A 393435-nucleotide genomic window follows, 5' to 3' on the forward strand; every position below is an offset into this window, starting at 1 on the left:
CGCAGGGGCGTCGTTTATGCCGTCGCCCACCATAGCTACTCTGCCCTTTTTCCTCAGACTCCGTATAGCAGCCTCCTTGCCCTCGGGAAGAACTCCGGCTATGACCTCATCAACGCCTGCCTGCTGCCCCACAGCCTGTGCCGTTCTCTCATTATCTCCTGTAAGCATAACAACATGGATGCCCATGTCGCGAAGCTCCTTTATGGCGGCAGGACTTTCCTCCTTTATTACATCGGCAACAGCGATAATGCCTGTCAGCGTACTGTCCTTTGCAAAGAACAAAGGAGTCTTCCCCTCTTCTGCCAGTTTATCGGCGGCAGCTCTCATATCATCGGGGATATCAGCTCTGCTACTGATAAAGCTATAGTTGCCCCCCGATAAAACACTGCTGCCATAGCTGCCTGTAAGGCCGTTTCCGGCAACAGCCCTGAAATCGGTCACCTCAAATGCTGATATGCCATTTTCACTGCCGTATGCAACGATCGCCGCCGCAAGTGGATGTTCGCTTTTTACTTCAAGTGAATACGCCATTTCAAGGAGCTGACTGCGTTCAGTCCCGTCGGCTGTTATTATATCCGTGACCTGCGGCTGTCCTTTTGTTATTGTACCCGTTTTGTCAAGAGCGACAATATTCACCTTCCCCGTCTCCTCAAGAGATACGGCAGTTTTGAAAAGAAGCCCGTTTTTTGCTCCCACACCGCTGCCAACCATAATGGCAACGGGAGTTGCAAGTCCAAGCGCACAGGGACAGCTTATTACAAGAACCGATATAGCCCTTGCCAGTGAATACCCCAGCGGTCTGCCTGCAAGAAGCCATACAACAAACGTTATTATGGCCAAAGCTATGACTACAGGCACAAATACACCCGAAACCCTGTCGGCGATCTTGGCAATAGGCGCTTTTGTAGCAGCTGCATCGCTGACCATTTTTATTATCTGAGAGAGCGTGGTATCCTCGCCCACTCTTGTTGCCTCGCATCTGAGAAATCCCGACTGATTGATCGTTGCAGCAGATACAGTATCTCCAACGGTCTTATCAACCGGTATGCTCTCGCCTGTTAGGGCAGATTCATTCACTGCGCTTTCGCCCTCGGTTATGACGCCGTCCACAGGTATGCTCTCTCCCGGTCTTACAACGAATATATCTCCTTTTCTGACCTGTTCAACAGGAACTCTGACCTCCTCGCTGTCGCGGATAACTACCGCTTCATCGGGCGAGAGCTTCATAAGCCCCTTTATAGCGTCGGTAGTCTTTCCTTTAGAACGTGCTTCAAGCATCTTTCCTATTGTTATGAGCGTCAGTATCATGGCAGCCGACTCAAAATAGAAGCTGTGCATATAAGCTGCCGCTGCTTCGGTGTTCCCCTTCATCTGCGAATCGGTCATAGCCAGCAGAGCAACAGTACTGTAGATGAAAGCCGCTCCCGAACCAAGAGCAACAAGAGTATCCATATTCGGTGAACGGTGTATGACGCCCTTAAATCCGTTAATGAAGAACTTCTGATTGATTATCATAACTATAGCCGCGAGCAGAAGCTGTATTATGCCGATCATTACATGATTTTCAGCCATAAATGACGGAAGGGGCAGTCCCAGCATATTATGTCCCATTGAGATATACATGAGAACAAGGAGGAATCCAAGTGACGCAATTAGTCTGCGCTTCAGCAACGGAGTCTCGGTGTCCTTCAGGCTGTCATCAGCACCTTTTGAAGCAGAAGACGCCCCGCCCTTCACGGAAGCGCCGTAGCCTGCTTTGGTGACAGCTGCTATGATATCGGAATCGGATGCGCTGCCTTCGACTCCCATTGAATTCGTAAGAAGGCTCACTGAGCATGATGTTACTCCGTCCAATGATGAAACAGCCTTCTCGACCCTTGCGCTGCAGGCTGCACAGCTCATTCCCGTTACGTTGTACTGCTTCATTCATACACCTCCGTCTTTTCTTAGGATAATTATACCAGATACGGAAAAAGCTGTCAATTAGCCTTGGTTAACACAAAAAGCGGACGAAGGGGTCCGCTTTTTTCATCTGATATTCTCCTCGTAATCCTTTTCTCTGAATCCTACGAGCACCTTACTGTCGGTTATGAGCAGAGGCCGCTTCACAAGCATACCGTCGGAAGCAAGCAGTCTGAGCTGCTCCTCCTCTGACATTTCGGGAAGTTTATTCTTGAGATCCATTGATCTGTAGATAAGTCCGCTTGTATTGAAGAAACGCCTCAGAGGAAGACCGCTGAGCTTATGCCATTCCCTGAGCTCATCAAGTGAAGGATTATACTCCTTGATATCCCTGAGCTCATAGGACATTCCTTTGTCGTCAAGCCACTTTTTTGCCTTCTGGCAGGTTGTACATTTAGGATAGCATATAAATTTCATATTATACCTCCGTTTTTTTCAAAAAAATGTTACATTTCAGCCTTCTGTGTCGTTTATATATATGGTGAGCAAATACAGTTTGCATTACTCTGAAATTATATCATATTTCCGATACAAAATCAACCCGCTGCCGATAACAAAAAACAGCCGGCAGTACGCCGACTGTAATTTCTTATTTGTAGAAGTGGTTGCTGTATCCGTCACCCCAGAAACCAACGTAACCCTGAGTAAAGGATTCGGGTTCTGTAAAGTAAAGTGTTACTGCGTCCTTGACGCTCTGAGTGACTGTCTGTGAATATGTGCCCAAATTTACATATCCATATGCTCCCGAGAACTGATACGGCTGAGTAAGAACGCCGTAAATCGTGTTCGGGAATCTTGGTGAATTAACTCTATTCATGATCACCTCTACGACATACGCCTTGTCAGTAGTGCTTATCCAATTGCAGCCTGCTTCGTGTGCGACTGCGTTACAGAGCATGATATACTCCTCATCGGTAATAGGCAGTGACTCATTCTCGGAAACTACTTCAACATCTGTTACTACAGGCTCTTCCACTACTTCGACGTATGCGGTGGTCGTTTCGGGAGCAGCTTCTGTAGTCTCAACTGCTGTTGTAGTTGTCACGATCGTGGTGGTCGTTGTTGTCGTAGCGATAGTTGTCGTCGTTGTTGCAGCAGGCTGTGTAGCCGTGCTTGCAGCCTTTGCAGGCGCTGAAGATGTTACCTTAGCGACGATCTTTGCCGCTGTGGTGGCCTGTGTTGAAGGCTGTGTAAGTGCAGCCGGCGCGTGAGCCGGTGCAGGCACCGATCTTGAAATCTGTGAAGCTGCTGTAGCGGCCTCTGTACTGTACACGGAAGTTGTGCCTTCCTGCTTGTACACTGAGAATGTGCTGGCAGCCGTTGTATTTTCGGCTGTATAAGATTTCTTGGTGGTTGTTCTGTTATATGTAGTAGACTTCTCGTTATCAGCAGCAAATGTAGTATTAGCGGCTGTTGAAGCGGCAAAACTGGGGACGACAGGGTCGTCTGCGTTTTCCTCAGTAACGAGATCAGCTGTGCTTACGGTTGAAGAAGTAAGATATGCAACTCCGAAACCTCCGCCCAGAACTGAAGCAACTACTCCGCAAGCTAACGCTGCGGCTCTGAGATTACCCATCAACTCATCCTTTCCTGAAAAAGTATTTCTTTTTTTCGGGCTGATGATATGATAACACATATCCTACGAAATATCAATACTTTCAGGATTTTTTCCATTTTGTGGCTTGTTTTTTCCACATAAATCGCGACGCCGAAGTAAATCTGCACAGTTTAGATGGCTTTTTTATGTCTTAAATATGAACGCGCAGTTAACGCGGTATCTTTTTTAACATCAATTTATTACAAAATAGTAACATCGGGCAGCACCCACACAAGGGTTCCGCCGATACAAAATGCCTATTTATCGTTAATATCTCATTTCCCGACAAAGGGATTCAAGTGCAAAAAAAGTAACTGAATAATTACATAGGCATATTGCAAAAATATACAGATAGCTATTGCAATAATCAGCCGTTAATGTTATAATATAATAGTATAAACAAAATTTACAGGAGTAGCAATATGAACAAGACGTATTATACAAATCAAATCAATTCAGTCATTGCCGAGGTTAAAAAAGCCGTCATAGGCAAGGACGCGATCATCATCAAGGCTCTTCTCGCTATGCTGTGCAAGGGCCACATCCTCATCGAGGATATCCCCGGCGTGGGCAAGACCACTCTTGCTCTTGCATTTTCAAAAGCTCTTTCTCTTGAGCATAACCGTATGCAGTTCACGCCCGATGTCCTCCCCTCAGACGTAACCGGTTTTTCTGTTTACAACAAGAGCAACGGAAAGTTCGAGTTCCGTCCAGGTGTTGCATTCTGCAATCTCTTCCTCGCCGACGAGATAAACCGTACCTCCAGCAAGACTCAGTCTGCTCTTCTGGAGCTCATGGAGGAAAAGAGCATTACTGTTGACGGCAACACATACAAGCTCCCCGAGCCTTACACCGTTATAGCTACCCAGAACCCCATCGGATCCGCAGGTACTCATAACCTTCCCGATTCTCAGCTGGACCGTTTTATGATAAAGCTCAGCATGGGCTATCCTGATTTCGACGGCGAGGTAACTATCCTGAAGGCTAAGCACAACGATAACCCCCTCGAAAGCGTACAGCCTGTCGCGGACGCTTCGTTCATTACAGAGCTTCAGGAGTATATTTCCGGCATTTATGTTGACGACAGGATTTATGAGTACATAGTTTCTCTTTCGGCTGCTACAAGAAAGCACCCCATGCTCAAGCTCGGCGTCAGCCCCAGAGGCACTCTGGCGCTCATGCAGCTCTCAAAGGGTATTGCGGTAGCTATGGGAAGAGACTATGTTATCCCCGAGGATATCTCTTATATATGCAACGATGTATTCGAGCACAGGATCATGCTCAACTCAAAGGCAAAGCTTTCCGATACAAGCGCATCGGATATCATAACCGAGATACTGAAGACCGTTCCCGTCCCCGGTATCGGTGAAAAATAAGGCTGTATCATGATTCTGACAAAAATTCTGTTTATTATACTTATAATAGTATGTCTGTGCTTCTATGTTCTTTATGTCTGGGATTTTTCACTCATACTGCTCATAATCATAGCGGCACTGCCTGTTATAATGTTCATAATAACCTATATCGCCAAACGTAATATTACTGTGGAGTTCGCCGTCAAGGACAAGAACGTGCCCAAGAACAAGGACTTCCCTGTTCAGCTGGTGGTCACCAATGACAGCATTTTCCCCATCGGCAAGGCAGAGGCTCACATAGAATATTATAATGTATTCAGCAACCAGGTCTCGGCTTTCGATCTTTATCTGCCCATACAGGCAAATAATTCCCAGAGGATCACATTCCAGCTCAGTTCTAAGTTCTGCGGTATAATCAAGATACGCTCCGCTTATCTCAATCTCTACGATCCCCTGAGGATATTCCGCTTCAGGACAGCAAAAAACATCCGCACAGACGTTGCGGTAATGCCCGAAGGTCACGAGATAAGCGGTATAGTACATTATACCGACAGAGTAAACGAGGAAAGCGACGTTTTCTCGGAGTATAAGCCGGGTGACGATCCGTCCGAGGTCTTCGACCTGAGAGAATACAATCAGGGTGACAAGCTCAACCGTATACACTGGAAGCTGAGTTCCAAAAAGGACGATTTCATCGTCAAGGACTACAGTCTTCCCATAGATGTGCCCTGTTCGATCTTCCTCGACCTGAAATGCTACAAGGACGGCGAAATGACTCTCCCGATCTTTGATACTCTTATAGAGACCGTGCTCTCTCTTTCGCAGTTCCTGCTGGAAAATGAACGAGGTCATTCAGTTGTTTTCTTTAATGCTTCCGTCAGCAGATTCGTGGAGCATACCATCACCGACAATTCGGACCTCATCGCTGTTATCCATGAGATAATCACCTCCTTCAAGGACGATCTTTTCTGTCAGTCCCCCGAGATGTATTTCATGGAAAAAACATCGCTTTCATTTGCTTCCTTTACTCTGATCACTTCTTCAAGCGATCAGAAGATACTTGATCATATCGACGAAAACATTGAAGCGGACTTCAAAAACGCTATTCTTGTCACAAACTCGGCAGATACAATTACAGAAGGGATGGGAGGCTTTCAGTCTCTTAACATCATCCCTGTTGCTGTTGGCAAGATATCTGCCTCGATAAAGGACATAGATATATAATGAAAAGAAAGAACATACAAAACAAAAACGGTATTACTATCAGTGACAGCATTGTAATGTCTGTCAAGAAGAAGCACGACAATTACCGCAAGCCTTTTTCGGCCGCTATTGCGCTGATAGGCTATATATCCATTATCATGGCATTCCTCGGAATGTTCTCATTCAATTATGATAAGGACACTCTGGTTTTTGTTGTACTCGGCTTCGGAGCGATATACCTTACCATGGCTCTGGTGTCAGGAAAAGCGCTATGGGGCTACGCAGCCTCTGTGGTGCTGTTTGTACTGTCCGCCTACAGAAAATCCGAAAAGATTGCCATGGGCTTCAAATTCATATACAATATTATATATAAAGACGCTTATCATTCAAATATAGATTACTACAAGGGGCTGAAATCGACTCTTGAAGTCTCATCGGTAAACACGCTGTTCTTCTTCTATATATGGCTGCTTGCCATAGTGATATTCTTCTTCACTATCTGCCGGCCCAATCCCGTGCTGCCGCTCATGGTGACCTTCCCCGTCCTCGAGATAGGAATGTACAACGGTATAAGCGTTCCTGTTTTCTGGGGCGTGCTGTGTATCGCCTTCTGGCTGGCACTTCTTGCCATGTCCACCATCGATGTGGGCGAATACTCCGGCGGACAAAGCGGATTTGTGCGAAAAAACGACCTGTTTTTCCCGAAACGGCATATGAAGCTGAAGGTCACGGAAAAATGCGGTATGCTCATCATAGCCTCTGTTGTGGCTATTGCTGCCGTATCGACCTGCTTCCTGAAGATCACCAACTATAAGAGAAGCGAAAAGCTCGATCAGAAGCGCAAGGATATCACAGAGGCGCTCAATGATTTCTCCTTTGAGAATCTTGCGGAAAGCCTTTCAAATCTCACCAATGCCATCGGTCTGGATTTTGAGTACGAAAACCACAAGCTGGGCACAAACGACCATGTAAGATACAAGAACGTTACAGATGTTACCGTTACACTTGAAAATCCCGTACAAGGAGCCATCTACCTGAAGGATTACTCAGGCTCCATATACAAGAAGAATGAATGGTTCGAGCTGCCTGCGTCAGCCTATAAAAACAAGGTATTCGACGATTTCAAGGACTATGAGATATATCCTCAGGACTTTCCGGCGACCTTCATCAAAATGCTTGGCAACAGCTCAATGGAAACCACTATATGGATAAAGCCGAGCTCCAAGAAAAGCAAGCATCTTTACGCCCCATACGGCACCGTAAATGTGGGCGACATGAACTATAACAAGGATCTGACGGTCTCAGGCAAAAACCCTAAAAAGGGTGAGTGCTCCTACAAATTCATCAACACCGACACCGATGCCATTGCCTCTGCGCTGCTCTCAGTATCCCAGAGCACAAACGGACAGTCTTCACGCGCTGTATACTCTGCGTCTGATATCAGGGACAGGTTTTATCGTGAAAAGATACTGAAATACTGCACCGACAATGACCTTATAACATATGAGGATTATTTCCCCGTAGATTACGGTATCCCCGCTTCTCCTGATTATATGGCATACAACGGCGACGCCCTGCTGTCGGAGCTGCTTCAGAACAGCTACAGAGACTTTGTATATCAGAACTATCTCGAAGTCCCAGATACCGACGCAATGGCCGAGGTCAAAGACGCCTATTCGGATATACTTTCCTATAACGACGGCTCACTCGAAGGCGAGCTGGCTACTCTTTATGCAATACGCGACCGTATGTCCGTGGAGTGCACCTATTCGCTCTATCCGAGAAAGACTCCTTCAAACCGTGATTTTGTGAATTATTTCCTGCTTGAGAACAAGAAGGGCTACTGTACCCATTACGCCACATCAGGTGTAATGCTTGCAAGAATGGCTGGTATCCCCGCTCGTTACGCAACAGGCTATGTCATAGTTGAAAAGGATCAGCTTAACGGTGAGCAGCGTTCAGACGGTTCCATAAAGATCGAGGTCAAGGACAACAGGAGCCACGCATGGGCAGAGATATATCTGGACAGCATAGGCTGGATCCCCTTTGAGTTCACAGCAGGCTATTCTGCTCAGGAAGTAAATACCCAGCCCTCCACGTCAGCTGAGTCAACTACCACTATTGTATCCGAAACAACGACCACTGAGGCTGCCATAACCACAACATCCGGCACAAGAGTTCAGTCTGCCACATCAACTGCCCCGGCATCTACATCTCAAAAGACAACTACCGTAAACAGGAGCGGTCCCGGCAAAGGAAAGGGTACAGGCATACATATCCCCAGGTTCCTGAAAAATCTTCTGATAACACTGTTTATTTTTGCGCTTATCATATGCCTCATTATTCTCAGAAGATATCTTATACTAAAAACAAGAAACATGAGGTTTACTACCGGCAAGGCCGAAACAAAGGTAAGAAGTATGTACGCTTACGCAGAAAAGCTGCTGAAAGTACTGGAAATGCGAAGCGAGAACGGCAACTTCAAGGTATTTGCAAAAGACGTTGAAAAATCCTACGGAGGCGTTTACTTTGAAGAAGGCGGATTTGAAAAGCTGACAGATGTTGCTCTCAGAGCAAGCTTCAGTCAGGAAACACCCACTGCCGAAGAGATAGAAGAGTGCAAAAAGACAGTCGAGTCGATCTCACAGACCATATATGATAAGTCAAACTTCTTTGACAGACTGATGTTCACATATATCAATGTACTGAGATAGGAGTGAGTCAATGAAAATCGATAATTCAGGTTATCTGTTCAAAGCAATACTGTTTACAGTCTGCGGTATACTCCTCGCATTCTTTCCCGGAGTCCTTGCATGGGCCTTCTACATCGTAGGCGGTATCATAATTATCGGAAGTCTTCTGACCGGTCTTGGCGGAGGCGAAGGCTCATCTCTCTTTTCCATAGGACTGGTGGGCGCAGGCATAGGTCTTTTCATTATGTATCTGCCGAAGCTTATAAGCTCACACATTTCGCTGATTGCAGGTCTTGTGCTGGTAATATTCGCCATAATCCAGATCGTAAAGTCAAGAAAAAAGGATTTCACCAACGGTATGAAAAACGTACAGCTGGTATTCGGTATACTTCTCCTTGTTGCAGGACTGTTCTTCATGTTCAATCCATTTGATACTGGCAAGCTTGTACGAATACTCACAGGTGTTATCATGCTTCTGTACGCTGCTTTCAATTACTATGTGGTCTATGTTATCGGACAGAGAAACGAAGGCCATTCAGGAAGCGGCTCCCCTGACGTGATCGACACATCGGGAGTCGAAAAGAACGAAAACGATACAAAACGATTAGAATAACGAAAATACTGCCGAGTGATCGGCAGTATTTTTTTCTTCAACAAAAAGAACAAGTGTTTGACATTGTTCTTTTTGTATGCTATAATAAAGGTTGAACACCGGAAAAAGGAGGCGTGAACTGTGTCGGATACCAAAGAGATATTGAACATGATACTGCATGATGAGAAGCTTCTGAACAGCCGCGCTCTCCGTGACAGGATATATACCGATGAGCCCATATTAAGGCCTGCTTCCCAGCTTCGGCGTCCTGCTGCTCCCGAGAGAATAAAGGAGATGAAGGGGCTCGCATTCACTCCGGAGGCCTACTGGAAAACCTCGGCCTGGCTGTTTTATACGCAGGGGAAGTTCATGGAGGACTATGAGGACAGCTTTTCCTATGACACGGACTTCGTTAAATACTATCCCTCATACAGAGAGCTCAGCACAGAGCAGCTCAGAGGTTATTTTTCGTGGCGCACCGATGTGCGCAGAGGCAATATAAAAAAAGCTCCCTCCCCCTTTGTTTTTATTTATCTGTATGAGCTGGTGAACTGCATCGGCTCTGATGATCCGAATGAATGCTTTTCACGAATGAAAAGCTTCTGCGACAGCTATCGCGCTATTGACGACTCCATTGTAAAATACACGGACGTATGGCTTGCTGATATGATCGTTTACTACGGACTTGATGCCGCCCTTGCCGATGAGCTGAATGATATAAAATACGACAAAATGCTTCTCACACTTATCAACTGGGAAAGCTACAGCAACGACGAACTGTTCGAGGCCATAGATTTCCTTTCAGCATATCAGCTGAAAAAATCTCTCTACTACAGCGCAGCCCCTGAGGAGCTGAAGACCGTTCTCGTCAGAAGCTTTGTCAGCCTTTCACGTTTCTTCCGCGATAAGCGCAAGAACTCACTGATCGACAAGCTTTTCGGCAATATGGTGGAGTGCTCCTGCAATATGTTCGCCTCGGCTGTTTTTTACGACAGACAGCCTATGCGAAGCTGTGAATACTCCCTCAATGATATCCATTCATTTACCTGTACAAACGGCAAATGGAAATGCAGGAAGTATTTCGGAAACAGAGGCCGCAACGGCCGGCTTGGCGACCTTGTCAGGGCTGTGGACAGTCTTATGCGTGATAAGGCTGATTTCAAACACAAAATAAGCTTCACAGGCGTATCAAAATCCGCGGTAAAGCTCATACAATCTGAGATAGACAGTTTTTACGAGGAAAAACGCCGAAAGGAAGCCGCAAAAATTGAAATTGATCTTTCTAAACTGGCCGGTATAAGAAGATCTGCCGATATCATCAGAGAAAAGCTTATAGTTGATGAGGAGGAGATCTCTGAACTCAGACAGTCCGAAGAAAACGTATGCGAAGATGAAAAAAGCTGTGAAAGCTGCTGTGAGCTTCCACTCGATAATGACGAGATATGCTTCATGAAGGCTCTGCTGTATAACGGAAATATTGCAGATATTGCAAAAAGCTGCGGAAAAATGGTATCTATTCTTGCCGATTCGGTAAACGAGAAGCTCTTTGACCGCTTCGGAGATACCGTTATAGAATTTACAGGCGACCTTCCCGCACTTATTGAAGATTATACCGAAGAATTAATGGAAATGATACCTGATAACAAGGAGTAAACCTATGAAAATACCTAAAAGGATAGCTTCGTCCGTTATAAATTCCCTTAAAGGCGGCGTTGTTCCCCGCACGGGACTGCCCTACATCACAGTGGGACGAGAGACAGAGATCAATGCCCTGCTGCACGATGTGGATATTATCGCTGACGGAGGCGCTGCATTCCGCTTCATCTCAGGAAAATACGGAAGCGGAAAAAGCTTTCTGCTCCAGACTATACGCAGCCACGTTATGGACAGGAATTTCGTTGTGGTCGACGCCGACCTTTCTCCCGAGAGAAGGCTCCAGGGCACAAAAGGTCAGGGACTTGCAACATATAAGGAGCTTATACGCAATATGTCAACAAAGACCCGTCCCGACGGCGGCGCTCTTACCCTTATACTTGACAGGTGGATAAGCGGTATCCGGACAGAAACAGCCGCAGAAAGCGGACTTCCCCCCGATCAGCCCGAATTCGGCAAAGCTGTTGAAAAGAAGATATACGAGGTCATAAACACGCTGAACGAAATGGTACACGGCTTTGATTTCGCAAAGCTGCTTACAATATATTATCATGCCTCCGTGGACGGCAATGACGAGGAAAAAGCCAAGGTGGTCAAGTGGTTCAGGGGCGAGTATATCAACAAGACCGAGGCAAGATCTGAGCTTGGCGTCAATATTGTTATCAGCGATGATGACTGGTACGAATATATCAAGCTTTTCGCAATGTTCCTGAAAATGGCAGGCTACAGCGGTCTGCTCGTGCTCGTTGATGAGCTCGTCAATATATATAAGATACCAAACAGCATTACAAGGCAGTATAACTACGAGAAAATACTGACTATGTATAATGATACACTTCAGGGCAAAGCAAAGTATATGGGTATCATCATGGGCGGAACTCCTCAGTGTATCGAGGATACGCGCCGCGGAGTGTACAGCTATGAGGCACTGCGCTCGCGTCTCTCGGAAGGCAGATTCGGCCGTGAGGGCATAAGGGATATGCTGGCTCCCGTCATACATCTCACCCCTCTCACATACGAGGAAATGCTTGTACTTACCGAAAAACTGGCCGATATCCACGCACAGCTCTTTGATTACACACAGAAGATATCCCAGGAGGATATGATACACTTCATACAGCTTGAATTCGGACGTATAGGCTCGGACAGCCATATAACTCCCCGTGAGGTCATAAGGGACTTTATTGAGCTGCTTGATATAATATACCAGAATCCACAGATAAATGTAAGTGAATTCATCGGCTCAGAGGCCATGAGCTTCTCAAAGCCCGATATGGGACAGGAACCATCAGATAACGAGGAATACGCAGAATTTGAGATATAAGGACTTTTTCTATGAGTATTTTTGAAAGGTATGCTCCCTTTATACAGGACTTTATATACCGAAACAACTGGGAATCCCTGCGCGCTATACAGGCTGCCGCAGGGGACGCTATTTTCAACACAGATGAAAACGTGCTGCTGACGGCTTCGACGGCCTCCGGAAAGACTGAAGCTGCTTTCTTCCCTATTCTTACCTTTTTCAGCGAGGATATGCCGAAAACAGTGGGAGCAATTTACATCGGTCCGCTGAAGGCCCTCATAAACGATCAGTTCACAAGACTGAACGATCTATGCGAGGAAGCGGATATACCTGTGTGGCACTGGCACGGTGATGTTGCACAGTCCCACAAGAGTCGTATGTTGAAATCTCCCTCCGGTATACTTCAGATAACGCCAGAATCCCTTGAGGCCATGATGATACGCAAACACGCGCTTATCCCTAAGCTTTTCGGCGATCTCAGATTCATCGTGATAGATGAGATACACTCGCTCATGCGCGGAGACCGCGGCGGTCAGACCATATGCCTGATAGAGCGGCTATGCAGAATGGCAGGCGTCAACCCCAGAAGGATAGGTCTGTCCGCAACCATCGGCGATCCTGCTGCCGCAGGCGAATTTCTTGCCTATGGTACCGGCAGGGGCACCATAATCCCACGTATAGAAAGCAAGGGCGTAAAATGGCGCCTGTCAATGGAGCATTTCTATATAAGCCAGCAGGAACAGACAGATGAAATCAAAGCCGACGACGCACTTCCTGCCCTCGATATAAAAACAGATACGGCTCCGGAGCACGCAGACGCAGGCATGGGTTATATCTTTGAACATACAAGAGGCAAAAAGTGTCTCGTTTTTGTAAACTCACGGGAGGAATGCGAGGCTGTCACCACAACGCTCCGCTCCTACTGTGAGGCTAATCACGAGCCCGACCGTTTTCTCATACACCATGGCAATCTGTCGGCGGCATACCGCGAGACTGCCGAGGAAGCCATGAAGGACGAGGACGTTTATATGACTACCTGTACTACTGCGACGCTTGAGCTTGGCATAGATATAGGCAGGCTTGAACGTGCGTTCCAGATCGAAGCTCCGTTTACGGTCTCCTCCTTCCTTCAGAGAATGGGCAGAACAGGAAGACGCGATCTTCCGCCTGAAATGTGGTTCGTTATCCGCGAGGAGCTTCCCGAACCGCGCTCCATGCTACCCGAGACCATACCATGGTCGCTGATACAGGGTATAGCGCTCATACAGGTATATGCTGAAGAAAAATGGGTAGAGCCGCCTATGCTTGACAGACTTCCGTTCAGTCTGCTGTATCATCAGACCATGAGCACCCTTGCCTCCTGCGGTGAGCTGAGTCCCGCTGCTCTTGCGTCAAGGGTATTATCGCTGAAATACTTCCATCGCATATCACAGGATGATTACAGGTGCCTTCTCAGACATCTGCTTGAAACAGATCATATTCAGCGCACCGACGAGGGCGGCCTTATAATCGGTCTTGCAGGCGAACGGATAGTCAACAGCTTCAAGTTCTATGCGGTTTTCCAGGAAAATGAAGAATATACCGTCCGCTGGGGCTCTCAGGAGCTTGGTACTCTTGTCAAACCGCCGCCGGCAGGTGAAAAGATAGCAATTGCCGGTCATGTATGGGTGGTGGAAGAGGTAGACCACAAGCGGAGACTTGTTTACTGTGAGCAGATAAAGGGCAAAGTCCCCGCATACTTCGGAGACTGTCCCGGAGATATAAACACAAAGATACTTCTCCGTATGCGTCAGGTACTTGCGGAGGATAAAAGCTATCCCTATCTCATGAAAAACGCTGCTGCAAGACTTTTGCAGGCAAGGAACACCGCACAGAACTCCGGCGTCACTGAAACTCCCCTCATATGTCTCGGCGGCAGTATGTGGTGTCTCTTTCCGTGGCTGGGCTCATACGCTTTTCTTGCTCTGGAACGCTTCCTGAAGCTGAAATGCGGTGAACGACTGGGACTTCGCGGTCTGGATTCATGCAGACCGTATTATATGCAGTTCACCATGAAGGTCACACCAGAGGAGTTTTTCGCCATAGTTTCCGAAGAAGCTGAAAAGAACTTCGATCCTCTGGAGCTGGTTTATCAGGGAGAAGTGCCTGTTTTTGAGAAATACGACGAATTCGTACCTCCTGAGCTGGTAAGAAAAGGCTTCGCTTACGGTATACTGAATATCGACGAAATGAGGTCGAGGATCAGAGAATGGAAAGAATTAATTTAATAATCGCAATTTTTATCTTGATTTTTTCTCTTAAAAGTGATATAATATTAAGCACAAAAATGACATAAGGACAAAGGTAGGATGTTTTATGAAAATACAACAGCTTGAATATGTGATCGCTGTGGCAAGAGAAGGTAGTATTACCAAAGCGGCAAAGAAGTTATATCAGGCTCAGCCTAATATAAGTATTGCCCTTAAAGAGCTTGAAGCGTCTCTTGGCATACAGATCTTTAACCGCTCTCCCAACGGAATGATCCTCACGCCTGAGGGTGAGGAGTTCCTTGCAAGAGCTCAGACCATTGTGGACGAAATGCAGAGTCTCGAAAGAGATTATGCCCAGACTCCCGAAAACGAACTGAAGCTGAAGGTCGCAGCCGCCCGTTCAACATATGCTACATCTGCTATGGGCAAGCTCATAAGCGACTACTCAGAAAGAACCGACAAGATCGAAGTACACGTTATGGAGACCAGCACTGCAAAGGTCATGGAGGATATCTGTGCCGGCAAATACGATATAGGCTTCATAAGGGTCCCCAGTACATACTCCGAAATGATCGAGAGCAGACTCAAGACCCGTAATCTTGTGGGAAAGACCGTTATGGAATTCCCGCTGCAGATCGTCATGGCTATGGATCATCCTCTCGCAAAGTATGAGGATATCCCCTATGAGCTCCTGTTTGAATATCCCGAGATCATACACGGCGACGACGAACCCGAAATGATCAGGCGTGCGTCGATCAACCAGGACTACGATGACAAACGTTCAACCAAGCGCATATTCATCTATGACCGCGGCACACAGATCAGTATGCTCAAAACGGTTAAGAACGCATATATGTGGGTTCCTCCCATGTCACAGAAGCTTCTGAAGTACAATGATCTCGTTACAAGAAAATGCTCATATGCAAACAATCTTAACAGGGATATGATAATCTACCGCAGAGCAAGCGAAAACAGCTCACTCATTGCGGACTGTATAAGAGCGGTTTACGAATACGCTGATAAGGTCGAAGGCCTTGAAATATAATAATACCCCGATCAGACGGCTTTCCGTCTTTGATCGGGGCTTTTTTTGGCGAAAAAAAGAATGAGAGCCATTAGGGGGGAGGTTCTCATTCTTAATAAGGGGATATGAGATTGTCATTTATGAAAGAATGACTTTCCATAAATTATTATAGCATAATGCAACCTTTAATGCAAATATAAAAAATTAATCCCTTTATATGTATTCTTTATCATAGATTATTTAAGTAAGCAATTTACATTTCATTAATATTTGCACTGATTTTTCTTCATAATATCAGTCGCGGCTGATTATTTCAGTTCTTGTTATCACAAATCCTGCGCTTTCATACAGCTTTACTGCCTTGTAATTCCATTGTGCAGTGCTCAGAGTTATAGGCTTATCCGTATAACTTCGTATATAGTTTATAGCCCATAGAAGCAGTTTTCTGCCGTATCCCCTGCCCTGATAGGAACTGTTGACTATAAGGTCGTCGATCTCTGTACCGAAGCAACCAACGCTGCCAATGATAATATCACCATCGGTAAGCAGGTATATGTTATCGGCTTTTTCTACCAGCTGATTTATATCATTATAATAATCAAAGGGCTTAACATCAAGTGCCTTCCTCATATCATAGAAACAATCGTTATATATCCGCTCATACTGAGGATAATACTCCTTACTGAAAGGTATCATTCTAATCTCAGGAGCAGCTGTTATCTCTCCCCTGTATTCCATTTCATATATCTTAAAGCTGTTCATCATTCTCTACGTAAAAATTATTGTATCAATTATATATTATAAATCATATCAGGTCAACAAAAAAGCCATAGTACTCCCGAACGGGAAAACTATGGCTTTTATCATTAAAAATACAGCTTAGTCAGCCATGAAAACCTCAAATGCCTTATAGGCCATATAGGTATCCACCTTAGATACTATCTCATATGGAGCGTGCATTGAAAGCACGGGAACTCCCAGATCAATGGTATCAACGTTGAGATTGGCAATATAAGCTGCAACGGTTCCGCCGCCGCCTTCGTCAACCTTGCCAAGCTCGCCTGTCTGCCAGATAACGCCCTTTGCGTCCATAAGACGTCTGATTCTTCCTGTAAACTCAGCGGATGCATCGGAAGTGCCTGCCTTGCCTCTTGCACCCGTATACTTGGTAACAACAACACCGTGATTGATGTATGCAGCATTATTGCGCTCATTGACCTCGGGGAATGTGGGATCATATGCAGCATTTACATCTGCTGAAAGGCACTCTGAAGCTGAAAGCACAGTTCTGCCGTCCGAGCCAAGAGCCTCAGCGATATCTGCTACAAAATACTCAAGATATGATGAGCTGAGTCCTGTGTTTCCGTCACTGCCTGTCTCCTCCTTGTCGGTAAGTACAGTAACTACTGTATGCTTAGGCTTTTTGCACTCCGCTGTAGCCATAAGAGCAGGATATGCACATACCTTGTCATCGTGGCCATAGGCGCCTATCAAGCTTCTGTCAAAACCGATATCCTTTGCCTTGAATGCAGGAACTGCCTCAAGCTCTGAGGAAATGAAATCAGCCTCGGTAATACCGTACTTTTCAAAGAGAATATTCATTATTGCAAGCTTTACAGAGCCACTTTCCTCATCGTCCTTGAAAGGACGTGAACCGATAACGATATTGAGCTGCTCGCCTGTTATTCCCTTGCCCATAGGCTTCTGCATCTGAGCTGCTGCAAGATGAGGCAGAAGATCGGTCACTACAAAAACGGGATCGTTTTCATCCTCGCCGATATTTACCGGAATGCTTGTTCCGTCGGACTTTATTATAACACCGTGAAGTGCAAGAGGAATAGTAGTCCACTGATACTTCTTGATGCCGCCGTAGTAATGAGTCTTGAACAGAGCCATCTCCGTATCCTCATAAAGAGGATTCTGCTTCAGATCAAGTCTGGGAGAATCGATATGAGCTGCACAGAGCCTTACTCCCTCTTCGATGGGGGCTGTACCGATAACAGCTGCAAGAACGGCTTTTCCGCGGTTGTTGCGATATATCCTGTCCCCTGCTCTGAGCTTCATGCCTGCCTTGTATTCAACAAAGCCCTTCTTTTTCAGGAGCTCTATGGAATAAATTACTGCTTCACGCTCTATCTTAGCCTTGTTCATGAAATCCTTATAGCCCTCGCAGAACTTGTCGCAGGCCTTCAGTTCCTTGTCAGAGATAAGATGATAAGCGTTTTTGCGCTGCATAAGGAGCTTTTCTTTGAGCTTCTTTGCTGAGTCTTTTTTTTCTGCCATTAAATGTATTCTCCTTTCGCAGAAAATATATATAGCACAGCCATTTACGGCTGAGTTACTGCACTGCTACGGGAGCCTGCTTTCTTCTGAAAAGCTCCCTGATCTTTCCTGATACCTCCCACGAGATACCGTTAACGGTGTCGATACTGCCGTTATTATGGATAATATAGTCCGAATGGCTGCGGAAGAATTCCTCATTGAACTGTGAATTCATTCTCTTTCTCGCCTGCTCGGAGGTAAGGCCGTCTCTTGCGATTATACGCTTTTCCCGTATATCAGCGTCAGCAAGTACGGATATGATTATCTCACAGAAATCATCAGCCCTGCTCTCAAAAAGTGTGGGAGCGTCAAGAAGAATGAGCTTCTCCCCTTTCATTGAGTGAACTCTGATCTGTCTGAGTATCTCTCCTGTGATATAAGGATATGAGATAGTATTCAACATCTCAAGCTTTGATCTGTCCGAGAAAACTATAGCTGCAAGAGCCTTGCGGTTAAGTGTGCCGTCCTCATTGATAACGCCCTTACCGAAGAAATCAGCTATCTCGTCAAGGCATTTCGTGCCTTTTTCAACTATCTTTCTGGCTACCTGGTCAGCGTCGATTACAGCAAAGCCGTTGGAAGCAAATATCTTTGAGACTGTGCTCTTGCCTGCCCCTGTCTGGCCTGTGAGACCCACTACCATGACTCCGTTGAGACTGTTCATATCCTTATCACCTCGAATCCTGCCGCCCTGATAAGGCGGTTATATACTGCAAGTCCCACTCCTTCGGGACTGGGAGCGCGTACATAGACTTTTTTAGCGCCTGCGTCGTCAAGCTCGCGGAGGCGCTGGAAAAGCTGATGCGCCTGCTGGGAACTATCCTTGCCGTAGGTCATATATCTGTAGGGATAATTCTCCCTGTCAGTGTCAAAAATGAGCGAATATACGCCATCGCCATTATGGCTGCCGACAAAGCCGATAAAATCCTCAAGCTTCCCCTCCACCATAACGATATCCGCTCTCGGTGAATAGTGCTTGTACTTCATACCCGGTGAAGCTGCCTTCTGGCCTGCTTCAAGCTCATGAAGGATAGCATGGTCGATAACGACCTCGCTGCATATCTCCGCAAGCATCTCCCTTGTAACACAGCCGGGGCGAAGTATCCTTACGCTGTTATCACCTTCAATTGAGATAACCGTGGATTCAACGCCGAATTCTGAGCTTCCGCCGTCAACTACAGCCGCGATCTTTCCGTCCATATCACGCATGACATGGTCTGCCGATGTAGGACTGGGATAGCCCGAGGTATTAGCAGACGGAGCAGCTATAGGTCTGCCCGAAAGCTGTATTATCCTGTGCATTACGGGGTGTGAAGGCACTCTGATACCTACCGTATCAAGCCCTCCTGAAGTAATCATTGGTATTTTATCATTTTTAGGCAGGACCATAGTAAGAGGTCCGGGACAGAATCTCTCCGCAAGCCTGTAAGCAAGCGCGGGGATAGCTGCCGTGAACTCCTCTGCCTGTGAAAAATCAGCCAGATGAACTATCAGCGGATTATCGGCAGGTCTGCCTTTAGCCTCAAAGACTTTGCGGACCGCCTCCTCATTGGAAGCGTCTGCTCCGAGACCGTATACCGTCTCGGTAGGTATGCCGACAATTTCGCCGCTTTTTATAAGTTCAGCCGCCTTCAGAAGGTCGGTCTCACTGTCGCTGAGTAAAACTGTATCCATAAAAACTACGCTTCCTGATTTGCGAGCTTGGCAGCCTGATCGGCAGTGGCAAGCGCATCAAATACTTCATCAAGATTTCCGTTAAGGATATCCTCGAGTCTGTATATGGTCAGACCTATACGATGATCCGTAAGACGTCCCTGCGGATAGTTGTAAGTTCTGATCCGCTCGGAGCGGTCGCCTGTACCGACCTGCATTTTTCTCTCCGATGCGATCTTTGCGTCGTGCTCCTCCTGCATAGCTTCGTAGATCCTTGAGCGCAGAATTTTCATTGCTTTATCTTTGTTCTTATGCTGGCTTCTTTCGTCCTGACACTCTACCACAACATTTGTGGGCAGATATGTTATTCTTACAGCGGACTCCGTTTTATTTATATGCTGTCCGCCTGCACCGCTTGCGCGGAAATAGTCTATTTTCAGATCCGTGGGATTTATTTCCAGCTCGACCTCGTCTGCCTCGACAAGGACGGCCACGGTAACTGTTGATGTGTGGATGCGTCCCTGGGACTCAGTCTCGGGAACGCGCTGTACGCGGTGTACACCGCTCTCATACTTCAGGCGTGAATATGCACCCTCGCCCTCGATAGAGAAACTTATCTCCTTGAAGCCGCCCAGTTCGGTAGGATTGGCGCTGAGCACCTCCTGCTTCCAGCCGTTGGCTTCCGCGTACATTGTATACATACGGTACAGTGAATTGGCAAAGAGTGAAGCCTCCTCGCCGCCTGCGCCGCCTCGTATCTCAATAATAACGTTTTTGTCGTCGTTGGGATCCTTTGGCAGAAGAAGGACTTTAAGCTCCTGAGTTACAGTCTCCATAGATTCCCTGGACTCATCATATTCCATCTGAGCCATTTCCTTGAAGTCCTTATCCAGACCGCCTCCGTCAAGAAGCTCTTTTGCCTCGTTGAAGGAAGCCTCTGCCTTCTTGTATTCCCTGTACTTTTCAATAATAGGAGTAAGGTTCTTGAACTCCTTCATAAGCTGCGCATACAGCTTATTGTCGCTGACTACCTGGGGATTGGCAAGTTTTTCGCTGATCTCCTCATATCTCTGCTCCATCAGTGCAAGCTTTTCAAACATCGGGTACTCTCCTTAATGCTAAAAATATTACAGATATTGTTGCAGCAGGCTAACCCTCGTCAGCGTGTTTTACGTTGCGGATACTCTTTTCTATCTTATTGCGTGCTACCATAAACTCCCTGTCACAGGTGGTACATCTGAGTCGGAAGTCCATTCCCGAGCGTATTACATACATCTCGTTTCCGCCGCAGGGGTGTTTCTTTTTCATAGTCAAAACATCTCCCGGTCTGATATCCAAAGTAGTATCCTCCTTCCGCAAAAACCAAAAATCGTACATTTTTCATTATACCCTAAATAAGCTCTCAAATCAATATTTTAGAAGTATATTTTTTTCATTTTGGTGAAAAATAATAAAAACCCCCACACAAACATATTGAACCCGTACAAAAAAACAGAAAGGATATTTATATGATATCAAGAGTAACTGCTGAATTTGAAACACCTGAGCTTGCGGAATACGCAATGAAACGTATAAGGGAAAGCGTTGAATATGTATATTCCGCTAAAATGATCCACGATCATTATGCAGAACATACTGCCCGTCTTGGAAGAAGAACCACTTTCACCGTTATCCCTACCTATTATAATACGCATACTAATTTTCTAACTGCGGTAATGGAGTCCCCTGCCTCAAAAGATATAATCCCCGAGCCAAGACGGAACAGAAAAACAACTGCCTGCATAATCTGCGGAAGCGCCGCTGTGGATAATGTTATAGCTGTTCTTAATGCTATGGGCGGACTGAATATCAGGTTCGCTCAGTGAATATTCCGTAACGCCTCCGCATATAATCAACTACAAAGTTTTTATGATAACGGAGGTACAAACATGAACTACAGACCTGAAGGCTGCATTTACGATTCACCGAAAAATCAAAGGTATATCTCATCGCAGGAGGGCCTTTCGGAAGCAATGAACAGCGGTATCATACTTGAAGCAAGAGTGAAACTCTGCACCAGTTCCCATGATCTGATCGTTGATCTCCCCTGCGCAAGGGGGATCATTCCGCGGGAGGAAGGAGCAATAGGCGTAAAGGAAGGAAATACCCGTGATATCGCCCTGATATCACGGGTAAACAGGATAGTCTGCTTCAAGGTCACAGAGCTTGTACTCGGCGACAACGATGAACTGACAGCAATACTCTCCCGCAGAGAGGCTCAGCTTGAATGTACCCGCAATTACATATCAACTCTGTCAGCAGGAGAAATAATAGAGGCAAGAGTTACTCATCTTGAGAAATTCGGCAGTTTTGTGGATATAGGCTGCGGTATTCCGTCGCTCATACCTATAGACGCGCTGTCAGTATCGCGTATATCCCACCCTTCGGATCGCTTCACTACCGGTCAGCTGATAAAGGCTGTGGTCACAGGCAGAGAAGACGGACGTATTTTACTCTCACATAAGGAGCTTCTTGGCACATGGGAGGAAAATGCAGCCTGCTTCGGTACAGGAGAGACAGTTCCGGGAATAGTACGCTCCACAGAGGATTACGGCATATTCGTCGAGCTGACGCCGAATCTTGCAGGTCTCGCCGAGCCCCGCGAGGGTATAAAAGCCGGTCAGAGCGTAAGTGTATATATAAAGGCTATACTGCCTGATAAAATGAAAATAAAGCTGATAATCGTCGATGTCTGCTGCCAGCACTCCGAGCCTATGCCATTCAGGTACTTCAAGGACAGCGGAAAACTTGACGTCTGGAGATATTCCACTGAATCATCGGGCAAGGATATAAAGACCGTCTTTACATAAAAAATGCACCTGTAATACAGGTGCATTCTTGTAATATTCTCTTAGAAAGCGATCTCTTCAGCAATATGATGAAGCTTTTCATCATATTCCTTGTGCATGGAAAGTGCCTCCTGGATATCGTAATCAACGATCTTGCTGTCCTTGATACCAACAACACGGTTTCCGATGCCCTGCTCAAGAAGCTCAACAGCGTAATAGCCCATTCTTGTAGCTTCAACTCTGTCTCTTACTGTAGGCGAACCGCCTCTCTGTACATGACCGAGGATAGTAGCTCTTGCGTCGATGCCTGTCTTTTCCTGAAGCATATTGGCGATCTCCTGTGAGTGGCCGACGCTCTCGGCTACGATAACAACGAAGTTCTGCTTACCCTTTGCCTTCTTAGCCAGCATTGTGTTAGCAATAGCGTTGATATCATAAGGAACTTCCTTTGTGATGATATCAGTAGCACCGCAGGCAATACCTGTATTTACTGCGATATGACCTGCGCCTCTGCCCATTACTTCAACAACAGAGATTCTGTCATGGGACTGAGATGTATCACGAAGCTTGTCAACAAGCTCCATAGCTGTATTCATAGCTGTATCAAAACCGATGGTATAATCTGTGCAGGCAATATCGTTGTCGATAGTACCGGGAAGACCGATACAAAGAACGCCCATTGCCGAAAGATCGGCAGCTCCTCTGAAGGAACCGTCACCGCCGATAACTACAAGGCCCTCGATACCGAGCTCGTCACACTTAGCCTTGCCCTTGGCAACGCCCTCAGCTGTTCTGAACTCGGGACATCTTGCAGTATAAAGAACTGTACCGCCTGTGTGTATAATATCAGAAACGCTTCTTTCGTCCATCTTGAAAATGTCACCGTTCAAAAGGCCAACATATCCTCTGCGTATACCATAGACCTCCATGCCCTTGCTGAGAGCAGTTCTTACAACTGCTCTTACTGCGGCATTCATACCCGGAGCGTCTCCGCCGCTTGTTAAAACACCGATTTTCTTGATCATACATATTCTCCATTCTGCACTAAGCATATATTGTTTAACCCACAGAAAAACTGCGGCATAATTCCATACTATTATATTTTACTACTTTGCGGAAAAAAAGTCAAGTATATTCCGTATTTTTTCATTTTAAAGCTGTAAAACAAGCTTTTTCAGTTTATAAGCCCGATATTATCGCTGCCCAGAAGCTCCCTGAGCTCTGCAAAAGAGGATTCATTTACCTCCAGAGTGAGCCGCTGACGCGGGGAAACTGTCTTTTTCAGGTCGGTAAGATAAAAACAAACCGATGTATCTCCCCTGTGTCTGCCGCAAAGCTCTATAAGTTGCGGACTTACGGACGCTTCGGAAGATGTGGTCTTTATGCAAAGCTTCATGTTCGAGACGAGCCTCGAAAACTCCGTCTCTGCACTGATAACACCGCAGATGACCGTTTTTCTGTCGTCTTTTACGGATATCTTCCCCTTTACGAGAACTACCGCCTCTGGTATCAGCTTGGAGCCGCTTACCATGAACAGGTCGGGAAAAACCACGCCCTCCAGCTCTCCTGTATCATCCGAAAACGTAACAAAGCTCATCTTGTCGCCGTTTTTGGTCATATGCAGTTTGGAACTTTCAACGGAGCAGATAAGCTTTACGGCGGCGCCGTCTCCAAGTGACGTATCAGACAGTATATCCCCTATCTTCCTTGCGTGCATAAGCTCCATCAGCCAGCTGTGCGGCGAAAGAGGATGTCCGCTGAGATACATACCTGTGGCGTCCTTTTCAAGAGTCAGCAGCGTCTTGTGGTCATACTCCTGCTTGTAGGGGATCCTTATCTCCATATCTGTAGTATCGGCTCCGTCAAGGAAATTGAGCTGCCCCTCGATAACGCCTCTGCTGCCTGCTCCCACCATGTCCAGTATAGACTCATAGCTCTCCAGCATCTGTCTGCGGTTATAGCCGAGACCGTCAAAGGCCCCTGCCTTTATGAGGTTTTCAAGAGCCTTTTTATTAAGCTCTCTGCCCTCAACTCTCTCGCAGAAGTCCTGAATACTTCTGAAACTGCCGTTTTCTTCTCTTTCGGCGATTATCCTGTCAGCAAGCCCGCTGCCTATGTTCTTTATTGCCAGCAGGCCGAAATACATACTTCCGTCCACAAAAGCAAAGCCTCTGCCGCTCTTGTTTACGTCAGGACGAAGTATCCCGATACCGTAATCACGGCAGGAATTGATATATTCCGCCAGTTTTCCGCTGGTACCCATGACGCTGGACATAAGAGCTGCCATGTATATGCCACGGTAGTGACATTTGAGATATGCGGTCTGATAAGCAAGGTAAGCATAAGCTGCCGCGTGGGACTTGTTGAAGGCGTAGGAGGCAAAGCTTACCATTTCGTCAAAAACAGAGTTGGCGATCTCCTCTGAGACTCCGTTTTCGGAGGCGCCCTTTACAAAGCTCTCGCGCTCTTTCAGCATAACATCATGCTTTTTCTTAGCCATAGCCCTGCGGACTATATCTGCGTGACCGTAGGAATAGCCTGCAAGCTTGCGGCATATCTCCATTACCTGCTCCTGATAGACCATACAGCCGTAGGTATCCTCAAGTATATCCTTCAGCAGCGGGTGCTTGTAGGTAACTCTTTCGGGGTGCTTCTTGTTCTCGATATACAGCGGTATGGACTTCATCGGTCCCGGACGGTAAAGTGATATTATAACTATAAGATCTTCAAGCCTTTCGGGACAAAGCTCCATAACACGGGCAGTCATGCCCTCGCTTTCAAACTGGAACACGCCCTCTGTATCGCCCTCTGACATCATACGGTAAACCTCCGCATCATCGGCGGGGATATTGCTGATGTCGAAATCCGGCTCTGTCCTGTGTATCTCTTTGACCGTATCTCTTATAATTGTAAGATTGCGCAGTCCGAGGAAGTCCATTTTCAGAAGTCCCAGTGATTCAAGAACTCCCATAGTGTACTGCGTCACGATAGTATCATCGTTTTTCTGCAATGGCACAAGGTCACTTAGCGGAACCGCCGATATAACAACTCCTGCCGCATGAGTAGATGCATGGCGCGGCATCCCTTCAAGCTGCCTTGCCATGTCAATGAGCCTGCGCATATCCCTGTCGGTATGATACAGTGAATCCAGCTCTTCAGAGGCCTTCAACGCTTCGTCAAGAGTGGCGCGAGGATCTATTTCCTTGGCTGCCTTATCGCAGAGCTGGTATGACAGTCCGAGAACTCTGCCCACATCGCGGACTGCCGCCCTTGCTTTAAGAGTATCGAAGGCGATTATCTCGGAAACTCTGTCAGCTCCGTATCTGCGCACAACATAGTCCTTAACGCTCTGACGGCCTTCGATACAGAAATCAATATCGAAATCAGGCATACTTACTCTTTCAGGGTTGAGAAAACGCTCAAAGAGCAGATTGAACTTTATGGGATCGATACCTGTGATACCTATACAATATGCACAGAGACTTCCTGCTCCGGAGCCTCGTCCAGGACCGACGGGAACATTGTGTTCACGGGCATAGCGTATAAAATCCCATACAATGAGGTAGTAGTCAGTATATCCCATTTTTGTGATAACATCAAGCTCATAATCCATGCGCTCGACCACATTCTGCGGCGGCTCAGAGCCGTATTTCTCATACATTCCCTTACGGCACAGCTCGCGGAAGTACGCTTTATTATCGCTTACGCCCTCAACTGTGAATTTTGGAAGCTTTATATTGCCGAATTCAAATTCAACATTGCAGCGATCTGCTATTTCAGCAGTATTGCTGACAGCCTCCTCATGGCCCTTGAAAAGCTCCGCCATCTCATCGGCTGACTTCACATAGAACTCGTCCGTTTCAAAGCGAAGCGCATTGGGATCGTCAAGAGTTTTTCCCGTCTGTATGCACATAAGAACGCTCTGCATCTCAGCGTCGCTCTTATTTATGTAATGGCAGTCATTAGTTGCCGCAAGGGGGATCCCTGTCTCGGCTGAAAGCCTGTACAGAAGCGGAAGTATCCTGAGCTCGTCCTTTATACCGTGATTCTGTATCTCGATAAAATAGTTGCCCTTTCCGAATATCTCCTGATACTTCAGCGCAACTGACTTTGCCTCGTCATAGCTTCCGTCAACAAGCAGTCGGTCGATCTCTCCGGCAAGACAGGCAGACATACAGATAAGTCCCTTGTTATACTTTTTCAGGAGCTCAACATCAACTCTCGGCCTGTTATAAAAGCCCTCTATGCTTGCCGCAGAGACAAGCTTTACAAGATTCCTGTAGCCCTCGTTATTCTCGCAGAGGAGGATAAGATGATAGGGAGACGAATCCAGCCTGGGTTCCCTGTCGTGGCGTGTCCTTCTTGCAACGTAGACCTCACAGCCGATTATGGGCTTTATGCCTTCGGCTCTTGCTGCGTTCCAGAACTCCACCGCACCGTACATATTACCGTGGTCGGTTATGGCAACAGCAGTCTGTCCCAGCTCCTTTACTCTTGCGATAAGCTTCTTTATACGACAGGCGCCGTCCAGAAGACTGTACTCGGTATGGACATGGAGATTAACGAAAGCGTCACTTTTCACGTCCTGCACCTCCGCCCCTGATCTCGTCCGCCATTTTTGCCAGCTTCTTGAAACGGTGATTAACTCCCGAACGGCTTATGGGCTCGCTGAGAGTCTCACCTATCTCCTGAAGGCTCATATCAATATTGTCAAGACGCAGCTGGGCTACCTCGCGGAGCTCGTCGGACAGATTATCAAGTCCCACAGCCTTGTCTATAAGCTTTATATCCTCGATCTGCTTCATAGCAGCCTTTACGACCTTGTCTATATTGGCAGCGTCACAGTTGGCGAGCCTGTTGGCTTTATTCCTGATATCCTTGTATATCTTCATATTCATGAGTTCAAGGGTACACTGGGGCGCACCGATAAAGGTCAGCGTATCCTCTATGGATTCACTGCCCTTGATGTAAACTATATGCTGTCCGCGGCGAAGCATGGTCTTTGCGGTTACTCCTATATCACGAAGCAGAGTCGCAAGCTGCTCCGCAAGCTGCTCCTCGGGACAGGCAAATTCAAGATGATATTCCTTTGCGGGATCGTTTACACTTCCGCAGGCCAGAAAAACTCCTGCTGTAAAAACTCCGAGACTATTGGTGGCAATAATCTCGGAATCTATGGCTCTAATATTTTCGGATAGCCTGTATTTCCTGAATACTTCCGCAGCTGCATCGTCCCTTATATCACAGCAGTGAAGGACGGTGCCGTTTTTCCTTGTGTGCTCTTCCATCGCAGGTTCGGAGCCGAAAACCGCACCAAAGAGACTTCGGAACAGCTCTGCTGATGTCCTGCTCTCGCTCTGGAAGCATATACTGTGTTCCGTGAGAGTCCTGCAAAAAAGCAGCATACCATACAGGCAGGCAAATCGTTTTTCTTTATCGTTGACCGAGGAACATATCTCTCTTCTGACATCATTTGAGAATGAAATTTCAACTCACTCCAATACTCAGAATTTTTTGTCCTTGGTTATATCACGATGATACTTCTGGACCTTGTACTCCTTGCTTATGAGATGATCTGCCATAAGCTCGGCAAAGGTGATGGAACGGTGCTTTCCGCCTGTACAGCCGAAGGAGATGACCAGCTGGCTCTTTCCTTCGTGGACATACAGCGGTATAAGATAATCTATCAGATCCCTCATCTTCTCAAAAAGGACCCTGGACTGCTCAAAGCTCATAACATAGTCCCTTACGCAGCTGTCGCAGCCCGTATGATTGCGCAGCTCCTCAATATAGTGAGGATTAGGCAGACATCTTACATCGAACACAAGATCGGCCTCCGTTGATACTCCGTACTTGAAGCCGAAGGACATTACCTTTATAATAAGAGAATCCGAACTCTTTTCAAGGAAAAGCTCCTTGACCTGCTCCTTCAGCTGGGAGGCGGTAAAGTTGGAGGTCTCTATGTAGTAGTCGGCTATCTCGCGCAGCTGTGAGAGCTGTACCCATTCATAGTTTATAGCCTCATGGATATTGCCGTTGAATTTCTCCGAAAGGGGATGCTTGCGGCGGGTCTCCTTGTATCTTTTCAGGAGAACGTCATGATTAGCCTCGATGAAAAGCACCTTGACATCAACGTCGCTGCTCTGCTTCAGCTCCTGCCAGGAGCGGAATATCTCGGCAAACATATCTCCGGAGCGTATATCAACAGCTACCGCGATCTTATTTATCTCAGATTCGGACTGTCTGCACAGGTCGACGAACTGGGTTATCAGCTTGGGTGGGATATTGTCGATACAATAGAATCCGATATCCTCCATTACTTCCATGACGCTGGATTTACCGGATCCCGACATACCCGTAACTATCAAAAGCTGCATAAATATCTCCTTAAAACGGTGTTTATCTGAGGATAACGGGTTCCAGTTCAAGCTGATATCCCGTTTTCTCCTTGACTATGGAGCTGACCTTCTCGCAGAGCTCAAGCACATCTGCGCAGGTGGCATAACCCTTATTTATAACAAATCCGCTGTGCTTCTCGCTGACCATTGCGCCTCCGCAGGTAAGGCCCTTCAGACCGCACTGTTCAATAAGAAGCGAAGCATAACTTCCCTCGGGACGCTTGAAGGTGCTTCCCGCACTTGGGTATTCAAGCGGCTGCTTGGAACTTCTCCTGGCCATGCATTCCGACATGGCGGCTTTAATGCTTTCGGGATCGCCGCTTTGCAGTTCCATTGTCACTGAAGTAATAACTCTGTCCGTGCCGGAGAAGAAGCTTCTTCGGTATGCCAGCTCCATATCCTCCGCCTTTATTGTTTTCAGCTCGCAGTTTTCGTCTATATACTCAGCCGATACAACTACGTCCTTCATCTCGCTTCCGTAGGCGCCTGCGTTCATATAAAGAGCTCCGCCGACTGTGCCCGGGATACCGAAAAGATTCTCCATGCCTGTAAGGCCTGCCTGCTGTGCCTTTACACAGGCCGAGGCAAGAAGAGCGCCCGCGTCGCAGCGTATGGTATTGCCGCTGACCTCTATACCTGCGAAATCTGCTCCGAAATGGAGGATAACGCCGTCAAAGCCCTCGTCGGATACGATCACGTTGCTGCCGCGTCCGAGAATGCCGTACTTCACGTCATTCTCCTTCATGTAACTTATCAACCGACAGACAGAAGCCGGCGAATTGACGCTTATAAGCGCGCGGCAGGCTCCTCCGAATCGGAATGTTATATATTCTCTCAGCGAACACTCGGGAGTTATCCTGCATCCGAGCTGTTCGCAGAGCTGTGATAATTCACTTATGTCTATCATATTTTCCCCCTGATCATTTTGTTTTTCAGGCGATCAGAACGCCTCATAGTCGCGGACTACCTCCTTGGGGTCCGACTCCATGCCCAGACGGTTGAGAAGCTCGCGGGCAGCATTATAGCCCATCTTCTTCTGTCTGTTGTTCATGGCGGCAACCTCAAGGATAACAGCCAGGTTACGTCCCGGCTTTACAGGTATCGTCAGTGAAGGTATCTTTACGCCGAGAAGGCTGACAAATTCGGTGTCCACGCCCATTCGGTCGTATATCTTCTCGGAATTCCACTGTTCAAGCTCGACCACAAGGTCGATCTTCTCCGTCATCTTTACAGCACCGATACCGAACAGCCGTCTTGCATTTATGATGCCGATACCGCGCAGTTCAAGGAAGTGACGGATATTGTCGGGAGAGCTTCCCACAAGGCTTATATTCGATACCTTTCTTATCTCAACAGCGTCATCGGCAACAAGTCTGTGTCCGCGCTTTACGAGCTCGATAGCGGTCTCGCTCTTTCCGACGCCGCTCTCGCCCGTAATGAACACACCTTCGCCGTATATCTCGATGAGAACGCCGTGACGGGTTATTCTCGGTGCAAGAGTAAGATTCAGGAAAGCGATAAGGCCCGCAATGAAGTTTGATGTGCTCTCCTTGCTTCTCAGCAGGGGCACCTCATACTCCTTGGCAAGCTCAAGCATCTCCGCGAAATAGGGCAGCTCTCTTGTGATTATGAGAGCAGGTATCCTCTGTGCAAAGAGAAGCTGAAGTCTCTCCCTCCTCGTCTTCTCGTCGATAGTTGACAGATAGGCGAACTCCATTTTTCCGATGATCTGGATCCGCTCGGGATTGAAATACTCGTAAAAGCCCATGAGCTGGAGTCCGGGACGGTTTACGTCGTTCTCATCGATCATAAGCTCATTGGGATCCTTGTGAACGTATATCGCTTCAAGCTTGAATTCATCAATTAAACGCTGCAGCGACACTTTGAAATTTTCTGCCATAATAAGCTCCGTTCTCCGGTCAGAGACCGGGAATTATTTTAGCCGAGCACATAGGAATCGAAACCGTACCCGACAATCTCTTCCTTTACATCAAGCATATCCTGAGTGCTTACAGTAGCACCCGAAACTCTTACCGCAACATTGAAATCCGAAACGTCATCGCTTACAAGTTCAAGCATCTTTCTGACATTTTCGGCAGGAGTACCCGTGAACTCATACACAGTTTCTCCCGTATACACACCATAGCTGATAACATCCAGGTCTATGTTCAGTATAACTGTATTGACCTTCAGCAGCATGGGCTGAAGAACGTCGTTCTTGCCCTTGAGAAGATCGGAGGCATTGACCTCCAGCATCATCTTTGAGCCGTTGTTCATTATCTTATCGTACATCATATTGGCAGCAGATGTCAGCGCCATATACCTGTCATTGCTGACTACCTTCTCGCCGAGATACTCAACATCGCTGGGACGGAAGTCGGGGAAGATGAAATCCGAGCAGACTACTCTGTCGAATCCCGCCTGCGATACCTCCTCCACGATATCCGTGTTGTACTCCACAGCCGTCTCGGAGAAGGGGCTCATCCAGGGCTTTCCGCCTGCGTTTATATCGTTGTCTATCCACTGCGAGCCGTCGTCAACGGTGAGATAGCTCATATCGCGGAAATAATTGGGCAGTACATTGTCGTCAAAGGTGCTGACAAGCGCCACAGGCTTATAGCCCTCCGCCGATATGGCAGACACGATGTCACTGAGCTTGGTATAGGACTTAATAAGTCCCGATGATGTTGCATAGTAATTATTCGACGCATAGTAGATGTTTCCGCCGCTGACCTTCAGAGGCACCTCGATATACTCGATCTGCTCCCCTGCAGGCACACGCTTCAGGGCTGTCTTTATGGACTGTGAATCAGCGATATCAAGCGGATCGAGAGCGAACGCCCTGTAGCTCTCAACGCTGACGGGGGTCTGAGAATTTGCGGCTCCCTCTGTAACAGGCTCGCCGTTCTCATCAGTAGGGACTGTATCGGAAGCTATCAGCGATGATGACGCAGCGCCGTCGCCTTTTTTCTTGGTATAGTTTATAAGCGGCTCGGCAACGCTGTATCCTATGAATACTATTCCGCCGATAAGAAGAACGGTAAGACCAACGGAAAATGCCTTTCCTACAGGGCTTTTTCCGTAATAATTCTTCTCCTTGGTCTTATAGATCTTCCTTCCTTTGTTCTTGAACTTCATTAATTAACTCTCCTATATCAGTATATTGCAGTTATTTCAGCGAATATACTGCCATTGAAATAATTCCAAGATATACAAGCATAGCAGGAAATCCCCTGAATGAAGCGGGAACCTTTGACGAATTGAGCTTCCTGTATGCGGCCGTAAGCATGAGAGCCGCAATTACGAAGCCCGCGCCTGCTTCAAGTCCTGCCGAAACATATCCCCATAAATTGAACATAGTGCCGTCCATGGCTGCTCTGCTGTTTATGGTGAACAGCGTACCCATAACAGCACAGTTGAAGGCGGATACATGGATGTATCTGCGGAGCTCCTCAAACCATCTGTCACGGAACTTATAGACTGCTGCCAGAAGCGTCACATAGAGCACGGCTACGACAATGACATAGAATAACAGTCTGAGATCCGCCGCGGAGGGCTGAAGTAAAAGGTCTATCAGATAGGCCGCCGCCGCGCCGATGGTAGTGAACACAGTTATCACGCCTGCTGTGGCAACAAGGTTTTTCCTGCTGCCTGCGGCTATGAAGATCGTACTGGTTCCGAGAGCCTGTGAAAGTATAAGATTAGCTGCAAGGAGCGTTATAAGATCATTTATCAGAAACATTCACGTCACTCCTTACATTTTTGTCATCCTTTGATATAAGACTTCTTATGAAGCGGTATGCGCCGCACATCAGTCCCAGGAAGATAAATCCTCCGAAGGGCTGGGACAGACCGCCGATAAGAGTATTCATATCAACTATCCTGCTGTTTATGGTACCGTAAGCCCAGAGCTCACGCAGGAATCCCGTCAGAAGCATGACGATATCGAATCCGACTATGCACGACAGCAGGGATATTATCATTTCTCCCTTCTTCATACGGAAGAATTTCGCCTCTGTCTGGAAAACGATAAGAGAATTCACCGCAAGAAGCGGATAATATATACCTATACGCTCTATTGACTCCGGATAGAATTCCCGAGCCGCAAGCTTTACGGGGATATATACAAGCGCGGATATAAGCGCGTATACTATGACTTTCGCCGCATAAGGCAGCTTCCTCGGAACGAATGATGATATAAGCACCGACAGGAAGGTTATGGCAGAAAAGGCATATATAAGCGCCTCTGCGTTTTTCAGAGTGTCACCGCAAATTATTACGGGAGAGATGACCATAAGTCCCGAAAGTACGATATTATCGCCGAGGACTCCGCCGAAAAGGCGCTTTTTGCGATCATTCATCAGCAGGTGCCCCCTCTCCTGCTGCCGTTTCTGTAACGACCTCCGCGTTTGCCTCCGCAGAGGCCTCAACAGCAGCTTTTTCTATATGCTTTTCCAGATGCTTGAATCCGAGTGCAATGGGAGTAAACAGCACAGACACAATAACAATGGCATTTTCCTTTGCCCCTGTAAGTACAAGCACATAGGATATGACGCCGATGAAAAGTCCGTAGAAAAACGCATAATAATCGCGTTTCGGAGCTATCCTCACATCGGAAACTAAGTATATAGCCGCAAAAAGCACCATGTTGGTCACAAGTGAGTATTTCAGAGAATCGCCCCTGGAAGAAACAATGGGGGTCACAACTGCAAAAAGACCCGTACCGAATATGGTACCGATAAATGCGCCTGCGGAAATGCTTCTGCGCATCATGAGCACAACTGCGGCAACAGCAAGCAGCAGTATGCTGACCGCTCCCGAGGGACCGCTGAAATTGCCCAGCAGTATCTCGAAATCTGTGTGGCCGAAGCTGCCTGTATGGTCAAACACATAGGAAGCAGACTTCACAAGAGCCGCAGGTTCCTCAAAAAGGCCTGTCTTTATGTGAGGCTCCGTATACTGCAGCAGCTGCCGCTCCCATGAGGTGAGCACAAAGACATATGCAGCAGCCGCAGGGGAAAAGATCATATTCAGCCGTCCGCCGAACAGGTTCTTGGCAACTATCACAGCAAAAAGCACTGCAAGGACGGATACATGATAATCCATTACCGCAGGAAACATCAGCGCTATTATAAGCGCGTCCGATGTACAGGTAAGATCGTCCGCCGTGAACTTCCTGCCCATAAGCCTTATGGATATAAGCTCGGCAGCAAAGCCCGTGACAACGCATATTCCTGCAAGGAATACCGAACGTATCCCGTAATAGAAGTATGACATAAGCTCAAGAGTGAGCAGAGTTATCATTATATCGAGCCAGATAAGGCGTTCTTTTCTTGCTTTTTTCAGCATGGTTCGCCTTCCCTTATGGCATCTGCGGCCGCTTTCATATCCTCTGCACCGAAAAGGTAGCTTCCCGATACAAGAACATTGGCTCCCGCTGCTTTCACCGCGCCTGCCGTATCTGAATTTATGCCGCCGTCAACCTCCACATCAACATCAAGTCCGAGCTGGGTGATCTTTTCTCTTACTGCTCTGACCTTATCAAGTGTTTCAGGTATAAAGCTCTGTCCGCCAAAGCCGGGCTCAACAGTCATTACAAGTATCATATCCACATATGGCAGGAACTCATAGACCGCACCGATGGGAGTTGCCGGCCTGATGGCAACAGCTGCCTTTATACCCTTTGCCTTTATAGCCTTGATGGCTGCAAGGGTATCGCTTTCGCTTTCTATGTGAAAAGATATGATATCCGCGCCGAAATCTGCAAAGCAGTCAATGTATCTTAGCGGATCGGTTATCATCAGGTGAACGTCAAGCGTCATATCCGTGGCAGCCCTTACCTGCTTCAGTACAGGAAGGCCAAAGGTGATATTATCGACGAATATACCGTCCATAACATCGAAATGAAGCATATCTATGCCGCTTGTTTCAAGCCTTTTTATCTCATTTTTCAGCTCAAGCATATCCGCGCTGAGCACGGAAGCTGAAACGTAATTTTTCAATTTATCACTTCTTCCGAATTCTTTCGCCTTAGAGGCGGTCAAAAATGTCCTTTCAAAAATCATACACTATTATTATATAATATTTATCGCCTCCAGTCAATAGCAAGTTGTCTTTTTCTGTGTTTTTTGATCCCTCGTAACAATAAAATATAGTTTAATATTTTGATTTGATATAAAGGCCAGGCCTTTAAGCATAAGATATGCCATGAACTTCCGGAGGTATCTGCTTATGTTTATTGAATTGCTGCGCAGTCTGTTCTTTTTCGCCCTTCATATCGAGAACTCCTCGGTCTTTCCCAAGCCGCTGCCCAAAAAAGAGGAGCAGGAATGCTTTGTCCGTATGTCACAGGGCGACGTCGCTGCAAGAAACAGGCTGATAGAGCACAATCTGCGGCTTGTGGCCCATATTGTAAAAAAATACGCTTCAACTGTTGATGAGCAGGACGAACTCATATCCGTGGGCACCGTGGGGCTCATAAAGGCGGTTTCCACATTCGATCACACAAAGGGCGCAAAATTCGCCACCTACGCCAGCAGATGTATCGAAAATGAGATACTGATGCAGTTCAGGGCAGCAAAAAAATCAGCGGGAGACATATACATCAACGAGCCCGTTGAGACCGACAAGGACGGCAACAGTCTCACTCTTATAGATCTGATCGACGACGGAGTAGATATACACGAGCAGGTAGATGTTCTGATACGTTCAAAGCAGCTTTACAGCTTTATAAGCACATGCCTCGACAAGCGGGAGCTGGAAATAATCATTTACCGATACGGACTGTACGGCAGTTCTCCCCACACTCAGAACGAGACCGCTGAAAAGCTGGGGATATCACGTTCCTACGTTTCACGGCTTGAAAAAAAGGCCATAGGCAAGCTGAAAAAACGCTTTGACGCTGCGGATATCTGAACACTCTGCGGATCGCGGTACTTGTCATAACTCTGCTGATATGATATAATTATATATATCAGTATCAGGAGGTTCATATGGATATTCTCGTAACAGGCGGTACTGTCTTTGCAAGCAGATATACCGCAGAATACTTTGCTTCAAAGGGCAACAACGTCTATGTGCTCAACAGGGGAAACAGACCTCAGTCGGATAATGTCATACCGATAATCGCAGACCGTCATTCACTCGGCAGTACTCTCAAAGGCCGCAGTTTTGACGCGGTTATCGACGTGACCGCATATAACGATACGGACGTAAGCGACCTACTGGACGGGCTCGGAAGCTTCGGCTGCTATATACTTATAAGCTCAAGCGCCGTTTACCCCGAAACTCAGCCCCGGCCCTTCTGCGAGACCGCTGAGATCGGTCCGAACTATATCTGGGGAAAATACGGCACAGACAAGATCGCTGCCGAAAGAACACTCACAGACCACGTCCCCGACGCCTATATTATCCGTCCGCCATACCTCTGCGGCCCTATGAACAACCTGTACCGCGAGGCTTTTGTATTTGAATGTGCAGAAAAAGGCAGAAGCTTCTATATCCCCCGCAGCGGCGACATGAAGCTTCAGTTCTTCCATATCGGTGATATGTGCAGATTCATAGAGCTGCTCATTGATAAAAAGCCCTGCGATCACATATTCAATGTGGGCTATCCCGAACCTGTAAGTATCAGGAAATGGGCTGAGCTTTGCTATGCTGCCGCAGGTGCGCAGCCTGATTTTAAGTACGTTAACGGAGATATTCCCCAGAGGAGCTATTTCCCATTCTACGATTACGAATATCAGCTGGACGTTGCACGAATGGCGGCTGTTATGCCGGACCTTACTCCCCTTTCCGAGTCGCTGCACCTGTCATTTGAATGGTACAGGAGCAACCGTGACAAGATAGTACGCAAACCTCTAATAGACTTCATTGACAGAGAGCTTGCTAAGGAGGAGCTATGATATACACCGATCTTACCCGTAAGGCAATGAAGCTTGCCTACGAAGCTCATCACGGACAGACAGACAAAAGCGGCGTCCCCTATATCTTTCACCCCTATCATCTTGCCGAGCAGATGAAGGACGAGATATCCGCCTGTACGGCTCTGCTCCACGATGTGGCAGAGGATACCGATATCACTGTCGTCGATCTTGAAAAGGACTTCCCTCCCGCTGTTACGGAGGCGCTGAAGCTCCTTACTCACAGCAAGGACACGGATTATATGGACTATATCCTTAAAATAAAGGAAAATCCCGTTGCAAAAGCTGTAAAGCTTGCTGATCTGAAGCATAACTCCGACGCTTCAAGACTGGAAGCGCAGAACGGGAATGACCTTTGCGAGGCTTCACTGCGTATGGAGAAATACAGGCTTGCAATAGATGTACTGTCTGCCGCCGATTGAGAAAATAGACGATTATTTCACAGACTGATTGTACATTTTGCATGGTGACAACACTCCGAAAATATGTTATAATGTTTCTTGCAGTATTTTACGGAGGTGTCTTTATTGGAATTCAAAGTCAACTGCGGCATATGGGGAACCATGTTCGGCGTTCCGTCCATTGTTGCCGATAATTTTCTGAAGCTCGCAACAGGCGGGCAGATAAAGGTGCTTCTGTACCTCCTGAGATGCTCGGGCAAGGCCTGTTCCACCGAGGAGATATCCTCAAACACGGGAGTCACCCGCGAGGAAGCCGAGGACGCGGTCCTTTTCTGGCAGCAGGCTAATGTTCTCAGCCCCGATAACAGCGTAAAGGCTCCTCCCGTCAGTCCTGTAATGACCGCTCCCGCTGTGAATGAGCATCCCGTCGGCAGCGGACAGCTTACGTCAGAAAAGGTCATCGCTCCCGACCACAAGACCAACCTCAGCGGATCGGAGATCGCTGCCATTATGAACGAATCAAAGGATATCAAGGAGCTGTTCACTATTTCCGAGACCATTCTCGGTCCCCTGAAGAACAGTCAGATGAACTCCATGATCTGGATGTACGATCATCTCGGTCTCAAAAAGGAGGTCATAATCACCTTGCTGTCCTACTGCGCTTCCATCGAAAAGGTCAATACGGCGTATGTTGAAAAGATAGCCTGTTCATGGGCAGAAAATGAGATAAATACCATAAATGCCGCTCAGGACGAAATACAGAAAATGACTGCTTCAAGAGTGTTTGAAGGACGCATAATGAAGATTTTCCAGATGCCGAACCGTCCCACAACAAAGCAGAACGAGATAATACAGCAGTGGAAAACAGCAGGCTTCAGCACGGAGCTTATAAAGCTGGCATACGAAAGGACCTTTGAACAGATAAACAAGCTCAACTTCAATTATATAAATAAGATACTGCTCTCATGGCGTGACAGCGGCTTCATGACCGTCAAGGATGTCCAGAAGGCAGAGAACGAGTACAAGAAGAAAAAGGCTGCTTCATCAGGCAGCCCGGACGACTCCGATATTGAGAAATACGATTCGGTAGTCAACAAATTCCTGTACTGAGGAGGTAGAAAATGGACAGCGAAATATTTGACAGAGCTCAGGCTGTACTTACCGGCCGCCGTATGAAAGCTGTCAGCGAAAACGAGGAGCGTATCCGTGAGATAAATGAAAAGATACCGCAGATACGGGAAATAAACGAGGTGCTTTTCAACACGGGAAAGGACCTCATCGCTATAATATCCGGCGGAAGAGGTCAGGATATCAGTGAAAAGGTGGAGCAGCTGAAACAGTATAATCTGGGCGCTCAGGCGATGTGCAAAAAGATACTCGCCGAAAACGGCTATCCCGAGGATTATCTCGATACTCACTATACCTGCCCCAAATGCAGCGATACAGGCTATAACGGCAGCAAATTCTGCGATTGCTTCAAGTCTCTTTGCGGAAAGCTTGCAGCAGATGAGCTCAACAAAAACTCCCAGCTGGAGCTATCAAGCTTTGATACATTCTCCCTTTCCTATTATTCCGGCGAAAACTATGCCGCGATGAAAAGGATTCTGGAATACACCATGCAGTATGCAGCAACTTTTTCCCCCAACTCCAGAAGTATTCTTATGTTCGGACAGACAGGTCTCGGAAAGACTCATCTTTCGCTTGCTATTGCAAATAAGGTGCTCGAAAAGGGCTACAGCGTCATATATGACTCTGCTATCAATATACTCCGAAGCATCGAGAAGGAGCATTTCAGCCGTGAACACAGCTCCGAAATGATTGACCTTGTAATGGACACGGATCTCCTTATACTGGACGACCTTGGCACAGAATACGAGTCACAGTTCTACACTGCTACGATATACAATATCATAAACACACGTCTCAACCGCGGAAAGCCCTCGATAATCAGTACAAATCTTGATCTTGCAGGCATCAGCCGCAGATACGACAGGAGAGTGACCTCAAGAATCATAGCTACATACTCCTGCCTGGAATTCAAGGGCGAGGACGTAAGGCTTCAGAAAAGAAATGAAATATAAAAAAGGCTGCCTTTTCGGCAGCCTTTGCTTTTTACTGTGCAGAATCTTCTGTTTCAAGCTTCAGCTTGAATGGGGAGAATTTCCTGTAAGCGGACGAATTCTTGTTTGCGTCGTAGCTCTCGGCAATACCCTTCATCATGTCCTCAAACTCCTGATAATAACGTTCGCTGAGGAGTGATTCGATATTGCTCTCGCTCCAGAGATCGTCATCAGTCATACGTTCCTTGATGTCGGCTCTGATGATAACGTATACAGTATTCTCATCATAATCGTATTTCTCAGCCTTGTAGTAGCCAAGCTTATCGAAGATGTACTTGTTGTAATCCTGGAAAGCCTTCTGTGAAGCCTGAGATTCGGGTGAAGCTGTGGTAGTTACCGCACTGCCCTCTTCGGCGGCAGTGGTTGTGTACTTTGTCACAGTCATCTCGTTAGCATAGGGATCGGTTGTAGTAGTTGTTGTAGTCTCGCCCTTTGCTGTTGTAGTTGTCACGGTTGTAGTAGTGGTAAGTGTCTCGCCTGCTTCCTTGGCAGCCTTTTCGGCAGCCTCCTGAGCACGCTTGTCGGTGTACTCTTTGTACTCCTCCTCACACTCGTCTATCTTCTTGAGCTTAGCCTCATTTGTCTTCTCAGCGTTGATGTCCTTAACATACTGGTCGATCATCTTATCGAGACGACGGATCTCTTCATCGCTGTACTTTTCACCGTTCTCATCTTTATAGCTGACGGTGAAGTACTTTACTCTGGTAGTCTTATCCTGGAAGTATTCCTTCAGCTCGTCCTCGGTGCAGCCCTTTTCGCAGCCAAGTCCGTAATAATGCTTGAATATAGCTTCCTGCTTGTAAGAGTTCTCGATGACCTTTCTCAGTGATTCCTCACCGATACCATTCTCTGTGAACATCTCGTTGGAGCTGTTTGCAGCAAGGATACTCTTGATATTATCAAGCTCCTCAGCTGTAAGAGAACCGCCGATCTTGTCGAATTCCTTCTCATATGCAACGAAATCTCTGCAAGCCTCTGTAGCCTTATTCTGGATCCATTCACTTGCTGTAAGATCTTCGATGGTAGCATTCTTCACATCGTCAAGCGAAGGCTCCGTGCCATTCTTGGAATAGAGTTCGTATGCGGCATTATTATAAGCCGATATCTCATTATAAATAAATACGCCTGCAGGCACTTCGTACCCGTCTACCGTAAGAGCTGTCTGGGTACCCTTACCGAATGTGATAGCTTCAGGCGCACCGCAGCCTGCCGCAGTAACGGCAAGAGCAAATGCTGCAGCTGCAGCAGCGAACTTATTGAATTTATTCATCTGTATATTCCTCCGATATAAATGTAATTCCAGATACTGTTTTATTATACAACATTTTTTTATGTTTGTCCATAGTAAAATGAAAATTTTTTCCTTTTTGTCACCAAACGAACTTATTAAATGAATTACTATAATTATTTTTACGTTATATCCTTGACTTGACAGCTATAAAATGATACAATAGATGTATATGCATTATTATAAGGAAGGTGTCTCAATGAAAGTAAAGCTTCTGTCATACACACCCGAGCCTGAAAAGCTTGTGGCCACTGCCGCAAAGCTCTGCTATTCCAGCAGCGACATAGAGTCCCTCAGGGACGGCCTCACCGAGGATAAGATATCGGGGTTTATCGATATGCTTACGTCAATAGGCCATGAGAGCGTTATGGAGCACGTCTGCTTCACCTTCGGCGTTGAAGGTATTTCAAGAGCCTGCTCGCATCAGCTGGTACGTCACCGAATAGCTTCCTATTCACAGAAGAGCCAGCGTTACGTCAACGAAAACGGCTTTGAATTCATAACTCCCCCTTCTATTGCAGAGATACCCGAGGCTAGAGAGGAATACGACAGAGTTATTGCCGTGATCACCGAAAGCTACGAAAAGCTTGCAGCTATCCTTACCGATAAGCATACAGCTGAATTCACCGCACAGGGACTTGATGAGAAAACCGCCCGTTCAAAGGCTTCAAAGCTTGCCAATGAGGACGCAAGGTTCCTTCTCCCCAACGCCTGCGAAACAAAGATCGTTGTTTCCATGAATGTGCGTTCCCTTTTCAATTTCTTCCGCCACCGCTGCTGCAACCGTGCTCAGTGGGAGATACGCGCTGTTGCCAATGAGATGCTGAGACAGTGTCTCGAAGTTGCTCCTCACATATTCGCACACGCCGGCCCCTCATGTGTTGCCGAGGGCAAGTGTCCCGAGGGCAAAATGACCTGCGGAAAGATAAACGAAGTCAGGGAGTTCTTTTCGGCAATGAAGGCAGACTGACCGCGGAGGAAAAATGCTCGAATTCAGAGATATCGACATAAGCGATAAAGAGCGGATAACCGCTGCTCTTGAATACTCCCAGTTCATGGGCTGTGAATACAGCTTCGCCAACAATATGGCGTGGAAAAGACTGGGGGATTCTAAAATCACCTTCTTCAATGATTTCTATATCTGCTGCTCCTTCCGTTCAGAGGACGGTATACCAAGATTTTTCCTGCCTTCGGGCAAGGGCAGCTACAAAGACGTCATCGCGGAGATGGCTGCATACGCTTCCTCGCTGGGAAAGCCTCTGAGGATAGCTGGTATAACCGAACCCTCACTTGAAATGCTGAAGGAGCTCTTCCCCGACAGCTTCACTGTCGACACCGACGAGGGAGACTGGGATTATATCTATAATTCCGCCGATCTTATCGGGCTCTCGGGAAGAAGATATCACGGAAAACGCAATCATCTATCGCAGTACGAAAGACTGGGTGCGGAATTCTCACTCATGACCGAAAACGATTTTGACGACTGTATCACCTTCAGCGCTGTCGAGTACAACAACAGGACTTATGAACCCGATCACTCCTTCATCGCAGAACAGTACGCCATAAATACCTACTTCAACTATTTCGGCCAGCTTGGTCTGAAGGGCGCCGTCATCAGAAAGGACGGCAGGTTGATCGCATTCACCATAGGAGAAGGCCTAAACAGAGAGACCTTCTGCATTCACATCGAAAAAGCCGATACGCAGTACAGCGGTATCTATGCGGGGATAAACAATCTTTTCGCAGGTGCCTGCGCTGCTGACTATAAATTCATAAATCGGGAGGAGGATCTGGGCATCGAAGGGCTCAGAAAGGCAAAGCAGTCCTATCACCCTGCATTTCTCCTCAGAAAATACACCGTTACATTCAAATGAAAGGATATGTCTCATGATCTATGTTTATCTTGCCAACGGTTTTGAAGAGACCGAGGCTATCGCTCCCATTGACCTGCTCAGACGTGCAGGCAAAACTGTAGTTACTGTCGGCGTAGGCGACAATATAATAGTCGGTTCTCACGGTATTACCGTGGTTCCGGACACTATCGCACAGGAAGCTCCTCTTACCGACGAGCTGGAAATGATAGTACTCCCCGGCGGAATGCCCGGAACTCTCAATCTTGAGAAGTCTGACTATGTACAGCAGGCTATAGACTTCTGCGTTGCCAACAACAAATATATCGGCGCTATCTGTGCAGCTCCCTCCATACTCGGACACAAGGGACTTCTCAGCGGAAAGACTGCCGTGTGCTACGAGGGCTTCGAGACTCAGCTCACAGGCGCAAATATCGGAAGCGGCAGCGTAGCCGAGGACGGTATATTCATTACCGCAAGAGGTGCAGGCGTTGCCGTAGACTTCGGCCTGAAGCTTGTGGAAAAGGTACATTCAAAGGAAGAAAGCCTCAGACAGCGTAACGCTATACTTTGTGACTGATATGGATAATAAGAAAGAACTGCGAAAACGATATTCACATATGCGGGCCGAGGTCCGCGATAAGGTCTCAAAGGACATGGATATTATCGACAGGCTCCTGGAAGAGGAAAAGATACTGGAGGCCGACCATATCCTTCTGTACGCCTCTTTCGGTTCGGAGGTCGATACATACCTGCTCATAGACAAGCTCATTGAAATGGGCAAGAGTGTGGCTCTGCCCCGCTGCGGCTCCGAGCGCTCCATGACCTTCCATCTCATACAGTCCGTGGCAGACCTTCACGAGGGTATGTACCGCATACCCGAGCCTGACAGCGCTCTCCCCCAGCCAGAGTTCACTTCTGATACGGTATGTCTCGTCCCGGGACTTGCCTTTACAGAGGAGGGCGGCAGGATAGGCTACGGCGGCGGATACTACGACGCTTTCATACTGGATAACCCTCAGGTCTACACCATAGGCCTTATATATGAGGAGCTCGTCGTCAGCGAGCTGCCTCTCATGGATCATGACCTCAGAGTCAATATGATAGTAACTGAAGAAAGGACGGTGCTCTGCAATGGCTGATAACAAAAACAATGATGTTATAAATGATATTCTCAATCAGCTCGACAACGAAAAAAAGAAAAAAGAAGCAGAGACAGAAAAGAATATTGAAAAAGCCGTAAAGGAGCCTGAGAAGGCGGTGGAAAAGGCGCCCGAAAGACCTGTGAACAGATCGGCAGCTCCCAGACCTGCGGTTTCCCACGAAGCTCATCCCGAGCCTCGCCCGGAATCAACTGCAAGGCCGTCTGCTGCAAGAAACGCTACTCCCCGCCAGGGCGCAAGGCCCGTTTCTCACGATGATATCCCCGTAAGAAACAGCGCAGCCATAAAGAGAAACAATACTCACCACAAGAAAAAGAAGAAAAAGAGAAGAAGCAGACTGCCTGGCGTTCTTATCCTGACAGTTTCCATATTCGCTGTTTCGATCTGCCTTTCAATGGTCATTATCGCATTCGGACGTGATATGCTTGGTATCGGCAAGAGCGACACCACAAAGCTCATAATCGTTCCCGAAAACGCTACTACAGAGGAGATATCACAGCTTCTCCATGACGAGGGAATCATAAACTCTCCGAAATGCTTCCAGATGTTTACCAAACTGCGAAAAAAGAACGATATCTACCTTGCAGGCGAGCACTTTGTAAGTCCGAATATGGCCTATGAGACAATAATCGACACTCTCACCAACGAGGAGGAGGAAGAAGCCAAGGAGCCCGTTTCCCTCACATTTATTGAAGGTGAAACAATATACGACGCCGCAGAAAAGCTTGAAGCCGAAGGCGTATGCAGCGCAAGCGATTTCATCTTCTACTTCAATTCCGGCGGATTCGGCTACAGATTCGAGAACGAGCTTCCCAAGACTCCCAACGCTTCAAAGTTTGCGGACGCCCGTATGGAAGGCTATCTGTTCCCCGATACCTATACCTTCACAAAGGATATGGAGCCCGAACAGGTCTGCCAGAAGATCTACTTCAACTTCGATCAGAAGATGACCGACGAGAGGCTTGAAAAGATGAAGAAGCTGGGGCTTTCGCTGGATCAGCTCATAACTTTTGCTTCCATCGTTCAGAAGGAAGGCCGTGACAGAGAGCAGATGGACAATATCGCTTCTGTATTCTGGAACCGTCTTGAGCATCCCGACGAGTATCCCAAGCTTGAATCAGACCCTACTTCTAACTACGCAAACAACGTTATCAGGCCTCATATGACAGTTATAAACAGCGATATAATCCAGGCCTACGATACCTACAAGGGTACAGGTCTCCCTCCCGGAGCTATATGCAGCCCCGGTACAGACGCTATCGACGCTGTTCTTCTGAAGAAGCCTTCCGAGAACTACTTCTTCATCGCCAATATCTATACAGGAGAGACCTTCTTCTCCAAGACCAATGACGAGCACGAGATGAAAAAGGCACAGGTAAAGGCGGATGAGGCTCAGTACGAGGCTGAGGAGGCCGCCCGTAAGGAAGCCGAAGCTCAGGCCGCTCTTGCGGAGGAATACAATGGATAAGCTTGAAGTTCTTGCACCCGCAGGCGACGAGGAACGCTTCAACGCCGCGGTTGATTACGGCGCGGACGCTGTTTACCTCGGACGAAAGCAGTTCGGTATGCGCTCCTCCCCTATGAATTTTGATTTTGAGCAGCTTTGCTCGGCGGTAAAAAAAGCTCACGAAAAAGGCGTTAAGGTATACCTGACCTGCAACACCCTGCCGAGGAACAATGAGATCCCTTTCTTTGAAGGTTTCGTAAAAGAAGCAGTGGAAGCAAAGGTAGACGCTCTTATAGTTGCCGATATAGGACTGCTGATGCTCATAAAAAAATATGCTCCCGATATGGAGATACATATTTCCACACAAACGGGCATCGTCAACTATGTGACCGCACGGGAGCTGTACAATATGGGCGCAAAGAGAGTAGTTCTCGCAAGAGAGCTGTCGCTTGACGAGATCGCTGAGATCAGGGCAAAGACGAGTACCGATCTTGACATCGAGACCTTTGTACACGGCGCTATGTGCGTTTCATTCTCGGGAAGATGCCTGCTGTCCCAGTACCTTGTCAACCGTGACGCAAACCGCGGTGAATGTGCTCAGCCCTGCCGCTGGGGATATCATCTTGTTGAGGAAAAGCGTCCCAACGAGTTCTTCCCCGTTTTCGAGGACGAAAAGGGCACCTACATTCTTAACTCCAAGGATATGTGCATGATCGAGCATATCGACAAGCTTGCAGAGGCCGGCGTGACCAGCCTTAAAATAGAGGGCAGAGCTAAGTCCGCATACTATGTCACAGTCGTTACAAATGCCTATCGCATGGCTGTTGACCACTATTACAAGGATCCTTACAACTTTGTCCTCCCCGACTGGATAAGGGACGAGGTATATAAGGTCAGCCACAGGAAGTACTGCAACGGATTTTTCTTCGGAACACCTCAGGAGTCCCAGTATTACGAGAACAGCGGCTACATAAGGAATTATGACGTTGTGGCTGTTGTTGAGAGCTGCGAGGACGGTACCGTTTACTGCACACAGCGCAACCGCTTCTTTGCAGGCGATACAGTAGAGCTCCTTGCTCCTTCGCAGAAGCCTGTGGAAATGACGCTCTCACAGCTTTTTGATGAGAACGGCGAGGAGATAGAGACTGCCAACCACGCGATGATGAAGTTTTCATTCAGATCTGATCTCACCTTCCCTAAGGGCACTGTTATCAGAAAGGCTACAAACTAAAAAATAAGGCTGATACATAAGAAGTGCGCCGGTAAAGAAGTATTTAAGATTTGAAGAGAAGGTTGCGTAACCAAGCGGTTACGCAGCCTTTCTTTTTTTGTCGTACTTCATGCTGTCAGCAACGGTAGTCGTTACGGCAACATCGAAGCGATAGTGAATCTCGATCTGCTGAGTGCGGTGTCCGCTACTCTTATCGGGAGCGTGTACGACTATCTTGTTGATAAGCTCGTGCATGATCTCAGGTGTCAGCTCCGTGATATGCTCATACTTCTGTACTGCCCTGATGAAAGCGGTCACATCGGAGGACTTTTGTTCAGCCGTATCAATGTAGGCTGTCAGTTCGGCAACGGTTGTTTTGAGCTTCTTCTGCTCGTCCTCATAACCTGCCGACATCATAGCAAAGCGTTCATCGGAAATCTTGCCCGATACATTGTCCTCATAAAGTCTTGTGAACAGCCTATCAAGTTCAGCGATACGCTTTTCTGACTGCTTCATGGCTTTCTTTGCTTTTGCAAGCTCCGAGGATTGCTTCTGAACAGAATTGTCCATTGCTGCCTGAATGAACTCGTCTTCGTTCTCCTTGACAAAGAAAACCATCTTGTTAAGCTCACCGAGGACGATCTCTTTCAGTACAACAGTTCTGATGAAATGCGCCGAACAGGCATCTTTATCTGAGGAGTATGTTGAGCATTTCAAATGCTCCTGATCTTCCGTCAGGCTTGTTGCACGGCAGAGGTACATCTTCTTTCCGCAATCTGCACAGTAAACCATACCTGAAAACTGGTTAAGTTCCTCGTGCTTGGTAGGTCTGCGCTTATGTTTACGAAGTTCCTGCACCAAGTCAAACTGTTCCTGTGTTACGATGGGCTCATGTGTGTTCTCGAAAACAAGCCATTCTTCCTGCGGATTTCTTACGGTTTTCTTGTTTTTATATGACTTCTTATGCGTCCTGAAATTAACCGTATGCTCGATGTACTCTTGTCTGTCGAGTATGTGACCGATAGTTTTACCGCTCCAACGATGCAGCTTGGCATTTTTATGACCGTTATCTCTCCCCAGAGCTAAGGCATAGGCGGTAGGTGTCGGGATACCTTCTGCTGTAAGAATACGGGCAATCTGAGTAGGACCATATCCTTCAATGCAAAGGTGGAAAATCTTGCGTACCACCTCTGCGGCTTCTTCGTCAATCACCCACAGATTCTTATCCGTTTCCGAGTGCTTGTAGCCATAGATCGGATATGAGAGCGGTTTCCCCGATTGTCCTTTAGCTTTGAAAACAGCTCTGATCTTCTTACTTGTATCACGAGCGAACCAGTCATTAAAAATATTTTTGAATGCCATTAGCTCGTTCTCACTTTTGAAAGTATCCACATTATCATTGATAGCGATATAGCGGACATCATAATCAGGGAATATGATCTCAATGTACTCACCAGTTTTCAGATAGTCTCTGCCGAGTCTACTCAAATCCTTAGTGATGACCGTACCTACTTTGCCGTCCTCAATGTCAGCCATCATAGCCTTGAAACCGTCACGTTCAAAAGTAGTGCCGCTGACACCATCGTCCACATAATAAACTGTATTATTAAAACCGTTGTCATCGGCATACTTCTTGAGGATTGCCTTCTGGTTGGTGATGCTGTTGCTCTCACCCTGTAACATATCGTCCTGGCTCAGACGACAATACAATGCTGTGATCTTGTCTGTCATAATTTACCTCTCTTTCCGACAGATACAGCAAGCTATGTTATCATTATAGCGCGCATTGGAATATGATTCAATGCGCCGATTTTCCAAAGTTACACAGCCTGCTTCCCAGGTTCTTGTCGGGATCACCGAGGAGTTTTTCACTCTCCCGGATCATCAGTCTTTTCAGAATATCCGAAAGGCTTTCCTTTGAAGCAGGGTTGAACACGGTAGTCACCGTGTATAGAGTATGTCCGATCTTGTATTCGGACGTTGCGTTAAAAGTTGTCTCTGCCTTTTCTCTTTCTACGGCAGTAGTGTTATTATTCATAGCGATTACTCCTTAGCTTCTCTCTTTCTATGCTTTTAGAGCGAGGGGATTGCTTTCTATCTCTGCCCCTCTTTCTGTTTTTGATATAGCTGGAAGGAGCTTGGAGATAAACTCTGGCGACCGCTGCTGTTCCTGCAAACGAAGGTTGCTCATTTGAAGCATTGAGCAAAATATGAAAATCGCCGTCAGGGGAATTCCCGACAGCGATGAAATACGATATGTGCGCTATGTACCGGACTGGCTTTTGAAATTGCTGCGCCCTGCACAAGAATTATTACAATTATTCCGATATGCTGGACTCTTGCGGTATTATGGTATATACTGTATCTACAATATTGATTTGGAGGTTCACAGCTATGTTGAAAACACCTGAATTGGCAATGCCGAAATCAAACAGGGTCACTACCGTATGCAATGGCAAACGTGAGGTCTGGACTGACTACGAGGAAGCAAAAGCTTATTTCCTTGAAATGATGATGTCCACAGACGGCGAGGAGCATGAACGAGCGGAGTGCGTATACATTCAGCTCGCGCACGGGCTGGATGAGTGCAGTGACGAGGACGAATAAACGTAAAAAGCGGTCAGCCGAAATGGTTGACCGCTCTGCTATGCCCTGCGGCGAACGAAAATGCTCCTCAGAGTTGTTCGTGATAAATATGGAGAAATGTATCCGCTGAAATAACGCTCTCAGCACTACCGAGAGCGTTATGGTTGTTATGGAGTTTTTGGAGCTTTCTTTCTCTCATACAAGAGTAATGTCATAAAGCCTACCGCCAGCAAAATCATCGTAACATACTCAAACACACTTGCAATCATTCCAAGATCGGCGTTTTCAGGGATATTGCCCTGAGAAAGAAGTGACATTAGCGCAGTCTGGCTCATATTGAACATAAAATGCGCCACCACCGCAGGAAATACGCTATTCGTCTTTTTCGTCAGCCACATCAGAAACACCCCAAAGCAGACAAGAAGTATGAGTCTTCCAAAAGCTGTTTCCAGCGAATTGGAAAGCGTGCCGTATCCTTCAAGATAGTTTGCGATATCTATTGGAAAATGCCACAGTCCCCACACGACACCGCCGAAAAGACAAGTACCGACCGTGCCAAGCAGCGGCTCCATTTTCTGATTCATATACCCGCGCCAGCCAAGTTCTTCACCAAGAAGAGAGACAGAGCTTACAGCGGATTGTGCTGCAAGCATGAGTATGACTGCAAGAATATTTCCGAAGGTAAAGCCGCTGAGCCAATCGCTGTGTCCGCTGATAATTATGGGAATCAACTTAGACGCAGAAAAGCATATCAGCGGAAGTGCAAAAGCGAGCAGATACCACCTGAAATTTCTGCTGAGATTCAGGTGCAGCTTCATATCACGAAAGCCTTCTTTTGTTACCGTTCTTGTGATGAGGCTCGCGACCGCAGGCGACGCACAGAAAAGCTCTGCGATGAAGAAATAGAATGTCTCGGAGCTGCTGATAGGCTTTCTGAGAATAATAAGCAGAATACTGAACGCAAACACGATGAGCAGATAGATTGCAAGACGCTTTGCGTTTGCCTTTTTAGTGGTCATACTGCTCAACTCCTTTCAGATATACCCTGCACGAAATGCGGTACGACAGATAATAGATTACAAGCACCGAAACGGCAAAAACACCGAACAGCAGAGAAAGATGATCGCCGGTGAACAGCTTTTCGTATGCGTCAAATAATATCACACTTATATTGCAGAAATTCGTAAGTACCATTGCAGACAGAATGATTGCAAATACAAGTGAATAGATCAGCTTGATCAGGCTGCCCTTTTTGTTGCCGTAACGCAGCGTGAATGGGATATCTATGGCACGCAGAAGGAGCTGAAAGAAAATCAGCGGTAAGCCGATATTACTGATATCTCCGACCTCTGTGAGACCGATATCGGCAGCAATGGCACAGAATAACTCATCAAACATTTGCAGACTGAACAGAAACAGCAGTACCATACCGAAGATCATCTCATATTTCACACGAAGAAATCCCTTGAATCCGTCAGAGGTCGAAGTAATCCAGTAGCCCCACAGCTTGCGGTCATCGCCTTTCAACACCATAGTCTGAATGCCGCCGGCAAGCAAAAATCCGATGATCAATCCGAGCGAACGCCCATCATTGATATGCGCAGGATCACTGATACCATTTTTTTCGCTCAAAAGAAACAATAAAGGAAAAGCACCGCATATGAGCATTGAAAGAATAAACCAGTAGTTCTGCTTCCATTCTTTGTAAACCAGTCCAGTCATTACGGCTCTCTCCTTTCGCGTGACCTCCACATTATAAGGAAAAATAATACACATAAGACAACAAAAACGGCTAATATGCAAAGTGTTGTCTGATGCGATGTCAGAACAGACATGAGCCTGTTTAACTGTTCTTCCGAGAGCAGCGCTCCATCCTCAGTAGGCTTCTCAGTTTTATTCATACCGGGGAACAAGCCAAAAACTCTTAACACAAAACCAGCACCGAAAAATGCAATTACACCTATTACTTTAAATTGGTTTTTATCATTTGCAAACATCACGATATAGCTGTATGCGATATCGATCAGCATCACGGCACAAACAGCGCCGAGATAAATATTCAGCATAATACCGAAAGCGTTAAAATCTGCTGCAATCGTATATATCAAAGTAAAGGTTCCTGATAACAGACCGAAGAACAGGATATAGCACAGCTTTACAAATAAATCGGAGATTGCCTGTTGTTTGGCTGTCGGCGGCAGTACAAAGGAATATCGTTTCCAACCAGAATTTATATCTGCTTTCTGCAAGCCGTTGTTTGTGCCTGCCATAAAGCCGCCTGTCAGGGAAACCATCCCCACAAAAAGCAGTACCATTTCCGCAGGCGATTCCTCACCGGGTTCGGAGAAGCCGCCGAGCATGATTGGTGTCAACATCAGCAACGACAGCAGAAGAAACAGTATCAGCATAAGGATACAGCGTTTGCGTGTCAGCTTTAATTCACGATATATCAGCGATCTGTATAGTTTCATCACGACCACTCCTTCATATCACGGTGGACATAGTAAAGCATAATGTCATCAAGGCTTGCGGGATCGATCACGTACTCACGATACTTGTATGAAACATTCTCACGGTTAGTCACCATTACCTCGGCACCGAAATCATTAGTGCGAATGCTGACAATATCCTCATTGTCAATTTCTTTCAGCTTGTCCTTACCGCACTTGAGAATACCGTGCTGTTCGATGATCTCGTCCTTATAGCCAGTCAGCAGGATCTTTCCTTTGTCAATGAATGTCACCATATCTGCTATCTTTTCAAGATCAGAGGTGATATGTGAGGACATCAGGATAGAGCGCTCTCCGTTTTGCAGATATTCCATGAAGATATGCAGTATCTCGTCACGGACAACGGGATCAAGTCCCGTTGTTGCCTCGTCCATGACAAGAAGCTCAGCATTATGGGACAGCGCACAGGCAATCTGCAATTTCATTTTCATACCTTTGGAGAACTGACCTATCTTCTTTTTCTGTGGTAGCTGAAAACGCTCAATGTATTTCATATATGCATCGTTATCCCATTCAGGATACATACCTTCGAATATCTTAGCCATATCCTTTGCATTGAACACATCATGAAACGGTAGCTCGTCAAATACCACGGCGATGCGCTTCTTTATCGCAGTTTCGTCCTTTATATGGTCAAGACCGAGCAGACGTATCTCACCACTGTCAATATCCGTGATATGTAGCAGACTGCGGATAGTTGTGGTCTTTCCCGCACCATTCTGCCCAATAAAGCCCATAATACATCCCTTAGGTATATCAAAGCTTATATTATCCAGCGTAAAGCCGTCATATTTCTTGGTAACGCCCTTGATCTCAATAGCGTTTTCATAGTCATTCATATTATTCCCCTCCGTTAACAAGGTCGAGCAATTCGTGAAGTTCCTCCATTGTGACGCCTATCTTGCGTGCTGAATCGCCTGCTTCCATTAGCAGAGATTCTATACGCTTGATCTGCTCTTCACGATAGAGCTCCAGGTTCTGCGCCTTTACAAAAGAACCTTTTCCAGTATAGCTTTCGATAAAGCCATCACGTTCAAGCTCTTCATATGCGCGTTTTGTTGTCATAAAACTGATACGGAGCTCGGTTGCGAGAATTCGCATAGAGGGCAGAGCTTCGCCCTCTTTGAGTTTTCCCTCCAGTATCATAGTCTTTATCTGGTTAGCTATCTGGATATAGATAGGCTCACCGGATGAGTTACTGATGTTAATATTCATTTTTAGTGTACACTCCTTGTGGTTATATAACTTTACCTGCTTTCCGGACAGCAAAGTCTAAATTGTATAACTACCTTTTATACAATTATATCAAGTATGTTACATTTTGTCAAGGGGTTTTTGAAAATAAAGCAAAAAACAGGAAGATACCTCGAAATGAAGTATCTTCCTGTTTGATTGTTATAGCCTGCTGTATAGGTCTTTTATTATAGTTGCTCTAAAACTTCTATATTAGCGCACACCTTAACGTATCAGCCTTTTCTTTTTTGCTTATTTATCAGTTTTCTTGTAATTCTTGTAGCCAAGCTCGTCAAGCTTGTCCGTAAGCTCGTCCACTGTATTCTTTGCGGCGGTGTCGTCAATTTCTATAATAATCTGAATACTATTATCTTTTCCCGAAACTGCTTTTTCAATGTCGTTTACTTCAATTATACTATTGTCAATAATGATTTCGTTTTTTTGAACCGATATTTTCAGAGCTTCTTCGTTGTTGTCCTTGGTATCCTCCCCTGATTCTGTAGGCTCATTTTTATCAACTTTCTCTGAAATACTTGTATCATTTTTTTCTTTTCCATCTTTGTCATTTAACCCTGGAATGCCAAATCCTTTGAAATGGAGCAGCAATAGAATAAGTGCTACGATAACAGGCAGACCTAAAAATGGAGCAACTCTTTTTTTCTTACCTTCAACTTCAACTTTTATGATTTTATTTTCTTTTTTCTTTTTCATTTTAATTACCTCGCTTTATTAGAATTTGTAAAATAAAAACCCGAATATTCTCGCTGAAGGTCTTCAAATGCGTCATTGATCTTTCTCACAGCTCTTGCTGTTCCGAACTGATCTCCATCGTAATTCAGCATACAAAGGAATGTATCATCATCTGAAAATTCCGCTTCATTCAAAATATCTTTGACCTTACTATTAATATCGTCAGTTTCGTATGAATTGATCTTGTCAAGAAAATCTTCACCATATGATATAGTCAATGTCCAATTATCGCTGTTGCCGTCTACTTCAAGATCAAATCTAAAAAATTCACCTCTGTCAAATGCATTTAGCGCCTCCTGGTTAGCAGCAGCATTTTTATCAATTGCTTTATTTCGTTCTAATTCACGAACTGCTTGTTCATTCATTTCTTCTTGTTCAACTATAAGGTTATTGTACGTCTCTTCCAGCTCTTTAGCCCTATAATTATACCCCATTGTACTATTTATAACAAAAAAGAACAAAATAATCATTATTACATCAAGTAGTGGAGTAAAATCAAGTATAATCTCACGTACTTTCATTTCCAACCTCTTTTTTTATATATTGCGATAATTTTTTTATACTATCTTCAATATATGTAATAATGATAGCATTAACTACCTTAAATGCTATTGCAAAAATAATTCCCCAGGTAGTTGATGTCAATGCACTTAAAAAATTCTTTTGGGAATTATCAATTTCATTTTCACTCCACATATCTAAAAGCAAAAGCGCTTTCACAGTACCATACATACCTAAAAGAGGAAAAATAGAAATAATTGTTATGAAAACAGTATAAAAAATGCTTAAAATATAATAATTTGCCTCTACACTTTTTTTGTTCTTATCAGTAGAATAGTCGATTTTTTTTGTTACAAAACTCAATACAAATGAAATAACTCCACAGACTAATGCAATTATCGCCCACCACAGTATATAACTATCATTTGAAGTTATACTGTCCCATAATTTTGACCAGAAGCTCATCATTATCACCTCACAACTTATTATACAGCATAAAAACGCAAAATGCAAGATTTTTACCCAAATTTGGCAATAAAAAACTCCGCGCATTGCGGAGCGGATATCATTGTTCGTTTTTTTCTCTCTTTTCTTTCTTTATGTTCATGATATGAGCTGCGAAAGTGACTATCGCTCCGATAAGGAGTATCAGATAGAAGGTCAGGCCGCGGCTGATAAGGAGCGCAGGCTTTACCAGTGTATCTCCGAATATCCCGCTGAACGCCAGCAGGAAGCAGCCTTCGGATATTCCCGCTGCACCGGGCAGAGGAAGCATCTCCACCGCAACAGCAATTATTATCTGGAGCGTTAGTATATCAAAAAAGGTTGTGCCGCTGAGGCCATAGGCCTTGTATACTATCCATGTCACCGCAAAAAGGCATATCCTCTGGAGTGCCGTCATAATAAAAATCCTGAATACCACGGCAAGATTCTTTTTTATGTAGTCGGCGCCCATTGCGTAGGTATCGCATATCCTTATGATCTTTTCCGTGTACTTATCCTTATGTTTGCGCTTTATTACCCTGAGCTTGGACAAAAGGTGAACCGCCTTTATACCCAGTGCTCTTGCCCATATAGGCTTGATGAAAACAAGGAGCAGCAGTGATATGAAGATAAGATTCAGAGCAAAACCAAGAACGATGAGCCATTTCAGGTCACCTGCATATGTCCTGACTGTATCAAAATTGAATATCATAAACCCCAGTGCAAGCAGAATGAGCACGGATTTATACGCGATAGTTATAATAAGCATTATCAGCGTTGAATAGCCTATCTTTATCTTATCCTTTTTCATATGGTACATCTGCATTGGCTGGCCGCCTGTGGAGGACGGGGTGATATAGCTGAAAAAGAAGCCGATAAATGAATACTTAAGGCACCTGAAAAAGCTGGTCTTCTGCTCAAGTATCCTTAGCATATAATGTATTATCACCGACTCTCCCGCCACAAACAATATGGCTGCGGCAGCGCCTCCCGCGATCCATAGAGGATCAGCGCTCCTGAGATCCCGTATGATCTCGGGCAGCTCCTGTTCCTTGAAGATCAGGCGCAGGGTAAGCAGAGTTATTATGAAGATAAGACCTATATTCAACACATATTTAAGTATTCTCTTTATTAATGTCACCCCCGCGGTCTTGAAAGAGTATTATACAGTTACTTATCTTAAATTATAGCATATCAATGTTCCATTGTCAACACAAATCCCCTTTTTACTACAATATTCCGCTTTTTGTACTGTTATACGCTCTCCTTGACAAAAGCGGTGATATAGACTATAATTATATCATCCAATAACCATCAGAAAAACTGATTACGAGGTGAAAAATGAAGGAAAAAGCCATTTTCAGCATACTATCTCCCCTGAATGAGGACACGGAATACAAGCAGCTTTCAACAACCTCCTGCCACGATCTGGGACTCGATACAATATGCAATGAACTGTCAGACGATCCCAAAGAGCGTAACCTCATTATGAATATAATTTCAAATATGACCTGCGATCCGAGGGTCGCAGAATACAGACAGGAGGTATTCAGCGATATACTCAAGCTTCCCGAGTTCAGGGAGCATATGTCAGAACTCTTTGACAAGTTTGAATTCATGCGGAACTTCGGCTCCGCTCACAGAGAAATGGACGAGAAACACAGTCTATGGCATCTCCTTCACAGACTTGACGAACTGAGTGACTACATAAAGTGCGTTGAAGCCATGCGTGAATGTCTTTCCGACGAAAGGATAACCTCCGAAGGCCTCACGAACTTCAGAAAGTATATCGAAACTTTATACAATGATGCCTGTTTTGCCGAAATGAAAAAGGATATCATAGAACTCAAGAAGAAAACCTATGATATCCAGAGCGTTACTATCGGTATCAATGTCAACGAACGCTTCGAGGCTGTAAGCATGGGACTTGTCTCCATCAACAACAAGCCCTTCAAGAAATCAGGTATCGTCAGCAACTTTGCCGACGCTATCGCGTCTAAAAACAAGATACAAAGCGGTACCGACTGGGACGGAGATATGCGCTATCATCTTGTGGAAAAAGAACATACAGAAAGCGTCTTCAAATTCATTGAAAATCTGGGAGGCTTCATGGCCGTCAGAAATACGCCCTTTGTGGACGGAAGGATAAGATCTACTCTCGTTAACGCTCCCGACGGAAACGGTGTAAGCAGCTCCACATTCTATCTTGACGGCGTTCTTAACAAGATGCTGGATTCAATCGTAAGGAAGCTCCGGGATACCCTGTCCAAATATGCCGATATAGCAATAATCAACATATCACAGATCATTCCCGAATTCATTTACTATATCAGATTTGCGGAGTTTATCACCAGATACAGCAAAAAGGGCTTCACATTCTCCGCTCCCGAGCTACTCAATCACGCAGACACCTCCATGGACACCAGGGACGCATACAATCTGAAGCTCGCTCTAAACTCGGAGAGCATGAAGGATATAGTCGGCAACGATCTGATCTTCGACAAGGAGCACACGATCTATATCCTTACAGGCGCAAATCGCGGCGGCAAGACTACTATCACACAGGCAATAGGTCTTATGTACGTTCTTGCACAGGGCGGTATCTCCGTACCTGCCGCATCATTCCGCTATCGTCCCGCTGACTGCGTATATACTCACTTCCCTGCCGACGAGGATAAGACAATGGATCTTGGCAGACTCGGTGAGGAATGTGTCAGATTCAGGGATATTTATTCGCAGTGTACCGAAAACAGCCTGCTTCTCCTTAACGAGACGTTTTCAACTACTTCATTCGAGGAAGGATATTATATCGCAAGAGACTCCGTCAAGGCTCTTTTACAGAAAAAGGTCAGAACGATATACAACACTCATATGCACAAGCTGGCCTCCGACGCAGAGGAGCTCAGCAAAAATGCGGAAGGTGCCGGAATATCGTCACTTATAATGAAGAACGACAACGGCAAAAGGCTTTTCAAGGTGGAAGTCGGCGCTCCCGAGGGTTCTTCCTATGCAAGGGATATTGCAGAAAAATACGGCGTGACCTATGAAATGCTGACAAACAGCTAATAAAAAAGCTCTCTTTACCGTGGTGCTTATATAGGAGTTTATGCGTAATTATCGGGGAAAAACCTTTCTGAGGAAAGGTTCTTTCCCCGAACCCCTTTTCCAAAGACTTTATAACTGAATTTAGCCCGTGCAGGGCGCTCTTCACAAAATGTGAAATCCGGTAATAACCGGGAAGCGCCCTGCACGGGCTAAATTTAATGCTAAAAGTTTTAGGAAGGGAGTTTGAGGGTGACTCCCCGCAGTGCGGGGAGATGTCACGCAGTGACAGAGGGGACGCGCCTCCGTCAGAGGAACCCTTTTTCAAAAGGGTTTCCCTCAATATCACCCACAAAGCTGCTATATGAGTATAGCGGTTAAGGGAGCTTTTTTATTTATACTATTATGCGGGAAGGTTGCCGATAAGTTTCAGCAGATACATCTGTATAGTAAGAGCATCATCGCTGGTGAGTCCGTCCTTGTTGCCGGTAACATCGCCGTTAGCCTTGCCCTGGCCGGTAAGATGGCGCTCATCTGATCCTGTAAGTCCGTACTTGTTGGGATTTGCAAGAGCCTGCATTATGAGTATTGCGTCGGCAAGCTCAACAGTTCCGTCACAGTTTGTATCTCCGGGAGTTACCATATCATAGGTAACATCGGGAGTTGATGTAGTTGTAGTAGTGGTGGTTGTTGAGGTCGTAGTCGTTGTGGTGGTAGTCTCTGTAACAGGACCAGAAACAGTTGATGACTTCTCCGTAAGAGTGAGAAGATATGTCAGAGGAGAATTCCAGTAAATAGTTATCTCGTTTGTGGAATAGCTCTCGGCATTATCAATGAAGCACTTTGCAGCAGGATTGTCGCGGCAGTATGCCTTTGCTGCACTATCCTCGAGATTCTGGTTAACGCCGCCTGCAAGCATTCCCTTCATTGCCTTTCCTACAGCCATTGAAGGACGGTGGTGAGGATGCTCGGGAGATACTGTACCGTAGCCTGAAACAAAGCAGGTACCAACAGAGTTTGTACCGAGGAGATAATTGAGCTGAGACTGTGCAGCCTTGCCATATGAAGCGTCATCGGTAAGCTGCTCAGCAATACCGCAGATTATACCTGCATTTGCAATGGTCATGTTACTGCCCCAGTTGTACTCTGTAAGAGCGTCGCCGTAGCTTGAAGCCTCTGAATTCTTTACAATATCGTCAGCCTGCTTTAGAACGGCAGCCTTTGCGTTCTTATAAACTTCTGAATCCTTGTCGGCATTTTTCATTGTGAGTATAGCGATATTGCCGTAATCGCCCACTGTTGACCAGTCAAGACCTGTATATGCCTTGCTGACGCCTGCAAGATACTTCTCATCGCCTGTTGCGCGGTACATCTGTACAGCTGCCCAGTAACGCTCGTCCTTGTCTGTCCTGTCGCCGTATTCGCCTGTAACGATCTCCTTGGGATTCTTGAACAGGAAATCAGGATTGGCTTCAAGCCATGCCCATGACTTTTCGGCAGCAGCCATACATTTCTCCGCGAAATCCTTGTCGTACTTCTCATAGAATTCAGCTGCAAGAGCCATAGAAGCACAGAAATCGGCAGTTGCTGTCGAGCTGACGGGTGTTACATAAAGAGGAGCTGTCTCGGCAGTAGGCATTATATAGCCGGGGAATGTCTCGCAGCTTACCTTATGGTATGCACCGCCGTCAGCAGCCTGCATCTTCATCATCCACTCAAGCTCGAATCTTGCCTCGTCGAGCACATCGGGCACGTTGTTTCCGCTCTCGGGTATACCGATATTATCACCGTAAAGCTCTGGCTGATCCTGATACGCATAGAGCAGGTCTGCAACAGCCTTTGCAGCAGGAACCACATATCTTCCGTAGTCGCCTGCGTCATGCCAGCCGCCGCTGACGTCTATCTTTTCATTTGTTCCGTAGATAGTAGCTTCCTTTGTATGGCAGGCTTCATGGCCGAACTCCTCGTCCTCTACCTTTACGCCGCAGCGCTGGAGATAAAGCATTCTTACGCTGTCGTCGAGAAGGTTTGAATAAACCTTGTCGCCTATCTCAAATGTATAGGAGTTGTCAAGGCCTTCGCAGGAGATATAATACTTGCCTGCGTCCTTAACGCTTGAGAAGTCGCCTGTCCAGTCGGTCTCACCTGCTAATGTGTTGTTCTTTTCGTTTTCCAGCTTGCCCGTATAAACCTTTTCCTTGGTATCGGCATTTATAACGCTGAACTCTGTCTGATCGGTTACATCGCGGAATACAGCCTTCTTTACAGCGTCGGGTCTGTAGCCCACCTGATTGATGTTTATGGAAGGTGCATAGGGTTTGCCTGCATTGTAATCAACATTGCTGTCTTCAACAAGCTCGAGAGATACGTTATCGATGTAGATAGTATGCTCTGGCAGAGGTCCCTCAAAATCCTCCTGGAGACCGCAGTTGAATACCAGCTTTGCCATGATATCGGTATCCTGCTTCATGGTGAACTGATAATCAATAGTTTTGGGTTCGGTGGAAAGTGCAAGACCCTTCCATGTATAGGACTGATATGTACCGCCGTTCTGCTGTATCATACCTTCGATGTATCTTCCGATATCCGAATAGATATCATACTTCAGACGATAAACGCCGTTCTTGTACAGCGGAACGATGTCGTAGAATACCTGTACAGAGTAGTTGAGCCTTCCGACATCCGAAATGGTAAGCGCAAGCTTTCCGTCCTCTGCATGAAGATTGCAGACGCCGCCGCTTTCCTTGTAGATGCCCCAGTCCTGGACACCGTTTTCAAAGTCGGAGTTTGTGATCATGTTCTTGCCTTTCTCAGCAGGATGCGCGGATAACGGTACTGCGGTGACCATCATCGAGCAGGCTGCGATAGAAGCAATACACTTCTTCAGAACCTGTTTTTTCATAATAATTCCCTCTCATTCCGTGGATATACCACATTTTATACTTATATTCTATCAAATAGCAATGCTGAAATCAATAACATATAAAGTTTGTTATATAACATTTTGCGCATAACTTTTTGTGCTGCATAATTTTGCCATTATCATTGCCGAACCGCTGTAAATACAGCAATAATATATCATTATATTTTTGTTATCAGAAACAATATAACTTATTGCTTCTGAAATCCGCACAATATGTAACAAAAGGTTATATATTATATCCGTTATGGATATCAGTCTGCTATTCAGATACGTAATTTGATAAACTGCTTTTTCACCCGCTTATGTTGCATTTATCATTTTTCTGTGATATAATAGACTTGCAAATGCAATACTTCCCTATAAACATAAAGGAGTGATATAATGTTAGCCGATAAGGATACATTTGATAAGATCGAAAAATCACTTGCCAAGCAGGGCATAATCAAGGATTTTGAAAAGGAAAGCGGGAAAATAAAGGCACGAATGATGATAACGCTCGGAGAAGTCCCCGATGAGCTCAGAGAACAGATCACCCTTGAGGACGGCGATCATTTCTTTATCGGTTCATTCGATATATTCGACACTTCCGTAGGTATAGTTTTCAATCCCAAGGAAAAAAAGGCTAAATCAGGAGTTTTTGTCAACGGTCAGGTTGACGGGGCAGCTGCTCCTTCCAACGAATGGCTGGAGACTTTTCTGCGTACACTCAGGAACTACGTCAGAGCAGACGGCTCATTCGGAGTACCCATGTTCACCTTCTGCTCCAAAAATGACGACTTCACCATCGTCCCCTCTTAAAGCAAGCAATAAACACACGGCCGCTCATGAGAGCGGCTGTTTTATTTGCATTATGTCATATTCCTGCGATGTCAGAGCACAGACGCCCTGTTGTAATCGGTAAGATCACTGCCCAGCCTTTCATAGAGCTCCGGAACCTTGATCTGCTTTTCCCTGAGAGCAAGAAGCTCTCTGTCAGTACAGCCGATGAACTCCACGAAGTCAACACGGCCGTTTGGAGTGCCGATAGACGGTATATCCGTATCAGCAACAGTAATAAAGCCGGTAAGACTGCTCTGCTGATGAAGGTCTATGCCCGTTGTCTGCCCTGTGTAGAGATACTCGTTAGCATAGAAGCACTCGCCATGCTCAAAGGTAAGCCTTGCGATCTTTTGCAGTATACCGCATATGCAGCGAAGCTCCCCTTCCTCATCGGAGGGTGAGATACAATCCTTCTTCAGCTTCAGTGTGAATTCCATTCCGTAGCCGCTGATCTCGGGATCATCGGTCTCCTTTTCAAATATCTCGCTGAGCCCGTATGTAACAAAATGATAATACTCCCCTGTTTCATAAATGCTTATTCCTGTAAGCGGATCGTCACCGCCCAGCTCCCAGGGTATAAGAACTCCGTAATGCTTAGGATCCTTCTGGTCGGGATAAATCTTCTCAAAAGCGGCTGTTATAGCGTCCCATCCCTTTGTATCGGTCTTTTCAAACTCTACAGTCTCATCTCCGTTGTTTTCAAACAGGCTCATCTGCGTTTCACTCCTTATATATAATGTATAAAATATATCATAATATGCTTTATAACAATTATACATGAAAAAACTGATATAGTCAACAATTTCCGTAATATAAAAAAGCATCAGCTGAGAATAATTCCCTACTGACGCTTTAATAAGGATAATATTTATCTCACAAGCTGAAATGTTGCATTCAGAGATCAGCTATGATATAATCATAGTGAGGCTTTTTTCAGTTTCAGACGTATCCTGTCCGTGATAAGAGCTATGAATTCAGAATTTGTCGGTCGTCCCCTGTAGCTGTCTACAGTGTACCCGAAGAATTCATTTATTACATCTGAATTGCCTCTGTCCCAGGCTATTTCTATTGCATGCCTTATGGCTCTTTCAACTCTTGACGATGTTGTATCATATTTCTGAGCCACGCTCGGATAAAGAAGCTTGGTCACGCATTCCATAAGCCTCCCGTTTTCTACTGCGCAGAGTATGGCTGTACGCAGATAATGATAGCCCTTGATATGCGCCGGAACTCCCAGCTTCTGGATAACATCCGTGACAAGTATCTCCGTGTCGGCACAATCAGACTGAGGCGGCCTCTTACATATGGATTTTACAATTGACGGAAGCTCCTGAATATCAAAAGGCTTCGTAAGGAAATATGAAGCTCCGTTCTCAATAGCCTGTCTCTCGATAAAGCTGTTGTCAATATCTGATACAACGATAAATGCCGGAACGCTTACAAGCGCTTCCCTTACCTGATCTATCAGCAGTATTGCGTCTGTATCAGGCATGGTAAGGTCAGCAATTACCACATCAGGCTTATCATTGAGAATGGAATCAAGTATCGCTCTGCCATTGTTTCTTCGGGTGTAAGCGATCATGCCGCTTTCCCTCAGCTTTGCTGCTACTTTTACTCCGTTTGATGCTGAATCGTCTCCGATCAATACTTTGATTCTTTCATTTTCCATGATAGGACTCCTTTTCTTTTTTACTACAATAACTATTTTACATCATACGGAAAAGGAATACAAGGGGTATTTTCAACGCAAATTGTCGAAAATCAAGACAAAATGTTTTTTTGTATTTATTACTGATAGCATTATGTATCAAGCCATTTTGTTATAACATAATCCAATAATTGTAATAATATAAATTTATATCTTTTTCTATTGACATGGCCCCGTGTTTGTAGTATAATAGTAAAGTACTTTGCGAGTGTGCTGGAATAGGCAGACAGGCACGTTTGAGGGGCGTGTGTCGAAAGACGTATGGGTTCAAGTCCCATTACTCGCACCAAAGTATGGACAGATGGCTGAGCTGGTCTAAGGCGCACGACTGGAACTCGTGTGTACGTTAATAGCGTACCGAGGGTTCGAATCCCTCTCTGTCCGCCAAATATAGCCGCTTGTGAGATAACTCATGGGTGGCTTTTTTGTTACGTAAAATGCTACTACGACACTTACTACGACACTTGTACCTTGTTTTTCTTTTACACTAATCTTATCATACAAAACTATACCTTTTCAGTTTCATAGTGTATCAAGATATACTATGAAACAAAAAAAGCTCTAAAGCGATGTGCTTTAGAGCTTTTTCAATAATTTGTTATACGGCGGCTTCCTCTTCCTCAGGATCAGGATCGTAGACCTCACAAGTTGCCTGGTTTACCCATTTGCCTTCACTGTTAAGCCCCCAGAAGTCACCTGAGGAGATCTCCCATGCTATTGACGCCGTTGCGAGGATTTTACCCGTTAAATCCGCAGGCGCAGGGAGATCCTCTTTTGCATCAACAAAAAGCTCTGCACGCATTACGGAAACGCCTGAGTCCGAGCCAAGATACTCTTCTTTATAAATTGTAAGCATAAGCAGTCACCCTTTAGTCGAGCAGGCCGCTGAACTTGTGGTCGTCCACAAGCACGTCATCAATGAAGACTCTGAGGCGGTGCTCCTTTTTAGTCAATGCCCCGATCGGGTCTGGTTCGTTTTCCTTCGGACGGTACCCGTCGTCATAAATGCCATTCTCGACATTCGGGATACCCGAGATGTCACAGACGTTAAGAAACGTACCGGGGCTCATGCTCGTCCTTACGCAGTAGTGGCAATGGCTGCCTGTACTGTATCCTGTGCTGCCCTCGACGCCGATAACGTCTGTGATTGTTACCTTGTCTCCGACTTTGCACCTGATCTCAGACAGATGACCATAATGATAGTACCTACCATTGGACTTAATAACAACGTACTGACCAAAACCCTGAGAATGGTTGGAAGGATTTTCCCAATTAGCATATACAACCTCTCCTGTCGCTGTCGCGTGAATTTCTTTCGAGTCCAGACCGACGAGATCCAGACCGTCGTGCTCCTTGCCTTTAAACTGCTGGGTTACTTTGAACCTGCCCATATACGGTGAGTTCATTACTATACCTCCTTTTAATTACGCGCGTGTTTTAGTTAACGCACGCTGCGCGTTAGACGTGCGTTAAAGCCAGTAGCGCATGACTTTTTTAATCCGGGCTTCAGCCCGTTTGATCGTTCCATAAACAGCCTGGTGAGAGGTGCCTAAGTACGCTCCGATCTCCTCATAGGTCATCTTTTTGTAGTAGTAAAGATAGATGACCCTTTTCTGACTGTTCGTTAGTTCTCCGTCGATCACACGACGAAGGAGTTTTTTCATCGCTTTCCCTCTCTCCGCTAAGTCGTTTCCGCAGGTCAAAGCGATTATAGACTCATCCTCAAGACCGACATAGTAGGCTTCGCAGTCTACTCTTTTCTTACGTCCCATTATTAAATGCTATACGAGACCTGCTGATGCCACGAGCCGTCCTTGTCCATGCGAACAGCGGACCCGTTTTTTACCATAACAGCGAGAGAGCCCATATACAAATGGTAACCTGAGAAGCTGTCGGCATTAGGTAAGTCATTCGAGTCGTTTACAATCAGTTCGGCATAAACGTGTTTTATGCCATTAACCTCTTTGATTACCTCCCATCGACGGACGAGCACCGTGTCGCCAAGGGGCTGATTGAGACCGCTGAGGGTAAGATCATCCTCAACATGAAATCCGAAAGCTGTACCCATTATTCTTTATCCTCCTTGTTATCATCATCGTCATCGTTCTTGCTGCGGAGCTGCGCAAGAATAGCTTTCAGCTTTTTGGGGAGTGGGAGTCCGAGCTCCGCAGCGTTCTCTAATATGCTGATGCCTTCATTAGCAAGATAGAAGCCGATAACAGTATCGCGGCAGACATCACCGCTGCCGAAAACGTACACACCGAGGATGTGCCCTACTGCTACCAGAATAAGTATGAAGACCTTCTTTGCTATGCCCTTAAAGCCTACAGCTGAGGAAAGTTTTTTCTTGCTGATCGCGACGAGAACGCCTGTTATGTAGTCGAATACCATGAAGGCTATCAGCGCGTAGAATAATCCATTGAAGTCACCCCAGATGAAGCCTGCGATGCCTGCAGCAACAGCAGAGACGACCTGTATGAACTTAGTCATTAGCATCACCTCCTGCTGCGTGAACATATACATCGCCCCTAAGCTTGTCATAATGGTTTATGCCATCGGGGGCTCTCAATGAGAAGTGCATTTCGTATAAGCCCTCGCTGAGGCCTTTGGTATGCGCACTTGTCAGCTGCACCTTATACGTTCTGTCATTTACGAGAGTGCATTCTACGGATAGCACTTCCTCTACGGGATTTGTTTTCCTCGCAAGGATAACGAACATTCGAGTACCACGCAGATCCATGTTTGCTTCAACAACGAATGTTTTGAGGGTATCGCCTGCGGTAAACTCCATATCGGGGAGCTCATCATAAAACTTTATTGACTGCATAGCAACCTCCTTATACATTTCCGTGATACATATCTATCTGAAGCTGCAAGCTCTTGATCATGCTCTCAACAGTTACATATGCGCCGTTCTCATTCTTATAATACAAGTGATTGCAATAAATATCGCCGCTCGTCGAATTGAGACTGATATTGACATTGCTTCCGTTGTAAAAGAAAAGTGCACCTGCCTGGCCTATGACCTTACAATCAATGTCAGTGTTCTCAAGCTTCCACTCAAGTGGGGATATCGTATGTATCCAGTCCGTATTGTACTGATCTGAGTGGTGACTCAATGATATGACATCATAAGACTCTGAGTTAGTTTCGATGTCAATGCTGCCGCCTGTTATATTGATTGCCGAAGCGCTTACAGTGCCGTTAGGAGAAACATGAAAAGTGCCGCTGCCATTGTTGATGTCAATGGCTTTAGCTGTAACAATGCCGTTTGGATCAACGTGGAAGCCGTTGCCATTCGTGATTTCAATACCTCGCAGGACGCCAGCTGTTATGAAGTCAGCAACGATAGCACCGTCCATTGTCATTGCAACGCTGTAAGGACCGCTATAGCCATTGTTACTGTATCCGAAGCCTCCCGAATTCCAGCGCCAGACCTTGGTTGCCGTTTCCTTGTTCGGTGTGTCCATTATAAGGATCTCGTTTCCGTTTACAACGACATAACCGTTAATACCTGCCTCGATAAGTGCTGTGGCAGTTGCTTTTGCAGAGGCGAGTATATCAATACGCTGCTTCGGCAGCTCGTATTCGATGAGGCTTGCCGTCCTGGTAGCGATAGAGGTAATGCTTTCCGCCTTGTCACCAATCTGGACCTCAGGTTTGTACGGCTTAAATATATCAACGGAGCACTTCATCACCCTGAGATCCTCGTCGAGTCCAATGATATCATGTTTGAAGTGATAAGTATTGCCTGCTCTGATGCAGAGCTGAGAGTCGAGCTGCTCATTAAGGAGAGACAGATCAAGCACCTGTGCAGCATAGCCTTTCTTGACTCTGTTATTATTCGTGAGGTACTCCTGTCCGCGCTGCTTAAGGTTTGATGCAACTGTGATATCATCGAAGGTAACAGTACCCATTATGATGCCGTACTTTGCTATGGCAGCAGCGTCGTCGATGTACGGAAGTCCATCGTTGACCTCTGAGATCGTAAGCCGTTCCGAGGTTTCATCGTTGAGCTGTGCTCCCAGAGGGACGAGCCTTGTGATGATATTCGACGAGTCAGTGTCAACGCTGAGGGAATAAATATTTTTTGCAAGCTCCACCGTTGTATCCGACTTTACGCCGTACTGGTGCAGGAAGTCAAGAACGAGAGCTCCGTTCACCTTGCGTATCCTTATCTCTCCGCCGATACGCTCGATGAGGTTTACCTTTATCTCTTCGAGGGTATTTCTGTAGGAGGTTGTCTTGCTGTTGGTGTTATCGCCTGAAAAGTCGCAGGAACCGAGGGTAATATGCTTCTCCGTAGGCGTTACGCTGTTGTGGTAGTCGAGCAGAGCCGTGAGGAACTCAGTTACCGTTGAGCTCTCATAATGATGATAGGGCTGAATACTGTCATTTAGATAGGTTAGATAGCCCTCGCAGCTGCATGACTTGTATACCTTGCCTGCTGATGTAACATCTTCTTTGCTATGGATAAGAGGTCCCTCGAAGTCGACCTCACCGGTCTTGTCATTATGTATAGATATGATAGTTGTGCGGTCGTGCAGCTCGTTATAAGCAGGATTGAACGCAGGAATGTTGAAGCTGAACCCAGGGATCGCGTTGACCTCGTCTGCAAACTTGCCTGCACTCAGTCTATTCGTGCTGTCGGGGTCGTTCGCGTGGATAACAGATGTACTGCTGCCGTTAATCGCTGATATTGTATACATTAGTAAACTTCACCTCCCGTGTGGAAGTAGTCATTAAGGTAAGCAGCCCACGCAGCTTCGATGCTCATGCCGTCGTATGGGCTACTGGTCTGTGATAGCTTTGTGTAGAAATTGAGTACCATAGATGCGTCAATAGAGTCTATCTTGCCGTCCATGTTTGCGTCCGCAGCGTGGAGCTGAGCAGGGGTGAGCCCTGTATCCAGAGGCGGCGTGGCTGACAATGCAGCGTAAGCGGCAAGGATAGCAGATGAGTCTATGGCGTTGACCTTACCGTCGCTATTAACGTCGGGGATAGTGACATTAGCCGCGTTATACTTCATCTTATTAGGATTTGGAAGTATCTCGGGCGCAGCTTTGAACGAGACTTTCAACGTATATACTCCGTGCTTCTCAGAGCAGTCAACGTCTGGCTCTCGGACGCAGAAATGATAATTCGGATAGTAGTCATCATACAGGTCGAGGCTGCCGTCCCAGTGAAGCCAGTTGATCAGGCTTATTACTTTGTCCTCAGCACGCTCGATGTGACGTTCTATGAACTCAAGCTCATAGGAGAGCTTGCGCTCTCCATAGCTTTTTTTACCAAATAGCGAGTCGAAATTATATGTAACATTGCTAAAGGGGACGCGCTCAAGGTGTTCGTCCTTTGGCGCGGAGCCGATGTTGCGCTTGAGCATTTGCAAACCATAAGCATAGTACGTATGCTTACCGTTCACAGTAAAACCTTTTCTTTTCACGTCGTCACACCTCTCTTCTTCATCTGAACGCGGAGCCCCTGTCTCTCGTCGATAGCCTCGTCAACAAGGTCAAGCACGCCTTCAGCGACGATCTCCTCGCCGACTATAAACTGAGCTGTGAGAGACCTTAACTGCGGCTCTGAGCTCTGCTGATTGCTGTTATTCACTGTATTGTTGTAAGTATACTGGTTATTAATGATGTCCGATGTAGCACTCGGTGCTGCGTCTGACCTGTCAATAAGTATCTGCTGCGCTGTCATAGCAGTCAGAGCGTCGTTCGTGACTATCGGCTGCGGTGCTGAGCTCTTAAGTGGATCCGTATCGAGGTTCGGAGCAGGCGCGTCTGGTTTTTCAGGTTTAGGTATATCGGGTATATCAATCTCAAGCTTCGGGAGCTTTATCTCAGGCACATCGACCTGAAGCTCAGGCAAGTCTATCTCAGGAACGTCAACCTCAAGCTCAGGTAAGTCGATGTCGGCGACCTTGACCTGCAGCTCTGGAAGCTCCGTGTCAGGAATATCAACAGCAAGCTCAGGAAGGCTAATGTCGGGCACGATCACATCGAGCTCAACTGGTTCGATGTTGGGTACCGATACCTCAAGCTCTGGAAGCTCAGGCAGTTCTGCGGCAGGATCGATGATGTCGATGCCAACCTTAGGAGCGCCGAGGTCAAGATTCGTAAGAGCCTCCCTTGCGTCCTCAGCTATGGTCGGCAGCTCGTCCATGAAGCCAACGCCGACACCCTCTGCAAGGTACTTGCCGACGCTGTCACGCATTACGCGCGAAGGGGAGTTGATACCAAAGGCGGACTTGAAGCCGTCGATAATGCCGTCAGCAAAGCCGAAGATCTTATCCTTGATCCACTGACCCATGTTCTTGATACCGTTCCAGATACCCTCGACGATGTTCTTACCTGTCTCAAGCATCTTGCCAGGAAGTTCCTTGATCGTATCGACAATATTATGGAACATATCCGACGCGGCATTTTTCGCCTTTTCACGCAGTTCGAGGCCCCAGGAAATAACGTGCTTGATAGCAGCGGTCAGGTTGTCCCATATCTTACCGGGGAGCTCCTTGAAGAATGTAACGATATTATCAAGGAAGTCCTTCGCAGTCTGGCGTGCCTTTTCCCGCATCTCCAGAGCCCAGGAAACAATTTTACCGATTGCCTCACCGATAAACTCACCGATCTTGTGAGGCAGGTCCTTGAAGAACTCAACAATACCGTCAAGGAAATCCTTTGCGGTCTGACGCGCCTTTTCTCGCATCTCGACAGCCCACTGCGCTACCGAGACAATGATGTTCTTGAGGAACTCTCCTATCTTACCGAGGAGCTCTCCGAGGCCAGTTACGAGCGCGACAAGTATCTGAGGAATGGCTTCGACGATCGCCATGAACATATTGACCGCGGCTTCCAGTATCTGCGGAATAGCCTCGATCAGAGCCTCGACGATCGCAACGATTATTGTAGGCAGGTTCTCAACAAGAACTACGATAAGATCAGGAAGTGCTTCAACGATCGCGTTGAATATGTCAGTAATACAGTCAAGTATCTGAGGTATCGAGGATATGATCGTATTGATCAGAATAGGGATAAGATCAATAAGAGCCTTGCATATCGTAGGTGCTGCGGCGACTATTGCCTTTGCAAGTGATACGATGATGTCAAGAGCTGCCTGCACGAGTATAGGCAGGCTATCTCCGATAGTATTGACAAGTGCCTGTATTACCTCTGCGGCTGCCATAGCAAGCGCAGGGGCGTTTGCAGCAATAGTGCTTGCGAGATCTGTGGCAAAGGTCTTTGCCATATCAGCAATATCACCAATATGCGATGATATGCCGTTAAGCAGCGTTGTTAGCAGCTGCGCTCCGAGGTCGAGCAGCTTCGGTCCTATGGTGAGGAGCCCCTCAAGGAGCTGCATACCTGCGTCAAGTGCAGCATCGGCAAGTGCAGGGGCGTTGTCGACCATACCCTGCACGAGCGCGTCCACAAGTGATACGCCTGCCTCGATGAGGTCGGGGATATATTCAGTAAAGCCTACAAGAGCATCAGCAATGACGCCGCTCATAGACGTTACGAGCTTGCCCATTCCGCCGAGGATAGTCTCGACTCTGGGGAGTATATTCTCAGCAGCTGTCGCCGCACTCTCAACAAAATCTGTTGTGAGCTTCTCAAAATCCTGTTCATCATCAGCAATGCCGACAACAAGGTTGCTCCATGCTGATTTCATGGACGCAACGGATCCGCTTATAGTTTCAGCTGCTTCTTTAGCAGTCGTGCCGGTGATACCCATTTCGTCCTGGATAACATGGATAGCCTCGACAACGTCCGCATAACTTTCTATGTCATAGTGTATTCCGGATATGGCTTCTGCGTCTGCGAGCAGGCGCTCCATTTCCGACTTGGTGCCGCCGTATCCGAGCTTAAGGTTGTCAAGCATCGTATAATTCTGCTTGGCAAAGCCCTGATATGCGTTCTGAATGCTCTCCATTGAGCTTCCCATTTTGTTGGCGTTGTCCGCCATATCGACGATAGCCTTATCGGCAACCTCTGCCGCTTTAAGAGTATCACCGCCCAGGGAAGCAATGAGAGCTGCGGAGAACGATGTAACCGTCTCCATGTATTCATTCTGCGAGAGGCCTGCTGTCTTGAATGCCTTAGCAGCATTGTCAAGGACATCAGACTGAGCTTGCAGAAGCTTATCATATTCACTCCGAGCTGCGTCAACAGACTTTCCTACACTTGCAGCATATTCCTCAAGGCTTCTGTCCTGAGTGCCAAAAAGCGTTGATACGCCGCCTGTTAGCTGCTCGTAGTCAGCGTATGCGTCAAGCGCACTTTTACCGAGGGCAACCATTGCGCCCGAGGCTGCGGTGACAGCTCCTGTGACAAGAGCCATGCCTTTCTTTGCAAAGCTGCCTATCTTTTCTAAGCCTGCGCTAAAACCGCTGTCATCAATTTCAGTGTCAAATTTCAGTGTGCCGTCAAAAGCCACAACAATCCCTCCTTATGGTGGATCGTGCGGCTCAATGGCTCATTGCACTTGTTTTCCGTTTACTATTTTGAGTTCAAATTCCTTCTTGCAGCCGCGAGTGCATTTGATATGCACTCCGCTGCACTGGGCAGTGTTATCATACAACACTGTTTTCGCGCCGCAGTGAGGGCACCGAGCCCACATACGCTGCAGCGGCGGTAGTTTCAGATCCTTCATATAAAACCTCCGAAAGCCGCGCCTATCATATCGTCCTCACATTCGTAAGGTATTGCGATGCTGCGTTGGATCCGAGCAATTCGTGCGCGTTCCTTATCGTCCTTGATGCTGCCGAGGTTAACGCCTCGATACGCCATACGCTTCTGGCATTGAGAGTCATCGGGGAGAGCTGCGAATAAACATCTGAACTCCCACCAGTGCAGGTACTCAATGCTGATAAGGTCTATGCCATAGTAGCGGCGGAAGTCTCCGAGAATAAATCTTGAGTCTATCCGCCAGTCAAGCACAGGCGGTTTTATAACAGTATCATCAACGTCGTCAGCTGCTTCGTCATCGTCAGCATCGGGCTCAAGCTCACGGGCATAATAAAAATCAAAGAGAGCGTTCACGGTTTTACCGTTTATTTTCTTAGGCCGTGTCTCGAACCAATCTGACAGCAGATAGACTTTGTCGCGTTTGCTGACGTCTGGATCGCGCATCAGGTCTGCGAAGCGAAGCCAGTCCCGGAAGTCGGTTAAGATCGGATACTCCTCACCCTCAACCGATATGTGCTCCGGGAACGGCTCGTATAACGCATTTATCATTTTTTCTTAGCGCGACGCTGCTTTCGATTAGGAGCGTATTTTGTAAGGCGTTCAGCTCTCTGCTTTGTGTCAGCTTCAAACTGCGCGTGGGCGAAATCAAGGAAGCTGTAGTATATCTCCTCGTATGCTGAGATACTGGTCGGCACGCCTTCAAATACCTGATCCGACGTGCCTTCGCCGAAGATAGTGTCGAACAGCTTTTTGAACAGTCCGCAGCACGCACGGATCCTTTCGGACGCTTTGCCGTCCTTAGGGATCAGCTTTTCAGCTGCTTCCATGTTCTCAAAAGCGTTCTCGTAACGCTCAACAGTATCGGCATCGGTAAGATCAAGCTCGAAGCTCTTGCCGTTGATCTCCCATGTCTTCTGGCTCATAGGCTCATTCCTCCATTAATTAATCTGTCTGAGGCTCGTCCTCGGGTTCTTCCTCGGCCTGCTCCTCAGAATCATTCTGTTCTTCGGAGCTGACTTCCTCAGCTCCGGCTACCTAATCAACTGCTTCCGTGAATGTAACAGTCTGATAATCGTCAGATGTAGCAGCGGTGCCCTTGATGAGCTCGCCCTTACACTTGAAATTGCCGCTGTAAGTGTATACGTTGATGTTGTCGCCCTCAGAGTTCGGGATAACCGCAAAGTCTCTCTTGTAGGCCTCGTTGGTCTCTGTATCAACGATGATGATAGGACGTACTGCGTCATCGCCGAGAAGCTCATCATTGGTGATCTTGATGATGTCCTCCTGGACGGGAAGATCTCTGTGCTTGTCGAAGGCGTATGCGATGCTCGGGTTGTAGCCCATGACATCTGTAACGCCGAAAGGCTCGTCAACGTACTGTCTGCTGTACTCGATAGGGTTCTGTGACTTAGCGAGCTGCGTGAACTTCTTCATTCTGTGGAATGTCGTAGTTGACGTTGCTGCACCGCCTGAGGTCGTGGTTGTTGTTACGCCGTAGAATGCAACGATCTTATGACGCTGCACAATTGTAGGTGTACCAGGCATTTTTATTCCTCCTCATAAATTAATCGAAGCTGTATTTGATAACGTGCCGTTTCTTCATCAGCAGAAAGGACGTAACCCCTTGTAAGCACTTCGAGACTTACAGGGACTTTGTTGCCGCCAAGATCGGGGAGTGCCCCGTTATCGTTGTTCTGTTCTATCCACTCCTCGAAATTCTCATAGAAATGAAGATTTTCAATGCAAGTGTTGACATCTGCCTCGAAATATTCTCGACTGGCAAAAACAAAAAGGAACTGCTTGACCTTTTCACCGTCAACATATTCCTTGTATACCGGATTGCACGGTACTGCCTCGACGGTATATTCTACGGGCTTATTGCCCAGATAATCAATAAGCAGGCAGCAGTTCTCTGAGAGATCGGGGAAAGCGCTTATATAGTCCCGAATGCTCTCGATTATAGGCTTGTTGCTCATTTCGGCTTATTCAGTCCTTTCAGTATATCGTCTTTATGGTCAGCCTTCATGCGCTCTAACCAGTATTTTCCGCGATTATGCCCAGAGTGGCCTTTATTAGTGTAATACTCGTGCCTTGCCTTAGGCTCAGTGTTAATAATAAGCCCCGGCTGCGCAACCTTATGTGCTTTGCTCATCTTACCACGATTTTTGAACCGCTTATGAGCTATCGGGGTGTAGTCAGGCAGGTACTTCAAGCACTGCCCGTCTATATAGTCCTGAGCTTCAGCGATGTTTTTCTTGGATCTGCTCTCAAAATCAGATGAGAACACAAGCCCTTTGAAATTCAGCATAGCATCACTCCAATGTCATCTCTATATGTCGCACTCGCGCCGAACCGTAACGAAGATCCTTGACGTCCATAACTGTAAGGGCATCATGCGGTGGAGCTGCTGCCTCTATAATGCCGCGGACAACTCTGTCATCACACTTTGGCAAGTACGTTGTTGAGGCTTCAGGGATATTAACAAAGATATTATTGCGTGAATGCCGGTCATTTCCTCCCGTCTGTCCCACTGATGGCTGCCAGTAGATGCGACTTGTCGTATGTCTTATGTATGCAGGAGCTCTGTTAGCTACTGTTTTTTCGTAGATCGTGCAGCCCTCACAGTTCGTAAACATCATATCACTCCTTTTCGGTGTCGTATATCTCAATTGCTCCGTACACCTGACGGAGCAACCCGAGATCCTTAAGTTCATTTCGCAGGAAGTATAGGGACTGCCCTGCATTTAGGTAGGTCATCTGAATACTGTATGATCCGTTTGTCTCTGAGCCATGGGAAAGGGCAGGAGTATCATCGGAAACAGTATTGAGCGCTCTGACCGTAGCATTGATTACAACATTTTTTACTGCAAGGCTATAATCCTCACCGTCATTCTCGTCAGCCAACATTTTATCTATGTCTTTTCCGTATTTCTTAGCCTGTATCCTAAGTTTAGCGGAAGCCATGTCAATAATGCTTTGTGCTGCTTCCTGCTGCTGATTGGTCAACTGATACCCGAGCGCTAAGATATCATTAACCGTGCAGTATGCCGTACCCATTACTCTGCGATGTCGTCAGCTTCTACCGTAAGGTATGTAACAGCCTTGACTTTGCTTGAGCTGAGGTTTACGACCTCAATCACATCACCTGCGGATACTGCGATTGCAGTTGTGCCAGATGTGAGGGATGTACCGCCATAAGCAGTGCTCGTCATATCGAAAGTTGCACGCTCTGAAGGATTAACCTTGTAAGCGTATGTTGTGCCAGTATTGCCTGCTGTAACTGTTGCAACCGTCTTGCCGGTTGAGCCTTCGCCTGTAGCCTTTGCAAGGGAAGCAGTAAGGGAGCCGGGGACGTATACTGCACGAATAGCAACGCTGCGGAGAACCTTATGAGCGTATACTCTACGGCCCTGTACAGCAGATGCGCCGATGTACTTACCAGATCCTGCAAGATCCTGAATGTGTACGGGTACCTGCCACTCATGCACTCTTGTTGCAAATCTGGGGTGACCTGCAAGCATTGCAAGATTTGCCGTGCTGTCATTCCATTCCTTTACCAGGAAGCCCGCGATCTGACCTACGACGCCGTTTTTCTTTACGTCATCACCCAGAGATGATGCACTGATGAACTCAGGGCTCTTAAGGATCAGAGCCATTGTATCAGGCGTAACAAGCAGATAACGTCCAACGGCAGGGATCTTAGCCTTGGTCATCGCTGTACGAACATCGACGATAGTATCATAGATATTTGTCTTGGAGATTGATGCCACATTCATAGGTGTTGATCCTGCGAGCAGTACAGTTCCGCCGTCGGTATCTATTCTCTCTGCGAGGCTGTAGCCTGCGCTGTCAAGACGATCCGCTACGAGCTTATCGGGGACGGACTCAGCATCGTAGCCGTCGATGATCTCGTTTACAGCCTTATCCTTGTCGATAATGAGGTCTGTATAGCTTGTAGAGCCGTTAGTAGCTGTGATACCGTTAGCCTTGTCGTAGTCCGATACTGCGACCTCAGTGTCACGTACCGGGATCTTTACAGAACCGGAAGTAGGATCGCCCTCGTAGTCGTTGTTGAATACTAATCCGTCAGAGAGCACAAGCTCATTACGAAGCTTGGCAAGTACAAGATCGGAATAGCGTGTCTGTGCTTCGTGTGCCATAATTCTTTTTCCTCCTTAGTTTTCTTTCAGTTTGGGGTTTCTTGCGTAGAACTCACGCTCAACGCCTGTCATCGCGTCATTGTGCTCAGGTGAGAAGCGTCTTGGCTGATGAGTAGACTTGCAGGTGATCTGCGCGAATGACTCAGCATCTTTCTGGATATCCTCGGCAGTTTCACCAGAGATCTTGTCAGCCAGTTCGATAGGAAGGCCACTCTTGAGAGCTGCATCGAGCTTAAGATACTTCAGCTCATACGACTTGCTTTCCGCTTTGGCAGCATCGAGAGCCGTCTGATGTGCCTCAGGAGAGATATAGCCCTCGTACTGAGCCTTTGTCTCTGCAACAGCTGCATCGACAGCAGGCTTGATAGCTGCATCAAGCTCTTCCTGTGTGGTGATAGGTTTGAATTCCATTGATTTTTCCTCCTTTGGTTTATATTTCTTTGTAACTCCTGCATTTATCTGTGCAGGAACAGCAACAAAGCTCCACTCGTAAGCATCGGTGATGTCATCGAGAATGTGGTGACATATTTTACCGTCGTATTCTTTGCCTTTTCTGTGCTCGCAGTCTTCCTGATAAGTATCAACTCCGCAGATAGAGCACGTTCTCTTGGCAGATGAACACGATACGCTTACTTCCTTCTTGATACCTGCGTCGATTTCGGAAATGAGGTTTTTATTAGCGTCAGTGCGCACCATGTAAGCCATTCCCTTAAGGTATTTATAAGGGCGGCCGTCTTTTGTTGTGCGCGAACTGTCAGCTACGACCTCAGTATCGAATACTCGCGCTTCCTGGTTGTTTGCAGTGGGGTCGTGGTCGAATATTCCTGTTTTTCCAATGAATAGCTGCTGCATTTTTTCAAGTGCAGCATCAGAAAAGCGTTCCATATCACGATCTATATCGTTGTCGCAGAGCGTGATAGGGAAAACATAGAGCTCTTCTTCTTTGAACTCTCTCCTCGTGAAGGAGTTGATCTTATCAAGTATTTTCTTTTCCATTATGCACCTCTTAGTACGTTATTACCTGCTTTTTCTTTTCTTTCTCCTTAGCGCACAGCCAATGAGCAAGGGACGCAGACTCAAGCAGGGAGACATCTGCGCCTTTAAGTATCGAGCTGTATCCATATCCGCCACTGCTGCCGATAGCTCTATGTTCACAATTGGCAGCAGCCTGCGCAAGTGCAGGCTGCCCTTTATGGCATATCTTATCCTCAAACAGCATCTTTTCAAACAAAGTATTGGCTTCAATGACTTCATTGACCTTCGGCATGATCGCCTTGCATTTTACATCGGCATCTTTCATGTCCTGCTCAAGGATACTCTGATTGCCTGCTCCGTCGATCACGACGCTGACGGCGTTAGGGTTCCTCAGAAAATCAATGATCCATGTGTTGCCCTCACGCACGCTGCGGCAGTCGATAGCCTCCACAAATACCTTATTGTCGGCTGTTTTTATAGCAGCGGAAAGAGATACATTTGATGTTGTTTTGGCATATTTTATGCCAAAGTATATTCTATGGGGCTCTCTGAGCTTAGGCAGCTCGGTAATAGCATAGCTGTCCCATTCCTTGCGGCTTATGGCAGATTTCTGAGAATAAGCTATCCACAAGCCGAGACGCTGAATGTTGTCGTCGATCTGATCGTCGCCGAGCTCCGAGCGTATCGTTCTCTCGCTGAGAATATACCCGAGGGAAGGGTTGGTATCATACCAGAGCTCAGGATCGTGCGCATCAGTGAGCTCAGGGACGGACCATTCAGCCCAACCGCTGTCCGCGTTTGCACCGGTAAGGGTCTCTTTGCGGTACTTCTGGAACACAGAGCCCGAAGATACTGCCGTCGGCGGAGTACCGCACATAAGTGTCTGTGGATTTTTGCTGTCAGTTACAACATACTTAAGAGCCGACTCCTGATCAGAAGTGTACTCCTGAGCTTCGTCGATAATAAGCAGATCATAACCTTCACCGAGTCCGCCCTTACTTGATCGGGTTCGGAAGTTGATAACTCCGCCGCCGTCCTTGAGCCACTCAATATGCTCCAAGCCCATTTGTTTTGTGGTCTTGAAATCAACGCCCTCAATGTAGCCAGCCTTTACGAGGCGGTCAATACATTTTTCCCAGGCGTTGTGTGATGTGGTTGTTCGATGCGCTGTGTAGAGCACCCTCTCATTATGAGATACGCCATACACAGCACGCATTATAAGGAGCTCAGATTTACCATTTCGACGTGGTATAGACCACCCGAATTTCATGTGAACCCATAGACCGTCCTCGTTGATCGCCATGATATCTTCCAAGAGCAGTTCTTGCCACTCCTGCGCAACTCTGTCGGTGCTGTTATATATCAATATGGCTTCTGTTCCGAGTGATTGTGTATATGGGAGAACGACTGATATTGTTGGAGTCTGTCTGCCTCGCCGCTTTTCGCTCACCAGATCAGCTCCTTTCTGTTATAGGCTCATAGGCTCTTCCAGTCAAACGTCAAAGGAAGCAGCCGATTGGAAACGACTTCCGTTTCGGCTTTAAAGTCCTGCTTTGGTGATAGCTTATCAGATTTCTGTCGGTTGCAGCACAGGTGTGCAAGCTGTAGGTTGCTGATGTCGGACGGGTGTCCGTTTCTGGCAATAGGAATGATGTGATCTATACACGGGCTCATAGGGTGCGGGAACTTAAGGCTAAAGTCCACTCTCTTACCGCAGATACCGCAGACTTCCTGCGTTGCATATATCTTCTTTTTGTTCGAGTTGAACTGCGCTCGCTGCGTACCATTATGATCTGGACGCAGATTTGGCATATACATCACCTCCGACAGGGTATAAAAATAGCACTTGCGAGGGACATTTGTGTCCTTAGCAAATGCTTAGTGTTCTTTAAGTTCTACGCAGAATACATGGTCGAAGTTATATATTCCAATCCACGCACCTTTCTGCTTTACGATGATAGCTTTTCCGTCGTAAGCGTAGTCGTCCCATTCTCCTTTGCCGTAGGAGATAGTCTCACCGCTCTTGAAGGTAATCTCTATTCTGTCAGCACTTTCCACTTTCTCACCCCCTCCGAAGATCTTCCTGTGGACGGTTCTCCATAAAGCGGATAGCCTCGCCGATGTGGAAGATCGCCATTTGGTTTGCTGCACTCGTGTGCTTCTTCTCCTTCTGGAGCTTCCTGAGGTGATCGCGTACCGTCTCAAGCATATCATAGTCGTTGAAGTCGAGCAGCAGCTTTTCAATCCTCATATCGTCTATTTCGTCTTTTGTCGGCACGATAGCACCTCCTTTAGGGCATAATAAAACCGCCCTCAGGTGAGAACGGTTTTATTTTATATCGTTTGCTTCTTTTATTTCCTTCATTCTTTCAAGATGTTTCTTGAATTCGTTATCACTTTCGGCTTTATTTTTAAAGCCCTGTTTTTCAGGCATTTTGTAGCCGTCGTATTCTTCGTATTTATTTTTCATATCATCAGCCCCCTTTGATAATACTGTACTTTATGCCTAAAATATCATACATTTCGGTATAAGCTCTGTCAATATCCGCGCCTTCTCTATAACGATAAGCAATTTCATCATGGATCAACTTCGGATTGTTTATACGCTTGCCCGGATTGTCATATTTGTATACCTGCCCATTATGCCCAACCGCTATTCCAAACAATGTTTTGTTGTCGTAAGACTTATTTATGTCGTCAACGCTCGGCGGGTAGCCTTCTGGGTGATTGTGCAAAGTAACAAGCGGAATATTTTCTTTTTTAGCTTTTTTTAGCAATGACGTTATTTCGTCGTTATAAGAAATACCGCTTGGGTATGTCATTTCAATCTGCTTTGCAAGTATTTCGCCTGTTTCGGCATGGATAAAATACATATCCTCGTATTTGGTTCCGTTTCTATGGGCTATTGCTTCTTTTGCGCATTCGCGTAAAGAGCTATTAACAGCAGCATTATCAGTAATGCTATCAAATTTAGCCGCAAACTCAGCCGAATTAATATAATCCATGTCAGCATTCACAGAATACTTGCCGTATGGTACGTTGAATTCCTGCTCCCTTTCTCTTTCTTCTATTATACCACTTCTTTGACCATTTGTCAATCGCGTGGGCATATTTCTTGCCTGTATTTCCGCAGCCTGCTCAGGCGTGAACCTTATCGGCGGCGGAGCTCCTGCTCCGACCTCAGGGGCAGTCCAGGAACGCTTTGACCACACGTCCTGCCTTTGCTTGCCGTTCTCGTATGTCGTAGTGCAGCCGCAGTTGTCATGGCGTCGGTATACGTCGTCAGGCTCAGTGCCGTAAACGTATCGACCTGCAAGTCTGTTGCACCATTCGCAGCATTTACCGTCGGTCTCACGATTGATATACACCTTGAGCCCTGCATCGTTACGGAAACTTGCATTGACCTTTATGTAGCTGTCGTGGAAGCCCTTTGATACATTCGCGACGCCTGTGTTTGCCCTGCGCTTTATAGTATTATCCGTGACTGTTGGATCAAGGAGAGAGTGCGCGATTTGCTCGGCACGGTCTGTCGGGAACGCTGCTTTCTGAGGTCTGATGTGTATACCTGCTGCCTGGTCAAGAGCTGTCTGCACCTGAGCGCAGATAGTATTAATCTCCTCATAGTTACCTCGCAGCAGCTCCATGCACACTTCCTCACGCTCTATTCCTTCAAGGTCGAGTACATTTGCACCGAAGACGCTGCCTGTAATATTGGAGTAGATCTCCGAATAGTATGCAGTATCCTTGAATGTAGCTGTCCCCGCCTTGATCTTCTTTAGCACGGCTTTCAGCCGAGGATCCGTTGCAGTGCGAGCCTCGATTAGATCCTTGATGTCTGTCATTCTGCATCACTCTCCAAGCCTGTGAGTCTGTGGACAGTGTTTTCGCCGACGAAGTCAGGAACTGCCTGATTGATCTTATACACAGCGTCACCAATAGCACCGATAGCCGAAGCGTCAGGCTCAAATATAGGAGCCCATGATACTCTTGCATTAGCGAAGGAGCGTCTCTCATACGCAGTGTCATCGCGTATGCACGCAGCGAGATAGCCCGCGTTGATAAATCCAACGCCAAAGTTTCGCTGACCTTTTCTGGTACTAAGGCGGAGCTGCTCGTGACTTGCCCTGATAGCATCGTAGCTCTGAGGGTTGTCCGTCGAGAACCCGAGATCGTCAAGGGTAAGTCCTGTCTCTCCTGCAAACATTGACGCGAGCATTCTCATGTGCTCGATGTGCGGAGCCATGCTCTGCTGCTGAAACTGCCCCAGTGACGGCACTTTCCCTTCATCGTCTTTAGAAAAACTAAGGAAAGTCGAGAGAGTGGCAGCCTTATTGTTAAATTCTGCGTCCTGGGCTAAGCCAACAATGTACTTCTGCGGTACGCTGTAGAACTCAGCTCCGACCTCTGTACGAAGGAGTGTGCGAAGTGCGCACTGAACTATATCCATGCAGCTGCGCGATATACGCGAGTGTCCGAATGGACGTCGCGCATCTGGGCGGTAGATCAGCGGTACAAGAAGAGCATACGGAGCCTTGTGAGTGAACACATCGACAGGCTCTGACTTGCCGTTCTCATAGTATACAGTCTCACCGGGGCGGAAATACGCCTCCAACAGCGCATCACCGTTATCTGCTCGCTTCAGTACCGCATAGCCTTCCGTGAGCATATTTGTAACCGGGTCGATTATACCTGTGGCGTTACCGCCGTCGACGCACTCAATGGTCGGGTATCCGTCGTAGTCCTTATCTATATACAAGAAGCTGCACGACGAGATCAATGCTGATAGAATAGAGCTGTCGAAAAGAATATCCGCGTTATTCTGACTGTATATTTCGTTCAGCATAAAGTCGTCTTTTTCAATCTTGTCAAAGAACATTCTATCTGCGATACTGTCAACAGCTTTACCACACCAACCGAGAGAATATGTCATGGTTTTGAATTCAGGCGGTATGAGAGCGGTTATTTTTCTTACGGTGTTTTTCATGTCATAATACTTGTACCTTAGGTTGACTCGCTGAGCCTTAGTGCGCAGCTTTGACCTGAGGTACTCAATGCCGTATTCCATGTTTTTCCTCCTTTCAGCGAGAAATATGAGCAGTGACGGTGTGAATGTCTTCATCACTATCTCTGGGGGTACCCCTCCCCCCATAGGTGGGGGTTGTTTAACCGTATAACAAAAATACCGCCTCAGCTGAGACGGTATTTTTGTTCTTTGAACGGTGGTTTGTTCGACCAAAGAGGTCTTGGCCTCTGATGCAGGACTCGAACCTGCTGTTGACCCTGACGACATTAACTTCGCCGTCGTATCAGAGAAGGGGCGTCCGAATGCCGGAGACAACAGCATTCGGGACGATCTGGAAAACATAAAGCCATTTCCTGCAGAAGGGGCCCGAGATCGCGGAACCATTGAAAGACAAGACATGAAAATGTGCACAGCGATCTCCTTTTTGCAAACTTCTACGAATACAGTATAGCATACTTAACAGCGGACGTCAATAGGAAAAAGCGGACATCAGCGGACATTAGCGGACATAGGCGGACAACTTTTCAAGCGCCTCGCCGTAGAGCCTACGTTCATGTCTTGATGAGTACCCGATCGCCTTCGCTGCTTTGCCCGGTTCAATACAGGCGAGGTGACGATAGATCAATATTGACTCAAGCCTGCTGTCATGAAGTCTCCTTATGCTTTCCCTTATTTCTTCGTCAAGCTCGCGGACCCTAAGTACCTGCGCATTGATCTCCTTGTCTATATCAGCAAGCTCATCGCAGTATTCGGCAAGTGCGAGCTCCATTGCATTTTCATTACTTCCGCCGCCGGTGCTGCCGCCGTATTTTACGCCTTTAAGCCCTACGGATCCTGCTATGGAATGCCTGTACGCTCTTAATGCTTTCAGTTTTATGTTTGCTTCAAAAGCTCTGTTCAGCCATTTTGCGGTAACTCTTTGTTTATCTGTCATCTCATCTTTCCTCCATTCCTCGTCTGAGACGTACCCCTTGTTGTCAGCGCAGTGTACGATAACTGCCGCCGACACTAATGTTATGATTATCGGGACTATTATCCCCAGCATACTTTCGCCTCCTTGCCGATAAGTTTCTCAGCCTCTGCCTGATGGCGCCATTCATATCTGCACTCGCCCTCACTGCACTGGCCTGCATATCTGCAGCTCACGCAGTCTCCATACCCGAGGCGCTGCACGTCATTCATTGCACTTCCAAGAAGCTTTATCGACTCGGCTCTGCTTGCTTCAAGCTCATTGACATAAGCAATTATCTCCGGCTCTGTAAACCATCTTCCCTTAATAAACATCCTCGTTGTCCTCCCGGGTAAGCCCCATTTCGCCTCTCATCTCCAGGAAGTGCTGCTCCGCCTGCTTTCTGCCGATGTGCATTCCCATAAGGTAGATTGCCAGGGCCACCGCGGCCGATGCTATAACTAAGATCATCAATACTCACCTCGCAGTATCATATCAAACGCTATAATTTCCATTCTACAAGCTACTATTTTACCGCATACAGGGCAATAAAAGAACGTAGGCGGGCAAGATGTTATTGGACTGAGAGCCTTAATAAGATCATCTGTATTCATCTCCCTACTCCTTTCCGACCTTTTTGACTATCTTATCGTACAGGTCATTCGCCTTGTTCTGGTCCTTATAGTTCGCGAAGAACGCCGCTCTCAGAACAGGACGCGTCTCCTGTAGGAGCTTCCACAGCTCCATGTTCTCTTTTTCCATTGCAGCCATGTGCAGAATATCAGTATCGCTCATTATTTGCCCTCCTCAAAAATCGTAATAAACTTCATGTATTTACGCCGTTTACTGTCGACCTTTTTCAATTTGTCGATAGCGGCTTTATGCGCCTTATGATCTCCGCGCTCAAGCGCTGTGTGCCTGAGTGCATCCTGCTGCTTCATTCCGTAGACACATAGCTCGACGCGCTCACCGATTGCGGACTTCCACACTTCCACAGCATTGGTGCCGTAGATCAGATCTGACGCAGTGGCAAGTTTTGCGAGGATCCTTACCTCACGAACTGTGATACGGGCTTTATTGAGGAACTTGTCTGTATCCATAGTCAGGCTCCTATCCTCGCCCATAATCATTTCTACAATCATTTTCCCTTCACTCCCTTGATCCTTGCCTTAAGCGCCGCCAGCAGACTTTCCTGCGTCGCGTCCTTGTCTTGCAGGGAAGCCATTACCATCTCGTCTGCACTGTCCTTGACGATAAGGTGATGTATGATGACCCTGTCCCGTTGTCCTTGCCTGTACAGTCTCGCATTTGCCTGTTGGTAAAGCTCCAGGGACCAGTTAAGACCGAACCAGATGATGTGGCTGCCGCCTGCCTGAAGGTTAAGTCCGTATGCAGCCGATGCAGGGTGCGCAAGCAGCACACTCAGCTCGCGTCGGTTCCAACGGTCTATGTCCTCGGGCGTCTTAAGCTCGCCGAAGTTTACTTTTGCCTTCTGCAGCAGCTGCGATATACGCTGCAGCTCATGTCTGAAGTTGTAGAATACCAGTACGGGCTGCCCCTGGGCTGCTTCGATGAGCTCCATGAATGCTTCGGTCTTGCAGCTGTGTACTTCCACCGGCGTACCGGCAGGGGTGTACGCAGCTCCGCCTGCCATTTGCAGCAGCTTATTCGTCAGGACTGCTGCAGTGCCTGCGTCAAGAGTCTCCTCGTCGACTTCAAGGAACATATCATGCTCGAACTGGTCGTACAGCTTCCTCGCCTTCGGATCCAACTCTACCGGGACGATGATGTCCTGCCTCTCAGGAAGCTCAATATAGTCCTCGGCCTTCATGCTCACGCATATATCTGAGATCTTCTGCTTTATCAGCTGCTCAGCTCCCGGGCGCTCATCGAAGGTGGAGAAGTTGCCGCCATGGGTATTCTCGTTGAAGTAAGCTCTGCGGTATGCCGTGATACTCTTGCCAAGACGTTCTCCGCTGTCAAGCAGATAGATCTGCGCCCAGAGATCCATAAGGCCGTTAGGAGCAGGCGTGCCGGTGAGCCCGACAAACTTGCTGATGTGAGGTCTTACCCAGGTGAGACACTTGAACCTTTTAGCCTGCGGGTTCTTGAAACTGCTCAGCTCATCGGCGACAACCATGTCGAACTTCCAGTCATTTCTGTAGTGATCTACAAGCCATTGCACATTCTCACGGTTGATAACATAGATGTCCGCAGGTGTGTTCACAGCTCTGATCCTCTGCGCAGCTGTACCGAGAACCTTTGAAATCCTCAGGTGCTTGAGGTGATCCCACTTCTGAGCTTCGCTGCTCCATGTTGCTTCTGCGACCTTCTTAGGCGCGATAACTAAAGCCCGGTTTATCATGAAGCGATTATACTTCAGGTCGTTAATGGCCGTTAATGTTATTACAGTCTTTCCGAGGCCTAACCCATATCCAGAAACAATCCTACTGCGGGCTCGTTGATTATCCTGCCAATGCAGTAAGCCTGGTATTTATGTGGTCTGAATATCATCGGGCATCACCTCCTCGTTTAGAATTTCCCTGACCTTTGCCTTGGTATCCACATCTGCGTAAACGCGGCAGCCGAGATCCCTCAGGCGTTTCTGCTGCTGCCGCTGCTTCGGTGTGCTTTTCTTGCCTTCCGATTTCGTCTCTACAAAGAACACTTTCCCACCTGGGAGAATACATACCCTGTCAGGCACTCCTGTCTCGCCGGGCGAGACAAACTTATACGCCTTTCCTCCCAGCTTCTTTATTTCATCCCTGAGGTAAGCCTCAGTGACTTTTTCGCTTTCCATTTTCAGCCTCCTCGTGCTACATTGTAACGATTTGCCCTATTATATATATTACAGTATAGGATTTATAGATATTATAGGGGGCATTATACCCTATACTTTCTATCTTTTAATACTTATATATAAAAGAATGTTACAATGTTACAATATAAAGTATATGCCTATTTACCGCCGTTTGCGTTTGAAACATTTTTATAACATTCTTGTAACATTCTTTTTGTTTGTTACATTAACATTTGTAACATTCTCACTATGATTTTCTTGAATGCCAGAATAGAATGTTACAACTTTTGAAACCCTCTTTGCACACCGTATCCTGCCCCAAAGCGTTCAGTTTTCTCAGCTCTTTTCCACCCCTCCATTCTCGACAGTATGTCGTTGATCTCTCTGGAGTCTGATTTCTTCATGTATTTTACATCGCCGCCGAAGCACTCAGCCCATATCTCAAGGGCGCATACTCTTGTACGCTCCACAAGATCGAGAGCACTATCGTTTTTGCGGCCAAACTCGTCGGACCAGTAGGATCTTCTTTGCTGCAGAGTCCTTTTACTCCAGTCCGCAGGTATCTTCCTTTCAATGAATTCGCGGACGATACCTTCCTTTGCATTTGCTTCTCTGTGGGACTCCTGCTCCACTAAGGCAGCGGCCGCAGCTGCGCCCTCAAGGTAAAGCTTTTCCCCGACCTGCCATCTGACATAGGCTTCCGCCCAGATCTGAGGTGCTTCGAGCTCAAGCTCTGTGAACACAGATTTTGTAGGAGCTTTGGCCATACAGTCTATCGGCCAGAAGCGACGACCGCCGGTGCTGTCCTTGAGGTACTCTTTCTCATTAGAGGTGCCGAAGAACACGCAGCGCCTCGGATAACGTCCTGTGCGCCTGCCGTATGGTTCTCTATAAATATCATCTGCCTTGCTTAAGAACTGCTTGACCTGGCCGCTCTCGGACTTGCTGAGGCCGTTGAGCTCACCGAGCTCGATTATCCAACTGCCCTGTATCATCTCGCAGGCTTCCTTACCGTCGAAGCTGTCGAGGCTGTCGTTGAACCAGTTGCCCGCCATTATCTTGAGCAGTGTCGATTTACCTATGCCCTGAGGTCCTGATAGGATAGGCATGGTGTCATACTTTACGCCGGGGATCATAGCTCTGGCCACGGCAGCAGTAAAGGACTTCCTTGCTACAGCCCTGGTGTACGGAGTATCCGCGGCGCCCAGGTAATCAATAAAAATGGTATCGAGCCTTGGTATGCTGTCCCACGGTGGGAGAGATCTGAGCCAGTCCTGCACAGCATTGAAGCTGTGTCTGCGGAAGCAGAGAGTGCAGGCATCTGTTATTTTGTTGATACCTGTTATACCGTAAGCTCTTTCGAGATAGTGTCTTATGCCGGCATCGTCGTTGTCTGACCAGTCGCGCTGCTTCTGCCTGAGGTCCCAGGGGACGGCTTCCTTGATAAGCACGCGGTTAGAAAAATCATCGAACGCAAACTTATTCTTCAGCAGCGGATCATTTTCAAGTATAATGAGTACGTTATCAATAGTCTTCTGCAGCAAGCCCGTTGATGTAACTGCGAGCTTTGACTCCCAGTTGTCATCGACATTAGTGTCGGTCGCAGTCTGAGCTGCGTTCTCAGGCAGGGGCATAGAGAACTCAGCTGTTGCCTTGCCCCTGCGCTCCTTTGTCAGAAGGGTTGTTACTGCGTTGTCAGATGCCGCGAGCTCGCACATAGCAGTGTAGCTCGGCAGCTTAACTGTTGGAGTGCCTTCCTTCGCCTCTGCATCCGTGTCGGAAAACTTATGAAGCCTTACGAGGTCGAACGCATTGCAGAGTTTTCCACCTGCGGGATCCGTAGCGTGATTACTGTATAAGAACTTGCCGTCATCGTAAATAACCGCACCGCCTGTGGTAGAGCCGCCTGCATAGGTGTATCGGTCGCTCTGAGCGGTTTCTGTATAGACCCCGGGAAGGAACTTGTCCATAGCTGCATATATGTCATAGATGCGGCAGAACGCGCCGACAATGCCTGCCTTCTCTGTCGGGTCGCCCTGCTTGGCCGCGAGCTTCTTACGCAGCTGAGGCGCATTAGGCACATCAGGCCACTGTGCTATATCATGCCAGTCTCCATAGAGTGCCAACATACCATCAACTGACAGAAACGGCTTATCCTCCCATGCGTATACATACTGGCTATCGGACGAAGCTGACGGCCAGTACATCAGGCGTGAAGCCTGGAAGGTGGTAGGGTCGCAGAGCTCAATACCTATCAGCTCAGCGAGCTTCCTCGCGATAGGCTCGTATTCATCAGGGGTGCAGCACCTATCAAGAGGGAAAACGCCCCTGAGCCTCGGACGCGCGGGCTCATGCTTTCGCGTAGAGTACACACAGTATCCACAGTTTAGCGATGAGATCCTCTGCAGAACAGTGTTAGTCTGCTCCGCGGGTATACTGTCCATATCAAGTGTGATCAGATCGCGGCCTGTCACTTTGTCCGCTTTTCTTTTCTCACCGTTGAATGTACCACCCACAAAGCCGCCGACGTCCTTAAGCTCGTCCTGCTTTGCCTTCGGGAGCTGCAGGTAATGTTTTAGCGTTTCCGTGCCTCTAACGGGCGACGCGAGCTTTGTTACCAGCTCGGACCATAAAAGCGCCTGTGCCTTCCACGTTGACGCCTTACGGCTGACGCCCGTTGTTATTACTATTTTTCTATCGTATTGCATTTTTCTGCCTCCCTTAGAGGTTAGTCTTTCATGTAGTAGTTGCTCTCAAAGCCTGCTGCCTTGAGTGGGAGCCCCGGTGCCCACGGTATCGGGGTGCCCATAAGGTCACACGCAGCGTCGACGCTTACCTGGTCTCGGCCGCAGTCTATGACCGCCTCGTCGTGTATGTGCATAACTACTTGCAATCCTGCTGCATCGAGCCTTTCAAGAGTTACAGCAAGACAGTCTCGGGCTACCGCCTGCACTATATTCTCTGTGAGTTTACCGCCGTAGGTAGCAATGACGCCCCATTTGCCCGTTTTCTGATTGACGCCGTAGTAGTGCAGCGCCTGTTTACCGAGGTCATTCTCAGCAAGGAAAGGGTGAGGATAAAAGAGCTTGCGGCCACTCGGGAGCTGCACTGTAAAAAAGTCAAGCCCTGCACCGCAGTCATATTCTCTTGCAAATATGATGTTCTGATTAATGCCGACTCTCTGACCTGTTGCCATTACCTCAAGCGCAGCATTCTCGCAGGTGTACCAGAGATCTCTTATTCTCGGATTAGCCTTACGCCAACGCTGTACGATATCGGGAAGCTCGTCCTCAGAGAGCCCCATATCAAGTGCGCCCATGTTAATAAGAGCACCCGCGCTGCCCTGGTAGCCGAGAGCGAGCTCGGCGACTTTACCCTTAGCGCGGAGCGAATACTCAGGGTTGCCCTTCTTGATCTTCTCGATAGGGACGCCGAACATACTTGATGCAGAAGCCTCATAGATCTTACCGTGAGTGTTGAATACCTCAAGTCTCCACTGCTCTCCTGCGAGCCATGCTATAACTCTTGCCTCAATGGCTGAGAAGTCCGCCACAACGAATTTGTTGCCCTCAGACGGGATGAATGCTGTTCTGATCAGCTGTGACAGTGTATCAGGCACATTACCATAAATGAGCTTTATTGCGGCCGTATTCTTATTTTTTACAAGGTCCCTGGCCGTATCTAAGGTATCCATATAGTTTCGAGGAAGGTTCTGAACCTGTATGAGCCGCCCTGCCCAGCGCCCGGTGCGATTACCACCGTAGAACTGGAGGAGACCCCGCGCCCTTCCGTCACTGCAAATGCACGTTTCCATAGCCTCATATTTACTTACTGAAGACTTGCCGAGCTCGCGTCTGATCTCAAGCACTCGGTTCACGTCAGAGCTTGGTAAGTCACGGTCAAGTAATTCTGCGACTTTAGCTTTACTAAGTGTGTCGATGTCCTCAGACAGCTCCTTAGTAAGCCACTTCTTAAGCTGAGATACTGACTTTGGATTTCTGAGACCCGTAAGCTTTGTAGCTTCGGCCATAAGCTCATCAGTAATACAAGCGTTGCAGTGGAGAGCGCCCTCGATGAGATCCCTGTCAAGATTAACGCCGTAAGCGTTGATCCTCATATCGAGTTCCCATTGTCTCTGTACATCATCACTGACGGGGAAGGCTGACAGTATACGCCATATACTGTTTTCTGAATAGACGTCCTGCATACAGTAGTCCTTGAAGATCTTCCACTTCTCGGGCTCATGCTGCGGCAGGTTACGCGTGCGGCCGCCGTTGGCCTTAGTAGGTTTACAAGGCTTGCAGAAGTAGCGGATGAGCGATTGCCCCACGCCCATTTTCTTTTTATCCTGCGGAAGCTTCAATGCCTCACCTATAGCGGCAAGCCCACTGGGATAACCGAGGTAGAGGCCATGAAGCATTGTGCAACGCCACTGCTGCAACCATTCATTCTGAGTCTCCTGAGGCAGCTTGAGGTGCTTCGACAGACAGTACCACTCAAACGCTGCATTGTATGCCCGTTTCGTAACATTAGGGTCAAGCATGGCGATCTCTATATCAAAAGGGATGCGCTCCCTGGCTGTAAGGTCAACTATCTGTACGGGCTCGTCATCAACACGATAGGCAAAAAGCAGTATTTGAAACTGAGGGGACTGCACATATTTGTACAGTCCCGATTTCTTCAGGTCAACATCAGAATAAGTCTCGATGTCGATAGATAGATTAGTCATCAGAACGGGAGCGGTCCGCCAGGGAAGCCCTGAGCCGGGGCAGGCTGAGACTGAGGCTCCCATGTAGCAGCTCCGTAAAGCTGCTGTGACTGCTGCGGCTGCTGCTGATAGGGAGCAGGCTGCTGCACAGGTGCTGAGTAAGGCTGCTGCGTATATGCAGGCTGCTGCGCGGGTGCTCCGTACTGCTGTGCAGGCATACCGTACTGCTGCGGCTGCTGCTGATAAGGAGCAGGCTGTCCAGGAGTAAAGGCAGCGGCTGCACTGCCGAAGTCCTGAGCTGCGGTCGAGCCGCCGCCGAGGGGCTCACCGTCGCGCAGCTTCTGTACGTTGCCGAGTCCGCAGCCGATGCCCTTCTTGCCTGCCTGATTGTAGGCGAAGAACCTTATGGATACTCTGCCGTAGCAACCGCTGTAAACAGAGGTAGCAGAAAGAATGGGCTGACAGTTTTCATCAACGACCTCAGGTTTCTGCTTTGTACTTGCCGTGAATACCCAACAGCCGCGGCACTCCTCACCGAATGGCTCACCGTTAGGACGGCGACCGTCGCCGTCGTGGATCGGGATCGCAGGCATAGCGGGCATCTGGCCGCCAAACTTTGTTGCTACACCGTTCTGAAGCTCTGCCTGTATCTCTCTGTCGATCGCTGCCTTTGTGGCTGTATCGCTCTTAGGGAGCAGGACGGTTACCTGGTACTTAGGATCTCCGCCGTTCTGGTTAGCTCTGGGCTCGAATAAACTTACATAGGAGAGTCGTACTTCTCCTGTTACGATAGTGTTTGACATATTGATAGTCCTCCTTGATTACTTAAAGTCTTCCGCTGCGGACGTCCCCTGGACGTATGCAGCTCTTTTGTCTGAGATCGGTGCAAGCGCAGGCTTGCCCTTGGACTTCTCGACGAGATCCGAGAAGCTGTCCGTGAATACCTTCTTGCCGAGCAACTTCTCAAGTGCTGCAGGCGAGAGAACCTTACGCTCATAGGCGAGGTCGCTGCTCTGTCCGATAGACTCAAGACGCTTCGGCACGTCGTCAGGATTGATAAAGGCTCTTGTGCCTCTGCCCTCGACTGCCTTCCAACCGCTGAGCTCACCGCCGTCGAGGATCTTGGCGAGTGCATACTCCTTGAGGTCCTCGTACCATGCTACGAGCTGCGCTCCCTTTGTGAGAGCTTCCGCGAGCTCTGCATCGTTAAGCATCGGATCCGTAGCGGTCGGATCGTTGTCGGGCTTTCTGAACTCATACTGTGCAAGCGCAAGGTTGTCCGCAGCACGCTTCTTGCAAGTCGCTGCAACCTTGCAGAACCTGCAGTGCTCACCGCTCTTGAACTCTCCCTGGCCGCTGAACGCGAGCTGTGCTGTGGGCTGTATAGAGAAGCCCCATGCGAGGAGATCGGCGGTGCTTATCGACCAGTCGTCAATATTGCTAAGTCTCGGCTGTACGATATGCAGCGTTATCTTATTGAAGCTGTATATGAGGCCGAACTTGCTGATAGCTCCGAGGGCGTAAAGTTTGAGCTGAGGGTTGTCCTCAGGTGAGACAAGTACGCCCTTGCCGTACTTAAAGTCGATCACATGAAGCTCATCGCCGAACAGTATCAGACAGTCGGCCGTGCCGGAGCCCTCAGGGGCGAATGTGCTATAGTCGACCTGCTCCTCGGCTCTGATCGTAGGCGGCCCGTTGAAACTTGTAGCGATCTTCTTTATGTAGTCGAGATACTCCTCGGTGTATCCGTCCATTTCGGGCTGATACAGCGGATCACTCTTGAGCTTCTTGAGATTAGCGGTGATAGACCGCTTAGGTATGGCAGATATGTAGCCTCTGAGCTTGATCTCACACATTGCATGGGCGAGTGTACCCTCAGCTGCATAGCTGCTTTCCTTGTCATCTGCTCCTGCATTGAGCTTAGCGGAAGGTGGACAGTTAAGCCACCTTGCCGAAGAGCTTGCAGAAAGGAGCGCGTGCGTTCCTGGCATTACAGTACACCTCCGAGAGAGCGCAGGCCGTTAGCAAACTCACCGTATCTTGCCTGGGGGAGCTCTGCAAGTGAGCTGACGCCGAAGGAAGCAATGAGCTTCTGGAGATCTGCGAGCTTGCCAGAGTCAGCGAGCGGACCGCAAGCTGCCTGCAGCTGTGCTATAGAGTACATCGGTGCCGATGTCGGAGCTCCTGTTACCTGGGGCGGAGCCTGTGTCTGAGGCTGCGCCTGAGGAGGCTGCTGCGGCATGGGCTGCGCTGTATACGCAGGTGCTCCGGTATACACAGGAGCCTGAGGGGTGGCAGGAACAGGAGCAGGAACAGGAGCAGGAGCGTTGTTGTAAGGAGATCCACCGAACTGCTGCACAGCGGTCTGCGCGGGGGCTGTCTGCACGGCGGGCATAGCCGCAGGAGCAGGTGCCTCTACCTTATAAGGGTACTCGTTGGACAAGAGGGCGATTACCTTTTTCGCCGACTCTGTTGTTACCTGGATAGTCATCTCGAATGTCTTCTCGTTCATAATTATTTACCTCCGTATTGATTATATTTGTACACCATTTGCAGGTGTCACCTATGATTTCAATGCTGCCGCAGTAAGGGCAGTGCTTAGGATGAGCGCCCATTTAGCTTCACCCTACGTATCTTGGCCATGATCTCCGGGATCGTATCCTTTACACGGAGTAAGCCGACAATGTGGCAGGTTATTTCGCGGTAACTTCCTCTGTCGTGCATCTCCTTTATTATGTCGATGTCGAGCTCGAAGTTTACGCCGTCGATGTCAGTTAATGTTATCATTCTGGATCCTCCTTCTTACTGTGTCTTGCATCACATACCCTGATCGTCATATCACGCGCCACCTGATAGGGGACACACAGGCAGCGGCCGACAATCTTTATAAGAGAGTCAATGGCAAGCATCGCCTCCGCTGATAGTTCAAGGGGGGGGGCCTGCTGCGCTTATCTCTGCTTCTTTTTCTTTTACTTTTATCTCTAACATTTGACATTTTCCTTCCTATGTGGTAAAATGTACCTGAAAGCTATTTTTGTGTTTGCTCCCTTCGGGGAGCTTTTTTCTTTTACAGTGAAGCTGCAGTCTCTATGAGGTCAATAGCTTCCTTTGCGCTTACACTTTCGACGCCGCTCTCTTTCAGCCGTGCGACCATTGACTGCCCATTTCTGTACCTTCTGAGGCAACGTTCACAACTCTGATTAAGCGATTCAAGAGCCATTCCGCATATCTTCATCAAGTCCTCGTATTTACGAGCAGTCCTGAGCTGGGAAGCTCCGCCTACAACTTGATAATTATTATAGTACTTTTCGTACTTAGCTTCTGCATCGGCCATTACGCGCATTATAAGCGCACGATTATGCTCTTTGCGTTGATCCTCAATTTTCTCTTCGTCGTACATTTTTATTCTCCCTTCATCTTTAGCCTCCGAACCTTAGCTTTATTCGGAGTGCCACTTCTGCCGGTATATCAGTAAATTCTTCACCGTCGACGCCTACAATGATCGCGGGCCCAACGATTTTAGTGCCTGCAATCGCAGAAGCTATGATGTTAGGAAACATCTGGTGAAGCCGTCCTTCCTCGTTAACGACCATAGCCGCCTGCCCCGGTACCAATGTAACTACTTCTATGTATCCGAGAACGGCCGCCTGCAGCGCATCAAGTGTATTTGCAATGTCGATTTCGCTGGGCCCCGATCTGTCTACCCGTATCGCTTTCAACTCAATCACCTCCTCAAATTCTTTTCAGCACGTCGCGCGCCAGGGCAGACAAGCTGTCACCTGTGACATTGATCTTGCGGTCAGACGAGTAACCTTCTGATGTCAACCAGTATACTGTTACGATCTCGATCTCGTCATCGAGTATCTCATACTCAGCCTTTAAGATGTCTCTGTCAATCGCCTTGAGGAGCTGAAGCAGCTCATGGCGGACGAAGTTAAACTTCTGCTCATGTACCTTATCCACTTATATCACCGTCCTTTCGTAGAGTTTCTATCTGCAGCATCTCTGCGCTGAAGAACTCGACGTATTTTGCGAGCTCCTGGTCTTTAGCATCGAGCTGAGCCTTGAGCTCGCGCCGCTCTTTTATCAGCCCTGCGACCTTTTTGCGGATACTGTCGAGAACCTCGTCCTCAGAGAAGATCTGTTTAGGCATACTGCCTATTATGATCGGCTCAGGCTCGTTCTGCTTCTTTTCTCTCTGCGCAGCTAAGGAAGCCTCAAATATCTGCTGCTTCTCCTCCTGTGAGATGTTTGCTGTTTTGCTGTGCTCCTGCTCCTCGATTTGTTCTCCTTTGCTGAGAGCGGCATCGAAGTCCTTGACGGCCTCAACGGCTTCGTTGATTATAGCCTGCTCCTTTGGAGCTTCGTCTATCAGCTCATCTTCGATGTGCTTCTTCTTGTGGCTGCCGCCGTTGAGGATCCTCAGATTGATACCGTGCTCTTTGAGGATATCTTTGATAATGCCTATTGATGACTCGTGCAGGTCTGCTTCGATCTGTACCTGCTTGCGCTTGTCCTTTGCACCGAGAATGTTTCTGACGATAATAGACTGCTCATTCTCGGAAATAGCTTTGCATTTGCTCATGCCCATGTACTCCTTTACTTCTTGATTGATGCCCACAAGCTGCGCCTGTTACGGTAAACAGCCCAACTGTCGCTCACCTTCTTGTATGCCCCTGGTCTCAGTGCTTCTCTCCTTGCGTCTGACTTCTCCTGTGAGATCCTACGCAGCTCAATGCGAAGTCTGCGCAGGCAGTAAAGCTCGAAGCAAGAGAGCACGATAATAAGTGTCTCACCCAGTAACTCGATCCTGTCCATGATCTGCCTCCTTACTGCACACCGAATTGACAGCACCACCAACGAACGAAGTGTCCTGTCGGTATCACGAAGCCTGCGTTGACCTTGCCCGGCTGCTTCTGTGCGATGCCCAGGTATCCGTGCTGCGTGATCGCATTGCGAACGCTGTCCTCGGAGCAGTGCCACCACTCAGCCAGTACCTTGACGGGTATCTGGAAGGGGTGAGCCTCGACGATCTCGGCAAGTTTCTCAGTATCCTGTGCGATAAACTCTTTGATCTTATCCGTTCCTGTCATAGTGATCGCTCCTTTCACTCGCTGTCCTCGTCGTCATCATCGTTGTAAACGACCTCGACGTGCTCGTAAGCAAACTTTATGAGCTTATTTGCGATAGCTGCCTTGCTTCTTCCTGTCTTGGCTACAAGCTCGTCAAGCAGTGCATTAGAGCAGCCGTCTACTCTGATAACTGTATCCTTGGACATCTTGCTTGGTTTGCCTTTGATGATAAGCTTATCCATGTACCCCTGCCTCCTTTCTATATCTTATCCTCGTCCTCCGTCTATGTACTCGTCAATCACGCACTTGCACAGTTCGCCAATGAATGATCTGAAAGATTTAAAGTACATAGCTTTCTTTGCTTCGTCCAACTTATCTCTCGGAGCGACAACAGTTAAACCACCTATGCTTCCGTCGTCAAGTACTGATATGACGAAGTACGCCTCTGCGTGTTCCATTACATTATCGGGCAAGGCGATTGTTGTATATTTTACATTCATTTAGCCTTCCTCCTTTGTTAGTTTCCTTTAGGAAACTAAATTTGCAAAAAAAATATTCATAATCTTGTCTTCTGTGAGATTAAGAACCTGAGATATTTTTACGATCTCCTCCTGCTTGAATGATGTTTCACCACTGATTCGTGAATATAGCGTCTTTTTGTCTATCTCGATAAGCTCAGCAAGCTTCGGGATAGAGAGACCGCATCTCGCAATCTCAGCTTTTAAGTCTGGAATGTTCAAGCTGCCCACCCTCCTTTCTTAAGAGAATGTTTCCTTTAGGACACTTAAAGTATATCACTGCTTTTGGTTTTTGTCAACCCCTTTAGGAAACTTTTTTTGAATTTTTTTGAAAAATAGTTGCATTTTAGAAACTTGCATGATATAATACCATTGAAAGGAGTTGACGGAGTATGAGCGAAATAGGTACTTTAATATATAATAGGAGAAAAGAATTAGACTTAACTCTTGAGGAAGTAGGTAACGCCGTCGGAGTTAGTAAGAGCACAGTAAAGAAATGGGAGAACGGACATATTTCAAATATGAGGCGAGATAAAATCGAAAAGCTTGCAAGCGTACTCCAAATAAGTCCCGTAAGGCTCCTCAATGTAAAAGAACGCAAAACAATTACTTATGACCGTGAGAAGATGGAACTATATAAAGACTTCTTTAAGGAACTCAATGATGAATATAATATAGAAAAAGACGAAGATAATATATGGAAGAAAATAATTAATTACTTTAGTGTAGATATAACTGAAGAGTCCAAGTATGCGCCAGTTAAAGATGAAAACTTCACAAGAATTAAAATCGCGTATGATAAGCTCAATGACACAGGAAAGAAAAAAGCCGTTGAACGTATAGAGGAGCTCGCAGAGATCGAAAGGTATAAAAAATAAGCCCCTGCCGATTAGGCAGAGGCCGTGAAGGGGTGATTACATGGGCAGACCGAAAAAAGATGCTCCGAACAGAGCTGACGGCCTATACGAAGTTAAGGTCACGATCGGTAAGGACTTTAGCGGCAAGCTCATTCGTAAGAGCTTCTACAGCACTGTGAGCAAGGCTGACGCCAGAGCTAAGGCGGAGCAGTACAAGATAGATCATGCTGTTTACGAAGCCACCGGGGCGATGCCCGCACCGCCTGTGATGACCTTCGAGAAGTGGGCCAACAAATGGCTTGAGACGTACAAGAAGGGTGTGGTCAAGGATCACACATACCTTTTCACTTACAAATCTAACATCGACAAGTATCTCGTTCCGTACTTCGGTAAAGCTCGCATAAGTGAGATACAGCAGATAGATGTGCAGCAGTATTTTAATGCTATCCGGGGCGAGACAGGGGAGCCACTCGCAAAGTCGACACTGGATAAGCACAAGCTCATTCTCAAATCAATGTTCGACGCTGCCATTGATAACGACCTCTGTTATAAGAACCCTGTCAAAAACATTAAATTCCAACACGTCTCAGATGCAGCAACCAAAAACGTATGGACGAAGGAGCAGGCAGAGGCAGCAGAGAAATATGCTCGCCGGGTGTATCGACTCGACATCGTACTATATCTCAACACAGGGCTGCGTCGCTCCGAGCTGCTCGGTCTTAAATGGTCAGACATTGACTTCGACGGGAATACTCTCCATGTTCAGAGAGCTGTGGTGCAGACAAAGGGCAAGATCGTAATTGATCGTCCGAAGTCAGCGACATCGGACAGAGTCGTTCCGTTCTCAGCTGAGTTCGGCAGCTACTTAAAGAAGTTCCAGAGCGATAACGAATACGTCCTGGGCACAAATGGAGTGATGTCTCCCGGAACGTATGCAAAGAACTTCAGTGGGTTTATGAAGAAACTGAGTGCTGCAACAGGCGTGCCGGTACTTACTCCGCACGAGCTCAGGCACACATACGGTACACTGAGAAGGGAAGAAGGCGTGGACATCTACACCATTCAGAAGGTTATGGGGCACGCTGACATCTCGATAACAGCAGACATTTACGTTCACAACGATATTAATGTACTGAAGAAACGTCTCAACCTCGATTAATACTACGACACTTCTACGACATTTATCTCATTTTTTCTAAGGTTTTGAAAAAGAATGGGTTCTTGCTAAAGCCGATATTACGTTGATTTAGCATGAAATAATAAAAGAGGATTTTCCTAAAAATAATGACTGGAACTCGTGTATACGTTAATAGCGTATCGAGGGTTCGAATCCCTCTCTGTCCGCCATTGAAAATAGCCTGTATTTAGCAGAAAACGCTAAATACAGGCTTTTCTGTTATCTATGCAAATGTAGTCAGAACTGCGCGTGTGACATTGAAACTGCATAAAATCACACGAAAATGCAGGGGGTGTCACACGAAAAATCACACGAAATCCACTTTAAGGCTGTTCCAATATCATTACTCGGCTCCCATATATGGGAGCTGAGTTCCTATATAACACAAACATTCTATTTCCCATTTTTAAAATATTATTGATTTTGGGAAACAGATGTGATATAATACTAATAAAGGAGCGTGAGTGCATATGAAGCTTATAGAACGAAACGATTATTTGGATAAAGTCATAAATGTAATAGGCACCCCGGATATCAAAGTAATCACCGGCGTTAGACGTAGCGGCAAATCGAAGCTACTCGAAGCATTTAAGAGTTATGTGACTTCAAACGTGCCGAACGCCAATATTATTCATATCAATTTTAATCTTCCCGAATATGAGGATCTAACCGAGTACCGTCCCCTCTATGACCACATCAATGCTGCTTATAAGGCGGGAGTTGAAAACTTCGTATTGATAGACGAGATTCAGATGTGCAATAACTTTGAGAAAGCGATAAACGGTCTGCACGCTTCTGAGAAGTTCGATATCTATATCACAGGTTCAAATGCTTTTCTTTTGAGCTCAGACCTTGCTACTCTATTCACAGGAAGAACTTTTGAGATCAAGGTATATCCATTCTCCTTTGCGGAGTATGTGAAATACTTTGGATACGATGACCTGTACGCTGCTTTTGATAAGTATATCAGTGAAGGCGGTATGGCAGGCTCTTATGTCTACAAAGACCAAGAAACTAAATATGACTATATCGAAGAAGTGTTTGACACATTGATCGTCAGGGATATCCGCAGAAAATATAAGATACGCAATACTGCTCTTATGGACAGACTCGTGGACTTTCTCATGGATAACATCTCTAACCTCACTTCCGCAAGGAACATATCAGATACATTCAATAGCAATAAGGATAAGATCAATCATAAGACTGTCGGCTCATATATGCAGTACCTTTGCAACGCTTTTGCCTTTTATAAGGTACGGCGCTATGATATTAAAGGTAAAAAGTATTTGTCCACGACAGAGAAATATTACCTCAGCGACCATTCCTTTCGCTACGCAAAGCTCGGAACAAAAAATATGGATTATGGCAGGATACTTGAAAACATCGTTGCAATTGAGCTTCTGCGTCGAGGATACGAAGTCTACGTTGGCGTTCTCTATAAAAAGGAAGTCGATTTTGTAGCCATAAAGCGCGATGAGAAAGTGTATATTCAGGTCTCTGACAATATCTCTGATGACAAGACTTTCCAGCGAGAGGTATCTCCGCTTCTGTCTATACAAGATGCATACCCCAAGATACTGATTGCAAGGACACGGCACGATGCTTATCAATATGAAGGAATCAAAATCTATGACATCGCTAACTGGCTTGCAACTTGAATTGATTCACATGACTAAAAGGCGAAATTATGTTACAAATGAAACCAGCTCCCTTACGGGAGCTGATTCTGTATAATAATAATATCCATTATCAAAAGTAGATTCAATGGATTATGCCGTTGCTATACTCTTCCAAGAAATCGGCAGCACTGATACCGCCCTTTATGAGATGACTAAACCTAATCAGTTCTTTAGGGCATTCGTCCATATCTGACTCTTTGCTTGATTCGATACGGAGTATAGAGAAATCTCTTTGTATAAACACACCGCCGCAGGAATGAAAATCGTTCTTTTCAAATATCACGCATCTTAGAGTCATATCATTAATATCACGACCTGTGGTTGTTAAAGGGCTTATGTTATCCTCAACGACAACAGCAAATGTATTGTCACATGTGAATACGACAATATCACCAATTGCGTATCTATGCGGTATCCAAGCGTACGAACTGTATATGCTCCAGTTGATTCTGTCGTTATATAGATTCCACATATCATACGGCTCGCCCTGTTCATTGATAAGCGCTGTTATATCTGTAACATTTTCAAATTCATTTATTCTCGCTTTTACTATACAAAACTCATTTCCAGAATAACTATTCTTTATTCCATCTATGGCTGCTTCAAATGTATCGAATGTTCCATGGAACCCGATATCATCTGTGGCGTGAGCGTTGTAAACATGATTGCTGTCAGGACGGTACATATCGTCAAGAACCTTTTCTGTAGAATCGATGTACTCTTTTAAAGCGGACTTAAAGTCTTTTTCTCGACAGTTGTATATTCCCTTATTGAAATCTTTTGCTGAATATGTATCATATATCTCTTTCAGCGCTTCTAACTTCTTCTCTATTGAACATCTGCGGCTACGGACTATTAGTATGCATTCTATCGCAGGTTCGAGCGCCTGATTTCTAAGATGTTCTCTCAGAGTATCTGAGTCAATAAAATCAAGTAAGGATGTTTTCATGAAAATCACTCCATGGCTTTAAATTTTAAATTAGACATTTGCATCCCTTGAAAGCATGGTGTCCAATGCTTGTAACACTATTCGGTATCTTGACCGAGGTCAGTTTAGCACATTCATAGAAAGCCCCAACTTCGATGCTTGTTACGCTGTCAGGTATATAGACAGAGGTTAGGTTCAAACAACAACAGAAAGCCTCTCTCCCGATTCTTGTTACACCATCCGGTATCGATACTGCTTTCAGTTTATCGCACCACCAGAAAGCATAATCGCCAATACTTTTCACACTATCTGGTATCGTGATATCGGTCATGTGCCTGCATGCTCTGAAAGCTCCGCCAACAATACTTGTCACACCATCAGGTATGATGACCGAACCTGAACAAGCTTTACCGTCGAGCAGTATATCATTGATAATGACAAGAGGCGTTTCTTCACGTTTTTCTTCCAACCACGGCGTTTCTGAAAATGCTCTACTCCCAATACTTGTTACACTATCCGGCACCGTGATATTCGCCAGATTACTGCATTCATAGAAAGCGGAATCCTCTATGCTTATCACGCTATCAGGTATCACGACAGCAGTTAGTTCCTTACATCTGGCAAAGGCCCAGCTTCCTATGCTTGTAACGCTATCCGGTATCCTGACAGTACCGGAGCAAGTTTGACCGTCGATCAATATGCCATTGACGATGACAAAGGGATTCACCTTGCGTTTTTCTTCCAACCACGGAGTTCCGGAAAATGCCATCCCGCCAATATCTTGCACGCTGCTTGGTATCGTAAGAGCGGCAAGGCTCTTGCAGCTACAGAAAGACCATCCCCCTAAGCTTTTAATGCTATCAGGTAACATAACAGCAGTCAGGCTGCTGCATCCATCAAAAGCCCTTATACCGATGCTTTCCACACTGTCTGGTATCGTCACGGAGGTCAGGCTGCTGCATTCGCAGAACGCTCTAATTCCGATGCTTCTAATGCCATCAGGTAACATAACAGCAGTCAGGTTGCTGCATCCATCAAAAGCCCTTATACCGATGCTTTCAACGCTGCCTGGTATTGTCACAGAAGTCAGGTTACTGCATCCAAAGAACGCTCTATTTCCTATACTTGTAACTGTATCCGGTATTGTTACTGATTTCAGTCTTGTATTGTCCGAAAATGCAGATTCTTCGATCCTCGTTACGCCATGTGGTATTATACATTTACCTTCTATATCGGGTTCAGCGTAAACTAAAACGCCGTCATCAATTTCAAGTTTTCCATTTGTAGAGCGATAATCATTATTGTCAACAGTCATTTTCATGAACGAACCTCCAAAATTGATTTGAAACTATTGATTTTTCGTCCTTCTATGATATAATATAACAAAGACTATGTACGAAAAAGCGAACACGACTATCCGTATACTATAAATAGAATAAGCAGAGCGAGGTGTGAATATGTACACGATACAGCCCAAGAAGCTGATGATAATCAATATTCTCGATATATTGAAGAAATACACCGATGAAAACCACAGACTCTCTCAGAAGGATATCGTTGATATTCTCAAAAAAGAGTATAGTATGCCTGCGGACAGAAAAGCGGTAAAGAGCAACCTGATGAACCTTGTGGACTTCGGATATCCTATCAATTACAGCGAGTCGCTTCGTAAGGACAAAAATGGAGAGGACAAGACTGTTCTGACCGACTGGTACCTCAGCCACGACTTCAGCGACGCAGAACTGCGCCTGCTTATTGATGGACTCCTGTTCTCACGTCATATTCCATATAGTCAGCGCAAAGAGCTTATCTCTAAGCTGGAGGGGCTGTCGTCGGTATATTTTCATAGCAAGGTACGTCATATCTGTACTATGCCCGATGACAGCAGCTCGAACAAGCAGCTCTTCTACACTATCGATGTTCTCGATGAGGCTATCGAAAAGAAGCGTCAGGTGGAGTTTGAGTATTGCAGTTACGGTACCGATAAGCAGCTCCACCCTCGAAGAAACGATAACGGAGAGATACGCAGATATATCGTAAATCCATATCAGCTTGCGGTTATGAGCGGTAGGTATTATCTTATCTGCAACTATGATAAGTACGACAGGCTCTCCAATTATCGCGTGGACAGGATCAGCGATATCCGAATGCTCGATACTCCGATAAAGCCTGCGGATAAGGTAGCTGGATACAAGTACGGACTCGACCTCGCCGAACACATGGCAGAGCACATTTATATGTTCACAAGCGAGAAGATAAATGTGAAGTTTCGCGCCAATAGCTACATTATCAACGACATCATCGACTACTTCGGAACTGACATTGATATTTCCGACGTTACAGACAAGGATTTCATTGTTCGCGCGCATATCAGCGAAGAGGATATGCTCAAGTGGGCGGTGCAGTATGCAGGTCATGCCGTTGTTCTTGAACCTGCTCCCCTCAGGGAGCGAGTTATTAATGAACTGAAAAAGGCTGTCAACGACTATGAGGAGGAATGAGTTATGTTGTTTGATAGGATAATAGTATTCAAGAAATATTAAGGTGTCGCCAAAGAAAATAGTAATGAAAGCATTTTATTTAAGAAAGGAAGTATCTATTATGAGTAATTGTTGGATTGTATATTTGATTCCATTTGCACCCGAAGATAGGAATAAACCGATAGTTGCAGAATTTCAGAAAGGTTGCATTAAGGATGGAGTATTCGGCATGGGGTGGTCAATTGGCGATACAAATGATTTTGATGATATTGATAAGCTAACATATGATGATTATAACATCAAATGGAAGGAATATCTTAACGATAATAATGCTGAAGTTAGTAAAACTGCTTTTAATAATTATAATAAAATTGAAAAAGGGGATATTGTGATTATCAGGAACAAAGATTCACACTATTATATTGGAAAAGTTTCTCAAACAGCTAAATATCATTCGTATATAGAGATGAAGAAAACAGATTACTATAATGATTATTTTAATAATGATTATTTTAATATTGAAGAAAATAACGTGGAAAAAAGCCCTCTGTCATTCTATTGTAGAGTTGAAAAATGGATAGATATTGAAGAAGAATATGGTGCTGTTCCTTCGATAATTGTAGGTCGTTTTTCTCAAAGGATGCATCAAACAATTACTCGTGTTGCAGATGAAATGCTTAAAAACATAATGGAGAATTTAATCTCTTCGGATAAAGTTAAAATCGCAATAAATATTGATAATTTTACCGATGTTCTTAATGCGGATGAATTGGAAGATCTTGTAGGCTTCTATATGGAAGCAAATAATACAAATTATCACTTTCTGCCTTCTTCATGCAAGAATTCAACACAGAAATATGAGTTTATTATGATTAATGATGATTGCAATCAAATAACCTGTCAAGCTAAAAACAAGAAAATTATAAATCTTGATGATTACATGGATGACAAGAATATTTATAAGAAAATCTACATATTTAGTGCAGAAGGTGTATCAGGAAAAGCATCTGAAAATATCGAAGTAATATCAAGAGAGGCTTTATATAAGTTTTTAAAAGACAAGCCTTCCTGCAGTTTTTTTAGAAAGCACCTCGAAAAATGGTACACCTTTGAGTGATGTCAAAAATCTCTCCATATTATGATCACCAAAGCGATGTGAGAAAAACATCAGTTTATATTATTTCTTGTAACGTCTATTGAGATGAGAAATGAAGATGCGGTCTTATCATATGCTCTTATATTGCAATATTTACGTTAAAAAACAGGCTCTGTTTTTTTATAAATGAGGTGATAGTATGAAAGATGAATTCGTTGTTATCGACATTACAACAAACGGACTGGACGAAGATTCTGAAATAGTCAGCTTTGCCGCACTCAGATTTGAAAACGGAGTTTCTACCGACCGCTTCTTTGAGTATGTTAACAGCGGAGCTGTTCTCTCAGATAATGTTTCCGAGATACTGGGAATCACCAATGATACGCCGCAAAGATACGGAACGACTATGGAAGATGCTTATTGGCAGTTCATAGAGTTCTGCTACGGCAATGATCTGGTCACTATGCATCATGACTATGATAGCAAGTTCATGGATCGTATATGCAGGGAATATGATCTCCCATTTCTTGAAAATCATATCACTGACCTTGATACTCTATTCCATCTGAAGTATCATCGAGGCTACAGCACACGCTTTGCTGAAAAACAGCTAGGTATCTCTACCGTTGAAACAGACAAATGGAGGCACCTCGATATTGCTGGAAAAGTATATTTAGCACTACAAGGAGAATGATTGAAAACCTGCTCCTACAAAGAAATATCATTCAAACGATGTACGAAATACCGTACATCGTTTCTTTTATACTATAATAGGGGCGATAGTATGAATGATAAGGATATACGCAAAATACTGATAAATTACCTTCTTGCAGAGCGTCAGGATATTCGCATATATCAGGAAAAGTCAATAGGCAGCTCTATCTGCGATGTGATGGCAGTCAGTTCTCACCTGACTGGTTACGAAATAAAGAGCGACAGCGATGATTACAGCAGGCTTGACAGGCAAGTCTCTGCCTACGATAGTTTCTTTGACAAGAATTATCTTGTAATTAGTCAGAAGCACAGAAAATCAGCTGAAAGCAAGGTTCCTCGTCACTGGGGAATCATAAGCATAGAGCAGGACAATGTTGAAATTCTTCGCAGAGCAGCTAATAATCCTAACGTTTCAAGGCGCTCACAGCTGACAGTCCTATGGAAACTTGAGCTAAAGAATATACTTGTCCAAAACTCGATGCCTATGTATGCTCAGAAGGATAAACAATACATCTCATATCAGATATCAAAACAAGTTGATACTGCTATTCTTGGTAAACAAATTGCCTATGAGCTATATAATCGGGATTATTCATACTATGCTGCAAAAGACTTTACTATCAGGAACGATAGCGATACAAGTCAAACACCATTGTTCGAGCTCATTGAAAGGGTAGCCGAAGACGATACGAACAACTTTACTCTTGAGGAATGGATATCTTTATATAGTAAGGCAAAGGAGATTCAACAGGAAAAGCAGAAACAGTTTGCAACAACTGTTACATCAAGAGCTGAACACAAGATAAAGTATTCCGATATTGAAGTCTCTCTCGGCGCTCCGTGGATATCAGAAGGAATAATAAATGATTTTATATACCATCTTCTTGGCATCAGTTCTGATCTGGTAAAATATGAATATAACACCGGAACATGGACAGTACATGATAAAAAAGCATATTATAATAATATCAACACAGCGTGCACCGTAAAATATGGCTTGAAAAGGTATAACGCTTTACATATCATAGAAGCAACTTTGAATCTTCGCGAGATTAAACTATACGATTCCAATAACAAATATGATGAAACAGATACAATTGCCGCTCTGGGTAAGCAGCGTCTAATAATCGAAGAATTCCGCAAATGGATCTGGCTTGACGAAGACAGAATATGGGAAGTTGAAGAAGCATACAACAAGATATTTTCAGATCTTGAAAAGCCATCATATAGCGGAAGAGAGATAGTCTTTCCTGAAATGGCTGAAAACTTTGAACTATATGATTATCAGAAGGACGCAGTTGAAAGAATAATCCACGAGAAGAACACTCTTCTTGCATTTGACGTTGGCTCGGGAAAGACGTATATAATGATAGCGGCAGCAATGAAAATGCGGCAAATGGGGATGTCTCGCAAAAATATGTTTGTCGTTCCAAATAATATTGCGGGTCAGTGGGAGAAGATATTCACCGACTTATATCCCAAGGCGAAACTCCTCACTATTGATCCTAAAAGCTTCAAGCCTGAACTAAGGGAAAAAGTCCTTGTTCAGATGCGTGACGGAGACTATGACGGAATCATTATTGCTTACAGCTGCTTTGAAATGATACCTCTGTCCAGCACTTACGTTGTATGCAATATGGAGCAGCAGCTTGAAAAGCTGAATGGAGCGGTAAGCTCATTGCGATACGGCGATGCACGAATTACGATTATTAATCGTGAAAAGGAATATATATGCAAGCTTACAGATGAATTACTGAAATCTATGGAAAAAATGCCGCTTCATATTACTTTTGACCAGCTTGAAATAAATACTATCTTCCTTGATGAAGCTCATAATTTCAAGAATATACCGATTCGTACAAGGCTTAAAAATCTTCGTGGTATCAATGTCAACGGCTCAAATAAGTGCCACGAAATGCTGAAAAAAATACATTGTGTTCAGGAACAGAACGGCGGTCGCGGAGCTGTCCTTGCAACCGGCACGCCGCTCTGTAATTCAATATCTGACGTTTATGCTATGCAGATGTTTCTTCAGTACGAGCAGCTTGAAAGCAGACAGCTGCATATATTTGATAATTGGGTAAGGACTTTTGCTCAGCCCGAGCAGATATGCGAAATAGATGTTGATACCTCCAAGTTCCGTATGGTAAGAAGGTTTTCAAGATTTTTCAACCTGCCGGAACTATCGCTTTTATTCTCGCAGGTATCTGTTTTTCATGCAACTGATAAAAGTGGGTTGCCGGAATTTAGAGCTTATGATGATATAACCATCAAACGGCATAAGCTTATAACCTCTTATATGAATAAGCTTTGCACCAGAACTGACAGAATTCGCTCTAAGCGCGTAAGCCCCAGAGAAGATAATATGTTGAAGGTCAGCACTGACGGTCGAAAAGCTGCTCTTGATCTGTCTCTTGTCGGTGAGCAGCAAGAGTATGATAAAACATCAAAACTCACACGCTGCATAGATGAAATAATGAAGATATATAAAGAAAATGATGCCTGCTCCCAGCTTGTATTCTGCGATTATTCTACGCCTAAAGGCGAGCAATTCAGCGTATACGCCAAGCTTAAAGAGTTACGCTACTGGCAGAACCTGCGTGATGTCAGTGATGCGGAGCTCGCTTCCTACCTTCAGGTTGGAGAGAGAACGTTGCGCGAATACGATAAAAGTGCACAGCACGTTACGCTTGAGAAGGTCGACAATCTTCTCAGTGTTACCGGAATGGAACTTAACGATTTAATGACCCTCTAAAACCCTCTTTACAAATCTTTGAAAGGCTGTTATAATAGTGATATTGGAACAGCCTTTCATATTTTTATGAAAGGAAGTTGAAAATGAAGGCAACACAATTACCTTCAGGATCATATAGGGTTCAGGTAGTAGTCGGCAAGGATGAAACAGGTAAGCGTATTGTTAAGTCTTTTACAGGCGATACAGCTGATGAAGCTATTTTTGAGGCACTGAAATTCAAGAATAGTATCGGTGCAGCAGCTAATGCTAAAACCATGACAGTAGGGCAGGCATTTACTCAGTACATAACGGCTCGAGATAATGTGTTATCTCCGGCTACCATTCGCGGTTATAATATAATCAAGAATACTCGTCTTCAGAGCATTATGATGACTGAGATACATGCGCTTACTATCAATGATATTCAGTTCGCTGTTAATCAGGACGCTGCAAGACTTAGCCATAAGTCAATAAAGGAATCCGTAGCGTTGCTTAAGAGTGTACTCGGAGTACAGGGCGTTGAGCTTAATACAAAGCGCATTGCTCTACCTCCGAAGAAGAAAAAGAATATCGTTATACCTGAGGCCAGTGATGTCATCAAGCTTATTATAGGTACTGATATCGAGCTCCCATGCTTGCTGGCTATGTGGCTCTCTCTGAGAGTAAGCGAGGTCAGAGGTCTACAGTTCAGGGACATCTCTCCCGACGGAAAGACAATTTCCATCGAAAGAGCGAGGATCTATTTTGACGGTAGTGATATCCTCAGGGACTGCAACAAGACCTACGAGAGCACTCGCACAAACTTGCTTCCGCCCTACATATATGACCTGATAAAAAAAGTTCCTCACAAGGAACCAACCGACTTTATAGTGACTATGAGCTATCAGACTATTAACGGTCACTTCAGGAAGCTCATGGAGAAGGCTGGTTATAACATAACCTTCCACAAGCTTCGTCACGAATTTGCTACTACTCTTAATGATCTTGGTATTCCCAGTAACTATATCCAGAAGCTGGGAGGCTGGTCTACTGACAACATTATGAAGTCGGTATACACACATACGACGTTCTCCAAGGAGAACGAATGCCAGAATAAGATCAATGATTTCTTCATGTCAGCCATCGAATCGGCGGCTAATAGCGAGGACGAGAAAGCAGCTGAAACTGCATGAAAAAAGTCACACGCCGTCACACGGCATTTCAAATGTGGCTAAATACAGCCTTTTGCGGGCAAATTATAGAAGTTCGAATCCCTCTCTGTCCGCTCAAATAATGAGTTAGAAAAATGGCTGTATCGCGTAAAATAGCGGGATTCAGCCATTTTTCTTTTATGTATTGAATAGAAGAAGATTTCAATGAACAGAAGAAAAATCCACGTAAAGCAGGCATTTTTCAGACCTATTCCGCACGGAATTCACAAGAATAAACCACCGGGTGTATACTAATAAGTGTCTATAATACGTTATTTATCATCAAGAAATCCCTTGACCAGCCTATGATCATAGGATCACCTCCTTCAAAATGATATAAGAAAACCGCCCGTGAAGGGCGGTCATCATATTAGGAAATTTCTTAATTCTTTTTTATGAATTCTTCCATTGACATCGGAGTTTCTTTTGTAGTCGATACATATGCGTAGTATGAAAGAATATTGGAAGCGTCAACAGCGTTTATATCACCGTCATGGTTTACATCTGCTGCTGTCTTCTGATCTTCGTCATATCCGCCGTCCTGATTTGTTGAAGTCATTGCATAATATGAAAGTACTGATGAGGCATCTACTGCATTTATTTCTCCGTCTTTGTTTACATCTCCGAGGGTGTAGGTCACTGGTTTTACCGGTGCTGTGGTGGTCGAGGTCGAAGTAGTGGTCGTGGTTGATGTAGTAGTTGTTGAAGTCACTGAACCTGATACTGATGTTGTTGATGTAACAGCAGGAACATCTATTATCAGTTCTCCGTCATTATTTACTGAAATGGTGCCGTTTGATTTTATATAATGCAGATATCGTTTCAATGTTGAAGCGCTTATGTACTCGCCGAGACCATTCGTAAGCAGACCCGATGCTTCGGCATAAACACTTACATCAGCACCTGTTATGGCGCCGGTAATATTTACCGGCTTCCCTTTTGGTACGTAAATACCGCCTTTATCGCCCTTAATGCAGATATTGCCGCTTAGATTTACCGTACCATTTTTCAAGCACTTTAAACCATAGTCTTTTTCACTTATTATCTTACCGCCTGATATATTCACTATGCAGTCCGAAGGAGAACCGCTGACAGCTGCTCCAATGTCTGAGTGCATCTCTCCGTCTGTTATATTGAGAGTACCGGCAAATGTATCAGCAAGCCATACTGAATATACGTTGGTTTTTCCGTTTTCAGCAGAGGAAGCCTTCAATACTCCGCCCATGATGTTTATTATGCCGTCTTTGGTCCTTACAGAAAGAGCATGACTGTAGTATCCGATGATCTCGCCGCCGTAATAATCAAAACTACCATCATTGATCCTTACTGTTGCGCAGACCGTCTTCTTATCATAGCCATAAAAGTTGCCGCCATAGATGGTCAGTTTATTATATGATGTTATAAGGTTGCTGTCTGCTGTGCAAATGATCTTACCTTTTTTCTGCTGATCACTGTCCCTGATTATAACATTGCTTGTGCTGTTGCATATTATCTCAGGGATCTTTACTGTATGGCCGTTCAGGTCAAGATCAAGTTTTCCGCTTATGGTTATATAGCTTTTAACGTCTACATCGCATTCAAGCTTATAAACACCTGCAACAGGCAGACTGTCAGTTCTTTTCCAAGCTCTTTCTTCACTTTCAATGAAATCCAGCCCATTCTTCTTTGCGAAAGTCTCCGCAGCTGAATCCTTAAAACCGTAAATAGTGTCTATTTTGCTGTCCCTGAGAGCATTTCCGTTTATCATGGTAACTCCCGAAGGGATAAACAGCGAAGTAAACGTTGTACCCGAAAATGCATCATTCTGTATCGCAGTTACTGAATCAGGAATATCAACTTCCTTAAGTTTTACACAATCTTTGAAAGCATTGCTGTATATCACTGTTAAAGACTGTGGAAGATCCACAGATTCAAGTTTCTTACACCCCATAAACAAACTGTTTGTATCCAGTGTTACTACTGATTCCGGAATAACTACTGACTTGACAGCTGTACCGCTGAAAGCATACTGTCCGATACTTGTTACCGAATCAGGAATGATGATGCTTGTAAGTGAAGTACAGTTTTCAAATACATACTCGCCTATACCGGTAAGTGATTCAGGCAATTCTATTGACTGAATGTCATGGCACGATGAAAAAGCATAATTACCTATATGAGTTATTCCTTCCTCAATTATGACTTTTTTAATCGGAGCAATATTGGCAAAAGGGTTCTTTCCATCCGCATAATCGGATATAGCACCATTTCCGCTGATAGTCAGATTTCCTGCATCGTCAAGGGAATACGTCGCACTATCGCCGCAAGTTCCTGTGTTCACTGATGTATCTTCAGCTTCAGCCGCCAAAGTTTCAGTTCTTTCATAAGAATTAAAGTTAGAAACAGAGCAAGTAATAACAAGCGCACTAAGCATGGTTGAGAGTATTCTTTTTGAAATCATAATAAGGTTCCTCCTGTAAGAAAAGCTTTGTTTGTCATTATTTGTGCCAATAGTCACTTATGACTGTTGCTTTCGGTACAGCCAGTGTTGTGACTCCTTAATTGTAGCATAATTAACTATATTAGTCAAGACAAAAGCTAAGCCGCCCCTGAGGGCGGCTCTTTCATGTCACTGTGCGTTCTTGTAGGCCAGTGTTGCCTTGTAGTATTCGTAAAGTGCTCCCATTGCACAGGTCTCCGTTCTGTCTAAGGGATCAACGAGACAATCATAAACATAGGAGAGCACGGATGCGGTATAGGTGGAGGTGCCGTGATCTGTCGTTACAGTTATGGTATGGGGTTTATCGAGGAGATGTGCGGAGATGCCGCTTGCCGTCACCTGATATCTGTTGTTGCCGATACTCTTTGGAGTTACCTTCTTGCCGTCCAGCTTCACCTCAAATTTTCCGTTGTAACCATCTTTCTTCGTGAACTTGAAGTTGATAGCGGTGTTAGAATCGAGGACGAGGGAATAGTTCACCTTTTCGATGTCGGGGTTAGTCTCCCATACCTTCTGAACTTTCATATCTTCGAGTTCGCTGATGTATGCGGTCTTATTGATCAAATATCTTGCTACCATCTTGAAGCTCTTCTCCATGGCCTTGTGGTCAACGTCGAGAGTCAATTGTTGGCGCTGTGGCTGCTGAGATACTGCTGCATATAGTAGCCGTAATCGTTGATGCCCATGATGAGGTTCCAGAGCGGTTCTTCATCGCTCTCGTCGAACTTTTTAAGATAGGTCTCGCAGTTGGATGTGGTGGTTATGGTCTGCTCGCTGCCGTTATTGTCGTAGTAGTGGAGGGTGGCCTTTACATCATCGGCCATGGATATGGAATTGAGGGCACAGTTGAAGCCATAATCGCCGGCTTTGTTGGTCTTCTTTGAATTGAACTTTGCCTTCTGCTTCTTGCCGTTGACCTCAAACTCAACGTATGACTTGTTGAGTTTATCTGCGGGAACGCCGGAAAGATCAGCATAGAAGTTAAGGCTGATAGCGCCGCCGAGCGTCATGGAGTTGGTGGTGAATTCAGGGAGCTTTACCAACTCTTTATAGTAGATCGTCACCGCACTGGCAGAGAAGTACGTATCACCGGTGCAGCCTGTCAGCGTCACAGAACTGTCATTTATGTCTGTGAATGTAAAAACATTACCATTTATTTCAGACAGTGTTCCCTTTGATATAGTAGGTACACTATTATAATTGTAGCGTATAACATCGATATGGTCTATTATTTTATCATCTAAGGCAGAGATGGTAGCAGTCATTTTATCATTATAATTATTCAAGAAAAAACAACCGTCCCTCGTATAATCAACTTCTAAGACAAAATACTCTCCAAATTGTTGCCAATCCGGGTAGTATTCCTCTGATACCATACCATCTTCATCATAGGAAAACGTACTATGCGGCATTGTGATCGTTTCTGAACCTTTGTTATAATAACTTGCAGCCTGTGCGCTCATGATCAGATCTGATTCACCGGGTTTCACAGGAACCGCACCGCCTACCAGCGCAAAAGCAAGTAACACTGCCGCTGTCTTCTTTAAAATACCTTTCATTGAAAAACCTCCCTTTTTCTGCATGACAAAATGCGCATCTCACAGGACAGACCTATCCCGCGAAATGCGCTGCTTTAACGTATGAAATTTCAGAGAGGGCGCAGAAAATCTTTTTCTATATATATATTAACTAAATATACTGCTGCTGCTATTTTTCTGTCCTCCCGCAATATAAGCTAAAAACTTTATACCACAGCTGACAGGAATTGTCAAGTTATGCCCTTATCCCGCCTTGAATATGAACCTGATGAAGTTATACATCATCGGTATGACGGTGCTGCTGTCGTGGCCGCCGCCCGGTACTGAGAGATAGATATTATCCGTGCCGTGCTGGGTGAAGAGGTCGCTGTACTGCTTCGGGAAATCGTTTACCATGCCGTCGTTCGTTCCGCCTGCTATGAGAAGCAGATAGGGTGAATAGGGCGGATCTATACGCATATCGTCCTTGCTCATAACGCCCGGATGATCCATGAACTGATCCTTGGTGGGGAAAATGCCCGGTGCAGGTGCGCCGCCGCCGATATAGCCCACCTTGTCACAGCACTTAATGCCGATATAGAGGGATTCCCTGCCGCCCATGGAGAAGCCTGCAACGGCGGTGTTCTCGCGGCCGGTCTTTACTGGGAAGTGGGATTCGATATAGGGCATTAGGCTGTCCGGCAGATCCTCAACGAAGTTGTCATAGCCGGGAACGTCAGCCTGACCGTTGCCTGTCTGCTTGGGGTGGTTCGGATCGGTGTACTGATCCGTGAAGACGATTATCATGGGTACGGCCTCCCCGCTGTTGATAAGGTTAGTGGCTATCTCAAGCACGCCCATGCCGTTCATCATGGTTCTCTCGTCGCCGCCGTAGCCGTGGTTCACGTAGAATACGGGGTATTTCTTGTTCTCGTCATATCCCGGCGGCAGCCATACGTTAGCCCCCTTGTCCCGGCCTGCCTTAGTCGAATAGTAGGTTATATGCACTACATTTCCTCCCTGATCTTTCAGCACCTCAGCGGGCACATTGGCCGTTATCCGGTCGCGTATGCTGTCCATATAGCCCTCAGCGCTCACAGGTGGAGAGGTGGGCTTCTCAACCTGCTTGAACTCCTGCACCTGACCGAGGACGAAGCCGCTTATCTGCACAAGGTCGGCGACCGTCATCTCGTCGTCCCCGTTCACGTCTCCCGCCCTGAGGGCGTTTCCGGTAAGACCGCCAATAACGCCCTTTCTTGCCAGCACAACATCGAAGGCTGTTACCTCCTCGTCAAAGTCGATATCCCCGGGGATTATCTTCACGGGGCTGAGGCCGTCGATCTGCGTTCCGGCCTCGGCTATTATGACCTCGTCGATGCTGAAAGCGGAGGTGCCGGATTCCGTCTCCACATAGAGGACATAGTCCGAGCCCTCCGGCAGCCGGAAGGAGGAGTTGGCAAGCTGTATGTAGTCCTCCGTTGAATCGCCCTCCGCGATGTGGCCGTATTTCGTATTTCCGGAGGTGTCCTTGTATTCAAGTGAGAGCATCATCTTACCCGTACCGGAGACCGCAGCGCTGAAGCTGTATTCACCGCCTGATGTGAAAACAGCAGAGTCCAGCTTCTTCTGTGCGCCGTGCCACGAACTTCCTCTGTCCGTGACTCTCAGCGCACTGCTGCCCGCATAGGCCGTGCCGCCCGATGATACTGAGGCGCCGCCTCTCCCCTCCCAATCGTCAGTGCCGCTCTCAAAGGTGTCGTGGCAGTAGTACCCCGCCGCCGCCGTTTCCTGTCCTGACGTGCCGCCCGGCAGGGTAAGGGATGCGGAAAAGGCCGAAGCTCCTGCGAGAAGGCCAGCAAGCACAGTCCTGACTGTTCTTATCCTGCTCATATCTGTTCCTCCTTTGATAATTATAATACAGTATCCCATTTTATATATTATATAACATCTGAGCGGCCATGTAAACCCACTTTCTTACGGTTACGGTGTATAATAAAAAGATTTCCCCGAAGATAATGAGGGCTCTGCCTCTTTGGCAGGGGTGTGGGGACAACGCCCCGCAATATCTGCCCGACACTATTAAAAACAGACAGAATGGTGTATAATAGTCATGTACAGCCTCAGATGTATGTGAGTATACTACGATTATCATTCCGACTGTTTTTTTATTGGGTTGATGTTATGTGAAAACAATAAGAACATGAGAAATATATAATGTAATAAGATAGAGGAGATTTGCTTAGTGCGTTATTCATAATAATAGGTATGCACCAGAACAGTTGCTTTGTATTTTTGCAGTCGTGTATGAAGCAGAAACAGGTGTTATGCACACGAAATGCACACGACGAAAGGCAGTATAACAAAAAAGGCCAGCTCCATTACGGAGCTGGTTTTTTAGAGCTGTTTGTCTTGATGAAACGGAAGTATTATGGTATGATAATATTATTAAGATAGAATACTGATATTTTCTGAAATGGAGATAAATGATATGGACACACTTGAATTTATAAACGCTCATAAAACAGAAGATACCGTCATCACATCAGTGTCAATATTTCAGTTTTCGTCATAGATAGTTACCTTTGAATCAGTGTAGCTGTCCTTTGAATTAACGCCGTTGGAAGAAATCACACTATCTTTTTACTCCTATGCAAAGTTTTAATTAACAGGAGACAAATGAATGGATTATAAATTCATAAGAATTACAGAATTTGGGATTGACTCAAAAACTCTTTTGTTATGATGAAAAGAAACTAATGTTAATCGTCACAGCGATAATATACAAATGCTTTTTCATCAAAATCGTATGCGGAATAGAATGTCCTGCCATCTTTTGTATAGCTGTACACATAATGCTCGCCGGCACCGCCTATAGCTATTGTCGCCTGATCATTTAAATTCCCTTTAGCGGGCGGACTACAGCAGTACCTGAAGTTTTTTCTTATAAAATCAAAAAATTCCTTCGTACCGATCCAGTGATCGTTTTTACCGTACTGTTTTATATCTTCTTCATCCAGTGAAAGTATCTTTGGATGGCTCGGAACATATATATCGCTGCATACGGATGCAAGAATAATCCTTAATCGCGGCAGCTGAGAAATATAATCCAGTTTTGTACGGTAATTCGGTACGGAAGTGATTACGTCAGGCTTTATATATTCTGTAACGGTATGTATGTCATTCTCGAAGATATGCCATTCCTTTTCCGTATCGCCGTTGAAAAGCGCCACAAGGTCTATATTGACATATATGCCGTATTTATGAAATTCATCTACTATATGCTTCAGCTTGTCCGGTGAAACATACAGCCGTCTCTGTCCCTTGCATGCGTCGGCGTCAAGACTCTGCACGCCGAGACTTGCTATTTTCAGATGAAGATTTTCAGCGTAGAATTCTATGCGCCGGTCATCAAGATCATAAGGATGCATTTCTGATTTTACCGACTCTATCGAATCATAGCCAGGTATCCTGCTGATAATTTCCGACAATTCCTGTTCCGTCCAGAGACTTGGCGTACCTCCGCCGAAATAGACTGATTTTAACGGCTTCATCTGCATTATTTCTTTAAACAAATCCAGTTGCTCGAATACGGCGTTTGCATATTCTTCTCTGTGTTCAAGAAGTTCCTTGTAAGGAAGAGAGTGATATATGCAGTAAAGGCAGTTTGATCTGCAGAACGGCAAATCAATGTATAAGCACAGATTATCGTTTTCTGCCAGCGATTCTTTGAAGCATCCGATCATTTCTTCAGGTTCGATAATAGTTACGTTCGGCATGGTATCACATTCTTTCATATAAAATAGCGGAAATATCATTATTGTTTGAGAAGGCTGTAACGGATATGCTTTCGGCCTTGCCTATGCTTTATTCATATAACTACATTATACAATAAGCTTGAATAAAATTCAAGGGTAATTTCATTTTTTATGGTTTTATATTTTCATCGGCATCAAAATATTTTTTGATTTTCTGCCGCATTTTTTACACAAATGCTTGACAAAGAATATAAATTTTGTTATATTTGTTTTATAAGCTTTGCTTATTCGTATCAATACACATTTTAAATCAATTATCATTCAGGAGGTATCACAATGGACGAAAAAGATAAGAAGATCACCGCAGAAACTGCCCAGAAAACTTCGGAAGAACTTAAAAAAGCAATTTCATCCGCAAAGGCATCGGGAAAACGTACGGTAGGCACAGCTAAAAGGAATCCGTCGATAAGGGTGAGTGGCCCCGGCAGAAAAGGCTCGTTAGGTAGTAGATTATCAGTAGTTGCTGATTCTCATTCGGATCATCCACATCATGATGTTTATACCGACCGGCATCAGGACGCTCCGCATATGGATGTTCCTCTTCCCGATAAGACAAGCGGAGGATATGAGCTGTCTGATGAGATCGTAAAAAAACTAAAGGGCAAATCTGTTATAGGTATCAAGAAAAAGCTGACCAAAGCTCAGGTAGTAAAGCTTGCTGCTTTAGAGGTCACTGTTAAGGAGAATTACCTCATAGTTCCGGTGGAGAACGCTTTATATGTAAAAGACCTTTTAGGTATCAAGGAATAGTAGTTATTAACGGATAATCGTACGCTCTTGTATGCAAGTGCGTACGATTATTTGAATTTTCAAGTATCGGAGTAATGAAATGCTTACAGAATCAATCAAAAGAGAATTCGTTCCCGTAGGAGATGACCTTATAGTTCTTGATCCGGAAACGGGTGCGTGGCTTTGTGTCAATAAAGAATGCCGCAGCATAATAGAATATATTTCACAGGCTTCCGACATCAGCGATGTTTACGATAAGTTTCCCGGAATTGCTCCTTATGAGATAGCCGGGCTGCTGCATATGCTGAAAGCAAGCGAGGAGCGTTCTGCCGAGACAAAGGAGGCAGCCGAATTTGAAAAATGCAGGAAATTTGCGCCTACTCTCTGTATACTGAAGCTGACCGAAGCATGCAATCTCAGGTGTTCTTACTGCTATATCGACGCAGGCGGCAGGCATAACAGAATGATGAGCAGGGAAACAGGACTTCTGACCGTAAAAAAATTCCTTGATATGCATTCCGAGGACGGGCTTAACTCAAGCATAGCCTTCCACGGCGGGGAGCCGCTGCTGAATTTTGAACTTATGCGCGAGATCACCGGATACCTTGAACCTTTCCGCGATAAGGCGTCTTTGACAGTCCAGACCAACGCCACGCTGATAACCGACGAGATAGCAAAATTCCTTAAGGATAACAATATATCAACGGGTATAAGCTTCGACGGTCCGAAGAATATGCATGATATCACCCGCAGGTTCCCTAACGGAGAAAGCTCATTTGATCTTGTGATAAAGGGCATAGAAACACTTAGAAAATATGATATACATTTTGACGTCATCTGTGTGCTGAACAGGTTCAATGCGGCTCATATAGGAGAATTATTTGACTTCTTTGTCAGCAATCATATCGAGACCTTCTGCTTGTCTCCTGTACAGCCTAACGGAAGGGGTAAGAATGAGGACGGGATATGGCTAACGGGAGACGTTCTCTTTGATGCCTACAAGATCCTTCTTGACAGGATAATTGAGCATAATTCCTCACATTCCGGTGATGAGCGCATTTATGACAGAACGCTGACGTATCTCATTCACATAATCTATTCAAATGAAAGAGATTATATGTGTATGAGAGGTCCGTGCGGTTCAGCCATCAATATACTAAGCTTCACCGTTGACGGAGATATTTACGGCTGCGATAATTTCATAGGCCATGAGGAGTTCCGGATAGGCTCAGTATATAACGGAGACATAATGGAACAGGTATTGAACAGTCCTGCAAGAGCCGGCTCGATGAGCCGTTCAATGAATGAGCTCAAGCGGTGCAGGAACTGTATCTGGCGCGGCCTGTGCGGCGGAGTATGCTATTCGGCAGACTACTGCTCCGGGGCAAATGGAGAAGAAGAAACCGAAATGTGCGTATTCTATAAAAAAATGATACCATACCTTATAAAAAAGATCAGCGATGATCCCGAGATACCGTATCTTCTTGACAAACATCTGAAAAAGATAAGATACCGCAAGTATTATGTGGATATCGATAAAGACCCTGACGATATGATCGACACTGAAACTCTTGAAGCGATAATGAAGATACATGAAGCAGATAAGAATACCATGGTCTGCCTTTGCGTGAGAGATCTTGATAATTGTAAAGAGCTGACGGAGATGTTAGGGAAAATAAAGGAAAACGGTGCTGTTCCCGCAATTATGACCGTAAGCCCGCCGGAAGAGAACGCGGACCTGTACAGGAAGATTCTTGAACTTGGTACCATGCGCATTTATTTTGCGGTAGATGAAGATATAAGCGTCCTTGAAACTGCCGGGCAGTTTGCCGATGTCAGGAAAACCTTCAGCGAATCAAATACAGCATTCGGAATAAGAATATCAGTCTCTTCCTTATATGATGATGAAAATCTAATTAAAAGGATAAGGGATATAATGGGAGAGAATGACGTTATAGAGCTTCTGAACGACGTGGGTGAAGATTATAGAATATTCAACTGCATTCTTGACAGGATACGTGCAGAGGGTATGGAAAGCCGTGTGATCCTTCCAAAGATCGACAAGGAAAAGCTGAGCATTGATAACTGTGTCTTCCTTATCTATCAGAACGATGATGAATTCTATCATATTCATGTAGATGCGGATTGTTTTACAGGAAAACTGCTTTCCGGAGCTTCCGATTATTGTTTCGGCAAGCATCAGCCGATTTCTGCAATATAAATCAAAATCACCACTTCAGTGATGTTTTTGATCATGAACCTATATATAAAAGACCTGCCCGATACCGTTAGCAGGTCTTTTTGCATCACGGTCCGTGCTTTAACGATAACCGTGTACAACGATTCATGATCGAATCTGATAATTTAACATCTTTTTGATATAATAATGTATTTAAGAGACATTTTTTACAAAATTTCTTGACAAATTCTGTTCAATGTGTTAGACTGTAATGTAAGGAGCTTGGGGGCTCCTAATATATGACAGGAGGAAAAAACACTATGAACACAAAGAACCGGATCAAAGCATTTCTCACAGCAGCAGTAATGGCTGCGGCACCATTGGCTATGAATATCCCATCTGCTTCGGCTGAAGATTACATAGTCGAGAACGGACAGGTGCTCACACTATTCGGTGACGTAAACTTCGACGGAAGTGTAGGTATTTCCGATGCTGTACAGCTCAAGCGCTATCTGCTCGGACAGATAGATGAGCTCGGCAACGTTAAGAACGCCGATCTTCTTGCTGACGGAGTTATCGACGCCTTCGACATGGTATACCTCAGAAAACAGCTGGTAGGGGCTAAAAAACCGGCAGGAACAAAGCTCGGCGTCAAGGTTGTTGATATGATGACAGGCGAGACCCTTGAGAACGCAGAAATCAGCCTCAACGAGATGAACGGCAATATCCTGTATCCTATCGGAGACAAGATCTCCACATACGGCGAGGATATCAATTATTACGGACTTCCCGATGATAAGGATTATCAGTATTTCATCACTGTAGAGGGACTCCCGGAGGGCTACAGCGAAAGCTACAAAAAGTGGGATCATGTAGTTACATTAACTGTTCCCGCTGGCACAGAAGAAAAAGATATTGTCATCAGAGTTTGCGCTGACAACGCTGTCAACAATGTAAAGATCACTCAGATGGACTGGTGCCAGGGTAAAGAGTATGTAGGCTACGGCAATTTCAATGTTACTGACACCGAAGGAAATTATTACTATCAGAGAAATTACTGGGGCGAAATGGCTTTGCCCGACGGCGATTATCACGCTGATTTCAATCTCTTCGGCGAGTCTGTTGCATTCATCGATCAGAGCGGCGATTTCGCCGAAATGATAAAGGGATACTATCCCGACGCCGATATCAAGGACTGCTCGCAGGGCATTGATTTCTCTGTTGTAAACGGCAAGCCCGACAGAGACCTGTTCATCGATCTCGGTCCTGTAGATGGTATGTCCAACTCTATCAATGTGAATTGCTTTGACAGTTCTACAGGTCTGCCTCTGGAAGGCGTTGAGCTTTCCCTTGTTGAAGCTTCCGACAGCTACGCAAAAACTGTAAGCTGGACTTCCGACGGCACTACAAAGGTATTTGATGATCTCTACCGCACAGGTCAATATGCATATGACATCCATGTGGACAAGGTCCCTGAAGGCTATACTGCCGTAAGGACCGAAGACTGGGCATACTTCCCGTATGTACGCAATTTTTCAACTGATATAAATTTCTATTTCAGCCCTGTTGAGGGAGAGAAGGACCTTTCCTTCAGCGTTATGACATGGCCTGATAAGCAGCCCTACACAGGCGACACTACATTCAGCATCTTAAATGCCGACAAAATGGACAATATGGTGCTTTCAGGCATAAAGTCCGGGGAGAAGTTCGCTCTCAAGGACGGAGATTACTTAATCACAGCCAATAAGTATGACGACGCTGATCCCTACTGCGGAATCTCAGTCTGGTCTGAGCTCGGAGAAGAACTGGCGGCTGAGGAGCCCGGTTTATTCGATAAGGTATTCAGATCTGATATGGCTATGTTCACTGTAAAGAACGGCAAGATCGAAAAAGACATCGTTCTTTATGTAGGCGAAAAGGACAAGGCTATGGCTCAGTACGAAAAGGATCTCATTTCCGGTGAAGAAGAGATCCCCGAGGAAAAAGAAGAATCATAAATAATTATCCGCACAGCATAAACTGCTGTGCGGATATTTTTTTATTTCTGATACTTTGCCCTGTCCATCTCACGGATAGCTGCACGGCGGATCTTTCCGCTTCCTACGGTCTTAGGCAGCTCGGAAACGAACTCCACCACTCTCGGATACTTGTAAGGCGCGGTACGCTCCTTGACATAGTCCTTTATCTCCTTTACGAGCTCATCAGAGCCGCTCTTATCCTTTGTAAGAACGATAGTAGCCTTTACTACCTGTCCTCTTATCTCATCGGGAACGCCTGTTACAGCACATTCAAGTACATAGGGAAGCTCCATGAGAACACTTTCGATCTCAAAAGGTCCGATACGGTAGCCTGATGACTTGATAACGTCATCGACACGGCCGACATACCAGAAATAGCCGTCCTCGTCCACCCATGCGGTATCGCCTGTGTGATAGAAGCCGTCCCGCCATGTCTCGGATGTATTCTCTTCATCGCCGAAATAACACAGAGCCAGTCCGGGAACGCCGTAGCCGTTAGCTTTGCTGTCTCTGAGCTTTATACATATCTCTCCGGTTTCGCCCACGCTTGCGGGAGTACCGTCGGGAAGAAGCACCTGAACGTCATACTGCGGATTGGGCTTGCCCATACTGCCCGGCTTGGGCTCCATACCCACAACATTTGCAATAGAGAGTGTGGTCTCGGTCTGACCGAAGCCCTCCATGAGCTTGATACCTGTAGCGCGGTAGAACTGGTGGAAAACCTCGGGATTGAGAGCTTCACCTGCGATACAAGCGTATTTAAGCGATGAAAGGTCGTACTTTGAAAGATCTTCCTTGATGAAGAAGCGGTACATGGTGGGAGGAGCACAGAATGAAGTGATATTGTACTTTCTGAACATGGGGAGGATATCATCTGCGTGGAAACGGTCGAAGTCATATACGAACACAGCCGCCTCGCACATCCACTGGCCGTAGAGCTTGCCCCAGAGCGCCTTGCCCCAGCCTGTATCGGAAATAGTGAAGTGCAGACCGTTGGGATCGGCGTTCTGCCAGTAACGTGCGGTTACATAATGTCCCAGGGGGTACTGATAGCTGTGGAGAACCAGCTTGGGATTGCCCGATGTGCCCGAGCTGAAGAAGATCAGCATTGGATCGGTGCCGCAGGGAGTCTCGGCAGTACGCTCAAAATGAGTACTGTATGCAGTGAGCTCCTCATTGAAATCATGCCAGCCCTCACGCTGACCGTTCACCATTATCTTTGTTCTGAGCGAAGGTGAAACTGCGGCAGCCTTATCCACCTCATCTGCGACGTCGCCGTCAGCAGTACAAACGATAGCGGATACATTGGCGGAGTTGAAGCGGTACTCCAGATCATGCTCCTTCAGCATATTGGACGCAGGTATTGCCAGAGCACCGATACGGTGAAGTGCGATTATAGAGAACCAGAACTGATAGTGGCGCTTGAGTATCAGCATGACGCGATCGCCCTTCCTGATGCCAAGAGACTTGAAATAGTTGGCCGTCTGGCAGGAATACTTCTTGATATCCCTGAATGTGAAGCGGCGCTCGTTCTTGTTTACGTCAACGTAGATCATTGCCGTCTTATCGGGACATTTCTCTGCCATTGCGTCAACGATATCATATGCGAAATTGAACCTGTCCTGATTTACAAAATCCACCTTGCTGAGGATACCCTCCTCATTGGTCTCGCAACGAACGAATTTCTCCGAGACAGGATGAAGCAGACCTGCCTTGTCGACATTTGTCAGGTAATGCTCTGCGATATGCTCGCGGAATTCGGTCATTCCGGTAGTTCCGCGGGGAGCCATAACAAAGGCATATATCTCGCAGTCCTCGCCGCCGAGAGCAACCTCGTCATGAGGCATTGAGCTGTCATAGTAGATACAGTCGCCCTCATGGAGTATCTCTGTATGAGAGCCGACGGTCATACGCACTGTTCCCTTGATAACGATATCCATTTCCTGGCCTGCATGGCTTGCCATATGCAGAGGCTGCGAAAGCGCTTCCTCGGAATAAGGGATAACAACATGGAAGGGCTCCACGATCTTATTCTTGAATTTGGAAGCAAGTCGGTTATATGCAAACCCCTTTCTGCGGGCAATAGGAACTCCCTCGCCCTTGCGGGTGATAGTATATCCGCTGAGCTCCGGGCTGCTGCCCTCCATAAGGTCGGTGATATCAACATTAAAGGTGTTTGCGCACTTGTAGATAAATGTAAAGCTGAAATCCTTTTCGCCGGATTCATATTTTTTGTAGTCCTCAACCGAATATCCGGTATTTGCAGCCATTTCCTCAACAGAAATACCGAGATCCTCGCGAAGATGCGAGATACGCTCTGCGACCTCTCTGATCTTTACTTCTGCATTCTGTAAATTTGTCATTTCGCTCATAGTAATCTCTCCTTAAAAATGTTTATTACCGGAATATGAAACGGGTGCGGAAAAACTGCCGCTGTCCTTTGCCGCGAAAAACAAAAAACTCGTCTCAAAGAATCGTTCTTTGAGACGAGTATCATTACATGATCACCCGCGGTACCACTCAAATTGTGCCGCTATTGCGTAACACCACTTCAGACTCCAGCAAGTCCTATTCATTGACGCAGAATCACGGAAGCGCTTACTGTCAGCTTTCAGCACTTCGGCTCAGAAGGGATACATAGCATTGCTTATCACCGACTCACACCTACCGTCGGCTCTCTGCAGACATTGGCAATCCTCTGCTTGTCTTCCTCATAGCTTATGTTTTGGATTATATCACACAAAAAAGCATTTGTCAAGCCCTTTTTAAAAATATTTTTCAGAAATGCCGTTCTGATCTTATGCGATCACTGTTTTCTTACGGCTCTGCGGCAGAAGAAGCCTGCTGCAACAAGTACAGCCGCCATCCCGAGAAGCCACCGCTTTTCCTCAAAGCTGCCCGACATCATCGAGAACAGGTAGAATCTGTCCAGCTTGTCCTTCATGGCGAAATTGCAGAGGTAGTACATTATAGCTGTCATATAGCCGACTATGGTATTATCGCTGACAGCCGATGCAAAAAAGCCAATTGAGCCGAGCGCAAGGGAGGTCGCAACGGATCCGCGGAAAAGCCTTGCTGTTACTGCCGAGTCCTGAAACCTCATATAAACCACGAAGACAGCGGTTATCGCTGTAAGGATCACAGCGGAACATATAAGCCTTATAAAGCATACTCCCAGATATGATGTCTTTTTTGAGCGTACAACATCTCTGATGTTTTCATTCTGTTCGGGCATGAATACCGGCGTCATCAGTATTATCCCCATCAGGGGAAGCATTATCTCAAGAGGCTGCGCCGCAAGTTTTTCGTCAAGCTCCGACAATCCGAACATAAAGGCGGTTATAATTGCAAGTCCCACAGCCGCCAGATAATGAAGCAGAAAGTTATGCCTTGCGTCTGAGCAGACCACCTTGGCCAAACAGCCTGATAGCATTGAATTTTCCTCCCCTCTTCAGCTCATATACAAGGACTGTCAGAACTGCGGCAACTATTGCAGCTGCCAGATAGAACAGCCTGTTGAATACGAAATTATCTCTCGAAAGCAGGAACGACGTTCTCTGATAAAGCGTATTATGACGGCATACCAGAGTGAATTTGCCTATACGTCCTTCAAGTACCATCCCGCTGCTTAGCACATCATAGAACCACCAGGCAAACTGCACGATAATAGCCGTTCCCCCCGAAAACATCTCTGTTATGAGCATGCCTGCCGCTGTTACTATCATAAGCTCGGGAAGCAGCCAGAATACGGGCAGAGTGAACATCCCTGACAGGTTATAGTTCTCTCCGCTGTAATTCTTCATGAGCTGCAAAGCTGCCGCCGTCATGGAAAGCAGTACAGGAATGAACATTGTTGTCACAAGTGCGGCATATCTTGTGAAAACCAACCTGAACGAGGATATCTTCCTTGTGTATACAAGTTCGCTGACCTTTCTGCGCCTGTCTGCCGATACGAGCGCAACGGCAACAAATACAGGCATAATGCCGATGACAATTCCTATATAGTCACAAAAAAGTCGCGCATAGCTTCCTGATATCCTGTCCTTTTCAAAAAGCTCCTCATATTCTGCCTGAGCATCCTCATATGTCATAGGCACCTGTGAAAAGTTATGCACAAGCCTATCCACTGCGTATTCCGAGCCTCCGCCGAGTATATCATCGATATCTCCCATTATCTCAGTAAATCTATCATATGTCATTGTCGTTGCAACAGGTATTTCAGGCACATCATACTCAACATTTTCACTCAATCCGCTCGACAGATAATACTTCTGACTGTTATTTTTCACATCCTCAAGGCCGTCTTTGTCAAGTCCGGTTATCTCCTTAATATAACCCTCGAGCGTCGTTCTGTCACTTTTTTTCAGGTGTACCATTTTGTAGAAACCAAGGGGATAACATACATAACTGTTCCCCAGATAGTCGGAAATCAGCGAATTAACAGCCGATCCCATTATAAGGTCGTGATCTTCGGAAATCTTATATCCGTAGTCCCCATTTTTTACGGGAGGATATTCTCTTTCATTACAATCGGAAAAATACTGAGTTATAAAAAACAGAACAACTATAAAGCAGTATATGATATATGTCAGCGAGCGGATAATCTTCCTGCATTCCTTTCCGAACAGCATTATTCCTCACCTCCCCTTACGTCACAGCCGCTGCTGTGGAGACAGTACATATACGCCGCCTCAAGATCGGGCTCCGCCAGCACCGCGTTTGGCAGATCGGGCTCGCTGTCGGAAACTATCCTTACAGTGGTATAGTCGTTCTGAGCAAGCATACCCGTAACTATATATTCCTTCTTTATCTGAGGCATGAAGCGCTTCTCTACATTTGCTGTATATATATGTCCCCGTGAGTTTTCAAGGAGCTGCGTCACAGTGCCGCGCCAGAGAACCCTTCCCTCGTCCATTATGGCTATCTGCTCGCAGGTAGCCTCTATGTCGCCGACAATATGTGTTGAAAGTATAACTATCCTCTCCTCGGCCACTTCACAGAGGAGATTGCGGAAGCGTATACGCTCCTCTGGATCAAGTCCTGCTGTCGGCTCGTCTACTATAAGCACCTGCGGATCGTGTATCAGAGCCTGTGCGATGCCAAGGCGGCGCTTCATGCCGCCTGAAAGCTCCTTGACCTTCTTGTGCCTGTGCTCTATAAGATTTACACGGCGCAGAAGCGAGGTGACCTTCTTTGCTCTTTCCGACTTTGGTATACCCGACAGAGCTCCCAGATAGTCCAGAGCTTCATCTGTCTTCATGGAAGGATACATTGAAAACTCCTGCGGAAGATAGCCGGTCATTGCTCTTATCTCCCTTGCCTTCTCTATAGGAACACCGCAAACGGTTATCTCGCCGCTTTTCTTGGTATGAAGTGCAGCAAGTGTTTTCATCAGCGTTGTCTTGCCTGCTCCGTTTCTTCCCAGCAAACCGAACATTCCCTGTCCGATCGTAAGGTTGATATCGAAAAGAGCCTGCTTGCGTCCGTAAAACTTGTTTACCTTTTTTATCTCGATCTTTTTCTCCATTTTATCGCCTCCAAAAATAATGACATGGAAGATGTATTCTCTTACCATGTCATTATAATAATCTATGAATTTCAACTTTTTATCTACGATCTGAACATTTTACGAAAAAAATTGCTGTGACTTTACCTCCGCCATTTGTATCGTTTTCTATTCTGATATCTCCGCCGCATTTTCTGCAAAGAAGACGGCATATATATAGTCCCAGCCCGAAATGCTCCCTTTCATTCTCGTCACTGCCGCGGTAGAACGGCTGCAAGGCCTTTCGCAGAGCTTCCTCGGAGAAGCCCTTGCCGTCATCGGCAACAGTTATATCCAGTTCATCAGAGCTTACAGACATACAACAGCTGACCTTCTTATCCGCAAAGCGCACTGCATTTGAGACAAGATTTTCAAATACCTGCATTACCAGTTCCCTGTCGGTACAGATGAGCTGCTCACTGTCTCCGTGAACCCTCTGCACAAAATCGGTATCTCCGCATATGAGCCTTCCGCTCTCGGCAGTTTCGGCGCAGAGGCTGCCGAAGGAGAACTCCTTTTCCTCGGGGATAATATCCTCCAGCTTGTGTACTCCGCTCATTTTCTCTGTATAGCGTTCCAGTCTTTCCACCTGCCCCGACATTTTATCCAGTATCTCCCTGTGCTTTTCGGGGCTCAACTTTCCGTCAAATTTCTCCACCAGCTCCGTATACCCTTTCAGCACAGTAATAGGTGTACGCAGGTCATGAGAGAATGCGGAATTGAGCCTTTTCCGCTCCTCAAGAGCCTTCCATAGCTGATAATTGCTGTTGTAGAGGTCACGGCGCATTACCTCAAACGAGGAGCAGAGATCTCCCAGTTCATTGGTACTGCTGCTCTCAACTTTAAAATCAAGATCATCGTTCAGTATCCTCGCGGAGGCATTCTGCAATACGTCTATAGGAGCCTTCAGCTCCCTGCGGTAGAACACCTTCACCGTTACCCATAGGCAGAATACCGACCAGACGGGTATAAGCATGATCTTTGCAAGACGCATCATTTTACAGACAAATATGCCTTTCTCAGAAACTATCTGTGAAAACTCCATTTCATTCACAGAGACCATATCCGAAACATACACCTGATACCGGCTGTTCAGATACCAGCGCTGAAAGTAATCTGACAGCGCCATTATAAGAAATATGCCCGCTGCACAGATCATAAAGCAAGGTATCAGATACTTAACCAGTGAAGCTGTGAGCTTGTGTCCTTTTATTTTATCCATTTGTACCCCATTCCCCATACGGTAGCTATGTGGCTGTCCTCGCCGTACTTTCCAAGCTTCGCTCTTATCCTGCGTATGTGTTCGGCAATGACGGAGCTGTCGCCCTCTGCGTCGTAGCCCCATATTTTCTCGTATATCCTTTCCTTGTCAAAGACCTGTCCTGCATTGAGGGACAGCAGTTCAACTATGCGGAACTCCTTGTTTGCAAGCTCCACCTGTTCATCACCGACGCAGACCGTTCTCTCGGTGTAGTCGATGACCACATTCCCGAAAAAACGTGCATTCCTGACAGAATTGCTGCGGTGATCCCGTCTTATATGGGCGGCCACCCTTGCACCTATCTCGTCAAAGGAAAAGGGCTTGATTATATAGTCGTCGCCGCCTGCGGCAAAGCCCCTTACCTTGTCCTCATCGGTTATCCTGGCTGTAAGGAACAGTATGGGACAGTTAACGTGCTCTCTTATTCTGCTGCATACCTCAAAGCCGTCAGCTTCAGGCATATTCACATCAAGGAGTATAAGATCGGGATTCCTCGAAGCGGCCTCTATGGCCTGCTTCCCGTTATATGCTGTATATACGCAATAGCCGTTGAGCTCAAAATAGTCCTTCAGCAGGCTTACTACGTCCTTTTCATCATCAGCTACAAGTATACTGTACATTACGTCACTTCCTTTCATACAGACTATACTATATGAAAATCAACTTTTTCTCAACTAATTATACCCCCTTCGGAAGAATATGTCAATTGACTACCGCTGCCCAATGTGTTATAATTGTAGTATCAATCAATGGGGAGAAGTGAAATGTCAAGACTGATTTCCGAAATATATAAGGAGTGGGAGGAACTGTGTCAGCAGCGCTTCCGCAAACTCAAAGAAAACGAAGAAAAGCTCAACCGCTTTTATATAGACCTGTACGGTATGGAAGAGGAGATAACTCCCGATGTAGAGGACAGGGACGTCACTGTGCGCCTTGCGGACCTGAGCCGTGAGATACGCAGTCTCATAAGCTATGCTGTCGGCTGTATATTCGGGCGGTATTCACCCGACCGCGACGGACTCTGCTACGCAGGCGGCAGCTGGGACCCCTCCGCATATTCCACTATAGTCCCCTGCTCTGACAATATAATGACAGTGAACTCGCCTGACAGCGGACTGACCAGAGCTGTCACCGACTTTGTTGAAAAGATTTACGGCAGCGATACACTTGCCGAAAACCTTTCCTTTATGGCCTCGGCACTGGGCGGCGGCGACGATCCGGTCAATACTATACACAACTACCTGAGAAAAGGTTTTTTCGCCGACCACTGCAAGGTCTACAAAAACCGTCCCATATACTGGCAGATAACCTCCGGCAGAAAAAAGGCGTTCAGTGCCTTTATCTATTTTCACAGGTATACACCGCAGCTGCTGTCCGTTCTGGAAAATGGCTATGCTCTCCCATATCATGCTGAGCTGAAGGAAAAGCTGAATAAGCTTATTCAGGCTCACAAGGAAGCCTCCGGAGCTGAAAAGGCTGCTTTCAGACGTGATATCAGCCGCTTACAGACGACACTGCTTGAAATGGAGGGCTTTAATGCAAGGCTTCACCAGCTTGCAGATCAGAATATCACTCTTGATCCCGACCACGGTATAAAGGCCAATTATTCCATGCTAAAAGATATTCTTGAATAGCGGGATCCCCCCGGAGCTTTAGGGGAGGATCTTTCCTGACTTTTATATACTGATAATTTATAATATACACTGAAACCAATCATAGGAGGATTTAATGAAAAGGATAATACTGAACCTTGTACCATACCGATATATCGTACTTCTGATCCTGCTGCTCCTGGGAGTGCAGGCATATTGCGATCTGTCGCTGCCCCAGTATACATCTGATATGATCGACACGGGTATACAGAATCACGGCGTTGAATACGCTCTGCCCGAGAAAATAACGGCAGAGGATATGGCCTACTCAACACTGTACATGACAGATGAGGAAAAGAATGAATGGAGCAGCTGTTACTCCGATAACGGAAACGGCATACTGAAAAGAAATGTCAGCGAGGATAAGCTGGAAACCCTCAGCGATAAGTTCCTTATCCCACTCACCCTCTCATATCAGACAGGAAACATGAGCGAGGACAGGTTCCGTGCCACATTGAAGGGCTCAATGGCGGCTTCTCCCGATCAGGCTCCGGAGGGGCTGGACATCGACACACTCTCTATCGAGGAGATAAGCAGCTTTATGGGCATGGAGCTCAGAACCACAGAAGCTGAGAATGAAAAGGGCGAGATGACCACTTATGTGGATATGCGTCCCGTTATGGAAGGGCTCATAGAGAGCGGTCAGATGAACAGCGAACAGCTTGCGGCTATACGCTGTCAGATGGAGGAAACAGTCTCCACGGTAGGCAGCAATACCGTAAAGTCAATGGGTATAGCCTTTGCCATAGCTGCCGACAAGGCCGCAGGCATCGACGTTGACGGGATACAGAAAAGCTACCTGTGGAAGCAGGGCTTCAAGATGTTCTGCATGGCCGTGCTCATGCTTGCAGCTTCTGTCTGTGCAGGCTTTTTCGCCGCCCGAACAGGCGCAGGCATAGGCAGGGATCTCCGCGAAAAGATATTCCGCAAGGTCATCGGCTATTCCAACACCGAAATAGATAAATTCTCAACAGCTTCGCTTATAACAAGAAGCACAAATGACGTTCAGCAGATACAGATGGTGACTGCGCTGCTGCTGAGAGTCCTTATGTATGCTCCTATACTGGGTATAGGCAGCGTTATCAAGGTTCTCCGCACAGGTGCGAATATGGGCTGGATAATAATTGCTGCCGTAGCCGTGATACTCATGCTCATTCTGGTACTGCTGCTTATTGCAATGCCGAAATTCAAGGCTATGCAGAAGCTCATTGACGGACTCAACCTCATATCAAGGGAAATACTTACAGGTCTCAGCGTTATACGCGCTTTCGGCCGTGAAAAGGAAGAGGAGGAGCGCTTTGACAAGGCCAACACCTCACTTATGCGTACCCAGCTCTTCACAAACAGAGTCATGGCATTCATGCTGCCATGTATGATGCTGGTCATGTACGGCGTTACCCTTACCATCGTATGGGTATCTGCTCACCGCATAGACACAGGCGATCTTCAGGTAGGCGCTATGACCGCATTTATCACCTACGCCATACAGATAGTAATGTCATTCCTCATGCTTACTGTCATGTCGGTAATGCTGCCCCGTGCGGGAGTTGCTGCCGACCGTATAGATGAGGTCCTCAAAACAGATTCAACAGTCAACGATCCCGAAAAAACCGAAAAAATAAGTAATTCGTCGGGCACAGTTGTATTTGACAACGTATCATTCAAATATCCCAATGCCGATGACAATGCCCTTGAGAATATCAGCTTCACCGCTGAATCGGGCAAGACCACTGCCATAATCGGAAGCACGGGCTGCGGAAAGTCCACACTCATAAACCTTATCCCAAGATTTTATGATGTTACCGAAGGAAGCATAACTGTTGACGGCGTTGACGTGAGAAAGCTTTCCAAGTCTGACCTCCGCAGCAGGATAGGTCTTGTGCCGCAGAAGGGGGTGCTCTTCTCGGGAACTATCGCTTCAAACCTTAAATTCGGACGCTCAGAGGCTACAGATGAGGAGCTTGAAAAGGCTGCGGAGATAGCTCAGGCAATGGAGTTCATAAGCGCCGACGAAAAAGGAATGGAAAGAGCTATATCACAGGGTGGAAGCAACGTTTCGGGCGGTCAGAAGCAGAGACTTGCCATTGCAAGAGCCATAGTGAAGAAGCCCGAGATCTACATTTTCGATGACAGCTTCTCGGCTCTGGATATGAAGACCGACGCTGCCCTGAGAAAGGCTCTTGAAAAATATGTAGGCAGCTCTGCTGTTATTATAGTTGCACAGCGTATCAGCACGATAATGAACGCCGATCAGATACTTGTTCTTGACGATGGTAAGATCGTCGGCAAGGGTACTCACAGAGAGCTTCTCAGATCCTGCGAGACCTACAAGCAGATAGCAGGTTCACAGCTTTCCGAGGAGGAGCTGAAAAAGAGCATGGGAGGTGAGGATAATGAGTGATAACAGGAGCAGTATGCCGCCTTCACGCCCAAAAGGACATATGGGCGGCGGAAGATTCGCGCCCGGTGAAAAGCCAAAGAACTTCAAAGGCACGCTGAAAAAGCTCATTTCCTACCTTGGAGTATACAAGATAGCAATAGTCATTGTCATGATACTTGCGGCTGTAGCGACAGTGTTCTCCGTTGCAGGCCCCAAGATAATGGCCAAGGCCACTAACGCACTGTTTGACGGTCTCATGAGCAAGATAGCAGGCACAGGCGGTATCGACTTCGGGTATATCGGAAGGATACTCCTCTTTACACTGGGACTGTATATATTCAGTTCCACAGTAAGCTTTGCTCAGGGCTGGATAATGACAGGCATATCCCAGAAGATATCCTACCGCATGAGAAAGGATATATCCGAGAAGATAGGCCGTATGCCCATGGGTTATTTTGAGAGCAGGACCTACGGCGAAGTCCTTTCCCGTATAACCAATGACGTCGATACTCTCGGAATGACGCTTAACCAGAGCATCACACAGATAATCACATCTGTAGCCACCCTCGTCGGTACGCTGATAATGATGCTCTCCATATCTCCCCTGATGACTCTGATTTCACTGGTGATACTGCCAATATCCGCATTTCTCCTTTCCTTTGTTATCAAGAAGTCACAGAAGCACTTCAGGACACAGCAGGAATACCTTGGACATATCAACGGTATCGTTGAGGAGACATACAGCGGACAGACCGTAGTACAGGCCTACAATAAAGAGGCAGAGACCGTTGAAGAATTCTGCTCGGTCAATAATGTGCTTTACAAGTCTGCCTGGAAGTCACAGTTCCTGTCGGGCATAATGATGCCTGTAATGCAGTTTGTCGGCAATATGGGCTATGCAGGCGTCGCCATTTCGGGCGCACTTCTGGCTATAAAGGGAGTTATCGGCATAGGTGATATACAGGCGTTCATACAGTATGTCAAGCAGTTCACACAGCCTATACAGCAGATCGCTCAGGTAATTAACCAGGTGCAGTCAATGGCGGCGGCGGCCGAAAGAGTATTTGAGTTCCTTGACGAGGAAGAGGAGGAGCAGATTCCTGCCGACGCCGTTATCCCCGAAAACGTCACCGGAGCTGTAAGATTCGATCACGTTTCCTTCGGTTATGATCCCGAAAAGATCATAATCGGCGACTTCAGCGCCGATGTCAGATCAGGTCAGAAAATCGCAATCGTAGGTCCCACAGGCGCAGGCAAGACAACTATCGTAAAGCTGCTGATGAGATTCTATGACGTCAACAGCGGTACAATAACTCTTGACGGTACGGATATAAAAAGGATACCCCGCAAAAAACTCAGGGAGAGCTTCGGTATGGTATTGCAGGACACATGGCTGTTCAACGGCACTATCATGGAGAATATACGCTACGGCAGACTTGACGCAACAGATGAGGAAGTCATCGCCGCTGCAAAGGCTGCTCACGCCCATCACTTCATCAAGTCACTGCCAAACGGCTATAACATGGTGCTGAATGAGGACGCAAGCAATGTCTCTCAGGGACAGAAGCAGCTTCTCACAATTGCAAGAGCTATCCTCTCGGATTCAAAGGTAATGATACTTGACGAGGCTACATCATCTGTCGATACAAGAACAGAGGTGCTCATTCAGGACGCTATGGATCGTCTCATGAGCGGCAGAACCAGCTTCGTTATCGCTCACCGCCTTTCCACTATCCGCAATGCTGATATGATCCTCGTCATGAAGGACGGCGATATCATCGAGCAGGGCGATCACAGGGAGCTTCTGGAAAAGGGCGGCTTCTATGCACAGCTCTACAATTCACAGTTTGAAAGTGCATAAGATAAGCGGTCTCCTTTCGGAGGCCGCTTTTGCTTGCAAAATAATGAATAATGTGATATACTTCATGAGGAGGTATAGATATGGATAACATCAGACTTGAAAAGAATATCTGCGATAATATATACGAGGCTCAGCTGAAACTCGGATATGACAAACGGCCTGTGAGCCTGAACTACACAGCTGCTTCGCTGGAGCATATCCTTGGAGAAGTACCCACGGAGGATATACTGAAAGAATTCGCTCTCACTGTACAGGAAAGGCTGGGACAGCTGCAATTCCGCCTGATAAAGAACGGCTGGTGCATTACCGTGCCTGCCGAGGGCTGCGAATATGTCCATAACAACAGCGGAGAACGCAGCTTTATGAAAAAGCTGGTTGACGCTGTGAGAGATCATGCAGACGCGGCAGAGCTGCTGGGACTTTTCCGCAAAGCCTCTCCCGACGCTGTGATAAAAGACCTCAGCAATGAGGAATTCCGCTATCTGGTGTACTTCCCCGGGGGAGTGCCTGACGAGTATTACTACTGTATAGCTGAAGAAGAGGAAATGGACGGAAGCCTTCACGCCTCCTATCACCGCTTCATTCGCGAGGACTATGAGGACTTCGGCTTCTGAAAAAAGGACAAAAGCTGTATTCGCCTATGAATACAGCTTTTCTGACTTGTCCGCTACAAAGAAATCACCTCGGCAGAGTTAATGTGCAGACACTCCGCTTCAGCATTCGCTCAAATAATAACCCAATTATTCTCGCAAATATATTATATCATTTATATCCACTCTTGTCAATAAGCGGCAGAATAATTTATATAAGCTGCACAAATATCATCAACTATTTTATATTTGAGTAACTCTTATTCCTTTATGATCTTTTCACTCTTGACGATGAGTATATCATTGGGCTTCATCTTCAGTTCCTCAACAGGGATAACTGTCAGCTCTCCCCTGAGAATAACAAGTATCTTCATATTATACTTTTCGGCGGCTTCACGGACCTTCATTCCGTTGAACCCGCTTTTTTTGTCCACAAGGATCTCCCCGACCTCTCTTATATCGCTGAAACGAACGTCGGAATGCTGATTCTTCGTGTACTGCTCAACGAAACCAGCGCTGATGATACCTGTAGGGATAGCCACCACGCCAACGCCCAAAAATGCTATACATATGGCCATGAGCTTTCCGATAACTGTTATGGGATAAATATCGCCGTAGCCAACGGTCAGCAGCGTTGACACGCTCCACCATATGCCGGAAAAGGCATTCCTGAACGCTCCGGGCTGAGCCTCGTGCTCAACGCTGTACATTCCCAGCGACGAGGCAAGCATAAGAACGATAATGATGAATACAGAGGATATGATCTGATTCTTTTTCTCGGTAAGTACCGTAGTGATAACGTGGAAGGAGTCATAATGAGCATTGACTCTGAACAGGTGGAATATCCTGACCACCCTCAGCATACGGAAAACTATGAAGCCGCTGAGGAAGAAAAACGGAAGTATGGTCAGAAGATCCACGACGCCGTCAAATGAACGCAGAAACCTTAAACGGGCTGCAAAGGGCTTTTTCTCCGGATACAGCATATCAGCCGTCCAGATACGCAGTATGTATTCTATGCAGAAAACTGATATAGTAACAGCTTCTGTCACTCTGAATACAGGCTTCAGAAAGGCAAGCTCCTCAAAGGTGTCAAGAAAGACGGTAAGTATATTGAGTATGATGACCGTAACTATGAACCAGTCAAAGGAACGGCTTATGAGATCGTCCTTGTTGCCTATCTGGATTATATCGAATATCCGCCGCCTGAGCGGTTTTTTTGTTTTCTCACTCAATTCCGCTCAGCTCCCTGTACAGTTTTCTGGCGTAACCGTCGGTCATGCCGCATATGTAGTCCGTCACAAGCATGAGCCTCAGGTAAAGCTTTTCCGCCTCGTCCTTCCCATCCGAGCTTACTCTGTAGGCGCGGATATAGTTCTCTGATACCAGCCGCATTATCCTCTGCTCGATGGCAGAGCTCTCGTATTCTGTATCATAGAGTATGGCAGCGCGAGTAAGCTTCGTAAGCAGGAATTCGTATATCTCACCTGCGGCGATCTCAAGCTTGTATATCTCCTTTGAACGGAACACATAGCGATAGGCTATGTCTCCCAGAGCATAGGCTATAGCGTTGCCGTGGGAAGCCGCAAGTAGCTCATAAGGGAATGTGCCCTCCATTATAGCCTGATAGTTGCTGGTAAAGCCGTAGGACGCACACCTGAGCAGCACTCCCTGAACATATATTATCCAGCGCTGTACCGCATTCTGCTCGGGAGATGATACCTTCTTTTCTACTGCGCTTGCATAATAGCCCTCAAGCTTTTCAACTGCCCTGTTGTACTCCTCACGCTCACCGTCGTCTGCGCACCTGCCTATGTAATTGTTTTTCAGTTCGTCAAGCAGCTGTGCGTAAGTAATAAAGCCCTTCTTTACAGCGTCCTCGGTGTCGGCGGTCTTGTATGCGATATCATCGGCTGCTTCCAGTATGAACGCCAGCGGATGACGGCAGCCCACAGCTCCCGTATTTGTGACTATATCCTCGAAAATATCCTTATCGGCATAATAATAGCCCATCTTCTTATCCTTGATATTGCCGCTTTTCTTGTTGATCTCCGTCGAGGACACAGGATACTTTATTATTGTATTGAGCAGAGTATACGTCAGGTTCATTCCGTACTCGTCCACAAGGAAATGAAGCTTCGTAAGAAGCCTCAGAGCCTGTGCATTGCCCTCAAAATGACAGAGATCCGCCGTCATCTGAGGAGTGAGTATGTCTATGAGCTTTCTGCCTCCCAGTTCAAGCTCGGGAAGGTTCCTGCCGAACCAGTCCCGCACATAGTCCTCTCCGAAATGTCCGAAGGGCGGATTACCGATGTCGTGAATGAGCCCCGCACACTCCAGAACGCTGCATATCTTGCTGATATCCTCCTCCGTGAGATCGCTGTCCTTTTTGTACTGTATGATATTGCGGAATATCATCTGCCCCAGAGACTTGGCAAATGAGGACACCTCAAGGGAGTGAGTCAGTCTTGTGCGGACGAAGTCTCCTCTGTCCAGAGGAAAGACCTGCGTCTTGTCCTGAAGCCTCCTGAATGATGCGCTGCCTATTATGCGGTGATAATCCTTCTGGAACTCGTTCCTCGGGTCTGAGCTGACAGACGATGTGGTGAAGCTCCTTCTTCTCTTTTCACATAAAAGCTCTTTCCAGTTCATATTATCTTCTCCGTTCTTATTCTGACAGGTTTGTCGATAGTCATACTGTCGGGAGTTACGATGCAGTCATAAGCAAGCAGGCTTACTCCTGCTTTTTCAGCTTCCCTGAGAGCGTCGCCGAACTCAGGGTGCATGATATCATTGGGGTGGAATTCGTATACCTCCTTCATCTGTATCACAAAGAGTATATACGCCCCGAAGCCTTCACGCTTTGCGCGTATAAGCTCGCGTATATGCTTTACTCCCCTTTCTGTGGGAGCATCGGGGAACAGCACGATACCATCGTTTTCAAGAGTAACTCCCTTTACCTCAAGAAATGATATCTTTCCTTTATCCTCAATACGGAAATCGAACCGCGAAGCTCCGTATGCCGATTCACGCTTTATGACAGCCTGCTCCGTGAAAAGCTCTCCCTTTTCCAGCCATTCCGCGGCAGCTGAATTTGGTATCTGAGAGTCCATATTCACAAGCAGAGGCGGAGCTCCCTCCCGTATCTTCTCCACAGCCACAAGATCATATCTTGTCTTACGCGAAGGGTTGTCCGATCCCTCAAGATATACGGTACAGCCCGGGGAAAGCAGTTCCCTGCACCGCCCTGTGTTCTTGACATGGACTGTCTCCGCAATGCCGTCTATAAGGACATTTGCAATGAATCTGTTGGGACGGCTTATAAACTCAGCCTGTTTTATACGATGGTATTTCATATTCTTTTCCGTAAAGCTCCTTGTACGTCTCTTTGGTGCAGATGATGAAAAGCTTCTTCTCGTCCACCTTGTCCTTGAATGGGCGGACCGCGTCGCCTGCATAGGCCTCGGCTATATATGAGCCTTCAAAGCCTATCTGCTCCCTCATTGAAGCAGGAGCCACAGTCGATGAGCATACGATAAAATCAGGGGCTCCGAAGCTCCGTGCATAATCGCAGTCTGCCCTTATTTCCTCATCGTCTGCCATAATATGGGTGACATAGGCAACCCCGCCCTCCATATTATAGTAAAGATTATGGTCAAAGTAGGCGTTGACGGTAACGGGAGCATCGGGATAGATATTCGTATCCTTTTCTGACCAGTCGATCAGCAGCTTCCTGTCCTGGATACCCTGTTCCTTTATCCATTCAGCTGCGGAAGAAGCGTTATCGTACGGTCTGCGTATGTCTTTGGCATAGCTGCATACGTCCCAGTATACATTCATGGCGGCTGATATGGCAACTCCGCCTATTACACAGTTCCGTGCGAATTTCCCGGATACACCTGCGCGGGATATGAGCGATATGAACTCGCTGAGTCTTATCTCCTCGGTATCAGCGGCTGTCCACATTATGAAAAGGGCATACAGCAGAAACATACCGTAATGATGAGGGTAGGCATATATGCTCATGGGTATCGAAATGAATATGTAGGGTATTATAAGCTCCGCAAGCATACGGCGTTTTTTACATACGATAAACAGTACAGCCCAGATCAAAACGGAAACCGCTCCCGCGCCTATAAGCTCACCGATGGAATTCATCTCGGTCTGAATGCTTGAGGCGTCTGATGAGAACGAGGTGACAAACACCTCCGACGGTATAAAGAATATGCACAGCAGCATTACCACAGGGAAGCTGTAATAATTGTCAATGTGCGTTGCCATGGTGTCATGCCTTGGAGCTATATCCGCTATTACGGCAATTGCCGCGGCAAGCAGGAATATATAGCCCGCCAGCAGCCTTTTGTTGCTGATAAAGCCGGAAAAAGCCTTTTTTGCGCTTCTCTGCCTTATGATCTCACCTGTAATGTCGGCAGCGGCGATACCTCCCGCAAAGGCTATGCCGTAGGAATGGCAAAGGCACAGAAAGGCCAGGGATAATATATACGCAACTGGCTTTCCCCTGCGTTTGACATAGAAAGAAGCACAGAGAAGTCCTGCGAACATAAGCATTGCATATGGCCGTGACAGAACACAATAGTGATATATTATGAAAAAGCTCAGAGGAACAAGGGCCTTTGTTACCTTGCCGAAGGGCGAGCGGAGCTCCAGCATAAGTATCATGGCTTCAAAGAATATGAACTGAACCGCCTTTACTGTCAATTCAAAGGAAAGGTCAGGTATTGAAGCAAGCTTTATAAGCATATGCCACAGCGGCGGATGTCCCTCATAGTGAGGTATGACGAATATGACCTCATACCATGAAGCATCCCGTGCAACCAGATAGGGCTGAGCCTCCTCATACCACGGCTCATGGAATACAAGTCCGATGACACCGATAGCTGTCAGGAGCAGCGTCATCACAAGGCCGAAGGCAAGGCTGCCTTTCTTTTTATTGTTATCCATTTTCTCTATCCCCTCCCTCGATAACATCCATATAATGAAGCTCCCTGAATTTCTTGGGAGTCATGCCGTTTATCTTCCTGAATACGCTTATAAAGGCGCTCTGAGACGAAAATCCCAGCGCAAGCGATATATCAAGACAGGAAAAGTCCGAATTCCTCAGCAGATTCTCTGCTGTTGATATCTTTGCCCTTGTAACAAAGGCCTTTATGCTCATACCCTTTTCCTTTGAGAAAAGCTTTGAAAGGTAAGAGGGATTCAGGCCGACGTGCTCCGCAAGAACATTAAGGGTCAGCTCCTCGTGAAGATGGTCATATATATAGTCTATACACCTGCGGACATGGATCGATATGACGTTATCCTTTTTGAGAGTACGCATACGCTCGGCAAAATCAAGCTCCATCTCACCGAAAAGATCAATCAAGCTCTCCACATCGTTGAGCTTGTCAGCACGCTGTATATATATATCGCTGAGAGTATAGGCAGTATCATGTCCCAGACCGCCCTCAACACAGTACCTCGACACAAGGGCTACCGCCGTAACGAAATGATAAATAAGATTTCTGACAGGATCCGCAGAAAGAGTGCCCTTTCCCTCAAGGAAAACTGGCTTTATGCTCTCAAAACGCCTTTTTACCTCCTCGGTATCTCCCGATCTGACAGCTCTGTAAAAGCTCATCTCCCGCTCAAAGGGATTCCTTGTAAATCCGTCGCTGCGCTGTATGTACAGCCTGTAGTTCAGGTCTCTGTCGGTTTTCATCATCTCACCTCCGTTGCTTTCTGTTCAGAAATTGTGATATTTCTATTATATCCCATTTTTGATACAAATGCAATATTTCTGATATAATTTATCACCTTTCGGGAATATAATAATCACAAAGAAAGAATAAATATGAAAGACGCTTCACAAGGAGGCATTTTTATGGCAAAGGCAAACGACCTTACAAACGGAAAGGTATCCTCGCTGATACTCAGATTCTATTTTCCCATGCTGCTGACAAATATGCTCCAGCAGATGTACAACATCGCTGATACTGCTATTGTCGGCAAGGGCCTCGGCAACAACGCTCTGGCAGCTGTGGGAAATATGTCGTCACTTACGTTTCTTATATTCGGATTCTCAATGGGACTTACCAACGGCTTTTCGGTCATAGTAGCCCAGAGCTTCGGCGCAAAGGATCACAAAAAGCTGCGCCGTGCCGTTGCATCATCGGTTATGCTCTGCTTTATCATTGCCGCTGTGCTCACAGCCGTAAGCATAGCATTCCTGCGCCCCGTGCTTGGACTTCTCCGCACAGACAGCGCTATCATGCACGACGGCCTTGTCTACGGATATTTCATATTCGGCGGACTTATCGCAACTATATCATATAATCTCTGCTCATGTATACTCCGCGCACTGGGTGACAGCAAAACGCCCTTTGTTGCAATAATCATATCCACCATAGTGAATATCTGTCTCGATACCTTCTGTATCTTCGTACTGAAAACAGGAGTTGAGGGAGCTGCTATCGCAACAATATTCTCCCAGATAGTATCAGCATTCATATGCTTCCGCAGGATCAGGAAGATCGACGTTCTGAACATCACAAAGGAGGACTTCAGGGGCAACGGAAAACTCTATGCCGAGCTTTTCGGCAACGGACTCCCCATGGCCCTCATGAACTCCATAACTGCCGTGGGCTGTATGGTAATACAGTATTTCGTAAACGGCCTCGGTGTCGCTTATACAACAGCTTATTCCGCCTGCAGCAAATTCATCAACCTGTTCATGCAGCCCTCATGTACTGCGGGCTTTGCAATGTCAGCCTTTACAAGCCAGAACTACGGCGCAGGAAAGTTCAGCCGTATACGCGAGGGACTCCATGTGTGTCTTGCCATATCAATGATATCCTACGTTATCCTGGGCTCGGTAATGGTGTTCTTCCCGGGATACCTTGCAGGCGTCATGGTAAGCGGCAGCGAGATAATAGAGATAGCAAAGTCCTATCTTCCCATATGCGGCATATTCCTCTTTGCGGTAGACCTGCTGTTCGTATTCAGGAACGGCTGTCAGGGCTTTGCAAAGCCTCTTGTGCCCATGATATCGGGTATCGTTGAAATGGCGCTCAGAATAGGCATTATCGCACTTTTCATAAACGTTACCGGCTTCAGAGCCACAGCCTATGCAGAGGTCTCCGCGTGGATAGGAGCTCTCCTGCTCAATATGGCTTCCTTCGAGCACACGCTGAACAAGAATCTCAGGACAACTGTGATACATCACCGCAAGCTCAGGACCGCTGCCTGACAACGGCTGATATCAGCCGTTCATATACACACTCACTCCAATCCCCAAAACTCGCTGTCTGTGTTTTACGCAGGCAGCACTTTTTTTGCAAAAAACAGCCCTCCGTTTTACGAAGGGCTGTATAAGAACTTTCTTTTGTATTCAAATCATATCGTAAGCGAGCATCCGTAAGCTGCTCAGTTATGGTTTTCTTTGGCTTCTGAAGCCGCCTTCTGCATTTCTTCGATACTATTCTGTATCACATACTGCTCTTGTACATTCTTTCTCTGTATTTCCAGCTCTTTAGAAATGCTTTCATAGAACTCCTTTTCCTGCTGATTCATCATTTCTTTCTGCTCATCATCTGAGACAGTGTACTCCTCTTCCTGATAGTATTTCGACTGACCGCTGTTAAGGTTACGTCTGTGTATAGTCAGTTTACCATCTTCGCCGTTGATGTACAGATCTATGGTCGGATCGCTCTGTGAAGAATACTGGAAGAAATTGGCAGTGCCCATGTATATGCACATAGAATACTTCATCTCACGGTTTACAGGCGTATTAACAGCTATCTCGCCGCCTTTTTTCTCAAGACGGTCTACATTTTCGCTCAGAAGATCCTCATCAGCTTCAGCATATGGAAAGAAATAGCTGTGTGAAAATTCTGCTCCCTTATTACGGTCAGAGAAGTAGTCCTTTCTTTCCATGCACAATTCTGATTTATCAGGCATTGCGTTGGTTCCGTCATAATTAATGGAGCATTTCCAGAGCTTTTCAGGTATGCTTACCTCCTCAAAAGCGAATGCTTTCTCATTATACACCGTATTAAGTACATCGAAGCAATATTTGCCGCTGTCCTTGTAGCAGCAGTATAATACCTGAGTTTCAATGGCTCTGATACCTTCGGCGTCCTTGAATAACCTGTTGTACATATAAGACGCAACTGTAACGCTGTTGCCGTCGGGATCGGTCATATATCCGTATCTGTCACCTTTGAATGACGTATCGGCAGCGGGATAGACTTCTCCGCCGTTCCCGAATAAAGGTTCATCTGACAGATCTTCTATGTCTTTATCGGTGAACTCAGCCTTTGACTTTGCAGCCGCAATCACGCTTGATCTGCCGAACTCGCCTTTGTACTCCACAGCGTATATCTGATTTGTCAGTATAGCATCTTTTATTCTTCTTACATAGATCCTGACCCTGACTCCTTCCTTTTCATTATTCTTGAAAGGACATCTGTAAAGCGGATCCACAAGCACATCGTTCTCGGCGTACTCCTTCAGAGTCATATCATATATATCATAGGTGTGTTCCTCTGTTTCTTCAAAGATCTCCGAAAGAAGCGTGCGGTATTTTTCATCACTGTTTCTGCGGAAGTTTGACAGGAAATTCTGTACAAATGCCGTATGCGGCAGTATACCTACACAGATAACCACCGCGGCTGCGGCAGCGATCCATTTTAGCACAGGTAACGCCCTGCGTCTGCCCGTTACGTTCTCAAGGTCGCTTACGGTAAACTCGCTGTCGGAAAAATCCGAATCTTTTTCAGGAAAAGCTCTTGCGGAGATCTTGTCGAAGCAGTCCACGCCTGACGAAAGCTCGTTCATCTTATCGCGGAGCTTTTTCTCGAATTCCTGATCTCCCTTTATATTTTTATCTTTCACTGATCTTCACCTGCCTTTTCCTGTAATATGGCTATTGCTTTCTTATACCTTGATTTAGCAGTAGTCTCCGGACACTTCATGACCTTTGCTATCTGCCTGAACGTAAGCTCTGCACAGCATTTCAGTATGACGGTCTGTCTTTGCACATCATTGAGATTCTTCAGAAGCTGATTTATGTAAATACTGTCCTCTACAGTCTTTTCAGCGTCGCCGTAGCTCTGTATGATAAAATTTGATATCTCTTTCTTATGTCTGCGGCGAAGCTCCAATGCAACGTTGCGCGCTATTGTAAGGATGAAGCCTTTGCCGTCCCCTTTCTTCGCGGAAAACCGCTTTACCTGAGTAAGCCTGACAAAGGTCTCTGTCACACAGTCCTGCGACAGATGATAATCGGATGTAATTCCGAAAGCCACAGCAAACACGCTGTCCTTGAACATAAGATACAGCCTGCTGAGACTCTCCTTGGAGGAAGCACAGTTCAATATGAGATCATTTACGGTATCATCTGCTGCAGAAGGTTCCTGTTTTGTTTTTAACACTGTAAGAATAGCTGTGTCACCTCCGCTGAATATTTTTGTTCCTGCATCCATATCATCACTCCTTTTTCGTCTGACAAGGCGTTTGCGGACAAATTTCCGCTTATGCCGCCGGACTATTATGAAAGCTTTCATATATAAGTGATTTCAGGAGCCGAAAAAGACGAAATAATTTTCAAAAAATGTTAGTGATATATAACAACGTGTATATCTGCCAGTTTCCCTGAAAACAGAAGTCAATACAGCAATTATATCATTTTCACTGATAAAATGCAATAAATTTCTCTTTACCTATTGACAAACGAATTGTAAAGTGCTAAAATGAATATATGAACAGTTGTTCATATATGAAAGGATAGTGATCCTATGGAGAAATACTACTCTATATCCAATTTAGACTGCGCTCACTGCGGCGCAAAGATTGAAGAAGCCATCAGCAAGCTTGAAGGCGTTGAGTCAGCTGTACTGAACTTCCCGCTGAAGAAATTCAAGATAAAGGGCGAACATTCAGATGAGCTCCTTGCCAGAATGAATGAAGTTGCCAACGCAATTGAAGCAGGTGTTATTATCACCGCGTTCGAGGAGAAGCACCATCACAGTCATAAGCATCACCAACATCATGAGCACCACCACGATGTAGAATGCTCCTGCGGACACGATCACGGCCATGAGCATTCTCATGAACACGGCGATGAGTGCTCCTGCGGACACGATCACAGCCACGAACATTCTCATGAACACGGCAAGGAGTGCTCCTGCGGACACGATCACAGCCACGAACATTCTCATGAACATCATCATGAAGCTGCTCACTCCCATGAAGATGAAGAAAAAGAGTACGAAAGCCTTCTGGGCGATATCATTCCCCTTGCGGCAGGAATAATATTGTTTGCTGCTGCCGTCATATGCGGAAAAACTCTTGACATAAAGCCTCTGACTATCGGGCTTTATATCGCCGCTTACCTTGTACTTGGCGTCAATGTTCTCAAGGCGACCTTCAGGAACCTGAGAAACGGCAATATCTTCGACGAGAACTTCCTTATGACTGCCGCTACCATAGGTGCATTTGCCCTCGGTGAGTATGCCGAGGCAGTGGGCGTTGTTCTGTTCTTCCGTATAGGCGAGATCTTCGAGGACTACGCTGTTTCAAGAAGCAGAAAGGCTATCACCGATGTGGCCGGACTGAAAGTTGAGGAAGCTGATATGCTTGTGGACGGTGAGTTCATAAGAGTAGATTCCGATGAGATAAGCGAAGGCGATCTGCTCCGCATAAAGCCGGGCGAAAGAATTGCTGCCGACGGTATAATTGAGTCGGGAAGTTCAAAAATAGACACATCGGCTGTAAACGGAGAACCTGTTCCCCTTATGGTAAAAGAGGGCGATACGGTCTTTTCGGGCTGCATAAATCTTTCGGATACATTTACACTGAGAACAACGGCAGCTGCCTCCGACTCCATGATTTCCAAGATCGCACAGGCAGTTGAGGACGCCTCGGCTTCAAAACCGAAGATAGACCGCTTTATTACAAGGTTTGCAAAGGTATATACTCCTATCGTTATGGCAATAGCCCTGCTTACAGCTGTTATCCCCTCTCTCATCACCGGAGACTGGAGCAAGTGGATATACTCTGCACTTACCTTCCTTGTAATAAGCTGTCCCTGCGCTCTGGTACTAAGCGTTCCGCTTGCATACTTCTCGGGTATCGGCGCAGCTTCAAAGCTGGGAATACTTTTTAAGGGCGGAAATGCTATTGAAGCCCTTGCCAAGGTAAAAGCCATCGCCTTTGACAAGACAGGCACACTTACAAACGGAAGCTTTACCGTTACCGAGATAAGAAGCTACGGCAGCCTTGACAAGAACGAAATAATCAGTATTTGCGGAAGCTGCGAACAGTGCTCCACACATCCCGTTGCCGAAAGCATCGTTGACTATTGCAGACAGAACGGCATGACTCTCAGCCAGCCAGAAAGCTCCGGTGAGATAGCAGGCCGAGGCGTATCCGCTGTAGTTGACGGCAAAACCGTTCTCTGCGGCAACGAAAGGCTCATGAAGGAAAACGGCATATCGGTTCCCGATGACACTATTCCCCTCGGCAGTATAGTATATGTTGCCATTGACGGAAAGGTATGCGGTATGGCAGTCGTATCCGATACGGTAAAGAAGACCTCTGCCTCAGCAGTATCTCAGCTCAGGCAAATGGGTATAGCTACTGCAATGCTTACGGGAGATAAGTCAGAAAACGCCGACGCTATGGCGAAGGAACTGGGAGTTGACAGTGTTAAGGGCGATCTCCTCCCTGACGGCAAGCTTGCAGAAATAGAACGTATCCGAAGGGAAAAAGGCGCTGTCATGTTCGTCGGCGACGGCTTCAACGACGGTCCCGTCCTTGCAGGCGCAGACGTGGGCGGAGCTATGCACAGCGGCTCTGATCTTGCTCTGGAGGCCGCAGACGCCGTATTTATGAACTCCGAGCCCGAATCGGTAGTAAAGGCAAAGAAAATAGCAGACAAGACGCTCCGCATATCCTATGAGAATATCATATTCGCACTTGCAGTAAAGGCTGCTGTGCTTATACTGGGACTTATAGGTCATCCGAGTATGTGGCTGGCAGTATTTGCGGACTCCGGTACGGCTATGCTGCTGATACTCAATTCCGTAAGAGTTCTGAACACAAGAAAATACAGATAAGGAAAAGAGACTTCCGTCCGGAAGTCTCTTTTTATGATTTTACCAGTTTATTTTCAACTCGACATATTATTTTCAACACATTGTTGACGGACATGTTAAAAGCTCCCCTTTGCAGGGAGCTTTATAATTAATAGAATGTGGCAACAGGCTGCTCAGGAGCCTCTGCCTTTTCGTATTTCTCAACATAGAGCACAGGGCCTTTGCCTTTGTACAGCTTGTGCTTCTGTACGCTGACCTTGCCTGTTACAGTTATCCAGTCCTTGTTCTGAGGCTCGTTTCCGCTCTCGTCCTGTGCCACCATCCAGCAGTACTGTATATCCTCAACACAGCAGGTCATGATATGACGTCCTACGGCGTAGGTATTCTCGGGGAACTTCCCGTTTCTGGCGATAAGCGCCTTGAAGGTCATTCTCTTGCCGTCATACTTCATGGGCTCCTCAATGATATCACGGTACCAGAGAGCAAAGTCCTTGTCCTCTATAGTGATATCGTCTGCCTCAACATCAAAGGGCAGCGGATCCTCGATATCGTCATAAGCGATCTGTCCGTCTGTGTACTCATAGACTATCTCGGCACGCCTTGAAACGCCTCTTACTATCTTGTGGAACTCGTTGGGGTCAAAACTCTTGTCAAAGCGGTTGAAAACTACCATCTCCGTAGTATTGAACTTGTCCACAACGAGATTGCGCATATTGGCGTTGTAGTTCATGAAGGTGGTGGAGTCCACAAAGCACATCACCTGAGCTATAGTGGTATCATCGGGCATAGCCTTGAAGAAGTCGTCCATTGTCCACATACCGTTGTATTCGACAACGATACGCTCTGCGCCGCTCTCCGCAAGAAGCTTTGAGAAGTTCTCCATAGTGAACTCGTCTTTATCATCAATAACGCGGATATCAACGTTTTTCTTCGGCATACGGGAGATATCGTACTCCTCGACGCCCTCCTCGCATATCAGGAGAAGCGTCTTTTCGCCCTTATTGAAACGCTTGTCCTCCATGGTCTCCTGTATGAACTTTGTCTTTCCCGACTCAAGAAAGCCGAGAAACAGGTAAATCGGTATTACATCATTCTGATCTGCCACGGTAAAAGCTCCTTTCTGTCAGGCCTTGAAAAGCTCGGCAATAGCTTCCTCGTTTATTTTTGAACCGATAACGCAAAGCCTGCCGATAGTACCTGCACTGCCTGTGCGGACATCGGGCACACCGGGAACATAGTCATAGTGTATCCACTTGCCGTCTGTGCCTGCAACTATGCCCTTTGCGCGGAGTATCATGCCGTACTTCTCCTCATCGCCCAGTGCGTTGAGAGCGTTTGTTATCTCCTCGGGAGTATAAGCTCTTGTTGTCTCTCTGCCCCAGCTGGTGAAAACCTCATCAGCGTGGTGGTGATGATGCTCGTGGTCATGATCGTGGTCGTGACAGCCGCAGGTACAGTCGGGACCGTGATCGTGATGATGTTCATGTTCGTGTTCATCATGATCGTGATGATGATGCTCATGCTCATCATGGTCGTGGTGGTGATGCTCATGCTCATCATGGTCATGGCAGCAGTGTTCATCGTGGTCGTGGTGGTGATGCTCATGTTCCTCATCATGGTCGTGGTGATGATGGTGGTCATGATGTGCGGCCTCCTCAAGAAGCTCCTTCAGCTCATCATCAAGTGTATTTTTCTGCGTCATAGCGTCAACAAGCTGCTTGCCTGTAAGCTCGTCCCACTCCGTTGTAACAATAGGTGCAGCAGGATTCTTTTCACGGAGACTCTTTACACAATCATCAAGCTTTTCCTGTGAAAGACCGCTGGTGTGGCTGAGGATAAGGCAGCTTGCATAGGTTATCTGATTATCGAAGAACTCGCCGAAGTTCTTCATGTACATCTTGTACTTCTTAGCGTCAACAACGGTTGTAAAGCCGTCAAGCTCCACATCGTGCGCGTTGATATTCTGAACGGCGCGGATAACGTCGCTGAGCTTTCCCACGCCCGAGGGCTCGATAAGGATACGGTCGGGAGCGTAGTCCTCCAGCACCTTTTCCAGAGCCTTTCCGAAATCGCCGACTAAGCTGCAGCAGATACAGCCTGAGTTCATCTCCGTGATCTCAACGCCTGCGTCCTGCAAGAATCCGCCGTCAATGCCTATCTGGCCGAACTCGTTCTCTATGAGGACCAGCTTTTCGCCCTTGTAGCCTTCCTGAATGAGCTTCTTTATAAGAGTGGTCTTTCCCGCACCGAGAAAGCCCGAGAATATGGTTATCTTTGTCATGTGAACAACACTTCTTTCATTTAAATTCAAATTATATTATAGCACACTGACAAAAATAAATCAAGCCCCGAAAACAAAAAGCGGCAGCCGCTTCTGCGACTGCCGCCATATCATTTAATCAACATTTCCTACTGCCGAGATTACCTCAGTTACCAGATTTGAAGGAAGCTGCTCGTATCTTACGAATTCAAATGTAAAGCTTCCCATGCCTCTTGTGGTCTGACGGAGATACATTGCGAAATCGTGCATCTCACGCATGGGCACCTCTGCCTGGATAAGGGTGTTTCCGCCGCCAACAGGCTCCATGCCAAGCACTCTGCCTCTGCGCTTGTTGAGCTCGCCCATGATATCGCCTGTATTGTCGTCGGGAGCTGTTACCTTCAGCTCGCCGATAGGCTCAAGCATTACGGGATCAGCCTGTCTGAGGCCTTCCTTGTATGCTATGGAAGCAGCTGTCTTGAATGCCATTTCCGAAGAGTCAACAGGGTGATATGAACCGTCTACCAGTATAGCCTTCAGACCTACTACGGGACAGCCTGCAAGAACGCCCTTCTTGACAGATTCTTCAAGTCCCTTCTGAACTGCGGGGAAGAAGTTCTTGGGAACAGCGCCGCCGAATATCTTCTCCTCGAATACGAGGGTATCGCTTACGCAGGGCTCGAACTCGATCCATACATCACCGAACTGTCCGTGACCGCCCGACTGCTTCTTGTGTCTGCCCTGTACCTTTACCTTCTTGCGGATAGTCTCCTTGTAAGCTATCTTGGGAACGGTAAGATTTACCTCAACACCGAACTTTGTCTTGAGCTTGGCAGCTGCGACCTCGATATGCTGTTCACCAAGACCGCTGAGGATCTGCTCCTTTGTGGTCTCGTCCTGGATATATGTGAGAGTAGGATCCTCCTCGATAAGTCTCTGGATGCTTGCGGAGATCTTTGCCTCGTCGCCCTGTGCCTTTGCCTTTACTGCCATAGAGTAGCAGGGTCTCGGGAACTCCATGCCTGCGAACTCAACGACTCTTGAAGAATCGGAGAGTGTATCGCCAGTATTTGCGGAGATCTTGGAAGCTACAACGATATCGCCTGCATATGCTGCAGACACCTCGCTCTGCTTCTTTCCGCAGAGATTATAGAGCTTGCCGATCTTTTCGGCTGCACCTGTGGTCGAATTCACTACGTCACAGTTAGATGTGAGCTTGCCCGACATAACTCTTATGAACGACATCTTGCCTACGAAGGGGTCAGCGATGGTCTTGAATACGAATGCTGACAGAGGAGCCTCAGCGTCACAGTCAACCTCAACAATATCCTTTGTGGGAGTATATGCCTCAGCAGCATATACCTCGTTGGGTGAAGGAAGCAGCAGCTCTATCTCCTTGAGAAGCATATCTATACCTGCAAGGTCTGATGCAGATGTGCAGACTACGGGAGTGATGATACCGCGGTTCATACCGTCGTGGATACCGTCGATGAGCTCCTTCTGGGTGAAGGCCTCGCCCTCGAAGAACTTTTCCATAAGCTCCTCTGAGGTCTCGGCAACAGCCTCGGAAACGGCAGCTACAAGACCGTCAACACGGTACTCAAACTTCTCCGATATCTCGGCTGTGGGCATCTCTGTCTCGATAGCGTTGCCCTTTGAGTCGTACTTATAGCACTTCATCTCTATGAGGTTTACATACTCAACTATCTGTCCGTTGCTGACAACGGGAACTACTACGGGGCATACAGTAGGACCGAAAACCGTCTTGAGCTCTGTGAGAACATTGAAGAAGTTAGCGTCCTTATCGTCGATCTTCGTAACCACGAACATCTTTGACTTGCCCTGCTTTACAGCCTCGTCATAGGCCTTTCTTGCGCCTACCTTTACGCCTGATTTTGCAGAGACTGTTATCATTACCGTATCTGAAGCCCTTATACCCTCGATCATCTCGGCTGCAAAGTCGAACAGACCCGGAGTATCGAGCAGATTTACCTTAAATCCGTTATATTCAAAGGAAGCAAGAGAAGTACCGATAGATATCTGTCTCTTGATCTCCTCGGGATCGTAGTCACAAACTGTTGTGCCGTCAGCAGTCTTGCCGAGTCGGTCGGAAGCTCCTGCCTTGTAAAGGATCGCCTCTGCAAGAGAAGTTTTTCCCGAGCCGTTATGGCCTGCAAATGCTATGTTTTTGACTTTGTTTACATCATATTCTTTCATGGTAAAGTTTCTCCTCTTAAATGGTTTATCCGTTTTATGCACGGCATACAAATATTATAATTCATTAATAAAAAAATTGCAATACTAACATAAAATTTTCTACATTTCATAGTACACGGTCAACCGTTTGTTGTGCACTATCACCAAATAATTCTTCTCCTGATTTACTAATTAGCTTTACTTTTCCCAAAACGGAGTAAGATCCGAAGTAAACAGCTCCCCAGAGCACAGCAAATACGATCATTGACGGCACTTTTTCTGCTGTCAGGCCTATGATACGGTATGCTATCTCAATGACCGACATGGTCGATACAGCAAGCAATACAGGCAAAAGCAAAGTCCCGCCAAGAGCTTTTTCCGCTCCGGACGCCCTTGTTACCCTGATGAAACGTGAGCAGTTCCCGATAATATTGCTGGCATAATATGAAAACACTATCCCGTAAAATCCGACCCGCGGCACAAGAATAAGCACCGAGGCTATCCTGATAATGTACTCCGCAAGATAGTTGAAGGACGAAAAGCTCTGGAGTCCCAGCCCTTTTATGAGGGCTTCAAGTACTATCTCCATGTATATAAACGGTATGACGGGAGCGATAACTGTTATGATCCTGCCTGCAAGCTCCCCGCCGCCAAGAAGTCTGCCGATATCTCCTCCGAAGCGCATCATCACAGCCGCAGCAAATACAGAGAACATAAGCGTCCACGCTTTCAGTCTTTCAGTCAGGCTCTTAATACGCTGCCTGTTCCCTGCTGCGCTTGCTCTGGCAGTCTCGCTGACTATTATTCCCGATACCGAACAAAATACTACCGACGGGAAAAACAGAGCAGGAAGCACTATCCCTTCAAATATACCGAACATCCCCAGCGCCTCCCCTGCCGAGTCACCGTATTGCCTGAGACATACAGGTATCAGGGCGTCATTGGTGCTGCTAAGTACAGCTGTAAGAATACTGCCGCCCATTATAGGGAATGACAGCGCGGCATACCGTCTGAATGTCAGGGAGCATACACTCTTAGCAGGCCTGCGGTACCTGATATATGACGCCGAAAGCAGCAGAAGGGATACTGTATTGCCTGCTATCACTCCGCCGATCATGATACGGCATACAGCGTTTTCCGAGACTCTCCCCACAGCAAGTGTCACAGCAACTATAAAAACGCACCTTGTGATAAATTCCGCTATGTCACCTGCCGCTGACACAGCCGCCCTCCTGTCGGCGTTGAAGTAGCCCTTCAGACAGGCCGACAGTGCTCCTGTTACAAGTGCGACTGGCATTATCCTCAGAGCCGCCGTCATCTCGGCTCCGCTGAAAAACCTGCGGCTTATCGGCTCTGCAAGCAGCAGAAGAGCTGCCGACACAGCCATACTAAGTATCAGGCAAAGCCTTACACCGTACAGAAGCACTCTGTTTGCGTTGCCGCATGGCTTTCCAAGCTCCTCGGATATGAGACGGCTGGTACAAAGAAAGGCGTTGCCGTTTGATAGTATTCCTGCAAGCCCGAGAAATGAGCCCATCAGGCTCAGTATCCCCACGGCTGAAGTTCCGAGCTGCTTCGTAATGAATACGTTCAGCAGAAGCGCAGCCGTATCGAGAAAAAGCTGCATTACCGTAAGTATGACCGTATCGCGTAATAGTCTGGATCTGAACACTTTGACCTCCTACAGAATGTGTTTTTACATTTTATGGAGAAAAAGTGCCAAAAATGACAAAACGGACAGCAGAGAGAAACTCCGCTGTCCGTTTTAGGATAGATCATCTTTTTTTGTATACCAGAAGCTCGGGATCTGCACCGTCTTTTCCATAGGTGCATACCATCATAAACTCCACATTTGCAAGTATGCCGAAGCAGCGTCCGTCACCATTTCCGCTCTCGAACTGATTGCCCAGATAAGTCGCATTGTCATCGAGGAATTTGACAGTATTTCCGTTTGGAAGCTTATATGCAAGGTTCACATAGCTGCCCACAAGTGCATTAAGCTTTTCAACCTTCGGCATTCCTTTGATACCGAGCGCATTGAATTCATCAATGAGCTGCTTCTTGAAGCTCTCGAACTTACCGCCGTCCTCCAGTTCCTTATGCTGTTTCCAGTAATCCAGCTTAGGCAGCATATCCTTCATATGGATACGCGCCTGCTCCTCGGAAAAGCCGTTGGCAGCCATATGCTTTACACAAACATTTATGAGGTCATCCATATCGTGATATGTATAATTTCCGTCGGCATAGCACCATTTGCAATAGTCCTCATTGAATGAACCGTCAGGCTCCTTGCTGATAGAAGCATCCTCAAGCGGCATACCGCAGCACTGGCATATTAGTTTTCTCGGAGAGCCTAAAATAGTATTTATGGACACTCCGAAAATCCCGGAAAGCAGCTTAAGAGTTTCGGTATTAGGTATCGTTTCACCTGTTTCCCAGCGTGAGACTGCCTGACGGGTAACGAATACCTTTTCGGCAAGCTCCTCCTGAGACAATCCGTGACTGCTTCTGAGTTCAAGTATTATGTTTTTAGTTTCCATGATTATCACCTCTGATGTTATTATAACACAGTATGAGAAAAAAACAAGAAACTGTCTGTTGCTTGCTTTACGCTGCAAATAAGATCTCCATCTGTACGGGTGAACAGTGTTCGCCCGAAAGAATCATGGTTTGTAATACATGGGCACACAAGGCGAGCCCTTACGAGCTGACATCTAAGGGCTCCCCTACAAGTTAACGGCTTTTAAGAAGCCTGTCAAGCATTACCTGACGGCAATCCTTTTCAAGAGTATCATCAAGAGCTTCAAGAGAGATATGCTCCTTCTCGCCCCTGTTCACACAGTATTCTATCATATAGTCAGATATCTCGGGGTTTTTCGACAGACAGGGACCGTGGAGATATGTAGCGATAACGTTTTTCTCACAGTAGCCCTCTGCCTCGCTCTTTGAGCAGTTTCCGTTTCCGTAAAGCACCTTTCCGAAGGTGGATTTTACTCCCTGTGTCTGACCGCCGTGATTTTCAAAGCCGACAACCTTAACAGGCTTGCCCGTAAGCCCGGTCTCGATGACTATATTGCCGATACAGCGCTTTCTGCGGCTGTTGGGAGCTACAGTGAAGTAATCAAAAAGCCCCAGTCCCTTTATCTCGTTTCCGTCAGCGTCACGGTAGTATTTTCCCATGAGCTGATAGCCGCCGCATATCAGGAAAAGGAAGGTACCGTTCTTATAGGCCTTTACGATCCCCTCCCTGCATTTCAGTAGGTCCTCTGAGATATGCTGCTGCTCCAGATCTGCGCCTCCTCCTATGTATATAAGGTCATAGGAGCTGAAATCGGGCATTTCCGAATCTATGGAGTATTTATCTATTATACATTCTATACCGCGCTTTTTGCAGCGGAAGGAAATAACCTCCATGTTTCCGCTGTCTCCGTAGAGATCGAGCATATCGGCATACATATGAAGTATCCTTATCGTTTTCATCTGTTACCTCCATGCTTTGCGATATAGCGCTTCAGAGCGCTTCTTGTGGGCTGCACTGCCGTATAATTGGCAATTATGAACTTTCGTCCCTGCGTGCTCGCAAGCTCCTCAACAGCCTTGTCAAGATCGGGACGAACTACTATCTTTGCCGGATCATAGCCCGCTGTCTTTATACGGACCGCGATATCATACGCTCTTGTTCCCGAAGTCACAACTCTTGTGACGCGCTGGAAAATGCTGAAATTGATATCATATATCCAGGAAACGTCAAGGCCGTCGGCGATATTGTCATTGAGCACGAAAAGCAGCTCCTTTTCGCCCTGCATCTCGTTCATGACGCGGAGAGTCATATTGGCTCCCACGGGATTCTTTGCAAGATTCAGCGTAGCCTTGCTGCCGCCCAGCATAAAGTTCTCCATACGGCCGTTCTTGACGGTATAGCTGTTGATAACTCCGTCTGTAATATCCTGATCGATATTGTAGAGCTTTGCCGCAGCCGCCACAGCCGTCATATTATAGATATTGTAGATACTGTTGAGCTTGGGCGAATATGTGTGGCCGCCGGCAGTGAATACAGGCTTTTCAAGGTCGATATCCCTGGCTGTGATATAGGGCTCATAGTTTCCGAAGCCGCACTTTTTGCATATGAATTTTCCGATATGGGAGTACTGATAGTAATCGTACTCCAGCGCCTCGCCGCAGAAGGGACAGAAGCGTCCCTCCGATGCCTCGAATATCTTCTTTGTGGCAAAGGCGTAGGGCTCCGCATGGAAATACTTGACGTTTTTATTATGGGGATTCGCCCTTCCCAGACGAGCTGTGTTGGGGTCGTCGCCGTTGAGTATGAGATTGCCCTCAAACGTCTTGCAGAAGCCGTTGATCTTCTGGATAAGAGTCTCCATCTCGCCGTTTCGGTCAAGCTGGTCGCGGAAGAAGTTGAGCACCACAAGTGTGTCCAGCTTCAGCTGGGAATACACCACGGGAACATGGGACTCATCGGTCTCCAGTATAAGGTAATCCGCCTTGACCTTTCCCGACATATCACAGTATTTCAGCAGCATGGAGCATATTCCCGTATCCAGGTTATTACCCTCGCGGTTTATGATTATCTTCTTGCCGCTGCGCTCAAAAAGCTGAGCGATACAGTTAGTGACTGAGGTCTTTCCGTTGGTTCCCGTTACGGCAATTATGGGACAGTCTACCTTGAACATGGAGACCGCCTTGTGCCGCGACAGATGCCATAGCACTATTCCCGGCAGGTTTCCCGCATTTCGGTGCATAAGCTTCAACAGCTTTACAATTATCTTTCCTATTAATATCAAAAGTCGTTTCAATTTAATTCTCCGTTAATTCAATTTCCTGTGTAGGAAACTCTTCCGTCCTCGGAAAAGCCTACCCAGCCGCGCTGCTTCGCAGCCTTTATACCAAGAGCAACAGAGGTCTCAAGTGTGGGAGTCACCCTTGTGAAGCCGAAGAGGTGCGCTACCTCCCGCAGCAGATCCTCACGGGCCATGGCCACCTGACGGGACATTATCTCCCTTATGCCCACTGCTATCTCCTCGGGGGCTACATCGTCTATATCACGCCTGTCATCGCCCTTGTATACTGTACGGCACTTGTCGTACTCCTCGGGAGACTGTGAAGCCAGCCATACATACTCGTTTTCTCCTGCGCTTGTGAGCTTTGCCTCAGACTTTTCAAAGGCCGTATCAAAGAGAGCCTTCATATTTGCGCCCGGACGTGATATGCCCCAGCATGAGAATGTCTTTTTGGCAAGAGTTTTCCTGTTCATGGGAGCCTCGCAGGTGAGGATATCGTTTATGCACTTTGTTATTTTTGCAGTGCTTGCCTCATTGAAGCTCTCCGATGTACCGAGAGCCTTTATCTTAAAGGACTTGAACTCGTCAAAGCTTTCAGTAAAGGAGGCGACCTCTTCCGTCTCAAATACCAGCTCCTGCTTTTTCTTTTCTTCTTCCTTCGGAGCTGCTCCCGGATCACGGTAGGCCGCGATGGCAGAATCAATCTCCGCCTTTATCTTTGCCAGCACCTTTTCCTTGTTATCCAGCCAGTCGATGATATAGACGCTCATTACGTTCCAGCCGAGACCCTTGAGCACGCTCGGCTGAGAAAGACTCCTGTCGCTTGCGGTGCCATTGTGGAAATAGGACTCGTTGCCGCAGTTTATACCCATAATATAGGTATCGGGCTTGTCGGGGTTCACAACGGCTACGTCCACCTTGTAATCCGAACAGCCTACGCTGCACTTGCAGTCGTATCCGAGCTTTTTAAGCTCAGCGGCTACAACGGTCTCGAAGCCCTCAGTGCCTGACTTTGAGCCAGCCCTTACGGGAAGAGCGCTCCTGCCCTTTGCAGCAAATTCAAGGAAGCCCTTCAGTCCTTCAACGCCGTCTGAGCGTGTGCGTGAAAGGTCGATCATATCTGGTGTGATGACAGAGAACACTATCATCTGACACTTTGAACGTGATATAGCTACATTAAGACGTCTCCAGCCGCCGTCGCGGTTGAGAGGTCCGAAGTTCATGGATACCTTGCCGTCCTTGTCGGGACCATAGCCGATAGAGAACATGATAACGTCGCGCTCATCGCCCTGAACGTTTTCAAGGTTCTTTATGAGTATGGGCTCATACATCTCGTTGGCATATTCCTCCAGCTTGGGATCCTCGCGGTATGCGTCCATGAGCAGATCGTCGATAAGGCTCTGCTGTGGCAGACTGAAGGTAACTACACCGATACTGAGCTTTCTCAGCTTTTCGTCCCTGAGTCTGCGGCATATTTCGGCTACAACAGCCTGTGCCTCAGCCTTGTTGGTACGGGTAGAGCTCTTGTCATAGTAGCCCTCAACGTGTACCCAGCTTACCTCAGATACCTGATCGTCGGGAGACGGGAAGGTGTAGAGCTTGTTATCGTAATACTTGGAGTTGCTGTACGCTATGAGACTCTCATGGCGCGAACGGTAATGCCAGAGCAGATGCTTCTGAGGCATGGACAGTGCCAGACAGTCATCAAGCACGCTTTCAAGGTCTTCCTTTTCGTAGTTCTCCTCGTCAACCTGATTGGAAGCAAAGAAGCTTGTGGGCGGAAGCTGATTGGGATCGCCCACGACTATGACGTTCTCTCCTCTTGCGATAGCTCCCACAGCTTCACAGGTAGGAAGCTGCGAGGCCTCGTCGAATATGACAAGATCGAACTTCGGATAGGACGGATCTATGTACTGAGCTACCGATATGGGACTCATGAGCATTACGGGACACATTCTGCGCAGCAGATTGGGGATGCTGTCGAAAAGCTTTCTTATGGACATCATTCTGCCGTTGGACTTGATCGCCTTTTGCAGTATGCCTATCTCAGAGCTGTTGGCAGAGCTTCCCGGAGCGGGGATCTTTGCCGAGAGCTCGGCTGCAAGCTCCTTTATGGAAAGTGTGGAGAAGCTGTCAAGCACTTCGCCGAAGCGCCTGATGGTATCCTCGAACAATGTTCCCTGGAACTTCGCCAGCTCGGGAGTACGGGAAATGGTGCTTGTGACCATGGCCTTGCTGAGGTCGCAGTCGAATGCGCCTATAAGCTGCTCTGTGGGGACCTCGCCGTTCATGTATGCCTCGGCCACATTGTCTATGCCAAGCTCTCTGAGCCTGTTGCATATGGTAACGATTCCTGTCCACTCCTTCAGCTGCGGAAGCGCGTCGATAACAGCGTCGGCCTTCATCTGTGCGTCGCTGCACCAGCTTTCCCCTGTTATGAGCTTGTCGGTATTGATGCTGAAGCTGCTGCGGAGCTGTGAAGCCACGTTTTCAAGCGCTGCATAGTCTTTGGTGATCTTTGATGTATCTCCGCTGACGCCCTTTGTAAGGCTGTCGCAGAGCTTCTGCTTTATCTCGGGGCTGAAAGTGGAGGCTGCAACTCTCTCACCAAGCTCAGATGAGCGCTGAACACAGGTCTCAACTGCGTTCCAGTCAGTATTCTCGTCAAGCTTCATGCTGCCGAAAAATCTCAGGAGCTCGGGCTGTGCGGAGCTTACCTGCTGCTTCAGAAGCCTGAAACGGCTTATCCTGTCATAGAACTGGGTTATATTGCCCTTTGTTACTGTAGAGGAGGACTTTGCGTGAGCTGAAAGCTCCTTTACCAGCTTCTTGCTTCCCATGCTCTTTCCGAGAAACCACTTTCCCTGTGCTGTCTTCCACCTTACAAGAGCGTCGGAGGCGTTATAATCAAGAACTGAGGGCTCGAATTTTGCAAGCAGCTCGTCCTTTACCTGTGCAAGCTCCTTACCTGTACCGATAAGCGCCTGTGCAGGCTCCTTGAAGCCGTTCCAGCGGCTGTCGCCTATTATCCTGGGAAGGAGCTGCTCGCCGCTTGAGGAAGCTGTGATTATCTCTGCTGCCAGCTTGCACTCCTCAAAGGTCATGTCGCTGCTGCCCGTGAACTGGGAAAGCTGCTGAGTATCGTCCTGCGCAGCGGCAAGAGCGGTTTTCAGCTCGCGAAGCTTTGTCTCCATAGCACCTCTGGTCTCTGGAGTGCATGAAGTGAGCTCGCAGACGCCGAGAGCGGTTGTGGTAACATCGCCGAATTCTCTGCCTGCCGCAACAAGAGCTTCAAGGGTTTCACGCCACATTGAGTATGAGGTGTCACTCATAGCGTCTATCTGCTCGGCGGTGAAGTTGAATTTGCCGCCAAATGCGCTGTTCTTCTCGAATCTTACGGCAGCGTCATACATTGAGCAGCCGAAATTGCGCTTTTTGTGTATCTCCTCCATGGTGCCGTTGAGTTCTTTTCTCATCTCGGCTATTTTGTCAGCCTGAGCCTTGTACTCCGCAGGCTTCTTTATCCTGCCCACGTTAAGAGTCTCCTCAAGCTGCTTCAGCACGGCACGCTTCTGGGCCTTGTTGGAATGGAGCTCGATACAGAAGGGGCCGAGACCTACCTTGTTGAGACGCTTTTCAACAACGGAAAGAGCAGCCATCTTCTCGGCAACAAAAAGCACGGATTTGCCCTGATATAGAGCACTTGCTATCATATTTGTAATGGTCTGGGACTTGCCGCTTCCCGGAGGGCCGTGGAGCACGAAGCTCTTGCCCTGTGAGGCAGCATATACCGCCGCAAGCTGCGATGAATCCGCGCTGAGGGGCACCACAAGATCGGTGGGAGCCACCTTGCTGTCAAGGTCAAGGGGGGATATGTACAGATCGTCCCCTGCCCATTCTGTCCTGCCGGAGATAAGGCTTGCTACGACCTTGTTCTTTGCAAGCTCGTCGGCACGGTTGCGGATATCGTTCCACATGATGAAGCGGTTGAAGGAGAACTGTCCTATAAACGCATAGTCCACTATATCCCATCTGGGCTGTGACATTATGCCCTGACGGACAGTATTGAATATTATCTGAAGGTTCACACCGTTCTCGTCCTCGGGAACGGGATCCAGACCCTTTATATCTATGCCGTAGGTCTGACGTATGAACTCCAGCATGGTGATATTCACCTGTGTGTCCTCGTCACGCATACGGATAACGTATGTCTTTTCCTGCACCTTGCGTATGATATCGACAGGTACCAGCACAAGAGGAGCATACCTAGGCTTGTCGCTTTTCTCCGTCTCGTACCAGCGCAGGAAGCCAAGTGCAAGGTATATGGTGTTTACGCCGTTTTCCTCGATGCTTACCTTTGCCTGTCTGTGGAGCTTCTTCATTATCTTCTCAAGCTCCGTATCCTTCATGAAGGTCCTGAGCCTGTGGTTCTTGAACTCCGACTCCGATATGGTCGATATAAGGTCACGGTCGTTCTCGGTCTCAAAAATCTTGCTGTCCGAAAGCTGAAGTGTCGTATCATTTGGCATGGGCATGACCTTGAAGTCCTCGCCCTTTGAGATCTCGTCCTCAAGCATACCGAGATCGGTGGTCATGAGCTGGACGCTCATGGCAGTGGGACGGAAATTGAGGAGACTGTTCCTGAGACTGAGGTCAAGGAGCTTCCTCTCCCACATCACCTGCTTTGTTACCTCTCTGCCCTCGCCGCCTGCTACGGTCTGGTCTGCTATCTCGTTGGGAGCGGAGGTTATCTCAGACTTTTTCCTGGTGCCGTAGTCAACAGCCTTGAAGGTTCCGTTTTCGGACACTCTTGCAGGCACGGGACGTATGCCGCTTGAACGTGTGCGGCTTATATCTATGGCAAAACAGAATGCCGAGGCGTCGTCAAGATGAGCGGCAGCGTGCTTCTCGGCGCTGTCGAAATCCGTATTTTTTCCGGCTGCGAAATCTGTACACTCAACTACGCTTATGGTATCTATACCGTGAGCAATACGCTTGGTTATGGCAGACATATCGTATTGCAGGCAGTCGGCAAAGGTCTCCTCCTCAAGCCAGCAGCCCGCAAAGGCATGACCCTGCACCATTATGAGGAGAGGGTTGAGTCCGACGGCTTCAAGGCATGAGCAGTACAGCACCGCAAGATCAAGACAGGTGCCCTGCTTGCCGTCCAGCACAGTATCGGGCATACGAATCCGCTGAGCCTCCTCAAAACTGGCAGGAGGCATCGTATAGCCTATGTTCTGCTCCTGAAGAGCTGCATATACCGCGCCCATCTGCTGCTTTACTATATTCGGGTTTTTGGTCTGATACCCTGTAAACGCAGGATCGCCGCACCATTTCTTCATGTATACGCCTGCTGCGGCAGTTATCTCCTGTACCTTAGGATGATTGGGCATAACAAAAGCAGCCGCGGTCTCGGGCATGAAGTTTATACCTGTCCACTGATCGTAGGCAAGGAGCTCTATGGTCCTGCTCTCCTGTCCTATGACCTCGTCGCCCTGAAGGGCTTCCAGAGTGACGCTGCCCACAAGCTTCTCCGTAAGGCTGAAAAGCTGCTCGGACAGCATAATGATGTTTATGGGAGATATCTCCACAGGCTGAGAGGGAGCCAGATCAAGAGGCGAAGATTCAAAGGTCTTTGCAAACTCAGGCTCAAAGCTTATCCTGAGACGGACGCTTTTCAGCTCGTCATCGGTATTATTGGTAATGACGATATTCCTGAACACCGGAACATAGTTCTGCTGCATCGCAAAATTGATCTGTGCGGTCATATTGCCGCTGAAAACAACTTTATTCTCCATACGGTCCTCCAATCTGCCATAGGCAAAGCAAATACTATTTCTATGATACCACATTTTCCGTTTTTTTACAATATTTAAAGCAAAAAAAATGAAAAAGCTTCATGGGGAGCCAGAATGACGGCATAAAAATACCGAGCCGTATTTTCAGGCTCGGTATATCACTTTTCCGTTTAGTTTTTCAGCTTAAAGCAGATATTATATATCAGCTCAGGTAAAGATTTATATGATGACCGTCGGTCTCGTTGAAATTCCTTCCGTCAGCCGTGAAGATACCGCTGAAATCGATGAATTTCTGATCGTCGGTCTTCTCCATCCACTCCTGACCCGTAAAGCTTGCGGTTATCCTGCCGTCGGGAGCGATATTGGTTATCTGTCCCTTGCTGATAAAGCTTGCTTTTTTGCCCTCCTCGGGCTCAAACTCGAATACAGCCTGAAGATCGCCGTGATCTCCTGCGTCCTCAATGGTGAACTTTATGCGGTTATCCCCCTTATCAGGCTGATATGTACCGTCGTAGCTGTTGAGGAGTATGCTCAGGTCCGCACCTGCCGATTTTTTCAGATCCACCTTATATTCATCGGAGGTCACTGTGCCGTTCTTCACGTCAAATCGGGCTGTGAATTCTATTATATGGTATGTATCGGGATGTTCCTCCCACTCAGAGCCCCTGAACTCCACCTCGATGATATCCTTGTCATCGCCGTCCTTTGCAGTACCCTCCATAAGGTAGCTTCCTGTGGGAACGCCTTTGTTCGAGGGATCCTCGTGGAACGAGAACAGCGCCTGTATATCGCCGTCGTCATCTGTGCCGAAGACCGAAAGATCGAGAGCTGTCAGTCCCTGCGTTGCCACATATGTACCCGAATATGTATTTACGAGCTCGGGATATTCCTTCTTTGCTGCGGTAGTAGCCTCAGTTGCAGCTTCCGTCGTAGTCTCCGTGGTGAGCTCAGTAGTCTCGGTGGTGGCTATCTCAGAGAGATAGTCGTCTGTATTATTGTCAGAGCAGGCAGCTGTTACGGTCAGTGCCATTGCGCAGGCAAATACGGCTGCCGCCAAAAGCTTTCTTTTCATTCTGTCCCTCCGTTCAGGCCTTAGTTACTACTACTCCGCCTGTCTTGTAGATGCTGTCGGCAGGGATAACGCCTCTAACGCAGCTTGTGGGGTAGATGTTTGAATTGCGGCCTATGACTGTTCCGGGATTGAGCACGCTGTTACAGCCGACTTCAACGAAATCTCCCAGCATTGCGCCGATCTTCTTTATGCCTGTTTCAAGCTGCTCATCGCCGTTCTTGATAACGACATTCGTCTTGTCGGACTTTACGTTTGAGGTAATGGAGCCTGCGCCCATATGAGACTTGTAGCCGAGTATGCTGTCGCCTACATAGTTGTAATGGGGAGTCTGAACGTTATCGAAAAGGATAACGTTCTTGAGCTCCACGGAATTGCCCACAACACAGTTCTCACCAACGAGAGCGCTGCCTCTTACAAACGCCCCGTGACGCACCTCCGTGCCTGCTCCGATTATGCAGGGAGCTCCCAGATAAGCCGTGGGAAATACCTTTGCTGTCTTGTGTACCCATACGTTCTCCGAGGGATTATCGTATTCGTCGGGACTGAGGGTCTTTCCCAGCTCGATGATAAAGCTGCTTATGCCCTTCAGAGCCTCCCAGGGATATGTGAACCTGCTGAGGTAGTCCTTTGCAGCTGTGTGGGTGAGATCGTAAAGATCTGCTATCTTAACATTTTCCATGTACTGTCAACTCCTGATATTTTTTATATAGCAAATATTATTATACCCTTACTTCGTCATATTGTCAAGAATCATTCTGTATTTTTTGTTACATCTGCTGTATCTCTTTACTTTTATGGCAGGATGTGGTAAAATATATAGCGGCAGTCAGACGGCAGACAAGAAAGCAGTCTGTCATTTATCTGTATCCCGCCATTGCCACAGGAAGTGTTTATATGAAAGACAAGCTTTTCGGACTGATACGGAAGAGCCATTTGCTGCTATGGGCTGTGTTCGTATCGGGACTTACAATTTTTTCCCTGACCTCGTCTCCGAAAAAGAATATACCGAGAAGAGCAGATACAGTCCTCATGTATGCTGTAAGCTCCGCCTCGGACGCTATTTCCGACGAGATGTGCCGTTATATCTTTACGACGACAACCACCACCGTTACAACTACGACTACTACAACAGTTTCACTATCTCCTTATGCTGTATGTGCTCCTACGACATATACGGGCGATTCCCCCAACAGCAGCTTCTATCAGGACCGTCTCACCATTGCCGGCGACTCCCTTGCTCTGGGACTCAATGTGTACGGCTTTATACCCGATATCCATAATATCGCAGGCGAATCCGTGTCCATATGGAACCTCGATTACTTTACCTTCGATGTCGGAGGCGGAGAGATGGGCATGATAGACGCCGTCAGCTACGTTCACCCTCAGCTGCTGTATATCTCCATAGGCATGAACGATGTGAATATGAACTATCCCGACTCCTATGTTGAGCGATACCGTCAGGTCTTAGACGAGATCATCAGACGTATGCCCGAGATCAATATCGTGGTGGCTGCAATTACACCTGTATGCTCCTTCTGTGACGTTGTAAGAAACGACATTATCCGCGATTACAATGCAGCCCTCAAAAAAATGGTGGAGGACATGGATTCGGAACAGGTCGTATTCTTTGACGTCTATTCGGTTGTATGTGACGAGCATCTCGATCTGCGCGAGGAGTTTTCCTCGGGAGACGGTATGCACCTTTATATCCCTTGCTACAAGGAAATACTCAACGCCCTCTTTGATTTTCTCGACACTACAGACTTCAGGGAAAGGCTGGGAGGATAAAAAGACCGCCTGAGAAATACATCTCAGGCGGTTTTTATCATGTATTCTTGTCTACCTCGTGGAATTTCTTGAGGTTGCCGATCTTTTCGTTTCTCTCGTCAAGAACTCTCTCGACCTCCGACCAGTCAAGACCCTGATTTGCACAGAGCACCATAACGTGATAGAGAAGATCGTTGATCTCGTTCATGAGCTCGTCGTTGTCGCCGTTCTTGGCAGCTATAACAGTCTCGGTAGCTTCCTCGCCTACCTTCTTGCAGATCTTGTCCACGCCCTTCTCAAAAAGGTAGCAGGTGTAGGAGTTCTCGGCAGCAGTACCATTCTCGAACTGCTTCTTCCTCTCCTTTATAACTTCAAATATTTCCTGATAAACTGTCATTATTCTTTCTCCTCCGTGTTATATAATTCGTTGAAAAAGCAGCTGTAGCTTCCTGTATGACAGGCAACTCCCGTCTGCTCAACATTTACCAGCAGTGTATCGTTGTCGCAGTCTCCGTATATAGAGACCACCTTCTGTAAATGTCCCGATGTGGCGCCCTTGTTCCAGTACTCCTGACGGGAACGGCTCCAGAACCATGTATAGCCTGTTTCAAGAGTCTTTTTCAGGCTCTCCTTGTTCATATACGCAAGCATAAGAACTGTTTTTGTGTTGACCTCATAGCATATCGCAGGGATAAGCTCGCCCTTGACAAAGAATTTGTCGAGGTCATTCATGTCTATTTTTATCATATTTACTCCTTTTTTAACAAGCGGTCGATCATGCGCTTATGATACAGCACATCAGCGGACTATAACGCCCTTGCCGCGGCAGTAATCCTTTACCTCACCAACAGTGAGCTCCTTGAAATGGAACAGCGACGCAGCAAGAGCCGCAGTAGCACCTGTTTTCTCGAAGACCTCATAGAAATCGTTTATCTTGCCCGCACCGCCGCTGGCGATAACAGGTATGGAGCAGTTGTCGCATACAGCCTTCAGCATAGGAATATCGAAGCCCTCCTTGGTGCCGTCGGCGTCTATGGAGTTAAGGCATATCTCACCTGCTCCCAGCTTTTCGATAGTGTGAACCCAGTCAATAAGGTCGATACCCATGTCCTTTCGTCCGCCGTTTATATAGACAGTCCACTTGTTTTCGGCTATCTTCTTGGCGTCAATGCCTACGCAGATACACTGGCTGCCGAAAATATCGGCTCCGTCCTTTATTAGCTGCGGGTTCTGTACGGCCTGTGAGTTTACAGATACCTTGTCCGCACCTGCTCTCAGCGCTTCACGGATATCGTCAACGGTCTTGATACCGCCGCCTACCGTAAGAGGAACGAATACCTTCTTTGCTGTATCGCGCACTACATCGAGGAATACTCCGCGCCCCTCGAATGAGGCTGTTATATCATAGAATACGATCTCGTCCGCGCCCTGCTTGTTGTACTCCTCCGCACACTCTACAGGATCGCCTACGTCGCGTACTCCCTCAAAATTTACTCCCTTTACCACCTTGCCGTTTCTTACGTCAAGGCAAGGGATTATTCTCTTTGCAAGCATTATTTCACCTCCGCATACTCAATGGCCTCTCTAAGGTCAAGAGTTCCCTTATATATGGACTTGCCGCAGATAGTGCCGTAAAGTCCCATTTCCTTGCAGGCGATTATATCCTCCATAGTGTGGACTCCTCCGCTGGCAACTATATCTGCTCTGCCCTCAGTTGCGTCTGCAAGCTTTTTGAGCTGCTCACGGTTCACTCCCGAAAGAGTGCCGTCCTTGGAGATATCCGTGAATATGAAATATCTCACGCCCGACTCTATCATCCTGTTTGCAAGGTCGATGTAGTGTACATCGGAGCTTTCAAGCCAGCCCTCTGTAGCAACCATTTCATTCATGGCGTCTATCCCTACAACTATCTTCTCGCTGCCGAACTTCTCGACGGCGTCGCAGACGAGCTTAGGATCTTTAAGGGCTGCCGAACCGAGGATAACCCTTGTGATACCCATATCGAGATACTCCTGTATAGTCTGTATACTGCGGATACCGCCGCCAAGCTCAACTTTCAGGTGCGTCTTTTCGGCGACATCGGTGTATATCTTCGTATTGACAGGTCTGCCCTCCTTTGCGCCGTCAAGGTCAACCATGTGTATCCACTGAGCTCCTGCCGCCTCAAAGCCTTTAGCAGTCTCAAGATAGTCCGAGGCCACCTTTTCAACGGTGGAAAAGTCTCCCTTGAAAAGTCGGACGCAGTTTCCGTCCTTAATATCTATTGCGGGGAAAATTATCATAAAAAATCTCCTTTAATAAAGTCTATATACCTGTGTATCTCTCGCAGCTGTATTTCTCTGCCGTTATATCAAATGTTTCCATATACGGGATACCGTCACTGTATATCCAGCGCTCTATGAACGTCGGTCTCACTATAAACAGACGTTCATTCTTCAATGATGTAAATGCGTCAAATGAGCCGCGGAAGCACTGTCGGAATACTTCCGTAAAATCAGCATTATCCAGAGGATGTCCCAGCTCCTCGCACTGACCCTCTATCTGGATATTATCTATACACAGGGCAACATTGCTGTTGGATATAAGCTGGCCATACTTTCTCAGTTCTCTGTCCGTCTGGAAGTAAAAAGCTCCGTTTATCTGAACAACGCTCATCATACGCGATGATACTCTGTCATTTTCCGAGGTGGAAAGCACCATTTTCCTGCCCTTTCCGAACTCCGAAAAGAACAACTTCAACCTGTCCGAAAACTGCATCATATCATCTGCCTTCCACAAGCTTGTTTCTGATCATGTCAGTATACTCCGCAGGGAGCCCTATGGCTTCAAAATAGCCTTCCACAGTGCCGAAACGCTGTGTGAACAGGTCAATGAATCCCTTCATGCTCTTTTCGTTTGCGAGAACGATATTCCTGTCTACCTCGGGATGAGCCGCCAGAAAAGCCGCAAGTCTCTCCTTGTTGTATTCCCGGCTTACCACATAGTCGCTGACTATGCTCTCTTTTTCAGCTTCACAGGCCATAAGTATTATCGCCGAAACTACGCCTGTTCTGTCCTTGCCTGCGGTGCAGTGGAAAAGTACTCCGCCATCAGCTTCCGCTATGACCTTCATGACCTTTGGCATATTCTCACCCATAGCGATAGTCATGTAGGAGCGCGGAACTGCTTCAAGGCTGTCGGGAGGTTCGCTTCCCTCGGTTATTGGAAAATGATGATAGTCAAAACCGTCAATGTCAGCCGTTCCGTCGGGAGCCTTCTTTACCTCGGCTTCCGTCCGCATATCTATGATGGTAGTCATTCGGCTGCTGAGCAGCTTTTCTACGTCCTCCGCCGACGGAGTTCCGAGAGTATCGCTGCGCCAGAACACGCCGTACCGTGTAATACCGCCGTTAACAGTCTCTATTCCGCCAAGCTCTCTTGTATTGCGAGAGCATGAAAGCAGACTGACATATTCGCTCACTTGATAAGTCCTCCGAAGCTGCGAAGTATCTTCAGTCCTGTTTCGCCGCTCTTTTCGGGGTGGAACTGAGCTCCGTAAACGTATTTCCCGTCGTAGACAAGAGCGGGAACTCTGCCGCCGTACTCAACGTAAGCAGCGATATCCTTATCCTCGCAGTGAGCCTTGTATGAATGAACGAAATATACATACTCGTTATCGCCTACTTTTTCAAGAAGCGGACAGTCATTGAGCTTTTCCAGCTTGTTCCAGCCCATATGGGGGATTATCAGCTCGGGCTCCTCCATTTTGCGGACGCTTCCGCCGATAAGTCCCAGGCCGTCGCATTCCTCGAACTCATAGCCCTTGTCGAATATGAGCTGCATACCAAGGCATATTCCGAGGAAAGGCTTTCTTGCAGCCTCCTCCTTTATAGTATCAACGAGGCCTGTCGCCTCAAGCTTTCTCATTGCCGCAGGGAACGCGCCTACTCCGGGAAGTATCACAGCGTCCGCAGCCTTTACCGACTCCTTGTCGCTTACAAGTCGGCTATCGAGACCAAGATAGTCAAGAGCGTTCTTCACGCTGAAGATGTTGCCTGCGCCGTAGTCGATTATAGCTATCATCAGAGAACTCCTTTCGTAGAAAGAGTCGAACCGTCCGAATTCTCGGTGACCGCTGTTTTCAGCGCGTGAGCTACTGCCTTATACACAGCCTCGGCCTTGTGGTGGTCGTTGCTGCCGTAGAGCAGATTAATGTGCAGGGTCATGCCGGAATTAAATGCAAATGCACGGAAAAACTCCTCTGTCATGCAGAGATCGTATTCACCGCAGCTCTGGTTTGTAAACTCGCAGTTGAATACCAGAAAGGGACGGTTGCTCAGGTCAAGGCTTGCCATGGCGAGAGACTCGTCCATGGGGATATAGGCTGTTCCGTAGCGGACGATTCCCGATTTTGCGCCGAGAGCCTGTCCAAGAGCCTGTCCGAGAGCTATTCCCGTATCCTCTATGGTGTGGTGGCAGTCAACGTGCAGGTCGCCGCTGACCTTTATATCCATGCTGATGCCGCTGTGCACAGACAGAGCTGTCAGCATATGATCGAAAAAGCCGATACCCGTGTCGATATTCGCCTTGCCCTTGCCGTCAAGGGCAACGGATATCTTTATCTGTGTTTCTCTGGTATTGCGCTCGATTGTTCCTGTACGCATAATTACCTCCCTTTATCTGCTGAAAAATTTATCAAGAATTTCAATTACCCGTTTATTCTCCGCATCAGTGCCCGAGGTTATCCTGATGGCGCCTCTGAACTTCCTGATAGCCACAGAGTTTTCAAGCATGAATCTGTATATCTCCTCAGCTCTGTCAGTCATGATGAACACGAAATTTGTACAGGGCTCCATTATCTTGTCAAAGCAGCTGTACTTCTCGTTTACTGCAAGAATATCACTGTAAAGCTTCTTTGTATTGGCAACGATAGTGTCGCAGCACTCCTTCAGGTAGTCCTTTTCGCTGAGTATATCCGAAACGATGGTCTGCGCCACTGTATCATTGTTATACGGAGACTTTGCTGCACGGATAGCATTTGTTATGATCCTGTTTGCAACTGCAAAGCCAAATCTTACAGCTGCAAGACCTATGGCCTTTGAGCAGGTCTTTAATATAATGAGGTTGTCATAGTTATCGACCTCGTCAAGCAGTGACTGATCCCAGAAATCCATATAAGCTTCGTCAAGAATAATAAGACAGTCGCCGAGAGACTCTATGATCTTTCTTACAGAAGCCCTGTTAAGTCCCAGAGATGTGGGATTGCAGGGGTTTGAGAAGATGAGTCCCTTTGCACCCTTATCCTTGCAGAAGGTAATGAGCTTGTCCGGATCTATGCTGAGGTCTGCTTCCTTCTGATAGGTCTCTACATTGACCTCACAGAGCTGAGCGTAGAACTCATACATTGAGAAGTCGTAGGATACGTTAACAATAGTATCCCCTGCCTCAAAGAAGCTGCCCTCGATTATGCTGATAAGCTCGTCGGAGCCGTTTCCCGCGCTGATAAGCTCCTCGGGAATATTATAAAGCTCCGAAAAAGCCTTTATGGGGGCTTTAGCAAGGCAGTCGGGATAGCGGTTGAAGTCTATCTGCGAAATGCTCTTTGCTATCTTCTCCTTTAAGCTGTCAGACAGATTGAAACAGCTCTCGTTTGCGTCAAGTCTTATGTCATAGTGTCCTGTTATAGGATCATAAGGCACTAAGTCTGCAAGCTTTTTATTAAGTTTGTAACTCATATTATATCCTTTCCGATAAACGCCTATAGGGCAGCTGTTTTTCAAGCCGCCCCATTGCGTGATTCAGTCTTCAAATCTTACCTTTATTGCATTTGCGTGAGCTGTAAGTCCCTCGCGCTCTGCAATAAGAACGATATCGTCCTTGGCTGCCCTGAGAGCCTCCTCGGTGTAGTATGTGTAAGCAGTACGCTTTGTGAAGCTTGCTACGCCCAGAGGCGAGAAGAAACGGGCTGTACCGCTTGTGGGAAGAACGTGATTAGGTCCTGCATAGTAGTCGCCCAGAGGCTCGGAAGCGTAGTGACCGAGGAAGATAGATCCCGCATTGTCAAGGCTTCCCAGAAGCTCGAAGGGATTCTCCATAAGGACTTCAAGGTGCTCGGGAGCTATCTCGTTTGCTAGCTCCACGCACTTCTCACGGCTGTCGGCAATGATTATAGCGCCGTAATCCTCCAGCGACTTCTCGATTATGCTCTTTCGCGAGAGATATTCCTTCTGACGGTCTATTTCCTTTATGGTAGCGTCAGCAAGCTTTTCGCTGGTAGTTACCATGATAGCGGAAGCAAGCACGTCGTGCTCTGCCTGCGACATGAGATCGGCAGCTGCGAACTTCGGATCTGCGGTATCATCAGCGATAACAAGTATCTCACTTGGGCCTGCGATCATGTCTATATCAACAACTCCGTAAAGGAGCTTCTTGGCTGTAGCTACATAGATGTTTCCGGGGCCTACTATCTTGTCGCACTTGGGTATCTCCTCTGTGCCGTATGCAAGAGCTGCAATAGCCTGCGCACCGCCCGAGAGGAATACTCTGTCAACTCCGCAGATAGCAGCCGCAACAAGGATATCCTTGTTGGGTGAACCGTCCTTCAGGGGAGGAGTTACCATGATTATCTCCTCAACGCCTGCGATCTTTGCAGGGATAGCGTTCATAAGCACGCTTGAAGGATAAGCAGCTGTGCCGCCGGGTACATAGAGACCTACCCTGTGCAGTCCGCGGACGCGCTGACCCATTATTACGCCGTTCTTCTTGGGAGAGATAAAGCTCTGCTCCACCTGTCTCTGGTGGAAGTCCGCGATATTCTCCTGAGCGTTCAGGAGAGCGTCAACAAACTCCTGGTCTGCCTCCGTGAGGGCGTCATTGATGACCTCGCGGGGCACCTCGTAATACTGTGGCAGATTGCCGTCAAATTTGAGTGTATATCCCTTTACGGCCTCGTCGCCGTTATTCTTTACATTTTCTATTATCTCCGATACGACCTCTGTGACCTTCTTGTTGGTCTCGCCGCTTCTCTTTTTCAGATCGTTGAGGAAAGCGACCTCGTCGGTACCGTTAGCAAATATTTTCTTCATCAAAGATTCTCCTCTATAAGTGTGATAAGTCGGTCTATTTCAGCGTGTCTCATTTTAAGACTTACTGTATTTGCGATAAGTCTTGCGGAGATGGGAGCCACGTCCTCGATGACTTCGAGTCCGTTTTCTTTAAGGGTAGTGCCTGTCTCAACGATATCAACGATACCGTCAGCCAGTTCAAGGAGGGGGGCAAGCTCCACAGAGCCCTCTATCTTGATTATCTCAGTGTCCATGCCCTTCTTCTCAAAGAAGCTCCTTGCAACATTGGGGTACTTGGTAGCAATGGTCTTTATACCGTAGCCGCTGTAGAAATCGTAGCCCTTCTTGGTGGCGAGAGCAAATTTGCACTTTCCGAAGCCCAGATCAACAAGCTCATAGAACTTGCCCTTCATCTCCATGATAGTGTCCTTGCCCACAACGCCCATATCGCATACGCCGTGTTCAACGTAAGTGATAACATCGTTTGCCTTTGCAAGTACGACTTCAAGGTTTGCATCAGGCACGGGAAGTATGAGCTTCCTGCCCTTTTCGCGTACAGCTGTGCAGTCAAAGCCCAGCTTTTCAAGGAGACCTACTGTGTCCTTTTCAAGTCTGCCCTTGGTAAGAGCCATTCTGATAGGCTTGTTCATATAGTGACCTCCTTGCTTTCTCCGTCGATAACAACGACCTTTGGTATCTTTCTTTCCATTGCGTATGCACGGACGCTCTCAAGGTCGTCAAAGAGAGCGTTCTCTACTATGAGCCCCTGGTCGCGGAGCTCCCCTGCTGCCTTCAGAGCAGCGACCTCGCAGCCCTCCTCGGCATACACGATAACATCGGGTCTGGGCTCGGCAGGAAGCACGTCGCTCTTTTCGATGAGCTTTGCCACTGCGTTGATATTTACGGCAAAGCCGATAGCGGGAACGTCATAGCCGAATTCCGATATGAGCCTGTCATAGCGGCCGCCGGAGAGTACCTCCTCGCCATGTCCCTGTAAATAGCCCTTTATGATAAGGCCGGTATAGTAATCGGTCTTGTTTACAAGTCCCAGATCAACGGTGATGGAACCGTCGCCGCCGCAGAGCTCGGAAGCGTCTGCGTATACCTCCCTCAACTCGTCGAGGATATGCTTGATATTCTCATCAGGCATAAGCTCCTCGGCCTTCTCGAATACCTCCTCGCCTCCGAAGAGTGCAGGAAGCTTTTTGAGAGCTGTGGTAACGGGGGAATTTCCGAAGCTGTCCAGCATATCGTTGAGAGCAGGGAAATTCTTGTTCTCGATGAGCTTCCTTATGGACTCCTTGTCCTTGTCGGAGGCCTCCAGCTTGCCTACAAGCTCCTTGAATATGCCTATATGTCCCAGCTCGAGGGAGAATTCCATACCGAAGCTGCTGAGCGAATCAACTGCTGTTGATATTACTTCAAGATCAGCCATTTTCAGCTGTGAGCCTATAAGCTCGATACCTGTCTGTACCACTTCATCGCTTCTGCCCTTCAGTGAGGGCTCGGTGGTGTATACCGCCTGAGCATAGCAGAGCTTCAGCGGAAGCTCTGCGTCCCTGAGCCTTGTTGCAACTATTCTTGCGATGGGCATGGTATTATCGGGGCGCATTACAAGCAGTCTTCCCTTGCTGTCTGTGAGCTTATACAGGTTCTCCTGCGGGAAATAGCGTGAATTCAGATTGAATACATCGTAGAACTCCAGTCCCGGAGTAATAGTCTCGCTGTAGCCCCTGCTTCTGAAAAGTCCCATGAGGGAATTCTCAATATTTCGTCTTATGATACACTCGCCGAAAAGAAGATCCTTTGTCCCCTCGGGAGTGATAAGGTCGTAATTCTTCATATTTACCTCCTCTGTATCATCACTTTAGCCTGCTAACATGATACTATGATAGCATATTACTAAAAGAAAGTCAAGTTAAAAGAAGGACATCTGTGTGGATTCGGGCAAATCACCAAATGCACCTATGGTTTTCAACATATCTATTGTTGTTTTTGACGCTCCGCTCTCCTGCTGGAACTCCTCAACGGACATGAATCCGCCCTTCTGAACAGCCTCATATATGCCCTTTGCAGCGTTATCTCCAACGCCGCTCATAGCCGAGAAGGGTATCCTCAGCTTGCCGTCCTCAACAAGATAATCGGTGGCATGAGACTTGAAAAGATCAATGGGCAGGAACTCATAGCCTCTGGACATCATCTCGTTTGTGATGAGCAGTATATCGTAAAGCGCACTTTCCTTATTTGATTTTTCGTTTCCGAGAGCCTTTATCTCCTCGATCTTCGCCCTTACGGCGCCTATGCCCTTAACTGCCAGCTCCGCATCGAAGTCCTCGCCTCTTACGGAGAAGTATGTTGCATAGTATTCAAGAGGCATATGCAGCTTGAACCAGCCCAGCTTTATGGCCGCGATAACGTAAGCAGCCGCGTGAGCCTTGGGGAACATATACTTGATCTTCAGACAGCTCTCGATGTACCACTCGGGTACGTTATGATCCCGAAGCATCTGGATTATCTCAGGGGTGAACTGCTTGGGCGCCTTGCCCTTACGGGTCCACTCCATGATCTGGAAGGCCATCTTCGGCTCAACACCTTTATAAAGGAGATAGGTCATGATGGAGTCACGGGTTCCTATAACGTCGGAAATGGTACATACGCCGTTATCGATAAGGTCCTTTGCGTTGCCCAGCCATACGTCGGTACCGTGCGAGAGTCCCGATATCTGAAGAAAGTCGCTGAACTTTGTGGGCTTTGCGTCCAGAAGCATCTGTATGGTAAAGCCCGTACCCATTTCGGGTATACCCAGACTTCCCGTCTTGCAATAGATATCCTCGGGAGTTACCCCCAGAACATCGCAGTTGGTACACATACGGATAACATCTGGGTCGGAAGTAGGAACGTCCTTTATCTTTATTCCCGTGAGATCCTCAAGATGCTTGTAAAGCGTAGGAACAACGTGTCCCAGCTCGTCAAGCTTGAGGATAGTATCATGAAGGGAATTGAATGTGAAGTGGGTGGTTATGATCTCGGAATCAGCAGTATCCGCAGGGTGCTGAACGGGGGTGAAGTCATAAACGTCATAATCAGAGGGTACGACCACCATTCCTCCGGGGTGCTGTCCCGTCGTCCTCTTGATGCCGGTACAGCCGATAGCAAGTCGGCTGAGCTCAGCATTATTGAGGGTAATGCCGTTCTCCTCGCAGTATTTCTTTACATAGCCGTATGCCGTCTTTTCAGCCACAACAGATATGGTTCCGGCCTTGAAAACGTTGGATTTTCCGAAGAGCTTCTCCGTATAGCGATGAGCCCAGAACTGGTACTCATCGGAGAAGTTCAGGTCGATATCAGGAGCCTTGTCGCCGTCGAAGCCAAGGAAGGTCTCGAAGGGGATATCGTGTCCGTCGCGGTTCATGTCCTTTCCGCAGTCGGGACACTTTTTCGGCGGCAGATCGAAGCCCGAGCCGTAAACGCCGTCCAGCAGGAACTCGCTGTGCTTGCAGTTGGGGCATACATAGTGGGGCGGAAGCGGATTTACCTCGGATATTCCCGCCATTGATGCAACAAATGAGGAGCCTACCGATCCTCGCGAGCCTACAAGGTAGCCGTTCTCCACGGAGTTCCATACCAGCTTCTGCGCTATGATGTACAGCACGGAGAAACCGTGCTTGATGATAGACGAAAGCTCGCGGTCAAGGCGCTTGTCAACCAGCTCGGGAAGCGGATCGCCGTATATCTCATGAGCCTTGTCATGAGTGATCTTTACAAGCTCCTCCTCTGCTCCCTCGATAGTGGGAGTGAAGGTGCCCTTGGGTATGGGACGTACTACCTCTATCTGATCCGCTATCATATTCGTATTGGTGATAACGACTTCCTTTGCCTTATCGGGACCAAGATACTCGAATTCCGCCATCATCTCCTCGGTTGTGCGGAAATACAGCGGAGCCTGCTCCTCGGCGTCCTTGAAGCCCATGCTGGCAAGTATGATCTTGCGGTATATAGCGTCCTTGGGATCCATGAAATGAACGTCGCAGGTAGCACAGGTAGGTATGCCAAGCCTGTCGCCCATACCCACGATGTAGCGGTTGAAGTCCCTCAGCTCATCATCGTCTCTTGCTACGCCGTCCCTAACCATGAATCCGTTATTGCCTATGGGCTGTATCTCAAGATAATCATAGAATTCAGCCAGCTCGTCGATGTAGTCCTGATCGCGTATATCCAGCATGGCCTGGAATACCTCGCCCGCCTCACAGGCACTTCCGTAGATAAGTCCTTCCCTGTGCTCGATGAGCTTTGACTTGGGGATAAGGGGCTTTTTGTAGAAGTATTCAAGGTTGCTGAGCGATACCAGCCTGTAAAGGTTTTTAAGTCCTGCCTGATTGCGGACAAGTATTATAAAGTGGTAGCTTTTCAGCTTCTTTTTCTCGATCTCGTCAACGAGAGTGTTAAGCTGCTGTACGGAAGAAAAGTTCCTCTCGGTCTTTAGCCTGCCTATGAGCTCTATGTATATCTTTGCCAGCATAAGAGCGTCGTCGGAGGCTCTGTGATGGTCAAACTTGCCGAGCTTCAGCTGCTTTGCCACAAGGTTCAGCTTGTGACGTCCCATTTCGGGCAGCATGGACTGGCACATGACAAGGGTATCCACCCATGTATACTCAAATGCGATATCCTGCCTTTTGCAGACCTGATTTATCATATTTGTATCGTATCGTGCGTTATGAGCTACGAGAACAGGCTTGTCTCCGCAGAACTCCATGAACATACGGAGAGCCTCTGCTTCATCGGGAGCGTTTGCCACATCGGCATCGCTTATGCCTGTAAGCTCGGTTATCCTCTCGGGAATGTGGAATCCCGGGTTCACCTTGGTATTGAAGCTGTCCACCACCTGAAGGTTCTTCAGCTTCACCGCACCTATCTCGGTGAGCCTGTCGTTGCGGAAGCTGAGGCCTGTGGTCTCAACATCGAATATGATTATCTCGTCGTCAAAGCTGCGGTCATCGCTGCCGTAGACCACCATATCACGCTGTATATCGTTGACAACATAGGCCTCCATGCCGTATATGACCTTGAAGTTCTTGGGCATATTGTACATACAGTCGGGGAAGGCCTGCACATTTCCGTGGTCGGTTATGGCCATGGCCTGATGTCCCCACTCCGCAGCCCTGTTTATGAGCTTTACGGGGTCTGTGACAGCGTCCATTGCTGACATATTGGTATGGCAGTGGAGCTCCACACGCTTTTCGGGATAGTTGTCCGTCTTGGGTATGCGCTTCACCTTGATAAGAGAATTTGCCGATATAACTATATCCCTTGCATAGGAGTCATAATCCAGCTTTCCCGAGACAAGGAGAGTTGCGCCGCTCTTAACGGAGCCCAGCTTCATCTCCTCCACCTCTTCGTTCTTGGCAAATATCTTTATCTTCAGCGAGCCGCTGTAGTCCGTAACATCATAGGTGACCACGGTCTTTTCGTTGCGTACCTCCTTCAGCTCGGAGGCAAACACATCGCCTACCACTACCACCTTTTCGCCAAGCCGCTGTACGGCCTCGCATATGGGTGTGGGCTTTTCGCGGATAGCTCTGCCCTTGATTATCTCGGCAGACTCCGCATCGAATTCCTTGTCCAGAGCGCCTATATCAATAGTGGCAGTAGGTATGACGGACTTCATCTCCTCTGCCTTTCTCTCCTCGGCAGACTTCTCGGGTGCCAGCTGATCGCTGTAGTCGGGGAGATCGGCTTCGATACGCTCTATCATTTCGTCGAATTCCTCGCGGCTGACAGAGCTCTCACCGTCAAGGACGACTTTTATCCTTATGCCGAACTGATTGTATATCATCTGGGAGAAATTGCGGCAGAATGCGAACTTGTCAAGTATATCCCTTCCGCCGTGGACTATCCTTATGTTGAGCTCTCCGTCGCTGAGTTTTACCTCAGCGTCGTCGAGGAAACCGTTCACAACAGGGATATCACGCTTCAGGAGCTTTACCAGCTCGGCGTAGCAGTCCATGCCGAATCTCCCGGAGGGGTATCTGGGAGCAAGCCTCACCTGCTCCACCTTTACAGCTGTTTCCACAGCCTTTTCAAATGCAAATATATCGTCGCTGGGAACTATACTGTCAAAATGAGCATGGAAGCGTATACTGTCAAGCTTCTCGGTATAGGTCAGCTTGAATATCTCGCCCTCAAGCAGGCTCTCAGGCAGCTCTGAGGTATATTCCTTCAGAAATTCGGATATCTTTATCTGCATTTGCAAAACTCCCCGTTAAAAATAATCGAGAATTCTCTCAATAAATTAAAGATTCTCTATCTCAGCAAGAAGCTCTGGGAGGATATCCTCCTCCTTTATCTTCCTGTGAGTACCGTCCTTTTTGAATATAACAGCACAGCCGTCGCCGCCTGCAATGCCCACATCGGCTTCGCGAGCCTCTCCGGGACCGTTGACTATACAGCCCATTACCGCAACCGTTATATCCTTGTCCATGTCCTTTACTGCTTCTTCCACCATTTTTGCGGCCTTTACAAGATCTATCCTCGTTCTGCCGCAGGTGGGACATGAAACTATCCTTACTCCGCCGCGCTTTCCTATGCTTTTGAGTATATCCTTTGCGGCCGCGATCTCCCTTATGGGATCATCGGTAAGGGAAACTCTTATGGTCTCGCCAATACCGTCGCAGAGCAGTGAGCCTATTCCCACAGCAGACTTGATAAGTCCCATTCTCTCCGTCCCCGCCTCAGTAACGCCAAGGTGGAGAGGATAGCTGCACTTTTCCGCAGCAAGTCTGTATGAGGCTATCATTCTGTTTACGTCAGATGACTTTATGGAGATAACGATATCATTGAAGTCGAAATGCTCCAGCATTGCCGCATGGTTAAGGGCGCTCTCCACAAGAGCCTCGGGAGTGGGCGAGCCGTACTTCGCAAGGAGCTCCTTTTCAAGCGAGCCCGAGTTTACGCCGATGCGTATGGGAAGGTTCCTTGCACGGCAGGCCTCCACAACGGCCTTTACCCTGTCCATACCGCCGATATTACCGGGGTTTATGCGTATCTTGTCAACTCCTGCCGCGGCAGCTTCGATGGCAAGCTTGTAATCAAAGTGTATATCCGCCACCAGCGGTATATTTACGGCCTCCTTGATAGCCGGGATCAGCCTTACCGCGTCCATATCGGGGATAGCAGCGCGTATTATCTCGCAGCCCGCTTTTTCAAGCTCCACCGCCTGCTTTACGCTGCCCTCGATATCGTCCGAGCGCTTATTTAGCATTGACTGTATGTATATATGCTTTCCGTCGAGGACGCAGTCCCCGACCTTTACAGGTCTGACATTTCTCATAGTATCCTCCATCAGTTGTTTTACAGAGTGATCTTCGCCCCGTCCTCAGTGACCACCGCATCGGGAAATATTTTCCGGAGCTCCTCAGCGTAGACCGAGGGATCCTTTTCGGCAGGGCTGTAATGGGTGAGCCACAGCCGCTTTGCATTCGCTTCCTTTGCTATCCTGCAGGCGTCCTGCATGAGCATATGCATCTTCTCGTTCATGGACTCCTTCTTTTCGGGAAGTCCGTACATTCCCTCGCAGACGAAAAGGTCGGCGTTTTCGGCAAAGATGAAAATATCGTCAAGGGGCAGTGTATCCGTTGTGTATGTTATCTTCATAGACGGACGCCTGTCCCCTGTTACGGCTTCGGGAGGCACTCTCGTACCGTCCTCAAGCACAACCGTCTCTCCGTTGTGAAGCTTCTTCCACAGCTCCACAGGCACGCCTATGGCCCTGGCATTATTTGGAAGGAACGGCGGCTTTTTCTTCAGCATAAGGCTGTATCCGAGACAGCTCACCCTGTGTGAGAGGGGCATGGTCCTTACAGACAGCATGGGATCCACCATATCAGCTCTGAAGGTGTAGGATATATCATCGGGAAATCCCACAGTCTTCACCTCGTAGGGCAGAGCTCCGCATACGCTCATAAGGCTCTCTACGGTCTTCAGGCAGCTCTCGGGAGCGGCTATGTACAGCGGCTGCGTCCTTGAACTGTTGCCTATTGAAAGCAGCAGCCCCGGAAGTCCCGCAACGTGATCCGCATGGCAGTGAGTTATAAGTATCAGCTCTATCCTGCTCAGCTTCAGTCCGTGCTTTGCTATAGCCACCTGAGTTCCCTCGCCGCAGTCGATAAGCACGGCTTTTCCGTTATATTCAGCATAAAGGCTTGTGAGGAACCTGTCCTTCAGGGGCATCATTCCTCCTGTGCCGAGAAGGCATATATCAGCCATTTTTTCCTCCTGCGATAAGTTTGATTATGTCGTTGTATGTTGCAAATATCATTACTCCGAAAAGCAGCACCATTCCTGCAAGGTGGACATATCCCTCATGCTCCGGCTTTACGGGCTTGCGGCGGATGAGCTCGATGAAGCAGAACAGCAGTCTGCCGCCGTCCAGTCCGGGAATGGGAAGAAGGTTGAATATGCCTACATTTATGGTTATAAGCGCCGTCATATATATGACGTTGAAAACTGCGTCGCCGAAGTTATCCGACTCCTCTGTGGATTCGCTTATAGCGGATACAACGCCCACAGGTCCGGAAACGTCGTCCTTCTTCATCTTTCCGGTGAGCATCTGTTTAATTGAAAGGCCAACTATATGAGTCATGGACATGAATACGTCGCCCGAGCCCCTGATAACGGTCAGCGGCGTCTTTTTCCTGTACTCAACGGAGAAATCAACGACTCCGCCCTCCTCGGTATTCTTGCGGAATACAACATCGTCAAGCTTTATGCGCTTTCCGTCACGCTTGACAACTACCGTATGACCCGAATCGGGGTCAAAGGTCTCGAAGACGTAATTGAGATCAAGGGTACTGTATATCCTTGTGCCGTCTATGGATACGAACCTGTCCTCATGGCGCAGGCCCGAAGCATAGCTCTCGGCGTAGTATGTGACTGTACCGTCTTCGGCGCGGACTCCGCTGAAGCCGCTGATGTTCGTAGTGGGAACTCCGTCCATCATGCTCACAAGTATGATAAGCATTACGAAGCCAAGCACGAAATTCATTCCTGCGCCCGCAACGAGCACGAGTATACGTTTGCCAAGCTTGGCATTGCGGAAGCTTCGGGGGTCACTGTTGGTGGAATCCTCTCCCTCCATGGCGCAGTAGCCGCCTACGGGAAGGAGCCTCAGCGAGTATTTGGTCTCGCCCTTTGACTTCTGGAGCAGCTTGGGTCCCATACCCACCGAAAACTCCAGCACCTTTATACCGCTGAGCTTTGCACAGATGAAGTGGCCGAACTCATGTACCGTAACGATAAGTCCGAAAATCAGTATTGCGATCAAAATGCCCATTTGTTATTTTCCTTTCTTACTACAGAAGCTTAGTTTGCAGCTATGCGCTCCCTGACATACTCTCTTGCAGCCTTGTCAGCCTTCATTACGTCGTCGTAGCTCTTTATCTCCGACGGTGCGAAATGCTCAAGCACAGAAGAAACGGTCTCTCCGATATCTATGAACTCCGTCTCATCGTGGAGGAAGGCCTTTACAGCCTCCTCATTGGCCGAATTCACAAGGCAGGGATATGCTCCGCCGCGCTTTATGGCCTCTATAGCTGCCGACAGACACTTGAAGGTATCGTAGTCCGGCTTCTCAAAGGTCAGCCTGCCGTAATCCGTAAGCGAGAGACGTCCCGTGGGACAGCTCATACGCTCCGGATAGAGAAGGGCATACTGTATGGGTATCTTCATATCGGGAACGCCCAGCTGTGCAATGACGGAATAGTCATTGTACTCCACGGCAGAATGTACAACGCTCTGACGGTGGACAACTATCTCTATCTGCTCAGGAGCAAGGTCAAAAAGCCATTTTGCTTCGATGAATTCCAGTCCCTTATTCATAAGTGTAGCAGAGTCGATGGTTATTTTATTCCCCATGTCCCAGTTGGGGTGGTGAAGCGCCTGAGCCTTTGTGACGGTTTTCAACTCATCGTAGCTCCTTCCGAAGAATGGACCGCCCGAAGCAGTAAGGATTATCTTGCTGAGCTGCGAGCGCTTATTGCCCTGTAAGCACTGGAATATAGCGGAATGCTCGCTGTCAACCGGGTATATCCTCACGCCCCTGTCGGAAGCCGCCTTCATTACCAGCTCGCCGCCTGCCACAAGAGTCTCCTTGTTGGCAAGGGCGATGTCCTTGCCTGCGGATATAGCCGTAAGAGTGGGAAGAAGTCCCACCATGCCCACAACGGAATTAAGTATTATATCGGCCTCGTCCAGAGAGGCAAGTGTACAGAGCCCCTCCATGCCTGTGAGGAGCTTGACGTCCAGATCGCCTATCCTGCTTTTCAGGTCGCTGTACTTATCCTCATTGTATATGCAGGCGTATGCAGGGCGGAATTTCCTTATCTGCTGCTCCAGCGCCTCCACGCTGCTGTGGGCGGCAAGAGCCGCTACCTTCAGTCCGTGCTTCTCGCAGACCTCCAGCGACTGAGTGCCTATGGAACCTGTGGAGCCGAGTATCGACACCGTTTTATTCATTATATTTTCCCCTTTTCATGGAAATTACTTTAATATCCAAAGTCCTTTATAAAATGCGAAAGGGACTATCCGTGAATAGTCCGTTTCAGAAATATCACTGTACGCCGAATAAGGCGATGAATGCATAAAATGTAGGCAGCACGAAAAGAACGCTGTCAAAGCGATCCATAAGTCCGCCGTGTCCGGGCATTATCTTTCCGTAGTCCTTGAAGCCTATCTGACGCTTTACCATAGATGCGGAAAGGTCTCCCACAGTACCGATAACTGCGCAGACTATGCCTGTAGCGCAGGCGATGACAGCTCTTTTTGCTGTGAAGCCGTAGTATACGGAAAATGCCACTGTGTAGACTATAGCAGTTGTAAGTATACCGCCGACAAGTCCCTCGATAGTCTTCTTGGGACTTATCTCGGGGCAGAGCTTATGCTTGCCGATAGCAACTCCCGTGAAATATGCTCCCGTATCTGCTATCCATGCGCCGCACAGACCCATAATGAGCAGGAAAAGTCCGCTTTCAGGGTCAAAGCGCTCGATACGTATCATAGTAGTCATAGCCTGGGGCACAAGTATCATCACAGCAAGTACAAAGAATACCTGCTCGTAGCGTATCTCCTTGTGCTTTCTAAGCCATGTAACGAAAACAACGAATGAACAGAGAAGCACTGCCGCAAATACATACATATCGTATTCATGGGCAAACCGAAGATTACGGAATTCGTAGCCTGCTCCCTCATAGCCTCCCATAAGGTAAAGCTTTGTCATTATGCCGTAAAGTACAGGCACAGCTATTCCGCAGGCCTCTGCCGCTAAGAGTATAGGCAGACACTTGTGGAGCTTCACTGCGCGGAGAAGCTCAAAAAGCATTACTGCTATGATAGCCGCAACTGCAATGGGCAGAACTATAGTGTCATGGAAGAACAGAACCGCGCCCAGAAGTACAACGCCTACAGCGCCCGAAATGATTCGTGTAAGCATCAGACACCTCCGAAGCGGCGGTGTCTTCCGTCGAAATCGATAAGAGCCTTGTCAAGCTCAGCGGGAGTAAAATCAGGCCAGAGAATGTCCGTAAAGTAGTACTCCGCATAAGCGCACTGCCAGATAAGATAGTTTGAAAGTCTCAGCTCGCCGCTGGGACGGATAACCAGATCCACATCGGGGATACCCTTTGTGTAGAGCTCGTTAGATATGGACTGCTCGTTGATATCCTCGGGACGAATCTCTCCGTTGACAGCCTTCTGCGCAAGTATCCTTGCAGCATGAGCTATCTCGTCACGTCCGCCGTAGTTTACGGCCATCATAAGAGTCATCTCGTCATACTTTGCAGTGTCCTCCTCCAGTTTGATCATCTTCTCCTGAAGATCCTCGTCAAAGGCGCTCTTGTCGCCCAGGAAAACCATTCGCGTATTCTCGCTGAGGAAGTTCCTTACGTCAACGATGTAATCACGGAAGAGCTCCATGATGGTACTGACCTCGTCTGAGGGACGCTGCCAGTTCTCTGTGGAAAAAGCATAGAAGCTGATGTTCTTCAGTCCGATGTCCTTGCAGTAGCGGACGATCTTCTTGAAGTTCTTGGCGCCCTCGCGGTGTCCGAAGGAACGGGGCAGACCGCGCTTCTTAGCCCATCTGCCGTTTCCGTCCATGATGAAGCCGACGTGCTCGGGAAGCTTCTCGGGCAGCGTCAGCTCAGATTTTTCCTTTTTTCCGAATAATGCCATATTTCACCAATTATACAGTCATGATCTCTTTTTCTTTGTCTGCTACCATCTTGTCAACGTCAGCACACATCTTGTCGGTGAGATCCTGAACCTTCTTCTCACAGTCCTTCAGATCGTCCTCTGTGATCTCGGAATTCTTCTTCATAGCCTTGTACTTTTCCATGGTATCACGTCTGACAGAGCGGACTGTAACCTTGCACTCCTCTCCGTATTTCTTGATGTTCTTGCAGAGCTCCTTACGGCGGTCCTCAGTGAGCTGAGGGAAAGCAAGACGGATAACGTTTCCGTCGTTTACGGGCTGGATACCGATATCTGAAGCCTGGATAGCCTTCTCGATAAGCTTGAGAGTGGACTTGTCCCAGGGCTGGATAACAAGTATTCTTGCCTCTGATACGGAGATAGCTGCCATCTGGTTAACGGGAGTAGCTGCTCCGTAATAATCTACCATTACCTTGTCAAGAACGGCAGGATTTGCTCTTCCTGCACGGATAGAAGCGAATTCGTTTCCGAGAGCGTTGAGGCTCTTGTTCATTTTTTCCTTTGCGTTATTAAGCGTTTCTTTCATTACTGTAACATTCCTTTCAATTTAAATATATCAGTCCTCTGACACAACTGTGCCGATATCTGCGCCCATTACGGCGTCATATATATTGTCGGGACGGCTGAGATCGAATACCAGCATCTTCATATGATTGTCGCGGCACATTGCGGCAGCTGTGCTGTCCATCACGCCGAGATCTTCGCCGATGACCTGCGAGAAGCTGAGGGTATCGTACTTCTTAGCGTCATCATATTTGTGGGGATCCTTATCATATACGCCGTCAACGAGAGTTGCTTTGAGAAGGATATCTGCCTCGATCTCTACGGAACGGAGAGCTGCGGCAGTATCTGTGGAGAAGAAGGGATTTCCAGTACCGCATCCGAAGATGACGATCCTGCCCTTGTCAAGGTGCCTTACGGCTCTGTTGCGGATGTAGGGCTCAGCTATAGCCGACATCTGGAGCGCTGTCTGTACTCTTACAACGCAGCCGAGGGATTCAAGTACATCAGCAAGTGCAAGCGCGTTCATAGTAGTTGCCAGCATACCGATGTGGTCTGCGCGGGTCCTGTCCATAGCTCCGCTTGAACGTCCTCTCCAGAAGTTGCCTCCGCCTACAACGACAGCTACCTGTACGCCTGCGTCAGAGCACTTTTTTATGCTTTTGCAGATCTCTGTGACTACATCGTAATTGAGTCCTGTCTTCTTGTCGCCTGCAAGAGCCTCGCCGCTGACCTTTAATAAGATTCTTTTATACTTTGGTTCCATATAAGCACCTCACAAAAAAATATATCTATAGTTTATTTTACACTAATTTCAATGATATGTAAAGTATATTTTCCGAAAAAACAAGAAAAAAATTCAGATTTCTTCCGCATTTCCCGATAAAACAGAATACTGCGGACCGCCTGTGCCCAATATCGTCACATTCAACAAAAATGTTGATAATTTATTGTGATCATCCGTTTTGTTTTTTTCTTGACATCTACTGCTCGCTGTGGTATAATATAAAAGCTGATTAATTCGGCAGTAAAAATGGAGAGGTATCGAAGCGGTCATAACGAGGCGGTCTTGAAAACCGTTTGACTTAACGGTCACGTGGGTTCGAATCCCACCCTCTCCGCCATTATTTTTTATCGGTGGGCTTTCGCTCGTCGGTTTGCGGATTTACCCAAGTGGTGAAGGGGCTCCCCTGCTAAGGGAGTAGGTCGGGAAACCGGCGCGAGAGTTCAAATCTCTCAATCCGCGCCAGACCTGTATCATTGATACAGGTCTTTTTATTTTATAAGCAGATCAGGATTCGTCTCAGTAAAAGTCACGTTATATGATAGCGATTTTGTCAATTGCTTTTTTGATATGTCATTAAAATGATATTTTTCACATAAAACAAGTATATTTCTCTTACTTAATCTGCTAAACTGTATTTACAGGAGGCGATCTATCATGAAAAAGATAAACGGTTTCAATAAGGGCATTAATCTCGGCGGCTGGCTCTCACAGTGCAGCTACGAGAAGGAACACCTTGACACCTTCGTAAGTGAAAATGATTTCAAAATTATAGCGTCCTGGGGTGCGGATCATGTCCGCGTGCCCTTCGACTACAATATCATACAGAACAGCGACGGCAGCATCATTGAGGAGGGCTTCGCCTACCTCGACAAGGCTGTTGATTGCGCAAAGAAGTACGGACTGAATATAATCCTCGATCTCCACAAGACCGCAGGCTTCTCCTTCGATTACTACGGCGAGAGCGAGAGCGGCTTCTTCGACAGCGAGGATTATCAGGAGAAATTCTACCGCCTCTGGGAGGAAGTGGCAAAGCGCTATGGTTATCTGGCTCCCAATGCTGCATTCGAGCTCCTCAACGAGGTCACGGACGCCGAGTTTATCGACAGGTGGAACAGGATCGCCAGGGAGTGCATAAGCAGGATAAGAAAGATCGCTCCAGATATACTGATACTTGTGGGCAGCTATCACAATAACAGCGCAGATACCGTTCAGTATCTGGACGAGCCCTTCGACAGCAACGTCATTTACAATATGCACTGCTACGAGCCCCTGAAGTTCACCCATCAGGGCGCTTACTGGACTACCGCCATAGACCCCAAGGAGCGTATCCCCTTCGAGAACAGCATCACCTCTGCCGAGTATTTCGAGGACCTTTTCTCCACAGCCATCGCCAAGGCAGAAAAGTCGGGAAGCGGCCTCTACTGCGGAGAATACGGCTGTATCGACGTTGTCAGCCCCGAGGATACCGTAAAATGGTTCAGGACCATCAATTCCGTATTCAGAAAGCACGGCATAGGCAGAGCCGCCTGGAACTACAAGGCCATGGACTTCGGCCTTTCAGATCCACGTCTTGACGGTGTCCGCAGCCAGCTTATAGAATTACTGTAAAAGTTATCCCCTTTGCTTTTCGCAAAGGGGATTTTTTTATCCTGCTGTTATTTCATAAGGCTTCGGCTCATATCCTGTTGGATCAAAAGACTTGTATTCTATGGGCTTATCGATCTCTATGCTTGTTAACTTCATAGTCTGAGTATCTCCTGTTTCATTGTTGGTCTGGGTACTCTTAACGATTATGCCCGTCCTCATGTCAATGAACATATCTTTAGTGTATCTGCTGTTGCTCTGATACACCTCTACACATTCCCTGCCTAATATCTCCGTTGTACCCTCTATAGACCAGGTGTCAAAATCAAACAATCCGTCCGCATCAGGATGCAGGCACTCATTACTACAGCCTGTAAGGATACAGTTGGTAAAATCTCTTGCCAGGATGATCTCACCGTCGGGAGTATAATACTCTATACACCTGTCATTATCGGGCACATATTCCGTCTCATAATTCTGTATATAGTCATTGTACTCAGTGTAGAACCCTGTCTTATGGTCGACCGTGATCCACTGTGTATCATTTATATACCATGTTATATGGTCGATGCCCGATTCCGAGTTCATTTCATACTCATTGTACATATATTTGCTGCGGTTATCAGCTATACTGCGCTCGGTGACCTCATAGCTGCTACCGTTTTCCTCAACTGTCTCGTCGTAGCTTGCATCTGCCGTGTCATAATAACGGAAGCCGTTGTACAGCATATGATATATATAACTCTTGTTTTCAAGAGAGTTGAGTTCCTCGGTGTTCTGTGAATCCATTATTTTCTTTATGTATTTTTCTCTGTCGATCTTTTTGAAGGTATATGTGCCGTTCTGCCATGCGTTTTCCAACTCATTCACAAGCTCCTTCGCCTCTTCATAGTTTGCGCATATCCTGCGTTCATGGAGCTGGAGCTCGGCAAATTCTTCCTCATTATGAGGTTCTTCCACAGGCACCGTAGTAGGCTCGGGCACGGTGTTGACCGCCGGATCGCCGTTTACGTCAAATGCCGCTATCCGCCACTCCCCTTCCTTGAGTATCATCTGTATCTCCGCCGTGACCTTTCCGCCGTCAGCTCTTTCATATACTCTTGTGCAGGTGACAAGACCTTCAAGGTCCTCGTATCCGCCGTCCTCAGATAAGTACATCATATCTCTTTCAAGAAGCTTACCGCCCTCTTTGAAATCGGAGGAGATGAGCTTATAACCGCTGAAGTTGTAAAGCTGCTCAAATCCTGCCGCATAAGACGCATTAGGCTCGCAAAGACTGAGAGCATATGTCTTTCCGTTGTATAGGATAAAGCTTCTTATATACTTGTTGGCCAGACTGTCGTCCTTGAAGTCGTGACCCACCTCATAATCGCTGAGGTCTCCGCCGAGATATGTGTGATACAGCTCATCAGAGAAGGTCTCTTTCAGCTTTGCGTCTATCTCCTCGAAGGTGTCAAGCTCCGGATCAGTCACTGCGTAATAGTATTTAGTGAGATTGAGCACCTGATCCACCTCGGCCGCATATGCGTCAATATTGAACCAGATACTATCGGAGAGATCCTCACCGACAGGGTACTGTGCTCTCATAATCTGCTCAAGGCTGCTGACAAGAGTCTTTACCGCAACGCTTTTATCATTGTCCTTCTCGTTCACAGCTGTGGGAACGGTGGACTGCTCCTCAACAACGCTGCTGTGCGTCATATGCTGCACCTTCTGAGACCTCGAAAGCAGTATTCCGCCGAAAGCTCCTCCCAGAAGCACAACTGCCGCAGCTGCTCCGCAGACAAAGCGTATCCAGTTGGGACGGTGATACCTCTCAACGCCCTCTGCTTCCTTTATGAAGCCGTCGTCGGAATTATTGTCATATTCTTCCTTCAGCTTATCATATTTTCTTTTTGTAGCTTCAAATATCCTTTCTTTTTCCCTGTTGCCAGCCGCCTTGTATTTATCGGCGACTCTCTCTATATCGCTGTCCTTGTCACTGAACAGATGATCAAGATATTCTTTCATAGCCTATCCTCCTATCTTGTGAAGCCTGCCGCAAGCAGTACGTCCTTCAGTCTCTTTACGGCCCTGCTGCACCTTGTCCTTACGTTTTCGGCAGTAAGCTCAACAATCTCGGCGATCTCCTTTGAAGTCCTGCCGAAGTAATACTTCTGTATGATTATTGTCGAATCGGGCTCTCCCAGCTCCTCTACCTTTTCATACAAAAGCTGCCGCAGTTCGGACTCTTCTGTCGAACGCACTATATTCTCACCTGACTCTATCTCACCTGCTTCATCTATGCTGACGTTTCCGCTGTGCCTTACGACCTTTCTGTATGTATCAACAGCCTTGCGCCTCGCCACCGAAGCTGTGAAGGCTTTCAGGTCGCCCTGAATGGTCTCCTGCCTGTCGAAGAAAAGGAAGCACTGCACAAAAACGTCGCTGACGCACTCGTCCACATCGTTAACCGACGCGGCACCCTTGAGCTTTGCGAAAACAATTGTATAGACGTAGTTGAAGTATTTATCATAAAATTCCCGCTGTCCCCTTTCGGGTTCAGCTTTTAGAAGATGCTGCAATTCATTGTCAGTCATTTTCATCTCTCCTGATCATGCGCATGATTTCTGCCCCCTTCATATATACTAATCGCGGTCATTTCCTTATATGATACACGGGCATATTTATTTTTTTATTTTAACATTTGCTCTGTAAAAAAGTTCATTCAGGTACTTTACAATTCATCGCAAATGTGGTATTATAATGTATATAAGGTCGATTTCGCACAAATTTCAATTAAGGACCTTTTAAATCTCAGGGGGGTTTTATATGCAGATCGTAGTCTGCGCTCTTATTGGTTATTTTTTTGGCAATATCAACCCTGCCTTTATTATCGGAAAGTTCAAAGGCTTTGATATCCGCAAGCGCGGCTCGGGGAACGCAGGCGCTTCAAACACGGTCATCACTGTCGGCAAGAAAGCAGGACTTGCAGTTGCCCTTTTCGATATCTTCAAGGCTGTTGCAGCATCTCTTATTGCTGCTTATTTTTTCCCGCAGATCAAATTCGCAAAGATACTGTCGGGCTCTTGCTGTATACTGGGTCATATCTTCCCGCTTCTGATGAAGTTCCACGGCGGAAAGGGCCTCGCTTCACTGGGAGGCACCATTCTTGCCTTCAATCCCTGCGTATTCATACTTATGCTGGGCTTTGAGATAATCCTCGGCTTCTCAATGGATTATGTATGTATAGTACCCGTTACGGGTTCCGTGATATTCACTATGATATACGCACTTCTGACAGGCGACCCCATAGGCACGGCAATACTCTCGGCAGTCTCACTGATCATTCTTTTCAAGCATATCGAAAACTTCAAACGTATCCAGAACGGAACGGAAGCTCACATAAGCTTTCTATGGAAAAAGGATCAGGAGATCGCAAGGATAAGAAAGAACGGAAACACTTAAAAAAGTCCCTTCGGGGGCTTTTTTTAACCATATGCGCAAGGCCGCTGCGCACGGATAATCTGCGGCAGATAGGAGTCTTTTTTATGCGGAGCAAATCCTCGGATATGTGCGAGGGACCTCTGATAAGCAGAATAATCCTTTACACTATCCCCATAATCCTTACGGGTGTACTTCAGCTGCTTTTCAATGCAGCCGATCTGGTGGTGGTGGGACGCTGCTGCGGAAGCAATTCCGTGGGTGCCGTCGGCGCTACAGGCGCTATCATAAACCTTATGGTTAATATGTTCATAGGGCTTTCGGTAGGCGCAGGCGTTACCGTTGCTCACGGTCTGGGCTCGGGCAGGAGCGAGGACGTACACAGAACGGTGCATACCGCCATACCAACTGCGGTGATAAGCGGTCTTGTGCTGACCGTCATTGGCGTGTGCTTCTCCGAGACCTTCCTGCGTATGATGAACACCCCCCCAGAGCAGCTTCATCTTGCTGCTTGCTATATGAGGATATACTTCTGCGGAACTGTGGCAAGTATGCTGTATAACTTCGGCTCGGCCATACTCCGTGCCGCAGGCGATACCCAGAGTCCCCTTTATTACCTTATGGCGGCAGGCGTTGTAAATGTACTGCTGAACCTGCTTTTCGTTATCGTGTTCAGAATGGACGTATCGGGAGTCGCTCTTGCTACCACTATATCGCAGATACTCTCCGCAGGTCTCATAATCCGCGCACTGATGAAGCGTGAGGACGCTTGCAGACTGGAGCTGAAAAAGCTCCACATCTACGGCAGGCAGCTTAAAAGGATATTGCAGATAGGCTTCCCCGCAGGAGTGCAGGGCTCGCTGTTCTCGGCTTCAAACGTAATAATACAGTCCTCCATAAACTCCTTCGGCCCCATTGTGAACTCGGGAAATGCCGCTGCCCAGAATATCGAGGGCTTTGTGTATATGTCCATGAACTCCTACAGCCAGACTGCCCTGAACTTCACGGGGCAGAACTTCGGCGCAGGAAAGTTCGATCGTATCCGCAGGATAATGTGGATATGTCTTATCGCCGTATTCTGCACAGGCGCTACCCTCGGTCTTACAGCCCTGTTCTTCGGCAGGCCCTTGCTGGGAATATACATCACCGACTCCGAGGAGTCCATAAAGTACGGCCTTGTCAGAATGACCTATATCATGATCCCATATTTCCTTTGCGGACTTATGGACGTTACAACCGGCCTGATAAGAGGTCTTGGCAGATCGGCTCTTCCGATGTTCATAACCGTGGCGGGAGTTGTGGGTATCCGTCTGGGCTGGATATACGCAGTATTCAGGATACCGCTGTATCACTCCATAAAGAGCCTGTACCTGTCCTATGCCATATCTTGGTCCATTACCTTCCTGACAGAGCTCATAGTCTTTATCGTACTGCTGCGGCGTATGAAAAAACGCTCTGAAAAATAGCTAAAGCCTGAGAACGCAGTGTTCTCAGGCTTTTTCTTTACGCTGATACAGTTGCGCAGGACGTAAAAGCAGCCTCCTCACGACGTATAAAGTACCCCTGCTCAACACTGCATACAGGACACTCCCGCGGCGGCTCACTACCCTTATGGATGTGACCGCAGTTAAGGCATATCCAGTACTGTCCGGGATCGTCGCTGCGGAAAAGAGTTCCCTCACGGCACAGCTTTCCGTAGTACGCAAAACGCGCTCTGTGGCTGTTTTCGATCTCGGCGATCATACCGAACTCTGAGGCTGCTTCCGTAAAGCCCTCGTCGGCAGCTATCCTTGCAAAATCAGGATATATCACCGAAAACTCCTTGTATTCCTCTGCCTCTGAGGAGTCGAGGAGCTTCTGTATCTCTTCCGACACAGCTGCGGGAAAGCCTGCGGAGATATCGACGTCCTGTCCGTCTCCCTGTTTGAGCAGCTTCCAGAACACCATGGCATGACGCTCCTCCTGCTCGGCCGTAAAGCGGAACATTCTCTCAAGTCCCACCAGCTTTTTCTGCTGAGCCGTCAGGGCAGCCTGATAATAGCGCTGACGCGCCTGACATTCTCCCGCAAAAGCCCTCATAAGGTTCTTTCGCGTCTGACTTTCATTGAAATCCATCTGCATGATATTACCTCCTTTTGGAAGTAGTATGCGCAGATATCTCCTTTTTATTCACCGGGCATGGTATAACGGTACTTCATTATATTCTCTGGGTTTTTCAGTCTGATATTCTGGATATGTCCGCATCTCGGGCAGGCGTCGCATATCACCTGACTTCTCTTGGGCTTCAGCTTCATCTCTTCGCCGTCGGGATAAAACTGTACCGCATAGGGACTTACAAGAGTTCCTGATACAACTTTTGCTGCGCAGAATTCACATACGTTATCCATTGAGAATTCCCCCCTGATTTATGATATATTCAATTATAGCACTTCATTGCCCCTATGTCAATAAATAAGGGCGGACAAATTTGTCCGCCCTTGATGAATTCAGCTATTGTTTATATTTCGTTAACTTTTCTCTTGATATAAGAGGTGTGGAGAACCTCGTGAGCCTTGTGGCTGCCGGGCTTCTCAAAGAACTCCTCGTAAACCTTCTTGATAGCAGGGTTTTCGTGAGACTGTCTGAGAGGCATTGACTTGTCGAGGTTATAGAGGACCTTAGCTCTCTCTTCTCTGATGTCAACGAAGTTTCTTACGCCCATGGGAACCTGAGGCTGACCGCCGCCGTTTACACAGCCGCCGGGACAAGCCATGATCTCGATGAACTGAGCGTCGCACTTGCCTGCTCTGATATCGTCAAGAACCTTTCTTGCGTTAGCAAGACCGCTGGTTACGATAACCTTGACATCGTTGCCTGCAACGTTGTATGTAGCTTCCTTGATAGCCTTTGTACCACGAACCTCGGGGAGATCTGTTACATTCTCGCCCGTAAGTGTGTATACAGCTGTTCTGAGAGCAGCTTCCATAACACCGCCTGTAGCACCGAAGATAACACCTGCACCTGTTGAGATTCCAAGCGGATCATCGAACTTCTCATCGGGAAGTGAATTGAACAGTATACCTGCACGCTCGATCATTCTGCCAAGCTCGCGTGTTGTAAGAGCGTAATCAACATCGGGCACGCCAGCAGCGCTCTGATCGGGTCTGCCGATCTCGAACTTCTTAGCTGTACAAGGCATGATCGATACCATAACGATGTTCTTGGGATCAATGCCCATCTTCTGAGCCCAGTATGTCTTGGCTGTAGCGCCGAACATCTGCTGAGGCGACTTGCAGGTAGAAATATGATCGAGAAGATCGGGATAGTAATGCTCGCAGAACTTGACCCATCCGGGTGAGCATGATGTGATGAGAGGAAGTGTTCCGCCGTTTGTGAAACGATCCAGGAACTCGTTAGCCTCTTCCATGATGGTAAGGTCAGCAGCAAAGTCTGTATCGAATACCTTGTCGAAGCCCAGTCTGCGGAGAGCAGCTGCCATCTTTCCTTCAGCGTTTGTACCGATAGGATTGCCGAAGCACTCGCCGAGGCCTGCACGAACAGCAGGAGCTGTCTGTACGAGAACAGTCTTCTCGGGATCAGCGATAGCTGCCATAACTTCCTTGGTGTAATCCTTCTCTGAGAGTGCGCCGACAGGACAAACAGCGATACACTGGCCGCAGGATACGCAGCTTGTCTCGCCGAGACCCATGTCAAATGCAGAGCCGATGTATGTCTTGAAACCACGCTCGTTGGCACCGATAACGCCGATGCCCTGTGTCTTTGCGCAAACTGCTACGCAGCGGCGGCAAAGGATACACTTGTTGTTGTCACGGTACATATGAGGAGCAGAATTGTCAACCTCGTACTCGTTCTTTACGCCGTCGTAAACTGTAGCGTCCTCAACGCCGTAGTCCTTGGCCAGCTTCTGGAGCTCACAGTTGCCGCTTCTTACGCAGGAGAGGCACTTTCTGTCATGAGTTGAAAGAATGAGCTCGAGAGTTCTCTTTCTTGACTCGATTACCTTGGGTGAGCTTGTGAGGATCTCCATATTGTTGGAACAGGGATATACGCAGCCTGCTACCAGACGGAAGCCTCTGCCCTCGTTTACCTCTGTAACGCAGATACGGCAGGCGCCGATCTCGTTGATCTCCTTCATATAGCAAAGTGTAGGAATTTCAAAACCTGCCATGTGAGCAGCTTCAAGAACAGTAGTGCCCTTGGGAACTTCTAATTCTACACCGTTGATTTTAACAGTTATATTTTCCATTACTCTTCCTCCGCTTACTTCTTGATGATTGCCTTGAACTTACAAGTTGCGATACAAGCGCCGCACTTCACGCACTTATTCTTGTCGATCTCCATTGCAGCAAGCTTCTTGCCGGGTGCAATGTAATCAGTTCTTGTGATAGCGGAAGCAGGACACTGCTTAGCACACATACCGCAGCCGATACACTTGTCCTTTTCGATCTCGAAGCTGAGGAGGTCCTTACATACGCCTGCAGGACACTTCTTGTCAACAACGTGAGCGATATACTCGTCACGGAAGCATCTGAGTGTTGAGAGAACAGGGTTGGGAGCGGTCTGTCCGAGGCCGCAGAGTGAGTTAGCCTTGATGTGGTAAGCAAGCTCCTCGAGCTTATCAAGATCCTCGAGAGTTCCCTTGCCCTTTGTGATCTTGTCAAGGATCTCCCACATTCTCTTTGTACCGATACGGCAGGGTGTACACTTACCGCAGGACTCGTCAACAGTGAACTCAAGGAAGAACTTGGCGATATCTACCATACAGTTATCCTCGTCCATAACGATAAGTCCGCCCGAACCCATCATTGAACCGATACCGATGAGGTTATCATAATCTATGGGGATATCGAAGTTGGAAGCATCGATACATCCGCCTGAAGGTCCGCCTGTCTGGGCAGCCTTGAACTTCTTGCCGTTGGGGATACCGCCGCCGATCTCTTCGATAACTTCGCGGAGAGTAGTACCCATAGGAACTTCAACGAGACCTGTGTTCTTGATCTTTCCGCCGAGAGCGAATACCTTTGTACCCTTTGACTTCTCGGTACCCATTGATGCGAACCAGTCTGCACCGTTGAGGATGATCTGAGGAATATTAGCATATGTCTCAACATTGTTGAGGATAGTAGGCTTCTGGAAGAGACCCTTTTCAGCAGGGAAAGGAGGTCTCGGACGGGGCTCACCGCGGTTGCCCTCGATAGATGTCATAAGAGCTGTCTCCTCACCGCAGACGAATGCGCCTGCACCGAGACGGAGGTCGATATCGAAGCAGAAATCTGTTCCGAAGATGTTCTTGCCCAGCATACCGTTCTCACGAGCCTGCTTGATAGCGATGTTAAGACGCTCAACAGCGATAGGATACTCAGCACGAACGTATATGTAACCCTGTGTAGCGCCGATAGCGTAACCTGCAATGGTCATGGCCTCGAGTACAACGTGGGGATCGCCCTCGAGTACTGAACGGTCCATGAATGCACCCGGGTCGCCCTCGTCAGCGTTACAGCAAACGTACTTCTGGTCAGCGTTGGGAACGATATTTCTTGCAAGCTTCCACTTCATACCTGTGGGGAAGCCGCCGCCTCCGCGTCCGCGGAGACCCGAATCAAGGATGGTCTGGATAACGTCCTCGGGAGTCATCTCTGTGAGCACCTTGCCGAGAGCTGCATAACCGTCGCGGCCGATGTACTCGTTGATGTTCTCGGGATTGATAACACCGCAGTTTCTGAGAGCTACACGGTGCTGCTTTTTGTAGAATGATGTATCGTCGAGAGACTTGATCTCGTCGCCTGCAACAGTTTCCTCATAAAGGAATTCCTTTACAGGGTTGCCGCCGATGAGGTGCTCGTCAACGATGCGGGGGATCTCGTCTACCTTAACGCGTGAGTAGAAAGAGCCCTCGGGATATACGATCATGATAGGACCGCGCTCGCAGAGTCCGAAGCAGCCTGTCTTAACGATCTGTACCTTATCTGTAAGTCCCTTTTCTGCGAATTCCTTCTCAAGCTCCTCAATGATCTTGGGTGAGCCCGAAGAGGTACAGCCTGTACCGCCGCAGACAAGGACGTGTCTTTCATATTTTGAAGAAGCATTGCCATGTGTTCTGAGAGCTACCTCTCCCACCATGCTGTCTCTGACAACCTTGAGTTCTTCAAGAGTCTTCATAAGTTAACCTCCTAAATGGTAATGTTTGGAATTAAGCGTATTTTTCAATGATCTTGTCAACGTCGTCAACAGTGAGACGTCCGTAAACATCTTCATTTACTGTGAGAACGGGTGCAAGTCCGCAAGCGCCGATGCAGCGGCAGGCATCAAGAGAGAACTTGCCGTCGGGTGTGCACTCGCCACCGCCGATTCCAAGCTTTTCCTGGAGCTTATTGTAGATATCTCCGGAACCCTTTACATAGCAAGCTGTACCGAGACAGACAGATATTGTGTATTCACCCTTGGGATACAGTGAGAACTGAGCGTAGAAGGTAACAACGCCGTAGATCTTCTCAAGAGGGATACCTGTGTTGTCGGAAATGAGCGCCTGAACCTCGATCGGAAGGTAACCGTAGATTTCCTGAGCCTTCTGAAGGATAGGCATAAGTGAACCCTTATCGTTCTTCTTTTCCTCGATGACCTTGAGAAGCTCAGCCTCCTGCTCGGGAGTACCCTTGAAGGGAACAGTTGATTTAGCTGAATTCATTTAATGGACCTCCTTGTATTAGCTGTGAAAAATGTAACAATGTCAGCCATAAAAAATTTATGTGACAAACCACACTCCACATATCTTAAACATTATACCATATTATAAAGAAAATTTCTATCTACAATTTAGCCTAATTCGACTTGATTTTACTGTGCATTTTACACAATAGTGCATATATTACTATTTTCTCACATAGATAACATTTACAAGTGTCAATGTTGGTATCTTGTCTCTATCTTTAGAATTATAATAGGTTTAATATATTATCTGTCAGAGTTTGAATGAAATATTAATTTGCTATAATTAATTCTAATTAAATATTGTTCTGCTCATTGGTATTTCCGCTGTATTTCAAGTATAAGCTGTGCATTTTTTGTGGTATAACTCACAAGGCATATTATCGTAAAAACAGAATACATATTTACCAAAAATTCTCATTTCGGATTTTTTGAAATACATTGACAAAACATATTTATTATTGTATATTATTTTTATAAGTTATAAATATACGCAGAAACACGTTTTCTGCAGGCTGTCGGGATGTCCTGCACTGCGTCCTGCTGCCGCTTACCGCCTGTACGGCAAAAGGAGTCACTATGAATCTGCCAAACGATCCGGTTATCTTACTGAGCTACGTAAATACTCTCCTCCGGGACGAGTATCCGTCCTTAGATGAACTATGCAAAAGTCTATGCGTTGAACAGAGCGAGATCTCCGCAAAACTCGGCGGTATCGGATACTTTTACGATCCGGACACAAATTCATTCAGGTAGTGTCTGACGTACACAGACACCGAGATGATGCCTGCGCATCAGATGGGAGGGCTTTATGAAACCATTATTCAGAACTGTCACCTCGGCAGCAATGGCTGCTGTGATGGCGCTCTGTTCCGTGAATGTCGGCGTTTCTTTCGCCGCGGATACGGAGCAGAAAACAACTTGTATCGTACACTATGATCTCAGCGGCGAGGGACTTGTCATTCCCGATGACGAGGAGGGCAATCCCCAGACTATCGAGGACGTTGAGACAAGACCCAATTCATCCATATTCGTAACAAGGGTGGTCCCCGAAAGAGAGGGCTGTACCTTCAGCTGCTGGACCGTCGATGATCTTTATGCTTACCCCGGCGGAAGCGCTTTTGTGGTAGGCGAGGAAGACGTTACACTTCGCCCCGTATGGGTAGATAATGCAGACCGCGACTTCCACAGATTCATTTTCCGCGTTGAAAAGGACGGAGTTATCGACGAGGAAGCCGAAGAAAAGGTTCCTCCGATAAACGCCAGAAAGGGCAAGTACATCAATATCCCCCTGACTATTTTCCCGCCCGAGGGCTACACTCAGAACGGCTGGACTGACGGCGTTCATGAGTTCCTCCCCGGATCAAGGATCATCATGGGCAGCGAGGAGATCGTTCTCCGCCCCAATCTCAAGAAGATATACAAAATGATCTATACAGTCGGCGACGCCGACAGGATCCTCGGTGCAACATCTCAGATATACGAGCAGCCCGAAACTTATTTCACTAACCTTCAGGACTCTGACCGCTTCTCCAGAATAGGTTTTGAGATCGCAGGCTGGCACTGTCTTGCAGACGACAAGGATTATCCTGTGCTCAGTCCCTTCACTATGCCAAGCTGCGATGCAGTTTTCGAGCCTATCTGGCAGCCTATCAAGTATACTGTATTATTCAGGCCCGGTACTTCCTCAAAGGATAATATAAGGGTTCCCGGCTATACGGATACAGCTATAGTTGCTCCGGAGTGTACAGTCACCAAGGAAGGCTACACCTTCGGCGGCTGGAAGTACGAGGATACCATCGTTCAGCCCGGTGAGGAATACTTTATCAAGGGTGCCGCTCCCGGCCTGGGTATCGCGTTCAACGCTGTATGGATCGAGGGAAGCGAGCCGGAACAGCCCGCAAAGGCATTTGAGATAAGCATCGTTGACAAAGAGACAGGCGCTCCCATAAACGATGTATGGCTCAGCGCAAAGGCAAACCGTGTAAAAAACGGCCAGACTATTACCAGCGAATTTCCTATTGACGGCAAGACTGAGAACCCTAAAAAGGTATACTACAATTCTGAAGACCTTGAATCAGTAACTGTAAATAGTTTTTCAATCGTTGAAAATATATACAACGGCCACGCTTACAAGCTTGATGAAAAGGATATCGTTACAAAGATCGAAAATGGCGTTGCTTACTATACAGTTAAGCTCTCAAAGAAGGTATATCCCGACGACGTAAAGCCTTATTCCTACGTTTTAAAGGCTGTTGACAAGGAAACAGGTGCTCCCGTGAACGATGTGACACTCATCGGCAACTGGAGCATAGAGTACCAGGACGCCGTAACAGGTCCTGTTGCTCTGCTTGATATGTCCGCTGCCAATCCCATGATCATAAGCTATGCCAAGGACAAGGACGCTGTAAAGTGCACATTTGCGATTTCGGGAATCTATGGCGAAAGCAATTATACACTCTCACAAGATGACATAACCTTTGAAGCAGCCGCCGAAGACAATGTAACCAATATCACTGTAAAGCTTGCAAAGAAGGCTGCTCCCGAAATAAAACCCTATTCTTACGTTTTCAAGGTAGTTGACAAGGAAACGGGCGAGCTTGTGAACGATGCGTCTGTAAGCTGCGTTTTAAGAGCAGCAAAGGACGTTGACGGTCATGAAATGACATCGTCTGACCTTATCATGATAGATCCATCAAAGAGCAATCCTTTTGTTTATGATTATTCTCAGTTCAAGGATTTCAAGTCTGTAAGTGTCAGTGATTTCAAGTGCGAAGGTTCGGCATATAGCTTCGATGAAGCTGTTCCCGAAAGCACAGCGGAGAATAATATAACATACTACACCATAAAGGTATCCAGGGGCGATATAGCTTACGGCGACGCTAACTGCGACGGTGTTGTCGAGCTTGCCGACGCTATACTCCTTATGCAGTCCCTTGCCAATCCCAACAAGTACGGCATAGACGGAACAGCCGAGAAGCACCTGACAGCTCAGGGCAAGCTCAACGGCGATGTTGATCCTTCTGTAAAGGGCATCACCACAGGCGACGCTCTTGCAATACAGGAGTATCTCCTCAATAAGACTGAGAAGCTTCCTGTTCCGGTTGCTGAATCAAAATAAAAAAGACTGCCGTAAAAGCAGTCCGTAAAATGTAAGCTGACCGAGGGCATATCCAAAAGCCCTCGGTTTTCTGTTTATATCACGCCCAGTCCTTCAAGCAGCAGCTTAAAGCCGATAAGGACAAGTATTGTTCCGCCTGCGAATTCGGCCTTGCGCTCATATCTGCTGCCGAACTTGTGGCCGATGAATACTCCCGCCAGAGAAAGAGCGAAGGTGATAATTCCTATCATAGACACCGAGAATAATAGATTGGTCTTTTCGGCCGCGAAAACTATACCTACTGCAAGAGCGTCAATGCTTGTGGCTATGGCAAGAATGAACAGCTCCTTCAGATCAAGTCTGTATTCCTTGTCGTCATCTTCCTCATCGCCGCCTTTAACTGCCTCCAGTATCATCTTTCCGCCGATAAAGGCCAGCAGTCCGAAGGATATCCAGTGACTGCATGAGCTTATGATCTTTTCAAAGCGGCTTCCGAGAAAATAGCCTATCACAGGCATCAGGCCCTGAAAAACGCCGAAAAACAGCGCTGTGATAATTCCTCCCTTAACATTGAGCTTTTTCATGCTCAGTCCCTTACAGACCGCAACGGAAAAGGCGTCCATCGCCAGCCCCACGGATAACAGGATCAGCTCTGCCAGACTCATAACATATACATCCTCTCAAAAAAAAATTCGGGCACCCTCGTACCCGAACCATACTCAGGTACGACGAAAAAGCCGTACATGAGTCTCATTATTCAAGGCAAAACCGGGCGCCGAAAAGCGCCAGTATGTCGGCTTGCCGCACACAATCGTGTGTTAACTACTCCCTCACATAACATAGCTTATTATATATTATATAAGAGACAAAGTCAATATATTTCTGTTTGTACTGCATAACATCAAACATCACGGCTTAATATGTAATCGTCCATGACATATCCGCCGCCGATATCCGTAACTGCTTCGTCGATCACAGTGAAGCCTGCGTTCTTATATACTGCTATGGCGTGGTCGTTATGCTTGTTTACCGTAAGATACACCGATGTCTTTCCGCAGTCACGCGCTTCAGCGTAAACTCTGCCCAGCATTTCCGATGCTATTCCTCTCCCCCGCTTGTCATGGCGGAGATAGAGCTTGCTGAGGAAGAAACGGTTATCCTTTTCGGGTCTGACTCCGATATATCCGCAGAGCTCCCCATCATCACGGACAGAAAAGTAACTGTAATCCTGATCTATGATCTGCTTTGTCATAGCCTTGTATGACTGGAATTTCTCCACCATATAGTCTATCTGCCCTTCGCTTATGATATCCGGGAAGCACTCATGCCATATGACGTCCGCCAGCGCGGCGATCTCCCTGAGCTCTGTGTCGCTGCCTGCTTTATTTATGGTCATGGCCATATTTTTTCTCCTTATAAAAAATGAAGAATAAAGAGCTCCTCTCCATTCTTCATTTTTCTGTCAGTATTATTCCTCTTCGGGCATCTCCCAGTTGTGGTAAACGTTCTGAACGTCGTCGTTTTCCTCAAGGTGCTCAAGGAGGAGGTTCATCTTCTTGATGTGATCCTCATCGGTGAGAGTAGTGTAGTTTGCAGGGATCATTTCAGCCTCTGCTGAAAGAACATTGTAGCCCTTTGCAGTAAGAGCCTCACGAACTTCGCCTACATTCTCGGGAGCGCACTCGATCTCAACAGTCTCCTCGTTGATATCGAAATCGTCTCCGCCGCACTCGAATACATCGTCCATAACCTTGTCCTCGTCGAGGCCTGTGTTCTCAAGGATAACTATACCCTTGTTGGTGAACATGAACGATACACAGCCGATAGTTCCCAGGTTGCCGCCGAACTTGTCAAAATAGTGACGGACCTCGCCTGCTGTACGGTTTCTGTTGTCTGTAAGGCACTCTACGATAACGGCAACACCGTTGGGGCCGTATCCCTCGTATGTGATATTCTCATAGTTGTTCTTGTCGCCGTCGCCAGCTGCCTTCTTGATGATACGCTCGATATTGTCGTTAGGCACGTTGTTTGACTTTGCCTTGGCAATAAGATCACGAAGCTTTGCGTTGTTATTGGGGTCGGGACCGCCTTCCTTAACTACAACGGTGATCTCACGTCCGATCTTTGTGAAGATCTTGCCCTTTGCGGCATCAGTAGCTTCCTTCTTACGCTTGATATTATTCCATTTTGAATGACCTGACATAGTTTTACACTCCTATCTGTTCATTATTATTGATATCTGAATTTATGATAATTTCAAACAGCTCGTATATACGCTCGTTGCTGCCTGTCAGATAAAGATATCCGAAAAGGCACTCCAGAGCTGTGGCACGGCGGTACTCCGCTGCGTCTGCGTGTTTCGGAACAGTATTGCCCGTAGCATTGCGGCCCCTTTTCAGGACGGCAAGCTCATGCTCCGAAAGCTGCTCTGCAACGACATCGTATGCCTTTGACTGGAATTCTGCGCAGACAAGTCTTATCTTCGCGGAATGGAGCTTCGCAACAGGCATATTCGCCATGCGCAGAAGGTGCTCCCTTATCAGCGTATCATAGACGCTGTCCCCCAGAAAGGCCAGTGTCAGCGGGCTGTATGAATTTGCTTCACGCTCGGTCAGTTTATCTCTGCTCATATCAGTTTATATAGTCGAACTCGAAGCCCTCAAGGCTTACGGTGTCGCCCTCCTGTATGCCCATTTCCTCAAGCTTGGCAATAATGCCGCTGTTGATGAGGACACGCTGGAAATACTGAAGCGATGAGTAGTCATCGGGATCAACGGTACGCATGATGGGCTGTATCCACGGAGCCTCAACATAGTATACATCGTCCTCCACGGTGACATCGAACTTCTTGTCGACGCCCAGCATCTCGTCGAGCTCCTCCTTGGGTATGGGCTCTGCCTCGAACTCTCTTATGGGAGGAAGTGTATCAAGCACCTCCGAGACCTTGTTGATAAGCTCTGCCGTTCCCTGAGTGGTGGCAGCTGATATGCAGAAGAATGGTATATTCTTGTCTTCTATATATTTGCGGAACTTCTCGATCTGTTCCTCAGTCGCCATGTCGGACTTGTTGGCCGCAACGATCTGGGGACGCTCCGCAAGCTCCTCGTTGAACTTTGCAAGCTCCGCATTGATGACCTCGAAATCCTCGCAGGGATCTCTGCCTTCAATGCCTGAAACATCGACAACATGGACAATAAGGCGGCATCTCTCGACGTGTCTCAGGAACTCGTGTCCAAGTCCCACACCGTCGCCTGCCCCCTCGATGAGTCCGGGGATATCCGCCATTACGAATGATTTTTCATCATCTACCCTGACAACTCCGAGAACAGGAGTAAGGGTAGTAAAATGGTAATTTGCTATCTTGGGCTTTGCTGCACTCACGACTGATATGAGTGTGGATTTTCCCACATTGGGATAGCCCACAAGTCCCACATCGGCAAGGAGCTTCAGTTCGAGAGTGACCTCAAACTCCTCTCCGGGATAGCCGGGCTTTGCAAACTTGGGGATCTGACGGGTAGATGTGGCAAAATGAACATTGCCCTTGCCGCCGTTACCGCCCTTTGCAAGCACCTTGGGCTCGTCAGTCGACATATCAGCCATTATCCTGCCGCTCTTTGCGTCGCGGATAACAGTACCTCTCGGCACTTTTATTATAAGTGGCTGAGCGCTTTTGCCCGTACAGTTTCTGCCGCTGCCGTTCTCGCCGCGGTCAGCAACATATTTTCTCTTATATCTGAAGTCTATGAGGGTCGAAAAATTATCATCGACCTGAAAGACAACATCTCCGCCGCGTCCTCCGTCGCCGCCGTCGGGACCTCCCGCCGCTACATATTTCTCACGGTGAAAGGACACTGCTCCGTCGCCGCCGTCACCTGCTTTGATCTTTATTCTCGCCTGATCAACGAACATTTCCGACCTCCGTTTCTAAAGAAAAATCCCAAGCAAATGCTCGGGATTTATTGTCACGTTATGGCTGTTACTGCTCAATCTCGTAAACAGAAACCTTCTTACGGTCACGGCCGAAACGCTCAAACTTTACCTTACCGCTTACTGTAGCGAATAATGTATCATCTGAACCGATACCAACGCCGTTACCGGGATGGATATGTGTACCTCTCTGACGAACGAGAATGTTGCCTGCCTTAACGAACTGACCGTCAGCTCTCTTGACGCCGAGTCTCTTAGCCTCTGAGTCACGTCCGTTCTTTGTGGAACCAACACCCTTCTTATGAGCGAAGAACTGCATACTGATCTTTAACATACTTACACCTCCGAAATAATGATTTTGATCGTGTTCGGGAACTCTTCCAGTATAGCCTCAAAATGCTGCTTTAAAACATTCAGCAGACGCGGCGGCATCTCTCCGCCGTCCTCGCAGACACATTCGATGACATTGTCCCCCACTTTTACGCGCGGAGCAAGTCCGAATTCCTCGAGGATATTTGCAGTAAGCTGTACAGCCGAGGAAACAGCCGCACAGGCGACGTCCTCTCCGGCCTCGGCATAACCCGAATGGCCGCTGAATCTAAAGCCTGTCAGAAGTCCCTGTTTTTCATAAAATTCTGCGCGGATCATGATCAAGCCTTGATAGCTTCGATCTGCACCTGAGTGTAAGGCTGTCTGTGTCCCTGCTTTCTCTTCTCACCCTTCTTGGGCTTGTAGGTGAAAACAGTGATTTTCTTAGCCTTGCCGTTCTTCAGAACCTTAGCGCTTACAGCTGCACCGTCAACATAGGGTGTACCGATCTTGAGTCCATCGTCTGCTCCGAGAGCAACTACCTTGTCAAAAGTAACTGTCTCATCAGCCTCTGCTGCCAGCTTCTCGATGAAGATGATATCTCCCTCATTTACCTGATACTGCTTTCCGCCGGTTTCAATAACTGCGTACATATTGTGGCACCTGCCTTTTCAATAAACTCGCTGTTACAGGCGTGTGAAGGCACAACTTTAAAGCCTGTTTACAAGCGGCAATAATATTTTATCACAAACATCAGCCTTTGTCAAGCATTTTTTGCAATATTCCGAAAAAACTTCCCCTGCACAGACAGAGGAAGTTTTATATATGTTTTACCAGACTCTGTATCCCTCGTGGCCGATCTTGTAAGATGTACCGGGTACATAGAGATCGTCGGGCTTGAGCTCCTTATCGTTTTCCTTGGCAGTTTCAAGAGCCTTTCTAAGCTCTCTGAACGCTACGCTGTTGGTAACGATGCGTGAAACGTCCTCCTGTGAGGGCTTTGTGCTCAGGTACTCGAGAACAGCCTGCTGAAGGTAGAAATATGAGCGGAGCTGTGTTTTCTTGAACTCTATGCTCTGCTGCTCGTCGCCTTCTCCCTCCAGGAGGAAGAGGCTGTCTCCCTCGCGGTAGCCGAGAGTGAGCTTTGCGAAGATCTCGGGGATAAACACCCTGATCTCTGCTGCAAGATTCTTGTCGCCGCCTGTAAGCTCCTCAAGCTTCTTGGACATTTCAATGTATTCCTCTTTGGATCTGATGGCAACCATAGAAGTGATGGTCTCCTTTGCAGCTGACATTACAAGCTCCTTGTCGAAGGGGCACTGATCCTCTTCACGCTGAACAAAGATAGCGTACTGCTTCTCGGAAACGAAAGTATCGTCAGCGCTCATCTCTTTCTCAACGTATTCCTTGAAATACTTGGGAAGCTCTACCAGTACGGAGCCGTTCAGGCGTACCTCTATGATCTGCTTCTCCTTATACTTTGCAAGGTATATCCTCAGCCAGTAATACTTCTTGGAGCCGAGATACTTGGGTATCTCCTGACCGATGAAGTTCACCAGCATGGTGGGCTGCTTGTCCTTTACGCCTATCCTTACAACGGACTGGCAGTACATATCGAAATCATAGTGCTGTCTCAGGAAGTCCACAGAGATATGCTGAGGGTTCTTCTTGGTCATGCTCTGATCGAGGGGGTGCCATACTCCGCCGTTGAAAATATCAACAGCCATCTTTGCAGCCTCCTCCTCGGATCTGCCCTGTGCGTCAACAGGCTCTATGAGAGGCTCGTCGAAATCATCATGTCTTACGATGAATATTATCTGAAGTACCTTGATATCATCAGCGTCCTCCAGTCTGCCCACCTGCACGTCGATGGTAAAGCCGTGGGGCATAATAACGCAGTCATCATAAAGTGTGCCGTTGAGCTTTGCATTCAGCTCGTCAAGCACCATTTTCTTCATCCCGTCCTTGGGATCTGCTGCTGCCGCAGCTGCTGCCGCTTCTTCCTTCTGATTGTTCTTCTTCTTGAAAAGTCCCATTTTCTATTCTCCTTATGAATAATATAAATATATGCTTAGCATAATATTAAACTGTGAATTTGACTGCTGCCCAGCCCTCGCGGATCTCGGGCTCGGGGTCTGTGAAGCCTACGGACTTCAGAGCGTCAATGACCTCGTCCATACGCTCCTCTATGATACCGGAAACTATAAGGATACCGCCTTTTTTAAGGTATCTAAGGAAGCTTTCCTTCATGGCGATGAGTACATCTGCAACGATGTTTGCCGCTATGATATCATACTTATCGTCGATCTCGTCGGCAAGCTTCTCGTCAGTGAGGATATTGCCGAAGTAGGTCCTGTACTTCTCCACGGGAATATTGTTCTTGACGGCGTTCTCCAGAGCGGTTGCCGCCGCGTTCTCCTCAATATCCACCGCAACGGCGCTTCCTGCGCCCAGCAGCATTGCTCCTATGGAGAGTATACCGCTTCCGCAGCCCATATCAAGGAGCTTGTCTCCCTTATTGAGGTACTTCTCCAGCACTTCCAGACAGAGTCTTGTGGTGTGATGCTTGCCTGTTCCGAAGCTGGACGCAGGATCTATCTCAAGGATGATCCTTCCGTCGCTGTTGTCGTACTCCTCCCATGAGGGCTTGATGACCAGCTTCTCCCCCACCTTGAAGGGCTTGAAATACTGCTTCCAGTTATTTGCCCAGTCCTCCTCGCGGATACTTGTCATCTCTGCTTCAAGCCTGCCGTAAAGGCCGTCCTTGTCAGCCGCCTTCATTTCGGAAAGCATGGATTTTATGGCAATGAGCATCTCTGCGCCCTGTCCGTTTGAGGGTATATATACCGTGATACAGGTCTCGCACTCGGAAAGTCCCAGAAGATCCTCGTCAATGTAGTCCCACTGACCGTTCTTGTTTTCAAGGAACTCCTTGAAATCCTCGGGATCCTTTATGGAAAAGCCCTTAATGCCTATATCCGTCAGCTTAGAGCAGAGAAGCTCAATTCCTTCGGTTGTTGTGTAGATGTTGACTTCTGTCCATTCCATCAGTAAAAGTTCTCCTTAATTGCAGATGCGCATGAGATACATGAGCACATCAGTATTGTCTATATTACCGTCGCCGCTAATATCCGCCGCGGCAACCTCCGATTTGGTAAGCACGGAAACGCCTTCGGGAAGCCTTGAACGGCTTATTATATATTCGTTTATCAGAGCAAGATCGTATGTATCGAAAGCACCGTCATTGTTGATATCTCCCACCACAAGCTTCTTTGAAGCGCCTGCGTATTCAAGCTCGGACAGCCTTACGCGGCACTTCCTGCCGTCTATCATTATCTGTCCCATATCGCCGCTTACGCCGATAACATCAACTATATTGCCTTTCTCAAGCACAGCCGCAGCTGTCTTGCTGTCGTCCTCGGCAAATACCTTGACGGTACTGCTGTCGGGACAGTAATACTCGCCCTTGCAGTATGTCACTGTCACAGTTGTAGAAGCAGGAGCATTCTTTGCAGTCGATGCCGCTGCCTTTGTTGTTGAAGCAGCCTTCGCAGTGGTAGTGACTGTTGTGGTTGTAGTTGTTGTGGTTGTAGTTGTTGTGGTTGTAGTTGTTGTAGATGTGGTAGTGGTCGTTGTTGAAGTTGTGGTAGTAGTTGTTGTAGTGACTTCAGCTCCGAGAGGCGTGAAGCCGCTGTAGGGATTCTTGCCTTTAAGTAGCTGATACACAGTGATATTAGCGTTGTTGTAGGCCTTGAACATGAGTATATCGTCCTTGGCCGGATCAGCCATATATACGTCATTGCCTATGACGCCGTCAACGTATACCCAGTGACCGCCCACGTTGCATATCACATATGAGCCCTTGTCAAGTGCCGCCTTTATCTCGGCGGCCTTGCCCTTCTGGTCAGATGATTTGAAATTGAGGTTTGCAGAAGAAATGCTTATCTCATTGACTACCTTGTTTACAGACGCCCATGAGCTGAGTCCGCCCGACGAGTTGAAGGCTCCGATACTATTGAGCTGCTTCGCAAACACTCCGGGATCGAATTTGTCTGTAGTTCTTGCGCCGGAAGCTACCGCTACCATCGCTATGGAAGTGATGTAGCAGCCCGATCGGCGCACGGTTGAGCCGCCAATGGCTGTGTTTCCCCAGCGGCTGTCCATCTGCCTCCAGAGGCGGAAATCCTCGGCAGCATTAGCCGTCTGAGCTGGTCTGTACGCTCCCGCCAGCACTCCGAAAACAATCAGGAATGTCAGCAGGAGCCGAATTATTCCGTTTTCTTTTGCAGTTCGCATAATTAACCTCCATTCAGTTTTGTCGGTTTGTTATGCCCCTTCTTTTTCTGGATTCCCCCAGTGCCTTATAAGCTGTTATATAGTCGCTCAGAGCACTGTTTTTCTCACTCTCACCGAGTTCCTCCTCACCGTAAACGACTCTGTCGAAAAGCACGGCTGTTTCTGATATGTCGATACCCGTCTTTTCCCGTACAAGCACGGCCGCCTCCGCTGAGGTGTTAACATCTTCTATATCATATAGCTTGCATATTCTATGCATCGCGTTCCTTACCACATATCCTGCGTCCTTTCTCGCAGCCCTGCGTACAAAGAGCTTATGCGAAACGACAGGATACAGCAATGAGCCCAAAAGAACCAGTAATGCTCCCGCAAGGATCATAAGTCCTGCCCGTGAAAGCATATTGGTAGCAGTCATGTTACCTCTGTTCACGACCTCGTCTGTAATGGTAGGCTCAAAATCCATCCAGCCGTAGCCCTTGATATAGAGCTGCGGGAAACCGTGAGCTTCCTTGGTAGTAACAATATAATTGGTATTATCATTAATTATACCGTCGACCTTGTTGTTCATGTTGTAGCCTTCGCAGTATCTTGCGGGGATACCTGCGGCTCTTGCAAGAAGCACCATAGCCGTAGCATATTCATAGCAGACTCCTCTTTTTGTCTCAAAGATGAAGTCCTCTGCGTTTTCGCCCTTGTCTTTTCTGTAGCCAAGGTCATAGGTGTAATCGTTGTTGTAGAAATACTTCTCGAGTATCCTTGCCTTTTCGTAATCAGAATCAGCATTCTCTGTGAGCTTATCGGCCAGCTTCTTGATCCGCCTGTTATTGCCGTAGTCAAGGAGCACGTCCTCATAATCATCATAGTATTTGTAATCTACCCTGAGATACTCGTAAGCTGCATCGTTGCTGTCATAGGAGCCGTTCCAGTAGAGAACGCTCTCGGTATCCTCCAGAAGCTGCTTGTAATCATACTTTGAAAGCTTTTCCACGAACTCCCTGTTCCTTCTGCTGTCAAAGAATGTATCGGCACTGTACTCAAAGGAAAATCGCTCGCTGCTGCTGAAATCGGAGCCTATGGAGCATACTGTTCCGCCAGAAAGCCTTGACATCTGCCCTATTTTGGTACATTGTGTCATTGTCACGGCATTCTGCGGTACTGGCGCCATGTCATAGGCTTCGCTCAGGCCGCTGGCACCGATGACCGTATAGATAGTGACCGTACGGAGCTCGGGCTCGGCAAGTCCCTCCTCAAGATACTCTGTAAGACCGTATTTCTCGGCATAATCCTCATCCAAAGAGGCCGCCTTGAGAAATGCGTCCGCAAGTCCCATGGGAGAGCCGATATTGAGAGGCGCCTTGTCCACCTTCTGTCCGTAATACAGGTCAATATCGTTTGTTGACCATGTGTCCTCATCGAAATCATAGGTGGAATACGATGACATTTTCAGGTGAAGATCGTCCTTAGAGTTTGCCTCATACAGATTGATAGTCCTGATATCACCGCTGAAGCGCTGTCCGCCCGTAGTGTTACGGAATACGTTCAGCATATCGTTGAGCTTCTCCGTAAGGGTATCGGCGCTGATCATGGTCTCAAGGGTAGTTCTGTCCGCCTCGATGACGGGCTTTGGGAAAAGTGCGGCAACTGCTGCAAATATGACAGCGTAGACCGCAATGGGCTTCCACGACCTTCTGCGTCCGATGAACTCGCTGTTCTCGCTGTCCGTAAGCTGTCGATAATACACCATCAGCAGGATGTACCCTACTGCAAGCAGTATTATCAGCAGAGTAGGCATCTTCTCGTATTCCTTACCATATATCACGAAAGGGATGATGAAGATGAGAAAGTTCATGAATATCCTGTACCTCACCCTTGTGAAGTAATAGATGACCGAGGCCATGAATATCAGGAAAAGCAGGAAAAACGCCACTGCGAACCAGAAATTGTATTCCAGCGAATCCTGAGGCGTCAGGAACCACAGCATCCATGTGATAGGATAGTTTTCCTGACCTATATTAAGTGAGATCCGCACGGCAAGGCCGAATGCTCCCACCGTGGCGGCATATGCGAAAAAGCCCGTGAAATGGTGCTTCTGCATAAAATCAAAGACCCTGAAAAGCAGCCAGCTGACAACAAGAGTCACCGCTCCGAAGCCTGCTGCAAAGAGATATCCCTGTTCGTCCTCCTTGTCCCTGTTGCGGAAGTGGAACATCAGCGATACCATTATCAGCACTGTATACCACAGTACAGGGTCGGTAAAGGTCCTCAGCAGGAAGCTTTTCAGACTTAATCGTTCTTTATTGGTTTCTTTCATTATTTATACCGGTTTGAAATTATTATCCTCATCAAGATACCACATTTGCAGCGAAGTCGAATTGGGCGTTGAGGGAGAAAGTCCGAGGATACTTACGTTATCTGGGCTTTCAATGTGCTGCGTTATCGCTCCGAAGTCGCCCGAGGCGTCGGTGGTGGCGATTATGCAGGCGCACATCTGACTGCCGCTCTGGGATATATCTGTTCTTCTGGCGGGCACTACCTTTGCGGCAAGCACCTTCAGCAGAAGCTGATCGGGATAATCGGGATTATCCACGCTCTCGCTGACAGTCTCGCCGGAGCTTGTACGATATATGAAGGTACAGGCTATGCCCTGCTTTACAAGAAGGTCAAGCAGACCGAATACCGATCGGATAAGCTTTTCCTCACCCATTACCGCCATTTCAGCAGGAACTTCCGCTCTTCTGTACAGGTCGAGGACCAGCACAGGCTGAACAGAGGCTACCGCCTCATCAAGACGCACCATCAGCTTGCCCTTTTTCGACGAGAGCTTCCAGTTGATACGCTTCAGGGGATCGCCCTGTTCGTATTCTCTGTGCTCATATCCGGGAGAGGTGTTTGCCGAGAACATCATGGCTGTATCGTTCTCCTCGTCCTGATCCGTAGTAAGCACTACGTCGGCGATGGAACGGAAAAGCTGTGATGATGCCTTTATATCGGGGATCTGAGGTATAACGCCCACAGATACAGGCTGCGGCAGCGGAGTCTTTACGGGGAACTTCAGAAATCCCAGAAATCCGCAGGAATACACTGCCTTTATACCCACCTCGCCGTTTCCGCCTGTCAGAGCGTCAAAATCAACGGTAAAGCTCTTTTTCTTCTCATTCAGCATCGTAAGCTTGCGTGATCTTATCTTCCGGTCGAATATCTCCGTAGCATACGGAACTATCTCCACTATAGAAGTAGGAAGGGAGCCTGACTTATTCACCGTGATCTTAACGGTAAGCTTGCTTCCCTTCGGCACATAAGCATCACAGGTAAAGCTTACCTTCACCTTTTTCCGCCCATACAGCACGAAAAACAGTGATACCAGCGGTGCGAACATCACAAACGCAAGGAGGATTATTCCCATTTCGCCGTCTACATAAAAGGTGAATATATAGACGAGGAATGCCACCGCAAGAACACTGACGATGCTTTTGATGTACTTGCTCATCTGTTCATTGCGGGGACCTGACAGGTCCTGAGAACATTTTCTATATAGGCCTCTCCTGTTCCGAAGGCGGTCTTGCCCTGAGGAGAGAGGATTATTCTGTGTGCAAGCACGGAAACTGCTGTATTCTTGACATCATCGGGAGTTACATACTCTCTGTCATAGATGTAGGCATAGGCCTTTGCAGCCTTGAAGAGCGCTATGCTTCCGCGGGGACTTATACCAAGTATGGTATTTCTGTCCTGACGAGTGGAGCCAACGATATTAACGATGTAGGCCTTTACCTCATCGGTGACTCTCACGCCCTTGACGTCCTCCTGCATCTGAGCAACATCGTCAACGTGCATAACAGGCTCGGTTATATTAACAATAGGGTTATGGCTCTCAGTCCTCTCCAGTATCCTCAGTTCCTCCTCGGGTGTGGGATAACCCATGGACAGCTTCATGAAAAATCTGTCCATCTGAGCCTCGGGGAGATGGAAGGTACCGTATGTTTCAACGGGATTCTGTGTAGCCATTACCAGAAAAGGTCTCGGCAGCTTGTGGGTAACTCCGTCAAGGCTTATCTGACGCTCCTCCATAGCCTCAAGGAGGGCGGACTGTACCTTCGGCGAAGCACGGTTTATCTCATCGGCAAGGAGAAAATTGCACATTACCGCGCCGTCGCGGTAAACAAATTCTCCTTTGACGGAATCAAGCATTGTAAAACCTGCGATATCCGACGGCATAACATCGGGAGTAAGCTGTATACGGTTGAACTTACCGCCTATTGAGCGTGAAAGCGCAGTTATCAGCTGCGTCTTGCCTACGCCGGGGACGTCCTCCAGGAGAACGTGTCCCTCGCAGAGAAGTGCGGCGATGAGCTTTATGACCGTATCGTTCTTTCCGACGATAACTCTGCCGACAGAATCAGCAAGTCTGCTTATATTTGAGTTCATATATCAATACCTCTTTATTCTGAGTATATTATCCAATTAAAACTATTATATCATATTTTGTCAATTACTTCAAGGGAAAACCCTACGAAAAAAAGCCTGTATTATTGTAACATCTGACAACAACACAGGCTCATGACTGTGGAAAAATTGTATAATAATATTCAAACAAATAAAAAACGGCAGCGATCTGCATCGCTGCCGCCTGATATAGTCTGATTACTTGATCATCTTAGCGATCTCGTCAGCAAGGTTGTCTTCCTTCTTCTCAACACCCTCGCCGCGCTCGTAACGAACTACGTCTGTTACCTTGATAGAACCGCCCAGCTTCTTAGCCTCAGCGTCAACGTAACCCTGAACGCTCATCTTGTCGTCCTTAACGAATGCCTGCTCAAGGAGGCAGTTCTCGCTGTAATACTTGCCTACCTTGCCCTCAACGATCTTAACGCGAACCTGCTCGGGCTTTGAAGCCATCTTGGGATCCTCAGCCATCTGAGCAAGCATGATCTTCTTCTCGTTCTCGATAACCTCAGCAGGAACGTCCTCTCTTCTTACATAGGGAGCGTTAAGTGCAGCGGACTGCATAGCTACGTCCTTACCGATAGAAGCTACCTGATCAGCAGCAAGATCTGTATCCATCTTTACGAGAACGCCGATGCTGCCGCCATTGTGGATATAGGAAGCAAGCTTGCCCTCGAGTCTTACGAAACGACGGATAACGATGTTCTCACGGATCTTCATGCCTGCGAGCTCTGTAAGAACCTCGCCTACTGTATTGCTGCCGCCGCTGATCTGCATCTCCTTGAGAGCCTCAACGTCAGCAGGATTCTTTTCGATGATCGTATTTGCTACGTTAGCAACGAAGTTTCTGATATCGTCTGTGTTAGCAGCGAAGTCAGTCTCAGTGTTTACTTCGAGGAGAACGCCAACCTCGCCGTTTACAACAGCTGTAACTACGCCCTCGGCAGCAGCTCTGCCGCTCTTCTTAGCCTGTGTAGCGAGACCTTTTTCTCTGAGGAACTCGATAGCCTTGTCCATATCGCCATCGTTCTCTTCGAGAGCCTTCTTACAGTCCATCATACCAACGCCTGTGGACTTCATGAGTTCTTTAATTTCTGCAACGGAAACCTTTCCCATTGTGATTACCTCCTATTTATTATTATATCCGCAAAAACCCGAAGTGTTAGTTCGGGTTTTTGATTGTTCCATTGTTAATGATTATTCAGCGTCAGCCTCAGCTGTCTCCTCAGCAGCTTCCTCTGCGGGAGCCTCCTGAGCCTCGGCAGCAGCTGTGTCATCGCCCTGTCTGCCTTCGATAACAGCGTTAGCGATAGTGCCGGCGATGAGCTTTACAGCTCTGATAGCGTCGTCGTTGCCGGGGATAACGTAATCAACCTCATCGGGATCGCAGTTTGTATCAACGATAGCAACGATGGGGATGTTGAGCTTCTTAGCCTCAGCTACAGCGATCTTTTCCTTGCGGGGGTCTACGATGAAGAGTGCTGCGGGGAGCTTCTTCATTGTCTTGATACCGCCGAGGAACTTCTCGAGCTTCTCTATCTCAAGGTTGAGCTTAACAACTTCCTTCTTGGGGAGAAGAGCGAATGTGCCGTCCTCTTCCATAGCGTGGAGCTGCTCAAGTCTCTTGATTCTTGTCTGGATTGTCTTGAAGTTTGTGAGCATACCGCCCAGCCATCTTGCATTTACGAAGTGAGCGCCTGCTCTTGTAGCCTCTTCCTTAACGGAATCGCCTGCCTGCTTCTTTGTACCTACGAAAAGTACCTCGCCGCCCTGTGAAGCGATGTCGCGAACGAACATATAAGCTTCCTCAAGCTTCTTTACGGTCTTCTGAAGGTCGATGATGTAAATGCCGTTTCTCTCTGTGAAAATGTACGGTGCCATTTTCGGGTTCCATCTTCTCGTCTGGTGTCCGAAGTGAACGCCTGCTTCAAGAAGCTGCTTCATTGATACTACTCCCATGGTGTAGTCCTCCTTAAAATTGGTTATATTAATCCTCCGCCCGACTTAACTCGGCAGCAACACAGACATCTGCGCACCAACCGCCGAAAGAACAGGCGTGCGAATTGCCTTAATATTATATCATTTTCCACACTTTTTTTCAAGCCTTTTCGCGATATCTATTTCAACAAACTTGAAAGCGGATTTCTATCTTTTTTTGTAAACTTCGTCCCGGAAGCGGTCTCCGAACGCTCCACAAGGATAACATCGTCGCCGACCACCCTTATCTGATCGCAGGTGAGAACAGTATCCTCGATCCTGCCAAGCAGGCCGAAAAGCCTTGCTCCGCCGAATATCACAAGGGAACGCACTCTGCCGCTGATGATATCCAGCTGTATATCGTCTATATAGCCCAGCCGCTCGCCGGAGGTCATATCTATGACTTCCTTCCTGCACAGTTCATCAAAGCAAAGCTCCACTGATATCCCCCCTCATACATTATATATGTAGGTCAGCTGAGGAAAAAGAACTCCTCGGGGGTACGTTCGCCTCCGCTGGAGATATAGGCATAGTACGATAGTATCACGCAGGCATCGACCGCGTTGACCTCAAGATCGTCGTTCACATCGGCTCTTGCGGTCTGTGCCTCGTCAAAGCTCGACTTCATATCATCGGTAACGGATCTTGCATACTCCGCAAGCACAAGACAGGCGTCATTTGCGTTTACATCGCCGTCGGCGTTGATGTCTCCGTACATGAAATCAAACTCAACAAAGCCGAGACCGTTTTCCTTTGCATACTTTTCCGCAGCGGAACCCTTTACTCCGTATATCTTGGCTTCGTTAACGCCCTGATACTCTCCCTTCTGGAAGAGATAGCCTATACTGTGATCCCCGATTTTTGTGACCGAAGGAGGTATCATGACTCTTTTCTGGAAGTAATTATTCTCTGCGGCAGTGGCTTCAATCTCCTTAACGCCGCTGCACAGCCGCAGAGTGTAGAGATCATACATGAAATGGGTAGTATGGTCGCGGAACACCTCTACTCCCCCCGGTATAGAAAGAGCATTAACGCTTTCACACATCTGGAACGCAGCGCTCCCCACAGACTTCAGTCCTCTGTTAAGCTTCATTCCGCTTATGGAGTTGCAATTGCTGAAGCCGAGATACTCTATGGACTCAAGGTTTTCGGGGATATTTACGTTTTTCAGATTTTCGCAGCAATAAAAAGCGTGATTTCCTATAGTGCGGACAGTATCAGGAAGCTTTACGGAAATGATATTCTCATTATGCTCAAAGGAGTAATCACCTATCTTGTCGACAATGATATCGTCAACCGACTCAGGGATCTCTATCTCGTCCATATCGGAGAGGCATTTTTTCACCTGAAACCTGAGAGGCTCAACCGAATATATTGAATATCTTATCCCGTCCTGTTCGACGACCGTGTTCAGTTTGTATTCTTTTGCAGGCTCGGCCGAAATGTCTTCCTCTGCAAAAGCCGCTGCGGGAGCCGATGTGCAAAATACGGCTGCCGTAAGCAGTGCTGCGATGATTCTGTGTCTCATAGGTTTTCACTCCATTCCGTAAAATCTATAATAAGCTTTCGGCAGCTGCATAAGCAGCTGCCGTAGTATGCGGATAACATGATATCAGAGAGCGGTTTATCCCGTACTCAGGCTATGTCATCATTCCTCATCGTCGTCGTCATCATCGTCTCCGCCTTTTCTCTTGGCAAAAACTGCCGAGCCTACAGCCAGCAGCACTGCGGCAATGATTATACCGATGAGAACGCCCTTGGGGAAAGTATCACCTGTCTGCGGAATCGCCGCAGCTAATATCATAAGTGTTTCAAGCATTTGTATTGTCCTCCTGTAAATATATGTTTATCAATGCAATTGTAGCACAATGAACCGGATTTGTCAAATATAAAAGCCCTGCAAATGCAGGGCTTTTGATATCAGAATCTGAAATCGCGCTTGCCGCCGTTCTTTATCTCGTCAAGATAGTCCATAGCACGCTGTCTGCGCTTTTCGTCGGGAACGTTCAGTATCTCCCTGGCGATAAGCGCCTCACCGACAGCCTTTGTCTCGGGTGAAGCATAGTCCGAAAGATACTCCTGAAGTGTCATGAGCGCATTGGGGTGGCAGCAGTTCTGTATCTGGCCGACCTTGCAAAGCGCCATAAAGCGGTCGCCTGTACGTCCTTCACGATAGCAGGCTGTGCAGAACGAAGGGATATAGCCGCCGTCCATGAGCCACTTCACTACCTCGTCAAGAGAACGCTGGTCGGATACGTCGAACTGCTCTGTATCGTGGGGACGCTCCTCGGGAGTATATCCCGCATAGCCGCCTACAGATGTTCTTGATCCGCCCGATATCTGTGAAACGCCGAGGCCGAGAACCTTTTCGCGGCAGGCTTCGCTCTCACGGGTGGAGATTATCATGCCTGTGTAAGGAACAGCGATACGGATACAAGCAACCAGCTTTGCGAATGTATCATCGTCGATACCGTTATCGAATACGGAAGGATCAATGTCAGCAGCCCTTCTTATACGGGGAACGCTGATGGTATGCGGACCTACGCCGTGAACGGCTTCGAGGTGCTCTGCGTGCATGAGGAGGCCTGCGAACTCGTATCTGTACTTGTCAAGTCCGAAGAGAACGCCCAGACCAACGTCGTCTATGCCACCGTCCATAGCTCTGTCCATAGCCTCGGTGTGGTACGCATAGTTATGCTTGGGTCCTGCGGGGTGGAGCTTCTCGTAGCTCTCCTTGTGGTAGGTCTCCTGGAAGAGGATATATGTTCCGATGCCCGCTTCCTTGAGCCTGCGGTAGTTCTCAACGGTAGTAGCTGCGATATTTACGTTTACACGGCGTATAGCGCCGTTTTTGTGCTTGATGGAGTAGATAGTGTCGATACATTCGAGGATATACTCGATAGGATTGTTCACAGGGTCTTCGCCCGATTCTATGGCAAGTCTCTTATGTCCCATATCCTGAAGGGCAATGACCTCCTGACGGACTTCCTCCTGGGTCAGCTTCTTACGGGGGATCTCCTTGTTCTGCATATGATAGGGACAGTATACGCACTGGTTAACGCAGTAATTTGAGAGATAAAGAGGAGCAAACATTACTATTCTGTTGCCGTAAAAGGCCTGCTTTATCTCTCTTGCAAGCTCGTACATCTTCTCGGTCATCTCGGGGATATCACAGGCAAGAAGCACGCTTGCCTCACGGTGAGAAAGTCCTGCGCACTCTACTCCTCTGCCTGTTTTTCTCGGCTTTGCCTTTTCGAGTATCTCCTCGAGGAGTTCGCGGTTGTTCTTATTCTTGTCGGCGTACTCTAAAGTAGCCAGTATCTCCTCATCATTTATAAATTCTTCCGCTTTTAATGACTTTACATCATACATATATATTACCTCCGTTTTTAATTCTCAAAAATGATGTCAAGAGCCCAGTTCTGCATTTCCCAGTACATTCTGCCCTTGATATCTCCGTATTTTATCCACAGGAATTCATGATCCTTTTCCATGGATTCAGATTTCCTTGAGATCATTTCCCCGACATAATAGGTCTGTATCGGGTGAAAAAAGCCTATTTCATCATGGTAGCAATAAGTTTCCGCAGAGCACACCTTTTTCTTTACGGAAACCGTATAACCTGCTTCTTCCATACATTCCCTTTCAATGCAGCTGATATGCGCCTCTCCGCTCTCAATTCCTCCGCCGACAAAGAAATATCCCTTCGGAGTGCGAATAACCCCGACCTTATCACCACGGACAGGGATTAGATAGGCTCCTTCTCTGTCAGTATACTCAGCTTTCTCCTTTGTACCAAAGACCTTGTGCATGATATCACCTCTCTGTATTCCTATACATAAGCAAGCCTTACTTTTTAGATATCGCAGCCTTGACAGATACTCCCTGTATCTGTCCGAGCCTTCCCGTAAGACTGCTTATGACATCTGGCTCTGCGTCAAGCGCCACCGATATCAGTGATATCCCTCTTTCCTTGTAGGGAATTCCCATACGTCCGATAATAATGTCACTGTGGTCGTGAAGTACATTATTGACCTCCACAGAAGCCGACTGCTCGTCAATGACTATTGCTACGACCGCTATCCTCTTGTTTTCCATTTCTCCTCCTTTACAGGCAGAAAAACGGCAGTCAACAAAAAAACTCCGCCCGAAAAAACGGACGGAGAGTATCTGCCATATAATAAGTATATCGCTCAACTGCCATCCGATAACAGAGTATGCACCCTGCTGCCCGAAAACAATAATTTTTACCGGCCGAACAGAAGATAAATCCCCTGCCCCGCTGTTCATATTCTATCACATTGTCACAAGATTGTCAATCTTATGATGTTAGTACATACTAAATCCTGTTGTTTTGTGCTTTTACAAGTAATAAAACTGTTCCATTGCAACAGTCAGAGTCAACTTCTTTTGTGCAATTATAACAACGAAGAAAGTGTTTTTTCAAATAAATATATAATTTTTCAAAAATCACTGGACAAAAGAATTTATTTGTGATATACTTATTTTAGATTTATTTTTGAGGTGATTATTAATGGGTTTATTCTCATTTTTCCAGGGCGGAGCTAAATATTTCGATAAAAAGATCGATCCAAAGTGCGATTACTGCACATACGGAAAAAGAACTAAGGACGGCAACAGAGTTCTCTGCGAAAAAAGAGGTCTCGTTGAACAGAATTATTCATGCAAGGCTTTCATCTATTCTCCCCTCAAGAGAATACCTGTAAAACAGCTCAGATTTGTGGGCAGTATCGCTGACGACGATCTGTATATCGAATCAAAGGGCGATCGCACCGAAAAGGAAGCGGCTGAAAAGAAGGCCAAAGAAGAGGCTGCTCCAAAGCCTAATACAGAGGCTCCCGTTCAGGCAGAGGCACCTGCTCCTGCTCCTGAAGCAGCACCTGCTCCCGCTCCCGCTGAGGCTCCTGTTCAGGAAAACATTCAGCAGGAAGCACAGGAGATCTCATCTCTTGCAGAAGCTGCCAAGGCTGCCGAGGAAGCACTCGCTGCAAATGCTCAGACAGAATAATAAAAATGTATTGAAAGGAGGAGCTGCGCTCCTCCTTTTGTTTTCGGAGGCTATATGATAAAACAGACCATAAACGGTATCACCTACAGACTTAAAACTCCCCATGATCTTTCGTGGATAGAAGGTTTAGGACGGGTTTTCAGCGTTATAGACGAAACAGGCTCGGGCTGTATATGCTTCGGAGTTGAAAAGAACGGCCAAAAGTTCTTTCTCAAGGTGGCAGGCGCCGATACTATCGAAGCCGAGGTCTCACCGAAGACATCAGTGGCTATGCTCAGGGACTCCGTACAGATATACAGAGATCTTGCTCATCCGAATCTGATTCGACTGGCCGACTGCTTCCCCCACGGACAGTTTTATGCTGCCGTTTTCGACTGGGCAGAGGGAGAGGGACTGTTCGATCACTGGAACTTTGAAAAATACAAGGCTGAGAATATCCCCTCCCCACGGGAAAGATTTTTACAGCTTCCAGATATGAAAAAACTTTCAGCTGTGTCGGATATCCTTTCATTTTTTGAGCATACGGCAGAGAAGTCCTATGTTGCCTGTGATTTCTATGACGGAAGCCTTATCTATGATTTTAACGCCGACAAGCTTACTATATGCGATATTGATCTTTTCAGAAAGGCTCCCGTTGTAAACACTGTCGGCGCAGACTATTGGGGCACAAAACGCCTGAAGGCTCCCGAGGAATACATAAAGGGAGCTGTTATCGACCAGGTCACCAATGTATTTACTCTCGGCGCCCTTATATTCGATTTTTTCGGGAGCTTCACCGAAGAAGATATTGCAGCAAGATATGAAAACTCCGCTTTTATCCCATGCTCCCGCGATAAATGGTCGCTCTCAGACGAACTGTATGATGTGGTCCTTAAAGCTGTCTCTCCCTCTCGCACCGAGAGATACGCTTCAATCGAAGAATTCTCTGAAGCCTTTTCCGCTTGCACTCCGGTCTTTTAAAGTTTCACTTGACAAATAAGCCCAAAATGTGTATAATTACATTTGTTAGTTTTATGCGGGTGTGGTGAAATTGGCAGACACGCAAGATTTCGTTCGCGCTACGTCATTGAATTATAAAGCAGCTCATCTGTTTGTACAAAATCAACAAAATTTAATATTGCGGATGTGGTGAAATTGGCAGACACGTTAGATTTAGGTTCTAATACCGAGAGGTGTGCAGGTTCAAGTCCTGTCATCCGCACCATAAATAAAACGCCTCAATTGCAGTATACTGTAATTCAGGTGTTTTTTAACATCACTTCTAGAAAATCCATTATAATAATCAAAAGCAGGAATCCCTTAAGTTAATCATGAGATTCCTGCTTTTGATATTTTGAAACATGGATAAAAATGGAATATATATAAAGTGTCTGAACTAAAAAAATACAGACACATTATATCATCACTGCCTTCTAGCCTTGAGAGCCTCTATCATGTCGATCTTTCTGATCTTCCATGATAGCATAACTGTTGTGATCAATGTACATATAATAACAATCAGCAGAACTACAATTATACTTTTACCAGATATATCAGGATATATCTTGAGACTGTCCGTGGAAAATGTATTACAGTACACTGAAAGAAACTTAAAGCCCGCAGGGATACCTATAAGCATACCTGTTATCAGTATAAGTATATTCTCCAGAGATGCAAGCTTCCTAAGCTCTGAAAAGCGGAATCCCAAGACCCTGAATGTATTATATACATTGGTTCTTTCCATAAAGCTGAGTGTACTGAGATTATACAATACGATCATAACAAGTAAAATAGCCATTACTCTCATAAGAGAAAAAACGCCGTTAAGCACATTCTTGAAGTCTTCGAGATTATTCCTCTGCTGAGATGATGTCACGATCTGAGAAACTCTGCTGTCTAATTCAAGCTTGTCGGTATCGTTGATCTCACCTGCAAGAAGATATGAAGGCATAAATCCGATATCGGATTTTTCCCACTCATTACTGCTCACATAAAAACTCTGCGGCATACTTGAATGGATAAAGCCTGCAACGGTGAATTTGAAGTAATCATTATTCAATGATGGCGAAAGATATACAGTATCTCCCACATTCAGTTCAAGTTCTTCCGCAATGCCCTCTGTAACATATATACCTTCCTTATCAAGTGGGCTGCCCTCTGTATCTTTGAGACTGACATATTCACCATCAGAAAAAACAGTTACCAGATAGCTTTCTGCATCGTCCTTTTCATCATTAACATATGTGTATGCAGGAACTATTTCCATAAGCTGGCCTTCATATTCGTTCTGGAGTTTCTCTGCCTCATCCAACGTTACGCCCTGCTCAAGCTTTATTTTGTAAGAATATGTGAATTCTTCGTCATATGCTCTGTTTGTCATAGCTGTGACCGCATCCGGAGTTCCGAAGCTTGCCATAAGCAGCATTATACTTCCGCACACACTGATAACACCCATGATCAGTCTTGTTTTATGCCCGGCTGCGTCGCGCATTGACCACCTAAAACCGAAGTCTGTCTTATTCCAGAGAGAAGCGAACCTTTCAATAAATATTCTGCCGTTTCTCTTTGTATTCTCGTTCTTGTGCTCCTCGGGAAGTCCCTGAAGCCTCTTTCCGGAAGCAAGAAAAGCTGTCAGTACACAGAGAATAATAATACAGATAATAAGCACAAAAACGGTTGCGGTATGCTTTACAGACCATTCGGGCAGGGTAAAGACCGCCTTCTGTGTTTTAATGATCATATTTGAAAACGGGAATGACAGCAGATAGCCCGCAAGTGTACCAAGCACACTGATGAACAAACCATACAGCGCAAAATACCACATGAGCGTACCGTTAGAGTAACCCAGAGCTTTCAGTACGGACACATCAGACGACTGAGAGTCGATAAGCCTCTTGATAGTCGTATTGATCGAAAGAATTGCAAGGAGTATAAAGAGTACGGAAAACATTACCGATAATCTTTTAAGGTTTCCGATCTGGTTGAACATCTTGGATATCTCTGGCTGAGTATCTCTGTTATAGTAGGAGATGAACCTGTCCTGCAAGATATCCTTTACGGAGTTCTTCACCTCGGAATCCCAGCCTTTTATATCCACCATATTTCCGTCATACATTATGCCCAGCTTTTCTTTAACGCTGATGCCGACAAGTCCGTATCCGAACATCTCGTAATCAGGGGAATAAAAATCCTGTGAACCAACATAATAGGTCTTTTCCGACGAAAGAACAAGTCCGACTATTTTAAGCTCAAGCGCTGTTTCCTTATAGCTTATTTCTATACTGTCACCAATATCAAGGCCGTTACACTCCGCATATTTTGAATCCAGCCACAGAGCGTCTTCAATGCCGCTGTCGTATGCCATTCCCCTTTCTACGATAACTCCTGATACTTCATTGTTATCATTATATGAATCGAGAGAAATGTATGATGTTTTATTGGCGTCATTTTCAACCATTGCGGTGATCCTTGTCCTCAGCGACAACTCGTCAACGCCTTTTATACACTTTATTGCATCTATATCATCCTGAGTAAAGTATAAGGCGCTTACCCACTCATCGGACAATTCAGAACTGTCGATAAACCTGTCGAATTCATACTTCATTCCGTACCAGGCGCCTTCAAGTCCCGAAAAAACCATTACCGAAAGCAGCGACATAAGAAAAGCAGCTATAAACTGTACCTTGAATTTCTTGATGCTACGCATCATTTTCTTCAGAAAAAATGTCATATATGAAATACCTTTCTTCTTATATATACCGCGATATCACACATTAACAGATCATCGCTCCCTGACAGGAGCTCATAAACACATATTATCACGAATGTGTGATCTCATCAGATATGACCTTTCCGTCGCTTAGTCTGATAACGTGATCTGCCATATAAACTATATCAGGATTATGCGTAACGACAACGACCGCTGTGTCGTCGCTTTGCGAATACCTTTTCAGTATATCGAATATCTTATTTCCCGTTGCCACATCAAGAGCACCTGTAGGTTCATCGCACAGAAGCAGTTTGGGCGATTTTGCAACAGCGCGGGCGATCGCTACTCTCTGCATCTCGCCTCCCGAAAGCTGATTCGGGAAGTTCTTCATCCGCTTTTCAAGGCCGACATCCTTTATACACTCTGCGACCTTGTCAATGTTGTTATTCAGCTTGGCGGCGATACCAACATTCTCATATACCGTAAGATTTTCAACAAGATTATAGAACTGAAAAACAAATCCTACTCTCGTTCTTCTGTAATCGGTCAGCTGTCTGTCGGAAAAACCGGCAATATCCTCACCTTCAACGATTATCCCGCCTTTTGTGGGACGGTCCATTCCGCCGAGCATATTAAGCATGGTGCTTTTTCCTGAACCTGACGGTCCGAGGATCACCGTGAATTCTCCCGGATTGATCTTCAGGCTCACATCGTTTAGTGCAGTGATCTCATTATCACCTGATCCGTATTTCTTTACAAGATTCTTTATCTCTATCATTTCATACCTCATCAAATCAGTCCAAACCGTGCATTTCCTTTGCAAACTGAAGGATATGAGGTCCCGCAAGATGAAGGAAAAGCATAAATACAACGATAATGCCGAGTATGATAAGTATTTTTCTTATATTCTTCTTGTTTTTCATAATGATTACTCCTTTTTGATTTTACTCGTAATTGATTATCTCGCAGACAGGCTTGTTAAGGAATTTCTTTACAGCCAGATGGCTAACAGCCATGCAGCACAGAGAGATCAGCACAAACCAGATCATAAGACTTTTAAAGCTGTATACCCAGTCCAGCGGTGCTTCCAGAAATATCCTTCCGAAAGCCTTGGATAAATATATAGTAAGCGGGAATGCCGCCAAAGCTGATACAAAAAGACTCAGAACAGCTATAACTCCGCTTTCACACATGAATATCTTGATGATATCAATATGTCTTCCGCCAATGGACATCATTATGCCCAGTTCCTTGGCTCTCTCAGATATGTTCACCGTAATAAATGAAACCAGACTGATCAGTCCGACAACTATTACCATCAACGACACTATCATCAGAAAGCCTGCTATCAGTTTCAGATGATTGGCAAACGCAGACTGTACATCATTTATGCTGTTTGTGTTCTGGATATCTATACCGTTATCCGAGAGCCGCTTTTCAATATCACCATATATCTGAGAGCTTTCTCCCCCGTTTTCATCTAAGAAGAAGGCTATCTCGCGTACATATTCGTTCTCATTGTCAATATAAAACTTATTGTACTCCGTCTGATTCACATATGCCGCCTCGTCACCACCTATCTCCTTGACAATGCCGACGACTTTCCACTCTCCTGTTTTCTTATTTGTTGTAATCTGTATGCTATCGCCTATTTTGACATCAGGATGTTCAGAGTGGAAAAGCTGATTTATCACTATCTCATTATCGCCGTTATAGGAAAGGCCTTTTCCCGAAATAACAGGATAATCAAAAATGTCCGCATCTTTAGGTAGACCTGCAAGCAGGAAGGAATTGCTCTGTATTCTGTCTTCTCTGGTATAGAAAGCCATGCCTCCCGAAATGTACTCTTTGCGTCTGATCCATTCAGCTCCCTCAAGAGCCTTGTCAACAGCCTCGCAGTCGTAGTTTTTCGATGCTACCGCAAGAAAATCATAATTTATCCTCTTCTGAGCATTTGCTATTGTATTATCCAGAGATGCTCTTAGGTTTATTGAAATAATGAACACTGCACCGCCCACAGATATCGTGATGACCAGTATAAGCAGCTTCTTCAGATTCCTTACGGAATTGGAAATGCCCATTTTCAGTATAAGGTTCTTCCATCTGCTGAGAAATGATACTCTTTTAAAGCCGCTTCCTATGCCGCTCTGTCCGTCGAATAAGCAGCTCTTTATGCTCTTTCCGCAATACCTGACTATGGAAAAGGACGCAGCAGCCATTGGGATAATTATACCCACAGATATCTCAAGTGCAACAAGATAATGAGGTATCGTAAATGAGCTTATCTCAATATTGAGCATATCCGCACAGAATACAACTATCTTTTTTGACAGGAAGTACGCTGCAGGTACTGCGAGACATAAGGCAATAACACTTATTCTCGCAACCATAGCATAATACATTTCGCCTATTGAGCTGTTCTTTGCACCCACGGCCTTCATTATGCCTATCTGCTTCTTCTGATTATTCAGCAGAACGCTGATAAGATTTATGATAAGAACTCCGCTAAGTATCATATTCAGCGCCGCAAATATCTCAAAAAGGAACATAAGTGCATTTATCTGTTTTGCGTTTGGGTGTTCATTAGGTTCATTTATCTCACACCTGTTGACCATATGGCCGCTTTCAATGATCTTTTCTCTTATTCTGTATGCTACCTCGCTTATGTGTTCCTTGTCTTCCTTATGATCCTTTACAGTGAATAATACCTGTATAAAGTCTGTTGAACCGCCCATTTCTTCAAAGGTATCCTTGCCGATGAAACAGTATGCACACTTCTCTATCCATGCAGGCTTGAACCCCGGTGCCTTGACTATACCTTTTATTCTGACGCTTTCAGAGCTATACAGCGGTATCTTCAGCTCTGCATTGTCGCCCGGTTCACAGCCAACAACATTTGCGGAAAGCTCCTCCATAAGGACTTCGCCCTTCTGTGGCGGTGAGGCTCCGTCACTGAAACTGAATTTATTGATCCTTATATCGTTGAAGTCATCAACGACATACAGATAAGTCTCAACCGGATCGCCTTTGTCATTTATAATACGCGATCTAACCATTCTTCTCGGCTCAACCTCATCCAGCAGTTCGTCTTTTTTCAGCTCCTCCACCAGATCGTCATCAATATCATTCAGCCACAATGAAAAAGAAGCAGGTTCGGTATTGATATAGCTTATACTGCTTTCTCTTTTCAGTACGCTGAACGAGTCAATGATGAGACATACGCTCAGTATACCAACAAAGATACCGAGGATAAGGAGTAGTGTTCTGTTGAAATCCGACCACATATCACGGTTGATTTTTTTTCTTTGTGTTACCTGCATAAGTCTTACCTCTTACTGATATCGCTGAGGATATTTCCGTCTTTAATCGTAATAATTCTATCTGCACGTTCTGCCAATTCGTTATTGTGAGTTACCATAAGTATAGTTTTTCCGTCTTTGATAAGAGATTCAAAGAGCTGCATGACCTGCTCCGTTGTCTCTGTATCAAGATTTCCCGTAGGCTCGTCAGCGATTATAAGCTTCGGATCGTTCACAAGAGCTCTTGCAACGGCTGTACGCTGCTGTTCACCGCCTGAGATCTCCGAGGGGAATTTGTTCTCAAGATGTTCTATTCCCACAAGTTTCATGATCTCCGTGACCTTTTTGTCTTTCTCCTGCGAACTGATGCTCTTTACGGATTTTTCATACTTACTTACAAACTCTATTGGCAAAACGATGTTTTCCTTGACCGTCAAAGTAGGCATAAGCTGGAAAAACTGAAATACAATGCCTATGTTCTTACCTCTCCATACCGAAAGCTGTTTTTCACTGTATCCCGTGATATCATCTCCATCAAAAACCACCCTGCCGGATGTCGGTTTATCGATACCAGAGAGGATATTCAGCAATGTGGATTTGCCGCTTCCGGATTTGCCGATTATAGCTACGAACTGTCCCTTTTTTATGGACAGGTCCACCCCTTTCAGGGCTTTTGTTTCAGATTGTCCTTCACCGTATGTTTTTTCGACTTTTTCAACTACTAATAAATCATTCTTTTCACTCATAATTATTTCCCTATGCTTAAATACGCCTTTTTACAGGCTAACAGTACCGACGGCATACGATCATGCCGTTTTTCATGTGTAAATATTGAAATACGCCCCCTGACACATATTCTATTCAAGATAAGCCTGACAATGAATTCAAAGGATAATCTATATAAAGAATCACTATCAAAACCACCTCAATCATTGTCAAGCTTTCTTTTATAGATCATGATCATACAGCAGCTTTTATTTTATATATTATTCAGCCTTCTTGCTTTTGCAGATCTGTATCTGCTTATAAATGGCAATTATAGCAATTATGCCGAATGTGTGATGTAAAAGGTCAAAACAGAAGTGAATATCAAATCTGTCACCGCTGATGAGATGAGTTACCTGATGAATGATCATGAATACCGTATAGAACGCAGTAACACCAAGTGAAACGATCCTTGTCTTTAAAGAATCGAATGCTGCAATGACGAACTGCATGATGATATTTACCATTATCATAATGGCAAATATCCAGATTCCCTTCATACCAAGGTGATGAACAAAATCAACATTATCGTTGAGGAATGCTTCAAGTGTGTCGGTTGTCTGCATACTGATAGCCAGAAGTGCCATTGCGTTCCATGCAATACACGCTACGAGTTTGTTTTTTAAAAGTTTATCCATTTTCAAATTCTCCTTAATTGTGATAATATGATCGCTGCATGATCAATGAATATCATTTATTCAAACAGAGCTACAAGCTCACCAATGGTTCTGAAGTTCTTCAGATCATTCGGTTTTATAGGCGCACAGTGATTAACTGCCAGCTGTGCTATAAGTGTGATACCCGCAAGTGAATCCCAGTTTTCAACGGATTCAAGTTCGGTATCACATTGCGTTTCGTCAACATCCATTTCAAGGATCTTTGACAATATCGGATAGATATCCTTTTTTTCCATTGTATACTCTCCTTTGCTGCAATAATCAGAAATCAATTATAGTTCCGCCCCAGGATAAACCAACTCCGAAGCCGACTATCATGACCCTCATGCCTTTTCTGAGCTTTCCTTCAGCCATTGCCATGGACAATGCTATCGGAATTGACGATGATGCCGTATTACCCACATTTTCAATATTAACATAGAACCTGTCATCACTTATTCCAAGAACTGTTTTAAGAGTGCTGAGCATAAACATATTGGCCTGATGAAAAACAAACAGATCAATGTCATCCAGCTTTATCGCAGATCTTTCAAGCAGCTCTGCAACTGTTGCAGGAACTACTCTGAGCGAGAAGTCAAACACCTCGGAACCGTTCATATACAGATCGTTCTGTGACCGCACATTCCCATTTTCATCTGCTGTCTCAGCCGACGTCTGCTGCGAGCGCTGCATTTTTTCGCCGCCCGCAGGAATGATAAGCGAATTCTTTCCCGCTCCTTCGGTACCGAGCACAAAGCTTCCTATACCTCCTGTTTCAGTCCTCGATACAAGAGTTGCAGACGCACCGTCACCAATAAGTGTTTTAAGGCTCCTGTCCTTGTCATTAACGTATCTGCACAGAGTATCCGCTGTTATCAGCAGCGCATTATGTGCCGTTTCCGACTCTATCATGGACTTTGCAACTGACAGAGCATAAACAAATCCCGAACATCCCAGGCTTATATCAAAAGCCGCGGTATCAGGTCCCATTCCAAGCATACCGTGAAGTATACAAGCATTTGCGGGAAGCAGATGATCAGGAAGCTGTGTAACAAAAATAAGAAGATCAATATCTTCAACGCTGATTTTTTCATCTTCAATCAGCCTTACCGCTGCCTTGTAACCCATATCAAGGGAGGTTTCGTCATCTGCTGCAACGTGTCTGCATCTTATGCCTGTTTTGTTATATATCTTCTCACTGCTCCATGTATGTATCATATCGACGATCATATCATTATCCAGAAGCTTCTCGGGAAGATAATAGCCAACAGCCTTTATCCCGGCATTCATTGCTCCTCACCCTTCAGCTTTCCTATACATTTCAGTATATCATCAACAATGTACAACGAGGACAGTTCTTCGGAAGGGATCTTTATGTCAAATTCGTTCTCTACCTCGCATACAAGCTCGATAATGTCATATGATGACAGACCAAGATCCGTATCGAGCTTGCTCTCGGGTGTAATCACTATGTCATCGTCAAAAATACTGTTTCTTAATATATCACTTAATTTCTCAAACATTTTCTTCTCCTTATCACCAAAGATCTGATCTGTCCAGACCTGGGAAATGCTTCTTTGCTTCTTCAAGGTTTCTGATTATCCCGACACAAAGAGGCTTTCCGGACTCGTCGCGCTGAAGTCCAGCTATACACTGCATGAAGTACTCATAGTTGTTATGGAAAGTCGTTATACCAAAAGCCTGAACGACTATTCCTATCAACGTAGGCGGCCAAAGCTGTGAACAGTAGAATTTGTTCCTGAATCCAACATTATTCTTCTGAGCCATCCACGGGACAGAAAGAAGCTTCATAAGACTCATTATAAATTCTTTATGTGTCCTTGCAGTCAGAAGCTCTTTATCATAGCATTCAAAGCTCTCAGAGCTTTCATCCCATTTAAAGAAAGACGCTTTTATATCTTCAAGCTTAACAACAAAGCCATCTTTATCATAGGTGATATGATTCGCAAAACTATTGAATATCACTCTATTTCTGTCAATGGTACCATTTACGATAATACTATCATCTACGACCAGTTTATCATCCTTGAGAACAGCCTGTGTAAGCTCACGAATACGGTACTCGCTGCGCTGCTGTTGCCTTGCTTCCCTATATAACATACACGCTCCGAACATCAGTTCAAATACATGGCGGCAACATAGAGCAAACTGATCCGTTAGAAAGACCGCATTCGGCTCCAGCTTCTTCCCTACAGTCTTTTCTTTCAGATTCCTTGCAAGGAACTTATATGCACAAGGGATACCCTGACTTCCCTTAAAGGTCCTGTCAAGCTCCGCGTCTGTTATAATGCCGTCACTGTCAAGCTTTATGCTTATTATAGTCGGCAGTTGTATGTCATAATTTTGAACATCAGCCATATTACACTGAGTCGCTATTATCTCTACCGATGAATCTTCAAGTTCCCTGTAGAAATACTGTCCGAATCTGAGGCAGCAGGCTCCGTCGAGTATCAGCTTTCGGTGAAGCTCCACTATGCTCTCGATATCAATTTGCTTTACCGCTTCAATTTCCTCAAGCTTCATTTGTCACCTCTCCCATTCTGCACGAATAGTCATAAAGCTTGCTCAGCGAATTGACTTGAGTGATATCGTTGGTATCTATCCTAATGCCAAGCTCGCTCTCTACCTGTGATACAATACTGTATAAGGTAAGAGAATCAATGCCCATTGTCTCAAATGAATCCATTTTCTTAGCTTCCTCGGTATCAATACCAAATCGTTCGCATATCATGCCGACAAACTTATCATAATCTATCATTTTACACACCCTTTCGCATAACGTAATACTTTAAGAAATCATTCTTTTCAAAGCCATAGCTTTTGATTATCCTGTTGCTATCATGGTTGTTTTCTTCCACCCATGCCCAGAAATTACTGATCTTGTCATATTCGGAGAGGATATACGACAAAAGAAGTATACCTGCTCCGGAACCGTTGTATTCGGTGCTGCAAGCCAGCATATGAAGATAGCAGGTCGAACTGCTGACCATTTCATAAAGATAAACGCCAACGACAGCATCATTGACCTTAGCGCAGATAAGCTCTTCATCGTTTATCATTTCAGTTATCTTCTTCCGCGAAGGGAATCTTGCCACTTCATCAGAAAAAGCCTGGTGAAGTACATTTTCAATCTCATCTATCATGGAAGTATCTGTACGGCATACTGTGATATCACTGTAAAGCGGAGCTATATCCTCGTATCTGAAAGGGAGTTCACATTTTTTTCTGTTCATCTCCCACATCTGATAATGCTGGAATTTCTCAAAGGAATTATCCTCCATGATATCTATGTACTCTATGATATCAGTTTCTCTGCCTATGAGTTCAATTGTCTTGCTGTAAGGAGAGAACTGAGGCAAATCAATATAATCAAAAAGCTCTCCAAATGACTCTTTTTCTTTCAGAATAAAGGAAAAGTGCACATATTCTCCCTGTATATAATACATACAAACCATATCCGTCCCAAAACAGAAATCAGAATCCTCCGCCGAAGAGTATGCACATATCTCGTCTCTTGATATAAACACATTGGAAATGATCTTCTTCGAGCAGTTTCAGGCTCAGTAATCAAGCATCCAATATACTCACCGACATTGAAAGAAGTGCGAAAAGTTGATAATCCTCCAACAGTTGTCACCCACCCAAAAGGACAACCAAATTACGACTGATTGATTTCCACGCTATTCTGCGGAAGTAAGAGGTTTCTGCTGTCTGTGAGGGGCTTGCTGATGAACTTGTAGTAAATGTCAACCTTGCGAGGGGCGTTGTGTTCTTCGGGACGGGCGTGGACTACAATAAACTCTATCAGGTCAAGGCACAGCTCACGGGTAAGGCACGGCGCATCGCTCCACTTTTTCAAACGCTGAATGAATTTCTCAACGTCCTGTTCGTCCTGCTGTTCCTGCACTCTTGCTTTGCGGTACTGCTCTGCCTGTGCCGTAAGCTCCTTCTGCTCGGCAGTATACTTTTCAAGCATTCTCGCACTCAGATCTTCGGGAAGCTTGCCGAGCATTCTTTCCTCGTAGGTCTTGCTGATGATCGTGTCAAGCTCCGCCAGACGGCTCTCAGCCTGTTTCAGAAGCCGGCTCTCATCCTCGGTCTGCTGTTTACGCTCATTCGCCTTGATTGCAAGATAACGCTGTCTCTCGCTGTTCTCGTCCTCAATGACACGTTTCGCCCTTGCACGAATATCCTCAAGCACCAGCCCCTCAATGATACGCTGTAAAATTGAATGCGAGGAGCATACCTCCTTGCCGTGATTTGCATAAGTGTTGCAGATATAGGTGACGAGCTTATATTTGCCACGCTTTTTTGATTCATGGAACGTGGTGTTGTTTTTCAGCTTTGCCCCACAGTCGGCACAGTACATCAGACCGCCGAGCGGAAGTATCACTCCGCTTTTCGTGACCTTGCCATGACTGCATGACTTGTTGACCTCCTGCAGCTCCGTTGTTTCTGTGGTGGACGCAGACCGTATTTACAATGAGTTTCTCCGTGAAATTTCAATGGAGAACGATACGGAGGAGGGCGATATCATCAATCTTATCATAGACCAGATCGAGTTCTGCAACCTTATTATCCTCAACAAGACCGATCTTCTCAGTGCAGAACAGGTAACGGAAGTTACTGAGGCGATCCGTGATATTCAGTCTGAGGCTGAAATAATTCCGTGCGTGAACAGTGAAGTCGATACGGATAAAATACTTCACGGCAAAGAGTTCGACTATCACAGTGTTCTTGCTTCATCTTCCATACAGCGTGCCCTAAATACCAATGAGCCTGCCGACATGGAAGCGTGTATGGACGAATACGGTATCACTTCCTTCGTATATGAGGAAGTCCGCCCCTTTGACCGCGATAAATTTATGGCACTGGTCGACGAGTATCCCACAGAGCTTATCCGCACAAAGGGCTATGTCTGGTTTGCCGACGATGATGTGCATATCCAGCTTTTCGAGCAGGCAGGACGCAACGCAAGCGTCACCGAGCTTAACGAGTGGCTCGCCTCCTGCCCGCAGGAGGAGCTTGACGTTATGTTTGAGAACTACCCCGATCTGAAAGATGATTGGGACGATCAATACGGCGACCGTATAAATCAGCTCGTATTCATCGGGAAAGGATATAAAAAGGCAGATATTCTTTCAAAGCTCAATGCCTGCCTTGCAACTGCATAAATAACAGCATAAGCGCAGAAGTGCAGAAATACTTCTGCACTTATAATGAATGGAGTGTATAGTAAATGGCTGAAAACCTTGATAAGCTGCGGCAGTATTTTGAATATCCGTTTGTGAGATACGCCTTTGTAGTCGGGATACTTATTGCATTATGTTCATCACTGTTGGGCGTAACACTTGTGCTGAAGCGCTTTTCTTTCATCGGCGACGGTCTTTCTCATGTGGCATTCGGAGCTATGTCACTTTCCGCTACAATGCCTGTCATCATAAAAGAGACAGCCTTGTCATTCTCCCACTCCGACAGTCTGAGTCCGGGTATGCAGAATGTCGTAAACCACATTGCTGAAATGAATAATATGGTCATAGTACTGCCCGTCACTCTGCTGTGTGCCATTCTGCTCCTCAGAACAGGACAAAACACCAAAATAAAGGGAGACGCCGCTGTTGCAATGATCTCGGTGGGCGCACTTGCCATAGGCTATATGCTTATGAACCGCTACCCTTCGGGGGCTAACATCTCAGGAGACGTATGCAGCACGCTGTTCGGCTCGACCTCCATTCTGACATTAAAGCCGGAAGATGTAAAGCTGTGTGTTTATATGTCGATAGTTGTTATTCTGACATATATCCTTTTTTACAACAAGATATTCCCCGTTACATTTGATGAAAGCTTTGTAAGGGCAACAGGAGTGAAAGCAAGCGCATATAATCTGCTTATCGCTGTTGTTACCGCCCTTATCATCGTTCTGGCCATGAACCTTGTCGGCTCCCTGCTTATCTCAGCACTTATTATATTCCCTGCGCTTGCAGCTATGAGACTGTTCAGGAGCTTCCGCGGAGTTATCGTCTGCTCTGCTGTGATCTCGGTTTTATGTGCAGGATTCGGTATCGTATCGTCAATACTGTTCTCAACGCCTGTCGGATCGACAATTGTTGTATCAGATCTGGCTGTATTCCTGCTTTTCTCCCTGATATCAGTATTTACTGGAAGAAAAAAGGCTCGCTGATTAAAGAGCAGAAAAATATATATAATTGTGATGGAGGATAAATATGAAAAAAACAGTATTATTGATCGCTCTGGCAGCCATAGTAACAGGTATAACAGGTTGCAGCGGTTCTGACAACATTAAACTGCCGGATAATAATGCCGGCAATGATCAGACTATAACAAATGCGGCAGATATGACAACAGAAAACGATCAGGCTGCTCAGGACTTTATCAATGTGATACCCGAAAAACCTGATCTCAGTAACGGAGAAATAGATATTGATCTGACTCAACTCAGTTCAAGTATGGTATACGCTCAGGTATATGATATGGTGAATAATGGTGATAATTACCTCGGCAAGACAGTCAAGGTCAAGGGAGCGTTTTCATACTTTCAGGAAACAGACGGAAGAGAGTTTTTTGCCGTACTGATAAGTGATGCTACTGCCTGCTGTTCTCAGGGGATAGAGTTTGTTCTGAAGGGAGACTATTCTTATCCTGATGATTACCCCTCTGTGGGAACTGATATAACCGTTGTAGGAAAATTCGACTATTATAAAGAGAATTATTATACTTACTGTCAGTTGCTCGACGCTGAAATGGAAGTTGATAAGTCGCTGTCGTGGAATTAAATATCCTGTTCTTTCTCGGAAGATCATAATTGACAGCCTGTCTGTTATTGCGATACAATAATCAAGTATCTGTGCTTCATTTTAATTTCCAAAACGTTAAACTACCATATAATTCTGACACATTTTCATCAGCCATTCACTTCCGGAGTATCTATAATTACAATCAAAAGCAGGGATCCCAAAAGTTAATTGTGAGATCCATGAGCGATTCGAGGAGCATCTTTTCATATAAAAAGGCTGCGCAGCCAATCGGCCGCACAGCCTTATTTTCTGAGCTTTAATGGTTCTTTATAAATACACTGCTTTCAGTAAAGCCTTTATACCGAAGCGATTATACATATCAGAAGAACCGCCGTCATAAGGATATGGAACTTGCTTTTGGATACCGCCTCCCGCAGAGTCAGCTGACGGAACAGCATACGCGAGAGTATACCGTAGATAGCAGGCATGAGAACTGCAATAAGTGCCGCACCGTCAAGTCCCGCTTTCATGCAGAGGAAGAAAAACAGCAATGCAATTGCCTCAAGCACCAGCACCTCCATGCCCACATTTACTGTGTCGCCCGTCTTTTTTGCACTTTTTACAGAAGACGGCTCAAAAGAGAGTATTGCCGCTGCTTTATCCTCAGCTTCCTTCAGACTTTCGTTCACGGGAGCCTGCGGTCCGGACTCCCCTTCACTGCTGAGCTCAGTTCCGGTAACGATACTTTCCTCCGCAGCAGGCTCTGTGGGCTCCACGGACTTTTCCCTGTCAGACCGCACACTTTCACTTTTAACGTCAGCTGCCGTATCGTTTGCTTCTTCCTGCGGAGTATTTCCCTGCTGCACATTTTTATCCGCTTCCTTCTGCTGCTGAAGCTTAGGTGAGGACATTATTTTCTCACGCAGACGTGGATCAAGCGCCGCAAGCACTTTGTCAAGATCTTTGTTTACATTCTTATTCTGCATATATTTGCCCTTCTTGATATGTATTTGGTAGGTAGAGACGCTTAGAGGCACCCCTCATGATTATTTCAGATACTGAGCAAGTCCGCCTATATTCTGGCTCCTTACATCTCCTGCGATGAGACCTGCGATAATATTGGCCCCCTTTTCACAGAAATGAGTACCGTCTGTAGAGTCTGCAACAGCTCCCATAAGGTGATAGCTCTTTGCGGTATCATAGCCTACGGAATTATAGTGGTTGACCATAATCGTGTTCAGGTCGATACAGGGGATATTGTACTTCCTTGCAAGGCTGAAGCAGGCATTGCAGTAGTCGCCGTAGCTGTTGACAAATCGGCCGTTTTTCATGGAGCTCATATTAATGGAAGTAGTCACCAGTATCGGAGTAGCACCCTTTTCCTTTGCCGTTGTTATGAAGTGGGTCATGTACCATTCGTAGGAACCCGATGACGGATTGTCAACGTTTCCGCAGACAGGAGCGTACCTGTCCTGATTTTTCTGACCTGAGTCGTTTATAGCGAACTGTATCATAACGAAATCGCCGTCTTTGAGATTGTCGGCAATGGTCTGCCATCTGCCCTCATCGTAGAACTTCTTGGAGCTTCTTCCTGCCAGTGCATTGTTGATAACTGTCAGATCGTCGTTGAAATAGCTCTGGAGATAGTATCCCCAGCCCTGCTGCGGTGCATAGGAAGCACGGTAGCTCTGTGCTGTGGAGTCGCCTGCGATGTACAGCGTGCGCTTTCCGCTGCTGTACTGCTGCTCCTGTGAAGGATCGTATATCTCCGCATAGGGCTCGTCTGTGGGGAAAAGCTCGATATAATCGAGGTTGGGACCGCCCTCCGACATTGCAGACTGCATGAGTATGGTGTTCCTGCCCGCAACGAGAGGAAGAACTATGCCGAATTCGTTCCATATCTTCCAGTCGCCTGTTGAGGTAAAGGACTGCATCCAGCACTGATCTATATTGTTGTTGAGGAATATCTTCATCTTGCGGTCGTTCTGCGAGCCGTTGGCAAAACGGATATGTGTCATATAGTTGCCTGCCGCAGGAACGTCCACGGTAAATGTGATATTGCTGTCCGAGTTGTTGTTGAGGTTCACATAGCCGTCAGCTCTGGTATAACCTGAATTAACGGTCTCAACGATGCCGTCGTTCCACTGCTGGTCAGCGGCATAGTATCTGAGCAGCACCGTTGTAGTGGTAGTGGTGGTCTCCTCCGCGGTGGTAGTTGTCTCCGTTGCAGTAACAGGCACAGCGTACTCCTTGGGGGGGAGAGTCTCAAGATTGAGCAGACATCTCTGTATGAAAAGGGCGTCGTTTGAGGTAAGTCCTATAATGTCCCTGTCAACGTCGCCGTTGAGGGAGCCCTGTTCTGTCAGGTGCTTGGGATCGGAGCCGCTTTTTCCGTATTTGTTGGGATTTGCAAGGGACTGCATTATGAGAATCGCGTCCGCAAGCTCAACGGTACCGTCACAGTTTGTATCTCCGGGGAAGCGTACCAGCACAGGCTCCGCAGGCGGAGCTGTTGTTGTGGTGGTCGTGGTCAGGGTAGTTGTAGTTGCAGTAGTGGTGGTAACAGAGATATCGCTGACCTCTATCATCTCCCACTTCTGGCAGTTGTGTCCGTTTACCTCCCACTGCTGGATATTGGCGCCGTTATTGGTATAGGCGCTTGCCACCTCAACCGCACCTGCGTCCTTTGTTGCTCTTGTGAGTATGGTCACAGTGCCGTCGCCGTTATCCTGAAATTTGAAGAACTGGTCGCTATAGCCGTTCTTTTCGGCGACTACTATATTTGCACCGTTGTCCTTGCTGCCGTTGTCCACATAGAGGTACAGGTCGGCATTTGAGGGCTTTATGTAGAAGTAGTCTCCCGTAGCCTGAACGCATTTCCATGTGTTATGGGGCTGAGAGCCGCTTGCTCCCCACTGCTGAACGTTAGCGCCGCTTGATGTGCTGCCGTCAGCAACCTCCATGTACAGGCCGCTGTTGACGTTTTTAAACATATAGCTTACGTCTTTATCGGGGTGTATAGCAGGTCTTGCACCGATCTGAAGCTCCTGCTGCATGAGCTCGGCTATCTTCTGAGCGCCCTTCTTGCTCTGGTGGAGATCGTCGGGATCGCCGTCAGCCTTGATAGCATAGTAGGAAGCCATGCCGTCATAGCCCACAGAAAGGCCGAAGCTCTGCCACTTGTTGAACAGATCCACAACCTTTACGTTCTGCTCGCTGCCTATCTGGTCAAGCTTATCGCCGAACCAGCGCCCCTCAAGCAAGGGATTGCGGGTAAGGTCTCCTCGTCTGCCCTGCTGCTTTACGAGTATGACCTCCATGCCCTTGGCCTTGGTCTTCTTTACCATATCTGTAACAGTGGCGTAATACTCGTCCCTGTTTGAATAGTTGCCGTCGTTTATGCCTATGGAGATGATGTAATAGTCTCCTGCCTTGCCGTAGGTCTCGATGGGAGTGAACTGTCCCGCATCCACGAAGCCCTTTGCATACTGGCCGCTTGTGGCCATATTGCGCACCTCATAGCTTCCTGCCGGGAGCTGCGCCCCGAAGAACTGTCCCCAGCCGTGCTGGAAGGTATCTGCGCAGTTATAGTAATTGGCTACGGTGGAGTCGCCGCATATCCACACCGTGGGCGGCATATCGCCTGTCTCGTTGAGCTGCCTGATCTCAACGGCGGCAATGGACTGCTCACGCTTGCTCATGCCCTCAACAGCCTGTATATTCAGCTGTCCGTCGGTAACGGGTATCTTTATTGTCTCAGAGGCGCCGCTGCCTGTGAGGTTCATCATCTGCACCATGCCCTCAAGCTTTATGGTAGTTCTGGGAGCATTTCCCGCAGTGACCTTTATCTCGTAGAGGCCCCTGGGCAGATCGACGTTGAAGGTGTTGCCCGTATCGCCGCTGTTGAACTTTACCGCGTCGGCAAGAACTCCGCTTCCGCCGCCGCTTGAATTTTCCACGTTCCATGTCTGTGCGAAGCCGTAGCCTCTCCCCGCATTATATCCGTCCGATGCGGAGACTCCCGTATAGCCGCCTGCCGCGCCGCTGCCGCCGAAGTCGAAGCTCCAGTTAGTCTGTGCAGCTCTGGCAGTGACGGGTCTGAGCAGCTCTGCCGCGCCGAATCCTGTAAAGGACGAAAAGGACAGCGCAAGAGAGGTCAGTCCGCCAAGCAGTTTCCTGATCTTCATAAAACTCCTCCAATTCCGTACTGAGTACGCATAATTATCTATGATAATTATATCACTGTGAACAAATCAAGTCAAGCGCAGGCGTATGCAGTTTTGGATTTTCAGTATGATTTTTTGTATCATTTTAACAAGATTGCGGCTTGATTTTCTGTTGCATAAAATGCTATCTCATGAAGTTTTCCAATGAATGACATACCGTCCTCCTATACCTATTTACTCTTTTTCTTACTTTCTTTCCTTATTGTACCAATAAGTTTATCCGATCTTGTATCACGTCCGTTAGGATTTCTTATTGTTCCTGCGGGGAGTCCTTGCTTCTTTTCAAATGTTCCGACAGTACAATCACTTCGTGTTTTTCTGAATCCCATTTTATCACCTCCTGCTATACTTATGTTTGATTCGATTTATCTGTCAAGCTTTTTCTATATTCCCATCCTATTACAGCAACTATTGCATCATCAATCGGGCCTGATACAGGATCAGGCGAAATGAAATAGAGAATGACCAGAACCAGAATAATCAGTTTTTTTATTTCATTCATAAGATCACGCTCCTTCCTCAACACTCTAATGTGTTTTTTAATTATATTATAACACATATTCATGCAATAGTCAACACAAATTTGTGCTATATGTTACAATGTATGTAACACATATCAGGGAGTTGATCAAATGAACTACAGGAGGGTTCGCGACCTGCGCGAGGACGCTGACATGACGCAGAAGCAGGCTGCCGAGAAGCTTTTCCTTCATCTTACACAGTACAGGCGCTACGAGTGCGGCGAAAGCGAGATACCGCTCCATATCGCTATTAACATAGCTAAGCTCTACAACGTTTCCCTTGATTATATAGCAGGGCTCTCTGATGATAAAAAAGGACTTACCAGATCAACGCTGACAGATACTGAGACTACGCTGATAAACAGCTTTCGCCAGCTCGATCAAACCAAGAGAGGCAGAGTCCTCGAAAGAGTGGACGTTCTGCTGAACGGAGACAAGCAGGATCGTAGTTGATAATGTGTACTTTCAGCGGCTTAAAGATCTTCGCGAGGACATGGACCTTAGTCAGACCAGGATTGCACAGCTTCTTCATACCGGCCAGACGGTCCATTCACGGTATGAACGCGGCTTCCGTACCATTCCCGTTGAGCATATGCTTATTCTTGCCGATTTCTACGGAGTATCGGTGGACTATATCCTCGGACGCACAAACGTGAAGGAGACAAACAGGCCGCATAAGCATTGACATGACATGACAGACAGAATTATTTATTTTCCATTCAAAAAGGGGGGTTTTTAATGGAAAAGAAGCATTCTCACTCGGGACACCGCGGCAGACTGCGCAGACGCTTTCTCGAAGCGGGGCAGGACGGACTCTATGACCATGAGCTCCTTGAGCTTATGCTCTTTTACGCGCGTCCTGTGGTAAATACAAACAATATCGCACACAGCCTTATGGACAGCTTCGGCTCCCTCGGCAAGGCTCTTTCCGCAGACCGCCGCAGTCTCAGCGCCGTTAAGGGCGTAGGACAGAGCGGTTCGCTTTTTATCAGGCTGATGTACGACCTCGGCGTAAGCAATCTGCGCACTGCGCACGAAAGCGAACGTCTTTCCGACCGCAGCAGGCTTTGCGCCTGTCTTGCAGAGCAGTTCAAAGGAGCCTCCGCAAGGATATGCAATATCCTGTGTCTCAGCTCACGCTCGGAGCTTCTGAGCACAGTAACTCTCCCTATGGATAAGATACTTGACGGCGAAATGACCGCAAAGGAGCTTGCAGCGTCCGTACTGAAAAGCGGAGCCGCATCGGTATGTCTCGGCATAAGCCACGGAAGCGATCTTCCGCTGCCCTTGCCTGACGATCTTGCTCTGACAAGGCTTTTCGGTGAACTTCTCTCAGCTATAGGAGTCGGCTTTACGGACTGTATCATCTGCGGCGGCGGCAGTTCCTTCTCCATGCGTGGCAGCGGCGCCTTTGCTTTCTGAATATGGCTGCCAATGATATCATGCTGCTCAGGAAGCAGCTGACGGAAAAATACGAACGCGACGGATTTGACTCCCTTACAGAACAGGAGCGGCTGGAGCTTCTCCTGTCATACTCCTGCCACGGCGATGTATCTTCACTTGCTGCCGATCTGCTGAAGGAATACGGCAGCGTAAACGCCCTTGCTCAGGCAGACCCGCGGCTCCTTATGAAGGATATACGCATAAACGAGCAGACCGCCGTTCTGCTGAAGCTGATACCTGCCGTCAGCCGCGCTCTGTGCATGGAGCGCCGTTCAGTGCGCACCCTTTCTTCATCGGAAGCTGCAAAGAGTTTCTTCTCTGCTCATTTCACAGGAACAGCCGAGGAAAGGCTCATCATAACCTCGGTAAACAAGCGTTTCCGCGTAATGAGCACGAAGGTGCTGGCCTTCGGCACCTCGTCGGCGGCAACAGCTGCATACCGAGATATATGCGATTTTGCCGTAAAAAGCGACTGCGGCATATTCTTCATAGCTCACAATCACCCCCACGGCGACGCACTCCCCTCTGACAGTGATATACTTTTTACCCGCACAGCGGCAGCAGCTCTTTCGGGTATTGGCGCCGTACTTGCGGATCATATCATAGTCGGCAGCAGTTCCGCATTCTCCGTCCGGGTCAGCGGGCTTGTCCCCGAGCTGTCCGCGGAGCCTCTCAGGGGCTATCAGACAGACGCGGCAGCAAACGGAAATAAAACCCAAACACAAAAGCCATAGTATCTCCGTCACGGAAATACTATGGCTTTTTTTATACCCTTGCGGCGCTGATATCACAGCTTATCCGAATGGGTGGTACGTGTTCTGGTGAGTGTGAATTCTGTATGAGTTGCTTTACCTGCCGACGGATCGTTCTCATCGGGAGCCACGGAATGAATTGTCATCCTCACGTCGCTGAAGCTGTCCAGCACCCTTGACAGGCGGTAAACGGTCTCGCGGAGGATATCCGTGCGGTTAGCGGAATAGACCCGTCCCGCAGGAGACTGCGGATTTGTTTCAAAGAGTATATAGAGTATACTCAGTACCTCCTCGCAGTTTTTCGGCGGTTCAAGAACGCCGTTTATCATCTCGAACCTCATGAATATGGAGCCGTCCTCGGCAACGAATCCGGCAAGCTCCGAATCCGAAGCGTATCTGCTGAATATATCCAGCATCATCGCATTGGTAAATCTGAGCTCTATATAGTTTCCGTCCTCAGCCATATCCTTCTCCTTATGAAAGGGCAGCCTTCAGTGCCTCTGCTCTGTCAGTCTTTTCCCAGGCTACGCCAAGCTCTTCACGGCCCATATGTCCGTAAGCTGCAAGCTTTCTGTACTGGGGCTTTCTGAGGTCAAGCATCTCGATGATAGCTGTTGGACGAAGGTCGAATACCTTTGATACAGCCTCAGACAGCTTATCCTCAGCGACCTTGCCTGTGCCGAATGTATCAACAAGTATGGAGATGGGCTTTGCTACGCCGATAGCGTAAGAGAGCTGTACCTCGCACTTGTCTGCAAGACCTGCTGCAACGATGTTCTTAGCGATATAACGTGAAGCGTAAGCAGCACTTCTGTCCACCTTCGTGGGATCCTTGCCGCTGAATGCTCCGCCGCCGTGACGTGAGTATCCGCCGTATGTATCAACGATGATCTTGCGTCCTGTAAGACCGCTGTCGCCCTGGGGACCGCCTACAACGAAGCGTCCTGTGGGATTGATGAAGAACTTTGTGTTCTCGTCCATGAGCTCGGCAGGGATAACAGCCTTTATAACGTACTCCTCGATGTCCTTGCGGAGCTGTTCGAGAGATACGTCAGCGGAATGCTGTGAAGATACAACTACTGCGTCAACTCTTACGGGCTTTCCGTCGTCATACTCAACAGTTACCTGAGACTTTCCGTCGGGACGGAGATAACGGAGAGTGCCGTCCTTGCGGACCTCTGTAAGCTTCAGTGAGAGCTTGTGTGCAAGAGAGATAGGAAGGGGCATGAGCTCGGGAGTCTCGTTGCAGGCGAAACCGAACATGATACCCTGGTCTCCTGCGCCGTTGGAAAGGCCGTCAGACTCGTCGTTCTCCTCTCTGTATTCAAAGGCTTCGTTGACGCCCATAGCGATGTCGGGAGACTGCTCGTCGATAGAAGTGAGTACAGCGCAGGTGTGGCCGTCGAATCCGTACTTTGCCCTGTCATAGCCGATATCGATGATGACCTCACGGGCGATCTTCGGGATATCTATGTCAGCGGACGTTGTGATCTCGCCCATACAGAGCACCATACCTGTTGTAACGCAGGTCTCGCAGGCAACTCTGCCCAGCTTATCCTGCTCGAGTATGGCGTCAAGTACGGCATCCGAGATCTGGTCGCAGATCTTATCGGGATGTCCTTCGGTTACTGATTCTGATGTGAAAAAACATTTGCTCATTAAATATACCTCCTGAAAAATAAAAAGGGCTTCTCTCTCCGAGAAGCCTTCATAACGTAAAGTTCCTCATCTTCCGGATCATACCGCAGGATTTGGCACCTTCGGCTCATTTCGGCCGGGTTGCCGGGCTTCACAGGACCTGATTCCTCCACCACTCTTGATAAGGTTATGTTAGTATTATACACCATTGTCGGAAAAATGTCAATAGGATATTTCCCTAAGCTAACAAAAAATTTTTCCGCAAAACAAATGAGCCTCCTTTTCAGGAAGCTCATCTGCCATGATATAGGGATTATTGGGGATTTAAATAATTTAATGTTGGGGTAAACATTAAACTACCATGAAAATCAGCTTCGGGATCTTCTCCCTCAGCAATTATATTATAGCATATGTTTATGTATTTTTTGTGAAAAATCCAAACGAGCAGCACACAATATTTTCGACTGTAGCCACACATTTTTGTTGATTTATAACAACAAATCTGAAGTTCGTCCACCTATAATCTACTCTGAGTAAAATCGCAGCAACGAATTATCGCCTGTTATTGCATTTTGCGCTTTTACATAACCCTTTACAGGTTCAGAGGAACGGAAAAATATCAGTGAACGTGGTCACAGCAGTCACACCCGCGGGTACTTCTCTGCCGCCGATCCGACTGCTTTTATCATTTTTCCTTCACATCGTTTATCTTGAACCAGAATGTTGAGCCTTTTCCCAGTGTACTGCGAACACCGTAGTCATAATTATGCATTTTCAGCACTGCCTTTACGATAGAAAGTCCCAGACCTGTACCAACTACCTCACGCTTGTGATTCTCCGAGCGGTAATATTTGTCGAAGATAAGCTTTATCTTGTCCTCCTCGATACCGTCGCCCGTGTCCTCAACCTCTATAAGCACTCCGTCCGCGCAGTTTATCTGACGGACAAACACCTGCTTGTCATCGCCCGTGTAGTTTATGGCATTATTGATCAGATTGTATATTACCTGCTCTATTTTGACAACGTCGCAGCAGACAGTTCTCTCCTCGTCGGGAGTAAAGTGTATCTGATAGCCGTTCTTATCGGAAAGCCCCTTAAAGCGGCCGATTATCTCGCCCAGCTTGCCGCTTATGCCGAATTCCGAGGGAGTCAGCTTCTGCTTGCCGCTCTCCAGCTTTGAAAGATCCAGCATATCGTTGACAAGCAGCGCAAGGCGGTCTGTCTCGCTTATGATTATTTCAAGGTGCTCGTTGCGCTTCACGGGATTGTCTCCCGAGAGATCACGTATCATTTCCGCATAGGCTTTCAGCATGGTCAGCGGCGTTCTCAGGTCATGTGACACATTTGCAATAAGGTCTCTCTGCATGGTGTCAACCTTTGAGAGCTCATTTTCCGCGTATATAAGGGCGTCTGCAAGCTGCTTGGCCTCGAGGTAGCCCCTTCCGTCGAACTTCGTATTGAAATCGCCCTTGGCCAGCTGTTCCGCCGACTTGGTTATCCTGTCGATAGGCATGGCGATGCGCCTTGCAAGGTAAAGTGACAGTATGAACGCGAAAACAATAAGTATCAGCGTGATTATCATGAGCTGGCGCTTTATGATATCCACCGTGGAGCCCACAGGCACAAGAACGGAATTCAGCAGCAGGTAGCCGTCCACAGAATCGCCGCTCTCCAGGCGGCAGCCATATATGAGCATATCGTAACCGCTTCGCGGGTTCTTCACCTTCAGCCTTATTACGCCGCTGTCCGAGGCGTCGATCATCTCGCAAAGCGCTGCATTGCTGTTTCCCCTGTCGTGTATCATACAGTCGCCTATGACGTGCTTTTTCTTGGCAGGTCTGGCGTACTTGTCCAGCACCTGAACGCATACATCGTTCTCATAGCCGATCCTGTTCACTGTATCATAGAAATCTTCCTTGCTTGCACGGGAATAGGAGTCCGCGATACACTCCATGCTCTTTGCCGCAGATCTTATCCTCATGCGCTCATAGAAGTTCTGAAGGAAGAATATCTGGAAAAACCACAGCAGAGCGAATACGATGATGGTGAATATCATAAAATATATCCATACCGTAGCCTTCAGCGGGAGCCTGCTGTGGAAATGTCCGAAACGCTTAGTTTGCTTCAAACTTATACCCCATTCCTCTGAGTGTTACGATGAATTTGCGGTACTCACCGAGGCTGTTGCGGAGCATCTTTATATGTGTATCAACCGTTCTGTCGTCTCCGAAGAAATCATAGCCCCACACCTCTTCAAGGAGCTTGTCCCTTGAAAGGGCGATGTTCTTGTTCTTTACCAGATAGAACAGCAGGTCGTATTCCTTGGGTGTCATGGACGCCTTTTCACCGTTAACATAGACCTCGCGGCCTGCGATATCCACTTCAAGCCCCTCGAATGTGAACTTGTCCTGTGCAGCGGGAGCTGCCTGTGCGGTATTGCGCTTCAGTACCACCTTAACTCTCGCCATGAGCTCCTTGGGAGAAAAGGGCTTTACAACATAGTCGTCAACGCCTATCTCAAAGCCGAAGAGCTTATCGTACTCCTCGCCTCTTGCAGAGAGCATTATAACAGGTACGTTCTTTGTCTTGTGTATCTCCTTGCAGGCTGAATAACCGTCAAGGCGGGGCATCATTACGTCCATTATGATAAGGTCATAGTCATTGTCGTGGCAGAGATTCACAGCCTCCATGCCGTTCTCGGCCTCTGTTACCTCATATCCCTCGAACTCCGCATACTCGCGGACAACCTTTCTTATATTAATCTCATCGTCAACTATAAGGATGTGTGCCATATGATCTACCTCCGTTTTTATTCGGCATTATAAACATGATACTATTGAGCTGTCTGTCACCCATACTCCGTTTATATTATAACATTATATCAGGTAAAAGTGTACATTCCGTGAAATTTTCTTGTAATTTTCCGTCAATTTTATCAAATTTGTTAGCACACTTGAATTTCCGATTGACTTTTTAGGTCATTATTGCTATAATATATTTGGATATCTGTATATGAAGGGAGGCGGTCTCTATGAAACGCAGGTCTAACATAAAAAGGCACTTCAACCCACTTGCAGCAGCTCTCATCATAGTTGCCGCAAGCTCGCTGGTAATAGGATACTGTATAGCATATCCGCAGTACGCCAAGGACACTCTTGTCATCTATGTCTGCACCATGGTGTGCGCGACGCTGATCCTTGCCATCTCTACTTATATATATAAAAGCAAGAGAACTTCCATAGACGAGAAGGATATAACCAAGATCATCGAGGATCTGAATACCGAAATGATAATCTGGTCGGACAACTTCTCCTATGTATTCATAAACAAGAAGCTCCGCGATCTGCTGGGCATAACCGCAGACCGTTCGGACAAGAAGGAGGCCGTGTGGACAGCTTTCGGCATAAACTCCCCCGACGAGTCCGCCCTTATGAAGATAGCGGGCAGCAACTCCTACGAGTCCAGCTTCCGCAATCCCCAGGGCTCGCTGGTGTCCATTGCATGGAGCACCTCTCCCGTCAAGAAGTACCGCAAGCAGTCGGTATATCTCAGTACGGGCTTCAACCTCACCGAGCTGAAGAAAATGAGAGTAAACCTCGCAAGCGCCAACGACTTCTTCCACTCCTCCATGGAACTGGCGGAGATCGGTCTCATCATGAGCACCGACAGGAAGATATTCCGCGCCTCTCCCGAGCTCATGCGTATGCTGGGACTCAAGACCGGAACCATCAACATCAACGAGTTCCGCTCGCTGGTACACCCCAATGACAGGATACAGTTTGACGGAGCAGTCCGCAGCGAGGATCTTTCCGAGATAAAGAACATCGAGGTAAGGCTCCGCAGCGCCGACGGCTCATACCGCTGGTACTCCTACCGCTTTAAGTCCATTGCAGGCACGGGCAATACCCTTCCCCTGTTCGGAGGAGCCGTCATTGACGTTACTCAGGAGCACGAGAAGGATATCCTCATCGAGAGACTGGCTTATATCGACGAGGTCACCGATATCGCAAACCGCAACAAGCTGGTGGGAACCGGTCAGGAGATATACGACTCCTGCAAGGTGCTGAACTACTCCTTCTGGATGATAGTGCTTGATATAGACAGGTTCCATATCATAAACGATACCATCGGCTACAACAACGGAAACTATGTGCTGAAGAACTTCGCACATATCCTCTATAAATTCGTTACGCCCGGCGGTCTTGCCGCAAGAATAAGCGGCGATAACTTCGCCCTGCTGCTGAGAGACTACGGCGACGACGAGATGCCCACACGAACAGTAAAATCCATTCAGGATGAATTCTCCAAGCTGGCAGTGGACGAGCTGGCCTCCATAAACCTCTGCTGCTCCGCAGGCTATTCAAAGATGCCCGAGGACGGAAACTCCTTCCTCGATGTCATGGAGCACGCCGAGTTCGCCCTGAAATCCAGCGACGGCACTCAGGGAAGCGTATGCGGCTATGAGCCCAGTATGCACGACTCCATAATCGGCAATACGGAGCTTGAGAAGTCCCTTGCCCTTGCCATAGACAACAACGAGCTCCAGCTGTTCTATCAGCCCAAGATAAACCTTGCAACAGGCAGGATCATGGGCGTTGAAGCCCTTATACGCTGGATAAAGCCCGACGGCACCATAGTAAAGCCCGACGCCTTCGTACCTATAGCAGAGAGCTCGCACCTCATCGGCAGGATAAGCGAATTCGTGCTCAACGAGGGCTGCCGCCAGAACAAGCTCTGGCAGAAAATGGGCTATCCAAGCATAGTAATGTCCATAAACTTCGCCTCCTCCGACTTCTATCAGACAGACCTGAAGGACAAGGTATTCGAGGCGCTGGCAAGATCGGGACTGGATCCACAGTGGCTTGAGGTGGAGCTTACGGAAACTCTGGCTCTCAGCGATATAGACTTCGCCGTGGATCAGATGAACAAGCTCCGCGATCTGGGCGTAAAGCTGGCCATGGATGACTTCGGCACGGGATACTCCTCATTGAGCTATCTCCAGATACTCCCCATCACTCTGCTGAAGCTGGACCGCTCCTTCATCACCGATATCGAGCATGACAACATCGCATACGAGATCGTATCCGCTGTTATCCGTATCGCCAAGTCCAAGAAGATAGAGACCATCGCCGAAGGCATAGAGAACAACGTGCAGGAGTCCATACTCCGCATGGCAGGCTGTGACTACGCTCAGGGCTATCTCTACGGCAGGCCCATGCCTCCCGAGAAGATACAGGAATACTTCGACATGGACGAGAAGAGGGACTTTAACATCAAGAGAAAATAGCCTGTGAACCGTAAAAACCTCACAGGACAAACGGAGGTCATAATAATGAAAAGAAGAATAGGTATCCTTACAAGCGGCGGCGACTGCCCGGGACTCAACGCAACAATCAGAGGCGTTGCAAAGGCCTGTTATGAGCGCTTCGGAGAGGACAACGTGGAGATAGTCGGCATATCCAACGGATATTACGGACTTATCAACAATCTCTGCAAGGATATGTCCCCCACTTCGTTCTCGGGAATACTCACCCAGGGCGGCACTATATTCGGCACCAAGCGTCAGCCCTTCAAGATGATGCAGGTCATCGGCGAGGACAACATCGACAAGGTGAAGAATATGAAGGAGACCTACAAGAAGCAGAAGCTGGACTGCCTACTCACTCTCGGCGGCAACGGCACCCACAAGACCTCCAAGCTGCTCTCCGATGAGGGTCTGAACGTCATAGGTCTCCCCAAGACCATAGACAACGATATTTACGGCACGGACGTGACCTTCGGCTTCCACACCGCAGTGGATATCGCCACGGACGTCCTTGATCGTCTCCATACAACAGCCGCAAGCCATTCCCGTGTACTCCTCTGCGAGATCATGGGCAACAAGGCCGGCTGGCTCACCCTCAATGCAGGTATTGCAGGCGGAGCCGATGTTATAATCATACCCGAGATCCCTTACGATATCGACAAGATATGCGACGCCGTAATGGCAAGAAGCGCCAGCGGAAAGACCTTCTCCATAGTTGCGGTTGCCGAGGGCGCATTTGACGTCAACGAGGCAAAGATGAAGAAGAAGGAGCGTGCAAAGAAACGTGCCGAGGCAGGTATACTCACCGCCACAGGCCGCATAGCCGCACAGATACAGTCCAATACTGGACTTGAAGCAAGGGTATGCGTTCCCGGCCATATGCTCAGAGGCGGAGCTCCCAGCGCTTACGACCGCGTGCTCTCCACACAGTTCGGCGTACACGCAGCCTATCTCATCGCCAAGGAGCGCTACGGCAGAACAGTGGCAAAGATAGGCAACAAGATAACCTCCAACAAGCTGGAGGACATCGCAGGAAAGACCAAATTCGTGGACACTGACAATCATCTTGTCATTGCAGCCCGTGATATCGGCGTTTCCTTCGGAGATTAAAATGATCCCGAGCAGCCCCGTGAGGGGCTGCTTTTTGCGATATACAGTATACGCCAAGTATTATATATAATATAAAATACTAATATTAAAAATTGATATATTGCTGTCAATCTTACGGTTTTTCGCTGTACGCCGCCAATTGTGAACTTGTTAAATCATAATTTTTTTGATAGTTTTAAAAAAAGCTATTCCCAAAACCTGCTAAATGTGCTATAATAACTATATATCTGTTCAGGAGGTATTATTAATGTCAGAAATGGAACTTTATGACCTTTGGTGCGAGAATGCCAAAGAGGATCCCGACCTCAGAGCTGAGCTGGACGGGATCAGGGGAGACAACGAAGCAATAAACGACAGGTTCTACCGCGATCTGGAATTCGGTACAGGCGGTCTCAGAGGCGTCATCGGCGCAGGAACCAACAGAATGAATATATACACAGTAAGACGCGCTACACAGGGCTTTGCGGACTACCTCAACCAGGAGTACGATTCCCCCAGCGTGGCCATCTCATACGACAGCCGCATAAAGAGCGACGTTTTCTCAAAAGCTGCCGCAGAGGTTCTTGCAGCAAACGGCATAAAGGTACATATATACACCGAGCTCATGCCTACGCCCTGCCTTTCATGGGCAGTACGCGCTCTGAAGTGTCAGGGCGGTATCATGGTGACAGCAAGCCACAACCCCGCCAAGTATAACGGCTACAAGGTATACGGCGAGGACGGTTGCCAGATCACACTGAGAGGCGCCGAAATAATCCTTGAGAAGATCAATTCCCTTGATGTTTTCACCGGGGTTAAGCATTCCGACTTCGATACAGAGCTGAAAAACGGCAATATCTCATACATCGGCGAGGATATCATCGAGGACTTCTACAAGCACGTTCTTGCCGAGGGCATAAACACCGATCTCTGCGCTTCCAGCGGACTGAAGGTAGTTTATACTCCCCTTAACGGCACAGGCAACAAGCCCGTCCGCGAGATACTGAAACGTATCGGAATCACAGACGTTACAGTAGTAAAGGAACAGGAAAATCCCGACGGGAACTTCACCACCTGTCCATACCCGAACCCCGAGATCCGCGAGGCTCTTCAGGTAGGTCTCAGCTACTGCGACAAGGTACAGCCCGATCTTCTTCTGGCTACTGATCCCGACTGCGACCGTGTGGGTATAGCGGTTCCCGACGGAAACGGCGGCTACGCACTGTTCTCGGGCAACGAGGTGGGAGCTATGCTCCTTGAGTATATCTGCTCACAGCGCATAAAGAAGGGTACTATGCCCAAGGATCCCATCACCGTAAAGACAATCGTTACCACGGATATAGTTGATCTCATTGCCAAAGAATACGGTGTTGAGGTTATAAACGTACTCACAGGCTTCAAGTTCATCGGAGAGCAGATAGGCTTCCTTGAAGCAAAGGGCGAAGAAAAGCGCTATGTATTCGGCTTCGAGGAGAGCTACGGCTACCTCTCGGGCGGATATGTAAGAGACAAGGACGCAGTTGACGCTTCCATGCTGATATGCGAAATGGCCGCTTACTACCGCACACAGGGCATCACTCTCATGCAGGCAAGAGAGAATATGTACAAGAAGTACGGTATGTTCCTCCAGACACTCTACAGCTTCGAGTTTGAGGGCGAGAGCGGCATGAAGCACATGGAGGAGATCATGACAGGTCTCCGCGAGAACCACCCCACTGCTATCGGCGGACTGAAGGTTGAGCGCTTCGAGGACTACAAGGCAAGCACCTGCAAGAACATCGCTACAGGCGAGGTAAAGGAGCTTACACTTCCCAAGTCAAATGTGCTGGCATTCTATCTTGAGGGCGGCTGCAAGGCTATAGTCCGTCCTTCGGGTACAGAGCCAAAGATAAAGACATATATCACAGCCAAGGCTCCCACAAAGGCGGAGGCCGAGGTCATCGAGCAGAAGATCTACGCAGACTTCACTCAGAGCATGAAATAAGATCGTTTATAATTTATAATCAGGGGGGCGGACATATGTCTGCCCCCCCTTTTATTGTAAAAGACTTTAAATAGACCACTATAAGGAGAACGCAATGAATATCAGTGAGATAAAGTCACTTATCGACCGTTCCCTGTTCGCCTCACTGGGCTACACCGACTCGGAGGGCAGACAGAATATCCGCCGCGTGTTCTGCGTCTGGCACAAGGGCATAGGACAGCACCTTATATCCACTAATACAGGTTCCTCACACGTTCAGGAACTGCTGAAAAACAACACCGCCTGTCTGTACTTTTCCGACGATGAGAGCTTTGAAGCTGTATGTCTGTACGGTAAAGCAGAAGTCAGCCGCGAAAGAGCCCACAGGGAGCTTCTCTGGAACGAAGGCGACGAGAAGTACTACCCGAACGGCATAGACGATGAGGACTACTGCGTCATAGTCTTTACAGCGGAGAGCGGCAGGTATTACAGATTTGACGGCAAAGCCGATATTACCGCTGAGGATATGGCGGTCTGCGATACGGATGCAGAGTATGAAAACGGCTACTCAAAGACCCACGGCTGACCGTTAAAGTTAAAACATAAAAAAATATCTGTGTCCCCTTGACACACACGGCACAGTGTGATATAATTTATAACTGTAATGTATATTCGGCACTACTGTCTAAAGGAAATGATGGGCTGCACGATCTACAATTTATTGTAAAGAGGTGAAAATCGTGAAAGAGGGAATCCATCCTGAGTTCAAGAAGACCACAATTACCTGCCACTGCGGTAACGTGATCGAGACTATGTCTACAAAGGAAAACATCAAGGTTGAAATCTGCTCAAAGTGCCATCCTTTCTATACCGGAAAGCAGAAGCTTGTTGATACAGGCGGACGCGTTGACAGATTCAAGAAGCGTTTCAATATGGACAAGTAAGTCACAAGCCCCGTCATTGACGGGGCTTTTCGTACATAGGAAAGTATTTATGAACTATCTGACTATTTCACAGAATGCCAGTGCTTCGTTCATCGAAAAGCGCTCGGAATTCATAGGCTATATCGCTCCCGTAAAGACAAACGACGAGGCTGTAGCCTTTATCAGTTCCATAAAAGCAGAGCACCGCAAGGCAAAGCATAACGTTTACGCATATATACTCCGCGAGGACAATATTTCCCGTTATTCCGACGACGGAGAGCCCCAGGGAACTGCGGGAGTCCCGGTGCTGGACGTACTGAAGAAGCGCGGTCTCACCGATGTATGCGTAGTTGTCACCCGCTACTTCGGAGGTATACTCCTTGGAGGCGGCGGCCTTGTAAGAGCCTATTCCCATGCGGCCTCCCTTGCCTGCGACGCCGCACATATCATGGATATGTGCCTCTGTCACCGTCTGAAGATAACAGCGGATTACGGTATGTACGTGAAGATCTCCTATCTTCTGCCGGGCTTTGACACTATAACGGCGAATTCCGACTTCGGCAGCGACGTCACCCTTGAGATACTTGTGCTCTCGGAAAAACTCGAGGCTCTCACAAAGGAACTGACAGAGGCCACCAACGGCTCCGCGAAAATAGAGGACTGCGGAGAGCTGTACGAGGATTTTTCCTCTGTGAAAAAATTTTCATAAAATTATCACGTAAAAAAAAGGGTTTTTTGTCCCGTTTTTGTATAAGTATATAGAAGCGGTAATAAGAGGCAGCTGTGTACAGTGTACATTTTCGTCACTGTACACGCTTTTTCACTGCCTTTCCGCCTAATCAACTGAAGTCAGGAGGAGAAGTATGACAGTACGCGAACAGATCGAGATCAGTGAAAACGGTATTCTCGGAAAGTATGCCTGCACAAGCGTTGACGAGGTCGGCACAAAGCGCGAGCGCTATGAGGAAAAATGTCCCTACCGCACCGAGTTCCAGCGTGACCGCGACCGCATACTCCACTGCAACTCCTTCCGCAGACTCAAGCGCAAGACACAGGTATTCCTTTCACCTGTGGGAGACCACTACAGAACAAGACTGACCCATACCCTTGAGGTCGCTCAGATAGCGAGGACTATTTCCCGCGGAATGCGCCTCAACGAGGATCTCACCGAGGCTATCGCTCTCGGTCATGATCTTGGGCACTCTCCCTTCGGCCACTGCGGCGAGAAGACACTCAACGACATCTGCCCTCACGGCTTCAAGCACTACGAGCAGAGCGTGAGAGTGGTGGAGGTTCTGGAAAAGAAGGGCAAAGGCCTGAACCTGACATATGCGGTGCGAAACGGCATACTCTGTCATACCAACATGACAGCCGACACAAAGGAGGGCAATATCGTCCGCCTTGCCGATACCATCGCCTATATCAACCACGATATCGAGGACTCTATCCGCGCGGGGATACTCAGCAATGACGATCTCCCCCGTGACTGCGTAAGAACTCTTGGCAGGACCAAGACCCAGCGCATAACCACGCTTATCTCCTCCGTCATTGAGCACGGAGCTGTGGATATAGACTTTGCTCCCGAGATACGCAAGGCTCACGACGCCCTGAAGAGGTTCATGTTCGAGAAGGTCTACACCAATCCTGCGGCAAAGGCCGAGGAGGGCAAGGCCGAGCAGCTGGTGCGCAAGCTGTACTCCTACTTTATCGAGCATAGTAACAAGCTGCCGGAGGAATACCGCAGTATAATGAAGCAATCAGACGCAGACCGAGCTGTCTGCGATTACATATCGGGTATGAGCGACGAGTACGCCGTCGATCTCTACACCGAATTGTTCGTACCGAAATTCTGGAAGTGAGGAGATACAATGCCTCAGAACGACGAATTTCTCTATAATCTGCGAAACGCCAACCCTATCGAGACTGTCATGGGCGGATATGTGAACCTGATACGGCGCGGACGGAATTACGTCTGCTCCTGCCCCTTCCATTCCGAAAAGACCCCCTCCTGCACTATATTCACCGACACCCAGAGCTTCTACTGCTTCGGATGTGGCGCAGGCGGCGACGTCATAACCTTTACCATGAAGATGGAGAACCTGGATTTCTCCGAGGCTGTCAAGCTTCTTGCGCAGCGCTCGGGCATGGAGGTCCCCGAATACGGCAGGAAGGACAGCGGCTACGCAAAGCGCAAGACCCGTATCTACGAGATGAACCGCCTTGCCGCCAATTACTTCTACACAAACCTTATCAAAGGCGCCGACAAGACAGGGCTGCAATACTTCGCAAACCGTAAGCTGTCCCCTCAGACCATAAAGAAGTACGGTCTGGGCTATGCCTCGGATTCGTGGACGGATCTCACCGACCACCTCCGCTCAAAGGGCTACTCCGACGAGGAGATCATCGACGCATGGCTGGCTGGCAGCAAGAACGGACGCACATTCGATATGTTCCGCAAGAGAGTCATGTTCCCTATCGTTGACCTTCGCGGCAATATAATAGGCTTCGGCGGCCGGGTCCTTGACGACTCACAGCCGAAATACCTTAACACGGGAAAAACTCCCGTATTCGACAAGGGCTCAAATCTGTTCTCCATGAACTTCGCAAAGAACTCCAACGCCAAGCGGCTGATACTCTGCGAGGGTTATATGGACGTTATCGCCGTAAATCAGGCAGGATTCGAGAATGTGGTGGCAACTCTGGGAACCGCCATAACCCCCGATCAGGCAAGGCTCATAAGCCATTATGCCGAGGAGGTAATCGTTGCCTACGACAGCGACGGCGCAGGACAGAAGGCCACTCAGAAAGCTATCAATCACTTCGCGGACGTAGGTCTGCGCACAAGGATAATCCACATGGAGGGCGCCAAGGATCCCGACGAGTTCATAAAGAAGTTCGGAAGAGACCGCTTCCGTATGCTGCTTGACGGCTCCAACGACGCAAACGACTTCATGCTGGACAAGTGCGAGGACGGCCTTGATCTTTCCACCGATATCGGCCGTGTGGAGCTGCTGAAGCGCACCTCAAAGGTGCTGGCAGGCATAGAATCTCCTCTGGAAAGAGAGGTCTACATATCAAGAACGTCCAAGAAGTGCGATATACCCGTTCAGGTGCTGAAGGCTCACATAGACACCATGCTGAAAAAGAACAGCAGCAGCGCCAAGAAGAACGAATGGCGGAACATCAAGGCAAAAACCACTTATATACGCGACGATATCAACCCCGACGCAGTCAGCAACAAGAAGCAGGCACGCGCCGAGGAGACTATAATCAGCTACCTTCTCACCCGCCCCGGCGAATGGGAGGACGTTGAGAAGCTTGCGCCGCCAGAATGCTTCGTCACCGCCTTCAATAAGAAGGTCTACACGGCATTGCTGGAGCGCATGAAGAATTCCGACAGATTTACCATATCTATGCTGTCCGACGTATTTTCCACCGAGGAAATGGGAAGGATAAGCGGAATAGCAGCAAAAAAGCGCGAGGTGGCGGTGACGCTGGACGTTGTCGCCGACTGCGCAAAGGTGCTGAAAAGCAACAGACCCGCGGCTGACGGAGAACTGAGCAACGACGAGCTGCTGGAGCTCTTCCGTTCAAAAAACAAATAGGAGGATAAAAAATATGGAAAAGAAAAACACCATCGAAGCCCTTATGGAACAGGGCAAGACCAACGGCAAGCTCACCACAAAGGAGATCACCGACGCACTGGAGGAGCTTGATTTCGACGTTGATCAGATCAATACCTTCTATGACAACTGTGAAAACCTCAATATCGAGATCGTTGAGGACATGAACCTTGACGCCGACCTGAAGATAGGTCTCGATTCAAATATGACGGACGATCTGGAAATGGCTCTCTCCACCGAGGGTATCGCCATTGACGACCCCGTAAAGATCTACCTCAAGGAGATTGGCCGTGTGCCTCTTCTCACCACCGAGGAAGAGATCGAGCTGGCTCAGAGAATGGCCAAGGGCGATCCCTACGCAAAGAAGAGACTGTCTGAGGCTAACCTCCGTCTTGTCGTATCCATTGCAAAGAAGTATGTGGGCAGAGGTATGCAGTTCCTGGATCTTATTCAGGAGGGCAACCTGGGTCTTATCAAGGCTGTTGAGAAATTCGACTACACAAAGGGCTTCAAGTTCTCCACATACGCTACATGGTGGATCCGTCAGGCCATCACCCGCGCTATAGCAGATCAGGCAAGAACTATCCGTATCCCCGTACACATGGTGGAGACTATCACCAAGGTAAAGAAGGTATCAAGCCAGCTTCTTCACGAGAACGGTCACGACCCCAGCCCCGAGGAGATAGCGGACAAGCTGAATATGCCTGTGGACAAGGTACGCGAGATCATGCGTGTCGCTCAGGATCCCGTATCCCTTGAAACTCCTATCGGCGAGGAGGAGGACAGCCATCTCGGCGACTTTATACCCGACGACGACGCTCCCGCACCTGCTGAGGCAGCTTCACATACTCTCCTGAAGGAGCAGCTCAACGAGGTGCTCTCCACACTTACAGACCGTGAGGCAAAGGTGCTGAAGCTCCGCTTCGGTCTCGAGGACGGCAAGTCCCGCACCCTCGAGGAGGTTGGCCAGCGCTTCGATGTTACCCGTGAGCGTATCCGCCAGATAGAGGCAAAGGCACTGAGAAAGCTCCGTCACCCCAGCAGGAGCAAGAAGGTCAAGGACTTCCTCGACTGAGCATAATAAGATATTTCCGAAAGCCGCCAGAAATGGCGGCTTTTTATTGACAATCGCGCTCCGATGTAGTATAATAAAAATGTATAAATTGTACGTTATCACGGTCTCCTGCTGACCGTTAAAAACGCAGGTACGCAAAGGGAAACAAGCCGCAGCATATCCCGCGCGGCTCCCAAGGTATAAGGAGCGAGCATGAGTATATTTGATTTTAGCAAAACTCCTCCCGCGCTGAGCCATGACTGGCAGGTATTCCAGCAGTTTGTAGGCAATATAGGTGCGTTTACCTACATTGCAAAGGAAAAGGCCGCTTACCTCGATGCCGCAGCCTGTCATATGCTCGGTTGCCCGAGTGAAAAGATCAACGAATTCGAATTCTTCAACCTTCTCGAAAAGATCTCAAAATGTCCCGTGGAAGGTCAGAAGCATATATATAAATTCACCGACGGAAATACCTCGCGCTACATAAAGATGAACATATACGAGAGCAGCGACGAATGGCTGGGATTCGTACAGGACTTCACACGCCAGATAACCGATATCAACGACCGTCAGGCCTTTGTGGAGTACGATCCTGTCACAAGACTCCCCTCCTATCCCTCCTTCTCTCAGAAGATAAAGAATATCCTGCCCGAGACGCAGCACGCCTGCCTTGCTACCATTTACATAAACGGCATAGACAAGCTGGGCTCCTACCTCACTGTGGACAATACCAACAGCTGTATCACCTCCGTGGCCGAGGCGCTGAAGGGCTTCGCCAGCGATACGCTGATAATCGGCTCCAAGTCAAACTATGAGATATGCGTGTTCTTCCGCGACTGCGACAAGATGAGCATTTACAATATCCTCAACAGTATGGACGAGGCCGTACAGAACTGCATACTTACCGACGACTTCGGCGAGATAATAGATATTTCCGACAAGAGCCGCATCAGCCTTTCTATCGGCTGCGCTTCCTTCCCCGAGGAGGCCTCCGACTTCAATATGCTGGTGAACTATTCCGAGTTCGCACTATTTGAAGCCAGAACGGACAAGCGCTCTGTCATCAACTGGTTCTCGGAGGAGAACTATGTCCGCGAAAAGGACTCATACCGCAATGCGCAGACATTCTCCCGCATAGTGCAGGAAAACCTGCTTACCTACTACCTCCAGCCTATCGTGGAGACCCATACGGGCGAGATAGTGGCCTATGAGGCTCTTATGAGGACCGTCGGCGACATAAAAATGCCGCCGAAGCAGATACTCAAGATCGCGGACGCACAGAACGACCTCTACGCTGTCGAGAAACTCACATTCTTCAATACACTGAAGCTTCTCAGCGATAATCAGCAGATATTCGAGAACAGGAAGCTGTTCATAAACTGCCTGCCAAACCATCTTCTCAGCGACGAGGACTTCAATGAGCTGTACCTGACCTACGGCGAGCTCCTTGAAAAGACCGTAATTGAGATAGTGGAGGAGTCCGCTTCCTCTGCAAAGGGCATTGAAACGCTGAAAAAGCGCTGCGGCTTCGCAAGAGCCATGCTTGCCATCGACGACTACGGAACAGGCTATTCCAACAGCTCCAATCTGCTGCATTACTCCCCCGATTATATCAAGATCGACCGTTCCCTCATAAGCGATATCCACAACGACCTGAAAAAGCAGCAGCTTGTCACAGCGGTAATCGAGTTCTGCCACGACAATCAGCTGAAATCACTGGCCGAGGGCGTCGAGACCTTGCAGGAGCTCAAAACGGTGATACGCCTGGGCGTTGATCTGGTGCAGGGCTACTATACTTCAAAGCCCAAGCCCCTCTTCCTCAATAGCATTTCCGCTGATATCAAGGACGAGATAATCAAGACCAATCTGGAGACCCGTCCCGACGGCGTAAAGAAGATATACGCCGCTCAGAACGATACAGAGGTGGATCTGCTGAAGCTGGCTCTTGAAAAATACACCGACATACACGTTTATCAGAGCAAGCTCACCATTGTGGGCGATCCCGACAAGCCCGTGAAGATGAATATATCCGTCATGGACAACCACAGCTGTGAGCTCACACTGAAAAACGTCAATATGATAAGCGGCAACAGCAAGCCCACTATCTCCGTGGGCGAGTATGCAAGACTTGTCCTCAATGTGGTCAAGAACAACAAGCTTGGCTATTCGGGAATATACGTCCCCATGGGCTCGCAGTTCGAGCTGGGAGGCAAGGGCAATCTCACCATTGACTGCTACGCCTCTGAGGGCATCGGCATAGGAAACGACTACGACCACGGCTACGGTGATATCACCGTGGACTTCGGCGGAACTCTCGAAATAATCTCCAACAGCGTGGAATCCATGTGTATCGGCGGCGGATATAACGACGACGATTCGGAGATAAACCTCCGCTCCGGCAATGTGAAGATATATATGTACTCCCACAACGGCCTTGCAGTGGGCAGCTTCAACGGCGACGCCAACATAGATATCGGTGAGGACTGCTCAATGGATATCACCATTTCCGGAAACCGCGTTACAGGTATCGGAAGCTGCAAGGGCATAGCCACTATAAGCTCAGGTGCCGATATCACCATGTCATGCACCGGCGCTCAGGCTGTGGGTATCGGCGTCCTTGAGGACGGCGAGGGCAGTATCTACATCAGGCAGGGCAAGATCGATATGAAGATGCGCTCCGCCAAGCACTCCGCTATCGGCGCCATGAAGGGCAGCGTCAACACCAAGATAAGGGACGCAGTTATCACTATTGACTCCGAGGGCGACGATGTTACCGGTATCGGTGACGCAGCAGGCACGGGCAATGTGAATATCATCGATTCCGAGGTATCCCTTGTGCTCAACGCAGGCAATCCCAAGGACATCGGCACGGAAAGCGGCGACGTCCAGATACAGAATTCAAACGTAAGCTCGCTGGTAAACAACAAACGCACGACTTACGCAAGCAACTAAAAGCTTATTATCCCCGCCCTGTCAGGGCGGGGTAACATATGATATGAAAGGTAAGAATAAATATGAAACTTGGTATGGTAGGTCTGCCCAACGTGGGCAAAAGCACTCTTTTCAACGCTCTGACAAACGCAGGTGCGGAATCGGCCAATTATCCCTTCTGCACTATCGAAAAGAACGTTGGTATAGTATCCGTCCCCGACGAGAGACTGGACAAGCTGGCTGAAATGTATGAGCCTGACAAGTTCACTCCCGCTACCCTGGAATTCGTTGATATCGCCGGTCTGGTAAAGGGCGCTTCAAAGGGCGAGGGACTGGGAAACAAGTTCCTTGCGGATATCCGCGAGGTGGACGCTATCGTTCACGTTGTACGCTGCTTTGAAGACCCGAATATTATCCACGTTGACGGCAGTATCAATCCCCTCCGCGACATCGAGACCATTAATCTGGAGCTCATCTTCTCCGATATCGAAATGGTTGACAGACGTATCGACCGCGCAAAGAAGGCTGCAAAGGGCGATAAGAAATACCTTGCGGAGATAGATTTCCTCGAAAGACTGAAGACTCATCTTGAAAGCGGCAAGTCCGCAAGAGGCTTTGACTTCACAGAGGATGAGCGCGAGCTTATAAAGTCAACTCCCCTGCTCTCCGCAAAGCCCGTTATCTATGCGGCTAACCTCAGCGAGGAGGACTTCACGAACAATATCGACACAAACGAGAACTACAAGGCTGTCTGCAAGCTTGCAGAGGAGGAGCACTCCGCTGTACTGCCTATCTGCGCTCAGATAGAGGCAGAGATCTCCGATATGGGCGACGAGGACAAGGCTATGTTCCTCAGCGAGCTGGGTCTTGAGGTATCGGGACTCAACCGTATCATCAAGGAGGGCTATTCTCTCCTGGGTCTTATCTCCTACCTTACCGCAGGCAAGCAGGAGGTCCGCGCATGGACTATCACCAAGGGCACCAAGGCTCCCCAGGCAGCAGGTAAGATACACACGGACTTCGAGAAGGGCTTTATCCGTGCGGAGGTCATCTCCTACGACGACCTCATGGCCTGTGGAAGCATGGCTGCCGCCAAGGAAAAGGGTCTTGTACGCCTTGAGGGCAAGGAGTACGTTATGCAGGACGGAGATATAGTTCTGTTCAGATTTAATGTGTGATTTGAATTATTAGTGAACAGTGATAAGTTTCGGGCGGATAATATCCGCCCCTACTAACGGGACGCCGTCCCCTACAAATATAAACTGGAGGTCTTTCAATGAGCTTTTCTCCTAAAGAGATACTGAAATTCGTTGAAGAGAACGACGTAAAATTTATAAGACTTACTTTCTGCGATATGTTCGGCAATCTCAAAAACGTGGCTATCATGCCAAACGAGCTTCCGAGAGCATTTGAATTCGGCATTCCCTTCGATGCTTCATGTATCGACGAGAGCTGCTCCGATCTGCTTCTCGTGCCCGATATATCCACTCTGTCCGTTCTCCCCTGGAGACCTAAATCAGGACGCGTCGTCCGCTTCTTCTGCTCGCTGAAAAACACCGACGGAAGCGACTATGTCGGCGATATGCGCTCTGAACTCACAAACTATATCAATCAGCTCCGTCTGGACGGGTATTCCTGCGAAATGGGCACAAAGTGCGAATTCTATCTATTTGAGCTGGACGAGCGCGGCGAGCCGACAAAGATACCTCACGACAAGGGCGGATATCTGGACGTTGCTCCGCTGGATAAGTGCGAAAATGCAAGACGTGAGATTTGTCTCTCCCTCGAAGAAATGGGCATGAGCCCCAAGAGCTCCTGCCACAAGCACGGTCCCGCGCAGAACGAGATAGAGTTCCGCGAGAGCGAGCCCATTACAGCTGCGGACAATATGGTACACTACAAGACCGTGGTTAAGTCCATAGCTGCTCAGAACGGCCTTTTTGCTTCATTTATGCCCAAGCCTCTGCCGGACGAGCATGGCAGCGCTCTCAGCATTTCCATAAGCCTAAAAAAGGGCGGAGAGAATATCTTCGGCAGCGATATCAACGCTATGCCGATGGATGGAAAGTGCTTCCTTTCCGGAGTTCTCAGCAGAATGAGAGAGATAACCGCATTCCTCAACTCCACCACAAACTCCTACAAGCGCTTCGGCATAGGCTATGCGCCCAAATACATAAACTGGTCCTCCGAGAACTGCGCTCAGCTCATAAGAGTACCGAAGCCCGTGGGGATATCTCCCCGTATCGAGATACGCTCCGCAGACGCCTGCTGCAATCCCTATATCACCTTTAAACTCATACTGGCGGCAGGTATAGAGGGCATACAGTCACGGGACTGCTCAATATTTGAAAGCTCCATGCACAGCGGCTCGGCTGCCTCTGTATTCCAGCCCCTCCCCTCTTCTCTGGAGGAGGCTGCTGCTATCGCAAAGGACAGCGATTTCGTAAAGCGTACCCTCTCACAGGAGATACGCGATAATGTCTTTGCACAGCTCGACAAGCAGATACAGGACTACGAAATGGCTGATGACAAGGATAAATTCGAGGAGATGTCCTACTTCAAATTCGTGTGAGGATATAAATGGAAAGAGCACTTATAGTATCCGCAAACAGCGAGGTCTCCGAGCTGACGGAGCAGCTTCTCCGCATAGAGGGCTGCGGCAGGACGGCTGTTGCCGTAAGCGGCAGCGAGGCACGCAGGCTGGTCAACAACGAGACTGAGCCTGAGCTGGTAATAATAAATACGCCCCTGCCCGATGAGTTCGGTCAGGAGCTTGCGGAGATGATAGCCGAGACTACCTCGGCAGGTATTATAATGATATGCAGCGGCGACGTTTCCGACGATATCGCAGACAGGGTATCAGACAGCGGTGTCAACGTCATACCCCGTCCCGTCACAAGAGAGCTGCTCCAGCGCACCATACGCCTTGTGCTTGCAGCAAGAGTCCGTATGGCAGGCGTCAAGAGAGAGAGCTCCGATATCATGAGCCGTATCGAGGAGATGCGCACCATAAACCGTGCAAAGACCACTCTCATGAAGTACCTGAAGTTCACGGAGCCACAGGCTCATAAGTACATCGAAAAACAGGCAATGAACAACCGCCAGACCCGCCTTGAGGTGGCTGTGCGTATTCTTGCCCAGTATGAATGAATATGAAGATTGAACATATTGCAATGTACGTCCGCGACCTTGAAGCCGCTCGTGACTTCTTCGTGAAGTACCTCGGCGCTTCTTCAAACAGCGGCTACCACAACAAAACTACAGACTTCAGATCCTACTTTCTCAGCTTTGACGACGGTGCAAGACTTGAGATAATGACACGTCCGCAGCTTGATGACGCAGTCAATTATCCCGCAAGGACAGGTTATATCCATATAGCCTTCAGTCTCGGAAGTAAAGAGAAAGTAGATGAGCTTACGGAAAGACTGAGAGCCGACGGATATACCGTTGCAAGCGATCCGCGAACTACCGGTGACGGCTACTATGAGAGCTGCATCATCGGCATTGAAGGCAATCAGATAGAACTTACTATATAAAGAAAGTCGGACTTAATGTCCGACTTTTTTGTTATGGGTTATTGATTTTTCTTTGTTACAGTGAAAATGCCATCTTTTTCTTCTATTATGTAATCATTAATATCTGCAAATTCAACACCATTTTTAATCAAGTATTCTTTCAACATCTCATGATATCCTTCTATTTTAATTGGTTCAATAATTTTGCTTAAAGATTCACCTACAGCAGTAAGCATAACATTACCAGCTGGAAAACCTGTATAATCGTATTTTATAATTAATTCAAATCTATTTTCAGTACATATCAATAACTGTTTACTTGTAATTTTATCTTCCCAAAATTCGTCATATTTTAAAACTCCTAAAGTATCTAATTCGTTAAGTACTTCAAAACTCAACCCCAACCTTTTAAAAAACACTTTATAATAACTGTATGGAATGACTATTAATTCTTTTGGAATAGTATTAATTTCTTTCTCATTTATTTCTCTTACTAAAACCTTCATACTACAAGTTTTGCTGAACGCCTGAGCTAATTCAGGGGTTATTTCGGAAAGTATCCTTGTCATATTAGGGGGAGTCGAGCCAGGCTTTTCAAACTCGCCAGCAAGTATCTTGCCCCATATAAGCTGCATTTCTTCGGAGTTAACAAATTTTGCGGCATCCATATAGCGCTCGAACCATTCTTCATTAACGCCGGATTTTTCGGAGAAATCAGTCCCCTCCTTGGCTTCGTTAACTGCTATCTCTGCAACAGCTTTTTGATTTTTTATCCTCTTTAAATCATCTTTCATGTTTAAAATCAGTGCTAATTTCGTTTCATCTGGTAAATTAGACTTTTCGATTTGTTCCATACGCATTTCTATAGCCTTTTTCTTTACTCCGGCAAATGGAAATAACATTCCCAACACATTAGATGCATTATTTTTTACTAAGTCAGTAGCTACTTCCAAGCCTTTTTCAGCCGCTTCTTTTTTTAATCCCATATCTCATCTGCTCCTTTTTTTACTTCTGCAATGCACAAGCTTTTTGCATATTATAGCATATTTTTACAGAATTTGCAATTGTTTTTACAGTAAAAACAAAAAGCTGCGGATAAAAACTATCCGCAGCCTGTTTACTGATCTTTGTACGATCACTTCTTCTCGGGTTCTTCTTCCTTATCCTCGAAGTCCTCGATAGTAAGATCGTCGTAATCAAACTCAAGGAGCTCATCGCAGTTAGGACAGTTGATAGATCCTTCCTCGATCATGCCCTCGTCAAGCAGAATAGTATCTCCGCAGGTAGGACAGGTGATCTCATAAAGCTCATCATCATCGTCGTCGAAGTCGAAATCGTCATCGTCATCCCAGTCATCGTCATCGTCGCAGGTATCGCAGTCTCCGTCGCACTCATCACAGTCAAGATCGTCATAGAAATCGTCTTCAACTGCTCCGAGATCCTCGTCAAGGATATCGCAGAGCTCTGTAAGCTCGTCTACCTGTGACTGGAGATCCTCAACATAGAGTACCAGCTCGGACATGACCTCAGACATCTGAATGAGAGCCTTGCCCTCCTTAGTAGATGCGTCGATCTCAAGTCCGTCGATAAGACCCTGTAAATATGACATTTTCTCGGTAAGCTTCATAACAAGCTCCTCCTCTCAAAATAGTATCGTGGATTGTACGGGAGCTTATGCTCTTGACATATACTCGCCTGTTCTTGTATCAACCTGAATGATCTCGCCTTCATCGATGAAGAGCGGAACCTTGATCTCCGCACCTGTCTCAAGTGTAGCAGGCTTTGTAGCGTTTGTAGCTGTATCGCCCTTGAAGCCGGGGTCTGTCTGTGTGACCTTCAGCTCTACGAAGTTGGGGGGCTCTACGCCGAATACGCTGCCCTTGTATGAGAGGATCTTGCAGATCATCTCTTCCTTAACGAACTTGAAGTTGTCGCCGAGGATAGATGCGCTGATCGGAACCTGCTCATATGTCTCAAGATCCATGAAGTAGTACAGATCGCCGTCGTTGTAGCTGTACTGCATATCCTTTCTCTCAACGAAAGCTGTAGGGAACTTAGCTGTAGGGTTGAAAGAAGTTTCAACAACTGAACCTGTGATAACGTTCTTGTATTTAGTTCTTACAAAAGCAGCTCCCTTACCGGGCTTAACGTGCTGGAATTCAACGACCTGAACAACCTGTCCGTCAAGCTCAAAGGTAACGCCGTTTCTGAAATCTCCTGCTGAAATCATTATAAATACCTCCGTATTTTTCAAAATAATATTATACTTTATTTTATCACATTTCAGGAATTATTGCAATACCTAAAGTGATATTATTATAAAGATATTAGATTTTTTGCACTTTTTGTCAAGTTTTCGCAGCCGTTTTCGGTCAAAATGACAAAATCCTCAATTCTGACGCCGAATTTGCCTGCGATGTATATGCCGGGCTCCACTGTAACTACCGCCCCGGCGTTGAGAGGGAGCTTATAGTTCGGCGAGGCATTGGGCTTTTCATGTATCTCCATGCCCACGCCGTGACCCAGGGAGTGTCCGAAGCAGCTGCCGTAGCCTGCCTGCTCGATGATATCTCTTGACACCTTGTCAAGGTCGCAGCCAAGTATCCCTGCCTTTGCGGCCTCTATGCCTGCCGTCTGAGCTCTCAGCACGATATCGTACACCTGTCTCATCTCGTCGGTTGGCTCTCCGACGCAGACCGTTCTGGTCATATCGCTGTGATAGCCGTTGTATACTGCACCGAAGTCAAGCAGCACGAACTCGCCGCTCTCCACCTTCTTATCGGAGGGAACTCCGTGAGGCATTGATGTGTTGGCTCCCGAAAGAGCAATGGTATCGAAGGAAAGATCCTCCGCACCGTAGGCGAACATCAGGCGGTTAAGCTCCAGAGCTATCTCACGCTCGGTAACACCTGCCTTTATGAAGCCCAGAAGATCGCTGAGGGCCTTTTCGGCTATCTCCTGCGCCTTCCTTATGCACTCTATCTCCCCGCTGTCCTTGGAGGCTCTGAGAGTCGCTATGGCGTTGCTGAGGGAGTCGTTATGGACGAAATGTATCTCGCTGAAAAAGTGCTCATAGGCATTGAGCTCCTTGACAGTCATGGTCTCGGACTCGATAGCCACTGACTGTGCGCCGTGCTTTTTGAGCAGCTCCATTATCTGGGGATAGAGCTTCTTCATCTCGATGACCTCGGCAGCTGTGACAGTTGCCCTGGCCTTTTCGATATAGCGGAAATCAATGAGCAGATAGGCCTTTTCGGGAAATGCAAGCACAACTCCCGCCGAGGATTTCATGCCCGTAAAATATCTTCTGTTTATGTCCGAGGTGATAAGGACGCAGTCTGCCCCCTCAAACACCTCAAACAGTCGGTCAAATCTTGTCATTCCGCACCTCTTACAGCTCAGCCATTGCCTGAACGGCAAGATAGTAGCTTCCGAAACCGAAGCCGCTGATGCTGCCCTTGCAGACAGGAGCTATGACGGAATTTGAGCGGAACTCGTCCCTTGCGAATACATTGCTGATATGTACCTCTATAACGGGTATCTTTATTGCGACAATAGCATCGCGTATTGCATAGCTGTAGTGTGTATAGGCTCCTGCGTTGAGGATAACGCCGTCAAAGCTCTTTCTTGCGGCGTGGAGCTTGTCGATGATAGCTCCCTCATGATTGGACTGGAATATCTCGCACTCCAGACCCTGTTCCTTTGCACGGTCGATAATATTGCTGTTGAGCACGTCAATTCCCGAGTTTCCGTAAACTCCCGGCTCACGCTCTCCGAGAAGATTGAGATTGGGACCGTGTATTACAAGTATCTTCTTTATCATATTTACTCCTTTGCAAGATTGACAAATTTCCTGGGAAGGAAGGGCTTTTCAAGCACTCTCTTGAACCTTATGAACCTTTTGCTCTTAGGCTCAAGCTCTATGGGCTCAACATAGAGCATCCTTATCCTTGAGAAGTTAGCTCCCCATACATCAGTGAAGAGCTGGTCGCCTACAGCGGCCGTCTCCGAAGCTGTGAGCCCCATCTTCTTCATAGCCGCCCTGTATCCCCTTTTCAGCGGCTTACCGCTGTCGCTGACATAGTCCAGTCCGAGAGGATCCGCAAAAGGCCTGACGCGCTCGGGATGATTATTAGAGACTATTATCAGCTTTATGCCGTTTTTTCTCATGTCGTCAAGCCATTCCCTTATCCCCTCTGCGGGGACGGGGTTATCATGCGTCGTCAGAGTATTGTCCACATCGAGGATAAGCCCCTTGATGCCATGCTTTTTCAGGAAGCGGGGACTGATGTCCACGGTTTTCCTGAAAGCGAAATCCACGTCGGTTCCTGTAATTTTATGTATAAGACCCAAGTAATCTGTCAACTCCGTTCATACAAATGAAAAAGCGAGCTTACAGCCCGCTTTTATCAACATTAATCATTTTCGCAAGATCAATACTTACGCTTACGAGCTGCCTCAGACTTCTTCTTACGCTTTACCGAAGGCTTCTCGTAGTGCTCTCTCTTACGAACCTCAGCAATTACGCCGTCCTTTGCACATGATCTCTTAAATCTCTTAAGAGCTGTATCTAAAGACTCGTTTTTGCCAACACGAACTTCTGCCACTAAATTTCCCTCCCTTGTTCAGAGGTTGCACGGAACTAAGCCCATGCTCTATACTAATCACCCGAAAGGGTGTCAGTCATCACATACCCCAATATATAGCAGATATACAATAAATAGTTATAAAGAATATACTATAAGTTTACCATATTTTAAGTTGATTGTCAAGCATTTTTTTAACGTGAAAAAAATTCGTTATTTTGCTACAATATTAACAAGTTTATTTGGTACATATATCTGCTTGACTATTGTCTTTCCGTCAATGGACTCCTTGACCTTTTCGTCTGACATGGCCATTTCCATTACCGAATCCTTGTCTGCGTCCATAGCGATATTCAGCTTTGCCTTCAGCTTGCCGTTTACCTGAACAACTATCTCTATGGTGTCCTCCTTGCAGAGCTCCTCGTCGTATACAGGCCAGCTCTCGTAGGCGATGGTATCGTCATGACCAAGTATGCTCCAGATCTCCTCGCCCATATGGGGAGTGATACAGGACAGCATCTTGATGAGTCCCTCGGCGTATTCCCTTGGGCACTTGCCGTTCTTGTACACAGCATTGACGAATATCATCATCTGGCTGATAGCGGTATTGAATGCAAGCTTCTCAAAGTCGTCGGTGACCTTCTTTACGGTCTGGTGGTATACCTTTGTGAGAGCACCGTCGTTGTCATCGGTGAGGTTCTCAGCCTCGGTGAAGAAGTTCCATACTCTCTGGATAAATCTCTTTGCACCCTCAACGCCGTTCTTGCTCCAGGGCTTGCTTACCTCGAGAGGTCCCATGAACATCTCGTAGAGACGGAGAGTATCTGCGCCGTAATCCCTGACGATATCCGAGGGATTTACCACGAACTCGGGGAAGCGCTTGCCCATCTTTATGCCGTTCTCGCCAAGGATCATGCCCTGGTGTACCAGCTTCTTGAAGGGCTCCTTTGTAGGTGCCAGACCCTTGTCGTAGAGATATCTGTTCCAGATACGGGAGTAGATAAGGTGTCCTACTGCGTGCTCGGGACCACCTATGTAGAGGTCGACGGGCATCCAGTGCTTCAGGAGCTCCTGATTTGCAAACTCCTTGTCGTTGTCGGGATCGATATATCTGAAGTAGTACCAGCTGGAGCCTGCGCTTCCGGGCATAGTAGAGGTCTCTCTGGTGCCCTTTACGCCGTTTCTGTCGTACTGCTTCCACTCTGTTGCATTTTCAAGGGGAGCCTTGCCGTTCTTGCCCTTGTAATCGTCAAGCTCGGGAAGTATCAGCGGGAGCTCCTCGTCATCGAGAACGTGTATGCTTCCGTCCTCACAGTGAACTATCGGAACGGGCTCGCCCCAGTAGCGCTGACGGGCAAAAATCCACTCGCGGAAGTGATAGTTTACAGTGCGCTTTGCTCTGCCCATAGCTTCAAGCTTCTGAGTGATGGCTTCCTTTGCCTCCTCAACAGTGAGGCCTGTGAACTCCTCGGAATTGATGAGCTTGTAGCCCTTGCCGAGGTATTCGGTCTTTTCCATAGCGGCCTCGGAAACGTCGATATGCTCGTCCTTGCCGTCGATGACCTGTATCATGTCTATATTATGAGCTATGGCATACTCAAAGTCACGCTGATCGTGGCTGGGGACTGCCATTACCGCACCTGTACCGTAGCTTGCAAGTACGAAGTCGCCGATAAACATACGGACTTCCTTGCCGTTTACGGGATTTATACAGGTAACGCCCTTGAGCTCGCAGCCTGACTTGGTCTTGTTGAGCTCTGTACGGTCCATATCGTTCTTCTTCTTGGTCTCTGCAATGTAAGCCTCTACCTCTTCCCTGTTCTGCACACGGTCAAGAAGGCTCTCGGTCACTGCTCCGTCGGGAGCCAGTACCATGAAGGTGATACCGTATATGGTCTCGATACAGGTGGTGAAAATAGAGAACTTTCCGCCGCCTACGATATCGAATTCGACCTCTACGCCTGTGGACTTGCCTATCCAGTTGCGCTGTATAGCCTTTGTGGACTCGGGCCAGTCGATCTCGTCAAGTCCCTCAAGGAGCTTCTCGGCGAATGCGGGCTGGTCAATTACCCACTGCTTCATGTTCTTTCTTACTACGGGGAAGCCGCCGCGCTCGGATTTGCCGTCGATGACCTCATCGTTGGAGAGTACGGTTCCCAGCTCCTCGCACCAGTTTACGGGCATATCTATATACTTTGCATAGCCGTCTTTGTAGAGCTGCTTGAAGATCCACTGTGTCCACTTGTAGAAGGAAGGATCCGATGTAGCTATCATCTTTGACCAGTCATAGTCAAAGCCCAGCTCCTTCAGCTGCTTTGAGAAGGTCTTGATATTCTCCTGAGTAAAGCCGTTGGGGTGGTTGCCCGTATTTACGGCATACTGCTCTGCGGGAAGTCCGAAGGAATCATAGCCCATGGGGTGAAGGACGTTGTAGCCCTGCATACGCTTCATACGCGATACTATATCGGTAGCGGTATAGCCCTCGGGATGTCCTGCGTGGAGGCCTACTCCCGAAGGATAAGGGAACATATCCAGCGCATAGAACTTAGGCTTGCTGAAGTCCCATACATCGGTCCTGAAGGTCTCGTGCTCCTCCCAGTATTTCTGCCATTTGGCTTCTACAGATGTGAAATCATATCTGCTCATTGTAATATCATTCCTTTATTCATTAGTGTTTATTATACATTTGCCAGCAGTTGTCTCAATCCTTTATGAGAAGGCTGCTTATATCCACCTGTTCACCGTCAGCCCAGAGTCCCTCCAGCTTGTAGAAGTTTCTGGTGTCCTTGTAGAAGACATGGACGATGATATCCGCGTAGTCGAGGATTATCCATGTATTTCCCGTATCGGCCTCGCGGCGCTGGGGCTCTATGCCCTTCTGTGAAAGTACGAACTCTACCTCGTCCGCAAGAGTCCTTGCGTGGGTGTTGCTGGTACCGTTTACTATTACGAAGTAGTCAGCAAGGATAGTGAGGTCGGCGATCTTTATTGCCTGTATATCCTCGCCCTTCTTCAGGTCGAGAGTCTTTATTATAAGTTCAAGCTTTTCCTGTTCGGTCATTTAATCATCTTCCTTCCACCATGGTTTCATATCGGGGTTTCTGGGCGGCTCGGTAGCTTTTTCCAGCTCCTCGAAGGTCATGCCCGTGTCGTCGTAAAGGTCATACTGATAGTTGTATTCGTCCACAAATTCCATGATATTGCTCTCTGAGAGCAGCAGCGGACGCTGATAGGGTCTGAAAGACTCGTTGAGCATATCAATAGTAGCTCTCTTGTGGATAGAGTAAATGCTGTAGAGCACTCCGTCACTGCCTACATATTCGGCGTCCTCGCCGGGCACCATGTTTACGGCTACGTTCTCCATTGTGAGGGTAGAGCCGAAATCTGCAAGCTTGCTGAGGTCGTCAACACTCATATTTGTAGCTATCCACTTGTTCTTGTAGATAGTGTTGAGGTAGCTGTAGAGCTTGAGCCTGCCCTCGTCCTTTACTATGGAAAGGAGCTTCTGCATGGCTGCGGCCATGAAGCGGCGCTGGTTCTGAACACGTCCGATATCTCCCTGGAGCCACTCGTGACGGAAGCGAACGAACCATTCTGCCTGGTTGCCGTTGAGCACCACATCGCCCTTGGGGATTATCTTGTCAGCCTCATAGATTATCTCGTTGTCCAGATGTATCGGGATACCGCCGATAAGATCAACGATATCAACGATATCATAGCAGGTTGTGGTAACATATGCGTCAATTGGTATCTGGAAGTTTTCCTGAACGCAGTTTACCACACGCTGAATCTTGCTGGATTCCTGATCCCATGCGTAGTAGTAGACGCTGTTTATCTTTGTGGTGGGATTGCTGGTATAATTGGGAACTGCACTGTCTCTGGGCACCTGTAATATATGGAGCTTTGCAGCTGCGATATCGAACTGGCATATCCAGATAACGTCGGTGAGCTCCTGATCCTCGTCAAATCCCAGGAAAAGCACGGTATACTGTCCTTCCACAAGCTGGGGAAGATCAAGTCCGTCGGTAAAGTTTTCATTTACTATATCGGTATCCACGTTCAGATCCATGGAAGGCTTTTGCAGCTCACCCTCAAGATCTACCGTAGGCTGCCAGCGCTTGAAGTAATTGATTATCGAAACCCTTTCATCGGGCTGGCCGCTCTTTTTGTACCAGAGTATGGGCATATTCAGGAAGAGCGTAATTATCGTCACAAGGCTCACCACTATGGCTCCCAGCTTTATCAGTGCGTCCTTTTTGCTCTTTTTAGTCTTTTCCGGAGCTTCGTCGTCGAAGTCCTCATCGTCATCGTCGTTCCATTCGGTATACTCGCTGCCCTTTTCGTGCAGTCCGTGGTATACCTGTTCCTGTACGGGTTCGGGCTTTCTGTTTTCGCCCTCAATGCTTATATCTATTGAAGGAGCCTCGTGCAGTCCGTGGTATTCGGGCTGTGCAGGGGTCCTGCTTTCTACTCGCTTCAGCTTCCTCAGCGGTTTGATCTGCCTGGGAGCATTGTCTGCCCCCGATACTTTCTCCTCGTTAAGTTCTTCGCGGTTCATCTGAGTCCTCTTTTCAAATTTCCATCATTTTTTCTCTGCTCTTGTAAGCCTTGTATAAAAATTATACCCCTCGGCGGTACAAATGGGAATGACTCCGCCTTTTTTTATTACAGACTTCATGGAAAACGCAAATGCCTCACGCATAGCCGCATTGAGATCGGCATATGCCAGCTTGCGCATTTTGTCTACATCCTTATAATCACGTTCTGCGGAAATGAGATCGCCCATATAGACTATCTCTTCAAGTCGGGACATTCCTGCTCTGCCCACTGTATGGAATCTGATGGAGTTGAGTATGTCTATATCCTCTACTCCGAATTCTTTCTTTGCAAAATAGGCGCCTGCGATGCCATGCCACAGGGAACGTGTATCCAGCTCCTCGCGGCATACCGTATATCCGCTCTCCAGCACCAAAGCCTTCTGCTCGTCGTCGGGGAGCTCCTTGCATATATCATGGATAAGTCCTGCGAAATACGCCTTATCGGGATCCTCGCCGTACTTCTCGGCAAGCTTCCTGCACTCTGCCGCCACATTCAGCGAATGAGCGTAACGCTTTGCAGAAAGATGCGCCTTGAGATATTTTTTCTTATCATCAGGGTTATACTGCAATTTACCTTCACCTCTTACGGAATATAATCCCTTTGACCTTATATATTGTACTACATTTTCGTCAAGATAGCAAGAGAAATCCTTGTTTTTTGCAATTTTTTTTCTTACCTCTGTACTGGAAATGACAGTGGGAGCTGCCTCGGAAATGAGTATATCACCGAATTTCCGCAGCTCGTCGGCTTTTCTTTTCAGCTCGGGGATATCGCCCTGCTCACGGGACACCACACAGAGAGTCACAGCCGCAAGTATATCCTCGAAGCGGAACCATGTATCGAAGCTAAGCAGCATATCGCTGCCTACAAGGAGGAACAGCTCGTCCGCGGGGAACTGCTGACGGAAATACTCCACCGTGTATATAGTATAACTCACACGGTCGCTTTTTATTTCGTAATCGCTGACAAAGAGCCTGTCATTATGGCTGCTTGCCAGTCTTAGCATCTCCAGTCTGTCCTCGTCGGGGGCATATTCAGCCATGGAGCGGTGGGGAGATCTCTTGGACGGCAGCAGATACAGCCTGTCAAGGCCGAATTCCGTCACTGCGGTCTCCGCAAGATGTATATGTCCGTTGTGTACGGGGTTGAAGCTTCCGCCGTATATACCTATCCTCATTCCGCACCTCCCTGTTGCTTTCTTATTTCCACGGACGTTTGCTCTCTGTCCAGCCCTTTGCCTTCCAGTAGTCCATGTCCGCCTTGTTCCAGCCGTTTCGCTGCATAAGGCTCATTATCTTGAAAAATCCCTTTGTTTTCAGCGGAACAGGTACCTTTCCCTGCCTTTTCAGTATCTTTTTTGCAATACTGTCGGCTTTTGCATTGATACTGTCCTTTATCTTCGGCTTTACACTGTCCCAGTCCGTCGCCGCAACAGGTCTGCCCAGCTTATAGGTCTGAGGGATTCCCCAGAAGAAGCAGCTGTCCGCCATATCCTTCATTGTTGACTTCACGCCTGCTCCCGCAGCCGTTGCAACTACTACCGCCTGCTTGCTGAACATCTTCTCCTCGGGACGGTGCGCCATCCAGCGCCAGCCGTAATGGTCGAGAAGCGCCTTCATCTGTCCCGTGCAGTGATAAACATAAACAGGGGACGTGAGTATCAGCACATCAGCGGCGTCTATAAGCTCCGTTATGGGCTTCAGCTTGCCATAGTGGGGACAGTTCTCCTCGCCCTTGGTGAAGCAGCTTGTGCAGCCGCAGCAGAACTCGTCAAAGTCACGGGGCAGGAACACCTCGCTGATGTCCTCGGGCTTTGTCAGCTTACCTGCCATGATACGGCCGATATTGTATGTGGAGCCCTTATGAGATGTCCCGCTTATTATCAGTACCTTCATCACTTAGCCTTTGGGATATTCTCGATAACAGGTTCCTTCTCGTTGCGCTTGAAGAGCACGAATCTGCTGCCGATGACCTGTACCACATCAGCGCCTGTCTGCTCTGCGATAGCGTCGGCGGCTTCTCTTGCTGTCCAGCCCGAATTATCAAGAACTCTCAGCTTTATGAGCTCTCTCTTGGTAAGAGCTGCTTCTATGTCCTTGCACATTGCCTCGGTAACGCCGCCCTTGCCAACCTGGTATATGGTCTCGTATGTGGAAGCGATACCGCGCAGGTATGCTCTCTGCTTGCTTGTAAGCATATTATTCACCAAATCTTTCTTTCAGATACTTGTACAGCTCTCTCAGAGCCGCTCCTCTGTGGCTTATGACGTTCTTTTCCTCTGCGGAGAGCTCCGCCATGGTGCGCTCTCCTGCCATGAACACGGGATCGTAGCCGAAGCCGTTGGTGCCGCGCTGCTCATGGCCTATAGCGCCTCTGCACTCGCCTGTCATGGTATGGCTGCCTTTTTCGTCTATATAGGCTATGGTACACTCAAATGCAGCTCCGCGCCTGTCGTCGGGAACGTCCTTCATCTCCTCAAGTAGCTTTGCGCAGTGCTGTCCCTCGGGAGCATATCTTGCTGAGTATACTCCGGGACGGCCGTCCATAGCGTCCACACAGAGACCGCTGTCGTCTGCAATGGTGGGCAGCTTTACGGCTTCGTAGACCGCTCTTGCCTTGATAAGTGCATTTTCCGCAAAGGTAGTACCGTTTTCCTCGGGATCGCAGTCAGCTCCCGCTTCACGCTGAGAGAGCACCTCTATACCCAGAGGTGCAAGTATCTCTCTTGCCTCGCGGAGCTTGTTTGCGTTATTTGTAGCCATTACAAGCTGCTTAATCATCGTCCTTACCTCCGAAAAGCCTGCTGAAGAAGCCGCGCTTTTTCTTCTTTTCGGGCTCGGCAGCAGCCTCGGGCTCCTCCTCGTCCTCTGCTTCTTCATCGTCCTCCGACTCTTCCTCATCGGACTCTTCATCTTCGTCGGTCAGCTGATCGTCTTCCTCAGCCCCGGTGTCCTCATCAGCCTCGTCCTCATCGTCAGACTCCTCATCGTAATCCTCTGCTTCAGCTTCGGACTCATATTCCCCATTATCTTCATCAGATTCAGCTTCATATTCCTCGTCATCGGCCTCATCTTCGTCCTCATAGGGAACAAAGGCTCCGTACTCGTTGTAGTAGCCATTTGCCATCTCAGTCTCGGTCTCCTCGTCCTCAGCGATCTCCTCCTCAGACTCGTATGCCTCCTCTGTCTCTTCTTCCTCCTCGTCCTCGATAGCCTCGGTGGGAGTAAAGAGAGCGTCAACGAACATATTGCTGTCGAAGGGCTGAAGATCGTCGATCTTCTCGCCTACGCCTATGAGCTTAACGGGGATACCCAGCTCGTTCTTTATGGAAATGACGATACCGCCCTTTGCGGTTCCGTCAAGCTTTGTGAGAACTATTCCCGTTATGGGAGCGGTCTCGCTGAACAGCTTTGCCTGATTTACGGCGTTCTGTCCTGTTGTTGCGTCAAGCACAAGGAGCACCTCCCGTGAGCACTCGCCTGCCTTGTTGTCGATGATACGGTTGATCTTCTTGAGCTCCTCCATAAGGTTCTTCTTATTATGGAGTCTGCCTGCCGTATCTATTACAACTACGTCGCAGCCTCTTGCCTTTGCGGCTTCAAGGGCGTCATATACTACAGCTCCCGGGTCGGAGCCCTCGGCGTGCTTTACGATATCTACTCCCGCACGCTGCGTCCAGACCTCAAGCTGGTCTATGGCAGCTGCACGGAAGGTATCCGCAGCCGCTACAAGCACCTTCTTGCCCTCCTGTCTGAACTGGTGGCAGAGCTTTCCTATGGTGGTGGTCTTGCCTGCGCCGTTTACGCCTATGACCATAATCACGGCAGGAGATACCGAGAGATCAAGTCCCGTATCGTCGCCCATTATTTCGGCGATTACCTCGTGTATGAGTCCCATTATCTCCTTGGGATCGGTTATGCCCCGCTCCTTTATCTTCTTGCGGAGCCTGTCGCATATCTCCTCGGAGGTCTCTACTCCGATATCGCTCATTATCATCTGCTCCTCGAGCTGCTCGAAGAGCTCCTCATCGATGACGGTAAACGAGTTGAGAACTCTCTGGATACCGCCGAAAAGGAAATCCTTGGTCTTTCTCAGACCGCTGGCAATTTTAGAAAAAAGTCCCATTATATCCTCCAAACATGGTCTACTATACTAATCGCAGCGCTGTGCGAAGGTGTGACAAAAATTATTGAATATCCGCAACGTCCTCCTGGAAATCCACCTGCTCCATTTTCAGGAGCTTGGAAATACCGTCCTCCTGCATGGTTACGCCGTAGAGAACATTTGCCTCCTCCATGGCGCTTCGTCTGTGGGTGACAAGGACGAACTGGGTGGTGTCGGTGAATTTCTTCAGGTACTGTGCGTACTTTCTTACGTTTACCTCGTCGAGAGCCGCGTCGATCTCGTCAAGTATACAGAAGGGCGCAGGTCTCAGCTTCAGTATCGCAAAGTAAATAGCGATAGCAACGAAGGACTGCTCTCCTCCCGACAGTGATATCAGGTTCTTGATGACCTTTCCGGGAGGCGCCACACTTATCTCTATGCCCGATTCCAGAACGTTCTCGGGGTCGCTGAGTATGAGCTCCGCCTTTCCGCCGCCGAAGAGCTCCACGAATATGCTCTTGAAGTTTGAATTGATTATCTCGAAGCTCTCGGAGAATATCCTGCACATCTCCGCAGTAAGGTCGGTGATTATCTTTTCAAGCTCTGCCTTGGATCTCTGGATATCCGCTATCTGTTCCGACATGAAGCGGTATCTCTCCGAGACCTCCTTGTACTCCTCGATAGCGTCCACGTTTACGCTTCCCAGGGCGCGTATCTTGTTCTTTATGGTGGTGAGCTCCGCCTGTGCGGCCACCATATCATCTATCTTTTCGGCTATCTGAACGGCCTCGGAGCGCGTAAGCTCGTAGACCTCCATGAGCTGCCTGATGATATTGTCTGTATCGCGGCATACGGTCTCCCTGCGCTCCTCGAGACGGGTTATCTCTGCGGAGAGCTTCTCCTTGGCGTCATTAATAGCCTTCAGACCGTTCTGCATCTCGTTCACGAGGCGGTTCTGCTCGGTATGGGTAGCGTGGCAGCGCTGTATCTCCTCATTGTAGGAGGCGGTATTGTCCTTGAAATCGGCAAGCTTCTGCTTCAGCTCCCCTATCTCGGACTCCTTCTGCGCTATCAGCTCTCTCTGGCGGTAGATCTCCTCCTCGAACTGATGGGCGCCGTATTTCAGTTCCTCCTCACGCCTGTCTATGCGTGAGAGCTCCAGCTCCTGAGCCTGAACGTCCTTAGCAAGCTCCATGCCCTTTATCTTCAGCTCGGACAGCCTGTCTGACAGCTCCTCGCGCTGAAGTCTCAGCTTCTCGCGTATATCCTGTCCCTGAGCAAGCTTCTCCTCGGCAGCCTTTATCTCCGCCTCGGTATCGGCAAGTGCCTTCTCCGAGTCAGCTATGTTCTGCTTTGCAGCTTCTATACGCTTTTCGGTCTCCGTGAGCAGCTTCGCCGAATCCGCCGACTGCGTGCGGAGCTGCTGTGCAACGGAATCAAGGCTTCCCAGCTCGGCTTCAAGGCGTACTCTCTCGGCCTCGCACTGTGCCTGCTCGTCCTTTGCAGCCTCCGTGTCATAGCGGAGCTTCTCCGATTCCGCACGGAGCTTTTCGGCCTTCTCGCGGAGCGTATCACGCATAACCTCAAGCTTTACTATCTCGGCGTCAAGGGTGTCAATCTCGTTCTTTCGGGTGATGAGTCCTCCCGAGCGCTGTGCGGAACCTCCCGTGAAGGAACCTCCCGCGTTTATGACCTGACCGTCAAGAGTAACTATCCTGAACTTGTAGCCGTACTTCTTGGCGATAAGAGTGGCGGTGTCAATATCCTCGGCTATGACTATACGTCCCAGCAGCGAGGAAATAATGCCGCTGAACTTAGGATCGTAGGTTACTATCTTGTTGGCGTTGGCCACAAAGCCCTCGCAGTTCTCCAGCCCCTGCTCCCTGAGCTCATAGCCCTTTACAGAGGTTATGGGCAGGAATGTTGCGCGTCCGCCCTTCTGCTCCTTCAGGAAGCGTATGCAGCGCTTTGCGATATCCTCGTTCTCCACGATGATGTTCTGCATGGCTCCGCCCAGTGCCGTCTCAACGGCCACTGCGTACTTCGGCTCAACGCCGATATTCTGGGCGACTGTACCGAACACGCCGCCGATACGTCCCTGCTTTGAGGCCTTCAGCACCTGCTTTACGCTGCCTGCGAAGCCCTCCATGTTGTTTTCAAGGTCTGTGAGTATCTTTCTGCGCTGCTGCTTGTCTTTCAGCTCGTACAGCGCACGCTCGAAGTCGTTCTTTGCCTGCTCGAAGCCCTCGCGCCTTGACTTGTACAGCCTGTCAAGTCCGCTGAGCTTGTTGCGGAGCTCCTCTGCCCTTGTGGAGTTCTTCCCTGTCTGAGCCTTCAGGCTCTCTCTCTGTGATTCGTACTCCTCCAGCCTTTTCCCGAGACTTCCGCTGCTCTCGCGGAGCTCGGCAAGACGGGCGGTCTGCTCCTCTATCATGGCCTTTGAGGACTCGATGGTAAAGCGGTGCTCGCTCTGTCTGATGTACAGGCCGTTTATCTCGCTGCCTGCCTTGTCAACGGAGTCGCCCAGCTTTGTGCTCTCGCTCTCAGCCTTCTCGAAGCTCTCCTCGGCAGCCTTTATCTCCGCCTCCAGAGCCTTCTTCTGCTCCTCCAGCTCTGCAAGACCGTCCAGAGCGGCTTTGCGCTCCTTTTCCAGCTCCTTCTTTGCTTCCTCGGAGCTGTCTATATTCCTCTGGGCTGCTTCCACAGCCTCGTTGCAGTGCTTTATATCGTTTTCGAGAACGGCAATGCCCGACTTCATCTCCGAAGCGGTCTGCTCCTCCTCCAGCATTCTGCGGCGCAGCTCGTCGGCACGCATGGTGCTCTCCTGCATCTTGCGTATGCCGTCCGCTATCTTCTGCTCCTCTCGCTGTATATCGTTCTCGATATTCTCGTATTCGTTCTTGCTGACCAGTATCCTGCTTTCCAGCTCGTCAAGCTTCTGCTTCATCTCGTCCAGCTTTGTTACCCAGACCGATATCTCCAGCCGCTTGCGCTCCTCCGCCAGCTTGATGAACTTCTCCGCCTTCTGGGACTGTATCCTCAGGGGCTCGACTCTGCCCTCCAGCTCGGTGAGTATGTCCGTGAGCCTGAGCAGGTTCTCCTGAGCTGCGGTGAGCTTCCTCTCCGCCTCCAGCTTCCTGTAGCGGAACTTGGATATACCTGCCGCCTCCTCGAATATATCGCGGCGCTCGGAGCTCTTTGCGCCAACTATCTCCGCGATACGTCCCTGTCCGATTATGGAGTAGCCGTCCCTTCCGAGACCTGTGTCCATGAACAGCTCGTTTATGTCCTTCAGTCGGCAGGGCTTGCCGTTTATGAGGTATTCGCTCTCACCGCTGCGGTAGAGCTTACGGGTTATGGCCACCTCGTCACCAAGGTCGGGGAGGGTCTTGTCGGAGTTGTCTATATTCAGCGTTACCGCCGCAAAGCCCATGGGCTTTCTTGCCACCGTACCCGAGAAAATGACGTCCTCCATCTTGTTGCCTCGGAGGGTCTTTGTGGACTGCTCGCCCAGTACCCAGCGGACGGAATCGCCGATATTGCTCTTTCCGCTTCCGTTAGGGCCTACTACTGCCGTAAGACCCTTGTCAAAGGTCAGACTGATCTTATCGGGGAAGGACTTGAAGCCCTGTATTTCCAATGACTTTAGGTACACCTGCTCACCTCCTCAGCTTACATTCGTATACGGGAACGCTGTCGTCCCCCACTATGGAAACGTCATAGCCGCGCTTCCGGAAATATTCGATATTTGACTTTTTCTGCCCCACGGCCTTGCTTATACATCTGCTGTTCACAGCAAGGACAGCGCTGCCCTTACAGGGAAGCTCCGTCGTAAGTATCCGCAGCATATTCCTCCGGTACAAAGCCGCCTCGCACAGCTCACGGAAGGCAGGGTGGTAATATCCCGCCGCCATGTCCTGTTCCACGAACTCGCTGGCGTGAAGTCCGCATTTTATCACTCTTATGCCCTTTTCTGTGAAAAGGCTCATTATCTCCGCGCACAGCTCCACCATATCATCAAAGGGAGCGGGACGGTATTCACCTTTATAAAACAGCTCTGCCAGCCTTGTGCCCTTCAGTACGACTACGGGGTATATCCTTACCGTATCGGGACGGAGAGCTGCGATCTTCACAGCGGTATCCATATCATCGGCAGGACTGCTTTTATAAAGTCCCGTCATCATCTGCAGACCCAGCTCAAAGCCGTACTCACGGATAAGGCCGCAGGCCTTCACCACATCGTCGGCGGTATGTCCGCGCTCGTTGGCTTCAAGGACTTCATCACTCATGGACTGAGCTCCAAGCTCTATGGCGGTGACGCCGTACCTTTTCAGCAGCTCCAGCACCTCACGGTCTATGCAGTCGGGACGGGTGGAGCAGCGTATGCCCCTGAACCTTCCTTCGCCCAGAAATTCCTGCGCTGCTTCAAGGAGCTCCAGCATATAATCGCGTGGGATAGCTGTAAAGCTGCCGCCGAAAAAGGCTATTTCCGTGTTTTCCGGCTCTCTTACCTCGCCCAGCGCTCTGCGGCAAATCTCCCTGACCTCGTCTCCCGTCGGTGCGTGCTGAGCACCGCTTATGGTGCGCTGATCGCAGAAGCTGCACATATGGGGGCAGCCTATGTGGGGAATGAATACGGAAATATTACTGTGCTTCATAGCCCATGAGCTCGAGAGCTTCCTTTGCTGCAAGCTGCTCTGCTTCCTTCTTGCTCTTGCCTGTGCCCTTGCCAATGACCTGATCGTTGAGGCATACCTCAACAACAAAGCGCTTGTTGTGGTCGGGTCCCTCCTCGCCGATGAGAACGTATTCCACCTTCTCCTCGGGGTTCTTCTGGACTATCTCCTGGAGCACCGTCTTGAAATCGTTAAACACTGGCTTTCTTGCATGGCGGATATCCTTTGGCATAAAGCGCAGGATATGCTTTGCGGCAGGCTCCATGCCTCCGTCAAGATATATGGCGGCGATCACTGCCTCGAAGGCGTCCGCAAGTATGGACGGGCGCTCCCTGCCGCCTGTGTTCTCCTCGCCCTTGCCCAGCAGCAGGAAATCTCCCAGGTTTATCTGCTTTGCGAATACATGAAGGGATTTCTCGCAGACCAGCGACGCTCTCATCTTTGTGAGCTCGCCCTCCGCCACGTTAAGGTTCTTGTAAAGGAAGTCCGATACCACTATGGACAGCACGCTGTCCCCCAGGAACTCCAGACGCTCGTTGCTGCCGCTGGGCTGCTTTCTCTCATTTGCATAGGACGAATGTGAAAGCGCCTGCCTGAGCAGCTTTATATCCTTGAACCTGTAATCTATAATATCTTCAAATCTTGAAAGATCTTCCATAATATCACTCCTTGTCCGAGGCGGACATACCTGCGACATAGCTCTCGATAGCTCCCGTTACATTTCCCTCTGCGCACTTCTTTGCCTGCCTTACGGCATTGAAGAAGGCTGTGCCGTCGGAGCTTCCGTGAGCCTTGATAACAGGCTTTTTCACGCCGAGAAGGGCGGAGCCGCCTACCTCCTTGTAGTCCATCTGCTTTCTGAATGTCTTTATCTTCCCCAGCGAGAACAGTGCGCCAAGCTTTCCTGCTCCCGAGAATATCCACTTTATCTTCTTGGAGAAGAAGCTTCCCATGCCCTCATAGAGCTTGAGAACGATATTTCCCGTGAAGCCGTCTGTGACAACAACCTGCACATCTCCGTTCGGGAGGTCTCTTGCCTCGATATTGCCTGCAAAGTTCAGTCCCGACTGCTGAAGAAGCTTGTAGGTCTCTGTTTCCAGCTCCCTGCCCTTGGTCTCCTCCGAGCCGATATTCAGCAGTCCCACCTTCGGGGACTTCACGCCCATGACCTTTTCCATGTAGGCGCTGCCCATAACGGCAAACTGCACCAGCATTTCGGGTCTGCATTCGGTATTCGCGCCTGCGTCGAGAAGTATGAAGCTTCCCTTGTCGGCAGGCAGGACAGGCGAAGGCGCTATCCTCTTGATGCCTTTGATACGCTTGACGATGAAGGTGGCTCCCATGACCAGAGCTCCCGTGCTTCCTGCCGAGACAAAGGCGTCGCCTCTGCCCTCAGCAAGCAGTGAAAGTCCCAGAGCCATGGAGGTGTTCCTGCCGGATTTTATTATCTCCTTCGGTTCCTCATGTATATCAAAAACATCATCTGTATGGACTATTTCTATGCCGTCGAGACTGAGGCCGTTATCGGCGGCACATTTCTTTATTTTTTCCTCGCTGCCTGTGAGTATAACACTCACTCCGAGCTCGCGGACCGCTCTCCCGCAGCCCTTTATTACCTCCAGAGGAGCGTTGTCTCCTCCGAAGGCGTCAACTATGATCTTTGAAGCCAATTCTTTCAAGCTCTCCTCTCAGCGAATTGACGGCGCGTTCCGCATATGCGCCGTAGCGTTCCTTCTTGTCTCTTATCCTTACGCCTATATCCGGCAGTATTCCCATATTCGCGCCCATGGGCTGGAAGCTGCCGCTGTTGAATGTATCGCTTATATAGTGTGAAAGCGCACCTGTCATTGTGTCCAACGGGAGGTTCAGGGGTTCAAGCCCCTTTATCCTGCGAGAAGCCGCAATGCCTGCTATAAGGCCGCTTGCAGCGCTTTCCATGTAGCCCTCGACACCTGTGATCTGTCCCGCGAAGTAAATCTCCGGACGGCTCCTCATGGAAAAGTCCGCGTTGAGAAGCTCGGGGCTGTTTATGAAGGTATTCCTGTGCATAACGCCGTAGCGCATGAACTCGGCGTTTTCAAGTCCCGTTATCATGGAAAAGACCCGCTTCTGCTCGCCGAATTTAAGGTTGGTCTGGAAGCCCACAAGGTTGAAAAGTGTGCCCTCGCGGTTCTCCTTGCGGAGCTGTACCACTGCATAGGGACGTCTGCCCGTTCTCGGGTCGTCGATGCCCACAGGCTTCATGGGACCGAACCGCATGGTGTCAACTCCCCTCGAAGCCAGCTCCTCGATGGGCATACAGCCCTCATATACGCTGAAGGGGTGGGTCTCGAAGTCCTTGAGCTGTACCTTTTCCGCAGCGATCAGCGCTTCATAGAACGCAAGGTACTCCTCCTTGTTCATGGGACAGTTTACGTAATCGGCGTCGCCTCTGTCATAGCGCGAGGCAAAGAACGCCTTTTCCATATCTATGCTCTCTGCGGTCACAATAGGCGCAGCAGCGTCATAAAAGCTGAGTCCCTCGCCGCAGAGCTCCTTTATTATGTCAGCCATAGCTCCCTGAGTAAGAGGTCCGGTGGCGATTATCGTTGTACCCTCGGGAAGCTCCGTTACCTCGCCCCCGATCACCTCGATAAGAGGATGAGACTTTATCTTTTCGGTCACGGCGTCGGAAAATCTCTCACGATCCACCGCAAGAGCACCGCCTGCCTCAACGGAATTGGCCTTTGCGCAGGGTACTGTCAGGGAACCAAGCAGCTCCATCTCGTATTTGAGAAGTCCTGCTGCGGATTCCAGTCTTGCAGCCTTCAGCGAATTCGAGCATACCAGCTCCGCAAATCCGCCGTACTTGTGAGCGGGAGAAAACTTTTCCGGCTTCATCTCATAAAGCCTTACGTTTATGCCTGCCTCCGCAACTGCCCATGTAGCCTCGCAGCCTGCAAGTCCGGCGCCTATAACGTTAACGACAGCGCTCATTTCTTCAGCTCTCTTTCATAGCCGCAGCCATCGTTCTCGCATACCAGCTTTCCAGACTTTCCACCCTTCATGAACAGGCTCTTTCCGCACTGAGGGCATACCTCCTTTGTGGGTACGTTCCATGTCATGAAGCTGCATTCCGGGAAGCCCTCGCAGCCGTAGAAGCTTCTGCCCTTCTTGGACTTTTTAAGCAGCATTTTCTTTCCGCAGCGGGGACAGTTTCCGTCCGCCTCCGTTACTATCTTCTTTGTATTCTTGCACTCGGGGAATCCGGGGCAGGCCAGGAATTTGCCGAACTTGCTGTACTTTATGACCATGTTCCTGCCGCAGAGCTCGCACACCACGTCGGTCTCCTCGTCGGGCACCTTGACGCGCTTGCCGTCCATAGCCTCTTCGGCCTTTTTCAGGGTCTTTGAGAAATCGTCGTAAAACTCGTGGAGGGTGCTTACCCAGTTCTTTTCGCCGTGCTCCACCTCGTCCAGATTATTTTCCATCTCGGCTGTGAATTTAGCGTCAACGATCTTCTTGAAGTGGTCCTTCATCAGCTCGGTGATGACCTCGCCCAGATTGGTGGGCTTCAGCGCCTTGCCCTCATGCTCCACATAGCGGCGTGAGGTTATGGTGGTAATGGTGGGAGCGTAGGTACTCGGTCTGCCGATGCCGTTCTCCTCCAGCGCCTTTATGAGCGAAGCCTCGGTATATCGCGGAGGGGGCTGTGTGAAATGCTGATTGCCCGATATGGACTTCAGCTTCAGCCTGTCGTTGGCCTTCAGCTCGGGAAGCATCTTCCTGGTGCCGTCCTCCGAGTCTGTAGACTCCACATACAGAGCCATGAAGCCGTCAAACTTTACGGAATAGCCCGAAGCCCTGAATGTGCAGCCGTTCGCCTCGATATCCGCGGACACAGTGTCCAGCAGGGCGTTTGCCATCTGACTTGCGATGAAGCGCTCCCAGATGAGCTTGTAGAGCTTGTACTGATCGGAGCTGAGACTGGACTTTACTCTCTCGGGAGTGAGCTCGGGAGTAGAGGGACGTATGGCCTCATGAGCGTCCTGAGCATTGCTCTTGGTCTTGAAGTTTCTGGGCTCCGGAGGCAGATAGTCCTTGCCGTACACCGTTCCGATATAATCTGCGGCAGCCTTCTTTGCCTCGTCAGATATACGCAGGCTGTCGGTTCTCATGTATGTGATAAGACCTACTGCACCCACGCCCTCTACGTCAACACCTTCGTAAAGCTCCTGTGCCGCCTTCATTGTGCGCTTTGCACTGAAGCTGAGCTTTCTGGAAGCCTCCTGCTGGAGGGTCGATGTGATGAAGGGAGGTGCGGGCTGCTTCTTTGTAACTCTCTTCTTTACCGATTTTACTGTATACTCGGCGTTTTCCAGCCTTGCAAGAAGGCCGTCCGCCTCTGCCTGTCCCGCTATTTCCAGCTTCTCGCCGTCAACTGCAACTAAAGCGGCGTCAAATACCTTTCTGGACGACGGAGCTGTGAACTTCGCGTCTATGGACCAGTATTCCTTGGGAACAAAGGCTCTTATCTCGTTTTCGCGGTCCACGACCAGACGTACCGCCACGGACTGCACTCTGCCTGCGGAGAGGCCTCTCTTGACCTTTTTCCACAGGAAGGGACTGAGCTCATAGCCCACAAGTCTGTCCAGGATACGTCTTGCCTGCTGGGCGTTGACCAGATCCACATCTATCTTGTGAGGATTGCTCATGCCGTTCTTTACGCCTGTCTTGGTGATCTCGTTGAAGGCCACGCGGTTATTGTCGTTCATATCCAGCTTCAGCATCTGTGCTATATGCCAGGATATGGCTTCTCCCTCGCGGTCAGGGTCGGTTGCGAGGAATACCTTATCGCACTTCTTCGCACGCTTCTTCAGCTCCCTGATAACGTCCTCCTTGCCCTTCATATCCGTGTACTGAGGCTTGAAATCGTTATCCTTGTCCACGCCCATCTTCGACTTGGGAAGATCGCGGACGTGTCCCATGGAGGCGATGACCTCATATCCCGATCCGAGATACTTCTGTATGGTTTTTGCCTTTGCAGGCGACTCAACTATGACTAAATCTGACATTGATTTATCCCCTTATCTGATAAGTTCAAACATTTTTCCGGGAAGTGAACGCACCGTCCCGTATATCTCAAGCTCTGTGAGCTCCGTCATGAGCTCCGCAGGATCCAGCTCAAGTCTCTGTGCAAGCTCGTCTGCGTGGAGAGCTCCACCTGCAAGCTCCCGTGCTATAAGGAGCTGCTGTTCCGACAGCTCGTCGGGAAACTCCGCAGGAGCTGTCTGCACCGGCTCTGCTGCCGTGTCATATCCGGCATCGGCCGCAGCTGCGGGCTCATATACATTATGAACAGCCTCGTGAGGCACAGCTGGTGTTTTCGCAGCTGACGTCCCCGAATACTGTTTCCTGTCGCCGGTTATACACTCCATTACGTCGGAGGCGTCGTACATTGGCAGCGCTCCGTCGCGAAGGAGCTTTATATTGCCTGCGAATTCTCCGCTGAATATATCCGCAGGAGGCAGACAGAGCACGTCATGTCCCTGACCTGCCGAAAGATTGGCAGTTATAAGTGAGCCGCTCTTGGCTCCTGCCTGAAATACCACCGTAGCAGCTCCGAGAGCTGCAAGCACCCTGTTGCGCTTGGGGAAGTTGGGCGAATTCGGCGCCGTACCCGGAGGGAACTCCGAGATGAAAACTCCTCCCGCCGCAAGAATGGTATCTCTGTATGAGAAATTCTGTCTCGGGTAGTCCACATCAACTCCGCAGCCCATTACGCATACCGTAGGGCGGCCTATATCAGCCGCAGCCATGCTGCACGCAAGGTCTATACCCACAGCAAAGCCGCTGACTATAACCACTCCTCTTGCGGAGAGCTCCGAGCATATCTCCTTAGCTGCCCTGAGACTGTAGGCTGAGGCCTTTCTGGTGCCTACCGCTGTAACAGTCAGCTTTGTTTTCAGGCATGAGATATTGCCTCTGTAGTACAGCACTGACGGCGGATTATATATATGCGCCAGCTGCGCGGGATATTCGGGATCGGTATAGGATACAACTCCTATCCCTCTCTTTGCGCAGTTTGCAAGGAAGACCTCCGCATTGCGCAGCGGGACTCCCCTGACGTTTTTCAGCTCGTTTTCCGTGAGACTGACCATGGAATTATCGGAAGACAGCGAGAGATACGCCTTCTCCGCAGTGCGGAAGAAGCTCATGACCTCCCAGATGCGGTGATTGCCCGTACCGAATACCATATTCAGCCAGAGCCAGTATTTTGTTTCCTCCATAGTCAGACCTCCTTTAAATATGTGTATGTATCCTATCTTTTCAGCTCCCACATGAGTATGCCTGCAGCCATTGCCGCGTTGAGGGAGTTGATATTTCCGTGCATGGGTATTATTACTCTTCTTGTGCAGCGCTGTGCGATATCGGCGGGAAGACCGTTGCCCTCATTGCCGATGAATACCGCCTGTGTGCCCGTGAACTCACATTCCGTAACGGGTACGGCGTCCTTGTCAATGACAGCCGCAGATGTGACCGCGCCTGCCTTACCAAGCTCAGCGAAAAGGGTCTCCGTATCGTTTTCGACAGCTATGTTCATTCTGAACACCGAGCCCATAGTGGAGCGTATCACCTTGGGACTGTAAAGGTCGCAGCTTCCTGACAGTATAACGCCGTTAATGCCGAGAGCGTCAGCGGTCCTTATCATCATGCCCACATTTCCGGGATCCTGCAAGCCGAACAGCACGAGGTACTTTCCGCCGTCACGGAGTATGGACTGCACTTTCCGCTGAAGGGGTATCCTGCACATGGCAAAGACTCCCTGCGTGCTCTCCGTGGAGGCTATCCTGTTTCCAAGCTCATTTGAAATGACAATTGTCCTTGTATTCCTCAAATCAGCCTGTAAAAGCTCCTCGCCGAAGCGCTCCTGTGCCTTTTCTGTAAGTATAAGCTGAGTTATGCCGCTTTCCTCTTTAAGAGCGTCCAGAACGATCCTCAGCCCTTCCAACACGAATAAGCCGTACTGAAGTCTTTCTTTTTTTGAGGAAGAAAGCTTCTGATACAGCTTGATGGTAGGATTATCTTTAGAGGTTATAATATTATCCAATACTACACGCACCTCCGTTGTATGCTGGTGAGACGGATCCTGCAGCAGGCGGAGAAGCCCCGCCTCCTACAAGAAAACACGCTCTTGAAAAGGAGCGTGTTTTTTAATTGGAATTAAAGAGCAGCCTTTGCCTTGTCAGCGATAGCTGTGAAACCTGCTGCATCGTTGATAGCGATCTCGGAGAGCATCTTTCTGTTGAGAGAGATACCAGCCTTCTTGCAGCCGTTCATGAATGTAGAGTAGTTCATGCCGTTGAGCTTTGCAGCTGCGGAGATTCTTGTGATCCAGAGCTGTCTGAACTGTCTCTTCTTCTGCTTTCTTCCGATATATGCATAATTACCTGACTTCATTACGGCCTGCTTAGCCATCTTGAAGTGCTTGCTCTTAGCGCCCCAGTAGCCCTTAGCAAGCTTTAAAGTCTTGTTTCTTCTCTTACGAGTCATCATTGCACCTTTAATACGTGCCATAGTCTTTTACCTCCAAATATTAAAATTACGGGAATTGCGCTCGGTACAATGCGGAACTGATTCCGCCTTCCATTACATATAAGGAACGAGCTTCTTGATTGTAGGAGCGTTTGTGCAATCTGCAACGCCTGCGTTACGAGCGATTCTCTTGCGCTTAGTGTCCTTCTGAGTAAGTCTGTGTCTCTTGTTGGTGTGCTGGTACTTTACCTTACCGCTTCCTGTAATCTTAAAACGCTTCTTAGCGCCCGAGTGAGTTTTAACCTTTACCTTTGCCATTATATGATCCTCCTTACTTAGCGGCCTTTGGGGAAACGAACATAACGATGCTGCGTCCCTCCATCTTAGCCGGCTTATCCACAGTGCCTGCCGCAGAAACTGCTTCCTTGAAGCGATCAAGCAGCTCGCTTCCAAGTTCGGGATGTGCAATAGCTCTCTTACGGAACCTTACGGATACCTTGAGCTTATCGCCGCCCTGTAAAAACTTAACGGCCTGATTTACCTTCGTCTCGAAGTCATGGGTATCTATAGTGGAGAACATTCTGATCTCCTTTATAGCCACAACCTTCTGATTCTTCCTTGCTTCTTTTTCACGCTTAGCCTGCTCGAAGCAATACTTTCCGTAGTCCATGATACGGCATACGGGCGGTGTCGCCTGCGGAGCTATCTTTACGAGATCAAGATCCTTGTCGAAGGCTATCTGCTGAGCCTCTTTGGCGGATAAAACGCCAAGCTTTTTACCGTCAGCGTCGATTACGAGAACTTCCTTGTCTCTTATCTCTTCGTTGATCTGCAGTTCCTGTTTGCTAATAGTCAAGCACCTCCAAGCAATAAATTTTAAAAACAAAAATGAGTGCAGAAATTATCCGCACTCACCAATACACACTGATAAACCGAACTGCCGCAAGAACAGCCCGATATCCGATACATATTGACCGTTTCAGCATAGCCCGACGGTGAGAACGCATAGTTCTGCTTTGTTTACTCAAATATTATACAACACTCCGCACCATAAGTCAAGGGGCAGTTTTATTTTTGTCACATTTCACAATTCACTCATTGATAATGCTCTTGATTTTATCCCATATTGCAAATCTGACTCTGTATTTCTTCGGCTTTTTCAGCATATCCAGCTCCTCATCGGAGAAGAACTCCTCTGCTTCCTCCTCGTCCTCTGTCACGGAGGCCTCCACGGAACTGTCCCCGCAGGCCGCAGGCAGACACAGCGGCGGATACATCACGCACCACCAGTTATGTCCCTCTGCCCTGCCTATTTTAATACGGAGCGCCCGATAACGCCCCCGCGGCATAGTGAGTCCGCCGTATACCCTGTCGCCGAAATCAACGTCCGCAAGCTCCGCAGTCACCTTATCGGAGCAGCCGTTCTCGCGGAGGACTTCCTCGGCTATATCCGTAATGTCGTCCAGTCTTTCTTCGGCTATAGCCTCCGCCTCAGACAAGCTGTCCGCAGAACTGAATATACCGCTGCCGAGGAGAGCGTCGCGCACCCTGAGCTTCAGCCGCTGATCCTCCCGACTGTCGGAATCCGCAAGTATATGCAGCCGCAGCACACTTCCGCGGAGCCTGTCCAGTCTGCGGCCATCCCTGACGATACAGCCTGCATTTGAAACAAGTATAGCCAGTATGAGTCCCGCTGCCGCAGCAGCCATTGAAGATTTTCTCAAAAACATCACCTCAACGACTATCATGGGCAGTTTTTTCCTTTTTATACCGCCGCCTGCTACGGGGCGGCTTTTTTCGGAGCTTTTCCATTAAAAAGCCTGCCCCCTGCAATATCAGCAAGGGGCAGACTGTCATGCGCAACGCTTATAGTTTACTTTGTGGGATCAAGGCTTGCGACCTTGTGGAGCAGATACTCCTGTATGCGGAGAGCGTCTCCGGAAGTAAGTCCCTTTGTGGACTGATCAACGTCGCCGTTGAGCTTGCCCTGAGCCGTCAGAGGCTTTTCAGCCTTGCCGCCTAAGCCGTATTTATTGGGGTTAGCCAGAGCCTGCATGATGAGGATAGCGTCAGCCAGCTCGACCTTGCCGTCGCAGTTTGTATCGCCGTATGTTATCTCATCAACGGGACCAATAGTTGTAGTAGTTGTTGTTGTGGTAGGCTTGGGACCTGTAGTAGTTGTTGTGGTTGTGCTTGTAGTTGTAGAAGTTTTGGGATCATCCTTCTTCTCCGGCTCCGTACCGTCAGGCTCTATACCGCCTACAAGAACACCGTCAGCGTAAATACAGATATGATCCGCTCTCTCCTCCGGGGGATCGTCAACTGCGAAGAAATCTCCGCTGTCACCGATCTTCAGTCCCTGATAGCTCCAGTCATTTGTAGGATCCCAGAAATCTCCGTAGTACATACCCAGATCAAACTGATACTTCTTTCCTGAGTTTGCGATAACATAGCCGTCCCATGTCACCTCTACATAATATGTATCGGGTACCTTGTCATACTTGAAAGGCCCTGAGATAATGCCGTCTGCGCCCTCGTCTCCTGCCTCAGTGCTGGACTGATCGTAGAGCTCTCGTACTTCCTTCAATCCGTCAATTCCGTTTTTCATCTCGCTGATGTTGAAGAAGTAACGTATTGATGTCTTCTTGGAGGGTGATGTCTCACCTGTGAGTACTTTGAAAGATATCTGTGTGGTTCCTGCACCGTCTCCGTTCTTGTTCGGCTTGTCGATACCAAGAGCCTCAACCCAGTAACCGCTTCCGCCGCCCTCTGAGCCGCCGCCGTAAACTCTCTTTTCGTCAGCAGGAGGGAAATTCTCGGTGATAGCCATATCCTCTGTGCCGAATACCTCGTAAAGGCCTGCACAGGCTCCTACGAAAGCAGCGTTATAGTCGATGGTTACCTCGTTCTCTCTCCAGTCGTTTGTGCTGTCGCTGTGTGCGTCCGCATCATCGGGACCGCCTGCGAGAGCGCCCCAGAGGATATGCTTCTGCTCACGGGGATCCTCTGCCATGAGGAGGCCTGAAGCAGCACGGTGATGAGGATTCTTTACAGCTGTATCATTATAGCCTACAACGAAGGATCTGGGACCGTGTGTACCGTTCTTGCCTGCAAGCACGGTCATTTTGGCAGTTTCCTTGTATGTTATGTCGTTCTTGCCGAGAACATAATCCATCTGCTTCTGAGCCCACTTGCTCCATTCGCTGGGCTGGCCGTTGTTGTGATACTTATCATAGAGGAGGCAGATGAGCTGCATAGCTGTGTTGTAACGGCAGCTTCCCCACTCGTTAAGGAATGCAAAACCGCCCTTTGTTTCTTTCTGCTGCCATGTCTTGAGGCACTTGCCCACGCAGTCATCGTCCCAGAAGTCATCGAAAACGTACTGGTTCTTGCCCTGAGCGTCTCTTACCATCTGGACCAGATCCAGCTCGGGGTGTTCCTGATTGATAACCGCCCACATAACGCCTGCGCCGCTCCACATATCGTTCCAGCAGTAGCACCAGCCCGAGGGAGCGTAGTAATCGAAGTAGGGAGCAGCCTGCTCCAGTGAAGTCTTATCGCCTGTTGCCATGTACATCCAGGCAGCAGCCCAGCAGAAGTCGTCCTGCCACTTGCTTGAACCATAGAACTCACCGGGACCGTCATTGTTATCGGAAAGGAGCTTATCCTCCTTCTGTCCCACTGTAGGCGGGAACTTCTCGATAGAATCGTTGGCGAACTTCCAGAGGGACTGTGCATAATCAAGTGACTTATCAGCATATTCGGGATCTGTGTCCTTGAAGTTAAGGTAGTTGATAGCCAGTGACGCACAGGCTGATACAACGTAGTCTATCTGAGGCTTGTCTGCTGTAAGGAAGAACGCGGGACGAGGCATTGTGTCAACCTCGGGGTTGTTCCAGATCTTATGGTCGATCTCACCGAGACCTACCTGATAGCAGTGAGCGATGACAGTTCCGTCCTTGTCGCGGAAGGTACACTTCATGAGGTAATCGTTGAAGTGACGCAGGATAGTCTCCATATGATCGTCCTGCTTCAGCTTCTTGAATACATCGCGGTACTCGTAGTAATCCCATGCAAGAGTAGCGGCAGTGTAGTTCTCGGGCATACCGAATTCAACGTGGTCGCCTGCGTCATGGAAGCCGCCTGCAACGTCCACTGTTCCGTCACCGTCGGGATCAAGGATATCCTTGTATTTTGCAATGAACGAAGAAGAAAGGTTAACGCCGCCTGCGGTGCTCTTGTCCTTTTTGCCGTCCCACTCTTCAAGCGGAACGTGAGCGTCATAGGTATGGCAGTTGCCTCTCCATGAGAGAAGGTTGTGTCCCTCAACATCATCGCCGCACATATTGGCGTCGTAGAAATACAGTGAATACTGCAAAGCGCGGGCGTAGTCGATATCAAGACCTGAGTCTGTGACTACCTCGCTTATGGGGGCGCAGAACTTCTGCTCCTCCGTTTCGGTATCTGCCGCATTGACCGACCATGTCAGGCAGACAGATGTTGCAGCGGTAACAATGCTCATTACTGCTGCTAAGAGTTTTTTGTGATTCATCATCTTTTCCTCCCTTTCAAATTATGAATCATAAAATTCAATCCCATTTTACCAGATTCAGGAGATATCTCTGTATCTCCAGAGCGTCGTTTGAGGTCAGACCTTCGACGCTTTTGTCAACGTCTCCGTTGCGCTGTCCCGCGGCAGTGATATGTTTTTCATCGCTGCCGTTTTTCCCGTATTTATTGGGATTAGCAAGAGACTGCATTATCAATATCGCATCTGCCAGCTCAACTGTACCGTCACAGTTGGCGTCGCCCTTCAGGTAATCGTCGGGCAACGCAGTGACAGGCTGCGATGTTGTCGTGGTAGTAGTTGTTGTGACCGTTGAAGTGGTGGTAGTCCCCGAAGCCTCGCCGCCCTCGTTTATGGGATACTTCTTCAGATCGGGCAGCTCGTCCAGAGTAATACAGTAATCGCTGTTGTATATCTCATTCAGACTGTCCGCGGGGTTGTTCTGTTCGCTGGTCAGATAGCCCTGATACCAGGGACAGAAGTAAAGCCATGCGGCCTTCTCACTGACGAGATTGTCCAGCGACGGTATGGAGTCGTTTTCCGACATGGCCACCATTTTGTGGCCGTCGGTGCTCTGCACCAGACTGTAGAATGTAGAGGTTATAGCGCTCAGATTGGGCTGACCGTCCGCTGCGTTGTACTTGTCGTAGCCGACGATATCAACGACGTCGTCGCCGGGATACCATGCAGGAGATGTGGCGAAGGTGTAACCCGTCCACACCCATATAAGGTTATCCAGACCGTAGTCATTGGTCAGCTTGTCATAGAGCAGCCTGTAGAGCTTCACGCAGGGCTCGGGTCCTTCGGCCCCCCACCAGAACCAGCCGCCCTCTGCCTCGTGGAGAGGTCTCCACAGCACGGGGACGTCAGCGTCCTTCAGCTTTTTCAGCTGCTTTGCAATGACCTCTATATCCGCCATGAGCACCTGATTTTCCCATGTGCCCTCCTCCAGCGCATTGGAAATACTGAAGGTGGTATACTTGGGATTGGCACTCTTAACGTAAAAGGCCGTCTCCTTGCTGCCCTTTTCCACAGGCACGTTCCAGTGCCATGTGAGAGTAGCAATGCCCTTTTTATCGTTTGTCCACTGTATAGCCCGCTCGGGAGCGTGATCCTCCCAACCGGAGTTTGAGTTGTATGCAAGCAGATCTATGCCTCTTATGGCAGGCTGCCTGCCTGTTTTTTCCTGTAAGTACTCGAACTCCGCCTCGTTGTCAACTAAATAGTTTTTCGGATCGGGGTCGGAGTTTACATTATAATAGTGTTCGCCGCAGTACTCCTGCTGACCTGAGAGGATATGCTCCCCGTATATGTCGCAGAGGTAGCTGTAGAGCCTTTTTGCAGACTCCGAGGCGTTCTTGTTTGAAAGGCTTCTGTCAGGTGACAGCTCCATATAATTCCTGGAAGCAGGCTTCAGGGTGATATAGTCATAATACGCATAGCCCCAGTAAGCCCTGAGCGCAATGGTGTTTTTTCCCTTTTTAAGGCTGACCAGACCTCCCGAAGTCTCCTCGAAGGATGTGTTGTAAGGGAAGCTTATCTCCCCCTGATTAACGCCGTTCACATCGAGGTACTGTACCTTCTTGTTCGGGTCGGTGGGCTCGCAGTAGCATATGCTCAGCTCATAGAGCCCTGCATCGGGAACATCGACATCTACGCTTATGGAAGTCCCCTTCTGTCCGAGGAATACAAAGCCGCTGCCCGAAAACTCGCTGATCTCCCATTGGGTCTCGGCATCGGGCTTGCTTTTCACCGCAGCGCTGTGGATCTCTCCGCCCGAGACAGTGCCGTCCTCGAATTCATACTTCAGCAGCCCCTCTGCTGCCGCAGCATATTTCCCGTCCTTGCGTACAGAGGGAAAACTCATCGCCGCCGAAGCGATGAAAGCAGCAGCCACAGTGCAGGCAGACCGCTTTATAATATCTTTCTTCAAAATGATCCCTCCAGATCGGTGTATTCAATTGTCAATAATGCACTTAAAATTTAATCGCCTAAATTAAATAATAAGCTTAACGCATACTTCCATAACTATAATAGCACATTTCACGCAAAAAAGCAAGGGATTTTATGAAACATTCCTAAATGTGGTCTGTTTTTGCAAAAACGCAATTAATGGTCAGTCCTTTTTATCATCATTTAAGCTGCCTTCTCCGCTCCCGCCGAACACCCACCACAGCACAGCCGCTCCAGTAGCTGCAAACACAGCAAGTCCCCACCATGCTGCCGCAGGTATCCCCGATGGATCGTCGTTTATGCCGATCTCCGCAAAGGCTCCCACCGAACGATCTCCCGCAGCAAAGACCATTCCGTTTTCCTCGGCATATCTCTCCGCAGCCGAGCCCTCCGCACCTGCAATTATCATTTCCGTGTGCTTTATCAGCATATTCCCGTCGCAGTCATAGCCCAGAGCCTCCGTGCCTATATTTTTCACCGACGGCGGTATGTACACATACCCCAGACCGCCGCACATATAAAAAGCTCTTTCGCCTATATCCGCAAGGGAGTCTCCCGTTTCCACGCTCCTTAGCTCCCTGCACCCCGAGAAGCAGAGCTTTTCTATGGTTTCAAGCTCCTGCGGAAGGGTCACTGCCGTCAGAGAAGCACAGGCCCGGAAACAGGAATCGGGCAGCACCTTCAGCGTGTCGGGCAGCTCCACATAGGAAAGCTCGCCGCAGCCGCAGAAACAGCCCATGCCTATCTCTTCCAGCCCGTCAGGCAGTATCACGCTTTCCAGCTCATAGCAGGCATAGAAGCTGTGATGGCCTATTTTCAGCACCGTATCGGGCAGTTTTATACTTTTCAGGGAATGGCAGTTGTAAAAAGCGTTGTCCCGTATCTCAGTGACGGGACAGCCCTCGATGAACCCGGGGATATCTATATACACAGGCTCTCCTGTGAAGCCGACCACCGTGACCTCCCCGTCGATCACGGTGTACTCGTAGCCGCTTATCTCGTTGGTCGCAGGCGGCGTTTCGGGTGCTCCCGTAAAAATCAGCGCAGCCGCAAGCAAAATTGATCGTTTCATTGTATACTCCTCCTATGATAAGAGTATAACACCTGCGGCACTGTGCGGAAAGGCCGCATATCCCCTGCATATCACCCTTTCCCGCAGTTTTTGTGCTTTTCCTGCGCAGACGCGGCACAAACCCTCCGCAAACGCCGTCGCTTACGGGAACATTCTCCCGATATATTTCCCGAAGGGCAGCAAAAAGGCTGTCGGAGCATAAGCTCCGACAGCCCGTCTCTCTTATTTTATCATCAGTATAAATACCCCTGAAGGCAATTCATACTTCCCTCTTACTCGCTCTTTCGGCCCGCTCTCATAACCAGACCGATCATCACGAAAAGTATTCCGCCTATCACCATTGGCAGCACAGGCCACCAGAGCTGTCCCGTCTGAGGTATCTTCACCTTTGTCGTTGTAGTGACGGTGCTCGTCGGCGGAGCGGTAGTCTTCCCCGTGCTTCCGCTTGTAGTCACGGAGGTAGTTGTTGTGGTGGTAGTGGTGGTAGTTGTAGTAGTGGTAGTTCTTTCGCCGTCGCCCCAGTCGGTTATGATCTTGTGGCGGTTCCTTATGAGGAACTGGGTATCGTTATGATCTATCCTTACCTCATAATCAACAGGAACTACCCGCTCGGCAACTCTCCACTGATTTGAATTGTCAGCCGCTGTCCAGCGGTACTGCCATTCGTTGCTCTCATCAAGGGTAACTGTGTCATACAGCTCCTCGTCCTTGAAGATATCTACGGTAACGTAAGTAGGACGAACCTGATAGAGATCATTATCATCCAACCAGATCTTTCTCACTGTATAGGCCGTAGCCCTTTCGCTGAGAGTAACTCTTACTATCTTTGGATATGCATCGAATGAGAAGTTGTCATCGTCACTCCTTACCTCCATAAGCAGAGGCGAGGGCTCGTAGTAGTAATTTCCCGATTCGAGAGGATAACCCACTGCAAGATACAGTCCGTCGGAAAGTCCGCTGAACTTCACGCTTCCGTCAGTACCTGTGTAGCCCTCCGCAATGGCGTCTATCCTTTTAAGTATGGCAAAGCTCTCAACTGTCTGAGCCGCGTGGCTGATATTCTCGACGGACATATCCTCCAGATCGGCCTGACAACCTTCAAAATCGCCTGTAAGGACGAAATCAGCGCCGTCTCTTTCACCTGCGCGGTAGAGCTTCCATCTCATTCCCGTAAGTACCACATCGTCTTTTTTACACTCAAGGGTGATGCTCTTGTCAGAGGCTGCTGAAAGATCACGGGGCACTGTCCATGAAAACACAAACAGCACACAAACCATACTCATGAGCAGGCACAGCGTACTTTTACGGATCTTCGGCATTTTCATCACTCCTTTCGTTTTTTTCGTCCGGGATCAAATTCTTACCGGCATCATTCAAATTCTCGGAAACTTTTGTTACTCTGCGTTTCTTTCTGCCGCCTATCATCATTATTATGAAAAGTACCAGAAGAACAGGTGCCGCCATTACAGGCGCAACTATCACAGGTGACAGTATAAAGCCGTCGTTAGCGACATATACCTTCATTTCCTCCCTGGTCTCGATCCTTCTTCCTCTGACGAGGAGCCTGTGGGAATTGATTCCGTAGGGAGTACAGGTAAACAATGTACAATAATCCTTATCGGGTTCTATTGCCAGATCATCGACCTCATAGGGCTTGACGGTCCTGATCTGATCCACCTGATATGTAAGAACATCTGACAATACAGTTATATAGAATACATCGCCTATTTCCATTTTATCCAGATCGGTGAACAGTCTGGCACTGGGAAGGCCTCTGTGTCCAGAAAGGACAGCGTGTGTGCCTGCCCCGCCTACGGGGAGACTGGTTCCCGGAAGATGTCCCGCAGCGATCTGCAGAACGTTTTCGTCAACACTGTGATATATGGGAAGCTCGACCTTGATCTTCTCAATGGTCACATAACCCATTATACCCGTACCCGTGATATCAAGGGTATCATTATAGCCCGCCACCAGCTCCGGATGGAAAAGAGCTCCGTCTGTGGCTGCGAGTCGTTGGTTGTAATCGTTGGCAGCGCTGATAATACTTCTCTGCTGTTCATCGCTCATTGAATCTGCTATATCGTTGTATGCCTGTATAGCACGGGACTGGTGCATAGCGTTTATATGCTCGCTGACAGTTGGATACAGCAGCAGGAACAGGCCGACAAACAGCGCGATAAATGGCAGCGACTTCAGAATAAAGCGCTTCATCAAAAGCTCCTTGAGATAATGTTATGGTTGTGCAGCGGAGGAAGGCTCCCCCGCTGCACCGGATTATTCAGAATCTGTAAATATTGTTGTTTTTGCTTGATTTGGCTTAGTTGTCCTTAGCCATTCTCTTCTTTGTTATGAGAAGAACGCCGGAACCTGCAACGAGGATACCGCCGAAGATGTAGAACAGCTTAGTACCGATACCACCGGTTGAAGGAAGTGTAGAACCTTCCTTGTTCTCTATCTCGAACTCAACAGTTGCTGTATCGTTCATATCGATATCTTCGCCATCCTTTGTAGCAGTCCATGCAGGAGCATCAAATGTTACACCTGTATCGCTGATAACAACCACTATAGGAGCATCAAGCATATTGTAACCAGAAGGAGCTACAAGCTCAGTGATAGTATATGTACCAGCACCAAGACCGCCGAACTCTAATGTTCCGTCAGATTTTACATAAGCATCCATACAGATATCTGTATATGTTGTGTTTGAGCTTACATTAGTAACTTCCTTATACTTATCTGTTCCGTCATATAACTTTTCGTTTCCATCAGGAGCAGTTGTTGTAAATGTTCCATCCTTTAACTTATAGAATGTTCCAGCTGCATCCTTCTGATATGCTGTACCGTTTACAAGAACAACGTTTGCAGCTGTACCCGTCAGCTTGAACTTAGCGCCTGTAAGTGTTGCCTTTGGTGTAGCTGTAGATGCACCATCGACCTTAGTGAGCTTGATATTAGCTGTATAGGTCTTTGTCTGCTTATCAGGTGTCTTTCCAACAGGATCGCCGGGCTCATCAGGATTATCAGGCGTAGGAGGCTTAGGTTCATCAGGATTATCAGGTGACTCACCATCAGGAACTATATTAGGATTATTCGAGTATGTCAGGTTAGCAGTATTAAGGTTACCTGTTGTAGTACGATCTGCATGCTCATTGAGCGTAGCAGAATATGTAACCTTGATCTCATCACCGGCATTATTCTTCCAATTGCCATAGAAATTCTTGAATACTATCTGGAAGGTATTTCCGTCAGCAGCAGCACCTGTCTGAACCTCATATTTAGCAGCAGGTACGGTTGTTCCTCCAATGGTAATTGCAACATCATTATTAAATGTCAAGCCTTCAACCATATTATCACTGATTACAAAGAAGTACTTTGCGTAACCGGTCATATCCGGAACTTTTGATGTTATCTCGTAAGGAACAGCATCGCCTATGCTAACTGCATTTGCCTTACCATCGTCCTTTGCGGTTGCGCCTGTTATCTTCTTCTCAAGTGTAGGAAGATCTTCCTTTGTTGTGACAGTAACATCATCGCCAACTACTTTAAGAAGATTGAGAGTGATAGGATTATCTTCATCAGCTTCTGTTGTTTCCTTTACCAGATAGTAACCTGAAGCTGCACCGCCGATAATATTAGCAGCAGAATTTGTATCAGTTATAGGAGAAGTTACAACATCATCAAGTATTCTTGCCAGTGCATTTGCAGCGTCAGACCTATCGCCTAACTTACCAATTGCCTTTGAATAATCCTCAGCTGTAGATGCTGATGTCAGGGAAGCAAATACATTTGTACCGCCTTCTCCAACCTTGAATGCAGCTTCGCCCTGAAGAGCAGTTAAGAGATTTTCCATTTTTTCAGCATCAGAATTAGGCATTCCTGAACCCCACTGAATTCCTGTGAGCTTGCCGTTTTCAACTTTTCCTGTAAAGATCTGATATGCTGCAAATGCAGAATCTGCTGCCTTTGCATTTTCCATATCTACGGTTATATCATGTGTTGCAGGAGCTTCGTCTTCCGCAAATGCAGCCATGCCTGTAGCTGCTAATGGTGTGATTGCCATAAAGGCTGATGTAAGTATCGCTAAAGCGCGTTTATTAGTTTTCATATATTTTCCTCCATTTTCATTGTATTTGTATTTTACGGATGCGTGTTCACTTCAGGAAGCCATTTCAATCACGCCTCCTTCTGCGCCTGTTCACGGCACATCCGCTAAATAGACCTATTGCTGTGAGAGCAGCTCCGAGTACATATATACCCGTTGTGCCCCGTCCTCCCGTTGCGGGGAGCTTGTACCAGATATACTTGTTTGTAACAAGTATCGGTGAGTTTTCTGTATTCGTCGCAACAAACTGTCTGTCGTAGGATATAAGGTAGTCGTTATGTTCACTTACAACGGTCTTTTCATCGCCGTTCAGTACAACATCGGTGGCTATGGTCTCATCTCCGATCTTGACCTCCTCAATCCAGTATCTGTAGAGGTAGCCGTTCTGTTCACCCAGTGAAGCTTTATCCCAGTGATACATCAATGGCTGGAACACACCGTCTATCCTTACCTTATTCTTAGGCTCAACAGTTGCATCGTCTGCGATGGGAAGTGTAATCTCCTTGGAAAATCCTGTATCGGGAGAATATTCTCCGTTATTATCAAGGCGAAGCGGAGTGGTAATAGAGTTCTCATCTATCTCCATGGTATAATTGCTGTAATTTGATACATACTTGCCTGTAGATTCGTCGTATCCAGATATTTTTTTCAATGTCGGAACAACCTTTTGCCTTATGCCGAAAGCATATACACCAAAATTACTATTTCCGCTATCTGTTTCGATATATACATAATAGTTGTCAGGATTTATATCGTTTGGAATAGTATACTTCTTCTCATACGAGCCACCTTCAGTCATCGTAAAAGTTGCAACATTTAAATAACTATTTGAAACATTCGGATTATACAGAGTAATTTTAAATGTCTCATTATTATTTGAAGGTGCTAAATATGTACTGAAAGTGTATTCTTGCCCTGCAACCAAACCTAATCCAGCAAGACTCTTTTCGGCTCCTGCATAGCTTCCTCCTCTTCTTGATATCTGTATGCTGCCTCCGTAATTGCTATCCCAATCAACGGTAGCATCATAATGATTCTGCCAGCCACATTTATCATTAGCAAAAGTATCATTAAGAAGTGCCACTTCGTTAGGCAATTCAACTGTTACAGCACCACCGGGATCGGTCATTGTGTTTCCGTTCATAGTCTGCTGTGATACAGATACTGTTGCTGTTCCTTCGATAGCTGTAAACTCATCAATTCGGAATTCCGATACACGAGGTGCCTGATCGCCCGGATCAGCAGTCTCTACAATAATATACATATTGTAAGGATCGATCTCAGCGGGAAGAGTTATAGTTCCTGTAAGCTGAGTCCATTGACCGGAAGGAACGTCTTCCTGTGATATCTGCTTAAAGCTTCTGTTATCGTCCTTGTTCAATCCGTCATTGAATGTGAACTTAAACGGGATAGTCTCGCCTGCTTCATGATAAACATACGTACTGAAAGTATATGTCTTGTTCATCTTGAATTTTGCAGGATCAAGATACAGTCTTGCACCGTGCCATGACTTGTCTCTTCCGCTTACAACGAGTGAATCCGATTTTGCGTAAGCCTGGGTATTATTATCGCCACTGTCATACGATATAGTATGATCATTACTGTTGGCATCCCAGCCGTCGGTGTTTCGTGTAAACGAATGATGCACCAGAAGCAGTTCATCTTCCGCATTATAGGTCAGCAGCTTTAAAGTGACTTCATTTGCTATAGCATCCGGATCGTTTCCGAGCGGCGCCAGGTTCTTGACAACAAGTATGTTTTCATCGTCCTCATACTTGGCAACAAGCTGATCGGGAGTTTTCTGAACAGCAGGACAGTATTCTTCATCCGCTCTGTAAAGTATTACTCCTTCGGGAAGCTCGCAGATTATCTCCGCGCTGCCGTTAGCGTAAACATCATTGAAGGTCTTACTTGCAATCGGGTTTTTACCCTCGTCAATAAGATTGACCTTCAGGTTGGTTTTGGCACTCGGATGATAACCGACCATTTCACGTCTGAGAACAAGCTTTACGGGAGGCTGTCCTTCAGGCGGGGTATTCTCCCATTCCTTCCTCACAAAGATATCCGATTTGGAAATATCCGTATTTGTTACCTGAAGTACGCTGATCTCTTTTCCGTCAACAATCTCTGTAGTTTCACTGTAGGAAGCCTTGAAGTTCATCGGAACGTTCAGCTCCTCCACCTTATAGCTGTAGATATGATTTCCGTAGCGTGCAAGAAGATCATCTATGGTCTTACCATTCAGCTGTTCATCGGGCCTGAGCAAGAACGTTCTTCTCTTCTTGATTGTTGTTTCATGAGTATCAGGGTCTGTAACCTCATACCTCAGCGCGATCTGCTTGACCTCTCCTGTGGCGGAGTCGGTTCGCATGATCTTGTACTTCATTGTGAAATCGGCTGGTTTTTTGTTTTCAGGATCGACCCAGTCCTTTTTGACCTTTATCTTTGTCGTTTCCTGAATAACTCTGTTATTGAATATGTAGGAATTAGTTGTGCTGAGAGCAACGGGATCCTCGCTTGAGCTGATATCCGCATTGCCTCCGCCCGGATTAAGCAGTGTAGAAGTACCGCCGTTTACCGATACCTGATCATAGATATTGGGGTCAACACCGACCTCAACTATCTTAAACTGTCTGTGCTGCTCAAGATCTTCAAATGTCATTCTGCGTCCGTCCCTGAGCGTGAAGTATCCCTGCTCAGTTCCCGGGAGATTCGGCTTTACCCATTCCCACTCTTCGGGATCGGAATTGACCTTTACCCATTCCCATACCTGGAACTCATATTCCTTATTATCAATAGCAGGATCCTTTACCAGATGATCCTGATAATCGACTTCCTTCTTGACTGTAAGGGGTTTGAGAGTAGGAAGGTTCATTTCCATTGCAAGGTTTGAATAACAGCCGCCTCGCTCGAGATAGAACATCTTGATCTCGTGGGGCTGCTTTTTACCGTCTACAAGAGCGTCCCAGTTATCACCCAGATAATTGGTTAATGGTGTAACTATCCACTTGTTTCCCGAGCCCTGGCTTGTACTTGATGTATCGGTACCGATAGGCTTGGGAAGAGCATTCCACTGAGCGTCAGTATAACCTTGCTTTATGGTGTTCATCGTTTCACCGCGCTCGTTATCCTGAATCCAGACGAGACCGTTGGTGAAATCGATCATACCGCCTGTAGGCTCGTGGATACCGCCGATATCGAGGACAAGTTTTCCGTCAACGAAGACCCACATATCGTCATCGCCGCTGTACTTGAAAGCTACAGGGTCTCCGTTCTCCAGATTTTCGGGAGAAGGATTGACGAATTTGGCCTCCATCTTCATACCGAAGTGGTGATTGAATCCGTTTCCGTCAAAGTTAGGATCCCTCCTGCTTTCATCGTACTGATCAAATGGGAAGAAGCCTATCATGAAGCCGGGGTCCTTATCTTCGGAATACACTATCGGATTCTCATTCGAATCAAACCTGATGTTGTTTACATCATCTTTCTTATGGTGATTATCATTGATGATCTCATAAGTTTTATTATAAACATCAAATTCGCTGGTATCCGTATTGAAGTAAGCGTAATTATCATTACTGTTATAAAACAGATGATTATTAGTCTTATTTTTCTGCAGCAAATGGTTTACATCAGTATAAACGGTTTTGTAAATATTTCCGTTGCTGTCTGTCAGATTATCATCGTTAAACAGATAATCAAGGCTGTGATGCCCGTCTGCATTTACCGTAGGATAACCATTTGTCAGAGTGTTGTCCACAATACCCGAAACAGGTCTGTTTCCTGAATATACAGGAGTAGAATTGTAATCGCCCGAATAGCTGTTTTTATCGGGTAAATAATCTGTAACTCGGTATCCAATCACTATAGGATTACCATTGTCATCTAATTTTTGATTACCATTTTCGTCAAGCTCATAAACAGGTACATTTGTATTATGAACATTTGGATCACCACACTGCCTGTCTACAGGTGTACCATAAGCAAGAAACAGTATATCCTGCTGAGCATTCCTGCCTGCATTTATTCCGTCTGTAGTATTGACATTAGGGTGAGTCCATACATTATTATCAGCATCCCAGTGATAACCATAATTGTTATTCTGCGACTCCAGGTTTGAATCACCGTAATCAAACAGCGTAAACTTTATACCTTCGGCGATATTGTCGATAGTGCTAACCGTCGGGGGCAGATCGCCGTCCGCAAACAGCTCTATCTCGTTATCCAGCGTGAGATCGGGCAGGTCTGTGAGAAGTATCTCCTCAGACTCCCCTTCATTCTCATCGATGTATTCAACTGAACCGCCAAGAGCAAAAATATCGTCATCAGCTGTCTCGTCAATGGTCTCTTCTGCGCCGAGGCATACTGCATTATGTATATGCTCCTCCATGCCGCAGACGAGACGTCTTTCATAACATTCAGCGGTATGAGTATGCTCTTCGCCTTCCTCGAGTCCGCACACAAGAACGTCCTCATAGCACTCATCCGTGTGGGTATGCTCAGCGATGCCGCATAACTCCTCATTCACCATTGTAATGCCTGTATCGTGCAGCCCCCAGAGGACGCCTGATGATACGAACATTGAAAGGACAAGCAAGAGCGATACCATACGCCGTCGCTTGAGACTGTTTTTATGGATCAATTCATAAAAACCGTCGATATAGTTTTTCATTCTATATCACTGTCCTCCTTTCGGGTTATTTTATCGGCCAGGCCTTGAAAAAGACCTTTCCGACTATCTGATCCTTACCTATGCAGCCGATAGCCGTGCTTCTGCTGTCCACAGAAGTCTCACGTCTGTCGCCCAGTATAAAGATCTTATTATCGGGGACCAGATACGGGAACTCTATCTCGCAGATACCGAGACTTTTCTCGCTGACATAGGGCTCGTCCAGCGGTACGTTATTCACGCTGACATTGCCCTCATCGTCAATGGTTATCAGGTCACCCGGCAAGCCGATAACGCGCTTGAGAAGGGTCTTGTTCTGCCATGATACGCAGCACATATCTCCTCTTTTCACGTCATCAGACTTTACAAGCACAAGGATATCTCCGTTTTTCAGTGCAGGCTCCATGCTGGTGCCCGACACCTGTACAACGGGGAAGAATAAAGTTGAAGCCAGCACTGCCAGAGCAGCCACAACGACCAGTATCGAAACGGTGCTCAGCAGTGTGCTTACGAATTTTCTCTTATATTTTATTTTACCAAGTTCGGTCTCTATCTGTTCCTTTGATGGCATAGCGACCGTTTTTTTCTTATTAGCTGACATTTAAATGCTTCATCCTTCAGTAATGGGATAATACAGTTATTTCGGTCTGTTTTTTCTGCTTTCCGCTTTCTTTTTTGCCTTTGAAAGTATCTCCTCAGCTTCTTTCTTCGCCTGACTTATTATCTCGGCCGCTTTTTTCTCGGCGTCCTCATTGGCCAGCCTTACCTGCTCAATATAGTCATCGGCAGTTTTCTGTGCGGTCTCAAAAAGCAAGTCGAGCCCGACAACAGCCTCTGCTATCGAACCCGCTTTACTGATTTTAAGATTTTTGGAATCAAGCTGAGCTCTTAATTCTCCGAGCTCTTTGACGAGTTCATCCTGTTTCTTCTGATACTCATATATTATTGCAATAAGATCGCCGCGTTTAAGCTTTCTGAATTCCTTATCAGTCATATAATGCTCCTGTTGGATAAATATTAGCGAGATTTCTTTTACAAGTTTATTATACCATCTGTTAATCACGCTGTCAACGGAATTTGTTTATTATTTACAATTTATCAAATAATTCGTTGACTTGAACAATCCAGCCCCTCCATTACTGTTCACATAGCATTAGAATAGTCAAATGTTCCACATAATTCCACTAACATCAAAGAGCTCTGCTGTCATTTTATATCAGATGGCCCGACTTTTGTAAGTCAGCAACACGCCTATTTTACGTCATTTTATCCCTGTTATGTGCAGTCCGCACAAACTATTGCTAAATCATTGTGCTAATTGCCGAAATTGGTTAGACAATCCATATTTCTGCTCATTTCGATTGACTCAGAGCCCCCGAAAGCGTTATAATATAATATGTAGCGACAAAAATATAAACTCATATGTTTTCAATATATGTCTAATAATTAATTATATTTTTTGTAACATCAATAGCAAATAATACTTTTTGTATATCAAGGAGAGATAAGTATGACCGACAAGCAGCTCCGCAAAGCAAAGAAAAGCGAACTGATAGAAATGCTCTATTATATGAGGAAGGAACTTGACCGTCTCAGCGAAGAAAACGAAGGTCTGCGCACCCGTCTTGACACAATACTTGGAAACGCCGTAAAAAACTCCGCTGCCGACGCAGCTCCCGACAGTGATAATGAGGAATGACCATGGACGAAAAGAAGAAAATGGATATCCCCACAGCGGAACAGCTCAAGAAAGAGCTTGACAGACGAAAATACAGACGTCGCTATATCAGGACCCTTACGGGTACATTGGGGGCTCTCATAGCCGCAGCGGCAGCAGTTGTGCTGCTATCCGTGCTTGTTTTTCCTGTAATGCGTATCACGGGCACAAGCATGGAGCCCACACTCAGGGAGGATCAGGTCATACTTTGCAGCCGAGCCCCCCACCTTAAAAGGGGCGACATCATATCTTTCTATTATAATAAGAAGATACTCGTAAAGCGCGTCATAGGCCTTCCCGGAGATGAGATCAGCATCGACGAGGGCGGAAGGGTCTCCGTGAACGGCACCGTCATCGACGAACCCTACGCCGCTGTTTCCGGAGAGGGCGAATGTGACATCAGCTATCCCTATACCGTCCCGCTGGGCAGATACTTCGTGCTTGGCGACGCAAGAGAGGTCTCTGTTGACAGCAGATCAACAGCTGTGGGCTGTGTTGCCGAGGAGAACATCATCGGCAAGACCACTATGGTGCTGCTGCCCTTCAGCGACTTCGGCAGGATAGGATAGAGCCGCGGAGGACATGGAATGAGCAAGAAACGCAGTGTTATAACCAATGTCATCTTTGTGGTCATGCTTATCACAGGACTTTGTCTTACTCTATACCCCAGCTTCAGCAACTGGTGGAACTCCCGTCTGCAATCCCGCGCCATAGCCAGATACGACCGTGCAGTTGCAGACCTGAGCAACAGTGAAAAAGACAATATCCTCAGGAGAGCCGAGGCCTACAACACCGCTCTCGGCGCTCTTGCCGAACCCTTTGAGGATCACGACACCGTAGAGGGCTACAGCGATATCCTTGACATCACGGGCACAGGTATAATGGGATATATAACTATCCCCAAGATAGGAGTATACCTGCCTATTTACCACGGCACCAGTCCCGAGGTGCTCAATGTGGCCGTGGGACATCTTCAGGGCTCCTCACTTCCAGTAGGCGGAACGGGCTGTCACGCAGTAATTTCCGCCCACCGCGGTCTGCCGTCGGCAAGGCTTTTCACGGACATAGACCAGCTCATCGAGGACGACACCTTTACCATTACCATACTCGACGAGGTGCTGACCTATGAGGTGGATCAGATAGTCACCGTTCTGCCATATGAGAGGAACGAGCTCCGCGCCGTCCCCGAGGAGGACTATGTCACACTCATGACCTGTACTCCCTACGGTATCAATACCCACAGACTGCTTGTCAGAGCGCACAGGATAGACACGGTATATCCCCACAATGTAAAAGTACCGTCGGACGCTGTAATGGTGGACGATATGACGGTATACGCATTCATTGCAACGGCAGTGCTGATAGTTCTGCTGATATACTGGATAGTATCGGGCAGACTCGGCAGCGAGAGACACTTCTCCGAGGAAACGGTTTATAAGATACCCCTTGAAGGCAGAAAAAAACGCAGGAAAAAGTAAGCGGCTCTCACAGAGGAGAGCCGCTCCTTTTATTTTTTGCCGCAGTTCTTGTCGAAGGAAGGATTGCAGGCATAGAAGTTTCTCGAATCCAGTTTATCCTGTGCTATACGAAGCGCTTCCCCGTTCCGTTCAGGGTGCAGCCCCACCCGCCACTGCACAGTGATACTGCTGCCCGTAACGTATATCACACGGATAAGAGCGTCCGCAGCACGTCTTTTCCCGCAGAAGCTCAGGCCGTCCCACACTGCCGCGAAATGCTCTCCCTCTGCGGAAAAGCCTGCAAGCCGCAGCTTTATGCACTCTCCTGTCAGCTGCTCCGCCATATCGGTATAGACCGTGCCTGCTCCTCCGCAGGAAGCGGAACAGAACAGATAACGCCTGCCGTTGCTGTACTGCCTTGCCGTCATTGCACAGCCGCAGGCTCCGCACCTGACCTTGCCGCACAGCCATGAGTTTTTCGCCTTCTGGGAGGATATCCCCCTCTGTCTGCTCATGCACTTTTCGCGGCATCTCAGCCATATTCCGGAGTCAACTATGCCAGTGTGGGGCGCGGGAACTATCCTTTTCCCTGCCAGCACTGAGGAGCTGCTCCTCTTTCCGTTTCTGTCACTGTAGCAGTAACAGCCCCTGCCATCAGTATATTCCGCAGGCGGAGCCGTGACCTCCGCGCCGTTACTGATGAAAAAATCATACACATCTTCATCGGACCTGACATATACGGGATTCATCACCAGCTCCCTTATCCGCGGACGCGCCCAATGTGAACCTCTCTTATCTATCCCCAGCTCATTCAGGTGATCTGCAACATCTCCGCAGGAGGTATCTGCCCGGGAGTACATATTATATATTAGCCTAACCACCTCAGCCTCCTCTGGGAGGGCTTCATACATCGAGGTATGTATGCCGTCTATGACTACAGGCACCTTCCTAAAGCCGTAAGGAACAGGACCACCCATGTACAGGCTTTTTGAGCTCCGCGAATAATAGGCGTCAGCCACACGCTTCTGTATAGTCTCCCTTTCCAACTGTGCAAAAACTATACAGATATTCAGCATGGCATTCCCCATGGGCGAGGAGGTATCGAACTTCTCGGTAGCAGATACGAACTTCACGCCGTACCTGCCGAAAAGCTCCATCATATTTGAAAAATCAAGAATGGAACGGCTTATGCGGTCAAGCTTGTATACCACCACCGTACTTATGAGGCCGTCGCCGATATCCTTCATCATCTCCGTGAACTGCGGACGGTTGGTGTTCTTGCCGCTGTATCCCCTGTCGGTATACACTCTGAACTCCTCTCCCCTCGTCTCATAGCGGCACACCTCTATCTGCTGCTCTATGGAGATACTGTCAGCCTTCTCCACGGACTGTCTTGCGTATATAGCTATCATCAGTCCCCCTCCGAAGCATTCCCGCATTCACCCAATATACCGCGCAGCTCATCCAGAGCCCTACGGAGCGTCCTTTCGTCCGTTTCCGCAGGTATGAGCTCCTCCACCGTGATCTCTCCCTTTTCCGTTTTCAAAGACCATATTTCCGAAACACAGCCGGTTCTGTCAATATCCATACACATCGCCTCCGCTATATTCTATCGGAAACCTGCCCGTCCCATTACCACATGAAAAAAAATTGTCGTATTTCTTTAATTATTCACAAATAATCGCTTGAATTGCAGATAATAATGTGCTATAATGTATGGAGATCATTGTATCGTCAGTGCATTTATATGCTCAGGCGCTCCCTCTCTCATATACAATGATCACGCGGCCTCTCAGAAAACTGCGGAGCGGCAGACGCTCCGAAATACATTTATAAGAAACACAAGAGGAGGATTTTTTATGAAAGCTATGAAAAAAGCACTGAAAACAGCAGCATTTATAACTGCATTTGCCCTTATGGGCGGACTGCCGCTGTCCATGAATGCGGGTTCATTCTCAGCAGCCCCCATGACAGCATATGCAGCCGATGATGACTACACCTATGGCTCAGACTCCAACTTCAACTACAGGAAGTTTTCGGATCACATCGAGATCTCAAGCGCCAAGTCCACAAAAGTATCGTCAGTGGAGATACCTTCTTCCATAGAAGGACTGCCTGTTACTTCCATTGGTATGTATGCATTCCAGCTCAGTGAGATGTCCACCCTGACTCTCCCCGATACGGTGACGGAGCTTGGTTTCTATACCTTCACCGACTGTAAGAACCTCAAATCCGTTACTCTCCCTGCCAACCTTGAGAAAATAGGCATACACGCCTTTGAGAACTGCACCTCACTTTCAGAGGTAAACTTCCCAGATCATCAGGTAAAGACCATGGACTATACCTTTGATAACACTCCGTGGCTGGACGCAAAGAGAAAGGAAGATCCCCTCGTTATCGTCAATAACGCAGTTATCGACGGCAGGACCTGCAAAGGCGATGTCACCGTTCCATCAAACGTCACATATGTTGCCTCGGGAGCATTCGCCAAGAACAAGGATCTCACATCTGTTGTATTCCCTGTAGGCGTCACCGAGATTACAGATAATGTATTCTGGTACTGCGACAACCTGAAATCAGCTGAGCTGAAGGGCGCAGAGACCATGGGCTTCGGAGTTTTCGCAGCCTGCAACAAGCTGACTGATCTGAAAATCTCAGGCAATCTCAAGAGCATTGACGGATATACTTTCACCGATAACACAGCTTCTGCAACTATTACTTTCTATGGCAGCGAGTCCAAGTGGAACAGCGTACAGAAGCCCTCAAACGATCAGTTCCTCCAGAGAGCGAGACTTATCTTTGACGAGAGCCACGTTGAGCCTCAGGATGTGGTCGGCGATATAAACAAGGACGGAGCTTTCAATGTATCCGATCTGGTATTATTGCAGAAGTGGCTCCTTGCCGTACCCGATACGCAGCTTGCCGACTGGAAGGCAGGAGATCTCTGCGAAGACGACATACTGGACGTATACGATCTGGTAAGCATGAGAAAAGCACTTATCGCAAAGAACTGATAAACGCCCGATTAATAAAAAAGCCCTCCGTACAGCCATATTACGGCATGGTACGGAGGCTTTTTTATCACAGACCAGGCAGTCTCACCACTCAATAACATATGTCAGAGCGCCGTTTTCGTCAGTAACCCCGGAAATACTGTATGGCACATTGTTTTCATCAGCGTATTCGGCAAAGCTCGGATTATCGTACAGATCATCGGCAAATCCGTCAACATCGGTCATTTCACCGGTCAACGGGTCGTATATCCTGTGACAGGGCTCATGTTTGCCTGTATCGCTTTGAACATGACTGATAAGATACACCTTTCCGTCACGCACCATTGTTGAACCGCCAAGAGGCTCGTTGTCAGGGTCAAGAGTCACTATCTCGTGAGCTTCACCGTCTATCAGATAGAAGCCGTGATACGAGCCCACCAGCAGCTTTCCGTCCATGATCGTCATAGCATAAAAATTGCGTAGAGGAGAATCGTCATCGTCCGCAAGAAATGTAAGCTCGCCTGTATTTCCGTTGAGACGATAGAACGAATACCCCTTATTAATTGTAAGGGATTCGCTTTTATAGCCGTATATGTCACCATAATATACGCATAGATATATCTCGTCAGAGTCTTTGTCTATCCACAGCGAATGAAGTATTCCGTTGACTTTCCCGCCGTTATCAATGATATCAGCGACTTTTTTCGGTATACTTTCAGCGTCCATGCTTCTGTACTTTTCAGGCACGGAGCGGTCGAAGGCTGAGGCAGCCACCTCTGCGCGGTGTTCATAAACCGCTGATGAAGCAGTTTCGGACGAGGTTGCAGAAGTGACCGCCGCAGCGGTCTCAGCAGCTGCCGTTGATGTCTCGGTAACGTCAGCCGTCTCAGCAGCTGCCGTCTCAGTCACAGCAGACGACGACTTTTCAGGATCTTTCGTATGATCGCTGCACCCTGCGGATAATACTGCCGCCAGAGCCGCTGCGGCAAATAGCATGATCCTTTTCATATTCCTACCTCCATGTTCCGTGAAAATCAAATCCAAATGAAAGCGGCTCAGAAAAAGAGCCGCTTTTATTATACATTATTGTCGTTGGCCGCATTACAGCCGGGACAGCGCTTATACTTTGAAGCATATGTTATTCCGCAGTAGGGACACACCACCGTTTTTGAAACATATCCCGTGATATTGTTCTTCTGTGAGCTGTACAGATCATTCATGCCGCTCTGAGGAGTATAGCTGTCATATGACCTTGGCTGATAGGTACCGACATCTACCGCAGAATTTCCCGCAGTACCCTCCTCGGGCGCAAGCACCGCGTTCCTGTATTTCAGATTGGGTATTCCCAGCATGAAGAAGGCATGAAACAGGACAAATCCAAGCATGAACAGAGGAGAAAAAAGCTCGCTCATATCAGGCTTCTTTGAGAAATGATCCGTCACATAACCGAAGGAGGTCTTCAGTGATTCATCGACCTTGTCCCCGCTCCAGAGCATATTATGGAACTGCTCGTTAAACATGGATGTGTATTTTTCCTTGAGAACAGAGTCGGTATCGTCGCCCTGCATACCCTCCCAGTACCAGTCGTTGAAATCGGGATTGGGATCTATGGGCTCAGAATAGACTATGAGCCAGTGCATCTCGTCATCGAACTCCTGAAGGTATCTGGAATAGGCATATTCTTCAAGAGAAAAGGAAGTGTCCCAGCTTTCGTTATATACCGTTACCACCGAGGGAGTTACACCTGTTTTCTTCATGAACCTCTCCAGCTCGGAGTACAGGGCGTCCTCATTGTCGATAACATCGGCCTCGTCCTTGATTATGATAGTATGGTCATAATTCTTCGGCACTATGGGAAGGGCTTCCTTGAACATAAAGAAGATAACGATCAGAAAGGGCAGGTAAAATATACCCACCAGAAGCCTCAGCGGATGGAATCCGGGCTTGAATTTATCGTCTGCGTAGAAGTATTTCGGTTCATTGTTTCTGTTGTAATAAACATATCTCCTTGAACCGTGAAAGTGAGTTCTGCTTATCCTGGGTCCGCTGCTGCCGTGTGAGCCGTGTGAACCTCCGTGAGAGCCTCCGCCGTGGGAGCCTCCTCCTGATGAATGTGGCATATATCATTCCCCCTGTATCATATTTATCGGAGCACCATCACATATTTTACCCCTTATGCAGCGCCTGCCGATACTGATATTATACATTATCCTGCTTTTTTTGTCAACAATCCGCCGATACCCCGATTACAAGCCCACTCCTGCGTAAACTATAATGAGAATAATTCTACATTGTCACGGCTGAAGGTCGGATAAGGTCCTCTCACCTTCGTAAAAGATACGTCCGATCGGCATAATGATCCGTACATATGCCGATTTTTCCGCAAGTATTGCTATCCATAAATAAATATGATATAATATAAAAAAAAAACTTTATTCTGCCATTCACACATTTTTGCTATCAGCTATAAAAAACATCGCAGCAGCAGTCTTACTTCAGAAAAAACGACCGTTTCAGTTCCTGACATATATATGATTTTTTTCAATGAGGAAAAAACTTATAAACAGGAGGAAAACATGAAAAAGCACTTTAAACTGAAGATCGCTGCGTGCTCGGTCTGTCTCGGCATGATAATGCAGACCGCCGCATACCTGCCTGCCGCAGCGGACGACAAGGGCGGCGTGACCCTCAACGAGATATGCGCCAAGAACACCGTTTACAAATCATCTGACGGCAATTGCTACGACTGGATAGAGCTCTACAATAACAGCGGCAGCGAAGCCGATATTTCGGGCTGGGGGCTCTCCGACAAGACCGATGCCCCCTATCTCTATGTATTCCCCGACGGAACGAAGATACCCTCCAAGGGCAGGCTCACTGTTTTCTGCGACAGCGACGCAGCAGCCGCCAACACAGCCATAGCTCCCTTCGGACTTTCCACCTCAGGCGAGACACTGCTCCTCACAGATAAGCAGGGCAATACAGTACATACCATCACCTTCGGTGCGCTGGCCTCCGACACCTCATACGGACAGTATCCCGACGGCAGCGGAGAGTTCTACACTCTCGGGTGTACTCCCGACGACGAGAACAAGGCTCCCGAAGGCAGCAATGCGGTTCATCAGCCGGTACTCTCACAGGAAAGCGGCTTCTACGGCGAAAGCTTCTCACTTACTATAACAGCCGACGAGGGCTGCAAGATATACTATACCACCGACGGCAGTGATCCCACGGCAGAGTCCGAGGAATACACCGCTCCCATTACCGTGGAGGATATGTCGGATACCGATAACCGCCTCAGCGCACGCACTGACATAGTTCCGGGAAATGCAGAGGCTCCCCGCAATAAGGTTGACAAGGCGGCTATAATCCGCGCAGTAGCTGTTGACAGCGAGGGACGTGTCAGTGAGCCTGTCACAGCCACATATTTCATAGGCAAGACCAATTCGGGCTACTACACAAGTATGAAGGTAGTCTCACTTGTGACCGATCCCGACAACCTTTTCGACTACGAAAAAGGCATCTACTGTCTCGGAAAGATATACGGCGGCAAGGAAGAGGAAAAGCCCAAAGAGGAAGACAAGCCCAAGGAAGAGGACAAGCCCGGGGAGGAAGAAAGACCCGGCGGCCCCGAGGGAGGTCCCGGAGAGCGCGAGGTACGTCACAGAGCCCCCAATAATCCATGGGAAATGCCTGCCAACTATACCCAGAGAGGCAGGGAGTGGGAGCGCGAGGCATCGTTCACCCTGTTCGAGGACGGCGAAAAGGTCCTGGAACAGAACGTGGGCATACGCATCAAGGGCAACTATTCCAGATGTCTCCCACAGAAAAGCTTTAATGTATACACCCGCCAGGATTACGGCACTCCCGAATTCCAGCACGATCTGTTCTCGGGCACGGCAGTAAAGGCAAAGAACGGTAAGGCAATCAAGAAGTATGACGGCGTAGTTCTCAGAAACGGCGGCAACGACAACACCTACGCCTTCTTCCGCGACAGCATAAATCAGGATCTCGTTGCAGACAGAGCCTTTGCTCATCAGGCAACAGAAGAGTGCATCGTATTCGTTGACGGCGAGTTCTGGGGTATTTACCAGATGCTTGAAAAGATAAATACAGGCTATCTCAACGCTCATTACGGCGTTAAAAAGAGCGATATCGCCATGATAAAGAACGGCGAGCTCGAGGACGGCACCGAAGAAGACCTCAATGACTGGAGCAAGCTCTGCAAGGGCGTTGCAGACGGCAGCATATCATATGAGGAGTTCTGCAATAAAGTGGATCTCCAGGGCTTCATGGACTATTTCGCAGCTCAGATCTACTGGGCAAATGCAGACTGGCCCCAGAGAAATTACTCCGTATGGCGCTCCGATGTCATCGACGAGGAAAATCCCTACGCAGACGGCAAGTGGAGAATGATACTCTTCGACACCGAGTCGGGTCAGGGACTCTACGGCAGCAGCGATAAGTCCGTTTCCGCCGACTGCTACAGACGTATCAGCAGCACCGACAGCGACATCGGAAAGATGTTCACCGCTCTCACAAAGAACGAGGAATTCAGGCTGGCCTTCTCAAGAACGATGATGGACCTTGCAAACTACAACTTTGCTCCCGAAAGGACAAAGGAAGTTATAAACGGCTACAAGAACAGCTACAAAGAACAGGTACTCGATACCTTCGAGCGTTTCCATTCAAACAGCCTTTCAGGGAATAACGGCGAAAGACGCTTTGAGGGAGAAATGTCCACCGTAACTAATTTCTACTCTCAGCGCTATACATATGCCGAGAAGACTACAAGATCAGCTATGAAGCTCAATACCGCTCCAAATAAGCTCACCGTAAAGAACAACGACGCTCAGGGCGGAATAAGGCTTAATACCCTTTCTCTCGGAAATGTCTCCCAGTGGAGCGGAAACTATCACTCCGACTATGATATAACGGTCTCTGTTCTTCCCAATGAGGGAAGCACCTTCTCCCACTGGATCATCAAGGGTGCGGAAATCACCGAGGGCAATGAGGAATCCACGGATATCAGCATCAGACTCAGCGCCGACGCAACGATAACCGCAGTCTACGGAACAGATATCCGCGGCGACGTCAATGCGGACGGAAGCTTCAATATCAGCGATCTGGTACTGCTCCAGAAATGGCTGACCGCAGACAGCGATGCAGAGCTTTCATGCTGGCAGAATGGCGATCTCAACAGCGACGAGGTAGTTGATGTATTCGATCTCATCGCAATGAGACGCGAGCTCCTTAATGCTGAAGAAAAGTAAATAAGACAACGCGGCCCGGAGATAACTCCGGGCCGTTTTTTTTGCACCATGACCGAAACGGTTCACCGAACCGCTGATAGTGGACTATCTCACGCTCGCGCAGGAAGCGAATGGGATCCCTGACGTCGGGATCGTCAGCCAGCCGCAGGATATTGTCATAGGTGGTACGCGCCTTCTGTTCCGCAGCCATATCCTCCTGTATATCCGTAAGAATATCGCCTTTGGACTGGAAATACGCGGCTGTAAATGGAGCTCCCGAGGCCGCAACGGGATAAATCCCCGTGGTATGGTCCACAAAATAGGTGTCAAAGCCGCTGGCCTTGATCTCCTCGATCGAGAGATCCTTTGTGAGCTGATAGAGTATAGCCGAGATCATCTCAAAGTGTGCCAGCTCCTCTGTACCGATATCCGTCAGGAGCCCTTTGACCTCGCCGTAGGGCATTGCATACCTCTGGTTGAGATAGCGCAGAGATGCCGAAAGCTCTCCGTCGGGACCTCCGAGCTGCGATATTATTACCTTAGCCAGCTTTGCATTGGGAGTCTTTATTTTCACGGGATACTGTAATTTCTTCTCATACTGCCACATAGTTTATCTCCTTTCCCAGGGCCACGGATCATCGACCCAAGTCCATCTGCGTGAATCACTGACCTGCTCGGGAGTGATCGGTCCGAACCGCCTTGTATATTCTTCGGCAGCATCACTGCGGAGCTCCTTGTACTTGCGGAACATAGCCAGAGCCCGACGGCAGTTCGGGTGGGTATCGAGATACAGATTAAGCTCCTTCAGGGTGAAGTCGTACTTCTTTATTTTGCCAAGGAGCATATTGCGTTCATTCACTTTCCGCCGCCTCCTTTCGCAAAGGGCAGATCAAGCTGAGGGAAGAGAGTCCCCCTGCTGAGCGCCTCGTCGTCGCCGTAGGTCTCGCCCCACTGCTGGAAGGGCACATATGCCATAGCAAGGGGAGTATTTTTCGGGAAACGCGGCATACTGTCGCCGTTCCCGTTTTTCATGTCCATATCAGGCATACTCATAGCAGCCTCACGCTCATGGAAGATCATATCCTCCACGTCGTCGAAAAGATCGAGTTTCATAAACGAGTCCTCCTTTCCTGTGCGGAGAACCTTGTGCGAAAGAGCTCTCCGCACGATTTATAATATGCAACATTGTGCGAAATTGACACAGAACCCACACTTTCCTCGGTTGACAGCCGCCGGTCATTGATGTATAATTGAAAAAAACACATTCACACAGAGGTACATATATGAATTACAGAGTAATAGACAAGGAACAATACTACAGAAAGGGCGTTTACCGCCACTTCACCAAGGACTGCAAGTGCTCCGTCTCCATGACCGCAAGGATAGACGTAACGGAGCTTGCCGCCTGTTCAAAGGAGCGGGGAACAAAATTCTACATTGATTTCCTTTATATACTTTCAAAGGTGCTAAACTCCCGTGACGACTATAAAATGGCCTATCTCCGGCAGACAGACGAGCTCATATGCTACGATACCATTAATCCCACACAGTATATATTCCACGAGGACACCGAGACCTGCACTCCCGTATACACCGTCTACAACGAGGACTACCACACATTCTGCAGCGGAGCTCTCGCCGATATAGAGCGTGCAGAGCAGACGCGGGAATACGGACTTGACTCCGCAGCACACCCAAACTGGTTCGACGCTTCCTATATTTCGTGGCTTTCCTATGATTCGCTGAATGTGGAGCTTCCCGACGGCTATCTCTACTTCCTGCCCATAGTGAACTGGGGCAGATACCGCGAGGAGAACGGACGGCTGCTCATGCCTGTGACTGTAAGGCTGAACCACGCTGTAGCAGACGGATTCCTCATAGCAAACGTGTTCAGGCTCCTTGAAAAGGAGATAAGAGAATTCTGCGGCTGAAAGGCGGTGCAAAATGGACAGCAGCGACATCGTTTCTGAGGCAGAGGAGATACTTTTCTCACCGCTTACCATAGGCGGCTACTATGTATCGGGTATAGTTTATTTTCTGCTTCCCGCGGCGGCTTTTCTTATAATGCGCAGATACGGCGCCGCAAGGCTCTATCCCGTTATAACAGGAGCTATAGTTTATTTTCTTTCCACAGGGCTGTGCGATATGAGCGTTATGCTCCTTCTGGCCTCGGCACCATATGAACGTAAGGCAGCCGCAGCGGTGGAGCTTGTGGGTTTTTTCGAGGAGACTGCCCGCTGGCTGGCCATGAAATACCCCATAACCGACATAAAAAAGCCCAATGCCGCCATATGCTACGGTATAGGCCACGGCGGTCTTGAGTGCTGGATACGGGGCATACAGAAGTTTCAGGTGGCAGGCTACGGACAAAAGCTGCGGAACGAGGGCATAGAGGCCTTTATTTCGGGAAAGTCCGCTGAAAAGGCCTCCGAGATAACGGAGCGTCTCCGCGGCTTTGCAGACAACGGCTTTTTCATGAGCCTTCTTGATTCCGTACACAGCGCCGCTGCCTTCGGGGTACACATTGCACTCTCCCTGCTGATCTTCCGTAAGGTCATAAAGGGAGATATGCAGAAGCGCTGGCTTGTACTGGCGATAGTTCTCCACGTCGGGCTCAACGAGACAGCAGGTATAGCGCAGTTCCTCGGCGGAGTTCTGGCCTCGGATATAGCGGGGATCATCTTCTGCGTCTTCATAATAGCGCTTGTATATAAGAAGACCGACGGCCGACAGGTCATAAACGACATTGTCTATCCAATAGAGCGAATATAAAAACAGCCCGTAAACAGCCGATATGACCGTTTACGGGCTTTAACATTTCTTATTTTACCGCACTGAATGCGCTGAAGCCGAGGAGAGTTGCCGCAGTGATTATGATAGCTGCAAGCACTACGCCGAGAGATACCGCAATGATACTCTTTTTGAAGTCAAGATCAAGGAGACTTGCGGCAAGAGTGCCTGTCCACGCGCCTGTACCGGGGAGAGGAATACCGACAAAGAGCAGGAGCGCCAGAAACATACCCTTGCCTGCCTTTGCCTGAAGCTTTTCACCGCCGTGCTGTCCCTTTTCGAGGCACCATGTGAAGAACTTGCCTATATACTTCTTATCCTTGCCCCATTCCAGTATCCTTCTTGCAAAGAAATATATGAAGGGAACAGGCAGCATATTGCCGATCATACAGATCGGAACAGCGTAATACCACTTCACGCCCATTCCCACGCCGAAAGGGATACCGCCTCTGAGCTCTACGATGGGCACCATGGATATAAGGAATGTAAGAATATACTTTAACATAAAAAAACTCGCTTTCATTAAAAATCACATACAGTTTATTATCTCATATAATCGGGAAATAGTCAAGCCCTTTTTCTATTTTTCTTCAGACAGTTGACGAAACCCGTATTTTACGCTATAATATTTGTAAATCAAAATTTGCAGAGTGCTTGCGGACAGCCAATGGCTGTCCCTGCAAATATCAGTTTAATTTACATAAAAACAAGGAATGATGATATGAAGACAAGAAATCTCGCGTCACTTGCCGCTACCATAGCAATGGCTGCATCATGTGTGTCCTGCTCCTCGTCGTCCGTAGGACAGGCCGACCTGAGCACCGCCGAAAGCACCACAGCAGCCGTCTCGCCCGAGACCTCCGCGGCAACCGAGGAAGCCACCACAGAGGCCGCAACTCAGCCCGTGACAGCGGCAGCTGCCGAAAAGGGCAGCTTCTATGACGCAAAGGGCAGGCTGCTCCTCTCAACAGGCGAGGACGGAAAGCGGAGAGTCTCCGCAGAGCCCTACGCCGTATCCTTTGCAAATATAATCACTCCCATGTCGGACGGCTATGATACAGCCTTTGACAAGATACTCACCACTCCCACAGCCGATGGTGCAGGCCAGTCCATAAAGCTCACCCTTGACGGCGACGTCCAGAACGAGATATACAGCTATATGGAGCAGAACAACATCGTGGGCTCCGTGGTATGTCTCCGCACGGACGGCTCCATAATGGCACAGGTGAACTATCCCTCCTACGACCCCAACGCCGTAGCAGACCAGAAGTACGACGAGGATCTTGCGTGGGGCGATGTGGGCAACAAGGCCTTCAGCAACTACGAGCCGGGCTCCTGCTTCAAGATAATGTCCGAGGTCATTGCCGACAAGCACGGTATATACTCCCTTTACGACGACGGCACATGGGAGGTAGGCGGAGTACCCATTGTAAACTGGGATCACGAGACCAACAAAGGCGGCTATCCCGTCCCCGACCGTACTCTCAGCTCCGCATTCGTCAATTCCAGCAACATCTTCTTTGCCAAGGCCTTTGAGGAGGTAGGCGCAGATGATGTACTGGCAGACCTCAGCTCTATCTTCCACTTCGGTGCAGACGACGATATACAGTGCGATTTCGGCTCTCTCAGCAACAATATCGAGATATACTGCCTGGACGACCTGCGCAGGAGCGCCTTCGGACAGTCCTATGTGCTCACCTGCCCCATATTCCTTGCAGCCCTTGGCCGTGAGGCTATATTCGGAGAAATGGTGACTCCCTTCGTCATGAAGGAGATCGTCTCCCCCGACGGAACACAGAAAATAGGCGAGGGCTCGGCGGCTCACGATGTCATAGCAGCCATTCCTCCCGATTACAGGCAGAACCTGCTGGACGGCATGACAGGTGTCGGCTCCGGACTGGGAGTACAGCTCCCCGCAGGCTACAGCTTCTACGCCAAGACAGGCACCGCCGAGGGCTGGAAGGGCGACTGTCTCTACATCACAGGCTGCGCAAAGAACAACAGCGACGACGGCTCAGCAGTATACGACAACTACGACAGCTACGGCGAAAACGGCTCCTATGTGGTGGTTATGCAGGTAATGAACCCCACGGATCACGGCTTTGAGTTCGCGGCACAGTCCGCAGGTCTCTACAGAGGCATAATGAACATTGTAGTGGGCAGATAAAAGTATTTATATCCCTTCCGGAAAGTCGGAAGGGATTTTTTTCTATTATTTTTTAAAACGTATTGACGAATACAGGAAAAAAATGTATAATTATAGTATAGCCGTTTATCAACGGGATGAAGGGCTTTACATATATACAGCAAGGGACGGTAATCATAATGATTTCGAGGGGAAAAAGACTTATCTCGCTGCTTGTTTCGGCAGCTGCGATAGTGTCGTTTCCGTCCTGTTCATCGGAAGTCGGACAGATAGAATTCCACAAGGACTCAGGCTCGGGTAATTCCGGAGCCGTCAATTCGGATACGCAGACTCCCGGTACCACAGCAGAAGAAACGACAACGATGACGACTACGACAGAACCCGTTTACAGGGGAAACATCTATGACACATACAATAACCTGATAACATACAGTACCTACGCCGAGGGCGGCGAGGAACAGCGCACCTACGGTCAGGGCTACAACTATTCGTTCGGAAACATAATAAGCGAGGCCTCCGCAGGCTTCGACGACGTTTTCAGCGATCTGCTCCGCACCAAAAATCCCACTCCCGTTACGGAGGCGAATAACGTCGGCCAGTCCATAAGGCTGACAATCGACGCAAATGTGCAGACAGCGCTCTGCTCGTATATGGCCAACATGGGCATGGCGGGCTCCATAGTGGTGCTCAGGACAGACGGCTCCATACTTGCCGAGGTCTCCTACCCCACCTACGACCCCGAGCTCTTCTACTCAGACCCCACATATGTGGAGGGACTCAGCAGCGGTACCATAGCCAATAAGGCATTCCAGAACGCCTCACCGGGCTCATGCTTCAAGATCATGTCAGAGGTCATCGCCGACAAGAACGGCATAACCACTCTCTGCGACGAAGGAACATGGGTGGACGACGGCGCCACCATAGTCAACTGGGATCACGAAACAGGCTGGTATCCCGTCCCCGAGAGGACGCTTTACTCCGCCTTTGTCAACTCCAGCAACATCTACTTCGCAAAGGTGTTCGACCAGCTGGGCACGGATACTGTACTTTCCGACCTGAACAATATATTCCACTTCTGCGATACCATACAGTGCGACTTCGGCCCCATCGAGAACAATATAGAGATATACTGCTCGGACGATCTCCGCAGGAGCGCCTTCGGACAGGCCTATGTACGCACCTGTCCCATATATCTGGCAGCTCTCGGCAGAGAAGCCATATTCGGTGATATGGTCAAGCCATTCGTGATACAGCAGGTAGTTGACACCACCGATCCGTATACGCAGGTGCTCCCGGGAAGCGCTCCATACGAGGTGCTGGGAAGCATACCCGAAAACTGCCGCCAGGGACTTCTTGACGGTATGACGGGCGTGGCAAACAATCTGGGACTGTACGTTCCGCCGAACTACGAGTTCTACGCCAAGACGGGCACAGCCGAGACAGGCGCGGGAGACTTCCTGTACATCACAGGCTGTCTGAAGAACGTCAGCGACAACACCGCACAGAAGCCTGTATACACCGATTACAACAACTATGGCAGCAACGGTTCATATATAATCGTAATGCAGCTCCAGAACCCCAATGACTTCGGCTTTGATTTTGCCAGCCAGACTGGCGGACTGTATCAGGGCATCATAGATACGGTGCTATCATACTGAGAAAACGGGCGGCAGTTATCTGCCGCTCTTATTTTATGCTTTACAAACCGCACGGGATGTAGTATAATATAATAGTAATCTTAATCAAACGGAGGAATTCATTATGTATATAACTTGTCTCGACCTTGAAGGAGTTCTCGTTCCCGAGATATGGATCGCATTTGCGGAAGCAAGCGGCATACCCGAGCTGAAAAAGACCACCCGTGACGAGCCCGACTACGATAAGCTCATGACCTGGCGTCTCGGAGTCCTGAAAGAGCACGGTCTCGGCCTTAAAGAGATACAGGAAACTATCGCAAAGATAGAGCCCATGGAAGGCGCAAAGGAGTTCCTTGACTCTCTCCGCGAGCTGGGACAGGTCATCATCATCAGCGATACATTCACACAGTTTGCCGCACCGCTTATGAAGAAGCTCGGCTGGCCCACCATATTCTGCAACTCCCTTGAGGTAGCAGACAACGGCGAGATCACAGGCTTCAGGATGCGCTGTGAGAAGTCCAAGCTCACCACTGTAAAGGCGCTCCAGTCCATAGGCTACGACACCATAGCCAGCGGCGACAGCTACAACGATCTGGGAATGATCGAGGCAAGCAAGGCAGGCTTCCTGTTCAGGAGCACCGAGCAGATCAAGAAGGATCACCCCGAGCTTCCCGCATTCGAGACATACGACAAGCTTCTTGAAGCTATAAAGAAGGCAATGGCTGACTGAACACAGACACGGGCAGTCTTATGAAATGGAGGTAATGTTATGAGCTATAGCTTCAACGCGGAAAAAGTAGCAAATGAAGTAGTTGAATGGGTACGCGACCTTTTCGAGAGGACAGCATCACCCACCACCAATGCAGTTATCGGCATATCAGGCGGAAAGGACAGCTCCGTAGCCGCAGCGGTATGCGTAAAGGCACTGGGCAGGGACAGAGTTATTGGCGTTCTCATGCCCCAGGGAGAGCAGGCAGACATCTCATTCAGCCATCTGCTGGTAGATACTCTGGGCATAAAGAGCTACACCATAAATATCGGCGACACTGTCAGCACCTTCATGAATGAGCTTGGCAAGCACATGGAGCCCTCGGAACAGGCAAGAGTGAATACACCTGCCCGTATCCGCATGACAACGCTCTATGCAGTTGCGGCCTGCAATAACGGCAGAGTTGTCAACACCTGCAACCTCTCGGAGGACTGGGTGGGCTACTCCACAAAATTCGGTGACGCAGCAGGCGACTTCTCTCCCCTGTCAGACCTTACAGTGACTGAGGTATTACAGGTAGGCGAGGTGCTGGGACTTCCCGACGAACTGGTACACAAGGTGCCTATCGACGGACTCTGCGGAAAGACCGACGAGGAGAACTTAGGCTTCACCTACGCTATGCTGGACAGATATATCCGCGGTGAGGACGACCTCAGCTCGGTACCCGAGATAAAGGAAAAGATAGACCGTCTCCACAGAGCTAACCTCCACAAGCTCCAGCTCATGCCAAAGTATGAGCTCAACAGGTAAAAAGCGCCCGTAAGCAGCCATACCGCCGCTTACGGGCTTTTTCATGTATAAAGAGCAGCAGCGTCCCCGTCTGTCACGGAAACGCTGCTGCTCATCTATCTGTGAGGTAGTTTTGAAAAAGGCAATATTAAAAACTTACTTCTGTTCTGTATTTTCTTCTGTTTTCTCTTCCTGTATATCTGTTCTGCCGTTTACCAGCTCGATGATCCTGTCGCCGTATGCAGCGCACTTATGCGAGTGAGTTACCTGAAGGATAGTGATGCCCTTCTGCTTGTTGATCTCGGAAAACAGCTTCATTATCTCAGCGCCTGCATTTGAGTCAAGGTTACCTGTAGGCTCGTCCGCAAGGATTATCTCGGGATTGCCGATGACAGCCCTTGCGATGGCAACTCTCTGCTGCTGACCGCCCGACAGCTCCGAGGGCTTGGACTTCCGCTTTTCCGTAAGTCCTGTTATGCGGAGTATCTCGTCCAGCTGCTCCTTCATTTCAGCCTTGCTCTTTCCCTTCACGCTTGAAGGCAGGAGGATATTGTCCTCCACGTTGAGATTCTGCACCAGATTGTAGAACTGGAAGATAAAGCCTATCTTGTCCAGTCTGAGAGCGGAGAGATCCTTCTCCTTCATCTTGCCGATATCCTGACCGCACACATTGATGGTGCCGTTGAAGTATCTGTCCAGACCGCCTATGAGGTACAGCAGAGTGGATTTACCGCTTCCCGAAGCGCCCATAAGGGACACGAACTCGCCCTTTTCAACGCTGAGGGACGCGCCCGACAGTACCTTTGTCATGCCCTCGCCCTTACCGAAGGCCTTATATACATTATTAACCTCTATTACATTAGCCATTGTACTTTCTCCTTTATTCGTATTTCAGCTGTGAAACAACGTCCATCTTCTTCAGCGCCCTTATGGGGAAAAGTGATACCAGAGCGAATATGCCCCAGAGGAATACCGCATAGATGATACACTTTACAACAGGTATGTGGAAGGGCATAACGTTTTCGGTTATATCCATCATTCGCATGAATAATACCGACATGAGCATTCCCACAGGGACTGCAAAAATCAGCGCATTGGCTGCGGAGAGCATATTTTCGAGGAGGAACACCTTTGAGAGCTTCTTGCGGGGCATGGCAACAGATGTCATTACCGCACATTCACGCTTTCTTCCCTCGAGACCGATGAGCTGGTTGCTTACAACACCGATGAAGGTAAGTCCGACGCCTATGAGTATAAGAAGATTGATTATCATGGTGATAGCAGCCCTCTGTACAGCGGACTGTATCTCGTACTCGCTTCTGGTCATGCTCATATCAACAAGTCCTGCGGAGTGATCCTGGATAGTCTTCTTGATGCCATTTGCGTCATCGCCCTTTACGAACAGGTACATGGGATAATCGCCGTATATCTCCTTGTATACATCCTGAGATATTGCTAAAGAGCTGCTGGAAGCGGTACCGTAGTCGATATCTATTTTTGATTTTATAGTAAATTCTTTCTCTATGGGGAGATAGCCCTCTGACAGGAATTTGATCTTTACCTTGTCGCCCACCTTCATACCGTACTTTCTCATGAGGAGACGGTTCATGCAGACCTCGTCCGCCGCGATATTGTTATCTCCGCCTTCAAAGACGTCAATAATATCGCTGCCGCCCTCCTGCCAGCCGTAAACGTAGGCATCGTTTTTCTTGCCGTTGAATTCCAGATTATCGGCGGTAAGATAGAACAGCTCCGTGTCGTCTACTCCGTCAAGCTGATCAACATATGACAGCATGGTGGATTTTGTGCCGCTCATAGAATTTATGACATCGCACTTGAATGCGGCATGAGAGTACATACCTGCCAGAGATGTAGAGAATATGTATATTACTATCGCCAGAGCTGCCGCTGTCATGCAGAGAACGGAACTTCCCACGGTACTCTTCTTTGCGCCTGCCTCAACGGCCGCAAGGTGAGCTATGGGCATATTCCTCTTTGCAAAGAACTTAGCCAGCAGCTTTGCGATACCGCGTGTAACGAAGTTGAAAAGGAGAGCCGCGCCTGCGATAATACATATGAACGACAGCATTGTCAGGTAGAAGCTGTCCCTGAAGAAGAATGTCACAACCGCAGCTGCCAGAAGTATAAGTCCGATGACGGTAGCTGCCCTGCTTGGCTTGTACTCTGTCTCCTTGGTGTTGAAGATGATATCTCTTATGGGCACTCTCAGCGCCTTTATGCTCTCCTTTACGGGACAGAGACACTCTATTATCATGGCGCCCAGGATAACTCCGATGAATACATGGATCCCCGGCTTAGGCACCTCGGGACGGATAGCGTCGGGAACGATAATGAGCGAATTGAACAGCGGCTCCTTGATGAGCAGATAAAGGAGTATTCCCAGAACGCTTCCTATGAGACCCAGTATGGCGTTTTCGATGACCAGTGCAAAGGTGGTCATTTTAGACGATACGCCCAGACTGCGGAAGGTTCCCACCACCGACATCTTGTCCGAGATCATACGCTCGGAAACAGACACGGTAACGAAGATAACAAGGAGCATACATATTGCAAAGAGTATCAGGAAAAGCCTGCTGACGGAATCTATAGCCGCCTGGATATCCTTCTCCTCAAGGTAGTTGGTTATCTCCGCAGTGGGATACTTTTCCTTGAAGAACTTCTCGGCGTCCTTGACCTGAGAATCGTCCTTAACGTCCACCATGGCCGTTTTGATCTCGGCATTGCCGCCCAGTGAGAGATCATTGAGATCCTCGATGCTGATAATGGCGATCTGACCCTGAGAAGCAAAGAGACCCTGCTCCTTTTCAAGGCTTGAGATGGTGAACTCAACGGGTATATCCCTGTCGCCGTGGAAAACTATCTTGTCTCCCACCTTATATCCGAATTCCTCGGCAAAGGACTCGGCAACGGCAGTTTTCTTATCGCCGATCTCCAGGTCCTTGCGGATAACGTTCATTTTAACTGCCGAGTCCTTGTCCAGAGCATAGATCACCAGACTGCCGCGGTTCACAAATGCGTAGTCCGAATCCAGATGTCTGTCAAAGCTGCAGCTGAGAAAGCCCATTTTCAGCACCGTACATTCGGGAGCTCCCTCGGCGAAGCTGTCGTCAATGGGACTCTTTGTCTCGATCATGAGCTCGCTCGAACCCGAAACGCTTGAGAACAGACCTCTCAGCATGATATTGAGAGAGCCACCCGTATCGAAACAGAGCATAGCCGAGAAGCTGCACACTATTATACACAGCAGAAGAAGCAGCGTTCTGAGCTTATGCGCAAGAATATCTTTAAGTGTATGTTTGAATATCAGTCTCATAGCTTACCACCTGCTTACCCTTTCCTCGGGAGCAACATACATACCGTCGCCCTCCTTCAGATCATATACCTCATTGAACTTCTTGTTTGAGGCAAGCACGGCGTTCACTCGTACCTTTCCGGGGCTGTGTTCATCAAGCTTCAGCTGCTCTACTGCGGCAGAATCCACAGACAGCTCACCCCATAACTCCGCATAGCTCCTGAAGAGCTTTTCCAGCTCGGTCTTGTCGTCGATTATATTGGTAACGCATTCCAGAGCGCTGAGGTCGGCGTAATTCTCACCGTTTGTGAGCTCACCGTCAACGTGGAACACCTCCATGATAGTGTAATTGCTATAGTAATCCGAAAGTGCGTTGGCACGCTCCTCCAGTACCTTCTTGTCGGCCTCGCTTATCCAGTCCGGATCAATGACGCCGTTCTCATTGTACTTTATGCAGTTTGAGTCAAAAGCATGGCCTATCTCATGTCCCACGATGGTACCCAGAGCGCCCAGGTTCTCGGCGTCGCTTCTTTGGGGATCGAAGAAAGGCGGCTGCAATATGGCAACGGTTATATTAATGGAATTACAGGGCAGATACTGAGCGTTCACCTCTGTGGAGAGCATCATGGGCTTTTCTCTGTCCACAGCGGAATTCAGCATATCTATCTGCTTTCTTACGCTGTCTTTTCTGAGGTTCTTTATGGTCTCAAAGGCGTCCCTGCCAACCAGCTCTGCGTCCCTGGGATCCACCTTATGGAATTCGCCTGTAGTGACGAGAAGGATATTGTCCAGCTTCTTCCTCAGCGACTTTCTTGTACCGTCAGTGAGCCAGTCGGCATTGTCTATGAGTTCCTCGTAGCTGCCGATGATCTCATCGAACATATGATGTATGCTCTTATCCAGCTCTGGAGTGTAGTATCTCTGGGAATATACCTCGGCAATACGGTCGCTGAGCAGCATCGAGACCACTCCGGCTGCCTGTTTATCCTCGGCCTCCTTGCTCTCGGGGTTATATTCCGCGAGGATATCATTGCTCTCGCGGATATATCCGCCGTTATCCGAAAGATAGCTTGTGAACACAAAGGTCTTCCACTTTTCCAGATTATCCTCTGTCATCAGCTCGTTTATTTTCCTGAGCTGATCGGTGTCAAGGACTATTATGGAAGCCGTGCTGCCGTCAGTATCACCGAAGAAGTTCCCGACCAGATCCCCGTCATAGTTGCTCATTATCTCATTCAGCTCATCGCAGGTGAACTTGCGCTCTTCCACGAACTTCGAGGTATCCATGGACATCTTCTTATTGATCTCCTGGTCTGTATGATTGGCTATGTCATAGGCAAGATATACCATCTGTCTGCCCTTTTCATCGGCAGTGTCGTAATCATCCCCCATAACTCTGTGCATATCCCTTGCAATGTCGTTAGCGGAGGAGCAGTTCTGTATGTTATCGGAAATATCCTTTAGCGAAGCTCCCAGGAAGCTCTCCGCGGGCATGATATAGAGTGCATACTTTGTACCGTCGGAGTAGTCGTTCGTAACATTGAACGAGAAAACCGATGAAGCTGCACCGCTGCGCACCAGCTCGCCCCAGATATCAAAGAGCTCATTTATGCTTCCCGCTGCAAGTATCCTGTTGCAGTTCCCCATTATTTCCTTTTCTGCTGTTCCGTCGTCCTTATATTCAAGCACCTGCCTGTAGACGTCATGGATAAGCTGTTCATTGCTTCCCGGGGCAAATTTTGTATTATCCCCGCCTATTTCCAACACGATATCCTCTACGGGATCATTCTCGCTTTCAAAGTGTGAGGCAGAGTATTCACCGTAGGGTATCTCCGTATTGAGAAGAGCCTGTCTGTTGACATAGCCGTAGAAATCGTCCTGCGGCCTGATGTCGCTCTTGTCCTCTGCCTTCTCCCCGTCGGCAGAGCCGTCCTTTTCCCCGTTCTCACCGGCGGTCGCCTTGCTGTCGGTGTCCGATTTGTCCTTGGAATTCATCGAACAGCCCGCAGCGCCTGCCGTAAGCATGGCAGCCATCACCAGAGCGAGGAGCTTCCTGTGTTTCTGCATGGTAATCCTCCAATAATTTTACTCTCTGAACAACAGAGCGATAGATTTATACATCATCTTCGGCAGGCATATATCCTTTCGGCTGATATAGTCTCACCTCAGATGTATATATACATTATACACATTAATCACAACTTTGTCAATACCCTGACAAATATATTTTTAAATTTTTCCATTTCACCGTATTACGGTATAATTCTACAATAACAACCTGTATTTCAGCTTCGTGTAACCTTAAGATTTCTTCAGCTTCATCTTAAATATCATTAAGAACAGCAAAAAAGCCGCAGAGAAGAACGCTCCCCTGCGGCTGCTGCGCCTTGCGGATATTCAGGATATCAGATACTGCACTCCCAGCAGGAGTCCCAGCAGACCGAAGTTTATGACAGTGAACACAAGGAAATACCTGCCTGTCTGAGCGCCCTCGTCCTTACGGTAGAGCTGGAAGGAAATCAGGCTTGCCAGTGAAGCGATAAGCGTACCGAATCCGCCTATGTCCACACCCAGAAGCAGCTGAGTGCCCTTGTCCGTAAACTCCGCCAGCATCACCGCCGCAGGCACATTGCTTATGACCTGAGACAGCAGAGCCGATACGATGAGCTCTCTCCCGTCAAGTATGCCTGAGAAGAAATCGCTGACCGCGTCTATGCGTGCGATATTCCCCACGAACACGAAGAAGCACACGAATGTGGCAAGGAGAGCATAGTCCACCTTTGCAAACAGCTTAACATCGCACACCGCGACAGCTGCCAGCGCACCGATAAGGCATACCCAGTCGGGCACCAGCCTGAATACGGCGGCGATACACAGCAGGAAAAGTCCCGTGTATACTCCTGTTTTCAGCCTGGGCAGCTTTTCGCCGCCGCCCTTTGGTGCCTCGCAGGCATTTCGCGGCAGCAGCAGGGTCAGCAGCATCACCGCCGCCAGTCCAACAGTCCCCACGGGCAGCATGGTTTTCAGGAATGTCAGGGCAGACAGTCCGTACTTGTCATACAGGAAAAGATTCTGAGGATTTCCCACAGGAGTCATCATGCTTCCCAGATTGGCCGCGGCAGATTCCAGCACCACAGTGAGGATAAGGCTGCGGCTGTCGCCTATACTGCGGAAAATGAGCAGGGTCAGCGGCACGAATGTGATCAGGGCCACATCGTTGGTGACCAGCATGGCGCTGAAAAAGCAGATGAGCACCAGCACAGCTACCAGACGTCTTACCGTACCTGTCCTGCGGAGTATCATTCTTGTGGCAGCATCGAAAATACCCACGCTGCGCAGTCCGGCCACTGCCGCCATAAGGGCGAAGAGCTCGATGAGCACCGTCCTGTTGCAGTAGCCTATGTACTCCCTGTCGGGAGGCACTATAAAAACAGTGACGACAGCCAGCACGAATGCTGCCGCCAGCACAGGCTGAGCCTTGATGAATTTCCACAGTCTGCTCATTCTGTCACCACTGATATATGTCTCGTATTATTCATATTATCTTCCTTTCGCATATACTGCAAAAAGATTATACCACCTTTTCGCCCGAACGTCAAATCCATACGCACATAAAAACACCCCGCCCATTATTACGGACGGGGGTAATGCAGTATTCGTTTTTATGAAGCCATATTTTTGCCGACGGAGCTGAGTGTTGCCCTTATCTTCTGCCATCTTTCGTTATTGAGCTCGCCGCGCAGATTGAACTTATACACCTTGTCATCGTGAGTGACCTTTACTGATATAAGGTGATCGCAGCCCATGAAGGCAAATCTGCCTATCTCCTTGAGACTTGACGGGATAGTAAGGTCGCTGAGACTGCGGCAGCCTCTGAAAGCATACCAGCCCACTCTGACCGTACCTTCGGGGAGTGCGATACATCTGAGGTTCTCGCAGCCGCTGAATGCCGTGTCGGATATGACCTGAACGGTATCGGGCACAAGGATCCTCACAAGATTGGTACAGTCGCAGAAAGCACCCTCGTCGATGATCCCCACGTTATCGGGAATAAAGATCTCGGACACGCCCTGCTCGTCCTTGTACCTTTTGAGTACGCCTCTCTTGATCTTATAATTCATTAAAAATTCTCCTTATCGAACAAACATCGATCCATATCCCCTGAGCCTTTTGCTCATTTATATTGTAGCACAAAAACGATAAAAAGTCAATGTTTAGATTAGAAATTAAAACATATTCATAGGATTTGCACAAAAATACTCCCCCTGTTTTGCAGGAGGAGTAAAAAACCGTCTTTAATTAAGCTTATCACTCGATTGATTTAAGGGACTCTGCCATGTTGATGCGTTCAAGTTTAAGCTCCATGAACAGATCAACGATAAAGTTGAACAGGAACGTCAGCAGGACGCTGAACAGGAAGCTTTTCGGCAGCACCTTCACGCTGAAATCCACAAGATCGACCCTTATCTGCGCCATAACGAAGCGGTGCAGGAATATGCCGATCACCAGTCCCACAGCTGTTCCCATGGCGGTCAGCGCCAGATTTTCGCGTAGCACATAGGATGAGGTCTCCCTGCGGAAGAAGCCCAGCACCTTGATGGTAGCTATCTCGCGGACGCGCTCGGTGATGTTGATATTGGTAAGGTTGTACAGCACTATGAACGCCAGTCCCGCGGCGCATATGATGACCACAAGGACGATATAATCGAGACTGCTCATCATTTTGCTGAGTCTGACCTTCAGATCGCCGAACAGCAGTACAGAAGTGATATTGCCGTTTTTGGAGAGCCTTGCCGATACCGCATAGGGGTCGTCCCCTTCTTTCAGGTTCATGAGAGCGTAATTTGTTGGCACACTCTCCCCCAGCTGCTTCTCCATGGTGCTGCGGCACAGGAACACCACATTATATACATGGTTCTCGAAGATACCCGTCACCTTAACCTCCAGCGTGCGCATATTCTCGTCGCGGAGCTTTATGGTGCCGCCCTTTTTCACCTTGTATCTCTCGGCTATGCTGTGACTGACGACAGCCTCACCCTCGGAGGGCGGAGCAAGGGGATTGCCGTCCATATCGCGTAAAATGAAGTATCTGTCCATATCCGCGAAGCTGTCGGCCGCATTGACGGTGACGCTCTTGACCTTTTTCCCGTAGAGCAGATCCCACGCACCTGTATACATAAGGATATGATCGGCCGTATTTTCATCAAGGGTCTCCGCAAGAGCCTGCGGCAGTTCATTTCCGTCAATATTTTTCAGCGAAGCGGAAGCGTCCGCCACCTGTATCTCGCCGTACTGAGTCTCCGCAAAGCCTGCAATGGAGTCCTTCAGTCCGAAGCCCGTCACCAGCAGAGCGGTACAGCCGCCGATACCCAGCATCATCATGAAGAGACGCTTCTTGTATCTGAATATATTGCGTATAGAGACCTTGTGAAGGAATTTCAGCCTTTTCCATACAGGTCCCGCATATTCAAGGAACACCCTCTTGCCAGCCTTTGGAGCCTTCGGCCTCATAAGGCCTGCGGAGGTCTCCGCCAGCTCCAAGCGGCAGCTGAACCATGTAGTGCCCACGGAGCAGATAAGGGACACCGCCAGAGCTATCAGAGCCAGTCTCGTATCAAAGAGGTAGGTCATTGGAAGTTTCAGGTACATAAGCTCATATGTCTTCCAGATGACCTTGGGGAACAGGAACGTTCCGCCGAAGTAACCGACTGTACAGCCAATGAGAGCCGCGCTTCCCGAGTAGAACAGAAACTTTCCCATAACAGTGCCTTCGGAGTAGCCCAGCGCCTTGAGAACGCCGATCTGAGTGCGCTGCTCCTCCACCATACGGCTCATGGTGGTCATGCAGACCAGAGCAGCCACAAGTATGAAAAACAGCGGGAACACTCTTGCCACCTGCGCCACGATCTCGGAATCGCTCTCAAAGCAGGCATAGCCTATATTGGTATTGCGGTCGAGAACGTAGACCTCTGGCTCCTTCAGCTTTTCCAGCTCCTTTTCGCCGTCGGCGATATCCTTTTCCGCGTCGGATATCTGCTTTTCAAAGTCAGCCAGAGAGGCCTCATATTCAGCCATTCCCTTTTCGTAGTCCGCACAGGCGGCGTTGTACTGCTCCATACCTGCATCATACTGCTGCGGACTGATATCCTTTATCTGCCGAAGCTGAGCCAGCTGTCCGTCAAGCTGCTGTTTTGCAGCCTCAAGATCGGCTTTTGCGCTGTCCAGCTCTGCCTGTCCCGCTGCACGGTTATCCTCAAGCTCCTTCCTGCCGTCTCTGAGCTTATCCTCAGCCTCGCTGCGGAGCTTTTCAAAGCGCAGGTCTGCACGGGAGCGTGCAATTTTCTCCCACTGCTTGTCCCTGTCCTCCATGAAGCTGTCATACTCATCGGAGTATATCTCATAGTCCTGACTGAACCGCACATATGCCTCGGTATATACATCAAGGTCGAAGGCCTCCTTCGGCAGGTATATGAAAGCGGTGATCTCGCCGTTGCCCACGGAGGTAGTTCCGCGTTCGAAGTTCACATACAGCGAGGAGTCGCAGGTGCCGACAATATTCAGCCTGTCGGATACAAGCGCGTCCTTCACCCTGTCGGAATTCTCCGCGGACACATTGAAGAACTTGCCGATATCGAAGCCGTTTTTGCCGGTCTCCACAAGGCACTCATCGGGAGCCAGCGGCATTCTGCCGCTGGTGAGCCTTATGCCGTTAATATCCTCGGTGAGGGAATGAGCCCTCAGCACGAACTCCTTTTCCCCCGAGGTCAGTATATCGAGGGTATAAGCTCCCTCGGCGCTGCGTACATCGGGGCGGCTGCGGAAGTCCGCAATATCCTCGTCGTTCCAGCCAAGGGAGGACAGCAGCCTGTAGTCATACAGCTGCTTCTCGTCAAGGAAGCCGTTCACCGCATTTACCATAGCGGGAGTAGTTATCCTCACGCCCGTAAAGAAGCCGACACCCAGAGCGATTATAGCCATAATGGCGAAGAACCGCCCGAAGGTGCTCCTTATCTCGCGGAGCGTGGTCTTTCTCATTGCCGAACCCATACCGTCACCACTCTATATCGGCCACATCAACGATGTTATCGTTCATACGCACGCTTGAAACAGTACCGTTCCTGACGGTTATTATGCGGTCTGCCATAGGAGTAAGAGCCTGATTATGGGTAATTACCACGACAGTCATACCGTTTTTGCGGCAGGTATCCTGAAGGAGCTTCAGCACCGCCTTGCCTGTTTCGTAGTCGAGAGCACCCGTGGGCTCGTCGCAGAGCAGGAGCTTGGGATTCTTTGCCAGAGCCCTTGCAATGGCAACTCTCTGCTGCTCGCCGCCCGAGAGCTGAGCCGGGAAATTCTTTATGCGCTGCTCAAGCCCCACCTGTCCCAGCACCTTTTCCGCGTCGAGGGGGTCGGGACATATCTGAGCGGCCAGCTCCACATTTTCCAGAGCGGTAAGGTTCTGAACCAGATTGTAGAACTGGAACACAAAGCCCACATCATAGCGTCTGTAGGCCGTCAGTTTTTTCTTATTCAGGGAGGAGATCTCGGTGCCGTCGAGGAATACGCTTCCCGAGGTCAGGGTGTCCATACCGCCGAGAATATTGAGTATGGTGGTCTTGCCGGCACCCGAAGCTCCGACGATAACGCAGAACTCCCCTTTATTTATCTCGAAATTCACATCATTGAGGGCGTGTATCTCCACCTCGCCCGTCTTATAGGTCTTTTTCACATTTCTGAACTCAACGTAAGCGCTCATATTTATCCTTTCATGGTATACATGACCTTTGTACCGGTGCCGCCGTGCAGGGACGCAGGGCGTCCGCCGATCACGGCATGAAAAGCAGCAGTAAACATCATACGGTAACGAGCCGTGATCGTCCGTCGGAGCTCCGCTCCGACGCTGCACGGCGGCTGATGATACAATAAATTATAGCATAAGCTGAAAAAAATATCAACACAGTGTGGGAAAGTAAAAACAATTACATCATAAAATGAGAACAATCCGCATAATTTCTGTTTACAAATGACAAATAACAATGTATAATAATAATAATAACAGGAGCATATAAAACCGAAAGGAGAAAGACGGATGAAACTGATTAAACGAATATGCTCTGCGGCGGCAGCATTCACGGTATTCACCGCGGTGTTTACGGCAGTACCAACCGCAGAGGCAGACGCAGCGACCATAGTGACGGTATCGCCCTATGACGTTTACGACATAAACGGCGGCACCTTTGAGGGCTGGGGAACCTCACTGTGCTGGTGGGCGAACAGAGTTGGGTATTCCGATATCCTTGCCCAGAAGGCAGCGGACACCTTTTTCAGTCCCGACGGACTGGGACTCAACATCGCACGCTTCAACATTGGCGGCGGTGACGACCCGAGCCACACTCACATAACGAGGACGGACTCCAATATGCCGGGCTACACCAGGTACAATAACGGCACGGTGACCTACGACTGGAACGCCGACCACAACCAGCGCAACGTGCTGGAGCGCTGCATACAGGCCGCAGGCGAAGACATGATAGTGGAGATGTTCTCCAACTCTCCCCCCTACTATATGACCAACAGCGGATGCAGCTCGGGAGCAAAGACCTCCTCCCAGAACAATCTCCGCGACGACAAGTACACGGATTTCGCCGAGTATCTTGCGGAGGTAACAGCCCACTACGAAAAGGACTGGGGAATACACGTCCAGAGCATAACCCCCATGAACGAGCCCTACACCGACTACTGGGGAGCCTACAGCAACAAGCAGGAGGGCTGCCATTTCGATCAGGGCAGCTCCATGGACAAGATATATCAGGAGCTTTCAAAGTCCCTGAAAAAGCGCGGTATCAATGATATCATCATAAGCGCCAACGACGAGTCGGTCATCGACACCCAGATCACCTCATGGAACAAGATGTCCGCTGAAACAAAGGCGCTCATCGGCCGTATCGACACCCATACCTACGGCGGAAGCAAGCGCGGCGAGCTTAAAGACACTGCCATAAAGGCAGGCCGCAACCTCTGGATGAGCGAGGTGGACGGCGGCTCCACAGCAGGCACCGATGCAGGCGAAATGGGCGCAGGCCTCTGGCTTGCTGACCGCATAACCCTTGACCTCAACGAGCTGAACTCCTCCGCCTGGATATTATGGCAGGTCATCGACAACCATATCTCCTCAGTGGGAATGAACGGCAACAAGGACAAGGGCATGGTGAACACCCAGGGCGGCTACTGGGGACTTGCCGTAGCCGACCACGACAACAACAATATTATCCTCACCAAGAAATACTACTCCATGGGACAGTTCTCGCGCTATATCCGTCCGGGAATGACCATGCTCAAGTGCAGCAGCAACTGCGTAGCCGCCTTCGATCAGAAGAACGGCAGACTTGTTATCGTAGCCACCAACGACGGCTCGTCGGACAAGCAGCTGGTATTCGATCTCTCGGGCTTCAGCGCAGTCGGAAGCTCCGCAAAGGCTATCCGCACCAGCAATTCCGAAAACTGGAAGGATATCGGCGATATCGCCGTATCTGGCGGCGGACTTTCAGCCACCCTTGCAAAGCAGTCCGTCACCACCTTCATCATCGACGGCGTAAAGGGCGGCACAGAGCTCACCGACAGGATAGACCTTTCATCGGCAGTCCTCAGCGGCTCCGATTCATGGAACAGCGACAGCTCCACCACCTACCACAAGGCCTTTGACGGCAGCGCCTCCACCTTCTTTGACGGCGTTTCCGACGGCTGGGTACAGGCAGACCTGGGCGGACTCTACGACATTACAGCCCTGGGCTATGCTCCCAGAAGCGGCTATGAATACCGCATGACGGACGGACGCTTCCTCGGCTCACAGGACGGACAGAACTGGACGGAGCTCTACACCGTAAAGAACAAGCCGACCTCGGGTATGCACTATGTTACAGCTCTTTCGGGAGATAACACCATACGCTATATCCGCTATGAGGTGCCCTCGGGCAAGCCCGCCAACGAGTACAACAACGACAGCGCCTACTGTGCAAATATCGCTGAGATAGCGCTGTTCGGAGTTTCCCACGGCCAGTCGCCGCAGCCGAAATACGACAAGCTGGCATTGGAGATCACAGACGGCACACTTTCATGGCACGAGGATACCAACACCTCTTATGATATGGCCTGCGACGGAAATATCAACACCTTCTTCGACGGACTGGAGGGCGGCTACGTCACCTTTGATCTTGGCAGCAGCTGCAAAATAGGCAATATCGCCTACTGTCCCCGCAGCGGCTACGAAGCACGAATGATAGGCGGCTTCTTCAGCGCCTCACTTGACGGCGTGAACTGGAAGAAGATATACACCGTTGACAGCAAGCCCGCCTTCAGAATGAACTATACTCCCGATTTCGAGGATCTGACCGCACGGTATATCCGTTATGAGGTTCCTACGGGAGCTCCCGCAAGTCCCCTCAGCACTGACAGCGTATACCTGTGCAACGTGGCGGAGATAGCGGTCTACGGCACAAAGGGAGCGCAGTCGCTCACAGGCGATGTGAACGGCGACGGCAGCCTTGATGTTGCCGATCTTGTGACCTATCAGCGCTACCTGCTGAAGAAGGAAGCCCTGCCCTCCCCCGAAAATGCAGATATAAACGGTGACGGGACCACAGACGTATTTGATATTATAAGTCTCAGAAGGCTGATAATATCAAAGATAAACTACACATGACAAAAAAAGCCTGAAAGCATAAAGCTTTCAGGCTTTTTCAGATTCATAATCAGCGGATCATACCTGCTCCGCAGTGAGGAAAACAGTGTCCATTGCTGTATCGCCGCCTGCGATCACCAGCGGAACCTCGGAGAGAGCATAGCCCTCGGCGGAGATCTCCACGGTATACTCACCGTCAGCCAGAGCAAATGAATAATTGCCCTCAGCGTCAGCGGGAACTGTCAGTATCAGCTCATCACCGCTGTAAACGTTGATAACTGCGTTTTCGGGAACAGCATTCTCATCGGAAGCGTCTGCGACACTGCCGATAACCTCAGACTGTGCAGCCGCTGTGGCAGCACTGAGGAGTCTGGCCTGCTTCTCGTTCTCGATCTCCCTGATCATGGCATTTACGCATCTTGCGTAGGCCTTTGCGCCCTCCTCATTGGGATGAATGGAGTAAGCGCTGGCGATACCGCTCTGGTCAAGATCCTGATCCTGCTTGGTGAGGATTATCTTGTTGATCCAGGCGTTGTCGGAGTATGCCTGATGGCCGCCGTCCTTATCGAACTCTGTCTCAACGTCCACAAAGTGGATATTCATGCCCTCATTGCGGCACTCGTTTACGATACCGAGTATGGCGTTATTGAACTTGGTAACGTTTCTGTTTACGATAGTGGCCTCCTTCTCGCTGATGAGAACGCCCTTGCCCTCCTTGTCGAGGAGCTTGGGATAGCCTGCAACGATGATCTCGGCCTGCTGTCCCGCGGAGGACTGTATATCGTTGTATACGCCCTTGATATCGGCTCTTGTGGCAGCAAATGTAGCCCAGATGTTGTCCATTTCCTTTTCCAGCTTCAGCTTTCCGCTGCCGAAATGGAGGTAGGTGCTGCCTGTAGCACAAGTAGTGATTATCTCCTCGAAGCCGACGTCATTGCCGCCCACAGTGAGGGTAACGTAGTCAACATCGCCCTTGACCTTGTTCATTACGTCAAGCTGCTTGGGCATATAATAAGTGGTCTTCAGCGTCCTGAAAAGGGACATTCTCTTGTAGGTGTCCTTTCTCTGGCGCTCCTTTCTGAAGTGCTTTGTCTCGGCGCCCGAAACGGCACCGAAGTACCATTTGCAATCCGACGAATTGGTCTGCTTAACGTTGTAGTCCTTCAGCTTTCCGTCGATCTCAGAGAACTCCAGCAGTCCGGGCCAGCTCTTTGTTGATCTGTGAGCCAGCCAGTCCTCGTCGTAGATCTTGTCCTCCCATGCCTTGTCCTGACCGTAGAATGCGGGAATACCCTCACCCGATGAATATGAATCACCGAGGGATACCACGATCAATGGGTCGATTGCTTCGGCAGATGCAGCAGCAGGCATTACAGAAACCAGCAAAGCGGATAATACCGCAGCTGACGCCAGCCTTTTAATCAGTTTGTTTTTCATTGATTACCTCCTCATATGTTAATTCGTCAAGCCGTTGGCTTGTTATTTTATCCACGATCTTTAGTATGACCGCGGATTCTTTCGGTACAGTTTCGTAGAACTTATTGCCCATTTCGGTATAGCTTGTAAGGGTCTCTGTCTCCGATATCATGACCTGAGCGTCCAGATCGGACTCAAGGTTATATGAAGCTGGATTTGCTACAATGGTCCTGCCGACTATATAGATCATCCATATGGAGCCGTCAGCGGCCGCATAGTAGGTCTGATACATGGGGTGCTTCTCGTCGGAGTCGGCAGAAGCCTCCACCTCGTCAACGTAGGTACCGTCCATATTATAGTCATAGACCAGCGGATACTCCGTAAAGCCCCTTTCGTTCAGGAAGGCCAGAGCCTCCTTCTCAGTAAAGACCATTTCGGTCTCCTCGGCCTTTTCCACGGCGACTATCTCCTCGGAATTCTCCTGATAGTACTCCTCAACCGCCGTCTGCATATCGGATATATCCATAGTGAACCTCACATTTGCGGTGAGCTCCAGTTCACTGCCGTCAACAGTCACTTTACGGCTGACGGAAAAGCTGTGACTGTCAGGCTCCTCCGCCCTTGCATTTCCTGCATTGGCAAAGGAGCCTGCTGCCGAGATGCAAAGCAGTATCATAAGGGCCTTTCCGCCCTTCTTTTTCCTCAGAACGATAAACGCGCCCGCAGCTCCAGCCAACAGTACCCCCGCAATTATGAAAGGCGCCGCGGAATTGCCGCTTTTCCTGCCGCTGTCATCATCACTGCCGCTTTCTGCGGTAGTTACCGCAGCCGCCGCTGCTTCGGCAGGAGCCGTTTTCTCCGTGACCGCAGTCACCTCCGCTGTTGCAGCTGCCGAGGTCTTTTCCGACTTATCCGGCAGAAACACCGACTGAAAGCTTATGCTGTCCCCTGCCATGATATATGTAGCTCTTTTTACGGAGCTGCTGTCGTCCGCAAGCCGATAGCTTTCGGGCACAAGGCTTTCAAGGGTGACATCTGTGATATCGCTGTCGCTGTTGTTTTCAAGACTGATATCCACGACTATTTTTTCATCGGCGCCGTAGCTGTCCTTATCCGCGGAGACAGTCAGCTTTACATCGTCCTGAGTTTTTTCCGCACCATAGGCAGGAAGTCCCGACATACCGCCCATAATAGCCATAGTGATAAAAAAAGAGGATAGTTTTTTCAGTTTCAAGTTTTTCTCTCCTCGCAAAAGCTGTTAAAAGCCAACAAAAAAACTGCTTTTACAGCAACAAATACAATAATAGTATATCACGTCAGGAAGAAAAAGTCAAGAAATCATTAAAAAAAATACCATTTTTATTTCATAAAAACAGGAGCCGCTTTTAACGGCTCCTGTAAGCTGTCATATTAACTTATCCGTTGACTATCCTCTGAACGATCCATATGACCAGATAATGCAGCGGATAGAAGCAGTAGAAGAACCATTTTGCAAATGTGGGGTGCTTTCCCTTTCTGCCGTTGTAGAAAACGGTCATGCAGAGATATGCCGCCACGAACATGAGAAACATCGTACCTATCTGCACCAGCAGCGGCACAACAGGCGTGCTCCCGAGACTGAAAAGATTTATCCCGCAGTGCAGTAACGCAAGACTCATGTATGCAATACACCGTGCTTTGGGCTTTTCGCGAAAGATATGCAGGAACAGGATAAAGACCACGCCGAATATCATCCAGTCCGACATGATCAGCAAAGTAGCACCGCATATCAGCACCACAAGACCTATCCTCTGCCAAAGCTTGTATCTGCTCTCCCATGCCATAAGCGCCAGCAGTCCGAAGAACAGCGTGAAAATAACATTTGTATGCCACCAGCCCTGTACCCTATGCAGGCACAGCCAGTCGAAGGGCTGTGCTATAGCCGCGAATATCAGCAGTCTCAAGGCATACTTTTTTCTGTCACGGGTATATTTATAGCCGTCCGCGATAAAGAAGAACATCACAGGCGGGCAGAATATGGACGTAAAGATCAGCGCCAGCTCCCACAGCGGAAGCTCATAGTATACGGAAAGATCGCCGTCGTTCCTGTCCAGCAGCACCCAGCCGATGAGATGTCCCCAGAACATGATGAATATGGCAAGACATTTCATCATATCGCGGTTGAATATCTTGTATTTTTTTGTCACGTCAGAACTCATAAAAAGTCTCCTGCGCAGTCATTACGGAAGATAATCGGTGAAGGTCACCTCGTAATTGTAGTTTATGCCGTCGGCAACCGTATATTTTGACGACACTTTGTTTACAGCACTGTATACCGCATTTTTCTCCTGACCGTCCACGCTCCAGACCACCTTGTCCTGCCCGATCTTCTTGATCTCCGCGATCATCTCGCAGTCGCTCTTTTTCGGCCTTTCAAAGAGCCAGTGTCCGCCGTAATCCTCATAGAACTCATCGCCCTCATGAATGGTGAAGCTCTCGGTGAACTCCCCCGAACCAAGGTCGTTGCCGTCCTCACCGTAGCCGCCGTAGACCGACTTCACGGTGATTGTACAGGAAGCGGTGGACTTCTTTTCCTCCTTGGTGCCGCAGCCCGCAAGCATGAGCACTGCCAGGGAAACGCCCATAACAGCAGTAATATTCCTTATCTTCATTTTTTGTCACCTCATGATCATTTGTTTATATCATAAGCCTTTTCGGCTCATTTCTTCTCAAACATATCCGCACCTACGCCGCAAATGGGACATACATAGTCCGCAGGCAGCTCGTCTCCCACATATTCATAGCCGCAGACAGTACATCTCCATACAGTCTTTCCGTCCTCGGTCTTGCCAACTGGAACGACCTCCTCCTTGTCGCCGCCTACCTTTTCAAAGTCCGCCTTGCCGTGCTTGCATATGGGACAGACGAAGTCGTCGGGGACCTCCTCTCCCACATACTCATAGCCGCAGATGGCGCATCTCCACACGGTCTGACCGTCGGGAGCAGTTCCCACTGCCTCGGGCTTGGGCTTGATATTGCTCTGGTAGTATTCATATGTGGCGGAGGGAGCGTCGCTCAGCACCTCCATATCCTCAACATTGCCAATGAACATGGTATGGGTGCCCAGGTCTATGCTGTGCCATACGGAGGCCGAAATATAGGCGTTGGTGCCCTTTGTGACTATCATGCAGCCGTTATCGCCGCGCTTGCAGTCCGTAAAGTCCGCGAACTTGTCCACGTCCCTGCCCGACTGGAAGCCGAAGCGCCTGAAGAGCTCAAAATCCGCATCGGTGCTGATGACCGAAGCCGTGAACCTTCCCGTAGCCATTATCATATCGTGGGTGTAGTTTGATTTCGCCACGGTAAGACTTACCTTATTGGGACTGGAAGTCACCTGTGCAAGGGTATTGGTGATACAGCCGTTGTCCTTTCCCTCGTTGCAGGTCGTTACCACGAAAAGTCCGTAGCTTATTTTGTACATTGCTTTCTTGTCCATAGTTTTTACCTCCGTTTTTGACATATAATAGCTGAAACTAGCCTCATATACTGATTTTAACAAAAATCTTCCGCCAATTCAAGTATATTTTATTAATATTCTTTAATCAGCATAAATAAGCCGTCACCCTCAGAGTGAGAGTACCGGCCACTGTCTTTATATATGAATGTTACGTTATCCGAGAAACAAGAATGCAATATATGCGGCTGCCAGAGACAGCAGGCAAAGCATGACCTCTCCTTCTCATTTTTTAAGTCAGTATATCTTAAAATGACTTCCCCTGAACCCCAAACGGATCATGACCAGAAGCACTGCAATTACCAGCAATACCGCAAAAACCTTCTGCTTTCGTGCTATGAACTCACCGGGAACTATATACTCTTCGGGGAATACGGGATTTATCCTGAGAATGATCGAGTCGTCTTTATCATAGAGCGAGGAATTCGACCTGACGATATGCCGGTATTCTTCACCGCCGTAGGTATAGACAAAGGTGTATGTGAAGGTAAACCTTCTTTCCTCGCCGGGGAACTTCAGGGTGCTTGTATCCACATCTCTGAGCGTGGCTTCCACCTCCTCGGTGTAGCACCTGTATTTATAGAATACATCCAGCCCATGATAGATAAATAAGCCCACGACAGCTACGACTTCAATAATTGTCTCCATATCCACAGCATTACCTCATTTACAGTACATTCCCGACTTAGCTTCATTATTATCATTATATCACAGGGCGTGATTATTTTCAATATCTTTCAGAAACAACTGCCCCAAGCCGCTTGACAATTCCGATAAAAGTGGTATAATAATAAAAAAGGGAGCTTGTGAACAGGCTGAGAGGGAGTTGTAAACTCCGACCTTACCTGATTTGGATAATGCCAACGGAGGGAAATACTTATGTAACGTAGGTGCGTCTCTCTGTGGGCGCACCTTTTTTTGCAGCGTCACGCTGCGCGGGACATCGGGGGCACCACCTTGTCTCGCGGTACAAAATTAATGCTGGGGCAGAAGCCCGACCGTAAAGGAGCAATGATAATGAAAACAGCATTAACGATCGCAGGGAGCGATTCCTGCGGAGGCGCCGGTATTCAGGCGGACATCAAAACGATGACCATGAACGGTGTTTACGCTATGAGCGCAATAACGGCTCTCACGGCTCAGAACACTACCGGCGTAACAGGTATTATGGAGGTAACGCCTGAATTTCTTGCCATGCAGCTGGACGCTGTATTCACGGACATACGTCCCGACGCAGTAAAGACAGGCATGGTATCCTCCGGAAAGCTCATACGCACTATTGCGGAAAAGCTGCGGCAGTACAAGGCCGGCAATATCGTGGTGGATCCCGTTATGGTGGCCACCAGCGGCGCCAGACTCATCGCCGAGGAGGCGGTGGAGACCCTGAAAGCGGAGCTCCTTCCCCTTGCGGCACTGGTCACTCCCAATATCCCCGAGGCGGAGATACTTGCGGATATGAGCATATCCTCGGAGGAGGATATGGTGAAGGCTGCCGCGATCATCGGCGAAAGATACGGCTGTGCCGTGCTCTGCAAGGGCGGTCACAGTCTCAATGACGCAAACGACCTGCTGTGGAATGACGGAAACTGCACATGGTTCATGGGAAAACGTATAGACAATCCCAACACCCACGGTACGGGCTGTACTCTTTCAAGCGCCATTGCCTCAAATCTTGCCAAGGGCTTTACTCTTGAGAAGTCAGTCGAACGGGCAAAGGACTACATATCTGGAGCTCTGGCTGCAATGCTTGATCTCGGTAAGGGCAGCGGCCCCATGGCTCACGCATTCGCTCTCACGGGAGAGTTCGCAAAGGAAGCAGAATAATGAGCGCCAATGCTCAGAATAATATCAAATCGGAGGAAATCAGTATGAAGAATTATTACACACAGATGGAAGCGGCTAAAAAGGGTATCATAACACCCGAAATGAAGATAGTCGCCGAAAAGGAATACATCGACGCAGAGGAGCTCCGCGCTCTCGTTGCAAAGGGCGAGGTCTGCATTCCCTGCAATATCAACCATAAGTCCATATCTCCCGAGGGTATCGGTACAAAAATGCGCACAAAGATTAACGTCAACCTTGGTATCTCGGGCGACGCAAAGGACTATGACGTGGAGATGGAGAAGGTGGATATGGCGCTGAAATTCGGTGCCGAGGCTATCATGGACCTCTCCAACTACGGAAAGACCAACACCTTCCGCACGGCTCTCGTCGAGAAGTCTCCCGCTATGATAGGCACCGTTCCCATGTACGACGCTATAGGCTACCTTGAAAAGGATCTCCTTGAGATCACCGCAGAGGACTTCCTCCGCGTGGTAAGAGCTCATGCGGAAGAGGGCGTTGACTTCATGACCATACACGCTGGTATCAACCGCCGTGCTGTCGAGGCCTTCCGCAGAGACAAGCGCAAGATGAACATAGTTTCACGCGGCGGCTCTCTCCTGTTCGCATGGATGATGATGACAGGCAACGAAAACCCCTTCTATGAGTATTATGACGAGGTTCTCGATATACTCCGCGAATACGACTGCACTATCTCTCTCGGAGACGCTCTCCGTCCCGGCTGCATCGACGACGCAACTGACGGCGGCCAGATAGCCGAGCTCATCGAGCTGGGAGCTCTCACCGAAAGAGCATGGGCAAAGAACGTTCAGGTAATGGTAGAGGGTCCCGGACACATGGCTATGAACGAGATCGCTGCAAATATGAAGCTCCAGAAGCGTATCTGCCATAATGCTCCCTTCTACGTGCTCGGACCTCTGGTGACCGATATCTTCCCCGGCTACGATCACATCACCTCCGCTATCGGCGGCGCTATCGCTGCTGCAAGCGGTGCGGACTTCCTCTGCTATGTTACTCCTGCCGAGCATCTCCGTCTCCCCGATACAAACGACGTAAAGGAAGGCATTATCGCCAGCCGTATCGCCGCTCATGCTGCCGATATCGCAAAGGGCGTTCCCCATGCAACCGACCGCGACAACGCTATGGCCGAGGCACGTCATGAGGTGGACTGGGAGAAGATGTTCGAGATCGCTGTTGACGGCGAAAAGGCAAGAGCTTACTTCGAGAGCACTCCCCCTGCTGACAGACATACCTGCTCCATGTGCGGAAAGATGTGCGCCGTAAGAACTACAAACATGATACTCAACGGCGAAAAGGTAGAATTCTGCTCAGAGAAGTGATAAACGTACCCTTCAGCGAAGCTGATAACTGATAAAGATGCCCCGTGACGGTCAGTTACTGTTGAGGGGTTGTTTTTCTGCTTAAAACAGCATTTTTGTGCGCTTTTATTATTGACATTAACTTATTGTTGTGATATAATTTAAAAAGATTTATCTTTTATATCATCAAGGGGGAAGCATTAATGCTTATGATATGGAGGAACTTTGATAATATCGGGCTCGGCGATAAGATAAAGCTCATGTTTTTGCTCGCGGTGTCGGTGGGCTGTGCTGTTGGAGCAGTTATCGTTCTTATCCACCGCATAATAACATATAAATTCTTCGCGGCAGACGTTACGGCAAGGATAACCGATGCGAAAAAAATGGCTCTGCCTACAGGCCGGATAATGGCGGTCTTCACCTGCGAATATACCTTTAAGAACAAGAATTATACCGCAAGAGTGGAAAAATACGACCACGAGGCGGAGGCAAGGGACAAGCTCACCTTTACCATTGATTCACGCCGTCCTCAGAAGGTGCTGTATCACGAGTTGAAGATCGTTTCGACTATAGGCCTGATACTGGTATTCGTTATCGGTGCTGTAATATTCTTCACTCTGTTTTTAAGCTTATACGGTCATGTGCTGCAGCGGCCGTGATACGGCCTTTTACAGGTAATAATGTATCGATACTCTTTTCGGCAGCAGACTGCTGTTCACGGTCTGCTTCTGCGCTGATCGCCGATAAATATGTCTCATCTCTGCCCGCTTACCCTGCGGGCTTTTTTATCACCCCTTTCACAAAGGGGGCGTAAAGAGGTCTTTTTCAATGGAAAACCGTTGAATAAACTGAAAAAAACACCGAACTTCGTATACACGCACAATTTTCACTGTTCGTTTTTGTCGGAATTGCACGGTATTGTTGGGAGCTCTGTAGAAAATCACGGCGTTCTCTTGATTATTTTTTCCCGTTGTGGTATAATGTTGTTTATAGTATGGCTATTTCTGCTCATTTATAATGCAGAAAAAACTTGCAGACTGTGTGAGAGGTTTCGCTCTCCCATACGTCTAATAATGTAAGACAATTTTTCGGAGCTTCTCGCTCCGTGGAAGGGAAAAGGTAATACAATATGAAAAAAGTAATTATCATCGGTGCCGGACCTGCGGGTCTTACCGCCGCTTATGAGCTCCTCAGGGACGGCTCGGGCGAGTACGATGTAACTGTGCTGGAGGAGACGACTGCTATCGGCGGTATCTCCAAGACCGTAAACTACAAGGGCAACCGTATGGACATGGGCGGCCACCGTTTCTTCTCAAAGATACCCGAGGTAAATCAGTGGTGGAGCGAGATGCTTCCCCTTCAGGGCGTTCCTTCGTCGGACGACAGATTCCTCAAGAGACACGTAAACGTTGAGGAGGGCGGCCCCGATCCTCAGAAGACCGACCGCGTTATGCTCAAGAGACACAGAGTGTCCCGTATCCTTTTCAACGACAAGTTCTATGATTATCCCGTTTCGCTCAAGCCCGAGACTATCAAGAACTTCGGCTTCCTTACCACTATGAAGGTGGGCTTCAGCTACCTGAAGGCCGCTATCCACAAGCGTCCCGTAACGAACCTGGAGAACTTCTACATCAACTGCTTCGGCAAGGAGCTCTACTCCATGTTCTTTGAGTACTACACAGAAAACCTCTGGGGCAGACACCCCAGCGAGATCGACGCTTCATGGGGCGCTCAGCGTACCAAGGGCCTGTCTATCGTGGGCATCATCAAGGACTTCTTCGGAAAGCTCTTCAAGGTCAAGAACCGTAAGGTGAATACTTCCCTTATCGAGGAGTTCAAGTACCCCAAGCTGGGTCCCGGACAGCTCTGGGAGGTTACAGCCGATGAGGTGAAGAAGCTGGGCGGTACTATCATAATGGAAGCCGGCGTAAAGAAGCTCCATAAGGACGAGAACAACAACCTCACAGGCGTTACCTATATAAAGGACGGCAAGGAGATCGAGCTCAACGGCGACGTTATCATCTCCTCTATGCCCGTAAAGGATCTGGTTGCAGGCATGAACGACGTTCCCGAGGAGCCCGCACGTATCGCTGCAGGTCTTCCCTACCGTGACTATATGACCCTCGGCGTTCTCGTTCCCAAGCTCAAGCTGAAGAACAAGACAACTATGAGGACTGTGGGCAATATCGTGCCCGACTGCTGGGTATACGTTCAGGACAGACGCGTAAAGATGGGACGTTTCCAGATCTACAACAACTGGTCTCCCTACATGGTAAAGGATCTGGGCCATACCGTATGGGTAGGTCTTGAGTACTTCGTTACCGAGGGCGACAAGTTCTGGAACATGACCGAGAAGCAGTTCTCAGATTTCTGCGTGAAGGAAATGGTAAAGCTTGGTCTTATCGACAGCGCAGATGAAGTAATAGATACACATATGGAAAAGGTGAAGAAGGCTTATCCCGCTTACTTCGATACCTACGACGAGATGGATACCCTTATCGAGTACCTCGATACTATCCCCAACCTCTACTGCGTAGGACGTAACGGTCAGCACAGATACAACAACATCGACCACTCAATGGTCACCTCCTTCGAGGCTGTAAAGGCTATCAAGAGCGGCAGCACCGACAAGTCCGCCATCTGGAACGTCAATACAGAAAAGGAATACCACGAGGAGAAGCAGAAATAATGGACGAGATAAAGCAGATACTCCGCGACAAGGACTTCAAGAAGCTGTTCGTCGGCGATACCGACAATACGCTTATCCAGTTCTTCCGCTATATCTTCGTTGGCGGTCTGGCCACCGTCGTGGACTGGGGACTCTCGTTCGTACTGTTCAAGTTCGTGTTCGGCGAGCGTTTCGCTGTGGCCGCAAATTCACTGTCATTCGTGGCAGGCCTTATCGTTAACTACCTCATAAGCACCTTCTGGATCTTCAAGACCTCCAACGTCAAGAACAAATTCGTGGAATTCCTCGGATTTGCCGCCATCGGCGTTGTGGGACTGCTCCTTACTATGGGCATAACCAAGGGCTTCGAGGTATGGCTCAGCGACAAGACCAGCGCTTATCAGATGATAGCCAAGGTGGTTTCTACCGCTGTATCCTTCCTGTGGAACTTCTTCGCAAGAAAGATACTGCTGTATACCAAAAAAGACAATAAATCATAAATCTGTGGGGCGGCGTTAACTCGCCCCCCTGCATTTTACGGAGGAAAAAACTATGGACGACAAGACCATGAAGCAGGCTGCCGATAATGCGGAAAATGCCGCAGAAGAGGTGCTCGACTTCACAGAGACTGCTGTCAATGAGGCCGGCGAGGTCATAGACCTCACCGAAACAGACGACGCTCCCGTAAAGGAAAGCGCCGGGTCCGGAAAGAAGGACGGCAGCAAGCCTTCAGGCGATAAGAAGCCCGAGGCCAGCAAGAACGACTCAAAGAAGTCAGGCAGCAAAAACAGCAGCGGCAAGAAAAACGACGCCAAAAAGGACGAGCCTAAGAAAAATGACGGCAAAAAGTCCGACGGAAAGAACAGCGCCAAGAAGAACAGCTCCGACAAGGACAGCAATAAAAAGTCAGGCAAAAAGACTGACAATGCTCCCACAGAAAAGACTGCCGCCGATACCGAGGCTGCCGCTGAGGAGAAACCCGATCTCAGGACAAGGCTCCGCCTTGGTCTTCTGGGCAGGATCGCTGTGTGGGTAATCACCGCCGTAATATTCCTCGGCGTCTGCGCTGTGACCATCTACTATGTCACCACTGCTTCAAAATCCGAGTTCCATGCGGACTGCACCGATACTATCGTATGGGCTGAGGCCTCTGTCGAGACCGGACATACCTACGACAAGGACTTCTCATACGCCTGCTTCCTGCCATTCAGCACAAGCACCATTATGATACCTCTTATCCATATGTTCGGCTACGGAATGACCGCTCATATCGTGGGTATGATGTGCTTCTTCGTGCTGCTGACGGTATTCTTGCTGTTCATGATACGGGAGATGACAAAGAGCTTCCCGCTGGCTATGGTGGGTACGGCTATATTCCTGTCCATCACCCTCTCCACTCAGAAGATGAGAGAGATATTCTGGGGACATACCATTTACTACTCGCTGGGTATCCTCTTCCTGGTCATCGGCGCCTTCATGTACTTCAGGCTGCTCACAGTAAGGAGCAAGGGCATCGCTCTCAAGAAGGAAGAAAAGAATACGAAGCTCGCACTTATCCACAGGATAGCGATTTTCGTATGCATATGCATATTCATGGTCTGCACGGGTCTGGACGGTATCACAGGCTTCACACTGTTCGTTCTCCCCTTTGTGGGCGCTATATTCGCAGAGCAGTTCGTTGACGCAAAGACAAAGCTCATCAGCAGCAAAATGGGTCTTGCAGCCTTCAGGGCCATCGTGTTCTTCGGTATGGCTGTTCTTGGTACTATCATCAACAAGAAGCTGCTGGGCGACCTCAGCGCAGGCTATCAGGAGGCTAACTCAAACTTCTCCCCCATGGAGGAATGGCTGGAGCACTTCCAGAAAATGCCCTTCGCATGGATGAGACTGCTGGGCGTTCAGAGTCTCCGCGATGTGAAGTTCGCAAGCAAGGAAGGCATTCCCAATATGCTCTGCCTCATGACCGCAGTGCTCATCGCAGCGCTCCCCATCGTGGCTACCTGCTTCTACAAGAAGTTCGGCAACGACCGCAGAGGCAAGATGATGAGAACATGGATATGGATGCACTGGGCTGTTACTGCCGTTAATATAATGGGCTATGTATTCGGCGTTCTCTCTGCCGCCGACTGGAGAATAATCCCCATGATCGGCTCCTCTCTCATCGTCAGCATACTCTTCCTCTGCTGGGCTATATCAAAGAAGGCAGACGTTGCAAGACTTGCCGTTGTGCTCTTTGTGCCTATATTCCTTACGGGCATAGTTCACTGCAACGACGTGAGAAAGATCAAGAAGGACGAATACAAGAAGAACGCTCAGTTCCAGATCGCAGAATTCCTCGAGGATCAGGGCGTTACCAAGGGCTATGCTACCTTCTGGAACGCTAACTCCGTTACACTTATCACCAATAACAAGGTGAAGGTATTCGATGTTGACGTAAACGAGAACGGCGTATTCATGAGGCCTTACCAGTCGTCAAAAAGATGGTACATGGACGATCCCGATCAGTCTGAATACTTCCTTATCCTCAGCGATACAGAGTACAGCTACTTCACTCAGTCGCCGATGTACTACAACGAGCAGCCTATAAGAGTAGCCAACACTATCATAAACAATGTTGGTTATACACTGCTGGTATACGATCACAATATAATCCACATATAAATGAAAAAAGACACCCTCGGGTGTCTTTTTCTTATACTTATTGTGTTTATAAGTCTTATTCCGCAAGCTTCTTGTTGATAGCGCTTACCAGCTCGTCTGCGTTCACACCGTGTACCATTGCTGCTTCCTCAATGGTCTCGCCCTGTGATGCGGGACATCCGAGACAGTGCATTCCGATGCTGAAAAGTATGGGTGATACGTCCTTGTCGAGCTGAAGGAGCTCGCCTATCTTTGTATCCTTTGTTACCTCTGTCATGTTGATCGACCTCCGTTTTTTTAACTCCGGGGCTTGACAAATGTCTGCCCCTTTGTTATAATATTATCATAGTATCTGACAATTGTCAAGGAGACAGAAGCAACTTTTACAAAGCGAGGTAATTTGTCAATGTATCAGGGAAGCAACAAATCCGCACTACTTTCTCAGAAGCTCATTTCCGAAGCGCTCCTGCGGCTTCTTGAGGAAAAGACCTTCAGCGACATCAGCGTCAGCGACCTCTGCCGCGAGGCGCAGGTCTCCCGTCAGACATTCTATTCACTGTTCGGCACCAAGGAAAATGTCATCATATATGAGCTCAGCCAGAACTGCTGCTTTCTCCCCGAGGAGACCGATACCTCCTGCCATTCCGCCGTGTTCCGCAGCTTTTGCAGGGACTACAGCAGATATATCGTGGACAAGCGCCATATCATAAGCCTTCTCGTAAAAAACGACATGATACACTTCCTCTACGATGTGCAGTATAAGTCTCTTATGGAATGCGAACACTTCATCAGCGATGTTTCCGATGAGAAAAGGATCTTCATTGTGGACTTCATCGCCAGCGGAATGAACAGCATCGCAAAAAACTACGTACTCACAGGCGCCGCAGCCGACGAGAGCTTTCTGGAAAAGCTCATGTTCAGCCTCTACGGCGGACTATACTTCAAGAACTACAATAAAGGATAAGAAATGACTGCAATAACAAGAAAATACATCGGAACAAAGGATTTCTATAAAACCGTGCTGACTATGGTGGTTCCTATGATACTTCAGATGATGGTGACAAATCTTGTCAGCCTCATCGACAATGTCATGGTTGGAAGCCTGGGTACCGAACCCATGAGCGGCGTATCCATAGTCAATCAATTCGTCTTTGTATTCAACATAACACTATTCGGCGCAACAGCAGGTCCAAGTATTTTCGGTGCCCAGTTCTTCGGAAAGGGCGACTATGAGGGACAGAAATATACCCTGCGGTACAGGCTGGCGGTCTGTACCGCTTTCATCATGCTGGCTTCCGCTATTGCTGTTGTCTTCGGACCTCGCCTGATATCCCTGTTTATCAGCAGCGAGAGCTCCTCTCAGCAGAGAGACGCCATTATGACAAACGGACGGCAGTACCTGAGAATAATCAAATACAGCTTCATTCCCTTCGGTATCGGTCAGGCCTATGCCAGCGTCATACGCGAGTGCGGCCACACCAAGGCTCCCATGGCGGCGGCTATGTCCGCTGTGGGTATCAATGTGCTGCTGGACTGGTGCTTCATCTTCGGCAGGCTGGGCTGCCCTGCTATGGGCGTGAAGGGCGCTGCCTGGGCGACTGTCATCGCTAAATGCGTCGAGGCCGCTATTATGATAGTATGGGCTCACGTCCACACCGACAGGATAGGCTGTGTAAGGGGGCTTTTCAGAGGCTTCCGTATTCCTCCGCGGCTGGCAGTTGATATCACCAAAAAAGGTATACCCATGCTGGTCAATGAGTTCCTCTGGTCCCTGGGTATGTCTGTGGTGATGCAGTGCTATTCCGTCAGGAGCACAGATGTGGTGGCTGCCCGTAATATATGCAGCACCATCACCAACCTGTTCAATTCCGTATACGCTCAGATGGGCGCCTGTATAGCCATAATCGTTGGTGCGAAGCTGGGCGCTAACGAGCTGAAGGAGGCACGGGACACCGATAACAAGCTGCTCTTTTTCGCTGTTGCGGCGGCTGCCGCAGTGGGGCTGGTCACTCTGCCCCTTGCTCCCGTTTTCCCGATGCTTTACAACACCGAGAGCGGCGTTCGCTCCCTTGCAGCCTATATGATAGTAATACAGGCTCTGGCAATGCCCCTGCTCAGCTACACCAACGCCTGCTATTTCACTCTCAGGAGCGGCGGAAAAACAGGTATAACCTTCCTGTTCGATTTCGGCTTCACATGGCTCATAATGATACCTCTTGCCGCCTTCCTCGCCTACTTCACAAAGCTGGATATACGCATAGTCTTCGCGGTCGTCACCTTCTCGGAGATATTCAAGGTGATAATCGGCTACTTCATGGTGAAAAGCGACCTCTGGGTGAACAATATTGTCAATAACGAGAATTAACGCGAAACACCGCAGTTCCCTGAATGGAGCTGCGGTGTTTCTGACTTAGAGGAAAGAATGTCAGGCCTCATGCCTTGAACAGTGTGCGTGCAAAATTGTAAATGTGGGAGTGTATACAGTTCTCACCGTGATAGCCTCCCTGAACATAGTGCCATATATGGGGCACTCCGTTCTTTGTAAAGCTGTCGTGATATCCGCTGGGGATATTGTATACGGTCTCATCGTTGCTGCCTGCGGTTATGAAGAGTATATGGGGCTCTTCGCCGCTCTTCCAGCTGAAGCTTCCCGTTACTCCCGGGGCAGGGCATATAGCTCCCACATAGCCGAAGAGGTCGGGACGCTGCATACCTATGAGCAGGGACTCTCGTCCGCCCATTGAAAAGCCTGTGATGGCAGTATTCTCTCTGCCTGTCTTTACGCTGTAGGTCTTTTCGATGTGGGGCATGAGATCCTTGGTAAGGTCGTTGATGAAGTTGTCATACGCTGCGTTATTGGCATCGTCCATGCCCGAGCAGCTGTCCTGCGTGGCGCTGGAATAGATATACGGGAACACTACTATCATGTCCTCTGCCTCGCCCTCTGCAATGGCGTTGCCTATTATCTGACGGGTATACATGGTGCTGTTGCCCTTGTATATCATTCTGTCCTGATTTTCCCAGTAGCCGTGCATACAGTACAGCACGGGATACTTCTTGCTCTCGTCATAGTTGGCGGGGAGAAGTATATTGTAGGGCTTGTTGCGCTTGCAGGTGGTGGAATAGTAGCTGCCGCTCTTTACGGTTCCGTACTGCACTCCCGCCTTCTCCTGATGTGAGGAGTCGGGCTCGTGATTCAGCACGTTGGGCTCCACGATCCTGGTGTATTCGGCCATGGAATAACCGCCTGTAGTTACAGGCTCGTCCTCACTTTCCGCAGGAGCGGCCTGTTTGAACTCGGTTATCTTTCCGAGAACGTACTGCTGTATCATCACCAGATCGGATACATTGCAGGCCTTGTCCCTGTTGACGTCAAAGGACTTTTTCAGCGCGGGAGCGTCGAACTTGTCTGCTATGAGTGCCTTTCTGGCAGCTATCATGTCGAAGCTGTCCACCACTTCATCGCCGTTGACGTCGCCGGGTATCACCTGAGTCGCCTTTGGGCCGTCTATAACTGTGCCTGCGACTGCGCCTATGGCCTCGTCCACATAGAAGCTGTAGCTGTCTTCGGCGGTCTCCACATAGAACTGGAGATCGGTGGCGTTATCGGGTATCCTGTAATTGGTATTGCTGAGCTGTACCCACTCGCCCTTCGGTACGCTGTCAACTATGGCTATCTTGTCGTACTTCGCCTCTTCGCCTCCGTCGCTGTACTGCAATGTAAGGTAGAACTTCTGGTCGTCGGGGCCCTCGTCGTACTTTACTACGGCGCTGAAGCTGTACTCCTCTCCCGCCTTGAACACCTTGGAGGAAAGCGAGCGGACTGCACCGTTCCAGTTGGCCTCTCTGCCAGAACACAGGATAGAGCCGCTGCCTGCATAGTGCTCGGACTTGTTTGTCTCAACACTTGCGGAGCCTCTGCCCGTCCATGTATCTGTGCCGCTCTCAAATGTGTTGTGGAAGTAATAGCCGTTTTCGTCGGGCTCTATTGAAGCGGGCTTGCCGCTGAGTATCTTGCTTCCGTCGCTGCCGTTCCAGGACTGGCGCTCGTACTCGAAGAAGTCTATATCAGCATAGCCGCCCGTGGTCTTGGTTGCGTAGCTGTAGATGCCGCTGCGGTAGCCCGTGAAGAGCTTCAGATCGTAGGACATGGACAGCTCCTGACCAAGCTTGTTCCAGCTCTGGCCGTCATAGGAATAGTAGAAGTTGGCCTTGTCGATGTTGTTCGATGAGCTTCCGTCAGAGCCTACATTGGCGAACTTGAAGTCAACCTTGAGGTATATCTCGTCGCCGCTTAGTGCCTGCTCCGCGATTATCTTGTTGGAGCTGTTCCCGACATCGTCGCCGCCGTTTACGGACATATATATCTTTTTGGAGCCGCTGTCGTCAACGCGGACGCCGATACAGCCGTACTTCAGCTGGAATGCGGAAAGTCCTGCGTAATCGCCCGGCTTCATGTTCTTTGTATCAAGCTTTATTACGCTGTTGCAGGCAGGTCCCTCGGTACGCATGGTAAGCGTGTTGCGGGCATTGAGCAGATGTGTGGCCAGGGTCTTGTTCTTCAGACGGAGCCAGCCCTCACGCTCGGTGACAGACCATGCGCTGTTGTCGGGATTGTGGTTCCACTGCCACTCCAGCGCAAGATCGTTGGTCGAATAGTCGAAATAATCGTCGCCTGCAAGGTCTGTGCCCTTGCCCTCGTTGGGGAGCTCGATCTTGACGGGCGCCTTGCCGTTGACGCCCATCATGGGCCAGTCGTTCTGCCAGGTAACAGGTACCAGCACGGGTATTCGTCCCACAGAACCGTGATCCTGGAAGAGAAGTCCGTACCAGTTGCCGTCGGGAGTATCAACTATTCCGCCCTGGGCTACGCCTCCGCCATAGGAGCCGAGCCCCGAATCAAGAACGTACTTGCTCTCGTAATTGCCCAGGAGCTCCTTGCTCCTGTAGCATATCTCCACACGGCCTGTATTGCTGGGCCATGCGATGATGAATATGTAGTAATAGTCGCCTATCTTCTGGATATGTGAGCCCTCGCCCGAAACATATCCCTGTATATTGGTCTTGAAGAGAGTCTTGTCAACTCCGCCCTGCCTGAAGCCCGTCATCTCGGAATTGAGCTCCTTGATCTTGATCTCGCCGCCGCCGTATACAAGATAATTCCTGCCATCGTCGTCAAAGAGTATGGAGGCATCATGGTACATACCGTTGATCTCGCTTCTCGTCCATTCACCGTTCTCGATATCGTCGGTCTTGAAGATGTAGGACTTGTTTGTGCCGTAGCTGCCGAAAAATACATAGTACATACCGTTATGATAACGGAGACTTGCCGCCCACTGTCCGTGGGAGTAGTCGTGCTTGCCGTTGGTAAGGTTCTGGACGTCGCCGTTGGCAAGGGTATCGTAGACGTAGTTGCATATCTCCCAGTTCACAAGATCCTTGGACTTCATGATGGGAGCTCCCGGACTGAAGAACATGGTGGTGCTGACCATATAGTATGTATCGCCCACTCTGATAACGTCCTCGTCGGGTACGTCCGCCCATATAATGGGGTTGGACACCGTCGATACCTGCTGTGCGGCCTTGCTTTCAAGCTGCATCAGGGGCGAAGTCCCCGAAAATGCAACAGCAGCCGCAAGGAACAGCGACAGCACTGCCCTCTTTGCTCTGAAATGATCCATAAGTAATTCCTCCTTCAGTTAATATCCCCTATTATTCTATCTGATGAGACAGTCTGCCGTCAATTGTTTTTTATGCTCTGTATATAACATTATGACGAAATATCCCATCTTGTTGATTAATATTGTATCATATCGCTAATATACTTACAACCGACATTTTGCAGATTTGGTGGATAAAACAATTAATACATCGTCTATTTCAACAAATTACCACAAGATTTTTCTATAAAAACGCTTATATTGACATCTCTATATAAATATGCTATAATAAATTATGAACAATTTGTGAAAGGGGCTCTACTATGGCTCATTCCAGTAATATATTACGCAGAGCTGCGGCTCTGTTCGTTTCAATCACTATGATATTCACCTGCTGCTTCTTCACCGGCAAGGGTACAAAAGCAAAGGCGGCAGTTTTAAATAATCCCAACGGAGTTTTTCTCAGCGAGGCCTTCAATATCGCAGGCGGCAACCGATATCACGAGCCAAGGTCCCAGTGGGTGAACTTCCTCGACAGATACTCAAAAAATGATTACTATTTAGGTACTCCCTTCGACTATTGGCTGTATTCCGCCTCTCCCAGAGGCGATAACTGGCAGGCTGAGGAGGGCTACGGAAGCTATCTTGTACAGGGAGGCGGTTCCTACTACAACGGCGGAATGAACAGCACAGGCTTCATATGGCACGCTGTGGCAAAAAGCCTTTCAGAGGCAACAGAACTGGATATGTCCGTAACGGGAAAATGGGTCCCTATGCTCAACGGCTTCAATACCGCAGGCTTCTCCAGACCGTGCTGGTCGGGAGGAAACAACCGCTGGTATGACTTTATCAAAACCTACAACGTCAAATATTACGAATTCAGCACAAAGGCTGCCATGCTGGACAGCGGCGTGCTGGAAAAGGGCGACATAATCTGGTGCGTGGACAGCGCTGTGGGCTCTCTTATGAGCGGTCTCAGCATACCTGCGGACAATCATCATGTGGGCATATACATGGGCGACGGCTCCTCCGACATCTGGTGGCAGACAGGTCCCACTACAGGCGACGGTGATTACTCCGCACAGTACAACAGCATCAACCCCATTTACGGTTGCGCTTCATGGAGCACCTACATCGTCCTCCCATGGGACGGTATCAGCTCATGGCAGCCTGCTGTGACTACTACCACGACCTCGTCCCAGCAGTCCCCCACAACAACTACTTCATCCATATACCGCGAAAGAAGCACAAGAACTGTCACAGCGGGACTGAAAAATCCCGACGGCGTTTACTTCAACGACGCTATCCGCTCGGCAAGCAGCGGCAAGGCTGATATCTCGCTGAGCCAGTGGCAGAGCTTCATAAACGAATACACCTCCAACGATTACTACATAGGTACCCCCTACTCCACCTGGCTGTACGCCGCCTGCCCGCGCGGCGATCTCTGGCAGTATTACGAAGGGTGCAGGGACACCATCGTGAATACGGGAGGCTCTGCTACAGACGGCGGTCTCAACTGCATGGCATTCGTATGGCACGCTATGGCTAAGGGTATATCCGTGAAAACAGGCTGCTCCCTTGAATACGCAGGCACACTGGTGCCCTTCAACGACAGCTTCAATACCATGTTCACTCGCAGCTCATGGAGCGGCGGAGGCGGCTGGCTCTCATACCTCAACCGCTATGACATAAGATATTATGAGTTCTCCACAAAGGCGGAAATGCTGGGCAGCGGCGCTCTACGCAAGGGCGATATAATCTGGTGCGTGGACGGATACTGCGGCACAGGCCTTGACGGTCTCCGTCAGCTCTCCGACAATCACCATATCGGCATATACACCGGCAACGGCTACACCGACTGGTGGTGGCAGTCGGGTCCCACTCTCGGAGACGCCAATTTCAACTCCCAGAAGAACAGTATAAATCCTGTTTACGGCTGTTCCGACAGAAATACTTATGTGGTGATCCCCTTTGCAGACGAGATAGTAAGGGATATTGCTGTTACAACTACAAGGCCGACTACTACGACAACGACCACAACGACCACCACTACAACTACGACCACAACGACTACTACAACTACGACAACGACAACGACAACAACTACTACAACGACAACTACTACGACCACAACAACTACCACATCAACGACGACGACTACAACTACTACCACAACTACCACCGAGCCGCAGTCAACAACGACTGCTGCCGAGGTCTGTCCCGTGGTGCTCAATTCCTCGGCTCATGAGATGATACTCCGCAAAGGTATCGCTCCCAAGGATATCATTTCCTCTGCGGAAATTGGCGGCGAAACCCTTGAGCCCGAAGAACTCAGCTTCGGAAGCTCAGGTGAGCCCGAACTGGAATTCCGCAGGGAGGACGACACCTTTATATGCTCAGTCAGCCTGTATTTCGGCAACGAACTGCTGGCCGCGCCTTCAGTAGCAACTGTACTGAAGGGCGACGTCAATATGGACGGCGAAGTAAACGCCGTTGACGCAAGTCTGGTGCTGAGCTGCTACGCTAACCTCTCGGTAGGCAATGAGTGGAGCTTTACGGGCGCCGATGATGAGGAGGATATCATGGAGCGGCTGGCTTATCTGGCCGCGGATATAGATACCGAATCCGCCACCATGTGCAGCGAGCCGGGAACAAAGATCGATAGCATTGACGCTTCAAGGATACTGGCCTATTATGCGCTGTCCGCAGTGGGCAAGGAGCCTCAATGGGAATAGTACGGTAAATGAAAAGCCTGAAAGCAGCAAAAAGCTGTTTTCAGGCTTTTGTATTTGTTGCATATTAGCTTTTTTCAGTCGCTCCAGTAGCCGTGAGAGCCGCCGCCGCGGTTTCCGCCGCTGCCACCCTTGCTGCCGCTTTCGTTCACGACGCTCTGAACTCCGCCCGGGTCCATGCTCCCCGTATTCGCAAACAGATCGTCCATTCCTGCGTTCCTGTCGCTGAAGTTGTACTTCTCACGCTGCTGACGCTCTGTGTTCTCACGCATGGCCTTTTCCGTCTCCATGTCTGCACGGAGGAGCTCCGCAAATTCAAGGCTCCTGTTTCCGCTTATATCCCCGAGATATACGTTGTTGCGCTGTCTTTCGCCGCGCTTCTCCCGCTGCTCGTCCTCGATATAGTCCGCAGCAGCAGTTATGCCGTCAAACAGAAGGTCCAGCAGTCCGTAGCCTCTTCTCATAATAACGCCCCTTTCTCATTTCCATATCATTACAGGCCTCCCCATAGGCCGCTACACCTATTATACCACAGGTGATAAGTTTTGGCAAGTTTTTTGCGCATCGCTTTTTCGACAACTCCCCCCTGCCTGCGCTGTTGACATTTTTCCCTGTATAGTGTATAATCTTTACATGAACAGGAGATGATATTATGCGTTCAAAAGGTACCAAGACTATTGCCGAGAACCGCAAGGCACGCCACGATTACTTCGTCCTCGAATCCTATGAAGCAGGTATTGAGCTTGTGGGCACCGAGGTAAAATCCATTCGTCAGGGCGGTGTGAATCTCAAGGACTCATGGTGCTCTATCGACAAGGGCGAGCTCTTCGTCCGCGGTATGCATATCTCCCCCTATGAGAAAGGCAATATCTTCAACCGCGACCCCATGAGAGTCAGAAAGCTCCTCATGCACAAGCGCGAGATAAATAAACTCTACGGCACTCTCAAACAGGAGGGACTGTCCCTCATCCCGCTGAGCCTTTACTTCAAGGACTCAAGGGTGAAAATGCAGCTGGGACTCTGCAAGGGCAAAAAGCTCTACGACAAACGCGCTGATATAGCAAAGCGCGACGCTAACCGCGAAATAGACCGGAATCTGAAATCACGGAACAGATAAGGAATGTTGATCTATGATATACCCGCAACCACTGAAAAAAGGCGATAAGGTCGCCGTAATATGCCTTTCAAGCGGAATTATCGGTGAGCCGTACTGTTCTCACGAAAAGGCGCAGGGCGAAAAGATGCTACGCGAATTCGGCCTTGAACCCGTTTTCACCGAACACGCCCTCATGGGCAAGGATTACATAATGTCCCACCCCGAGGCTCGTGCCGCAGACCTTAAAGCCGCTTTCCTTGACGACTCCGTAAAGGGCATCATCACCGCTATCGGCGGTATCGACACCTTCCGCACCTTCCCCTTTCTCATGGAGGACGCGGAGTTCATCAATGCCATAAAGCAGCACCCTAAGTTCTTCCTCGGTTTTTCCGACACTACCAATAACCACTTCATGTTCCACCGTCTCGGCTTGCAGACCTTCTACGGTCAGGCATTTATGTGCGACTTAGCTGAGCTTTCGGGAGATATGCTCCCCTACTCAAAGGCGCAGTTCGAGAGCTGCTTTGCTCCATATTACGGCAGGAGGATAACTCCATCAGATGTGTGGTATGAGGAGAGAAGCGATTTCTCCGCAGCTGCTGTGGGAACTATGCCTGTTTCTCACAGGGAGGAGCACGGATATGAGCTCTTGCAGGGCAGCCCCGTTTTCGAGGGACAGCTGCTGGGCGGCTGTGTTGACAGCATGGGCGAAATGCTCATGACAGGAAATGCAGAGAGGTACGAAGAATTCCTCGCTGAGGACTTCGGGAAATGCCCGCAGTTCAGAGAGGATATGACTGTGCAGGCAGAGATAACCAAAAGATATAATATCTTCCCTGCCGCCGAAGAATGGCGCGGAAAGATACTGTTCGCGGAAACCAGCGAGATCATGCCGACTCCCGTAATGCTGGGTGAATACCTTGAAGTCCTGAAAAAACATGGAGTTTTTGATAATATCAGCGGTATCATCATCGGCAAGCCCATGAATGAGAAGTATTACCGGGAGTACAAGGACGTATGGCGCGAGACCGTTGATAATGCGGAGCTCCCCATGCTCTATAATGTGAACTTCGGTCACGGAGCTCCGAGAGCTATTCTCCCATACGGTGCTATGGCCCGCATTGACGCAAACAAACAGGAAATAACACTGACATAAAAATAACGACACTGTTTGCAGTTGACAACCGACCGCAAACAGTGTATTTTTTTATCCTAAGCATTTCAGCACCGCGCCCGGAAGTTTATCGTATGACGCGCAATGCGCTGAATGTGTGACGGGGACTTATGGCTGGACTGTTACATTTCTTATATAATCTTTCTCTTTGCTTCTCTTGCTTTATGTGTTTCCAAATCAGCCAGTCTTGTCGGGAGCGGAATATGGCTCTCTTTATCGGTGAGTTTTAACGCAAGTGAGCAGGCTGTATCAATTGAGATATAGTTCCCGACAGAAATGAATACCGGCTTGACATCCTTGTGTGTGCGCAAGGCTCTGCCGTATACTTCGCTGTCTATGACAATATCCGTATAGCTGCCTGCTTCATTTTCCGGCTCAATATAGTCGGTCTTTTTATCCACACGGAAATAGGTCTTTGCGATACCGATAGTCGGTTTGTTCAGATAAAATGAAGCGTGAGTTGCAATACCCATATGGCGCGGGTGAAGATATCCGTTGCCGTCAAATATGAAAATATCCGGACTTGTTTCAAGCAGCTCCACTGTTTTCAGTATCAGCGGCAGCTCCCTGAACGCAAGGAATCCAGGCATATACGGCACTTCAATCTTTCCGCTGTATTGCTTCTTTTCAACTACCTCATGAGAACTGAAGCCGATTACAACAATGCAGCACACCGCATATTCATCATCGCCCTGATTCCAGTATGCAAGATCGACGCCTGCAACGAGCTTCACTTCGCCGGTCTCAGATCTATCAACAGTTTCTATCCTGTCACGCAGTTCATTCTGCTGTCTCAGGAATTCTTTCTGCATTTCACTTGATTCCATTTTGATCACTCTTTTCTTTCTTCATAATCCGACATGGCCATCTCAAATGCCTGTAAATACTCTGGGTATCTGCTGCTTGCCTTTCTGAAATACTGATAGCAGAAACTGTTTCTCAGACCGCAGTATACAGTTCCGGGAAATATATCTGCGGCGTTTCAGAGATTTCAGTTTTCAGGCTCACATTATCCCCGCTATAAAATGAAATGCCCTCCGCAGAAGGCAGTATGTTCCGATATTTGCCCGTTGACGGCTCTTTTATCAGACTACCAATGTATTGAGTATATCACAGGGCAGCTGAATTGTCAATATCTGCATGGATGACCTTATCGATCATTAAATGCCAGCATGAAGATGTCTGAACCATTGGCATAAAATAACCTCCACGATTGTGGAGGTTATCTTCATTAAAATTCAGTCTGATGGCTGTATCAGTCTTCGTAAGCATTTATTTTATTGTATAAATCCAGGAAAGACTGTCCAAGGTTGATTGTATCGGATAACGGAACATTTAAAACATCTTCATTAAGAATGCCAAAATCATCTTTGCTTCTGACAAGTTTTACATAATCGTTGCCATATACACAAGGTGTTGCCATAACATCATTATTTTCATTTAGCCACAGATATGCAAAAGCGCTTGTACCTTTATGATTTTTATCGACGCTTACAACCAAATCGTAAAAATAATCTGTATCCGGTTCTTTATTTGTAAGTTCTCTGTATAGCTGCTCACAATTCTTGTCAACTATCGGGTAATACCTTAAATCACCTTGCTCAGCAGACCAATGGTGCGGTATATCAGAAGCATATTTATCATATAATTGTCTTGCATCAGATGAACAAGCGTATATACATACTTTATAAGGTTCGCCAGATTCAGTCTTATAAAAAACAAATTTTATATCTATCCTTGTGTATGATCCTTTTATCATGTCATGTATATTGTTCATTATGAAAAGCCCACCCGAAGCTATGCTGTTGGTTTCTTCTAAATTCAGCCTGTCTTTAATAATAAAACTGCCTTGATCATCAACAAAAGTATATCCTTTATCACCTGGGACCGAGGGCTGTGTTTCATATAATTTGCTGCCAATAAAGTATTCTAATATGTGCCAATCACCATCTTTGAATGATACTGTCTTATATTCGGAATACTTAGGTTCCAAATAATATCCTTCTGAAAAAGCCGGTACATCTATTCTGTAATATTCACCCTCAAATTTTATTTGTCCATAAGGTGCATTTTCAACAGGCCTATCTGTATCGGGTTTAAGAGGATCTGTGCCCTTATCTATTTCGTCTTTGTCATTAATACCGTCATCGTCAGTATCAGCCTTTAATGCATTTGTTCCTAAAGCCTTCTCCTCTTTATCTGTCAGGCCGTCATAATCCGAGTCTTTCATATTAGGATCAGAATAGATTTTATGATAATACTTATAGACCTTTCCGTTAATCGTTTCAGCTTCAGTCATGTGAATAACCGGATCAATCTCTTCATTATCATCTAATCCGTCATCATCAGTGTCCTTTTTATCAGGATTTGTGCTGGTAGCTATCTGAGTGCCATTTGAGAAGTATATCCAGCCGTTTGTTTCCTCTGCATCTGTGAAACCATCACCGTCCGTATCAGGATATTCATAAACATACATACTATTGGCGATATCTATAATGCTATTTACAGTATTTGCATCATATTGATAATATTCACCTCCGGTAGCTTCAGCAGCAGCCTTAAGATCGGAATCTACTGATTCGCAGCAATCGATCACGTACAATTTGAATTTACATTTATTAGCTGCAGTCAAAAGGGCTGTGCGGGAAGATACCTGTCTATCGGTCATTACTATAATTGCAATATTAGGTAATTTATCATTTGCCAAATAATTGAGTGTCGTGAGGTATGTGGCCATGTTTACAGACTTTTCATTCATATCAAAGCCATGTGCGGTGAATTCACCATTATAAACAAATCACGGGTCTGAAATCTCTTTTACGTATAAACCGTGAGAATTATAACCTGCACTCATTATTCCCTTGCAGTTGTTTTCTCCGATCCCCTTATATAAGCTCTTTATTATGCTTGTTCTTAGCGGACAAGTATAATAAGCAAAATCATTCGGGTCATCATTTTCATGGTCTATTCCAAGAGCACATGGATCATGGAAGCCAATATGTTTTTTTACAGGGTCAATAGCAGAATACTTTGTCTCACAAAAACCGTAAACACAGTTTAAATGTTTCTGATTGTAAATCGGTTTCAATTTCTGTTCAATATCTTTCCATGTATCAAACCAGGCCTTTCCGTCTACCATTAAGTATTTGCTGAAATGAGACGTATTAAAAGTGACCGTTGAATCAGTTTCATCGGGTACTGTTTCAAGCTCTACAAAATTATCATTTTCTTCATCATACCATAAGCACATCAAGTCATTGAAATCGGTATCTCCAAGTCTGCTCTTATCGACCTTATATGTTATTGCCGCATTATCAAACTTTGACGAAGTCTCGATCGAGAATGGCTCGCCTACAAGTCCGACAACCTCTGAGCATATCTGATCCTTGCCCATAATGCTTTCAACCTTCATGGTCTCCTGAACATCGCCTGTACAATCAAGAGCTACCTGAACCTCTGTTATGGGACTATCAGGATTCTCACTCTTATGTATGAATTTCTGCGGAGTTTTAACAGTATCATCGCTGCCTAAAGAATCGGAAAGCGATCTCTTTACAGGATCGAGTGTATCGATCTTGTGCAGCATATACTCCTGTATGAGGAGAGCATCGTTAGCGGTAAGACCCTTAACAGACAGGTCAACGTCGCCGTTGAGTTTTCCCTGCTCCGTAAGGTGTCTGGGTTCTGTTCCGGAAATTCCGTACTTATTTGGATTTGCAAGGCTCTGCATGACAAGTATCGCATCAGCCAGCTCCACCTTGCCGTCGCAGTTAGCGTCGCCCCATTCATTCTCTGTCGGTTCGTGAGTTGTAACCTGAGGAGTGGTTGTTGTTACGTCAGTAATGTTTGATGATGTAGTAGAAGTTGTTGTGGTATCAATCGGCTCTGATGCTGTTGTGGTAGTAGTTGTTGTTGTTAAAGTTGTTGTGGTTTCAGAAGTAACATAATCACCTAATGACTCGAATTGATAGTTATATTCTCGTGCATATGCTTCCGCAGTTGAGCCGTTATATCCGATGATCGTACCATTAAATCCGCCACCATTATATATTGTAGTTTGATCGCCATTTATTGTACAGTCAGGATTCATTATTGTTACTGAATTAAGATTTCTACAGAATTGAAACGCCTTATGATCTATGTTTGTAATAGACGCTGGTATAATTACGGTATTAATGCCATCACAATCCATAAACGCACTACCGGCAATACTTTTAACAGTATCAGGAATAATAACATCTCCTGAACAACTCGTACCATCTATCAATATTCCGTTTACAATAACCAGCGGATTTTCTTTCTTTTTATTCTCAAGCCATACTGTGCCTTTGAATGCTTCTGTTCCTATATTTACAACAGAATCAGGAATCTTTATTGTCTCTAAACATGTGCATTGTTCAAACGCATCCATACATATACTTGTAACTGAATCAGGTATATCAATAGATTCAAGACTATAGCAACGGCCAAATAATCTTATGTTAATACTGGTAATAGAAGAAGGTAATTTTACAGATTTCAGACCTATACACCCCTGAAACACGTCTGTTCCCATACTTGTGACAGAATCAGGTATTGTTATAGATTCAAGTTTCCTACAAAGATTAAAAGCATTTGTGTCTATATTTGTAACAGAATCAGGTATTGATACAGATTCAAGATTATCGCAATAATGAAAAACTGATCTGCCTATACTTGTAATTCCATCTTCAATTATGACCTTTTTTACAGCCTCATTGTCATAGAAAGCATTTTCTTTAATTGCTCCAGTACCGCTTATAATAAGTAAACCTTCGCTGTCAATACTCCATGTAGCATTTTTACCACAAGTTCCAGATGATACAATAATACGTGCAACATCCACAAGCTGATTGTTTGTATCAGAAGCTGCATTTACTGTAACGCCTAAAGGCATAGCTGCACCTGTTGTTAATGTCAGCGCTAAAACTGCTGCTAAGATCTTATTTGTTTTCATAAAAAAACCTCCATTTTTAATATACATATAATTATTCTTAGTTTAAACATACGAATAATAGGTAATGATATTTGAAACGTATGCTGATTCAACTATCCATTGCCGTTTTCCGCAAGAAACTGCCGGCTGTCCGGACAGCTTCACATTCAGGTTGTCTCATCCTTTTCATTTTTTGACGCGCATCATTTTGAAAGCTTTAACCTTCTTACACTACTTAGACAACTCAAAATCTGATTTGTCTCACCTTTTTTCAAATTTTTTTGCTGCCTGTGGTTTTGTTTTGAAAGCTTTAACTTTCTTACACTACTTAGACAGCATTAAATACGATTTGTCTCACTTCTTTTTCAATTTTTTTTATTTGACAGAATCATCTGTATATTATATAATTAGATTGAGACAAATCACGTTTTTTATTGTCTAATAATTAAAGGAGAAATGATATTGCATTGAAAGAAGTATTTATGGATAACGGTGCAGTTTTCTATCGCCGTTTTCTCGAAAGCGACAATACTGCCGTTAAAAAAGATGCCATTTCGGAAATAATCAAGATTTACAAAGACGGTCTTATTCTGTATATTAATAGCATTGTAGATAATTACGCTGATGCTGAGGACATTGCAATCAACGTTTTTGCAAAACTATATTGTTTCGCACCTAAGTTTGCGGAAAAAAGCAGTTTCAAAACATGGATCTATGCAATGGGAAAGAATGAAGCTCTCAATACTATTAATAAAAAAGCAAGGCATCAGGAAATTCCCTTGGACAATCAACCTCCGATTTACGACAACGGAGAAGTTGAACATGAATATATCAAAAAGGAAGATAAATTACGCCTATACAAAGCAATGAAGAAGCTTAAAGATGAATACAGACAGGTATTGGAACTTGTATACATTGAAGGATTAAGCAACTCCGAAGCGGCTGAAGTAATGGAAAAAACAGAAAGGCAGATAAGAAATCTTTTATATCGCGGAAAGAAAGCCTTGCAAAAAGAACTGAAAAAGGAGGGATTTGACTATGAAGAGCTATGACGATAAGACATCGGAATTTATCGAAAGAGTGTTTGAAAGAAGTGATGAGATACTCAGACAGAGCCGGATACAGGCTAATGAAAATGCTTCTGAGCAAGCCGATGAGAAACCTATGCCGTGTGAAAGAAAGACTTCTAAGATACATCGTTTTTCATATGCCATTCCCGGACTTTGCGCCGCTGTTGTAATAGGACTTTGTATCAGGAACATCAGCAAATTATCAATAGGCCATGATAAAGATCACAATGATATTTATCAGAATTCAACATCAGATACAACCACTGAAAATATAATTACGACCACAGGCACAACTATTGTGACTGAAACAGGCAGCATCACCTCAACATCCTCGACTACGACTACGACTGCAACTGTAACTACTGCTTCAGAACCTGCCACAACTACGGATATTGAAGAGACTTCCGATGAAAGTGATAAGCCTGAAGATCCCATTGAAAACACGGAAGGACCTGAAGATATCCCTGTAATCCCCGAAGAGCCCACAGTTCCCGCTACTAAGGCCGTTGTACAGCCAACTCTGTGCGGAGATGTCAACGGTGACAAGTTAATTGATATCGAAGATGCTGTCCTTATCATTAACTATGTTAATAATAAGGATTCAATAACATGGGCTGAATGCTACAAGAAAAACAAAGCTTCTAATTCAAAGCTTACTGCCGAACAGGCACTTGCAAATGCTGATGCTTTCAAAGCGTCTGATAAAAGAGAAATAACCCGTGAAGACGCCGAGGCCATCTTAGGTTACATTAACGGCCAGTATCCAAATCTGCCAATAGATGAATTGATAGAGGATGATTGATCAGCAGATCGATATTTCAAAAAAACAGCAGCTTTTTTCCGAAGCTGCTGTTTTCATTTTCTGACGTAGAATCACGCCGTTCCAATCACTTGTTTGTACTAAAATCACTCAAAGCAAAATCGTAGAATACAGCGGAATACAGCCATTTTCGGGTTTTACTAATAATCGCTGGAAGCCCTCGGACTTTTTTAATCTCCCCTGCCCCAGAAGCAAGGCTCACAAACAGCTTGAAACAGGCATTTGCGGACTTGTTTTTCAGACATAAAACTATCAACTGCTTTTTATCATTATCAGCTCTGCGCTTTTTTTCTTCATGCTTGTCCTCATCATCGTTAAAGTATATACGAAAAGCAGACCCATAGCCTGTGACAGCAGACTCTTTTTTTCTTCCCCTTGCAATTCCACATTTACCATGCTATAATAAAGGCAAAAAGGAGGGCTGCGCATGAAAAAGATTTTTGCAGGCATTGTTGCTGCTGCTATGGCAATAATGCCATTACAGTCATTGCCGATTCAGATATCCGCAGAGGCAGATACGCTCGTCATGAAGTGGTTTGACTTCGGTAACCTTGGTACGGCTAACGGCTATATCGGTGTCTCCGCAGCGGACGGCTATGATTCCGCCAAAGGCTACGGCTTTGCGAATACGGATGCGGTAGAGAATGTACCGGCAAGCGGAACAGGCGCATTATCAGATGCGGTCCGCTTCAAATCTGATGTACCGAATCATATCTTCAATGTGGATCTGCCCAAAGGAGTTTATAGAATTACGGTAACAACCGGTGATGACCGTTCAACAACTATCACCGCAGAGGGCGTGCCGCAGCTTTACTTTCTGACAGGAAACAATGCGTCTGATTCCTTTACCATCCCGGTAACGGACGGTCAGCTCAATATCTATGCCGGTTCCGGCGTGGGTACGGAGTTTTCACTCAGTGCGCTGGAGATCGAGCAGACCTCAACAGATACGGAAACAAAGCCGACGATCTGGATCGGCGGCGATTCGACCGCTGCAAACCGATACAATGTTACAGATGACGCCGTGCATGGCTGGGGACAATACCTGAACAAATATATTGACACAGAAAAATATGATGTCAGAAATATCTCCGTCAGCGGTATCACATCAGCCGATCTGCTGGGATATTCATTCACCACAGCTGAGCATTACGGTAAAAGCAACGATATACTGCTGCTTGCTGTAGGTATAAATGATTATACAAAACAGAATACAATAAATCCCGACCCGACAGATTATAAGACTGATCTGACGGAAATGATCCGCCGTGCAAAGGCAAAAGGAATGACGGTATATCTGGTCAAGCAGCACGGTGAAAGCAGCGATCCGTTCAAATATCCCCTCCCTGCCTACAGGTGGTTCGGTAAAGTGATCGATGAAATTGCCGAAACCGAACAGACCGGCGTGATCGACCTGTTCCGCCCGTGGCTGGAACTCTGCCTTGAGAATAATTATTATGAGCAGAAAGAGTATTATTCTTCAGACGGTCTGCATCTGAATGCAACGGGCGCTGACAGAATGGCTGAAATGGTTAGTGAACAGCTTTTCCCCCATGAAGAACCGTCTGAACCAGAAAAGCAATACAGTTTCGGTATACCCACAGCAGTTTATGAAACGGAAGAATACGGAAAAGCTGTTCCCAATCCCCACAAGGGCTTTGTCATGACAGCGTATTCGCCGTATATGCTCAGCGACGATTTTGAGTATGGCATCGGCGGTTCTGCGGATAATCATGCGTGGGACGTGGTCACCATCGTCAGCGGTTCGCCGCACTGGAATGACCTGAATCCGTCAAAGGGCGTATATCAGTGGGACGAAATCGACGAGATGCTTGATGCCTGCGAGCAGCACGGCATGACCTATGAGATACGCATTATGCCCTATTCGTCGTATCTGGCTGAGGACTATGTTCCGCAGTGGGTCTATGATGCAGGCGCAAAGAAAAACACAGCCGAATCCCGAGACAATCCAGGCGAAGAAGTTGTATTTCCCAAATGGGACGATCCCATCTATTTGCAGGCGCACAAGGATTTTGTCAAAGCGTTGGCAGAAAAATACGACGGTGACCCAAGAGTGGAACTGATAGATGTCAGACCCTTCGGCGATTACGGTGAATGGCATAATTCGTTTGCGGTCGGTGATGAGAAATATATGCCCTCTTTAGAAATCCAGAAGGATATGCTGGACTGCTATGCAGAAGCGTTTGACAAAACGCTTCTGGTGCTGCCTTCCAATGCACGGGGGGAGATCTATCAGTATGCACTTTCGATCGGGATCACAAAGCGTGATGACGGTTTGATTTCCATGCCCAATGTCGAATGGAGCCTGCTGCCGACCTACAAAGCAAATATGCCTGTAGTCGGCGAAAACTACTGGCCATATGCATGGATGCGTGACACTGTCAGGGAAAATGATTATTCCCTTGTGAACTGGACACCCCAGCGGTTCCGCGAGACGATCGAGATTCCGCATATGTCAATCTTTGCGCTCGATCAGGACAGCAATTGCAGCTATTCATTCTATCAGGAGCAAAAAGATGTAATAGATGAAATGTGCAACAAAATGGGCTACAACTTTACGCTGACATCTGCCGTGCGGTACGGAAACAAACTCGTTGTGCGAATCAAAAACACAGGTCTCGCACCGTCATTCTTCAATATTGATCTCTGTGCGGAGATCACGGACACAAACGGAAACAAGCTGAAATCCTTCGGCAAGGCTGTAAGAATCGAAAAAGGGACATTCCGTGACGGTGCAGAAAAGTCGTTCCTGTTTGAATATGACGGCACGCTGGATGAGAACGCCGTCATATGCCTTGCCATGTACGACAGCGACAATCCGCTTGCTGCCGGTAAAGACCCGACAATACGGTTTGATAACAAGAATACTCTGACAACTAACAGACTGATGCTTGTTCCTACGGAAGTGCTCAGCGGTGATGTCAACGCAGACGGTGAATTCAATGTCTCCGACGTGGTGCTTTTACAGAAGTGGCTGCTCGCTGTCCCTGATACAGCTCTGGCTAATTGGAAAGCCGCAGATTTCTGCGATGACAATGTCCTGAATGTATTTGATCTCTGTCTCATGAAACGAAAACTTATATACAGAACATGACATATTTATTTACCGTGCGGAGCTTTCTGCACTGTGGAGATCATTTTACAAGGCTTTATGCTGAAAGAGCAGCAGCCCCCAAAACATCCAATAGAAATACAGTAAACGAGGTAAATTACAATGAGCGAAAGACCTGAACTAACATCCGAAACGAACGCTGACACCTTCAGAGATTTCTATTATCTCAAAGAAGAACTGGTGCAGTTCTGCCGCAAGAACGGCCTGCCAGCTTCGGGCTCAAAACAGGAACTTACAGAGCGGATAGCTCACTTCCTTGAAACAGGCAAGATACTGAACGCAACAACGCAGAAGAAAGCTTCCGCTGCCGTCGGAGACATTACCGAAAGCACAGTTATAGAGGAAAACATCGTATGCTCGGAGAAGCACAGAGCCTTTTTCAAGGATAAGATCGGCAAGTCCTTCTCGTTCAATGTGGCGTTTCAGAAGTGGCTGAAAAACAACAGCGGCAAGACCTACGCCGATGCGATACGGGCTTACCATAAGATACTGGAAGAAAAGAAAAAAGGCAGGACCGTCATTGATAAGCAGTTCGAGTACAATACATATATCCGTGATTTCTTTGCAGATAATCAGGATAAATGCCTTGCCGACGCGATAAAGTGCTGGAAATACAAAAAGAGCCTTGCAGGGCACAACCGTTACGAAAAATCCGACCTTGCTGTATTGAACTGACACAAAAGCCGCAAGATTTCAGGGTATTATGTGATAATGAAATGCGTTTCAAGAAAATATTTCAATACTTGACATAAGTCAGAAAAGGCGATATAATTGACATAAGTCAGAAAGGAGATGCGTTTATGCCCAGACCGCAGAAGTCCCGCCGTATATGCTGCTACCCCGATTACTGGAGCTTTGCGCCCGATCAGGATACCGCAAATGATACGGTAACACTGTCCCTTGACGAGTTTGAGACCATACGTCTGATTGACTATCAGGCAAAAACTCAGGAGCAATGCGCCGCCGAGATGAACGTCGCAAGGACTACAGTCACGGCAATCTATAACAGCGCAAGAAAAAAACTCGCCGCTGCACTGGTGGAGGGCAGACGCATTGTAATTTCGGGCGGAAATTACACACTTGACAACACTATCTCAGAGGAGATAGCTCAGAAAGGAAGCAAAATCATGAGAATCGCAGTTACCTATGAAAACGGACAGATATTCCAGCATTTCGGCAGAACAGAGCAGTTCAAGCTCTATGATATCGCCGACGGAAAGATAATAAACGAGCAGGTCGTGGGCACGAACGGCGCAGGTCATGGCGCTCTTGCAGGTTTCCTCAGGAACGCTCAGGCTGATGTGCTTATCTGCGGAGGTATCGGCGGAGGCGCACAGATGGCTATGCAGGAGGCCGGTATTGTTCTGTACGGCGGAAATACGGGAAATGCCGACGAGTCTGTTGCCGCTTTCCTTGCACAGACACTTGCACAGAATTCCAATCCCACCTGCGACCACCACCACGAGCACAGCGAAAGTCATTCCTTCGGAGACCACGGCTGCGGCAGTCACTCCTGCGGGAACCACTTATGAAGATAATCACACTTGTGGAGAATACTTCCGCAAATGAAAGCTGCATAGCCGAGCACGGCCTTTCAGTCTACATCGTGACTGAAAAGCACAGGCTGCTCCTGGATACGGGGCAGACAGATGCTGTTGTGAAAAATGCGGAAGCCCTCGGCGTTGATCTCACCGCCGTTGATACGGTCATACTCAGTCACGGTCACTACGACCACTCGGGAGGTATTCTCCCCTTTTCAAAGCTGAATCCTAATGCAGGGCTAATCATGCAGAGGTCCGCAGCCGAGCCACACTACAACGGCGAACGCTACATCGGCATTGATACCGAGATCCTCGGACTGCCGAATTTACGCCTGATCGACGGCGATTTGCGGCTTGACGAGGAGCTGTTCCTGTTCAGCGGAGTTACAGGCAGAAGATGCTATCCCCAAGGCAACAAAAAGCTGTCCTGTATGCGCAGCGGCAAAAAGGCGAAAGACGATTTCGCCCATGAGCAGTACCTTGTCATTACGCAGAACGGCAAGCAATGGCTGCTGTCGGGCTGCGCTCATAACGGCATACTCAATATACTTGACCGATACAGGGAGCTTTTCGGCAGCGAGCCCGACTATGTTCTCAGCGGCTTCCACATGATGAAGCGCGACGCCGAACATACTGAGGAAGAAAAAGCTGTTATAATCCAGACAGCACGGGAGCTTGCACAGATGAAAACAGTCTTTTACAGCGGACACTGCACGGGCGCACCTGCATTCGAGCTGATGAAAGAGATCATGGGTGATAAGCTCATCGCTCTGCACAGCGGCCAACAAGTGATATAAGATCAAAACGGGAACAGATTTGAACTGTTCCCGTTTTTTGGCTATAACCACCGGCAGTTCCCACCGTGCCTGTGCCTGTCTCACGGACGGAAGTCTTTTGTTGTATACGGCTTTACGGTATTGCAATATCACCAGAATAGTGATATAATAAATATGTTTATTTGATTCTTAATGGTTGGAGAATTCGTATGAAAAAAGATAAAACACAGAATGGTATACATTACAGGAACTCGTTTCGCATGATAAGTCTCGGCTTTTTGATACTGGTGCTGAGCGGAGCACTTTTGCTCATGCTTCCGATATCATCGCAGGACCGAAGCGTTACGCCTTTCAGGGATACGCTTTTCACAGCGATATCAGCCTCCTGCGTAACGGGTCTTGTTGTCCGTGATACTGCTACACACTGGTCGCTTTTCGGACAGGCTGTTATCCTTACACTCATTCAGATAGGCGGTATGGGCGTCATTACAATAGGACTTATGATAACGAGGCTGTCAGGCAAAAAGATAGGTCTGTGGTTCCGCGGTACGATGCAGGATTCCATATCTGCTCCAAATGTCGGAGGAATACTACAGCTTACAAAATTCATTCTGAAAATGACAGCAGCCATCGAGCTTACAGGCGCAGTTCTTCTATATCCCGTGTTCTGCCGTGAATTCGGACCTATAAAAGGCATATGGTACTCGGTTTTTCACTCTGTCTCAGCTTTCTGCAACGCCGGATTTGACCTTATGGGCGTAAGGGAACAGTTTTCATCGCTGACGACCTTAGGAAGCAACGCTTACGCCAACTCCGTGATAATGCTGCTTATTATCACCGGCGGTATCGGTTTTCTCACATGGGACGATATAATACAATATAAGTTCCGCTTTAAAAAATACCGCCTCCAGACTAAAATGGTACTTGTTACATCAGGCCTGCTTATAATCCTGCCTGCTCTGTTCTTCTTTTTTGCGGAGTATACTGATGAACCCATGAAGGAACGTATCCTTCACTCTCTGTTCCAGTCTGTAACGGCACGAACAGCAGGCTTCAATACATCTGACTTCACAAAAATGAGCGAACCTTCCGCACTCATAATGACAGTATTGATGCTCATAGGCGGCTGTTCCGGTTCTACTGCAGGAGGCATGAAAACCTCTACCATTGCAGTGCTTTTCCTTGCTGCAATGAGTGTGATCCGCCGCAAAAATGACGTTGAGTGCTTTAAGAGACGCATTTCCGAGGATACTATCCGAACAGCAGGTGCAATACTCTTTATGTACCTCACTCTTTTCCTGTCGACAGGAATCGCAATTTCTATGATAGAGTCGCTGCCGCTGATAAGCTGTCTTTTTGAAACGGGTTCCGCTCTTGGAACAGCGGGATTGACACTTGGCATAACGACTTCGCTTTCACTTCCCTCTCATATCATTCTTATGCTTCTGATGTTCGCAGGAAGAGTCGGCGCACTGACGCTGATATATGCTGCATTTTCATCACACAATGGAATCGCAAGACTTCCTCAGGAAAAGATAACAGTCGGATAATAAACATAAAAAGGAGATATTATTATGAAATCAGTTTTAATTGTAGGCGCAGGTCAGTTCGGTATACATATAGCAAGACGCATGGCGCAGCTTCAATGTGAGATAATGGCAGTGGACAGCGAAGAAGAACGCATCAATTCCATACTTCCGCTTGTTACCAACGCTCAGATAGGCGACAGTACAAACGCGGATTTCATGCGTTCGCTCGGTATACCTGACTATGACGTATGTATCGTTACTATCAGCGACAGCTTCCAGGATTCTCTGGAAACCACCGCTCTGCTGAAAGAGCTTGGAGCTCGCAAGGTAATATCCCGCGCTCAGAATGACGTTCAGGAGAAATTCCTTCTGCGGAACGGTGCAGACGAAACTGTATATCCCGAAAAACAGACCGCGATCCGTCTTGCTACAAAGGAAGCATCAGATGACATACTTGATGTGTTCCAGCTTGACCGCAATATCAATATCTATGAAGTCCGTGTACCCAGGACATGGAACGGAAAAACTATCGCTGAGCTTGATATACGCAAGAAACACCACTTGAATATCATTGCAGTCCGCAAATCCGATCAGCTCGTTGTTCCGATGCCTGATATGATTCTTTCTGTCGATGACGCAGTTCTTCTCCTCGGAAATATGAAGGATATCCAGAAAGCATTCTGACATCATTCATATAAGATCAATAAAACAGCATTTACGGTTATACGGCGCTGATGCGTTTGTTTTTGACGCAGGGGCGATCCGTTGTCCGCTGTAAAAAAAAGATGCAGGAGTTTTATCTCCTGCATCTTTTCCATTTTTGCAGCCTGAGGCTTTATGCCTTAACAGTCATTCATTTATTTTTTGTAGGATCAAGTGTCGTGATCTTATGCAGCAGATACTCCTGTATAAGGAGAGCGTCGTTAGCGGTAAGTCCCTTAACAGACCAGTCAACATCGCCGTTGATCTTTCCCTGCTCTGTCAGGTGCTTTTTATCAGAGCCGCTGAGACCGTACTTGTTGGGATTTGCAAGGCACTGCATAATAAGTATCGCATCTGCCAGATCAACATTGCCGTCGCAGTTGGTATCGCCGTATTGAGCGGCAGACCCTTCAAAGATCTTTGAATTTACCGAGCCGGAAAGTGCGATAGTCTCAACATTTATATCCTTTATATCCTTGTCAACGGTAAAGTACTTTTCGTCTCCGAGCTCATCGGCTGAGAGGATATATCCGCCTCCGCCGTTTATTGTATCGCCGAAGAACAGCACTGCTTTTTCGTCAGTTGACACCGCAATGATAACGCAGTAGGTAATGTGCTTGCCGTTGTCCTTCAATTCATATATGGAAATATCGTCGGAAGTTGCGAGTGAATGTGCCTCCTGTGTTGATTTTACAAGTCCCGGCAGATAATTTGTACCGCCTTTGAAGTCCTTGTAGGGAGAAACATACTCAAGGGTCCAGTTGCTCTTGTTCTTTGTATCAAAGATCATATCACCGACCAGAGGAGTACGGAGGTCGTATGCTCTTACCTGATCTCCCTTTGAAGGGTGTGCAGGTCTTCTCTGACAGTCATAGCAGTAAGGGAATGCATAGTTCTTTCTGCCCTTGAGGTCGGAATTCTCATCGCTTCCGAAGTATTTCTCGTTGCCGACTATCCTGTAGTATACGGTATAATCGCCGATCTCGGAGGCAGTAGGTATCTTTTCGCTCCATGTGCCGTTTTCCCCTATCTTGTACTGTACAGTACCGCCCGAAGCCTTACCTGCATTTACAAGCTCCTGGAGAGTTCCGTTGTATTCAAGCTCTTTTCCTGTAGGCGGTATGAGGTTGGGAGTTTCCTTCTGTGCTGATGTGGTAGTCACAGGCTTTGTTGTAGTAGTTGTTGTGACTTTTTTTGTTGTAGTAGTAGTATGCTTGGGAGTTGTAGTTGTTGTTACTTTCTTCGTTGTAGTTGTTGTGACCTTCTTCGTTGTAGTAGTTGTGGTGACCTTAGCAGTAGTCGTTGTTGTAGGTACTGTTACTGTAGTTCCGGCTTTGTGTGTTGTTGTAGTCGTTGTATACATATCAGGAGTCGGATCGTCCGAGAGCTGCTTTACAACGACTTCAAAATAATTCGTTAAATTGTTATGGGGCTGGATCCTGCCGTAGGGAGTTTCTGTGTTATAGTCCTTTGTATAGACTGTGCAGAGATACTCTGTGTCTCCCAGCTTGAATTTATGCTCGCCTTCTCCGCTGAACGCTGCTTCTCCCTCGGAGTTAGAGATCCTGAAGCCGTGATACATATTGGGCTCAATATAGAAGTTTATGCCGTTTCCGACCTCTCCGCTGCCGCACTTTGTGGGCGGGAGCTGCGCGAGGTACAGATCAGGCGAGGTCGTAGGATATGATGTGAAGTCGATATAGTTGTTATTCTTATCGTTCTTGTCTCCCATCTCTATATGGAGAGCCCCCTTGGTCTCGTCACGGAAATAAACATAGGAAAAACCGTCACTGAACACACCGGGACCTTCTGTAACATATATATCGTGATTTGAAGCATCAGATTCTGCTATTGAACCGAATACGCCGTAGATATATCCCGTATAGGTAAGTCCCGAGTCCTTGTTGCCGTATTCACCGACACAGCTTTTTCCCACACCGTGCAGAAAGCTGGTGTTGGTATTATCGATCATGTAATAGGTCTCGCTGCTGTGGTCGAGTCTGACAGCGTTGAGAGCGTGTCCGGGAACACCTACACAGAGTACGTCCTGATCCTTATCAACTATGTCATGTCCCATAGCAGCTCTGCAAAGGTCCTCGAAGGCGTGTGCCATACCGCCGCAGACGCCTGCATGGAAGCCGATAGTTGACATTGCCGAGCCTGAAAGGTTCATCATCTCGCGGCACTTTGACTGATCCGCATTATAGGGATAAAGTACACAGTAGCGTGTATTTCCTCTCATGAAGTTGACTATCTTCTCCATTTTCTGCATTCTGTTCAGCTTCGTATCATTTATGCCCTGCTTTTTAACAGCTTCCTCGGCGTAAAGATAGCCTATTTTTCTTGTATAAGGCGAGCAGGCAGCTTCGTTGATAAATTCGATCCTGCCGTTTACGCATTTGTTCTTATCGTATTCTTCCTTGCTGACCATAAAGCAGTCAAGCTTGTCTTCCATAGGCGTGAACTTGTAGCCCTCGATACCGACCAGCTCCCTGAATCTTGAAAGATCATCCGAGGTAGCATAATACGCCTTATCTATGTTGTCATAGGCATAGACCTCTGTAAGCCTTGTGTAGAGTCCGAAGGTATCGGCTCCGACTTCCTCAAGGTTATTGATGTTGACATAGAGATTTGTCATACACGGCAGATCGCAGTCAACAAGGGCTCTCTTGTGTATTTCCTTCAATGTGTTCGGCAGCTTTACGGTGGTTACCTGGACCTTGTCCGATTTCCTCGAAATAATAACGCCCTGCTTATCGTCCCCTATTGCAGTTACGGTATAATTGCCTATCTTGTCAGGGATTATGACCGTATCATGCTTACTGATATGCTTGTTTGCGTCATCGTAGATCGCCTGGATAGTGCATTCTCCCTTGCTTGGCGAGTCAGGCACATACAGGTACGTCAGGTCACCGACTACCTTCTCGGCGGCTGCAGCTGTCGCTGTTGGCAACGGCAACATCGAACCGTACTGCACGACAAGCGCTGCCGCAACAGATACTGCCGCGGTCTTGTTGATCAATCTCATTAAAAAACCTCCTTAAACATAAAAAAATGTATATTATGCTTATAATATACATTTAATATTATATATTATCAACAGAAAAAAGTCAAGACTTTATGCGATCCTACAGTGAACACTGTCCTTATTGCGAGACAATTTTATTCCTTCATCAGCAGAACAGCACAAAAAGAACATTTTTGCTGTGTTTCAGTTATAATTTAAGGCAATACAGCATTTTTCGTCTCTCCGCCCTGACTCAAACGCAACAATATTTAAGTATATATTATATCTATTATCCTCCATGAAATTCGTTTCGCAATTTTTGGTCAGCTGTGATAATCATAATATCATAATCATCTTTCATAAGGTATATATTTTTTTATTCTTTATTTTTAATAAGCTAATTATTGCTGCTTTTTGACCGTTTATTGCTATCACCTGACCAAATATTGTTATCTTGATGATAGTTACTTTACAAAATGTTCATTTTATTGTATATTAACATCAACGATAATAAACAATAATGCCAAACAGTCGGTAATAAAACTATATATTTTTACCCAAACAAACAGCAAAGGAGGGATCAAAAAAATAGTTTATGGCATTGTTTAGATTGGATGGATTTAATTAAATTATCAGGAGGGAATTATGAACAAGCAAAACTCTTCACGGGGAACCAAGGGCAGAGCCTCACGGGCTGTAAGAATAGGCACCGCCCTTACACTGGCTTTTTCTGCCATAATTGCGCCGGTGCTCCCACTGACCGCATCACGGACCCAAGCAGCAGGCAGCACAATAAAGATAATGCCTCTCGGCGACTCCATAACCTACGGAATGGCCGACGAGGGCGGCTACCGCAAGTACCTGAGCTATTTTCTCACTCAGGACGGCTTCACAAATGTTGATCTGGTAGGTCCCGAGGGCAAGGACAGCGCCACCTTCAACTACAACGGAAAAAGCGTGACTTACGATGATAACCACGCAGGCTACAGCGGCTATACCATTACCGACCTCCCCGGAGGCTGGTTCGGAAAGCTTAACGGTATACTTGAAACTATGCAGAACGGAGATTACATAACCAAGTACTCACCTGACATCATTCTTTTACAGATTGGCACAAACGACGTATCCAACGGTCATCTTGAAGGCTCCGAGGAGAGGCTCCACCAGCTCCTCGACTATCTGAGAGACAAGATGCCTTCCGACGGAAAGATTTTCCTGACCACTATCCCAGACCTGGGCAATACAGGCTGGGGCGGTAACTCCAACGGCGACATCGCCAAGTACAATGATCTTATAAAGAAGGTCGCCGGCGATTACAGCAGCAAAAACGTTATCTACGCCGATATCCACAGCGTTATCGACGGCTCAAAGGACCTGGCGGACGGCGTTCACCCCAATGCAGGCGGCTATGAGAAAATGGGCAAATACTGGTTCGATACCATCAAGCCCTACCTCAGCGGCACAGCCGCTACCGAGCCTACAACACAGCCGCCCACAGAGCCTCCCACGGATCCGCCCGTTGCTTCTGATGTCATACGCGGTGACGCAAACGCCGACGGAGCCATTGATTCCCTCGACCTCACAAGGATCAGGAAACTGGCTCTCAAGGGCAGCCCCGATGCCGACGCTCTCAAGCGCTGCGATATCGACGGCGACAAGGATATCGACAAGGACGACATAAACTTCGTCTCCGATTTCCTCCTCGGCAAGATCACCGAATTTCCCGAGATTTCTTCATCGGATCCTAAGCAGGTATATCCCAGGAGCTACGACTTCCCTGCCGTCAGTCAGCTGAAGAGCTCCAATGATATCCCCGATCCCTTTGTATTCATGGACGGCTCAAAGGTGGAATCCCCCGCCGACTGGTGGAAGCGTCAGGCCGAGATCAGCTGTATGTACGAATACTATATGTACGGCAAATGGATAGACGGCTCCGACGACGAGACCTCATACAAGATAAACGGCAATAAGATGACAATTACGGTAAAGCGCAAGAGCACAGGCAAGACCGCTTCATTCGATATGATAATCAATCTGCCGAAAACAGTGCGTCACGAGGGCGGCGCTCCCGTTATCCTCGGTATGCACAAGGGCATTGCAGAGAGCACGGCTACCTCAAAGGGCTACGCCGTCATCACCTACGACGCCGACGGTATGTTCAGCGCTCCCGGTACCGCACAGGACAACAACCAGCACAAGGGCGCTTTCTACGACCTGTACCCCTACGGAAACAGCTTCGAGACACAGACAGGCGAGCTCATGGCCTGGTCGTGGGGGCTCAGCAGGACTCTCGACGCTCTCTACGCAGGCGCCGCAAAGGAACTGAACATCAATCCCGATAATTCCATCTGCACAGGAGTTTCAAGATACGGCAAGGCTACCGCTGTCTGCGGCGCTTTCGAGACGCGCTTCAAAATGTGCGCTCCCTCATGCTCGGGCGCAGGCGGTATAGCTCTGTACCGCTATATGTCACAGGGCAAGACCTACGACTTCAGCTCAAAAGGCGCTTCAAGCTCATACAGATACTCCGAAAACGAACCTCTGGGAAGCCTTCAGGCTTCGGGCGAGCAGGCCTGGTTCAACGGAAAGTTCATGGAGTTCAGAAACGCAAACCAGTTCCCCATGGATCAGCATATGCTGGGCTCACTCTGCTGCGATCCCGACAGATACCTGTTCATTATCGGCTCATGCGTCAGCGAGGACTGGGTAAACGCTCCTTCAATGTGGATGAGCTACTGCGGCATGAGACCTATCTGGAAATATGTAGGCCTGGAAGATCACCTGGCTATAAATATCCATAAGGAGGGTCACGCTGTTATCGCAGAGGACGTCGAAAAGATGATACAGTTCTTCGATTACCATGTTTACGGCATACAGCCCACCATGGACCTCAAGGAGCTCCAGACATCTGTATTCGACCTTCCCAAGAACAAGGACCCCTATCAGGATACCTTTACAGCAAACTGGGTACACTGACGGATAAAATTCACAAAAAGCGGCACATAAAGCAATATTATGTGCCGCTTTAAGGTTGGTTTAAGACTATTTTAAGAATCATTGATTATAATATAGCCATCTATTAATAATAGCTCAATATGCTATTTAGGAGGATGATCGAAATGAAACGGAAACACTTACTGGCAGGCATACTGTCTGCCTGTATCCTCGGCTCTGCTGCCGCAGCGGCGACTGTGGCAGGAGCAGCAGGTGATATAGTATACGGCGACACCAACTGTAACGGAACTCTTGAGCTGGCCGACGCTATACTTATCATGCAGAGCCTTGCCAATCCCTCAAAGTACGGCATACAGGGTACAGCCGAAGGACACCTGACAGAACAGGGCAAGAAGAACGGCGACGTGTGCGAGCGCGGCGGCGGTCTCACATCAAGCGATGCTCTGGCTATCCAGCGCAGACTGCTTAATCTTATCCCCAGCCTGCCCGAGTCCTATGCTCCCGGCTACTCCGAGGAGGAAACAACCACTACAGCTCCCCCCCAGGTGACTACCACCACCACTACCCAGCCTGTCACAACTCTCCCCAAGGAGGACGTTGAGACCAAGATCCACCTCAACGGTTCGTCAATCACTGTTGACGGCAAATACGCTGAGGCAAACGGCTCAAAGGTCACTATCTCACATTCGGGCAATTTCTACATCGACGGTTCTCTCAACAACGGACAGATCTACGTTGAGGTACCCGATGACAAGGCTGATCCCGATACAGTAAAGCTCATACTCGACGGCGTTAATATCACAGGCAGCAATGCTCCTGCGATACTTGTAAAGAACGCCGACAAGACCTCTATCACCCTCTCCGACGGCAAGGACAACGTCCTCTCCGACGGCAGTTCTCCCTATGCGGGCGATAACGAGGGCGACGCTGTAATCGAGGCTAAGGACGACCTTACGATCAAGGGCGGCGATGCAGGCACAGGTACTCTCACTATCACCGCTAACTGCCAGCCCGCTGTTGTATGTAACAACGATATCAAGATCACAGGCGGTACTCTCACCATTGATACCCTTAACGAGACAGAGGGTCAGGACGCTATCAAGGGCAAGACCTCTGTTACCGTAAAGGGCGGTACAGTCAATATCGACTCCAAGGGCGACGGTATCAATTCCTCAAAGGGCAATGTGGATATCGAGGGCGGTACTCTTACCATCAAGTCCAGCAAGGACGCTCTCCAGGCAGCCACAGAGCTCAATATCTCAGGCGGTAAGATTGGCGCATTCGGCGACAAGGGTCTCACGACCAAGGAGGGCACTATCAATATCACAGGCGGAAGTCTCATCGCTACCGCTACCGATAATCAGTACGAGGGCACCCTCACCGCTCAGCAGTCCACTCTTGTTTTCGACTTCGTCAAGGAGTGGTCAAAGAACAATCCTATCGCTGTAACTGACGTTTCCAAGACTATCCTCTTCGAGGAGAATACTCTCAAGAAGTACAGGTATGCTGTAGTATCATCTCCCGATCTCAGCACCTCCGGCGATTATAAGGTATTCGCAGGCGGCATCAAGATGAAGCACAGCACAGGCAATACCTTCAATGGCGGCACTCCCGCTTCATTTACTGAAGTAAACAACGATATGGACAACGAGGATCAGCTGTACGGCAGCTTCTTCGACCAGAAGCAGGTTCACAAGATAGACGTCAAGATGTCCGAAAACGACTGGAAGAACTTCCTGTCAGTCTGCAAGAATGAGGAGTGGGTTCCCTGCGATCTCACTATCGACGGCGAGGAATTCAAGAACGTCGGTATCAGAGCAAAGGGCAACAGCTCTATCATGATGGTCAACAACGGAAAGTACAGCTTCCGCTTCAAGCTGGATAAGTACGACAAGTACACCAATTACCACGGTCTTACCGAGTTCTGTATGAATAACTTCTATTCAGACGCTTCATGCATGAGAGACCTCCTCTGCTACAACGCTATGTATTGCATAGACGGTGTGGCTCCCAAGAGCAGCTACTCTGATATGTATGTAAACGGCAAGCTCTACAGCTTCTATTATGCTATCGAGCAGCCCGGTACCACTCTTGCAGAGCGCTACGGTATCGACGACGATACAAACCTCTACAAGGCTACCGAGAGAAGCAATCAGGGCGGCGGCATGATGATGATGGGCGGCGACAGCTACAGCACCTTCACAACTAAAATGCCGGTAAGCAACCTTGATCTTAAGTTCGGAAAAGACGAGCAGCTCGCTCACCTTGAAGAGCTCAAGACTGAAATAAACAAGTTATCAAGCTCCAACTACAAGTTCATTGAGGATATCATGGACGTTCCAAGCTTCCTCAAGGGCTTCGCAGTTAACTCGGTAATGTGCAACTACGACAGCTATAACGGCTCTCTCGCACATAACTATTACCTCATTTACACAGGCGGTAAGCACTACTTCGTTGGTTGGGACTACAACCTCAGCCTCGGTGCTTTCATGGGCGGCGCTGACGCCGTTAACTCGGACGTAACTACAAGCCTTTATCAGGCAGAAATTGCTGATCGTCCTTTCGCTAAGCTTCTCCAGGTACCCGAATACTACGATATGTATGTCGGCTATGTCAAGGAGATCCTTAACTACTACAGCAATCCCGAGCAGTACGTTTCAGAGTACGCTTCTATGATCCGTCCTCACGTTCAGGCAGATCCCCTCTTCTTCTTTAACGTTGATCAGTTCGACTCTACTACAAAGAAGAGCGCTAACGGTCTCCAGACCAGCGGACAGCAGGGACAGCAGCAGAATCCCTGGGGCGGTCAGCAGCAGAATCCCTGGGGTGGTCAGCAAGGCTGGAACTGGCAGTCCAACGAGCCCGACGGCAGCGTTGTCGTAACAGACGAAAGCTGGGCGTTTGAAGGCGGCTGGGGCGGCGGCTTCGGCGGCGGCGGCTTCGGCGGCGGCGGCTTCGGCGGCGGCGGTATGATGTGGGGCTCAGAGAATATCTCTGTAGTCGACTTCCTCGTAAAACGCTTTGAAATCATCCATTCCGCTTTACACTATTGATAAGCTATAAGAGTATCCCCCTCACTTGAGGGGGATATCTTTCTCTCAAAGTATATGTTAAAAAATAATTTTTTCTCAAAAGCATTGACAAGCCCCCTCGTTTCTGATATAATTATTTTGTTGTGATGAATGTCACTTCAATATGTATCATAGGGGTATAGCTCAGTTGGTAGAGCAGCGGTCTCCAAAACCGCGTGCCGAGGGTTCAAGTCCTTCTGCCCCTGCCAAAAAATGCCGTAAACTCGCCGTTTACGGCATTTGCCATTTATGAACGGCTGTTCATTTCTAACACTTTTCTAACACTTGGATATTTTGTGCGTCCTGTGCGGAACTGTCAAAAGTTCTGTACAGGACTTATTTTATTCGCTGATTGCAAGCAACTGTGCCATTTTTGCCGCCGAGCTCTCCTTGCTGGAGTAGTCCAGATGAGCATAAATGTTGGCTGTTACCTCGAATGTTGAGTGTCCCAGCCACTCCTGTATCGCTTTCATTGGTATGCCGTTCTTCAAGAGCAGGCTTGCACAGGTGTGGCGCAGGTCGTGGTAACGTATGTGGCGGAATCCGTTGTCCTTGAGCAGCTTTCCGAACTGCACCGATATGAAGTTCGGACGCATAAGCTGACCTGTGGCATCAGTGCAGACGTAATCGTCGCAGTCGTGGCAGTATGCACCTCGAAGAACTGCTGCATTCATGGACTGCTGCTGTCGGTGGTAAAGCAGTTCATTTTCAACATTCTCAATGAGCGGAAGTGTCCTGTTGCTGGACTGGTTCTTCATTCTGTCGAAGCCCTTTGCCTGGTATTTGCCGTCCACATTAGCCTCTATTACCTTGTGGGATATGGAAATGGTCTTGGACTGGAAGTCGATGTTGCTCCATTTCAGCCCGAGAGCCTCGCTGCGTCTGAGTCCATAGTAAGCTGCAAGCATTACGGGGATGTATATGGGACTCTCCCTCGCCGCAATAAGCAGGTCTCTCAGCTCGTCCTCGCTGTAAAATGAGGCTCGGTAGAGCTCCCTCTTCGGGTGGTCTGCGTGGTCGCAGGGATTATCGTCGAGGAGCTCCTTCTTCACCGCATAGCTGAATGCTGCGTGGATAAGTCCGTGATAGCGCAAAGCCGACGCTCCCGACAAGCCTGAGCCTTCAAGATAGGCGTAGAAGTCGTTGAGGTCTTCGCCTGCAAGGTCACCTATCGTTATACCGCTGTCCCCGAAGAACTCGGTTATCCTGCCGTTCACCATTTTCATATAGCCGTCTATCGTGGACGGCTGAAGCCTGCCTGACGACAGGTTTATCCAGTCAGTGAGGAACTCCGTCAGCGTCTGATACTGCACCTGCTCTCGCTGCTGAATGAACTTCTCGGGAGCTTTCTTCTTGCTGATAGTCCTCAGCAGCTTCCTCTGACTGCGGTTGTACTCCTCAAGCACCTCCGCCATACGAGCCTTGGCAGCCTTTTTGTTGCCTCTTGCGTCCAGCCCCAGCGCTACCCACTTTATGGAACGCTTGCCGCTGCGATCGTACAGATTCACAAGCACATAGTACTTGCCGTTTTTTACTTGCAGATTTCCTGTTACTTCTTTCATTTTTACCTCCTGTTTCGGAAATCCGCTTCAGCGACTACAGTATACCACAACCTGTCCCGAAAAGCAATATTCGGACTCAGAATTAAGATTTCAGACACATTTGCGGGAGCAAAAAAATAAACCGGAAAGTGGTTAGCTGTCCGGCTTATAGTCGTTTAAATCAGAATTTATCGTGTAATTTCCATTTCAATACTTTTCCATTTTTCGCCGCACAAATCATAACTTGTGATATTGCCATTTTCTCTGAATCCGACTGATTTATAGCAGTAATAGGCATCAGGATTATTATCAAAAACCTCTAACGAAACTTTAGTGATTCCGTAAAGCTCAAAAGCAAATTTAATCCCTAATTTCAGCATTTGTTTTCCGTAACCCTTTCCTCTTGATTCAGGTCTAAGGATTACGTATCCGAAGCTTAATTCCTCAGCATTTACACCTGGTTGACGCAGAGTGAAGAAACCAACAGCCCCTGTTTCATCAAATGCGGTAAACGGAAAATACTTTTCGTTATCAATTCTTCCGGATACAGCCTGTTCAATTCTCTCGGGAGAAACAGGAAAATCACCTAATCTACCCTCGCTCCACTTATAGAAGGAAATGCTATCCCGACACCAGCAAGCTATTTGTATACTGTCGTTTTTTCGGTATGGTCTTATTCCGAGCATTAATTCACCTCATAATCAGTATTTGGTTTACAAAAAAACTCATTCAGCTGTTTGTTGTAATCGGTTTTGTAAATTCCGATTTATATTACTAAAATTATACATCAGCTAATTCATATTGTCAATATCACACCGCCAGCACCTGCGAAATAATCTCAGCCGAATGCTCCTTACTGCTGAAATCAAGATGAGAATAAACGTCGGCAGTTGTGCGGTAGTTCGAGTGTCCCAGCCACTCCTGTATCTCTTTCATCGGCACCCCGTTTGCAAGAAGCAGGCTGGCACAGCTATGGCGGAGGTCATGATAGCGTATGTGCTTCAAACCGTTTTCTTTCAGCAGCTCACTGAATTTTGCCGTGACATAGTTCGGTCTGAGAAGCTGACCTATCTCATTCACGCAGACGTAGTCATCGTATTCGTGAACGTAGGAATTTCCGCATAAACGGCGCTGCTCGTCCTGGTGGAGCTTCAGCCTCCGCAGTGCCATTGCCACTTCCTTCATCAGCGGAAGTATCCTGTTGCTGGACTCCGTTTTCATTTTGTCGTGACCGACTGTCCGATATTTGCCGTCTACCTTCTGCTCCACGACTTTGTGAGCAATACGGATAGTGCCGTTCTCGAAGTCGATATTGCTCCACTTGATACCGAGGACCTCGCTGCGGCGAAGTCCGTAATATGCAGCAAGAAGCACGGGAATGTATATCTCGCTCTCTTTCGCAGCACGGAACAATTCCGTCAGCTCCGACTGATTATAGTACGCTCCGCGGTACTTCTCAGCCTTTGGACGGTCGGCGAAATCACAGGGATTGCTGTCAATGTACTGGTGCTTCATAAGAAAGCTGTATGCGGAATGTATCAGTCCGTGATACCTCTGCTGAGAAGCACCTTTCAGTCCCTGCCTTGCAAGGTAAGCATAGAACTCGTTCAGATCCTCGCCTGTGAGATCATAAACGGTAGTTCCGCGGCTCTCGAAGAACGTCCGTATCCTGCCGTTGCAGAGCTGCCTGTAACCGTCAATGGTAGTCGGTTGGAGCCTCGCAGACGCGTGGTCAATCCATTCTTCGATGTATAAAAACAGGGGCAGAGCTATTATTCGGCTCTGCTCCTTTATAAACTGCTCGGGATGTTTCATCTTTGAGATAACTTTCAGTGCCGCCTGCTGTTTCTTGTTGTAAGCTACAAGCAGCTCGTCAAGGAAGGCTTTCGCAGCTTTCTTATTACCTCTGATCTCATATCCCGTGAATACCCATTTCTGTTTTCGTTTACCTGTGTGGTCGTATAAATTCAGCACAGCATAGTACTTGCCGCGCTTGGTTTGCAGACTTCCCGTCACATTTTTCATAGGCAGTACCTCCTTGCTCCGAGTATGTATTCAATAACTTTTATCTTCGGTATCCTTATATTCTTTCCGACCTTGAAGCTCTGTATCTCGCCGCTGCTTACTAATTCATAAGCAGCATGGCGACCTACCGACAGCATTTTCATCAGCTGCGGAACACTCACCACGTCGGGATAATCGGTAAACATCTTGTCGTACATCTTTTCAATATCTGCCAATAGCTAACACCTCTCTTTAGTATTCTAAACATTATCATAATCATTGAATTGTTCATTTTAACATTCTCCTTTGGTTTTTGATAAAGTAAAAGGGTACGGCTCTGTCCGTACCCTTTCCATTTGATTTTTATTTCAGATTCTCGCTCCTGCCGAACATCACATCAATTATCAGTTCGGCACAGTCGCGGAAGCCTTGTATGTAGCTTTCCGCTACGATTGTCTCGGACAGCATTCCCTGCATATCCGTTATGTTATTAAACAGCTTTTTATCATCAGCCGACAGCCTTTTCTCCAGTCTGTCACACATCTCGAGAAACTCCAGACTTCGCTTTGCATAGTCGGAGTTCTTTCTCACATCGTGCTGACACGGTATGACGTTTCCGTAGTATAAATCCTGCAACCTCATCGCCGCGGTCACCTCCCGACCAACAATAATACCACAGCTTCCAGTCGAAATCCATTCATCAGAACCACTGAATGTTCGCTGTTGATACTGAGCAGAAGCACTACAAGGGTATCGGCTTTCACGATACCCTTTGTTGACAGAGACGCCGTCACGTTTTGTTACTTCGTCTACTGAACGAACGAATCGTTCCGCACCGCCTTGAATTAGGGCTGGTGTATAAGCATAGAACGTTTTGTTCACCCCTTTGCTGAGCCTGCGATTTGCCGACTCAGGTGGCGAGGTGGCGATTCATCACCCCATCGTCATGACGGGATATTTCATCCCACCATACTGAATTCCCATTTCGGGAACGCGCTCCTAAGTCGGGACTGAGTGCAGTCATGTTTTGGGACTTCAAGTACCGCTACGGTAGTCGAGCTTCGAATAATAACTCACGGACGTTTTATCCCTGAGTCATAGTCACCCCATGTGTATTCCGTGAGCTTCCTTGCGCTCACGTTCTTCTGCGAGTGCTTTGCTGTCAACGTGTTTCCGAGCGTACTCGGTGTCATCGGCAGGCTCGTCATCAATCAACGAAGCCACAGCAGCAATGCCACCGACGATATCAGGTGCAGAAACTCTATAAGCACCACCAGTCGGAGCAGTCTGAAGCCGTGCTTCCTGCTCTGCTCTTCGGAGCATTTCAGCTGCGATAAGGTCCGCTCGTTCAGCCTCCCAGCCTGTGATACGAGATCCTTCGCCGCCTGATCCAGCTTCGACACCTCTGCCGTCACGTTTTGTGACGTCTGCTCCTGAATCTCCTTTCCCTGTTCCAGCAGCTGATTGTATATCGTCCGCTGATTTTGCAGGTACTGTTTCATCTGTGCATATGTCATTGTCTCGTCTGTCTGAGCCTTGACATCGAACAGCGTATCTGTCAGAAGTTTCAGCTGTGATATCAGCGCCAGCCAGTTGTGTTCCTGGACGCAGACCATAGTTGGTATGTCCTGTGTCTCCTCCAAATTCTGTTTGGAGGCTTCTTTCGCTTCTTCGTATTTCGAATTCATATTCCATATTCTCCTTTCTGTATTTCGCTTCGTGAAGCTTGTTGTCGCGGCATCTCCTGCCGTTGGGACAGGTGTATGTGATGTACTTTCGGCTATCTTCCCATTTCACATCGTAGCCACACTGCTTCATGTAGAAGCGGAATTGTTTCTTGGACTTTGCTCTTTTCATGACCATGTCAATGGTATTGGAGAGAGCCATTTTCCAGCTCTCACCTCGCATTGCAACACGATACTCACCGTTAGTGATACCGTTGCTCTGCTTGTGTATCTCGGGTTTGCTGAGCGTTGTCACTCCGTACTTCTGACAAATTTCATCGCTGAGATGCCGCAGCTCTTGCAGTGTAAACTTGTTTGAGTGGTACTTCAGACCTGTGTCAGCGTTGACCGCATTGAGTACGAAGTGCGAGTGTATATGGTCGGCATCGGTGTGAGTTGCAACTACAACTTCGTGACCTTTGAACGCTCGCTCTGCAAACTCAACAGCAATCTTGTGAGCAAGCTCGGGAGCAATGTTGTAGCCGCTGGGGTGTGACTGAACGAAGTGATAGTAGCGTATGCCGTCAGTCTTTCCGTACATCTCCCTTGTGTTTTTGAACTCCTGATATGCAGTGGGCAGCGAACAATTGAGAGCCGTCACATATTTCTTGCCCTCGGTCTTGTCATCACGACAGATGTAGTCGAGACTTTTCTTTCCGCCGCCACCGCCTTTCGTGCTTATCGCTGTGACCGTCGCCACTACTTCACCTCCCTCAGCAGCTGACCTATCAGCTCCGTGACCTTCCTGTGCTCTTCGAGGAGCGGCTGAAAATTCACGGCAGTCAGCCTGTCCATGTTTGCAAGTGTAGCTATCTGATTGAGGTTCCGTCCGATAGCTTTCTGCTGCCGGACTATCTCATCTATACCGGTTGCGACAACGATTTTCTTACCGAGAGCGCACCGCATTACGAAGTCATTCAGCTTCAAGCCATGCCTCTCAGCCAGTTCATGGACATGTCTGCTTTCTTCCTCTGTGCAGCGTATCGCAATAGTCGTGTTACGTTTTCTCATGTTATCTACCTCCTGACTTTTGTTGGTGTATGCCTATGAATTGAAGTGGGTTCGGGCTTCTGCCCGACAAGCAAGGCGGCAGGCGGAATGCCAGCTGCTATGCTTGCCAACCCAGTAGGGTTGATTT

356 protein-coding genes, 6 tRNA genes, 3 pseudogenes, 2 riboswitches and 1 other annotated feature (1 of these 368 running past the window's edge) are annotated in these 393435 nt (G+C 47.9%); of the genes and pseudogenes, 109 read left to right on the forward strand and 256 right to left on the reverse strand.

Annotation, left to right across the window (positions count from 1 at the left end; all coding sequences use genetic code 11):
- The 3 genes from Q0Y65_RS01640 to Q0Y65_RS01650 form a co-directional block, all read right to left on the reverse strand.
- Window positions 1-1926, reverse strand: the 5' portion of a protein-coding gene (locus Q0Y65_RS01640) for a heavy metal translocating P-type ATPase (protein WP_297956033.1). Its footprint begins 582 nt before the window's first position; only the first 1926 of its 2508 coding nucleotides appear in the window; the start codon lies at window positions 1924-1926; its stop codon lies off the left edge, out of view.
- A 102-nt stretch (window positions 1927-2028) separates the two neighbouring features.
- Complete coding sequence (locus Q0Y65_RS01645; RefSeq protein ID WP_297956036.1) at window positions 2029-2379, reverse strand: arsenate reductase family protein; 351 nt, start codon at window positions 2377-2379, stop codon at window positions 2029-2031.
- A 172-nt stretch (window positions 2380-2551) separates the two neighbouring features.
- Complete coding sequence (locus tag Q0Y65_RS01650; RefSeq protein ID WP_297956038.1) at window positions 2552-3538, reverse strand: cell wall hydrolase; 987 nt, start codon at window positions 3536-3538, stop codon at window positions 2552-2554.
- Between the two features lie 443 nt (window positions 3539-3981).
- Here Q0Y65_RS01650 and Q0Y65_RS01655 point away from each other — a divergent pair, with 443 nt between their 5' ends.
- From Q0Y65_RS01655 to Q0Y65_RS01690, 8 genes are all read left to right on the forward strand, one after another.
- The gene (locus Q0Y65_RS01655) at window positions 3982-4935 is read left to right on the forward strand and encodes a MoxR family ATPase (protein WP_297956041.1); all 954 of its coding nucleotides are present in this window, start codon (window positions 3982-3984) and stop codon (window positions 4933-4935) included.
- Window positions 4936-4944: 9 nt separating this feature from the next.
- Complete coding sequence (locus Q0Y65_RS01660) at window positions 4945-6138, forward strand: DUF58 domain-containing protein (protein ID WP_297956044.1); 1194 nt, start codon at window positions 4945-4947, stop codon at window positions 6136-6138.
- Complete coding sequence (locus Q0Y65_RS01665) at window positions 6138-8831, forward strand: transglutaminase family protein (RefSeq protein WP_297956047.1); 2694 nt, start codon at window positions 6138-6140, stop codon at window positions 8829-8831. The genes Q0Y65_RS01660 and Q0Y65_RS01665 overlap by 1 nt, the downstream gene beginning before the upstream one ends.
- A 10-nt stretch (window positions 8832-8841) precedes the next feature.
- Window positions 8842-9423, forward strand: a complete 582-nt coding sequence (locus Q0Y65_RS01670) for a DUF308 domain-containing protein (protein WP_297956050.1) — start codon at window positions 8842-8844, stop codon at window positions 9421-9423.
- A gap of 120 nt (window positions 9424-9543) precedes the next feature.
- The gene (locus Q0Y65_RS01675; RefSeq protein ID WP_297956053.1) at window positions 9544-11055 is read left to right on the forward strand and encodes a TerB N-terminal domain-containing protein; all 1512 of its coding nucleotides are present in this window, start codon (window positions 9544-9546) and stop codon (window positions 11053-11055) included.
- Window positions 11056-11059: 4 nt separating this feature from the next.
- Entirely contained in the window at window positions 11060-12379 is a 1320-nt protein-coding gene (locus Q0Y65_RS01680; protein WP_297956056.1) for an ATP-binding protein, read from the forward strand.
- Between the two features lie 11 nt (window positions 12380-12390).
- A complete protein-coding gene (locus Q0Y65_RS01685) occupies window positions 12391-14625 on the forward strand; it encodes a DEAD/DEAH box helicase (RefSeq protein ID WP_297956058.1) in 2235 nt (744 codons plus the stop codon).
- Window positions 14626-14713: 88 nt separating this feature from the next.
- Complete coding sequence (locus Q0Y65_RS01690) at window positions 14714-15652, forward strand: LysR family transcriptional regulator (RefSeq protein ID WP_297956061.1); 939 nt, start codon at window positions 14714-14716, stop codon at window positions 15650-15652.
- A 273-nt stretch (window positions 15653-15925) separates the two neighbouring features.
- On the opposite strand, the gene Q0Y65_RS01695 is transcribed toward Q0Y65_RS01690, so the two are convergent.
- The 6 genes from Q0Y65_RS01695 to Q0Y65_RS01720 all read right to left on the reverse strand — a co-directional run bounded on the left by Q0Y65_RS01695 (window position 15926) and on the right by Q0Y65_RS01720 (window position 20944).
- Window positions 15926-16369 (reverse strand): GNAT family N-acetyltransferase, encoded by a 444-nt coding sequence (locus Q0Y65_RS01695; RefSeq protein ID WP_297956064.1) that lies wholly within the window; start codon window positions 16367-16369, stop codon window positions 15926-15928.
- A gap of 141 nt (window positions 16370-16510) precedes the next feature.
- On the reverse strand, window positions 16511-17914 hold the full coding sequence (locus Q0Y65_RS01700) for an aminopeptidase (RefSeq protein WP_297956068.1): 1404 nt from the start codon (window positions 17912-17914) through the stop codon (window positions 16511-16513).
- Window positions 17915-17969: 55 nt separating this feature from the next.
- The gene (gene coaE, locus Q0Y65_RS01705; RefSeq protein WP_297956071.1) at window positions 17970-18617 is read right to left on the reverse strand and encodes a dephospho-CoA kinase; all 648 of its coding nucleotides are present in this window, start codon (window positions 18615-18617) and stop codon (window positions 17970-17972) included.
- Complete coding sequence (locus Q0Y65_RS01710; RefSeq protein ID WP_297956074.1) at window positions 18614-19627, reverse strand: L-threonylcarbamoyladenylate synthase; 1014 nt, start codon at window positions 19625-19627, stop codon at window positions 18614-18616. Before Q0Y65_RS01710 ends, coaE begins: the two co-directional genes overlap by 4 nt.
- A gap of 5 nt (window positions 19628-19632) precedes the next feature.
- Complete coding sequence (gene prfA, locus Q0Y65_RS01715) at window positions 19633-20706, reverse strand: peptide chain release factor 1 (protein ID WP_297956077.1); 1074 nt, start codon at window positions 20704-20706, stop codon at window positions 19633-19635.
- A gap of 49 nt (window positions 20707-20755) precedes the next feature.
- Window positions 20756-20944: a DUF951 domain-containing protein gene (locus Q0Y65_RS01720; RefSeq protein ID WP_297956080.1), complete on the reverse strand. Its 189-nt coding sequence runs from the start codon at window positions 20942-20944 to the stop codon at window positions 20756-20758.
- Between the two features lie 170 nt (window positions 20945-21114).
- On the opposite strand from Q0Y65_RS01720, the gene Q0Y65_RS01725 reads away from it, so the two are divergent.
- Window positions 21115-21471: a hypothetical protein gene (locus tag Q0Y65_RS01725; RefSeq protein ID WP_297956083.1), complete on the forward strand. Its 357-nt coding sequence runs from the start codon at window positions 21115-21117 to the stop codon at window positions 21469-21471.
- A 63-nt stretch (window positions 21472-21534) separates the two neighbouring features.
- The gene (locus tag Q0Y65_RS01730) at window positions 21535-22455 is read left to right on the forward strand and encodes a S1 RNA-binding domain-containing protein (protein ID WP_297956084.1); all 921 of its coding nucleotides are present in this window, start codon (window positions 21535-21537) and stop codon (window positions 22453-22455) included.
- Between the two features lie 41 nt (window positions 22456-22496).
- Here Q0Y65_RS01730 and pfkA read toward each other — a convergent pair whose 3' ends face one another.
- The 11 genes from pfkA to rpe form a co-directional block, all read right to left on the reverse strand.
- Complete coding sequence (gene pfkA, locus Q0Y65_RS01735; protein WP_297956087.1) at window positions 22497-23459, reverse strand: 6-phosphofructokinase; 963 nt, start codon at window positions 23457-23459, stop codon at window positions 22497-22499.
- 149 nt (window positions 23460-23608) lie between these two features.
- Complete coding sequence (locus Q0Y65_RS01740; RefSeq protein WP_297956091.1) at window positions 23609-27016, reverse strand: DNA polymerase III subunit alpha; 3408 nt, start codon at window positions 27014-27016, stop codon at window positions 23609-23611.
- Window positions 27006-27920 (reverse strand): DNA-binding protein WhiA, encoded by a 915-nt coding sequence (whiA, locus tag Q0Y65_RS01745; protein WP_297957048.1) that lies wholly within the window; start codon window positions 27918-27920, stop codon window positions 27006-27008. Before whiA ends, Q0Y65_RS01740 begins: the two co-directional genes overlap by 11 nt.
- A gap of 18 nt (window positions 27921-27938) precedes the next feature.
- Window positions 27939-28811: an RNase adapter RapZ gene (gene rapZ, locus Q0Y65_RS01750; RefSeq protein ID WP_297956095.1), complete on the reverse strand. Its 873-nt coding sequence runs from the start codon at window positions 28809-28811 to the stop codon at window positions 27939-27941.
- 22 nt (window positions 28812-28833) lie between these two features.
- Window positions 28834-29739: a UDP-N-acetylmuramate dehydrogenase gene (gene murB / locus Q0Y65_RS01755; protein ID WP_297956097.1), complete on the reverse strand. Its 906-nt coding sequence runs from the start codon at window positions 29737-29739 to the stop codon at window positions 28834-28836.
- A gap of 33 nt (window positions 29740-29772) precedes the next feature.
- Entirely contained in the window at window positions 29773-30732 is a 960-nt protein-coding gene (gene hprK, locus Q0Y65_RS01760) for an HPr(Ser) kinase/phosphatase (RefSeq protein WP_297956099.1), read from the reverse strand.
- Between the two features lie 38 nt (window positions 30733-30770).
- On the reverse strand, window positions 30771-31970 hold the full coding sequence (locus Q0Y65_RS01765) for a putative glycoside hydrolase (protein WP_297956102.1): 1200 nt from the start codon (window positions 31968-31970) through the stop codon (window positions 30771-30773).
- A gap of 31 nt (window positions 31971-32001) precedes the next feature.
- Window positions 32002-32574, reverse strand: a complete 573-nt coding sequence (locus tag Q0Y65_RS01770) for an Rnf-Nqr domain containing protein (RefSeq protein ID WP_297956106.1) — start codon at window positions 32572-32574, stop codon at window positions 32002-32004.
- A complete protein-coding gene (locus tag Q0Y65_RS01775; RefSeq protein WP_297956109.1) occupies window positions 32558-33193 on the reverse strand; it encodes an Rnf-Nqr domain containing protein in 636 nt (211 codons plus the stop codon). Before Q0Y65_RS01775 ends, Q0Y65_RS01770 begins: the two co-directional genes overlap by 17 nt.
- Entirely contained in the window at window positions 33186-34181 is a 996-nt protein-coding gene (locus Q0Y65_RS01780; protein ID WP_297956112.1) for an RnfABCDGE type electron transport complex subunit D, read from the reverse strand. Before Q0Y65_RS01780 ends, Q0Y65_RS01775 begins: the two co-directional genes overlap by 8 nt.
- Entirely contained in the window at window positions 34175-34834 is a 660-nt protein-coding gene (rpe, locus tag Q0Y65_RS01785) for a ribulose-phosphate 3-epimerase (RefSeq protein ID WP_297956114.1), read from the reverse strand. The genes Q0Y65_RS01780 and rpe overlap by 7 nt, the downstream gene beginning before the upstream one ends.
- A gap of 229 nt (window positions 34835-35063) precedes the next feature.
- Between rpe and sigK the strand changes: the two genes are divergently transcribed.
- The 5 genes from sigK to Q0Y65_RS01810 all read left to right on the forward strand — a co-directional run bounded on the left by sigK (window position 35064) and on the right by Q0Y65_RS01810 (window position 39236).
- Window positions 35064-35747, forward strand: a complete 684-nt coding sequence (gene sigK, locus Q0Y65_RS01790; protein ID WP_297956117.1) for an RNA polymerase sporulation sigma factor SigK — start codon at window positions 35064-35066, stop codon at window positions 35745-35747.
- A 77-nt stretch (window positions 35748-35824) separates the two neighbouring features.
- Window positions 35825-36736, forward strand: coding sequence for an NAD-dependent epimerase/dehydratase family protein (locus Q0Y65_RS01795; RefSeq protein ID WP_297956120.1), 912 nt, complete (start codon window positions 35825-35827; stop codon window positions 36734-36736).
- Window positions 36733-37176, forward strand: coding sequence for an HD domain-containing protein (locus Q0Y65_RS01800; RefSeq protein ID WP_297956123.1), 444 nt, complete (start codon window positions 36733-36735; stop codon window positions 37174-37176). Before Q0Y65_RS01795 ends, Q0Y65_RS01800 begins: the two co-directional genes overlap by 4 nt.
- A 105-nt stretch (window positions 37177-37281) precedes the next feature.
- Window positions 37282-38265 (forward strand): DnaD domain protein, encoded by a 984-nt coding sequence (locus Q0Y65_RS01805; protein WP_297956126.1) that lies wholly within the window; start codon window positions 37282-37284, stop codon window positions 38263-38265.
- Window positions 38266-38276: 11 nt separating this feature from the next.
- Window positions 38277-39236, forward strand: coding sequence for an ATP-binding protein (locus Q0Y65_RS01810; RefSeq protein WP_297956128.1), 960 nt, complete (start codon window positions 38277-38279; stop codon window positions 39234-39236).
- A gap of 31 nt (window positions 39237-39267) precedes the next feature.
- On the opposite strand, the gene Q0Y65_RS01815 is transcribed toward Q0Y65_RS01810, so the two are convergent.
- Window positions 39268-40545, reverse strand: coding sequence for a hypothetical protein (locus tag Q0Y65_RS01815; RefSeq protein ID WP_297956131.1), 1278 nt, complete (start codon window positions 40543-40545; stop codon window positions 39268-39270).
- A gap of 217 nt (window positions 40546-40762) precedes the next feature.
- Between Q0Y65_RS01815 and thyX the strand changes: the two genes are divergently transcribed.
- The 6 genes from thyX to Q0Y65_RS01845 are packed head-to-tail and all read left to right on the forward strand — an operon-like array spanning window position 40763 to window position 46254.
- Entirely contained in the window at window positions 40763-41533 is a 771-nt protein-coding gene (gene thyX / locus Q0Y65_RS01820) for an FAD-dependent thymidylate synthase (protein ID WP_297956134.1), read from the forward strand.
- 13 nt (window positions 41534-41546) lie between these two features.
- Window positions 41547-42437 (forward strand): DUF2156 domain-containing protein, encoded by an 891-nt coding sequence (locus tag Q0Y65_RS01825; protein WP_297956137.1) that lies wholly within the window; start codon window positions 41547-41549, stop codon window positions 42435-42437.
- A 13-nt stretch (window positions 42438-42450) separates the two neighbouring features.
- Window positions 42451-42993 carry a DJ-1 family glyoxalase III gene (locus Q0Y65_RS01830; RefSeq protein ID WP_297956140.1) on the forward strand — a complete coding sequence of 181 codons (543 nt, stop codon included), beginning with the start codon at window positions 42451-42453 and terminating at the stop codon, window positions 42991-42993.
- 1 nt (window position 42994) lies between these two features.
- Entirely contained in the window at window positions 42995-43555 is a 561-nt protein-coding gene (locus Q0Y65_RS01835) for a 5-formyltetrahydrofolate cyclo-ligase (RefSeq protein WP_297956143.1), read from the forward strand.
- A complete protein-coding gene (mltG, locus tag Q0Y65_RS01840) occupies window positions 43548-45044 on the forward strand; it encodes an endolytic transglycosylase MltG (RefSeq protein WP_297956146.1) in 1497 nt (498 codons plus the stop codon). Before Q0Y65_RS01835 ends, mltG begins: the two co-directional genes overlap by 8 nt.
- Window positions 45037-46254 (forward strand): U32 family peptidase, encoded by a 1218-nt coding sequence (locus Q0Y65_RS01845; protein ID WP_297956149.1) that lies wholly within the window; start codon window positions 45037-45039, stop codon window positions 46252-46254. The genes mltG and Q0Y65_RS01845 overlap by 8 nt, the downstream gene beginning before the upstream one ends.
- A gap of 78 nt (window positions 46255-46332) precedes the next feature.
- Here the strand turns inward: Q0Y65_RS01845 and Q0Y65_RS01850 are convergent, their stop codons facing one another.
- Window positions 46333-47964 carry a recombinase family protein gene (locus Q0Y65_RS01850; protein WP_297956152.1) on the reverse strand — a complete coding sequence of 544 codons (1632 nt, stop codon included), beginning with the start codon at window positions 47962-47964 and terminating at the stop codon, window positions 46333-46335.
- Window positions 47965-48053: 89 nt separating this feature from the next.
- Window positions 48054-48271: pseudogene (locus Q0Y65_RS01855) on the reverse strand (hypothetical protein).
- Between the two features lie 356 nt (window positions 48272-48627).
- Between Q0Y65_RS01855 and Q0Y65_RS01860 the strand changes: the two are divergent.
- Entirely contained in the window at window positions 48628-48840 is a 213-nt protein-coding gene (locus tag Q0Y65_RS01860) for a hypothetical protein (RefSeq protein ID WP_297956155.1), read from the forward strand.
- Window positions 48841-48986: 146 nt separating this feature from the next.
- Here Q0Y65_RS01860 and Q0Y65_RS01865 read toward each other — a convergent pair whose 3' ends face one another.
- From Q0Y65_RS01865 to Q0Y65_RS01905, 9 genes are all read right to left on the reverse strand, one after another.
- The gene (locus Q0Y65_RS01865) at window positions 48987-49838 is read right to left on the reverse strand and encodes a CPBP family intramembrane glutamic endopeptidase (protein ID WP_297956158.1); all 852 of its coding nucleotides are present in this window, start codon (window positions 49836-49838) and stop codon (window positions 48987-48989) included.
- Window positions 49828-50541: a hypothetical protein gene (locus Q0Y65_RS01870; protein WP_297956162.1), complete on the reverse strand. Its 714-nt coding sequence runs from the start codon at window positions 50539-50541 to the stop codon at window positions 49828-49830. The genes Q0Y65_RS01865 and Q0Y65_RS01870 overlap by 11 nt, the downstream gene beginning before the upstream one ends.
- Window positions 50541-51290, reverse strand: a complete 750-nt coding sequence (locus tag Q0Y65_RS01875) for an ABC-2 transporter permease (protein WP_297956164.1) — start codon at window positions 51288-51290, stop codon at window positions 50541-50543. The genes Q0Y65_RS01870 and Q0Y65_RS01875 overlap by 1 nt, the downstream gene beginning before the upstream one ends.
- Window positions 51290-52168, reverse strand: coding sequence for an ABC transporter ATP-binding protein (locus Q0Y65_RS01880; RefSeq protein WP_297956167.1), 879 nt, complete (start codon window positions 52166-52168; stop codon window positions 51290-51292). The genes Q0Y65_RS01875 and Q0Y65_RS01880 overlap by 1 nt, the downstream gene beginning before the upstream one ends.
- 1 nt (window position 52169) lies before the next feature.
- A complete protein-coding gene (locus tag Q0Y65_RS01885; RefSeq protein WP_028517880.1) occupies window positions 52170-52544 on the reverse strand; it encodes a GntR family transcriptional regulator in 375 nt (124 codons plus the stop codon).
- A gap of 270 nt (window positions 52545-52814) precedes the next feature.
- Window positions 52815-53273 carry a hypothetical protein gene (locus tag Q0Y65_RS01890; RefSeq protein ID WP_297956170.1) on the reverse strand — a complete coding sequence of 153 codons (459 nt, stop codon included), beginning with the start codon at window positions 53271-53273 and terminating at the stop codon, window positions 52815-52817.
- 5 nt (window positions 53274-53278) lie between these two features.
- Window positions 53279-53833, reverse strand: coding sequence for a hypothetical protein (locus Q0Y65_RS01895; protein WP_297956173.1), 555 nt, complete (start codon window positions 53831-53833; stop codon window positions 53279-53281).
- Complete coding sequence (locus Q0Y65_RS01900; protein WP_297956177.1) at window positions 53820-54278, reverse strand: MotA/TolQ/ExbB proton channel family protein; 459 nt, start codon at window positions 54276-54278, stop codon at window positions 53820-53822. Before Q0Y65_RS01900 ends, Q0Y65_RS01895 begins: the two co-directional genes overlap by 14 nt.
- A 100-nt stretch (window positions 54279-54378) precedes the next feature.
- Window positions 54379-55407, reverse strand: coding sequence for a lysylphosphatidylglycerol synthase transmembrane domain-containing protein (locus Q0Y65_RS01905; RefSeq protein ID WP_297956180.1), 1029 nt, complete (start codon window positions 55405-55407; stop codon window positions 54379-54381).
- A gap of 230 nt (window positions 55408-55637) precedes the next feature.
- Between Q0Y65_RS01905 and Q0Y65_RS01910 the strand changes: the two genes are divergently transcribed.
- Window positions 55638-57362 (forward strand): MutS-related protein, encoded by a 1725-nt coding sequence (locus tag Q0Y65_RS01910; RefSeq protein WP_297956183.1) that lies wholly within the window; start codon window positions 55638-55640, stop codon window positions 57360-57362.
- A gap of 379 nt (window positions 57363-57741) precedes the next feature.
- Here Q0Y65_RS01910 and Q0Y65_RS01915 read toward each other — a convergent pair whose 3' ends face one another.
- On the reverse strand, window positions 57742-60240 hold the full coding sequence (locus Q0Y65_RS01915) for a glycoside hydrolase family 9 protein (RefSeq protein WP_297956185.1): 2499 nt from the start codon (window positions 60238-60240) through the stop codon (window positions 57742-57744).
- A gap of 402 nt (window positions 60241-60642) precedes the next feature.
- Between Q0Y65_RS01915 and Q0Y65_RS01920 the strand changes: the two genes are divergently transcribed.
- Entirely contained in the window at window positions 60643-61059 is a 417-nt protein-coding gene (locus Q0Y65_RS01920) for a hypothetical protein (protein ID WP_297956188.1), read from the forward strand.
- A 71-nt stretch (window positions 61060-61130) separates the two neighbouring features.
- Here Q0Y65_RS01920 and Q0Y65_RS01925 read toward each other — a convergent pair whose 3' ends face one another.
- Both Q0Y65_RS01925 and spo0A read right to left on the reverse strand, forming a co-directional pair.
- Window positions 61131-61793, reverse strand: a complete 663-nt coding sequence (locus tag Q0Y65_RS01925) for a suppressor of fused domain protein (RefSeq protein ID WP_297956191.1) — start codon at window positions 61791-61793, stop codon at window positions 61131-61133.
- Window positions 61794-61996: 203 nt separating this feature from the next.
- On the reverse strand, window positions 61997-62749 hold the full coding sequence (gene spo0A, locus Q0Y65_RS01930) for a sporulation transcription factor Spo0A (protein WP_297956193.1): 753 nt from the start codon (window positions 62747-62749) through the stop codon (window positions 61997-61999).
- 243 nt (window positions 62750-62992) lie between these two features.
- On the opposite strand from spo0A, the gene Q0Y65_RS01935 reads away from it, so the two are divergent.
- Together Q0Y65_RS01935 and Q0Y65_RS01940 are read left to right on the forward strand one after the other, a co-directional pair.
- A tRNA-Leu gene (locus tag Q0Y65_RS01935) sits at window positions 62993-63077 on the forward strand.
- A 6-nt stretch (window positions 63078-63083) separates the two neighbouring features.
- A tRNA-Ser gene (locus Q0Y65_RS01940) sits at window positions 63084-63175 on the forward strand.
- Between the two features lie 211 nt (window positions 63176-63386).
- Here the strand turns inward: Q0Y65_RS01940 and Q0Y65_RS01945 are convergent.
- The 48 genes from Q0Y65_RS01945 to Q0Y65_RS02175 form a co-directional block, all read right to left on the reverse strand.
- Complete coding sequence (locus tag Q0Y65_RS01945) at window positions 63387-63644, reverse strand: hypothetical protein (protein WP_297956196.1); 258 nt, start codon at window positions 63642-63644, stop codon at window positions 63387-63389.
- A gap of 13 nt (window positions 63645-63657) precedes the next feature.
- Window positions 63658-64194: a M23 family metallopeptidase gene (locus Q0Y65_RS01950; RefSeq protein ID WP_297956199.1), complete on the reverse strand. Its 537-nt coding sequence runs from the start codon at window positions 64192-64194 to the stop codon at window positions 63658-63660.
- 63 nt (window positions 64195-64257) lie between these two features.
- Window positions 64258-64560, reverse strand: coding sequence for a sigma factor-like helix-turn-helix DNA-binding protein (locus Q0Y65_RS01955; protein ID WP_109725472.1), 303 nt, complete (start codon window positions 64558-64560; stop codon window positions 64258-64260).
- 2 nt (window positions 64561-64562) lie between these two features.
- Window positions 64563-64856, reverse strand: a complete 294-nt coding sequence (locus tag Q0Y65_RS01960; protein ID WP_109725473.1) for a hypothetical protein — start codon at window positions 64854-64856, stop codon at window positions 64563-64565.
- A complete protein-coding gene (locus tag Q0Y65_RS01965; RefSeq protein WP_297956204.1) occupies window positions 64856-65278 on the reverse strand; it encodes a holin family protein in 423 nt (140 codons plus the stop codon). The genes Q0Y65_RS01960 and Q0Y65_RS01965 overlap by 1 nt, the downstream gene beginning before the upstream one ends.
- Complete coding sequence (locus Q0Y65_RS01970) at window positions 65271-65615, reverse strand: hypothetical protein (RefSeq protein ID WP_297956206.1); 345 nt, start codon at window positions 65613-65615, stop codon at window positions 65271-65273. Before Q0Y65_RS01970 ends, Q0Y65_RS01965 begins: the two co-directional genes overlap by 8 nt.
- 10 nt (window positions 65616-65625) lie before the next feature.
- Window positions 65626-67497, reverse strand: coding sequence for a phage tail spike protein (locus Q0Y65_RS01975; RefSeq protein ID WP_297956209.1), 1872 nt, complete (start codon window positions 67495-67497; stop codon window positions 65626-65628).
- Window positions 67497-68231, reverse strand: coding sequence for a dockerin type I domain-containing protein (locus tag Q0Y65_RS01980; protein ID WP_297956212.1), 735 nt, complete (start codon window positions 68229-68231; stop codon window positions 67497-67499). The genes Q0Y65_RS01975 and Q0Y65_RS01980 overlap by 1 nt, the downstream gene beginning before the upstream one ends.
- Window positions 68228-71227: a hypothetical protein gene (locus tag Q0Y65_RS01985; RefSeq protein WP_297956215.1), complete on the reverse strand. Its 3000-nt coding sequence runs from the start codon at window positions 71225-71227 to the stop codon at window positions 68228-68230. Before Q0Y65_RS01985 ends, Q0Y65_RS01980 begins: the two co-directional genes overlap by 4 nt.
- A gap of 212 nt (window positions 71228-71439) precedes the next feature.
- Entirely contained in the window at window positions 71440-72027 is a 588-nt protein-coding gene (locus Q0Y65_RS01990) for a Gp15 family bacteriophage protein (RefSeq protein WP_297956218.1), read from the reverse strand.
- A complete protein-coding gene (locus Q0Y65_RS01995; protein ID WP_297956220.1) occupies window positions 72024-72401 on the reverse strand; it encodes a DUF6673 family protein in 378 nt (125 codons plus the stop codon). Before Q0Y65_RS01995 ends, Q0Y65_RS01990 begins: the two co-directional genes overlap by 4 nt.
- Before the next feature lie 112 nt (window positions 72402-72513).
- The gene (locus Q0Y65_RS02000) at window positions 72514-73023 is read right to left on the reverse strand and encodes a hypothetical protein (RefSeq protein WP_297956222.1); all 510 of its coding nucleotides are present in this window, start codon (window positions 73021-73023) and stop codon (window positions 72514-72516) included.
- A 2-nt stretch (window positions 73024-73025) separates the two neighbouring features.
- A complete protein-coding gene (locus Q0Y65_RS02005; protein WP_297956225.1) occupies window positions 73026-73454 on the reverse strand; it encodes a chloramphenicol resistance protein in 429 nt (142 codons plus the stop codon).
- Window positions 73451-73786: a hypothetical protein gene (locus Q0Y65_RS02010; protein WP_297956227.1), complete on the reverse strand. Its 336-nt coding sequence runs from the start codon at window positions 73784-73786 to the stop codon at window positions 73451-73453. The genes Q0Y65_RS02005 and Q0Y65_RS02010 overlap by 4 nt, the downstream gene beginning before the upstream one ends.
- Before the next feature lie 4 nt (window positions 73787-73790).
- Window positions 73791-74114, reverse strand: a complete 324-nt coding sequence (locus tag Q0Y65_RS02015; RefSeq protein WP_297956229.1) for a hypothetical protein — start codon at window positions 74112-74114, stop codon at window positions 73791-73793.
- 4 nt (window positions 74115-74118) lie between these two features.
- Window positions 74119-74535 carry a Gp19/Gp15/Gp42 family protein gene (locus Q0Y65_RS02020; protein ID WP_297956232.1) on the reverse strand — a complete coding sequence of 139 codons (417 nt, stop codon included), beginning with the start codon at window positions 74533-74535 and terminating at the stop codon, window positions 74119-74121.
- Entirely contained in the window at window positions 74535-75638 is a 1104-nt protein-coding gene (locus tag Q0Y65_RS02025) for a hypothetical protein (RefSeq protein ID WP_297956235.1), read from the reverse strand. Before Q0Y65_RS02025 ends, Q0Y65_RS02020 begins: the two co-directional genes overlap by 1 nt.
- 15 nt (window positions 75639-75653) lie before the next feature.
- Window positions 75654-76634 (reverse strand): DUF4355 domain-containing protein, encoded by a 981-nt coding sequence (locus Q0Y65_RS02030; protein WP_297956238.1) that lies wholly within the window; start codon window positions 76632-76634, stop codon window positions 75654-75656.
- 10 nt (window positions 76635-76644) lie between these two features.
- Window positions 76645-78063, reverse strand: a complete 1419-nt coding sequence (locus Q0Y65_RS02035) for a terminase large subunit (protein WP_297956241.1) — start codon at window positions 78061-78063, stop codon at window positions 76645-76647.
- Between the two features lie 26 nt (window positions 78064-78089).
- Window positions 78090-78431, reverse strand: coding sequence for an HNH endonuclease signature motif containing protein (locus Q0Y65_RS02040; RefSeq protein ID WP_363293492.1), 342 nt, complete (start codon window positions 78429-78431; stop codon window positions 78090-78092).
- 60 nt (window positions 78432-78491) lie between these two features.
- On the reverse strand, window positions 78492-78671 hold the full coding sequence (locus tag Q0Y65_RS02045) for a hypothetical protein (RefSeq protein WP_173459085.1): 180 nt from the start codon (window positions 78669-78671) through the stop codon (window positions 78492-78494).
- Between the two features lie 4 nt (window positions 78672-78675).
- Complete coding sequence (locus Q0Y65_RS02050; protein ID WP_173459084.1) at window positions 78676-78891, reverse strand: hypothetical protein; 216 nt, start codon at window positions 78889-78891, stop codon at window positions 78676-78678.
- Between the two features lie 51 nt (window positions 78892-78942).
- On the reverse strand, window positions 78943-79083 hold the full coding sequence (locus tag Q0Y65_RS02055; protein ID WP_173459083.1) for a hypothetical protein: 141 nt from the start codon (window positions 79081-79083) through the stop codon (window positions 78943-78945).
- 4 nt (window positions 79084-79087) lie between these two features.
- Window positions 79088-80455, reverse strand: coding sequence for a hypothetical protein (locus Q0Y65_RS02060; RefSeq protein ID WP_297956249.1), 1368 nt, complete (start codon window positions 80453-80455; stop codon window positions 79088-79090).
- Window positions 80452-81678, reverse strand: coding sequence for a hypothetical protein (locus Q0Y65_RS02065; protein ID WP_297956252.1), 1227 nt, complete (start codon window positions 81676-81678; stop codon window positions 80452-80454). Before Q0Y65_RS02065 ends, Q0Y65_RS02060 begins: the two co-directional genes overlap by 4 nt.
- Window positions 81679-82135: 457 nt before the next feature.
- Window positions 82136-82681 carry a hypothetical protein gene (locus Q0Y65_RS02070; RefSeq protein WP_297956255.1) on the reverse strand — a complete coding sequence of 182 codons (546 nt, stop codon included), beginning with the start codon at window positions 82679-82681 and terminating at the stop codon, window positions 82136-82138.
- A complete protein-coding gene (locus tag Q0Y65_RS02075) occupies window positions 82669-82920 on the reverse strand; it encodes a hypothetical protein (RefSeq protein ID WP_297956258.1) in 252 nt (83 codons plus the stop codon). The genes Q0Y65_RS02070 and Q0Y65_RS02075 overlap by 13 nt, the downstream gene beginning before the upstream one ends.
- Window positions 82910-83056 carry a hypothetical protein gene (locus Q0Y65_RS02080; RefSeq protein ID WP_297956261.1) on the reverse strand — a complete coding sequence of 49 codons (147 nt, stop codon included), beginning with the start codon at window positions 83054-83056 and terminating at the stop codon, window positions 82910-82912. The genes Q0Y65_RS02075 and Q0Y65_RS02080 overlap by 11 nt, the downstream gene beginning before the upstream one ends.
- 147 nt (window positions 83057-83203) lie before the next feature.
- The gene (locus Q0Y65_RS02085) at window positions 83204-83380 is read right to left on the reverse strand and encodes a hypothetical protein (RefSeq protein WP_297956263.1); all 177 of its coding nucleotides are present in this window, start codon (window positions 83378-83380) and stop codon (window positions 83204-83206) included.
- Window positions 83380-83727, reverse strand: coding sequence for a hypothetical protein (locus Q0Y65_RS02090; RefSeq protein WP_297956266.1), 348 nt, complete (start codon window positions 83725-83727; stop codon window positions 83380-83382). Before Q0Y65_RS02090 ends, Q0Y65_RS02085 begins: the two co-directional genes overlap by 1 nt.
- Window positions 83724-84950 carry a DEAD/DEAH box helicase gene (locus tag Q0Y65_RS02095; protein WP_363293493.1) on the reverse strand — a complete coding sequence of 409 codons (1227 nt, stop codon included), beginning with the start codon at window positions 84948-84950 and terminating at the stop codon, window positions 83724-83726. The genes Q0Y65_RS02090 and Q0Y65_RS02095 overlap by 4 nt, the downstream gene beginning before the upstream one ends.
- A 59-nt stretch (window positions 84951-85009) precedes the next feature.
- Window positions 85010-85099 (reverse strand): helicase, encoded by a 90-nt coding sequence (locus tag Q0Y65_RS15715; protein ID WP_363293494.1) that lies wholly within the window; start codon window positions 85097-85099, stop codon window positions 85010-85012.
- Window positions 85080-85385 carry a VRR-NUC domain-containing protein gene (locus Q0Y65_RS02100; protein WP_297956269.1) on the reverse strand — a complete coding sequence of 102 codons (306 nt, stop codon included), beginning with the start codon at window positions 85383-85385 and terminating at the stop codon, window positions 85080-85082. The genes Q0Y65_RS15715 and Q0Y65_RS02100 overlap by 20 nt, the downstream gene beginning before the upstream one ends.
- A gap of 278 nt (window positions 85386-85663) precedes the next feature.
- Window positions 85664-88093, reverse strand: coding sequence for a virulence-associated E family protein (locus Q0Y65_RS02105; RefSeq protein ID WP_297956272.1), 2430 nt, complete (start codon window positions 88091-88093; stop codon window positions 85664-85666).
- Between the two features lie 20 nt (window positions 88094-88113).
- Entirely contained in the window at window positions 88114-90177 is a 2064-nt protein-coding gene (locus Q0Y65_RS02110) for a DNA polymerase (protein ID WP_363293495.1), read from the reverse strand.
- A complete protein-coding gene (locus Q0Y65_RS02115; protein ID WP_297956275.1) occupies window positions 90114-90896 on the reverse strand; it encodes a DUF2815 family protein in 783 nt (260 codons plus the stop codon). Before Q0Y65_RS02115 ends, Q0Y65_RS02110 begins: the two co-directional genes overlap by 64 nt.
- Window positions 90897-90914: 18 nt before the next feature.
- Window positions 90915-92084 (reverse strand): DUF2800 domain-containing protein, encoded by a 1170-nt coding sequence (locus Q0Y65_RS02120; protein WP_297956278.1) that lies wholly within the window; start codon window positions 92082-92084, stop codon window positions 90915-90917.
- Complete coding sequence (locus Q0Y65_RS02125) at window positions 92084-92605, reverse strand: hypothetical protein (RefSeq protein ID WP_297956280.1); 522 nt, start codon at window positions 92603-92605, stop codon at window positions 92084-92086. Before Q0Y65_RS02125 ends, Q0Y65_RS02120 begins: the two co-directional genes overlap by 1 nt.
- Before the next feature lie 86 nt (window positions 92606-92691).
- Window positions 92692-92880, reverse strand: a complete 189-nt coding sequence (locus tag Q0Y65_RS02130; protein ID WP_109725508.1) for a hypothetical protein — start codon at window positions 92878-92880, stop codon at window positions 92692-92694.
- A gap of 280 nt (window positions 92881-93160) precedes the next feature.
- Window positions 93161-93493, reverse strand: a complete 333-nt coding sequence (locus tag Q0Y65_RS02135; protein ID WP_297956283.1) for a hypothetical protein — start codon at window positions 93491-93493, stop codon at window positions 93161-93163.
- A gap of 19 nt (window positions 93494-93512) precedes the next feature.
- Window positions 93513-93812 carry a DUF3846 domain-containing protein gene (locus tag Q0Y65_RS02140; RefSeq protein ID WP_297956285.1) on the reverse strand — a complete coding sequence of 100 codons (300 nt, stop codon included), beginning with the start codon at window positions 93810-93812 and terminating at the stop codon, window positions 93513-93515.
- A gap of 13 nt (window positions 93813-93825) precedes the next feature.
- The gene (locus Q0Y65_RS02145; protein WP_297956288.1) at window positions 93826-94056 is read right to left on the reverse strand and encodes a hypothetical protein; all 231 of its coding nucleotides are present in this window, start codon (window positions 94054-94056) and stop codon (window positions 93826-93828) included.
- Window positions 94049-94678 (reverse strand): hypothetical protein, encoded by a 630-nt coding sequence (locus Q0Y65_RS02150; protein WP_297956291.1) that lies wholly within the window; start codon window positions 94676-94678, stop codon window positions 94049-94051. Before Q0Y65_RS02150 ends, Q0Y65_RS02145 begins: the two co-directional genes overlap by 8 nt.
- 14 nt (window positions 94679-94692) lie before the next feature.
- A complete protein-coding gene (locus Q0Y65_RS02155; protein ID WP_297956294.1) occupies window positions 94693-94911 on the reverse strand; it encodes a hypothetical protein in 219 nt (72 codons plus the stop codon).
- Window positions 94912-94922: 11 nt separating this feature from the next.
- Complete coding sequence (locus Q0Y65_RS02160; RefSeq protein WP_297956297.1) at window positions 94923-95186, reverse strand: hypothetical protein; 264 nt, start codon at window positions 95184-95186, stop codon at window positions 94923-94925.
- 14 nt (window positions 95187-95200) lie between these two features.
- Window positions 95201-95407, reverse strand: a complete 207-nt coding sequence (locus Q0Y65_RS02165; RefSeq protein ID WP_297956300.1) for a hypothetical protein — start codon at window positions 95405-95407, stop codon at window positions 95201-95203.
- Window positions 95408-95431: 24 nt separating this feature from the next.
- Window positions 95432-95665, reverse strand: coding sequence for a hypothetical protein (locus Q0Y65_RS02170; RefSeq protein WP_297956302.1), 234 nt, complete (start codon window positions 95663-95665; stop codon window positions 95432-95434).
- 27 nt (window positions 95666-95692) lie between these two features.
- Entirely contained in the window at window positions 95693-95905 is a 213-nt protein-coding gene (locus Q0Y65_RS02175; RefSeq protein ID WP_297956305.1) for a helix-turn-helix transcriptional regulator, read from the reverse strand.
- 170 nt (window positions 95906-96075) lie between these two features.
- Between Q0Y65_RS02175 and Q0Y65_RS02180 the strand changes: the two genes are divergently transcribed.
- From Q0Y65_RS02180 to Q0Y65_RS02190, 3 genes are all read left to right on the forward strand, one after another.
- Entirely contained in the window at window positions 96076-96561 is a 486-nt protein-coding gene (locus Q0Y65_RS02180) for a helix-turn-helix domain-containing protein (protein ID WP_297956308.1), read from the forward strand.
- A 40-nt stretch (window positions 96562-96601) separates the two neighbouring features.
- Window positions 96602-97699, forward strand: a complete 1098-nt coding sequence (locus Q0Y65_RS02185) for a site-specific integrase (protein WP_297956311.1) — start codon at window positions 96602-96604, stop codon at window positions 97697-97699.
- 488 nt (window positions 97700-98187) lie between these two features.
- Window positions 98188-99378 (forward strand): ATP-binding protein, encoded by a 1191-nt coding sequence (locus Q0Y65_RS02190; RefSeq protein ID WP_297956312.1) that lies wholly within the window; start codon window positions 98188-98190, stop codon window positions 99376-99378.
- Between the two features lie 103 nt (window positions 99379-99481).
- Here Q0Y65_RS02190 and Q0Y65_RS02195 read toward each other — a convergent pair whose 3' ends face one another.
- Together Q0Y65_RS02195 and Q0Y65_RS02200 are read right to left on the reverse strand one after the other, a co-directional pair.
- Window positions 99482-100348: a hypothetical protein gene (locus Q0Y65_RS02195; RefSeq protein ID WP_297956315.1), complete on the reverse strand. Its 867-nt coding sequence runs from the start codon at window positions 100346-100348 to the stop codon at window positions 99482-99484.
- 25 nt (window positions 100349-100373) lie between these two features.
- The gene (locus tag Q0Y65_RS02200; RefSeq protein ID WP_297956318.1) at window positions 100374-101648 is read right to left on the reverse strand and encodes a leucine-rich repeat domain-containing protein; all 1275 of its coding nucleotides are present in this window, start codon (window positions 101646-101648) and stop codon (window positions 100374-100376) included.
- A 136-nt stretch (window positions 101649-101784) separates the two neighbouring features.
- On the opposite strand from Q0Y65_RS02200, the gene Q0Y65_RS02205 reads away from it, so the two are divergent.
- From Q0Y65_RS02205 to Q0Y65_RS02225, 5 genes are all read left to right on the forward strand, one after another.
- A complete protein-coding gene (locus Q0Y65_RS02205; protein ID WP_297956321.1) occupies window positions 101785-102828 on the forward strand; it encodes a YafY family protein in 1044 nt (347 codons plus the stop codon).
- 100 nt (window positions 102829-102928) lie between these two features.
- Window positions 102929-103924, forward strand: a complete 996-nt coding sequence (locus Q0Y65_RS02210; protein WP_297956323.1) for a hypothetical protein — start codon at window positions 102929-102931, stop codon at window positions 103922-103924.
- A gap of 178 nt (window positions 103925-104102) precedes the next feature.
- Window positions 104103-104597: a 3'-5' exonuclease gene (locus tag Q0Y65_RS02215; protein ID WP_297956326.1), complete on the forward strand. Its 495-nt coding sequence runs from the start codon at window positions 104103-104105 to the stop codon at window positions 104595-104597.
- A gap of 90 nt (window positions 104598-104687) precedes the next feature.
- Window positions 104688-107372 carry a sce7726 family protein gene (locus Q0Y65_RS02220; protein ID WP_297956328.1) on the forward strand — a complete coding sequence of 895 codons (2685 nt, stop codon included), beginning with the start codon at window positions 104688-104690 and terminating at the stop codon, window positions 107370-107372.
- 83 nt (window positions 107373-107455) lie between these two features.
- A complete protein-coding gene (locus Q0Y65_RS02225; protein ID WP_297956330.1) occupies window positions 107456-108523 on the forward strand; it encodes a site-specific integrase in 1068 nt (355 codons plus the stop codon).
- A gap of 400 nt (window positions 108524-108923) precedes the next feature.
- Here the strand turns inward: Q0Y65_RS02225 and Q0Y65_RS02230 are convergent, their stop codons facing one another.
- The 5 genes from Q0Y65_RS02230 to Q0Y65_RS02250 all read right to left on the reverse strand — a co-directional run bounded on the left by Q0Y65_RS02230 (window position 108924) and on the right by Q0Y65_RS02250 (window position 116352).
- Window positions 108924-110981, reverse strand: coding sequence for a leucine-rich repeat protein (locus Q0Y65_RS02230; protein ID WP_297956333.1), 2058 nt, complete (start codon window positions 110979-110981; stop codon window positions 108924-108926).
- A 168-nt stretch (window positions 110982-111149) separates the two neighbouring features.
- Window positions 111150-111644 (reverse strand): hypothetical protein, encoded by a 495-nt coding sequence (locus tag Q0Y65_RS02235; RefSeq protein ID WP_297956336.1) that lies wholly within the window; start codon window positions 111642-111644, stop codon window positions 111150-111152.
- Window positions 111641-112306, reverse strand: a complete 666-nt coding sequence (locus Q0Y65_RS02240) for a hypothetical protein (RefSeq protein ID WP_297956339.1) — start codon at window positions 112304-112306, stop codon at window positions 111641-111643. Before Q0Y65_RS02240 ends, Q0Y65_RS02235 begins: the two co-directional genes overlap by 4 nt.
- Window positions 112307-112801: 495 nt before the next feature.
- A complete protein-coding gene (locus Q0Y65_RS02245; protein ID WP_297956342.1) occupies window positions 112802-114427 on the reverse strand; it encodes an alpha/beta hydrolase-fold protein in 1626 nt (541 codons plus the stop codon).
- 869 nt (window positions 114428-115296) lie between these two features.
- On the reverse strand, window positions 115297-116352 hold the full coding sequence (locus Q0Y65_RS02250; protein ID WP_363293496.1) for a radical SAM protein: 1056 nt from the start codon (window positions 116350-116352) through the stop codon (window positions 115297-115299).
- A 276-nt stretch (window positions 116353-116628) separates the two neighbouring features.
- Between Q0Y65_RS02250 and Q0Y65_RS02255 the strand changes: the two genes are divergently transcribed.
- The 3 genes from Q0Y65_RS02255 to Q0Y65_RS02265 all read left to right on the forward strand — a co-directional run bounded on the left by Q0Y65_RS02255 (window position 116629) and on the right by Q0Y65_RS02265 (window position 121257).
- Entirely contained in the window at window positions 116629-117102 is a 474-nt protein-coding gene (locus Q0Y65_RS02255) for a hypothetical protein (protein WP_297956344.1), read from the forward strand.
- 79 nt (window positions 117103-117181) lie between these two features.
- Window positions 117182-119302, forward strand: coding sequence for a radical SAM/SPASM domain-containing protein (locus Q0Y65_RS02260; protein WP_297956347.1), 2121 nt, complete (start codon window positions 117182-117184; stop codon window positions 119300-119302).
- Between the two features lie 278 nt (window positions 119303-119580).
- Window positions 119581-121257, forward strand: coding sequence for a dockerin type I repeat-containing protein (locus Q0Y65_RS02265; protein ID WP_297956351.1), 1677 nt, complete (start codon window positions 119581-119583; stop codon window positions 121255-121257).
- 41 nt (window positions 121258-121298) lie between these two features.
- On the opposite strand, the gene Q0Y65_RS02270 is transcribed toward Q0Y65_RS02265, so the two are convergent.
- The 6 genes from Q0Y65_RS02270 to Q0Y65_RS02295 form a co-directional block, all read right to left on the reverse strand.
- Window positions 121299-123650, reverse strand: a complete 2352-nt coding sequence (locus Q0Y65_RS02270) for an AMP-binding protein (RefSeq protein WP_297956353.1) — start codon at window positions 123648-123650, stop codon at window positions 121299-121301.
- Between the two features lie 107 nt (window positions 123651-123757).
- Window positions 123758-124002 (reverse strand) — a binding site (T-box leader).
- 82 nt (window positions 124003-124084) lie between these two features.
- Window positions 124085-124711: a hypothetical protein gene (locus tag Q0Y65_RS02275; RefSeq protein ID WP_297956356.1), complete on the reverse strand. Its 627-nt coding sequence runs from the start codon at window positions 124709-124711 to the stop codon at window positions 124085-124087.
- Window positions 124662-125909: an ABC transporter permease gene (locus Q0Y65_RS02280; protein WP_297956359.1), complete on the reverse strand. Its 1248-nt coding sequence runs from the start codon at window positions 125907-125909 to the stop codon at window positions 124662-124664. Before Q0Y65_RS02280 ends, Q0Y65_RS02275 begins: the two co-directional genes overlap by 50 nt.
- On the reverse strand, window positions 125909-126805 hold the full coding sequence (locus tag Q0Y65_RS02285) for an ABC transporter ATP-binding protein (protein ID WP_297956362.1): 897 nt from the start codon (window positions 126803-126805) through the stop codon (window positions 125909-125911). The genes Q0Y65_RS02280 and Q0Y65_RS02285 overlap by 1 nt, the downstream gene beginning before the upstream one ends.
- A 79-nt stretch (window positions 126806-126884) precedes the next feature.
- Window positions 126885-128045 (reverse strand): HAMP domain-containing sensor histidine kinase, encoded by a 1161-nt coding sequence (locus Q0Y65_RS02290; RefSeq protein ID WP_297956364.1) that lies wholly within the window; start codon window positions 128043-128045, stop codon window positions 126885-126887.
- Window positions 128033-128704, reverse strand: a complete 672-nt coding sequence (locus Q0Y65_RS02295) for a response regulator transcription factor (protein WP_297956367.1) — start codon at window positions 128702-128704, stop codon at window positions 128033-128035. Before Q0Y65_RS02295 ends, Q0Y65_RS02290 begins: the two co-directional genes overlap by 13 nt.
- Window positions 128705-128848: 144 nt before the next feature.
- On the opposite strand from Q0Y65_RS02295, the gene Q0Y65_RS02300 reads away from it, so the two are divergent.
- The 4 genes from Q0Y65_RS02300 to Q0Y65_RS02315 all read left to right on the forward strand — a co-directional run bounded on the left by Q0Y65_RS02300 (window position 128849) and on the right by Q0Y65_RS02315 (window position 134591).
- The gene (locus Q0Y65_RS02300; protein WP_297956370.1) at window positions 128849-129718 is read left to right on the forward strand and encodes a hypothetical protein; all 870 of its coding nucleotides are present in this window, start codon (window positions 128849-128851) and stop codon (window positions 129716-129718) included.
- A 94-nt stretch (window positions 129719-129812) separates the two neighbouring features.
- The gene (locus Q0Y65_RS02305) at window positions 129813-132137 is read left to right on the forward strand and encodes an ABC transporter ATP-binding protein (protein WP_297956372.1); all 2325 of its coding nucleotides are present in this window, start codon (window positions 129813-129815) and stop codon (window positions 132135-132137) included.
- Between the two features lie 40 nt (window positions 132138-132177).
- The gene (locus tag Q0Y65_RS02310; protein WP_363293500.1) at window positions 132178-133977 is read left to right on the forward strand and encodes an ABC transporter ATP-binding protein; all 1800 of its coding nucleotides are present in this window, start codon (window positions 132178-132180) and stop codon (window positions 133975-133977) included.
- 80 nt (window positions 133978-134057) lie between these two features.
- Entirely contained in the window at window positions 134058-134591 is a 534-nt protein-coding gene (locus Q0Y65_RS02315) for a DUF3877 family protein (RefSeq protein WP_297956378.1), read from the forward strand.
- A gap of 236 nt (window positions 134592-134827) precedes the next feature.
- On the opposite strand, the gene Q0Y65_RS02320 is transcribed toward Q0Y65_RS02315, so the two are convergent.
- From Q0Y65_RS02320 to Q0Y65_RS02340, 5 genes are read right to left on the reverse strand one after another with little or no spacing between them, the layout of a single operon-like run.
- Complete coding sequence (locus Q0Y65_RS02320; protein ID WP_297956381.1) at window positions 134828-135802, reverse strand: ion transporter; 975 nt, start codon at window positions 135800-135802, stop codon at window positions 134828-134830.
- Window positions 135795-137219 (reverse strand): deoxyguanosinetriphosphate triphosphohydrolase, encoded by a 1425-nt coding sequence (locus Q0Y65_RS02325; protein ID WP_297956384.1) that lies wholly within the window; start codon window positions 137217-137219, stop codon window positions 135795-135797. Before Q0Y65_RS02325 ends, Q0Y65_RS02320 begins: the two co-directional genes overlap by 8 nt.
- A complete protein-coding gene (gene sfsA, locus Q0Y65_RS02330; RefSeq protein ID WP_297956386.1) occupies window positions 137216-137923 on the reverse strand; it encodes a DNA/RNA nuclease SfsA in 708 nt (235 codons plus the stop codon). Before sfsA ends, Q0Y65_RS02325 begins: the two co-directional genes overlap by 4 nt.
- Window positions 137895-139529: a hypothetical protein gene (locus Q0Y65_RS02335; RefSeq protein ID WP_297956388.1), complete on the reverse strand. Its 1635-nt coding sequence runs from the start codon at window positions 139527-139529 to the stop codon at window positions 137895-137897. Before Q0Y65_RS02335 ends, sfsA begins: the two co-directional genes overlap by 29 nt.
- Complete coding sequence (locus Q0Y65_RS02340) at window positions 139522-140286, reverse strand: AraC family transcriptional regulator (protein ID WP_297956392.1); 765 nt, start codon at window positions 140284-140286, stop codon at window positions 139522-139524. The genes Q0Y65_RS02335 and Q0Y65_RS02340 overlap by 8 nt, the downstream gene beginning before the upstream one ends.
- Before the next feature lie 162 nt (window positions 140287-140448).
- On the opposite strand from Q0Y65_RS02340, the gene Q0Y65_RS02345 reads away from it, so the two are divergent.
- Window positions 140449-141813 carry an MATE family efflux transporter gene (locus Q0Y65_RS02345; RefSeq protein WP_297956395.1) on the forward strand — a complete coding sequence of 455 codons (1365 nt, stop codon included), beginning with the start codon at window positions 140449-140451 and terminating at the stop codon, window positions 141811-141813.
- A 176-nt stretch (window positions 141814-141989) separates the two neighbouring features.
- Here the strand turns inward: Q0Y65_RS02345 and Q0Y65_RS02350 are convergent, their stop codons facing one another.
- On the reverse strand, window positions 141990-143459 hold the full coding sequence (locus Q0Y65_RS02350; protein WP_297956398.1) for a hypothetical protein: 1470 nt from the start codon (window positions 143457-143459) through the stop codon (window positions 141990-141992).
- Window positions 143456-144049 carry an RNA polymerase sigma factor gene (locus tag Q0Y65_RS02355; RefSeq protein ID WP_297956401.1) on the reverse strand — a complete coding sequence of 198 codons (594 nt, stop codon included), beginning with the start codon at window positions 144047-144049 and terminating at the stop codon, window positions 143456-143458. Before Q0Y65_RS02355 ends, Q0Y65_RS02350 begins: the two co-directional genes overlap by 4 nt.
- 312 nt (window positions 144050-144361) lie before the next feature.
- Here Q0Y65_RS02355 and Q0Y65_RS02360 point away from each other — a divergent pair, with 312 nt between their 5' ends.
- A complete protein-coding gene (locus Q0Y65_RS02360) occupies window positions 144362-146683 on the forward strand; it encodes a heavy metal translocating P-type ATPase (protein ID WP_297956404.1) in 2322 nt (773 codons plus the stop codon).
- 127 nt (window positions 146684-146810) lie between these two features.
- Here Q0Y65_RS02360 and Q0Y65_RS02365 read toward each other — a convergent pair whose 3' ends face one another.
- From Q0Y65_RS02365 to Q0Y65_RS02410, 10 genes are all read right to left on the reverse strand, one after another.
- Window positions 146811-147767 (reverse strand): GTP-binding protein, encoded by a 957-nt coding sequence (locus tag Q0Y65_RS02365; RefSeq protein ID WP_297956408.1) that lies wholly within the window; start codon window positions 147765-147767, stop codon window positions 146811-146813.
- Window positions 147768-147785: 18 nt separating this feature from the next.
- Entirely contained in the window at window positions 147786-148943 is a 1158-nt protein-coding gene (locus Q0Y65_RS02370) for a GTP-binding protein (RefSeq protein ID WP_297956411.1), read from the reverse strand.
- 114 nt (window positions 148944-149057) lie between these two features.
- Window positions 149058-151139, reverse strand: coding sequence for an elongation factor G (locus Q0Y65_RS02375; protein WP_297956414.1), 2082 nt, complete (start codon window positions 151137-151139; stop codon window positions 149058-149060).
- Window positions 151140-151245: 106 nt separating this feature from the next.
- Entirely contained in the window at window positions 151246-152790 is a 1545-nt protein-coding gene (locus Q0Y65_RS02380; protein WP_297956417.1) for an oligosaccharide flippase family protein, read from the reverse strand.
- A 103-nt stretch (window positions 152791-152893) separates the two neighbouring features.
- Window positions 152894-153658 carry a zinc ribbon domain-containing protein gene (locus Q0Y65_RS02385; protein ID WP_297956419.1) on the reverse strand — a complete coding sequence of 255 codons (765 nt, stop codon included), beginning with the start codon at window positions 153656-153658 and terminating at the stop codon, window positions 152894-152896.
- A 193-nt stretch (window positions 153659-153851) separates the two neighbouring features.
- Complete coding sequence (locus tag Q0Y65_RS02390; protein WP_297956422.1) at window positions 153852-154598, reverse strand: type 1 glutamine amidotransferase; 747 nt, start codon at window positions 154596-154598, stop codon at window positions 153852-153854.
- On the reverse strand, window positions 154595-155932 hold the full coding sequence (locus Q0Y65_RS02395; protein WP_297956425.1) for a MurT ligase domain-containing protein: 1338 nt from the start codon (window positions 155930-155932) through the stop codon (window positions 154595-154597). Before Q0Y65_RS02395 ends, Q0Y65_RS02390 begins: the two co-directional genes overlap by 4 nt.
- A 17-nt stretch (window positions 155933-155949) precedes the next feature.
- A complete protein-coding gene (locus tag Q0Y65_RS02400) occupies window positions 155950-161718 on the reverse strand; it encodes a DUF4011 domain-containing protein (RefSeq protein WP_297956428.1) in 5769 nt (1922 codons plus the stop codon).
- Window positions 161719-161920: 202 nt separating this feature from the next.
- Window positions 161921-162790, reverse strand: coding sequence for a hypothetical protein (locus Q0Y65_RS02405; protein ID WP_297956431.1), 870 nt, complete (start codon window positions 162788-162790; stop codon window positions 161921-161923).
- A 13-nt stretch (window positions 162791-162803) separates the two neighbouring features.
- Window positions 162804-163469 carry a UDP-N-acetylglucosamine pyrophosphorylase gene (locus Q0Y65_RS02410; RefSeq protein ID WP_297956433.1) on the reverse strand — a complete coding sequence of 222 codons (666 nt, stop codon included), beginning with the start codon at window positions 163467-163469 and terminating at the stop codon, window positions 162804-162806.
- Window positions 163470-163684: 215 nt separating this feature from the next.
- Between Q0Y65_RS02410 and Q0Y65_RS02415 the strand changes: the two genes are divergently transcribed.
- Complete coding sequence (locus Q0Y65_RS02415) at window positions 163685-164578, forward strand: SGNH/GDSL hydrolase family protein (RefSeq protein WP_297956436.1); 894 nt, start codon at window positions 163685-163687, stop codon at window positions 164576-164578.
- A gap of 37 nt (window positions 164579-164615) precedes the next feature.
- Here Q0Y65_RS02415 and hisE read toward each other — a convergent pair whose 3' ends face one another.
- The 21 genes from hisE to pyrH form a co-directional block, all read right to left on the reverse strand.
- Window positions 164616-164954 carry a phosphoribosyl-ATP diphosphatase gene (hisE, locus tag Q0Y65_RS02420; protein WP_294410645.1) on the reverse strand — a complete coding sequence of 113 codons (339 nt, stop codon included), beginning with the start codon at window positions 164952-164954 and terminating at the stop codon, window positions 164616-164618.
- Window positions 164954-165304, reverse strand: coding sequence for a phosphoribosyl-AMP cyclohydrolase (gene hisI / locus Q0Y65_RS02425; protein ID WP_297956441.1), 351 nt, complete (start codon window positions 165302-165304; stop codon window positions 164954-164956). Before hisI ends, hisE begins: the two co-directional genes overlap by 1 nt.
- Before the next feature lie 51 nt (window positions 165305-165355).
- Window positions 165356-166111, reverse strand: coding sequence for an imidazole glycerol phosphate synthase subunit HisF (hisF, locus tag Q0Y65_RS02430; RefSeq protein ID WP_297956444.1), 756 nt, complete (start codon window positions 166109-166111; stop codon window positions 165356-165358).
- Window positions 166111-166839 (reverse strand): 1-(5-phosphoribosyl)-5-[(5-phosphoribosylamino)methylideneamino]imidazole-4-carboxamide isomerase, encoded by a 729-nt coding sequence (hisA, locus tag Q0Y65_RS02435; protein WP_297956447.1) that lies wholly within the window; start codon window positions 166837-166839, stop codon window positions 166111-166113. Before hisA ends, hisF begins: the two co-directional genes overlap by 1 nt.
- A gap of 22 nt (window positions 166840-166861) precedes the next feature.
- Entirely contained in the window at window positions 166862-167317 is a 456-nt protein-coding gene (locus Q0Y65_RS02440) for a pyridoxamine 5'-phosphate oxidase family protein (protein ID WP_297956450.1), read from the reverse strand.
- Window position 167318: 1 nt separating this feature from the next.
- Window positions 167319-168017 (reverse strand): tyrosine-protein phosphatase, encoded by a 699-nt coding sequence (locus Q0Y65_RS02445; protein ID WP_297956452.1) that lies wholly within the window; start codon window positions 168015-168017, stop codon window positions 167319-167321.
- Window positions 168014-168619: an imidazole glycerol phosphate synthase subunit HisH gene (gene hisH / locus Q0Y65_RS02450; RefSeq protein ID WP_297956455.1), complete on the reverse strand. Its 606-nt coding sequence runs from the start codon at window positions 168617-168619 to the stop codon at window positions 168014-168016. Before hisH ends, Q0Y65_RS02445 begins: the two co-directional genes overlap by 4 nt.
- Window positions 168619-169200: an imidazoleglycerol-phosphate dehydratase HisB gene (hisB, locus tag Q0Y65_RS02455; protein WP_297956458.1), complete on the reverse strand. Its 582-nt coding sequence runs from the start codon at window positions 169198-169200 to the stop codon at window positions 168619-168621. The genes hisH and hisB overlap by 1 nt, the downstream gene beginning before the upstream one ends.
- A gap of 12 nt (window positions 169201-169212) precedes the next feature.
- Window positions 169213-170271 (reverse strand): histidinol-phosphate transaminase, encoded by a 1059-nt coding sequence (locus Q0Y65_RS02460; RefSeq protein WP_297956461.1) that lies wholly within the window; start codon window positions 170269-170271, stop codon window positions 169213-169215.
- A gap of 63 nt (window positions 170272-170334) precedes the next feature.
- Window positions 170335-171621 (reverse strand): histidinol dehydrogenase, encoded by a 1287-nt coding sequence (hisD, locus tag Q0Y65_RS02465; protein ID WP_297956465.1) that lies wholly within the window; start codon window positions 171619-171621, stop codon window positions 170335-170337.
- Window positions 171621-172250, reverse strand: coding sequence for an ATP phosphoribosyltransferase (gene hisG, locus Q0Y65_RS02470; protein WP_019678602.1), 630 nt, complete (start codon window positions 172248-172250; stop codon window positions 171621-171623). Before hisG ends, hisD begins: the two co-directional genes overlap by 1 nt.
- Window positions 172247-173443 carry an ATP phosphoribosyltransferase regulatory subunit gene (gene hisZ / locus Q0Y65_RS02475; RefSeq protein WP_297956469.1) on the reverse strand — a complete coding sequence of 399 codons (1197 nt, stop codon included), beginning with the start codon at window positions 173441-173443 and terminating at the stop codon, window positions 172247-172249. The genes hisG and hisZ overlap by 4 nt, the downstream gene beginning before the upstream one ends.
- A gap of 75 nt (window positions 173444-173518) precedes the next feature.
- On the reverse strand, window positions 173519-177844 hold the full coding sequence (locus Q0Y65_RS02480) for a PolC-type DNA polymerase III (protein WP_297956472.1): 4326 nt from the start codon (window positions 177842-177844) through the stop codon (window positions 173519-173521).
- Between the two features lie 45 nt (window positions 177845-177889).
- Window positions 177890-178939 (reverse strand): flavodoxin-dependent (E)-4-hydroxy-3-methylbut-2-enyl-diphosphate synthase, encoded by a 1050-nt coding sequence (gene ispG / locus Q0Y65_RS02485; RefSeq protein ID WP_297956475.1) that lies wholly within the window; start codon window positions 178937-178939, stop codon window positions 177890-177892.
- A gap of 8 nt (window positions 178940-178947) precedes the next feature.
- Window positions 178948-179862, reverse strand: a complete 915-nt coding sequence (locus Q0Y65_RS02490) for a ribonuclease Z (protein WP_297956478.1) — start codon at window positions 179860-179862, stop codon at window positions 178948-178950.
- Window positions 179855-180928: an RIP metalloprotease gene (locus Q0Y65_RS02495; RefSeq protein WP_297956481.1), complete on the reverse strand. Its 1074-nt coding sequence runs from the start codon at window positions 180926-180928 to the stop codon at window positions 179855-179857. Before Q0Y65_RS02495 ends, Q0Y65_RS02490 begins: the two co-directional genes overlap by 8 nt.
- 29 nt (window positions 180929-180957) lie before the next feature.
- Entirely contained in the window at window positions 180958-182109 is a 1152-nt protein-coding gene (locus Q0Y65_RS02500; RefSeq protein ID WP_297956483.1) for a 1-deoxy-D-xylulose-5-phosphate reductoisomerase, read from the reverse strand.
- Between the two features lie 94 nt (window positions 182110-182203).
- Window positions 182204-183082 carry a phosphatidate cytidylyltransferase gene (locus Q0Y65_RS02505; protein ID WP_297956485.1) on the reverse strand — a complete coding sequence of 293 codons (879 nt, stop codon included), beginning with the start codon at window positions 183080-183082 and terminating at the stop codon, window positions 182204-182206.
- On the reverse strand, window positions 183082-183822 hold the full coding sequence (gene uppS, locus Q0Y65_RS02510; protein ID WP_297956490.1) for a polyprenyl diphosphate synthase: 741 nt from the start codon (window positions 183820-183822) through the stop codon (window positions 183082-183084). Before uppS ends, Q0Y65_RS02505 begins: the two co-directional genes overlap by 1 nt.
- Before the next feature lie 10 nt (window positions 183823-183832).
- Window positions 183833-184387, reverse strand: a complete 555-nt coding sequence (gene frr, locus Q0Y65_RS02515; RefSeq protein WP_297956493.1) for a ribosome recycling factor — start codon at window positions 184385-184387, stop codon at window positions 183833-183835.
- A 30-nt stretch (window positions 184388-184417) separates the two neighbouring features.
- Window positions 184418-185128, reverse strand: coding sequence for a UMP kinase (pyrH, locus tag Q0Y65_RS02520; RefSeq protein ID WP_297956495.1), 711 nt, complete (start codon window positions 185126-185128; stop codon window positions 184418-184420).
- Window positions 185129-185397: 269 nt separating this feature from the next.
- On the opposite strand from pyrH, the gene Q0Y65_RS02525 reads away from it, so the two are divergent.
- The 3 genes from Q0Y65_RS02525 (at window position 185398) to Q0Y65_RS02535 (ending at window position 186757) form a co-directional block, all read left to right on the forward strand.
- Window positions 185398-185486: transfer RNA gene (locus tag Q0Y65_RS02525), tRNA-Ser, on the forward strand.
- Window positions 185487-185521: 35 nt separating this feature from the next.
- Window positions 185522-185611, forward strand: a tRNA-Ser gene (locus tag Q0Y65_RS02530).
- 192 nt (window positions 185612-185803) lie between these two features.
- Window positions 185804-186757, forward strand: coding sequence for a glycoside hydrolase family 5 protein (locus Q0Y65_RS02535; protein ID WP_297956498.1), 954 nt, complete (start codon window positions 185804-185806; stop codon window positions 186755-186757).
- Window positions 186758-186793: 36 nt separating this feature from the next.
- Here Q0Y65_RS02535 and Q0Y65_RS02540 read toward each other — a convergent pair whose 3' ends face one another.
- Window positions 186794-188743 (reverse strand): hypothetical protein, encoded by a 1950-nt coding sequence (locus tag Q0Y65_RS02540; protein WP_297956501.1) that lies wholly within the window; start codon window positions 188741-188743, stop codon window positions 186794-186796.
- Between the two features lie 11 nt (window positions 188744-188754).
- A complete protein-coding gene (locus Q0Y65_RS02545; RefSeq protein ID WP_297956504.1) occupies window positions 188755-189312 on the reverse strand; it encodes an RNA polymerase sigma factor in 558 nt (185 codons plus the stop codon).
- A 232-nt stretch (window positions 189313-189544) separates the two neighbouring features.
- Between Q0Y65_RS02545 and Q0Y65_RS02550 the strand changes: the two genes are divergently transcribed.
- Both Q0Y65_RS02550 and Q0Y65_RS02555 read left to right on the forward strand, forming a co-directional pair.
- Window positions 189545-190180, forward strand: coding sequence for a glycerol-3-phosphate acyltransferase (locus Q0Y65_RS02550; protein WP_297956507.1), 636 nt, complete (start codon window positions 189545-189547; stop codon window positions 190178-190180).
- 83 nt (window positions 190181-190263) lie between these two features.
- Window positions 190264-191622: an MATE family efflux transporter gene (locus Q0Y65_RS02555; protein WP_297956510.1), complete on the forward strand. Its 1359-nt coding sequence runs from the start codon at window positions 190264-190266 to the stop codon at window positions 191620-191622.
- A 37-nt stretch (window positions 191623-191659) separates the two neighbouring features.
- Here the strand turns inward: Q0Y65_RS02555 and Q0Y65_RS02560 are convergent, their stop codons facing one another.
- From Q0Y65_RS02560 to Q0Y65_RS02580, 5 genes are all read right to left on the reverse strand, one after another.
- Window positions 191660-192277, reverse strand: a complete 618-nt coding sequence (locus Q0Y65_RS02560) for a rubrerythrin family protein (protein WP_297956513.1) — start codon at window positions 192275-192277, stop codon at window positions 191660-191662.
- A 44-nt stretch (window positions 192278-192321) separates the two neighbouring features.
- Window positions 192322-192543, reverse strand: coding sequence for a hypothetical protein (locus Q0Y65_RS02565; RefSeq protein ID WP_297956515.1), 222 nt, complete (start codon window positions 192541-192543; stop codon window positions 192322-192324).
- A gap of 110 nt (window positions 192544-192653) precedes the next feature.
- A complete protein-coding gene (locus tag Q0Y65_RS02570) occupies window positions 192654-194402 on the reverse strand; it encodes an NADH-dependent [FeFe] hydrogenase, group A6 (RefSeq protein WP_297956518.1) in 1749 nt (582 codons plus the stop codon).
- Window positions 194403-194416: 14 nt separating this feature from the next.
- The gene (locus Q0Y65_RS02575) at window positions 194417-196276 is read right to left on the reverse strand and encodes an NADH-quinone oxidoreductase subunit NuoF (RefSeq protein ID WP_297957057.1); all 1860 of its coding nucleotides are present in this window, start codon (window positions 196274-196276) and stop codon (window positions 194417-194419) included.
- A 70-nt stretch (window positions 196277-196346) separates the two neighbouring features.
- Window positions 196347-196841: an NAD(P)H-dependent oxidoreductase subunit E gene (locus Q0Y65_RS02580; protein ID WP_297956520.1), complete on the reverse strand. Its 495-nt coding sequence runs from the start codon at window positions 196839-196841 to the stop codon at window positions 196347-196349.
- A 599-nt stretch (window positions 196842-197440) separates the two neighbouring features.
- Here Q0Y65_RS02580 and Q0Y65_RS02585 point away from each other — a divergent pair.
- Window positions 197441-197617, forward strand: a complete 177-nt coding sequence (locus Q0Y65_RS02585; protein WP_297956522.1) for a DUF4250 domain-containing protein — start codon at window positions 197441-197443, stop codon at window positions 197615-197617.
- A gap of 55 nt (window positions 197618-197672) precedes the next feature.
- The gene (locus tag Q0Y65_RS02590; protein WP_297956525.1) at window positions 197673-199982 is read left to right on the forward strand and encodes a dockerin type I repeat-containing protein; all 2310 of its coding nucleotides are present in this window, start codon (window positions 197673-197675) and stop codon (window positions 199980-199982) included.
- Window positions 199983-200056: 74 nt separating this feature from the next.
- Here the strand turns inward: Q0Y65_RS02590 and Q0Y65_RS02595 are convergent, their stop codons facing one another.
- The 22 genes from Q0Y65_RS02595 to Q0Y65_RS02700 form a co-directional block, all read right to left on the reverse strand.
- Entirely contained in the window at window positions 200057-200626 is a 570-nt protein-coding gene (locus tag Q0Y65_RS02595; protein WP_297956528.1) for a manganese efflux pump MntP family protein, read from the reverse strand.
- A gap of 236 nt (window positions 200627-200862) precedes the next feature.
- Entirely contained in the window at window positions 200863-201363 is a 501-nt protein-coding gene (locus Q0Y65_RS02600) for a GNAT family N-acetyltransferase (RefSeq protein WP_297956531.1), read from the reverse strand.
- Between the two features lie 66 nt (window positions 201364-201429).
- Window positions 201430-202164 (reverse strand): YebC/PmpR family DNA-binding transcriptional regulator, encoded by a 735-nt coding sequence (locus Q0Y65_RS02605; RefSeq protein WP_297956534.1) that lies wholly within the window; start codon window positions 202162-202164, stop codon window positions 201430-201432.
- Window positions 202165-202168: 4 nt separating this feature from the next.
- The gene (locus tag Q0Y65_RS02610; protein WP_297956537.1) at window positions 202169-202591 is read right to left on the reverse strand and encodes a Mini-ribonuclease 3; all 423 of its coding nucleotides are present in this window, start codon (window positions 202589-202591) and stop codon (window positions 202169-202171) included.
- A 1-nt stretch (window position 202592) separates the two neighbouring features.
- Window positions 202593-203870, reverse strand: coding sequence for a GTPase ObgE (obgE, locus tag Q0Y65_RS02615; RefSeq protein ID WP_297956539.1), 1278 nt, complete (start codon window positions 203868-203870; stop codon window positions 202593-202595).
- A gap of 67 nt (window positions 203871-203937) precedes the next feature.
- Complete coding sequence (gene rpmA, locus Q0Y65_RS02620; protein WP_028520307.1) at window positions 203938-204222, reverse strand: 50S ribosomal protein L27; 285 nt, start codon at window positions 204220-204222, stop codon at window positions 203938-203940.
- Between the two features lie 2 nt (window positions 204223-204224).
- On the reverse strand, window positions 204225-204536 hold the full coding sequence (locus tag Q0Y65_RS02625; RefSeq protein WP_297956542.1) for a ribosomal-processing cysteine protease Prp: 312 nt from the start codon (window positions 204534-204536) through the stop codon (window positions 204225-204227).
- Between the two features lie 2 nt (window positions 204537-204538).
- On the reverse strand, window positions 204539-204850 hold the full coding sequence (gene rplU / locus Q0Y65_RS02630) for a 50S ribosomal protein L21 (protein WP_297956545.1): 312 nt from the start codon (window positions 204848-204850) through the stop codon (window positions 204539-204541).
- 177 nt (window positions 204851-205027) lie between these two features.
- On the reverse strand, window positions 205028-206233 hold the full coding sequence (locus tag Q0Y65_RS02635) for a DUF6348 family protein (RefSeq protein ID WP_297956548.1): 1206 nt from the start codon (window positions 206231-206233) through the stop codon (window positions 205028-205030).
- Between the two features lie 46 nt (window positions 206234-206279).
- On the reverse strand, window positions 206280-207245 hold the full coding sequence (gene prmA / locus Q0Y65_RS02640) for a 50S ribosomal protein L11 methyltransferase (protein WP_297956552.1): 966 nt from the start codon (window positions 207243-207245) through the stop codon (window positions 206280-206282).
- Between the two features lie 15 nt (window positions 207246-207260).
- Window positions 207261-208493, reverse strand: a complete 1233-nt coding sequence (locus Q0Y65_RS02645) for a dockerin type I repeat-containing protein (RefSeq protein WP_297956556.1) — start codon at window positions 208491-208493, stop codon at window positions 207261-207263.
- A gap of 13 nt (window positions 208494-208506) precedes the next feature.
- The gene (locus tag Q0Y65_RS02650) at window positions 208507-210804 is read right to left on the reverse strand and encodes a transglutaminase domain-containing protein (protein ID WP_297956559.1); all 2298 of its coding nucleotides are present in this window, start codon (window positions 210802-210804) and stop codon (window positions 208507-208509) included.
- Between the two features lie 3 nt (window positions 210805-210807).
- Window positions 210808-211980, reverse strand: a complete 1173-nt coding sequence (locus Q0Y65_RS02655; RefSeq protein ID WP_297956562.1) for a DUF58 domain-containing protein — start codon at window positions 211978-211980, stop codon at window positions 210808-210810.
- Window positions 211977-212915, reverse strand: a complete 939-nt coding sequence (locus Q0Y65_RS02660; RefSeq protein WP_297956565.1) for a MoxR family ATPase — start codon at window positions 212913-212915, stop codon at window positions 211977-211979. Before Q0Y65_RS02660 ends, Q0Y65_RS02655 begins: the two co-directional genes overlap by 4 nt.
- Window positions 212916-213131: 216 nt before the next feature.
- Window positions 213132-214049, reverse strand: coding sequence for a translation elongation factor Ts (gene tsf / locus Q0Y65_RS02665; protein WP_297956567.1), 918 nt, complete (start codon window positions 214047-214049; stop codon window positions 213132-213134).
- An 81-nt stretch (window positions 214050-214130) separates the two neighbouring features.
- Entirely contained in the window at window positions 214131-214892 is a 762-nt protein-coding gene (rpsB, locus tag Q0Y65_RS02670; protein WP_297956569.1) for a 30S ribosomal protein S2, read from the reverse strand.
- Between the two features lie 158 nt (window positions 214893-215050).
- A complete protein-coding gene (locus Q0Y65_RS02675) occupies window positions 215051-215350 on the reverse strand; it encodes a YlmC/YmxH family sporulation protein (RefSeq protein ID WP_297956572.1) in 300 nt (99 codons plus the stop codon).
- Window positions 215351-215382: 32 nt separating this feature from the next.
- On the reverse strand, window positions 215383-216438 hold the full coding sequence (locus Q0Y65_RS02680; protein WP_297956575.1) for a leucine-rich repeat protein: 1056 nt from the start codon (window positions 216436-216438) through the stop codon (window positions 215383-215385).
- 120 nt (window positions 216439-216558) lie between these two features.
- Window positions 216559-216729, reverse strand: a complete 171-nt coding sequence (locus Q0Y65_RS02685) for an LPXTG cell wall anchor domain-containing protein (RefSeq protein ID WP_297956578.1) — start codon at window positions 216727-216729, stop codon at window positions 216559-216561.
- 101 nt (window positions 216730-216830) lie between these two features.
- Window positions 216831-218282, reverse strand: coding sequence for a [FeFe] hydrogenase H-cluster radical SAM maturase HydG (gene hydG, locus Q0Y65_RS02690; RefSeq protein ID WP_297956581.1), 1452 nt, complete (start codon window positions 218280-218282; stop codon window positions 216831-216833).
- A 17-nt stretch (window positions 218283-218299) separates the two neighbouring features.
- Window positions 218300-218722, reverse strand: coding sequence for an NUDIX domain-containing protein (locus Q0Y65_RS02695; protein WP_297956583.1), 423 nt, complete (start codon window positions 218720-218722; stop codon window positions 218300-218302).
- 37 nt (window positions 218723-218759) lie between these two features.
- Window positions 218760-219008 carry a TM1266 family iron-only hydrogenase system putative regulator gene (locus Q0Y65_RS02700; protein WP_297956586.1) on the reverse strand — a complete coding sequence of 83 codons (249 nt, stop codon included), beginning with the start codon at window positions 219006-219008 and terminating at the stop codon, window positions 218760-218762.
- Window positions 219009-219444: 436 nt separating this feature from the next.
- Between Q0Y65_RS02700 and Q0Y65_RS02705 the strand changes: the two genes are divergently transcribed.
- From Q0Y65_RS02705 to Q0Y65_RS02715, 3 genes are all read left to right on the forward strand, one after another.
- Window positions 219445-219939: a hypothetical protein gene (locus Q0Y65_RS02705; RefSeq protein ID WP_297956589.1), complete on the forward strand. Its 495-nt coding sequence runs from the start codon at window positions 219445-219447 to the stop codon at window positions 219937-219939.
- 54 nt (window positions 219940-219993) lie between these two features.
- Window positions 219994-220899 carry a protein kinase domain-containing protein gene (locus Q0Y65_RS02710; RefSeq protein WP_297956592.1) on the forward strand — a complete coding sequence of 302 codons (906 nt, stop codon included), beginning with the start codon at window positions 219994-219996 and terminating at the stop codon, window positions 220897-220899.
- Between the two features lie 159 nt (window positions 220900-221058).
- Window positions 221059-221143: transfer RNA gene (locus Q0Y65_RS02715), tRNA-Leu, on the forward strand.
- Between the two features lie 198 nt (window positions 221144-221341).
- Here the strand turns inward: Q0Y65_RS02715 and Q0Y65_RS02720 are convergent.
- From Q0Y65_RS02720 to Q0Y65_RS02780, 13 genes are all read right to left on the reverse strand, one after another.
- Window positions 221342-223648, reverse strand: a complete 2307-nt coding sequence (locus Q0Y65_RS02720) for an ABC transporter permease (protein WP_297956595.1) — start codon at window positions 223646-223648, stop codon at window positions 221342-221344.
- A gap of 88 nt (window positions 223649-223736) precedes the next feature.
- Window positions 223737-224417, reverse strand: a complete 681-nt coding sequence (locus Q0Y65_RS02725; RefSeq protein ID WP_363293498.1) for an ABC transporter ATP-binding protein — start codon at window positions 224415-224417, stop codon at window positions 223737-223739.
- A 4-nt stretch (window positions 224418-224421) separates the two neighbouring features.
- Window positions 224422-224550, reverse strand: coding sequence for a hypothetical protein (locus Q0Y65_RS02730; protein ID WP_297956600.1), 129 nt, complete (start codon window positions 224548-224550; stop codon window positions 224422-224424).
- Window positions 224551-224571: 21 nt separating this feature from the next.
- Window positions 224572-226947 carry an FtsX-like permease family protein gene (locus tag Q0Y65_RS02735; protein WP_297956605.1) on the reverse strand — a complete coding sequence of 792 codons (2376 nt, stop codon included), beginning with the start codon at window positions 226945-226947 and terminating at the stop codon, window positions 224572-224574.
- 5 nt (window positions 226948-226952) lie between these two features.
- Window positions 226953-227672 (reverse strand): ABC transporter ATP-binding protein, encoded by a 720-nt coding sequence (locus Q0Y65_RS02740; protein ID WP_297956608.1) that lies wholly within the window; start codon window positions 227670-227672, stop codon window positions 226953-226955.
- 240 nt (window positions 227673-227912) lie between these two features.
- Window positions 227913-228329 carry a hypothetical protein gene (locus Q0Y65_RS02745; RefSeq protein WP_297956611.1) on the reverse strand — a complete coding sequence of 139 codons (417 nt, stop codon included), beginning with the start codon at window positions 228327-228329 and terminating at the stop codon, window positions 227913-227915.
- 56 nt (window positions 228330-228385) lie between these two features.
- A complete protein-coding gene (locus Q0Y65_RS02750; protein ID WP_297956613.1) occupies window positions 228386-228604 on the reverse strand; it encodes an acyl carrier protein in 219 nt (72 codons plus the stop codon).
- A gap of 25 nt (window positions 228605-228629) precedes the next feature.
- Window positions 228630-229637: a 3-oxoacyl-ACP synthase III family protein gene (locus tag Q0Y65_RS02755; RefSeq protein ID WP_297956615.1), complete on the reverse strand. Its 1008-nt coding sequence runs from the start codon at window positions 229635-229637 to the stop codon at window positions 228630-228632.
- Window positions 229634-229870: an acyl carrier protein gene (locus Q0Y65_RS02760; protein ID WP_297956618.1), complete on the reverse strand. Its 237-nt coding sequence runs from the start codon at window positions 229868-229870 to the stop codon at window positions 229634-229636. The genes Q0Y65_RS02755 and Q0Y65_RS02760 overlap by 4 nt, the downstream gene beginning before the upstream one ends.
- Window positions 229871-229883: 13 nt before the next feature.
- Window positions 229884-230891, reverse strand: a complete 1008-nt coding sequence (locus Q0Y65_RS02765; RefSeq protein ID WP_297956621.1) for a hypothetical protein — start codon at window positions 230889-230891, stop codon at window positions 229884-229886.
- Entirely contained in the window at window positions 230881-231126 is a 246-nt protein-coding gene (locus tag Q0Y65_RS02770; RefSeq protein WP_297956624.1) for an acyl carrier protein, read from the reverse strand. Before Q0Y65_RS02770 ends, Q0Y65_RS02765 begins: the two co-directional genes overlap by 11 nt.
- A gap of 1 nt (window position 231127) precedes the next feature.
- Entirely contained in the window at window positions 231128-231814 is a 687-nt protein-coding gene (locus tag Q0Y65_RS02775; RefSeq protein WP_297956627.1) for a GNAT family N-acetyltransferase, read from the reverse strand.
- 212 nt (window positions 231815-232026) lie between these two features.
- Entirely contained in the window at window positions 232027-232761 is a 735-nt protein-coding gene (locus Q0Y65_RS02780; protein ID WP_297956629.1) for a recombinase zinc beta ribbon domain-containing protein, read from the reverse strand.
- Between the two features lie 37 nt (window positions 232762-232798).
- Here Q0Y65_RS02780 and Q0Y65_RS02785 point away from each other — a divergent pair, with 37 nt between their 5' ends.
- The 3 genes from Q0Y65_RS02785 (at window position 232799) to Q0Y65_RS02795 (ending at window position 235162) form a co-directional block, all read left to right on the forward strand.
- Window positions 232799-233542, forward strand: coding sequence for a GTP-binding protein (locus tag Q0Y65_RS02785; protein ID WP_297957060.1), 744 nt, complete (start codon window positions 232799-232801; stop codon window positions 233540-233542).
- A 65-nt stretch (window positions 233543-233607) separates the two neighbouring features.
- Entirely contained in the window at window positions 233608-234549 is a 942-nt protein-coding gene (locus tag Q0Y65_RS02790) for a metal ABC transporter permease (protein WP_297956632.1), read from the forward strand.
- A gap of 43 nt (window positions 234550-234592) precedes the next feature.
- Entirely contained in the window at window positions 234593-235162 is a 570-nt protein-coding gene (locus tag Q0Y65_RS02795) for a hypothetical protein (RefSeq protein WP_297956636.1), read from the forward strand.
- 317 nt (window positions 235163-235479) lie between these two features.
- Here the strand turns inward: Q0Y65_RS02795 and Q0Y65_RS02800 are convergent, their stop codons facing one another.
- The 4 genes from Q0Y65_RS02800 to Q0Y65_RS02815 form a co-directional block, all read right to left on the reverse strand.
- The gene (locus tag Q0Y65_RS02800) at window positions 235480-236109 is read right to left on the reverse strand and encodes a hypothetical protein (RefSeq protein WP_297956638.1); all 630 of its coding nucleotides are present in this window, start codon (window positions 236107-236109) and stop codon (window positions 235480-235482) included.
- Window positions 236110-236169: 60 nt separating this feature from the next.
- Complete coding sequence (locus Q0Y65_RS02805; RefSeq protein WP_297956640.1) at window positions 236170-239310, reverse strand: GDSL-type esterase/lipase family protein; 3141 nt, start codon at window positions 239308-239310, stop codon at window positions 236170-236172.
- Window positions 239311-239519: 209 nt separating this feature from the next.
- The gene (locus tag Q0Y65_RS02810; RefSeq protein ID WP_297956642.1) at window positions 239520-239678 is read right to left on the reverse strand and encodes a hypothetical protein; all 159 of its coding nucleotides are present in this window, start codon (window positions 239676-239678) and stop codon (window positions 239520-239522) included.
- Between the two features lie 20 nt (window positions 239679-239698).
- Window positions 239699-239851 carry a hypothetical protein gene (locus Q0Y65_RS02815; RefSeq protein WP_297956644.1) on the reverse strand — a complete coding sequence of 51 codons (153 nt, stop codon included), beginning with the start codon at window positions 239849-239851 and terminating at the stop codon, window positions 239699-239701.
- 130 nt (window positions 239852-239981) lie between these two features.
- On the opposite strand from Q0Y65_RS02815, the gene Q0Y65_RS02820 reads away from it, so the two are divergent.
- From Q0Y65_RS02820 to Q0Y65_RS02835, 4 genes are read left to right on the forward strand one after another with little or no spacing between them, the layout of a single operon-like run.
- The gene (locus Q0Y65_RS02820; protein WP_297956647.1) at window positions 239982-240323 is read left to right on the forward strand and encodes a helix-turn-helix transcriptional regulator; all 342 of its coding nucleotides are present in this window, start codon (window positions 239982-239984) and stop codon (window positions 240321-240323) included.
- Between the two features lie 4 nt (window positions 240324-240327).
- Entirely contained in the window at window positions 240328-240555 is a 228-nt protein-coding gene (locus Q0Y65_RS02825) for a helix-turn-helix domain-containing protein (protein WP_297956650.1), read from the forward strand.
- Between the two features lie 53 nt (window positions 240556-240608).
- Window positions 240609-241292, forward strand: a complete 684-nt coding sequence (locus Q0Y65_RS02830; protein ID WP_297956653.1) for a JAB domain-containing protein — start codon at window positions 240609-240611, stop codon at window positions 241290-241292.
- A 2-nt stretch (window positions 241293-241294) separates the two neighbouring features.
- Window positions 241295-242047, forward strand: a complete 753-nt coding sequence (locus tag Q0Y65_RS02835; RefSeq protein WP_297956655.1) for a JAB domain-containing protein — start codon at window positions 241295-241297, stop codon at window positions 242045-242047.
- Between the two features lie 53 nt (window positions 242048-242100).
- Here Q0Y65_RS02835 and Q0Y65_RS02840 read toward each other — a convergent pair whose 3' ends face one another.
- The 4 genes from Q0Y65_RS02840 to Q0Y65_RS02855 form a co-directional block, all read right to left on the reverse strand.
- Window positions 242101-242529 (reverse strand): hypothetical protein, encoded by a 429-nt coding sequence (locus Q0Y65_RS02840; protein WP_297956658.1) that lies wholly within the window; start codon window positions 242527-242529, stop codon window positions 242101-242103.
- 10 nt (window positions 242530-242539) lie between these two features.
- Window positions 242540-243724, reverse strand: a complete 1185-nt coding sequence (metK, locus tag Q0Y65_RS02845) for a methionine adenosyltransferase (protein WP_297956661.1) — start codon at window positions 243722-243724, stop codon at window positions 242540-242542.
- Between the two features lie 63 nt (window positions 243725-243787).
- A riboswitch (SAM riboswitch) is annotated at window positions 243788-243891 on the reverse strand.
- 497 nt (window positions 243892-244388) lie between these two features.
- On the reverse strand, window positions 244389-245831 hold the full coding sequence (locus Q0Y65_RS02850; RefSeq protein ID WP_297956664.1) for a cell wall metabolism sensor histidine kinase WalK: 1443 nt from the start codon (window positions 245829-245831) through the stop codon (window positions 244389-244391).
- On the reverse strand, window positions 245818-246495 hold the full coding sequence (locus Q0Y65_RS02855; RefSeq protein WP_297956666.1) for a response regulator transcription factor: 678 nt from the start codon (window positions 246493-246495) through the stop codon (window positions 245818-245820). Before Q0Y65_RS02855 ends, Q0Y65_RS02850 begins: the two co-directional genes overlap by 14 nt.
- A 239-nt stretch (window positions 246496-246734) precedes the next feature.
- On the opposite strand from Q0Y65_RS02855, the gene Q0Y65_RS02860 reads away from it, so the two are divergent.
- From Q0Y65_RS02860 to Q0Y65_RS02925, 14 genes are all read left to right on the forward strand, one after another.
- Complete coding sequence (locus Q0Y65_RS02860; RefSeq protein ID WP_297956669.1) at window positions 246735-248990, forward strand: EAL domain-containing protein; 2256 nt, start codon at window positions 246735-246737, stop codon at window positions 248988-248990.
- Between the two features lie 45 nt (window positions 248991-249035).
- Window positions 249036-250118, forward strand: coding sequence for a 6-phosphofructokinase (locus Q0Y65_RS02865; protein ID WP_297956672.1), 1083 nt, complete (start codon window positions 249036-249038; stop codon window positions 250116-250118).
- 247 nt (window positions 250119-250365) lie between these two features.
- Entirely contained in the window at window positions 250366-252081 is a 1716-nt protein-coding gene (locus tag Q0Y65_RS02870; RefSeq protein ID WP_297956673.1) for a phospho-sugar mutase, read from the forward strand.
- Between the two features lie 94 nt (window positions 252082-252175).
- Complete coding sequence (locus Q0Y65_RS02875) at window positions 252176-252646, forward strand: pyridoxamine 5'-phosphate oxidase family protein (protein ID WP_297956676.1); 471 nt, start codon at window positions 252176-252178, stop codon at window positions 252644-252646.
- 154 nt (window positions 252647-252800) lie between these two features.
- The gene (gene rpmE / locus Q0Y65_RS02880; RefSeq protein ID WP_019678077.1) at window positions 252801-253004 is read left to right on the forward strand and encodes a 50S ribosomal protein L31; all 204 of its coding nucleotides are present in this window, start codon (window positions 252801-252803) and stop codon (window positions 253002-253004) included.
- Window positions 253005-253053: 49 nt separating this feature from the next.
- On the forward strand, window positions 253054-253692 hold the full coding sequence (locus Q0Y65_RS02885) for a YigZ family protein (protein WP_297956679.1): 639 nt from the start codon (window positions 253054-253056) through the stop codon (window positions 253690-253692).
- Between the two features lie 154 nt (window positions 253693-253846).
- The gene (locus tag Q0Y65_RS02890; protein ID WP_297956682.1) at window positions 253847-254842 is read left to right on the forward strand and encodes a deoxyguanosinetriphosphate triphosphohydrolase; all 996 of its coding nucleotides are present in this window, start codon (window positions 253847-253849) and stop codon (window positions 254840-254842) included.
- Between the two features lie 9 nt (window positions 254843-254851).
- On the forward strand, window positions 254852-256588 hold the full coding sequence (gene dnaG / locus Q0Y65_RS02895) for a DNA primase (RefSeq protein ID WP_297956685.1): 1737 nt from the start codon (window positions 254852-254854) through the stop codon (window positions 256586-256588).
- A gap of 4 nt (window positions 256589-256592) precedes the next feature.
- Window positions 256593-257681 carry an RNA polymerase sigma factor RpoD gene (gene rpoD / locus Q0Y65_RS02900; protein WP_297957063.1) on the forward strand — a complete coding sequence of 363 codons (1089 nt, stop codon included), beginning with the start codon at window positions 256593-256595 and terminating at the stop codon, window positions 257679-257681.
- Window positions 257682-257873: 192 nt separating this feature from the next.
- On the forward strand, window positions 257874-260612 hold the full coding sequence (locus Q0Y65_RS02905; protein ID WP_297956688.1) for a GGDEF domain-containing phosphodiesterase: 2739 nt from the start codon (window positions 257874-257876) through the stop codon (window positions 260610-260612).
- 62 nt (window positions 260613-260674) lie between these two features.
- Window positions 260675-261769, forward strand: a complete 1095-nt coding sequence (gene ychF, locus Q0Y65_RS02910; RefSeq protein WP_297956691.1) for a redox-regulated ATPase YchF — start codon at window positions 260675-260677, stop codon at window positions 261767-261769.
- Window positions 261770-261867: 98 nt separating this feature from the next.
- Window positions 261868-263163 carry a glutamine synthetase family protein gene (locus tag Q0Y65_RS02915; protein ID WP_297956694.1) on the forward strand — a complete coding sequence of 432 codons (1296 nt, stop codon included), beginning with the start codon at window positions 261868-261870 and terminating at the stop codon, window positions 263161-263163.
- Window positions 263164-263171: 8 nt separating this feature from the next.
- Window positions 263172-263741, forward strand: coding sequence for an ANTAR domain-containing response regulator (locus tag Q0Y65_RS02920; protein WP_297956696.1), 570 nt, complete (start codon window positions 263172-263174; stop codon window positions 263739-263741).
- A gap of 2 nt (window positions 263742-263743) precedes the next feature.
- The gene (locus Q0Y65_RS02925; RefSeq protein WP_297956700.1) at window positions 263744-264127 is read left to right on the forward strand and encodes a VOC family protein; all 384 of its coding nucleotides are present in this window, start codon (window positions 263744-263746) and stop codon (window positions 264125-264127) included.
- 38 nt (window positions 264128-264165) lie between these two features.
- Here the strand turns inward: Q0Y65_RS02925 and Q0Y65_RS02930 are convergent, their stop codons facing one another.
- The 37 genes and pseudogenes from Q0Y65_RS02930 to Q0Y65_RS03105 form a co-directional block, all read right to left on the reverse strand.
- Entirely contained in the window at window positions 264166-265092 is a 927-nt protein-coding gene (locus Q0Y65_RS02930; RefSeq protein ID WP_297956703.1) for a DUF2806 domain-containing protein, read from the reverse strand.
- A gap of 149 nt (window positions 265093-265241) precedes the next feature.
- A complete protein-coding gene (locus Q0Y65_RS02935; RefSeq protein ID WP_297956705.1) occupies window positions 265242-265733 on the reverse strand; it encodes a CD1247 N-terminal domain-containing protein in 492 nt (163 codons plus the stop codon).
- Window positions 265734-265778: 45 nt separating this feature from the next.
- Window positions 265779-266336 carry an elongation factor P gene (gene efp, locus Q0Y65_RS02940; protein ID WP_297956708.1) on the reverse strand — a complete coding sequence of 186 codons (558 nt, stop codon included), beginning with the start codon at window positions 266334-266336 and terminating at the stop codon, window positions 265779-265781.
- A gap of 86 nt (window positions 266337-266422) precedes the next feature.
- Window positions 266423-267487 carry an aminopeptidase P family protein gene (locus Q0Y65_RS02945; RefSeq protein WP_297956711.1) on the reverse strand — a complete coding sequence of 355 codons (1065 nt, stop codon included), beginning with the start codon at window positions 267485-267487 and terminating at the stop codon, window positions 266423-266425.
- Between the two features lie 10 nt (window positions 267488-267497).
- Entirely contained in the window at window positions 267498-267929 is a 432-nt protein-coding gene (aroQ, locus tag Q0Y65_RS02950; protein WP_297956714.1) for a type II 3-dehydroquinate dehydratase, read from the reverse strand.
- A 2-nt stretch (window positions 267930-267931) separates the two neighbouring features.
- Entirely contained in the window at window positions 267932-268459 is a 528-nt protein-coding gene (locus tag Q0Y65_RS02955; protein ID WP_297956717.1) for a YqeG family HAD IIIA-type phosphatase, read from the reverse strand.
- 80 nt (window positions 268460-268539) lie between these two features.
- A complete protein-coding gene (rpsU, locus tag Q0Y65_RS02960; RefSeq protein WP_009984057.1) occupies window positions 268540-268713 on the reverse strand; it encodes a 30S ribosomal protein S21 in 174 nt (57 codons plus the stop codon).
- A gap of 192 nt (window positions 268714-268905) precedes the next feature.
- Window positions 268906-271338, reverse strand: a complete 2433-nt coding sequence (leuS, locus tag Q0Y65_RS02965; protein ID WP_297956720.1) for a leucine--tRNA ligase — start codon at window positions 271336-271338, stop codon at window positions 268906-268908.
- Window positions 271339-271393: 55 nt separating this feature from the next.
- Window positions 271394-271753: a ribosome silencing factor gene (rsfS, locus tag Q0Y65_RS02970; RefSeq protein WP_297956723.1), complete on the reverse strand. Its 360-nt coding sequence runs from the start codon at window positions 271751-271753 to the stop codon at window positions 271394-271396.
- Window positions 271754-273250, reverse strand: a complete 1497-nt coding sequence (locus tag Q0Y65_RS02975; protein WP_297956726.1) for an LCP family protein — start codon at window positions 273248-273250, stop codon at window positions 271754-271756.
- Window positions 273251-273274: 24 nt separating this feature from the next.
- The gene (locus Q0Y65_RS02980; RefSeq protein WP_297956728.1) at window positions 273275-274468 is read right to left on the reverse strand and encodes a nicotinate-nucleotide adenylyltransferase; all 1194 of its coding nucleotides are present in this window, start codon (window positions 274466-274468) and stop codon (window positions 273275-273277) included.
- A 22-nt stretch (window positions 274469-274490) separates the two neighbouring features.
- The gene (locus Q0Y65_RS02985; RefSeq protein WP_297956730.1) at window positions 274491-275186 is read right to left on the reverse strand and encodes an NAD(P)H-dependent oxidoreductase; all 696 of its coding nucleotides are present in this window, start codon (window positions 275184-275186) and stop codon (window positions 274491-274493) included.
- Window positions 275186-275488, reverse strand: coding sequence for a YhbY family RNA-binding protein (locus tag Q0Y65_RS02990; RefSeq protein WP_297956733.1), 303 nt, complete (start codon window positions 275486-275488; stop codon window positions 275186-275188). The genes Q0Y65_RS02985 and Q0Y65_RS02990 overlap by 1 nt, the downstream gene beginning before the upstream one ends.
- Before the next feature lies 1 nt (window position 275489).
- Window positions 275490-276071, reverse strand: coding sequence for an RdgB/HAM1 family non-canonical purine NTP pyrophosphatase (gene rdgB / locus Q0Y65_RS02995; RefSeq protein ID WP_297956736.1), 582 nt, complete (start codon window positions 276069-276071; stop codon window positions 275490-275492).
- Window positions 276072-276516: 445 nt separating this feature from the next.
- Window positions 276517-277416, reverse strand: a pseudogene (ftsY, locus tag Q0Y65_RS03000) (signal recognition particle-docking protein FtsY); the annotation flags it as partial.
- Window positions 277417-277477: 61 nt separating this feature from the next.
- The gene (smc, locus tag Q0Y65_RS03005; protein ID WP_297956739.1) at window positions 277478-281050 is read right to left on the reverse strand and encodes a chromosome segregation protein SMC; all 3573 of its coding nucleotides are present in this window, start codon (window positions 281048-281050) and stop codon (window positions 277478-277480) included.
- 4 nt (window positions 281051-281054) lie between these two features.
- Window positions 281055-282053: an elongator complex protein 3 gene (locus Q0Y65_RS03010; protein WP_297956766.1), complete on the reverse strand. Its 999-nt coding sequence runs from the start codon at window positions 282051-282053 to the stop codon at window positions 281055-281057.
- Window positions 282040-282729: a ribonuclease III gene (rnc, locus tag Q0Y65_RS03015; RefSeq protein ID WP_297956770.1), complete on the reverse strand. Its 690-nt coding sequence runs from the start codon at window positions 282727-282729 to the stop codon at window positions 282040-282042. The genes Q0Y65_RS03010 and rnc overlap by 14 nt, the downstream gene beginning before the upstream one ends.
- A gap of 4 nt (window positions 282730-282733) precedes the next feature.
- Window positions 282734-283741 (reverse strand): phosphate acyltransferase PlsX, encoded by a 1008-nt coding sequence (plsX, locus tag Q0Y65_RS03020; RefSeq protein WP_297956773.1) that lies wholly within the window; start codon window positions 283739-283741, stop codon window positions 282734-282736.
- Complete coding sequence (gene trmFO / locus Q0Y65_RS03025) at window positions 283719-285047, reverse strand: methylenetetrahydrofolate--tRNA-(uracil(54)-C(5))-methyltransferase (FADH(2)-oxidizing) TrmFO (protein ID WP_297956776.1); 1329 nt, start codon at window positions 285045-285047, stop codon at window positions 283719-283721. The genes plsX and trmFO overlap by 23 nt, the downstream gene beginning before the upstream one ends.
- The gene (topA, locus tag Q0Y65_RS03030) at window positions 285044-287125 is read right to left on the reverse strand and encodes a type I DNA topoisomerase (protein ID WP_297956779.1); all 2082 of its coding nucleotides are present in this window, start codon (window positions 287123-287125) and stop codon (window positions 285044-285046) included. Before topA ends, trmFO begins: the two co-directional genes overlap by 4 nt.
- A 12-nt stretch (window positions 287126-287137) precedes the next feature.
- The gene (gene dprA / locus Q0Y65_RS03035) at window positions 287138-288340 is read right to left on the reverse strand and encodes a DNA-processing protein DprA (RefSeq protein WP_297956783.1); all 1203 of its coding nucleotides are present in this window, start codon (window positions 288338-288340) and stop codon (window positions 287138-287140) included.
- A gap of 32 nt (window positions 288341-288372) precedes the next feature.
- On the reverse strand, window positions 288373-289161 hold the full coding sequence (locus Q0Y65_RS03040; RefSeq protein ID WP_297956786.1) for an RNA methyltransferase: 789 nt from the start codon (window positions 289159-289161) through the stop codon (window positions 288373-288375).
- A 113-nt stretch (window positions 289162-289274) separates the two neighbouring features.
- Window positions 289275-289628 carry a 50S ribosomal protein L20 gene (gene rplT, locus Q0Y65_RS03045; protein WP_028521362.1) on the reverse strand — a complete coding sequence of 118 codons (354 nt, stop codon included), beginning with the start codon at window positions 289626-289628 and terminating at the stop codon, window positions 289275-289277.
- 72 nt (window positions 289629-289700) lie between these two features.
- Window positions 289701-289904 (reverse strand): 50S ribosomal protein L35, encoded by a 204-nt coding sequence (gene rpmI / locus Q0Y65_RS03050; RefSeq protein WP_019678115.1) that lies wholly within the window; start codon window positions 289902-289904, stop codon window positions 289701-289703.
- 13 nt (window positions 289905-289917) lie between these two features.
- Window positions 289918-290442, reverse strand: a complete 525-nt coding sequence (gene infC, locus Q0Y65_RS03055) for a translation initiation factor IF-3 (protein WP_028521361.1) — start codon at window positions 290440-290442, stop codon at window positions 289918-289920.
- A 235-nt stretch (window positions 290443-290677) separates the two neighbouring features.
- Window positions 290678-291334, reverse strand: a complete 657-nt coding sequence (locus Q0Y65_RS03060; protein WP_297956789.1) for a stage II sporulation protein R — start codon at window positions 291332-291334, stop codon at window positions 290678-290680.
- A gap of 125 nt (window positions 291335-291459) precedes the next feature.
- Window positions 291460-294138: a glycoside hydrolase family 9 protein gene (locus Q0Y65_RS03065; protein ID WP_297956792.1), complete on the reverse strand. Its 2679-nt coding sequence runs from the start codon at window positions 294136-294138 to the stop codon at window positions 291460-291462.
- A gap of 37 nt (window positions 294139-294175) precedes the next feature.
- On the reverse strand, window positions 294176-296086 hold the full coding sequence (locus Q0Y65_RS03070; RefSeq protein ID WP_297956817.1) for a glycosyl hydrolase: 1911 nt from the start codon (window positions 296084-296086) through the stop codon (window positions 294176-294178).
- Between the two features lie 183 nt (window positions 296087-296269).
- On the reverse strand, window positions 296270-297178 hold the full coding sequence (locus tag Q0Y65_RS03075) for a leucine-rich repeat domain-containing protein (RefSeq protein ID WP_297956820.1): 909 nt from the start codon (window positions 297176-297178) through the stop codon (window positions 296270-296272).
- Window positions 297179-297450: 272 nt separating this feature from the next.
- The gene (locus Q0Y65_RS03080) at window positions 297451-298497 is read right to left on the reverse strand and encodes a Cna B-type domain-containing protein (RefSeq protein WP_297956822.1); all 1047 of its coding nucleotides are present in this window, start codon (window positions 298495-298497) and stop codon (window positions 297451-297453) included.
- The gene (locus Q0Y65_RS03085) at window positions 298481-299389 is read right to left on the reverse strand and encodes a class C sortase (protein ID WP_297956826.1); all 909 of its coding nucleotides are present in this window, start codon (window positions 299387-299389) and stop codon (window positions 298481-298483) included. The genes Q0Y65_RS03080 and Q0Y65_RS03085 overlap by 17 nt, the downstream gene beginning before the upstream one ends.
- Window positions 299390-299495: 106 nt before the next feature.
- On the reverse strand, window positions 299496-300950 hold the full coding sequence (locus Q0Y65_RS03090) for an isopeptide-forming domain-containing fimbrial protein (protein ID WP_363293501.1): 1455 nt from the start codon (window positions 300948-300950) through the stop codon (window positions 299496-299498).
- Window positions 300928-300990, reverse strand: coding sequence for a hypothetical protein (locus Q0Y65_RS15720; protein ID WP_363293502.1), 63 nt, complete (start codon window positions 300988-300990; stop codon window positions 300928-300930). The genes Q0Y65_RS03090 and Q0Y65_RS15720 overlap by 23 nt, the downstream gene beginning before the upstream one ends.
- Window positions 300991-301347: 357 nt before the next feature.
- Window positions 301348-305952 carry a carbohydrate binding domain-containing protein gene (locus tag Q0Y65_RS03095; protein ID WP_297956832.1) on the reverse strand — a complete coding sequence of 1535 codons (4605 nt, stop codon included), beginning with the start codon at window positions 305950-305952 and terminating at the stop codon, window positions 301348-301350.
- A 25-nt stretch (window positions 305953-305977) separates the two neighbouring features.
- Complete coding sequence (gene lepB, locus Q0Y65_RS03100; protein ID WP_297956835.1) at window positions 305978-306550, reverse strand: signal peptidase I; 573 nt, start codon at window positions 306548-306550, stop codon at window positions 305978-305980.
- 36 nt (window positions 306551-306586) lie between these two features.
- Complete coding sequence (locus Q0Y65_RS03105; RefSeq protein ID WP_297956838.1) at window positions 306587-306943, reverse strand: hypothetical protein; 357 nt, start codon at window positions 306941-306943, stop codon at window positions 306587-306589.
- A gap of 516 nt (window positions 306944-307459) precedes the next feature.
- Here Q0Y65_RS03105 and Q0Y65_RS03110 point away from each other — a divergent pair.
- From Q0Y65_RS03110 to Q0Y65_RS03120, 3 genes are read left to right on the forward strand one after another with little or no spacing between them, the layout of a single operon-like run.
- Window positions 307460-307648: a hypothetical protein gene (locus tag Q0Y65_RS03110; RefSeq protein ID WP_297956841.1), complete on the forward strand. Its 189-nt coding sequence runs from the start codon at window positions 307460-307462 to the stop codon at window positions 307646-307648.
- 2 nt (window positions 307649-307650) lie between these two features.
- Window positions 307651-308235 carry a signal peptidase I gene (lepB, locus tag Q0Y65_RS03115; protein WP_297956844.1) on the forward strand — a complete coding sequence of 195 codons (585 nt, stop codon included), beginning with the start codon at window positions 307651-307653 and terminating at the stop codon, window positions 308233-308235.
- Window positions 308236-308253: 18 nt separating this feature from the next.
- A complete protein-coding gene (locus Q0Y65_RS03120) occupies window positions 308254-309144 on the forward strand; it encodes a class C sortase (protein ID WP_297956846.1) in 891 nt (296 codons plus the stop codon).
- 29 nt (window positions 309145-309173) lie between these two features.
- Here Q0Y65_RS03120 and Q0Y65_RS03125 read toward each other — a convergent pair whose 3' ends face one another.
- Window positions 309174-310535, reverse strand: coding sequence for a recombinase family protein (locus Q0Y65_RS03125; RefSeq protein WP_297956848.1), 1362 nt, complete (start codon window positions 310533-310535; stop codon window positions 309174-309176).
- The gene (locus tag Q0Y65_RS03130) at window positions 310535-310711 is read right to left on the reverse strand and encodes a hypothetical protein (protein ID WP_297956850.1); all 177 of its coding nucleotides are present in this window, start codon (window positions 310709-310711) and stop codon (window positions 310535-310537) included. The genes Q0Y65_RS03125 and Q0Y65_RS03130 overlap by 1 nt, the downstream gene beginning before the upstream one ends.
- Before the next feature lie 271 nt (window positions 310712-310982).
- Between Q0Y65_RS03130 and Q0Y65_RS03135 the strand changes: the two genes are divergently transcribed.
- Entirely contained in the window at window positions 310983-312137 is a 1155-nt protein-coding gene (locus Q0Y65_RS03135) for a leucine-rich repeat protein (RefSeq protein WP_297956853.1), read from the forward strand.
- An 84-nt stretch (window positions 312138-312221) separates the two neighbouring features.
- On the opposite strand, the gene Q0Y65_RS03140 is transcribed toward Q0Y65_RS03135, so the two are convergent.
- Window positions 312222-313124, reverse strand: coding sequence for a hypothetical protein (locus tag Q0Y65_RS03140; RefSeq protein ID WP_297956856.1), 903 nt, complete (start codon window positions 313122-313124; stop codon window positions 312222-312224).
- Between the two features lie 68 nt (window positions 313125-313192).
- Window positions 313193-314236, reverse strand: a complete 1044-nt coding sequence (locus Q0Y65_RS03145) for a hypothetical protein (protein WP_297956858.1) — start codon at window positions 314234-314236, stop codon at window positions 313193-313195.
- A gap of 456 nt (window positions 314237-314692) precedes the next feature.
- On the opposite strand from Q0Y65_RS03145, the gene Q0Y65_RS03150 reads away from it, so the two are divergent.
- A complete protein-coding gene (locus Q0Y65_RS03150) occupies window positions 314693-317389 on the forward strand; it encodes a CotH kinase family protein (protein WP_297956860.1) in 2697 nt (898 codons plus the stop codon).
- Here the strand turns inward: Q0Y65_RS03150 and Q0Y65_RS03155 are convergent.
- Genes Q0Y65_RS03155 through Q0Y65_RS03165 form a run of 3 tightly spaced genes read right to left on the reverse strand, consistent with a single transcriptional unit; the run spans window position 317370 to window position 318481 of the window.
- Window positions 317370-317975 (reverse strand): manganese catalase family protein, encoded by a 606-nt coding sequence (locus Q0Y65_RS03155; RefSeq protein ID WP_297956862.1) that lies wholly within the window; start codon window positions 317973-317975, stop codon window positions 317370-317372. The genes Q0Y65_RS03150 and Q0Y65_RS03155 overlap by 20 nt on opposite strands.
- Before the next feature lie 3 nt (window positions 317976-317978).
- Window positions 317979-318227, reverse strand: a complete 249-nt coding sequence (locus tag Q0Y65_RS03160; RefSeq protein ID WP_297956864.1) for a spore coat protein CotJB — start codon at window positions 318225-318227, stop codon at window positions 317979-317981.
- A complete protein-coding gene (locus Q0Y65_RS03165) occupies window positions 318224-318481 on the reverse strand; it encodes a spore coat associated protein CotJA (RefSeq protein WP_297956866.1) in 258 nt (85 codons plus the stop codon). Before Q0Y65_RS03165 ends, Q0Y65_RS03160 begins: the two co-directional genes overlap by 4 nt.
- A gap of 170 nt (window positions 318482-318651) precedes the next feature.
- Here Q0Y65_RS03165 and Q0Y65_RS03170 point away from each other — a divergent pair, with 170 nt between their 5' ends.
- Window positions 318652-319299, forward strand: coding sequence for a CatA-like O-acetyltransferase, family 3 (locus tag Q0Y65_RS03170; protein WP_297956868.1), 648 nt, complete (start codon window positions 318652-318654; stop codon window positions 319297-319299).
- A 13-nt stretch (window positions 319300-319312) separates the two neighbouring features.
- Window positions 319313-320140: a YhfC family glutamic-type intramembrane protease gene (locus Q0Y65_RS03175; protein ID WP_297956870.1), complete on the forward strand. Its 828-nt coding sequence runs from the start codon at window positions 319313-319315 to the stop codon at window positions 320138-320140.
- 49 nt (window positions 320141-320189) lie between these two features.
- Here the strand turns inward: Q0Y65_RS03175 and Q0Y65_RS03180 are convergent, their stop codons facing one another.
- Window positions 320190-320663, reverse strand: a complete 474-nt coding sequence (locus tag Q0Y65_RS03180; protein ID WP_297956872.1) for a small multi-drug export protein — start codon at window positions 320661-320663, stop codon at window positions 320190-320192.
- Between the two features lie 216 nt (window positions 320664-320879).
- On the opposite strand from Q0Y65_RS03180, the gene Q0Y65_RS03185 reads away from it, so the two are divergent.
- The 4 genes from Q0Y65_RS03185 to nadE all read left to right on the forward strand — a co-directional run bounded on the left by Q0Y65_RS03185 (window position 320880) and on the right by nadE (window position 325460).
- Window positions 320880-322325 (forward strand): penicillin-binding transpeptidase domain-containing protein, encoded by a 1446-nt coding sequence (locus Q0Y65_RS03185; protein WP_297956875.1) that lies wholly within the window; start codon window positions 320880-320882, stop codon window positions 322323-322325.
- A gap of 158 nt (window positions 322326-322483) precedes the next feature.
- Window positions 322484-323962, forward strand: a complete 1479-nt coding sequence (locus tag Q0Y65_RS03190) for a penicillin-binding transpeptidase domain-containing protein (protein WP_297956878.1) — start codon at window positions 322484-322486, stop codon at window positions 323960-323962.
- Window positions 323963-324065: 103 nt separating this feature from the next.
- The gene (gene thrH, locus Q0Y65_RS03195; protein WP_297956881.1) at window positions 324066-324671 is read left to right on the forward strand and encodes a bifunctional phosphoserine phosphatase/homoserine phosphotransferase ThrH; all 606 of its coding nucleotides are present in this window, start codon (window positions 324066-324068) and stop codon (window positions 324669-324671) included.
- A 39-nt stretch (window positions 324672-324710) separates the two neighbouring features.
- A complete protein-coding gene (gene nadE, locus Q0Y65_RS03200; RefSeq protein WP_297956884.1) occupies window positions 324711-325460 on the forward strand; it encodes an NAD(+) synthase in 750 nt (249 codons plus the stop codon).
- A gap of 135 nt (window positions 325461-325595) precedes the next feature.
- On the opposite strand, the gene Q0Y65_RS03205 is transcribed toward nadE, so the two are convergent.
- The 7 genes from Q0Y65_RS03205 to Q0Y65_RS03235 all read right to left on the reverse strand — a co-directional run bounded on the left by Q0Y65_RS03205 (window position 325596) and on the right by Q0Y65_RS03235 (window position 336508).
- Window positions 325596-326306 carry an ABC transporter ATP-binding protein gene (locus Q0Y65_RS03205; RefSeq protein ID WP_297956887.1) on the reverse strand — a complete coding sequence of 237 codons (711 nt, stop codon included), beginning with the start codon at window positions 326304-326306 and terminating at the stop codon, window positions 325596-325598.
- 13 nt (window positions 326307-326319) lie between these two features.
- Window positions 326320-328773, reverse strand: a complete 2454-nt coding sequence (locus Q0Y65_RS03210; RefSeq protein WP_297956889.1) for an ABC transporter permease — start codon at window positions 328771-328773, stop codon at window positions 326320-326322.
- Window positions 328774-328776: 3 nt separating this feature from the next.
- Entirely contained in the window at window positions 328777-330819 is a 2043-nt protein-coding gene (locus tag Q0Y65_RS03215; RefSeq protein WP_297956891.1) for a M13 family metallopeptidase, read from the reverse strand.
- A gap of 330 nt (window positions 330820-331149) precedes the next feature.
- Window positions 331150-332256: an SLC13 family permease gene (locus Q0Y65_RS03220; protein WP_297956894.1), complete on the reverse strand. Its 1107-nt coding sequence runs from the start codon at window positions 332254-332256 to the stop codon at window positions 331150-331152.
- A gap of 158 nt (window positions 332257-332414) precedes the next feature.
- Entirely contained in the window at window positions 332415-332873 is a 459-nt protein-coding gene (locus Q0Y65_RS03225; RefSeq protein WP_297956897.1) for a leucine-rich repeat domain-containing protein, read from the reverse strand.
- Between the two features lie 187 nt (window positions 332874-333060).
- Complete coding sequence (locus tag Q0Y65_RS03230) at window positions 333061-335799, reverse strand: FtsX-like permease family protein (protein WP_297956900.1); 2739 nt, start codon at window positions 335797-335799, stop codon at window positions 333061-333063.
- Window positions 335800-335803: 4 nt separating this feature from the next.
- Window positions 335804-336508, reverse strand: coding sequence for an ABC transporter ATP-binding protein (locus Q0Y65_RS03235; protein ID WP_297956903.1), 705 nt, complete (start codon window positions 336506-336508; stop codon window positions 335804-335806).
- Between the two features lie 333 nt (window positions 336509-336841).
- Between Q0Y65_RS03235 and Q0Y65_RS03240 the strand changes: the two genes are divergently transcribed.
- Entirely contained in the window at window positions 336842-339451 is a 2610-nt protein-coding gene (locus Q0Y65_RS03240) for a discoidin domain-containing protein (protein WP_297956906.1), read from the forward strand.
- A gap of 57 nt (window positions 339452-339508) precedes the next feature.
- Here the strand turns inward: Q0Y65_RS03240 and Q0Y65_RS03245 are convergent, their stop codons facing one another.
- The 6 genes and pseudogenes from Q0Y65_RS03245 to Q0Y65_RS03270 form a co-directional block, all read right to left on the reverse strand.
- On the reverse strand, window positions 339509-340867 hold the full coding sequence (locus tag Q0Y65_RS03245) for a carboxypeptidase regulatory-like domain-containing protein (protein WP_297956909.1): 1359 nt from the start codon (window positions 340865-340867) through the stop codon (window positions 339509-339511).
- Entirely contained in the window at window positions 340848-342080 is a 1233-nt protein-coding gene (locus Q0Y65_RS03250) for a hypothetical protein (protein ID WP_297956911.1), read from the reverse strand. Before Q0Y65_RS03250 ends, Q0Y65_RS03245 begins: the two co-directional genes overlap by 20 nt.
- Before the next feature lie 181 nt (window positions 342081-342261).
- Entirely contained in the window at window positions 342262-343044 is a 783-nt protein-coding gene (locus Q0Y65_RS03255) for a TraX family protein (RefSeq protein WP_297956913.1), read from the reverse strand.
- 21 nt (window positions 343045-343065) lie between these two features.
- The gene (locus Q0Y65_RS03260; protein ID WP_297956915.1) at window positions 343066-343497 is read right to left on the reverse strand and encodes a hypothetical protein; all 432 of its coding nucleotides are present in this window, start codon (window positions 343495-343497) and stop codon (window positions 343066-343068) included.
- Between the two features lie 53 nt (window positions 343498-343550).
- Window positions 343551-344321, reverse strand: a pseudogene (locus tag Q0Y65_RS03265) (flavin reductase); the annotation flags it as partial.
- Window positions 344322-344576: 255 nt separating this feature from the next.
- On the reverse strand, window positions 344577-344993 hold the full coding sequence (locus Q0Y65_RS03270) for a hypothetical protein (protein WP_297956922.1): 417 nt from the start codon (window positions 344991-344993) through the stop codon (window positions 344577-344579).
- Between the two features lie 132 nt (window positions 344994-345125).
- A riboswitch (TPP riboswitch) is annotated at window positions 345126-345228 on the forward strand.
- 128 nt (window positions 345229-345356) lie between these two features.
- On the opposite strand from Q0Y65_RS03270, the gene thiD reads away from it, so the two are divergent.
- The 6 genes from thiD to Q0Y65_RS03300 all read left to right on the forward strand — a co-directional run bounded on the left by thiD (window position 345357) and on the right by Q0Y65_RS03300 (window position 352829).
- On the forward strand, window positions 345357-346163 hold the full coding sequence (thiD, locus tag Q0Y65_RS03275; protein WP_297956925.1) for a bifunctional hydroxymethylpyrimidine kinase/phosphomethylpyrimidine kinase: 807 nt from the start codon (window positions 345357-345359) through the stop codon (window positions 346161-346163).
- Window positions 346164-346207: 44 nt separating this feature from the next.
- Window positions 346208-347521, forward strand: a complete 1314-nt coding sequence (gene thiC / locus Q0Y65_RS03280) for a phosphomethylpyrimidine synthase ThiC (RefSeq protein WP_297956928.1) — start codon at window positions 346208-346210, stop codon at window positions 347519-347521.
- Window positions 347522-347703: 182 nt separating this feature from the next.
- Window positions 347704-348159, forward strand: a complete 456-nt coding sequence (locus tag Q0Y65_RS03285) for a hypothetical protein (protein ID WP_297956931.1) — start codon at window positions 347704-347706, stop codon at window positions 348157-348159.
- Window positions 348160-348629: 470 nt separating this feature from the next.
- A complete protein-coding gene (locus Q0Y65_RS03290; RefSeq protein ID WP_297956934.1) occupies window positions 348630-350189 on the forward strand; it encodes an NAD(P)/FAD-dependent oxidoreductase in 1560 nt (519 codons plus the stop codon).
- Window positions 350189-350668 carry a GtrA family protein gene (locus Q0Y65_RS03295; RefSeq protein ID WP_297956937.1) on the forward strand — a complete coding sequence of 160 codons (480 nt, stop codon included), beginning with the start codon at window positions 350189-350191 and terminating at the stop codon, window positions 350666-350668. Before Q0Y65_RS03290 ends, Q0Y65_RS03295 begins: the two co-directional genes overlap by 1 nt.
- Before the next feature lie 52 nt (window positions 350669-350720).
- A complete protein-coding gene (locus Q0Y65_RS03300) occupies window positions 350721-352829 on the forward strand; it encodes a hypothetical protein (RefSeq protein ID WP_297956940.1) in 2109 nt (702 codons plus the stop codon).
- A gap of 55 nt (window positions 352830-352884) precedes the next feature.
- Here Q0Y65_RS03300 and Q0Y65_RS03305 read toward each other — a convergent pair whose 3' ends face one another.
- Window positions 352885-353085, reverse strand: coding sequence for a DUF1858 domain-containing protein (locus tag Q0Y65_RS03305; RefSeq protein ID WP_297956943.1), 201 nt, complete (start codon window positions 353083-353085; stop codon window positions 352885-352887).
- A 129-nt stretch (window positions 353086-353214) separates the two neighbouring features.
- Here Q0Y65_RS03305 and Q0Y65_RS03310 point away from each other — a divergent pair, with 129 nt between their 5' ends.
- Both Q0Y65_RS03310 and Q0Y65_RS03315 read left to right on the forward strand, forming a co-directional pair.
- On the forward strand, window positions 353215-353772 hold the full coding sequence (locus tag Q0Y65_RS03310) for a TetR/AcrR family transcriptional regulator (protein ID WP_297956946.1): 558 nt from the start codon (window positions 353215-353217) through the stop codon (window positions 353770-353772).
- Between the two features lie 3 nt (window positions 353773-353775).
- Entirely contained in the window at window positions 353776-355173 is a 1398-nt protein-coding gene (locus Q0Y65_RS03315; protein WP_297956949.1) for an MATE family efflux transporter, read from the forward strand.
- A gap of 67 nt (window positions 355174-355240) precedes the next feature.
- On the opposite strand, the gene Q0Y65_RS03320 is transcribed toward Q0Y65_RS03315, so the two are convergent.
- Window positions 355241-358489 (reverse strand): family 43 glycosylhydrolase, encoded by a 3249-nt coding sequence (locus Q0Y65_RS03320; RefSeq protein ID WP_297956951.1) that lies wholly within the window; start codon window positions 358487-358489, stop codon window positions 355241-355243.
- A gap of 302 nt (window positions 358490-358791) precedes the next feature.
- Between Q0Y65_RS03320 and Q0Y65_RS03325 the strand changes: the two genes are divergently transcribed.
- Complete coding sequence (locus Q0Y65_RS03325; RefSeq protein ID WP_297956953.1) at window positions 358792-361203, forward strand: hypothetical protein; 2412 nt, start codon at window positions 358792-358794, stop codon at window positions 361201-361203.
- A gap of 74 nt (window positions 361204-361277) precedes the next feature.
- Here the strand turns inward: Q0Y65_RS03325 and Q0Y65_RS03330 are convergent, their stop codons facing one another.
- On the reverse strand, window positions 361278-361664 hold the full coding sequence (locus tag Q0Y65_RS03330) for a hypothetical protein (protein WP_297956956.1): 387 nt from the start codon (window positions 361662-361664) through the stop codon (window positions 361278-361280).
- Window positions 361665-361852: 188 nt separating this feature from the next.
- On the opposite strand from Q0Y65_RS03330, the gene smpB reads away from it, so the two are divergent.
- Complete coding sequence (smpB, locus tag Q0Y65_RS03335) at window positions 361853-362317, forward strand: SsrA-binding protein SmpB (RefSeq protein ID WP_028521329.1); 465 nt, start codon at window positions 361853-361855, stop codon at window positions 362315-362317.
- Window positions 362318-362330: 13 nt separating this feature from the next.
- Entirely contained in the window at window positions 362331-363452 is a 1122-nt protein-coding gene (locus Q0Y65_RS03340; RefSeq protein WP_297956959.1) for a S66 peptidase family protein, read from the forward strand.
- 149 nt (window positions 363453-363601) lie between these two features.
- Here Q0Y65_RS03340 and Q0Y65_RS03345 read toward each other — a convergent pair whose 3' ends face one another.
- The 3 genes from Q0Y65_RS03345 to Q0Y65_RS03355 all read right to left on the reverse strand — a co-directional run bounded on the left by Q0Y65_RS03345 (window position 363602) and on the right by Q0Y65_RS03355 (window position 368445).
- Complete coding sequence (locus Q0Y65_RS03345) at window positions 363602-364297, reverse strand: endonuclease V (protein ID WP_297956962.1); 696 nt, start codon at window positions 364295-364297, stop codon at window positions 363602-363604.
- Between the two features lie 428 nt (window positions 364298-364725).
- On the reverse strand, window positions 364726-366228 hold the full coding sequence (locus tag Q0Y65_RS03350) for a hypothetical protein (protein WP_297956965.1): 1503 nt from the start codon (window positions 366226-366228) through the stop codon (window positions 364726-364728).
- A gap of 39 nt (window positions 366229-366267) precedes the next feature.
- The gene (locus Q0Y65_RS03355) at window positions 366268-368445 is read right to left on the reverse strand and encodes a leucine-rich repeat protein (protein WP_297956967.1); all 2178 of its coding nucleotides are present in this window, start codon (window positions 368443-368445) and stop codon (window positions 366268-366270) included.
- Window positions 368446-368906: 461 nt separating this feature from the next.
- Between Q0Y65_RS03355 and Q0Y65_RS03360 the strand changes: the two genes are divergently transcribed.
- The 8 genes from Q0Y65_RS03360 to Q0Y65_RS03395 all read left to right on the forward strand — a co-directional run bounded on the left by Q0Y65_RS03360 (window position 368907) and on the right by Q0Y65_RS03395 (window position 377977).
- Window positions 368907-369476 carry an RNA polymerase sigma factor gene (locus tag Q0Y65_RS03360; RefSeq protein ID WP_297956970.1) on the forward strand — a complete coding sequence of 190 codons (570 nt, stop codon included), beginning with the start codon at window positions 368907-368909 and terminating at the stop codon, window positions 369474-369476.
- Window positions 369463-370296 (forward strand): dockerin type I domain-containing protein, encoded by an 834-nt coding sequence (locus tag Q0Y65_RS03365; RefSeq protein WP_297956973.1) that lies wholly within the window; start codon window positions 369463-369465, stop codon window positions 370294-370296. Before Q0Y65_RS03360 ends, Q0Y65_RS03365 begins: the two co-directional genes overlap by 14 nt.
- Window positions 370297-370741: 445 nt before the next feature.
- The gene (locus tag Q0Y65_RS03370) at window positions 370742-373429 is read left to right on the forward strand and encodes a GDSL-type esterase/lipase family protein (RefSeq protein WP_297956977.1); all 2688 of its coding nucleotides are present in this window, start codon (window positions 370742-370744) and stop codon (window positions 373427-373429) included.
- A 120-nt stretch (window positions 373430-373549) separates the two neighbouring features.
- Window positions 373550-374122 carry a DUF6434 domain-containing protein gene (locus tag Q0Y65_RS03375; protein WP_297956980.1) on the forward strand — a complete coding sequence of 191 codons (573 nt, stop codon included), beginning with the start codon at window positions 373550-373552 and terminating at the stop codon, window positions 374120-374122.
- 125 nt (window positions 374123-374247) lie between these two features.
- A complete protein-coding gene (locus tag Q0Y65_RS03380; protein ID WP_297956983.1) occupies window positions 374248-374979 on the forward strand; it encodes a DUF134 domain-containing protein in 732 nt (243 codons plus the stop codon).
- Window positions 374976-375785, forward strand: coding sequence for an MBL fold metallo-hydrolase (locus tag Q0Y65_RS03385; RefSeq protein ID WP_297956986.1), 810 nt, complete (start codon window positions 374976-374978; stop codon window positions 375783-375785). Before Q0Y65_RS03380 ends, Q0Y65_RS03385 begins: the two co-directional genes overlap by 4 nt.
- A 161-nt stretch (window positions 375786-375946) precedes the next feature.
- A complete protein-coding gene (locus tag Q0Y65_RS03390; protein ID WP_297956989.1) occupies window positions 375947-377314 on the forward strand; it encodes a TrkH family potassium uptake protein in 1368 nt (455 codons plus the stop codon).
- Between the two features lie 24 nt (window positions 377315-377338).
- Window positions 377339-377977 (forward strand): TrkA family potassium uptake protein, encoded by a 639-nt coding sequence (locus Q0Y65_RS03395; protein ID WP_297956992.1) that lies wholly within the window; start codon window positions 377339-377341, stop codon window positions 377975-377977.
- A gap of 169 nt (window positions 377978-378146) precedes the next feature.
- On the opposite strand, the gene Q0Y65_RS03400 is transcribed toward Q0Y65_RS03395, so the two are convergent.
- Entirely contained in the window at window positions 378147-381023 is a 2877-nt protein-coding gene (locus Q0Y65_RS03400; protein ID WP_297956994.1) for a dockerin type I repeat-containing protein, read from the reverse strand.
- 624 nt (window positions 381024-381647) lie between these two features.
- Between Q0Y65_RS03400 and Q0Y65_RS03405 the strand changes: the two genes are divergently transcribed.
- From Q0Y65_RS03405 to Q0Y65_RS03415, 3 genes are all read left to right on the forward strand, one after another.
- Window positions 381648-383978, forward strand: coding sequence for an SGNH/GDSL hydrolase family protein (locus Q0Y65_RS03405; RefSeq protein ID WP_297956997.1), 2331 nt, complete (start codon window positions 381648-381650; stop codon window positions 383976-383978).
- A 143-nt stretch (window positions 383979-384121) separates the two neighbouring features.
- Window positions 384122-387010, forward strand: a complete 2889-nt coding sequence (locus tag Q0Y65_RS03410; protein ID WP_297957001.1) for a carbohydrate-binding domain-containing protein — start codon at window positions 384122-384124, stop codon at window positions 387008-387010.
- A gap of 151 nt (window positions 387011-387161) precedes the next feature.
- Window positions 387162-387237 (forward strand) — tRNA-Trp (locus Q0Y65_RS03415).
- 132 nt (window positions 387238-387369) lie between these two features.
- Here the strand turns inward: Q0Y65_RS03415 and Q0Y65_RS03420 are convergent.
- From Q0Y65_RS03420 to mobC, 7 genes are all read right to left on the reverse strand, one after another.
- Window positions 387370-388590 (reverse strand): site-specific integrase, encoded by a 1221-nt coding sequence (locus Q0Y65_RS03420; RefSeq protein ID WP_297957004.1) that lies wholly within the window; start codon window positions 388588-388590, stop codon window positions 387370-387372.
- 167 nt (window positions 388591-388757) lie between these two features.
- Window positions 388758-389255: a GNAT family N-acetyltransferase gene (locus Q0Y65_RS03425; RefSeq protein WP_297957007.1), complete on the reverse strand. Its 498-nt coding sequence runs from the start codon at window positions 389253-389255 to the stop codon at window positions 388758-388760.
- Between the two features lie 124 nt (window positions 389256-389379).
- Window positions 389380-390594 (reverse strand): tyrosine-type recombinase/integrase, encoded by a 1215-nt coding sequence (locus Q0Y65_RS03430; RefSeq protein ID WP_297957010.1) that lies wholly within the window; start codon window positions 390592-390594, stop codon window positions 389380-389382.
- Window positions 390591-390809, reverse strand: a complete 219-nt coding sequence (locus tag Q0Y65_RS03435) for a helix-turn-helix domain-containing protein (protein ID WP_297957013.1) — start codon at window positions 390807-390809, stop codon at window positions 390591-390593. Before Q0Y65_RS03435 ends, Q0Y65_RS03430 begins: the two co-directional genes overlap by 4 nt.
- 127 nt (window positions 390810-390936) lie before the next feature.
- Complete coding sequence (locus Q0Y65_RS03440; protein ID WP_297957016.1) at window positions 390937-391215, reverse strand: DUF6809 family protein; 279 nt, start codon at window positions 391213-391215, stop codon at window positions 390937-390939.
- 459 nt (window positions 391216-391674) lie between these two features.
- Window positions 391675-392997: a relaxase/mobilization nuclease domain-containing protein gene (locus Q0Y65_RS03445; RefSeq protein ID WP_297957019.1), complete on the reverse strand. Its 1323-nt coding sequence runs from the start codon at window positions 392995-392997 to the stop codon at window positions 391675-391677.
- Window positions 392997-393308: a plasmid mobilization protein gene (gene mobC, locus Q0Y65_RS03450; protein WP_297957022.1), complete on the reverse strand. Its 312-nt coding sequence runs from the start codon at window positions 393306-393308 to the stop codon at window positions 392997-392999. The genes Q0Y65_RS03445 and mobC overlap by 1 nt, the downstream gene beginning before the upstream one ends.
- Between the last annotated feature and the right edge of the window lie 127 nt (window positions 393309-393435).

The sequence above is a fragment of the uncultured Ruminococcus sp. genome, assembly GCF_947301925.1.
Lineage (GTDB): Bacteria > Bacillota > Clostridia > Oscillospirales > Ruminococcaceae > Ruminococcus.

Coding starts and splice junctions, on each gene's coding strand:
- Q0Y65_RS01645 (WP_297956036.1), bottom strand. CDS start 2,379: ATGAAATTTATATGCTATCCTAAATGTACAACCTGCCAGAAGGCAAAA.
- Q0Y65_RS01650 (WP_297956038.1), bottom strand. CDS start 3,538: ATGGGTAATCTCAGAGCCGCAGCGTTAGCTTGCGGAGTAGTTGCTTCA.
- Q0Y65_RS01655 (WP_297956041.1), top strand. CDS start 3,982: ATGAACAAGACGTATTATACAAATCAAATCAATTCAGTCATTGCCGAG.
- Q0Y65_RS01660 (WP_297956044.1), top strand. CDS start 4,945: ATGATTCTGACAAAAATTCTGTTTATTATACTTATAATAGTATGTCTG.
- Q0Y65_RS01665 (WP_297956047.1), top strand. CDS start 6,138: ATGAAAAGAAAGAACATACAAAACAAAAACGGTATTACTATCAGTGAC.
- Q0Y65_RS01670 (WP_297956050.1), top strand. CDS start 8,842: ATGAAAATCGATAATTCAGGTTATCTGTTCAAAGCAATACTGTTTACA.
- Q0Y65_RS01680 (WP_297956056.1), top strand. CDS start 11,060: ATGAAAATACCTAAAAGGATAGCTTCGTCCGTTATAAATTCCCTTAAA.
- Q0Y65_RS01685 (WP_297956058.1), top strand. CDS start 12,391: ATGAGTATTTTTGAAAGGTATGCTCCCTTTATACAGGACTTTATATAC.
- Q0Y65_RS01690 (WP_297956061.1), top strand. CDS start 14,714: ATGAAAATACAACAGCTTGAATATGTGATCGCTGTGGCAAGAGAAGGT.
- Q0Y65_RS01695 (WP_297956064.1), bottom strand. CDS start 16,369: ATGGAATACAGGGGAGAGATAACAGCTGCTCCTGAGATTAGAATGATA.
- Q0Y65_RS01700 (WP_297956068.1), bottom strand. CDS start 17,914: ATGGCAGAAAAAAAAGACTCAGCAAAGAAGCTCAAAGAAAAGCTCCTT.
- coaE (WP_297956071.1), bottom strand. CDS start 18,617: ATGAACAGTCTCAACGGAGTCATGGTAGTGGGTCTCACAGGCCAGACA.
- Q0Y65_RS01710 (WP_297956074.1), bottom strand. CDS start 19,627: ATGGATACAGTTTTACTCAGCGACAGTGAGACCGACCTTCTGAAGGCG.
- prfA (WP_297956077.1), bottom strand. CDS start 20,706: ATGTTTGAAAAGCTTGCACTGATGGAGCAGAGATATGAGGAGATCAGC.
- Q0Y65_RS01725 (WP_297956083.1), top strand. CDS start 21,115: ATGATATCAAGAGTAACTGCTGAATTTGAAACACCTGAGCTTGCGGAA.
- Q0Y65_RS01730 (WP_297956084.1), top strand. CDS start 21,535: ATGAACTACAGACCTGAAGGCTGCATTTACGATTCACCGAAAAATCAA.
- pfkA (WP_297956087.1), bottom strand. CDS start 23,459: ATGATCAAGAAAATCGGTGTTTTAACAAGCGGCGGAGACGCTCCGGGT.
- rapZ (WP_297956095.1), bottom strand. CDS start 28,811: ATGCAGCTTTTGATAGTTACGGGTATGTCGGGATCCGGTAAATCCAGC.
- murB (WP_297956097.1), bottom strand. CDS start 29,739: ATGATAGACATAAGTGAATTATCACAGCTCTGCGAACAGCTCGGATGC.
- hprK (WP_297956099.1), bottom strand. CDS start 30,732: ATGGCAGAAAATTTCAAAGTGTCGCTGCAGCGTTTAATTGATGAATTC.
- Q0Y65_RS01765 (WP_297956102.1), bottom strand. CDS start 31,970: ATGAAGTTCAAGAACAAAGGAAGGAAGATCTATAAGACCAAGGAGAAG.
- Q0Y65_RS01770 (WP_297956106.1), bottom strand. CDS start 32,574: ATGTTTCTGATAAATGATCTTATAACGCTCCTTGCAGCTAATCTTATA.
- Q0Y65_RS01775 (WP_297956109.1), bottom strand. CDS start 33,193: ATGAATGATCGCAAAAAGCGCCTTTTCGGCGGAGTCCTCGGCGATAAT.
- Q0Y65_RS01780 (WP_297956112.1), bottom strand. CDS start 34,181: ATGCTGAAAAAAGCAAGAAAAGAACGCCTTATCTGGCTCGATATAATG.
- sigK (WP_297956117.1), top strand. CDS start 35,064: ATGTTTATTGAATTGCTGCGCAGTCTGTTCTTTTTCGCCCTTCATATC.
- Q0Y65_RS01795 (WP_297956120.1), top strand. CDS start 35,825: ATGGATATTCTCGTAACAGGCGGTACTGTCTTTGCAAGCAGATATACC.
- Q0Y65_RS01800 (WP_297956123.1), top strand. CDS start 36,733: ATGATATACACCGATCTTACCCGTAAGGCAATGAAGCTTGCCTACGAA.
- Q0Y65_RS01810 (WP_297956128.1), top strand. CDS start 38,277: ATGGACAGCGAAATATTTGACAGAGCTCAGGCTGTACTTACCGGCCGC.
- Q0Y65_RS01815 (WP_297956131.1), bottom strand. CDS start 40,545: ATGAATAAATTCAATAAGTTCGCTGCTGCAGCTGCAGCATTTGCTCTT.
- thyX (WP_297956134.1), top strand. CDS start 40,763: ATGAAAGTAAAGCTTCTGTCATACACACCCGAGCCTGAAAAGCTTGTG.
- Q0Y65_RS01825 (WP_297956137.1), top strand. CDS start 41,547: ATGCTCGAATTCAGAGATATCGACATAAGCGATAAAGAGCGGATAACC.
- Q0Y65_RS01830 (WP_297956140.1), top strand. CDS start 42,451: ATGATCTATGTTTATCTTGCCAACGGTTTTGAAGAGACCGAGGCTATC.
- Q0Y65_RS01835 (WP_297956143.1), top strand. CDS start 42,995: ATGGATAATAAGAAAGAACTGCGAAAACGATATTCACATATGCGGGCC.
- mltG (WP_297956146.1), top strand. CDS start 43,548: ATGGCTGATAACAAAAACAATGATGTTATAAATGATATTCTCAATCAG.
- Q0Y65_RS01845 (WP_297956149.1), top strand. CDS start 45,037: ATGGATAAGCTTGAAGTTCTTGCACCCGCAGGCGACGAGGAACGCTTC.
- Q0Y65_RS01850 (WP_297956152.1), bottom strand. CDS start 47,964: ATGACAGACAAGATCACAGCATTGTATTGTCGTCTGAGCCAGGACGAT.
- Q0Y65_RS01860 (WP_297956155.1), top strand. CDS start 48,628: ATGTTGAAAACACCTGAATTGGCAATGCCGAAATCAAACAGGGTCACT.
- Q0Y65_RS01865 (WP_297956158.1), bottom strand. CDS start 49,838: ATGACCACTAAAAAGGCAAACGCAAAGCGTCTTGCAATCTATCTGCTC.
- Q0Y65_RS01870 (WP_297956162.1), bottom strand. CDS start 50,541: ATGACTGGACTGGTTTACAAAGAATGGAAGCAGAACTACTGGTTTATT.
- Q0Y65_RS01875 (WP_297956164.1), bottom strand. CDS start 51,290: ATGAAACTATACAGATCGCTGATATATCGTGAATTAAAGCTGACACGC.
- Q0Y65_RS01880 (WP_297956167.1), bottom strand. CDS start 52,168: ATGAATGACTATGAAAACGCTATTGAGATCAAGGGCGTTACCAAGAAA.
- Q0Y65_RS01885 (WP_028517880.1), bottom strand. CDS start 52,544: ATGAATATTAACATCAGTAACTCATCCGGTGAGCCTATCTATATCCAG.
- Q0Y65_RS01890 (WP_297956170.1), bottom strand. CDS start 53,273: ATGAAAAAGAAAAAAGAAAATAAAATCATAAAAGTTGAAGTTGAAGGT.
- Q0Y65_RS01895 (WP_297956173.1), bottom strand. CDS start 53,833: ATGAAAGTACGTGAGATTATACTTGATTTTACTCCACTACTTGATGTA.
- Q0Y65_RS01900 (WP_297956177.1), bottom strand. CDS start 54,278: ATGAGCTTCTGGTCAAAATTATGGGACAGTATAACTTCAAATGATAGT.
- Q0Y65_RS01910 (WP_297956183.1), top strand. CDS start 55,638: ATGAAGGAAAAAGCCATTTTCAGCATACTATCTCCCCTGAATGAGGAC.
- Q0Y65_RS01915 (WP_297956185.1), bottom strand. CDS start 60,240: ATGAAAAAACAGGTTCTGAAGAAGTGTATTGCTTCTATCGCAGCCTGC.
- Q0Y65_RS01920 (WP_297956188.1), top strand. CDS start 60,643: ATGTTAGCCGATAAGGATACATTTGATAAGATCGAAAAATCACTTGCC.
- Q0Y65_RS01925 (WP_297956191.1), bottom strand. CDS start 61,793: ATGAGCCTGTTTGAAAACAACGGAGATGAGACTGTAGAGTTTGAAAAG.
- spo0A (WP_297956193.1), bottom strand. CDS start 62,749: ATGGAAAATGAAAGAATCAAAGTATTGATCGGAGACGATTCAGCATCA.
- Q0Y65_RS01945 (WP_297956196.1), bottom strand. CDS start 63,644: ATGCTTACAATTTATAAAGAAGAGTATCTTGGCTCGGACTCAGGCGTT.
- Q0Y65_RS01950 (WP_297956199.1), bottom strand. CDS start 64,194: ATGAACTCACCGTATATGGGCAGGTTCAAAGTAACCCAGCAGTTTAAA.
- Q0Y65_RS01955 (WP_109725472.1), bottom strand. CDS start 64,560: ATGGGACGTAAGAAAAGAGTAGACTGCGAAGCCTACTATGTCGGTCTT.
- Q0Y65_RS01960 (WP_109725473.1), bottom strand. CDS start 64,856: ATGGGTACAGCTTTCGGATTTCATGTTGAGGATGATCTTACCCTCAGC.
- Q0Y65_RS01965 (WP_297956204.1), bottom strand. CDS start 65,278: ATGACTAAGTTCATACAGGTCGTCTCTGCTGTTGCTGCAGGCATCGCA.
- Q0Y65_RS01970 (WP_297956206.1), bottom strand. CDS start 65,615: ATGCAGTCAATAAAGTTTTATGATGAGCTCCCCGATATGGAGTTTACC.
- Q0Y65_RS01975 (WP_297956209.1), bottom strand. CDS start 67,497: ATGTATACAATATCAGCGATTAACGGCAGCAGTACATCTGTTATCCAC.
- Q0Y65_RS01990 (WP_297956218.1), bottom strand. CDS start 72,027: ATGATAAATGCGTTATACGAGCCGTTCCCGGAGCACATATCGGTTGAG.
- Q0Y65_RS01995 (WP_297956220.1), bottom strand. CDS start 72,401: ATGAGCCAGAAGACATGGGAGATCAACGGCAAGAGCTTCGAGCTTGAT.
- Q0Y65_RS02000 (WP_297956222.1), bottom strand. CDS start 73,023: ATGCCTGGTACACCTACAATTGTGCAGCGTCATAAGATCGTTGCATTC.
- Q0Y65_RS02005 (WP_297956225.1), bottom strand. CDS start 73,454: ATGAGCAACAAGCCTATAATCGAGAGCATTCGGGACTATATAAGCGCT.
- Q0Y65_RS02010 (WP_297956227.1), bottom strand. CDS start 73,786: ATGCTGAATTTCAAAGGGCTTGTGTTCTCATCTGATTTTGAGAGCAGA.
- Q0Y65_RS02015 (WP_297956229.1), bottom strand. CDS start 74,114: ATGTTTACGAACTGTGAGGGCTGCACGATCTACGAAAAAACAGTAGCT.
- Q0Y65_RS02020 (WP_297956232.1), bottom strand. CDS start 74,535: ATGGGTACGGCATACTGCACGGTTAATGATATCTTAGCGCTCGGGTAT.
- Q0Y65_RS02025 (WP_297956235.1), bottom strand. CDS start 75,638: ATGGCACACGAAGCACAGACACGCTATTCCGATCTTGTACTTGCCAAG.
- Q0Y65_RS02030 (WP_297956238.1), bottom strand. CDS start 76,634: ATGGAAAAGAAAATACTTGATAAGATCAACTCCTTCACGAGGAGAGAG.
- Q0Y65_RS02040 (WP_363293492.1), bottom strand. CDS start 78,431: ATGTATATGCCAAATCTGCGTCCAGATCATAATGGTACGCAGCGAGCG.
- Q0Y65_RS02055 (WP_173459083.1), bottom strand. CDS start 79,083: ATGAAAAATAAATACGAAGAATACGACGGCTACAAAATGCCTGAAAAA.
- Q0Y65_RS02060 (WP_297956249.1), bottom strand. CDS start 80,455: ATGACAGACATCAAGGATCTAATCGAGGCTCGCACTGCAACGGATCCT.
- Q0Y65_RS02065 (WP_297956252.1), bottom strand. CDS start 81,678: ATGGAATACGGCATTGAGTACCTCAGGTCAAAGCTGCGCACTAAGGCT.
- Q0Y65_RS02070 (WP_297956255.1), bottom strand. CDS start 82,681: ATGCTGGGGATAATAGTCCCGATAATCATAACATTAGTGTCGGCGGCA.
- Q0Y65_RS02075 (WP_297956258.1), bottom strand. CDS start 82,920: ATGTTTATTAAGGGAAGATGGTTTACAGAGCCGGAGATAATTGCTTAT.
- Q0Y65_RS02080 (WP_297956261.1), bottom strand. CDS start 83,056: ATGATCTTAGTTATAGCATCGGCCGCGGTGGCCCTGGCAATCTACCTT.
- Q0Y65_RS02085 (WP_297956263.1), bottom strand. CDS start 83,380: ATGAGCGATACTGATATTCTGCACATGGCTGCAATGGAAAAAGAGAAC.
- Q0Y65_RS02090 (WP_297956266.1), bottom strand. CDS start 83,727: ATGATTGTAGAAATGATTATGGGCGAGGATAGGAGCCTGACTATGGAT.
- Q0Y65_RS02095 (WP_363293493.1), bottom strand. CDS start 84,950: ATGATAAACCGGGCTTTAGTTATCGCGCCTAAGAAGGTCGCAGAAGCA.
- Q0Y65_RS15715 (WP_363293494.1), bottom strand. CDS start 85,099: ATGATATTCAGACCACATAAATACCAGGCTTACTGCATTGGCAGGATA.
- Q0Y65_RS02100 (WP_297956269.1), bottom strand. CDS start 85,385: ATGGAAAGCGAAAAAGTCACTGAGGCTTACCTCAGGGATGAAATAAAG.
- Q0Y65_RS02105 (WP_297956272.1), bottom strand. CDS start 88,093: ATGCAATACGATAGAAAAATAGTAATAACAACGGGCGTCAGCCGTAAG.
- Q0Y65_RS02110 (WP_363293495.1), bottom strand. CDS start 90,177: ATGGGAGCCTCAGTCTCAGCCTGCCCCGGCTCAGGGCTTCCCTGGCGG.
- Q0Y65_RS02115 (WP_297956275.1), bottom strand. CDS start 90,896: ATGTCAAACACTATCGTAACAGGAGAAGTACGACTCTCCTATGTAAGT.
- Q0Y65_RS02120 (WP_297956278.1), bottom strand. CDS start 92,084: ATGCCAGGAACGCACGCGCTCCTTTCTGCAAGCTCTTCGGCAAGGTGG.
- Q0Y65_RS02125 (WP_297956280.1), bottom strand. CDS start 92,605: ATGAACGAGAAGACATTCGAGATGACTATCCAGGTAACAACAGAGTCG.
- Q0Y65_RS02130 (WP_109725508.1), bottom strand. CDS start 92,880: ATGATAACATTAACTGACATCGACGGCGTAAACTTCGAGCTCGACATC.
- Q0Y65_RS02135 (WP_297956283.1), bottom strand. CDS start 93,493: ATGTACGACGAAGAGAAAATTGAGGATCAACGCAAAGAGCATAATCGT.
- Q0Y65_RS02150 (WP_297956291.1), bottom strand. CDS start 94,678: ATGAGCAAATGCAAAGCTATTTCCGAGAATGAGCAGTCTATTATCGTC.
- Q0Y65_RS02155 (WP_297956294.1), bottom strand. CDS start 94,911: ATGGACAGGATCGAGTTACTGGGTGAGACACTTATTATCGTGCTCTCT.
- Q0Y65_RS02160 (WP_297956297.1), bottom strand. CDS start 95,186: ATGACAGGAACGGATAAGATCAAAGAGTTTATCGCACAGGATACTGAG.
- Q0Y65_RS02165 (WP_297956300.1), bottom strand. CDS start 95,407: ATGGATAAGCTTATCATCAAAGGCAAACCAAGCAAGATGTCCAAGGAT.
- Q0Y65_RS02170 (WP_297956302.1), bottom strand. CDS start 95,665: ATGAATGTAAAATATACAACAATCGCCTTGCCCGATAATGTAATGGAA.
- Q0Y65_RS02180 (WP_297956308.1), top strand. CDS start 96,076: ATGAGCGAAATAGGTACTTTAATATATAATAGGAGAAAAGAATTAGAC.
- Q0Y65_RS02185 (WP_297956311.1), top strand. CDS start 96,602: ATGGGCAGACCGAAAAAAGATGCTCCGAACAGAGCTGACGGCCTATAC.
- Q0Y65_RS02190 (WP_297956312.1), top strand. CDS start 98,188: ATGAAGCTTATAGAACGAAACGATTATTTGGATAAAGTCATAAATGTA.
- Q0Y65_RS02195 (WP_297956315.1), bottom strand. CDS start 100,348: ATGAAAACATCCTTACTTGATTTTATTGACTCAGATACTCTGAGAGAA.
- Q0Y65_RS02200 (WP_297956318.1), bottom strand. CDS start 101,648: ATGAAAATGACTGTTGACAATAATGATTATCGCTCTACAAATGGAAAA.
- Q0Y65_RS02205 (WP_297956321.1), top strand. CDS start 101,785: ATGTACACGATACAGCCCAAGAAGCTGATGATAATCAATATTCTCGAT.
- Q0Y65_RS02210 (WP_297956323.1), top strand. CDS start 102,929: ATGAGTAATTGTTGGATTGTATATTTGATTCCATTTGCACCCGAAGAT.
- Q0Y65_RS02215 (WP_297956326.1), top strand. CDS start 104,103: ATGAAAGATGAATTCGTTGTTATCGACATTACAACAAACGGACTGGAC.
- Q0Y65_RS02220 (WP_297956328.1), top strand. CDS start 104,688: ATGAATGATAAGGATATACGCAAAATACTGATAAATTACCTTCTTGCA.
- Q0Y65_RS02225 (WP_297956330.1), top strand. CDS start 107,456: ATGAAGGCAACACAATTACCTTCAGGATCATATAGGGTTCAGGTAGTA.
- Q0Y65_RS02230 (WP_297956333.1), bottom strand. CDS start 110,981: ATGATTTCAAAAAGAATACTCTCAACCATGCTTAGTGCGCTTGTTATT.
- Q0Y65_RS02245 (WP_297956342.1), bottom strand. CDS start 114,427: ATGAGCAGGATAAGAACAGTCAGGACTGTGCTTGCTGGCCTTCTCGCA.
- Q0Y65_RS02250 (WP_363293496.1), bottom strand. CDS start 116,352: ATGATATTTCCGCTATTTTATATGAAAGAATGTGATACCATGCCGAAC.
- Q0Y65_RS02255 (WP_297956344.1), top strand. CDS start 116,629: ATGGACGAAAAAGATAAGAAGATCACCGCAGAAACTGCCCAGAAAACT.
- Q0Y65_RS02260 (WP_297956347.1), top strand. CDS start 117,182: ATGCTTACAGAATCAATCAAAAGAGAATTCGTTCCCGTAGGAGATGAC.
- Q0Y65_RS02265 (WP_297956351.1), top strand. CDS start 119,581: ATGAACACAAAGAACCGGATCAAAGCATTTCTCACAGCAGCAGTAATG.
- Q0Y65_RS02270 (WP_297956353.1), bottom strand. CDS start 123,650: ATGAGCGAAATGACAAATTTACAGAATGCAGAAGTAAAGATCAGAGAG.
- Q0Y65_RS02275 (WP_297956356.1), bottom strand. CDS start 124,711: ATGCTATCAGGCTGTTTGGCCAAGGTGGTCTGCTCAGACGCAAGGCAT.
- Q0Y65_RS02280 (WP_297956359.1), bottom strand. CDS start 125,909: ATGCTGTTCGGAAAGGAATGCAGGAAGATTATCCGCTCGCTGACATAT.
- Q0Y65_RS02285 (WP_297956362.1), bottom strand. CDS start 126,805: ATGGAGAAAAAGATCGAGATAAAAAAGGTAAACAAGTTTTACGGACGC.
- Q0Y65_RS02290 (WP_297956364.1), bottom strand. CDS start 128,045: ATGGATAAAATAAAAGGACACAAGCTCACAGCTTCACTGGTTAAGTAT.
- Q0Y65_RS02295 (WP_297956367.1), bottom strand. CDS start 128,704: ATGTACAGTATACTTGTAGCTGATGATGAAAAGGACGTAGTAAGCCTG.
- Q0Y65_RS02300 (WP_297956370.1), top strand. CDS start 128,849: ATGTCAAGACTGATTTCCGAAATATATAAGGAGTGGGAGGAACTGTGT.
- Q0Y65_RS02305 (WP_297956372.1), top strand. CDS start 129,813: ATGAAAAGGATAATACTGAACCTTGTACCATACCGATATATCGTACTT.
- Q0Y65_RS02310 (WP_363293500.1), top strand. CDS start 132,178: ATGGGCGGCGGAAGATTCGCGCCCGGTGAAAAGCCAAAGAACTTCAAA.
- Q0Y65_RS02315 (WP_297956378.1), top strand. CDS start 134,058: ATGGATAACATCAGACTTGAAAAGAATATCTGCGATAATATATACGAG.
- Q0Y65_RS02325 (WP_297956384.1), bottom strand. CDS start 137,219: ATGAACTGGAAAGAGCTTTTATGTGAAAAGAGAAGAAGGAGCTTCACC.
- sfsA (WP_297956386.1), bottom strand. CDS start 137,923: ATGAAATACCATCGTATAAAACAGGCTGAGTTTATAAGCCGTCCCAAC.
- Q0Y65_RS02335 (WP_297956388.1), bottom strand. CDS start 139,529: ATGGATAACAATAAAAAGAAAGGCAGCCTTGCCTTCGGCCTTGTGATG.
- Q0Y65_RS02340 (WP_297956392.1), bottom strand. CDS start 140,286: ATGAAAACCGACAGAGACCTGAACTACAGGCTGTACATACAGCGCAGC.
- Q0Y65_RS02345 (WP_297956395.1), top strand. CDS start 140,449: ATGGCAAAGGCAAACGACCTTACAAACGGAAAGGTATCCTCGCTGATA.
- Q0Y65_RS02355 (WP_297956401.1), bottom strand. CDS start 144,049: ATGGATGCAGGAACAAAAATATTCAGCGGAGGTGACACAGCTATTCTT.
- Q0Y65_RS02360 (WP_297956404.1), top strand. CDS start 144,362: ATGGAGAAATACTACTCTATATCCAATTTAGACTGCGCTCACTGCGGC.
- Q0Y65_RS02370 (WP_297956411.1), bottom strand. CDS start 148,943: ATGACAAAGATAACCATATTCTCGGGCTTTCTCGGTGCGGGAAAGACC.
- Q0Y65_RS02375 (WP_297956414.1), bottom strand. CDS start 151,139: ATGAAAGAATATGATGTAAACAAAGTCAAAAACATAGCATTTGCAGGC.
- Q0Y65_RS02385 (WP_297956419.1), bottom strand. CDS start 153,658: ATGGAAACTAAAAACATAATACTTGAACTCAGAAGCAGTCACGGATTG.
- Q0Y65_RS02390 (WP_297956422.1), bottom strand. CDS start 154,598: ATGAAAACGATAAGGATACTTCATATGTATGCCGATATGCTCGATCTC.
- Q0Y65_RS02400 (WP_297956428.1), bottom strand. CDS start 161,718: ATGGAGAATAAAGTTGTTTTCAGCGGCAATATGACCGCACAGATCAAT.
- Q0Y65_RS02405 (WP_297956431.1), bottom strand. CDS start 162,790: ATGAAAAGAAAGCTTTTGGCGGCAGCCGTATTTGCCTGCGCAATGGCA.
- Q0Y65_RS02410 (WP_297956433.1), bottom strand. CDS start 163,469: ATGGAAAATGTTAAGATAGCAGATCTTTACGATCTCACCCACACAGCT.
- Q0Y65_RS02415 (WP_297956436.1), top strand. CDS start 163,685: ATGAAAGACAAGCTTTTCGGACTGATACGGAAGAGCCATTTGCTGCTA.
- hisE (WP_294410645.1), bottom strand. CDS start 164,954: ATGACAGTTTATCAGGAAATATTTGAAGTTATAAAGGAGAGGAAGAAG.
- hisI (WP_297956441.1), bottom strand. CDS start 165,304: ATGATAAAAATAGACATGAATGACCTCGACAAATTCTTTGTCAAGGGC.
- hisF (WP_297956444.1), bottom strand. CDS start 166,111: ATGCTTGCAAAGAGAATAATCCCTTGCCTTGACGTAAGAAACGGCAAG.
- hisA (WP_297956447.1), bottom strand. CDS start 166,839: ATGATAATTTTCCCCGCAATAGATATTAAGGACGGAAACTGCGTCCGA.
- Q0Y65_RS02440 (WP_297956450.1), bottom strand. CDS start 167,317: ATGATGCAGTTTTCGGACAGGTTGAAGTTGTTCTTTTCGGAGTTCGGA.
- hisH (WP_297956455.1), bottom strand. CDS start 168,619: ATGATAGCTATAATCGACTACGGCGCAGGCAACATCTTCAGCGTGAAG.
- hisB (WP_297956458.1), bottom strand. CDS start 169,200: ATGCGTACAGGAACAATCGAGCGCAATACCAGAGAAACACAGATAAAG.
- Q0Y65_RS02460 (WP_297956461.1), bottom strand. CDS start 170,271: ATGAGTTACAAACTTAATAAAAAGCTTGCAGACTTAGTGCCTTATGAT.
- hisD (WP_297956465.1), bottom strand. CDS start 171,621: ATGAAGAAAATATTTGCTAACGGTACCGACGAGGTCGCTTTCCTCAAC.
- hisG (WP_019678602.1), bottom strand. CDS start 172,250: ATGAACAAGCCTATCAGAATGGCTCTTACCAAGGGCAGACTTGAAAAG.
- hisZ (WP_297956469.1), bottom strand. CDS start 173,443: ATGAAGAATTACGACCTTATCACTCCCGAGGGGACAAAGGATCTTCTT.
- Q0Y65_RS02480 (WP_297956472.1), bottom strand. CDS start 177,844: ATGCAGATAAAGATATCCGAATTTCTGAAGGAATATACCTCAGAGCTG.
- ispG (WP_297956475.1), bottom strand. CDS start 178,939: ATGGAGGATACTATGAGAAATGTCAGACCTGTAAAGGTCGGGGACTGC.
- Q0Y65_RS02490 (WP_297956478.1), bottom strand. CDS start 179,862: ATGGCTGATATATGCCTTCTCGGCACAGGAGGAATGATGCCCCTGAAG.
- Q0Y65_RS02495 (WP_297956481.1), bottom strand. CDS start 180,928: ATGGGCATTTTGATCGCAATACTGATTTTCGGACTTATCGTTACGGTA.
- Q0Y65_RS02500 (WP_297956483.1), bottom strand. CDS start 182,109: ATGAATAAAACGGTGTCGATACTCGGCTCCACAGGTTCCATAGGCACT.
- Q0Y65_RS02505 (WP_297956485.1), bottom strand. CDS start 183,082: ATGCTTACACGAATCATTTCGGGCGCTGTAGGCGTTGTACTTCTGGGC.
- uppS (WP_297956490.1), bottom strand. CDS start 183,822: ATGGCATTATTCGGAAAAAAGGAAAAATCTGAGCTGACGCTGCCCGAG.
- frr (WP_297956493.1), bottom strand. CDS start 184,387: ATGAAAGAAACGCTTAATAACGCAAAGGAAAAAATGAACAAGAGCCTC.
- pyrH (WP_297956495.1), bottom strand. CDS start 185,128: ATGGAACCAAAGTATAAAAGAATCTTATTAAAGGTCAGCGGCGAGGCT.
- Q0Y65_RS02535 (WP_297956498.1), top strand. CDS start 185,804: ATGAAAAAGATAAACGGTTTCAATAAGGGCATTAATCTCGGCGGCTGG.
- Q0Y65_RS02540 (WP_297956501.1), bottom strand. CDS start 188,743: ATGAAAGAATATCTTGATCATCTGTTCAGTGACAAGGACAGCGATATA.
- Q0Y65_RS02545 (WP_297956504.1), bottom strand. CDS start 189,312: ATGACTGACAATGAATTGCAGCATCTTCTAAAAGCTGAACCCGAAAGG.
- Q0Y65_RS02550 (WP_297956507.1), top strand. CDS start 189,545: ATGCAGATCGTAGTCTGCGCTCTTATTGGTTATTTTTTTGGCAATATC.
- Q0Y65_RS02555 (WP_297956510.1), top strand. CDS start 190,264: ATGCGGAGCAAATCCTCGGATATGTGCGAGGGACCTCTGATAAGCAGA.
- Q0Y65_RS02560 (WP_297956513.1), bottom strand. CDS start 192,277: ATGCAGATGGATTTCAATGAAAGTCAGACGCGAAAGAACCTTATGAGG.
- Q0Y65_RS02565 (WP_297956515.1), bottom strand. CDS start 192,543: ATGGATAACGTATGTGAATTCTGCGCAGCAAAAGTTGTATCAGGAACT.
- Q0Y65_RS02570 (WP_297956518.1), bottom strand. CDS start 194,402: ATGGAAAATATAACTGTTAAAATCAACGGTGTAGAATTAGAAGTTCCC.
- Q0Y65_RS02575 (WP_297957057.1), bottom strand. CDS start 196,276: ATGGTGGGAGAGGTAGCTCTCAGAACACATGGCAATGCTTCTTCAAAA.
- Q0Y65_RS02580 (WP_297956520.1), bottom strand. CDS start 196,841: ATGAATTCAGCTAAATCAACTGTTCCCTTCAAGGGTACTCCCGAGCAG.
- Q0Y65_RS02585 (WP_297956522.1), top strand. CDS start 197,441: ATGAATCTGCCAAACGATCCGGTTATCTTACTGAGCTACGTAAATACT.
- Q0Y65_RS02590 (WP_297956525.1), top strand. CDS start 197,673: ATGAAACCATTATTCAGAACTGTCACCTCGGCAGCAATGGCTGCTGTG.
- Q0Y65_RS02595 (WP_297956528.1), bottom strand. CDS start 200,626: ATGAGTCTGGCAGAGCTGATCCTGTTATCCGTGGGGCTGGCGATGGAC.
- Q0Y65_RS02600 (WP_297956531.1), bottom strand. CDS start 201,363: ATGGCCATGACCATAAATAAAGCAGGCAGCGACACAGAGCTCAGGGAG.
- Q0Y65_RS02605 (WP_297956534.1), bottom strand. CDS start 202,164: ATGTCAGGTCATTCAAAATGGAATAATATCAAGCGTAAGAAGGAAGCT.
- Q0Y65_RS02610 (WP_297956537.1), bottom strand. CDS start 202,591: ATGAGCAGAGATAAACTGACCGAGCGTGAAGCAAATTCATACAGCCCG.
- obgE (WP_297956539.1), bottom strand. CDS start 203,870: ATGTTCGTTGATCAGGCGAGAATAAAGATCAAAGCAGGTGACGGCGGC.
- rpmA (WP_028520307.1), bottom strand. CDS start 204,222: ATGTTAAAGATCAGTATGCAGTTCTTCGCTCATAAGAAGGGTGTTGGT.
- Q0Y65_RS02625 (WP_297956542.1), bottom strand. CDS start 204,536: ATGATCCGCGCAGAATTTTATGAAAAACAGGGACTTCTGACAGGCTTT.
- rplU (WP_297956545.1), bottom strand. CDS start 204,850: ATGTACGCAGTTATTGAAACCGGCGGAAAGCAGTATCAGGTAAATGAG.
- Q0Y65_RS02635 (WP_297956548.1), bottom strand. CDS start 206,233: ATGGGACTTTTCAAGAAGAAGAACAATCAGAAGGAAGAAGCGGCAGCA.
- prmA (WP_297956552.1), bottom strand. CDS start 207,245: ATGGAATGGACAGAAGTCAACATCTACACAACAACCGAAGGAATTGAG.
- Q0Y65_RS02645 (WP_297956556.1), bottom strand. CDS start 208,493: ATGCGAACTGCAAAAGAAAACGGAATAATTCGGCTCCTGCTGACATTC.
- Q0Y65_RS02650 (WP_297956559.1), bottom strand. CDS start 210,804: ATGAAAGAAACCAATAAAGAACGATTAAGTCTGAAAAGCTTCCTGCTG.
- Q0Y65_RS02655 (WP_297956562.1), bottom strand. CDS start 211,980: ATGAGCAAGTACATCAAAAGCATCGTCAGTGTTCTTGCGGTGGCATTC.
- Q0Y65_RS02660 (WP_297956565.1), bottom strand. CDS start 212,915: ATGAACTCAAATATAAGCAGACTTGCTGATTCTGTCGGCAGAGTTATC.
- tsf (WP_297956567.1), bottom strand. CDS start 214,049: ATGGGAAAGGTTTCCGTTGCAGAAATTAAAGAACTCATGAAGTCCACA.
- rpsB (WP_297956569.1), bottom strand. CDS start 214,892: ATGGGAGTAGTATCAATGAAGCAGCTTCTTGAAGCAGGCGTTCACTTC.
- Q0Y65_RS02680 (WP_297956575.1), bottom strand. CDS start 216,438: ATGAGACACAGAATCATCGCAGCACTGCTTACGGCAGCCGTATTTTGC.
- Q0Y65_RS02685 (WP_297956578.1), bottom strand. CDS start 216,729: ATGCTTGAAACACTTATGATATTAGCTGCGGCGATTCCGCAGACAGGT.
- hydG (WP_297956581.1), bottom strand. CDS start 218,282: ATGTATGATGTAAAGTCATTAAAAGCGGAAGAATTTATAAATGATGAG.
- Q0Y65_RS02695 (WP_297956583.1), bottom strand. CDS start 218,722: ATGCACAAGGTCTTTGGTACAAAGGAGAAAGCTGAGTATACTGACAGA.
- Q0Y65_RS02700 (WP_297956586.1), bottom strand. CDS start 219,008: ATGGAAAACAAGAGGATAGCGGTCGTAGCAATAGTCATTGACGAGCAG.
- Q0Y65_RS02705 (WP_297956589.1), top strand. CDS start 219,445: ATGGGTTTATTCTCATTTTTCCAGGGCGGAGCTAAATATTTCGATAAA.
- Q0Y65_RS02710 (WP_297956592.1), top strand. CDS start 219,994: ATGATAAAACAGACCATAAACGGTATCACCTACAGACTTAAAACTCCC.
- Q0Y65_RS02720 (WP_297956595.1), bottom strand. CDS start 223,648: ATGACATTTTTTCTGAAGAAAATGATGCGTAGCATCAAGAAATTCAAG.
- Q0Y65_RS02725 (WP_363293498.1), bottom strand. CDS start 224,417: ATGAGGTATGAAATGATAGAGATAAAGAATCTTGTAAAGAAATACGGA.
- Q0Y65_RS02730 (WP_297956600.1), bottom strand. CDS start 224,550: ATGAAAAACAAGAAGAATATAAGAAAAATACTTATCATACTCGGCATT.
- Q0Y65_RS02735 (WP_297956605.1), bottom strand. CDS start 226,947: ATGCAGGTAACACAAAGAAAAAAAATCAACCGTGATATGTGGTCGGAT.
- Q0Y65_RS02740 (WP_297956608.1), bottom strand. CDS start 227,672: ATGAGTGAAAAGAATGATTTATTAGTAGTTGAAAAAGTCGAAAAAACA.
- Q0Y65_RS02745 (WP_297956611.1), bottom strand. CDS start 228,329: ATGGATAAACTTTTAAAAAACAAACTCGTAGCGTGTATTGCATGGAAC.
- Q0Y65_RS02750 (WP_297956613.1), bottom strand. CDS start 228,604: ATGGAAAAAAAGGATATCTATCCGATATTGTCAAAGATCCTTGAAATG.
- Q0Y65_RS02755 (WP_297956615.1), bottom strand. CDS start 229,637: ATGAATGCCGGGATAAAGGCTGTTGGCTATTATCTTCCCGAGAAGCTT.
- Q0Y65_RS02760 (WP_297956618.1), bottom strand. CDS start 229,870: ATGTTTGAGAAATTAAGTGATATATTAAGAAACAGTATTTTTGACGAT.
- Q0Y65_RS02765 (WP_297956621.1), bottom strand. CDS start 230,891: ATGAAGCTTGAGGAAATTGAAGCGGTAAAGCAAATTGATATCGAGAGC.
- Q0Y65_RS02770 (WP_297956624.1), bottom strand. CDS start 231,126: ATGATAGATTATGATAAGTTTGTCGGCATGATATGCGAACGATTTGGT.
- Q0Y65_RS02775 (WP_297956627.1), bottom strand. CDS start 231,814: ATGTATTATATACAGGGAGAATATGTGCACTTTTCCTTTATTCTGAAA.
- Q0Y65_RS02790 (WP_297956632.1), top strand. CDS start 233,608: ATGGCTGAAAACCTTGATAAGCTGCGGCAGTATTTTGAATATCCGTTT.
- Q0Y65_RS02795 (WP_297956636.1), top strand. CDS start 234,593: ATGAAAAAAACAGTATTATTGATCGCTCTGGCAGCCATAGTAACAGGT.
- Q0Y65_RS02800 (WP_297956638.1), bottom strand. CDS start 236,109: ATGCAGAATAAGAATGTAAACAAAGATCTTGACAAAGTGCTTGCGGCG.
- Q0Y65_RS02805 (WP_297956640.1), bottom strand. CDS start 239,310: ATGAAGATCAGGAAACTGCTTGGCGGACTGACCTCTCTTGCGCTGTCC.
- Q0Y65_RS02810 (WP_297956642.1), bottom strand. CDS start 239,678: ATGGGATTCAGAAAAACACGAAGTGATTGTACTGTCGGAACATTTGAA.
- Q0Y65_RS02815 (WP_297956644.1), bottom strand. CDS start 239,851: ATGAATGAAATAAAAAAACTGATTATTCTGGTTCTGGTCATTCTCTAT.
- Q0Y65_RS02820 (WP_297956647.1), top strand. CDS start 239,982: ATGAACTACAGGAGGGTTCGCGACCTGCGCGAGGACGCTGACATGACG.
- Q0Y65_RS02830 (WP_297956653.1), top strand. CDS start 240,609: ATGGAAAAGAAGCATTCTCACTCGGGACACCGCGGCAGACTGCGCAGA.
- Q0Y65_RS02835 (WP_297956655.1), top strand. CDS start 241,295: ATGGCTGCCAATGATATCATGCTGCTCAGGAAGCAGCTGACGGAAAAA.
- Q0Y65_RS02840 (WP_297956658.1), bottom strand. CDS start 242,529: ATGGCTGAGGACGGAAACTATATAGAGCTCAGATTTACCAATGCGATG.
- metK (WP_297956661.1), bottom strand. CDS start 243,724: ATGAGCAAATGTTTTTTCACATCAGAATCAGTAACCGAAGGACATCCC.
- Q0Y65_RS02855 (WP_297956666.1), bottom strand. CDS start 246,495: ATGGCACACATCCTTATAGTTGACGATGAGATTAATATAAGAAAGGTT.
- Q0Y65_RS02860 (WP_297956669.1), top strand. CDS start 246,735: ATGAAACGCAGGTCTAACATAAAAAGGCACTTCAACCCACTTGCAGCA.
- Q0Y65_RS02865 (WP_297956672.1), top strand. CDS start 249,036: ATGAAAAGAAGAATAGGTATCCTTACAAGCGGCGGCGACTGCCCGGGA.
- Q0Y65_RS02870 (WP_297956673.1), top strand. CDS start 250,366: ATGTCAGAAATGGAACTTTATGACCTTTGGTGCGAGAATGCCAAAGAG.
- Q0Y65_RS02875 (WP_297956676.1), top strand. CDS start 252,176: ATGAATATCAGTGAGATAAAGTCACTTATCGACCGTTCCCTGTTCGCC.
- Q0Y65_RS02885 (WP_297956679.1), top strand. CDS start 253,054: ATGAACTATCTGACTATTTCACAGAATGCCAGTGCTTCGTTCATCGAA.
- Q0Y65_RS02890 (WP_297956682.1), top strand. CDS start 253,847: ATGACAGTACGCGAACAGATCGAGATCAGTGAAAACGGTATTCTCGGA.
- dnaG (WP_297956685.1), top strand. CDS start 254,852: ATGCCTCAGAACGACGAATTTCTCTATAATCTGCGAAACGCCAACCCT.
- Q0Y65_RS02905 (WP_297956688.1), top strand. CDS start 257,874: ATGAGTATATTTGATTTTAGCAAAACTCCTCCCGCGCTGAGCCATGAC.
- ychF (WP_297956691.1), top strand. CDS start 260,675: ATGAAACTTGGTATGGTAGGTCTGCCCAACGTGGGCAAAAGCACTCTT.
- Q0Y65_RS02915 (WP_297956694.1), top strand. CDS start 261,868: ATGAGCTTTTCTCCTAAAGAGATACTGAAATTCGTTGAAGAGAACGAC.
- Q0Y65_RS02920 (WP_297956696.1), top strand. CDS start 263,172: ATGGAAAGAGCACTTATAGTATCCGCAAACAGCGAGGTCTCCGAGCTG.
- Q0Y65_RS02925 (WP_297956700.1), top strand. CDS start 263,744: ATGAAGATTGAACATATTGCAATGTACGTCCGCGACCTTGAAGCCGCT.
- Q0Y65_RS02930 (WP_297956703.1), bottom strand. CDS start 265,092: ATGGGATTAAAAAAAGAAGCGGCTGAAAAAGGCTTGGAAGTAGCTACT.
- Q0Y65_RS02935 (WP_297956705.1), bottom strand. CDS start 265,733: ATGAAGCTTACCGAGAAAATGTCATATTTACAGGGTCTTATCGACGGA.
- efp (WP_297956708.1), bottom strand. CDS start 266,336: ATGATTTCAGCAGGAGATTTCAGAAACGGCGTTACCTTTGAGCTTGAC.
- Q0Y65_RS02945 (WP_297956711.1), bottom strand. CDS start 267,487: ATGACAAGATTTGACCGACTGTTTGAGGTGTTTGAGGGGGCAGACTGC.
- aroQ (WP_297956714.1), bottom strand. CDS start 267,929: ATGATAAAGAAGATACTTGTAATACACGGTCCCAATCTCAATCTTCTC.
- leuS (WP_297956720.1), bottom strand. CDS start 271,338: ATGAGCAGATATGATTTCACATCTGTAGAAGCCAAATGGCAGAAATAC.
- rsfS (WP_297956723.1), bottom strand. CDS start 271,753: ATGACCGAACAGGAAAAGCTTGAACTTATAATAAAGACTCTCGACCTG.
- Q0Y65_RS02975 (WP_297956726.1), bottom strand. CDS start 273,250: ATGAACCGCGAAGAACTTAACGAGGAGAAAGTATCGGGGGCAGACAAT.
- Q0Y65_RS02980 (WP_297956728.1), bottom strand. CDS start 274,468: ATGAGGATAGGTATATACGGCGGAAGCTTCAACCCCGTACACAACGGA.
- Q0Y65_RS02985 (WP_297956730.1), bottom strand. CDS start 275,186: ATGAAGGTACTGATAATAAGCGGGACATCTCATAAGGGCTCCACATAC.
- Q0Y65_RS02990 (WP_297956733.1), bottom strand. CDS start 275,488: ATGCTTACAAGCAAGCAGAGAGCATACCTGCGCGGTATCGCTTCCACA.
- rdgB (WP_297956736.1), bottom strand. CDS start 276,071: ATGATTAAGCAGCTTGTAATGGCTACAAATAACGCAAACAAGCTCCGC.
- Q0Y65_RS03010 (WP_297956766.1), bottom strand. CDS start 282,053: ATGAAGCACAGTAATATTTCCGTATTCATTCCCCACATAGGCTGCCCC.
- rnc (WP_297956770.1), bottom strand. CDS start 282,729: ATGGAAGATCTTTCAAGATTTGAAGATATTATAGATTACAGGTTCAAG.
- trmFO (WP_297956776.1), bottom strand. CDS start 285,047: ATGAGCGCTGTCGTTAACGTTATAGGCGCCGGACTTGCAGGCTGCGAG.
- topA (WP_297956779.1), bottom strand. CDS start 287,125: ATGTCAGATTTAGTCATAGTTGAGTCGCCTGCAAAGGCAAAAACCATA.
- dprA (WP_297956783.1), bottom strand. CDS start 288,340: ATGGAGGAAACAAAATACTGGCTCTGGCTGAATATGGTATTCGGTACG.
- rplT (WP_028521362.1), bottom strand. CDS start 289,628: ATGGCACGTATTAAAGGTGCAATGATGACTCGTAAGAGAAGAAACAAG.
- rpmI (WP_019678115.1), bottom strand. CDS start 289,904: ATGGCAAAGGTAAAGGTTAAAACTCACTCGGGCGCTAAGAAGCGTTTT.
- Q0Y65_RS03060 (WP_297956789.1), bottom strand. CDS start 291,334: ATGATAGTCGTTGAGGTGATGTTTTTGAGAAAATCTTCAATGGCTGCT.
- Q0Y65_RS03065 (WP_297956792.1), bottom strand. CDS start 294,138: ATGAATCACAAAAAACTCTTAGCAGCAGTAATGAGCATTGTTACCGCT.
- Q0Y65_RS03075 (WP_297956820.1), bottom strand. CDS start 297,178: ATGAAACGATCAATTTTGCTTGCGGCTGCGCTGATTTTTACGGGAGCA.
- Q0Y65_RS03080 (WP_297956822.1), bottom strand. CDS start 298,497: ATGCCGAAGATCCGTAAAAGTACGCTGTGCCTGCTCATGAGTATGGTT.
- Q0Y65_RS03085 (WP_297956826.1), bottom strand. CDS start 299,389: ATGAAGCGCTTTATTCTGAAGTCGCTGCCATTTATCGCGCTGTTTGTC.
- Q0Y65_RS03095 (WP_297956832.1), bottom strand. CDS start 305,952: ATGAAAAACTATATCGACGGTTTTTATGAATTGATCCATAAAAACAGT.
- lepB (WP_297956835.1), bottom strand. CDS start 306,550: ATGTCAGCTAATAAGAAAAAAACGGTCGCTATGCCATCAAAGGAACAG.
- Q0Y65_RS03105 (WP_297956838.1), bottom strand. CDS start 306,943: ATGACTGATAAGGAATTCAGAAAGCTTAAACGCGGCGATCTTATTGCA.
- Q0Y65_RS03110 (WP_297956841.1), top strand. CDS start 307,460: ATGACCGACAAGCAGCTCCGCAAAGCAAAGAAAAGCGAACTGATAGAA.
- lepB (WP_297956844.1), top strand. CDS start 307,651: ATGGACGAAAAGAAGAAAATGGATATCCCCACAGCGGAACAGCTCAAG.
- Q0Y65_RS03120 (WP_297956846.1), top strand. CDS start 308,254: ATGAGCAAGAAACGCAGTGTTATAACCAATGTCATCTTTGTGGTCATG.
- Q0Y65_RS03125 (WP_297956848.1), bottom strand. CDS start 310,535: ATGATAGCTATATACGCAAGACAGTCCGTGGAGAAGGCTGACAGTATC.
- Q0Y65_RS03130 (WP_297956850.1), bottom strand. CDS start 310,711: ATGGATATTGACAGAACCGGCTGTGTTTCGGAAATATGGTCTTTGAAA.
- Q0Y65_RS03135 (WP_297956853.1), top strand. CDS start 310,983: ATGAAAGCTATGAAAAAAGCACTGAAAACAGCAGCATTTATAACTGCA.
- Q0Y65_RS03140 (WP_297956856.1), bottom strand. CDS start 313,124: ATGAAAAGGATCATGCTATTTGCCGCAGCGGCTCTGGCGGCAGTATTA.
- Q0Y65_RS03145 (WP_297956858.1), bottom strand. CDS start 314,236: ATGCCACATTCATCAGGAGGAGGCTCCCACGGCGGAGGCTCTCACGGA.
- Q0Y65_RS03150 (WP_297956860.1), top strand. CDS start 314,693: ATGAAAAAGCACTTTAAACTGAAGATCGCTGCGTGCTCGGTCTGTCTC.
- Q0Y65_RS03155 (WP_297956862.1), bottom strand. CDS start 317,975: ATGTGGCAGTATGAGAAGAAATTACAGTATCCCGTGAAAATAAAGACT.
- Q0Y65_RS03165 (WP_297956866.1), bottom strand. CDS start 318,481: ATGAAACTCGATCTTTTCGACGACGTGGAGGATATGATCTTCCATGAG.
- Q0Y65_RS03170 (WP_297956868.1), top strand. CDS start 318,652: ATGAATTACAGAGTAATAGACAAGGAACAATACTACAGAAAGGGCGTT.
- Q0Y65_RS03175 (WP_297956870.1), top strand. CDS start 319,313: ATGGACAGCAGCGACATCGTTTCTGAGGCAGAGGAGATACTTTTCTCA.
- Q0Y65_RS03180 (WP_297956872.1), bottom strand. CDS start 320,663: ATGTTAAAGTATATTCTTACATTCCTTATATCCATGGTGCCCATCGTA.
- Q0Y65_RS03185 (WP_297956875.1), top strand. CDS start 320,880: ATGAAGACAAGAAATCTCGCGTCACTTGCCGCTACCATAGCAATGGCT.
- Q0Y65_RS03190 (WP_297956878.1), top strand. CDS start 322,484: ATGATTTCGAGGGGAAAAAGACTTATCTCGCTGCTTGTTTCGGCAGCT.
- thrH (WP_297956881.1), top strand. CDS start 324,066: ATGTATATAACTTGTCTCGACCTTGAAGGAGTTCTCGTTCCCGAGATA.
- nadE (WP_297956884.1), top strand. CDS start 324,711: ATGAGCTATAGCTTCAACGCGGAAAAAGTAGCAAATGAAGTAGTTGAA.
- Q0Y65_RS03205 (WP_297956887.1), bottom strand. CDS start 326,306: ATGGCTAATGTAATAGAGGTTAATAATGTATATAAGGCCTTCGGTAAG.
- Q0Y65_RS03210 (WP_297956889.1), bottom strand. CDS start 328,773: ATGAGACTGATATTCAAACATACACTTAAAGATATTCTTGCGCATAAG.
- Q0Y65_RS03215 (WP_297956891.1), bottom strand. CDS start 330,819: ATGCAGAAACACAGGAAGCTCCTCGCTCTGGTGATGGCTGCCATGCTT.
- Q0Y65_RS03220 (WP_297956894.1), bottom strand. CDS start 332,256: ATGAGCAGACTGTGGAAATTCATCAAGGCTCAGCCTGTGCTGGCGGCA.
- Q0Y65_RS03225 (WP_297956897.1), bottom strand. CDS start 332,873: ATGAATTATAAGATCAAGAGAGGCGTACTCAAAAGGTACAAGGACGAG.
- Q0Y65_RS03230 (WP_297956900.1), bottom strand. CDS start 335,799: ATGGGTTCGGCAATGAGAAAGACCACGCTCCGCGAGATAAGGAGCACC.
- Q0Y65_RS03235 (WP_297956903.1), bottom strand. CDS start 336,508: ATGAGCGCTTACGTTGAGTTCAGAAATGTGAAAAAGACCTATAAGACG.
- Q0Y65_RS03240 (WP_297956906.1), top strand. CDS start 336,842: ATGAAACTGATTAAACGAATATGCTCTGCGGCGGCAGCATTCACGGTA.
- Q0Y65_RS03245 (WP_297956909.1), bottom strand. CDS start 340,867: ATGAAAAACAAACTGATTAAAAGGCTGGCGTCAGCTGCGGTATTATCC.
- Q0Y65_RS03255 (WP_297956913.1), bottom strand. CDS start 343,044: ATGAGTTCTGACGTGACAAAAAAATACAAGATATTCAACCGCGATATG.
- Q0Y65_RS03260 (WP_297956915.1), bottom strand. CDS start 343,497: ATGAAGATAAGGAATATTACTGCTGTTATGGGCGTTTCCCTGGCAGTG.
- thiD (WP_297956925.1), top strand. CDS start 345,357: ATGAAAACAGCATTAACGATCGCAGGGAGCGATTCCTGCGGAGGCGCC.
- thiC (WP_297956928.1), top strand. CDS start 346,208: ATGAAGAATTATTACACACAGATGGAAGCGGCTAAAAAGGGTATCATA.
- Q0Y65_RS03285 (WP_297956931.1), top strand. CDS start 347,704: ATGCTTATGATATGGAGGAACTTTGATAATATCGGGCTCGGCGATAAG.
- Q0Y65_RS03290 (WP_297956934.1), top strand. CDS start 348,630: ATGAAAAAAGTAATTATCATCGGTGCCGGACCTGCGGGTCTTACCGCC.
- Q0Y65_RS03295 (WP_297956937.1), top strand. CDS start 350,189: ATGGACGAGATAAAGCAGATACTCCGCGACAAGGACTTCAAGAAGCTG.
- Q0Y65_RS03300 (WP_297956940.1), top strand. CDS start 350,721: ATGGACGACAAGACCATGAAGCAGGCTGCCGATAATGCGGAAAATGCC.
- Q0Y65_RS03305 (WP_297956943.1), bottom strand. CDS start 353,085: ATGACAGAGGTAACAAAGGATACAAAGATAGGCGAGCTCCTTCAGCTC.
- Q0Y65_RS03310 (WP_297956946.1), top strand. CDS start 353,215: ATGTATCAGGGAAGCAACAAATCCGCACTACTTTCTCAGAAGCTCATT.
- Q0Y65_RS03315 (WP_297956949.1), top strand. CDS start 353,776: ATGACTGCAATAACAAGAAAATACATCGGAACAAAGGATTTCTATAAA.
- Q0Y65_RS03320 (WP_297956951.1), bottom strand. CDS start 358,489: ATGGATCATTTCAGAGCAAAGAGGGCAGTGCTGTCGCTGTTCCTTGCG.
- Q0Y65_RS03325 (WP_297956953.1), top strand. CDS start 358,792: ATGGCTCATTCCAGTAATATATTACGCAGAGCTGCGGCTCTGTTCGTT.
- Q0Y65_RS03330 (WP_297956956.1), bottom strand. CDS start 361,664: ATGAGAAGAGGCTACGGACTGCTGGACCTTCTGTTTGACGGCATAACT.
- smpB (WP_028521329.1), top strand. CDS start 361,853: ATGCGTTCAAAAGGTACCAAGACTATTGCCGAGAACCGCAAGGCACGC.
- Q0Y65_RS03340 (WP_297956959.1), top strand. CDS start 362,331: ATGATATACCCGCAACCACTGAAAAAAGGCGATAAGGTCGCCGTAATA.
- Q0Y65_RS03345 (WP_297956962.1), bottom strand. CDS start 364,297: ATGGAATCAAGTGAAATGCAGAAAGAATTCCTGAGACAGCAGAATGAA.
- Q0Y65_RS03350 (WP_297956965.1), bottom strand. CDS start 366,228: ATGAATGAAAAGTCTGTAAACATGGCCACATACCTCACGACACTCAAT.
- Q0Y65_RS03355 (WP_297956967.1), bottom strand. CDS start 368,445: ATGAAAACAAATAAGATCTTAGCAGCAGTTTTAGCGCTGACATTAACA.
- Q0Y65_RS03360 (WP_297956970.1), top strand. CDS start 368,907: ATGGATAACGGTGCAGTTTTCTATCGCCGTTTTCTCGAAAGCGACAAT.
- Q0Y65_RS03365 (WP_297956973.1), top strand. CDS start 369,463: ATGAAGAGCTATGACGATAAGACATCGGAATTTATCGAAAGAGTGTTT.
- Q0Y65_RS03370 (WP_297956977.1), top strand. CDS start 370,742: ATGAAAAAGATTTTTGCAGGCATTGTTGCTGCTGCTATGGCAATAATG.
- Q0Y65_RS03375 (WP_297956980.1), top strand. CDS start 373,550: ATGAGCGAAAGACCTGAACTAACATCCGAAACGAACGCTGACACCTTC.
- Q0Y65_RS03380 (WP_297956983.1), top strand. CDS start 374,248: ATGCCCAGACCGCAGAAGTCCCGCCGTATATGCTGCTACCCCGATTAC.
- Q0Y65_RS03385 (WP_297956986.1), top strand. CDS start 374,976: ATGAAGATAATCACACTTGTGGAGAATACTTCCGCAAATGAAAGCTGC.
- Q0Y65_RS03395 (WP_297956992.1), top strand. CDS start 377,339: ATGAAATCAGTTTTAATTGTAGGCGCAGGTCAGTTCGGTATACATATA.
- Q0Y65_RS03400 (WP_297956994.1), bottom strand. CDS start 381,023: ATGAGATTGATCAACAAGACCGCGGCAGTATCTGTTGCGGCAGCGCTT.
- Q0Y65_RS03405 (WP_297956997.1), top strand. CDS start 381,648: ATGAACAAGCAAAACTCTTCACGGGGAACCAAGGGCAGAGCCTCACGG.
- Q0Y65_RS03410 (WP_297957001.1), top strand. CDS start 384,122: ATGAAACGGAAACACTTACTGGCAGGCATACTGTCTGCCTGTATCCTC.
- Q0Y65_RS03420 (WP_297957004.1), bottom strand. CDS start 388,590: ATGAAAGAAGTAACAGGAAATCTGCAAGTAAAAAACGGCAAGTACTAT.
- Q0Y65_RS03425 (WP_297957007.1), bottom strand. CDS start 389,255: ATGCTCGGAATAAGACCATACCGAAAAAACGACAGTATACAAATAGCT.
- Q0Y65_RS03430 (WP_297957010.1), bottom strand. CDS start 390,594: ATGAAAAATGTGACGGGAAGTCTGCAAACCAAGCGCGGCAAGTACTAT.
- Q0Y65_RS03440 (WP_297957016.1), bottom strand. CDS start 391,215: ATGAGGTTGCAGGATTTATACTACGGAAACGTCATACCGTGTCAGCAC.
- mobC (WP_297957022.1), bottom strand. CDS start 393,308: ATGAGAAAACGTAACACGACTATTGCGATACGCTGCACAGAGGAAGAA.